Annotated in this window: 448 protein-coding genes, 8 pseudogenes, 1 riboswitch and 1 other annotated feature (2 of these 458 only partly in view); of the genes and pseudogenes, 187 read left to right on the plus strand and 269 right to left on the minus strand. The window is 52.9% G+C overall.

The genetic code is table 11. The features are described 5' to 3' along the window. Positions 1-238: the 3' portion of a VOC family protein gene (locus AC07P6_RS16470; protein ID WP_478313742.1), read on the plus strand. The gene continues 152 nt to the left of window position 1, outside the view; the window shows 238 of its 390 coding nt (coding positions 153-390); the start codon falls outside the window, past its left edge; its stop codon occupies positions 236-238. A gap of 139 nt (positions 239-377) precedes the next feature. On the opposite strand, the gene AC07P6_RS16475 is transcribed toward AC07P6_RS16470, so the two are convergent. Continuing rightward, the gene (locus AC07P6_RS16475) at positions 378-827 is read right to left on the minus strand and encodes a VOC family protein (RefSeq protein WP_478313743.1); all 450 of its coding nucleotides are present in this window, start codon (positions 825-827) and stop codon (positions 378-380) included. A 198-nt stretch (positions 828-1,025) separates the two neighbouring features. On the opposite strand from AC07P6_RS16475, the gene AC07P6_RS16480 reads away from it, so the two are divergent. After that, positions 1,026-2,216 (plus strand): MFS transporter, encoded by a 1,191-nt coding sequence (locus AC07P6_RS16480; RefSeq protein ID WP_478313745.1) that lies wholly within the window; start codon positions 1,026-1,028, stop codon positions 2,214-2,216. A 194-nt stretch (positions 2,217-2,410) separates the two neighbouring features. Then, positions 2,411-2,701 (plus strand): hypothetical protein, encoded by a 291-nt coding sequence (locus AC07P6_RS16485; protein ID WP_110274731.1) that lies wholly within the window; start codon positions 2,411-2,413, stop codon positions 2,699-2,701. A gap of 167 nt (positions 2,702-2,868) precedes the next feature. Here the strand turns inward: AC07P6_RS16485 and AC07P6_RS16490 are convergent, their stop codons facing one another. From AC07P6_RS16490 to AC07P6_RS16515, 6 genes are all read right to left on the minus strand, one after another. Beyond that, positions 2,869-5,982, minus strand: coding sequence for an efflux RND transporter permease subunit (locus AC07P6_RS16490; RefSeq protein WP_181482325.1), 3,114 nt, complete (start codon positions 5,980-5,982; stop codon positions 2,869-2,871). Then, on the minus strand, positions 5,979-7,451 hold the full coding sequence (locus tag AC07P6_RS16495) for an efflux RND transporter periplasmic adaptor subunit (protein ID WP_478313747.1): 1,473 nt from the start codon (positions 7,449-7,451) through the stop codon (positions 5,979-5,981). The genes AC07P6_RS16490 and AC07P6_RS16495 overlap by 4 nt, the downstream gene beginning before the upstream one ends. Further along, on the minus strand, positions 7,451-8,698 hold the full coding sequence (locus AC07P6_RS16500; protein ID WP_478313748.1) for a TolC family protein: 1,248 nt from the start codon (positions 8,696-8,698) through the stop codon (positions 7,451-7,453). Before AC07P6_RS16500 ends, AC07P6_RS16495 begins: the two co-directional genes overlap by 1 nt. Positions 8,699-8,711: 13 nt before the next feature. Next, positions 8,712-9,083: a copper-binding protein gene (locus tag AC07P6_RS16505; RefSeq protein WP_478313750.1), complete on the minus strand. Its 372-nt coding sequence runs from the start codon at positions 9,081-9,083 to the stop codon at positions 8,712-8,714. A 69-nt stretch (positions 9,084-9,152) separates the two neighbouring features. Continuing rightward, complete coding sequence (locus AC07P6_RS16510) at positions 9,153-9,572, minus strand: hypothetical protein (protein WP_478313751.1); 420 nt, start codon at positions 9,570-9,572, stop codon at positions 9,153-9,155. 239 nt (positions 9,573-9,811) lie between these two features. Further along, a complete protein-coding gene (locus AC07P6_RS16515) occupies positions 9,812-10,606 on the minus strand; it encodes an MBL fold metallo-hydrolase (protein WP_478313752.1) in 795 nt (264 codons plus the stop codon). Between the two features lie 186 nt (positions 10,607-10,792). Here AC07P6_RS16515 and tam point away from each other — a divergent pair, with 186 nt between their 5' ends. Further along, positions 10,793-11,551 carry a trans-aconitate 2-methyltransferase gene (gene tam, locus AC07P6_RS16520; RefSeq protein ID WP_478313754.1) on the plus strand — a complete coding sequence of 253 codons (759 nt, stop codon included), beginning with the start codon at positions 10,793-10,795 and terminating at the stop codon, positions 11,549-11,551. 218 nt (positions 11,552-11,769) lie between these two features. Here the strand turns inward: tam and AC07P6_RS16525 are convergent, their stop codons facing one another. Then, the gene (locus AC07P6_RS16525; protein ID WP_478313756.1) at positions 11,770-12,210 is read right to left on the minus strand and encodes an N-acetyltransferase family protein; all 441 of its coding nucleotides are present in this window, start codon (positions 12,208-12,210) and stop codon (positions 11,770-11,772) included. Positions 12,211-12,418: 208 nt separating this feature from the next. Here AC07P6_RS16525 and AC07P6_RS16530 point away from each other — a divergent pair, with 208 nt between their 5' ends. After that, positions 12,419-13,471, plus strand: coding sequence for an alpha/beta hydrolase family protein (locus tag AC07P6_RS16530; RefSeq protein ID WP_478313758.1), 1,053 nt, complete (start codon positions 12,419-12,421; stop codon positions 13,469-13,471). Here AC07P6_RS16530 and AC07P6_RS16535 read toward each other — a convergent pair. From AC07P6_RS16535 to glsB, 6 genes are all read right to left on the minus strand, one after another. Continuing rightward, positions 13,413-14,453: a helix-turn-helix domain-containing protein gene (locus AC07P6_RS16535; protein ID WP_434658977.1), complete on the minus strand. Its 1,041-nt coding sequence runs from the start codon at positions 14,451-14,453 to the stop codon at positions 13,413-13,415. The two genes, AC07P6_RS16530 and AC07P6_RS16535, sit on opposite strands and share 59 nt — an antisense overlap. Positions 14,454-14,766: 313 nt before the next feature. Further along, complete coding sequence (locus AC07P6_RS16540; protein WP_478313760.1) at positions 14,767-16,218, minus strand: tagaturonate reductase; 1,452 nt, start codon at positions 16,216-16,218, stop codon at positions 14,767-14,769. 114 nt (positions 16,219-16,332) lie between these two features. Beyond that, positions 16,333-16,860 carry a GNAT family N-acetyltransferase gene (locus AC07P6_RS16545; protein ID WP_304258876.1) on the minus strand — a complete coding sequence of 176 codons (528 nt, stop codon included), beginning with the start codon at positions 16,858-16,860 and terminating at the stop codon, positions 16,333-16,335. 78 nt (positions 16,861-16,938) lie between these two features. Continuing rightward, a complete protein-coding gene (locus tag AC07P6_RS16550; RefSeq protein ID WP_478313762.1) occupies positions 16,939-18,363 on the minus strand; it encodes a GGDEF domain-containing protein in 1,425 nt (474 codons plus the stop codon). Positions 18,364-18,470: 107 nt separating this feature from the next. Continuing rightward, positions 18,471-18,845: a DUF4186 domain-containing protein gene (locus AC07P6_RS16555; protein WP_182238475.1), complete on the minus strand. Its 375-nt coding sequence runs from the start codon at positions 18,843-18,845 to the stop codon at positions 18,471-18,473. Then, entirely contained in the window at positions 18,845-19,771 is a 927-nt protein-coding gene (gene glsB, locus AC07P6_RS16560) for a glutaminase B (RefSeq protein WP_182238473.1), read from the minus strand. Before glsB ends, AC07P6_RS16555 begins: the two co-directional genes overlap by 1 nt. 194 nt (positions 19,772-19,965) lie before the next feature. Between glsB and AC07P6_RS16565 the strand changes: the two genes are divergently transcribed. Next, positions 19,966-20,505, plus strand: coding sequence for an RNA 2'-phosphotransferase (locus tag AC07P6_RS16565; protein ID WP_478313765.1), 540 nt, complete (start codon positions 19,966-19,968; stop codon positions 20,503-20,505). Between the two features lie 33 nt (positions 20,506-20,538). Here AC07P6_RS16565 and AC07P6_RS16570 read toward each other — a convergent pair whose 3' ends face one another. Continuing rightward, a complete protein-coding gene (locus AC07P6_RS16570; protein WP_304258867.1) occupies positions 20,539-21,081 on the minus strand; it encodes an AAA family ATPase in 543 nt (180 codons plus the stop codon). Between the two features lie 269 nt (positions 21,082-21,350). On the opposite strand from AC07P6_RS16570, the gene ansP reads away from it, so the two are divergent. Then, on the plus strand, positions 21,351-22,811 hold the full coding sequence (ansP, locus tag AC07P6_RS16575) for an L-asparagine permease (RefSeq protein WP_304258865.1): 1,461 nt from the start codon (positions 21,351-21,353) through the stop codon (positions 22,809-22,811). 46 nt (positions 22,812-22,857) lie between these two features. Here ansP and AC07P6_RS16580 read toward each other — a convergent pair whose 3' ends face one another. After that, the gene (locus AC07P6_RS16580) at positions 22,858-23,079 is read right to left on the minus strand and encodes a YgdI/YgdR family lipoprotein (RefSeq protein ID WP_112216843.1); all 222 of its coding nucleotides are present in this window, start codon (positions 23,077-23,079) and stop codon (positions 22,858-22,860) included. A gap of 140 nt (positions 23,080-23,219) precedes the next feature. Next, entirely contained in the window at positions 23,220-24,281 is a 1,062-nt protein-coding gene (gene yncE, locus AC07P6_RS16585; protein WP_478313767.1) for a 7-bladed beta-propeller protein YncE, read from the minus strand. 261 nt (positions 24,282-24,542) lie between these two features. On the opposite strand from yncE, the gene pqqU reads away from it, so the two are divergent. Beyond that, entirely contained in the window at positions 24,543-26,654 is a 2,112-nt protein-coding gene (gene pqqU / locus AC07P6_RS16590) for a TonB-dependent receptor PqqU (protein WP_478313768.1), read from the plus strand. 90 nt (positions 26,655-26,744) lie between these two features. Here the strand turns inward: pqqU and AC07P6_RS16595 are convergent, their stop codons facing one another. Continuing rightward, positions 26,745-27,044 (minus strand): DUF406 domain-containing protein, encoded by a 300-nt coding sequence (locus tag AC07P6_RS16595; protein ID WP_110274828.1) that lies wholly within the window; start codon positions 27,042-27,044, stop codon positions 26,745-26,747. A gap of 298 nt (positions 27,045-27,342) precedes the next feature. On the opposite strand from AC07P6_RS16595, the gene rihA reads away from it, so the two are divergent. Further along, complete coding sequence (gene rihA, locus AC07P6_RS16600; RefSeq protein WP_182238460.1) at positions 27,343-28,278, plus strand: pyrimidine-specific ribonucleoside hydrolase RihA; 936 nt, start codon at positions 27,343-27,345, stop codon at positions 28,276-28,278. Positions 28,279-28,325: 47 nt separating this feature from the next. Here the strand turns inward: rihA and AC07P6_RS16605 are convergent, their stop codons facing one another. Both AC07P6_RS16605 and AC07P6_RS16610 read right to left on the minus strand, forming a co-directional pair. Continuing rightward, a complete protein-coding gene (locus AC07P6_RS16605) occupies positions 28,326-29,363 on the minus strand; it encodes an NADP-dependent oxidoreductase (RefSeq protein WP_478313770.1) in 1,038 nt (345 codons plus the stop codon). 213 nt (positions 29,364-29,576) lie between these two features. Further along, positions 29,577-30,152: a helix-turn-helix domain-containing protein gene (locus AC07P6_RS16610; protein ID WP_478313772.1), complete on the minus strand. Its 576-nt coding sequence runs from the start codon at positions 30,150-30,152 to the stop codon at positions 29,577-29,579. A gap of 159 nt (positions 30,153-30,311) precedes the next feature. On the opposite strand from AC07P6_RS16610, the gene AC07P6_RS16615 reads away from it, so the two are divergent. Together AC07P6_RS16615 and AC07P6_RS16620 are read left to right on the plus strand one after the other, a co-directional pair. Beyond that, positions 30,312-30,830 carry a GNAT family N-acetyltransferase gene (locus AC07P6_RS16615; RefSeq protein ID WP_181482344.1) on the plus strand — a complete coding sequence of 173 codons (519 nt, stop codon included), beginning with the start codon at positions 30,312-30,314 and terminating at the stop codon, positions 30,828-30,830. Then, on the plus strand, positions 30,827-31,276 hold the full coding sequence (locus AC07P6_RS16620) for a DMT family transporter (RefSeq protein ID WP_478313774.1): 450 nt from the start codon (positions 30,827-30,829) through the stop codon (positions 31,274-31,276). The genes AC07P6_RS16615 and AC07P6_RS16620 overlap by 4 nt, the downstream gene beginning before the upstream one ends. Positions 31,277-31,375: 99 nt before the next feature. Here AC07P6_RS16620 and AC07P6_RS16625 read toward each other — a convergent pair whose 3' ends face one another. Then, complete coding sequence (locus AC07P6_RS16625) at positions 31,376-31,609, minus strand: DUF2526 family protein (protein ID WP_182238450.1); 234 nt, start codon at positions 31,607-31,609, stop codon at positions 31,376-31,378. Between the two features lie 17 nt (positions 31,610-31,626). Continuing rightward, positions 31,627-33,225 carry an ABC transporter substrate-binding protein gene (locus AC07P6_RS16630; RefSeq protein ID WP_478313776.1) on the minus strand — a complete coding sequence of 533 codons (1,599 nt, stop codon included), beginning with the start codon at positions 33,223-33,225 and terminating at the stop codon, positions 31,627-31,629. 397 nt (positions 33,226-33,622) lie between these two features. Between AC07P6_RS16630 and AC07P6_RS16635 the strand changes: the two genes are divergently transcribed. Next, on the plus strand, positions 33,623-35,056 hold the full coding sequence (locus tag AC07P6_RS16635; RefSeq protein ID WP_182238446.1) for an aldehyde dehydrogenase: 1,434 nt from the start codon (positions 33,623-33,625) through the stop codon (positions 35,054-35,056). 3 nt (positions 35,057-35,059) lie between these two features. Here the strand turns inward: AC07P6_RS16635 and AC07P6_RS16640 are convergent, their stop codons facing one another. Further along, entirely contained in the window at positions 35,060-35,860 is an 801-nt protein-coding gene (locus AC07P6_RS16640) for an alpha/beta fold hydrolase (protein WP_478313777.1), read from the minus strand. 71 nt (positions 35,861-35,931) lie between these two features. Continuing rightward, entirely contained in the window at positions 35,932-36,105 is a 174-nt protein-coding gene (locus tag AC07P6_RS16645; RefSeq protein WP_110274759.1) for a GhoT/OrtT family toxin, read from the minus strand. Between the two features lie 197 nt (positions 36,106-36,302). Here AC07P6_RS16645 and yncL point away from each other — a divergent pair, with 197 nt between their 5' ends. Then, the gene (gene yncL / locus AC07P6_RS16650; protein ID WP_110274760.1) at positions 36,303-36,398 is read left to right on the plus strand and encodes a stress response membrane protein YncL; all 96 of its coding nucleotides are present in this window, start codon (positions 36,303-36,305) and stop codon (positions 36,396-36,398) included. Positions 36,399-36,447: 49 nt separating this feature from the next. On the opposite strand, the gene AC07P6_RS16655 is transcribed toward yncL, so the two are convergent. Then, the gene (locus AC07P6_RS16655) at positions 36,448-36,732 is read right to left on the minus strand and encodes a hypothetical protein (RefSeq protein ID WP_181482350.1); all 285 of its coding nucleotides are present in this window, start codon (positions 36,730-36,732) and stop codon (positions 36,448-36,450) included. A 582-nt stretch (positions 36,733-37,314) separates the two neighbouring features. Here AC07P6_RS16655 and AC07P6_RS16660 point away from each other — a divergent pair. Further along, on the plus strand, positions 37,315-37,437 hold the full coding sequence (locus AC07P6_RS16660) for a small membrane protein (RefSeq protein ID WP_142513663.1): 123 nt from the start codon (positions 37,315-37,317) through the stop codon (positions 37,435-37,437). A 427-nt stretch (positions 37,438-37,864) separates the two neighbouring features. Here AC07P6_RS16660 and patD read toward each other — a convergent pair whose 3' ends face one another. The 6 genes from patD to AC07P6_RS16690 form a co-directional block, all read right to left on the minus strand. Next, entirely contained in the window at positions 37,865-39,292 is a 1,428-nt protein-coding gene (gene patD / locus AC07P6_RS16665; RefSeq protein WP_182238440.1) for an aminobutyraldehyde dehydrogenase, read from the minus strand. Positions 39,293-39,314: 22 nt separating this feature from the next. Continuing rightward, positions 39,315-40,121, minus strand: a complete 807-nt coding sequence (locus AC07P6_RS16670) for an ABC transporter permease (protein WP_434658988.1) — start codon at positions 40,119-40,121, stop codon at positions 39,315-39,317. Then, positions 40,111-41,040, minus strand: a complete 930-nt coding sequence (locus AC07P6_RS16675) for an ABC transporter permease (protein WP_478313779.1) — start codon at positions 41,038-41,040, stop codon at positions 40,111-40,113. The genes AC07P6_RS16670 and AC07P6_RS16675 overlap by 11 nt, the downstream gene beginning before the upstream one ends. A 1-nt stretch (position 41,041) precedes the next feature. Next, the gene (locus AC07P6_RS16680; RefSeq protein WP_478313781.1) at positions 41,042-42,052 is read right to left on the minus strand and encodes an ABC transporter ATP-binding protein; all 1,011 of its coding nucleotides are present in this window, start codon (positions 42,050-42,052) and stop codon (positions 41,042-41,044) included. A gap of 19 nt (positions 42,053-42,071) precedes the next feature. Further along, positions 42,072-43,217: a putative ABC transporter substrate-binding protein YdcS gene (gene ydcS, locus AC07P6_RS16685; RefSeq protein WP_478313783.1), complete on the minus strand. Its 1,146-nt coding sequence runs from the start codon at positions 43,215-43,217 to the stop codon at positions 42,072-42,074. Between the two features lie 614 nt (positions 43,218-43,831). Then, positions 43,832-45,244 (minus strand): aminotransferase-like domain-containing protein, encoded by a 1,413-nt coding sequence (locus tag AC07P6_RS16690; protein WP_478313785.1) that lies wholly within the window; start codon positions 45,242-45,244, stop codon positions 43,832-43,834. A gap of 398 nt (positions 45,245-45,642) precedes the next feature. On the opposite strand from AC07P6_RS16690, the gene AC07P6_RS16695 reads away from it, so the two are divergent. From AC07P6_RS16695 to AC07P6_RS16705, 3 genes are read left to right on the plus strand one after another with little or no spacing between them, the layout of a single operon-like run. Further along, a complete protein-coding gene (locus AC07P6_RS16695) occupies positions 45,643-47,040 on the plus strand; it encodes a cytochrome ubiquinol oxidase subunit I (RefSeq protein WP_182238431.1) in 1,398 nt (465 codons plus the stop codon). Next, complete coding sequence (gene cydB / locus AC07P6_RS16700; protein ID WP_478313786.1) at positions 47,040-48,050, plus strand: cytochrome d ubiquinol oxidase subunit II; 1,011 nt, start codon at positions 47,040-47,042, stop codon at positions 48,048-48,050. The genes AC07P6_RS16695 and cydB overlap by 1 nt, the downstream gene beginning before the upstream one ends. Beyond that, the gene (locus AC07P6_RS16705; protein WP_182238427.1) at positions 48,050-48,175 is read left to right on the plus strand and encodes a DUF2474 domain-containing protein; all 126 of its coding nucleotides are present in this window, start codon (positions 48,050-48,052) and stop codon (positions 48,173-48,175) included. The genes cydB and AC07P6_RS16705 overlap by 1 nt, the downstream gene beginning before the upstream one ends. Positions 48,176-48,340: 165 nt before the next feature. Here AC07P6_RS16705 and AC07P6_RS16710 read toward each other — a convergent pair whose 3' ends face one another. Continuing rightward, positions 48,341-50,305: a peptidase U32 family protein gene (locus AC07P6_RS16710; RefSeq protein WP_478317028.1), complete on the minus strand. Its 1,965-nt coding sequence runs from the start codon at positions 50,303-50,305 to the stop codon at positions 48,341-48,343. 248 nt (positions 50,306-50,553) lie between these two features. Continuing rightward, positions 50,554-51,090, minus strand: coding sequence for a helix-turn-helix domain-containing protein (locus AC07P6_RS16715; RefSeq protein WP_181482361.1), 537 nt, complete (start codon positions 51,088-51,090; stop codon positions 50,554-50,556). 184 nt (positions 51,091-51,274) lie between these two features. On the opposite strand from AC07P6_RS16715, the gene AC07P6_RS16720 reads away from it, so the two are divergent. Beyond that, entirely contained in the window at positions 51,275-52,441 is a 1,167-nt protein-coding gene (locus AC07P6_RS16720; RefSeq protein WP_478313787.1) for a benzoate/H(+) symporter BenE family transporter, read from the plus strand. Here the strand turns inward: AC07P6_RS16720 and AC07P6_RS16725 are convergent. After that, complete coding sequence (locus AC07P6_RS16725; RefSeq protein WP_478313788.1) at positions 52,421-53,287, minus strand: helix-turn-helix domain-containing protein; 867 nt, start codon at positions 53,285-53,287, stop codon at positions 52,421-52,423. The two genes, AC07P6_RS16720 and AC07P6_RS16725, sit on opposite strands and share 21 nt — an antisense overlap. 182 nt (positions 53,288-53,469) lie before the next feature. Between AC07P6_RS16725 and AC07P6_RS16730 the strand changes: the two genes are divergently transcribed. Beyond that, entirely contained in the window at positions 53,470-54,366 is an 897-nt protein-coding gene (locus AC07P6_RS16730; protein WP_478313789.1) for a DMT family transporter, read from the plus strand. Positions 54,367-54,523: 157 nt separating this feature from the next. Here the strand turns inward: AC07P6_RS16730 and AC07P6_RS16735 are convergent, their stop codons facing one another. Both AC07P6_RS16735 and AC07P6_RS16740 read right to left on the minus strand, forming a co-directional pair. Next, positions 54,524-55,192: a DUF3313 domain-containing protein gene (locus AC07P6_RS16735; protein ID WP_182238418.1), complete on the minus strand. Its 669-nt coding sequence runs from the start codon at positions 55,190-55,192 to the stop codon at positions 54,524-54,526. A 135-nt stretch (positions 55,193-55,327) separates the two neighbouring features. Next, positions 55,328-56,920 (minus strand): ABC transporter substrate-binding protein, encoded by a 1,593-nt coding sequence (locus AC07P6_RS16740; RefSeq protein ID WP_478313790.1) that lies wholly within the window; start codon positions 56,918-56,920, stop codon positions 55,328-55,330. Positions 56,921-57,033: 113 nt separating this feature from the next. Here AC07P6_RS16740 and pepT point away from each other — a divergent pair, with 113 nt between their 5' ends. Then, the gene (gene pepT / locus AC07P6_RS16745; protein ID WP_478313792.1) at positions 57,034-58,263 is read left to right on the plus strand and encodes a peptidase T; all 1,230 of its coding nucleotides are present in this window, start codon (positions 57,034-57,036) and stop codon (positions 58,261-58,263) included. On the opposite strand, the gene tehB is transcribed toward pepT, so the two are convergent. Beyond that, the gene (gene tehB / locus AC07P6_RS16750; protein WP_478313793.1) at positions 58,260-58,856 is read right to left on the minus strand and encodes a tellurite resistance methyltransferase TehB; all 597 of its coding nucleotides are present in this window, start codon (positions 58,854-58,856) and stop codon (positions 58,260-58,262) included. The two genes, pepT and tehB, sit on opposite strands and share 4 nt — an antisense overlap. Positions 58,857-58,858: 2 nt before the next feature. After that, a complete protein-coding gene (tehA, locus tag AC07P6_RS16755; RefSeq protein ID WP_478313794.1) occupies positions 58,859-59,857 on the minus strand; it encodes a dicarboxylate transporter/tellurite-resistance protein TehA in 999 nt (332 codons plus the stop codon). Positions 59,858-59,967: 110 nt separating this feature from the next. Here tehA and ydcK point away from each other — a divergent pair, with 110 nt between their 5' ends. After that, positions 59,968-60,948, plus strand: coding sequence for a YdcK family protein (gene ydcK, locus AC07P6_RS16760; protein WP_434658999.1), 981 nt, complete (start codon positions 59,968-59,970; stop codon positions 60,946-60,948). 238 nt (positions 60,949-61,186) lie between these two features. On the opposite strand, the gene rimL is transcribed toward ydcK, so the two are convergent. The 5 genes from rimL to ycaC form a co-directional block, all read right to left on the minus strand. After that, positions 61,187-61,753 carry a 50S ribosomal protein L7/L12-serine acetyltransferase gene (gene rimL / locus AC07P6_RS16765; protein WP_304258807.1) on the minus strand — a complete coding sequence of 189 codons (567 nt, stop codon included), beginning with the start codon at positions 61,751-61,753 and terminating at the stop codon, positions 61,187-61,189. A 63-nt stretch (positions 61,754-61,816) separates the two neighbouring features. Further along, positions 61,817-63,472: a glucan biosynthesis protein D gene (locus AC07P6_RS16770; protein WP_181482374.1), complete on the minus strand. Its 1,656-nt coding sequence runs from the start codon at positions 63,470-63,472 to the stop codon at positions 61,817-61,819. A 190-nt stretch (positions 63,473-63,662) separates the two neighbouring features. Beyond that, positions 63,663-64,436, minus strand: coding sequence for an ABC transporter substrate-binding protein (locus AC07P6_RS16775; RefSeq protein WP_478313797.1), 774 nt, complete (start codon positions 64,434-64,436; stop codon positions 63,663-63,665). An 11-nt stretch (positions 64,437-64,447) separates the two neighbouring features. Next, positions 64,448-65,617, minus strand: a complete 1,170-nt coding sequence (locus AC07P6_RS16780) for a methionine aminotransferase (RefSeq protein ID WP_478313798.1) — start codon at positions 65,615-65,617, stop codon at positions 64,448-64,450. Between the two features lie 143 nt (positions 65,618-65,760). Further along, positions 65,761-66,384 (minus strand): isochorismate family cysteine hydrolase YcaC, encoded by a 624-nt coding sequence (ycaC, locus tag AC07P6_RS16785; protein ID WP_112217412.1) that lies wholly within the window; start codon positions 66,382-66,384, stop codon positions 65,761-65,763. Between the two features lie 225 nt (positions 66,385-66,609). Between ycaC and AC07P6_RS16790 the strand changes: the two genes are divergently transcribed. After that, on the plus strand, positions 66,610-67,824 hold the full coding sequence (locus AC07P6_RS16790) for a T6SS phospholipase effector Tle1-like catalytic domain-containing protein (RefSeq protein WP_434659002.1): 1,215 nt from the start codon (positions 66,610-66,612) through the stop codon (positions 67,822-67,824). A 78-nt stretch (positions 67,825-67,902) separates the two neighbouring features. After that, complete coding sequence (locus tag AC07P6_RS16795; protein WP_182238394.1) at positions 67,903-68,766, plus strand: LysR substrate-binding domain-containing protein; 864 nt, start codon at positions 67,903-67,905, stop codon at positions 68,764-68,766. Here the strand turns inward: AC07P6_RS16795 and AC07P6_RS16800 are convergent. Together AC07P6_RS16800 and hglS are read right to left on the minus strand one after the other, a co-directional pair. After that, positions 68,738-70,246, minus strand: a complete 1,509-nt coding sequence (locus AC07P6_RS16800; protein ID WP_478313800.1) for a carboxylesterase/lipase family protein — start codon at positions 70,244-70,246, stop codon at positions 68,738-68,740. The two genes, AC07P6_RS16795 and AC07P6_RS16800, sit on opposite strands and share 29 nt — an antisense overlap. 42 nt (positions 70,247-70,288) lie before the next feature. Then, positions 70,289-71,632, minus strand: coding sequence for a 2-oxoadipate dioxygenase/decarboxylase HglS (hglS, locus tag AC07P6_RS16805; protein WP_478313801.1), 1,344 nt, complete (start codon positions 71,630-71,632; stop codon positions 70,289-70,291). A gap of 237 nt (positions 71,633-71,869) precedes the next feature. Between hglS and pcaH the strand changes: the two genes are divergently transcribed. The 5 genes from pcaH to AC07P6_RS16830 all read left to right on the plus strand — a co-directional run bounded on the left by pcaH (position 71,870) and on the right by AC07P6_RS16830 (position 77,540). Continuing rightward, positions 71,870-72,610 (plus strand): protocatechuate 3,4-dioxygenase subunit beta, encoded by a 741-nt coding sequence (pcaH, locus tag AC07P6_RS16810; RefSeq protein WP_112215764.1) that lies wholly within the window; start codon positions 71,870-71,872, stop codon positions 72,608-72,610. Continuing rightward, positions 72,607-73,227, plus strand: coding sequence for a protocatechuate 3,4-dioxygenase subunit alpha (gene pcaG / locus AC07P6_RS16815; RefSeq protein ID WP_182238388.1), 621 nt, complete (start codon positions 72,607-72,609; stop codon positions 73,225-73,227). The genes pcaH and pcaG overlap by 4 nt, the downstream gene beginning before the upstream one ends. Positions 73,228-73,398: 171 nt before the next feature. Continuing rightward, entirely contained in the window at positions 73,399-74,322 is a 924-nt protein-coding gene (locus AC07P6_RS16820) for a LysR substrate-binding domain-containing protein (RefSeq protein ID WP_304258790.1), read from the plus strand. 303 nt (positions 74,323-74,625) lie between these two features. Further along, entirely contained in the window at positions 74,626-76,998 is a 2,373-nt protein-coding gene (locus tag AC07P6_RS16825; protein WP_478313804.1) for a glucose/quinate/shikimate family membrane-bound PQQ-dependent dehydrogenase, read from the plus strand. Between the two features lie 263 nt (positions 76,999-77,261). Then, on the plus strand, positions 77,262-77,540 hold the full coding sequence (locus tag AC07P6_RS16830; RefSeq protein ID WP_304258785.1) for a hypothetical protein: 279 nt from the start codon (positions 77,262-77,264) through the stop codon (positions 77,538-77,540). Between the two features lie 53 nt (positions 77,541-77,593). Here AC07P6_RS16830 and AC07P6_RS16835 read toward each other — a convergent pair whose 3' ends face one another. The 4 genes from AC07P6_RS16835 to cybB all read right to left on the minus strand — a co-directional run bounded on the left by AC07P6_RS16835 (position 77,594) and on the right by cybB (position 80,209). Beyond that, entirely contained in the window at positions 77,594-78,712 is a 1,119-nt protein-coding gene (locus AC07P6_RS16835) for an S-(hydroxymethyl)glutathione dehydrogenase/class III alcohol dehydrogenase (protein WP_112215758.1), read from the minus strand. Positions 78,713-78,735: 23 nt separating this feature from the next. Continuing rightward, a complete protein-coding gene (locus AC07P6_RS16840) occupies positions 78,736-79,011 on the minus strand; it encodes a metal/formaldehyde-sensitive transcriptional repressor (protein ID WP_004101746.1) in 276 nt (91 codons plus the stop codon). 104 nt (positions 79,012-79,115) lie between these two features. Beyond that, on the minus strand, positions 79,116-79,589 hold the full coding sequence (locus AC07P6_RS16845; protein ID WP_434659008.1) for a GNAT family N-acetyltransferase: 474 nt from the start codon (positions 79,587-79,589) through the stop codon (positions 79,116-79,118). A 92-nt stretch (positions 79,590-79,681) separates the two neighbouring features. Continuing rightward, positions 79,682-80,209, minus strand: a complete 528-nt coding sequence (cybB, locus tag AC07P6_RS16850) for a cytochrome b561 (RefSeq protein ID WP_181482383.1) — start codon at positions 80,207-80,209, stop codon at positions 79,682-79,684. A 297-nt stretch (positions 80,210-80,506) separates the two neighbouring features. Between cybB and AC07P6_RS16855 the strand changes: the two genes are divergently transcribed. Then, complete coding sequence (locus tag AC07P6_RS16855; protein ID WP_478313806.1) at positions 80,507-80,983, plus strand: cold-shock protein; 477 nt, start codon at positions 80,507-80,509, stop codon at positions 80,981-80,983. 75 nt (positions 80,984-81,058) lie between these two features. Here the strand turns inward: AC07P6_RS16855 and AC07P6_RS16860 are convergent, their stop codons facing one another. Then, a complete protein-coding gene (locus AC07P6_RS16860) occupies positions 81,059-82,090 on the minus strand; it encodes a methionine synthase (RefSeq protein ID WP_478313808.1) in 1,032 nt (343 codons plus the stop codon). Positions 82,091-82,113: 23 nt separating this feature from the next. After that, entirely contained in the window at positions 82,114-83,091 is a 978-nt protein-coding gene (locus AC07P6_RS16865) for a DUF1852 domain-containing protein (RefSeq protein ID WP_478313809.1), read from the minus strand. A 449-nt stretch (positions 83,092-83,540) separates the two neighbouring features. On the opposite strand from AC07P6_RS16865, the gene gap (AC07P6_RS16870) reads away from it, so the two are divergent. Then, a complete protein-coding gene (gene gap, locus AC07P6_RS16870; RefSeq protein ID WP_182238375.1) occupies positions 83,541-84,539 on the plus strand; it encodes a type I glyceraldehyde-3-phosphate dehydrogenase in 999 nt (332 codons plus the stop codon). A 40-nt stretch (positions 84,540-84,579) separates the two neighbouring features. Here gap (AC07P6_RS16870) and AC07P6_RS16875 read toward each other — a convergent pair whose 3' ends face one another. Continuing rightward, positions 84,580-85,461, minus strand: coding sequence for a LysR family transcriptional regulator (locus AC07P6_RS16875; protein ID WP_434659012.1), 882 nt, complete (start codon positions 85,459-85,461; stop codon positions 84,580-84,582). A gap of 126 nt (positions 85,462-85,587) precedes the next feature. On the opposite strand from AC07P6_RS16875, the gene AC07P6_RS16880 reads away from it, so the two are divergent. After that, the gene (locus AC07P6_RS16880; protein ID WP_434659013.1) at positions 85,588-86,646 is read left to right on the plus strand and encodes an alkene reductase; all 1,059 of its coding nucleotides are present in this window, start codon (positions 85,588-85,590) and stop codon (positions 86,644-86,646) included. Between the two features lie 45 nt (positions 86,647-86,691). Here the strand turns inward: AC07P6_RS16880 and aldA are convergent, their stop codons facing one another. Continuing rightward, entirely contained in the window at positions 86,692-88,131 is a 1,440-nt protein-coding gene (gene aldA / locus AC07P6_RS16885) for an aldehyde dehydrogenase (RefSeq protein WP_478313811.1), read from the minus strand. Positions 88,132-88,499: 368 nt separating this feature from the next. Beyond that, the gene (locus AC07P6_RS16890) at positions 88,500-89,294 is read right to left on the minus strand and encodes a YdcF family protein (protein ID WP_434659015.1); all 795 of its coding nucleotides are present in this window, start codon (positions 89,292-89,294) and stop codon (positions 88,500-88,502) included. Positions 89,295-89,706: 412 nt separating this feature from the next. On the opposite strand from AC07P6_RS16890, the gene AC07P6_RS16895 reads away from it, so the two are divergent. The 6 genes from AC07P6_RS16895 to AC07P6_RS16920 all read left to right on the plus strand — a co-directional run bounded on the left by AC07P6_RS16895 (position 89,707) and on the right by AC07P6_RS16920 (position 96,513). Continuing rightward, positions 89,707-90,981: a Glu/Leu/Phe/Val family dehydrogenase gene (locus AC07P6_RS16895; RefSeq protein WP_110274809.1), complete on the plus strand. Its 1,275-nt coding sequence runs from the start codon at positions 89,707-89,709 to the stop codon at positions 90,979-90,981. 290 nt (positions 90,982-91,271) lie between these two features. Next, positions 91,272-91,703, plus strand: coding sequence for a MarR family winged helix-turn-helix transcriptional regulator (locus tag AC07P6_RS16900; RefSeq protein WP_182238369.1), 432 nt, complete (start codon positions 91,272-91,274; stop codon positions 91,701-91,703). Beyond that, positions 91,703-93,355, plus strand: coding sequence for an MFS transporter (locus tag AC07P6_RS16905; RefSeq protein WP_478313813.1), 1,653 nt, complete (start codon positions 91,703-91,705; stop codon positions 93,353-93,355). The genes AC07P6_RS16900 and AC07P6_RS16905 overlap by 1 nt, the downstream gene beginning before the upstream one ends. A gap of 21 nt (positions 93,356-93,376) precedes the next feature. Then, on the plus strand, positions 93,377-94,462 hold the full coding sequence (locus tag AC07P6_RS16910) for an HlyD family secretion protein (RefSeq protein ID WP_304258768.1): 1,086 nt from the start codon (positions 93,377-93,379) through the stop codon (positions 94,460-94,462). Further along, positions 94,459-95,838 carry an efflux transporter outer membrane subunit gene (locus AC07P6_RS16915; RefSeq protein ID WP_478313815.1) on the plus strand — a complete coding sequence of 460 codons (1,380 nt, stop codon included), beginning with the start codon at positions 94,459-94,461 and terminating at the stop codon, positions 95,836-95,838. The genes AC07P6_RS16910 and AC07P6_RS16915 overlap by 4 nt, the downstream gene beginning before the upstream one ends. Positions 95,839-95,853: 15 nt before the next feature. Continuing rightward, the gene (locus AC07P6_RS16920) at positions 95,854-96,513 is read left to right on the plus strand and encodes an O-methyltransferase (protein WP_434659018.1); all 660 of its coding nucleotides are present in this window, start codon (positions 95,854-95,856) and stop codon (positions 96,511-96,513) included. A 52-nt stretch (positions 96,514-96,565) separates the two neighbouring features. Here the strand turns inward: AC07P6_RS16920 and AC07P6_RS16925 are convergent, their stop codons facing one another. The 3 genes from AC07P6_RS16925 to hrpA all read right to left on the minus strand — a co-directional run bounded on the left by AC07P6_RS16925 (position 96,566) and on the right by hrpA (position 102,107). After that, positions 96,566-97,405, minus strand: coding sequence for a hypothetical protein (locus tag AC07P6_RS16925; RefSeq protein WP_478313817.1), 840 nt, complete (start codon positions 97,403-97,405; stop codon positions 96,566-96,568). 25 nt (positions 97,406-97,430) lie between these two features. Further along, positions 97,431-98,125, minus strand: a protein-coding gene (locus tag AC07P6_RS16930; protein WP_087786203.1) for an IS1-like element IS1N family transposase whose coding sequence is annotated in 2 segments (ribosomal slippage) — positions 97,431-97,879 and positions 97,879-98,125 — 696 coding nt in all. Because the reading frame shifts where the segments join, the coding sequence is not laid out codon by codon here. Positions 98,126-98,261: 136 nt separating this feature from the next. Further along, the gene (gene hrpA, locus AC07P6_RS16935) at positions 98,262-102,107 is read right to left on the minus strand and encodes an ATP-dependent RNA helicase HrpA (protein WP_478317029.1); all 3,846 of its coding nucleotides are present in this window, start codon (positions 102,105-102,107) and stop codon (positions 98,262-98,264) included. 259 nt (positions 102,108-102,366) lie between these two features. Between hrpA and azoR the strand changes: the two genes are divergently transcribed. After that, entirely contained in the window at positions 102,367-102,972 is a 606-nt protein-coding gene (gene azoR, locus AC07P6_RS16940) for an FMN-dependent NADH-azoreductase (RefSeq protein ID WP_110274817.1), read from the plus strand. Positions 102,973-103,009: 37 nt separating this feature from the next. On the opposite strand, the gene AC07P6_RS16945 is transcribed toward azoR, so the two are convergent. The 10 genes from AC07P6_RS16945 to paaX all read right to left on the minus strand — a co-directional run bounded on the left by AC07P6_RS16945 (position 103,010) and on the right by paaX (position 112,498). Beyond that, complete coding sequence (locus tag AC07P6_RS16945; protein ID WP_182238355.1) at positions 103,010-103,417, minus strand: GFA family protein; 408 nt, start codon at positions 103,415-103,417, stop codon at positions 103,010-103,012. A 217-nt stretch (positions 103,418-103,634) separates the two neighbouring features. After that, complete coding sequence (locus AC07P6_RS16950) at positions 103,635-104,318, minus strand: hypothetical protein (RefSeq protein WP_478313819.1); 684 nt, start codon at positions 104,316-104,318, stop codon at positions 103,635-103,637. A gap of 293 nt (positions 104,319-104,611) precedes the next feature. Then, positions 104,612-105,592 (minus strand): IS110 family RNA-guided transposase, encoded by a 981-nt coding sequence (locus AC07P6_RS16955; protein WP_478316951.1) that lies wholly within the window; start codon positions 105,590-105,592, stop codon positions 104,612-104,614. Between the two features lie 272 nt (positions 105,593-105,864). After that, positions 105,865-106,248, minus strand: coding sequence for a hypothetical protein (locus tag AC07P6_RS16960; RefSeq protein WP_478313821.1), 384 nt, complete (start codon positions 106,246-106,248; stop codon positions 105,865-105,867). Further along, positions 106,224-107,549, minus strand: a complete 1,326-nt coding sequence (locus AC07P6_RS16965) for a phosphatase PAP2/dual specificity phosphatase family protein (protein WP_478313823.1) — start codon at positions 107,547-107,549, stop codon at positions 106,224-106,226. The genes AC07P6_RS16960 and AC07P6_RS16965 overlap by 25 nt, the downstream gene beginning before the upstream one ends. Next, positions 107,539-109,299 (minus strand): bifunctional alpha/beta hydrolase/class I SAM-dependent methyltransferase, encoded by a 1,761-nt coding sequence (locus tag AC07P6_RS16970; protein ID WP_478313824.1) that lies wholly within the window; start codon positions 109,297-109,299, stop codon positions 107,539-107,541. Before AC07P6_RS16970 ends, AC07P6_RS16965 begins: the two co-directional genes overlap by 11 nt. 30 nt (positions 109,300-109,329) lie before the next feature. After that, positions 109,330-110,247 carry a phosphatidate cytidylyltransferase gene (locus tag AC07P6_RS16975; RefSeq protein WP_478313826.1) on the minus strand — a complete coding sequence of 306 codons (918 nt, stop codon included), beginning with the start codon at positions 110,245-110,247 and terminating at the stop codon, positions 109,330-109,332. Further along, positions 110,244-110,846, minus strand: a complete 603-nt coding sequence (locus AC07P6_RS16980; RefSeq protein WP_478313828.1) for a CDP-alcohol phosphatidyltransferase family protein — start codon at positions 110,844-110,846, stop codon at positions 110,244-110,246. Before AC07P6_RS16980 ends, AC07P6_RS16975 begins: the two co-directional genes overlap by 4 nt. Positions 110,847-110,963: 117 nt before the next feature. Beyond that, entirely contained in the window at positions 110,964-111,560 is a 597-nt protein-coding gene (gene paaY / locus AC07P6_RS16985; RefSeq protein ID WP_434659033.1) for a phenylacetic acid degradation protein PaaY, read from the minus strand. A gap of 11 nt (positions 111,561-111,571) precedes the next feature. Continuing rightward, entirely contained in the window at positions 111,572-112,498 is a 927-nt protein-coding gene (paaX, locus tag AC07P6_RS16990; protein ID WP_478313830.1) for a phenylacetic acid degradation operon negative regulatory protein PaaX, read from the minus strand. Between the two features lie 278 nt (positions 112,499-112,776). Here paaX and AC07P6_RS16995 point away from each other — a divergent pair, with 278 nt between their 5' ends. Next, positions 112,777-113,757 (plus strand): IS110 family RNA-guided transposase, encoded by a 981-nt coding sequence (locus AC07P6_RS16995; RefSeq protein ID WP_478316951.1) that lies wholly within the window; start codon positions 112,777-112,779, stop codon positions 113,755-113,757. A gap of 182 nt (positions 113,758-113,939) precedes the next feature. Here AC07P6_RS16995 and paaK read toward each other — a convergent pair whose 3' ends face one another. From paaK to paaA, 11 genes are read right to left on the minus strand one after another with little or no spacing between them, the layout of a single operon-like run. Then, entirely contained in the window at positions 113,940-115,256 is a 1,317-nt protein-coding gene (gene paaK / locus AC07P6_RS17000) for a phenylacetate--CoA ligase PaaK (protein WP_478313832.1), read from the minus strand. Between the two features lie 28 nt (positions 115,257-115,284). Further along, positions 115,285-116,490, minus strand: coding sequence for a 3-oxoadipyl-CoA thiolase (gene pcaF / locus AC07P6_RS17005; protein WP_478313833.1), 1,206 nt, complete (start codon positions 116,488-116,490; stop codon positions 115,285-115,287). Beyond that, positions 116,490-116,912 (minus strand): hydroxyphenylacetyl-CoA thioesterase PaaI, encoded by a 423-nt coding sequence (paaI, locus tag AC07P6_RS17010; RefSeq protein ID WP_062773526.1) that lies wholly within the window; start codon positions 116,910-116,912, stop codon positions 116,490-116,492. The genes pcaF and paaI overlap by 1 nt, the downstream gene beginning before the upstream one ends. Beyond that, on the minus strand, positions 116,905-118,323 hold the full coding sequence (locus tag AC07P6_RS17015) for a 3-hydroxyacyl-CoA dehydrogenase (RefSeq protein ID WP_478313835.1): 1,419 nt from the start codon (positions 118,321-118,323) through the stop codon (positions 116,905-116,907). The genes paaI and AC07P6_RS17015 overlap by 8 nt, the downstream gene beginning before the upstream one ends. A 3-nt stretch (positions 118,324-118,326) precedes the next feature. Beyond that, on the minus strand, positions 118,327-119,115 hold the full coding sequence (gene paaG / locus AC07P6_RS17020; RefSeq protein ID WP_478313837.1) for a 2-(1,2-epoxy-1,2-dihydrophenyl)acetyl-CoA isomerase PaaG: 789 nt from the start codon (positions 119,113-119,115) through the stop codon (positions 118,327-118,329). Between the two features lie 2 nt (positions 119,116-119,117). Then, entirely contained in the window at positions 119,118-119,885 is a 768-nt protein-coding gene (paaF, locus tag AC07P6_RS17025) for a 2,3-dehydroadipyl-CoA hydratase PaaF (protein WP_478313839.1), read from the minus strand. After that, positions 119,882-120,952, minus strand: a complete 1,071-nt coding sequence (gene paaE / locus AC07P6_RS17030; RefSeq protein WP_478313841.1) for a 1,2-phenylacetyl-CoA epoxidase subunit PaaE — start codon at positions 120,950-120,952, stop codon at positions 119,882-119,884. Before paaE ends, paaF begins: the two co-directional genes overlap by 4 nt. A 7-nt stretch (positions 120,953-120,959) precedes the next feature. After that, positions 120,960-121,460, minus strand: a complete 501-nt coding sequence (gene paaD, locus AC07P6_RS17035; protein ID WP_478313843.1) for a 1,2-phenylacetyl-CoA epoxidase subunit PaaD — start codon at positions 121,458-121,460, stop codon at positions 120,960-120,962. Positions 121,461-121,472: 12 nt separating this feature from the next. Next, positions 121,473-122,228, minus strand: coding sequence for a 1,2-phenylacetyl-CoA epoxidase subunit PaaC (gene paaC / locus AC07P6_RS17040; RefSeq protein ID WP_478313845.1), 756 nt, complete (start codon positions 122,226-122,228; stop codon positions 121,473-121,475). 7 nt (positions 122,229-122,235) lie between these two features. Then, entirely contained in the window at positions 122,236-122,523 is a 288-nt protein-coding gene (paaB, locus tag AC07P6_RS17045) for a 1,2-phenylacetyl-CoA epoxidase subunit PaaB (protein ID WP_478313847.1), read from the minus strand. Positions 122,524-122,534: 11 nt separating this feature from the next. Then, positions 122,535-123,464 (minus strand): 1,2-phenylacetyl-CoA epoxidase subunit PaaA, encoded by a 930-nt coding sequence (gene paaA / locus AC07P6_RS17050; RefSeq protein ID WP_478313849.1) that lies wholly within the window; start codon positions 123,462-123,464, stop codon positions 122,535-122,537. A gap of 285 nt (positions 123,465-123,749) precedes the next feature. Here paaA and paaZ point away from each other — a divergent pair, with 285 nt between their 5' ends. From paaZ to AC07P6_RS17070, 4 genes are all read left to right on the plus strand, one after another. Continuing rightward, complete coding sequence (gene paaZ / locus AC07P6_RS17055) at positions 123,750-125,795, plus strand: phenylacetic acid degradation bifunctional protein PaaZ (protein ID WP_478313850.1); 2,046 nt, start codon at positions 123,750-123,752, stop codon at positions 125,793-125,795. Between the two features lie 262 nt (positions 125,796-126,057). Further along, on the plus strand, positions 126,058-128,325 hold the full coding sequence (tynA, locus tag AC07P6_RS17060; protein WP_434659045.1) for a primary-amine oxidase: 2,268 nt from the start codon (positions 126,058-126,060) through the stop codon (positions 128,323-128,325). Positions 128,326-128,632: 307 nt separating this feature from the next. Beyond that, positions 128,633-129,871 (plus strand): IS110 family RNA-guided transposase, encoded by a 1,239-nt coding sequence (locus AC07P6_RS17065; RefSeq protein WP_049089368.1) that lies wholly within the window; start codon positions 128,633-128,635, stop codon positions 129,869-129,871. Positions 129,872-130,210: 339 nt separating this feature from the next. After that, positions 130,211-131,200, plus strand: a complete 990-nt coding sequence (locus AC07P6_RS17070; protein ID WP_352412305.1) for a DUF4365 domain-containing protein — start codon at positions 130,211-130,213, stop codon at positions 131,198-131,200. Between the two features lie 289 nt (positions 131,201-131,489). Here AC07P6_RS17070 and AC07P6_RS17075 read toward each other — a convergent pair whose 3' ends face one another. Beyond that, entirely contained in the window at positions 131,490-132,092 is a 603-nt protein-coding gene (locus tag AC07P6_RS17075) for a helix-turn-helix domain-containing protein (RefSeq protein ID WP_434659047.1), read from the minus strand. Between the two features lie 43 nt (positions 132,093-132,135). Between AC07P6_RS17075 and AC07P6_RS17080 the strand changes: the two genes are divergently transcribed. Both AC07P6_RS17080 and AC07P6_RS17085 read left to right on the plus strand, forming a co-directional pair. After that, the gene (locus AC07P6_RS17080) at positions 132,136-132,831 is read left to right on the plus strand and encodes a B3/B4 domain-containing protein (RefSeq protein WP_478313852.1); all 696 of its coding nucleotides are present in this window, start codon (positions 132,136-132,138) and stop codon (positions 132,829-132,831) included. A gap of 20 nt (positions 132,832-132,851) precedes the next feature. Continuing rightward, positions 132,852-133,745, plus strand: a complete 894-nt coding sequence (locus tag AC07P6_RS17085) for a dihydrodipicolinate synthase family protein (RefSeq protein WP_478313854.1) — start codon at positions 132,852-132,854, stop codon at positions 133,743-133,745. A 55-nt stretch (positions 133,746-133,800) separates the two neighbouring features. On the opposite strand, the gene AC07P6_RS17090 is transcribed toward AC07P6_RS17085, so the two are convergent. Next, the gene (locus AC07P6_RS17090; protein ID WP_478313856.1) at positions 133,801-134,988 is read right to left on the minus strand and encodes an MFS transporter; all 1,188 of its coding nucleotides are present in this window, start codon (positions 134,986-134,988) and stop codon (positions 133,801-133,803) included. Positions 134,989-135,091: 103 nt separating this feature from the next. Between AC07P6_RS17090 and AC07P6_RS17095 the strand changes: the two genes are divergently transcribed. The 3 genes from AC07P6_RS17095 to AC07P6_RS17105 all read left to right on the plus strand — a co-directional run bounded on the left by AC07P6_RS17095 (position 135,092) and on the right by AC07P6_RS17105 (position 137,310). After that, positions 135,092-136,009, plus strand: coding sequence for a LysR family transcriptional regulator (locus AC07P6_RS17095; protein WP_478313858.1), 918 nt, complete (start codon positions 135,092-135,094; stop codon positions 136,007-136,009). 132 nt (positions 136,010-136,141) lie between these two features. Beyond that, positions 136,142-136,624 carry a glutathione peroxidase gene (locus tag AC07P6_RS17100; protein ID WP_478313860.1) on the plus strand — a complete coding sequence of 161 codons (483 nt, stop codon included), beginning with the start codon at positions 136,142-136,144 and terminating at the stop codon, positions 136,622-136,624. 242 nt (positions 136,625-136,866) lie between these two features. Further along, complete coding sequence (locus AC07P6_RS17105) at positions 136,867-137,310, plus strand: cell envelope integrity TolA C-terminal domain-containing protein (protein ID WP_478317031.1); 444 nt, start codon at positions 136,867-136,869, stop codon at positions 137,308-137,310. A 137-nt stretch (positions 137,311-137,447) separates the two neighbouring features. Here AC07P6_RS17105 and AC07P6_RS17110 read toward each other — a convergent pair whose 3' ends face one another. Then, entirely contained in the window at positions 137,448-137,948 is a 501-nt protein-coding gene (locus tag AC07P6_RS17110) for a P-loop nucleotide/nucleoside kinase family protein (RefSeq protein ID WP_478313862.1), read from the minus strand. Between the two features lie 229 nt (positions 137,949-138,177). On the opposite strand from AC07P6_RS17110, the gene AC07P6_RS17115 reads away from it, so the two are divergent. Both AC07P6_RS17115 and gap (AC07P6_RS17120) read left to right on the plus strand, forming a co-directional pair. Further along, entirely contained in the window at positions 138,178-139,158 is a 981-nt protein-coding gene (locus AC07P6_RS17115; protein WP_478313864.1) for a GlxA family transcriptional regulator, read from the plus strand. A 78-nt stretch (positions 139,159-139,236) separates the two neighbouring features. Then, entirely contained in the window at positions 139,237-140,247 is a 1,011-nt protein-coding gene (gene gap, locus AC07P6_RS17120) for a type I glyceraldehyde-3-phosphate dehydrogenase (RefSeq protein WP_478313866.1), read from the plus strand. Positions 140,248-140,474: 227 nt separating this feature from the next. Here gap (AC07P6_RS17120) and AC07P6_RS17125 read toward each other — a convergent pair whose 3' ends face one another. The 7 genes from AC07P6_RS17125 to AC07P6_RS17155 all read right to left on the minus strand — a co-directional run bounded on the left by AC07P6_RS17125 (position 140,475) and on the right by AC07P6_RS17155 (position 147,500). After that, the gene (locus AC07P6_RS17125) at positions 140,475-141,458 is read right to left on the minus strand and encodes a hypothetical protein (protein WP_478313868.1); all 984 of its coding nucleotides are present in this window, start codon (positions 141,456-141,458) and stop codon (positions 140,475-140,477) included. Between the two features lie 568 nt (positions 141,459-142,026). Further along, positions 142,027-142,842 carry a phytanoyl-CoA dioxygenase family protein gene (locus tag AC07P6_RS17130; protein ID WP_478313869.1) on the minus strand — a complete coding sequence of 272 codons (816 nt, stop codon included), beginning with the start codon at positions 142,840-142,842 and terminating at the stop codon, positions 142,027-142,029. A 23-nt stretch (positions 142,843-142,865) separates the two neighbouring features. Then, complete coding sequence (gene argE, locus AC07P6_RS17135; RefSeq protein WP_478313870.1) at positions 142,866-144,035, minus strand: acetylornithine deacetylase; 1,170 nt, start codon at positions 144,033-144,035, stop codon at positions 142,866-142,868. Further along, positions 144,028-144,702 (minus strand): DUF1028 domain-containing protein, encoded by a 675-nt coding sequence (locus AC07P6_RS17140; RefSeq protein ID WP_478313872.1) that lies wholly within the window; start codon positions 144,700-144,702, stop codon positions 144,028-144,030. The genes argE and AC07P6_RS17140 overlap by 8 nt, the downstream gene beginning before the upstream one ends. Next, positions 144,699-145,133: a RidA family protein gene (locus AC07P6_RS17145; RefSeq protein WP_139538064.1), complete on the minus strand. Its 435-nt coding sequence runs from the start codon at positions 145,131-145,133 to the stop codon at positions 144,699-144,701. The genes AC07P6_RS17140 and AC07P6_RS17145 overlap by 4 nt, the downstream gene beginning before the upstream one ends. A gap of 23 nt (positions 145,134-145,156) precedes the next feature. Continuing rightward, entirely contained in the window at positions 145,157-146,416 is a 1,260-nt protein-coding gene (locus tag AC07P6_RS17150; protein ID WP_478313873.1) for a flavin-containing monooxygenase, read from the minus strand. A gap of 169 nt (positions 146,417-146,585) precedes the next feature. Beyond that, on the minus strand, positions 146,586-147,500 hold the full coding sequence (locus AC07P6_RS17155) for a LysR substrate-binding domain-containing protein (protein ID WP_139538062.1): 915 nt from the start codon (positions 147,498-147,500) through the stop codon (positions 146,586-146,588). 486 nt (positions 147,501-147,986) lie between these two features. Between AC07P6_RS17155 and AC07P6_RS17160 the strand changes: the two genes are divergently transcribed. The 4 genes from AC07P6_RS17160 to AC07P6_RS17175 are packed head-to-tail and all read left to right on the plus strand — an operon-like array spanning position 147,987 to position 151,997. Further along, positions 147,987-149,507: an amino acid ABC transporter permease/ATP-binding protein gene (locus tag AC07P6_RS17160; RefSeq protein WP_478313875.1), complete on the plus strand. Its 1,521-nt coding sequence runs from the start codon at positions 147,987-147,989 to the stop codon at positions 149,505-149,507. A gap of 27 nt (positions 149,508-149,534) precedes the next feature. Continuing rightward, positions 149,535-150,407, plus strand: coding sequence for a phytanoyl-CoA dioxygenase family protein (locus AC07P6_RS17165; RefSeq protein ID WP_182238275.1), 873 nt, complete (start codon positions 149,535-149,537; stop codon positions 150,405-150,407). Between the two features lie 23 nt (positions 150,408-150,430). Beyond that, entirely contained in the window at positions 150,431-151,261 is an 831-nt protein-coding gene (locus AC07P6_RS17170; protein WP_478313876.1) for an ABC transporter substrate-binding protein, read from the plus strand. A 4-nt stretch (positions 151,262-151,265) separates the two neighbouring features. Further along, positions 151,266-151,997, plus strand: a complete 732-nt coding sequence (locus tag AC07P6_RS17175; RefSeq protein ID WP_478313878.1) for a class II aldolase and adducin N-terminal domain-containing protein — start codon at positions 151,266-151,268, stop codon at positions 151,995-151,997. Positions 151,998-152,034: 37 nt separating this feature from the next. On the opposite strand, the gene AC07P6_RS17180 is transcribed toward AC07P6_RS17175, so the two are convergent. The 3 genes from AC07P6_RS17180 to AC07P6_RS17190 all read right to left on the minus strand — a co-directional run bounded on the left by AC07P6_RS17180 (position 152,035) and on the right by AC07P6_RS17190 (position 155,852). Next, positions 152,035-152,913 (minus strand): LysR family transcriptional regulator, encoded by an 879-nt coding sequence (locus AC07P6_RS17180; protein ID WP_182238269.1) that lies wholly within the window; start codon positions 152,911-152,913, stop codon positions 152,035-152,037. Between the two features lie 29 nt (positions 152,914-152,942). After that, entirely contained in the window at positions 152,943-154,133 is a 1,191-nt protein-coding gene (locus tag AC07P6_RS17185) for an MFS transporter (protein ID WP_182238267.1), read from the minus strand. A gap of 219 nt (positions 154,134-154,352) precedes the next feature. Continuing rightward, complete coding sequence (locus AC07P6_RS17190; protein ID WP_478313880.1) at positions 154,353-155,852, minus strand: aldehyde dehydrogenase family protein; 1,500 nt, start codon at positions 155,850-155,852, stop codon at positions 154,353-154,355. 235 nt (positions 155,853-156,087) lie between these two features. Between AC07P6_RS17190 and feaR the strand changes: the two genes are divergently transcribed. Next, on the plus strand, positions 156,088-156,996 hold the full coding sequence (feaR, locus tag AC07P6_RS17195; RefSeq protein ID WP_142467379.1) for a transcriptional regulator FeaR: 909 nt from the start codon (positions 156,088-156,090) through the stop codon (positions 156,994-156,996). Here the strand turns inward: feaR and AC07P6_RS17200 are convergent, their stop codons facing one another. From AC07P6_RS17200 to AC07P6_RS17210, 3 genes are read right to left on the minus strand one after another with little or no spacing between them, the layout of a single operon-like run. Continuing rightward, a complete protein-coding gene (locus AC07P6_RS17200) occupies positions 156,997-157,320 on the minus strand; it encodes a YdbL family probable chaperone protein (protein ID WP_110273411.1) in 324 nt (107 codons plus the stop codon). A 7-nt stretch (positions 157,321-157,327) separates the two neighbouring features. After that, a complete protein-coding gene (locus AC07P6_RS17205) occupies positions 157,328-157,513 on the minus strand; it encodes a YnbE family lipoprotein (RefSeq protein WP_110273412.1) in 186 nt (61 codons plus the stop codon). Further along, the gene (locus tag AC07P6_RS17210) at positions 157,513-160,152 is read right to left on the minus strand and encodes a YdbH family protein (RefSeq protein WP_478313882.1); all 2,640 of its coding nucleotides are present in this window, start codon (positions 160,150-160,152) and stop codon (positions 157,513-157,515) included. Before AC07P6_RS17210 ends, AC07P6_RS17205 begins: the two co-directional genes overlap by 1 nt. A gap of 195 nt (positions 160,153-160,347) precedes the next feature. On the opposite strand from AC07P6_RS17210, the gene AC07P6_RS17215 reads away from it, so the two are divergent. The 3 genes from AC07P6_RS17215 to hslJ all read left to right on the plus strand — a co-directional run bounded on the left by AC07P6_RS17215 (position 160,348) and on the right by hslJ (position 162,550). Continuing rightward, positions 160,348-160,848 (plus strand): DedA family protein, encoded by a 501-nt coding sequence (locus AC07P6_RS17215; RefSeq protein WP_182238260.1) that lies wholly within the window; start codon positions 160,348-160,350, stop codon positions 160,846-160,848. Between the two features lie 146 nt (positions 160,849-160,994). Next, positions 160,995-161,984 (plus strand): 2-hydroxyacid dehydrogenase, encoded by a 990-nt coding sequence (locus tag AC07P6_RS17220; RefSeq protein ID WP_110273415.1) that lies wholly within the window; start codon positions 160,995-160,997, stop codon positions 161,982-161,984. Positions 161,985-162,109: 125 nt separating this feature from the next. After that, positions 162,110-162,550, plus strand: coding sequence for a heat shock protein HslJ (gene hslJ / locus AC07P6_RS17225; protein ID WP_182238258.1), 441 nt, complete (start codon positions 162,110-162,112; stop codon positions 162,548-162,550). On the opposite strand, the gene AC07P6_RS17230 is transcribed toward hslJ, so the two are convergent. Then, complete coding sequence (locus AC07P6_RS17230) at positions 162,547-162,819, minus strand: putative hemolysin (RefSeq protein WP_478313884.1); 273 nt, start codon at positions 162,817-162,819, stop codon at positions 162,547-162,549. The two genes, hslJ and AC07P6_RS17230, sit on opposite strands and share 4 nt — an antisense overlap. A 375-nt stretch (positions 162,820-163,194) precedes the next feature. Between AC07P6_RS17230 and AC07P6_RS17235 the strand changes: the two genes are divergently transcribed. Both AC07P6_RS17235 and AC07P6_RS17240 read left to right on the plus strand, forming a co-directional pair. Continuing rightward, entirely contained in the window at positions 163,195-164,070 is an 876-nt protein-coding gene (locus tag AC07P6_RS17235) for a restriction endonuclease (RefSeq protein ID WP_478313886.1), read from the plus strand. Between the two features lie 192 nt (positions 164,071-164,262). Continuing rightward, positions 164,263-164,466 (plus strand): annotated as a pseudogene (locus AC07P6_RS17240) (DinI-like family protein). Positions 164,467-164,918: 452 nt separating this feature from the next. On the opposite strand, the gene gpJ reads toward AC07P6_RS17240, so the two are convergent. The 15 genes from gpJ to AC07P6_RS17315 form a co-directional block, all read right to left on the minus strand. Continuing rightward, the gene (gpJ, locus tag AC07P6_RS17245; protein ID WP_478313888.1) at positions 164,919-172,232 is read right to left on the minus strand and encodes a TipJ family phage tail tip protein; all 7,314 of its coding nucleotides are present in this window, start codon (positions 172,230-172,232) and stop codon (positions 164,919-164,921) included. A 61-nt stretch (positions 172,233-172,293) separates the two neighbouring features. Then, positions 172,294-172,908: a tail assembly protein gene (locus AC07P6_RS17250; RefSeq protein WP_478313890.1), complete on the minus strand. Its 615-nt coding sequence runs from the start codon at positions 172,906-172,908 to the stop codon at positions 172,294-172,296. Between the two features lie 233 nt (positions 172,909-173,141). After that, the gene (locus AC07P6_RS17255; protein WP_478313892.1) at positions 173,142-173,852 is read right to left on the minus strand and encodes a C40 family peptidase; all 711 of its coding nucleotides are present in this window, start codon (positions 173,850-173,852) and stop codon (positions 173,142-173,144) included. Between the two features lies 1 nt (position 173,853). Further along, positions 173,854-174,606 (minus strand): phage minor tail protein L, encoded by a 753-nt coding sequence (locus AC07P6_RS17260; protein WP_478313894.1) that lies wholly within the window; start codon positions 174,604-174,606, stop codon positions 173,854-173,856. After that, positions 174,603-174,950, minus strand: a complete 348-nt coding sequence (locus tag AC07P6_RS17265; protein WP_139538042.1) for a phage tail protein — start codon at positions 174,948-174,950, stop codon at positions 174,603-174,605. The genes AC07P6_RS17260 and AC07P6_RS17265 overlap by 4 nt, the downstream gene beginning before the upstream one ends. A gap of 22 nt (positions 174,951-174,972) precedes the next feature. Continuing rightward, positions 174,973-176,082, minus strand: coding sequence for a phage tail tape measure protein (locus AC07P6_RS17270; RefSeq protein ID WP_478313896.1), 1,110 nt, complete (start codon positions 176,080-176,082; stop codon positions 174,973-174,975). A gap of 85 nt (positions 176,083-176,167) precedes the next feature. Further along, positions 176,168-176,479, minus strand: a complete 312-nt coding sequence (locus tag AC07P6_RS17275; RefSeq protein WP_328592369.1) for a DUF1799 domain-containing protein — start codon at positions 176,477-176,479, stop codon at positions 176,168-176,170. Continuing rightward, positions 176,476-176,787 (minus strand): phage tail assembly chaperone, encoded by a 312-nt coding sequence (locus AC07P6_RS17280; RefSeq protein WP_434659072.1) that lies wholly within the window; start codon positions 176,785-176,787, stop codon positions 176,476-176,478. Before AC07P6_RS17280 ends, AC07P6_RS17275 begins: the two co-directional genes overlap by 4 nt. A gap of 72 nt (positions 176,788-176,859) precedes the next feature. Then, a complete protein-coding gene (locus AC07P6_RS17285) occupies positions 176,860-177,522 on the minus strand; it encodes a phage tail protein (RefSeq protein WP_110273427.1) in 663 nt (220 codons plus the stop codon). Positions 177,523-177,653: 131 nt separating this feature from the next. Then, a complete protein-coding gene (locus AC07P6_RS17290) occupies positions 177,654-178,073 on the minus strand; it encodes a hypothetical protein (RefSeq protein WP_478313898.1) in 420 nt (139 codons plus the stop codon). Between the two features lie 85 nt (positions 178,074-178,158). After that, on the minus strand, positions 178,159-178,701 hold the full coding sequence (locus AC07P6_RS17295) for a glycoside hydrolase family 108 protein (RefSeq protein ID WP_478313900.1): 543 nt from the start codon (positions 178,699-178,701) through the stop codon (positions 178,159-178,161). Between the two features lie 129 nt (positions 178,702-178,830). Then, positions 178,831-179,106, minus strand: coding sequence for a phage holin family protein (locus AC07P6_RS17300; RefSeq protein WP_434659074.1), 276 nt, complete (start codon positions 179,104-179,106; stop codon positions 178,831-178,833). Next, on the minus strand, positions 179,096-179,488 hold the full coding sequence (locus AC07P6_RS17305; RefSeq protein ID WP_478313902.1) for a phage holin family protein: 393 nt from the start codon (positions 179,486-179,488) through the stop codon (positions 179,096-179,098). Before AC07P6_RS17305 ends, AC07P6_RS17300 begins: the two co-directional genes overlap by 11 nt. Before the next feature lie 77 nt (positions 179,489-179,565). After that, positions 179,566-179,928, minus strand: a complete 363-nt coding sequence (locus tag AC07P6_RS17310) for a transcriptional antitermination N peptide (protein WP_478313904.1) — start codon at positions 179,926-179,928, stop codon at positions 179,566-179,568. A 431-nt stretch (positions 179,929-180,359) separates the two neighbouring features. After that, positions 180,360-181,061 carry a S24 family peptidase gene (locus AC07P6_RS17315; RefSeq protein ID WP_434659075.1) on the minus strand — a complete coding sequence of 234 codons (702 nt, stop codon included), beginning with the start codon at positions 181,059-181,061 and terminating at the stop codon, positions 180,360-180,362. Positions 181,062-181,515: 454 nt separating this feature from the next. On the opposite strand from AC07P6_RS17315, the gene nifJ reads away from it, so the two are divergent. The 6 genes from nifJ to ttcA all read left to right on the plus strand — a co-directional run bounded on the left by nifJ (position 181,516) and on the right by ttcA (position 189,333). After that, on the plus strand, positions 181,516-185,043 hold the full coding sequence (gene nifJ, locus AC07P6_RS17320) for a pyruvate:ferredoxin (flavodoxin) oxidoreductase (protein ID WP_478313906.1): 3,528 nt from the start codon (positions 181,516-181,518) through the stop codon (positions 185,041-185,043). Positions 185,044-185,398: 355 nt separating this feature from the next. Continuing rightward, the gene (ompC, locus tag AC07P6_RS17325; RefSeq protein ID WP_434659077.1) at positions 185,399-186,505 is read left to right on the plus strand and encodes a porin OmpC; all 1,107 of its coding nucleotides are present in this window, start codon (positions 185,399-185,401) and stop codon (positions 186,503-186,505) included. Positions 186,506-186,660: 155 nt separating this feature from the next. After that, positions 186,661-186,873 carry a KTSC domain-containing protein gene (locus AC07P6_RS17330; protein WP_182238234.1) on the plus strand — a complete coding sequence of 71 codons (213 nt, stop codon included), beginning with the start codon at positions 186,661-186,663 and terminating at the stop codon, positions 186,871-186,873. 82 nt (positions 186,874-186,955) lie between these two features. Next, positions 186,956-187,390 (plus strand): universal stress protein UspF, encoded by a 435-nt coding sequence (uspF, locus tag AC07P6_RS17335; protein WP_110273437.1) that lies wholly within the window; start codon positions 186,956-186,958, stop codon positions 187,388-187,390. Between the two features lie 394 nt (positions 187,391-187,784). Continuing rightward, positions 187,785-188,075, plus strand: coding sequence for a Bor family protein (locus tag AC07P6_RS17340; protein WP_304258601.1), 291 nt, complete (start codon positions 187,785-187,787; stop codon positions 188,073-188,075). Between the two features lie 322 nt (positions 188,076-188,397). Next, positions 188,398-189,333 (plus strand): tRNA 2-thiocytidine(32) synthetase TtcA, encoded by a 936-nt coding sequence (ttcA, locus tag AC07P6_RS17345; RefSeq protein ID WP_112215673.1) that lies wholly within the window; start codon positions 188,398-188,400, stop codon positions 189,331-189,333. Positions 189,334-189,376: 43 nt separating this feature from the next. Here ttcA and dbpA read toward each other — a convergent pair whose 3' ends face one another. The 9 genes from dbpA to AC07P6_RS17390 all read right to left on the minus strand — a co-directional run bounded on the left by dbpA (position 189,377) and on the right by AC07P6_RS17390 (position 198,842). Further along, a complete protein-coding gene (gene dbpA / locus AC07P6_RS17350; protein ID WP_434659080.1) occupies positions 189,377-190,750 on the minus strand; it encodes an ATP-dependent RNA helicase DbpA in 1,374 nt (457 codons plus the stop codon). 19 nt (positions 190,751-190,769) lie between these two features. Then, on the minus strand, positions 190,770-190,955 hold the full coding sequence (gene ynaL / locus AC07P6_RS17355) for a proline-rich small protein YnaL (protein ID WP_275944523.1): 186 nt from the start codon (positions 190,953-190,955) through the stop codon (positions 190,770-190,772). Between the two features lie 277 nt (positions 190,956-191,232). Next, complete coding sequence (gene zntB / locus AC07P6_RS17360) at positions 191,233-192,216, minus strand: zinc transporter ZntB (protein ID WP_478313908.1); 984 nt, start codon at positions 192,214-192,216, stop codon at positions 191,233-191,235. 491 nt (positions 192,217-192,707) lie between these two features. Next, positions 192,708-193,310, minus strand: coding sequence for a helix-turn-helix transcriptional regulator (locus AC07P6_RS17365; RefSeq protein ID WP_478313909.1), 603 nt, complete (start codon positions 193,308-193,310; stop codon positions 192,708-192,710). Positions 193,311-193,492: 182 nt separating this feature from the next. Next, a complete protein-coding gene (locus tag AC07P6_RS17370; RefSeq protein ID WP_478313911.1) occupies positions 193,493-194,011 on the minus strand; it encodes a fimbrial protein in 519 nt (172 codons plus the stop codon). An 8-nt stretch (positions 194,012-194,019) separates the two neighbouring features. Continuing rightward, positions 194,020-194,952 carry a fimbrial protein gene (locus tag AC07P6_RS17375; RefSeq protein WP_478313913.1) on the minus strand — a complete coding sequence of 311 codons (933 nt, stop codon included), beginning with the start codon at positions 194,950-194,952 and terminating at the stop codon, positions 194,020-194,022. A 32-nt stretch (positions 194,953-194,984) separates the two neighbouring features. Beyond that, positions 194,985-197,516 (minus strand): fimbria/pilus outer membrane usher protein, encoded by a 2,532-nt coding sequence (locus AC07P6_RS17380; RefSeq protein WP_478313915.1) that lies wholly within the window; start codon positions 197,514-197,516, stop codon positions 194,985-194,987. 64 nt (positions 197,517-197,580) lie between these two features. Continuing rightward, positions 197,581-198,258: a fimbrial biogenesis chaperone gene (locus AC07P6_RS17385; protein ID WP_434659084.1), complete on the minus strand. Its 678-nt coding sequence runs from the start codon at positions 198,256-198,258 to the stop codon at positions 197,581-197,583. Positions 198,259-198,311: 53 nt separating this feature from the next. Beyond that, positions 198,312-198,842: a fimbrial protein gene (locus tag AC07P6_RS17390; protein WP_182238218.1), complete on the minus strand. Its 531-nt coding sequence runs from the start codon at positions 198,840-198,842 to the stop codon at positions 198,312-198,314. A gap of 419 nt (positions 198,843-199,261) precedes the next feature. Here AC07P6_RS17390 and AC07P6_RS17395 point away from each other — a divergent pair, with 419 nt between their 5' ends. Then, complete coding sequence (locus tag AC07P6_RS17395) at positions 199,262-199,891, plus strand: helix-turn-helix domain-containing protein (RefSeq protein ID WP_475700364.1); 630 nt, start codon at positions 199,262-199,264, stop codon at positions 199,889-199,891. Between the two features lie 83 nt (positions 199,892-199,974). After that, positions 199,975-200,607 carry a winged helix-turn-helix transcriptional regulator gene (locus AC07P6_RS17400; RefSeq protein ID WP_478313917.1) on the plus strand — a complete coding sequence of 211 codons (633 nt, stop codon included), beginning with the start codon at positions 199,975-199,977 and terminating at the stop codon, positions 200,605-200,607. A 55-nt stretch (positions 200,608-200,662) separates the two neighbouring features. On the opposite strand, the gene fhuE is transcribed toward AC07P6_RS17400, so the two are convergent. After that, the gene (fhuE, locus tag AC07P6_RS17405) at positions 200,663-202,828 is read right to left on the minus strand and encodes a ferric-rhodotorulic acid/ferric-coprogen receptor FhuE (RefSeq protein ID WP_478313919.1); all 2,166 of its coding nucleotides are present in this window, start codon (positions 202,826-202,828) and stop codon (positions 200,663-200,665) included. A 405-nt stretch (positions 202,829-203,233) separates the two neighbouring features. On the opposite strand from fhuE, the gene AC07P6_RS17410 reads away from it, so the two are divergent. From AC07P6_RS17410 to AC07P6_RS17420, 3 genes are all read left to right on the plus strand, one after another. Next, positions 203,234-204,322 (plus strand): YncE family protein, encoded by a 1,089-nt coding sequence (locus tag AC07P6_RS17410; RefSeq protein ID WP_478313921.1) that lies wholly within the window; start codon positions 203,234-203,236, stop codon positions 204,320-204,322. A gap of 79 nt (positions 204,323-204,401) precedes the next feature. Further along, positions 204,402-205,145, plus strand: coding sequence for a DeoR/GlpR family DNA-binding transcription regulator (locus AC07P6_RS17415; RefSeq protein WP_181482467.1), 744 nt, complete (start codon positions 204,402-204,404; stop codon positions 205,143-205,145). Beyond that, the gene (locus AC07P6_RS17420; RefSeq protein ID WP_434659089.1) at positions 205,138-206,229 is read left to right on the plus strand and encodes an oxidoreductase; all 1,092 of its coding nucleotides are present in this window, start codon (positions 205,138-205,140) and stop codon (positions 206,227-206,229) included. The genes AC07P6_RS17415 and AC07P6_RS17420 overlap by 8 nt, the downstream gene beginning before the upstream one ends. Before the next feature lie 173 nt (positions 206,230-206,402). On the opposite strand, the gene umuC is transcribed toward AC07P6_RS17420, so the two are convergent. Beyond that, positions 206,403-207,668, minus strand: a complete 1,266-nt coding sequence (gene umuC / locus AC07P6_RS17425) for a translesion error-prone DNA polymerase V subunit UmuC (RefSeq protein WP_434659090.1) — start codon at positions 207,666-207,668, stop codon at positions 206,403-206,405. Further along, positions 207,668-208,090 carry a translesion error-prone DNA polymerase V autoproteolytic subunit gene (gene umuD, locus AC07P6_RS17430; protein ID WP_181482470.1) on the minus strand — a complete coding sequence of 141 codons (423 nt, stop codon included), beginning with the start codon at positions 208,088-208,090 and terminating at the stop codon, positions 207,668-207,670. The genes umuC and umuD overlap by 1 nt, the downstream gene beginning before the upstream one ends. A 287-nt stretch (positions 208,091-208,377) precedes the next feature. Here umuD and AC07P6_RS17435 point away from each other — a divergent pair, with 287 nt between their 5' ends. The 4 genes from AC07P6_RS17435 (at position 208,378) to AC07P6_RS17450 (ending at position 209,948) form a co-directional block, all read left to right on the plus strand. Then, on the plus strand, positions 208,378-208,572 hold the full coding sequence (locus tag AC07P6_RS17435; protein ID WP_110273449.1) for a hypothetical protein: 195 nt from the start codon (positions 208,378-208,380) through the stop codon (positions 208,570-208,572). 168 nt (positions 208,573-208,740) lie between these two features. Then, entirely contained in the window at positions 208,741-208,932 is a 192-nt protein-coding gene (locus tag AC07P6_RS17440) for a hypothetical protein (protein WP_110273450.1), read from the plus strand. Positions 208,933-209,101: 169 nt separating this feature from the next. Continuing rightward, positions 209,102-209,416, plus strand: coding sequence for a PTS sugar transporter subunit IIB (locus tag AC07P6_RS17445; protein WP_110273451.1), 315 nt, complete (start codon positions 209,102-209,104; stop codon positions 209,414-209,416). A 148-nt stretch (positions 209,417-209,564) separates the two neighbouring features. Beyond that, positions 209,565-209,948 (plus strand): hypothetical protein, encoded by a 384-nt coding sequence (locus AC07P6_RS17450; RefSeq protein WP_478313924.1) that lies wholly within the window; start codon positions 209,565-209,567, stop codon positions 209,946-209,948. Between the two features lie 50 nt (positions 209,949-209,998). Here the strand turns inward: AC07P6_RS17450 and AC07P6_RS17455 are convergent, their stop codons facing one another. The 4 genes from AC07P6_RS17455 to cspE all read right to left on the minus strand — a co-directional run bounded on the left by AC07P6_RS17455 (position 209,999) and on the right by cspE (position 212,463). Next, complete coding sequence (locus tag AC07P6_RS17455) at positions 209,999-210,580, minus strand: outer membrane beta-barrel protein (RefSeq protein WP_181482472.1); 582 nt, start codon at positions 210,578-210,580, stop codon at positions 209,999-210,001. 125 nt (positions 210,581-210,705) lie between these two features. Further along, on the minus strand, positions 210,706-211,335 hold the full coding sequence (locus AC07P6_RS17460) for a winged helix-turn-helix transcriptional regulator (protein ID WP_181482473.1): 630 nt from the start codon (positions 211,333-211,335) through the stop codon (positions 210,706-210,708). A 287-nt stretch (positions 211,336-211,622) separates the two neighbouring features. Further along, positions 211,623-211,811 carry a cold shock small protein YmcF gene (ymcF, locus tag AC07P6_RS17465; RefSeq protein ID WP_478313926.1) on the minus strand — a complete coding sequence of 63 codons (189 nt, stop codon included), beginning with the start codon at positions 211,809-211,811 and terminating at the stop codon, positions 211,623-211,625. A 436-nt stretch (positions 211,812-212,247) separates the two neighbouring features. Further along, positions 212,248-212,463, minus strand: a complete 216-nt coding sequence (gene cspE / locus AC07P6_RS17470) for a transcription antiterminator/RNA stability regulator CspE (RefSeq protein WP_110273456.1) — start codon at positions 212,461-212,463, stop codon at positions 212,248-212,250. A gap of 314 nt (positions 212,464-212,777) precedes the next feature. Here cspE and AC07P6_RS17475 point away from each other — a divergent pair, with 314 nt between their 5' ends. Further along, positions 212,778-213,344: a DJ-1/PfpI family protein gene (locus AC07P6_RS17475; RefSeq protein WP_478317033.1), complete on the plus strand. Its 567-nt coding sequence runs from the start codon at positions 212,778-212,780 to the stop codon at positions 213,342-213,344. Between the two features lie 296 nt (positions 213,345-213,640). Here AC07P6_RS17475 and AC07P6_RS17480 read toward each other — a convergent pair whose 3' ends face one another. Further along, positions 213,641-215,257, minus strand: a complete 1,617-nt coding sequence (locus tag AC07P6_RS17480) for a peptide ABC transporter substrate-binding protein (RefSeq protein ID WP_478313928.1) — start codon at positions 215,255-215,257, stop codon at positions 213,641-213,643. A 188-nt stretch (positions 215,258-215,445) separates the two neighbouring features. Between AC07P6_RS17480 and mpaA the strand changes: the two genes are divergently transcribed. Beyond that, positions 215,446-216,159 (plus strand): murein tripeptide amidase MpaA, encoded by a 714-nt coding sequence (mpaA, locus tag AC07P6_RS17485; RefSeq protein ID WP_304258564.1) that lies wholly within the window; start codon positions 215,446-215,448, stop codon positions 216,157-216,159. Here mpaA and ycjG read toward each other — a convergent pair. Next, positions 216,150-217,115 (minus strand): L-Ala-D/L-Glu epimerase, encoded by a 966-nt coding sequence (ycjG, locus tag AC07P6_RS17490; protein WP_304258561.1) that lies wholly within the window; start codon positions 217,113-217,115, stop codon positions 216,150-216,152. The two genes, mpaA and ycjG, sit on opposite strands and share 10 nt — an antisense overlap. Before the next feature lie 101 nt (positions 217,116-217,216). Here ycjG and tpx point away from each other — a divergent pair, with 101 nt between their 5' ends. Next, on the plus strand, positions 217,217-217,723 hold the full coding sequence (gene tpx / locus AC07P6_RS17495; RefSeq protein WP_139538013.1) for a thiol peroxidase: 507 nt from the start codon (positions 217,217-217,219) through the stop codon (positions 217,721-217,723). A 44-nt stretch (positions 217,724-217,767) separates the two neighbouring features. Here tpx and AC07P6_RS17500 read toward each other — a convergent pair whose 3' ends face one another. The 6 genes from AC07P6_RS17500 to AC07P6_RS17525 form a co-directional block, all read right to left on the minus strand. Beyond that, the gene (locus tag AC07P6_RS17500) at positions 217,768-218,823 is read right to left on the minus strand and encodes an AbrB family transcriptional regulator (RefSeq protein ID WP_478313930.1); all 1,056 of its coding nucleotides are present in this window, start codon (positions 218,821-218,823) and stop codon (positions 217,768-217,770) included. A gap of 114 nt (positions 218,824-218,937) precedes the next feature. Then, positions 218,938-220,479 carry a transcriptional regulator TyrR gene (gene tyrR, locus AC07P6_RS17505; protein ID WP_182238189.1) on the minus strand — a complete coding sequence of 514 codons (1,542 nt, stop codon included), beginning with the start codon at positions 220,477-220,479 and terminating at the stop codon, positions 218,938-218,940. 232 nt (positions 220,480-220,711) lie between these two features. Then, entirely contained in the window at positions 220,712-223,219 is a 2,508-nt protein-coding gene (locus tag AC07P6_RS17510) for a PEP/pyruvate-binding domain-containing protein (RefSeq protein WP_478313932.1), read from the minus strand. Next, positions 223,219-224,115, minus strand: coding sequence for a phosphatase PAP2 family protein (locus AC07P6_RS17515; RefSeq protein ID WP_478313934.1), 897 nt, complete (start codon positions 224,113-224,115; stop codon positions 223,219-223,221). Before AC07P6_RS17515 ends, AC07P6_RS17510 begins: the two co-directional genes overlap by 1 nt. After that, a complete protein-coding gene (locus AC07P6_RS17520) occupies positions 224,112-225,194 on the minus strand; it encodes a lysophospholipid acyltransferase family protein (RefSeq protein WP_478313936.1) in 1,083 nt (360 codons plus the stop codon). The genes AC07P6_RS17515 and AC07P6_RS17520 overlap by 4 nt, the downstream gene beginning before the upstream one ends. A gap of 103 nt (positions 225,195-225,297) precedes the next feature. Next, the gene (locus AC07P6_RS17525) at positions 225,298-226,614 is read right to left on the minus strand and encodes a 6-phospho-beta-glucosidase (protein WP_478313938.1); all 1,317 of its coding nucleotides are present in this window, start codon (positions 226,612-226,614) and stop codon (positions 225,298-225,300) included. Positions 226,615-226,773: 159 nt separating this feature from the next. On the opposite strand from AC07P6_RS17525, the gene AC07P6_RS17530 reads away from it, so the two are divergent. Further along, a complete protein-coding gene (locus AC07P6_RS17530) occupies positions 226,774-227,649 on the plus strand; it encodes a LysR substrate-binding domain-containing protein (protein WP_478317035.1) in 876 nt (291 codons plus the stop codon). A 147-nt stretch (positions 227,650-227,796) separates the two neighbouring features. On the opposite strand, the gene AC07P6_RS17535 is transcribed toward AC07P6_RS17530, so the two are convergent. From AC07P6_RS17535 to pspE, 3 genes are all read right to left on the minus strand, one after another. Continuing rightward, positions 227,797-228,858 (minus strand): TIGR01620 family protein, encoded by a 1,062-nt coding sequence (locus AC07P6_RS17535; RefSeq protein ID WP_478313939.1) that lies wholly within the window; start codon positions 228,856-228,858, stop codon positions 227,797-227,799. Beyond that, positions 228,855-230,252, minus strand: coding sequence for a YcjX family GTP-binding protein (locus tag AC07P6_RS17540; protein WP_182238177.1), 1,398 nt, complete (start codon positions 230,250-230,252; stop codon positions 228,855-228,857). Before AC07P6_RS17540 ends, AC07P6_RS17535 begins: the two co-directional genes overlap by 4 nt. A gap of 100 nt (positions 230,253-230,352) precedes the next feature. After that, positions 230,353-230,670 (minus strand): thiosulfate sulfurtransferase PspE, encoded by a 318-nt coding sequence (gene pspE, locus AC07P6_RS17545; RefSeq protein WP_181482487.1) that lies wholly within the window; start codon positions 230,668-230,670, stop codon positions 230,353-230,355. Between the two features lie 181 nt (positions 230,671-230,851). Between pspE and AC07P6_RS17550 the strand changes: the two genes are divergently transcribed. Beyond that, positions 230,852-231,859, plus strand: a complete 1,008-nt coding sequence (locus AC07P6_RS17550) for a LacI family DNA-binding transcriptional regulator (protein WP_478313941.1) — start codon at positions 230,852-230,854, stop codon at positions 231,857-231,859. A gap of 28 nt (positions 231,860-231,887) precedes the next feature. Here AC07P6_RS17550 and AC07P6_RS17555 read toward each other — a convergent pair whose 3' ends face one another. The 15 genes from AC07P6_RS17555 to pspA form a co-directional block, all read right to left on the minus strand. Next, positions 231,888-232,799 carry an OmpG family monomeric porin gene (locus tag AC07P6_RS17555; protein ID WP_478313943.1) on the minus strand — a complete coding sequence of 304 codons (912 nt, stop codon included), beginning with the start codon at positions 232,797-232,799 and terminating at the stop codon, positions 231,888-231,890. A 61-nt stretch (positions 232,800-232,860) separates the two neighbouring features. Then, complete coding sequence (locus AC07P6_RS17560) at positions 232,861-233,943, minus strand: ABC transporter ATP-binding protein (protein ID WP_478313945.1); 1,083 nt, start codon at positions 233,941-233,943, stop codon at positions 232,861-232,863. Between the two features lie 10 nt (positions 233,944-233,953). After that, positions 233,954-234,616, minus strand: coding sequence for a beta-phosphoglucomutase (gene pgmB, locus AC07P6_RS17565; RefSeq protein ID WP_478313946.1), 663 nt, complete (start codon positions 234,614-234,616; stop codon positions 233,954-233,956). Continuing rightward, positions 234,617-236,887, minus strand: coding sequence for a glycoside hydrolase family 65 protein (locus tag AC07P6_RS17570; protein ID WP_478313948.1), 2,271 nt, complete (start codon positions 236,885-236,887; stop codon positions 234,617-234,619). It abuts the gene before it with no gap. Next, positions 236,884-237,939 carry a Gfo/Idh/MocA family protein gene (locus AC07P6_RS17575; RefSeq protein ID WP_478313950.1) on the minus strand — a complete coding sequence of 352 codons (1,056 nt, stop codon included), beginning with the start codon at positions 237,937-237,939 and terminating at the stop codon, positions 236,884-236,886. The genes AC07P6_RS17570 and AC07P6_RS17575 overlap by 4 nt, the downstream gene beginning before the upstream one ends. A gap of 10 nt (positions 237,940-237,949) precedes the next feature. Continuing rightward, positions 237,950-238,738 (minus strand): sugar phosphate isomerase/epimerase family protein, encoded by a 789-nt coding sequence (locus AC07P6_RS17580; RefSeq protein ID WP_478313952.1) that lies wholly within the window; start codon positions 238,736-238,738, stop codon positions 237,950-237,952. A 19-nt stretch (positions 238,739-238,757) separates the two neighbouring features. Further along, positions 238,758-239,810: a zinc-dependent alcohol dehydrogenase gene (locus AC07P6_RS17585; protein WP_478313954.1), complete on the minus strand. Its 1,053-nt coding sequence runs from the start codon at positions 239,808-239,810 to the stop codon at positions 238,758-238,760. Positions 239,811-239,839: 29 nt separating this feature from the next. Then, complete coding sequence (locus AC07P6_RS17590) at positions 239,840-240,682, minus strand: carbohydrate ABC transporter permease (protein ID WP_434659110.1); 843 nt, start codon at positions 240,680-240,682, stop codon at positions 239,840-239,842. Next, on the minus strand, positions 240,669-241,550 hold the full coding sequence (locus tag AC07P6_RS17595) for a carbohydrate ABC transporter permease (RefSeq protein WP_478313956.1): 882 nt from the start codon (positions 241,548-241,550) through the stop codon (positions 240,669-240,671). Before AC07P6_RS17595 ends, AC07P6_RS17590 begins: the two co-directional genes overlap by 14 nt. Positions 241,551-241,570: 20 nt before the next feature. Further along, a complete protein-coding gene (locus AC07P6_RS17600; RefSeq protein ID WP_478313958.1) occupies positions 241,571-242,863 on the minus strand; it encodes an ABC transporter substrate-binding protein in 1,293 nt (430 codons plus the stop codon). A 13-nt stretch (positions 242,864-242,876) separates the two neighbouring features. Then, positions 242,877-244,586 carry a sugar phosphorylase gene (locus tag AC07P6_RS17605; RefSeq protein WP_478313959.1) on the minus strand — a complete coding sequence of 570 codons (1,710 nt, stop codon included), beginning with the start codon at positions 244,584-244,586 and terminating at the stop codon, positions 242,877-242,879. A 164-nt stretch (positions 244,587-244,750) separates the two neighbouring features. Then, positions 244,751-244,981, minus strand: a complete 231-nt coding sequence (gene pspD / locus AC07P6_RS17610) for a phage shock protein PspD (protein WP_478317036.1) — start codon at positions 244,979-244,981, stop codon at positions 244,751-244,753. Positions 244,982-244,999: 18 nt separating this feature from the next. Further along, complete coding sequence (gene pspC, locus AC07P6_RS17615; RefSeq protein ID WP_478313961.1) at positions 245,000-245,359, minus strand: envelope stress response membrane protein PspC; 360 nt, start codon at positions 245,357-245,359, stop codon at positions 245,000-245,002. Next, a complete protein-coding gene (gene pspB, locus AC07P6_RS17620) occupies positions 245,359-245,583 on the minus strand; it encodes an envelope stress response membrane protein PspB (protein WP_110273477.1) in 225 nt (74 codons plus the stop codon). The genes pspC and pspB overlap by 1 nt, the downstream gene beginning before the upstream one ends. A gap of 51 nt (positions 245,584-245,634) precedes the next feature. Then, positions 245,635-246,303 (minus strand): phage shock protein PspA, encoded by a 669-nt coding sequence (gene pspA, locus AC07P6_RS17625; protein WP_112216498.1) that lies wholly within the window; start codon positions 246,301-246,303, stop codon positions 245,635-245,637. Positions 246,304-246,456: 153 nt separating this feature from the next. Between pspA and pspF the strand changes: the two genes are divergently transcribed. The 14 genes from pspF to osmB all read left to right on the plus strand — a co-directional run bounded on the left by pspF (position 246,457) and on the right by osmB (position 260,070). Further along, positions 246,457-247,446: a phage shock protein operon transcriptional activator gene (gene pspF / locus AC07P6_RS17630; protein WP_478313962.1), complete on the plus strand. Its 990-nt coding sequence runs from the start codon at positions 246,457-246,459 to the stop codon at positions 247,444-247,446. Positions 247,447-247,585: 139 nt separating this feature from the next. After that, positions 247,586-247,870, plus strand: coding sequence for a hypothetical protein (locus AC07P6_RS17635; protein WP_434659114.1), 285 nt, complete (start codon positions 247,586-247,588; stop codon positions 247,868-247,870). Between the two features lie 318 nt (positions 247,871-248,188). After that, positions 248,189-249,832, plus strand: coding sequence for an ABC transporter substrate-binding protein SapA (gene sapA, locus AC07P6_RS17640; RefSeq protein ID WP_434659115.1), 1,644 nt, complete (start codon positions 248,189-248,191; stop codon positions 249,830-249,832). Then, positions 249,829-250,794 carry a putrescine export ABC transporter permease SapB gene (sapB, locus tag AC07P6_RS17645; RefSeq protein ID WP_112216495.1) on the plus strand — a complete coding sequence of 322 codons (966 nt, stop codon included), beginning with the start codon at positions 249,829-249,831 and terminating at the stop codon, positions 250,792-250,794. Before sapA ends, sapB begins: the two co-directional genes overlap by 4 nt. Beyond that, on the plus strand, positions 250,781-251,671 hold the full coding sequence (gene sapC, locus AC07P6_RS17650; protein WP_181482493.1) for a putrescine export ABC transporter permease SapC: 891 nt from the start codon (positions 250,781-250,783) through the stop codon (positions 251,669-251,671). Before sapB ends, sapC begins: the two co-directional genes overlap by 14 nt. Then, the gene (gene sapD, locus AC07P6_RS17655; protein WP_181482494.1) at positions 251,671-252,663 is read left to right on the plus strand and encodes a putrescine export ABC transporter ATP-binding protein SapD; all 993 of its coding nucleotides are present in this window, start codon (positions 251,671-251,673) and stop codon (positions 252,661-252,663) included. The genes sapC and sapD overlap by 1 nt, the downstream gene beginning before the upstream one ends. A gap of 1 nt (position 252,664) precedes the next feature. Beyond that, positions 252,665-253,474 carry a putrescine export ABC transporter ATP-binding protein SapF gene (gene sapF / locus AC07P6_RS17660; protein ID WP_110273484.1) on the plus strand — a complete coding sequence of 270 codons (810 nt, stop codon included), beginning with the start codon at positions 252,665-252,667 and terminating at the stop codon, positions 253,472-253,474. Between the two features lie 18 nt (positions 253,475-253,492). After that, the gene (locus AC07P6_RS17665; protein ID WP_112216492.1) at positions 253,493-254,035 is read left to right on the plus strand and encodes a HutD/Ves family protein; all 543 of its coding nucleotides are present in this window, start codon (positions 253,493-253,495) and stop codon (positions 254,033-254,035) included. Between the two features lie 211 nt (positions 254,036-254,246). Further along, the gene (gene fabI / locus AC07P6_RS17670) at positions 254,247-255,035 is read left to right on the plus strand and encodes an enoyl-ACP reductase FabI (RefSeq protein ID WP_112216491.1); all 789 of its coding nucleotides are present in this window, start codon (positions 254,247-254,249) and stop codon (positions 255,033-255,035) included. A 182-nt stretch (positions 255,036-255,217) separates the two neighbouring features. Beyond that, complete coding sequence (locus AC07P6_RS17675) at positions 255,218-256,375, plus strand: carboxymuconolactone decarboxylase family protein (protein ID WP_304258529.1); 1,158 nt, start codon at positions 255,218-255,220, stop codon at positions 256,373-256,375. A gap of 81 nt (positions 256,376-256,456) precedes the next feature. Beyond that, positions 256,457-258,391 (plus strand): exoribonuclease II, encoded by a 1,935-nt coding sequence (locus AC07P6_RS17680; RefSeq protein WP_478313964.1) that lies wholly within the window; start codon positions 256,457-256,459, stop codon positions 258,389-258,391. A gap of 175 nt (positions 258,392-258,566) precedes the next feature. After that, entirely contained in the window at positions 258,567-258,749 is a 183-nt protein-coding gene (locus AC07P6_RS17685; protein ID WP_182238156.1) for a YciZ family protein, read from the plus strand. Between the two features lie 74 nt (positions 258,750-258,823). Further along, positions 258,824-259,573 (plus strand): DNA-binding transcriptional regulator YciT, encoded by a 750-nt coding sequence (gene yciT, locus AC07P6_RS17690; protein WP_478313966.1) that lies wholly within the window; start codon positions 258,824-258,826, stop codon positions 259,571-259,573. A 278-nt stretch (positions 259,574-259,851) separates the two neighbouring features. Then, positions 259,852-260,070 carry an osmotically-inducible lipoprotein OsmB gene (osmB, locus tag AC07P6_RS17695; RefSeq protein ID WP_434664125.1) on the plus strand — a complete coding sequence of 73 codons (219 nt, stop codon included), beginning with the start codon at positions 259,852-259,854 and terminating at the stop codon, positions 260,068-260,070. Positions 260,071-260,164: 94 nt separating this feature from the next. Here osmB and yciH read toward each other — a convergent pair whose 3' ends face one another. From yciH to pgpB, 5 genes are all read right to left on the minus strand, one after another. Then, positions 260,165-260,491, minus strand: coding sequence for a stress response translation initiation inhibitor YciH (gene yciH / locus AC07P6_RS17700; RefSeq protein ID WP_478313968.1), 327 nt, complete (start codon positions 260,489-260,491; stop codon positions 260,165-260,167). Further along, positions 260,491-261,228 carry an orotidine-5'-phosphate decarboxylase gene (gene pyrF / locus AC07P6_RS17705; protein ID WP_478313969.1) on the minus strand — a complete coding sequence of 246 codons (738 nt, stop codon included), beginning with the start codon at positions 261,226-261,228 and terminating at the stop codon, positions 260,491-260,493. Before pyrF ends, yciH begins: the two co-directional genes overlap by 1 nt. A 192-nt stretch (positions 261,229-261,420) precedes the next feature. After that, positions 261,421-262,590 (minus strand): lipopolysaccharide assembly protein LapB, encoded by a 1,170-nt coding sequence (gene lapB / locus AC07P6_RS17710; RefSeq protein WP_478313971.1) that lies wholly within the window; start codon positions 262,588-262,590, stop codon positions 261,421-261,423. Between the two features lie 6 nt (positions 262,591-262,596). After that, positions 262,597-262,905 carry a LapA family protein gene (locus AC07P6_RS17715; RefSeq protein WP_110273496.1) on the minus strand — a complete coding sequence of 103 codons (309 nt, stop codon included), beginning with the start codon at positions 262,903-262,905 and terminating at the stop codon, positions 262,597-262,599. A gap of 135 nt (positions 262,906-263,040) precedes the next feature. Next, a complete protein-coding gene (gene pgpB / locus AC07P6_RS17720) occupies positions 263,041-263,808 on the minus strand; it encodes a phosphatidylglycerophosphatase B (RefSeq protein WP_181482502.1) in 768 nt (255 codons plus the stop codon). 161 nt (positions 263,809-263,969) lie between these two features. Here pgpB and ribA point away from each other — a divergent pair, with 161 nt between their 5' ends. Then, complete coding sequence (ribA, locus tag AC07P6_RS17725) at positions 263,970-264,560, plus strand: GTP cyclohydrolase II (RefSeq protein ID WP_478313974.1); 591 nt, start codon at positions 263,970-263,972, stop codon at positions 264,558-264,560. Positions 264,561-264,620: 60 nt separating this feature from the next. Here the strand turns inward: ribA and acnA are convergent, their stop codons facing one another. The 4 genes from acnA to topA form a co-directional block, all read right to left on the minus strand. Beyond that, positions 264,621-267,293, minus strand: a complete 2,673-nt coding sequence (acnA, locus tag AC07P6_RS17730; RefSeq protein WP_478313976.1) for an aconitate hydratase AcnA — start codon at positions 267,291-267,293, stop codon at positions 264,621-264,623. Between the two features lie 394 nt (positions 267,294-267,687). Next, the gene (locus tag AC07P6_RS17735; RefSeq protein WP_110273500.1) at positions 267,688-267,855 is read right to left on the minus strand and encodes a YmiA family putative membrane protein; all 168 of its coding nucleotides are present in this window, start codon (positions 267,853-267,855) and stop codon (positions 267,688-267,690) included. A gap of 245 nt (positions 267,856-268,100) precedes the next feature. Next, complete coding sequence (gene cysB / locus AC07P6_RS17740; RefSeq protein ID WP_110273501.1) at positions 268,101-269,075, minus strand: HTH-type transcriptional regulator CysB; 975 nt, start codon at positions 269,073-269,075, stop codon at positions 268,101-268,103. 330 nt (positions 269,076-269,405) lie between these two features. After that, complete coding sequence (topA, locus tag AC07P6_RS17745; protein WP_478313978.1) at positions 269,406-272,003, minus strand: type I DNA topoisomerase; 2,598 nt, start codon at positions 272,001-272,003, stop codon at positions 269,406-269,408. Between the two features lie 411 nt (positions 272,004-272,414). Here topA and AC07P6_RS17750 point away from each other — a divergent pair, with 411 nt between their 5' ends. Beyond that, positions 272,415-272,666 (plus strand): YciN family protein, encoded by a 252-nt coding sequence (locus AC07P6_RS17750; RefSeq protein ID WP_004101388.1) that lies wholly within the window; start codon positions 272,415-272,417, stop codon positions 272,664-272,666. Between the two features lie 56 nt (positions 272,667-272,722). Here the strand turns inward: AC07P6_RS17750 and sohB are convergent, their stop codons facing one another. After that, positions 272,723-273,769, minus strand: a complete 1,047-nt coding sequence (sohB, locus tag AC07P6_RS17755) for a protease SohB (RefSeq protein ID WP_478313980.1) — start codon at positions 273,767-273,769, stop codon at positions 272,723-272,725. Positions 273,770-274,023: 254 nt separating this feature from the next. Between sohB and AC07P6_RS17760 the strand changes: the two genes are divergently transcribed. Continuing rightward, a complete protein-coding gene (locus tag AC07P6_RS17760; protein ID WP_110273503.1) occupies positions 274,024-274,785 on the plus strand; it encodes a YciK family oxidoreductase in 762 nt (253 codons plus the stop codon). Beyond that, complete coding sequence (cobO, locus tag AC07P6_RS17765; protein WP_478313982.1) at positions 274,782-275,372, plus strand: cob(I)yrinic acid a,c-diamide adenosyltransferase; 591 nt, start codon at positions 274,782-274,784, stop codon at positions 275,370-275,372. Before AC07P6_RS17760 ends, cobO begins: the two co-directional genes overlap by 4 nt. Here the strand turns inward: cobO and AC07P6_RS17770 are convergent. After that, on the minus strand, positions 275,344-276,318 hold the full coding sequence (locus AC07P6_RS17770) for a helix-turn-helix transcriptional regulator (protein ID WP_478313984.1): 975 nt from the start codon (positions 276,316-276,318) through the stop codon (positions 275,344-275,346). The genes cobO and AC07P6_RS17770 overlap by 29 nt on opposite strands. A gap of 23 nt (positions 276,319-276,341) precedes the next feature. Further along, a pseudogene (locus AC07P6_RS17775) lies at positions 276,342-278,099 on the minus strand (glycoside hydrolase family 3 C-terminal domain-containing protein); the annotation flags it as partial. A 57-nt stretch (positions 278,100-278,156) separates the two neighbouring features. On the opposite strand from AC07P6_RS17775, the gene AC07P6_RS17780 reads away from it, so the two are divergent. Continuing rightward, a protein-coding gene (locus AC07P6_RS17780) for an IS1-like element IS1N family transposase (protein WP_087786203.1) occupies positions 278,157-278,851 on the plus strand; the annotation gives its coding sequence in 2 pieces (ribosomal slippage) (positions 278,157-278,403 and positions 278,403-278,851; 696 coding nt in all). Positions 278,852-278,866: 15 nt separating this feature from the next. Here AC07P6_RS17780 and AC07P6_RS17785 read toward each other — a convergent pair. From AC07P6_RS17785 to AC07P6_RS17855, 15 genes and pseudogenes are all read right to left on the minus strand, one after another. Beyond that, positions 278,867-279,043, minus strand: a pseudogene (locus AC07P6_RS17785) (MFS transporter); the annotation flags it as partial. 179 nt (positions 279,044-279,222) lie between these two features. Next, the gene (rluB, locus tag AC07P6_RS17790) at positions 279,223-280,110 is read right to left on the minus strand and encodes a 23S rRNA pseudouridine(2605) synthase RluB (protein ID WP_110273507.1); all 888 of its coding nucleotides are present in this window, start codon (positions 280,108-280,110) and stop codon (positions 279,223-279,225) included. Between the two features lie 206 nt (positions 280,111-280,316). Beyond that, on the minus strand, positions 280,317-282,164 hold the full coding sequence (locus AC07P6_RS17795; RefSeq protein ID WP_478313986.1) for a hypothetical protein: 1,848 nt from the start codon (positions 282,162-282,164) through the stop codon (positions 280,317-280,319). A gap of 4 nt (positions 282,165-282,168) precedes the next feature. Continuing rightward, positions 282,169-282,357: a hypothetical protein gene (locus AC07P6_RS17800; protein WP_478313988.1), complete on the minus strand. Its 189-nt coding sequence runs from the start codon at positions 282,355-282,357 to the stop codon at positions 282,169-282,171. Between the two features lie 102 nt (positions 282,358-282,459). Then, positions 282,460-283,488: a major capsid protein gene (locus AC07P6_RS17805; protein WP_478313990.1), complete on the minus strand. Its 1,029-nt coding sequence runs from the start codon at positions 283,486-283,488 to the stop codon at positions 282,460-282,462. Positions 283,489-283,519: 31 nt separating this feature from the next. Next, positions 283,520-283,879: a hypothetical protein gene (locus AC07P6_RS17810; RefSeq protein WP_478313991.1), complete on the minus strand. Its 360-nt coding sequence runs from the start codon at positions 283,877-283,879 to the stop codon at positions 283,520-283,522. Next, entirely contained in the window at positions 283,880-284,113 is a 234-nt protein-coding gene (locus AC07P6_RS17815) for a hypothetical protein (protein ID WP_478313992.1), read from the minus strand. An 867-nt stretch (positions 284,114-284,980) separates the two neighbouring features. Next, complete coding sequence (locus AC07P6_RS17820) at positions 284,981-285,406, minus strand: hypothetical protein (protein ID WP_478313993.1); 426 nt, start codon at positions 285,404-285,406, stop codon at positions 284,981-284,983. A gap of 284 nt (positions 285,407-285,690) precedes the next feature. Then, the gene (locus tag AC07P6_RS17825) at positions 285,691-286,068 is read right to left on the minus strand and encodes a hypothetical protein (RefSeq protein WP_478313995.1); all 378 of its coding nucleotides are present in this window, start codon (positions 286,066-286,068) and stop codon (positions 285,691-285,693) included. Positions 286,069-286,187: 119 nt separating this feature from the next. Further along, positions 286,188-286,826, minus strand: coding sequence for a phage baseplate protein (locus tag AC07P6_RS17830; protein WP_478313997.1), 639 nt, complete (start codon positions 286,824-286,826; stop codon positions 286,188-286,190). Next, positions 286,826-286,963, minus strand: coding sequence for a hypothetical protein (locus AC07P6_RS17835; protein WP_177929062.1), 138 nt, complete (start codon positions 286,961-286,963; stop codon positions 286,826-286,828). The genes AC07P6_RS17830 and AC07P6_RS17835 overlap by 1 nt, the downstream gene beginning before the upstream one ends. Beyond that, entirely contained in the window at positions 286,947-287,327 is a 381-nt protein-coding gene (locus tag AC07P6_RS17840; RefSeq protein ID WP_478313999.1) for a hypothetical protein, read from the minus strand. The genes AC07P6_RS17835 and AC07P6_RS17840 overlap by 17 nt, the downstream gene beginning before the upstream one ends. Positions 287,328-287,335: 8 nt before the next feature. Beyond that, the gene (locus tag AC07P6_RS17845; RefSeq protein WP_478314001.1) at positions 287,336-288,802 is read right to left on the minus strand and encodes a DEAD/DEAH box helicase family protein; all 1,467 of its coding nucleotides are present in this window, start codon (positions 288,800-288,802) and stop codon (positions 287,336-287,338) included. Continuing rightward, positions 288,765-288,929, minus strand: a complete 165-nt coding sequence (locus AC07P6_RS17850) for a hypothetical protein (protein ID WP_177943297.1) — start codon at positions 288,927-288,929, stop codon at positions 288,765-288,767. Before AC07P6_RS17850 ends, AC07P6_RS17845 begins: the two co-directional genes overlap by 38 nt. 11 nt (positions 288,930-288,940) lie before the next feature. Continuing rightward, positions 288,941-289,129, minus strand: coding sequence for a hypothetical protein (locus AC07P6_RS17855; protein WP_100683944.1), 189 nt, complete (start codon positions 289,127-289,129; stop codon positions 288,941-288,943). 1,597 nt (positions 289,130-290,726) lie between these two features. Here AC07P6_RS17855 and AC07P6_RS17860 point away from each other — a divergent pair. Further along, positions 290,727-290,966, plus strand: a complete 240-nt coding sequence (locus tag AC07P6_RS17860) for a hypothetical protein (protein ID WP_478314003.1) — start codon at positions 290,727-290,729, stop codon at positions 290,964-290,966. 29 nt (positions 290,967-290,995) lie between these two features. Here AC07P6_RS17860 and AC07P6_RS17865 read toward each other — a convergent pair whose 3' ends face one another. Beyond that, positions 290,996-291,472, minus strand: coding sequence for a hypothetical protein (locus tag AC07P6_RS17865; RefSeq protein ID WP_478314005.1), 477 nt, complete (start codon positions 291,470-291,472; stop codon positions 290,996-290,998). Positions 291,473-291,507: 35 nt separating this feature from the next. Next, complete coding sequence (locus tag AC07P6_RS17870; RefSeq protein WP_478314007.1) at positions 291,508-293,163, minus strand: tyrosine-type recombinase/integrase; 1,656 nt, start codon at positions 293,161-293,163, stop codon at positions 291,508-291,510. Positions 293,164-293,772: 609 nt separating this feature from the next. Between AC07P6_RS17870 and AC07P6_RS17875 the strand changes: the two genes are divergently transcribed. Continuing rightward, positions 293,773-294,036, plus strand: coding sequence for a hypothetical protein (locus tag AC07P6_RS17875; protein WP_478314009.1), 264 nt, complete (start codon positions 293,773-293,775; stop codon positions 294,034-294,036). 482 nt (positions 294,037-294,518) lie between these two features. Here the strand turns inward: AC07P6_RS17875 and AC07P6_RS17880 are convergent, their stop codons facing one another. From AC07P6_RS17880 to rnm, 3 genes are read right to left on the minus strand one after another with little or no spacing between them, the layout of a single operon-like run. Next, positions 294,519-296,414, minus strand: a complete 1,896-nt coding sequence (locus tag AC07P6_RS17880) for a DUF2207 domain-containing protein (protein WP_478314010.1) — start codon at positions 296,412-296,414, stop codon at positions 294,519-294,521. Between the two features lie 30 nt (positions 296,415-296,444). Next, positions 296,445-297,065, minus strand: coding sequence for an L-threonylcarbamoyladenylate synthase (locus tag AC07P6_RS17885; RefSeq protein ID WP_110273510.1), 621 nt, complete (start codon positions 297,063-297,065; stop codon positions 296,445-296,447). Positions 297,066-297,074: 9 nt separating this feature from the next. Further along, entirely contained in the window at positions 297,075-297,944 is an 870-nt protein-coding gene (rnm, locus tag AC07P6_RS17890; RefSeq protein ID WP_182238133.1) for an RNase RNM, read from the minus strand. 227 nt (positions 297,945-298,171) lie between these two features. Then, positions 298,172-298,267 (plus strand) — a sequence feature (Trp leader region). A 35-nt stretch (positions 298,268-298,302) separates the two neighbouring features. Here rnm and AC07P6_RS17895 point away from each other — a divergent pair. Genes AC07P6_RS17895 through trpA form a run of 5 tightly spaced genes read left to right on the plus strand, consistent with a single transcriptional unit; the run spans position 298,303 to position 304,834 of the window. Next, positions 298,303-299,865: an anthranilate synthase component 1 gene (locus AC07P6_RS17895; protein WP_182238131.1), complete on the plus strand. Its 1,563-nt coding sequence runs from the start codon at positions 298,303-298,305 to the stop codon at positions 299,863-299,865. Continuing rightward, positions 299,865-301,460: a bifunctional anthranilate synthase glutamate amidotransferase component TrpG/anthranilate phosphoribosyltransferase TrpD gene (trpD, locus tag AC07P6_RS17900; RefSeq protein WP_181482516.1), complete on the plus strand. Its 1,596-nt coding sequence runs from the start codon at positions 299,865-299,867 to the stop codon at positions 301,458-301,460. Before AC07P6_RS17895 ends, trpD begins: the two co-directional genes overlap by 1 nt. 3 nt (positions 301,461-301,463) lie before the next feature. Further along, complete coding sequence (gene trpCF / locus AC07P6_RS17905; RefSeq protein WP_478314012.1) at positions 301,464-302,822, plus strand: bifunctional indole-3-glycerol-phosphate synthase TrpC/phosphoribosylanthranilate isomerase TrpF; 1,359 nt, start codon at positions 301,464-301,466, stop codon at positions 302,820-302,822. A 9-nt stretch (positions 302,823-302,831) separates the two neighbouring features. Continuing rightward, positions 302,832-304,025 (plus strand): tryptophan synthase subunit beta, encoded by a 1,194-nt coding sequence (gene trpB / locus AC07P6_RS17910; RefSeq protein WP_304258486.1) that lies wholly within the window; start codon positions 302,832-302,834, stop codon positions 304,023-304,025. Next, the gene (gene trpA / locus AC07P6_RS17915) at positions 304,025-304,834 is read left to right on the plus strand and encodes a tryptophan synthase subunit alpha (protein WP_112216786.1); all 810 of its coding nucleotides are present in this window, start codon (positions 304,025-304,027) and stop codon (positions 304,832-304,834) included. Before trpB ends, trpA begins: the two co-directional genes overlap by 1 nt. A 32-nt stretch (positions 304,835-304,866) precedes the next feature. Here trpA and AC07P6_RS17920 read toward each other — a convergent pair whose 3' ends face one another. After that, a complete protein-coding gene (locus AC07P6_RS17920) occupies positions 304,867-305,322 on the minus strand; it encodes a MarR family winged helix-turn-helix transcriptional regulator (RefSeq protein WP_478314014.1) in 456 nt (151 codons plus the stop codon). 74 nt (positions 305,323-305,396) lie between these two features. Between AC07P6_RS17920 and AC07P6_RS17925 the strand changes: the two genes are divergently transcribed. Both AC07P6_RS17925 and AC07P6_RS17930 read left to right on the plus strand, forming a co-directional pair. Beyond that, positions 305,397-306,344, plus strand: coding sequence for a quinone oxidoreductase family protein (locus AC07P6_RS17925; RefSeq protein ID WP_182238124.1), 948 nt, complete (start codon positions 305,397-305,399; stop codon positions 306,342-306,344). A gap of 295 nt (positions 306,345-306,639) precedes the next feature. Beyond that, positions 306,640-306,885, plus strand: a complete 246-nt coding sequence (locus AC07P6_RS17930) for a YmjA family protein (RefSeq protein WP_112216783.1) — start codon at positions 306,640-306,642, stop codon at positions 306,883-306,885. Between the two features lie 138 nt (positions 306,886-307,023). On the opposite strand, the gene ompW is transcribed toward AC07P6_RS17930, so the two are convergent. Next, entirely contained in the window at positions 307,024-307,662 is a 639-nt protein-coding gene (ompW, locus tag AC07P6_RS17935) for an outer membrane protein OmpW (RefSeq protein ID WP_304258479.1), read from the minus strand. A gap of 313 nt (positions 307,663-307,975) precedes the next feature. On the opposite strand from ompW, the gene AC07P6_RS17940 reads away from it, so the two are divergent. The 5 genes from AC07P6_RS17940 (at position 307,976) to yciA (ending at position 313,729) form a co-directional block, all read left to right on the plus strand. Further along, the gene (locus AC07P6_RS17940) at positions 307,976-308,719 is read left to right on the plus strand and encodes a YciC family protein (RefSeq protein ID WP_434659129.1); all 744 of its coding nucleotides are present in this window, start codon (positions 307,976-307,978) and stop codon (positions 308,717-308,719) included. Between the two features lie 51 nt (positions 308,720-308,770). Further along, positions 308,771-309,310, plus strand: a complete 540-nt coding sequence (locus AC07P6_RS17945) for a septation protein A (protein ID WP_110273526.1) — start codon at positions 308,771-308,773, stop codon at positions 309,308-309,310. A gap of 101 nt (positions 309,311-309,411) precedes the next feature. Beyond that, positions 309,412-309,473: riboswitch (Fluoride riboswitch) on the plus strand. 79 nt (positions 309,474-309,552) lie between these two features. Then, a complete protein-coding gene (locus AC07P6_RS17950; protein WP_478314016.1) occupies positions 309,553-310,854 on the plus strand; it encodes a voltage-gated chloride channel family protein in 1,302 nt (433 codons plus the stop codon). A 195-nt stretch (positions 310,855-311,049) separates the two neighbouring features. Continuing rightward, positions 311,050-313,230, plus strand: a complete 2,181-nt coding sequence (locus tag AC07P6_RS17955) for a TonB-dependent siderophore receptor (protein ID WP_478314018.1) — start codon at positions 311,050-311,052, stop codon at positions 313,228-313,230. A gap of 100 nt (positions 313,231-313,330) precedes the next feature. Further along, positions 313,331-313,729 (plus strand): acyl-CoA thioester hydrolase YciA, encoded by a 399-nt coding sequence (gene yciA, locus AC07P6_RS17960; RefSeq protein ID WP_478314020.1) that lies wholly within the window; start codon positions 313,331-313,333, stop codon positions 313,727-313,729. A gap of 35 nt (positions 313,730-313,764) precedes the next feature. Here the strand turns inward: yciA and AC07P6_RS17965 are convergent, their stop codons facing one another. Next, positions 313,765-314,301 (minus strand): YniB family protein, encoded by a 537-nt coding sequence (locus AC07P6_RS17965; RefSeq protein ID WP_434659132.1) that lies wholly within the window; start codon positions 314,299-314,301, stop codon positions 313,765-313,767. Between the two features lie 274 nt (positions 314,302-314,575). Here AC07P6_RS17965 and hxpB point away from each other — a divergent pair, with 274 nt between their 5' ends. The 4 genes from hxpB to AC07P6_RS17985 all read left to right on the plus strand — a co-directional run bounded on the left by hxpB (position 314,576) and on the right by AC07P6_RS17985 (position 318,363). Beyond that, positions 314,576-315,244: a hexitol phosphatase HxpB gene (hxpB, locus tag AC07P6_RS17970; protein ID WP_182238112.1), complete on the plus strand. Its 669-nt coding sequence runs from the start codon at positions 314,576-314,578 to the stop codon at positions 315,242-315,244. Between the two features lie 149 nt (positions 315,245-315,393). After that, complete coding sequence (kduD, locus tag AC07P6_RS17975) at positions 315,394-316,155, plus strand: 2-dehydro-3-deoxy-D-gluconate 5-dehydrogenase KduD (RefSeq protein ID WP_181482574.1); 762 nt, start codon at positions 315,394-315,396, stop codon at positions 316,153-316,155. 92 nt (positions 316,156-316,247) lie between these two features. After that, positions 316,248-316,838 (plus strand): metal-dependent hydrolase, encoded by a 591-nt coding sequence (locus tag AC07P6_RS17980; protein WP_112216774.1) that lies wholly within the window; start codon positions 316,248-316,250, stop codon positions 316,836-316,838. Between the two features lie 133 nt (positions 316,839-316,971). Then, positions 316,972-318,363: an L-cystine transporter gene (locus tag AC07P6_RS17985; protein WP_142514219.1), complete on the plus strand. Its 1,392-nt coding sequence runs from the start codon at positions 316,972-316,974 to the stop codon at positions 318,361-318,363. Positions 318,364-318,441: 78 nt separating this feature from the next. Here the strand turns inward: AC07P6_RS17985 and cedA are convergent, their stop codons facing one another. Beyond that, positions 318,442-318,681 carry a cell division activator CedA gene (gene cedA, locus AC07P6_RS17990; protein ID WP_249421912.1) on the minus strand — a complete coding sequence of 80 codons (240 nt, stop codon included), beginning with the start codon at positions 318,679-318,681 and terminating at the stop codon, positions 318,442-318,444. A gap of 196 nt (positions 318,682-318,877) precedes the next feature. Here cedA and katE point away from each other — a divergent pair, with 196 nt between their 5' ends. Beyond that, complete coding sequence (gene katE / locus AC07P6_RS17995; protein WP_478314022.1) at positions 318,878-321,136, plus strand: catalase HPII; 2,259 nt, start codon at positions 318,878-318,880, stop codon at positions 321,134-321,136. Between the two features lie 39 nt (positions 321,137-321,175). On the opposite strand, the gene chbG is transcribed toward katE, so the two are convergent. The 8 genes and pseudogenes from chbG to osmE form a co-directional block, all read right to left on the minus strand. Next, positions 321,176-321,934: a chitin disaccharide deacetylase gene (gene chbG, locus AC07P6_RS18000; RefSeq protein WP_182238108.1), complete on the minus strand. Its 759-nt coding sequence runs from the start codon at positions 321,932-321,934 to the stop codon at positions 321,176-321,178. A 12-nt stretch (positions 321,935-321,946) separates the two neighbouring features. Continuing rightward, entirely contained in the window at positions 321,947-323,293 is a 1,347-nt protein-coding gene (locus tag AC07P6_RS18005; protein WP_112216771.1) for a 6-phospho-beta-glucosidase, read from the minus strand. 102 nt (positions 323,294-323,395) lie between these two features. Next, positions 323,396-324,220, minus strand: a complete 825-nt coding sequence (chbR, locus tag AC07P6_RS18010; protein ID WP_112216770.1) for a transcriptional regulator ChbR — start codon at positions 324,218-324,220, stop codon at positions 323,396-323,398. 27 nt (positions 324,221-324,247) lie between these two features. Beyond that, complete coding sequence (chbA, locus tag AC07P6_RS18015; protein ID WP_110273657.1) at positions 324,248-324,595, minus strand: PTS N,N'-diacetylchitobiose transporter subunit IIA; 348 nt, start codon at positions 324,593-324,595, stop codon at positions 324,248-324,250. A 53-nt stretch (positions 324,596-324,648) separates the two neighbouring features. After that, on the minus strand, positions 324,649-326,007 hold the full coding sequence (chbC, locus tag AC07P6_RS18020) for a PTS N,N'-diacetylchitobiose transporter subunit IIC (RefSeq protein WP_304258461.1): 1,359 nt from the start codon (positions 326,005-326,007) through the stop codon (positions 324,649-324,651). A 12-nt stretch (positions 326,008-326,019) separates the two neighbouring features. Beyond that, positions 326,020-326,097: pseudogene (locus tag AC07P6_RS18025) on the minus strand (hypothetical protein); the annotation flags it as partial. Positions 326,098-326,174: 77 nt separating this feature from the next. Continuing rightward, the gene (gene chbB, locus AC07P6_RS18030; protein WP_004101340.1) at positions 326,175-326,495 is read right to left on the minus strand and encodes a PTS N,N'-diacetylchitobiose transporter subunit IIB; all 321 of its coding nucleotides are present in this window, start codon (positions 326,493-326,495) and stop codon (positions 326,175-326,177) included. 284 nt (positions 326,496-326,779) lie between these two features. Further along, on the minus strand, positions 326,780-327,118 hold the full coding sequence (gene osmE, locus AC07P6_RS18035) for an osmotically-inducible lipoprotein OsmE (protein WP_110273541.1): 339 nt from the start codon (positions 327,116-327,118) through the stop codon (positions 326,780-326,782). Between the two features lie 230 nt (positions 327,119-327,348). On the opposite strand from osmE, the gene nadE reads away from it, so the two are divergent. Then, the gene (nadE, locus tag AC07P6_RS18040; RefSeq protein WP_478314024.1) at positions 327,349-328,176 is read left to right on the plus strand and encodes an ammonia-dependent NAD(+) synthetase; all 828 of its coding nucleotides are present in this window, start codon (positions 327,349-327,351) and stop codon (positions 328,174-328,176) included. A gap of 104 nt (positions 328,177-328,280) precedes the next feature. After that, positions 328,281-329,141: an excinuclease Cho gene (cho, locus tag AC07P6_RS18045; protein WP_478314025.1), complete on the plus strand. Its 861-nt coding sequence runs from the start codon at positions 328,281-328,283 to the stop codon at positions 329,139-329,141. A gap of 44 nt (positions 329,142-329,185) precedes the next feature. Here cho and AC07P6_RS18050 read toward each other — a convergent pair whose 3' ends face one another. The 9 genes from AC07P6_RS18050 to AC07P6_RS18090 all read right to left on the minus strand — a co-directional run bounded on the left by AC07P6_RS18050 (position 329,186) and on the right by AC07P6_RS18090 (position 340,399). Beyond that, positions 329,186-331,225: a DUF2207 domain-containing protein gene (locus tag AC07P6_RS18050; protein ID WP_478314026.1), complete on the minus strand. Its 2,040-nt coding sequence runs from the start codon at positions 331,223-331,225 to the stop codon at positions 329,186-329,188. Between the two features lie 4 nt (positions 331,226-331,229). Further along, positions 331,230-331,772 carry a LemA family protein gene (locus AC07P6_RS18055; protein WP_304258454.1) on the minus strand — a complete coding sequence of 181 codons (543 nt, stop codon included), beginning with the start codon at positions 331,770-331,772 and terminating at the stop codon, positions 331,230-331,232. A gap of 223 nt (positions 331,773-331,995) precedes the next feature. After that, entirely contained in the window at positions 331,996-332,475 is a 480-nt protein-coding gene (spy, locus tag AC07P6_RS18060) for an ATP-independent periplasmic protein-refolding chaperone Spy (RefSeq protein WP_478314028.1), read from the minus strand. 349 nt (positions 332,476-332,824) lie between these two features. Beyond that, positions 332,825-333,787 carry a succinylglutamate desuccinylase gene (gene astE, locus AC07P6_RS18065; protein ID WP_478314030.1) on the minus strand — a complete coding sequence of 321 codons (963 nt, stop codon included), beginning with the start codon at positions 333,785-333,787 and terminating at the stop codon, positions 332,825-332,827. Between the two features lie 9 nt (positions 333,788-333,796). Beyond that, positions 333,797-335,122, minus strand: a complete 1,326-nt coding sequence (gene astB / locus AC07P6_RS18070) for an N-succinylarginine dihydrolase (protein WP_478314031.1) — start codon at positions 335,120-335,122, stop codon at positions 333,797-333,799. Next, positions 335,119-336,597, minus strand: a complete 1,479-nt coding sequence (gene astD / locus AC07P6_RS18075) for a succinylglutamate-semialdehyde dehydrogenase (RefSeq protein ID WP_434659140.1) — start codon at positions 336,595-336,597, stop codon at positions 335,119-335,121. Before astD ends, astB begins: the two co-directional genes overlap by 4 nt. Then, entirely contained in the window at positions 336,594-337,628 is a 1,035-nt protein-coding gene (gene astA, locus AC07P6_RS18080) for an arginine N-succinyltransferase (protein WP_434659141.1), read from the minus strand. The genes astD and astA overlap by 4 nt, the downstream gene beginning before the upstream one ends. Then, a complete protein-coding gene (gene astC, locus AC07P6_RS18085) occupies positions 337,625-338,845 on the minus strand; it encodes a succinylornithine/acetylornithine transaminase (protein WP_434659142.1) in 1,221 nt (406 codons plus the stop codon). The genes astA and astC overlap by 4 nt, the downstream gene beginning before the upstream one ends. A gap of 423 nt (positions 338,846-339,268) precedes the next feature. Then, a complete protein-coding gene (locus AC07P6_RS18090) occupies positions 339,269-340,399 on the minus strand; it encodes an RNA-guided endonuclease InsQ/TnpB family protein (protein ID WP_478314033.1) in 1,131 nt (376 codons plus the stop codon). Positions 340,400-340,593: 194 nt separating this feature from the next. On the opposite strand from AC07P6_RS18090, the gene xthA reads away from it, so the two are divergent. The 9 genes from xthA (at position 340,594) to AC07P6_RS18135 (ending at position 348,454) form a co-directional block, all read left to right on the plus strand. Then, a complete protein-coding gene (gene xthA, locus AC07P6_RS18095; RefSeq protein WP_478314035.1) occupies positions 340,594-341,400 on the plus strand; it encodes an exodeoxyribonuclease III in 807 nt (268 codons plus the stop codon). Between the two features lie 198 nt (positions 341,401-341,598). Beyond that, complete coding sequence (locus AC07P6_RS18100; protein WP_434664128.1) at positions 341,599-342,249, plus strand: TVP38/TMEM64 family protein; 651 nt, start codon at positions 341,599-341,601, stop codon at positions 342,247-342,249. After that, positions 342,236-342,934 (plus strand): TVP38/TMEM64 family protein, encoded by a 699-nt coding sequence (locus AC07P6_RS18105; protein ID WP_181482591.1) that lies wholly within the window; start codon positions 342,236-342,238, stop codon positions 342,932-342,934. Before AC07P6_RS18100 ends, AC07P6_RS18105 begins: the two co-directional genes overlap by 14 nt. Further along, the gene (locus AC07P6_RS18110; RefSeq protein ID WP_478314037.1) at positions 342,931-343,482 is read left to right on the plus strand and encodes a carboxymuconolactone decarboxylase family protein; all 552 of its coding nucleotides are present in this window, start codon (positions 342,931-342,933) and stop codon (positions 343,480-343,482) included. The genes AC07P6_RS18105 and AC07P6_RS18110 overlap by 4 nt, the downstream gene beginning before the upstream one ends. Before the next feature lie 9 nt (positions 343,483-343,491). Then, positions 343,492-344,652, plus strand: a complete 1,161-nt coding sequence (locus tag AC07P6_RS18115) for an ABC transporter substrate-binding protein (protein ID WP_478314039.1) — start codon at positions 343,492-343,494, stop codon at positions 344,650-344,652. After that, entirely contained in the window at positions 344,625-346,160 is a 1,536-nt protein-coding gene (locus tag AC07P6_RS18120) for an ABC transporter permease subunit (RefSeq protein ID WP_434659145.1), read from the plus strand. The genes AC07P6_RS18115 and AC07P6_RS18120 overlap by 28 nt, the downstream gene beginning before the upstream one ends. Further along, positions 346,160-346,792, plus strand: a complete 633-nt coding sequence (locus AC07P6_RS18125) for an ATP-binding cassette domain-containing protein (protein ID WP_478314040.1) — start codon at positions 346,160-346,162, stop codon at positions 346,790-346,792. Before AC07P6_RS18120 ends, AC07P6_RS18125 begins: the two co-directional genes overlap by 1 nt. 78 nt (positions 346,793-346,870) lie before the next feature. Further along, a complete protein-coding gene (locus AC07P6_RS18130) occupies positions 346,871-348,169 on the plus strand; it encodes a sulfurtransferase (protein ID WP_434659147.1) in 1,299 nt (432 codons plus the stop codon). Between the two features lie 57 nt (positions 348,170-348,226). Continuing rightward, positions 348,227-348,454, plus strand: a complete 228-nt coding sequence (locus AC07P6_RS18135; RefSeq protein ID WP_434659148.1) for a hypothetical protein — start codon at positions 348,227-348,229, stop codon at positions 348,452-348,454. Between the two features lie 227 nt (positions 348,455-348,681). On the opposite strand, the gene AC07P6_RS18140 is transcribed toward AC07P6_RS18135, so the two are convergent. Next, a complete protein-coding gene (locus tag AC07P6_RS18140) occupies positions 348,682-349,299 on the minus strand; it encodes a CDP-alcohol phosphatidyltransferase family protein (protein ID WP_478314042.1) in 618 nt (205 codons plus the stop codon). Positions 349,300-349,385: 86 nt separating this feature from the next. Here AC07P6_RS18140 and AC07P6_RS18145 point away from each other — a divergent pair, with 86 nt between their 5' ends. After that, positions 349,386-349,796 (plus strand): pyrimidine (deoxy)nucleoside triphosphate diphosphatase, encoded by a 411-nt coding sequence (locus AC07P6_RS18145; protein WP_478314044.1) that lies wholly within the window; start codon positions 349,386-349,388, stop codon positions 349,794-349,796. 182 nt (positions 349,797-349,978) lie between these two features. Continuing rightward, on the plus strand, positions 349,979-351,322 hold the full coding sequence (gene gdhA, locus AC07P6_RS18150; protein WP_110273561.1) for an NADP-specific glutamate dehydrogenase: 1,344 nt from the start codon (positions 349,979-349,981) through the stop codon (positions 351,320-351,322). Between the two features lie 59 nt (positions 351,323-351,381). Here gdhA and AC07P6_RS18155 read toward each other — a convergent pair whose 3' ends face one another. Continuing rightward, positions 351,382-352,008, minus strand: a complete 627-nt coding sequence (locus AC07P6_RS18155; protein ID WP_478314046.1) for a tetratricopeptide repeat protein — start codon at positions 352,006-352,008, stop codon at positions 351,382-351,384. A 248-nt stretch (positions 352,009-352,256) separates the two neighbouring features. On the opposite strand from AC07P6_RS18155, the gene AC07P6_RS18160 reads away from it, so the two are divergent. Beyond that, a protein-coding gene (locus AC07P6_RS18160; RefSeq protein WP_087786203.1) for an IS1-like element IS1N family transposase occupies positions 352,257-352,951 on the plus strand; the annotation gives its coding sequence in 2 pieces (ribosomal slippage) (positions 352,257-352,503 and positions 352,503-352,951; 696 coding nt in all). Here AC07P6_RS18160 and AC07P6_RS18165 read toward each other — a convergent pair. The 6 genes from AC07P6_RS18165 to selD form a co-directional block, all read right to left on the minus strand. Beyond that, positions 352,948-354,627, minus strand: a complete 1,680-nt coding sequence (locus tag AC07P6_RS18165) for a J domain-containing protein (protein ID WP_478314047.1) — start codon at positions 354,625-354,627, stop codon at positions 352,948-352,950. The two genes, AC07P6_RS18160 and AC07P6_RS18165, sit on opposite strands and share 4 nt — an antisense overlap. Before the next feature lie 53 nt (positions 354,628-354,680). Further along, a complete protein-coding gene (locus tag AC07P6_RS18170; RefSeq protein ID WP_478314049.1) occupies positions 354,681-356,825 on the minus strand; it encodes a hypothetical protein in 2,145 nt (714 codons plus the stop codon). 27 nt (positions 356,826-356,852) lie between these two features. Then, positions 356,853-358,880 carry a J domain-containing protein gene (locus AC07P6_RS18175; protein WP_478314050.1) on the minus strand — a complete coding sequence of 676 codons (2,028 nt, stop codon included), beginning with the start codon at positions 358,878-358,880 and terminating at the stop codon, positions 356,853-356,855. Then, positions 358,877-360,577 carry an Hsp70 family protein gene (locus AC07P6_RS18180; protein WP_478314052.1) on the minus strand — a complete coding sequence of 567 codons (1,701 nt, stop codon included), beginning with the start codon at positions 360,575-360,577 and terminating at the stop codon, positions 358,877-358,879. Before AC07P6_RS18180 ends, AC07P6_RS18175 begins: the two co-directional genes overlap by 4 nt. A gap of 299 nt (positions 360,578-360,876) precedes the next feature. Further along, positions 360,877-362,826: a DNA topoisomerase III gene (locus AC07P6_RS18185; protein ID WP_478314054.1), complete on the minus strand. Its 1,950-nt coding sequence runs from the start codon at positions 362,824-362,826 to the stop codon at positions 360,877-360,879. A gap of 4 nt (positions 362,827-362,830) precedes the next feature. Beyond that, complete coding sequence (selD, locus tag AC07P6_RS18190) at positions 362,831-363,874, minus strand: selenide, water dikinase SelD (protein ID WP_434659154.1); 1,044 nt, start codon at positions 363,872-363,874, stop codon at positions 362,831-362,833. Between the two features lie 226 nt (positions 363,875-364,100). Between selD and phoC the strand changes: the two genes are divergently transcribed. Then, positions 364,101-364,847, plus strand: coding sequence for an acid phosphatase PhoC (phoC, locus tag AC07P6_RS18195; protein ID WP_478314056.1), 747 nt, complete (start codon positions 364,101-364,103; stop codon positions 364,845-364,847). Between the two features lie 104 nt (positions 364,848-364,951). On the opposite strand, the gene AC07P6_RS18200 is transcribed toward phoC, so the two are convergent. After that, a complete protein-coding gene (locus AC07P6_RS18200) occupies positions 364,952-365,503 on the minus strand; it encodes an NAD(P)H nitroreductase (RefSeq protein ID WP_478314058.1) in 552 nt (183 codons plus the stop codon). Between the two features lie 166 nt (positions 365,504-365,669). On the opposite strand from AC07P6_RS18200, the gene sppA reads away from it, so the two are divergent. The 3 genes from sppA (at position 365,670) to pncA (ending at position 369,324) form a co-directional block, all read left to right on the plus strand. Beyond that, on the plus strand, positions 365,670-367,523 hold the full coding sequence (gene sppA / locus AC07P6_RS18205; protein WP_478314060.1) for a signal peptide peptidase SppA: 1,854 nt from the start codon (positions 365,670-365,672) through the stop codon (positions 367,521-367,523). Positions 367,524-367,655: 132 nt separating this feature from the next. After that, entirely contained in the window at positions 367,656-368,672 is a 1,017-nt protein-coding gene (gene ansA, locus AC07P6_RS18210) for an asparaginase (RefSeq protein WP_478314062.1), read from the plus strand. 10 nt (positions 368,673-368,682) lie between these two features. Beyond that, entirely contained in the window at positions 368,683-369,324 is a 642-nt protein-coding gene (gene pncA / locus AC07P6_RS18215; protein WP_182238038.1) for a bifunctional nicotinamidase/pyrazinamidase, read from the plus strand. A 144-nt stretch (positions 369,325-369,468) separates the two neighbouring features. Here the strand turns inward: pncA and AC07P6_RS18220 are convergent, their stop codons facing one another. From AC07P6_RS18220 to AC07P6_RS18255, 8 genes are all read right to left on the minus strand, one after another. Then, on the minus strand, positions 369,469-370,827 hold the full coding sequence (locus AC07P6_RS18220; protein WP_478314064.1) for an MFS transporter: 1,359 nt from the start codon (positions 370,825-370,827) through the stop codon (positions 369,469-369,471). A 137-nt stretch (positions 370,828-370,964) separates the two neighbouring features. Continuing rightward, on the minus strand, positions 370,965-371,723 hold the full coding sequence (locus AC07P6_RS18225; protein WP_112217047.1) for a DeoR/GlpR family DNA-binding transcription regulator: 759 nt from the start codon (positions 371,721-371,723) through the stop codon (positions 370,965-370,967). A gap of 136 nt (positions 371,724-371,859) precedes the next feature. Then, entirely contained in the window at positions 371,860-372,843 is a 984-nt protein-coding gene (gene ydjG / locus AC07P6_RS18230; RefSeq protein WP_110273575.1) for an NADH-dependent methylglyoxal reductase, read from the minus strand. A gap of 9 nt (positions 372,844-372,852) precedes the next feature. After that, positions 372,853-373,800, minus strand: a complete 948-nt coding sequence (locus AC07P6_RS18235) for a carbohydrate kinase family protein (protein ID WP_478314066.1) — start codon at positions 373,798-373,800, stop codon at positions 372,853-372,855. 4 nt (positions 373,801-373,804) lie between these two features. Continuing rightward, complete coding sequence (locus AC07P6_RS18240) at positions 373,805-374,641, minus strand: ketose-bisphosphate aldolase (RefSeq protein WP_096757304.1); 837 nt, start codon at positions 374,639-374,641, stop codon at positions 373,805-373,807. A gap of 24 nt (positions 374,642-374,665) precedes the next feature. After that, positions 374,666-375,709, minus strand: coding sequence for an NAD(P)-dependent alcohol dehydrogenase (locus AC07P6_RS18245; protein WP_434659162.1), 1,044 nt, complete (start codon positions 375,707-375,709; stop codon positions 374,666-374,668). Positions 375,710-375,726: 17 nt separating this feature from the next. Beyond that, the gene (locus AC07P6_RS18250) at positions 375,727-377,106 is read right to left on the minus strand and encodes an MFS transporter (RefSeq protein ID WP_142515113.1); all 1,380 of its coding nucleotides are present in this window, start codon (positions 377,104-377,106) and stop codon (positions 375,727-375,729) included. A 27-nt stretch (positions 377,107-377,133) separates the two neighbouring features. Further along, complete coding sequence (locus AC07P6_RS18255; protein WP_478314067.1) at positions 377,134-378,210, minus strand: zinc-binding dehydrogenase; 1,077 nt, start codon at positions 378,208-378,210, stop codon at positions 377,134-377,136. Positions 378,211-378,537: 327 nt separating this feature from the next. Here AC07P6_RS18255 and chiD point away from each other — a divergent pair, with 327 nt between their 5' ends. Then, positions 378,538-379,791: a chitinase ChiD gene (gene chiD / locus AC07P6_RS18260; protein ID WP_478314069.1), complete on the plus strand. Its 1,254-nt coding sequence runs from the start codon at positions 378,538-378,540 to the stop codon at positions 379,789-379,791. A 102-nt stretch (positions 379,792-379,893) separates the two neighbouring features. Beyond that, a complete protein-coding gene (yajD, locus tag AC07P6_RS18265; protein ID WP_112217055.1) occupies positions 379,894-380,238 on the plus strand; it encodes an HNH nuclease YajD in 345 nt (114 codons plus the stop codon). A 54-nt stretch (positions 380,239-380,292) separates the two neighbouring features. On the opposite strand, the gene AC07P6_RS18270 is transcribed toward yajD, so the two are convergent. Continuing rightward, the gene (locus tag AC07P6_RS18270; protein ID WP_110273659.1) at positions 380,293-380,568 is read right to left on the minus strand and encodes a YeaC family protein; all 276 of its coding nucleotides are present in this window, start codon (positions 380,566-380,568) and stop codon (positions 380,293-380,295) included. A 43-nt stretch (positions 380,569-380,611) separates the two neighbouring features. Continuing rightward, positions 380,612-381,025, minus strand: a complete 414-nt coding sequence (gene msrB, locus AC07P6_RS18275) for a peptide-methionine (R)-S-oxide reductase MsrB (RefSeq protein WP_181482621.1) — start codon at positions 381,023-381,025, stop codon at positions 380,612-380,614. A 339-nt stretch (positions 381,026-381,364) separates the two neighbouring features. Here msrB and gapA point away from each other — a divergent pair, with 339 nt between their 5' ends. Both gapA and AC07P6_RS18285 read left to right on the plus strand, forming a co-directional pair. Beyond that, positions 381,365-382,360: a glyceraldehyde-3-phosphate dehydrogenase gene (gene gapA / locus AC07P6_RS18280; protein WP_110273585.1), complete on the plus strand. Its 996-nt coding sequence runs from the start codon at positions 381,365-381,367 to the stop codon at positions 382,358-382,360. Between the two features lie 74 nt (positions 382,361-382,434). Further along, positions 382,435-383,319, plus strand: a complete 885-nt coding sequence (locus AC07P6_RS18285; protein WP_182238026.1) for a D-hexose-6-phosphate mutarotase — start codon at positions 382,435-382,437, stop codon at positions 383,317-383,319. A gap of 94 nt (positions 383,320-383,413) precedes the next feature. On the opposite strand, the gene AC07P6_RS18290 is transcribed toward AC07P6_RS18285, so the two are convergent. Both AC07P6_RS18290 and AC07P6_RS18295 read right to left on the minus strand, forming a co-directional pair. After that, complete coding sequence (locus AC07P6_RS18290; RefSeq protein WP_478314071.1) at positions 383,414-384,268, minus strand: aldo/keto reductase; 855 nt, start codon at positions 384,266-384,268, stop codon at positions 383,414-383,416. Positions 384,269-384,361: 93 nt separating this feature from the next. Further along, entirely contained in the window at positions 384,362-385,108 is a 747-nt protein-coding gene (locus tag AC07P6_RS18295; RefSeq protein ID WP_182238022.1) for a MipA/OmpV family protein, read from the minus strand. Between the two features lie 426 nt (positions 385,109-385,534). Between AC07P6_RS18295 and yeaG the strand changes: the two genes are divergently transcribed. Then, the gene (gene yeaG, locus AC07P6_RS18300; protein WP_181482625.1) at positions 385,535-387,469 is read left to right on the plus strand and encodes a protein kinase YeaG; all 1,935 of its coding nucleotides are present in this window, start codon (positions 385,535-385,537) and stop codon (positions 387,467-387,469) included. A gap of 131 nt (positions 387,470-387,600) precedes the next feature. Beyond that, complete coding sequence (locus AC07P6_RS18305; RefSeq protein ID WP_112217061.1) at positions 387,601-388,884, plus strand: YeaH/YhbH family protein; 1,284 nt, start codon at positions 387,601-387,603, stop codon at positions 388,882-388,884. Positions 388,885-389,025: 141 nt separating this feature from the next. Here AC07P6_RS18305 and AC07P6_RS18310 read toward each other — a convergent pair whose 3' ends face one another. Further along, positions 389,026-389,343: a S24/S26 family peptidase gene (locus AC07P6_RS18310; protein ID WP_478314073.1), complete on the minus strand. Its 318-nt coding sequence runs from the start codon at positions 389,341-389,343 to the stop codon at positions 389,026-389,028. Between the two features lie 356 nt (positions 389,344-389,699). Between AC07P6_RS18310 and AC07P6_RS18315 the strand changes: the two genes are divergently transcribed. Next, positions 389,700-390,650: a hypothetical protein gene (locus AC07P6_RS18315; protein ID WP_478314075.1), complete on the plus strand. Its 951-nt coding sequence runs from the start codon at positions 389,700-389,702 to the stop codon at positions 390,648-390,650. Between the two features lie 172 nt (positions 390,651-390,822). Here AC07P6_RS18315 and AC07P6_RS18320 read toward each other — a convergent pair whose 3' ends face one another. The 27 genes and pseudogenes from AC07P6_RS18320 to AC07P6_RS18450 all read right to left on the minus strand — a co-directional run bounded on the left by AC07P6_RS18320 (position 390,823) and on the right by AC07P6_RS18450 (position 410,076). Then, the gene (locus AC07P6_RS18320) at positions 390,823-391,650 is read right to left on the minus strand and encodes a hypothetical protein (protein ID WP_478314077.1); all 828 of its coding nucleotides are present in this window, start codon (positions 391,648-391,650) and stop codon (positions 390,823-390,825) included. Then, positions 391,650-393,671 carry a hypothetical protein gene (locus AC07P6_RS18325; RefSeq protein WP_478314078.1) on the minus strand — a complete coding sequence of 674 codons (2,022 nt, stop codon included), beginning with the start codon at positions 393,669-393,671 and terminating at the stop codon, positions 391,650-391,652. The genes AC07P6_RS18320 and AC07P6_RS18325 overlap by 1 nt, the downstream gene beginning before the upstream one ends. A gap of 75 nt (positions 393,672-393,746) precedes the next feature. Further along, positions 393,747-396,803, minus strand: a complete 3,057-nt coding sequence (locus AC07P6_RS18330) for a host specificity factor TipJ family phage tail protein (RefSeq protein WP_478314080.1) — start codon at positions 396,801-396,803, stop codon at positions 393,747-393,749. After that, positions 396,800-397,180 (minus strand): nitrite transporter, encoded by a 381-nt coding sequence (locus AC07P6_RS18335; RefSeq protein ID WP_478314081.1) that lies wholly within the window; start codon positions 397,178-397,180, stop codon positions 396,800-396,802. The genes AC07P6_RS18330 and AC07P6_RS18335 overlap by 4 nt, the downstream gene beginning before the upstream one ends. Before the next feature lie 71 nt (positions 397,181-397,251). Then, the gene (locus AC07P6_RS18340) at positions 397,252-397,734 is read right to left on the minus strand and encodes a DUF1833 family protein (RefSeq protein WP_478314083.1); all 483 of its coding nucleotides are present in this window, start codon (positions 397,732-397,734) and stop codon (positions 397,252-397,254) included. Next, positions 397,721-398,200, minus strand: coding sequence for a hypothetical protein (locus AC07P6_RS18345; protein ID WP_117125348.1), 480 nt, complete (start codon positions 398,198-398,200; stop codon positions 397,721-397,723). Before AC07P6_RS18345 ends, AC07P6_RS18340 begins: the two co-directional genes overlap by 14 nt. Then, positions 398,200-400,647 (minus strand): phage tail tape measure protein, encoded by a 2,448-nt coding sequence (locus tag AC07P6_RS18350; protein ID WP_478314084.1) that lies wholly within the window; start codon positions 400,645-400,647, stop codon positions 398,200-398,202. The genes AC07P6_RS18345 and AC07P6_RS18350 overlap by 1 nt, the downstream gene beginning before the upstream one ends. Positions 400,648-400,690: 43 nt before the next feature. Continuing rightward, positions 400,691-401,158 (minus strand): hypothetical protein, encoded by a 468-nt coding sequence (locus AC07P6_RS18355; protein ID WP_478314086.1) that lies wholly within the window; start codon positions 401,156-401,158, stop codon positions 400,691-400,693. A gap of 64 nt (positions 401,159-401,222) precedes the next feature. Next, positions 401,223-401,486: a phage tail assembly protein T gene (locus AC07P6_RS18360; protein WP_478314088.1), complete on the minus strand. Its 264-nt coding sequence runs from the start codon at positions 401,484-401,486 to the stop codon at positions 401,223-401,225. A 2-nt stretch (positions 401,487-401,488) separates the two neighbouring features. Continuing rightward, entirely contained in the window at positions 401,489-401,872 is a 384-nt protein-coding gene (locus AC07P6_RS18365; protein WP_117125344.1) for a phage tail assembly chaperone family protein, TAC, read from the minus strand. 43 nt (positions 401,873-401,915) lie between these two features. Next, positions 401,916-402,407, minus strand: coding sequence for a phage tail tube protein (locus tag AC07P6_RS18370; protein WP_117125343.1), 492 nt, complete (start codon positions 402,405-402,407; stop codon positions 401,916-401,918). A gap of 58 nt (positions 402,408-402,465) precedes the next feature. Beyond that, a complete protein-coding gene (gene gp17 / locus AC07P6_RS18375; protein WP_478314090.1) occupies positions 402,466-402,831 on the minus strand; it encodes a tail completion protein gp17 in 366 nt (121 codons plus the stop codon). Beyond that, positions 402,828-403,367: an HK97-gp10 family putative phage morphogenesis protein gene (locus AC07P6_RS18380; RefSeq protein WP_478314092.1), complete on the minus strand. Its 540-nt coding sequence runs from the start codon at positions 403,365-403,367 to the stop codon at positions 402,828-402,830. Before AC07P6_RS18380 ends, gp17 begins: the two co-directional genes overlap by 4 nt. Then, positions 403,360-403,692: a phage head closure protein gene (locus AC07P6_RS18385; protein WP_478314093.1), complete on the minus strand. Its 333-nt coding sequence runs from the start codon at positions 403,690-403,692 to the stop codon at positions 403,360-403,362. The genes AC07P6_RS18380 and AC07P6_RS18385 overlap by 8 nt, the downstream gene beginning before the upstream one ends. 1 nt (position 403,693) lies before the next feature. After that, positions 403,694-403,891, minus strand: coding sequence for a hypothetical protein (locus AC07P6_RS18390; protein WP_060184375.1), 198 nt, complete (start codon positions 403,889-403,891; stop codon positions 403,694-403,696). 69 nt (positions 403,892-403,960) lie between these two features. Further along, positions 403,961-404,281, minus strand: coding sequence for a head-tail connector protein (locus AC07P6_RS18395; RefSeq protein WP_049088855.1), 321 nt, complete (start codon positions 404,279-404,281; stop codon positions 403,961-403,963). Continuing rightward, positions 404,278-404,484, minus strand: coding sequence for a hypothetical protein (locus tag AC07P6_RS18400; protein WP_225658752.1), 207 nt, complete (start codon positions 404,482-404,484; stop codon positions 404,278-404,280). The genes AC07P6_RS18395 and AC07P6_RS18400 overlap by 4 nt, the downstream gene beginning before the upstream one ends. A gap of 35 nt (positions 404,485-404,519) precedes the next feature. Next, positions 404,520-404,717, minus strand: a pseudogene (locus AC07P6_RS18405) (phage major capsid protein); the annotation flags it as partial. Next, positions 404,716-405,078 (minus strand): annotated as a pseudogene (locus AC07P6_RS18410) (DUF1133 family protein); the annotation flags it as partial. The pseudogenes AC07P6_RS18405 and AC07P6_RS18410, both read right to left, overlap by 2 nt. Positions 405,079-405,091: 13 nt before the next feature. Then, entirely contained in the window at positions 405,092-406,072 is a 981-nt protein-coding gene (locus AC07P6_RS18415; protein WP_265825070.1) for a DUF968 domain-containing protein, read from the minus strand. Then, positions 406,069-406,764 carry a phage antirepressor KilAC domain-containing protein gene (locus AC07P6_RS18420; RefSeq protein ID WP_032750807.1) on the minus strand — a complete coding sequence of 232 codons (696 nt, stop codon included), beginning with the start codon at positions 406,762-406,764 and terminating at the stop codon, positions 406,069-406,071. The genes AC07P6_RS18415 and AC07P6_RS18420 overlap by 4 nt, the downstream gene beginning before the upstream one ends. 14 nt (positions 406,765-406,778) lie before the next feature. Then, positions 406,779-407,168: a RusA family crossover junction endodeoxyribonuclease gene (locus AC07P6_RS18425; protein ID WP_032750809.1), complete on the minus strand. Its 390-nt coding sequence runs from the start codon at positions 407,166-407,168 to the stop codon at positions 406,779-406,781. 9 nt (positions 407,169-407,177) lie between these two features. Further along, positions 407,178-407,987 carry a DNA adenine methylase gene (locus AC07P6_RS18430; RefSeq protein WP_478314095.1) on the minus strand — a complete coding sequence of 270 codons (810 nt, stop codon included), beginning with the start codon at positions 407,985-407,987 and terminating at the stop codon, positions 407,178-407,180. Continuing rightward, a complete protein-coding gene (locus AC07P6_RS18435; RefSeq protein ID WP_478314097.1) occupies positions 407,984-408,973 on the minus strand; it encodes a hypothetical protein in 990 nt (329 codons plus the stop codon). Before AC07P6_RS18435 ends, AC07P6_RS18430 begins: the two co-directional genes overlap by 4 nt. Continuing rightward, a complete protein-coding gene (locus AC07P6_RS18440) occupies positions 408,930-409,142 on the minus strand; it encodes a DUF4222 domain-containing protein (RefSeq protein WP_071845048.1) in 213 nt (70 codons plus the stop codon). The genes AC07P6_RS18435 and AC07P6_RS18440 overlap by 44 nt, the downstream gene beginning before the upstream one ends. Positions 409,143-409,379: 237 nt before the next feature. Beyond that, complete coding sequence (locus AC07P6_RS18445; protein WP_154927084.1) at positions 409,380-409,832, minus strand: YmfL family putative regulatory protein; 453 nt, start codon at positions 409,830-409,832, stop codon at positions 409,380-409,382. 31 nt (positions 409,833-409,863) lie between these two features. Then, a complete protein-coding gene (locus AC07P6_RS18450) occupies positions 409,864-410,076 on the minus strand; it encodes a Cro/CI family transcriptional regulator (RefSeq protein WP_154927083.1) in 213 nt (70 codons plus the stop codon). Positions 410,077-410,170: 94 nt separating this feature from the next. On the opposite strand from AC07P6_RS18450, the gene AC07P6_RS18455 reads away from it, so the two are divergent. From AC07P6_RS18455 to AC07P6_RS18520, 14 genes and pseudogenes are all read left to right on the plus strand, one after another. Next, positions 410,171-410,815, plus strand: coding sequence for a LexA family protein (locus AC07P6_RS18455; protein ID WP_154927082.1), 645 nt, complete (start codon positions 410,171-410,173; stop codon positions 410,813-410,815). 495 nt (positions 410,816-411,310) lie between these two features. Further along, complete coding sequence (rdgC, locus tag AC07P6_RS18460) at positions 411,311-412,228, plus strand: recombination-associated protein RdgC (RefSeq protein ID WP_219675457.1); 918 nt, start codon at positions 411,311-411,313, stop codon at positions 412,226-412,228. A gap of 87 nt (positions 412,229-412,315) precedes the next feature. After that, positions 412,316-412,615, plus strand: coding sequence for a hypothetical protein (locus AC07P6_RS18465; protein ID WP_478314099.1), 300 nt, complete (start codon positions 412,316-412,318; stop codon positions 412,613-412,615). After that, the gene (locus tag AC07P6_RS18470; protein WP_478314100.1) at positions 412,615-413,400 is read left to right on the plus strand and encodes a ParB/RepB/Spo0J family partition protein; all 786 of its coding nucleotides are present in this window, start codon (positions 412,615-412,617) and stop codon (positions 413,398-413,400) included. Before AC07P6_RS18465 ends, AC07P6_RS18470 begins: the two co-directional genes overlap by 1 nt. Continuing rightward, the gene (locus AC07P6_RS18475) at positions 413,397-413,948 is read left to right on the plus strand and encodes a hypothetical protein (protein ID WP_478314101.1); all 552 of its coding nucleotides are present in this window, start codon (positions 413,397-413,399) and stop codon (positions 413,946-413,948) included. The genes AC07P6_RS18470 and AC07P6_RS18475 overlap by 4 nt, the downstream gene beginning before the upstream one ends. Further along, on the plus strand, positions 413,945-414,229 hold the full coding sequence (locus tag AC07P6_RS18480) for a hypothetical protein (protein ID WP_227513528.1): 285 nt from the start codon (positions 413,945-413,947) through the stop codon (positions 414,227-414,229). Before AC07P6_RS18475 ends, AC07P6_RS18480 begins: the two co-directional genes overlap by 4 nt. Then, entirely contained in the window at positions 414,226-414,798 is a 573-nt protein-coding gene (locus tag AC07P6_RS18485) for an ead/Ea22-like family protein (protein ID WP_478314103.1), read from the plus strand. The genes AC07P6_RS18480 and AC07P6_RS18485 overlap by 4 nt, the downstream gene beginning before the upstream one ends. Further along, positions 414,799-414,981 carry a hypothetical protein gene (locus AC07P6_RS18490; protein WP_478314105.1) on the plus strand — a complete coding sequence of 61 codons (183 nt, stop codon included), beginning with the start codon at positions 414,799-414,801 and terminating at the stop codon, positions 414,979-414,981. Positions 414,982-415,223: 242 nt separating this feature from the next. After that, a pseudogene (locus AC07P6_RS18495) lies at positions 415,224-415,637 on the plus strand (DUF550 domain-containing protein); the annotation flags it as partial. Between the two features lie 35 nt (positions 415,638-415,672). Then, entirely contained in the window at positions 415,673-416,413 is a 741-nt protein-coding gene (locus tag AC07P6_RS18500; RefSeq protein ID WP_478314106.1) for a hypothetical protein, read from the plus strand. Further along, positions 416,406-416,645, plus strand: a complete 240-nt coding sequence (locus AC07P6_RS18505) for a hypothetical protein (RefSeq protein WP_478314108.1) — start codon at positions 416,406-416,408, stop codon at positions 416,643-416,645. Before AC07P6_RS18500 ends, AC07P6_RS18505 begins: the two co-directional genes overlap by 8 nt. A gap of 51 nt (positions 416,646-416,696) precedes the next feature. Further along, positions 416,697-417,266 (plus strand): 3'-5' exonuclease, encoded by a 570-nt coding sequence (locus AC07P6_RS18510; RefSeq protein ID WP_478314109.1) that lies wholly within the window; start codon positions 416,697-416,699, stop codon positions 417,264-417,266. A gap of 37 nt (positions 417,267-417,303) precedes the next feature. After that, complete coding sequence (locus AC07P6_RS18515) at positions 417,304-417,567, plus strand: excisionase (protein WP_004131611.1); 264 nt, start codon at positions 417,304-417,306, stop codon at positions 417,565-417,567. Then, entirely contained in the window at positions 417,542-418,681 is a 1,140-nt protein-coding gene (locus tag AC07P6_RS18520; RefSeq protein ID WP_478314110.1) for a phage integrase Arm DNA-binding domain-containing protein, read from the plus strand. Before AC07P6_RS18515 ends, AC07P6_RS18520 begins: the two co-directional genes overlap by 26 nt. A 218-nt stretch (positions 418,682-418,899) precedes the next feature. Here the strand turns inward: AC07P6_RS18520 and AC07P6_RS18525 are convergent, their stop codons facing one another. Next, complete coding sequence (locus AC07P6_RS18525; protein ID WP_304260925.1) at positions 418,900-420,069, minus strand: glycosyltransferase family 9 protein; 1,170 nt, start codon at positions 420,067-420,069, stop codon at positions 418,900-418,902. Between the two features lie 344 nt (positions 420,070-420,413). Between AC07P6_RS18525 and dgcJ the strand changes: the two are divergent. The 5 genes and pseudogenes from dgcJ to AC07P6_RS18550 all read left to right on the plus strand — a co-directional run bounded on the left by dgcJ (position 420,414) and on the right by AC07P6_RS18550 (position 426,596). Then, positions 420,414-421,909, plus strand: a pseudogene (gene dgcJ, locus AC07P6_RS18530) (diguanylate cyclase DgcJ). Positions 421,910-421,942: 33 nt separating this feature from the next. Then, positions 421,943-422,443, plus strand: coding sequence for a YbaK/prolyl-tRNA synthetase associated domain-containing protein (locus AC07P6_RS18535; RefSeq protein ID WP_478314111.1), 501 nt, complete (start codon positions 421,943-421,945; stop codon positions 422,441-422,443). A gap of 202 nt (positions 422,444-422,645) precedes the next feature. Beyond that, entirely contained in the window at positions 422,646-423,989 is a 1,344-nt protein-coding gene (locus tag AC07P6_RS18540) for a glycoside-pentoside-hexuronide (GPH):cation symporter (protein ID WP_112216622.1), read from the plus strand. Between the two features lie 7 nt (positions 423,990-423,996). Beyond that, positions 423,997-426,033, plus strand: a complete 2,037-nt coding sequence (locus AC07P6_RS18545; RefSeq protein ID WP_478314113.1) for a glycoside hydrolase family 31 protein — start codon at positions 423,997-423,999, stop codon at positions 426,031-426,033. A gap of 116 nt (positions 426,034-426,149) precedes the next feature. Further along, entirely contained in the window at positions 426,150-426,596 is a 447-nt protein-coding gene (locus tag AC07P6_RS18550) for a DUF441 domain-containing protein (RefSeq protein ID WP_110273595.1), read from the plus strand. Here the strand turns inward: AC07P6_RS18550 and AC07P6_RS18555 are convergent. Next, positions 426,580-427,371, minus strand: a complete 792-nt coding sequence (locus AC07P6_RS18555) for an AraC family transcriptional regulator (RefSeq protein WP_182238012.1) — start codon at positions 427,369-427,371, stop codon at positions 426,580-426,582. The two genes, AC07P6_RS18550 and AC07P6_RS18555, sit on opposite strands and share 17 nt — an antisense overlap. 101 nt (positions 427,372-427,472) lie before the next feature. Here AC07P6_RS18555 and AC07P6_RS18560 point away from each other — a divergent pair, with 101 nt between their 5' ends. After that, the gene (locus AC07P6_RS18560; protein WP_478314115.1) at positions 427,473-428,657 is read left to right on the plus strand and encodes a CynX/NimT family MFS transporter; all 1,185 of its coding nucleotides are present in this window, start codon (positions 427,473-427,475) and stop codon (positions 428,655-428,657) included. A gap of 40 nt (positions 428,658-428,697) precedes the next feature. Here the strand turns inward: AC07P6_RS18560 and AC07P6_RS18565 are convergent, their stop codons facing one another. Continuing rightward, entirely contained in the window at positions 428,698-429,393 is a 696-nt protein-coding gene (locus AC07P6_RS18565) for a CTP synthase C-terminal region-related (seleno)protein (protein WP_478314117.1), read from the minus strand. Positions 429,394-429,555: 162 nt separating this feature from the next. Between AC07P6_RS18565 and AC07P6_RS18570 the strand changes: the two genes are divergently transcribed. Together AC07P6_RS18570 and AC07P6_RS18575 are read left to right on the plus strand one after the other, a co-directional pair. Then, positions 429,556-430,065 (plus strand): 2-thiouracil desulfurase family protein, encoded by a 510-nt coding sequence (locus AC07P6_RS18570; RefSeq protein ID WP_478314119.1) that lies wholly within the window; start codon positions 429,556-429,558, stop codon positions 430,063-430,065. After that, complete coding sequence (locus tag AC07P6_RS18575) at positions 430,052-430,399, plus strand: DUF488 domain-containing protein (RefSeq protein WP_478314120.1); 348 nt, start codon at positions 430,052-430,054, stop codon at positions 430,397-430,399. The genes AC07P6_RS18570 and AC07P6_RS18575 overlap by 14 nt, the downstream gene beginning before the upstream one ends. Before the next feature lie 3 nt (positions 430,400-430,402). Here the strand turns inward: AC07P6_RS18575 and AC07P6_RS18580 are convergent, their stop codons facing one another. Continuing rightward, positions 430,403-430,642 carry a putative hemolysin gene (locus AC07P6_RS18580; RefSeq protein WP_478314122.1) on the minus strand — a complete coding sequence of 80 codons (240 nt, stop codon included), beginning with the start codon at positions 430,640-430,642 and terminating at the stop codon, positions 430,403-430,405. A 300-nt stretch (positions 430,643-430,942) separates the two neighbouring features. Here AC07P6_RS18580 and AC07P6_RS18585 point away from each other — a divergent pair, with 300 nt between their 5' ends. Genes AC07P6_RS18585 through AC07P6_RS18595 form a run of 3 tightly spaced genes read left to right on the plus strand, consistent with a single transcriptional unit; the run spans position 430,943 to position 432,192 of the window. Beyond that, on the plus strand, positions 430,943-431,956 hold the full coding sequence (locus tag AC07P6_RS18585) for a GGDEF domain-containing protein (RefSeq protein WP_110273601.1): 1,014 nt from the start codon (positions 430,943-430,945) through the stop codon (positions 431,954-431,956). Positions 431,957-432,016: 60 nt separating this feature from the next. Then, complete coding sequence (locus AC07P6_RS18590; RefSeq protein WP_004101234.1) at positions 432,017-432,118, plus strand: YoaK family small membrane protein; 102 nt, start codon at positions 432,017-432,019, stop codon at positions 432,116-432,118. 20 nt (positions 432,119-432,138) lie between these two features. After that, positions 432,139-432,192 carry a hypothetical protein gene (locus tag AC07P6_RS18595; protein WP_407657800.1) on the plus strand — a complete coding sequence of 18 codons (54 nt, stop codon included), beginning with the start codon at positions 432,139-432,141 and terminating at the stop codon, positions 432,190-432,192. A 55-nt stretch (positions 432,193-432,247) separates the two neighbouring features. Here the strand turns inward: AC07P6_RS18595 and AC07P6_RS18600 are convergent, their stop codons facing one another. The 4 genes from AC07P6_RS18600 to AC07P6_RS18615 all read right to left on the minus strand — a co-directional run bounded on the left by AC07P6_RS18600 (position 432,248) and on the right by AC07P6_RS18615 (position 435,632). Next, entirely contained in the window at positions 432,248-432,511 is a 264-nt protein-coding gene (locus tag AC07P6_RS18600) for a DUF2534 family protein (protein ID WP_110273602.1), read from the minus strand. Positions 432,512-432,638: 127 nt separating this feature from the next. Continuing rightward, complete coding sequence (leuE, locus tag AC07P6_RS18605; RefSeq protein WP_110273603.1) at positions 432,639-433,277, minus strand: leucine efflux protein LeuE; 639 nt, start codon at positions 433,275-433,277, stop codon at positions 432,639-432,641. Positions 433,278-433,368: 91 nt separating this feature from the next. Beyond that, positions 433,369-434,283 (minus strand): kdo(2)-lipid IV(A) palmitoleoyltransferase, encoded by a 915-nt coding sequence (lpxP, locus tag AC07P6_RS18610; protein WP_181482636.1) that lies wholly within the window; start codon positions 434,281-434,283, stop codon positions 433,369-433,371. Between the two features lie 554 nt (positions 434,284-434,837). Next, complete coding sequence (locus tag AC07P6_RS18615; RefSeq protein ID WP_478314123.1) at positions 434,838-435,632, minus strand: SAM-dependent methyltransferase; 795 nt, start codon at positions 435,630-435,632, stop codon at positions 434,838-434,840. Positions 435,633-435,878: 246 nt separating this feature from the next. Between AC07P6_RS18615 and fecI the strand changes: the two genes are divergently transcribed. The 7 genes from fecI (at position 435,879) to fecE (ending at position 443,450) form a co-directional block, all read left to right on the plus strand. Further along, positions 435,879-436,400, plus strand: coding sequence for a ferric citrate uptake sigma factor FecI (gene fecI, locus AC07P6_RS18620; protein ID WP_478314124.1), 522 nt, complete (start codon positions 435,879-435,881; stop codon positions 436,398-436,400). Next, positions 436,397-437,344: a ferric citrate uptake sigma factor regulator FecR gene (gene fecR / locus AC07P6_RS18625; protein WP_478314126.1), complete on the plus strand. Its 948-nt coding sequence runs from the start codon at positions 436,397-436,399 to the stop codon at positions 437,342-437,344. The genes fecI and fecR overlap by 4 nt, the downstream gene beginning before the upstream one ends. A gap of 98 nt (positions 437,345-437,442) precedes the next feature. Beyond that, the gene (fecA, locus tag AC07P6_RS18630) at positions 437,443-439,773 is read left to right on the plus strand and encodes a TonB-dependent Fe(3+) dicitrate receptor FecA (protein WP_478314127.1); all 2,331 of its coding nucleotides are present in this window, start codon (positions 437,443-437,445) and stop codon (positions 439,771-439,773) included. A 58-nt stretch (positions 439,774-439,831) separates the two neighbouring features. Continuing rightward, positions 439,832-440,734, plus strand: coding sequence for a Fe(3+) dicitrate ABC transporter substrate-binding protein FecB (locus AC07P6_RS18635; RefSeq protein ID WP_434659181.1), 903 nt, complete (start codon positions 439,832-439,834; stop codon positions 440,732-440,734). Further along, the gene (gene fecC / locus AC07P6_RS18640) at positions 440,731-441,729 is read left to right on the plus strand and encodes an iron-dicitrate ABC transporter permease FecC (protein ID WP_478314129.1); all 999 of its coding nucleotides are present in this window, start codon (positions 440,731-440,733) and stop codon (positions 441,727-441,729) included. The genes AC07P6_RS18635 and fecC overlap by 4 nt, the downstream gene beginning before the upstream one ends. Further along, entirely contained in the window at positions 441,726-442,682 is a 957-nt protein-coding gene (gene fecD / locus AC07P6_RS18645; protein WP_478314131.1) for a Fe(3+) dicitrate ABC transporter permease subunit FecD, read from the plus strand. The genes fecC and fecD overlap by 4 nt, the downstream gene beginning before the upstream one ends. Then, positions 442,683-443,450: a Fe(3+) dicitrate ABC transporter ATP-binding protein FecE gene (gene fecE, locus AC07P6_RS18650; protein WP_478314133.1), complete on the plus strand. Its 768-nt coding sequence runs from the start codon at positions 442,683-442,685 to the stop codon at positions 443,448-443,450. 39 nt (positions 443,451-443,489) lie between these two features. Here the strand turns inward: fecE and fraE are convergent, their stop codons facing one another. After that, positions 443,490-444,533, minus strand: coding sequence for a fructose-asparagine asparaginase (gene fraE, locus AC07P6_RS18655; RefSeq protein WP_478314135.1), 1,044 nt, complete (start codon positions 444,531-444,533; stop codon positions 443,490-443,492). Positions 444,534-444,840: 307 nt separating this feature from the next. On the opposite strand from fraE, the gene AC07P6_RS18660 reads away from it, so the two are divergent. Next, positions 444,841-446,028 (plus strand): HD-GYP domain-containing protein, encoded by a 1,188-nt coding sequence (locus tag AC07P6_RS18660; protein WP_182237983.1) that lies wholly within the window; start codon positions 444,841-444,843, stop codon positions 446,026-446,028. An 80-nt stretch (positions 446,029-446,108) separates the two neighbouring features. Continuing rightward, complete coding sequence (locus tag AC07P6_RS18665) at positions 446,109-447,893, plus strand: diguanylate cyclase (RefSeq protein WP_434659185.1); 1,785 nt, start codon at positions 446,109-446,111, stop codon at positions 447,891-447,893. Between the two features lie 74 nt (positions 447,894-447,967). Here AC07P6_RS18665 and AC07P6_RS18670 read toward each other — a convergent pair whose 3' ends face one another. Further along, positions 447,968-448,852, minus strand: a complete 885-nt coding sequence (locus AC07P6_RS18670) for a LysR substrate-binding domain-containing protein (protein WP_478314138.1) — start codon at positions 448,850-448,852, stop codon at positions 447,968-447,970. Between the two features lie 100 nt (positions 448,853-448,952). Here AC07P6_RS18670 and AC07P6_RS18675 point away from each other — a divergent pair, with 100 nt between their 5' ends. Beyond that, complete coding sequence (locus AC07P6_RS18675; protein ID WP_434659187.1) at positions 448,953-449,255, plus strand: carboxymuconolactone decarboxylase family protein; 303 nt, start codon at positions 448,953-448,955, stop codon at positions 449,253-449,255. A 4-nt stretch (positions 449,256-449,259) separates the two neighbouring features. Further along, positions 449,260-449,649, plus strand: coding sequence for a tautomerase family protein (locus AC07P6_RS18680; RefSeq protein WP_110273617.1), 390 nt, complete (start codon positions 449,260-449,262; stop codon positions 449,647-449,649). A gap of 71 nt (positions 449,650-449,720) precedes the next feature. On the opposite strand, the gene AC07P6_RS18685 is transcribed toward AC07P6_RS18680, so the two are convergent. Continuing rightward, positions 449,721-450,548 (minus strand): aminoglycoside phosphotransferase family protein, encoded by an 828-nt coding sequence (locus AC07P6_RS18685; RefSeq protein WP_478314141.1) that lies wholly within the window; start codon positions 450,546-450,548, stop codon positions 449,721-449,723. A gap of 120 nt (positions 450,549-450,668) precedes the next feature. Continuing rightward, entirely contained in the window at positions 450,669-451,724 is a 1,056-nt protein-coding gene (locus AC07P6_RS18690; RefSeq protein ID WP_478314143.1) for an SDR family oxidoreductase, read from the minus strand. Between the two features lie 97 nt (positions 451,725-451,821). Here AC07P6_RS18690 and AC07P6_RS18695 point away from each other — a divergent pair, with 97 nt between their 5' ends. After that, positions 451,822-452,706 (plus strand): LysR family transcriptional regulator, encoded by an 885-nt coding sequence (locus tag AC07P6_RS18695; protein ID WP_182237975.1) that lies wholly within the window; start codon positions 451,822-451,824, stop codon positions 452,704-452,706. Between the two features lie 47 nt (positions 452,707-452,753). Here the strand turns inward: AC07P6_RS18695 and AC07P6_RS18700 are convergent, their stop codons facing one another. After that, positions 452,754-453,107 carry a DUF1294 domain-containing protein gene (locus AC07P6_RS18700; RefSeq protein ID WP_478314145.1) on the minus strand — a complete coding sequence of 118 codons (354 nt, stop codon included), beginning with the start codon at positions 453,105-453,107 and terminating at the stop codon, positions 452,754-452,756. Positions 453,108-453,533: 426 nt separating this feature from the next. Here AC07P6_RS18700 and AC07P6_RS18705 point away from each other — a divergent pair, with 426 nt between their 5' ends. Beyond that, positions 453,534-453,941 carry a hypothetical protein gene (locus AC07P6_RS18705; protein ID WP_182237971.1) on the plus strand — a complete coding sequence of 136 codons (408 nt, stop codon included), beginning with the start codon at positions 453,534-453,536 and terminating at the stop codon, positions 453,939-453,941. A gap of 100 nt (positions 453,942-454,041) precedes the next feature. Here AC07P6_RS18705 and icd read toward each other — a convergent pair whose 3' ends face one another. Next, a complete protein-coding gene (gene icd, locus AC07P6_RS18710) occupies positions 454,042-455,292 on the minus strand; it encodes an NADP-dependent isocitrate dehydrogenase (protein ID WP_110273623.1) in 1,251 nt (416 codons plus the stop codon). A 236-nt stretch (positions 455,293-455,528) separates the two neighbouring features. Between icd and rluE the strand changes: the two genes are divergently transcribed. Genes rluE through purB form a run of 6 tightly spaced genes read left to right on the plus strand, consistent with a single transcriptional unit; the run spans position 455,529 to position 460,843 of the window. Beyond that, positions 455,529-456,179: a 23S rRNA pseudouridine(2457) synthase RluE gene (rluE, locus tag AC07P6_RS18715; RefSeq protein ID WP_182237969.1), complete on the plus strand. Its 651-nt coding sequence runs from the start codon at positions 455,529-455,531 to the stop codon at positions 456,177-456,179. Positions 456,180-456,222: 43 nt separating this feature from the next. Next, complete coding sequence (locus tag AC07P6_RS18720) at positions 456,223-457,134, plus strand: hypothetical protein (protein WP_478314148.1); 912 nt, start codon at positions 456,223-456,225, stop codon at positions 457,132-457,134. A gap of 12 nt (positions 457,135-457,146) precedes the next feature. After that, on the plus strand, positions 457,147-457,605 hold the full coding sequence (locus tag AC07P6_RS18725) for an NUDIX hydrolase (RefSeq protein ID WP_110273626.1): 459 nt from the start codon (positions 457,147-457,149) through the stop codon (positions 457,603-457,605). A 56-nt stretch (positions 457,606-457,661) separates the two neighbouring features. Then, entirely contained in the window at positions 457,662-458,768 is a 1,107-nt protein-coding gene (mnmA, locus tag AC07P6_RS18730; protein ID WP_478314150.1) for a tRNA 2-thiouridine(34) synthase MnmA, read from the plus strand. A gap of 59 nt (positions 458,769-458,827) precedes the next feature. Next, on the plus strand, positions 458,828-459,469 hold the full coding sequence (gene hflD / locus AC07P6_RS18735; protein ID WP_110273628.1) for a high frequency lysogenization protein HflD: 642 nt from the start codon (positions 458,828-458,830) through the stop codon (positions 459,467-459,469). A gap of 3 nt (positions 459,470-459,472) precedes the next feature. After that, entirely contained in the window at positions 459,473-460,843 is a 1,371-nt protein-coding gene (gene purB, locus AC07P6_RS18740; RefSeq protein WP_182237965.1) for an adenylosuccinate lyase, read from the plus strand. Between the two features lie 47 nt (positions 460,844-460,890). Here the strand turns inward: purB and AC07P6_RS18745 are convergent, their stop codons facing one another. Beyond that, a protein-coding gene (locus AC07P6_RS18745) for an MFS transporter (protein WP_478314153.1) crosses the window boundary here: on the minus strand, positions 460,891-461,373 show its end. It continues 732 nt past the right edge of the window; the window shows 483 of its 1,215 coding nt (coding positions 733-1,215); its start codon lies beyond the right edge, outside the window; it ends in the stop codon at positions 460,891-460,893.

Below are 461,373 nucleotides of genomic sequence, written 5' to 3' on the forward strand. Positions count from 1 at the left end.
CTGGCACCTTGAATTCACTCTCTGCCACCACCATCCGGTAACGCCCTCGCCCAGCGAGGAAGATTTGCTGGTGCTGTATTACCCGCAAATTGCACAGTGGCAGGCGCAATGCGAGAAAATGCTGGCCGCCGGTTTTGCGCAGGCCAGCGCGTTTAATCCGTACTGGAATGTGAACGGTAAAACCTTTGTCGACCACGACGGCTATCGGGTCGTGCTGCAAAACAGAAGCTGGTCGTAGTGACTTATCCTTCCCCTGAAGAGCTGAGAGGCGGTTCCTTCTCCCCTTCGGTTAGAGATTAGGGTGAGGAGGATATTCGCACAGATGCCCTCACCCCGGCCCTCTCCCACAGGGAGAGGGAGAAAACCATCCCGACATTTTATCTGGAGATGTCCTCGCGCAGCCACGGGGTGACGGTAACCCCGGTCAGCAGTCCTTCCGGGCTAAGCAGCCGCGTCACGGTCTGGCCCCAGGGTTCCATGCGGTTATCGACCAGCAGACGGTAGCCTCTGGCTTTCAACACGTCGGTCGCGGAGTCGATATCGCACACTTCAAACTCGATCCACGCCTGGGGAATGGGGAGATCGTCAGGCCAACGGTCGGCGCCAAAACAGGAGCGAGCGGCCTGTGCCAGCGGCCAGAGGGCAAAATGTTTTACCCCACCCAACGCGTCATGATCGGTGAGCAAGTAATCTTCATTATTGGGCATCGGTTTTAACGGCAGGCCCAGCGCATCGGTATAAAATGCGCTACTGTCTGAGGTTGATTGCGTTATCGGCCCAAAGCCCGCAACAAACAACACATCCATACCCGCTAAATCGTCTTCCATACTCTTTCTCCTGGTCATTGTCCGTGATGATTTAACAAATTTTATACTCTGTTGCGTGCCGCTTGCCCAGATTCCTCTTCACACATTAGAATTTTTAGTAGGTTTGGCTGAATCATTGAGAAAGCGCATGGTCTGCTCGTCGCGCCCGGCAGCACTGCGCTATGCTTAGCTTCCCTTTTGTTTTAAATACTTAGCGTTATGACCACTTCCGTCAGCACCACTCAGCTTAATCTGCGCATTATTTCGATCGTTGTCTTTACCTGTATTTGTTATCTCTCGATTGGCCTGCCGCTCGCCGTGTTGCCCGGCTATATCCATTACCAACTGGGATACAGCACCTTTATCGCCGGGGTGGTCATCAGCCTTCAGTACATCGCCACGCTGGTCAGCCGCCCCCATGCAGGCCGCTATACCGATATCTGGGGGCCAAAAAAAGTTGTCAGTCTGGGGATTATTTGCTGCATGTTGAGCGGGCTGTTTACCCTGCTCGCCGTCCTTTTGCAGGCCGTGCCGCCGCTGGCGGTGACCGCTTTACTGGTCGGCCGTATTTTCCTCGGCGTCGGGGAAAGTTTTACCGCCACCGGCGCAACCTTGTGGGGGATTAAAACCGTTGGCGCGATCCACACTTCGCGAGTTATTTCATGGAACGGCGTGGCGACCTATGTGGCGATGGCGGTCGGTGCCCCGCTGGGGGTGCTGCTCAATAGCTATTTTGGCATTAGCGGATTTGCCATTGTCGTGGTGCTGGTGGCCATCGTGGGGCTACTGTTTGCCCGTACCCGTCAGGACGTCAGCGTGACGGCGGGTATCCGGGCACCGTTTCATGTGGTGGTGCGAAAAATCTGGCCTTACGGGATGGGGCTGGCGCTGAGCACCGTGGGTTTCGGGGTTATCGCCACCTTTATTACGCTCTACTTTTCCGCCCATAGCTGGCAAGGCGCGGCGTTTACACTTTCCCTTTTCAGCGTCGGCTTTATCTGCATCCGCCTGGTGTTGGGCAACATGATTACCCGCTACGGCGGCGTGCCGGTATCATTAGCCTGTTTTGTGGTGGAGTGTCTGGGCCTGCTGATCATCTGGTATGCCCCCTCTGCGTGGATTGCCGGAATCGGCGCATTCCTCACGGGTTCAGGTTTTTCGCTGGTCTTCCCGGCGCTTGGGGTTGAAGCGGTAAAGCAGGTCGAAGAGCAAAACCAGGGAACGGCCCTGGGTACCTATTCGGCATTTCTCGATCTGGCGCTGGGGTTAACCGGCCCGGTTGCCGGATGGGTGGCGGGTTATTACGATCTGGACACTATTTATTTGCTCGCCGCGGTGGTGGTCGCGCTGGCATTTATATTGATTTTGCGAATTTATCTACGACAACGCGCTGATTTGCAGCGGGCCTGAGGAATACTCTTCGGACGGCGTTTCTCGCGTTGCCTGGTAAAAAACTAATCAATATTTGACTGCTATTCGGCTTCCGTGCCACCATCGCCTCAGCGTCCGGCTGGCGGCGCAATGGTGGCACGGGTGGATATCAGAGACCGCATGATTAAGGTCCATGCCCGTCCTCAACCTGATTCTGGCGGGAAATAAAAGACATGCACCAAAGTTTTAATCAGCGCGTTCATTTCTATTACTGCATTCTGGTTGCGCTGAAAATACACGCAAATTCAAAGAAATCGGGCGGCGTTCGCGGGAAGAATAACTTCCTGCTGAAATGGCTACGCAAAGCCCAGGACAACAATATATTCCACTCGGATATTGCCAGCGAGATCGAATGGCTTCGCGGCAAAATCATTCAGGCTGGCTATGACACCGACCTCGAACCGATGCTGGATTTTGTCTACGCCACCGCCAAACGTGCGGAAGACCTTAAAAACGCTGACTGAGATTACTGATAATGTGCGCCTCTCGGGCCCGGGCCTGCGGAAAATGAGTCACCTGATGATATGGCGGGTTTTGTAGGCCGTGCAAGGCGCCAGCCGCCGCCCGGCAGAAATGCGAGCACAATATCTAATGCTTCCCCGGACCGCCAGGCCCGGGGGAATTGATAACGTTAGCGCTTTTTGCGGTGCGTGAGCAGATACACCGCGGGGATCACCAGCATCGACAGCAGCGGCGCGGTGATCATTCCACCAATCATCGGTGCGGCAATACGCTGCATCACCTCTGAGCCGGTCCCGCCCCCCCACATAATCGGCAGCAACCCGGCCATAATCGTCGCGACGGTCATCACTTTCGGACGCACGCGCAGCACCGCGCCTTCATGAATCGCTTCGTTGAGGGTCCGATCATCAAGTTGCTCACGCCGTTTGGCGATCGCCTGATTTAAATAGAGCACCATAATCACCCCAAACTCCGCCGCGACGCCCGCTAGCGCAATAAAGCCAACGGCGGCCGCCACCGACAGGTTATAGCCCAGCAGCCACAGCAACCAGACGCCGCCAATCAGCGAAAACGGCAAGGTACCCATTATCAACAGCGCGTCTTTAACCTTGCTGAAGGTAACGTAAAGCAGCACGAAGATGATCATCAGGGTAAACGGCAGCACGATTTTCAGCTTTTCAGTGGCCCGCTCCAGATATTCATACTGCCCGGACCAGGTCAGCGAGATCCCTTCCGGCAATTTAACCTGTTTGCTGACCTCACTCTGCATTTCGTCAACAGCAGATTTCAGATCGCGGCCGCGAATATCGACGTAGATCCAGTCCGACAGGCGGGCGTTTTCGCTTTTTAGCATCGGCGGGCCGTCGGTGATGGCGATATCCGCCAGCTCGGACAGCGCCACCTGCGCCCCGCCGCTGGTGACCACCGGCAGATCGCGCAGCTTTTGCAGCGAGTCGCGCATTTCACGCGGATAGCGCACGCTTATCGGGTAACGTTCACGCCCTTCGATGGTCTCGCCAATGTTATCGCCGCCCACTACGCTGGCGACCACAGATTGCAGCTCCTTCACCGACACGCCATAGCGGGCCGCTTTTACCCGGTCGATCTTGATATCAATATAGCGTCCACCGTCGAGACGCTCAGCCAGCGCCGACGTCACTCCCGGTACGTTGCGCACGATGCGCTCGATCTCCTCGGCGGTTTTTTCAATTTCCGCCAGATTGTTGCCGTTCACTTTGATGCCGACCGGGCTTTTAATGCCGGTTGCCAGCATATCAAGGCGGTTACGGATCGGTGGCACCCAGACGTTGGCAATCCCCGGCACTTTCACCGTGTTATCCAGCTCGCTAATCAGCTTATCCATGGTCATACCGGGCCGCCATTCGCTTTTTGGCTTGAACTGAATGGTGGTTTCCAGCATCGTCAGCGGCGCCGGGTCGGTGGCGCTATCGGCACGACCGGCTTTGCCAAACACGCTTTGCACTTCGGGAATGGTTTTAATCAGGCGATCGGTTTGTTGTAGCAGGCGTCCGGCTTCGCGACTGGAGATCCCCGGCAGCGTGGACGGCATATACAGCAGATCGCCTTCATCAATCTGCGGCAGGAATTCGCTGCCAAGCTGCGCCAGCGGCCATAGCGTGGCAACCAACAGCACACCGGCGGCGGCCAGCGTCGCTTTTGGCCACTGCAACACTTTATCCAGCAGCGGTTCATAGGCGCGAATCAGCCAGCGGTTGAGCGGATTAGCTGTCTCATCGGGGATTTTGCCGCGAATAAAATAACCCATCAGCACCGGAACCAGGGTGATCCCCAGTCCGGCGGCTACCGCCATCGAGTACGTTTTAGTGAAGGCCAGCGGCGAGAACATCTTGCCTTCCTGCGCCTCGAGGGTGAATACCGGAATAAACGACAGGGTGATGATCAGCAGGCTGCAAAACAGCGCAGGCCCCACTTCCGACGCCGCCTGCTGGGCAATTTTCCAGTAATCATCTGAAGATGGCTGGCGCTCGGGGTGATCGTGCCGCCACTGCTCCAGCACCTTGTGCATATTTTCAATCATCACGATTGCCGCATCCACCATCGCCCCGATGGCAATCGCAATCCCGCCGAGCGACATCATATTGGCGCTGACGCCCTGATAGTGCATGACGATAAACGCGCCGAGGATCCCTAGCGGTAGCGTGATCATCGCCACCAGGGCGCTGCGAAAGTGAAACAAAAATAGCGAGCAGACTACCGCCACAACGATAAACTCTTCGATAAGCTTATGGGTCAGAGTCTCAACCGAGTTTTTAATCAGCTGCGAGCGGTCGTACACCGGGACAATCTCCACGCCAGCGGGCAGGCTTTTTTTGACTTCCGCCAGTTTGGCCTTCACCGCGTTAATGGTGGTCAGCGCATTTTTGCCCGAACGCATAATGATAATCCCGCCCGCCACTTCCCCTTCACCGTTGAGTTCGGCGACACCGCGACGAATCGCCGGGCCGCGGCGCACGCTGGCAACGTCGGAAAGCAGCACCGGCACGCCGTTGCGCGAGGCAATCACCACCTGATTAAAGTCGTCAATGGATTTCAGGTAGCCGGTAGTGCGCACCATATATTCGGCTTCGCCCAGCTCCAGCACCGAGCCGCCTCCCTCCTGGTTGGCGCTCTGAATGGCGCTAATCACCTGCTCGTGCGTCACGTTCAGCGCCCGCAGCCGGTCAGGGTTGAGGATCACCTGGTACTCTTTCACCATCCCGCCGACGCTGGCGACTTCTGAAACATCCGGCACGGTTTTCAGCTCATATTTGAGGATCCAGTCCTGAATCGCCCGCAGATCGCCGAGGCTGTGCTTACCGCTTTTATCGGTGAGCACGTATTCAAACACCCAGCCGACGCCGGTGGCGTCCGGCCCTAACGAGGCTTTCGCTTCCGGCGGCAGGCTGCTCTGGATTTGGCTCAGATACTCCAGCACGCGGGAGCGCGCCCAGTACGGGTCGGTGCCGTCATCAAACAGCACGTAAACGTAGGAATCGCCGAACATCGAAAAGCCGCGTACGGTTTTCGCACCCGGTACCGATAGCATGGTGGTGGTCAGCGGATAAGTGACCTGGTCTTCAACAATTTGCGGCGCTTTGCCGGGATAGCTGACGCGGATGATCACCTGAGTATCGGAGAGATCCGGTAACGCATCCAGTGGTGCCTGCTGTACCGACCAGACGCCCCAGGCAGCCATAATGAGCGTCGCCAGCAGCACCAGCAGACGGTTGCGCAATGACCAGCGGATAACGGCGGCAATCATGGCTGCTCCTTAGCGCCGGTCATCGGCATAATTGAGGTGACTTGCGCCCCGTCGTCGGTCAGGGAAAAGCTGAACATCACCGACTCGCCGGGGCGGATTTGCTGACGCTGCTGCGGCGTAATGGCAAAATCCATGGTCATCGCTGGCCACTTCAGTTCCGGGACCGGCTGATGCTCAATAGTGACCGATTCATCGTTCAGCACTTTGATAACACCATGCGTCGAGTACGTTTTAGCCTCCGTGCCCTCCTGCCCGGCGATTTGCGGCAGCGCGCTGCGCAGGCTGGCTTCGGAGTCAATCAGGAACTGGCCGGAGGTGACCACCTGCTGGCCCTCTTCGAGGCCGGATTTGATCTCGACCAGCCCGTTCTGCGCGCGTCCGGCGGTGACCTCAACCGGACGGAAATGCCCTTCGCCATCAGCGATCAGCACGCGGTTGCTGGTGCCGGTGGCGATCAGCGCCTCTTCCGGGATGGTCAGAACGGCGCGACTCTGATTCGCCTCAGCCAACTGGACGTTTAAGTACATTCCCGGCTTCAGTTGATGCTGCGGATTCTCCAGCACCACGCGCGCTTTCAGGGTGCGGGTGGTGGCTTCGAGGTCGGGCAGCAATTCACTGACTTTGCCCTGGACGGTCAGCCCGGGCCAGCTGCTGGTAGTCGCCGTCACCTGACTACCGAGACGCAGCAGGCTGGCCTGGTTTTCCGGGTAATCAATCACTATCCATACCGGGTCGAGGCTCGCCAGTTCGAACAGCGCCTGAGTGGCCGTCACCTGCGCACCGGTTCGCACATCGAGTTTATTGACGTAACCTGCGTTTGGCGCGCGAACGGTCATGCGGGTTTGCGGTTTGCCGCTGCGCTCGACGCTGCGAATAATCGCTTCCGGCATAAACTGCAACTGCAAGCGCCCGCGCGCGGCGGCGGTGAGCCCGCTATCGCCAAGCTGCCTCACCGCCAGATACTCCTGCTGCGCTGCCGCCCACTGCGGGATCCACAGCTCGGCCAGTGCTTGATTCTTTTTCACAAATTGCTGCGAGGCGTTGACGTAAAGCTTCTCAATCAGGCCATTAGCCAGTGCTGGAACCGTTTCAACGCTGCGTTCGTCAATAGCAACGGTACCAAACGCGTTGAGTTTGAGCGCCAGCGCCTGACGGGAAACCTTTGCCGTACGTACGCCGAGATTTTGCTGCTGGCGAGCGCTAATCTGCACGCCGCCCGCATTATCGCCCTCACCTTCATCGGCATAGCGCGGAACCAGGTCCATATCCATAAATGGCGATTTGCCCGGCTTATCAAAACGCGCGCCGGGGGTCATCGGATCGTACCAGTACAGCACTGTGCGGCCTGCTACCGCATCCTCTCCACCGTTGGTCATTGTCGGGGCTTTTCGTGCGCCCAGCCAGTATCCGCCCGCAGCGGCAAGGGCGACGGCCAGCGCCACCAGGGTAATAACAGATTTAAGCTTCATTATTTAACATCCTGCGGAATCAGGTAGCGAATGGCAGCCCACGCGTCAGCGAGCGCTTTCTCGGCATTGTTGCTGGCGATTTCGCCGCTCAGCAGATCGCGACGCACGGATAACAGCTCGCTAAGCGCAGAGCTGCCCGCCCGATATTGGGCATTTACGAGGCTGACTTTTTTGCGCAGCAGCGGCAGCACCTCGCTTTGCTGGCGGTCGTATATTGCTTTCGCCGCGTTATATTGCGAGATCAGCTGATACTGCTGCGCCTGGTGTTCGCGCAGGAGTAGCGTTAGCTGGTCGTTGGCCTCAAAGGCGCGCGAAACATCGGCGGCGTGGTCTTTGTCCTGACGTTTGCCCTGAAAAATAGGCATATCGACGGTGAATATCACTCCGACCATGTCGTCGTAATCATCCCCGCGCCTGGCGTAATAGACTTCAACGCCGACGTCGGGGATCGCCGCCACCTCCGATTGCCCTGATTTCGCTTTTGCCAGATCGGCTTCTCGCGCGGCCTGGATCAGCTCCGGATGGAGTTTAACCCCCTCGATTAAGGTGGTTTCATCCGCCGGAAGTCGTTCGATGCGCGGCAGCGGGCCGGAGATATCGCGCACATCCTTGCCGGTGAGCTGCAGCAAGCGCGCCTGAGCGACCTGCACATCGCGACGCGCGTTATCCTGCTCATTTTTCATCGCATTCAATGCCAGTTGAACGTCCAGCACGCTGCTGGGACTGGCGCTATCGCTACTGACGCCCGCTTTTTGGACGCCAATTTGCCGGGAAGTTTCGCTGATCAATGTCTGTACTGAGCGTAGCGATTTCTGCGCCACCGCCAGCGCCAGCCATGCCTGAGCGGTTTCCCGTTGGAGCCGGGCGCGAATCACATCAGCGTTGGCAGCCGTTCGCCGCGCTTCGGCGGTTATCGAGTCGGCTTTGCGCTCGCGTTTGGTACTGCTGACGTAGTCCTGCATCACACCGACCCGCTGCATGGTCATACCCTCACGGGTCAGGCGGCTGGCGTTGTTCCCCCCCAACGGGACGTTCTCAATGCCAAATTTCAGCTTTGGGTCGGGGAGCTGCATGGCGGAGTCCGCCATGTTTTCTAATGCGTTAACCTGATGATCGTTAGCGGAAAGCTCGGCGGAGTAGCTCTGCGCAGCCGACAGGGCCTCCGCCAGCGTCGTCGCCCAGCCGTTGGTAGAAATCAACGACAGCAGAAGCGGCAGCCCAAAGGCCGCCTTATTTAAGATGTGCATAGTGACTCCGGAGTTATTGCGCGGTAATGGAAACGAGCGCGTAGCCGGAGTCAGTCTGACGGAAGGTAAAATTAACCCGCTGCCCCACTGCTAACTTTTCACCCTGATACTCGCCGAGCGCAAAGCTCATGGTCATCGCGGGCCAGTTCAGTTGCGCAACGGGCGAATGGGCAATGGATACCGAATTATCGCGCCAGGCTTTAATCAGCCCATTTGCCGAATAAGTCGTAACGGAATCATCCTGCTTATTCATATTCGACATGTCCGTCATCGTGGACATATTGTGGTGATGCATGGCGCTGTCTTCGGCGCTGGCGGGAAATGAGACGGCGGTAAAGGTCAGAACGCTGGTAATAAGCAGAAAAATAGAAGTAGAACGCATCATAATATCTCCGAAAAAAACATAAAGTCGCCCGCAGACCGGGCAGATCTGATGGATGTTTTTAACGGAGATTTATTCTCTGAAGCGGCAGAAGCGTATTTCAGCCGGAGGGCCAGTGACCGGCGGCGTATGCCAGTCCATACGTTCAGCGCAACTTTCCTGCTGCGGGGAAACCACTAACAGTGCGGTCTCTGAGGGAAGAGCATTTAGCTGCAGCGCAGTTGAAGAATTAGGCTGAGCCGTGTCCGGGTCACAGTGTTTCTCGCAAATAACCTTCTGACCAGCGCTTTCCATACTGGGCATACCCATCATGCCATCAACAATATGGTGAACCTGCACTTCCGGCGCGACCGATGGTTGGCCGCCGCCATGATGCGCCGCGACCGCGAGCTGAAGATTGAGCAGTAACCAACAGGCAATAACAAGCCCAGCGCGGATACGTAGCCTGCGCCGGGTTGCTTGTTTAAATAATGCCTGAAGTAACGGGATCATATTGATATTCACAATGAGATGACCGCCGAATTAAATCACACTCACCGGCAGAATTAAATAATATTTCAGAAGGAAAAACAGGTATTAAACAGAATGAAGTTTCTCTATATACCTTTACACATAATAGTGAAATAACGATTTGACCTTCCCCCAAGGGGAAGGTGTATGGGCCTGGAAATAATGTACTTAATAAATGACGAAAATGTTATTTATATGTGACTCAATTATAAATTAAGCCGCTACTCCAGCACTAGCGTATCGCCCGTTGCCGGGGCCGCGTCCGCTGAAAGCCACCATCGCCCCCATGAGCCGGTGCAGTGGCACGCCATAATTTTTTCTACCTTTTGCTGCTGCAAAAACAGTTTCAGCTGGCGTATGAGCCAGGGGGAAGCGCTGCGCAGATGAAGACCGCCGATGACAGCGTGTATTTTCTGTTCGCCCATTATCTTCTGGCAGTGCCTGATGGTATTGATCAATCCGCGATGTCCGCAGCCGCAGATAATGACCAGCCCTCGGGTCGAGCGGTAGATCAGCACGCCTTCATCGGCAATATAATCCTGTGTCTGACCATCAAGTACGCCGTAAGCTTTTGGCCTGGCGACGGCAATTTCACCGGACCACGTTAACCACTCACTAATCCGCAACGGCTCGCGGCTATACTCCATCCGGTGGCGGGAATAGTCGATTTCCCGCGATAGTTTCTTAATTTTCCAGCGTTGCCCGACCAGCGATAGCGCCGAGTAACGCCGCTTCGCAATTTGCGGATGGCAGATAATACGACTGTTATCCGGTAGCCACGGCACGCCGCCGCAGTGATCGTAGTGCCCATGCGACAGCACCGTCGCAGTTAAATCTTTTAAAGAAACGCCCATACGCTGGGCATTGTGTAAAAAACTGCCGTCAGGCCCGGTATCAAACAGGACGCGGCTGGTTTCATCTTGCAAAAGCAGGCTCAAACCCGGTTTCGCCCGCAGCATTTTGTCCTTTCCCTCACCGAGTCGATTTTCAAGCAACACCTTAATTATTAGAGCCATTGTCCTTCCGATAGCCACTATTTCACGGCGCGTAGTCTACCTGGCAACCACTGAAAGTACCGTGATGCATCGCTCAGCACGGTGCATAAAAAAGTGACGGTGTCACTGAAAAGCGTCAACGATTTTGTTGCCAGAGCGTCATTGCCGTCTATGCTGATGGCAAGTTTCTCACAACCGGAGCGCACTATGGCAGACTGGAACCCTTCACTGTATTTGAAATTTGGCGCGGAACGTACGCGCCCCGCCGCTGAACTTCTCGCTCGTATCGCCCATCACCCCGCAGCGCTGGCCATCGATTTAGGCTGTGGACCGGGCAACAGTACCGCCCTGTTGCGCGACGCCTGGCCGGAGGCAACGATTATTGGCGTCGATAATTCACCAGCGATGCTGGAAGAAGCCGCCCGGACGCTGGCCGATTGCCGGTTTGTCGCCGCAGATATCGGTGAGTTTCGCCCCGAGCGCCCAGCGGACGTGATCTACGCCAATGCTTCTCTGCAGTGGCTAACCGATCATCAGCGGCTGTTTCCTCATCTGGTGGGGAATCTTGCGGCGAATGGCGTGCTGGCGGTGCAGATGCCTGATAACTGGCAGGAGCCGTCGCATACCCTGATGCGCCAGGTAGCAAACGAGCTGGGGCATCCGGCTAGCGGACGTCATCCGCTGCCGAGCGTGCAGGAGTATTACGATATTCTGACCGCTAGCGGCTGCGAGGTGGATATCTGGCGCACAACCTATTACCACCCTCTGGATTCACATCAGGCCATTATTGACTGGTTGCAGTCCACAGGGCTTAGACCGTTTCTGCAACCGCTGGATGAACAGCAGCGCGAGGCGTTTCTTGAGCGCTATCTGGAACTGCTCAGAGAGCATTATCCGTTACAGTGTAACGGAAAGGTTTTATTGTTATTTCCTCGCCTGTTTATAGTGGCGCGACGCTCGTCTTGAACGATAAGAATGGGAATACGGCGCCGGAACGAGCGCCGTATCATCTGATTTACCAGGAAAGGTGATGTACCAGGGAGAGGTCCCATGCGGTGGCCAACAGCGAAAGAAACATGATTAAATTGACGACTGTCTCTATGCGTTTTTCCATTTTTGCTTCTCCTGAGCCGTTTTCACCTGTTTTACAGATAAAATCTTAACAACTTCTTAATCTCAGACTTTTAGAGCGTTATGCGGTAGCGAACATAGTCATCAGCTGGCGTGAATTCATCATAAAGACGCCGGGCCGGATTGTCAGTGCGAGTATGCCAGTAAAGACGCGACCATCCTTTCTCTATGCCTTCCGCTTGCAGCGATTGCATTAGCGTCCTGGCGATACCGCGCCCGCGCACCTGCGGGTCAACATACAGATCTTCCAGATAACAGATTGGGGTTTTTACCCATGTTCCTTCGTGGAGCACGCAAATCGCAAACCCAACCACTTTCCCGTCCACCATGGCAACGCGGCCCAACAGCGGCGAAGCGGTATCAAGCAGGCGTTGCCAGGTGTATTCAGTGACGTCCTGCGGCTGCGGGCTGCCGTAAAATTTGGTGTAACCTTCCCACAGCTGTAACCACTGCGCTTTGTCCTGCGGACCTGCTTCGCGAATCTCAATGACCATCGCATTTCCCCTTAAACGGATAAGCCATTATTTTCCGGACAGATAATTTCTTCAAGCGCCTGGGACACAATTCATCCTTTTCGCTCAACGAGGAATACGCTCAGAATGATGAAATCACGCTTTTGACGACCTCGATCGTGTTCCAGGACGCCGAAACAAGACGCTTCAGGTATCAAGGTGACACATTCATCGCAATCGGGGTTACATCATGTTCAGAACGTGGATTTTTTTATTATCGACCTTATTCTTTTGTCTCCAGGCGCATGCCAGCACCGGCTTTCGTCAGATAACGCTCCCCGGTTCAGGGCCTGACACCGTGAAAGTGACGCTGTGGTATCCCACTGTGATGCCTGGAAAAATGGAGCGTGTGGCAGACAATCCTGCTTTTGTTGGCATTTCCGTTATTCGCAACGCGCAGCCAGTACCTGGCGCACATCCTCTGTTAGTGCTGTCGCACGGCTATAACGGAAATTGGCGAAATCTGTCCTGGCTCGCTACCGCTATGGCCGCCCAAGGATATATCGTTGCGGCACCGGATCATCCAGGGACCACCACCTTTAACCAAAACCCCATTGAGGCAAAAAAGTTGTGGCGGCGTCCACAGGACATCACGCGGGTGATTAACTTCGTGATGAGCTCGCCCAATTTGGTTGGTGAAACAGATAAGAGACGCATTGCCGCCGCTGGCCACTCGCTGGGGGGCTGGACGGTCATGGAACTGGCCGGTGCTCGCTTCGACACAGCTCGTTTTAAGCAAGACTGCCAACAGCATCCGTTGCGCGGTGATTGCAAAATCGCGCAAAAACTCGGCATAAATGAACCACAGTCTCCGGAGAAACTTGCTGCGAACTTGCAAGATAAGCGAATTAAAGCGATCGTTTCTCTCGATCTCGGAATGGTGCCTGGATTTACCCCACAGAGCCTGCACACTATCAACATTCCGGTCCTGCTCCTGGCAGCCCAGAGTGATGCACTGGCCGCACTCCCTGCCAAACAGGAGTCAGGGTATCTTGCTAGCGAAATCCCCGATCGATGGGCAAAGTTTGAGTTGGTTAATGGCGCGACACATTTCAGTTTTATGCAATTGTGTAAGCCAGGAGCCGTGGCGCTTATTGAAGAGGATTCTCCCGGCGACGGTATCGTCTGCCAGGACGGTGAAGGGGCAAATCGGGCCTCCATCCATCAAATAGTGGCCCAAAAGGTCATGGTATTTCTGAACTCGTCGCTTGATTATCGCGCGCCTGTTGACGAAAAGCAGTAGGCGACATACCGCAAATACGCTGAAACTCGCGGTTAAAATTGGATTTGGTGGTAAATCCCGAATCCAGCATGATTTCAGTCACGGGCTGCGGGCTGCTGAGTAGCAACGCCTGCGCCCGTTCAATCCTGAAACAGTTAATCCACTGCGATACGTTGCACTGACATAATGCGTTGACCGCAGCTGAAAGCTGACGTGCAGGAATTCCCGTTTTTCTGGCCAACAAATTTAATGTGAGGTCGGGATTAAGATAGATTTGCGTTGCGCGAACCTTTTCCTCAAGTATCACATAAATCTCATTCTGCTCGCCCGCGGGTTGTGTGGGCGGTTCGGGAGTGACTTCTTTGTTGAGAGGTGCATTGGATACGGCGGTGGTTCTTCCCGCACTGATAATGGCAAAACCAATTAACGGCAGTAGCATGGCCTGAAACAACGCCACGATAGCGGGAGCTTGTCTGCCGCCGGTCATACTGAAGTCAAAAGCGATAGTGAGATCGGTCAATGCGGATATACACAGAAAGCAACCGGCAAAAAAAGCCATCCGCGTTGTCTGCAAGGATTCACTGAGTCGGCTGAAGATAAAGATATCGTCCCCTCGCCATGCGACCCACATCAGGCCGCATCCGTAGCTGAAAAACAACAGGAACAGCACCATATCGGTCGCTGTGGGCCAAATTCCCTCGATAAGTAAGGTGATGATGACCGGGCCGACCAGCCATGATAAATAGCGTGGTCGTTTCATTTCTGTCAACGACATAAAACTGTGCCAGGCGATAGGTGGTAACAAGACTGCCATCATAGCCTGAAGATTTCTCAGCGCGACTGAATCATACTCCCAGCGCAACATGCTGACAGAAAGAAGCAATATGCATGCGCTAAGAAATTGTACCGTACCGCGGTGATGAGGTTTGCCTGAGAAAAGAGCCATGGCAAGTAGGATAAACAGTGCGAGCAAGGTCACCACGGGAAACGGTACAGAAACCATACGAGTCATTCCAGAACAGAAAGTAATGCGGATTTTTACATATATTGAAGAGCGTTGTCTCTCCTGATGTCAGGATTCATCTCCCTGTTTTCCTTCAGTGCTCTGCCAAGCTTTACGAGCAGGGTCTTTCAGACCGGTGATATTAAATAAAGCATTCAGTATGTTGTAACTAATTTAAGCGCAAAACTAACCCGGCGGTAGCCGGGTTGAGATCGATAACAAATCAGCTTCAGGCATTGTGCCTGGATAATCGCCGGGTGGCGGCCGCCGCCTTACCCGGCCTGCAAAATCCAGCGTGCGGTCTTTAAGAACATCAGCACAGCGGTTTAACCGCCGCACGCATGCCATCGCGCAGAATAGCATCCAGATCCTGCGTAACCTGCTCTACCAGGCCAGAAACTTTAGTCAGATCCTGCTCCCAGTGGGATTCAACGGACAGCACCGCTTTCACCAGTTCACCGGTGCTGATTTGCGCATCACGATGCTGGGCCCACAGCGCCTGATAGCTTTCCATCCATTCAGCGTCATCCTGCACCGGATAGCTCTCGCCGTTACGCTCACCGCGGTAAAACGCGATCAGCGCCGCCAGTGCAAAAGTCAGACGTGCCGGGAGCTTGCCGCCCTTCGTCTGCCCCGCCAACAGCTGTGGCAAAATACGGGTGCGATATTTAGTCATCCCGTTAAGGGCGATAGACAGGAGCTGGTGCTTGATGTACGGGTTACGGAAGCGCCCGGTTACCGCGCTGGCGAAAGATTCCAGCTCATCACGCGGCAGGTCGAGAACCGGAATGATCTCTTCATAAATCGCCTTCTCGACGAAAGAACAGATTTCAGTGTCATTCATCGCCTCACCAACGGTATCCAGGCCAGCCTGGAAAGCGACCGGCACCAGCGCAGTGTGCGCACCGTTAAGAATGGCGACTTTGCGCTCTTTATACGGCTTAATATCGTCAACGATCAGTACGTTAAGCGCCAACTTGTCGAGGCGTAGCTCCGCGGCCAGGGATTTTGGTCCCTGAATCACAAACAGGTAGAAGTGCTCTGCGGTGTCAAGGAAACCATCTTTATAGCCCAGTTGCTCTTCAATCTGCGCCGCTTCATCACGCGGATAGCCGGTAACAATGCGGTCCACCAGCGTGGAACAGAAGGCGTTAGCCTCATCCAGCCAGGTCAGGAACGCTTGCGGCAACGCCCACTCCTGCGCGTAGCGCAGCACCAGTTCACGCAGCGCTTCGCCGTTATAATCAATCAGTTCGCAAGGGATGATGACCCAGCCCTTATCCGCCGCACCGGAGAAATAGCTGTAGCGCTCAAACAGCAGGCGGGTCAACTTCGCCGGATAGCTGACCGCAGGCGCATCATCGAAACGGTCGCCTGCGTGGTAGCTGATGCCCGCTTCAGTGGTATTGGAAAACACAAACCGCATATCAGGGTTATGCGCCAGGCGCAGCAACTCATCGTAATCCGCATAGGCGCTGATTTCCCGGTTTACAGAACGAATCAGCCTTGCATCGCTGACCGCTTCGCCCTTCTCATTCAGGCCACGAATGATCGTGGTATAGAGACCATCCTGAGTACTGAGCGACGGTGGGAATGAACTCTCAATCGGACGCACGATCACCACCCCAGAATTCAGGTTGGTATGCTCGTTCAGCAGATCGATCTGCCAGTCGATAAACGCGCGCAGAAAGTTGCCTTCGCCAAACTGGATGATACGTTCAGGGTACTGCGCGCCCGGGAAATCGCGACGGTTTAATGTTTTCACAAGGGTTCCCTCATAGAGTAGTCATACAACCTGAGTAATTGGTCCAATAAGTTATCAGGTTTTTACATGAGTGAAACCCTGTTTTGATCAAAGCTGTATGCAATATCAAATTTATTATAGAAATTTATAGAACAGAGACGTCGCGGTCAGCTCTCCGTCCGGCATCAGCGCATAGCGCGGAATTTCCCCAGCTTTTTCCCAACCGCATTGAAGATAAAAGTTTTCTGCGCCACTGCCCGTCGCCGTATCCAGCACCAGAACGCTCTTACCCTGCTCACGCGCAATCTCTTCCAGCCGGTTCATCAGTGCGTTAGCCAGCCCCTGTCGACGTGCATTTTGGTGAACCAGAAGTTTGGCGACGTCGGCACGGTGCGGTTGGTTTTCCGGTTGGTCGGTGATTAGCTGTACTGTACCGACCAACCGCTGCTGCGCATCTACCGCCGCGAGGATGGTACGCTCCCCGGCGGCAACGCTCTGCGCCATTCTCTGCCAGAATGCCGTCGCGGTTTGCGGATTAAAGGGCTGCATAAAGCTCACCGACGCCCCGCCGTTGACGCAACTGACGAGGATGTCGGTTAATTGAGAAAGGTGTTCGTGAATATCGTCACGCGACAGCGTGCGCAGAGAAAAGGATGTGGTCATAAGTAACTCCTTGAAATCGACCACACCACTATGTTTTTAACGTATATTTAACACAACAATATTTATCATCGCGTTTTCTTATAGCGTGCTTTCAGCCAGCTTTTCCGTACAGATCCGGTTACGCCCAGCTTTTTTCGCCCGAATCATATAATCATCAGCATCCATTAATAGCTGATTAAATAGATCGTTCACCCGCGCAGCGCCGAGCTGTCGGCTCTCCATTCCCATACTGATAGTCAGTTTGATCTGGCTTTGACCCCAGGTAAAGGTTTGCGATTCGATGCCCTGGCGAATTTTCTCCGCCAGTAGTTGTCCTTCCTGCTCTGAGGCCGTTAACGCCGCGACCACGAACTCTTCGCCACCAATACGCGCCACCATGCCCTGTTCACCCGCCAGCAGCCGCACCTGCTGTGCAAACTGGGCCAGCACGCAATCACCGCACTCATGCCCCCACCGATCGTTGACCTGTTTAAAGCCGTCGATATCCAGCACCATGACCGTTAATAGATTTTCGGATGATAATGGCCGACGCTTCAGCGCTTCGCTTAAACCGGAACGGGAATAAACGCGCGTCTGGAAATCAAAATCAGCACGCAGCGCCAGCTGTTTCATCAAGTTATTAATCGCTTCGACGCTGGAGGCAACAATAATCGGGCTAATCAGCATTGCCGCTATGCCAAGCCGGGTCGAGAAGAGCTGCCACGGCTGCATCCGCGTATCGTGCGAGAGATGGATAAGCGAGTTAGCCACCAGCAAAATTTCGCTAATTCCGGTAATAAAGGTCAACAGGCAGGTTAGCGGTAAGGGGTACCGAATGGCACACCAAATCAGCGCCGGTAGCGGAAAAGTAATGCTCCCCGCCCCGCCAACGGCGACGCCGAGAATAATCGACAACACCAGGGCAATAGCCGGCAGCAGCTGACGCAAGCGAAAACGGCCAAATGCCGAGGGCAGCGTCAGTGTCAAAACAAACGGCAGAATCAGCACGGCTGTTGAAAACTGTTCGCTAAACCAGTCCGCCAGTTGGGGAATAAAGGTGGCGCGTTCAACATCCACCGACCCCAGCGCACCCACGGCGGCACACAACAACGCCGCCAGCAAACAATAGCAAAACAGACTCAGCGCGTTAATCGGGCCAGGCATTGAATCCGTTCGCCGTTTGTCCCACAGAATCAACTGAGCAAGGGTGACAATAAAAACAATATTGGAGAAATTAATCAGGAAGGAAGCAAAGCCCATTCCCCAGCGCGAAGTTAAACCGTCATAAACCAGCATGGCGGCAAAACAGACGGCGTAAAAATAACTGCGATTTAGCCAAATATAACGTGCGAAAATACCCGCCATTACCGCATTCAGCGGCCAAAAGAAGGACAGTTCCTGAACCAGACGCAGCATCGCGCCAAAGAAATGCAGCAGTAGCGTTAACGTGAACAAGACCAGCGCATCGCGCACGGGTTGTTCCTCACGAAACAGCGTGAATGACCGAATCGACAGTGGAGACATTCATGATTATCCGTCTAATTGTTTCAGGCAATTATTATGTTAATAATTAGTTAGCACGGCATCATATCATGAGAATAATTATCAGGCATACACCGACGCCTGATGAATTAAAGCGAGCGTTGGTCGGGAGAATTCATCTGGATGACCAGCCAGTGGTGAATGACCTGCACCACGTAGCGCTGCTCTTGCTCGCTAAGTCTCCGTCCTTGCGGGATGGCATGCCACTTTTCCAGACACCCGCGACAGCAGGTAGCGGTGGCGTGTTGCGCAATAAACACCGGATGCCCACGCATTGGGGTTTGTTTACCATCGTTAGGTATTTCAGCAGGAGCCAACCGCTTGCCGATAAAATCGGCGGCGTGCTGGTCAATAACGTCCGCCCCTTTATCATAGCAATACTGCCGCTCCTTAACGCCAAGGCGAAATCGGGAGCGAAAAGTGGAACGCTGAAGGCGAGAAAATAGAGTGTCGATTGGCACCATCAGAACACCGACCTCCCCAGTTTTTGGGTGAGTTTTTCCAGTAAAGCGATACCGGCCAGCGAGTTCCCGGCTTCGTCAAGCTCCGGGCTCCACACCGCAATCGCCATCTCCTGCGGGACGATAGCCACAATCCCCCCGCCAACGCCGGATTTCGCCGGTAAACCAACGCGCCAGGCGAATTCACCGGCGTTCTGGTACATGCCGCTGGTCATCATCAGCGCATTAACCTGGCGTGATTGAATCGGTGCAATAACCGGCGACGTAAGGTGCGGAGCAATGCCGCTATCGGCAAGAAACAAGAACGTGCGCGCCAGTTCGACACAGCTCATCTCCAGCGAGCAGTAATGGAAGTAATTTTGCAGCACCGTCGCAACATCGTTATGAAAGTTGCCGAACGATTTCATCAGCCACGCGATGGCGGCGTTACGCGCCGAGTGGTCAAATTCGGAACGGGCCACCACCGGATCATAGGCAATATCGCTCACGCCGCTCAGGCGACGGACGATTTCCAGCATTCTCTGACGCGGCGCGCTAAGACGGCTTTGCAGCATATCGCAGACCACCAGCGCCCCGGCATTAATAAACGGATTGCGCGGTTTACCCTGTTCGATTTCCAGCTGCAACAGCGAGTTAAATGGCTGCCCGGAAGGGTCTTTGCCCACTCGCTGCCAGATCTCCTCTTCCTGATAGTGGTTCATTGCTACTATCAGGCTCAGCACTTTCGAGATAGATTGGATAGAGAAACGCTCGTGAGCATCACCAGCGCTGTAGTGTTGACCATCCACCGTACAGATAGCAACGCCGAGCTTATCGCCGCTGACGCTGGCCAGCGCCGGAATATAATCCGCCACCTTGCCGCGCCCAATCAGCGGCCTGACTTCAGCCAAAATGGCATCGAGCATTGCGTTATTGATTATTGTCGCCACACGCGGCTCCTTGCCAACATCAAAATTCGGGCTGCAATTATAGGCGCACAGGGAGTGAAGAAACAGCCTCTTTCTGCCTCTTCCGACCGTACGTTATGGCTCATCGCGGATAAAAAAACCATTGATCAAAGTTACAAGTAATATAAAAACACGCTAATCATTCCCCCTCAACAAGGAAGCAAGGGTTAAATTTAATGAGCAAATCACATACAGAAGTGAGTAAATTTTTAAGTTATGTCTTACGCCATCAGCCCGAAGCCATCGGACTGATACTGGATAACGAAGGCTGGGCGGATATCGACACATTGATTGCCTGCGCGGCCAGAGAACGCGTGCAGCTCGACAGGCAACTCATTCAATCAGTTGTTGAAAACAACGATAAAAAGCGTTTTGCCATTTCAGCCGATGGCCAACGCATCCGCGCGGTTCAGGGGCACTCTTCCCGACAGGTTGATATCACGTTTATTGCAACAACGCCGCCTGAGTTTTTATTTCATGGGACCGCAACGCGATTTGTTGATGCGATCCGTGAGCAGGGGTTGATTCCCGGTGCCAGACAATATGTGCATCTGTCCGACAACGAAACAACCGCGGCTGAGGTGGGAAAACGTTACGGTAAGCCCGTGGTGCTGAAAATTAATGCCTTATCGATGTATAAGCAGAACATTGAGTTTTATCAGGCGGAGAATGGCGTTCGGTTAACGGCGGCGGTGCCCGCGAAGTTTATTGAGTGATAAGACAATCCCGGAGGCGGCGCGCCTCCTGGTTCACGTTCGGCATTGCTGTTGAAGCTCGCGGACCAACGCCTCGGTCTGCTGCTGGTTGCGCAAACGCACAAAGCGAATATGTTGATATTGTGGGTCCTGCATATCCGCCAGATAGCGCTGGCGATTATTACGCCAGGTTTTTAGCGTCCAGAGAATAATGGATTCCCGACTAAAGAAGGAGCGGCGGAAGGTTTCGCAATTGCCGGTGCCGGGCCACAGCTCCTGTCGGCGGCTTGCACGGGAGGCCGCCCGCCATACCGCCTGGCGGAAGGTGCGCCAGAAGCTGTAATCCACCCATACCACCAAATCAACCTCACGCCATTTCACCGAACGGCTGCGGTTGTAGTTGCCGTCCAACACCCAGCCTGGCGCGTCGAGAGCAGCGGCAAGTTTGGCGTAAAACTCATCATCCGGCGTCCCTTGCCACTCCGGCCGCCAGTAAAGCACATCCATTTCGATATAAGGTAGTGACAGTTCCTGAGCCAGCCGACGCGCGAGGGTAGATTTGCCGACGCCGCTGGTCCCTACTACGTTGATTTTCATCGTTGTCTCTCGGGCAAAATGCGGGCTGAGAATAATAGCGCAATAACGTCGCAAGCGATGAGCAAAATTCTCTGACCATTCTCCTGCCGGCAGAAAATAACCGATCTCCTTGATATTTAAGCAAGTGCTGCCCGCTAATGTTTTGCGTGCGTCCATTTTGTGATGCGTGTAGGATTCTCCGCCATGTTGGCTTATCTCATTCACCAGAATGATGGGGGGGCCAGCATCACGAACCACTCATGGACATTGACAGGAAAATAGCAATATCAATGAATACGAAACACACTACTGTGGCGGAGCAGCATGCGGCAAAACGCCACTGGCTGAACTCGCAAGAGTCCGGTTATCACAAGGCAATGGGCAACCGTCAGGTGCAGATGATCGCCATCGGCGGTGCCATCGGTACCGGTTTATTCCTCGGCGCGGGCGCGCGCTTACAGATGGCAGGTCCCGCGCTGGCGCTGGTTTATCTGGTCTGCGGCCTGTTCTCGTTCTTTATTTTACGCGCGCTGGGCGAACTGGTGCTTCACCGCCCTTCCAGCGGCAGCTTCGTCTCCTACGCCCGTGAGTTCCTTGGCGAAAAAGCCGCTTACGTTGCGGGCTGGATGTACTTTATCAACTGGGCGATGACCGGCATTGTCGATATCACCGCCGTTGCGCTGTATATGCACTACTGGGGCGCATTTGGTGATGTTCCGCAGTGGGTTTTCGCCCTTGGCGCGCTGGCGATTGTCGGCACCATGAACATGATCGGGGTGAAATGGTTCGCCGAGATGGAGTTCTGGTTCGCGTTGATAAAAGTGCTGGCGATCGTGGCGTTTCTGGTGGTTGGGACTATTTTCCTCGGCAGCGGCAAGCCGCTGGACGGCAACGCCACCGGCTTCCATCTGATTACCGATAACGGCGGCCTGTTCCCACACGGTCTGCTACCCGCGCTGGTGCTGGTGCAGGGCGTGGTTTTCGCCTTCGCCTCTATCGAGCTAGTAGGCACCGCTGCTGGCGAGTGTAAAGACCCGCAAACCATGGTGCCACGTGCGATTAACAGCGTTATCTGGCGTATCGGCCTGTTCTACGTGGGTTCGGTGCTGTTGCTGGTTTTGCTGCTGCCGTGGAATGCTTATCAGGCCGGGCAAAGTCCGTTCGTCACCTTTTTCTCGAAGCTGGGCGTGCCGTATATCGGCAGCGTGATGAATATCGTGGTGTTAACCGCTGCGCTCTCCAGCCTGAACTCCGGTCTCTACTGCACCGGGCGCATTCTGCGTTCCATGTCGATGGGCGGTTCCGCGCCGCAGTTTATGTCGAAAATGAGCCGCCATCATGTGCCTTACGCCGGGATTCTGGCGACGCTGGCGGTCTACGTGGTCGGGGTATTCCTCAACTATCTGGTGCCTTCGCAGGTATTCGAGATTGTCCTTAACGTCGCTTCGCTGGGGATAATCGCTTCGTGGGGCTTTATCGTGGTGTGTCAGATGCGCCTGCGTAAAGCGATTAAGGAAGGCAAAGCGGCGGACGTCAGCTTCAAAATGCCGGGCGCGCCCTTCACTTCCTGGCTGACTCTGCTGTTCCTGCTGAGCGTGCTGGTATTAATGGCTTTCGACTATCCGAACGGTACTTATACTATCGGCTCGATTCCGCTGATTGCCGTGTTGCTGGTTGCGGGATGGTTTGGCGTGCGTAAACGCGTGCAGGCCATTCATAGCACCGCGCCGGGGATCGAAAAACAGCAGTAAATCACTTTTGCGGTTTGCCCGCAGGGGCAAACCGCGATGACAACCCTTAGTTGTCTTCCACCAGTTGAGCGACATCACTGCTGTTGATCTGGCGTTGGTTGCCGGACTCATCGGTATAGCTGGTCATGCCGGTATCTTTATCCAGCTTCGGCTTACCCTGAGTCACAATCGTCTGCCCGCTTTTTGTTGTCATCACGTAGTTTGAGCTACAGCCCGCCAGAAGAGCCAGCATCGCGCCAGCGCACACAACCATTAATGATTTTTTCATCTTTTCTCCAGGATTAATGCCACCGTCCCGCTTTCGCAGGGAAGAGGTAAGTGTATAACCATTAAATTTATCAGGCTAACAAGGGTTTGTAACAGAGGGTGATATAGGCGAGCAGGAGGGGTTGCCCCCTCCTGAGAAGATTACAGCGCGATGCGGATAACGTCATCCGGCTGGGTCGCTTCTTTCTGACGAGTCGATTCCTGCTTCACGCTGACGTACAGCGTTTTACCATCAGCGGAGAGCGTCAGGCTGTTCGGGTGAGTCGGGGTTTTGAAGGTCTTGACCACTTTATAGCTCTTACCATCAATCACGCTCACTTCACCAGCTTTACGATGCGTCACGTAGGCTTCATTGCGGGTCGGGTTAAACAGCACGGCCAGAGACTCCGGCGCGGCGATTTTCTCCAGCACTTTGCCATCGCGAATATCAACCACCAGCACTTCCGGCTGTTTGCCGTCGGTAATAAAGGCGCGGTGACCAGCAGTATCGAGGCTCAGGTTCAGGTAGAAGTGCTCTTTGCCGTCATCCTGCAGCTTTTTGCGTGACAGGATCTTGTTGCTGGTGCTGTCGATAGTCACCAGCTCGCCATCAGCGTTGGTGGTGTAGATACGATTGGCCTGGACATCCACTGCCAGGCCCGTTGCCATTGAGCCAGTATTAGCAATGGTATCTTTCAGCGTCAGCTTGTCACCATCAACCACCCAGATCACGCTCTCTTTACCGAGACCCGTGATGTAGACAGTATTGGTTTTCTCGTTGACCGCCAGTTCACGCGGGGCCAGCGGGCGTACGGTTTCGCTACGTTCGCGGGAGTCAAGTACCAGACGCCCTTTCACCTTGCCGGTTTTGGCATCAATCGCCGTCACTGTGCTGTCGGTGGTGTTGCCAAACCACAGGGTTTGGGTGGCGTTGTTGATGGTCGCGCCGAACGGTTTCAGGTCGTTATGAATAACCTGAGTCACCTCAAGGGTCGTCGGGTCAAGACGATAAACGATACCGCCTTTATCCAGCGAACGGCTCTGGGACGTGGCAACCCACAGCGCATTTTCTTGCTGGCTATAAGCCATTTCGTATGCGCCCTTGCCGACGGCCTTGCGCAGCATTTCTTCCGCCGCGTGAGCGCTGAAGCTCCCCGCCAGCAGCAATGATGTTAATAACAGTGAACGGCGCAGACGCGGCGCGGACAGATGACGTAATGACATAACGACTCCCTTTGATAAAACAAATATGTGCCTGCTCGACAGTGCTTCCGGGCGCAAAATCATTGTTTTACGCCATTTACGGAATGCGAATAGTAATCATTATTTATCTCAATGTGGAGCATTAATTACGTATAGTGGCCTTGAGATCACGCAATTCCTGCTATTTGTTAACTCAAATATCGTTAAGTCTTTTCAAATAATTTACAATAGAGTTAACATATATACATATGTTCCATTTGGTTCGTTTTGCGAGTAACTCTGATGAAAATCCTTTCCGTGCGCGCCGCCGCGCTCCCCGCCCTGCTTCTGCCGCTGGTTGCCAGCGCGCCAACCGCCAGCGCCGCTGAACAAACCATGGTCGTCACCGCTGCGCCATCTACGGTTTCTGAACTCGATACCCCAGCCGCCGTGAGCGTGGTTAACGGCGATGAAATGCGCCAGGCCGCGCCGCGCGTTAACCTCTCCGAGTCGCTGGGCGCGGTTCCCGGCCTCCAGGTACAAAACCGACAAAACTACGCCCAGGATCTGCAGCTTTCTATTCGCGGCTTCGGCTCCCGCTCGACCTACGGCGTGCGCGGGCTGCGCATATACGTCGACGGTATTCCGGCCACCATGCCCGATGGTCAGGGGCAAACCTCGAATATTGACATTGGCAGCCTCGACTCGCTTGAGGTGCTGCGCGGCCCCTTTTCCGCGCTGTACGGCAACTCTTCCGGCGGAGTAATTAATGCCACTAGCCAGACCGGCAGCCAGCCGCCAACCATCGAAGCCAGCAGCTACTACGGTAGCTTCGGTACCTGGCACTACGGCATGAAAGCAACCGGCGCTGTTGGTGACGGTACGCACGCGGGCGACGTCGACTATGTGGTTTCCACCAACCGCTTCACCACCCACGGCTCCCGCGACCATAGCGGCGCGCGCAAGAATCTCGCTAACGCCAAACTGGGCGTGCGTATCGACGACGTCAGCAAGCTGACCCTGTTGTTCAACAGCGTCGATATCAAAGCTAACGATGCGGGCGGCCTGAGTTATGACGAATGGCAGAGTAACCCACGCCAGTCTCCCCGCGGCGATCAGTACAATACGCGCAAAACCATTAAGCAGACCCAGGCCGGTTTGCGCTATGAGCGCCAGCTGAGCGAGCAGGACGATCTGAGCGTAATGATGTACGCCGGTGAGCGCGAAACCACGCAATATCAGTCGATTCCGCGCGCGCCGCAGCTTAACCCGACCCATGCGGGCGGCGTTATCGACCTGACCCGACACTATCAGGGGATTGATACCCGCTGGACCCACCGCGGCGAGCTGCTGGTACCGGTCACCTTTACCACCGGTCTCGATTACGAAACCATGAGCGAGCGCCGCAAAGGCTTCGCAAACTTTGTCATGAGCAACGGCGCGCCGCAGTACGGCGAAAAGGGCGACCTGCGCCGCAATGAACGTAATCTGATGTGGAATATCGACCCGTATCTGCAAACTCAGTGGCAGCTTACCGAGAAACTTTCGCTGGACGCCGGGGTGCGCTACAGCTCGGTGTGGTTCGATTCTAATGACTACTACATTACCCCAGGCAACGGCGATGATAGCGGCGATGCCAGCTATCACAAGTGGCTGCCAGCGGGCTCGCTAAAATATGCAGTAACCGACGCGTGGAATCTGTACGTTTCCGCCGGTCGCGGCTTCGAAACGCCAACGATTAACGAGCTTTCGTATCGTTCCGGCAACCAGGGCGGCCTGAACTTTGGTCTCCAGCCGTCAACCAACGAAACCGTCGAAATTGGCAGCAAGGCGCGTATCGGCAATGGCTTGTTAACCGCTGCGCTATTCCAGACTGATACCGATAATGAGATTGTTGTCGACGCCAGCAGCGGCGGGCGTACCAGCTATAAAAATGCCGGTAAGACCCGTCGTCAGGGGATGGAGCTGGGGCTGGATCAGCAGTTCGGCGACAGCTGGCGTTTGAAAGCAGCGTGGACCTGGCTGGATGCGACCTATCGCACCAACGTCTGCGACGACTCGAGCTGTAAAGGCAATCGTATTCCGGGGATCGCCCGCAATATGGGCTATGCGTCCTTCGGCTATCAGCCCGAAAAAGGCTGGTACGCGGGCAGCGATATTCGCTATATGAGCGATATTATGGCTAATGATGAAAACACCGCCAAAGCGCCGTCCTGGACGGTGGTCGGCCTGACGACCGGCTATAAATGGAGCTACGGCAAGGTGGATATGGATTTGTTTGGCCGCGTCGATAACCTGTTCGACCGCAGCTACGCGGGATCGGTTATCGTTAACGAATCCAACGGTCGCTACTACGAACCGGCACCGGGTCGCAATTATGGTGTCGGGCTGAATCTGGCATGGCGGTTTGAATAACGGTCGCTTCTCTCATCAGGTTGCGTACTTTTCGTAGGCCCGGTAAGGCGCTAGCCGCCACCGGGCAATTTCCAAAACCTGCGCTTTGCCTTAAATAATGTTTCTTAAGGACAATTCAAAAATAATCTTTTCCGCCTGGCAGGAGAAAGCGATAGAAACGTCGAGCTTCACCTCATCACCTGCGGCCACAATGGTATAGTCAACCTGCGGCGGCTCGCTGGCGGGCGCTGCGGCTACAGCACGTTCACGAACGGCTGCCAGTGTAGATTCCGCCTCCTCGCGTGATGGGAAAGTTTTCGCAACCTGCCAGACGCAATCCTCATTATCAATAATCGACCCAACATCGATGGCGCAACCTTTAGTACTGCATTTATCTACAACATCTTTCATCGTGGTAACCTCTTGAGTTTTGATCAGGATAAGAATCCGTCAGCAGAAAAGCAAACCATTAAAATTCGTATGGATTAGTCTTTCATCAGTATATGTCACTGGAAGAGTCAACTTCTTGCGCCATCGCATGGCGGTATCGTGATTGCACATCGATAAAACACCACAGCTCATGCATCGTATCAACCCGCACTCAACTGCGATCAATCGTGCACGCCATCACACTATCCTGCGTTGTGCCTCGTCTATCCCGTTTTACAGCGTTACCCTTGTCACAAAACAACGCCAATAAGGAGCCACCATGGCACTGCCAGTAATTATCGATTGCGATCCGGGTCATGATGACGCGATTGCTCTCGTTCTTGCCCTCGCCTCGCCGGAGCTTGATGTTAAAGCCGTCACCTCGTCCGCTGGAAACCAAACGCCGGACAAAACTCTGCGCAACGTGCTGCGGATGCTCACCCTGCTGAAACGCCAGGATATCCCGGTGGCCGGCGGCGCGCTCAAGCCGCTGATGCGCGAGCTGATTATCGCCGACAACGTACACGGCGAAAGCGGGCTGGATGGTCCGGCGCTGCCGGAACCCGATTTTGCCGCGCAAAGCTGTACTGCCGTTGAACTGATGGCAAAAACACTGCGTGAAAGCGCCGAACCGGTGACAATCGTGGCAACCGGGCCGCAAACCAACGTCGCGCTGTTACTCAACAGCCATCCTGAACTGCATAGCAAAATCGCCCGCATTGTTATTATGGGCGGCGCGATGGTGTTGGGTAACTGGCAACCGGCGGTCGAATTTAATATCTACGTCGACCCGGAAGCGGCGGAGATCGTTTTTCAGTCCGGTATCCCGGTGGTGATGGCCGGTCTGGACGTCACCCATAAAGCGCAAATTCACGCCGAAGATATCGAACGCTTCCGCCGTATTGGCAACCCGATTTCGACGATTGTCGCCGAACTGCTCGATTTCTTCCTTGAGTACCATAAGGATGAAAAATGGGGCTTCGTCGGCGCGCCGCTGCACGATCCTTGCACCATTGCCTGGCTGCTGAAACCGGAGATGTTCACCACCATTGAACGCTGGGTCGGCGTGGAAACCCAGGGGAAATATACTCAAGGGATGACGGTGGTTGATTTCTACAACCTGACCGGGAAAGAGCCGAACGCCACGGTGATGCTCGACGTCGACCGTCAGGCGTTTGTTGACCTGCTGGCCGAGCGGCTGGCGTTTTACGCGTAACTCACGTCATAAACCCCGGCAGGCGCTACTGCCTGCCGGGAAATACGTCACTCATCTGGAGAGACGCGAACCACCACTTTACCGAAGTTCTCGCCCTTCAGCAGACCGATTAGCGCCTGCGGCGCGTTCTCCAGGCCTTCTACCACATGTTCGCGGTATTTGATTTTTCCTTCCTGCACCCAGCGCCCCATCTCCTGCTGGAACTCCGCAATGCGGTGGCCGTAATCCTGGCCGATAATAAAGCCCTGCATCCGAATGCGCTTTTTCAGGATTGTTGCCATCAGCAGCGGCAGACGATCCGGGCCGTCCGGCAGAGCGGTGGCGTTGTAGCCGCTGACCAGACCGCAAACCGGCACGCGGGCCGAGGTGTTTAACAGCGGCAGGACTTCGTCGAACACTTTGCCGCCGACGTTCTCATAATAGATATCGATTCCCTGCGGGCAGGCTTCGAGCAGCTTGACGGCAAAATCAGGCGCCCGGTGGTCGATACACACGTCGAACCCTAAGGTTTCGACCGCATAGCGGCATTTCTCGCTACCGCCAGCTATCCCCACCGTACGGCAACCTTTTAGCTTCGCGATTTGCCCGACCGTTGCGCCAACGGGCCCGGTTGCGGCGGCGACCACCAGCGTTTCGCCCGCTTTCGGCTGACCAATATCCAGCAGCCCCATATAAGCGGTAAAGCCCGGCATCCCCAGAATCCCCAGCGCCCAGGAGGGATGCTCAGGATTGTCGCCTAACTTCACCAGCCCGCTACCGTCTGACAGTTCATAATCCTGCCAGCCGCCGTAGCCGAGCACCCAGTCTCCGGGCTGGAAATCGGCATGATTCGATGTCACGACGCGACTCACGGTACCGCCCACCATCACCGCGCCAATTGCCACCGGCGGCGAATAGGATGGGGCATCGCTCATACGCCCGCGCATATAAGGGTCTAATGATAAATAAACGGTACGCAGCAGTAGCTGCCCCGGCCCAGGAGACGCGACGTCGCCCTCTTCCAGGCGGAAGTTTTCCCCGGTCGGCTCGCCATGTGGACGAGACGCCAGTAGCCAGCGGCGATGACGTTGTGAATTAAAAGCCATAACAAACTCCTCTTTTGACAAGTCTGTACTGAGGCTAGCTGCTTTCCCGGCAATACGCATTGACATTAAGAGCCTATCCCAGTAGGCGTTATTGGCGCAGACAGTTTGAACACGGACAGCGCGGAGAAACCGGAACGTACACGTAGTACGTGAGGATTTCGAGCACTGCCCAGGTTCAAAATGGCAAGTAAAATAGCCCTAATGGGATAGGCTCTAAGAGGCAGATTGATTGAGTCGGATGACCAGATAAACGCAGGGTTGCGCAGATTCATTAATAAAGCGGCAATCGTTAGGCGGCCCAAGCTCAAGGCAGTCTCCCGCCTGCATCTCGTGACGCGTGTTGCCTTCGACAAACACCAGTTCGCCCTGCTGCAACCAGATGAGCTGGCGAGCCAGCGCATAAGAGGCCGCTGGCATCGGCACATCGCTGCCTGCCGGGAGTTCTATCTGCACCAGATCGATGGGCAGGTCACTGCGCGGGGATACGTGGCGGCGCAGATAGTGGCTCTGCGGGTCGCGCCACACTGGCTGGTTCGCCAAACGCAACAGCTTACCTTCCTGCATCTCCGCACGGGCAATCAGCGTTGACATACTGATGCCAAATGCGCCGGAGAGTCGCCCAAGCATTGACGCCGTCGGGCTGCTTTCACCGCGTTCGATCTTGTGGATCATCGCCCGTGACGCCCCCGCCCGCTCTGCCAGTTCACTCAGCGACCAGCCACGGGATTCCCGTTCGATACGGATGCGCGCGCTGATGCGCTGATTAAGGTTGTCTTCTAAAGTATTCATAACGTGACACTATAGTGTATGCGTCTGGCAGCAACAAGCGGTCGCAGCGAGCGGTATGACGCGACATAATAAAATATAATGACCAAAGCAGATGACAATCTTGCGTACATTATTGTAATAATATCGTACTACTATAGTGTACAACCGTTGAGGTTTGCCATGACCATCCGCCATGCCAGTAAAGACGATTGCGCCGCGATCGCTGAAATCTATAACCACGCGGTAGTGCATACCGCCGCTATCTGGAACGACAAAACCGTCGATACGGACAACCGTATTGCCTGGTTTGAAGCCCGCCAGTTTGCCGGCTACCCGGTGCTGGTCAGCGAAGAAAATAGCGTCATCACTGGCTATTCCTCATTTGGTGACTGGCGCGCCTTCGACGGCTTTCGCCATACCGTCGAACATTCCGTCTATGTTCACCCGGATCACCAGGGTAAAGGGTTGGGTCGCCGCCTGCTGGTTGCGTTAATCGCCGAAGCCAGGCGGTTGAATAAACACGTGATGGTTGCCGGTATCGAAGCGCAAAATGAGGCTTCTTTGCATCTGCATGAAACACTGGGGTTTGTCACCACCGGACACATGCCGCAGGTGGGCACGAAATTTGGTCGTTGGCTGGATCTGACGTTTATGCAATTACAGCTCGACGATCGTCGCGATCCGGACGGCAGCGCATGAACCAGACGCTGACCCTGGCCTGTTTAATTGCCGCAGGGGTTGGGCTGGTGCTGCAAAACACGCTGATGGTGCGCATTACCCAGTCCTCGTCCACTATTCTTATCGCGATGCTGCTTAACTCGCTGGTGGGTATTGTGATTTTCGTGACAATACTGATGCTACGCCACGGCGCAGCGGGGTTTCAGGAACTGGCGGTTAGCGTGAAATGGTGGACATTAATTCCCGGTCTACTGGGATCGTTCTTTGTTTTTGCCAGCATTAGCGGCTACCAGAACGTCGGAGCGGCGACCACGATTGCGGTGCTGATTGCCAGTCAACTGGTTGGCGGGCTGGTGATTGATCTGATCCGTGCGCACGACGTGCCGGTTCGCGCCCTGATTAGCCCGCTGTGCGGCGCGGTGATGCTGGTGATAGGCGCCTGGCTGGTGGCCAGACGCCAGTTTTAAGCGCTGATGGATAGCACCGTGCTCGCATTTTCGCCGGGTGGCGGCTAGCGCCTTACCCGGCCTACAAAACGGTGGCCAGACACCAGTTTTAACAGCGATTTAATGAATTTCGCCGCCGCGGGTCAACTGCTCGCGGCGCGCTTCCTGCTCTTCATGCTGCTGGCGACCATGATGAGCGATGGCATTACGCAAGCGCTGCTGCTGGGCATAGCGCTCTTCGCGTCCCAGCTCAGCGTCATCGCTCAGCGCGATCAGCAATTCATTCATATGGGTAATGACGCCTTCCGCAATCGTGGCATCCACGCGGGCGATCACTTCATCCAGATGTCGCATTCTTTTCTCCTTGCGGCCTAATTCAGTTTTACTTTGGAAAAATCGCTGCCCATCAGGCTCACGCTATAGCCACTGACGTTGCTGCGCGTCGCGTAGAAGGTTTTCCCGGTCGCCAGAGTTAGCCACGGGGCCTGCTGATAAAAAATCTCCTGCGCCTGACCATACAGCTTCGCGCGCTCCTGCGGGTCGCTCACCAGGATAGCCTTTTTCACCAGCGCATCGTAGGATTTATCGCACCAGCGGGCGACGTTAGAGCCGGTTTTAATGTTGTCGCAGCTGAGCAAGGTGCCGGCGAAGTTGTCCGGATCGCCGTTATCAGACATCCAGCCAAACAGCGCGCTGTCATGCTCGCCTTTGCGCATTCCGGCAAGATATTCACCCCATTCATAGGTGACAATTTTGGCTTTGATCCCAACCTTGCTCCAGTCGTTCTGGATCATCTCCGCAATACGCCGCGAATTAGGGTTATACGGACGCTGTACCGGCATCGACCACAGGGTCACTTCCGCGCCCTTTTCCAGTCCGGCCTGCTTGAGCAGCTCTTTCGCCTTCTCAGGGTCATAGCCATAATCCGGTAGATCTTTCTTGTAGCCGAGCATATTGGCCGGAATTGGTGATTTCGCGACGCTACCGGAGTCCAGGAAGACCGCTTTGACGATCGCTTGTTTATCGGTCGCGTAGTTTAAAGCCTGACGCACCAGCACGTTATCAAACGGTTTTTTCTCGGTATTGAACGCCAGATAGCCGACGTTAAGCGCTTCCACCGAATGCAGGGCCAGGTCTTTATTACCTTTAATCACCGGGAACTGTACCGGCGACGGCGCAGGAATAATCTGGCATTCGTTGGTTTGCAGCTTCGCCAGACGCGTCTCGACGTTCGGGGTGATCGAGAAGATCAGATGTTTGGTCGGCACTTCACCATCCCAGTAATGCGGGTTAGCGATATAGCGAATCAGCGAGTCCACTTTATATTGTTGCAGCGCGTAAGGTCCCGTGCCGATAGGCCAGGTATCGACGTACTCCGGCGTGCCTTTTTTCAGCATTGCATCGCCGTATTCGGCAGAAAGAATCGACGCAAAATCCATCCCCCAATCGGCGAGGAACGCCGCATTCGGCTCGTTCAGGACGAACTGAACATGATAGTCATCGATCTTTTTGACCTCTTTGATCAGCTTATCCAGCCCGACGTCGTGGAAATATTCATAATTTCCTTGTGAAACATTATGGTACGGGTGTTTATCGTCTTTTTGACGCAGCACCGAGAACAACACATCATCGGCGTTAAAATCGCGGGTCGGTTTGAAGTATTTGTTGCTGTTGAAATGTACGCCCTTGCGCAAGGTGAAGGTCCAGGTTTTGCCGTCCGGGGAGACGGTCCATTCGGTCGCCAGCGAAGGGATTGGCGTATTTTTTACCGGGTCAAAGTTGATCAGGCGGTTATAAAGCACCTGCGAACTGGCGACAAAAGACGGCCCTGAGCTGGCAATCTGCGGGTTGAAAGATTCCGGCGAGGCTTCGGAACAGTAGACCAGCGTATCGCTCCCCGCCGCCAATGCAGTACCGGCTGGCAATAGCGCGCTTAGCGCCAGCGCAAGCAGTGTTTTCCCTGTAGACATAATTATAAGCCTTATGAATTTGTTATATACCCGTCATACTTCAAGTCGCATGTGCGTTGGCTGCGTTCACTCACCCCAGTCACTTACTTTAGTAAGCTCCTGGAGATTCGTTCTCTTGCCGCCTTCCTGCAACTCGAATTATTTAGGGTAAACGTTCTCTAATAACAGCATAAGAGAATTCAACCGGCAAATAATCAATCGGTATCAGGTTATGCTGAAAACGTCGTTTTCGCCGATTAATTCAACACAAGTTTATTTTTTCACCATTGGCATCATCAATAAATTGTGAAGTCTCCGAAAGGTTGGGAAAAAAGGGGGCGATTACCGCCCCGCTCGCCCCAGGACGCGGTGCAAACCGATACACTCGGCAAAATCGCCATACCAGGAGACGCTAACAATGACAATAACCTGCAATCTGTACACCAACGGCCAATGGCACGATGCCGAAGGTCATGCCACGTTTAGCCGCCATAGCCCGGTGACGGAAGAGATCGTTTCTGTCGCCAGTGCTGCAACGTTGACCGACGCTCGTCGCTGCGTGGAGGCCGCTGCCGCCGCTTTTCCACAATGGCGTGAAACGGCCCCCGTAGAGAGGCGTCGTCTTCTTCTGGAAGCCGCCGAGGAAATGCTGCGCCGTGAGGCTAAATTTATTGCCGCTATGGCGGCGGAAACCGGTGCTACCGCCCACTGGGCCGGGTTTAACGTCCATCTCGCCGCCGACATTCTACGCGAAGCCGCCGCGTTGACGACGCAGATCGAGGGGCAGGTTATCCCATCTAACGTACCGGGAAATCTGGCAATGGGGATCCGCCAGGGCGCGGGGGTTGTGCTCGGCATGGCACCGTGGAACGCGCCGTTAATCCTCGCAACCCGCGCTATCGCCACGCCGTTGGCCTGCGGCAATACGGTTATCCTCAAAGGCGCAGAACTGTCGCCTGCCACGCAAGGGCTGATTATTGATGCGCTGGCAGCAGCAGGTTTTCCCGCTGGGGTCGTCAACTATCTGACCTGTGCGCCCGCCGACGCACCTGAACTGGTGGAGTCGCTGATAGCGCATCCCGCCGTGCGCCGCGTTAACTTCACCGGTTCCACGCCGGTGGGGAGAATCATCGCCCGCACCTGCGGCGAACATCTGAAACCGGCGGTGCTTGAGCTTGGCGGCAAAGCCCCGCTGCTGGTGCTGGATGACGCCGACCTCGAACAAGCGGCAGCAGGCGCGATTTTTGGCGCGTTCGCCAATGCCGGACAAATTTGCATGTCGACCGAGCGAATCATCATTGATAATGCCGTCGCAGATGAGTTTGTTTTGCTGCTGGCCAAACGAGCGGCAGCCCTCCCCGCCAGCCTTCTCGGGCCGGTAGTGGATATGAAAACCGTCACCCGCTGCAATACGCTGATAGACGATGCGCTGGCGAAAGGCGCGCGTCTGCTAACCGGCGGCAAAGCCAGTTCGACGCAAATGCGCCCCACACTGCTTGATGGGGTCACCCGGGAAATGCGCATCTGGCGTGAAGAGTCTTTCGGCCCGGTGAAAGCGATTATCCGGGTTGAAGATGAAACGCAAGCGCTGGCCGTTGCCAACGAAAGCGAATATGGCCTCTCGTCGGCGGTTTACAGCCGGGACAGCGCCCGGGCATGGAACCTGGCGCAAAACCTGCAAACCGGCATTTGCCACATCAACGGCCCTACCGTGCATGATGAAGCGCAAATGCCGTTCGGCGGCTGCAAATCTTCCGGGTATGGCCGCTTTGGCGGACGCGCGGGGATAGCCGAATTTACCGAACTGCGCTGGATAACGCTGCAAACCCGCCCGCGCGAACTGCCATTTTAAGCGTCACGACTTATTGGAGACCGCATCGTTAAGCTGACGTTCTGCCTCAGCGCTAAAGTAAAAATCGGCCAGCGTTTGGGCCAGCGCTGATGGATTTTCCCATGCCATTGAGTGCCCTGCCTGGGGCACAATAAACAGCGGGATTCCGACGGCTTTAACGTCAATGGCTTCCTGCGCGGGGAGAGAAAGTTCGCCGTAGACCAGGGCCTTACGGCAGGCTAAAGCGCTAAAGCGGGTAAACCAGGAAGGCGTAACACCTTTCACCAGGCTGCTTGCCCCGTGCCAGACGGCCCGGGGAGCGCTGTTTTGCAGGCAACCTGCCCAGGGTGATGTTTCAGCCGATAGCATGTCGCCGTAGCCCTGAGCAATAAAGCGCTCCTCAGGTTGTTCAGCAATGCGTCTGCTGTACATCCCTCCGCCGGGATACAGATTCGGCTCGGCCACCAGCAGCGCCAATACTCGCTCAGCAAGCAGTTCTGCCGCTTCAATCGCAATGCTGCCCCCCATGCTATGTCCATATAAATAGCAGCGTGTAAGCGCTAAGTGTTCCAGTAGTTCGACCACCACCTTTGCCTGATCGCCGGTGCGATAGCCAAAAGAGGCCGGTTTATCGCTATAGCCATAACCGGGTAAATCAACAAGGAGCATCCGCCGACCTGCCAGCGCGGGATCGGCGGCAACGCGAGGATAATCATACGTAGAGGCGCAGCCCAGGCCGTGAATAAAAACAATAGGTTCGCCGCGACCGGGCAGATCGAGCCAGCGCACGGTGGCGCCAGCCTGAGAGGAAAAGAAACTGTTCATCGATGACCATCCGTTAGTTATCACTGTTTTTTTAAACAGCCATCATATAACGCAGGGTATCGATTTTTAAATCAGAACAACGAGACCAGCAGCGCCATCGGGAAGCTGAACGGCCAGGTCGCGCCGATCAACAACGCGGCAAGCAGACGTATCCAACGGCTCTCTTTGGTTAAGAACCAGCTTATCACGGCACAGATACATCCCATAACGGCATAAAAAACCAGCATTTTCTGGTATACGGTCATTTTTTCTTCTTCCTTCCCTGATCAGCATTTTCACTAAAGACAATGCTCTTTCGCACCCCAGCGTGCATCAGAGATGATGAAATCTTAAAACAAAGGCAAGCATAATTTTCAGAAAGTCGATCGATTCGGCTTTGTCCGATAGCGCAATCTTTGACCTCGTACTATACCTGTAGAGGCTTACTCAAAAAGGTGGCGTTATGGATGTTTCCAGCAAAACCGTCATTCTGATTAATGTCGGCGCAGCACTTGCGCTCATCAGCCTGTTGTCCGTTCGTTTTGGTTGGTTTTACTGATTTTACTCAGCGATGAAACCTAAAAAAGCAGCCTTCAAGGGCTGCTTTTTTACGATTTGAAAGCGCCCGCATCAGCAGCAGACCCGCTTTTTTGCAAGGCAAGCACCTTCAGACTTTCAGGATTGTATGCCGGTAACAGATCGACTTTTTCACTATCCCACTCGGCAGCGATGCAGATAGCTTCCGGTACCCCCTGCTTTTCACATCCAATAATATGTTTAGCCGGGAAATTGCCGTAAAGAGTTGCCGTGGCGCAGACCACAAATAGAAAACATGCTATTTTTTTCAAAACAATATCAACTTCGAAGTAACAAATTGCGCGGAATGTTCGCATGAGCGGCTATGGAAAGTCAAACCCAGCCCCCCTGGCCTTCCTGAAGTCGCCGCCCATATGAAATTAACAAACAAGTTACATCTATGCGTATTCAAAATACCAGAGATAAATAACAAGCACCGCTCACGTTATTTCTATAACCCCCAAACACAACGATCGCACCCGATAATTAATAACACCAATATTAATGTGGTTTAATCTATAGAGTTATTGATAAATATAAATACACATTAAACACAACATTGAAATTGCTACCTGAGAACGCAATACGGTTATCATGTCTCTCAGCCAGATGAGCGCTTCACATCCATCAGTATTCAAGATTAAAGCATTGATGAGACAATCTCACTATTAGCACGAAATGCGATTACTCCTGATTGCTCGCGAATTGAACCAAGATGAAAATTTCAAAAAATCAATTAATAAACATACAGTTACCATCATCCACGTGAGTATTTTGCATGATTTTGTCATTTAAATGATAGGAAATATCATTTGCGTTATCTGGCATAAAACCATACATTCATAAACACAAGTTATGCAATGCTTGTTTTTCACTCATTCAATTTTTTGAGGTGGTACATGTCGGGAATCGCCGTTCTTATTGTGGCGTTAATTTTACTGGTCGCTGCGATTTATAATCTCGTGTCTTACTTTCGCGATCGTAGGCAGTCGAGTTTACCGAGCAAAAAAACAAAACGTTAGCATGATAATTATTTTAGAAAAATAAATTATGCCTTCGTGTTATTGATTATTGATGATACTCCGTCATTTATTCTTCTGGGTAAGACCGCTTTAACCTGGCAGCAACATTTGCCAAAATCACACCTGCACGCTGCTCTCAATCATTCGCAATAACCCATACAAAAAGCCCCTGCAAGCAATGCAGGGGCTTGATAGTCGTTGCCATTCCCGACGGGTGTTATATCGCACTACCCGCCCGGGGTACATCCTGCACCCAGGGTGGTTAACAGACCCCATCCGGCGCTTATCTCCGGCACTCATGATGGCTTAGCTCTTGAAGGGGTTTGAGAATATTCTCATAAAAAAACCGCTCTGTTTTAACATTTGCTGCTATCGCAACTATTAGCAAGCTAATTTAGAAACCGCGTAACTATATCGCATGTTCGTTCTATCCGTGTTTAATCATCACGTGTCTGACTACTGTGTAATCTTCCAGGCCATACATCGACATATCTTTGCCATAGCCGGAGAGTTTCTGTCCGCCGTGCGGCATCTCGCTGACCAGCATAAAATGAGTATTAACCCAGGTGCAGCCATACTGTAAACGCGCGCTGAGGCGATGCGCCCTGCCAACATCTTTAGTCCACACCGACGACGCCAGGCCATACTGCGAATCGTTAGCCCAGTTAAGCACCTGTTCTTCATCCTCAAACGACGTGACGCTCACCACCGGGCCAAAGACCTCGCGCTGCACGATCGCATCCTCCTGCTTAGCGCCCACCAATAGCGTGGGCTGATAGTAGTAGCCATGACCCGGTGCTTTGCTGCCGCCGGTCACCACCTGAATATGCGGCAGCGCGCGAGCAGCATCGACGGCGGCGCTTACTCTTTCAAGATGCGCCTGTGAGCTCAGCGGCCCCAGTTCGGTTGTTTCATCATCCGGGGGCCCCATCTTCAGGCTGGCGACCGCAGCGCCCAGTCTTTCCACCAGTTGATCGTAAATCCCTGCCTGCGCGTAGAGACGACAGGCGGCGGTACAATCCTGCCCGGCGTTGTAGAAACCAAAGGTCCGCACGCCCTCCACCACCGCATCAATATCCGCATCATCAAACACGATAACCGGCGCTTTGCCGCCCAGTTCCATATGGGTACGTTTAATCGACGAGGCAGTATGGCCGATGATATGCGCCCCGGTGGCAATTGAACCGGTTAATGACACCATTCGGACTTTAGCGTGGGCCGTCAGCGGATCGCCGACGGTTGCCCCGCGACCAAAAAGCACGTTAAGTACCCCGGCGGGAAAAATATCTTTTACCAGTTCGCCCAACTTCAGCGCAGTTAACGGGGTAATTTCTGAAGGTTTGATCACCACGCAGTTGCCTGCCGCCAGCGCGGGCGCCAGCTTCCATGCCGCCATCATCAACGGATAGTTCCACGGTGCAATAGAGGCAACCACGCCCACCGGGTCCCGGCGGATCATGGAGGTATGTCCTTCAAGATATTCACCCGCCGCCATCCCCGGCAGGCAGCGGGCCGCCCCGGCAAAGAAGCGGAACACGTCGGCGACCGCCGGGAGTTCATCGTTCACCACGCAGTGTAACGGCTTACCGCAGTTTAACGACTCCAGCTCAGCCAGCGCCTGCGCATGTTCCGTGATGGTATCTGCCAGCTTGAGCAGATACTCAGCACGGGTTTTCGGTGTGGTCTGGCTCCAGTTGACAAACGCCTCATCGGCGGCTTCAACCGCGGCATCAACCTGCGCCGCCGTGGCTTCGGCAATCGACAAAATCTCTTCACCGGTGGCAGGATTAAACACCGGCACCATTTCGCCTTCCCCAGCCACTAACTTACCGTTAATTAAAAGGTTATGTTGCATAGTCGTATCCTGTATCGGTGTTTTATTTTCCGTTTTCAGCACTCATATCGCCGTCACGGGTGAGCCACCAGGCCCCCAAAATCGGTATCGTCGTCACCAGCATCACCAACAGCGCCACCACATTGGTCACAGGAACATCGCGCGGGCGACCAAGCTGATTGAGTAGCCAGAGCGGCAACGTGCGTTCATGTCCCGCAGTAAAGGTGGTGACGATAATTTCATCAAACGACAGGGCGAACGCCAGCATCCCGCCCGCCAGTAGCGCCGATCCCAGATTGGGCAACACGACGTAACGAAAGGTTTGCCAGCCCGTCGCGCCTAAATCCATTGATGCTTCCACCAGGCTCCACGAGGTCCGGCGAAAGCGGGCAATCACGTTGTTAAACACCACCACCACGCAGAAAGTCGCATGACCCACGACGATGGTCAGCAAACCCGGCTCAAGGTTGACCGCCTTAAACGCGGTGAGCAGCGCAAGCCCGGTAATAATACCGGGCAGCGCAATCGGCAACAGTAGCAGCAACGACACCGCGTTTTTGCCAAAGAAAGTGCTGCGCCATAATGCTCCTGCAGCCAGCGTGCCAAGTACCAACGCGATAGCCGTGGACAGCGCAGCTATTTTTAGTGACAACGTCACGGATTCAATAATATCGGCACGCCCTGCCGCTTCGCTAAACCAGCGCAGGGTCAGGCCCTGCGGCGGAAAGCTAAAGGCGGCATCTTCGGTATTAAACGCATAGAGGGCGATGATCAGTAGCGGGAAATGCAGGAATATCACCCCTCCCCAGGTTGCTACTTTCAGGAACAGCGGTGCGCGTTCAGAGTGCATCAAACGCTCCCAGACGTTTCACGAACGCCAGATAAAGGGCAATCAACACGATAGGCACCAGGGTAAAGGCAGCCGCCATCGGCATATTGCCAATCGCCCCCTGCTGGGAATAGACCATATTGCCGATAAAGAACCCCGGAGGCCCCACCAGCTGCGGCACAATAAAATCGCCCAGCGTCAGCGAGAAGGTAAATATCGACCCCGCCGCAATGCCGGGGATCGCCAGCGGCAGCACCACGTAGCGGAAAGTCTGACGCGGACGCGCGCCAAGATCGGCGGAAGCCTGAAGCAGCGACGGCGGCAGTCGCTCCAGCGCAGCCTGCACCGGCAGGATCATAAACGGCAGCCAGATATAGACGAACACCAGAAAACGGCCCAGCCCCGAGGTTGAAAGCGTATTGCCTCCCACGGCCGGAATGGTCAGTACCAGGCTCAGCACGCTTTCCAGCCCAAGGTGGCGAAGAAACCACTGCGCTACGCCATCTTTCGCCAACAGCAGCGTCCACGCATAGGCCTTGACGATATAGCTCGCCCACATCGGCAGCATCACGGCGATGTAAAAAAAGGCTTTCATTTTGCCGCGGGTATAGCGCGCCATGTACCACGCCATTGGCAGCGCCAGAATCGCGCTGGCAACAGTTACCGATAGCGCCATCACCAGCGTGCGCAGGATGATGTCGTAATTCGCCGGGTTAAACAGCGCCCGCAGATTGGCCAGCGTCAGGTCGCTGGTCACCGACATAGTAAAGTCATCAAAGGTGTAAAAGCTTTGCCATAACAGCGTCAGCAGCGAACCCAAATAGACAATGCCAAACCACATCAGCGGGCCAAGTAGCAAAAGAAACAGGCCCAAAGAGGGTTTACGCCAGAATAATGCCGACAAGCGACCGGTTGAAGCAGGCGGAATCACCATGGTCATGTCAGCCGCCGCTTTCCAGAGGCACCATCGCTGCTCGCGACCACGAAGCCATTACCGTTTGCCCCACCGGCGGCGCGTTTAACGCGGCGTGACCATCAATATTTGCCTGGCTCACCAGCAGCTTTTCGCCATCGGTCAGCTTCAGTTCGACGCGCGTCGCCGCCCCCTGATACTGCACCGCCTGCACTACGCCCTGCGTCTGAATTTCCCCCGCCGCGTTCAGGCGAATGTGTTCCGGGCGTAGCGACCATGCCCCGGCCATCGCACACAGTTTTTGCGCACGTTCGCTGCTAAAGACGTTGGCGGTCCCGACAAACCCGGCAACAAACGCTGTTTTGGGCCGCAAATAGAGGTCCTGCGGCGCATCAACCTGTTCAATTCGCCCGTTATTAAACACCGCAACGCGATCGGACATCGACAGCGCCTCGCCCTGATCGTGGGTGACAAAAATAAAGGTGATGCCCAGCGCCTGTTGCAGTTTTTTCAGCTCAACCTGCATCTGTTCGCGCAGTTTTAAATCCAGCGCGCCGAGCGGTTCATCCAGCAGCAGGACGCGCGGCTGATTGACCAGCGCCCTGGCAATCGCCACCCGCTGGCGCTGACCGCCAGAAAGCTGAGAAGGTCTGCGTGCCTGGACAAAACCGAGCGCAACCTTTTCCAACGCCTCCTGCGCGCGAACATGCCGCTCCTTTTTGCCGATCCCTTTGACCATCAGCCCGTAGGCAACGTTGTCGAGCACCGACATATGGGGAAACAGCGCATAATCCTGAAAAACGGTATTCACATCGCGCTGCCACGGCGGTAGTTCGCTGGCCGGTTTGCCAAAAATACGGATCGCCCCGCCGGAAAGCTGTTCAAACCCGGCGATTAACCGCAGGCAGGTGGTTTTGCCGGAGCCGGACGGCCCCAGCATCGAGAAAAACTCACCGTCGCGAATGGCGATACTGACGCCATCCACCGCCCGCACGTCGCCATACAGGCGCGAGACATTATCAAACTCAACCGCGTACATGTTCTTCGCCTCCGGCGACTTAACGACCGCCCATAATCGCGATGTAATCCTGGGTCCAGCGGCTGTAAGGAACGAATTTTCCGCCTTCAGCGACCGGTGTTTTCCAGAACGCAATTTTGGCAAACTCATTGTAGCCATTGGTCTCGCAGCCTTTTTCCCCGAGCAACGGACTGGCTTTACAGCCCTGCGGGACGACCGGCAGCGAACCAAACCACGCAGCGACGTCGCCCTGAACTTTCGGCGTCAGCGACCAGTTCATCCACTTATAGGCACAAACCGGATGTTTGGCGTCGCTATGCAGCATGGTGGTATCCGCCCAGCCGGTGACTCCCTCTTTCGGGAAGACGGTGGCGATCGGCTGGCCTTCCGCCTTCAGACCGTTGGCCTGATAGGGCCAGGCGCTGGAAGCGACGACGCCTTCGTTTTTAAAATCGCTCATTTGTACGGTAGTGTCGTGCCAGTATCGGTGAATCAGCCCATGCTGATCGCGAAGAACCTTCAGCACCGCCTGATACTGCGCTTCGGTAAGCTGATAGGGGTCATCAATCCCTAATTGCGGCTGGGTCGCTTTGACGAACAACGCGGCATCGGCAATATAAATCGGCCCGTCATAGGCCTGCACGCGCCCCTGATTGGTTTTGCCGTCCGGCAGGTTTTGTTTCACAAATACCACGTCCCAGCTATCCGGCGGCGTCGGGAAGGTTTTGTTGTTGTACATCAGCAGATTGGGCCCCCACTGATACGGGGTACCGTATACCTTCCCGCCGACGTTAAACCACGCGCCTTTTTCAACGCGCGGGTCGAGGGTTTTCCAGTTGGCAATCAGCGCGGTGTTAATCGGTTGCACGCGCTTGCCCATAATCAAGCGCAGGGACGCATCGCCGGAAGCGGTCACCAGATCGTAGCCGCCTTTAGCCATCAGGCTGACCATTTCATCGGAGGTGGCGGCGGTTTTCACATTCACCTGGCAGCCGGACTCTTTTTCAAACTGGGTTACCCAGTCGTAGCTTTTATCCGTCTGGCCGCGTTCGATATATCCCGGCCAGGCGATAATATCGAGACGCCCTTCTCCTTTATCCAGAGACGTCGGCGGCTCGGCGGCCTGCGCCGTCAGGAAGGCCATACCCAGCACACAAAGGCTGCCACGGGCAATTTTTTTGCTCATCGGGTCTTACTCCTGTCACAAGAAAATTAGCGGCAGCCGTGCCGTAAAAATATCTCCCTTGGAGCCTATCCCAGTAGGCGTTATTGTCGCAGGCAGTTTGAACGCGGACAGCGCGGAGAAACCGGAGCGTACACGTAGTACGTGAGGATTTCGAGCACTGCCCAGGTTCAAAATGGCAAGTAAAATAGCCCTAATGGGATAGGCTCTTAATAACAGTAGACGGCGCGCTTAGGCCCCTGGGGAAATTTATTCAGGTTGTGACAAAGGGCGCATTACGCAACAATTAATTAACATGATATAACTTTGTGGATTATAGACAAGGAGTTAGCGGGGTAATACGACTATGCGAATTTCCTATTGTTAGTCGCGGTAAAATAATAACCAGCATAATGCCCGGCTTATTTTACGGGCCGGGATAGTCGACTGGAAATAAACAAAAGTGACTTCAGTTGCTCCAGACGACTAACCAAGTGCGAACCTCTGGAATTGCCCGGCGGCGCTTCGCTTGCATGGGCCTACCGAAATATGGGTTTTGTAGGCCGTGTAAGGCGCTAGCCGCCACTCGGCAGAAATGCGAGAACCATGGCTAAAACAGGTTTGTTATCCGCCTCAAGCTACTTCAGCATCTCGCGGATCAGTTCACCCAGCCGCTTCACACCCTGCTCCTCTCTTTCACCCCAGCCCCATGCGGTATTAAAACGGAAAAACGAGGTCCAGCTGGCGGTGGTGGAAAACATTTTTCCCGGGGCGATGCTGATGTTATACGCCAGCGCGCGGGCGCTCAACTCTCCCGCATCTGTCCCGGCGGGCAGTTCGAGCCAGAGAAAATAGCCGCTATCGCTGTGGTGGATTTTGACTTCGGCGGGAAGATGGCGAAGCAGCGCCTGCCAGGCCAGCTGTTTGCGCTCGGCAAGCTGTCGGCGCAACCGCCGTAAATGCGCGTCATAGCGCTTGGTCGAGAGATAATCCACCAGCGCCAGCTGCATCGGCGAACTGGTGGAGAGCGTGCTCATGAGCTGCAATTGCTGAATACGCCGGGCGTGTTTGCCCGCCGCCACCCAGCCGATGCGAAACCCGGGTACCAGGCACTTAGAAAATGAGCTGCAATGCAGCGTCATGTCATCACGATCCCAGTACTTCGCCGGCAGCGGCTTCTCGCGGCCAAAATAGAGTTCGCTGTAAACATCATCTTCAATCAACACCACGTTATAGCGCGCCAACAAAGCGACCAACTGCGCTTTTTTCTCCGCGCTGAGCGTGAAGCCAAGCGGGTTCTGACCGTTGGTCATCAGCCAACAGGCCTTGACAGGATAGTTTTGTAACGCCTGCTCCAGCGCGGCAAGATCAATCCCCTCTTTCACATCGGTCGCCACCGACAGCGCCTTCAGGCGCAGCCGCTCCAGTGCCTGAAGCGCGCCGTAGAAACAGGGGTTTTCCACCACCACCCAATCACCCGGTTCCGTCACCGCCTGCAGGCTGAGATTCAACGCCTCCAGCGCCCCGGCGGTAATCACAATTTCGTCCGGAGAGATATTCATTCCCTGCAGCGCATAGCGGCGAGCAATGGCGTGACGCAGTTCATCGTTACCCGGCGGCAGGTTTTCAATCACGCTCATGGCGGTGGCGGTTTTGCTCACCTGCGCCAGCGAGCGGTTAAGCTGCGGCAAAGGGAACAGCCGCGGGTCGGGAAAGGCCGAGGCAAAAGGCAGCATCGACGCTCGTCTGCTGGCCTGTAGCACATCAAAAATATAGGTGTTGATATCCACCGCTTCATCGCGCGTTACCTGTGCGGGCGGCTCCGGCTGACGCTGTTTGATCGGCTGAGGCGCAACATAATAGCCGGACTGCGGGCGGGCGATAATCCGTCCCTGACTTTCCAGCAGTTGATAGGCATGGCTGACGGTCATAAAGCTCATCCCGCTACTCACCACCTGTTCGCGCAGCGACGGCAACCTGTCGCCAGGTAGCCATACGCCAAGCGCAATCTGTTCGGTAAGCTGCTGCGCCAGCTGCTGGTACTTTTTCATCGTCGGGTCCGGTTTATCATTCTTGTAACCAATGATATATCAGATGATAAATAATGGCAGTTTATAAAAACTGTTATGGTGTGTAGTGAAACAACACATTCCCAGAGGCGGCTGTAAATCTGTAGCCCGGACAGATGCGCAGCATCGCCTCCGGGAAATTCACCAATTCTCAGCGCGTTTTTCCCGGGGGCGGCGCTTGACGCGCCTTGCCCGGGCTACCAATCCGCAGACAGCGGTAAATCTGTAGCCCGGCGAACCGGGAGATATCCATCCTGCGTTTTGCCAAAATTTCATAACAGAACCTAACTGTTATAGGGAAAAACAGCGTTTCTGTTCCTGCAACCTGACCTGGGTGAAGCCTAGAATTGCGCTGAATCAATTTTGTTGCGGAGTTCTGCATGTTCGGTCTTGATGCATTCCACCTGGCGCGGATCCAGTTTGCCTTCACCGTGTCATTTCATATTATCTTTCCCGCCATCACCATAGGCCTGGCCAGCTACCTGGCGGTGCTGGAGGGGTTATGGTTAAAAACCAAAAATCCAACCTGGCGCTCGCTGTACCATTTCTGGTCGAAAATCTTCGCCGTTAACTTCGGGATGGGCGTGGTTTCCGGGCTGGTGATGGCCTACCAGTTCGGCACCAACTGGAGCGGATTTTCAGAGTTCGCCGGGAGCATAACCGGCCCGCTGCTGACTTACGAAGTGCTGACCGCCTTCTTTCTTGAAGCCGGGTTCCTCGGCGTGATGCTGTTCGGCTGGAACCGTGTCGGCCCTGGTCTGCACTTCTTCGCCACCTGTATGGTGGCGCTGGGGACGATTATCTCCACCTTCTGGATCCTCGCCTCCAATAGCTGGATGCAAACGCCGCAGGGGTTTGAAATCGTCAACGGCCAGGTCGTGCCGGTGGACTGGTTCGCGGTTATCTTTAATCCGTCATTCCCTTACCGCCTGCTACATATGTCGGTGGCGGCTTTTCTCAGCAGCGCGCTGTTCGTCGGCGCGTCGGCAGCGTGGCATCTGCTACGCGGCAATAACACGCCCGCGGTGCGTGCTATGTTCTCTATGGCGCTGTGGATGACGCTGATTGTCGCCCCCATTCAGGCGATGATCGGCGATATGCACGGGCTGAACACGCTCAAACATCAACCCGCCAAAATTGCCGCGATTGAGGGCCATTGGGAGAATATTCCCGGAGAGCCGACCCCGCTACTGCTGTTCGGCTGGCCGGATATGCAGCAGGAACGCACTCGCTACGGTCTGGAAATTCCGGCTCTCGGTAGCCTGATCCTCACCCACAGTCTGGACAAACAGGTCCCCGCGCTGAAGGAGTTCGCCGCGGAAGACAGACCTAACTCCACCATTGTTTTCTGGTCATTCCGCCTGATGGCCGGGCTTGGCATGCTGATGATTCTGCTCGGCGCGCTGGCCCTGTGGCTGCGCTATCGCGGTCGTCTGTATCACTCAAAACCCTTTCTGCGCTTTGCGTTGTGGATGGGACCATCGGGGCTCATCGCCATTCTGGCGGGTTGGGTCACCACCGAAGTGGGTCGTCAGCCGTGGGTAGTTTACGGCGTACAGCGCACCGCCGATGCCGTTTCCGCTCACGGCGATCTGCATATGTCCATCAGCTTGCTGACCTTTATCGTGGTTTACAGCTCGGTATTTGGCGTCGGCTATAGCTATATGCTGCGCCTGATTCGTAAAGGCCCGCAGGAAGCGCAACCGGCTACCTCAGGAACGCCAGCACGCCCGCTTTCCGCCGCGACAGACGGTGTACAGCAGAAGGAGTCCCACTAATGGGTATCGATTTATCGGTTATCTGGTTTGTCATTATCGTCTTTGCCACCCTGATGTACATCGTGATGGATGGCTTCGACCTGGGGATTGGCATTTTATTCAGCACCACACGGGATGCTGCAGACCGCGATGTGATGGTAAATAGCGTCGCACCGGTCTGGGATGGCAATGAAACCTGGCTAGTGCTCGGCGGCGCGGGGCTGTTTGGCGCTTTCCCGCTGGCTTACGCGGTAATTATTGACGCGCTGGCGATCCCACTCACCCTGATGCTGATCGGCCTTATCTTTCGCGGCGTCGCCTTTGAATTTCGCTTTAACGCGACGCCATCACACCGTCCGTTCTGGGATAGAGCCTTTATGGGCGGTTCGATTCTGGCGACTTTCACCCAGGGCATGGTGGTTGGCGCGGTGATCAACGGCTTCGCGGTCAGCGGCCGCAGCTTCAGCGGCGGGATGTTTGACTGGTTCACACCGTTTACTCTGTTCTGCGGTTTGGGTCTGTGCATCGCCTATGCGCTGCTGGGTGCCAGCTGGCTGGTGATGAAAAGCGAGAATTCGCTGCAACGAAAAATGCGCGTTGCCGCACGCGGCCTACTACTGGCGCTATTGGTCATTATTGCGGCAATCAGCATCTGGACTCCGCTGGCGCAACCGGCTATAGCCCAACGCTGGTTCAGCTTGCCTAACCTTTTCTTCCTGCTGCCTGTACCGCTGCTGGTCGCCGCGATAAGCGCCTGGCTATGGCGAACACTGCGTAATAGCGCCAGCCATCTGCTGCCTTTTGTCCTGACGCTAGGACTGATTTTCCTCGGCTTTAGCGGTCTGGGAATTAGCATCTGGCCGTATATTATTCCGCCGGGCATCACCCTCTGGCAGGCCGCCGCGCCGCCGCAGAGCCAGGGCTTTATGCTGGTCGGGGCGCTGCTGATTCTGCCGGTGATCCTTGGCTATACCTTCTGGAGCTACTACGTTTTTCGCGGCAAAGTTCAACATGGCGAGGGGTACCACTGATGCAACGATTATGGCTTAAAAGAACATTGTGGATGATTGCCCTGTGGGGCGGCAGCGTGCTGGCACTGGCGGCGGTGAGCATGGGATTTCGATTGCTGATGACGGCGGCGGGATTAAGGGTTTGATACCGCCGCCCGACAGCAAGTCTGCCGGGCGGCGGCTAGCGCCTTGCGCGGCCTACAAAACCTACAATATCATCATGTTACGAATTCCCCGTAGGCCCGGTAAGGCGTTAGCCGACACCGGGCAATTCCAGAGAGGTGCACTTTGTCTGCAATCTGAGCCCGCTATCAGGCACCCTTGCGCTTGGGCAGAGTTTTTAGCAAATCGTCCGGGCTGACGGAAGCGACAATACTGCCCGGCAGCGGCATTTTCAGGATATGGTTTTTCATCTTGCCAATGACGTGCATTTCACACGGGCGGCAATCGAACTTCAGCGTCAGCACTTCATCGCCATGAATCAGCTGCATTGGCGTCGCTTTCCAGCTCTTAATCGAACCTTTGGCCTGTTTCGGGCACAGGTTGAAGGCAAAGCGCAGACAGTGCTTGGTGATCATCACCGGCACGTCGCCCTTCTCTTCATGCGCTTCATAGGCGGCATCAATCAGCTGTACGCCATAGCGCTGATAAAACTCGCGGGCCTTATGGTTGTAGACGTTCGCCAGAAACGACAGATGCGTTTCCGGATAGGCCGGCGGCGGCACGCAAACCGGCTTACGGCTTCCTCGCACCACGGCCTTCAGTCGTGCATCATCCAGCATTTCTACCGTTTCACGACGCAGTTGATTAAGCAGACTGTTCGGCACAAACAGCGCCCCCGGCAAATTAACCTGCACAGCGCGCGAGTAGTAAATCGTCTGGCCTAGCTTTGCCACGCCGTCGCGCAGGTTCGCCAGCGCTTTCTCGGCCTGAGTTGCTTCAGAAAACTCGCCGTCAAGAGTGTGGGTAACGCTCACGCCCTCTTCGCTGGTCATGGTTAAGACCAGCTGTTCCTGCCAGCCGCTCAGTTCGATATCCACCGCGATTCGACGTTCGCTGGAGGTTTTCAGCAACGCCTGCTGCCAGTTATGATCGAGGTTGCGGTTCAACGGCTGGTGCGGGCGCACTTTGTACATGTCGGCGGGCATTTCATTCGGCCATACGCGATAGCGGTTTTCGCCGGTTTTTTCTACCGTATTGGCGCGAAAACCGACGATTTCACGTTTGATCATCACGTTCAGACCATCGCCGTTAGTCAGCGCCTCAGTCACGTCGACGTCGAGAAAATCTTTCCCCACTTTCAGCACTTCGCCCACCGGTAGGCCGATAAACTTCGGCGAGTCAAACGCGCCGATATCGTCTTTACGCGCGTTAACAAAATAGTCGGTACTGCCGCGATGGAAGGTTTTATCGGTTGAAGGAATAAAGAAGTGTTCGGTGCGACCGGCGGAAGCGCGCGCCAGATCGCCGCGATCTTCAATAATCGCATCCAGCATCTGGCGATAATGCGCGGTGATATTCTTCACGTAGCTCATATCTTTGTAGCGACCTTCAATCTTGAAGGAGCGCACGCCCGCATCGATCAGCGCCGCCAGGTTGGCGGTCTGGTCGTTATCTTTCATCGACAGCAGATGCTTTTCGTAGGCCACGACGCGGCCCTGATCGTCTTTCAGGGTATACGGCAAGCGACAAGCCTGCGAGCAGTCGCCGCGGTTGGCGCTGCGCCCGGTTTGCGCATGGGAAATATTGCACTGGCCGGAATAAGCCACGCACAGTGCGCCGTGAATAAAGAATTCAATGGTCGCGTCGGTGTTATCGTAAATGGTCTTGATCTGCTGAAGATTCAGCTCGCGAGCGAGAACAATCTGGCTAAAACCGACGTCGGAGAGAAACTTTGCTTTCTCGACGCTGCGAATGTCGCACTGGGTACTGGCGTGCAGTTCAATCGGCGGAATATCAAGTTCCATCACCCCCATGTCCTGAACTATCAGCGCATCGACGCCGGTCTCGTACAGGTCGGTAATCAGGCGCTGCGCCGGTTCCAGCTCATCATCATGAAGAATGGTGTTCAACGTCACGAATATTTTCGCGCCGTAGCGATGAGCGAAAGGCACCAAGCTGGCGATATCGCTCAGGCTATTGCTGGCGTTGTGGCGCGCGCCAAAGCCCGGTCCGCCGATATAGACCGCGTCGGCACCGTGTATAATCGCTTCACGAGCGATCGCGGTATCGCGGGCAGGACTGAGAAGTTCAAGATGATGGTTTTGCAGGCGCATACGCTCGTCGTTATCCATTATAGGGGGTCGAAATGGCGGCTATTGTAGTCAGAACTACGCGCAGACTAAAACATTTTCCGCCGCCGTCGCAGGGGGAATTTTCGGTTTTCAGCAAAGCATTGAAGGAAAAGGTATTTCCCAGAAAAAGCGCCGGAGGATACAGTTATCACGTATTCCGGATTTTCCTCGTCACGTTGTGATTTGCTGTCTCAGTCATTTGCCTGGCTGCGAGTTCGCTCGCGGCTTTTTTATTTTTCTTTCGGGTAGTGGATCAGCGAATGGAAATGGGCAGTCTGCACGCTACTATTGCGATAAGCATGGGCTAAGTCACCGGCGAAACGCCGCCCCTCACCGGGCTGCAACGACAACCACTCGCCTTGCAAACAGAGATCCAGCACGCCGCTAATCACCACCACATGCTCGATAACCCCTTGCTCATGGGGCGTAGACTCACTCAGCGCGCCGGGGGCCAGGGTAATGGAGAAATGGTCAAATCGTAGCACCGGGTCCCAGGGAAATATTGGCGTCACCACCATCGCCTGCTGCTGCGGGTCAAATGCGGCCGGTGCGGCGGTATCATCAGCCACGATAAACGCGGAGAACGGCACGTTCAGGCCGGTGGCAATCTTCCACAACGTGGCGACCGTCGGGCTGGACTCATTACGTTCAATCTGGCCCAGCATCGCTTTGGATACGCCGGTTTCTTCCGCTAGTCGCGACAGACTCCAACCGCGCTGTTGGCGCAACGCTTTTAGGGTCGCAGACAGATGTTGCGCAATATTCATTCCACCTCCCAATAATATCTGAGGGAATTATACGCATATTCACCTGATTCTACAGGGCGTATAGTCATTCAGCTGTTACAAGTACCGGTTTACCTTCCCAGATCCGTGCCAATAGAAAGCCAGTTGTACGTTATAGCGCACAGTGTTAAGTTACATCGACCGCTATAACGCACAAGAGATACTCATGCGCACATTTACCATACCCTTTCCGACGCTGCTTGCCGGATTTGTCGCCGTATTAGTCGGCTATGCCAGCTCCGCCGCCATCATCTGGCAGGCCGCTGCCGCCGCGGGAGCCGATGCCACGCAAATCGCCGGCTGGATGACCGCATTAGGCCTGGGAATGGGCGTCAGTACCCTGGCGTTAACCATGTGGCAAAAGGTTCCTGTTCTTACGGCCTGGTCAACTCCCGGTGCAGCGCTACTGGTCAGCGGCCTGCAAGGAGTCACGCTGGCGCAGGCGGTTGGCGTCTTTATTTTTGCCAACGCCTTAATCGTACTTTGCGGCGTCACTGGCCTCTTTGCCCGGTTGATGAAGATCATTCCTCATTCGCTGGCGGCGGCGATGCTGGCCGGGATTTTGCTGCGCTTTGGCATGCAGGCTTTCGCCAGTCTGCAAGGGAATTTGCTGTTATGCGGCGGTATGCTGGCCGCCTGGCTATTGTGCAAAGTCTGGTTTCCCCGCTTTGCCGTGGTAGCCGCACTGTTAGTGGGAGGTGCGGTAGCCGGGCTAAACGGAGATGTGACAACGTCACAGATAAATTTGAGTTTTGTTGCCCCTTCTTATATTGCTCCGGTGTTTACTCCTGCGCTGCTGCTTAGCGTCGGTTTGCCTTTTTTCCTCGTCACCATGGCTTCGCAAAACGCCCCCGGCTTCGCCACGCTTCAGGCTTCGGGTTATCGGGTCCCCGCTTCACCACTGATCGTGGCAACCGGCGGCCTGGCGCTGCTGCTGTCACCGTTTGGCGTGTATTCCATCTGCATCGCGGCGATTACCGCCGCCATTTGCCAGAGCCCGGAAGCCCATCCGGAACCGCAAAAACGCTGGCTTGCAGCGGCGGCGGCAGGCATTTTTTATCTGCTGGCGGGGATATTTGGTGGCTCGATTACGTCGCTGATGGCAGCGCTGCCGATGGCGTGGATCCAGATGCTTGCCGGGCTGGCGCTGCTCGGTACCATTGGTGGCAGTCTGTTTCAGGCACTAAACCATGAAAATGAACGCGATGCGGCGGTGGTGACTTTCCTGATAACCGCCAGCGGCGTGACGCTGGCGGGCATTGGATCTGCTTTTTGGGGACTGATGCTCGGCGGCGTCAGCTATGTTCTGCTATCAACGCTGCGCCGCCCGTAGCTGTGATGGCGTCAGGCCAGTGGCGCTTTTAACCCGGTTGCTAAAATGACTGGCGGAGCTGAAACCGCAGGCCATCGCAATATCAGTTAATGGCAGAACGCTTCGGCAGATGAGTTCCTGCGCTTTGAACATACGGCGCTGCATGACGTACTGATGTGGTGCCATTTTCATCGACTGGCGGAACATCCGCGCAAAATGGTACTCACTCAGCGCTGCTTCCCGGGCCAGATCCGCCAGCGTCAGCGGCTGGTCCAGATTTTCCTCAACCCACGCCACAGTATTGCGCAAGATATGCGGTGCTAGCCCGCCGGTCACGGTAGGCAAACGCCACTGAACGTTAGAGTAATTCTGGATAAGATGCGTCAGTAGCAACGTGCTGGCGGAGCTTAGCGTGAGTTGGTTCGCCTGTTGCTGCCAGTCGTTATCCAGCAGAAACTGGCGATAGACGGCGGTAATTTTGTCATCACTGGAGAAGGTTTTTTCCTGCAAGGTGAATGAGGCTGGGCTGCGGTCCCAAATCTGCTCGCCAACCCGGCGCAAATGCTCGTCCGTGCAGTACAGATGAACAAACGAAAGGTCGCCGCGAATATCCCAGGTGCTCTCATCACCTTTCGGCATCAGACAGAAACGGTCCGGCCCGCCGCCGTTTTTCCAGCCATGAGCGGTTTTCTGGTAGCTTTCATAACCATCGGCAACATACAAGCTCAGGGTATGGTGATCGCTTTGTACCGTTATAGTATCGAGATTGTTATACCAGGCCGCCAGTTGAATACCGGAGTTAAGCTTCACCGTCTCCCGCAGCACGGCATTTTTTTGACGCAATGTTTCGAAAGTCCCGTAAGCCATAGCCTTCACAATTCGGATTCTGCAGGCATCCAGTCTATGAAGAGTCGCAGGCAGATACCAGCCTTCACCCGCCGATAACCAAAAATAAGCGCAAGAATTTGCAAGTCAGCAACAGGCTGATGACAGCACGGCGTAGCCTAAGGCGTCAGAATGACGGATACAACACTCACGGGAGAGACATTTTGAACGCATTACTCTACGGATTAGTCGTCGTTATCTGGGGCACGACGTGGATTGCTATCTTTTTGCAGCAAGGACCGGTCGCCGCGCCGGTGTCCATTTTCTGGCGCTTTGCGTTGGCCAGCGTCACGATGCTGACCGTTCTTCTGGTCACCCGCCGTCTGCGCCCGCTGGCCGCACGCGACCATCTCTTCTGCCTGCTACAGGGCTGCTGCGTATTCTGCTTTAACTTCTGGTGTTTCTATACCGCCGCCGCGTATATCAATACCGGCCTTGAGTCGGTGATATTCTCCATGGCGGTGCTGTTTAACGCCATTAACAGCTTTCTCTTTTTCCGCCAGCAGCCGCCGGGTCGCTTCTGGCTGGCCGCCGCGCTGGGCCTGGCAGGTATCGTTACGCTGTTCTGGGATGATTTATGGGCCAACGGCCTGAATGCGTCGCTCTTATTCGGCATCGCGCTTAGCGCGCTAGGAACCTACGGCTTTTCGCTGGGGAATATGCTCAGCATTCGCCACCAGCGCCGCGGTCTGGAGACGTTAACGACCAACAGCTGGGCCATGCTTTACGGCACGCTGGTGATGGGTGCCATTGCTCTGGTACGCGGTGATAATTTTACGCCGCAGTGGACGTTCAGCTATATGGGCGCGCTGCTGTATCTGTCGCTATTTGGTTCCGTTATCGCCTTCGGCGCCTATTTCACTCTGGTGGGCCGAATTGGCGCGAGCAAAGCCGCTTACAGTACTTTGCTGTTTCCGCTGGTCGCGCTGACAATCTCGACGTTTTATGAGGGATATGTCTGGCATAGCAATGCCGTGGCTGGACTGGCGCTGATTCTGGTCGGGAATCTGGTGATGTTTGCTCGTCCTGAGCAGTGGTTCCTGCGCCGCAGGCTGGCATAGGTAAATTGGGACGACCGGTGCTGCATTCTTGTCAGGTGGCGGCTGGCGCCTTACCTGGCCTACAAAAACCGAGTTCAGCCGCCAGTCGATGACTGACTACCAGTAATTAAAAAGGCGCTATCAACTCATAGCGCCTTTCTTAATTGATAAAACTGACTTAGCGGTTGTTCGGGTCGAATTTAACCGCGTCAATCGCCATATCATCAATAACCTGCTTCAGGGTATCGACGGTTAACGGCGTATTTTCATTGGAGAGATCTTTACCCTCGCCTTTGCGCACAACTTTGATGACCGGCTTTTTAGTCGCCGCATCGATCAGCTCACCTTCAAAGTACAGGTTGGTATCCATGGTACGGTGGCCTGTTGCCGCCTGAGTACCGGCGATAATCATCGCCACCGGGATGACTTCATAGAACTGCAGGCCTTCTTTGCTGGAATCCACGCCGGTGATGGCACCACGGAAGATCAGGCTGCGTTTACCTGCGGTGGTTGCCAGCGGCTTACGCTCGGAAATAGCCTGTTTCATCTCTTTGTTGGTGTAATTTAAGATATCGGCCAATGCCTTTTCGCCAACCTGCGTCGTCGGTTTTGGTACCGGATAATAAGTGATCGGGTTATAAACAACGTTGTCGTAATTGCTCGGATTATAATCCGGAGAAATCCAGCGCAGCTCCGGTTTACCGGAAGCGGAGGTGGTTTCTTTTAAGTTTGAGTAATCTTTTAAAAAACCGGAATATTGTTCGGGTTTAGCGAGTTTTGATGAGCAGCCGGCTAACGCTAACAGGCCAGCAAGCGCGGCGACCTTAAAAAATAACTGAGTACGCATAGGTTAATCCCTGTAAATGTAATCTATCGGCACGTGTTATAGCAAAATACAGGGGTAAGTTTTGTGGCAAAAAAGGTGGTACGTCAAGTACCTGGATAAAATAAACCCGCTGTTGCCAGCGGGTTCTCATTGTATTTATTTTATATCCACCTGATAAAAAATATGCTTGCCAAAAGGATCTATTTCATAGCCGGAAACGTTTTTACGCACCGGTTCAAAAATAGTCGAATGAGCAATCATCACCGCTGGCATCTGGTCGTGCATCATTTGCTGCGCCTGGAGATAGAGTGCTTCGCGTTTTTGGCGATCGGTTATCGATTTAGCTTCAGTAATCAGCTTGTCAAAAGGCTGATAGCACCATTTCGCAGAGTTAGAACCGCCGTTTGCCGACTGACAGGTAAATAGCGGGCCGAAGAAGTTATCCGGATCGCCGGTAGCCGTCGTCCAGCCCATCAGCGCCGCCTGATGCTCACCATCCTTCACGCGCTTTAAATATTCACCCCACTCATAGGTGGTGATTTTGGTCTGCACGCCGATTTTCGCCCAGTCGGCCTGAATCATCTCGGCCATACGTTTGGCGTTCGGGTTATAGGGACGCTGGACCGGCATCGCCCACAGGTCGATAGTGATCGGACCTGCAACTCCCGATTCATCCAGCAGAGCTTTAGCCTTCTGTGGATCGTATTCATAATCCTTCAGATTGCTATCCGCACTCCACACGCCGGGCGGCAGCAGGTTTTTTGCCGCCGTACCGGTACCGTGGAATACCGCTTCAATAATCGCCGGTTTATTGATCGCCATGGCTAAGGCCTGACGAACTTTGACGTTATCAAGGGGCGCTTTCTGGGTATTAAATGCCAGGAAGCCGGTGTTGAGACCCGCTTTGCTCATCAGATTGATATCTTTGTTCTCTTTCATCCTCGGCAAATCAGCCGGGTTGGGGAACGGCATCACCTGACACTCATTCTTCTCAAGCTTGGCATAGCGTACTGAGGCATCCGGAGTAATGCTGAAGATCAGCCTGTCGATATTGGCCTTCCCCTGCCAGTATTCCGGGAAAGCAGTAAAAAGAATGCGCGAATCTTTTTGATACTGGGCGAGTTTAAACGGACCGGTACCAATCGGGTCCATATCCACCCGCTCCGGCGTCCCGGCTTTTAACATCGCATCGGCATATTCCGCCGATAAAATAGAGGCGAAATACCAGGCAAGATCGGCAACAAACGGCGCTTCCGCGTGGGCGAGCGTAAAACGAACCGTATATTCATCCGGCTTATCGATATTGGTAATTAATTGACCAAACTCGAGACTTTCAAAATTGGAATAATTACCACTGGAGACATTGTGATAAGGATGGTTAGGATCTTTTTGCCGCATAAAAGAGAAAATCACATCGTCGGCATTAAAATCACGGGTCGGTTTAAAATATTTATTACTCTGAAACTTAACGCCTTTACGTAAATGGAAAGTATAAACTTTGCCATCTTCGCTGACCTCCCAACTTTCTGCCAGGCTCGGCAGCAGTTCGGTGGTCCCGGCCTTAAAATCGACCAACCGGTTGTAGACAGGCACCGCGCTGGCATCCACGCTGGTACCAGAGGTGTAGAGCTGAGGGTTGAAGTTTTCCGGCGATCCTTCGGAACAGTAGACCAGCGTTTTTGCGCTAATAGCCGAGCTGGCCGTCAGCGCGGCTAATGCCAGAGCAAGCGTCGTGAATCTGCGTTGCATATGCTTTCCTTTTTAATTTGTCAGCTAATGAATAGCTTGTTGTTTTGCCGTTCATACATAACACTAAAGCCTCATTGCAAACACCTGAAAAAACAAATAAAGAAGGAATCACTATGTCATCTCCGCTAGCCAGTCAATTAACCCAGCGCTTCTTCCGCTATCTGGCGATAACCAGCCAGAGCGACCCGCGCGCGACCACCCTGCCCACTACGCCGGGACAACACGCGATGGCGCAGGAGCTTGCCGATGAGTTACGACAGCTGGGCCTGGATGAAATCGTGATTGACGAACACGCTACCGTCACGGCGGTTAAAAAAGGCAATGTTCCCGGCGCGCCGCGGATTGGCTTTATTACCCATATCGATACCGTCGACGTCGGCCTGTCGCCGGATATTCATCCACAAATTCTGCGCTTTACGGGTGAAGATCTCTGTTTAAATACTGATAAAGATATCTGGCTACGAGTGGCGGAACATCCGGAAATCTCCGCTTATCCGGGTGAAGAGATCATTTTCAGCGACGGCACCAGCGTACTCGGAGCCGATAATAAATCCGCCGTGACAGTGGTGATGACGGTGCTGGAAAACCTGACGGCGGAGCATCGCCACGGCGATATCGTTGTCGCGTTTGTCCCGGATGAAGAAGTTGGCCTGCGCGGGGCCAAAGCGCTGGATCTTTCCCGCTTTGTCGTCGACTTCGCCTGGACTATCGACTGCTGCGAGCTGGGCGAAATCGTCTATGAGAACTTTAACGCCGCAGCAGCGGAAATCCGCTTTACCGGCGTCACCGCCCACCCGATGTCGTCAAAGGGTGTGCTGGTCAATCCCTTGCTAATGGCAACCGATTACATGAGCCATTTTGACCGCCAGCAAACCCCGGAGCATACCGCCGGACGCGAAGGCTACGTCTGGTTTAACGGTATCCAGGGCGATCAAAACAGCACATTGCTACAGGCCAGCATTCGCGATTTTGACCTTGAAAGTTTTAACCGTCGCAAGCAGCAGATTGGCGAAGTGGCGCAGAAAATCGCCGCGCAGTATCCAACCGGCAGCGTCGAATTCCACGTCAGCGATACCTATAGCAACATCAGCAATGCGATTGGCGAAGATCGCCGGGCCATCGATCTGATGTTTGAGGCGATGGAAAGCTTAGGGATCACGCCGAAACCGACGCCGATGCGCGGAGGCACCGACGGCGCGGCGCTATCGGCAAAGGGAGTATTAACACCAAACTTCTTTACCGGCGCGCACAACTTCCACTCGAAGTTTGAGTTTCTGCCGCTACGCGCCTTTGAGGCCTCTTATCAGACCGCGTTACAGCTCTGTCTGCTGGCCGCGCGTTAAATCGGTTTGCGCGCCAGCATAGTGGCGAAACGCAGCTTAATGCGATTACCGTTGGCGTCGGTGCGATGCAGTTCGCCGACGTCTTCGTTGTACTTGAGGAACTCCCAACCCGCGTAATAATTACGCAGCTCTTTCGGTTTAAAGGCAAACGGGAAGCCAACGGTGCACGGATAGTCTTCAGTATCCATCGCCGCGACGATCAGGTTGTATCCACCTGCTTTAGTGCAGCGCTGCATGTTATCAATAAGCCCCGGGATCGTCTTTGCCTCAAGGAACATCATCACCACGGTGGAGAGAATAAAATCATACTCGCCGTCAAAGCTCAGCGAGTTAAGGTCCTTAATCGCCGCCTGCAGGTTCTCCAGCCCTTCCGCCTGACGAATACTTTCAAGATTGTTGATGCTGGCCGGGTTTTTATCCCATGCGGTAACGTCAAAGCCATTAGCCGCCAGATAAAGGCTATTGCGCCCGTTACCGCAGCCCAGATCCAGCGTCTTGCCCGGCGCGATCAGCGTAGCGGCATGCACCACTTCCGAGTGGGTGCGGGTCATGCCGTATTTATCGGTAAAGTAGTTTTCATCACGAAGAGTCATGGTTAATCCTTATTTTTTAATAACGTGTCGCGATCGACGCGAATCAGCAGTTTGCCGCGCATCAGCAGCAGGAAGGTACGAATCAGCAGTAGCCCGATAATGACGTTGGTAAAGATAAACAGCGGCATCGCCAGGGCATGAAAAAATCCGTTGGGATGGGTATGACCGAGATGCAGCCCGGTGGTCGCCAACGCGGAGATACCGAACGAGAAGCTCCAGAACGACGCGTTAAACGGCTGGCGCAAATACCACGGCATCAGGCGCAACATAAACAGCAACTGGAGCAGGCCGTAGCCAAACAGCAGCTTAGCAAAGGTATCCGCTTCCCCACCGTTGACGCTCAGCCAGGCGCTGCACGCCACCAGCGCCGGGGCCAGTTGAATGCCCAGCGAGGTTCGCATGGCGGTCGGTAGTTCGCCGTCGCTGCGCAGGCGCTGCAAAATCACCGGCTCCAGGCTGAGCCACGAGAAGATCCCAGCACCAAGAAATACCAGCCCGGCGTCGTTAAAACCCAGCGCGCCGCAGGCCATGGCGCTAATAAAGTTGTTTGCCACCGTCGGCAAGTAGAGACCCGGCGTCGTTGCCTCTCCGGGGTGTTGCCCCCGCCATAGCCCGGCGCTTTGCCAGGCAGAATAGGCGAGCTGTAGCACCACGCCAAGACTAAACAGGACCAGCGATAGCGATCGCAGCCATGGCACAAAGCCGATGGAGACCAGCATGGTGGTCGCCGGAAAAAGGCTGACAAAGCTGCTGGCGATCGGGTGACGTATCTCTTGCAGTACGCTATGCGGAAAACGTAGCGCCCGCGAAATAAACGCGACCGCCAGCAGCGCCCAAATGACCATCGCCAGAATCACCAGCCCGTCACCAATAACCCGGCTCACCGGCCAGATGGTACTGGCATAGCGCCAGGCGAAGCCCATACCGATAATGCCCAGCACCATGCCAAAGTAACCCGCCGGTAAATTCAATACCTGACTCTTATTCTGGTTTTTATTCATTTTGTTTAATATTTCAATTTATCTTAAGTTGCATTTTAAAAGAACCTTCAAAAACGCGCTACGGAGTTTTTTGCTATCTTTATGTTAACCATACGTAATGAGAAAGTCCGATGCGCAAATATTGCCTCAGTGAGAAGGTTCGCCAGTTTCACTATGAAGAGGACGGGAACAAACATAGCGCAAATCTGCGGCAAATTGTCGCCTTGCGTGATTTCGCTGACGTGAAAGTCGGGGACGAAGGCGGCTGGCTGGACGATGAAGAGGCGCTGAGCCACAGTGGAGAATGCTGGATTTATGATGCCAATAGCGCCGTTTTTGATGGTTCGAAGATTGAGGGCAACGCGCGGTTGACCGGCGAGTGCGTGATCGGTCACGGCGTCATCATTAGCGATAATGCCCGCCTGGATAGCGTACACATCAGCTATCACGCGCGAATAAGTGACAACGTCACGATAGAATCATCCCGGATTCGGGGGGGTTGCCATCTGGCGGACGACGCGCGGATCCTCCCCCACTGCCTGATTATCGCCGCTCAGGGGCTCACCGCCGACAATGATAAGATCCTGCGTATTTATCAGCGGGCGACGGTCAGCACATCGCGGATTGTCCATCAGGCGCAAATTTACGGTGATGCCTTTGTTGAACACGCGTTCGTCGAACATCGAGCGGAGATTTTTGACAATGCCCGACTGGAAGGTAACGACGAGAACGATGTTTGGGTTTGTGATAACGCCAGGGTCTACGGCAACGCGCGGATTATCGCCGGGCGCGAAGAGGACGCCATTCCAACCCTGCGTTACAGCTCGCAGGTCGCGGAAAATGCAATCGTAGAGGGAAACTGTCTGCTTAAGCACCGGGTGATGGTCGGCGGCCATGCGCACCTGCGCGGTGGGCCAATCCTGCTTGATGATGAGGTGTTAATAGAGGGAAACGCGGCTATCTGTGGTGATGTGATAATTGAACATCAGGTGGCAATTCGCGACGGCGCACGAGTTGAGGCAAGCGCTGGCGATGCCATTCACATTCGAGGCGCAAAGGTTATTAGCGGCGACGAGCATATTACCCGTACGCCAATCGTCGGTTTTCTGTAAGCCTTACTCCCCGGGGGCGGCGCTCAACGCGCCATGCCCGGGCTACGGATCCGAGCGGTCTGTGGGTGTTGTAGCCCGGACAGATGCGTAGCATCGCCTCCGGGAAGAACCAGCATATTACCCGCACGCCCATAGTCGGTTTTTTGTAAGCCTTGCCCCCGGGCTACGAGTCCGGGCGGTCTGTGGGGGTTGTAGCCCGGACAGATGCGTAGCATCGCCTCCGGGAAGAACCTCAGCTTTATTGCCCATCACAATCAATAATTCGCCCGTAGATATTCTGGTCATCATACGAACCGTTGAGGAACTCGGCCTGCTTCAGACACCCTTCAAGCGTAAAACCATTGCGTAACGCTACCTGATTGCTCTTATGGTTCGCCACCCGGCATTTGATCACGAACCGGCGAACCGTACCGCTGCGAGCGTAATAATCCATAAAAGCCTGTAGCGCCTGAGAAAGCAGCCCCTGTCCATTATGACTTTCGTCAATCCAGTAGCCGATATACGCGGTCTTGTTAATCGGTTCAATCTGGTTAAACGACAGCACGCCGATAATCTCTTCATGCAAAAAGAGCAAAAACATTTTAGCGTAGCCGCGCTGATGCAGCATTACGTTGCCCTGCACGTGGCGACGGGTTTCATCTTCGTGGCTGACCTCAGCGGGCCAGCTCAGCGATTGCTGAAGCCAGTGCTGGTTTTTAATCACCAGTTGGTGCAACTCAGTGACGTGACGTTCATCAACAGCACGCAGGGAAAGCGCGTCGGTCACGGGGATTTGTTCTTGCATGGGGGTGTTTTCAGCAGACATAGCGCACTCTTACAGAAAGGCAAACGCCCGCAGAATCTCCTCTGCGGGCGGGACAAGGAGCGATTACTTCATCACCCTATCATCAACGTAGTTGCGCTTATCCGGCGCTGGCGGGAAATACTGATACAGCCAGGTTTCGCTGATCGCCTCCCCCTGACAGCGCAGGAACATACGCATCTCCACCGGGTCGGTAGAATCCGAGGTCGGATACCAGTCAAACTGGATGCGATAGCCATCAAACGGTTCGACGTAGAGGATCTCTATCTGCTTCGCCTCGCCGCTCGACAGGGTAATCACCGGCTCAATGCCCTTCGGCGCAGCAGCTTTCAGATCGCCACCGACAAAATCGATGGCAAAGCGACGGGTCCATTTATCCGGGTAGTGCTCGCCCGGCGCCCAACCTTCCGGGAAGCCGCCCATCCCGGTGCGCGTCGCCATCACCCGCGCCAGCGGGGAACGTACCGGCGGCTGCGCGCTCCAGTAGAGACGATAGCGGAAGTCCAGCTCATCCCCGGCTTTCACCGGTTTCGCCGGTTGCCAGAAGCAGACGATATTATCCAGCGTTTCGCCGGTGGTTGGGATCTCCATCAGGCTGACGGCCCCTTTGCCCCACTGGTTACGTGGTTCAACCCACAGGCTTGGGCGCTTGTTATACCAGCCCATAATGTCCTGATAGTGGGAGAAATCGCGATCCAGCTGTAGCAGGCCAAAACCGCGCGGGTTCTTATCCTGGTAGGCGTTAAATTGCAGCTTTTGCGGGTTGTTCAGCGGACGACAAATCCACTCGCCGTTGCCCAGCCACATCGACAGGCGATCGGAGTCATGGATTTGCGGATGGATAGTGTCGCACATCCGGCGTTCGTTATTGCCGCAGCTGAACATGCTGGTCATCGGTGCGATGCCCAATTGTTTGATGTCCTTACGCGCATAGATGTGGTTTTCCACATCCATAATCACCTGCGTTTCCTGGCAGTTGACGACAAACTTATAGGCCCCGGTGACGCTCGGGCTGTCGAGCAGGGCGTATACGGTAAATACCGTCGCTCCCGGTTTGGCGGTTTCAAACCAGAAAGAGGTGAAGTCCGGGAACTCTTCCGGCGTATCGGTAAAGGTGTCGATAGCCAGTCCACGGGCAGAAAGACCATACTGATAAGTACTGTCCACCGCGCGGAAGTAGCTTGCACCGAGGAAAGCGACGATATCGCGACGCGCCAGCTCCGGGGCTTTAAAGACGCGGAACCCGGCAAAACCGAGATCGCTCTGGCCTTCCAGCTGTTTGGTGTCGACGCCGGCATCATTGTATTTAAACAGCTCCGGGCGGAAGTGAATTTCCCGCGCCTGCTGGCTTTGCGAATCCAGCGAGAACATGCGCACGCGGCGGCGGAAACCCATGCCGACGTGGAAGAACTGAATATCCAGCTTGCGCTCTTCGATATTGCTCCACAGGGAGTGTGCCGCATCATACTGAATGCTGTTGTAGGCCTGTGGGGTCAAGTTCGCCAGCGTTGGCGGCAGATCGCGAGGCGCTCCGCCCCATGGCTGACGGGCAAGGTCATGCGCCATCGATTGCAGCACGGTGTAGTCAAAACGGCGCGTCAGCCCATCGGCAATTCCCGAATCTTCGGCGAACGCGGCTTTACTGAACAGAGAGGCGACTCCTGACGTTCCGCATACGGCGGCAACAGCCATGGAAGATTTGAGAAAACGTCTGCGGTTCATGCCTGAGAAAGCATCCTTATTCATATGTGAATTGAGACGCGACGTAACAAACTCATGCGTCGTGAATGTCGCTCACTCTAGACAAAAACGATTGATAATCCAATTGTTGGCGGCAGAAAAAACGTGAAAAAAATATGTCCACCGGACCAGACCGAATTCCCCCGCAGGTCAGACCTCGGGGGAATGGCGATTATTTGACGCTGACGTCAATACCCGGGAAGTATTTACCCGCCAGACGCGTGATGGTGCCGTCAGCGCGAACTTTATCGATAGCCGCGTTCAGCTGTTTTTGCGTCGCCTCATCCCCTTTACGCAGGCCGTAGCCAATCCCGCTGCCGAGAATAGTGTCGTCAGCCACCGGTTTGCCGATAAAACCAAATCCTTTGCCCTGCGGTTTGCTGAGGAACCCTGCCTGTCCGGCAGCGGACATCACCAGCGAGGCATCAATGCGCCCGTTAAGCAGATCGGCCCATGCCATATTCTGGTCTTTATAAGCGACGACGGTAACGCCGTGCTTTTCCCAGTGCTCTTTGGCGAAGGTTTCCTGAATCGATCCCTGCAGGACGCCAATGGTTTTCCCCTTCAGCCCTTCCGGCGTCGCCTGCATCCCGCTATCCGCCTTGCCTACCAACTGCGAAGGGATACGGTACATAGGCTGCGTAAAATCAATACTCTTGCGCCGCTGCTCGGTAATGTTCATGGCCGAGTTAATCGCATCGAACTTCTTCGCCACCAGCCCCGGGATTAGGGCATCAAACGACGTTTCAACCCAACTGCATTTCAGCTGCGCCGCCTGGCAAATTGCATTACCCAGTTCGATATCAAATCCCACCAGTTCCCCGGCCGCGTTGCGGCTTTCGAACGGTGGATATTCTGCTTCGACGCCGTAGCGCAGCTCGCTGGCCGCCAGCGAGGAAAAAGTGCAAATCATCCCCAGCGCGAGGGTAAAGGCTTTTATCTTCATCAGGTGGCTCCTTAGCATGGCTTAACGTGACACAGTGCCCGAGCACCGGCCCGCAGTGTTGCTTCATCTTTGGCAAAAGAGAGGCGAATCAATTTGTTATCAGTGCCATCGGTATAAAACGCCGACAGCGGGATCGTGGCAACGCCATAATCGGTAATCAGCCGTTTGACCATCTCGCTGTCGCTTTCCTCGCTGAAATGACCGTAGTCCGCCAGCAGGAAGAAAGAGCCCGCACTCGGCAGCAGCCGAAACGGCGAGTCCGCCAACAACTGCACGAGCAGATCGCGCTTTTGCTGATAAAACGAGGCCAGCGAGAGCCAGGATTGCGGGTCGCGCATATGGTCAGCGAAGGCATACTGCATCGGGGTATCGGCGGAAAACATCAGAAACTGATGCACTTTGCAAATTTCGTCCATCAGCGCAGCCGGGGCGACACAGTAACCCACCCGCCAGCCGGTGACATGATAGGTTTTGCCAAATGAGGAGATAATCACGCTGCGCTCCGCCAGATCCGGGTGAGTCGCCATTCCGTGATGCTGTGCGCCATCAAAAACCACGTGTTCATAAACTTCATCTGACAGGATCACAATGTCGGTATGGCGAGTTAGCGCCGCTAGCTGGGCTAAATCATCCGCTGAAAACACCTGCCCGCTTGGGTTGTGCGGAGTATTAATAATGATCATCCGCGTACGTGGGGTAATCGCCGCGCGAACCTCATCCCAGTTAACGGCAAAATCCGGTACCGTCAGCTTAATCGCCACCGGCGTCGCACCTTGCAGGCGCACGATTGGCGCATAGCTATCAAAAGAGGGCTCGAAATAGATGACCTCATCGCCAGGATGCACCAGTCCGCTAATGGCGGAGTAGATCCCCTGACTGGCGCTGGCGGTAATCAACACCTCGTCGTCCACATCGTAATGCGTGCCGTACAGCGCGGCGATTTTTTCGGCGATGCGCTCTTTCAGCACGCGCAAACCGGTCATCGGCGCGTACTGGTTATGCCCCTGCGCCATTGCCCGGGTCACGCCTTCGACAAGGTGTTCGTCGCAGGAGAAATTCGGTGCGCCCTGAGAGAGGTTTACGGCATTATGCTGCGCGGATAGCTGACCAATCACGGTAAAAATAGTGGTGCCGACATCCGGCAGTTTAGAGCGGGTGCTCACCGAAGAACTGAGGGCCATGGTTAATCCTTTTTCACTTTATTTGCATAAGCATTCAATCCAAAGGTTCGGGATGCGACAATCGAATTGTTGTCATAGTAGCTATGCACAGCGATCATGGCTTAAGGTGAAAAACGGCCAGCAGAGCTGCCGACCGTGAGAGATTATTTCTGATTTAAGAGGTTAAAGCTGGTCATCAGATTGCGATAGTCCGGGATATGGTTGGAGAACAAGGTCCCCAGACCTTCAACATCATTGCGCCAATCGCGATGTAGCTCACAGGCTGCGCCAAACCAAGACATCAACTGCACACCCGCCTGCGACATGCGATCCCATGCGGCATCGCGGGTAATCGGATTAAACGTGCCGGACGCGTCGGTTATCACAAAGACATCAAAGCCCTCTTCAATCGCCGACAGTGCCGGAAATGCCACGCAAACCTCGGTCACGACGCCGGCGATAATCAGCTGCTTTTTACCCGTGGCTTTGACAGCCTTAACAAAATCTTCGTTATCCCAGGCATTAATGTTGCCAGGACGAGCAATGTAGGGCGCGTCCGGGAACTGCTCTTTCAGCTCCGGCACCAACGGACCGTTGGGACCATTTTCGAAGCTGGTGGTTAAGATGGTCGGCAGACCGAAGTACTTCGCCAGGTCGCCAAGGGCAAGGACGTTGTTCTTGAACTTATCAGGATCGATATCACGCACAAGTGATAACAGTCCCGTTTGGTGATCCACCAGCAGCACAGCGGCATCATTTTTATCCAGACGAACATACGGTTTGGCCATGGTCTCTTCCTCATTTCGACATCAGATTTTCCGCCTGCAGGCAGTCTTAGCGGATTGTTTGGTTAGCAGAACTGATAATAGTGTAATAACTCGCTGAGGATTAGCCGCTGAATGTGAGACGCATTGTCCCATTTGTGGAACAAGCCGTGGCATACTGCTAAAAAGCAACACCAACCGCAGGGATACTCCTGGCACTTTTTTGTCTTTGATTTCAGGAAGAAAATAATGAGCAAAAATGTCGTTATCTGTTGTGATGGAACCGGTAATGAAGTGAAGGCGGAGCTGTCAAATGTGCTGAAGCTTTACCGGGTGATGAGCAAAAACGCAGCGCAATGCGTCTATTATCAACCTGGAATTGGCACTATTGGTCAGCACAACGCCTGGCAACAGTTGCGACAAAAAGTCCGTGGATGGTTTGAACTCGCCACCGGTTTCGGCCTGGATAAAGACATCCTTTGCGCCTACCGCTTTCTTTGTGAAAATTATGCTCAGGGAGATAAAGTGTGGCTTTTCGGCTTTAGCCGTGGGGCGTACACCGTTCGCGTACTGGCGGCCATGGTGAACATGATTGGCCTTCTCAATAAAGACCAATTGAATCTCGCCGAATACGCCCTCGCCGCCTACAAGCGCGCAAGTTTAAGCAATGAACCACCTCATCAGAGCAAGCAGCCCTCTTCAGCGCTGGCCGATGCATGGCACTTCTCACGGGTCGCCGGAACGCGGATGATTCAGATTGAGTTTATCGGCGTGTGGGATACCGTCTCCTCAATACTGATCCCAAAAAAATTCGGCCTGCTGCTGGATGTGGAAAAGCTGCTCTATACCCAGAAAAACCCCATTGTGAAGTGCCTTCGCCAGGCCATCGCCATCGATGAACGGCGTCGGATGTTTCGACTGCATCACTGGCTCGAACCCCAATCTTTTAGAGCCAAACCTTTTAAGCCTGAAAGCGATATTACGCAGGATGTTAAACAGGTCTGGTTTGCGGGCGTTCATGCGGATATCGGCGGCGGATATCCGGAAACGGAGAGCGGCCTGTCAAAATTTCCGCTGGCCTGGATGATAGAAGAAGCCCGGTCGTACGGCCTGCTGGTGAATCAGGCCAATATTAATCAAATGGTTTCCGGCAAGCCGCGCCAGGGCAGTAAATATCGCTACGCCGCGCCGGATGAAATGGCTGAAATTCATCGTTCATTGACGCTGTCCTGGATCCCTCTCGAATGGTTGCCAAAAAAGGTGAAAGCCAGGGAGTGGCGTGAGCGTCGGGACTGGCTGGGTTGGTATCTTCCGCGAGGGGAACCAAGGTTGATTCCTGAGGGCGCGCTGATTCACCAATCCGTTAAGCGGCGCATGGCAGCAAGCGACTATCGGCCCGTTAATCTCCCTCAGCGCTACGAGTGGGTTGGCGTGGCGGGTAGTGAACCGCTGGCCCCCCTCTGAACCGCCCGCTGACAGGGTGACTTGCGCGGTATAGCCATGACATACTGGTTATGATCAAAACGCATAGCTGGAGACGACATGTCGCGAAGCGCCCTGCCATTTAATACCGTGGAAACCTTTCTGGTCACCGCCAGGCATCTCAACTTAACCCACGCCGCCCGCGAGCTGTGCCTGACGCAGGGTGCAGTTAGCCGACAGATTGCGGCACTGGAAAGCTGGTTTGGTTTCCCGCTGTTTGTTCGCCACGCTCGCGGGCTGCGGCTTTCCCCGCAAGGCAGCGCGCTCTACCCGGAGCTACAATCCGCTTTCGCCCGCCTGGTGACGGTCGCAGAGCAGGCCCGTCAGCAGCAAACCGTGGTGCGCCTGAAAGCACCTACCTGCGCCATTCGCTGGCTGGTACCGCGTCTGGTCGCCATTGAGCAACGCCATCCGGAACTGCAGGTCGCCCTGACCACTACCACCGAACATAGCGTTAATTTCAAAACCGAGCCTTATGACGCAGCGATCATCTTCGGCAGCCACCACAGTGCGGGCGAACTGTTGTTTGAAGAGGCGCTAACGCCGGTGATGAACCGCACGGCGGCAGGCGATAACCCGCTGAGTGGGATGACCTTTTTACATCCGACGCGGGACAAAACCGACTGGTCGCTGTGGCTGGCGCAGTTCTCCCCCGAGAAACCGCTGCCGATGAGTAAAAACCAACATTTCGATACAATGGATCTGGCGATAACCGCCGCCATGCAGGGGCTGGGGATAGCTATCGCCGACGAAACGCTGGTGGCGGAGGATTTACGCGCCGGTCGCCTGACGCGCCCTTTTGCCCTTAGCGTGAAAACCGGTGCCAGCTATCGGCTGGTGGTGCGATCCTCGCAAAGCAAAGCCGACGGACTGGCGCGCTTTCGTGAAGAGCTGATTAATCCAGGGTCACATGATGTTTCATGACCCGGCGAAACAGCGCCAGGCGAGCGCGCATAAAGCGGTTTTCTACTTTAAAACCCGCCTGCTTGTGCAACCCGATTCGCAACAACCGATCGCGCCCACGCAGGCTGGCGGGCCAGCGTACCGTCCCTGAAAGCTCCTGGCAGCCGCCGCCCGCTCGCCGGGCGAATTCAACCCAGTAATCCGCAACCTGCGCCGCAAAATCCCGATCGCGTTCATTTGCATAATTACGCACCGGCTCAGCCAGTTCGAGATTATCAAAAACGTATGCCACTTCGTTGCCGTGCCACGCGCCGTGCGGATAGGTTTCATGCTCGGCCTCGGCAACATAATCAAACCAGTAGCGCCAGCACGGCTGCCCTATACGCTGCTGCGCCTGCATGACCACGTAGCCCAGCGTGGTAAACGCCATGTCGCGACACACTTCGCGTCCCAGCGCTTCATCCCCCTTGACGCCAGGATAGAGTAGTTTAATTAACCCGAGACCAAAGCGGCGTTCGCGACGCAGTTTCTGGATTTGCCCGGCGATGTCGACGCCAAACACCGCCATGACGCTGGCCTCGTCGCTATTTGAACCAATCATCACCGGTAGCGGATGCTGGCGTCCGCTAAAGAACGTTTCCAGCATCGGCTGCGGCAGGACAGCATCGCCAACGATAGGTGCCGGGCCGATAGTTAACGGCGCGGTCAGCGACCAGAACGCCTCAGCCGGGATCGCCCGAAGTTGTTCGGCGCTAGCCTGCGGCAAAGCGAAATGTTCAGCGATCAACTGCCCCTTCGCCAGCGCCTTCTCGCGCGGCAAATCCGGCAAGGTATAGCCGCTTTGAATGATCGCTTTATGAAACAGCCCTTTGGCTTTCGGCGAGGTCAGCAACGACAGCACGCTGCGCGCTCCGGCAGATTCGCCGAACAGCGTTACGTTGGCAGCATCGCCGCCGAAGGCATGGATGTTTTCCTGAACCCATTGCAGCGCGGCAATCTGGTCGAGCAGAGCAAAGTTATAGATTCTTTCGCCATCTTCGCCTTCCAGCGCTGGATGAGCAAAAAAGCCCAGATGTCCCAAGCGGTAGTTGACCGTCACCACCACCACCTCGCGGGAAGCCAGCGCTTTACCGTCGTAGGGTGGCAAGCTGCCGGCACCGATGGTGTAACCACCGCCATGCAGCCAGACCATCACCGGTAAAGCGCGCGCCCGAACGGCGGGTGACCAGACGTTAAGGTAGAGACAATCCTCTGAGAAGCTGCCGGGATCGCCGCCGCCAAGTTCACGGCAATACTCGATATCCTGCCAGCTGGAAGCGGAGAAAGTATCAGCCTGGCGCACGCCCTGCCAACGGGCAGCAGACTGCGGCGCGCGCCAGCGAAGATTGCCGACGGGCGGTGCGGCATAGGGAATGCCGCGCCAGATGTGTATTCCTTCTTCGGAGGTGCCCGATAAGGTGCCCTGCCGGGTTTTCACCAGCGGGGTAGACGGATTCTGCATGACCTGCTTCCTTTAACGACTCATGCCAGCAGAGTACTGATTTCACAGCAGACCGCAACGTCGTTTGCTGCGCTCTTCCGCCTGTCGATACAGTTCAAACTCATCATAGACCGAGCCGCCCAGCGCCGTTTCAAAGGCCTCGCGGCTGGCGTTGCCGTGGCTATGAGACTGAATCTCATTGCCCAGGTTCGACTGAAAAATCCCCGCGGCGCTCACCGGTAAGAAGTCTTCATAAATGATCGGCTGCGCAATCACCCAGCCACGTTCGATTAATGGCTGCGGATCATCGCCCGGTCGAAACGCCTGGCGATGCGCTTCGCCTGAAGGGGTCAGACGGTAGCGGAACCAGGCCAGCCCCTGCTGGCGCAGCAGAAATTCGCTGTCCGGGAACGCGCTAAAGACTTCCTGCAAATGGCGCTGGTGATTAAGATTATCTTTGCCCACCCCTGCCTCGCTAAGCAGCCGGTCATAGAGGGCGCGGCCCTTCGGCGTCAGCGCAATGCCGCGCTGCTCAATTTCGCCAAAGCGGGCGGTGTGCGTACCTTTATGCTCCCCGGCAAACATCACCGGCTCCTCAAGAGCCTTAAAACTGGTCTGACGCAGTAAAATCGGGACTTCACGCCTCGGCGGTCCTTCAATCAGCGCTTTCGGCGTGATACCGCACTCCGGCATTAGCGCCTGTACCCGGTCGATATCCAGCGTGCGTGGGGTCAGATGATTGATATGACAGCCGGGGAAACAGACCACATCGGCAATCAGCCGGTGCTCTTCATGCAGCGCGTGATAGGTTTCATCATCAACGGTGGCATGGCGATGCCAGCGAAAGGTTTCCAGCGCCTGATTGACAAACTCACGTGCTTCAGCAGAGGTAAATTCACCCTTATCTTCATAAAGCGCCACCAGTTCACGACAGCGAGGAGTGAAAATATCGCGGCGGGCGAGAATTTTCGCCGCCCGATTGCGCAGCTCAACGTTAGCAATTAGCTCCAGACGCAGCAGCGAAGTAAAAACCCGAAACGGATTGCGCGCCAGCGCCGCGTCGTCAATGGGCCGAAACGCGGTCGAGTGAACCGGGACCCCGGCCTGCGACAGATCGTAATAGCTAACGGGATACATTCCCATGATGGCAAACATGCGACGTAAGGTCGCCAGTTCCTCCGCCGTTCCGACGCGGATCGCGCCGTGGCGTTCAACGTTCAGCCGCGCTAGTTCATCGGCATTGGCCAGTTGTTCATGCAGCTTCGGGTTATTTTCCAGTACTGCCAGATTAACGTCGGCCACCAGCTCCAGTAACGTCCCGTACTGGGGAACTTCCTGCTGGTACATCGCCGACATCGCCTGCGAAAAGCGTTCCCGAATCTCATCAGCCGTGATGGTGTTCGCCATGATGTCTTACCTCCAGTGAATACTCCCTGGAGTGTAGGAAAGCTGCTCGCAGGCGGCGGGAAGAATTTACAAACTGTGATGCGGATAGCTGAGCGACTTCTTTTAGCTGACCACTTCATAACCACTGGTTATGAAAAACACCCTTTAATTTCACTTTAAATTAACAAAACATTTACACACACTGCTTATGGCGATATTACAACAACATGCCCCTCTACCGATAAAACGGAGTACCCTATGAACGATAAATGGTCACCGCGCGAGGTTCTGCATCGCGACTACAACAGCCATCCTCCCGCTTACGCGCCGGGCTATAAAACCAGCGTTCTGCGTTCACCGCGCAATGCGCTGATCTCCCTTCAAAACTCACTCTCAGAAATTACCGGACCGGTGTTCAGCAGTGATGATCTGGGCGCACTGGATAATGATCTTATCCTTAATTATGCCAAAGAGGGTTTGCCCATCGGCGAGCGCATCATTGTGCACGGCTACGTTCGCGATGGGTTTGGCCGTCCGATGAAAAACACGCTGGTTGAAGTCTGGCAAGCTAACGCAGGCGGCCGCTATCGGCATAAGAAAGATCAATATCTTGCTCCCATCGACCCTAACTTTGGCGGCTGTGGCCGGGTACTGACCGACGAAAACGGCTATTACTGTTTCCGCACCATTAAGCCAGGCCCCTATCCGTGGCGCAACCAGGCGAGCGACTGGCGACCGGCGCATATCCACTTCTCTCTTTCCGGCGAAGCCTGGGCGCAGCGCTTAATCACTCAAATGTATTTCGAAGGCGATCCGCTGATTAAACAGTGCCCTATCGTCAAAACCATCAATAATGATGACGCTATTCGGACGTTAATCGCCGAGCTGGATACCCACGCCGCCGTGCCGCTGGACTCTCTGGCCTACCGTTTTGACCTTGTGCTGCGCGGTCATCGCGCGACGTTGTTCGAAAACCGCACTCAGGGGGCCGCCCGATGAAAGATTTTTTACCTGAAACCGCTTCGCAGACCGCCGGTCCTTACGTACACATCGGCCTTGCGCCGGACGCCGCCGGTTTTCACATCTTTGAAAAGAACTTTGGTCCGACGTTGACCACGCCGGCCACCGAAGGCGAACGCATTACTATCGAAGGCCGGGTGATTGACGGCTCCGGGACGCCGGTACGCGATGTGCTGCTGGAGATCTGGCAGGCCAATGCCGCCGGGCGTTATAACCATCCTGACGACAGGCAGCAGAACAAAAAGCAGGATGCGGAATTTCGCGGCTGGGGGCGTAGCTGCTCGGACTTTACCAGCGGTATCTGGCGCTTTGAAACGATTAAACCCGGCTCCGTTATCGGTCGCGATGGCCGCGTAATGGCACCGCATGTGAATTTATGGATAGTGGCACGCGGGATTAACATTGGCCTCAACACGCGGATGTACTTCTGTGATGAACAGGATGCGAACCAGGCCGACCCGGTACTGAATCTGATTGAGTGGGAAGTGCGCCGCCAGACTCTTATCGCGCAACGCGAAGTTCGCGGCAATGAAATCGTGTACCGCTTCGATATTCATTTGCAGGGCGAGAACGAAACCGTCTTCTTCGATATCTAGCATTTCTCTTCTTTTCATGCCCCCGCTCACCGGGGGCCTCTCTTTTTAACAATCTCAACAAAATCAACTTGTAAAATAATAAGATAAAATGTTAATAATATTTTGCTATGAAGTTAACAAATTTAATCAACATTACTTGTCACTGGCGCACCTCTGTTTTTAACATTGATTATGCAAAAAAATGGTCTTTTCAGTCAGCGCATTCGCTTGCGCCATCTACATACCTTCGTGGCCGTCGCTCAACAAGGAACTCTTGGGCGTGCGGCTGAAACCTTAAATCTTAGTCAACCGGCTTTATCAAAGACGCTTAATGAGCTTGAACAGCTAACCGGCACGCGGCTGTTTGAGCGTGGGCGACTGGGTGCACAGCTCACGCTGGTCGGTGAACAGTTTCTGACTCATGCCGTTAAGGTGCTTGATGCGCTCAATACCGCGGGCCAGTCGCTGAATCGCAAAGAAGGTCTTAACAGCGACATCGTGCGTATTGGGGCCCTTCCTACTGCCGCTCTGGGCGTTTTACCCTCGGTAATTGGTCAGTATCACCAACAACAAAAAGATATCACGTTGCAAGTGGCGACCATGAACAACACCATGCTGCTGGCGGGGCTGAAATCGGGTGAAATCGATATCGGTATCGGGAGAATGTCCGACCCGGAGTTAATGAGCGGTTTGAACTACGAACTGCTGTTTCTCGAATCCCTGAAGCTGGTGGTTCGCCCGGGGCATCCGCTGCTTCAGGAGACGGTCACGCTGAGCCGGGTGATGGAGTGGCCGGTGGTCGTGTCACCAAAAGGAACCCTGCCGCGTCAGAACGCTGAAACCTTGCTGCAAAGTCAGGGCTGCAAAATTCCCTCAGGCTGCATTGAAACGCTGTCGGCCTCGTTATCGCGCCAGCTCACCGTCGATTACGACTACGTCTGGTTTGTCCCCTCTGGCGCGGTAAAAGACGACCTTCGCCGCGGACTGCTGGCGGCGCTACCCATCCCGACCCAGGGAGCAGGTGAACCCATCGGCATTCTGACTCGCGTGGATGCCACCCTTACCGCAGGCACGCAGATCTTGCTCAGTGCGATTCGCAAATCCATGCCGGTCTGACTGGTGCTTTAATCATTTCCCCGGTGACGGTCCTGTTAACCGGGGAAATAGTTGTTTTTTCCTACGCGAATGCGCAACTCCATTCACCAAAATAATCAATTAGTGCGAAATCATTCATTAACAATTGCGTAGATTTATTTAACAGATCTATCATATCCATGATTTCACCAAATGGTTCACTTGAAATCAATAACAGCAAAAAACAGGCTTTTATGAAGGCCACAATCACTTCATTCAAAAGACTTCACTTGAAAAATTGATTCATCTGGTTCACGCCTGTACAGGGGTGGTTAAGGAGAAAAAATGGCAACTGGCAACGTGCCACGAGGGTTCCCCCGGATCCTGCAGTGGCTTCTCGCCGGACTGATGCTGATCATCGGTCTGGCTATCGGTATTCTCGGCGCAAAACTGGCCTCCGTCGGCGGCACCTTCTATTTCGCAATTATGGGCCTGGTGATGATTATCGCCTCGCTGCTCATCTTCCGTAACCGTCGCGGCGGCATCGTGCTGTACGCAATTGCTTTTATCGCCTCTATCATCTGGGCAATTAGCGATGCTGGCTGGACGTACTGGCCGCTGTTCTCGCGCCTGTTCGCCCTCGGCGTGCTGGCCTTTCTTTCTGCGCTGGTCTGGCCGTTCCTTTCCCGCCAACCAGCGAAAAAAGGCCCGGCGTTTAGCCTTGCGGCGATCTTCGCCGTGGTGCTGCTGGTCAGTTTCGGCTGGATGTTCAAATCCCAGCCGCTGGTCAGCGCCAGTGAAGAGGTGCCGGTCAAACCGGTCGCCGCTGGCGAACAACAGAAAAACTGGGAACACTGGGGTAACACCACCCACGGCGACCGTTTCGCTGCGCTCGACCAGATTAACAAACAGAACGTCGACCAGTTGCAGGTCGCCTGGATCGCCCATACTGGCGATATTCCGCAGAGTAACGGCTCCGGTGCGGAAGACCAGAACACCCCGCTACAGATTGGCGACACACTTTACGTTTGTACGCCTTACAGCAAAGTGCTGGCACTGGATGTTGATAGCGGCAAAGAGAAATGGCGCTATGATTCAAAGGCTACCGCGCCGAACTGGCAGCGCTGCCGTGGCTTAGGCTATTACGAAGATAGCCAGGCTCAGGTAACAGCCACTGCGGATACACAGCCGGCAGCCTGTTCTCGTCGCCTATTCCTGCCGACCACCGATGCGCGCCTGATCGCCATTAATGCCGATAACGGCAAACTGTGCGAGACCTTCGGCGACCACGGTATTGTTGACCTCAGCGTTGGCATGGGCGAAATCAAAGCGGGTTACTACCAACAAACCTCCACGCCGCTTGTCGCTGGCAATGTGGTTGTGGTTGGCGGTCGCGTGGCGGATAACTTCTCCACCGGCGAGCCTCCGGGCGTTGTGCGCGCTTACGATGTTCACACCGGTAAGCTGGCGTGGGCATGGGATCCGGGTAACCCGAATCTGACCGGCGAGCCGCCGGAAGGCCAAACCTACACCCGCGGTACGCCGAACGTCTGGTCGGCCATGTCTTATGACGCGAAGCTGAATCTGATCTATCTGCCAACCGGTAACGCTACGCCAGACTTCTTCGGCGGCGAGCGCACTGCGCTTGACGATAAATACAGTTCCTCTATCGTGGCCGTTGACGCAACGACCGGTCAGGTGCGCTGGCACTACCAGACGACTCACCATGACCTGTGGGACTTCGACCTGCCTTCTCAGCCGCTGCTGTACGATCTACCTGACGGCAAAGGCAGCACCACCCCGGTGCTGGTGCAAACCAGTAAGCAGGGCATGATCTTTATGCTCAATCGCGAAACCGGTGAGCCGGTGGCCAAAGTGGAAGAGCGTCCGGTTCCGGTAGGTGATATCAAAGGCGAGCGCTATTCCCCTACTCAGCCTTACTCCGTTGGTATGCCGATGATCGGCAACGAGACGCTGAAAGAGTCCGATATGTGGGGCGCAACCCCTGTCGACCTGCTGCTGTGCCGCATCCAGTTTAAAGAGATGCGTCACCAGGGCATCTTTACGCCGCCGGGCGAAGACCGTTCTCTGCAATATCCAGGCTCGCTTGGCGGGATGAACTGGGGCAGCGTGTCGGTTGATCCGAATAACAGTCTGATGTTCGTCAACGATATGCGCCTTGGCCTCGCTAACTATATGGTGCCGCGCGAGAAAGTGGCGAAAAACGCCAGCGGTATAGAAATGGGTATCGTGCCGATGGAAGGTACCCCGTTTGGTGCAATGCGCGAGCGTTTCCTGTCACCGCTGGGTATTCCGTGCCAGAAACCGCCGTTCGGTACCATGTCGGCGGTGGATCTGAAAACCGGCAAGCTGGTGTGGCAGGTTCCGGTCGGCACCGTTGAAGATACCGGCCCGCTGGGGATCCGCATGCATATGCCCATCCCTATCGGTATGCCGACGCTGGGCGCTTCGCTGTCTACCCAGTCCGGCCTGCTGTTCTTCGCCGGTACTCAGGATTTCTACCTGCGCGCGTTTGATACCGCCAACGGTAAAGAGATCTGGAAATCCCGTCTGCCGGTGGGCAGTCAGTCCGGCCCGATGACCTACGTTTCGCCGAAAACCGGCAAGCAGTACATCATCATCAACGCTGGCGGCGCTCGCCAGTCGCCGGACCGCGGCGATTACATCATCGCCTACGCGCTCCCGGAGCAGAAGTAAGTTCAAGGGCCCCGATTGGGGCCTTATTGCTGGCAAACTGCGTTCTTCTGGAATTGCCCGGCGGCGCTACGCTTGCACGGGCCTACAGGAAACCACGGTTTTCGTAGGTCGGGTAAGGCGCCAGCCGCCACCCGACAAACAGTCAGCAAAATAGCAAAACTATTTCTCGCCATCCTACGGGCCTCTTACGGGGCCCTTTCTTTATTCAGCTATGTTATTATTGCGAATGGTTATCAATAATAACAACTGAACAAGGATAATGGATGAAACGTTCAACCTGCCGCCTGCTTGCGGGCACCATTATGTCGATAATGGCTGCATCGGCTCAGGCGTTGAAGGCTCCAGAGGTGGACCTGCGCAATCCGACGATATGGGAAGAAAAAACCGTGAATCCGCTCGCCGATAAACAACAGCCCTGCGAAGTGTTCAGCGGGCCAAACTGCTCGGTGTGGGAAGATGAGAAATCGGATATCCAACGTGAACGGGAGCGACGAGAACAGCGGCGGTGGCAAAACGGTTATGAAAACCTGCGGAGGGAGTAATTCTGCTTTAGCGATAACCCGGGCATGCCCGGGTTATTATTTTTACCGAAAGATCAATTCTCGCCGAAATGAATCACGGTGCGAATGGATTTACCTTCATGCATCAGATCGAATGCTTCGTTGATCTGATCCAGCGGCATACGGTGGGTGATAAACGGGTCGAGGCGAATTTTGCCCGCCATCGCCTCTTCCACCATTCCCGGCAGCTGAGTACGCCCTTTCACGCCGCCAAACGCCGAGCCGCGCCAGACGCGACCGGTCACCAACTGGAACGGACGGGTTTTGATCTCCTGGCCTGCGCCAGCAACGCCAATAATCACGCTCTCACCCCAGCCTTTATGGCAGCACTCCAGCGCCGCGCGCATCACATTGACGTTACCGATACACTCAAAGCTAAAGTCCACTCCGCCATCGGTCAGTTCAACAATCACATCCTGAACCGGTTTGTCGTAGTCGTTCGGGTTGATAAAGTCGGTTGCGCCCATCTCTTTAGCGAGGGTGAATTTTTCCGGGTTAGTATCAACCGCCAGAATACGTCCGGCTTTCGCCTGTACCGCGCCCTGAATGACCGCCAGGCCAATACCGCCGAGACCGAAGACCGCCACGGTATCGCCCTCTTTCACTTTCGCCGTATTGTGAACCGCACCGATACCGGTGGTCACACCGCAGCCCAGTAGACAAACTTTGTCCAGAGGCGCCTGCGGGTTAACTTTCGCCAGAGAAATTTCGGCCACCACGGTGTATTCACTGAAGGTGCTGGTGCCCATATAGTGATAAATAGGCTCGCCGTTATAAGAGAAACGGGTGGTGCCATCTGGCATCAGCCCCTTACCCTGAGTGGCGCGTACCGCCTGACAGAGGTTGGTTTTGCCCGATTTACAGAACTTACACTCGCGACACTCGGCGGTGTACAGAGGGATCACGTGATCGCCTGGTTGCAGACTGGTCACGCCTTCACCCACTTCGACCACAATACCGCCGCCTTCGTGGCCCAGTACTGCCGGGAAAACGCCTTCCGGATCGTCGCCAGAAAGAGTAAAAGCATCGGTATGACATACGCCGGTATGGGTAATTTTGACCAGCACTTCGCCTTTTTTCGGCGGTGCGACGTCAATCTCAACGATTTTTAGCGGCTGGCCTGGGCCAAACGCGACTGCTGCACGTGATTTCATATTCTCTCTTCCTCGTCGTGATTTTATTTTAAGTAGGATCGTAGCAGATGGCCAACTTCCGCCATTCTGGCGGCGCGTTGGTCTGGCGTCGTTTCGCCGCTCACCAGTTCATCTTGCAGGTGAATTTCAACCATTTCGCCCATCAGGCCGTTAGCGGCACCGCGAATAGAGGCGATCTGTTGCAGGATAGTCATGCAGGGTTCGCCGGATTCCAGCGCCCGTTCGAGCGCTTCAACCTGGCCGCGTATGCGTCGTACCCGGCTGAGGGCACGTTTTTTATCTTCAGGTGAGTGTGGCATGATTACGCCCTCAAAATCATATAGGGGGGTATACTATATTTTTTCGCTTAAAGAGGCAAATCAACTCGCCGCTTTAACCGTAGCATAGCGGCGAAAATTTACTCTTAGTCGAGATCGAGGATCATAGATTCACAGCGTAAATCAGCATTAGCCATTTTCGAATACCAGAGTTTTTCACCCAACGAAATAAAGCCCAGGCGTAGATAGAAACCGGCTGCATTTGGCGTCGCGTCGAGCGCAATTGTCCTGAACTTACGTTGTTTGGCTTCCCCGATAATTGCCGCCATGATCATGCTGGCACAGCCCTTACCCTCCCATGTCGGCAAGGTAAAAATGGCTTCAACGCTCCCCTCTTCGATATCGAGATAACCACTGGCGACCGGCTTTCCTTGCCCATCATCGACAACAAAGAAGGGATTATCGCGAACCGCATGACGATAACCTTCAGGCATGCCATCGGGAGTCCATGCGCGTATGATTTCCGGCAGATAGCTTTCCCGGCAGCCGTGGCGAATCGCCTGATTACGGATATCCCAAAGTGCTGGAGCTTCGTCTGCGATGGCAACTCTAACTCTCATCCCTTTCTCCTCAATTTTTATTGTTGATAACATTTTTATCACAATTATCAAAGGAAGAAACAAAAAACCCGCCGAAGCGGGTCTGAAGATGTTTAGCGTTTGCGCGGCATCATCCGCAGCAGCGTGTTGTCTTTCCAGAAATAATGGTGCATCAGCGCCGCCAGCGCGTGCAGGCCGACAATAAAGTAGCCAGTGTTTGCCAGCAGCTCGTGCCAACCCTTCAGCGTATCCACCAGCTCAAAGTTGCTTTCTGCCGCATGGGGCATGGTCAAACCAAAAGCAAACCACGGATTGCCACGATAATACATCATCACCATGCCAATCACCGGCAGCGCGATAAACAGCAGATAGATAACCAAATGCCCGAGGTGCGCAAAGCCCGTCATCATTGGCGACGGTTTGGGCACAATTGGCGGTGCGGGAGATTTCAGACGCACGAGCAGACGCGCCACCATCAATACAAAGACAGAGATCCCGCAAGAGACATGAATCATATTAATGACCGGCCGCGCGCTCCGAGGGAAAAAGCCTCGTAGCTCCATTGCCGCATAAGCGCCAATCACTAACAAAAAGACCAGCCAGTGGATGCCTATCTGCAGGCCGGAATATTTATCGCGCATGGAAAACCCTTAAGGAAACAGTGATGCCGTCAACATAACTACCTTTCCTTAAAAATTCATTAACTTTTACGAAGCATTAACAAACTATTGCTGAACATGATGTAATCAGATTAAAAGCAAACAGTTAGCGCCGTTTTATTTGGGGGTGACGTCATCCGGGTTCACCAGCCCCTCTTCTGGCCTGACAGAAATTTATCGTCCAGACTGAAAGCAAAAACGTGGTCTGCATCGGCATTGTGCTTTACACTGCGCGCTGCAAAAAATGAGTAGATAAACGATTAACCAGGCGGTAAGGCGATGAACGGAACGATCACAACGTGGTTTAAAGATAAAGGCTTTGGATTTATCAAAGATGAAAACGGTGAGAACCGTTATTTTCATGTGATTAAGGTCGCCAATCCCGATCTGATTAAGAAAGATGCAGCCGTCACTTTCGAACCCACTACCAATAACAAGGGCTTATCCGCTTATGCGGTAAAAGTGATACCGGAAAGCAAATACATCTATATCGCGGGTGAGCGTATTAAGCTCACGTCGATCAAGTCCTATCTTGTTTACAGCGAAGAAGTGCCAGCCGACACCCGCATTGATAAAGAAAACGCTGTACTGTCTGTAGGTGCGCTGATGGGGAGTATCAGGCCAAAATCAGCCGCTAAACCGGGTGAAATACGCTCGCTGAAAAAGCTGGCGGTGACCACTTTTCAGGGAACGACGTTAATCTTTTCTGAAGATGAAATAGACGTGGATGCCACGGTAAAAATGCTCAAGGTCTGAAATGATCCTGTGCCGAAATCTTGCTTGCATAAGCAGGATTTCGGCATCGTTTAGTCGTCAGGATATTTAGCGAATTTATTTAACCGAGAGTTCCCTGCGGATAATTTCTGCCCCTGCACTTAACGCATTTAGTTTGCCTGCGGCTACCTGACGAGATAAAGGCGTCATGCCGCAGTTAGTCGAAGGGTAAAGCTTGTCAGCGTCGACAAACTGAAGGGCTTTGCGTAATGTCTCAGCAACCTCCTCCGGCGTCTCAATAGAATTCGTTGCCACGTCGATGGCCCCGACCATCACTTTTTTACCGCGAATCAGCTCAAGCAGGTCCATCGGAACATGCGAGTTATGACATTCCAGTGAGATGATATCGATACTGGATGTTTGCAGCTTAGGAAATGCTTCTTCATATTGACGCCACTCTGTGCCCAGCGTCTTTTTCCAGTCGGTGTTCGCTTTGATGCCATATCCATAGCAGATATGTACCGCCGTTTCGCATTTCAGTCCTTCCACTGCTCTTTCTAAAGCCGCGATCCCCCAGTCATTCACTTCATCAAAAAACACATTAAAAGCCGGCTCATCAAACTGAATAATATCGACGCCAGCAGCTTCTAGCTCTTTGGCTTCCTGATTCAATATTTTCGCAAATTCCCAGGCCAGTTTTTCGCGGCTTTTATAGTGGTCGTCATAAAGTGTATCAATCATGGTCATAGGCCCAGGTAGCGCCCATTTAATAGGTTGTTTGGTGAGCTGACGTAAAAACCGCGCGTCCTCAACAAAAACGGGTTTTTGGCGTTCAACAGCACCTGTGACGGTTGGGACGCTTGCTTCATAGCGATTACGAATTTTCACCACTTCACGTTTTGCAAAATCAACACCGCTGAGGTGCTCAATAAACGTTGTCACAAAGTGCTGACGCGTTTGCTCGCCATCGCTGACAATATCGATACCTGCACGTAATTGATCGTACAGAGCCAAACTCAGCGCGTCCTTTTTCCCCTCAATTAACTCTTCATTTTGTAGTTTCCAGGGGGACCATAGTTTCTCAGGCTCAGCGAGCCACGAAGGTTTGGGTAAACTGCCCGCAGTCGAAGTGGGTAATAATCTTTTCATAATAGTTGGCCTTATATCGTTAATTAAATAGCGTACTGAGCAGACCACTGATCGAGAATGTTCTTGTACGGTTTAATGAAGTTCTCTTCAGTAAATTTCCCCTGCTCAATAGCCAACTGGCTACGCTCTTCCCGGTCATAAACAATTTTTGTCAGTGAGTGATCCTGGTGATTCAGGTCAGGTTGATAGCACTGCCCTGCCGCAGAGTTGGCGTTGTAAATCTCAGGCCGATAAATTTTCTGGAAAGTTTCCATCGTGCTGATGGTACTAATCAGCTCAAGATTAGTGTAATCGCTCAGTAAATCACCTGAGAAATAAAAAGCCAAAGGTGCGACACTATTTGCAGGCATAAAATACCGAACCTGCAAGCCCATTTTTTTGAAATAGCCCTCAGTCAACGACGTTCCATTCTGTTGGTATTCAATGCCCAGCACAGGATGCTCATTACCTGTTCGATGGTAGGTGTTTTTATTGGATACGCTGAGGCATATCACCGGCGGTTTGCTAAAGTTATGTTTGTACTTACTTGAGTTTACAAAACATTTAAAGATATTGCCGTGTAAATCACCAAAATCATCGGGAAGACTAAACGCTGATTGCTGTTTATTGTGTTCTAACAGCAATACGCTAAAATCATAATCTCTGACATAAGAAGAGAAGTTATTCCCTACAATACCTTCAATACGTTCGTTGGTTTTTTTATCAATAATATTCGTTTTTAATATTTCTATTACTGGAAAAGTGTCGCCATTAGCTTCGATACTCATCTCGACAGAAATGATTTCAAGCTCGAGCGAATAACGCTCGCCTTTCGGATTATCCCAGTGCGCCAGAGTGTTTAAACGATTGTCAATCATCAATAAAGTGTTACGCAAATTCTGCTGGCGATTTTGCCCTCTGGCTAAATTAGCAAAGTTAGTTGTAATACGCGTATTTTCAGAAGGGTTATAATTTTCATCGAAAATACTGCTCTTAATCGTAAAAGTAAAATTTTTATTCATCGCAATTTTGCATCCTGAGTCCTGACATGAAAACTGAATTTATACCCGTCATACTTCAAGTTGCATGGGCGTTGGCTCAGTCAGCGGTCTTCATGTTGCCAATAAGTTAATATGGTGTATTTTATGCCAGAGCCACTGGATGAGTGAAAGCGAGTTAATTTCATTACAACATGAGCAATCTTCATGATCTTCTGTCGCTGATTTGGCGCCAGGCCAATCCTGTTTACAATCTGCCTACCCCAGCTAATATGCCCTTAACGAATAAAACTGAAACAAAAAATTATTAAGCGTCAGCATGTTAGCGCCAACCTCCAGAATTCATTAAATTTTTCATATGGTTTTTTCGAACGACTGGCCATTTTGCACAAATGTCCGGTTGCCCAATCCCGATGGCTGGACTAAGCCTGGAGAAGTTTTAACGTATCAATTCAACTTACCAGGAGATTTCCATGAGCAAACTTGGGATTAATGGATTTGGCCGTATTGGACGTTTGGTGCTACGCCGGTTGTTGGAAGTGGAAAGTTCTTTAGAAGTGGTGGCCATTAACGACCTCACCTCGCCAAAAGTGCTGGCCTACCTGTTAAAGCATGACTCTAACTACGGCCCTTTCCCATGGAGCGTTGATTTTACTGAAGATGCGCTTATCGTCGATGGCAAAAAAATCACCGTGTACGCTGAAAAAGAGGCTCAACATATTCCGTGGAAAGCGGTGGGTGCCGAGCTGATCGTCGAGTGTACCGGTTTTTATACCTCCACTGAGAAAGCGCAGGCCCACCTGAGCGCAGGTGCGAAAAAGGTGCTGATTTCCGCACCGGCAGGCGATATGAAAACCATCGTTTACAACGTTAACGATGACACTCTGGCCGCAGACGATACTATTATCTCCGTTGCCTCCTGCACCACTAACTGTCTGGCGCCGATGGCAAAAGTCCTTAACGATGCGTTCGGTATTAAGCTAGGCACCATGACCACCATTCACGCCTACACCGGCACCCAGTCGCTGGTCGACGGTCCGCGTGGCAAAGATTTACGCGCTTCCCGCGCGGCGGCGGAAAATATCATTCCGCATACCACTGGGGCTGCGAAAGCGATCGGTCTGGTTATCCCGGAACTCAGCGGGAAATTAAAAGGCCATGCCCAGCGCGTACCGACCAAAACAGGATCGGTAACGGAACTGGTCTCCGTGCTGGCGAAAAAAGTCACCGCCGAGGAGGTCAATCAGGCGATGAAAAACGCGGCGGCGAACAATGAATCGTTCGGTTATACCGAAGAGGAAATTGTCTCGTCAGATGTGATAGGTAGCCATTTCGGTTCAATTTACGACGCCACGCAGCTTGAGATAGCCGAAGCCGGTGATGTTCAGTTGGTTAAAACGGTGGCCTGGTACGATAACGAATATGGCTTTGTCACCCAGCTGATTCGCGTACTGGATAAATTCGCAAAATAATCCCGCATAAGGCAGATGGTACTTGGCTATCTGCCTGTTTTCACTCCGCCGACGCGAGTCTTTCGCGTAAAAACTCAATGAATATCTGTGTCCTGGCAGGTAGTAAGCGCGTTTCAGTCATGGCATAAACGGACTGCGGAGAACCGTGCCATTGCGGCAAAATCGCGGTTAATTTCCCCGCAGCCACTTCGTCGGCCACTACCTCCACTGGCATCAAAATGATCCCCATGTTGAGCGTCGCTAACCGACGAATCATCCCCACACTATTGAGCGTAAACCGCCCGCTTACCGCCACCGTCTCACTTTGCTGCTGGTGATGCAGCGTCCAGGCGTTATTTTTGAGCATTCCCAGACAGGCGTGATGCGCAAGGTCGGCAGGTGTGGCGGGGAGCCCAGCGCGAGCGAGATATCCTGGAGAAGCATACAGATAAGCTTTCATCGACATCAGCTTACGGGCGATGAGCAGAGAATCTTTCGGCTCGCCTATGCGGATCGCGACATCAGACGGCTCGCTAATTAAGTCAACTTTTCGCGGGGTGACATCAAACTCAAACGTAATGCCAGGATAAAGCCCGGCAAACTCGGCAATAATCGGCGCCAGCCACGTCACGGCAAAATCGACCGGAAACGAAGCTCTTAAGACCCCTTCAGGCTGAGTCATGATCTCACCTAATTGCTCATGCGCCAGCCGCGCTTCGTCCACGATGCGGCGGCAACGTTCAAAATAGATCTGCCCGGCATCGGTCAGCTCTATTTTACGAGTTGTCCGATGCAGCAACCTCAGACCTGTCGACTTTTCAAGCTCGCTGATTCGGCGCGACAGAGTTGACGCTGGCGTCCCGGTGATCTCCGCCGCGCGACGAAAACCTCGGGCTTTAACCACCTCAACAAACAATGACATATCGCTTAGATAATCGTTCATTCAACTGTGCCATTTATGGAACAATGAAATCCATAGTACCCACTTTATCCTTTTCATGAAACAGATGATGATTGACCTCATCACGTTCAGCGCGCCAACTACCATGCGCCCAAGAGGATTTCACCGATGAGTACAGTATTCAATCCCGTTTCAATAGGCCGCTATACGCTGGCAAACCGCCTGGTCATGGCACCAATGACTCGCTCGCGCGCGCAATATGATGGTACGCCCGGCGAATTGGCGGCAACCTACTATGCACAAAGGGCCAGCGTTGGGATGATTATTGCCGAAGGAACTCAGCCATCAGACGATGGCCAGGGATATCTCACAACTCCGGGTATCTACACGGATGCCCACGTGACTGGCTGGAAAAAAGTCACTGCCGCCGTACACGCCAAAGGCGGCAGGATATTTATCCAACTGATGCATGCGGGCCGCATGTCCCATCCGGACAATACGCCACACCACCGAGAAGGCGTGGCACCCTCGGCCATCGCACCGGGCGCGCCGATGTTTACCGCCAGCGGAATGCAGGAAATCCCCACCCCCAGAGCGCTTAGCCGCGATGAAATTCAGCAGACCATCGCCGATTTTCGCGTCGCCGCGAGAAGAGCCATTGAAGCCGGTGCGGATGGTGTAGAAATACACGGTGCCAATGCCTACCTTATCCATCAGTTTCTGGCACCTAGCGCCAATACGCGCACCGATGAATACGGAGGTTCCATACAAAATCGCGCGCGCTTCGCCATTGAAGTGACTCAAGCGATTGCCGATGAAATAGGTGGAGATCGCACAGGTATCCGACTCTCCCCCGGGATGAATATGTGGGGAATCGACGAAGGAGAAGACCGCGCGGATCTCTATCGTTACCTGGTTGGCAAACTCAATAAATCAGGTCTTGCATGGCTGCATGTTATGCATATGGGTGATGAAAGTCTGCTCAGCGACCTGCGACAAATCTGGAGTAGTAAACTGATCCTTAATCGTCCTGGACGCCCACGCGAGGAAGTTGGCTGCGATGTAAATTCCGGCCTGGCGGACCTGGAGTCTTACGGTGCGATGGTGCTGGCAAACCCGGATTTTGTCGAGCGTCTACAAGCTAATGCACCCATGAATGAAGCACAGCGGGAGGGCTTCTTTGGTGGAACGGAAAGATTCTATACCGACTATCCGACCATGAAGTAGTTCGACGGGCCCCGCTGAATCATCAGCGGGGCTTCGGACAATGGTTTATGACTGCAAATAGACCACCTGAGTTTGCAGATACTCATTCAGGCCATGACGCCCATCTGCGCCGCCAATTCCCGATTTACGCCATCCGGCATGGAAGCCCTGCATCGCTTCAAAGTTTTCGCGGTTGATATAGGTTTCGCCGAACTTCAGCCCTTTTATTGCCTTCATAGCGACATTCAGGTCACGAGTATAGATAGATGAGGTCAGGCCATAATCGCTATCGTTGGCCATTGCCAGCGCCTCTTCAAGCGTGTCAAACGCCACCACCGGCAGTACCGGGCCAAATGTCTCTTCATGAACGATATCCATCTCCTGACGCACGTCCAGCAGTAGCGTCGGCGGATAAAAATAGCCCTTTCCTGCGACCGCTTTACCGCCAAGGGCAACGCGGGCACCCTGCGCGACCGCCTTCGCCACCTTCTGCTCAACGCGCTCCAGCGCGGCGGCGTTGATCAACGGCCCCATGGCGATATCGTCACGTGATGCCGGGTCGCCAAACTGCACCGCTTTCATCGCTTCGCCAAGTCGGTTAACGAAGCGGTCGTAAATCCCTTTTTGCACATACACGCGCTCGACGCAGTTACACACCTGCCCGGTATTGATGACACGCGAATCCACCACTGCCTTGACCGCCAGCTCGATATCCGCATCATCCATCACGATGGCTGGCGCTTTTCCGCCCAGCTCAAGGCAAACTTTGGTGATATTTTTCGCCGCAGCGGCCATGATTTTCTCACCCGCCACCACGCTGCCGGTCATGCTGACCATCGCCACTTTCGGGTTACCCGCCAGCTCCTGGCCCACGGTTTCACCACGGCCCAGCACCAGGTTAAATACCCCCTTAGGCAGTCCGATCTCATGGACAATTTGCGCAAAGGCGATGGCGTTATTTGGCGTAAATTCACTCGGTTTAATGACGATGGTATTGCCGGTAATCAACGCAGGAGCCAGCTTGCGAGCAATCAGGAAGAACGGGAAGTTCCACGGCAGGATACCGGTCGTTACGCCCAGCGCGCGTTTAAAGACCAGTATGTTTTCGCCCGGACGGTCGCTCTGCACGATTTCACCTTCATAACGACGTGCCCATTCGGCCATATAGTCGAGGTAATCAGCGGTAAATGAGACTTCGACCGCCGCCAGTTGCTGAATTTTCCCACCTTCGGCGACAATCAGCGCGGCGATTTCATCCGCCCGCTCGCGAATGCCGGCAGCAATTTTGCGCAACCATCCCGCCCGCTCAATGGCTGGCAACGCTTCCCAACCGGGCTGTGCGCGTTCAGCCGCCTGAATCGCCCGCTGTGCATCCTCCGCGCTCCCGTCAGGAATGCGCGAAAGCAGCGCTTCCGTCGCCGGGTTGATAACATCAATCCAGGCATCACCGCGGCCAGATTCAAACTGACCGTCAATGTACATAGGGTGTTGAACGGGTGCTGTCATGGTTTGCTCCTGTGGAGTTATTGTTTTTAACAAGTGAATTTAATGTTAAAAACTATCTCCTGAACGGCAATTCGATAGTCCTGACGCGCGTTTTTGTGAGTCATTTCATAAAAATAGAGGAGTTCGACGCAGAGATAATCACAATTCGATAACACATCATGCCCGTTTGCGATAATCCTGACGCAAACGGGCAAATTTGCGCTTGGTTATAAGACGTTTTTAATGCGGGCTGGCAGCGATGGGGTTAAGCGCATCAAGAAAATTGGCGAGAACGCAGGCGCGCATCCATGACTGGCCGCCAGGACGGCGGCCAGAGAGCGGGCGAAAGAAATATTCCCCTTCACTGACATTTTGCTGAAATAAAAAATCTAACCCAGAGTTCGCGCGTTCAGCGCATCGGACAGCAGACGATCATCACGCAGCGTCTCCCACGCCTGCACAATATGCGGCGGAATATCCACATGGGCGATAAACCCCTTACCCAGCGGGCCGTATCCCTGCGGATTATCTGCCAGCCGCGGCAGTTCGCCGAGGATTAACGCCAGATAGCGTCCAACCGGCCACAGACCCTCTTGCTCACCACTGAAGGTTAACCCGTTATCACTGTTGCACAGCACAGGCGAGCAGCCCGGCGTGCTGTACCATTGCGGCGCAGCGGTCTCCTCCCCCTGCCAGACGCGGGCAAACGTCGCCATCGTTCTGCGCTGCATCGTCGGGTCTTGAATCACCACGCCCGTGCGATGTGCAATCCCTCTCTCTTCGAGCATTTGTCGGGTAAAGCGCGCGTTCTCTCCGCAGTTGGTGGAGCGGTCTTCCACCACAATCCTTTCACGAGGAATCTGCCAGAACTGATGGGCGATATCAGCAAGAATATGCGACTCGGCGCGCCCCGATACCAACAGCGTCCGGTAGCGAGAGTCGCTCAACACCGCATCATATAAAAATGAGGTGGAATGGCCGATGCCGCCGCTGATCAGTAACGGCACAGCGTGACGTGCCGCCAGCTGGCAGGCGAAATCAATGGTCGGGATCACCGCATTACCCGCCAGTACCACCACATCTATTTGCGGATCCTGTGATAAATCATCTTGCGCCAGCCAGGCCCCCAGCCGGTTTGCCGCCGCCAGTGTATTAGTCGGTAATGATGGAAAATGTTCTGCCATATCCTCTCCTTTTCACGCCATTTCACCCTTAAGTTCCCGGCCACCATCATAAACCGCCAATTGTGCTTTGGGTAATAAAGCGCAAACATCTCGTCAACGCTTTCATAGCAACAAAGTCAACACATCCACATAGCGTTTTGTTCACTTTTTGAAGAGAGTCAAGATTCTAATAAATAGGGATAAATAGCCACAACTACGGCTTTAATGCACAAAGATGCATATTCATCCGCAACAGGCGTTATTTCTCGTTTTTTTATTCATAAAAAACTCAAGCCCACCCGTAACGACAGCATATTCTGAATTTTTGCCAAATACCGTCCCATTAAATTGGTGATAACATTCTCGTTACAGAGTTTCTCGCTGTATCTTTCCACGGTTAACAAAATAATTATCACTGCAAAACAGGACTCTTATGGAAAAGTTATCTTACGCTTCTGAAAGTAGTACATCCCCATGGACCACCTACCTGCGCCAAATTGACCGCGTCGCGCCCTACCTGGGCGATCTCGCCTACTGGATCGAAACCCTGCGCCACCCAAAACGCGCGCTGATTGTTGATATTCCGGTACAAATGGATGACGGTACCATCCGCCATTTCGAAGGCTATCGCGTCCAGCACAACCTCTCGCGCGGGCCAGGTAAAGGCGGGGTGCGCTACCATCCGGATGTAGACCTGAATGAAGTCATGGCGCTCTCTGCCTGGATGACCATCAAGTGTGCTGCAGTCAATATTCCTTACGGCGGCGCGAAAGGCGGGATCCGCGTCGACCCGTTCTCATTATCCGAAGGTGAGCTGGAGCGTCTGACCCGCCGCTATACCAGCGAAATCGGCATTATTATTGGGCCGCAAAAAGATATTCCGGCACCAGACGTCGGCACCAACGGTAAAGTGATGGCCTGGATGATGGATACCTACTCCATGAACCACGGCACCACCATCACCGGCGTGGTTACGGGTAAGCCTATCCACCTCGGCGGCTCTCTGGGCCGTGAAAAAGCCACCGGCCGCGGTGTATTTGTGACCGGACGCGAAGTAGCTCGTCGCAGCGGGATCGAAATTGAAGGCGCGAAAGTCGCGTTGCAAGGTTTTGGTAACGTCGGTAGCGAAGCAGCCCGCCTGTTCGCGGGCGTCGGCGCGCGCATCGTGGTGATTCAGGACCACACCGCCACTCTGTTTAATGAAGGCGGCATTGATATGGCCGCGCTGACCGCATGGCAGGCCGAGAACAAACAGATTGCCGGTTTCCCCGGCGCGCGCGAAATCGCCAAAGAGGAGTTCTGGACGACGCAGATGGATATTCTGATCCCGGCGGCGCTGGAAGGCCAGATTACGCGTGAACGCGCCGAAACCATCAGCTGCAAACTGGTACTGGAAGGCGCTAACGGCCCGACCTACCCGGAAGCCGATGATGTGCTGGCCGAACGCGGCATCGTGGTGGTACCGGACGTTATTTGTAACGCCGGCGGCGTCACCGTGAGCTACTTTGAATGGGTGCAGGATATGGCCAGCTTCTTCTGGAGTGAAGAGGAGATCAACGCCAAAATGGACCGCATCATGACCGATGCGATCGTTCATGTCTGCGAAAAAGCCGCTGAAAAAGAGTGCTCTTTGCGTACAGCCGCCTATATCGTAGCCTGTGAACGTATCCTGATGGCGCGTAAAGATCGCGGTATTTATCCAGGATAATCTGACCTTCTCAGCCCGGTTTATGCCGGGCTTAGGTTCGCTGCTCGTATTTTCGCCGGATGGCGGCTAACGCCTTATCCGGCCTACAAAACCCACGGTACCAACATGTTATGCATCCTCCTGTAGGCCCCGCCGGGCAATGCAACACCTTCTTAGCCCAACCGGTTGTGTTTTCTTATCCCCCTACAATAAACGCACATACCGTTAACTGATTTTTATCAATCAGCTTGAATTCTCGTTTTGGCCAGGCCTAAAATCATTAGAGCTCTAACGATATTGCAGACTGGCCTATGGATAACCGACAGCTTAACTTCTCCCATCTTTTATATCTGACCGCCCACCACTGGCGGCTTGCGGTCAACCGTCGCCTCAAAAACCTTGGCATGAGCCAGGCCAGTTGGGTCGCCGTTGCCGCCATTGCCCGTAACGAACAGCCGCTATCACAAAGCGAGCTGGCCCAGGAGCTGGGCGTCGAAAGCGCCACCCTCGTGCCGCTGCTTAACCGACTGGTCGATCTCGGCCTGGTTGAGCGGGTCAAAACCGAACGCGATAAGCGTAAACGGCTGCTGATCGCCACCGCCAAAGGCCTTGAGATTTATCAACAGGTGAAAACGGTGGCCGACGGTTTGCGTGAGGAGATCCTCACTGCCATTACCCCAGAAGAACAGCAGCAGACCCAGCGGGTGCTGGAAAAACTGCTGCGCGAGGTGGAGAAAAAATAATGCCTCGCCGTAAAAGTAACCCCTACGTTCCCCACGACTGGGCCCCGCATGAAAAACCGGCCATTCTCGGCTCACCTTCAACGCCTATTCACAGCACGCCAAAACGTATTGCCTACGGAATCGTCGGGCTGCTGGTGTGCCTGACCGGGGCGCTGGGCAACGCGGTGGTCACTGCCAACCTGCAGCTATTGCAGGGGACCTTTGCCGCCTGGTCGACAGAGATCGCCTGGCTACCGGCGGTCTACGTGATGACTAACGTCTCCATCAACCTGCTACTGGTGAAATTCCGCCAGCAGTTTGGCCTGCGCGCCTTTACCGAAGGTTTTCTGGTGCTCTACGTGCTGGTGACCTTCTTCCACCTGTTCGTTAACGACCTCAGTTCAGCCCTGATGGTGCGCGCGGCGCATGGCATGGTGGCGGCAGCACTCAGCTCGTTAGGGATTTATTATCAGGTGCAGGCCTGGCCTGCCCGCCATCGGCTAAAGGCGCTGACTATCGGCATCACTAGCTCCTCGCTGGCGATCCCCCTTGCCCGCCTTTTCTCTACCGAACTGCTACAAATTGATGAGTGGCGCGGGCTGTACTTCTTCGAACTGGGGCTGGCGCTGGTGTCGCTGGCCTGCGTGATGGCGCTGAAGCTGCCGCCGAGCGATCGCAAAAAAGTGTTCGAGAAGAAAGATTTCATCACCTTCTGCCTGCTGGCACCGGGGATGGCGCTGGTGTGCGCAGTGCTGTCGCTGGGGCGTCTGGACTGGTGGTTTGAAGCGCCGTGGATTGGCTGGTCGCTGGCGGGCGCAGTGGTGTTGATTGTTTCCGCTATCGCCTTTGAACATAACCGCAGCAACCCGCTGCTCAATACTAAATGGCTATCCAGTGGCAGTATTCTGCGACTCGGGCTGATTATGCTACTGATCCGTATCGTGCTGGCGGAGCAGAACACCGGAGTGATTGGCTGGCTGCAGTACGTCGGCCTGCAAAATGAGCAGATGACCAATCTGGCCTGGTCTATTTTTGCCGGGATCGCCTGCGGGATTGTCGCCAGCTGCCTGACGCTAAATCCGCAGCGCCTCTACTGGCCCACCGCCACGGCGCTGGCGTTGATAATGATTGCATCACTGCTCGACAGCCAGTCGACGATCCTCACGCGACCAGAACAGCTGATGTTCAGCCAGTTCCTGCTCGGTTTCGGCAGCGCCTTCTTCCTCGCCCCGGCGATGCTGGCGGGCATTGGCGGCGTGATCGCCGATCAGCGCAACCTGGTGAGTTTTTCGGTACTGTTCGGTATGAGCCAAAACATCGGTGGCCTGCTGGGCTCCGCCATTCTCGGGACCTTCCAGACCTGGCGAGAGAAGTTTCACTCCAGCCAGCTTGCCGACCAGCTCACCACGCTTAATCCGCTGATCACCGAACGCTTACAGCAATACAGCCAGATGTACCAAAGCCAGATTGGCGACAGCACGCTGCTGAACGTTCAGGCTACCACGCTGCTGCAAAACGCCGCCACGCTACAGGCCAATATTCTCGCCTACAATGACACGTATCTGCTGACGGCGGCGATTTCCGCCGCCACGCTGGTCTGGGTTTTCTGGCGCTTAATAAGATTGCGTATTACCGCCCGTATCGCGCTGAAACGCGCCACGGGCAGCAAATAAAATTTTCACTCTGGAGTCGTTATGAGTCAGCAGGATGCGGCCAAACAACAGGCCAACACCCGTAATAATATTCGCGTGGTATCCATTTTTACCGCCGCCGCCATTGGTATCGTCGGCGTACTGGTTATTCTTTACGCCTGGCAGCTACCGCCATTTACCCGTCAAAGCCAGTTTACCGATAACGCCTATGTGCGCGGGCAGACCACCTTTATCAGCCCGCAGGTTAACGGCTATATCACTCAGGTGAAGGTGCAGGATTTCAATCAGGTAAAAGCCGGAGACGTGCTGTTTCAGATTGACGATCGCATTTATCACCAGCGCGTTCACCAGGCGGAGGCTCAGGTGGCGATGAAAGAGGCGGCGCTGAAGAATAACCAGCAACAGCGTAAAAGCGCGGAAGCGGTGATCGCGCGTAACGAAGCGGCGCTGCAAAACGCCCGCGCGCAGAATCTTAAAACGCAGGCGGATCTGAAACGCGTTCAGGAGCTGACCGCCGACGGTTCCCTTTCCATTCGCGAGCGCGATTCTGCCCGCGCCAGCGCGGCGCAGGGCAATGCGGATATTGAACAAGCGAAGGCAACGCTTGAGATGTCACGTCAGGATCTGCAATCGACCATCGTTAACCGTGACTCGCTGGTGGCCGATGTCGCCAGTGCCAAAGCGGCGCTGGAGCTGGCGCAAATCGATCTGCAAAACACCCGTATAGTCGCTCCGACTGACGGCCAGCTAGGGCAGATTTCCGTCCGGCTAGGCGCTTACGTCACCGCCGGGACGCATTTGACCTCGCTGGTGCCGCCACAGCACTGGCTGATCGCCAATTTAAAAGAGACCCAGCTGGCGCAGGTGCGCGTGGGACAGCGGGTGACTTTCACCGTCGATGCGCTGAACGGCGAAAAATTCACCGGTACCGTACAAAGTATTTCCCCGGCGACCGGCGTTGAATTCAGCGCCATTTCGCCGGATAACGCCACCGGTAACTTTGTCAAAATCGCCCAACGCATTCCGGTGCGTATCGCCGTGGATGAGGGACAGAAAAACCACCAGCGGCTGCGTCCGGGGATGTCGGTGCAGGTCACCATTGATACGCGCGGGGAGGAGAAACAATGATCCGCCCGCTCACCCTCACCGTCATTCTCGCGTTGGTTGGCTGTCAGTCTGCCGACATCCAGCAAGCCGCCCCCACGTTACAAATCCCCGCCGCCTGGCGCGCGGATTTCGGTCCAGGCAGCCCGGTGGAAGGCGTGTGGTGGCGCAACCTTCACGACAGCACGCTCAATCTGTATGTCGATCAGGCTCTGCGTTACAACAGCGACGTGCTGATTGCCCGCGAGCGGGTGAATGAGTATCAGGCGCGGGTTTATGCCGCCGACAGCAGCTTGTTTCCCTCTCTTGACGCCGGACTAACCGGCACCCGCGCGCGTTCGCAGTCGGCAGCGACCGGCCTGCCTGTCCATAGCACGGTGTATAAAGGCGCGCTAACCGCGAGTTACGATGTTGATATCTGGGGTGCAAACCGTAGCGCCGCCAGCGCGGCGGAGGCTAGCCTTGAGGCGCAAAAGGCCGCTGCCGCGGCGGCGAACCTGACCGTCGCGACGTCGGTGGCGGTTGGCTACGTTACTCTGCTCTCGCTGGATGAACAGCTGCGGGTGACGCAGCAAACGCAAAAATCGCGAGAGGATGCGTTTAATCTGGCGAAACGTCAGTTTGAGACGGGCTACACCTCCCGTCTGGAGCTAATGCAGGCGGATTCGGAACTGCGCTCTACGCGGGCGCAGATCCCCCCCTTGCAGCACCAAATCGCCCAGCAGGAAAATGCGCTTAGCCTGCTGATCGGGTCTAACCCGGGAGCCATTAAGCGTAATGAATTCGCCCAGTTGACGCCGCTGACGCTGCCGGCACAGCTACCGTCAACGCTGCTTAACCGCCGCCCGGATATCGTTCAGGCTCAACGTCAACTGCTCGCCGCCGACGCCACGCTGGCGTCCTCGCAGGCGCAGCTGCTACCGTCAATTAACCTTACCGCCACCGGTAGCATGCAGGACCGTACCCTGCCCGATCTGCTCGATAATCCGCTACGCTTATGGAGTCTGGGTGGCAGTATTTTGGCACCGCTCCTCAACCGTCAGGCGCTAAATGCTCAGGTGGATGTGTCGATGGCCCAGCGCAATCAGGCGCTGTACGGCTATGAGAAAACGGTGCGCAGTGCGTTTAAGGAGGTGAACGACAGCCTCGATGCGATTGGCCGCTACGGCGAGCAGTTGGCGGAGTTACAAGAGCAGGAGAAAGTCGCCCAGGAGACTCTGCGTATTGCCCAGAACCGCTATCGCAACGGTTACTCATCTTACTTAGACGTGCTGGACGCCCAGCGCACGCTGTTCTCCACCCAACTCAGCGTGGTGCAGGTGGAAAACAACCTGCTGCTGGCACAAATTGATTTGTACCGGTCGCTGGGAGGCGGCTGGTCTGATTCACCAGAGAAGTAATACGGGAAGTCTGACATGCAGCAACAGTGGACGGCAGTAGATAATTATCTCGTTGAAGCATTAATCCCCAGCGATCCGATACTGGAGCGGGTTCTCGATAACAACGAGCGCGCCGGGCTTCCGGCTATCGATGTCGCCGCCAACCAGGGGCAGTTTCTGGCCCTGCTGGTACGAATGACCCGCGCAAAACGAGTGCTGGAAATCGGCACTCTCGGCGGCTACAGCACCATCTGGATGGCCCGAGAATTACCCACTGATGGCGAATTACTCACTCTGGAGGCCGACGCCCATCATGCCGCCGTGGCGCGGGAAAACCTCCGGCTGGCGGGCGTTGATAACAAGGTTAAGGTACTGGAAGGCCCGGCGCTGGCGACCCTCGAAAAGCTGGGCGATTGCCCGCCGTTTGACCTGATTTTTATTGATGCGGATAAGCCAAATAACCCAAACTATCTGCGCTGGGCTCTGCATTATTCCCGTCCGGGGACGTTGATTGTTGGTGATAACGTCGTGCGCGACGGTGAAGTGACTAACCCGCACAGCACGGACGATCGCGTTCAGGGCGTCAGAGCGTTTATTGAGATGATGGGCAGCGATCCTCGCCTGACGGTCACGGCGCTGCAAACGGTAGGCAGCAAAGGCTGGGATGGCTTTACGCTGGCGTGGGTGAACCATTAATTAATCTGAGAATCCGGATTGCGGCGCTAAGCCACAATTCGGATCATGCCTGCTATTGTTGATACTCATACTGGTATTTCTGCTGTAGCCGTTGCCCCCTTTCCACATATTCCTCATCCGCTGAACGTATTTTCGTAATAATATCAGTCAGCGTACAGTTCCCGATGTTGTCCCACGCCGAACACATATTTTCCATAATCAGTTTGGCGTTGCCATATGCAGCCTCGTCAGATAACCAGCGTCCTTTACGGTCCCAGCGAGACTGACGGTCGTAAGCAGTGGAAACAACGCGGCTTAAGCGACCCTTTTCGTTATAACTAAAATCGGTGAAAACCTTCTGCGGAGAATCAACATCATATTCCCGGACCAGGCGATGCTGGTCGTTATAGCGGTAGCGCCTGGTTCTCGTGTCGCTCAGTTTCTCCCTCCCTGTCTTATCTTCCTCTGACCAGACGATCCGCCCCAATTCATCGGTATGGAAATAGCGGCTCGTCGTTGAGGTATTCACTTCTTTATCCCTCTTAATGACAGTCGTGATTTCCTGTACCCACCCTTTACCGCCATCCTCGCTGTTGCGGCTAAGTTTGATTTTAGTGCTTGATGTCATACCACCACCAAAATCGCTCTCCCGCGTAGCTATACGGCTTTCCAGCATACCGCAGCGGGAAAAAATCATCTTGTTGTAATACTGATTATCCTCACCGGAAATCTGCACGCTACGTAGCTCTCCCGTAAACGGTACCATTCTTGTTAAAATAAAAAAATTCGCTTCGTTGATAGTCAGTTGCGCCTTATCGCAAGCGTGGCCGTTTTGCCATTTCCATAGCGTAAATGCCACGCCGCAGGCCACTACGACGAAAACAGACATAATAACTTTTGTTTTTTTCCGCATAAGCGACTCACGGTGATGCTTCCAATTAGTAGAACATGTGTTTTTCAATAAACGTCCCGATGACTTTTTCGTGGATCTCTACTGAACGCGAGAAGCAGATTGTTTTACGAGCCAAGCGCTTAATGCGGGTGCGCAGCGTCAGGTTATTGCGCTCAATCCGTTGGGTGAATATTTTTCCGGTCAGATGCTTATCCTTCGGCACCTCCCGGCCATAGCTGCCCCAGTCGTCGCTGGTGATCATGCCGATGTTGAATGGCGTAAGCAGTGCCAGTAGTTCCCGGCAGGTTTCATCGGTACGGGGACCAAAAGTGTAGGCCAGTACACCCCCTGTTTTGGTGTTATACGCGTACCAGAGCCAGTGTTGCCGGGCTTTACTGCCAACGAAACTCCATTGCTCATCAAGTTCGCAGATAAGCGCCACATCAGCATGAGCAACGGGCGAAGACGTTATTCGCTTTGGCGTGAGTTTTTTAAAGTCCGGATGACGGTGTTAATGCCAATTTTCAGTGTTCTGGCGGTATCGCGAACCCCGGCGCCATTGAAGGCCATTTCAGTGATCAGCTCTTTAATGCCCGGCTTACGGGCCTCATAAGTGTAAGTGAGCTGAAAAACGCGGTGGCAGTCACGGCAGCGAAATCTGTCATGGCCTTTAGGGTTCTGACCATGGCGGTAGACCTGTGCAGACTGACAACGAGGACAATGAATGTTAACGCTGGCCATGAAAGAACCTCAAAAGCCCGCATTATACATCAGATTCAACTAATTAGAGGCATCACCCGCTATCTTTTCAGAATCCATAAAGAAACCCGGCCGCTTACGCTAACCGGGTTTCTCAAGGCTGAGTTAAACTACGTTGTCAGGCGCTGATCTGATCCATCGCCTGCAATACCCGCTTATCCGAAATCGGGTACGGCGTGCCGAGCTGCTGGGCGAATAGGCTGACGCGCAGCTCCTCGATCATCCAGCGGACTTCCTGCACGTCATCATCCTGGCGACGGTTAGGCGGTAGCTTATTCAGCCACTGCTGCCACGTCTGCTGGACGCTCTCCACTTTCAACATCTGCACGCGGTCGCGATGCGGGTCGATAGCCATTTTCTCCAGACGTTTTTCAATCGCCTGCAGATAACGCAGCGTGTCACCCAGACGGCGGAAACCGTTGCCGGTAACGAAACCGCGATAAACCAGCCCGCTCATCTGCGATTTGATATCCGACAGCCCCAGCGCCATGGTCATATCCACGCGGCCTTTCAGACGCTTGTTGACGTTAAATACCGCAGTCAGAATCTGCTCGACCTGTTTGGCGATTTCCACTACCGTCTCGTTCAGCTCGGCGCGCACTTTTTCATGCAGCGCGGCAAAGCCCTCTTCCGTCCACACCGGCCCCCCCGCTTCATCGATCAGCTTATCGACGCCGCAGGAAATACAGTCATCAATCAGATCCAGCACCTTACCGTACGGGTTGAAATAGAGCCCCAGCTTGGCTTTGTTCGGCAGCTTCTCGTGCAGATACTTAATTGGCGACGGAATGTTCAGCAGCAGTAAACGACGCAGACCGCGCCACATTGCCTGCTGCTGCTCCAGCGGATTATCAAACAGCTTGATCGCCACGCTGTCGCGTTCATCCACCAGCGCGGGCCACGCTTTCACTTTATAATTGCCGCGCTTCTGCTCGTAGCTCTCCGCGAGGGTGCCAAAACTCCAGATATGCAGCCCGCTCTGCTCGATACCATCATCGGCGACCGCCGACAGCGTTTCCTGCACTTTACCCTTCAGGGCATCCTTCAGCTCCTGGAGCGAACGCCCTTCCTGCAGCTTCTTGTTCTTATCATCCACTACCCGGAAGGTGATTTTCAGGTGATCGGGTACCTGATCCCACTGCCAGGACTCGCGGTCGATAGTCACCCCGGTCATCCGGCGCAGCTCGCGCTCAAGAGAATCGAGCAGTGGCAACTCCAGCGGCGTCGCGCGGCCCAAAAATGCTTCCGCGTAATTGGGCGCAGGGACGAAGTTGCGGCGAACCGGCTTCGGCAGTGATTTAATCAGCGCGATAACCAGCTCGCGACGTAAACCGGGGATCTGCCATTCAAACCCGGCGTCTTCGACCTGATTTAATAAAGGCAGCGGTATATGTACCGTCACGCCGTCGGCGTCGGCACCCGGTTCAAACTGATAGGTGAGACGCAGCTTCAGGTTGCCCTGATGCCAGAAGTTCGGATAGTCCAGCTTGCTGACCTGCTCCGCCCCCTCTTTAATCAGCATGCTCTTCTCAAAGTTGAGCAGATCCGGCGTCTCGCGACTCGCCAGTTTCCACCACTTATCGAAGTGGCGCGCGGAGACAACGTCATGGCTGATACGCTGGTCGTAGAACTCAAACATCGTTTCGTCATCGACGAGAATGTCGCGGCGGCGCGATTTATGCTCCAGCTCTTCGATTTCGTTGCGCAGCTTCAGGTTGTCGCGGAAAAAGGCGTGACGCGTCTGCCAGTCGCCCTCCACCAGCGCGTGGCGGATAAACAGTTCGCGGCACAGAGCAGGGTCAATCTGGCTGTAATTCACCTTACGCGCGGCAACAATCGGCAGGCCGTAAACGGTGACCTTTTCGGTCGCCATCACCGCGCCCTGCGCGCGCTCCCAGTGCGGTTCGCTGTACGAGCGTTTAATCAGATGCTGCGCCACCGGTTCAACCCACTCCGGGTCGATACGCGCGGCGATACGCCCCCACAGGCGGCTGGTTTCCACCAGTTCGGCAACCATCGCCCACTTCGGCGGTTTCTTAAACAGTCCGGAACCAGGGAAGATGGAGAAACGCGCATTACGCGCGCCAGTAAACTCCTGCTTATCGGCGTCTTTCATGCCGATGTGCGACAGCAAACCGGTCAGCAGCGTAACGTGAATTTCCCGATATTCAGCGGGTTCGCTGTTAACCGGTATACCCAGCTCTTTGACCACCTGACGCAGTTGGGTGTAAACATCCTGCCACTCGCGCACGCGCAGATAGTTAAGGAAATCGACCCGGCACTGTCGGCGGAACTGGTTCGATGACAGCGCTTTCTGCTGTTCGCCGAGGTAGTTCCACAGGTTTACAAACGCCAGGAAGTCAGACTCTTTGTCGTGGAAACGGCGGTGTTTCTCATCGGATGCCTGCTGTTTATCCATCGGCCGCTCGCGCGGGTCCTGAATGGATAGCGCCGAGGTGATGATCATCGCCTCGCGCACGCAGCCGTGTTTTTGCGCTTCCAGCACCATCCGCGCCAGACGCGGATCGACCGGTAACTGGCTGAGCTGGCGGCCCATTGGCGTCAGCTTATACGCAGTCTGCTGCTCGTCGGTGGTAATCGCCCCGAGCTCTTCCAGCAGGCGTACGCCGTCCTGAATATTGCGCTTATCCGGCGCTTCAACAAACGGAAACGCGGCGATATCGCCCAGCCCCAGCGCGGTCATTTGCAGGATAACGGACGCCAGGTTGGTACGCAGAATTTCCGGGTCGGTAAACTCCGGGCGCGACAGGAAGTCATCTTCCGAATAGAGACGTATACAGATCCCTTCCGACACGCGACCGCAGCGGCCTTTACGCTGGTTAGCGGAGGCCTGCGAAACCGGTTCGATCGGCAAACGCTGCACTTTGGTGCGGAAACTGTAGCGGCTGATACGCGCGGTACCCGGGTCGATAACGTACTTGATACCCGGTACGGTCAGCGAGGTTTCCGCGACGTTGGTCGCCAGCACGATCCGCCGCCCGCTGTGGGCCTGGAACACACGGTTCTGTTCGCTATTGGAAAGCCGCGCATACAGCGGCAACACTTCGGTGTGGCGCAGATTTAGCTTATTGAGCGCATCGGCGGTATCGCGAATTTCACGCTCGCCGCTCATAAAGATCAGAATATCACCGGCACTTTCGCGCCCCAGCTCATCAACGGCGTCGAAAATCGCCTGTAACTGATCGCGCTCGGTGTCGTCCGCATCTTCGACAATCGGACGATAGCGCACTTCCACCGGATAAGTTCGGCCGGATACTTCGATAATCGGCGCGTTATTAAAGTGGCGCGAAAAGCGTTCCGGGTCGATGGTCGCCGAAGTGATAATCACCTTCAGATCCGGACGACGCGGCAGCAGCTCACGCAGGTAGCCGAGCAGAAAGTCGATATTCAGGCTGCGCTCATGCGCTTCATCGATGATGATGGTGTCGTACTGCATCAGCAGTCGCTCCTGCTGGATCTCTGCCAGCAGAATACCGTCGGTCATCAGCTTGACCATCGTGTTGTCGCTAACGTGGTCGCTGAAGCGGACTTTATAGCCGATACAGCCGCCCGGTTCCGTTTGCAGCTCTTCGGCAATACGGTTGGCAACGGTTCGCGCCGCCAGACGACGCGGCTGAGTATGACCGATTAAACCTTTGACGCCGCGCCCCAGCTCCATACAGATTTTCGGCAACTGAGTGGTTTTACCGGAACCGGTCTCCCCCGCCACAATCACCACCTGGTGGTCGCGCACGGCTTCGAGAATCTCTTGTTTTTTCTGGCTGACCGGCAGGTTTTCCGGATAGGTGATATCTGGTCGGGCGGCTTCGCGCAGCAGGACTCTCCCTGCCGCCTGTTCAATTTCTTGCGCCATCTCCTGAAGAATGGCCTGTTGAGCTTCAGGATTTTTAACCTTCTTCACGCCGTGCAGGCGACGGGCGAAGCGCGGTTTATCGCGCAACATCAGGCCATCAAGCCGTTGCAGGAGCTGTGAGAAGGTGATTTTTTGTTGTTCTGTCATAGCGTTATCGGGCAGCGCACTGCCGGGAAAAATCTCTTTTGAAGTATCGCGTTAGAGTACCACATCCGCACATTTTGTGCCTTGTTCAAAAAAACTGAACACAGAGTTCGATTTATTGCGCTTTCTCTGTGGCATGATTGTGAATACAGTGTCAACAAGCACCAGGGCATCGGCCCGTCAATCACATTAAAAGGAAACACCCATGAGCAAGGTATTAGTTCTGAAATCCAGTATTCTGGCAGGGTACTCGCAATCTGGTCAGCTGTCCGACTATTTTGTTGAACAATGGCGTGAAAAGCACGCTGAAGACGTTATCACCGTGCGCGACCTGGCAGCAAATCCGATTCCGGTACTGGATGGCGAACTGGTTGGTGCTCTGCGTCCGAGCGATGCGCCGCTGACTCCGCGTCAGCAGGAAGCCCTCGCGCTTTCTGATGAGCTGATCGCTGAACTGCAGGCAAACGATGTGATTGTTATCGCCGCGCCGATGTACAACTTCAACATCCCAACCCAGTTGAAGAACTACTTCGACCTGGTGGCGCGCGCTGGCGTGACCTTCCGTTACACCGAGAAAGGTCCGGAAGGTCTGGTCACTGGTAAACGCGCCGTTGTTGTGACCAGCCGCGGTGGCATCCATAAAGATACCCCGACTGACCTGGTAACGCCGTACCTGTCTACCTTCCTGGGCTTTATCGGCATCACCGACGTGAACTTCGTGTTCGCTGAAGGTATCGCTTACGGTCCGGAAGTGGCTTCCAAAGCACAGTCTGACGCAAAAGCCGCCATCGACAGCGTTGTTGCTGCATAAGGCTGAACACCTCCCGCTTCACAGCGGGAGGTGTATTTTACTTTTTCTCGTAGCGCAAATACCCCGCCACGCCGCCGCCCCCATCCTTTGGATGATTGATCCCATTGCTCACCTCTACGCAAGGAAAATCAAAAGGCGATACCCCTTCAATGCACGCCACATTCACACCATACTGCTGCGGATTCGAACGCCGCTGATGAAAAGTATAGATCCCGCACACCGAGCAAAAAAAGTGCACGGCTTCGCCAGTATTAAAGCGATACTCCGTGAGCTTATCTCGTCCACGTAATATATCGATTCCTGCAAGCGGAGCAGAGACCGCCACCGCTCCCCGCATCCGACAGTACGAGCAGTTGCAGCGCCGAATGGTATTGAATCCATCGCTGAGTTCAACGGTAAATGCCACCGCGCCGCAGTGGCACTGAGCGGACAGTTTTTCAGCCATAGCGTCTTCTCTCTTCAGGCATTGGTCATACAGCCTGTATTAGGGGTGAATGTAAAGAACAGCCTGCAAACATACTTAACCATTCACGCCATTAATGCCAGTATCAACATCATCTACATTGCGGTTTGCCGTTTCCCCGGAGGCGGCGCTGCGCACCTGTCCGTAGGATCCACAAACAAAAGGGCCATCTGGCGATCGCCGCAGATAATCCATACCGCTAATATCTCATCGCGGGCAGGTTGTTTATCACAATAAAATAACCTATTAGCTGGAATGGCGCGGTCACCACATCCCCGACCAAGGCAAAAGGATACAGAAGACCGAGCGCAGAAAATTTCGAGCCTTCTTTCTCTAAGTTAATCGTCGCCGGTAAGAAGGTCACTTTATCTTTACCGCCAGATTTGCTCTGTAATACGCCGGAGACATAATTCATTCGATAAATCAGTTCAGGACGTTCATCACCCTGGTAAAGACGAAAACCAGAGGCAATCAGCACCTGTTTCTCTTTCTCAGTCAATTGACGATCTCTTACGATATAGCTAATTTCAATCGGCCCGTTGCTGGAAAATTTATGCTTCGAATTCACGTGGAACGTAGTCAAACCCGCATAAAATGATAAATAATTGATATCTATAATATTTCCAACATCTCCTTTTGCCAGAAAATCAGCGAGTGCCTCTCCATCGGAGGTTATCTGATAGGTGTATTTGTCGCCAACCAGACTTAACGTATTCCTCTTTTCCATCCCGTTACTGCTTGCCCGCATCGCGTAAAGCGAGTCTTTATCAATGGTATTGGCGCTTTTACTTCGCTCAATCTTCTCTGACAACCCCATCGTCATACAGCCGGATAAAAGCGGTGTCAGTAATAACAGCGCGCCGATAGTTTTCCATTTCATCATTGATCTTCCTGATTGTTATTTCATATCAAAACATTAAAGCCAGTATCCACATCATCTACGTTGCGGCGACAGCCATCAGCGTTCGGCGAAGCTGTTTGAGTGCGCCCATTTTACCCTTCCCCGGAGGCGGTGCTACGCACCTGTCCGGGCTACCCGATGTCTCAAGCCCGTAGATACTGTGAGCATCGGCAACCATTTTTAGTTGCGGGGCTCTCTCCGGTTTCTGGATGACAGACACACCACCGACAGCACCCTCTGGGTGCTGTTTTTCTATTCCCGCAGTCTTTTCGTCCCTACGCTACCGCTATTCCATGTTGTGACGCATCGAACGGCTCCCCTGACTTCAGCACTCCGTACGCCACCTGCGCCAGCTTGCGCATCATCGCCCCTATGATAACTTTCGCGCGTTTGCCATTCCCTTCCAGTCTCTTTCTGAACGCTTTTCCCCACGCCGTGTGATACAGCGCTGATATTGCTGGCATATATAATGCTCTGCGCAACTGAACCGGACCCGCTTTACTCATCCGGCTCGCCCGCATCACGCTACTGCCTGACTCATGCTGCACCGGCGTCAGCCCTGCATACGCGGCGAACTGCCGCGCTGTGGCAAACCTCAGCTTCAGTCCCGTATACGCCAGCAGGACCGCCGCCGTTTTCTCGCCGATACCCGGGATGCTGTTCAGCAGCTTCCGCCGTTGCTTCATATCCGGGTCGTTGTCCGTCAGGTCTTTTATCTGTTTTTCGATACGTTTCAGTTCAGCACTCAGGCACTCCAGGAGCACATCGATGCTCGCTAACTGGACCTCCGGGGCTGTTTCCTGACGGTTTTTCTCCTGCGTCTGCATCTCTGTCAGCGCCTGATGCCGTAACACCAGCGCTTTCAGGGCTCGCTCTGTCGGGTGCGGTGCCTCCCATGCTGACGGACGTTTCTCCCGGCAGAAGTGCGCCAGCATACGGGCATCGACTTTGTCGGTTTTACTGCGCAACCCTTCACTACGGGCGAAGGCGGCACTCAGGGCGGGGTTGATAATGGAGACGGTATAACCGGCATCACTCAGATACGCGGCAGCCTCTTCCATGTAGGTACTGGTGGACTCCATGCAGACATGGGCATGGTTCACATCATGGCTGCGAAGCCAGCGGACAAGCGCTTCATGTCCGGAGGGCGTATTTTCGAATTTTTTACCGCGATGTCGACCATCAGGGCGCAGGATATCAACATCGAGCTTAGCTTTGGCAACATCAATGCCGATGAAGTGCAGTTCATTTTCCATAGTGAAACCAACCTTGCGAATACGGGTTACCGGTGAAAGCCGGTCCATGATACTGTCCGGTTTATCACATGAGAAAGAACGGCGGTCCGGTGCAAAGGATCTACGGAACAGGCGCGAAAGCCTAAGCCCGGACACGGCATCCGGACCGCCATCAGAGAGAACTGGCCGGTTCTTTCTGATGGAGTCATCATACAAGCCCGGACAGGCGCATCGCGCCGCCTCCGGGATTCATTCCCAACCAGATTTTTATATCAAACCACTAATGCCACTAACTACATCACCCACGTTGCGGCGACAGCCATCAGCGTTCGGCGAAGCTGTTTGAGTGCGCCCTGCTGGCGCTCGATAAACGTCAGTTCACGCAACCTTGCGCGCCGCCAGATAAAAGCCAGCGCCTCTCCGACATGCTCGTTATTCTCCTGCGTGATGAGCGTGAAATAACGTGCATCCAGCCAAACTCGCCAGCAGCCAAAAAAGACGATCTCGCATAGCAACACGATGACGGCGCGCATCACGCCCGGTGGCGCGATAAACATCGCCCATAGCAATGGCGGAGTAGCAAACAGCAGCAGATAACGCCAGCTGGCCAGCGTGTGCTGAAGCAAACGATGCTGAAGATCCGTCTCAGTTGTTACATTGTCACTTTCTGCTGCCATTGCCGTAGCCTCTCCAGATGTTCATTGGTCAGCACCACCTGCGGACGACTTCGGCGCAGAGAGGAAACCGCCAGCTCTACCGTTGCCACATGGCCGTAGCACAACAGCCATGCTGCCACCACCATCGCGCTGCGCGACAATCCCAACGCGCAGTGAACCAGCACCGAACCCTGCTCCTCGCGCAGTGTTTCCAGCATCGCCACCGCCAGCCGCAGCTCGGCTTCCTCCGGCGGCACCAGATCCAGCATCGGTACGCAGTAATAGGTGCGCGATAACGTGGCGCGGCTGCGCGGAAATTCGCAGGTCAGATCCAGCACCGCATGTTGTTCAGGCGGGCGGCGCGGATAGCTGCCAAGGTAAACGCCCGCAGCGATGGCGCTCACCGGCGGCAGGCGTCGAGTGAACCAACGCATCGACAACCACATGCCAATACGCCACGGGAGCGTCAGCCAATATACGGAGGGCGGCAGCCGCCCCAGCTCATCTTTGCCCATGGTCGCCGCGCCAAACCCGCCATAGCCGCGTCCGGCAATCAGCAGCGCCACTACCGGCCAGAACAGCACCAGTAGTGGCCAAAAAGACCACGGCCCCAGCAGCGCCCCCGCAACCATGCAAAAGGTTGCCCCCAGCACGTAATACCGCGCCAGCCTGAAGTGGGCTATATCCGGCTGCTGCCAGCGCCAGCGGCTTTGATAAGGCACCATCCAGTCGATTAACATCCCCACCGCAAGCCCGGTCACAATATCAATGAAATGATGCTGCCAGGTGGTCAGTACCGAAACCGCAATCAGTAAAAACCAACCACTGCATAGCCTGCGCCAGACGCCGGAAAGGTGGCGGCTGAAATGACGCCACAGCAGCCAGCAGAGAATAATATGCAGCGATGGCGACTGGTTATACGGTAAGTCAAACTGCTCAAGCTGGCTGAACAACCAGCCCGCCGCGCCGGAAACCGGCGGACGCGTAAAGCTAAACTGCAAGGGGAAAAGTGCAAATCCGACGCAGGCGAGAACCGAAGCTAACACCAGGCGGTGCACCAGCCGTCGCTGCTCAAAACGCGTCGCACAGACAAACAGCGACAGCCCGTAAAACAGATCCAGACTCCAGTAAGGAATAATGCTCCACGGAATAAAGGGGATCGCCGACTCCCAACCAAACACGATGCTACCCACGTCATGATGCTGAGCATCGCGAAAGGCGGTAAATAGATTCAGCTTGCCGTAGGTGAAGAAGAAAAACGGAGCCAAAAAGAGTAACCAGCCAACCGCCTGCAGCATGACCTTACGACGTTCAGTCATCACGGCGCACCGCCATGGAAACGGTGAAAATCCCCCACTCGTCAATCAGCTGCGTACATTTCTCAAAGCCCGCTTCGCGCACCAGTGCATCCATTTCGCCCTGGGTACGCACCCGCATCACCCACGCTTTGCCATCTTTATGGCTGGTCAGCGACCAGGCGATGGTTTTTAACTGCGGGTGCCACGGCTGGCCGGTATAAATCAGCACCCCACAAGGTGGGATAGCCTGCGCAAGGCCTTTTAGCGACTCACGCACCGGCGCATTTTCCGGGAACAGCTCGTACAGCTCGGAGACAATGCCCAGCGTCGGTTTCGGCTCCAGCGCCGCCAGCTCCGCGCGGTTAAAGGCATCGCCCTGCTCAAAGCGCGCGCGGGCTGACATACCGCGTTCCGCGATCATCTGCTGGCCCTTCTCAACGTTCAGCTCGCTGTAATCACGCAGCAAAATGTCGCTTACCGTCGTTTCTGCCTCCAGCGCATCGAGCACGTAGCGCCCATGTCCGGCGGCGATATCCACCACTCGCACCGGCATGCCTTGTGCTGAGAGTTGCGCCACTGCTTGCTGAATCAACTGCTGGAGATGGACCTTACGCTGACGAATACCGCGCCAGCCAACGCTACTCAGGTAATTTTTATCGATGTGTCGCCCCAGCCAACTGCTGCCCTGCGGCTGGTTACGGTAGACATAATCGAGGGTGCTGCCAGAGTCAAAACCGGTTGTAAAACCCAGACGTACACCGGCGGATTGAGTTCCCAGCATCCTCATCGCATAACGCAGACCACGGTAAGCAAAATCGTCGAAAGAGTAAGGCTCCGGGCCGCCGTTCAATTGCCGCCAGTTATCCGCCCCCGGACTCCAGCGATCTTCCTGAGAGTAATCGAAAGGCTGCGGCGGCTGCGCGTACAGCACGTCAAGAAACGCGCGTATTTTGTCGAATGCCAGCGCGCGGTCGCGCTCACCCAAGGTATCGTGATAAAAACCGGGCAGCACATGCATTTCTTTCAGCGGGTGACGCAAACGCTGGTAAAAATCACGTTGCGGCTTACGGTGAACCACATAATCCGCACCGGAAACCAGCATCAGCGTCGGTAAGGTGATTGCCGCCGCGTCGCTCACCAGCCGCTCCGCCGTGCGGTAGAGATCGAGCAAAATATTGACCGCAATCGCCCGCGCAATCAGCGGGTCCTGATTAAAACTCGCCACGCGCTGCGGGTCGTGCGTCAGGTATTTTCCTTTTACATAGGAATTAACAAAAAACAGGCCGCGCAGTTTGTGCATCAATCCCAGACCCGCGCGCGCGAACGGGACGTAGAGCTTGACCTTAAACGCGGGCGAAGCCAGCACCAGGCCGCGAATATTCGGCGCATAATCATGGGCCCAGGCGGCGGCCAGCACCGCGCCAACGCTTTGTGCAATCACCGTAACGTCCAGCATGTCCGCCTGAGAATTCGCCGCCGCAAAGCAAACAAACTCATCGACATCGCGCACCGAACGCGCCAGTGAGGGACTAAACCCGCGCGCTCCTGGGGAGCTCCCGTGACCGTGTGCATCCCAGGCGTAAAAATCGGCCTCAGGCATGGCTAACTCATCAACGATATGTTGCAAACGCCCGGAGTGCTCGTGCCCCCGATGGAACAGCACAATAACCTTACGCAGCGCCCCTGTAGCAAGCGCTGGCCAGTAGCGATAAAACAGCGACGTGTTGTCGCTGGTGACAAAATGGTGTTCTTGCGCAATGCGAGTCTCAACCATGAGATTTTTATCCTTGTGTACGCCGTAGCGTTAGTAGCAGAAATAGCGAATAAAGTGGAAAAACACCGGTGCGGTAAAAATCAGTGAATCCAGTCGGTCAAGAATGCCACCGTGGCCAGGGAGCAGCGTGCCGCTATCTTTCACGCCAATATCGCGCTTCACGGCGGACATCACCACATCACCGCAAAAACCGGTGACGCCGATGATACCCCCCGCCAACAGCGACATCCCCCAGCCGAGCGGCGTCATTAACGGTCCCAGCAGAACCGCAACCAGCATCGTAGAGCCGATCCCGCCCAGCAGCCCGGCCAGCGTCTTATTCGGGCTCACTTTTGGCGTCACCCTGATGCGCCCCAACGATTTGCCCCACAGATACTGCGCGACATCGTTAAATTCGGTGAGCCCAACAAGGTACAGCACCAGCAGCGCGCCGGTTTGCAGGCCGTCGGCGGGAAGTATTAGCAAAAAAGCAACATGGCTCACGGCAAAAACGGTGGTCATCAATCCCCAGTGCAGCTGAGCCGCACTGTGTAAGAAGCCCTGAGTCTCGCCCACCAGCACCATCCGGGCAGGCAAAAAGAGAAAGGCATAAACCGGAATAAAAATAATGAACAGCCCATACCAGTCGATGCCGATTAACCCGTAGTTAATGGGGATAGCGATAAACATCCACAGTACGGGCATCCGGTCGGCATCGCGCGCAGGCACCAGCGTCAGAAACTCCTTTAACGCCAGCACGCTCACCAGCGCAAAGAAGGTTAACGCCAGCCAGCGGGGACTGATGAGCGCCAGAGAGAAGAGAACGACAATCACCCACCAGGTGCGGATGCGTAGGGTCAGCTCACGCCAGTCTTTATTCGGTTTGCACCAGACCAACAGACCATTAATCAGCGTCGCCAGCAGCAGCACGGCGAAGACCGCGACCAGCGATTTTTCCAGCAGCATCATGGGTGATTCCCCGGAAGCACGCTGCGACAGCGGTTGATGATGGTCCAGATCAATAGCAGCGTGACAATCCCCCACGCGACATTGCACCACGCGATCAACTCCGGCCAGCCGCTCAGCGCCAGTCCCCAGGCGCCGAACACCAACGCGCGATCGCTCTTACCCATGGGGCCCGCATAGCTTCGCACGCCGTTAATCGCCTGCGCCAGAACCCCGGCGAATTCGCTGAAAACGGTGAAAAATAACATCGACAGCACCAGCAGCGGGCTGCTGCCAGGCAATAATATAAAGGGAAGATAGAGCGCGATATCAGATAAGACATCGCCGAATTCATTCAACAGCGCGCCGAGCCGGGTCTTCTGATGACATTCCCGGGCCAGCATGCCGTCCAGCGCATTTAGCGCCATACGGATAAACAGCACGATCGGCAGGAGCCAGAACAGTTCGGGATTGGGGAACAGCAGCAACAGACCGCCGGTGAGCAATGAGAGGGCCATCGCGGCCAGGGTAACCTGATTAGCGGTGATCTGTTTCTTCGCCAGGCAGAACATGAGCGGACGCAACAGCGCCTGAAATGCCGGTTTCACGCAGTAGAGGGTCATTATCAGTCCTTGATAAGGCAAAGGACCATACTGCATCAGAGCGCTATCCGACCGCCACTGCGCTTACTATAACAACGCCAGTTTCAGAATTAATTCAGACTCTGGCGCGGATTCATGTTACTGCTGCGACTTCGGCTTCAGGTTTTCATCAAACTCCAGCCGCTTACGGTCGGGTTCTGCTTCGCTCAGCGGTTGCACCTCAAAAAGCGTGTTCTGGCAACGTTCTACCAGCACCTGATACTCACGGGTGCCCTGCTTTTTCCACGTCAGTTCCTGCTCGGTTAAGGTACGAATCGCCTTAGCCGGGCTGCCGACGATCAGATGATTAGCGGGCATCTCAGCCCGGGCTTTCACAAACGCCGACGCGCCGACAATACTGTTTTCACCAATGGTCGCACCGTCGATAATCACCGCGCTCATGCCAACCAGCGCATTACGCCCAATCACACAACCGTGCAGGATCGCGCCGTGGCCGATATGCCCGTCCTCTTCCACTACCGTATCCTGCCCCGGAAAACCGTGCATCACGCAGTTATCCTGAATGTTCGCCCCATCTTTCACCACGATACGACCAAAATCACCTCGCAGGCTGGCGTTGGGGCCAACGTAAACCCCTTTACCGAGGATCACATCGCCAATCAGCACGGCGGTTGGGTGAACGTAGCTTTCGTTAGGTACGACGGGGATCATTCCGTCCATCTGGTAAATCGGCATGGCGTCTCCTGTTACGCCTCGGCTAATCCGCCAAAGCGTTGATAATAGAGCGGCCCCGGCGCAGGCAGTTCGCCTACCGAGCTTTCGCTTTTTTCACTGACAAAGGCCTGTGCCCCGGGTGCGACACGTTGATAGATATTGATACACAGCTGACGCGCGGTCTGACCCAGCCAATGTGCTGGCAAAAGTTCCTCTGGCAACAGCGGATCTTTCAGCACCACGCGGCGATAGAAATGGATCAGCAGTAAACGAATCTGAAAGCAGCGTTCCGGCGTCAGTTCGTCCGCCTCGGCGTCGCGCAGCAGCGGCAACAACGGGCGAAACAGGGTGATAAACGCCTCATACATGGCATTTTGTTCGGTCAGATGCCAGCACTCCTCGACCCGTTCACGCAGCGCAGCGCGGGAGAGCGCCAGCGGCGAATGGGCTTCAAAGCAGATAACGTTTTCCGCCACTCCCGCTTCGTGAAGCAATGACTGCACGTCGGCGAGCTTTTGCGACGGCGAAGCCAGCAGGCTGGGCGCGAGCACACCAAAACCCTGCCAGATTAATTGTTTTTTAACTTCAGTCAGGGTGCTTTTTTCTAACCCTTCCGAGAGTAGCAGCAGCCAGGTGCCGTCCCATTCCGGGGCGCTAGCGCGATAGATTTTGCTTTCGGCGCGGCGCGTAAGGCGCAGACCTTTGTCGCTCAGCCGATAGAAGCTACGGCGGCCGATACGTACCACGTCCAGCCACTCCTCTTTATTGAGGCGAAACAGCGCGGTGCGCACAAAGCGCTCACCAAAGCCGAGTCCTTCAAGTAATGCTGCCACGCTGCCGAGCCAGACTTCACCGCCGCGCTGGGATAAGCAGTCGCCGTACAATGACGCGATAAGCGAGGTACCGCTAATAGGCATCGCCGTCACCGCCTGCTGAATAAAGCTATCGAGTTTGTCCATATGATTCATTCTGTTGTTATTTTTGTCCTTTTTGAATCATAGCACAGGAAATCCCGGAGGCGGCGCGATGCGCCTGTCCGGGCTTGTATGATGACTCCATCAGAAAGAACCGGCCAGTTCTCTCTGATGGCGGTCCGGATGCCGTGTCCGGGCTTAGGCTTTCGCGCCTGTTCCGTAGATCCTTTGCACCGGACTGCCGTTCTTTCTCATGTGATAAACCGGACAGTATCATGGACCGGCTTTCACCGGTAACCCGTATTCGCAAGGTTGGTTTCACTATGGAAAATGAACTGCACTTCATCGGCATTGATGTTGCCAAAGCTAAGCTCGATGTTGATATCCTGCGCCCTGATGGTCGACATCGCGGTAAAAAATTCGAAAATACGCCCTCCGGACATGAAGCGCTTGTCCGCTGGCTTCGCAGCCATGATGTGAACCATGCCCATGTCTGCATGGAGTCCACCAGTACCTACATGGAAGAGGCTGCCGCGTATCTGAGTGATGCCGGTTATACCGTCTCCATTATCAACCCCGCCCTGAGTGCCGCCTTCGCCCGTAGTGAAGGGTTGCGCAGTAAAACCGACAAAGTCGATGCCCGTATGCTGGCGCACTTCTGCCGGGAGAAACGTCCGTCAGCATGGGAGGCACCGCACCCGACAGAGCGAGCCCTGAAAGCGCTGGTGTTACGGCATCAGGCGCTGACAGAGATGCAGACGCAGGAGAAAAACCGTCAGGAAACAGCCCCGGAGGTCCAGTTAGCGAGCATCGATGTGCTCCTGGAGTGCCTGAGTGCTGAACTGAAACGTATCGAAAAACAGATAAAAGACCTGACGGACAACGACCCGGATATGAAGCAACGGCGGAAGCTGCTGAACAGCATCCCGGGTATCGGCGAGAAAACGGCGGCGGTCCTGCTGGCGTATACGGGACTGAAGCTGAGGTTTGCCACAGCGCGGCAGTTCGCCGCGTATGCAGGGCTGACGCCGGTGCAGCATGAGTCAGGCAGTAGCGTGATGCGGGCGAGCCGGATGAGTAAAGCGGGTCCGGTTCAGTTGCGCAGAGCATTATATATGCCAGCAATATCAGCGCTGTATCACACGGCGTGGGGAAAAGCGTTCAGAAAGAGACTGGAAGGGAATGGCAAACGCGCGAAAGTTATCATAGGGGCGATGATGCGCAAGCTGGCGCAGGTGGCGTACGGAGTGCTGAAGTCAGGGGAGCCGTTCGATGCGTCACAACATGGAATAGCGGTAGCGTAGGGACGAAAAGACTGCGGGAATAGAAAAACAGCACCCAGAGGGTGCTGTCGGTGGTGTGTCTGTCATCCAGAAACCGGAGAGAGCCCCGCAACTAAAAATGGTTGCCGATGCTCACAGTATCTACGGGCTTGAGACATCGGGTAGCCCGGACAGGTGCAACGCGCCGCCTCCGGGGGAAGGTGCTAACCGTTAGCGGCAGCTTTACGCAAATCAAACACCCGGCACGCCTTACCTTCGGAGCGCGGAATGCTGCCGCAGTTGACGATGCTCACGTCGGTGGAAATACCGACCATCGACTTAATACGGTGGCGCAGATGGTGGCAAATCTGGCAGCGCTGCTCATGACTCAGCGCCAGACCGCTCTCTTTTAGCTCCACGCGCACCGAAAGTGAATCAAGATGCCCACGGCGATCCACTTCCAGCTGGTAATGCGGGGCCAGATGTTCAATCTTGAGGATCTCTTCTTCCAGCTGCGACGGGAAGACGTTGACGCCGCGAATAATCAGCATGTCATCACTGCGCCCGCTGATGCGATCCATCCGGCGCATAGTGCGGGCGGTGCCCGGCAGCAGGCGCGTCAGATCACGGGTGCGATAGCGGATCACCGGCAGCGCTTCTTTGGTTAGCGTGGTGAACAGCAGCTCCCCATGTTCGCCGTCGGACAGCGGCGTGCCGTCGTCCGGGTTGACCACTTCTGGGAAGAAATGGTCTTCCCAGATAGTCGGGCCGTCGCCGGTTTCAATGCACTCCATCGCCACGCCCGGCCCCATCACTTCGGACAGGCCGTAAATATCCAGCGCGGTAATCCCCAGACGACGCTCAATTTCGGCGCGCATTCCCGCCGTCCACGGCTCGGCGCCAAAGACGCCGGTACGCAGCGAGCAGCCGCGCGCGTCGCCGCCCATCTGGCGTTCGAGTTCTTCAATCAGGTTCAGGCAGTAAGACGGCGTCACCATGATCATGTCAGGCTTGAAATCACAAATCAGCTGCGCCTGTTTCTCGGTTTGTCCACCGGACATCGGGATCACCGTGGCCCCTAAACGTTCCGCGCCGTAATGCGCGCCCAGGCCGCCGGTAAACAGGCCGTAGCCGTAGGCGACGTGGATTTTGTCCTTCGCCGTGCCGCCCGCCGCACGCAGGGAGCGCGCCACGATATTGGCCCAGGTGTCGATATCATTTTGCGTATAGCCGACGACGGTCGGTTTGCCGGTGGTGCCGGACGATGCATGGATACGCACCACCTGCTCCATCGGCACCGCGAAGGTGTCGAACGGATAGTTATCACGCAGGTCCTGCTTGGTGGTGCAGGGAAACTTGCTTAGGTCACTCAGCTCACGAAAATCATCCGGGTGAACGCCCGCCGCGTCGAACTTGCGGCGATACATCGGCACATTCTCATAGGCGTGTTTTAACGTCCACTTCAGACGTTCGGTTTGCAGAGCCTGTAATTCGTCACGCGATGCAGTTTCAATCGGATCTAATGTTGTTGTAGTTGTCATTTTGTAGGGTATCCGCAGGTCAATTAGCTCACACTCGCTCGAGGATCAGGGCAATGCCCTGGCCCACGCCAATACACATCGTACACAGCGCATAGCGTCCATTGCGTCGTTCCAGTTCCAGCGTTGCTGCCAGCGCTAAGCGCACGCCGCTCATTCCCAACGGGTGGCCTAAGGCGATGGCGCCACCGTTGGGATTCACGTGTTCAGCATCATCTGCCAGACCCAGCTGGCGCATCACGCCCAGCGCCTGAGCGGCAAACGCTTCGTTCAGTTCAATCACATCCATATCGTTAATATTCAGCCCGGCGCGTTCCAGCACTTTACGTACCGCCGGTACCGGCCCCAGCCCCATAAAATTCGGCTCGACGCCCGCTGTCGCCATCGCCACGATGCGTGCTCGCGGCGTCAGCCCCTGCGCACTAGCCTGTTCTGCGCTGGCAATAATCATCGCCGCCGCACCGTCGTTCACACCGGAGGCGTTGCCAGCGGTGATCACACCGCCTTTGCGGAACGGGGTTTTCAGTTGAGAAAGCTGTTCGAGGGTAGTTTCCGCACGCGGATGTTCATCATCACGCACCGCGCTAACCGCGCCCTTTTTGCCGATAATCTGCACCGGCACAATTTCCTGCGCCAGAATGCCGCCCCGCTGCGCTTTGGCGGTACGCTGCTGGCTACGGTAAGCAAAGGCGTCCTGGTCTTCGCGGCTGATATTTAACAATTCAGCTACATTCTCCGCCGTTTCCGGCATGCTGTCAGTACCAAATTGTTGCTGCATGAGCGGGTTCACAAAACGCCAGCCGATGGTGGTGTCGAACATCTCCGCCTGACGCTGGAATGGCGATGTCGCCTTGCCCATCACAAACGGCGCACGGGACATAGACTCCACGCCACCGGCAATCAGCAGATCCGCATCACCGGATTTAATCGCCCGAGCGGCAAAGCCAATTGCGTCCAGACCGGAACCGCACAGGCGGTTGATGGTGGTGCCCGGCACAGAATGCGGATAGCCCGCCAGCAGCGTCGCCATATGCGCGACGTTGCGGTTATCTTCCCCGGCCTGATTGGCGCAGCCGAAAATCACATCGTCGATAGCGCTGGCGTCAAGCGCGGGGTTACGACTGAGTAATTCGCGCAGCGGGATGGCCGCCAGATCGTCGGCGCGCACACCGGCCAGCGCACCGCCGTAGCGACCAATCGGGGTACGAATGCCGTCACAAATAAACGCGTCACGCATTAGACTTCTCCTGTAATAGTGCCGCCGATGCGGTGCGATTTGCCGCGAAACAGGGCCACGATTTTTTGCTGCTGGTTGATAATTTCAATGTCATAGACGCCGGTCAGCTTGCCCTGCTGTTTCACCCGCGCGGTGGCGGTGAGCAGCTCGCCAACAAAGGCCGGACGCAGGAAATCAATGCTGGCGGCAGACGCCACCGCCGCCAGCCCCTGACTGTTGCAGGCGTAGGCGAATGCGGTATCAGCGAGCGAAAACAGCTGTCCGCCGTGGCAGGTTTGATGGCCGTTCAACATATTCGGTGACACCGCCATGGTCATCTGCGCGTAACCCTCATCCATTTCGATAATCTTGATACCCAGCGTTTTGGCACAAGTATCGTTCTCGTACATGGCGCGAGCGTTGCGCCAGGCTTCATTACTCATGACGCATCTCCAGTAGCGCTTTTTCGCGCAGCAGCGCACTCGGGCGATAGCGTTCTTCGCCGTAGTGCTGTTGTAAGTTTTCCAGCAGATGCAGCACGCGCGCCCAGCCCAGCGACTCGCCCCAGGCAATCGGGCCGTGCGGGTAGTTAACGCCCAACCGCATGGCGGTATCGATATCTTCGGCGCTGGCGACGCCTTTTTTCACGGCGTCCAGCGCTTCATTCGCCAGCATCGCTACCGTGCGCCACACCAGCAGGCCCGGATAATCGGCAATGCGCAGCACTTTTTTGCCCTGCTGCTGGAAGAAATAGACCGCTTTGTCAGTGGCGGATTGTGAATTGGTAGCGGCACTCGCCAGCACCACCGTGTCGCTCGCCGCGTAGTCGTACACCACCACCGGGCGGTTGTGTTGGACGCTTAAGGCCAGCGCGGTTTCGCCAGTGGTTTCCAGCAGCAGCACCTCATCCAATTCAGTGACAACGTCACGCTTAATATTCTTTGCGGCACATTGCGCTGATACCGCAGCCAGCGCCAGTTCCGGTTGTGCTTCAACAGGCCAGCGGTAAACGCCGTGACCGCTTTTCTTCCCCAGACGTCCGGCAATAGCCAGCTCTTGTTGCAGCAACGACGGCAGAAAACGACGGTCCTGCCAGAAGGCGTTAAACACCGAACAGGTCACGGCAAAATTGACGTCCTGGCCGATAAGGTCGGTCAACGCCAGCGGCCCCATCGGGAACCCGCCGCCGTCGCGCAATGCGGCGTCAATCACTTCAGGTGCTGCCACCTGCTCTTCCAGCGCCCGCCAGGCTTCGGCGTAGTACGGACGCGCCACGCGGTTGACGATAAAGCCCGGCGTCGAACGGCAGCGCACCGGCTGTTTGCCCCACGAGCTCACGCACTGGCACAGCTGCTCAACCACTTCGGTTGAGGTGGCAAGGCCGCTGACCACTTCGACCAGCTTCATCACCGGTGCCGGGTTAAAGAAATGCAGCCCGGCTACGCGCTCAGGATGTTTAATGCCTGCGGCAATGGCGGTGATGGAAATCGACGAGGTATTGCTGGTCAACAGCGTCGACGGGGAGCAAATCTCCGCCAGCTGGCTGAACAGTGCCTGTTTGATCTCCAGACGCTCGGACGCGGCTTCAATCACCAATTGCGCATCGGCAAGCTGATTCAGTTCTCTGGCGGGCGAAATGCGCGCCAGCAGCGCCTGCGCCTGCTCAGCGCTGATTTTTCCGCGGCTGACGCGAGAATCCAGACGCTGGGCGATACCGTCGATAGCGCGGGTAATCGCGGCAGTGGAAATGTCATACAGCAGCACCGAATGCCCGGCGCTGGCAGCCACTTCAACAATGCCTGCGCCCATGGTGCCGCCGCCAATCACGGCGACGGTGTGGAGTGTTTGCGTCATGGCTTATTTCCCGCTGAACTGTGGAGGACGTTTACCAAGGAAGGCGCTGACGCCCTCGCGGTAGTCGTCGCTGCGCCCGGCGAGGCGCTGGTAATCGCGCTCGACGTCAAGCTGTTCATCCAGGGTATTGGTTTCCGCCAACTGCAACGCTTTTTTGATAAGCCCTAAACCGTAGGTGGGCTGGGAAGCCAGATGGCGTGCCAGCGTCAGGCTGGTGTCTTTCAGCTCCGCGTCATCAACCAGTTGCCAGATCATGCCCCACTGCGCGGCTTGTTCAGCGCTCAGGCTGTCCCCGAGCAACATCAAGCCCATTGCGCGGGCACGGGTGGTGACGCGTGGTAATACCCAACTTCCGCCGCAGTCCGGCACCAGACCGAGCTTGCTGAAAGCCATCACAAATTTGGCGGAGCGCGCCGCCAGCACGATATCGCAGCCCAGCGCCAGCGTGGCACCAGCCCCCGCCGCCACGCCGTTGACCGCGCAAATCACCGGCTTAGGCAGCGCGGCTAAGCGACGTACCAGCGGGTTATAAAAGCGCTCCACCGACATGCCTAAATCCGGCGCGGGGCCGCTCGGGTCAACGTTGCGATCGTTGAGATCTTGTCCGGCGCAAAAACCGCGCCCGGCACCGGTTATCAGCAGGCAGCGAATGGTATCGTCACGTTCGGCCTGCTTCAGGCACTCGGACAACTGCTGGTGCATGGCGTCGTTAAAGCTGTTGAGCCTGTCCGGGCGGTTCAGGGTAATCGTCATCACGCCCTGGTCGATATCGCTAAGAATGAATGCGTCCACGGTTAACGTCCTTTGAAAGCTGGGGTGCGTTTTTCTAAAAAGGCAGCGATGCCTTCGCGACGGTCTTCGGTGGCGCTGAGCAGCGTAAACAGCTGGCGCTCCTGGGCGAGCCCGGCCTGCAAGCTCACTTCCTGCGCCAGACGCAGCGACTGTTTGGCGGCACGCAGCGCCAGCGGCGAGTGACGGGCAATGGTCGCCGCCAGTTTCAGCGCGTATTCGTCAGAAAGGTTGGCCGGATGGATATCGCTGACCAGCCCGGCCTGCTGCGCGCGTAGGGCACCAATGGTTTCACCGCTCAGCACCATGCGGCTGGCCAGCGCTTTGCCGACGCTACGAATCAGGCGCTGGGTGCCGCCCGCCCCCGGCATGGTGCCGAGGGTGATTTCCGGCAGACCAAAGCGCGCGTTATCTCCGGCAATCACCAGGTCACACAGCAGCGCCAGCTCGCAGCCCGCACCCAGCGCATAGCCGTTGACCACCGCAATCAGCGGCTTGTTAAAAGCATCAATACGCGCCCATAAGTGCGGGCGAATATCGTCAAAGGTGGCGGGCAGGTCTTTATCCGCCATTTCATTAAGATCCGCGCCCGCCGCGAAGTAGCGCGGGTTACCACTTATCACGCAGACGCTAACGCTTGAGTCTGCCGAAGCACTTTCCAGCGTCTCGGCAATCTGCGTCAGCAACGCGTTATTCAGCGCATTACGCGCCTGCGGACGGTTCAGAGTTAGCTGTAAAACGCGGTCGTGACGGGTTATCAGCAGTTCGCTCATGCCATCCCCCGCGCATCAAAGTCGACTATCACATCGCCGCTGGTCGGCAGCGCCTGACAGCTCAGCACATAACCCGCCGCCAGTTCATCGGCTTCGAGGCTGTAGTTCGCCGCCATCGCTACTTCGCCGCGCACCACTTTGCATTTGCAGGTAGCGCAGACGCCGCCTTTGCAGGCAAACGGCAGGTCGGCACCCTGGCGCAGCGCGGCGTCGAGAATGCTGTCGTCTTCCGCGCTCAGGGCAATGGTTCTTTCGCGACCGTCCTGGCGAATCGTCACCGTGCGTCCTTCAGCCTGTACGCCGGTGGCGCGCTTGACGCTGGTGCCCGGCGTATTGAAACGCTCAAGGTGAATGGCTTTTTCCGGCATCCCCAGCGCACGCAGCGTGGTTTCTGCGTCATCCATCATCGCCGACGGACCGCAGATAAAGGCGTCGTCAAAGCGGCTGAAATCGAGCAGATGTTCAGACAGCGCGCGCAGTTTGTCGCCGTCAATGCGCCCCTGTAGCAGGTCGCTGTCCATCGACTCCTGGCTGAACAGATGAATCACCTGTAAACGCTGGGGATAGCGGTCTTTCAGGTCAGCGAGCGCCTGGCGGAACATCATGCTGTGGCTGCTGCGGTTGCCGTAAATCAGAGTGAAGCGGCTGTCGGGTTCAATCGTCAGCGTGGCTTCGATTATCGCCATCATCGGCGTGATGCCGGAACCGGCAGCAATCGCCAGATATTCGGCCTGACGTTCAGCCTGTGGCTGGTAGCCGAAGTGGCCCTGCGGCACCATCACCTCAAATGCCATACCCTGCTGGATATCACTCTGGGCGAAGCGGGAAAAACGACCGCCGTCGATGGCTTTCACCGCCACGCTGATTTCAGACGGCGAGCGGCTGCGGCAGATGGAGTAGCAGCGACGCAACTCTTCGCCGCCAAGACGGGTTTTCAGCGTCAGATGCTGGCCCGGACGAAACGCGTATTGATTACGCAGCTCGTCGGGAATGGCAAAGGTGATGGTCACCGAATCGCGGGTTTCCGGCTCGACGTTTGCCACGGTAAGCGAATGAAATGTTGTCATCGCGACCTCAAATACATTTAAAGTAATCAAAGGGTTCACGGCAGCTTTCGCAGCGATACAGCGCTTTGCAGGCCGTGGAACCGAATTCACTGATAAGCGAAGTGTGGGTGCTGCCGCAGCGCGGACAGAGCACATCCTTCGGCATCTCGTCGGCGTGACAGGCGTGGGCCTGCGGCGGGCTGATGCCGTACTGACGCAGGCGTTCGCGGGCGTCCAGGCTCATCCAGTCGGTGGTCCACGGTGGATCAAGCTGTAATACAATGTGCACCGGCGTGTAGCCGTGCTCGGTCATCACCGCGCGAATTTCACCTAACAGATGTTCAGTTGCCGGGCAGCCGGAATAGGTTGGCGTGAAGCCAATCACCCAGCCGTCGCCGCGACGATCTACACTGCGGACCATGCCGAGGTCGGTAATGGTCAACACCGGGACTTCCGGGTCGGGGATAGCGCTTAGCAATCCCCAAACGGTATGCACCTCAGCGGGCGCGATGGCGGCAAGACGTTGCATAGCGACCTCCGTTTACCACTGCTGACCGGGGTAAGCACGCTGCAGGTACTGCATCTCGGCCAGCAGTGGCCCCAGATGTTCACTATGCAGCCCCTGTTTGCCGCCGCTGCGAAACGCCGCTTCTTGCGGGATCTGCAAACCGGAATCGAGCAGCGCGGTGTGCACCGTCGCCTGCCATTCGGCCTGTAGCTCACACGGATCGACGGCGATCCCTTGCTCAATTAAGGCGATCTCCAGCTCATCGGCCAGGAACAGCTCGCCGGTGAAGCGCCACAGGCTATCAACCGCCTGCTGCATCAGGTTTGCCGAGTGTTCGGTGCCGTTGCCCAGACGTTCCAGCCAGCCGCGGCTAAAGCGCTGGTGATAACGCACTTCTTTCAGCCCTTTGGCGGCGATGGCGACAAGCTGCGCGTCGCGGCTGTTCACCAGGCGGCTGAACAGCGCCACGTGCCAGACGTCGATAAAGAACTGGCGGGCGATGGTGTCGGCAAAGTTGCCGTTCGGCTGTTCGACCAGCAGCAGATTGCGGAACTGGCGTTCATCGCGACCAAAGGCCAGCGTGTCTTCGTCGCCGCTGCCGTTAAGCTCGGCGGCATAGCTGAGAAAATGGCGCGCCTGACCGAGCAGATCGAGGGCGATGTTGGTCAGCGCCAGATCGATCTCCAGCTCCGGCGCATGACCGCACCATTGGCCTAAACGCTGGGCCAGCACCAGGCCGTTATCGCCGAGGCGCAGGGCATAGGTTGCAACGGGATTTGAGTTATTCATCGCTGCCTCACATATGTTCCATGCCGTCCGGCACGGTGTAGAACGTAGGATGGCGGTAGACTTTGCTCTCAGAGGGGTCGAAAAACGCGCCGCGTTCTTCCGGCTGCGAAGCGACGATTTCGCTCGCCCTCACCACCCAAATCGAACAACCTTCGCTGCGGCGGGTGTAGGCATCGCGCGCGTTTTCCAGCGCCATCTGGTCATCGGCGGCGTGCAGGCTGCCGACGTGGCGGTGAGACAAACCTTGTTTACTGCGGACGAACACTTCGTATAACGGCCAGTATGTTTTGCTCATTTTTATTCTCCTTAGGCGGCGCTGCGGGCCTGCTGTTTTTCGGCATGCGCCAGCGCGGCTTCGCGCACCCATGCCCCCTCTTCCCAGGCCTTGCGTTTTGCGCCCAGACGCTCGTGGTTACAGATGCCACGCCCGTTGATGACTTCGTTAAGTTCCTGCCAGTCAATCTCGCCGTAGCGGTAGTGACCGGTGGCTTCGTCAAGGGTCAGGTCAGCATCCGGCACCTGCATGCCGAGGATTTCCACCTGCGGGACGGTGTTGTCGACAAAGCGCTGACGCAGTTCGTCGTTGGAATGCAGTTTGATTTTCCACGCCATGCTGCGGGCGCTGTTCGGCGAGTTGTCGTCGCTTGGGCCGAACATCATCAGTGCGGGCCACCAGAAGCGGTTAATGGCGTCCTGCAACATCTGACGCTGTTCTTCGCTCCCTGCCGCCAGCGCCATGCAGGCTTCAAAACCCTGACGCTGGTGGAAGCTCTCTTCTTTGCAGATTTTGACCATCGCCCGGGCATACGGGCCGTAGGAAGTGCGGCACAGCGCCACCTGATTGACGATCGCCGCACCATCAACCAGCCAGCCAATCACGCCGATATCCGCCCAGGTCAGGGTTGGGTAGTTAAAAATGGAGGAGTACTTCATCTGCCCGTCGAGCATCTTCTGATACAGATCTTCACGGGCGCAGCCGAGAGTTTCGGCGGCGCTGTAGAGGTACAGGCCGTGCCCGGCTTCGTCCTGCACTTTCGCCAGCAGAATCGCTTTGCGGCGAAGCGTCGGAGCGCGGGTTATCCAGTTACCTTCCGGCAGCATGCCGACGATTTCTGAATGCGCATGCTGACCAATCTGGCGGATCAGCGTTTTGCGGTAGGCGTCCGGCATCCAGTCCTGCGGTTCGATGGCTGTATCCTGCGCGATGCGCTGGTCAAAGCGTTTTTCTTCTGTCACGTCATCACCTTATGATTCCGATAAATTCAACAAATCAATTTTTGCGAATCACTTTGTTTTATAAAAGTTACATCTTAGTTAAATAAAACCACAAATTTTGTTTGCGCATTTTGTGATGAGTACCGCAAAGGCTTTTAACAATCCCTTTATAAACAGTGTGATGTCTCTATTGGAGAAGGTGTTTGCGATCGCATTGTTAACAAATTATTAAAATCAGGCTTGCATTTTATGATTCAGAAAAGAACTATTTATAGCGAGATTACGTAACATATCTGGAGAATAACCATGCAGCAGTTAGCCAGCTATTTATCCGGCGCCTGGCAGACCGGCCGGGGCCGCACCCGCACCATTCATCACGCCATCAGCGGCGAAGCGTTATGGGAAGTGACAAGCGAGGGTCTGGATATGGCGCAGGCGCGCCGTTTCGCGATTGAACGCGGCGGTAAAGCGTTACAGGCGATGACCTTTATTGAACGCAGCGCGATGTTAAAAGCGGTGGCGAAACATCTGCTGGAGCTGAAGGCCGATTTCTATGCCGTCTCCGCCGAGACCGGCGCAACGCGGGCGGATAGCTGGGTGGATATTGAAGGTGGTATCGGCACCCTCTTCACCTACGCAGGCCTCGGCAGCCGCGAGCTGCCGGACGATACCCTGTGGCCGGAAGATGAACTGATCCCGCTGTCTAAACAGGGCGGCTTTGCCGCGCGTCACGTGCTGACCTCAAAATCCGGCGTGGCGGTGCATATCAACGCCTTTAACTTCCCCTGCTGGGGCATGTTAGAAAAGCTCGCCCCAACCTGGCTTGCCGGGATGCCCGCGATCATCAAACCGGCCACCGCCACCGCGCAGCTGACTCAGGCGATGGTCAAGGCGATTGTCGACAGCGGGCTGGTGCCGGACGGCGCGATTAGCCTGATTTGCGGCGGCGCGGGCGATCTGCTCGACCAGCTTGACCATCAGGACGTGGTGACCTTTACCGGCTCGGCAAAAACCGGGCAGCAACTGCGCGTACATCCCAATCTGGTGGCGAAGTCTGTTCCCTTCACCATGGAAGCGGACTCGCTGAACTGCTGCGTGCTGGGCGAAGATGTCACGCCGGAACAGCCGGAATTCGCACTGTTTATCCGTGAAGTGGTGCGCGAGATGACCACCAAAGCCGGGCAAAAATGTACCGCTATTCGCCGCATTATCGTGCCGCAGGCGCAGGTCAACGCGGTGCGCGAAGCGCTAATTGCCCGGCTGCAAAAAGTGGTGGTTGGCGACCCGGCGCAGGAAGGCGTGAAGATGGGCGCGCTGGTTAATAGCGAGCAGCGTCAGGACGTGCAGGATAACGTCAATCGTCTGGTGGAAGCCGGATGTGAAGTTTTGCTGGGCGGTAAAGCCGATCTTAACGCCGCCGGGGCGTTCTTCCCGCCGACGCTGCTGTTCTGCCCGCAGCCGGATGAAGTGGCGGCGGTTCACGCCATTGAAGCCTTTGGCCCGGTGGCGACGCTGATGCCGTATCAGAATAGCGAGCACGCGATGGCGCTGGCACGTGCCGGTGAAGGTAGCCTGGCGGGAACCTTAGTGACGGCAAAGGGTGATTTGGCCCGTCAGTTTATTCTCGGTGCTGCACGGGCGCACGGACGTATTCAGGTGCTGAACGAGGAATCATCCGTGGAATCCACCGGTCACGGTTCCCCGCTGCCGCAGCTGGTACACGGCGGCCCGGGACGCGCGGGCGGCGGCGAAGAACTCGGCGGTCTGCGAGCGGTAAAACACTACATGCAGCGCACCGCGATTCAGGGCAGCCCGACCATGCTTGCCGCCATCGGCCAGCAGTGGGTGCGCGGCGCGCAGGTGGCGGAAGACCGCATCCACCCGTTCCGCAAATATTTTGAAGAGATCCAGCCGGGCGACAGCTTGCTCACCCCGCGCCGCACGCTGACCGAAGCGGATATCGTCAACTTTGCCTGCCTGAGCGGCGATCACTTCTACGCCCATATGGACAAGATTGCCGCCGCCGAGTCGATTTTTGGCGAGCGCGTGGTACACGGTTACTTCCTGATATCCGCCGCCGCCGGACTGTTTGTTGATGCGGGCGTCGGCCCGGTGATCGCCAACTACGGCATGGAAAACCTGCGCTTTATCGAGCCGGTAAAACCGGGCGACACCATTCAGGTACGCCTGACCTGCAAACGCAAAACGGTGAAACGCCAGCGCAGCGCCGACGAGAAAGCCACTGGCGTGGTGGAATGGGCGGTGGAGATTTTCAACCAGCATCAGCAGGCGGTGGCGCTGTACTCCATTTTGACGCTGGTCGCGCGTCAGAAAGGGGATTTTCCTGCGTAATTTCCGTGCGATTGCCCGGTGGCGGCTAACGCCTTACCGGGCCTAAATTTGAGTTTGTAGGCCGGATAAGGCGCTAGCCGCCATCCGGAAAAACCCGACACAATCACCTGAATGCCTCTGCGGAGGCATTTTTTATAACTGGCATAACTGACCAATAACCTGGCAAGCGTGAGCAAACGCCTCGTGACGTTTGGCTGTTAGGTTAAGAGACTGGAACCGAAAAGCCTGGCACGGCACAACATAACGATAAGATGAGGTCACAATGTCTAACGCTTTGATTCAAAAGACACGCAAAACCGCACTGGCGCTGGCTATCGCCCTGTGTTGCGTCGGGACTGGCCCGGCGTTTGCCCACGGTGGCGAGGCGCATATGGTCCCGATGGACAAAACGCTGCAAGACTTTGGCGCGGACGTTCAGTGGGATGATTACGCACAGGTGTTTACCCTGATTAAAGACGGTGCCTATGTGAAGGTGAAGCCGGGCGCGAAAACCGCGATCCTCAACGGCAAGTCGCTGAACTTACAGGTGCCGGTGGTGATGAAAAACGGCAAAGCGTGGATTTCTGAAACCTTTATCAACGACGTTTTCCAGTCCGGACTCGATCAGACCTTCCAGGTCGAAAAAGTCCCTCACCCGCTAAACTCGCTGTCATCAGCAGAGATTGGCGAAGCGGTCACTATTGTTAAAGCCGCGCCAGAGTTCCAGGCCAACACGCGCTTCACCGAAATTTCCCTGCACGAACCGGATAAAAAAGCCGTGTGGGATTTTGCCCTCAATGGCACGCCGGTTAACGCCCCGCGCACCGCCGACGTGGTGATGCTCGACGGTAAACATGTGATTGAAGCCGTGGTCGATCTGCAAAACAAAAAGATCCTCTCCTGGACGCCGATTAAAGACGCGCACGGCATGGTGCTGCTTGATGATTTCGCCAGCGTGCAGAACATCATTAACGCCAGCACCGAGTTTGCTGACGTGCTGAAAAAACACGGCATCAAAGACACCAGCAAAGTGGTCACCACCCCGCTCACCGTCGGTTACTTCGACGGTAAAGACGGCCTGAAGCAGGACGCGCGCCTGCTTAAAGTGGTCAGCTATCTCGATACCGGCGACGGCAACTACTGGGCGCACCCGATTGAAAACCTGGTCGCCGTCGTTGACCTTGAGCAGAAAAAAATCATCAAGATTGAAGAAGGCCCGGTGATCCCGGTTCCGATGCAGTCGCGTCCGTACGATGGCCGCGACCGGGTCGCAAAATCGGTGAAACCGCTGGAGATCATCGAACCTGAAGGCAAAAACTACACCATCACCGGCGATATGGTTCACTGGCAGAACTGGGACTTCCACCTGCGCCTGAACTCCCGCGTCGGGCCGATTCTCTCCACCGTGACCTATAACGATAACGGCAAAAAACGTCAGGTGATGTACGAAGGATCGCTCGGCGGAATGATCGTGCCTTACGGCGACCCGGACGTGGGCTGGTACTTCAAAGCGTATCTGGATTCCGGCGATTACGGTATGGGCACCCTGACCTCGCCAATCGTGCGCGGCAAAGATGCGCCGTCTAACGCCGTGCTGCTGGATGAAACCATCGCCGATTACACCGGCGCGCCGTCGACCATTCCGCGCGCCGTCGCCATCTTCGAACGCTACGCCGGGCCGGAGTACAAACACCAGGAGATGGGCAAACCGAACGTCAGCACCGAGCGCCGCGAACTGGTGGTGCGCTGGATAAGTACCGTCGGCAACTACGACTATATCTTTGACTGGGTGTTCCACGAAAACGGCACCATCGGCATCGACGCCGGGGCCACCGGCATTGAAGCGGTGAAAGGCGTGCTGGCGAAAACCATGCACGATCCGAGCGCCAAAGACGATACCCGCTACGGGACGCTGATCGACCATAATATTGTCGGCACCACCCACCAGCATATTTACAACTTCCGCTTAGATCTCGACGTCGACGGCGAAAATAACAGCCTGGTGGCGATGGACCCGGAAGTGAAGCCAAACACCGGCGGCGGCCCGCGCACCAGTACCATGCAGGTGAATCAGTACAGCATCGACAGCGAGCAGAAAGCGGCGCAGAAGTTTGACCCAGGCACCATTCGTCTGCTGAGCAATACCACCAAAGAAAACCGCATGGGCAATCCGGTTTCGTACCAGATTATCCCTTACGCGGGCGGCACGCATCCGGTGGCGACTGGCGCGAAATTCGCCCCTGACGAGTGGATTTATCACCGTCTGAGCTTTATGGATAAGCAGCTGTGGGTCACCCGCTATCATCAGGATGAGCGTTACCCGGAAGGCAAATACCCGAACCGCTCGATTCACGACACCGGTCTGGGGCAATATGCGAAGGACGATGAGTCGCTCGATAATAACGATGACGTGGTGTGGATCACTACCGGCACTACCCACGTGGCGCGCGCCGAAGAGTGGCCGATTATGCCGACGGAATGGGCGCATGCGTTGTTGAAACCGTGGAACTTCTTTGATGAGACGCCAACGCTGGGTGAGAAGAAGAAGTAAGGTGATTTGAAGGCTGAACGGCGATAAATCCGGGAGGTGGGTTTATCGCCGTTTTTTATGATGGGGTTATGCCAGATATAGTCATTCACACCCTGAGAGTTACACTTTTAAGTGATTCAGGGTATGCGCTTACTGGTTACGAATATTGTGCCAGAATCATGTGGTTTGATGATTGCCGCTTTGCTTTCGAGCCAGTAAGTGCTCCACGTTCGCTAACGAATACTCAGGGCATGCAGAAAAACTGCTGACTATATTTCTTTCGAAGAGCGTGGAATGCATACCAATCCTCGATTTAAAGGAGCTGGTGATGACTGCGATTAATCAGTTTGCTGCTCATGTTGGTCTGGACTGGGCGGATAAAAAACACGATGTCTGCGTTCAGTTTAAAAACGGCGAGCGCATATTCCAGGTGGTTGAACACACTCCGGAAGCACTTGATATCTGGCTCAACGAGTTGCACCAAAAGGTGAAAGGCAGGATCGCTATCGCCCTTGAGCTGAAGAAAGGCCCGGTGGTGTATGCTCTCCAGAAGTACCCATTTGTCACTGTTTTTCCTGTGCACGCGTTGTCACTGGCCCGCTATCGGCAGACCTTCTGGCCAAGCGGTGCTAAGGATGATCCACAGGATGCTGAGTTAGCATTAGAGCTAATGCTACGCTATCCCCAAAAGATAAAAGCCATAGAACCCGACAATGGCAATATCCGATTACTTCAACAGTTAGTTGAGCAGCGTCGACTGCTGGTTGAGGACAAACGCCGCTTTGTGAATCGACTCATCAATACGCTAAAACAGTATTATCCTCAGCCCCTGGAGTGGTTCTCACATCGGGGTAGCTTACTGTTGTGTGAGCTGATTATCCGGTGGCCCAGTCTGCAACAACTGAAACGAGCCAGGCGCGACACGATTCGCAACTTTCTGAATGCCAAAGGTGGCCGCGCAATGGCCCTTACCGAGCAACGTGTTGCGAATATTGATAACGCGATCCCATTGACGACAGACCTGAGTGTTATAGAGGCTAATGCTTTGATGGCAACAGCACTGGCGACACAAATTAAAGTCGTGAGTGAAATCATCAAAACCTATGACGAACGAATCGAAACGCTGTTTGACACATTGCCAGATGCTGGGCTGTTCAAATCACTTCCGGGCATGGGGCCGTGTATGGGCCCACGTATGCTTGCTGCACTTGGTGATAACCGTGATCGGTTTAACAGCGCTGAAGAAATTCAAAACTATGCAGGTATTGCACCGGTGACCGAACGAAGTGGCCAGAAATCATGGGTTCACTGGCGATGGCAATGTGCCAAGTTCGTCAGGCAGACCTTTGTTGAATGGGCTGCCAAGACGGTTAATTCATCATACTGGGCCAAACTTTATTACCAGAGACAGCGAGAAAAAGGGAAATCGCATCAATCAGCAATCCGGGCTCTGGCGTTTAAATGGATAAGGATCATTTACCGCTGCTGGAAGACCAGAACCCGCTACGACGAAGCTAAATATTTGCTGACACTGGAAGCGCGAAAGTCGCCCTTACTGAAGCCATAAAAAGCTTGTCGAATGTCTCAGGGCGTGAAGCGGACAAACGCCGTCCGGTGTAGCTTTACAGTGTCCCCAAAATCATTGGTAAAAAAAACAGCAGATGACAATGAATTTATTTTCGAATAACTGGCGAAAAGATAGTACGGATTTTGCCGGGATTGTTTTCTCGGCTTGAGTAAAAAACCGGTTGAAAAATAGGTACTTCGGTATTAATTTAGGTTGAGAAGAAATCACGAAGAAGGCAGAAAGAGCAACGGACCGCAAAACCTGTTACTTAAATTACTGGCGTAATTCTGTACCAGATTCTACTGCCACTATGGCCAGCATTAAGCAATTGAGGAAAATATGAATTTCCCCAAATATAACCAAACTAATTCTCAAGAAAGATTAGGTGTAAATGCTGTCGCAGAAGCTATAGCAAAAATTGGCCAGATTTGGCGTGAAACTCCAATGGCTGACGTTGGAATTGATGGCCAGATTGAGTATGTTAGTCCCGAGGGGTTTGCCACAGGAAGGATGATAGCTGTTCAAATAAAGTCAGGGCCATCCTTTTTTAAGGAAAGCAAAGGAGATTGGGTTTTCCACCCAGAAGAGAAGCACCGATTTTACTGGGAAAGATTTCCGTTGCCTGTACTCATAATTATTCACAACCCAGATACTAATTTAAGTTATTGGCAAGATGCTCGCCAAGTGTTAAGAGTTGCCAAGCCAACAGATGCAAAGGGTATTACCATACCCAAATTAAATGTCTTACAATCTACCAGTGCGAAAACACTCTTTGAAGGGTTTGCGGTCATAGATCAAGACTTCATGTCGGTCGAAGAGGTTCTTGACTATTTGATTAAGGCTAAAAGTAACAATGCTTCATTTCCTGTATCATATTTCAATCTATTCTGCTCCGGCCTAACTAATATCTGTCGCTCTTTATATTTTGGTATGGATGTAGCAATGACCGTGGCAGACGTTGAATTACAAAATCAAAATTCACCTTTTGGTGTCGGAGTGGGCGACTCAGAACATAATTTTCTGTTTGAGTATATAAAGTTCATCGTACACCAGCGTATAGCTGATGTTGATTTCTCTGACTGTATGATTGACTGGTATGATCGTGCGATGCAGCCATCTTTTATGGCACCACTGACCTCTAGAGGTAAAGAATTATTACGGCTCATCCATGAATTAGAATGTAGGTTAAAGGCGGAAGACAAAATAGAAGATACTGGGCTTTTACACGCCGCACAAGAGGGTTTTGTGCAGTTGCTATTTACCACAAGCGAAATACAGAGGATTGAACTTACCAATAAAATTCAGCGAGAGTACTTAAAAAGTGCCTAACAAGCATGTTGTCGGACTGGTTTTCTGCTGCGATCTAAACTAGCCGAAAATGTGAGCGTTATGTCCACAATTCGCTCACAGCGGACCTTTTGTTGGGCAGTAATTTATCCAACGATACGTTCAGTGATAACCTCCCGTTGATATCCGTGTATGTCATGCATAGTGTCACAACTCAATGGTGGACCGGACGGGGGCATCGTAAGATGCGCCGGTGCGCTGAGGCCGGTAGTTCCAACCCCGTCTGGTTCTACCACCAATGAGATTGGAACCCTGACATACCGGGCATCCCTCAGGACGCTTTCTCATGTACTGTCATGATGAACACCAATGGGCCCTCCTCCCGATTTTCATAGAAATGAGGAACGTCCGTTCTGGCTGTTGCCGAACACCCGGTCTTCACCAGATACAGTTGGTCCTGCACGCCCAGCGTGAGCGTGCCCGTCTGAACATAAAACAGTTCCAGCGTCCCTTCCGTATGGCCGGGTGACGCAAATTTTTCCCCCGGCTGCATTTCCCACATCCAGAGCTCTGTCATTTCGGGCCCACCCGAACCTGCGAGCAACCTTGCTCTTCCGCCTTTTTCACCTGCCCACAATTCTGGGATCTCATCTTCAGCAATGAGATGCACGGTCGGTTTAGAGCTGACATCAACAAAATCCGCCACCGAAACGCCCATCGCGGCAGCCAGGCGGCATAACAGGGCAATGCTGGGATTCGCCCGGCATCCCTCAATCTCAACCAGCGCTCCCTTGCTGACGCCCGCCCGACGGGAGAGTTCATCGAGGGAAATTTTCTTTTGCTTACGATACAGCTTGATCCGTTGAGAGACGGCTTCATTCACGGTGCTGACGATAGAATTTGCGTCGGTCATTAAATTGACTTTTTTGGTCATCGGTCATTATCATGGAATAAATTAGTCATTACAGGATTATCTCGTGTTAACAGTCTCTCCGTCAATTGCCCTTGAAATTTATCGTATTGCTCCCGGCTTTCGGGCACTCAGCATCTCCGTAAAAGCTGCGCCAGTACTTAACCCGGATACGGGAGAAACAGCGCTGCGAGAAGCATGTGAAGCGGTTCTGAGCGGTGAACCAGTATGGGCGGAATCTCATCTGGCAGCATGGGCCGAAGTTTTTCAAACGTTTGGCGCAAAACCCAAACGCACCCCTTGCTCAGCTGATGCGTTACGTAAACGCGTATTGCGTGACGGAACGATGCCAGCGCTCGATCCCATTGTTGATCTCTATAATGCCGTGAGTCTCCGCTACGCCGTTCCGGTTGGTGGAGAGAATATCGCTGCCTATCAGGGTTCGCCGCACCTGGCGGTGGCAAAAGGAACAGAGCCTTTTGATACCGTCAAAGAGGGTGAGAACGCCGTTGAATATCCTTCGCCAGGCGAAGTTATCTGGTGCGATGATACCGGCGTGACCTGCCGCCGCTGGAACTGGCGACAGGGGATCAGAACCCGTTTAGGGGTGGAAGCTCAGCAAATGTGGTTCATTCTGGAAAGTCTGCCGCAGATGCCACTGGAGAAGCTTTACGAAGCCGGGAAGATGCTAACCGACGGCCTCGAAAAAATGATGCCCGGTCTGCGGTTTGAGGTGGCTCTCATCGAAGAGCAATGCCAGTAATATCATTCAGGAGAAACAACATGTTCACCGGTTTATCTGCTTTCCCGTTAACCCCGATCGCTGGCAGTGGCGTCGACGAACAAGGATTCAGTAAAATTGTGGCCCGACTGGTGGCGGCCCGTGTTGATTCGATGGGCATTCTGGGCTCAACCGGAAGCTATGCATATCTGACCCGGGAGCAGCGCAAGCGCATCGCGGCGCTGGCCAAACAGCTTGCCGGGGATATCCCAATGATGGTGTGTGTGGGGGCGGTCAGTACCGATGCCATCCTGCATCTGGCAGATGATGCGCAGGCAGCTGGCGCGAATGCCCTGTTGCTTCCGGCGGTCAGCTACCAGTCTCTGCGTGATGAAGAAGTCTTTACACTTTTTGAGACGGTGACCCGGCACGTGTCTGTCCCGGTGTGTATCTACGATAATCCGGGCACCACGCATTTTACCTTTACCGATGAACTGCACGGTCGTCTCTCATCACTGGAGGGTGTTCGCTCGGTTAAGATCCCCGGCGTCCCGGATAGCCCGGCGGCAGCGGCTGAGCGGGTGAATGCGTTACGTCACCAGTTGCGCCCTGGCGTAACCATCGGTATTAGTGGCGATGCCTATGCCGGGCTGGGATTAAACGCCGGTTGTGAAGTCTGGTATTCCGTATGCGGCGGTCTGTTCCCGGAGATGGCGAAACAAATCACTGAAGCAGCCGCAGCGAAGGATCATGAACGTGTTACTGCCCTGTCAACTCGCCTTGAGCCGTTGTGGGCGCTGTTCCGTAAACATGGCGGGAGTATTCGCGTGATTGCCGCTGCCGCGGGTGTGCTTGGACTTACCGATACGGATTGCCTGCCTCGCCCTTTGCAGCCGTTATCGGCAAGCGATATTGTGGATATTGCCCGCGTGATAAGCACGCTGGAGCTGAAGTAACTCCCCCAAAGGACCGACAGTCTGGGCTGATATCTGCAAGACTTCAGCCCGGATGTTACCCACGGATTGATTTAGCCAGTTTCTTTTGCAGCATGATGACCATGACGGGAAATCCACATGCGGCGAATGCACTGACAACCAACAGCCGGTTTAGATTTTGCGTGGTTAATCCCTGGTCAGGGAGTAATAAGGACGACAGAAAGAAGGCAAAAGTGGTTATCAGGAACATCATGGCTGTCTGCAGCGAAGAAAAATTAGCGCGTTGTTCATCTTCAGGATATTGAACCGCGACCGACGACGCGCAGACAAGTCGGCTATAAGAGGCGCCAAGGAATAAGGTGATAAATAGAAAGACATTATGGTAACCCATCGCCGGGATCAGCAAACTGGCGACAAACAACAGTGTGGAAAGGGTTGCCAGCATCAACGCAGGTAAACGTGACGTCAGAATACCGGTTATTTTTGTAGACACATAACCGGCAACCCCGCCGCTTAAGAATAATAAAGGTAATAGCTTTTGCTGTGCGCCCATATATTGCGTCATTAATGGCGTCAATATAGGAATGATCAGCATTGGGCTAAATTGCACAAGCGCAGAACAAGAGGCAAAGAGTAAGGTTTGAGTATCAATAGACAGCCTGGCCTTTACGCCTAATGAGGCCGTATCCCTGGGGAGGATAAAAACGATCAACGGTAAAGCGATCAGGCAAAGTAAACTGATTAACCACAGCGCAATATGCCAACCATAGTGCGTGCACAAAAATAATATTGTGGGCATGCCGACGATACTGACCATCGAAAATGAGGCAATCACCGTCGCCAGTATTTTTCCGCGTAAGTTTGCCGGGGCATGATTAATTAAAATACTCGTCCCTACCCCCATTGTTGTACCCCCAACTAAGCCTGCGCAAAATCGTAGTGCCAGAAGAATGCCAAAATGCGTGGTGAGTGTGGACAAAAAGGTGAGCGCTCCCAGCAACAGCATATTTTTGATTAAGAAGGTTTTTTTATTAAACAGATGGATGCAATAAAACGCAGTAATCCCAGAAATGACCGCACCCAGCGTGTACATCCCCGAGACATAGCCAGCATAGGATACCGGCACCGAAAACCCGTCGGCCATAAAAGCAAAAACAGGCGTTAACGCCATATATTCCAGCGCATTAGTGAACTGGATAAACGCCATGACGAAGGCTATCCGCATAAGGGCTTTGTGATTAAACGTCTGTGTAGTCAGTGACATAGCGAGCAACCTATGGATGAAAGAGACCCGAGTTTAATCGCTATCAACTGTGTTTATAATATGGTAGAAATGGCAAACATTATTATCATATATGGGATAGTTAATGCGTCCGGCCCTTGATTTTACGACCCTAAAAGTGTTCGTTGCGGTGGTGGAAAGAGAAAGTTTTGTTGGGGCATCGAAGGCCCTGGAAATGCCGACATCCAATGTGAGTCGTTGCATTTCTCAGTTAGAAGAAAAACTGAATATCCAGCTTATTGAGCGCAGCACCCGGCATATGAAGCTCACCCAGGCGGGGCACCTGCTCTATACCCGAGCGAAGCCATTACTGGAGGCGCTTGAGCAAACCGAGACCGAATTAACGTCACGACAGATGCAACTCAAGGGTCCATTACGGATCTGTATTCCCAATGAGATAGGCCCTGCACTGCTGGGTTCCGTTATTGCCGATTTCGCCTGTCAGTACCCGGATCTGGAAATTAGCTGTGTCACCAATTTGTCAGGTTTCGAATCTCTGCGCGATGATCTGGATTTGGCTGTCATTATTAGCCGTGGTCAGATGGAGGACAGTGATTATATCGCTCGTCATCTGGTGACGATTCCCTGCACCATTGTTGCAGCCCCCTCCATCATTAAGCGCTATGGCACCCCTTCTTCTATCCAGCAATTTGCACAATTACCTTGCATTACAACGGTCAGTGCATTGAAAGGCGCCCCCTGGCAGTTCGTCAATAAAAAGGGAGGATTCGAGACCATTAAGGTTAAAGGGCATTATCGGGTCAACAGCGGAGAGATGGCTGGGCGCGCTGCGGTCGCCGGGGTCGGTTTTGCCATTCTTTCGAAACAGGCCTGCCAGCCCTACATTAACGATGGACGGTTAATTGAGGTGGAGTTTGAACAATCGGCAGCCCCATTGCAGTTGTTCGCCCTCTATTCAAACAGGCGTTACTTACCGACGAAAACAAGAGCGCTTATTGATTTCATCCAGCAGAAATTGAGCGATATCTCCTTCGGGGTTTAATGGTCACCGGGATAACAGGGTCAAGGGACGTCTGTTTATTGCCCTTTCCCGCAGATGTTGCAAATAGATATCACACAAGCTCTAATTGTGTGAATAACCCAGCAAAAGCACTTCTACCGTGAGGATTTCAAGATGACTCCCTTTCATCAACTGACGGCCACCAGCCTGCGTGGCGAAATGATCCCCATGGCAGACTACGCGGGCAAGCTGGTTCTGGTGGTAAATACCGCCAGCCAGTGTGGTTTCACCCCACAATACGCAGGCCTTGAAGCTCTCTACAAAAAGTACGCCGCTCAGGGTCTGGTGGTGCTTGGTTTTCCCTGCAATCAGTTTGGTAAGCAGGAGCCCGGTGGTGCCGATGAAATCGCGCAGACCTGCCACATTAACTACGGCGTGAGCTTCCCGATGTTCGAGAAAGTGGAAGTCAACGGCGCGGCAACGCACTCGCTGTTTCGTTATCTGAAAGAGGAATTGCCCGGCGTGCTGGGCGGACGGATCAAGTGGAACTTCACCAAGTTTTTGATCGGACGCGATGGTAAGCCGCTCAAGCGTTTTGCGCCCATCACTACCCCGGAGAAGATGGAAGCTACAATCGTTGCTGCACTTGAAACCTAAGTTTCCCCTCATCCACGCCCTTCACTTTAGCGATTTTTCCATAAATTGATTATATCCGTGTTATGCCTCAGCGGGCATTTGAGAGGCATTCAGGCTCACCTCCTGTTGGCTAACATTTATAATGTTAGGGTCAATTAATGGTTAGCTCAAAAGAAATAGTGGCGCATTATGTCATTGTTGCGGTCGTGGCTTATGATCCCGCATGATTGAAAAGATGGCAGGAATGAAGGAAGAATATGCCAATATTGCTGAGGCTTAAATGGATTGAGGGGCAAGGAATGGGATCGTATAAAACAGTAAAGAGAATCGTTATGCTGACCATTGTGGCCAGCCTGGCTGCGGGATGCGCGCCGTTACATCCTCCCGGCTGCCATAAGACCACGGCAATCGGTAATTGCAGTTCAGGACGCTGGGATGATCAGGATGAATGGGGTGCACAAGCGCGGGCAATCAGGGCGGCAATAAACGCCAAACTTGCTGAGCCGCAAAACTGGAAAGGGAAAAAATGCAGGTTGCATATTGAATTTGCTCAGGATGGCACGGCTTCAAACATATCAACCAGCAATGGCAATAAAGCCTATTGCCAAGCGATAAAATCAGCAGCCCAAAAAGCGAAATTCCCAGCCTTCAACAATCCCGAAGTCTATAGAGATTTTCAAAAATCCGGCTTCGACATGCGCGGTTAGCCACACAAAAACTATCTAAATATCTGCTCCTCGCTCATAGCAGATCTGATGGTCACCCAGTCTATCTGCTGCGTGCCATGAGCGGATATTGCTAACTCCCCAGCATAATAATTGTTGGGGAGCCTCTTAAGACCAAGTCACCGCGAAAGAACTTTGATGATCCGAGATACACACTCATCGCTGGATAAACTGTATGAGTCTAAAATGAGGTGTTCTCTGTTCCATGGTTCATAATTCAAATCAGTAACATCTTTCCAATCCGGCAGGGTTAACCCCTCGACTTCAGACACCCTTGTTTCTACTCGTTTACGATGCTCAACCTTATCAGAGCATACAATTTCAATTTCTAAAAAGCCGGTTCTTACAGATAGAGCGATATCCCGATAGGCATCACGGGTTAATGCCAGTGGATTCACTGAGTCAGCGATGACTGTTGCTCCTAATTGCAGGTTTTCCCTGGCGAGTGAGTAAGCAACAAAATAACCAGTAGGCCCCATTTCACGGTCATCTTCTTCGGCTTTAAGTATGGCTTGCTCAATCGTGTCTATTCGCAAGTACAGAGCATTTAATTGCTTTGCCAAAGCCTGAGCGATAGTACTTTTCCCGCTTCCAGGTAGGCCACTGAAGATGATTAGCATAACTTGCCCTTGAGTGATGAAATCCAAAAGTATTAAAACACACCGGGCTATGAATTGTGGGAATTCATGCCGCAGCAATATGATGATACCTCGCTCAAAGCAGCACTTGCTGTTGCCGCTGACAAGTTTGAACCACCAGCAAGAGACAACGCTATCACTACGGCAGGAATAGGTTTCCCCCCACACAAACCCTGTTGACTTATTCTGTAAAAAGATTACTTTTCAGGACATGAAGAAAATACTTATTATTGTCCCCGATGGCGGCATGCTGTTTGAATCCGCCGGTATTGCCGACATTCTGATGCAGGCCAACCGTCTGCATCCGGAAGGCGCTACGGACATCTGTTATCAGGTCCAGCTAGCGACAACCCAGCCGCATCAGGTGATCCATGGTCAGTCCGGTTTAAATCTACTGGCCGATCATCGCCTGCATGAGATAGACCCTCGCGAGCCTCTCGATACCATCATTATCACCGGCAGAGGTCAAAACCCGCAGGAAGGGATCGCGGTGGTTGACTGGCTGCGCCTTGCCGCTCCCCATGCTCGTCGCATTGCCTCCATTTGCGGCGGTGCGATGCTGCTGGCGCAAACCGGACTGCTGGACGGCAGACGCGCCACCACCCACTGGAAGCTACTGGAAACCATGCAGGCGGAATATCCTCAGGTGCGCGTGGAAGGCGGTCCGCTCTATATTCAGGACGAACACATCTGGACCTCAGGCGGGGTCAGCTCCGGCTTTGACCTGACGCTCGCGTTGGTTGAAGAGGACTACGGCTTCAGCCTGGCGCGCGACATCGCTCAGGACTTCGTCATGTATCTGCGCCGTCCCGGCGGCCAGCTGCAATTTAGCCGCTACAACTTTCAGCAAACCAGCACTCTGGGCCCAATTAACGATCTGCTGGCCTGGTTGCTTGAGAACCTCACCGCCGACCTTAGCGTGGATAAACTGGCGGAAAAAGTCGCCATGAGTCCACGAAATTTCACCCGCGTATTTACCCGTGAAACCGGCGCTTCTCCGGCGCGCTACGTTGCCGAGGCCCGTCTCGCCGCTGCCCGGCAGCGTCTGGAGCAAACTCACGAGACGCTGGAGCGTATCGCCGAACAAACGGGATTTGGCAGCAGCATCAACCTACGGCGGCTGTTTGAAAAACAACTTCACCTCACACCGGGTGAATATCGCCAGCGCTTTCACTGTCGTAAAATGGCGTAAAGTGATCCTTTTTTGTCATTTACGCCAACCCATGACCGGCCTACATTAGCTCCAGAGACAACAGATAAGGAGTTGATCATGGTAAAGGTCGGTATTAACGGTTTTGGCCGTATCGGACGTAACGTACTGCGTGCTGCACTGGGTAACCCGGATATTCAGATTGTGGCAATCAACGATCTGACAGACAGTAAAACGCTGGCGCATCTGCTGAAATACGACTCGCTGCTCGGAAAACTCGACGCCGACGTTACCGCCGGTGAGGGGCAACTGGTGGTTGACGGTAAACCCATTACCGTGTTCAGCGAACGCGACCCGGCCAATATCCCGTGGCGTGAGCGTGAAGTCGATATCGTTATTGAAGCTACCGGCTTCTTCACTGACCGTGATAAGGCGGCGGTGCATATTCACAGCGGTGGCGCAAAGCGCGTGATTATCTCCGCTCCCGGTAAAAACGACGATTTAACCATCGTGATGGGCGTTAACGATGGGCTCTACTCCCCGGATAAACACTTTGTTGTCAGCAACGGGAGCTGTACGACTAACGGCCTGGCACCTGCCGCACAGGTTCTGCACCAGCATTTTGGTATTAAGCATGGTCTGATGAACACCACCCACGCCTACACCAACAGCCAGGCGCTGCACGACCAGCCGGAAAAAGACCTGCGTGGTGCCCGCGCCGCTGCGCTGTCGATTGTGCCTTACTCCAGCGGTGCCGCAAAGGCGCTGGGTAAAGTCATCCCTGAGCTGGATGGCCGCTTAACCGGTTATTCGCTGCGCGTCCCCGTTCCGGTAGTGTCCATTGTCGACCTGACCGTGACGCTTGAGCGGGATGTGACGGCAGAAGAGGTCAATAATGCGTTTCGTGAAGCCGCCGCAGCGGGACCGCTGAAAGGGATCCTCGGCTATAGCGATGAACCGCTCGTCTCAAGCGACTACCAGGGTGACCCGCGCTCTTCCATTATCGACGGTCTGTCAACGCTGGTGATTGGCGGCAATATGGTCAAAATTCTGGCGTGGTACGACAACGAATGGGGATTCTCTAATCGTCTCGTCGACCTGGCGCTGTTGATGGCAAGGCGTGAACGCTAACCCCCTGCTCTCGCACTCAATCTAAAAAGCATAAATGCCCTCTAGGGGCATTTATGCTTTTACGGCAATGTGCGGAATGCAAATATTTTCTGATCAGGTATTCCTGTCGTGCTGGAAAATATTTAGTGCACAAATAACGCGATCAAAATAATGATAGGAATAGGCACACCCAGAAAGAAAAGCAATATTGAACGCATAGGTTCCTCCTTCATAATGAATATTGAAAGCTATAAATCACGCTGACGGCCGCCATAGGTTGCGCAGAGGCTGGCGACAAACGCACCGATTAACAGAGAAATAAATGACCACAGGGTGACATAGCTAGTGGTTTTTCTGGCAGTATCTGCGGCCTGCTGCGCTTTATTTTTTGCCTCTTTCAAATTGGCCTGCGCTTTATCATAAACAGACTGAACACGTTGCTCGGCCTCTTTCTGACTGATGCCGGTATTTTGAGAAACTAACTGCGCCACATAAGTCAGGTCATCCGGGGGAAGCGCGCCAGAATAAATACTGTTAGCAAAAATACCCGTAACCTCTGCTAATTGCGCTGGTGACTCGGCTCTTGGCGGCGCGGGCTGATTCATTGCCATGACGTCATTACCTGATGAATTTGCAGGAAGTCCGCTGTTTTCTGTCGGGGTGGGACCGGTCGCCCTAAAAAGTGAGCGGGTAAAATATTCCATCGATGACTTCGACAGCACAGAGGATTTGTTTCCCGCATTATTCATGGCGGTTGCCGTCGCGCCCCCGGCAACGGAGCCCACCACTTTTGCGCTACCGCCGATGAGAGAACTGATGGTTGTGGTCAAAAGGACTGCGGATACAAGCAATGCAACGGCCCACGTCAAAAAACCATGCGCAGTATCGCGAAAATAAACTTCATTGGTATGAGTATCAACCCATTTCGTACGAAGGCGTCCGGCCAGGTATCCCCCCATTCCTGATGCCACGATTTGTGTAAATGTCAGCCATGCGATAGCGGCAATGCCTACGGTACCGGCCGCAAGGCCGTGATTTTCCCAAGGGGAAATGGAGGTAAGGCCTAATCCAGCGCCAAGCATAAGCAACATCAGCGCCAGCGAAGCCGCTGCAGCTGCGCCTGCAAATATTGCCCCCCATGATACCGCGCTTGCGCTGTTTACAGCGGCGGCAGGCAAGTGCCTAGCGGGTTCCTGATTGCCTAAATGGGTAGATTCGTAGATATTCGTCATTTACGTTGTCCTTTAAAATAACTCTTTAGTCCCGAAGCCGTATTGCACAAACGTCCACAGCAGAAGTTTACCTGCCAGATCTATGGCAACATCGAATTGGGTAATAAACGAAGCAGCTATCACTACCGCTTGAATTGCGGGCGAATCGATATAAAGCCAACCATCTAAATTAATACGAATTAACGATGCATGAATTTAATCAACAATTTGATATTAGTAGAAGATATTATTTTAACCATTTTTTATCGCCCAAAATATCACATTGCAAGTGTAACTAACTGTAAATAATGAGAATATATTTGAAGGTGAATTTGCCGCGATAATGTCCATTATAGGCAAACACTCTTAACCTCTCTGGAATTATCTTATTTTTGTGGCAATCATCCTCTGAATACTTGCATTTATTAAAAATGGCGTATATTTCTATTTGTATTATTGATTATTTAATACGCCAGATTTAAACGTAATAAATTGCCTTACTGCAGCCAGGTTTACCTATCAACCTGGCCACAAGAGCCGCGCGGGGAATGTTCGCTTCTCGCCCATTGCCCAGCCGGCCTTATCATCGTTACCGTGGCCATACCTGCGGAAATTCATCGGCGACCAGCGGCTCGCCGTCGCGCAGCTTAAGTCCGGGAAACGGCGGCGATGTCACCCCACCACGATCGGCGAAAGTCGCATCGTCCCCCACCCACCGAGCGGAAAAAACCCGGCGCGAACGAGTGGTTGAATTCCCCTTAGCCCCATGTAGCGTGCGAAAATGAAACGCCACCGCATCGCCCGGCTCCAGCGCCCAGCTCACAATGTCATAATCCTCCTCATGGGCATCAATATCCGGCAGCTCTTTAAAGCGTGTGTGTGCGTAGAGCTTTGAACCGTTAAACCGCGTTGGGCTGAATTCGTCATCCCACAGATGTGAACCGCGAATGCAGCGCAGCGAAATCTCCTCCGCCACCGGATCCAGTGGGATCCATAAGCTCACGTTCTGCCGCCCTTCCACGCAGTAATAGGGCTGATCGTGATGCCATGGCGTAACGGTACTGCCGCCAGGCTGTTTCACTAGCGTGTGTTCGTGGAAAAACTTCGCCGTCTGCGAGCCCATTAGCGCCGCGGCGATTTCCGCCGCCGGAGACTGAAACACAAAATCCCTAAATTCCGGGATCCGCGCCCAGTTGCAGTAGTCCTGAAAAAACGGCGCAGAACCATCCTTTGGGATCACCGTTCGCGCATGGCCATACTCGCTGGGGTTTGCCATCAGCGCGGCGACGCCGCCCGACAGGCTCTCGATCCACGGCGTAAATACGCCCTTGAGTAGCACCACGCCATCCGCCTGCCAGCGGTCGATGGTCTGTTGATCAATACGCGGGGAGTGCTGGTTTTGCATAGTCGCCATCCTGTGTTGATAGATCAGGTGAGAGAATCGGGGGTATCGGCGCGCATCCATGCGCAAAGGTTTTTCAACATCGCCATACAGCGTTCCGTCTGGGAGATACTGATATACTCGTCCGCCTTATGGCCCTGCTCCATGCTGCCCGGCCCGCAAATGAGCGTCGCAATGCCCGCCTCATCAAACAGGCCGCCTTCGGTACCATAGGCAACCGTTGTGAGACTGTCTTTACCGCACCACTGCGCCAGCCAGCGGGCAAAGTCCGACTGCGGGTCGCTCAACAGTCCCGGATAGTGGCTTAGCGGCAGGAAACGGATATCGCAACTCTGCGCCACCTTGCGCATCGCCGGGAGAAGCTGCTCGCGGGCATAATCGCCCAGGGCGTCTGTCACCGAATGTGGTTGCGTGCCGGGCAAATAGCGGATTTCAAAATCAAACCAACAGGATTGCGGGACGATATTCAGCGCCGCGCCGCCGTGGAGGGTTCCCACCTGCAGCGTGCCCGATGGTGGGGAAAACCGGCTGTCCTGTTGCTGCGCGAAGCTTTCACCCAGCGTATCCAGGCGGTTAATCAGCTTCGCCGCATAGCTGATCGCATTAACCCCTTGCGGAGCATAAGCTGAGTGACAGGCGTGCCCCTCCACGCAGCAGCGCATGGCAAGTTTGCCTTTGTGCCCATAGACCGGGCGCATTTCTGTCGGCTCGCCGATAATGCACAGCGCCGGTTTTTCAGCCGACGCACCGAGAAAATCCACTAGGCTGCGCACGCCCAGACAGCCGACCTCTTCATCATAAGAAAACGCCAGATGCAGCGGCATTCGCAGCGGCGCTGCAAGAAACGCCTCCAGCGATGCCAGAACGCAGGCGATAAAACCTTTCATATCCGCGCTGCCGCGACCGTAATAGCGCTCGTCGCGTTCGGTCAGCGCAAACGGCGGCACCGTCCACGCCTGGCCATCCACCGGCACCACGTCGGTATGGCCGGAGAGCATCACGCCGCCGGGACCCGATGGGCCGATTCGGGCATACAAGTTCGCTTTGCGTCCTTCGTCATCATAAAACAGCTGTGATGTTATGCCACGCGCGTGCAAAAAGTCGGCGACCCAGGTAATCAGTGCCAGATTCGACTCGCGGCTGGTGGTATCAAACGCCAGCAGCTCTCCGAGGATCTCCTGCAGGCGATTACTCATCGCCCGGCACCCCGTAGGTCGGCGCTTCACGCGGGTCCAGCGCGCGGGTAATGTACGCTTCCATTTGCGGCTCATAGGCCAGCCACAAAGCTTCCAGCGCCGCCACCGGGCTCTCTTCCGCCCAGTCCACGCGTAAATCAACGACTGGCCAGGCGTAATCTTCCACCACTTTCAGCGCCGCCGAGTGCTCCGGCCCCGCTTCGCCGCCCGCATCAATTCCCGCCTGCAGAGCCGTAATCAAACGGCTGGCCAGTTCACCGGTAGCACCTTCGAACGCCGCCGTCATAGCGATAATGACCTGCGGGTTGGCGAGCATATTTCCCGCCGCCACGCAATTCTCGCCCTGCGCCACCTGCCAGATACCCAGCGTATGCTCGCCGCTGAAAACGGCGCTTTCGCCGCTGGCGTCGATCACCACCACCTGGCGATAATCACTAAACCGGTCTTCGCCCAGCGCCTGCTTCAGGGCCTGCTCCGGGGGGAGCCCCGCTTCCAGACCGGCAAGGATCTGCGGCCCAAGTGCGGGCAGCGTAATATTCTGGCTGGATACCGCGCCAACGCCAGGTAGCAGCCACGGGCAGCGAGCGCCGACAGCAATGCTCGACGAGCTAATCGCGATCCCTAGCTGACCTGACTCCGGGCACAAGGCGGAAATAGAAATGGTCATAACGCCCCCTGTTCATTCCAGTCATCAGGTATCACCGCCGTGACATCAATTTCCATCAGCCACTGCGGCTGCGCGAGAGCCGACACCACCACGCCGGTCGAAATCGGAAACACGCCTTTCAGCCATTTACCCACTTCCTGATACACCGGCTCGCGATAGCGCGGGTCAATAAGGTAGGTCGTCGTTTTGACGATATGCGTCAGATCGCTTCCGGCCTCTTCCAGCAGTTGCTTAACGTTTTTCATCGCCTGCTCCGCCTGAGCGCGCGGGTCGCCAAGACCTATCAGGTTGCCGTCAAAATCGGTTCCGACCTGGCCGCGAACGTAAACGGTATTGCCTGCGCGTACCGCCTGGCACAGATCGTTGTTGAGCGTCTGATTCGGGTAGGTCTCTTTGGTGTTAAACATCCGAATGCGGGTATGTGTTGGCATATTTTGCGTCCTCAAATCAGGCGTTAGCAGGAGGGTTGGTAGTGTTGATACTGGCGCTGAATGGCAATCTGATCGGCGATATATTTCGCATCGTGCCAGACGCCCCAGATAAAGGTTGAGCCACGACGAGAAAGCCAGGGTAAGCCAAGGAAATAGACGCCGGGTTCGCTGGAGACACCGCGATGATGCTGCGGGCGCTGCTGTTCATTAAAGGCGTTCACCTTCAGCCAGCGGTAATCGGTGGTATATCCGGTGGCCCAAATAATGCTGCGCACGCCCGCTTTTTGCAGATCGAGTTCAGCGAGCGGTTGGGTCAGGCAATCAGGGTCGGGCAGGAAGAAGCGTGCCTCCGGCTCTTCTGGCAGCGTCAATCCGTTGCGGGCAATATAGTCATCGGCGGCATCGAGCAGCGCCAGATAAGAGGCGTCACCGAGGCGAATATTGTCCTCCAGATCGTCGCGGAAGAAGGCTTTCCCTTCGGTAAAGGATTGGGTTTGGCCAACCAGGGTAATGCCCTGGTGCGCCAGCTGGCGGAAATCGACGGTATTTCCGCCCCGAGCGCCGCTGACCGCAATCGTCACGTGCTCTTTTCCAGGCTGGTTGGCTGGCGCATCCCACAGCCCTAATACTCCCAGCCACCAGCAAAAATCACGCTGACGGTAGCGGCGCGGCGGGCGATCGTGTGCGCCGACAGACAACCACACCGCGCGCCCTGCCCGGCGTAACTCATCAGCGATTTGCACGCCGGAAGAGCCTGCGCCAACCACCAGTACGCCGCCTTCCGGGAGCTGCTGCGGATTGTAATATTGTGCAGAATGAATTTGATGAACTGCGCTATCCTGCGGCGCGATAGGCGGGATCGTCGGGAGCTGGAATGGCCCGGTGGCGGCGACGATGCGCTGAGCCTCGATGATTCCCTGCGATGTCTCGACGCGAAAGCCCGGACGCCCGTCTAAACGTTCAGCGCTGAACACCTCAACGCCGGTGCGTATCGGGGCATTAAACATTTTGGCATAAGCGGCGAAATAGTCGGCGATCTGCTCTTTGGCGACAAAACTATCGGCATCGCAGCCAGGAAACGTCATGCCGGGAAACCGATCGTGCCAGGCGGGTCCGTTGGCGACCAGCGAATCCCAGCGGCCGCTGCGCCAGGCCTCAGCGATGCGTTTTTTTTCCAGTACCAGATGGGGGACGCCGTGATGGGTCAGATGCTCGCTCATCGCGACGCCTGCCTGTCCCGCGCCAACCACCAGGGTATCGATTTCTGTAATCTGATCTGTCATTTCTGTGTCCTTCAAGCACGGTTGTCCGGCTATTTGCCGGAATTGACAGAACTCAGGTTAAGTAAGTGTGATGAAATGGTAAAATATTATAAAACGTTCCTCTGAATAGAAATTTACGAGGCTATATAAACAATAAAAAATAATGTTTCCTGTTAGCCAAATAAAATAATCAGACCTGATGCGGTGTTAACTCAATGCTGCGACAATAATCCATAAAGAGCTGCGTCGGACGCGTGGGTTCATTATTTGTCAGATGCGCCATAATTAATGTGGATGCCGGCATTTCATCGGCAATATCCAGCTGCACCAGTTTTTCACCATCATAGGTCATGTCACAAAGCGGGCGGGTAACCAGTACCGAAAAGCCTAATCCCTGCCCGACCATGCAGCGCACCATTTCAATAGATGGCGAACTGTAGGCAACTTCCGGGTGATAACCTTTTTCCTTAAATATCGAGACAAAATAGTTTTTGCTGGGAACCGCATCGAGCAAAATCATCGGTTCCCGGCTTAACTCCTGAAGCGTGACGCATTTTTTCTGCGCCAGCGGATGAGACGCAGGCAACAAAGCATAAGGTTTATGCGGCGCATTCAGCAGCTCTTTATGAATGGAGTGCCCTAATTCCAGATCGTAGACCAGCGCCAGATCGAATCGCCCACGGTGCAGGCCATGCATCAGTTCGTGCTGTTCGCCATCGTAGAGCTGGAGGGTGATTTCGGGATACATTTTTTTAAACCCGGCAACCAGCTTTGGCATATACAACGGCGCAACGGATTCAAAGCAACCCACAGAAATAGTCCCGGAAACCAGCTCTTTATCCGCCCGCGAATTCTGCTCAAACTCATACGACAGCCGCAGTAGCTCTTTGGCTTTATCGTAGAAACGCCGTCCGCCAGAGGTCAGGGAAACGCCCTGCGCATGATGGCGGATAAACAACTGCTGGTCGAAAGTGCTTTCAAGGTTTTTAATCGCAATCGAGATTGATGGCTGAGCAATGTGCAGCTGGCGGGAGGCCTCGGCAATACTCTCCGTTTCCACCACCGTCACGAAATACTTTAGCTGTTTAAGGGTAAATCGGTTCATAGCGTCACCATTGATAAAATATTGTCTTACTGCAATCAGGCTTAGTTTTCCGATATGCAACTTGCAAGCCTCGTGCCATACCGATTTTGATTAAAATATTGATTGGCCAGTCGCTAACTCTATTTCTTCGCTTCTTATTCCTTGAGTGATATTTACCCGATTGCACCATAAAGTCTCGCCCTGCACCTTATTGGCTCACCACGCGCCCCACTATTGCGCAAATTTTCATTTCATGGGAAATTCGGGTTAAAAATAACAGTGATTGTTTTTAAGTTGTTTCAATACTGTTTCGCATTAATTGCGTTGAATTACTTAAGGTTAATATTGCTGTATAGTTTTTTTAAACTTAAAGACCAAAAATTTACTAATTGCCTCCAGTGGAATACTGCCAGCATAGTGTCATTGCAATATGAACGCTGGCGACTCCCCATTTTAGAACATTGGAGTCGCCTTAATTTCCGTTAATGATGGCGAGTGAAATAGCCCATGACGTTTAACTGGAACTATATGTTAAGCCTGCTCAGCGATGTCGATTTTTGGCAGGCCACCTGGACCGTCATCAAATTAAGTTTGCTGACCTGGGCTTTCAGTATTGTGCTGGGATTTATTCTGGCGCTGGCAAAACAGTCGATGCGCAAGCTGTTTAATGTGCCTGCCCGCCTCTATATCTGGCTGTTTCGCAGTATGCCGCTACTGGTGCTGCTGATTTTTGTCTACAACATGCCCCAGGCGCTGCCGTCATTTGCGCCGGTGCTGAACGACCCGTTCTGGGCCGGGCTGCTGGCGATGGTACTTAGCGAGGCCGCCTACATCGCTGAAATCCATCGCGGCGGGCTGCTGTCGATCCCTAAAGGACAAAGCGAAGCCGCTCGCGCGCTCGGGCTGCGCTATGCCGGAACCCAGTGGCGGGTGGTGATCCCACAGGCGCTGCGCGTCGCCCTGCCTGCATTGGCCAATGAGTATATTGCCATCGTCAAGCTCAGCTCGCTGGTATCGGTCATCTCTCTGACCGAAATCTTAATGGTCGGCCAGCGCCTCTATTCGCAGAATTTCCTGGTGATGGAGACCATGGCGGCGGTGGCGTTTTATTACATCCTGATCGTCACGGTCTTTGATTTCCTGCTCAAACGCCTGGAGACCTGGCTCGATGTCACTCAGCGCAAAACCACGCGCCCGGTGGATGAGGAAATGCAACGACTGGCGACGGTCCGGCGTCCGGCGATGGCCCGCAGCGTCAGCGCAGCGCAGGAACCCGCGCTACAGGCCTCAAAGCTGCATAAAGCCTATAACAATGTCGAAGTGCTGGGCGCGGTCAGCCTGCAAATTCAGCCCGGTGAGGTGGTTTCCGTTATCGGCCCGTCTGGTTCCGGTAAAACGACGCTGATTCGCCTGCTAAACGGTCTTGAGCAGATCGATAACGGCGAGATCAAAATCAACGGACAACCTTTTATTCACCTGGATCGGCAGGGACAACAGAAGCCGCGTTTTATGGAGAACAGCGAACATCGCCAGAATATCGGCATGGTATTCCAGAGCTTCAACCTGTTCCCCCACCTGACCGTTCTCGGCAACCTGCTGCTGGCGCCGCGCTATCACCATCTGGCCAGCGAAGGCGAGCTGAAACAGCACGCCTGCGAACTGCTGCATAAAGTCGGCATGCTGGAACACGCGTGGAAGTATCCGCATCAGCTTTCCGGCGGCCAGCAGCAGCGGGTGGCGATTGCCCGCGCGCTGATGATGCGCCCGCAAATTATGCTGTTTGATGAACCCACTTCGGCGCTGGATCCGGAAAAAGTTAACGAGGTGCTACAGGTTATCGAATCGCTGGCTCATGAAGGCATCACCATGGTGATCGTCACCCATGAGATGAACTTTGCCTTCAAGGTTTCCGACCGAATTGTGTTTATGGAAAAAGGTCGCGTGGTCTGCGACGACACGCCTGCGGCAATGCGCGACGGCCAACACCCGCGCGTGGATGCCTTCCTGAAAGATGTCTCTTTGGCTTAACGCCTCCGTTCCTCAAAGGAGAAGATTATGATTGCGCAGTGGCAAATCGAACAGTTTCATCAGCAGGGTTTTCTGGTCGTCGAAGAGGTGCTTAACGCAGAGGAAGTCGCCCTGTTGCAAGCCGATTTCGACGCCTGGGTCGAAGAGAGTCGGCAGCATAGCGAAGTCTGGGGGGAAACTCTCGACGGTCGACCGCGTTTCGATCTGGAAAGCGATCACGCGGCCCACCATCCTTCGCTGCGCCGGGTAAGTTCGCCCACGGAGATTTCCGCCGCCTACTGCCACGCCGCGCTAGATTCAAAGATGGCGGCGATTGCCGGTCAGCTTATCGGCGGCAGCGGAACGCGTTTTCATCACAGCAAAATAAACTCCAAACTGCCGCACACCGCAACGCAGGTAAAATGGCATCAGGATTTTCTGTTTACCCCGCACAGTAACGACGACATCATCACCGCCCTGCTAATGGTCAGTGAAGTGACGCCGGAAAATGGCCCGCTCAACGTGGTGCCGGGCAGCCATCAGGGACCGCTGTGGTCCCACTGGCAAAACGCGCGCTTTACCGGCTCGGTGGACCCGCAGGTTGAAGCGGCCCACTGCCAACAGCCGCAAGCCTGTTTTGGGCCATCGGGATCGGTATGTTTTATGCACACTCGCCTGCTCCACGCCTCCAGCCCGAATGAAACAGACCTGCCGCGTACGCTGTTTATCAGCGTGTATGCAGCGGAGGACGCCCTGCCGTATGGCGAAAATCCGCTACCCAGCATTCATGCCGGTCAGATGGTTGCCGGCGAAGAGAGCGGCCTGGTGCGCAGTACCGTTAATCATTTACGCCTGCCGCAAAAACCGCGCGGCGCATCCTTTTTCGTCCAGCAGGCCGGTACCGATCGCGCCAGCATGTAATTTGCCCACTCCCTGGAGGTTGTATGAAACGTATTAATGCTTTGCGCCCTGCTGCCCTGCTCCTTTGCGCCACCGGAGCCCTGACGTCCTTTAGCTCGCTGGCCTTCCAGCAGCCGGGGAAAATCACCGCGGGTTCGGATATGACCTTTTTCCCGTATGAATATATGGAAAACAACAAACCCGCCGGATTCGACATCGAGTTCCTTGCCGGACTAGCGAAAACCATGGGCCGCGAGGCGGTGAATATTGATACCCGTTTTCCGAATTTAATTCCGGGCTTACAGGGCGGGCGTTTTGATATCACCAACTCGTCGATGTACATCACCGCCGAACGTCTGAAGGTTATCGATATGGTGCCCTATCTGAAGAGCGGCGAAGCAATCCTCGCGCTGAAAGGCAGTGATTATCAGCCGAAAACGCCAGAAGAGTTTTGCGGCCACAAAATTGGTTCCATGGGAGCCACCTCATGGTTGGCGCAATTGCAAAAGCTCTCCACCGATTACTGCGTGAAAAAGGGCCTGAAGCCGATTGCGCTCAGTGAATACACCACCGACCCGCAAACCACTCAGGCGCTGCTGTCGCGGGCAGTAGAGGCGCAAATCACCGATGCGGCGGTGGCGCGCGGCGTCATTGATAAACTTGGCGATCGGGTGGTTATCTCATCGGAAACCCTGATTTATCCGGTGCTGAACGGTTTTGGGGTGAAAAAAGGCAACAGTGAGGTGAAAACCGCACTGGAAGAAGGCCTGAAGAAATACAGCGCCACGCCGGAATACGCTGCGTTGCTGAAGAAATACAACTTCCAGGCACCGACGCAAGAGGATCTGCAAACCCTGATGCCAAAAGCGGAGTAATTATATGGCCCGGTCTTATGAAGAACAGACGCGTATCGACCTGGCGGCTACCTTTCGCATCATCGCCCATCTCGGGATGCACGAGGCGGTGGCCAACCACTTTAGCGCGGCCATCTCGGCGGACGGCAAAAAGTTCCTGCTGAACCCGAAGTGGAAACACTTTTCGCGGATCCGTGCCAGCGATCTACTGCTGCTGGATGCTGATGATGAAACTTGCGCCCATCGGGTGGATGTAGACGCCACGGCGTGGGCGATTCACGGGCAAATCCACCAGCGTCTACCGGAGGTGCGGGTGGTGCTGCACCTGCATCCGGTTTACACCACTAGCGTGGCTTGCCTGGAGACGCCGCATATCCCGCCGGTGGATCAGAATACAGCGCGCTATTTTAACCGCGTTGCCGTCGATACGCTTTATGGCGGCATGGCAGACACCACGGCGGAAGGCGCCCGACTGGCGTCGCTGCTGGCCGATAAGCGCCGACTGCTGATGGGCAACCACGGCGTGCTGGTAACCGCCCCGTCTATTGGCGAGGCATTCGATGATATCTGGACGCTGGAGCGCGCCTGCCAGATTCTGGTGACCGCCTGGTCAACGGGGCAGCCGCTGAAGCAACTCTCTGATGAGGTGGCGGAGAAAACCGCTCATGATTGGGAGGATATCGCCGACTTTTCACGTCAGCATTTCGAAGAGATGAAGCAGATAATGATCGACGCCGATCCGTCGTTGCTGGATTAGCTGGTTTCCCCGGACAACCGCGTCCGGGGATATCCCTCTACGAAGCAAAATCGGCGGTGATAGTCTCGCGGATACGGTTTAAGCGCGGGTTTTCCCGCTTTTTATGCCACACCAGGTAAAGATAGCTGGTCGGTGAGATCTCGACTGGCGTCGGTGAGACTAACCTGCCCTGCGCCAAAGCATCGGCGCAATGATAATCCGGCAGCACGCTCCAGCCCTGCCCGTCGATCACCATCTGGCGGATAACCCGCATGTCCGGGATCGTCAATGCCGCCTGCAACGGCGGTGCGCTATGGAACATCGTCTGCCACAACGTTCGAATCAGCGGTAGATCTTCGTCAAACGCGATCAGCGGCAGTTGGCTGAGGGTAGTCATGTCAGGCGCCACACCAATGGCGTCGGTCAACGCAGGACTATGCACCAGCAGCATTCTTTCCGTATGCAGCAAGCAGTAGTGGTAATTTTTTTCATCCGGCACGCTGGCGGTAATGGCAAAGTCGACGCTGTCATCCCCCAGCATGGCATAAATTCTCGCCCGGTCGCCCACGTGAAAGCGCACCCGATATCCGGCATTCATTAATTTTGCGAGGGTTGGGGTAAAACGGTAATAAACAAAATCCGAGGAGCCGACAAAATAGACCGTCCCACCCGCATCTACCTGTGGACGATAGCTGGCAATTTTCGCCTCCACACCGTCAATAAACGGTGCAACGGCCCGAGCCAGCTCTTCCGCCGCGTCCGTGGCCTTGACCCCACGAGCCTGGCGGACGAATAGCGGTTTACCCACCAGCGACTCCAGCGCCTGAATATGCTGCGAGGCTGCGGGCTGGGTGATCCCAAGTTGCTCCGCAGCACGGGAAAATGAGCCAGTTCTGTATGCTTCAAGAAAGGTTCGCAGGTGGGTCAGATGGCTCATTCAGGGTTACTCTTCGTTTAATTTGCTTATTAGGCTACCGCACCCTCCGCGCCAGCGGCAAGACGACGCGTAATTTGCCACCACAATAATCCCAAACCCAGTAATGAGAGCAGCGCACCAGCAAGCCCTACCCACACGATACCCGCGTGAACGATTGTTATCCCTCCCAGCACCGAACCCAGAGCGATTCCCGAGTTAAAACCGGCGATATTGAGCCCGGCGGCTACGCCGTGAGCGTGCGGCGCATGAGTCTGGGCAATGCTAATAAGGCGAGCTTGTAGCGCAGGTACGGCGGCAAAAGTCAGCATCCCTAACAGGGCAACCAGAATTCCCATGAGCCAGAGCGAACCACTGAATAGCCACATTCCCGCCGTGACGATAATGATCCCCAACACAATCAGTACCGAGGCGCGATTAACGCCAAGTGCATCAGTCATTTTGCCACCGAGGATATTACCCAACGCCGCCATCACACCGTAGATCAGCATGAATATACTGACCGTTGCCGTCGTCACGCCGGTTTTCGTCGTCAGAAGTGGCGCAATATAGGTATAGGCGGTAAACGAGCCGCCGTAGGCCAGTACTGTTACTAGCGCCCCGGCCAGCAAGGTGGGATTAAGCATCGTGGCAAGATGACTGAGCGCAGAATTGCCTTGCGCATTTTTTGGCGTAGCCAGCGCATCTTTCATACCAAACAGCAGCCCAAAGAAGCCAATCGCACCAAAGAGGCCAATCGCTGCCATTACATAACGCCAGGGCACCACACCGGCCAGAACGGTGCTGGCCGGCACGCCAATAGCCATGGCAAGCGTGAATCCGCCGAACACTACCGCCACGGCGCTACCGGCCTTTTTCGGGCCCGCCAGACGTGCGGCGGTGCTTGACGCGACGGCGAGAAACAGTCCATGGCCCAGTCCGGCGATAAACCGCGCCGCCAACAGCAGCGTCAGATTGGCGGCAAAGGCCGCGGCGAAACTTCCCAGCGTGAAAACCACGGCGGTCACCAGCATCACATTTTTACGACTCCAGGACGCGGTAAGCGCGGTGAGAACCGGTGCGGCCACGGTGGCACCCAGCGCATAGGCCGTCACCGCACCACCGCTCTGTTCAATGCTCACGCCTAATCCGTTTGCCATCACGTCAGTCAGTCCGATGGGTACAAATTCAGCTAAACCCAGCGCAAACGCGCTGAGGGTGAAGATATAAATAACGAGCGGCATAATCGCCTCCGAAAAATGAAGAGGCGATAAAAATACGGAGAATTAAGACATAACTGAAATTATCGATTTTATATCAGACATTAATATTTTTATGTCATGGTGATGGCGTCGAAGAGCGAGATACGGCGACTATCCTGATGATCGCACCTGTCCGAACTACCACACCCACGCAGGGCCGTAGCCCCGGTAGGGCGTTAGCCACCACCGGGAAAAATACCGCTAATACCGCACGCAAACCGATTTCGTTTCGCACCAGTCATTCAGCCAGTCAGGGCCAAAATCGCGTCCGGTACCGGACTGCTTCATGCCGCCAAACGGCAGGTTGGCGTCAATCAACGTATGGCTGTTAACCCACACTGTGCCCGCCTGTAGACGGTCGGTATAGTTCAGCGCCTGAGTCAAATCACGCGTCCACACGCTGGCGGTCAGGCCGAAATCGCTGTCGTTGGCCAGCCGTAGCGCTTCTTCACCGTCGGCAACGCGCACCAGGTTGACCACCGGGCCAAACACCTCTTCACGAGTGAGGCGCAGGTTAGCATCCGGGTTAATCACCAGCGTCGGCGGTATGTAGAAACCCTGCGCGTCAGGGCCAACGCTGCCGCTGATCAGTTCCGCGTTCTGCTGGCGGGCTTCGTCGAGATACGCCGCCACTTTGGCGCAGTGCGCCTTCGACACCACCGGGTTTATCTGGCTGCTCTCCAGCATGCCAGGTCCCACCTTCATCGATTTCACCGCTTGTTCGAAACCATTCACCAGCGTATCGAACAGCGGCGCTTCGATGTAAATCCGTGAGCTAGCGGCGCAAACTTGCCCTTGGTTGAGGAAGCTACCGGTCATCAACCCTTCGATCACCCACTGGGGATCGGCATCTTTGAGTACGATAGCCGGGTTTTTACCGCCTAATTCCAGGGTTACGCGGGTCAGGCGGTCGGCGGCCACGCGGGCAATCTGTTTACCGGTGGCAGTCGAGCCGGTAAAGCTCACCTTCGCCACTTGCGGGTGCGAGGTTAACGCTGCGCCGCATTCGGCACCGCTACCGGTGACCACGTTGAACACGCCATCCGGCACGCCCGCTTCCGTTGCCAGTTCCGCCACGCGCAGCAGGGTCAGCGGCGTAGTTTCCGACGGTTTAATGACAATAGAGCAGCCAGCCGCCAGCGCGGGCATCACTTTCCACATGCCAATCATCAACGGGAAGTTCCACGGCACGATCCCGGCCACGACGCCAACCGGCTCTTTTTTGGTCCACGCCTGATAGCGCGCCCCCTGCGGAAACGGAATCGACACGTCAAGCGTTCGGCCGCTGATCTTAGTGGTCAGCCCGGCGGTATAGCGCATCCAGTTCAGGGTGCAGCCCACTTCAAAGGCGCGAGAAATGTTGATTGATTTACCCTGTTCAAGGGTCTCCAGTTGCGCCAGTTCTTCGCCATGCTGTTCAACCAGATCGGCAAAGCGCAGCAATATGCGTTCGCGGTCCGCGGGCGTGCGCCCGGCCCAGCTGCGGGAGACAAACGCACGCCACGCAGACATCACCGCGCGGTCGACGTCTGCGGCATTGGCATCCGCCGTGCTGGCGATAGCCTGCCCGGTGGCCGGGTTCCAGACGGTTAAGCGCTTTTCACTCTCTGCCGTCTGCTGCGCACCATCGAGGTACAAACCATGCTGTCTGTCTAAAAACTGCTGCACGCTGGCAAGTAGCGCGACCTGTGATGTGGACATACCCCTTCCTTATTGTTCGCGGATAGTGGTTTCAGTCTAAGTCGGGGTCGCCATTCGCGCTTTTTTCTCTGTGACATTCGCTTGTGCCGCTGTGACAGGCTCCGCAATTAAGCCGATTACGCGGACAGAAAATGTGCCGCAGGTAATAGTTCTTTCATATACTCCGCCTCCGGCCCTTGCCTCCAGAACCATAAATGCAACAATACAAAAACATTATTATTACAATGGATGCGCGATGAGCACGGCAAATCGTGGGCAGGATTACCAGCATTGGTTAGCAAAAATCAATCAAGTCTGCGGGCAATTCGCCGCCCGGCCGCTGGATGATAATTTTCACGGTGAAATAGACGCCAGCTATGCGGGCAGCCTGAAAGTCAGTACCGTTACCGCTCGCGGCATCAACCTTTATCGTACCCGGCAAGAAATTAAGCGCGACAATGACGCCTGGTTTTATACTGTTTTCCAGCTTTCCGGCCAGGCGACCGTCGAGCAGGATGGCCGTCAGGCGCTACTCGAAACCGGCGATATCACGCTGATTGATGCTTCCCGTCCGTGCTCGATTGTCTGGCAGCAGACCTCGCGTCAGGCCTCCTTGTTATTACCAAGAACGCTGCTCGAACAGCAACTGCGCGGCAGCGAAATCTGCATTGCCACCCGGCTGGCGAAAAGCCTGCCGATGGTTCAGCTAAGCCAGCGTCTGCTGCGAGAAAGTATGAACAGCCCAGAGCTGTCGGCAAGCGAAAGCGAAGCGGCGCTGGAGGCGATTGTCTGCCTGCTGCGTCCGATGCTGCATCATCAGGAGGCTCAGCCATCGCGGCGCGATAAGCAGTTTCGCAAAATCATGGATTTAATCGATGAGTCAATTCAGGCGGAACACCTGCGCCCGGAGTGGCTGGCCAGCGAAACCGGGATGTCGGTACGCAGTCTGTATCGGCTGTTTGCTGAAAAGGGGCTGGTGGTCGCGCAGTACATTAAGAATCGTCGGCTCGATCTGTGCGCCCGCGCGTTGCAGAGCGCACATGATGACGAAAAGCTGGCGGGGATTGGCTACAGCTGGGGTTTCAGCGATCATAGCCACTTTTCCACCGCCTTTAAGCAACGCTTCGGCATCTCGCCGGGGGAGTATCGCAAGCGCTGCCGTTAGCTATTTTTTCAGCCATTTGCCGTTAAGGCCCTGCACATATTCCCCCGGTTGCGCCCTGGCGACCAGCTTCTGCCCGGCCATTTTCGCTACCTGATCCACTGGCAGATTGTTGTCATCCGCCAGTTGCTGATAGCTCTCACTGCGCGCAGCATTAATCTGTTTAACCAACGCCAGGGTTTCTTTATCCTGTCGCAGCGGTTCAAGATAGCCATTGAGGGTTTCGCCTACCCGCCCCTGCTGGCGAGCTTCGTTCAAGGTTAAAGCCAGTGCCTGAGTGCTGAATAACACGAGCGCCAGCGTCGCAGTTAACAGTCGTTTTCTCATCATCGCCTCAGAACAGATCGCTACGCGATTTGAGCAGATTCTCAACATCTTTATCCACCTTGATATGAATTTCATGCTCAATTTTGACATTCATATTGATGGTGATCGGCTCCTTTGATGCCGCAATCTCAATGCGCGGCGTACAGCCCGCCAGCAGCATGGTCGCCAGAAAGGCGGTGAGTAGTTTGATCATTATTGTTGTTCCTTACAGGTGTTACTGTCCTGACAGCGCTGCGCGGGCAGCCTGGCATTTTGTTCAAGCCACGCTTGCAAATTGTCGCCAAAACGCAAGCTGCGCCACAGGTCAAAAATATTCTCTTCATGGGAATAGTTTAAGTGCACCGTGTTGCTTTTGCCCTCTACCCGGCTGGTGCCGCTAATCGTCGCCTTCAGCGTCAGTACGCCAAGGTTATCGAGGTTGATGCGCGTCCACGAGGTGGCGACTTCCATATAGCGCAGCCAGTTTATCGCCGCCCCGGCGGAGACGTTGTCGGCCACCAGCGCGTCCGCTGTGTCTTTATCCAGGCGCATTGTCATCGGCCCCGGATTATTGAACCAGCCGTCCTTGATTATCCATTTATCGTTATTCAGCCACAGCGGCAGCGCACCGTTAAACGGTCCGGAAACCGCAAACTGCTTCACTTTGATAGCACTAACCAGTTCGCTGCTGGAGATATTTTGCAGACGAAGCAGCGCCGGATCATGCTGCGGCATCCGCAACTGCTGCATGGTCAGCTTGCCGCCGAGTATATCGACGCTGACGTTGCTGAGCTGCAACGGGGCGTCTTCGCTCCACGGGTAAGAGCCCTGGAGATCCGCCGTCAGATTACGCGAAGTGAACTGGTTGACGATTTCCCCAATACGCAGCGATACCGGATGACGGGTACCGAGCTGCCAGGTACCTTCACTAAAGCGGAACGGCAGAACGAAATCGACGCCGTTAATCTGGTTATCCGGCATCCAGGCGCTACCGCCTTTCAGGACGCCGTGCCCGCCCGCTTCAAAACCCTGATCGGCGGCGGCAGAGAACGCCACCTGAGCGTACAACTCGCCTTCGCGTAGATTCATTTTCCACTCGGGCGGCACCAGCGGCTGGAACACGGTTAAAGACTGTTTTGGCCACCACGCCTGTCCACGCAGTCGTTCGCCGTCCCAGCGCCCGGTAACGCGCACCGGACCAATGCTTTGCGCATGCAATGAACCGTTGAACTGAAACCAGGTCGGGTCGCGCCCATCGACGTTAAATTTGAGCGTCGAGGGCGGGAGTTCGCTGCCGCCGCTAAAGGTGGTTTTTCCGGCGTCCAGCGACAGCGCTCCGGTCAGTTTCGGGTGCTGTTCATCGCGCAGCCAGTGGATCGGCTCTTCCAGCGTCAAACGCGGCGTGCTGACCAGCATGGAGCCGTATTGCAGCTTATCGAAGCCCGTAGACAAGCTGTTGAGCACGATGGCGCTGTCGGTCCACTCCCCTGCGCCTTTGACATCCCAGCGCGCCTGCATCGGCGTAAAATGGCCCTCGCCCCAATAGCGCCACTGCCAGCGACCGCGGTCGGGCATGAAGTTGTCGGCCTGACCGTCAAGATGCAGCGTAAAGTCGCCCATCTCCTGCTCGTGGGCGCGCAGAATGGCCTGCAAGCGACCATCCACGCCCTGTTGGGTCACTTTAACGCCCGCCAGCGGCCAGCGGATCTCATCAATATTGAGCGAATCAATCACTCGCCCGCGCGAACGCAGCAGCGCGCCGGGATGAAAATCGAGCACCGGCGCGGTGAGCGGACCACTCAGCTGTGCGGGCAGTTTGGCATAAAAAATCAGATCGCCGAGCTTGGCTTCACCGGTCAGCTGGAGCGGCATGTCGCTGTTATCCATGCTCAACTTACCGGGGCCGATATTCAGCACCGCGTTGCCCTTACCGGCCTGACCCTGGGTCAGCACGTTCAGCCGCCCGCTCACCTGCATCTGCTCACTACCCTGCTGCCAGTTACCTACCGACAGCGCGACGCGACCGCTCAGCGCATTACCGGCGTATTCGGTGTGCCAGCGGCCATCGCTGATGGCGATACGATCGGGCGTAATTTCCCACGGCAGGTCAAGCATTGGCTCCACTTCACCGCGTGGCGTAACCAACAGCTGTCCGCGATTCTCTTGCCACTCGAGTTCGGCATCCACCAGCCCGGGCGCTTGCGCAAACTCGAAGGTGCTGAACAGGTGACCATCGACCGGGAAGCCGTCCGGCACCAGCGGCATATGAAACTCGCCCACCAACTTCACCGGGGCCTGATCTTCCACTAAACGCGCGGAAAAGTTGCTGACCGTCAGCGCCTGGCCGCGCAGCCGCGCCTGAACAGAAATCTCTTTTCCGGCATAGCCAATATCCTGCTGCTCTGGCGTGAGCGACATCACCAGCCGCCCTTGCCATTTTTCCCACGGCGACAGACGCAGGTTTTCAATGGTCAGCCAGCTATAAGGAAGCATCGATTGCCATTCGGCGAGGGTTTTCGGCGCACCGGGAGCGGCTTCGCTCTCCGGCAGCTTGTTCAGACAGGCGCTGTTAACATCCAGCTCAGTGATATGTAAACGCCAGCGACTGGGACGGGACAGCTCGGCATTAGTGACGCGAGCGATTTCGCAGTCGCCCACCAGATAGCGCAGATCGGGGATACGCAGCGAGGTGCGCGTCAGGCGTGGACTGTCATTCAGGGCGATCCGGGTTCCGGCAGGCAGCCAGATCCCCGCCAGCGTGGGGACCCAATGGGTGAGCGTCAACAACAAAGCCAGCGGTAGCAACACGAGTGCTAATAATAGCGCGATGGCGGCTTTATATTTACCCTTCATGGGCAGCTAATATCCTGATTCAAAATAAGTAAAAGCCGAGAGGCCGTTATTGTGGCACGTTCGACCTGCGAGTTAAAGTTTCCGTCCCGTTTAAGCGTAGTCGCCGTCGCGTGATTCTCCAGCAAGCTATTGAGCCGATGTTTAGTTTTCCCCTGCGACACTGATTAACATCTGCAATCACAAACGGGCGATCCTGTGGAGTTGATTATCTCGCTGGTGGAGCACGCTCAGCGCCATTATTCATTGGTATTGCTGATGGTTTTCCTGCTGACGTTCACGAAATCCTGCGCCGTTATCTCGCTGCTGATACCGGGCACCTCCGGGCTACTGCTGTTTGGTACCCTGGCCTCCGCCAGCGTCGGGCATTTCTTGCTAATGTGGCTTAGCGCCAGCCTCGGCGCAATCGGCGGATTCTGGCTCTCGTGGCTGGCAGGACGCCGCTACCGACACCATCTGCATCGCATTCGCTGGCTTAATGCCGAACGTCTGGCCCGTGGCCAGCTGTTTCTGCGTCGTCACGGCGCATGGGCGGTCTTTTTTGGCCGTTTTCTCTCTCCGCTGCGCGCCACCGTCCCGCTGGTGACCGGCGCCAGCGGCACTTCTCACTGGCATTTTCAGCTCGCTAACGTCAGTTCCGGTTTGCTCTGGCCGCTAATGCTGCTGATCCCCGGGGCATTTAGCCTTAATATCTGGTAAAAAACATTATCTTTCAAAGAGATTCCTGAACCTGCCGATATGCTCTAGAATTATCACTATAACCTGATGATTAAACTAATTTTGAGAATTTGTAAGATTATTTTAATTATGCTACCGTGACGGTATTATCACTGGAGAAAAGTCTTATGAAAATCGCTGTGTATAGTACGAAGCAGTACGACAAGAAGTATCTGCAGCATGTTAATGATGCATACGGCTTTGAACTTGAATTTTTTGACTTCCTGCTAACCGAAAAGACCGCGAAAACTGCCAACGGCTGCGAAGCGGTATGTATTTTCGTTAACGATGACGGTAGCCGCCCGGTGCTTGAAGAACTTAAAGCCCACGGTGTGAAGTACATCGCCCTGCGCTGCGCCGGGTTCAACAACGTTGACCTCGATGCCGCCAAAGAGTTGGGGCTGCGCGTGGTGCGCGTTCCGGCCTACTCGCCAGAAGCGGTCGCGGAGCATGCTATCGGCATGATGATGTCGCTGAACCGCCGCATTCACCGCGCCTATCAGCGTACCCGCGACGCTAACTTCTCTCTGGAAGGGCTGACCGGTTTCACCATGCACGGTAAAACCGCAGGGGTTATCGGCACCGGTAAAATCGGCGTCGCCGCGCTGCGCATTCTTAAAGGCTTCGGTATGCGCCTGCTGGCATTTGATCCCTACCCAAGCGCCGCCGCGCTGGATATGGGGGTGGAGTATGTCGATCTTGAGACGCTGTACAGAGAGTCCGATGTTATCTCCCTGCACTGCCCGCTGACGGATGAAAACTATCATCTGCTGAACCACGCCGCTTTTGATCAGATGAAAGATGGCGTGATGATCATCAATACCAGTCGCGGTGCGCTGATCGACTCTCAGGCAGCGATTGACGCCCTGAAGCACCAGAAAATTGGCGCACTGGGGATGGACGTTTATGAGAACGAACGCGATCTGTTCTTTGAAGATAAGTCTAACGACGTTATTCAGGACGATGTTTTCCGCCGTCTCTCCGCATGCCACAACGTGCTGTTTACCGGCCATCAGGCGTTTCTGACCGCGGAAGCGTTGATCAGTATTTCGCAAACTACCCTCGACAACCTGCGTCAGGTGGATGCTGGCGAAACCTGCCCGAACGCGCTGGTCTGATTTTCCTTTCCCTTTTGTGCTCCCCTCTCACGGGGGGCACATTCAGATAATCCCCACAGAAATCACCTGCGATACAGTTACAATCCCCTTCATTTATTGATGTGATAAATATTTCTGGAGATTAAATGAACAAATTTGCTGCACTGCTGGCGGCGGGAATGCTGCTATCGGGCTGCGTCTATAACAGTAAGGTGTCGACCGGAGCGGAGCAGCTTCAGCACCATCGTTTCGTGCTAACCAGCGTCAACGGGCAGCCGCTGAAAGCAGGAGATAAGCCGCTAGAGCTGAGCTTCGGCGAAAAGATGCCGATAACTGGCAAGATGTTCGTTTCAGGTAATATGTGCAACCGTTTCAGCGGCACGGGCAAAGTCTCTGACGGCGCGCTGAAGGTTGAAGAGCTGGCAATGACCCGAATGTTATGCGCGGATCCGCAGTTGAATTCGCTGGATGCTACGCTCGGTAAAATGCTGCGCGAAGGCGCACAGGTCGACCTGACGGAAAATCAGCTCACGCTGGCCACCGCCGATCAAACGCTGGTATACAAACTCGCCGACCTGGTGAATTAATAGTTACCGCAGCTTCCGCCTGCCAGCGCCTGCTCGCTGCAGCGCTTGCCGTTTGGCAATGCGCACATGCCGATAGCGGAGCCATCAAGCTGGCGGGCCACCGATAACGAGCCGCCGACCATCGCGCAGTTTGCCTCACCGCTGCTGCTCATCGCAGCACGCATCCCTGGTGATACGCGCGCCGCTGTTGCCTGCTGAACAGGTTCATCGTTACTGCTACACGCCGACAGTAACAACGCGGCACATCCGACTAAAAAAGCTGCTCGCATTCTCTCTCCCCTCAGATACATCTGAAAATGAACAAACCCAAGAATAATAGGCAGCACAGCGAGCGGCGTCGAGAGGCAAAGTACGTATTTATGCGCCGTATTAACATTTTCTAGCAATTTTTTTGCGCAAAGGTTGATCTTATCGAGAAAGCCTGCAAGCAATCGGCCCCACTAATAAATAGGGGGTATCGTGAAAATATACGTTGAGATATTTCTTAAGTAGCCGACGCGTTGCAGAATGAGCGCATGAATACGCGCACGTAAAAATTCAGGATCGCCATGTTACGCAATTTGTTTAAATCTGAAGCAGATAAAACCAGAGACGAACTTACGACATTCAGGAGCTCACTTTTACCTTTTATCAAACAGTATCAATTGGAAGATCGTTGGCTGGAAGCATGTGAGGTCGCGTTTCGGGGCGATGATGCCATAACCTGGATCGAAAAAAATAGCCAACTCACGCGTTCAAGCCTCTTTTTTCAACGTGCCAAAGAAGAGATGGTTGCTGGTGCGTTTGCGGCTTATTTGCTGACGCATGCGCTGCCTCCCCTTTATTCATCGCATCTGAATACGCTGAAGCGTAAAGAACGTACGTTGACCGTTACCGACGATTATGGTGTTGAGCACTATGAAAAGTGGTTTAGCGAGCTGGAATACTTCTTCGAACACGTCATTAAATACGACCTGAACCACTGGATTGAACAACACCAGCAGCAGCTTAATCAGCTATGGCCGGACAACAACCCGGCGGAGTCAGTATGGGGGTCTGGTCGCGTGAGCTATCGCGCGTTCACTTTACCCGGGCAGTTCGAACGTATAGTCAGGCGCGAGATCATGCGCGTGGTGGACGAAATGCCCGAACCGCATACGCCAGGCTATAGCCCCCATTTAAGCGGAATCGACTATGAGCATTTTGTCGCCAGCTGTTTTGAAAAAGCAGGTGCCGCCTGCCAGGTGACGCGCGGCAGCGGCGACCACGGTCTGGATATTCTGGTCGATTACCGGGGATGTCGGCTGGCGGTCCAGTGTAAACACTATCAGGGAAAAGTTGGCAATAAAGCGATTCAGGAAGTCTTCGCCGCTAAACAATTCTACGATTGCCTGCTGGCCATGGTGGTCAGCAACAGCGAGTTTACTCCCCATGCCAGACAAGCGGCGCAAAAGCTGGATGTGTATCTTTACCATCATGATGAAATAGCCGCGTTTATTCAGATTCTCGATGAGTGGATTGATGCGCCTGAAGTTAGCTAATATGGTCGTTATTTCATACATAAAGATTGTGCGTGGTACAGGGATAATAGACCCTGTACCTTGCTTAAATATTAACTCATATATCATCTCCTTTTAACTCAGCAGCCGAAAAAAGCATAACAACTAAAATATATTCACGAGCTGTAGAATAATACTTTCTCCATTAACGATTTTAACAACCACCATTATTAATTGATTTATGACAAGCGGGAATTAGGAGGTTTAGTTGGTGCTCAGGAGATTATCAACTCCGAGCTGACGAGACGTGTCCATCGCATTTCTCCTGATGCTGATGGCTGGGTGAAAACCAATGATACTGCTGACCTCCATTAGTACGGAGGCCAGCGAACATGAAAAGAACAAATCAGCCGTGCCATTCAAGAAGTGTTTGAATAGGCTGAGTTTTGGCTGACTGAAGCATGAGAGAGAGGGCCATATAGCCCTTAACTATTTAATTCTCAGTTTGTTAAGCCGTTCCCCAACCTCCAGAACCACGACTCATCGTCACTGTACCAGCAACCAATGCTGCAGTACCGGAACCCGATACAACCACTTCACAGGTGACTGTGCGGTCATAGATATCAGTACGCACCCCATGGAAAGGTATTACACCAATAAGCGATGCTCCCAGGTCTCTTCCAATAGATGTAACGGTAAAGACTCTACTCCCCTGAATCCATACTTCTATGCGGGTGCTGGAAGTACTCATCCCTGCAGTCCAACGAACAAGCCCGCTTACAGAATACGTTTTCGCTGATTTAGCTTCACCAGAATCCGTATGAATGGCCTTAGACTTCCACTCCGAACCCGATTTAACCGGCAACGCCCCCATGCTAGCGATATCACCCTCAAAACTTTTGGCGCGAACTGTGCCGCTGAAAGTGCCACTCGTTGCTTCGATAAGGGCAGTTTGCCGGAACCCCGGAGGCTGTTGACTCCACCACAGCCAGGCTCATTCGGTCATATGCCGCATCAAATGTCGGATTGGGAATATAATCGTCGCCCGCCGCGCCGACAGCTCTGATGGCTGACGTTAATCCCGTTATATTGCTGTTCGCCGCCGTCAGACCGCTTTCGGTGTTCGCCACCCGACCGCTCAGAGATGTCAGAGCACTCTGATCCGCCTTTTTGTTCACATTTGTGTTGGTCGTCGACAGGTCGTTTTGCAGCTTAGTCAGAGCCGTACTCTGAGAGGTGATCGTCCCCTCCGCACTGGTCACGCGTGTTGTCAGGGCACTGATTGCTGAAGCATTTGTCGAACTTGCGATTTCATCAGTAACGTCATAAACAGCAATACTGTCGATAGCCACTACGGTCGCAGAAGGATATGCATAAAATGCAATGCGTGCATCTGTTGCGCTCTCAGGCAAAACGGAAAGATTTACCGTCAACGTTTCAAACGCACCTGTTTTTGTTACGTAAGCCTGCGTCTGCGTATAAGTGTTCGCCGTTTTCGAATTGAAAATTCGGCACAATATACCGCCTGAACCCGAGATCAACTTTGCCCGCACTTTGAAACGGAATCGACGCGAAGAGCTGACCGGAAACCATTTGGCATTATTTGCCATCAGTCCCGGATTGTTTGCATCCCCGGTATGTGTGATGACCACACCAGTTGAGCCATCCCCGCTTGTAGCTCCCCATACAATGCGGCTAGGGTTCTGCTGATTCCATGCATTTAACTGGTTTCTGAAATCATAGTTTTCGACAAGGTTCTCACCGATGTCACGAGTACTATCGAGCGAGGCTTCAAGCTGGGTAATACTACTACTCTGGCTGTCCAGCTTCCCTTCCGCGTTCGTCACTCTGCTGGTCAGAGAGTTCAGCGCCGCAGTATCCGCTTTTTTGCTGACGTTACTATTTGTGGTTGCCAGATCGTTTTGCAGTTTCGTGACTGCATTACTCTGGCTGGTGAGAGTCCCTTCAGCGCTCGTCACCCGGCTCGTTAACGCCGTGAGCGCGGAGGCATTGGCATTAGCCGTATTCTGTGCGGCGTTCGCGTCTGTGATATCCGTGATGACTACGTCATCAATATACAGCTCGTAACCAGGCGTTCCACTTCCCGTAGCGCCACGACATGAGATCCAGACAAGACCACGCGTCATCTTCGCTGGAATAGAACATGTCCCGGAGAATTTAACCCACTTGCCGCGACCGCCTAATGAAACTTCATTGATTGTTACTGCCCCATTCCATGAATTAGAGCCTGCTGAGTTCTGCGCATTTATCCCAACAATCGTTGACCAACCACTTGATGGAGCCTGGTTTGCTGGCATCATTGCCCATAGTTCGATGCGGAAGATCCCACTTTCACGAACACTAGAACGAGTACCCAGCAGCTTATCACTATTCCCACTATCGCCTGAGGGGCGGCGCGCGCATAAAGATTTTGAACCGCTAAAAGCGTAAGCGGTGGACACAGCCGCAAGACTACTATTGCCAACCTGAGCGCCTGCGGCATAACTCTCGAGCGAACCATCAAACCACGGATTACCAACCTGCGCCTGCAGTGTGCCGATACTGTTGTTTAACGATGTAAGGCTGTTGCTCTGGCTGGTGATTGTTTTCTCATGTTGAGTGACCGTGGTATTCAGGCTGCTAATAGCTCCCGCGTTTGCCGTAATGTTCACTTTATCCGTAACATCAACAAAATAGAAGTCGTCAAAATACTGCACACCCGATTTCAGCGATGAGTAGATCGCGACATCGACCACACCATCGATTGTTGCCTTCCATGTGCCGGTCAGTTCAGTCCATGACGAGCCAGTGGACAGGTTCGCCGTATTGAACGGGCGATCGTAAAACAGAGATGTCTGACCAATACGCAGTTTGTTATTGCCCTGGTCCAGCATAACCGAACCACCCAGAGCACGAGCAAACACGCCGATTTTGTAGGTGTTGCCTTTGACTACAGGAACCTTCTGAGAGATGCCCGCCAGACCCACGCCACACATCGCAATTTTGTTGCCATAGTTGGGTGACTGCGCATTGATAACAGACCCGGCGCTGCCCCACCCGGTGAAAGCGTCCTGGCCGCGCTCAAATGAGCCGTTGGAAATCAGGTTGCCGGGAATTTTGCTATCCGCTGCCAGGCTGGCCGCGGTATCACTCAGGGAGTTGTTCAGTTGTGTCAGGCTACCGCTCTGACTAGTCAGGGTCTTACCCTGTTCCGTTACGGTGTTCTGCAACGACTGCAACGTGGTCGCATCCGCCTTCTTGTTGACATTGGTGTTCGTTGTCGACAGATCGCTGGTCAGCTTCGTAATAGCGCTGTTTGTCGCCGTGATGTCCTTCCCATGCTGTGTGACCGTATTTTGCAGGGACTGAACGGCACTCTGATCCGCCTTTTTGCTCACATTCGTGTTAGTCGTTGTCAGGTCATTCTGCAGTTTGGTGATCGCGCCGCTCTGGCTGGTTAGCTTGCCTTCAGCCGTATCAACACGGCTGGTCAGGTCAGTCACTGCTGAAGCATTCGCCTTCTTCGACACGCCGGTCGATGAGAAAACATCGATTTTACGGATATAGAGACGCGCACTGGTAGCCGGTGCCCACCCGCCAACGGCAAATCGCAGATAAACAAACTGCCCCGTGAAGTTCGACGGGATGGTCAGCTCAACGCTTTTCGTCTGCCAGCTGGTCGTCACCCCACTCAGCCACGGTGATACTGAAGACAACCAGCCAATCGGATTACCTAAATCCGTTATCACGCCGACGGTATCAGACGATATGCTGTTAACCGTTTCCGATGTCCTGTACTCAAAAGACACGGTCAGAATGGTATCGGCCTCGACGGGGATACGTGTGACGTTGGCAACACGAATGGAGCCGGTGGTCGTTCTCAGGGCTTTTTCACCTGAATCGTAAGTGAATGCCGAACCGGTCCCGGAGTTCTCCCAGAACGACAGATCCACATCCATTCCGCCGTTGCTAATCAGGCTCCCTTCAGCCAGGGAGTTTTTCAGCATCGTCAGCTGGCCAGACTGAGTGGTCAGGCTTCCTTCCGTCGCGGTGACCCGGTTGGTTAAAGCCGTGACCGCGCTCGCATCGGCCTTTTTATTCACATTCGTGTTGGTCGTTGTCAGGTCGTTTTGCAGCTTTGTGATCGCCTGGCTCTGGCTGGTCAGCGTTTTATCCTGCTGGCTGACGCTGGACTGCAGGCCGGTAATGGCACTGCTGTTTGCCGCCACGCCCGATTCGGCTTTCCCCACGCGGTTCGTCAGCGAGGTCAGCGAACTGCCCTGGGAAGTGATCGTGGTGCCCTGTTGTTCCACTTTTTGCGTCAGTGACTGAAGGGCGCTGGCGTCAGCTTTTTTCCCGAGCGTGGTTTCCAGCCCGCTGATTTTGCTGGCCTGTGCGCCCTGCGCAGTCGACAGGGAACTCAGCTCCTCTGCCACGGTTGATTTATTGTCGTTGAACTGCGTCTGGAGGGACTCCCGCGCCACGACTTCAGCCCGGTCGGCGGTGATCCGTGCGTTCATTTCCTGATACAGCAGGCCGGAGCGTAAATCGCTCAGGCTGTTACTATCTGTCGTTCCCCTAATCTGCGCCGCCAGGGTGGAGCGTTTCAGCACCTCCGCTTCATCGGCCTGGGTCCGGGCCATCTCCTCATTGCGTAACGCCGCCGTACTCGCCGCCGGTGCCGGTCGTCCGACCGATATCCAGTGGATCAGGAAATAGTTGTCCGCATTCTGCCCCGGGGCCAGATCGAGACGAAAACGGCGGACCGTGCCAGACGCATTCCAGTTCACATCGGAGATGGCCACCACGCTGATATCATCGCCGTCAAACTCCTGCTCCGCGATGTTCACCGAGCGGGCATCACTCCAGCCGGTTTCCTCTGCACCAATCCAGTAAAGCCGACCTTTCCAGACCGGGTTACCCACGCGTTTAATACGCAACATGATGGTGCGATAAGAGGAGGACGGGATTTTTTGTCCGTTGGGTGAGCGGCAGGATGAGCTACTGTTCGACGCTTTCAGCCAGCCGTCATCCGTGATTTGCATCGGTACCTGACCGGCATCGTCCTCGGTCCACCCTTCGTTGTCTTTATCGAAGTACCAGATGTTGAACGAATCAAACTGTTGGCCACTACCGGCGGAAATTTCAGAAATCTGACGGGCCAGTGACTCGTCGCCATCCTGAATAATGGTCTGCAGGGTATCAATGGCGGCGACGCGCTCAATTTTTTCATTCAGCAGCTGGTCTGCTGCCTGCGCGGCTTTCGCGTTGACGTCTGCTATACGGTCGGCGGTCTCCTGTTTTACCGCTTTGTCCCAGCCCGTATTCGCCTGGGCAATGGACTGTTTCAGGCTGTTTTCAACCGTCTGCAGCTGGGATTTTAACGCGGCATCCCCCTCGGTCAGGGTTTTGTTGACGTCAGTTATCTGCTGGTCAATGGACGTATTAATATCAGTCACAGCATCAGTAATACTCTTGTTCACTGCCGAGATATTGTCACTGAGCGTCTGATTGACGAGATCGATATTCTCCGTTATCGACTTGTTGACCGAGTCTATCTGCCCGTCAACCTGTTTACCGATCTCCGCAACGGTCTCATCAAGACTCTGGTTAATATCAGTAACCTGCTGTGCAACTCCATCACGAATAGCATCAGCGGCTTTCGTCAGCTCTTCGTGAGCCTCTCCGATATCCCGCTGAACTTCCTGCCAGGCAGGTGTATCCTTAATAGCATCCGTCAACTGGTCGTAATATTCGCTAATATTATCGCTGGCCTGCCCCTGAACCCAACTTGTCCAGGGGCTTTCGTTACCCAAGCGATCGACAATACGCACCCGGTACCAGAACGTTGCGGCAATCTGCAGACCCATCTGCTGATACGTTTTGCCCGGATACGCCACGTCAGACAGCGCCATCGCCCCGCTGCCGTTTGGATTAGGGCTATACTGCAACTCCGTTTTCTGGGTATCACCGGCACCGTCCGGAAACCCCCAATTCAGTTCAACACCATGCATCAGCGATGTGGTTGTCAGGGCGATCGGCGCAGAAGGCATACCGATCTTTCCGGTCAGCATTTTCTCTTCAGAATACGACCAGCCGCTGGAAACTTCAGCCGCATTAATAGCGCGCACTCGCACGGTATAGCGCCCGGCGTAAATACCTACAACATCAAACGATGACGCGGAACTGCGAGGAATATTAACCCAGTTGCCTTCATTGCGGCGCCACTGCGCTTCGTAGGAAATGGCGTTTTTTACCGCAGACCAATGAACCTGCAGCGTTTCAACACTCATCCCCTGATTAACCACCGAATAGGACTCAACGACGATATTAGCTGGCGCACTTTGATTTCCCGGGGGAATAACGCTGATCGGTCGACTGTCGATAACCGCGCCGGTATCAATCCTCGCATATTTATCAGGATCGTGAGCGGCTGCGGAAATAGTGAATGTACTATCGTTATTATCTTTAACACTCACAACCCGATATTGCTGAACCTTCAGAGAGTCAGATTCTACAGCCCAAACGCATTCTGTTTCCGGTACTTCAGTATATTCGGTAGTAACGGTGACAATATACCCATCGACATCCTGAATAGTCCGGCTTTGCGTCACGCCTGACGGCAGGTTCATCAACAGCCTATCGCCAGTTTTTGCTTCCGTTTTACGATCGAGCGTAATGACGCAGCCATCCACTTTACTAGTGCGGCCCCCGTTGAATTTACCCGCCAACATTTCGTCCGCCACCGCAATGACATAACCGGGTTGCGGAATATTGCCGTCGAGTCCGACGGAGAACGTCACTACGCGATCTTTATTGTTGGTCAGGATCCCCCAGCGCCCTTTACGGTTAGCTTCCGACTGACGGGTACAGCCAATCGCCGTCAGTTCAAGCTGATTGAAGCCATAGCGAGCCACCAGCGGCTGCTCAAAAACCGGCTCCATCGCATCAGCATATTCGTTCTCAGGATCGGACCAGGAAACCAGCGCGTTGGTATAGCGCGTTTTGCTACTGCTGCTGGCATATTGAAAACGACCATTAATCACGTTAGCTCTGGTGTAGGTGTAGTCAATATCGCGAGGCATATCCGCCAACGCTATCACCTGATCGCCACTCCAGCAGGTCATGCCGCGGAAAATAGCTGCAAAATCACGTAACACCGTGTAGGCATCATTGCGATCCTGAATATAGACGTTACAAAGATAGCGTGGCTCGGTGCCATCACCGCCCTTACCGTCAGGCACAGGTTCGTCGCAATAACGGGCAACCTGATACAACGTCCATTTATCGATATTTTCTGAGGTAAGACGATTTCCCAGACCAAAACGATCGGTAACGATCAGATCGTAAAAAATCCATGCGGGGTTATCTGTCCATGCCCATTTAAACGCGCCCGTCCAGATGCCCGAATATTGTCGGGTTTCCGGGTCGTAATTGTCAGGAACGCGAATAACGCGCCCGCGAGGACTACAGGCAATTTTGGGGATAGAACCATTGAACTGACGGGAATCAAATTCAACGTAAAGCAGGGCCGTATTGGGATAACGTAATTTTGCGTCGAGAATCTCAGCATAGCTTTGCAACGTCATGACATCGCCAATTTTTGAGGTACTGACGTCTTCTGTGACCTTACGCAGGCGCAAAACCCAGCCCGTATTAGCCCGAGGTAAATCAATTCGATGGCATCGTTCATAACCGGAAGAGGTTTTGCCGGTAACCGCGCTTTCCAGTACCGTTTGCCAGGTGCCTCCGTCAGTTTGCAAATCGACAGCGTAGCTCACGGAGTTACCCATCAGATCGCCGTTATCTTCTTGTTTAAATAAAGATGGCCATTTTAAGCGCAGACGCACGGCAGAAAGCTGAGTATTACTAAAAGAATGGGTCCAGGCCGTTTTACTGGATATTTCCGTACCTACGTTAATTTCATTTTCTGAACCAGGGATCCCCTGAATATAATTCTGTGCCTGAGTACCAGAGCGAAATTCCCATACCACACCGCTAAAATTTTGTGAACCGTCGGAATTTTCCAGCGGCGTTCCATCAAGGTAAATATCCTTTGCGGTAAGTGCGCCAGCAAACTCGCCCTCGCCCAACGCCATAAGAATTTTGGCTTTTGCTACGGATTGTAAATCATCTGGCTGTTCCGTTGGGGTACGCGGACTCGAACTCCCGCCCTTGCGCCCTTTAATGAGGTGCTGTGTCATAGATATTATGTCCATAAAAAAACCACCTAAAGGTGGCCAGGAAAGAGAGAGGTTTTATATTTTACTGCTGGTCTTCTACATAAATCCCAGCGGTAATAATTGCACCGCCGATAAGCCGCTTGCCGTATAACAGCGGCACCGGATATCCCTGCGCAGTGGTATTTGTCACACCACCGAAGGCGTAAGAGGCTTTATTTTCAGGGGATTGTTGGCTGGCTAATCCGGGAACCTGAGGTGAGAGCATCTGAAGAACGCCGCCAAGTGCCATTGAAGCCCCCAGCATTGCGACGCTACCCCAACCGGAGCCAGCAGCAATGGCAGCAAATATGCCTCCAGCGCCCATTGTCGCGATTGAAGCGATCGCAATCAAAGCCACACCTAATATCGTTTGTAATACACCAGCTTTTTTACTACCAATAACCACGGGAACAATCCGTACTACGTTATCATTTATTGGGAAAGGTACATCATCTTCTCTAATATTCTCCTTTCCTTTAAATACTGCATATGTTAAGCCCATTGCCTTACTGTTGTTCATGAATTTCTCAAATCCATTTATAGTACAACATAAGGCGCGTATCGCTTCGGAGGTTGTCGCTACCATCCGACAATGCGATTTCCCGAACTTTTTACCCAAAATGCCGCTCAGTTCGATCCTGACCATACGTTCTTGCATAGATACTCCCTCTGTCTGTAGTTTTAGCTTTGCGTTATTAAAAATAAAAACATAAATCTCATCCCACCATGAATATAATAAACATTATATATGCAATTTCATATATGCTAGCATTGAGCATGAAAATCATCTCTAACCCACCAATTCTAAGATCAGATATTAATTAAATAAACAGGCATGCTATGATTTAAAATAAAAGAGGCATTCACAACTCATTATCGCTACTCAAGCATTCAACCCGATCTGTTATAACGCAAAACCTTCACCGTTCTTTCCTGCCAGTATCCACCGTAAGGTACCCGCTGACTCAAGTGACCATACAGATGATGTAGTAGCATATTATCCTCCAGCAGAATACCTGCGTGATTCCACTTATTCGCCTGCACCTGCATGATAATCATATCACCGGGTTGCAGCGGGCCAGAAAACTCGCGAAATCCGCATTCATACCAGCAATCATGGTAAAAGTTATCAGGGTAATCATCTTCCCACCACGGATAATCCACCCGGTAGTCCGTCAACTCAACACCATGCTGCTGGCGAAAATAACTCATTACCAGCCCCCAGCAATCATAGTGACCAAGAACAAACGGGCGCTCCAGTAGCGGCAGTTCCCCCCGAGGATAAATCGTGCGGAAATCGCCTTCCGGCCAGCTAAAGATATGCCAAGGTAACAACATCGCGTCACACTGAGCCTTATCCAATTCGCTTGGCTGGGTCGTAGCATCAGGGTGGCTGTGCACAATCCCCGTGACGGTACCCCAATCCTCTGTCTGAGCATAATCCTCCGGCGCAAGGACAAAATGCTCTTGTGGATCGTCAGCAATATTACGGCAAGGAAAATAGCGTTCTACTCTTCCTCTTTGCGCAATCGCACCGCAGCACTCACGAGGATACTCCTGCCGGGCATGCTCCTTAATAGCCCTGATAACCTTCTGGCGCATATTAACTCCGAATTAAAGACGTGCCGGGGAAACCTCCAAAAGGTAGCTCGTTGTCTTCACCAAAGCGTAATTTACAGGCTGATAAAGTACCGTTGCAGACATCCAGCGCCGGGTCGGTAACAGATATATTATTTTTATCAAAATATCGCTGACCGGTATAATCACAGCCATCACCACTGCGGTATTTGTTTCTGATACACCAGGTACAGATAGAATGTAGCTGGCGAGTTGGGATCATGATCCCTTGCAAATCCATTGGGCTGGCAAGAGTGAACTCAATCGCTTCATTCGTTTCTTCACTTTTGGCATCAATAAAAAAGACCTTTCTTTTTTCCTGCGTGGGATCGGCAGCCGCATTCCCCTCAGGAAAATTACGTGCATCAAGATATTTTGCCAAAGTATCGTGTACCGTAACCTTCGCCTGAACCAGATCATCGTAATAAAGACACAGAGCAGTAATTGAGGCATCAATATTTGCGACCTTAAGCGATGGCTGCGCGTCCCGACCGCTGGTGGTAGACTCAATACCTTCAATAATACAAGGCCATGGCATATATTCATTTCCTTGCCACCAAATGGGTTTGGCAGGTAAACGAGACTCATCGCCGCCCGCAGCCAGAATTTCGGACTCACTATGAGCGATACTGTGTCCGTGAAAATATAAGACGTCATCCATTCCAAAGACGCTACCATCAATCTCCAGCAAGCGTATTTCATTCCCTGGTTCAAGTTTTTGATAATCAGCTGTAATCATGGTGCATATGCCTGGTTAAATGTGGCGGTTACCGTCATGACCTGACTTGATAACGGTGAAAGCTTTAATGAGTCGGGGCTGACGCGATAAAGTCCAGATTCACCCGTTGGTGAATCCCAGATAAACGACTTCGTTACATGGCGGCGCATAAACTCGAGTACCGCTAATATCTCTTCCTTTTCGCCAGTTAATGTCACCGGCCAGGTTTGTTTTTCAGAATGAATACCATCGCCCACGATCTGCTGGTAGCCATCACCAAAACTAGCCTCACGGACGTTAAAATTAAAATCTCCTTGCAAACCCGCTTGTATTTGCGTTCGCCAGGTAAAAGTTTCTATTGCCATATCATCTCCGGGAATCAAAAAATTAACGCGCGTGATTTGCATTCCAAATAAGGCCACCCGGCCTCAATTCATTCGCCACGCCAGCACGAACTGAACGGTCGATAGTCTGCTGCCAGGCGCGATTCACCGCGCCATTATTGTCAGTCGATTGCGGTTCTGAACTCTGATTCTGAATAAGTACTGAGGTCTGAATAGTAAGTGGCCCAGCACCAGAAGAACCCAGTCCCTGCATCGATGCCGTTCCCACATAACCGCCGCCCGCATACCCCTGCGCACCGCGCATCATGGCGTATAGGTTGCCAATCCCTATCGCCGAGGTCGCCTCTTTGGTAAAAACAAATTCGCCGCCATGAACAATCCCTCTTGGCTCATATTTACCACCGTCTCCGGTATATCCGCCCCCGGAACGACCCGTTAAAACATTACCAATGGATGCTACCCAGCCGATGCCGGAATTCGACATCGCGTTAAAGGAAGCCTGCATGGCTTTTACCAACAATAATTGGCTAAGCATCTTCAGAGTCCCTTTCAGAAAGGTCATCAGGAAATCACTAAAATTCGCCTTTCCTGTGGTTATATATTCCACCAGCGAGTTTCCCATTGAGCTAAAAGCGTCTTTAGCTAAATCCTTAAGCTTGCCATGAACGTTTTCTCCATCCTTAAGGAATTTATCCCATGCCTCTTTGGCTCCTGACATTAAACCGCCGAGCCAATCACTCTTACCCACATCTTTCTTACTATTTCCGGAATTATCTTCTCTCTCTGTGCCCGGTAGGAAAGGTATTAACGCATTACCCGCCGCGACTTTTGGAATACTGCCCATCCCTGTTAATGAATCCCAGTAACTCTTAGGTCCTGACGTGATATTGTAGGTCTCATCCTCAGATTTCTTTACCATATCCTGAAGTATTGGCCCCATTCTGGCTGGAGGAAGGGGTAACGTCTGCATTAACCTTTTCAGGCCATCCGTATGCTTTTTCTGGATATCTGTTGCAGCACGAAAAGTCTTATTAAACTCTTCACTTTTACGGCTGGCAACAGTGACTTTCTGTTGATATTGATCCAGAAGTCGGTTGCTTTTTTCCAGCTCACTGTTATTCATGCGCAGTGTTATTGTTGTATCACCCGCCATTGACTTTCTCCTGAAAGAATAAACCAGGCGATAGCCTGATTTAATTTGATTAATAAATAGAACATCCTTCCGATGAAAATCCTAACTAGTTCTGTAGTTTATTCAGGATATTCAACGCCACCCGTTCCATTATCTGAAGATCGTTTATTGCGGTTACCTCGTCAGCTACATCATAAACCCTCATGAGCCATGCTAGGACATTATAATCCAGACCGATGACCCCTCCCGGGCTGGTGCGCCACTGCGTGCTGGCCGCGCGAAAAACCACAAATGCAGGCCAGATATCAGGCCAGACGTTGATAACAACATCGTCATAGTCTTCGGCTGTCAGACCGAATGCGCTAAGCTCATCCGCTGATGGTTCAGGCGTATAGAATGCAGAGGCAACCGCAATCAGTTTTTTTCGCGATTCCCCGTCAGCTCCTGATAATAGGTGGTCATTATTGCTTTAACCGCCCCCGGATAGTTATCTATCAGTGTTGCCATATTTTCTCGCGTACAGGGTTCAGATAATGCCCAGTCGTCGACGATCTCCAGTAAAAAATCACTGGCGGTTTTCTCGTCAATATTTTCAAGTTCTGCCAGCTCTTTTATTGGCCGATGCTTAAATGTAAAATTCAGTACTCCGTCGTCTTCACCAGCACGGGGAATAATGACATCCGCTTTAAAAACAGGTTTAGGTTGTAATTTGAAGATAGCGCTCATAAGTACCCTTAAAAAAGGCTCCCGCAGGAGCCTAATCGAATTTATTTTGTGTTCTGCAGATAAGGAAAATGATTAATCTTCCGATTTGTAGAAGGTAATATCCCGCGAGTGAATGGAAAACGCGACTTGTACGGTTTCAACACTATTCACAGCCGTCACCGGTTGCGGATCAAACGACGGAACACCGGACCAATAGCGGTACTCTTTCGCATTCGGAACAAACATGCGTAGCGGTAAAATTTGGCCATAACGATCCGCCATGCTCAACACGTTGTAGATTGCTAATGAAGCATCATGGGCTAACGTGAAGGTTTGATTTTTAGCCGCCTTAAAAGTACCAATATTACGCTGGCGATCGTCTGCCAGAAACTGTACCTGTGCATACTGCTGTTCACCACCTGATTGCGCAACTTCCGTAATCTGTGGAATCTCAGTCCACTCAGTGATTTTCTGTAATTTCCCGCTACCGGCATGAGCAGGGAAAAAATTCCTGTCGCTAGAGTTAACAACCGAAATGGTTACGCTATTCGTTGTTTGCGCAGTGATTCTGGCAACTAAACCATCGATAAGTCCCCATCCCGAAGAAATAAGCACGACATCATCAACCTTAAGGTTATGATTTTCAGCAACGGTAAAAATAGCCCCTTCGGCATTAGAAACCGTACTGACTGAAACTGGATTACTCAGGCCGGAGCCAACAAAAACGGTCGAGCCATTAGGCAGAGCAAAAGCCATAATAATATCTCCATTATTGATATTTAAATTTAGAATGCACTTTATAAAAATCAGTTTGTTTAATTATGACTTATTGTTATGCATCATAATTATTACGTTTTAAAACTAAAACTATTTTCCCTGTTAATTTATTATGAGTTTTCGGAGCTGCCATTGTGCAATACGCTATCAGGGATGCGTTTTGTTACTGGTTCATTTTCAAAAATCTTCATGCCATACTGCCCAATCCACGTCGCATTTTGGTTAATATTACTAAAAATAAACTCCATAACTTCAAGCATTAACTCTTGAATTAAAGTTGCTGAGTTATCACGGCACCAACTTTCGATCGAAGTCAGAAGAGGATCGGAGCCATTAGCAATGAACTGCTCGCCAATACTATAATGCTTCGTTTTGTTTTCATCAGTAATACAATGCAGCTTACTGATTTGTAGAATCTCCGCGGATGGCCCAACAGTTTGAACAGTGAGCGTTACAATTTTATTCCCTGTTTCCTCAGCAACAGTGGATGAGTAAAACATTGAAAGAGTTAAATCATTAGATGTATACATTTATTTTCTCCAGGTGACAGTTACGGTACTAATTATAGTAGTAAAATATTTGAGTTAATCGCATTCAGAGGTTCGTCATTAAATATTACATAGCTATTCTCGCCTTCAACCAGCCATATACAAATGATTCATTGGAATCATACTTTTCAACCAGCTCCAGATAATACTGTCCCTGGCTACAATTCAGTGCTCGAAGTAATACGTTCTCTCCCTCTTTCCCTCTGCGGATAAGATAAAGACTCAACGCATTTAAGGTTCTGGGGCCAATAACTCCATCCGATATGAGATCCGGATAGAGCATTCCACGATGATTAAAAGCATTTAGCCACCGTTGAAGCCACTTGCTTGGTAATGACGGTCCCATGTTGACACCAGCATCACACAACTTTTCAGCGATAGTGGCAGATATGTCAGCAACCTGATCAAACCGGGGCGCAATCCAGTAGTCAGCATTGAGAATATCCAGCGCTCGCTGACGCGTCAGGTTTCGCATATCGCCATCATAGCCATGGGCCCGGGCGGTCACCTGAGTAATTCCCCAGTTTGTCGCCCCACCTTTATCATCCGGATGATTTACATAACCGCCCTCCTTATCCAAAATGGTTTTAAAAATGTCATCTTTGTTCATACATGCCTCATTTATACCCGTCATACTTCAAGTTGCATGTGCGTTGGCTTTCCTCGCTCACCCCAGTCACTTACCGGAGTAAGCTCCTGGGGATTCCCTGCGTCGCCGCCTTCCTGCAACTCGAATTATTTAGGGTATGTCGATTAAATGTGCAATATTCCCTTTCGCACGAAATACGGCCATAAAAACGAAAAAATTGACTACAACAACCAACCAGTGGGTCGACTCATATAAGCCGAACAAATAGCGAAACGGTATGCTGGCATAGGTAATCACGAGTAAATATGCTGTACACGATACCCATGGCCGATATCTCCTGAGCTGTGCACGGCGATAAAACATCAAATTCAGGGTAATAAAAGCGCAGAGAACTGAATTAACTAGCGCAGGAAGGTCATTTTCCATTCGTACGCTCATTATTATGCCGGGTTAATATTTTGTACAAATCGGTTAGTTCTTGATTATTCAGAAACGTGAGGATCTTAATAATAAGTGCAGATATCAGCACCGCGCCCAGCGCGTCTAATGGACTTTCACTATACCCTGTCCAGGATGCCAGTTTCGTCCCGATTAACCCGGCCCCCAGGACACCAACAATAAAGGATGTCATGAAATAAGCGGCCAATCGAAAGCGGGTAATATTTACCGCAGTTGCCACATAAAATACCGCACCAGCAAAAGCCCCAAAAACAACGCCATAATCAATACCTGTTACCAACCCAAACATACCAGCTCCCATTAATCCACCAGCAACAACTAGCGATGTACCGGAAACAGGATCAGACATTTATCCTCCCTTCTTTCACTGTGAGTGATGATGATGAATACCGAAGTGCAGAATAATTTTTCATACTTACACTACGATTACCTCGCCGTTATTTTCTTTCTTTTTTGTAAACCAAGTGCATAGATCGCCCGATGGCAAAGATAATCAGCGGATTCTATATATTTATGCCCGAACTCTTGTTGATAAATAATTGCCGCTCGCTCAATTTGGCATTTGTATTCTTCACGTTGCCAGATGACATCCTGAGCAATAAATTTTATAGGCACAGCGTTATCAATAGAGTCCGGCGTATGATGTACTCCTTTGGCCTGAATCTGAGCGCGACCAGGCGTCGGTCGATGCAGAACGTCTGCAGTGAGGGTTTCAGGATTTTGCAAGTGCGAGCGACGTTCACGGCGTCGGCCTGCTGCAGAACCCTTAAACGCGGTTCGACGGGACATAACGGCCTCCTTAATGATCTTTGGTGGTACGGTCATAGCGGAGACATTGGCTTAAACGAGCCTTATTGAAAACCCCATCCCAAAGTTCATTATTTGAGGAAACTGGCTTTTCAGCCACGTAGATTCATTACTGAATCGTTGTACTCATCATCAGGATGATTGAGGTAAATCGTGTTGATGAAATAAAGATACCTTAAGGTTACCTAAAAATAAATACCCATGGGTATTTTTTTGTATTAAAATTTGTAATTGCATGAAAATAAATGATTTTTATGCGTAACTCATTTGACGGGAGAGTTGTAAAGGAGATGGAAGAGTACAAGTGTTGCCCATGCGATGGCCTAAGCAACCCTGATAGCGGAGCCCGTGGAACATTCTCAACAGGGCTTTGACACGACGCATCTGCACGCCTGACGTGCAGATGGCTGCATTTACACGAAGCGTTTAACGCTGTGGCTATAGATAACGCGGCCGATAATTTTCAGATATTGTTCATGGCTTTCGCCAATCGTCCAGTCGGCATATTTGCTGTTATCTGAATGCACAAGCAGGCCATCGGCAGTGAACTGGAGACGTTTTACCAGCACCGCGCCTTTAAATGAGAAGACATAGATGCCGTCACCTTCGAAGTAATCTTTCGATACATCAATAAAGATGTAATCGCCAGTTTCAATCGTGCCTGACATGCTATCGCCGGATACCGTGATCACTTTGATATGCTCTGCGGGCCGGTTACCAAAAAGCCTGAGCGCGCCGACGGAGTCATAGGTGATACTGCTGACGGTTTCATCAACTTCACTTGAGACAATACAACCGGGTCCGGCACTGGCTTGTGCATCCAGAACTTCAATAACGTATTGTATCTGTGGTGAATTTTCCACTCGTTCGCTCACGCTATCAATACTCCCGGTAATACCGTCCATCCATCCACGCGGCAGATTGAATGAAGATTCAATAAGTTCGACCATCTCGTCAGCTATCCTTTTCTTTTGCTTCTTACCTTCGGGGTAGAGCATCCGTGAGACATAAGAAGGCTCCCGACCAATGGTTCGGGCCACATCAACGGCTTTTCCGCCACATAAATTATCGCGGATATAGAGCAGGCGTTGCCGCCGGGTTTCGTATTTGTCCATAGGAGCGATTTTAACGTCATTTACCATCAGATGGGCAAAATATAGCAAACACTCATAAAATTACCTACAGGTAATTATCATCAATGTCCACGCTTCATCATCTTCCTGGTGCCGAACGGAAATCGGCAACATTGCTACTTATGGAAAAATGGCGCACTCAATTTTGGTGTAGGGTGTCGTCCATACGCGAGTCTCTATGCTCAAGCTGAACTAATTTATCTAACTTATGGATTTTGTAGCGCCTGGAGATCAAAAAAGCCTGGTTCTTTGGCGTCTATACTAAAACAAGCAGTCGCAAACGGGGTAACACAGCGCTCGTCAAAAATGAATTGATAAGAATCCTGTAAGGTTGCGCTGATGTCGGGTTGCAAGAAAAACATAAGCAAATGCTCAGGGCGTGTCCTTGAGCATAAATTTTATATTTATCAAACATTAAGCAATGTGAGTATTGAATATGATCACTATCGACGGTAATGGTGCAGCCGCCTCAGTCGCGTTTCGCACCAGTGAAGTTATCGCCATCTACCCGATTACGCCCAGCTCCACGATGGCGGAACAGGCGGACGCCTGGGCTGGTAACGGGCTGAAAAACGTCTGGGGCGACGTTCCCCGCGTCGTCGAAATGCAGTCGGAAGCCGGGGCAATTGGTGCCGTACATGGGGCGCTGCAAACCGGCGCCCTCTCGACCTCTTTTACTTCATCGCAGGGTTTACTGCTGATGATCCCGACGCTGTACAAACTGGCAGGCCAACTGATGCCGTTTGTTCTGCACGTCGCTGCCCGTACTGTGGCAACCCACGCGCTCTCTATCTTCGGCGATCACTCTGATGTGATGGCAGTGCGCCAGACCGGCTGCGCGATGCTCTGCGCCAGCAGCGTCCAGGAAGCGCAAGATTTTGCCCTGATTTCGCATATCGCCACACTGCAAAGCCGGGTACCATTTATTCATTTCTTCGATGGTTTTCGCACCTCGCACGAAATCAATAAAATCGCCCCGCTTGCCGACGATACCCTTCGTAGCCTGCTGCCGCAGGATAAAATTGACGAACATCGCCAGCGCGCGCTGAATCCGGAACATCCAGTGATCCGCGGTACCTCCGCCAACCCGGATACTTACTTCCAATCCCGCGAAGCAACTAACCCGTGGTACGACGCGGTCTACGATCATGTCGAAACCGCCATGAACGATTTCGCCGCCGCCACCGGACGCCAGTACAAGCCGTTTGAGTTCTACGGCCATCCGCAGGCAGAACGCGTCATTGTGATCATGGGCTCAGCCATTGGTACCTGTGAAGAAGTGGTTGAAGAACTGCTGAACCGTGGCGAAAAAGTCGGCGTGCTGAAAGTGCGTCTTTACCGCCCCTTCTCCGCCGCTCATCTGTTGGAAGCCCTGCCGGAAAGCGCCCGCGCCGTCGCAGTTCTGGACCGCACTAAAGAACCTGGGGCTCAGGCAGAACCGCTGTATCTCGACGTGATGACCGCCCTGGCGGAAGCCTTCAATCGCGGCGAGCGCGAAACTCTGCCGCGCACCATCGGCGGTCGTTATGGGCTGTCCTCCAAAGAGTTCGGCCCGGAGTGCGTACTGGCGATCTTCAACGAACTGAGCGCCGCCAAACCGAAACCGCGCTTTACCGTCGGCATCTATGACGACGTTACCAACCTTTCCCTGCCGCTGGTGGAAAATACCCTGCCGTCGGAAGCCAAGCTGGAAGCGTTGTTCTACGGACTCGGCAGCGACGGCAGCGTCTCGGCCACCAAAAATAATATCAAGATTATCGGCAACTCAACGCCGTGGTTCTCGCAGGGCTATTTCGTCTATGACTCAAAAAAAGCCGGCGGCCTGACGGTTTCACACCTGCGCGTTAGCGAGAAGCCGATTCGTTCTTCTTATCTGATTTCACAGGCGGACTTCGTCGGCTGTCATCAGCTCCAGTTTATCGACAAGTATCAGATGGTCGAACGTCTGAAGCCTGGCGGCATTTTCCTGCTCAACACACCTTACAGCGCTGATGAAGCCTGGTCTCGTCTGCCGCAGGAAGTGCAGGCGACGTTGAATCAGAAAAAAGCGCGGTTCTATATCGTCAATGCGGCAAAAATCGCCCGCGAATGCAGCCTCGGCGCGCGTATTAACACCGTTATGCAGATGGCGTTTTTCCATCTGACACAAATTCTGCCGGGCGATAGCGCGCTGGCGGAATTGCAGGGCGCTATCGCCAAAAGCTACAGCAGCAAAGGTCAGGAACTGGTCGAACGCAACTGGCAGGCGCTGGCGATGGCCCGCGAGTCGCTGGCGGAAGTGCCGTTACAGCCGGTCGATGGCAACAGCCCGAATCGCCCGCCTGTGGTGTCCGATGCCGCGCCAGACTTTGTCAAAACGGTGACCGCCGCGATGCTGGCCGGACTCGGCGATGCGCTGCCGGTTTCCGCTCTACCACCGGATGGCACCTGGCCGATGGGCACTACACGTTGGGAAAAACGCAACATCGCCGAAGAGATCCCGATCTGGAAAGAGGAGCTTTGTACTCAGTGTAACCACTGTGTCGCCGCCTGCCCGCACTCGGCTATTCGCGCTAAAGTTATCTCCCCGGAAGCGATGGAAAACGCTCCGGCCAGCCTGCACTCTCTGGATGTGAAGTCCCGCGATATGCGCGGGCAGAAATATGTATTGCAGGTGGCGCCGGAAGATTGCACCGGTTGTAATCTGTGCGTCGAAGTGTGCCCGGCGAAAGACCGGCAAAATCCGGAAATCAAGGCCATCAATATGATGTCGCGCCTTGAGCATGTTGAAGAAGAGAAAGTGAACTATGACTACTTCCTCAATCTGCCGGAAATTGACCGCAGCAAGCTGGAACGTATTGATATCCGAACGTCGCAGCTGATTAGCCCGCTGTTCGAATACTCCGGGGCCTGTTCCGGCTGCGGCGAAACGCCGTATATCAAACTGCTGACTCAGCTGTACGGCGATAGAATGTTAATCGCCAACGCTACGGGCTGTTCATCTATTTATGGCGGCAACCTGCCTTCCACACCCTACACCACCGATGCCAACGGTCGCGGCCCGGCGTGGGCCAACTCGTTGTTCGAGGATAACGCCGAATTTGGCTTAGGCTTCCGCCTTACCGTCGATCAGCATCGTCAGCGCGTTATGCGTCTGCTGTCAGAGTTTTCCGGTAAGCTTCCGGCAGAGCTGAACGACGCGCTGCATGCAGAAGCTACGCCTGAGGTGCGCCGTGAACAGGTTGCCGAACTGCGTAAGGTTCTGGCAAATGAAGAGGGTGCGAAGGAACTGTTAACAGACGCCGATGCGCTGGTAGAGAAATCCATCTGGCTGATCGGCGGCGACGGCTGGGCCTATGATATCGGCTTTGGCGGTCTTGACCACGTGCTGAGCCTGACCGAAAACGTCAATATTCTGGTGCTCGATACCCAATGCTACTCCAATACCGGCGGCCAGGCCTCGAAGGCTACCCCACTGGGCGCGGTCACTAAGTTTGGTGAGCACGGTAAGCGCAAATCGCGTAAAGATCTCGGCGTGAGCATGATGATGTACGGCCATGTGTACGTCGCGCAGATTTCACTGGGTGCTCAGCTTAACCAGACGGTGAAAGCGATTCAGGAAGCAGAGGCTTATCCGGGACCGTCGCTGATTATCGCCTACAGTCCTTGCGAGGAGCACGGTTACGATCTGGCCCTGAGTCACGACCAGATGCGCCAGTTGACCGCAACCGGATTCTGGCCGCTGTACCGCTTTGATCCGCGTCGTGCTGATGAGGGTAAACTTCCGCTGGCGCTTGACTCCCGTCCACCGTCAGATGCGTTAGCAGAAACGTTGCTTAACGAGCAGCGCTTCCGTCGCCTGAATGCACAGCAGCCGGAAGTGGCGGAGCAGTTGTGGAAGGATGCAACAAAAGATCTGCAAAAACGCTACGACTTCCTCGCGCAGCTGGCCGGTAAGGCGGAAAAGCCAGCGACGGAAAGTTAAACCGCGGACGTTTTTTCAGCATATAAAAAAAGCCCGAATATCAATTCGGGCTTGTCATTTAACCGACCAATAAAAACCATTCTCAGGAACGGACGGCAGCAAAAAAATTTTTGGATGACAATAAAGGCATATAACGGGCGGATAATACGACATTAATATTGACGTGTATAATTTTTATTTTATATACTTTCAGTGAAAGTATTCACTATAATTATCATCATTTCATTCGTATTATTTGTTTTAGATTTTACTTATATCGTAACAATTGATACTTACCATATATTAATTCGCTCCTTTAGCATGAGTTCACTTCCCTTGAGGAAGCTAAAACAAAAACAGCTAAAGGATTGTCTAAATGAAAAGAAAAGTACTGGCCCTCGTTATCCCGGCATTATTAGCTGCTGGCGCTGCTCATTCCGCTGAGATTTATAATAAAGACGGAAATAAACTAGACCTCTATGGCAAGGTAGACGGTCTGCATTATTTCTCTGATGACTCTTCTAAAAATGGCGATCAGTCTTACGTTCGTCTTGGCTTCAAAGGCGAAACCCAGATTAACGATCAACTGACCGGTTACGGCCAGTGGGAATACAACGTCCAGGCGAACAACACCGAAGGGGCTGACAACCAGTCCTGGACCCGTCTGGCGTTTGCTGGTCTGAAATTCGCTAACTACGGTTCATTCGATTACGGCCGTAACTATGGCGTGCTGTACGACGTAGAAGGTTGGACCGATATGCTGCCAGAGTTCGGTGGCGACTCCTACTCTCAGGCTGACAACTTCATGGCTGGCCGCGCCAACGGCGTAGCAACCTACCGTAACAATGACTTCTTCGGTCTGGTTAACGGTCTGAACTTCGCCCTGCAGTATCAGGGTAAAAATGAAAACGCCGGTAGCGGCGAAGGCACCAACAACGGCGACCGCAGCGTGCGCAACGCGAATGGCGACGGCTTTGGTCTGTCTACTTCTTATGATTTCGGTATGGGTATTAGCGCCGCTGCCGCTTACACCTCTTCTGATCGTACCAACGATCAGATGACCCAGACCACTGCCGGAGGCGACAAAGCTGAAGCATGGACGACTGGCCTGAAATATGATGCCAACAACATCTATCTGGCAACCATGTATTCAGAAACTCGCAACATGACTCCGTACGGCAACGGTAACGGCGTCGCGAACAAAACGCAGAACTTTGAAGTGACCGCTCAGTATCAGTTCGACTTCGGTCTGCGCCCGGCAGTTTCTTTCCTGATGTCTAAAGGTAAAGACCTGAGCAATACCGATGGCGACAAAGACCTGGTGAAATATGCTGATATCGGCGCAACCTATTACTTCAACCGTAATATGTCTACCTACGTTGATTACAAAATCAACCTGCTGGACGAAGACGACAGCTTCTATTCTAACAGAGGCATCTCTACTGATGACGTTGTAGCATTGGGCCTGGTTTACCAGTTCTAATGTTAAGGCCCGCCGGTAACGGCGGGCTCTCTCCTTCTCTTACCCCTCCAACAGCCTCAGTCAAATCAAAACAATATATCTAATGCCTTAAAATAGTCGTCCGATGAATGATATATTGCTATCAAGAACTGCCGTAGCCGTAGAGGACGCCCGTTATGAATCATCAGCCCGTAAAATCTTCCCGAATCACCTCCGTCGCCTACGACGAGTCCTCTGGCATTCTTGAAATACGCTTTCGCGATAACCAAACGCTGCAGTATATCGGTGTCCCGCCGCGTATTTACCGTAATTTCCTGCAAGTTGTTTCTAAAGGTCGTTTTTACGATGGCGTCATCAAAGGTAAATTTACCGAACGCCGCTGCACCTGATAGTAAAAGTGTGATTGTGGTCAATGTACAATAATCGCCTGGATGGCCTACACTTTTAGTGGTTACTTAAACAGGAGGTTTTATGAACAGAATGATTCTTGTGCCCATCGATATTTCCGATACAGAATTAACTGACCGCGTTATCAAGCATGTTGAAGCAGAAGCCAGAATCGATGATGCCGAGGTGCATTTCCTGACCGTCATTCCCTCCCTGCCCTATTACGCTTCGCTGGGAATGGCCTACACCGCTGAGCTACCTGCGATGGATGACCTGAAAGCGGAATCTGAATCGCGGCTGAAGGAAATTGTGAGTAAGTTTAATATCCCGGAAGACCGCATCCATTTCCACATTACGGAAGGTTCGCCGAAGGATAAAATCCTCGCGATGGCGAAATCGCTACCCGCAGACCTGGTGATTATCTCTTCGCACCGTCCCGATATTACCACCTATCTGCTGGGCTCTAACGCCGCCGCCGTCGTGCGCCATGCCGAGTGTTCGGTGCTGGTCGTGCGTTAACCCTCTTAGCCCGCCATCGTGCGGGCTTTTTGTCTTTATTTCGCACCCTAAGCCGTGAATTATCGTTATACCCGTCATACTTCAAGTTGCTTATGTGTTGGCTGCGTATTACTCGGCCCATCCATGGGCCTCGCCCTTACGGGCCGTCGCAAGCGACGTTCAAATCTGCTCCCGGCAGATTTGTCGCTCACCCCGGTCACATAGTTATCTATGCTCCCGGGGACTCACTCCCTTGCCGCCTTTAAGCAACTCGAATTATTTAGGGTATATATCGGCTGATATTATGACTATTTTTAACGTGCTATTAAATTTAGTAAGTTGTTACTTTCTCTTTTTGCTGTATAAAATCCCTCTCCCCACTGAGGGTTTGTTATACAACAATTATAGGGATGATATGAAAAAGTTAATGATGGTAGTTTTAGCCGCAGCCGCTATTTCTGGCTGCGCCCAGCAGAGCTTTACGGTAAATCCTGGCGTTACCGTTCAGCCTCAGCAAGTCACCACCCACCACTTCTTTGTTAGCGGAATTGGCCAGGCCAAACAAATCGACGCAGCTAAAGTGTGCGGCGGCGCGGACAAAGTCGTCCGTACCGAAGTTCAACAGACTTTTGTTAATGGCCTACTGGGTTTCGTGACTCTGGGTATTTATACCCCGCGTGAAGCGCGCGTCTATTGCGCTAAATAATCGCCTGCGGCAGGGATCGCCTGATGCCTGCCGGTTTTACCTACGCCACAAAGCCCTGCTATATTTACTCCCGGCGGATTAAATTGCCTTAAATGTGCTGACATATTCCTCGCTAATCCGTACCATACACGCCACACTTTTTACTCATCATCATTCAGGTGTAGACGCGCTGGCGATGTTCATTTCGCCCTCAAGCCGCCCTGGCTTGCCGCCTTTCTACAACCTAAATACAAATGAGTAGATGTTAGACCGAATTCATCGTTATCCTCAGCCAACCGCTGTCAGGGTACGTATGCCACACTATGAATTGAGCCACTATTAAATGCTGCAAAATCAAGAAATTAGCAAGAAAGAAAAATACAACATCGACAAGCTGCAAAAGCGCCTGCGTCGCAACGTCGGTGAGGCTATCGCCGATTTCAATATGATTGAGGAAGGCGACCGTATTATGGTCTGCCTTTCCGGTGGCAAAGACAGCTACACCATGCTGGAAATCCTGCGTAATCTGCAAAGAAGCGCGCCGATTTCCTTCTCGCTGGTCGCGGTAAACCTCGATCAAAAACAGCCGGGCTTCCCAGCGCATATCCTGCCGGAATATCTTGAGCAGTTGGGTGTTGAATACAAAATTGTTGAAGAGAACACCTACGGCATCGTTAAAGAAAAAATCCCGGAAGGCAAAACCACCTGCTCGCTGTGCTCTCGTCTGCGCCGCGGAATCCTCTATCGTACTGCCACGGAGCTGGGCGCGACCAAAATCGCCCTGGGCCACCACCGCGACGACATCTTACAAACGCTGTTCCTCAATATGTTCTACGGTGGGAAGATGAAAGGCATGCCGCCGAAGCTGATGAGCGATGATGGCAAGCATATCGTTATCCGCCCGCTGGCCTACTGCCGCGAAAAAGATATCGAGCGCTTCTCTCAGGCGAAAGAGTTCCCGATCATTCCGTGTAACCTGTGCGGTTCACAGCCTAACCTTCAGCGTCAGGTGATTGGTGATATGCTACGCGACTGGGATAAACGCTATCCGGGACGCATCGAAACGATGTTCAGCGCGATGCAAAACGTGGTGCCATCTCACCTCAGCGATACCAACCTTTTCGACTTTAAAGGGATTAACCACGGTTCGGCGGTAGTTGACGGCGGCGATCTGGCATTCGATCGCGAAGAGATCCCGATGCAGCCTGCGGGCTGGCAACCGGAAGAAGACGAAGCACAGCTCGATGAGCTGCGTCTGAACGTGGTGGAAGTTAAATAATGACGAGCGTCTCAGGCCACTGCCTGAGACGCGTTTTCAACGCTTATTTCAGCAGACGAACCCGGCAGGCTTTACCTTTGATTTTACCGTTTTGCAGTTGCTTAAACGCCTTATGCGCCACGCCCTGACGAACGGCAACGTAAACATGCGCCGGATGGACGTTGATTTTACCGATGTCCGCACCATCAAGACCGATATCACCCGTTAACGCTCCCAGCACATCGCCCGCGCGCATCTTGGCCTTTTTACCGCCATCAATACACAACGTCGCCATTTCCGCCTGTAGCGGCACAATGTTGCTATTTACCGGACCGTTCATCCAGTTCAGCTTTATTTGCAGCATTTCTGCGAGAATATTCGCGCGCTGCGCCTCTTCCGGCGCGCAGAGGCTGATTGCCAGACCACTTTCACCGGCACGGGCAGTACGACCAATACGATGCACGTGAACTTCCGGATCCCAGGCCAGTTCGTAGTTCACCACCAGCTCCAGCGACTTGATATCTAATCCGCGAGCGGCAACATCTGTCGCCACCAGTACACGCGAGCTGCCGTTGGCAAAACGCACCAGCGTCTGGTCACGATCGCGCTGTTCAAGATCGCCATGCAGCGACAATGCACTTTGTCCGGCAGCATTCAGGGAATCGCAAACGGCCTGACAATCTTTTTTAGTATTACAGAACACCACGCATGAGGCAGGCTGATGCTGACTCAGTAGCTTTTGCAGCAGCGCGATTTTACCGTGTTGCGAAGTTTCAAAGAACTGTTGTTCGATAGCCGGAATGGCATCAACGGCATCAATTTCAATGGTCTGCGGATTGTTCTGTACGCGACCGCTAATCGCCGCGATAGCTTGCGGCCAGGTGGCAGAAAACAGCAACGTCTGGCGCGAAGCCGGAGCAAAGCGGATCACTTCGTCAATGGCGTCGCTAAACCCCATATCCAGCATGCGGTCTGCCTCATCCATCACCAGCGTTTGCAGGGCATCCAGCGACACGGTGCCTTTTTGCAGGTGATCGAGTAAACGCCCCGGTGTGGCAACGATAATATGCGGCGAATGCTGTAGCGAATCACGCTGCGCGCCAAAAGGCTGCCCGCCGCACAAGGTTAAAATTTTAATGTTTGGCAGGAAGCGCGCCAGACGGCGCAGTTCACCTGCGACCTGATCCGCCAGTTCACGCGTCGGGCACAACACCAACGACTGCGTCAGGAACAGCGACGCATCAACGTGCTGGAGTAATCCGAGGCCAAATGCCGCCGTTTTACCGCTGCCGGTTTTCGCCTGCACGCGCACATCTTTACCGGCCAAAATCGCGGGCAAAGCCGCCGCCTGAACCGGAGTCATCGAGAGATATCCCAGTTCATTCAGGTTATCTAGCTGGGCGGCGGGCAAAACATTCAGAGTAGAAAAAGCGGTCACAATTATTTCTCGCATTACATTAAAGGGCGGACAATCTGCTGGCGCGTATCCTCGCAGATCTCCGCTCGCGATGCGACAATTTAATCGGTTCATCGTCAGGCGGAGGATCAGGTAACGGATGCGGTCGCGGTCTGGGATCGGGCACCGGAACCGGGTCGTTAGGTTCAGGTGAGATAGGTATTGAGTTCAGTGGCTGATAACGCATATTGACTCCCGGTTATGGGCGGGTACACCAATTAAGCGTAGAAGCTGACAAACAGAGCGCAAAAAAAAGCCGACTCATTAAAGTCGGCGTCGTACGAATCAATTGTGCTATGCAGTAATTCAAAAAAGGAAGTAAGACAATATGGAGCGCAACGCCCATCGCTTGACGTTGCATTCACCTGCGAGAGAGATATTGCCCTGAATGGGTAGGTGGTTTATTGATTTCGCTCAAACATTGCCGGGTTTTCACCATCATCATTATGAAAAAAGGCGATTCTTTACAGCCATTTACTACGATGCAACCACCATGTAACACCGCCAATGAGAACAACTAACATTATGCAAAAAATAGAAAAACCCATATGCCAGCTGTTGCCTGGAATACCACCGAGGTTGACGCCAAACAGCCCGGTTAAAAAGGTGCTGGGTAGAAAGACCATCGCCATCAGCGACATCGTGTAGGTTCTGCGCGATAGCGACTCCTGCATAATCTGCGCTATCTCATCGCTCATAATCGCCGTGCGAGCAATGCAGCTATCAATCTCATCAAGCCCGCGTCCCAGGCGCTCGGCAATATCCTGCATCCGCCGCCGCTGGTCATCGGTTAGCCACGGCAGACGTTCGCTGGCAAGCCTTGCATAGACATCCCGCTGCGGCGCCATATAGCGGCGCATGACGATAAGCTGTTTACGCAACAGCGCCAGAAAACCGCGCGGCGGCACCTGCTGATCCAGGAGGTCATCTTCCAGATCGATAATGCGGTCGTGAAGCTGCTCGATAAACTCGCTCGCATGATCGGTCAGAGCATCGCAAACGTCTACCAGCCAGCTGCCGCCGTCTGTCGGACCATTACCCTCTCGTAAATCGCCAAGCACATCGTCCAGCGCCAGGACTTTACGCTGCCGGGTCGAGACGATTAAACGCTCATCCATATAAAGGCGCATTGCCACCAGCTGGTCTGGCCGCTCATCGGTACTGCCGTTGATACAACGCAGCGTGATCAGCGCCCCATCACCAATCCGCGTAACCCGGGGACGAGTGCTCTCCCCGGATAGCGCATCACGTACGTTATTGGGCAGCAGCGGCGTTGAGGCCAGCCATTCCGCACTATCAATATGGGTATAATTGAGATGCAGCCAGCAAGGATGCTCTTTATCGATGGTGTCGCTGTCGGCCAGCGGTTTAACGCCGCCCTGCCCGTCGAATACCCATGCAAAAACGGCATCCGGCACGTTCAGTTCCGATCCCTTAATGGCGTCCACTGGACCTCCGTAAACTCATGCACATTTCCGTAGTCTAGCCTTACACTACGGTTACGCAAGAGTTAATCAAGGCATGCTGCTGAATTCGCTGGTAAAACGGAGGGGAGGAAAAAAGAACCCGCCGTCGGCGGGTTGTGGATGTGCTTTGCGATGCTGTGCCTAACCCGCGTTATAAGCCACCGCCAAAAAACAGGCTGGCGGGATGGCAGGCTAGCGGGAGCCGTTCATTTTTTCTCTTCTGCGTACTGACGAGCGTTATCGTGCAAATGGGTACACATGCTTTAATCCTCCATAGTCGTAAGCACAACAAAGATAGATGAGAATGTGTATTTTGCAAGTTTATACCCGTCATACTTCAAGTTGCTTGTGCGTTGGCTTTCCTCGCTCACCCCAGTCACTTACTTCAGTAAGCTCCTGGGGATTAATGAGAGGCTCCTGCCTCTCACCGGAGGCCAGTCTTTGACTGGTCAAATTCGTTCCCGACGAATTTGTCACTGCGTCGCCGCCTTCCTGCAACTCGAATTATTTTGGTTATATTCAACGCGCATGTCTAAACAATCTTTCATTTGCAAATATTTCAACAGCAGCAAAAGGTCCAAATCATTGTGTAAATTGAATTTAGACATAATTATTCTTTTATGGGAGAAGACCGTCTTAGTGCAAAGCGCGAGTTTTCGCGCGATATCACTTACCGGCAGACCTTCATGTAATGCTGCGGCAACTTTTTTCTGCTGTGGGGAAAGTTTCCGATGACGACATTCACAACACCGCACATCAGGTTTATCCATCGATGGCGCTTGCATCGGCAGGTGAATCTGTTTTATTTTTGCCATAATTCGATTTATCTGTACATCCTGCTGGATAAAGACCATATCCTGCAGACATAATGGCAAAGCCCCTCCCGGACGCATGAACCGCTTATCAACCAAACCGATAAGTAAACCCACCCGGCGATTCAATAATTCCGGGTGGCAAACAAACTCCTCTCCCCGGCACAAATTCAGCGCAATAATATCAGCATCAACGATGACCTCTTTACCAATATCGTTTATTACGTGCATATTAAATAACACATCGGGAAAGAGACTTTCCATTAACTTACTAAACCCTACCCTAAAAAAGTAGTTATCATTTTTAATGAAAATATTCAATATCGTCACTTCGATCTCTAATTTATAGGTGATAGCATATCGAGCATCAACCAGACGATTGTTGTCACTGAAATAACAGCGACTGCCGTTTTACAAAAAAGCATACAGAAAAGCATGACAATCCTTTATTGCCAGGTAAACGTCGCAGTAACCACCGCACTAATTGTTCCAGGTGTAACGTTCCCTTGCGAACTAAATGCTCGGGCACGTAGATGGTAGCGATACTCATTATTGATAATAATGCCGCTGACTGTTTTATCTTTCCCTAACGGCTGGCCGTCCGCTGTTTGCAGCTGAATCGCTATATTGCCTGCGCTGCCAGCATTCTGGTAGAGATCATCCGTCCCGGCGCTATCGGCATTGCCGGATAACTGCATCGTGGCTTTTACCGTTCCCGCCGGGCAGCGTTCAATATTAAAATCAAAGAATACCCAGTCTGTGGCTGAACCCGGCGTATACAGAGATGAGGACTGAACACCCTGCGCGCCCGTCAACGGGACGGTTCTTGCGATACTATCGCTGCTGATCTGGCAAGGTGCTGCAACAATCTTACCTTTGATATTCAACGCAACCGGATCGCCCCCGAAAGCTGTAGCGGAAATAAAGATCAGACCCGGGAGCAAATATTTTAACTTAGTTATCATTTCCCCTCCTACTGATAAGTCATATCCAGCGTTGCCGTGGCATTTGCCTCGCCTGCTTTCACCAGCGATTTAGTCTGGTAATAGCGCGCCATAATCGGGAAGCTTTCCAGCCCGCCAGGTGACTGTTTTAACATCAGTCGATTGTTTAACTGTATCGGGACATTGTTATAAAGCAGTTGCACTCCGACGCCATCTGCGACGTTATCTCCCCCCTGCCCGGTTAATGCCAATACGCTGGCATTAGCACTGGCATCAGGGTTTTGTACGCCTTTAAGCTCAACGTTAATATTGACACCCGGATTGCAGTTAAGCCCTAAATTCTGCGTGTCCGTATGTGAAGGTGTAAACCCAGCTGCAGAGCCAAATTCTGCGGCACTGACGGAACCCAGATCAAAATTCAATACCTGGCTCGAAATAGAGCAACTGAGCACATTTACTTGTGAGTTTGCATCCAATGATATTTTCGTAAAGTAACTTCCCGGAGTGCCAAACCAGGCCTGGGCAATTAATCCCGGCGTTAACAAACCAGGCGTTATATTTCCTGTTTTCACCAGCGACACCGTATAATAACCAAGATGAAAAACATAATTCGGCGTCACCGGAGGTAAACTAAAATCGCCGGGCATACCGTTAATTTTTATCCCTACGCCATCCAGATTTGTTTTATAGACCCCACTAATTGACGACTCGATACCAGACAAATACACCATAGAATAATTCCCTGGGCAAGATTCCCCGGTATCAGAAGTAATTCTAGCTTGCGCATAGCCCGGCGATACCGTTGAAGCAATAGTCGCCCCCGGAGGGGTATCGCGCTGGACATTAACCGTGCCAAAGCTGACGGTATTTATCTGTTCAAGTAATACCTCACAAGTTACCGCTGAGCAGGTAAAAGCCGTGAAGCCTAATATAAAAATAATAAAACGTATTAATTTATCCATAGAAATACTCATCTACTTCAGGCCAATAAAACTTAATGACAGGTAAACTCTGCCATGCTGATTCCGCTGACGCTACTCTCTCCAGCCAATGAATAATTCACCCGGCAGCGCTGCGAATTATCTTGTCCCCAGACAACAATTAACTCACCTTGCGGCGGCAATCCCGTCAGATAAACCTGCCCTCCTTCATCAAGGATGGCGCTACGCCCCTCATTTCCTTTGAGGCTGACCAGCGCGCCAAATGGCACGGGCTGCTGGTTAATTTGTTTGAGCGTCAACAATGCCCGCATTCCCACGTTGGCAACATAGTCTGCTCGCACCACCGCGCCACGCGTCGGAATGACGGTTTTATTAGTAATATCCAGATCAACGTTATCCGGTAACGTAGCAGTATTCAGACCAATATCATTCTTACGGTAAGGTGAAACGTTATTTGTCACGGTATATCCGCGAAAATCCGTTTTCGCACCATTCTGATTATTAACCCCCACGCCAGTTGCGCCCGGGGCTTTCACCAGGACATTCGTTTCGCCCAACGGTTGCGATAGCGTGACACCATCAGCATGAGCCAGGATGCCTCCCGCCAGACCATAATTCAGCCGTTCACTGTTTTGGTCGTAACTGAACCCCGTCGTCACTTCGCTGTAGGTCCCCCGATAGTCAGCGTTTGCGCTGCCGTTGTAACCGACATCATCAGTACCATAGCCCTGCTGAACGCTCCAGTTCAGCGCGTTTCCTTCCAGAGCCATGCCATTTATTCCAACGGTGTGCGTTGTTCCGCTATTCTTACTGGTATTGAGGGCATAATTTGCCCAAGCGCTGCTGGCAAAGCGCTGCAACGGTATGCTGATGTTGAGTGAAATAATCTGCTCTGAACTCTGCGAGTCCTGGGTTCGCCCACCAGAGGTTCCGCCATTTTTGCTCCACGTCCAGTTAATTCCATAGCTAATCCCTTGCCAGGAGTTGTTATATCCAGCGCTAACCGAAGAGGCAGAACGGTTGGTGCGCCAGTAATCTTCGCGCACCGCGCTCATCATAAACGAACCGGCACGTTCGCCCAGCGCCTGGTTCAACGTCACTTCCATTCTATTGCGCCGCTGTTCACGCAGCGCATTGCTATTGCCCCAGGAATCCAGAACCTCCTGCATGCCGTAATAACCGCCGGTGGAGTAGCGATAACCCGCAATCGCGAAGTTGGTCCCGGTTGCCACGATATTTTTGCTATAGCGCATTCGCCACGACTGACCGGATTGCTTTTCTTGCCCCTGAGGATGCGACCAGGCCTGCGTCACATCGCTGGATATCGCCCCGACCTCTCCGAGATTCTTCCCTAGTCCGCCGGCAATAGACTGATATTTCGATGACTCCTGTAAGCCGCCATAGATCGTTAATCCGCCAGCCAGCCCCAAAATTCCCGTCATCTGGCCAAAAGGTGTTTTATCGACCTGGCTATCATAGGAACGGTACTGCCCGGCGGTTAGAGCATATTTGATTCGTCCTTCGCGCTGTAATAACGGCAGCGAAGCATAGGGAACGGTAAAATTCTGCTCGCTGCCATCAGCTTCTTTAATGGTGACATTCAGATCGCCAGAGCCGCCGGTGGAATACATATCACTAATTTCAAACGCGCCCGGTGCAACATAGTTTTGATAAATAACGTAGCTATTTTGACGAATAATCACCTGCGCGTGAGTCCTCGCAATCCCGCGGACCACCGGCGCATAGCCGCTCATCGACTCCGGCAGCATGTCATCATCGGAAGCTAACTGGCCACCACGAAACGGCATGCTATCGAAAATATCGGCGGGTGCCGTACTATCACCCAGCGTTAGCTGCGCTTTTAACGCAATAATATTACGCTGCGCATAACTATAAACCGTGTCCCACTTATTCGTTCCCTGGCTGTCTCGATTCCAGGTCGTATAGTTACGCAGGCGCCATGGGCCAACATTAATACCGGGACGCAAATTGGCATATTGATTGTTGCTGTTTTTATCCTGATTGCGCGCCCAATTGTTAGCTCCGCTGAACATATAGTTCAGCATGACGGCATTAATTCCTTCATCCCAGAGTTCCGGAGAAACATAACCTCGGGCTACCGGTGATAGCGCCGCTTGTGGAACACTTAACCGTAGTTTTTGCGTATTAAATAGAAACTCAGAGCTGGCCTGCGGTATTGCAGAGAGATTTGCACACTCTCCTTTTCCTGACAAAGCGGGGAATTGTGCCGTTTTCACACCATAGCTCCGCAGCTGTTCAACCGTCAGGCAGGGTTCAAGCACCACCTCCCCGCCTCCGTCTTTGACGGTATAAAACACAATATCCCGAGTATCAACCTGACTATCATTAATAATCACATCAACATGATAGGTACCCGGTGCCTGAGCACCGCTTTCAAACGCCGAAAGATCGGCCCCTTTCATCGCGGGATTATCAATTTCAAGAAGTGCCGAGTTAAAGAAATCACGGCCCTGCGCACTATTCCACATTGATGACGATACCAGCGAGATCCAAACCGCCAGGAATGAAGGATAATATATAGATATTTGCTTCAGTGCTTTCATTAGCATTAACTCCCTTGCGATAGCTTTTATCATTTTTATTTCCGCTATCGTCTGATCATTTTATTTATAACCTGGCGACATGCGTCACTCCAATTCCGCCATAGTCATTAATAATTTTGAATTCAACCTGTGTCGAGGTTCCGCCGGAGGGCAATCTGTACGAACTGGTTGAACCAGGTGCGACAAATGTCACATCATCAATTTTTGACGCCCCCACTTTTATTTCATTAAAATTCATATAGTAAGGCGTTGAATTGGTCACCAGAATGCGATCACCCGTTCTTTGCCATTTCAATTTATCCGCCTGTTCTTCCGGGCCTGATTTATTTAGAGCGGAGGGACGATAAATGAGTTTTATTCTTGTTTTGACAGCCACCTGTAAAGTGTTATCCCGAGGTGCGACAGACGGAATAGACTTAATATTCAGCCAGAACATAGATTCTTTATCCTGCGCTAAATTTCCGGTCAGTACGATGCGCATAACGTTTTGCTGTTTTTTATCCAGCCGATACAACGGTGGCGTAATAATAAAAGGCGCTTTACCTCCACTGGTGGATGGCGGCTCTATCCAGGATTGGATCAGATAGGGTAAATCGTCAGGGTTCGTAATACTTAATGATGCCTCTTTTTTATCACCCGCGTAAATGACGCGCGTCCCGCCGATAATCACCCCTGCGTAAGATATTGAGGTGATAGTTGCCATTAACAGCGTGCTCATCATGACGCCAGTAAAAAACTTCATTGAATACTCCGGACAGTAAGGGCCGAATATCGGCCCCGTTTGACGCTAAAGAATTAGTTATAGTTAACGGTAAAGTTAGCTACTGCGTTAGCCGTACCGGCGGTAACAACCGCCTGAGTTGCCTGGTAGGACGCATAGAAATCGAGGTTGTTATCAGCCGTTGTGACCAGCGGATAGCTATAGCTATTGACCTGGTTCAGGCCCTGCAGGCTTTTATCCGCTGTCATCAATTTGACGGCGACCCCCGTTGCCGCGGCAGCCCCCTGAGTCACAGCCAACAAATCACTATTGCTTAAGTCATTCGCGCCATCGAATTTCACTTTCGCCGAGCTAACGGAAGCTGGGCAGTTGATTAATTTAATCGTGAACTTCGTTGAATCAGACTCATCTCCTGTACTCTGGAAAGAAGTCCGGGCTACGCGACCAAGGTCAACGGTCATCGTGTTGCCACTGCCGATATCAACAGTACAGGCCTGGTCAATAATTTCACCGGTGAAGTTGATTGTACCGTCAGCAGCATAAACGTTTACTGCGGACAAAGCGGCGCTAACGGCGAATGCGGCGATCATTATTTTATTATTCATTGTGATACTCCTTACTTGGTTAAGTATATTCCTGTGAATAAAACATTAGATGTATGTCTCATCAGTTCATATTTCACAGAAATTCCATTGCTTCATCATATTGGTATGTAAATAGTCATTATGTCGGAGGTAACGCATGAGAATATGCTTACCATAAAAAACATTAAACAGGAGATATCAACCCGTAATGAATCAATATTAAAAAACCCAACATCATTACTACTGCTTTAAATATTGATATAAATACACACATCAACTCAAGTGATTTTTCGGTGTAATTTTACACCGACAGGGATATTCACTCCCTGCTACATATTGGCACATAATTTCGGTCTCAAATGAATCGGCATATTCATGCACAACGTTCTCCCAGCAGAGAGTTAAACGTATCTGACGGTATAAAAACAGTGAAAACAAGTATGTACAATGCTTTAACCTTTAAACCTAATCAGCATATTGAAAACCTGATCAACCAACTCAAACCTGAATCCAACATATTTGAAACATATGCAAGACAAAAAATTAACTATGAGAATGATAGCTCCCGCAAATGTTACTTGTTGCTTTCGGGAAGTATTGCCCTTTTTCGCACCCGAGATGGCTTTATGATGAACTCGGAATCAGCTCCTTATGTTTTTGGTTTAAGCAATCAGCTTGCGGCTGCTGACTATCTTTATATGCAAACGATGGAGCCTTCCCGCATTGCCTGCCTGTCTTTATTTACAGCAAACGCAATTATTGCCGAAAGAGATTTATGGGAGAGTTTGTCACATCTGTTAATTTACACAGCGGGAAGGGTTTACGATCACTGCACGCGCATTTCGGCACCAACTTCGTACGCGATTATACGTTCTCAGCTGTATGAATTGATGCAGGAATCCGAGGAAATTCGCCACACTATTACGGCGGCAAATTATATCCAGTCGCGTACGTTCCTTTCTCGCAGCAGCATTATGAAGATCCTCGCTGAACTAAAAAAGGGGAGCTACATTACGACCGAGCGAGGCATTCTTTTACAGATAAAACAGGGCATCCCGATGAAGTACTAACGTTTTCTCTCAACGGGCATTATGTTGTCCAACGACAATGTTCTGCTAGATTTAATGTCATATCAGATTAACCAGAAAAATCTATGACAGCGCACGATCGTCACACCGATATCAAAATTCCCTCCCCGCATCTAACGCGTCTTCTTGCCGCGGTGACTTGCGATGAGGATTTCCGCACGATGGCTAAAGGCAGCAAACTTTTTTTTCGCCGCAGCGCAGAGCCACTGTGCCATTTTGTACGCAAAGGGAGTCTTCTGCTCGCTCGTAATGAAGATGCATTCTCGCTCGGTATTCTCTCCGCCCCACTGGCATTGGGTTTTACCGTACCGTTATCCGAACATCTTCATATACGTACGATGACGGAATCTGAAATCGCCACCCTTCCTTATGAGCAAGTAATGGCGTTGGTTGAAGAAAAACAAGTTTGGGATCTTTTAGCTAAACACGTTATGTTCGTGACTAACAAGCTTTTCATTTATAACGAAATGCTGACGGCACCTACCAGCTTTGATATTTTACGCTATCAGTTACTGATGCTCATTCAGGAAGCTGACGAAATTCGTGCCAGTACCGCTGCTTATCAGTACATTCTTGACCGCACCCGATTATCACGCAGCAGTATTATGAAAATGCTGGCTGAGCTTAAAAAGGGCAACTATATCCAGTTGGAAAATGGCAAACTGATCGCCATTCACCATTTACCCACCCGCTTTTAAACGCCCAACCAGGTTACCCACCTTTGCAGATAGTCAGTATCGGCTGGGCAAATTTTCAAAACGTGTAGTTCATACTCACCGAAACGTTACGGGGTTCGCCATAAACCGCCGAATCATCCAGATACGAGTAATATTCACGATCGAACAGGTTATTGACGTTCGCCTGCACGGTCAGTTGCTTCGTTAACTGGTATTGCGCAAACAGGTTAACCAGCGGATAACTCCCCTGATACAGACGCTGCGTTTCACCATCCGGGCCGGTCACATCCTTATAAACCCGGTTTTGCCAGGTTGCACCGCCGCCTACGGTCAGCTCAGGCAGCACTGGAACACGGTAGCGGGTAAACAGTTTGAGCTGTGTTTGAGGAGCGAAACTGTTGTAGCGGCCGCTGCTATCAGTAGCGACGTAGCGAGTGGCGCTGAAGGTCATTTGCATGTTGTCCGTCACCGCGCCATTAACTTCAAACTCCGCCCCCTTACTCACCGCGCCTTTTGTCGCGCGATAAGCCTGTTCGCTGGAGCCATTGACAAAGACCCCGCTGATGGCTTCCGACGCGTTCTCCTGCTCGATGCGGAAAATGGCGAAGTTGGTGGTTAATCGGCTATCCATCCAGTCGGCTTTTAGCCCGGTTTCGTAGTTCTTGCCGGTGATTGGCGACAGCCATGCCCCATCAGCGGATCGTTTAGTTTGTGGCGAGAATATTGACGTATAGCTGGCGTAGGCCGACAAACTTTCCGTGATGTCGTAGACCACGCCGCCGTATGGCGTCATGTTGTATTTGCGCATATCGCCACTGCTGCCGTTAGCGCTGTACTGCGTATAGCGAGCGCCAAGAATGAGCGACAGCGGATCGGCCAGAGAGAAACGCGCGGCGGTATAGGCTGATTTCTGCCGCACAATATCATCGGCATTAAGATACCAGTCACCCCATTCCGGCTGAGCGACGCTGCCGTTCCAGTTGTTATTAAAGATGCCCATCTGGTCGCTATCCATCGGCCCATCCTGGCTATAGCTCGCGTTGTGCTGTCGGCTGTAGCTGGCCCCGGCCATAAGCTGATGCTGGCGGCCAAATAAATTAAACGGCCCGCTGGCGTAGGTATCAAAAGAGTCAAGGGTCCGTTTGCCGCGGTCTTTACTGCCCCAGCCGGTGGTACCTTCACCGGTGGTCGCATCGGGGTTACCCATCACGTACAGCAAGGTGTCGTTAAACGTCTGCTCGCCATGAGTACCGTTGAAACGCAATGACCAGCCGTTATCCCAGTCGTGGGTCAGATTGGCAAACACCTTGCGCGATTCGACAGCGTAGCGCGTCCAGTCGGCTGCCGTATTGGTGCTGCGATCATAATGGGTGCGCGAGCCGTCGCTATACAGGCTCGGTAGCCCGCCCCACGTTGGATTACCGGTATTGGTTTTTTGGTAATCCCAGCCCAGCGACAACGTTGTCCTGTCCGTTAAATCTGCATCCACGACGCCGTAAAGAAACTTTTTGGTCTTATGATAGCGATCCAGCCAGCTATCCTGATCCTGATAACCAGCAATCACCCGTCCGCGTACGCTGCCGTCGGCGTTGAGTGGTGTCGAGAAATCGCCGACATAGCGCTGCTTGTTCCAGCTCCCGTAACTGGCGCTGACGTTGCCGGTTACAGTTTTGCTGTCGGCTTTTTTGCGCACCATATTCACCGTCGCGCCGGGATCGCCTGCTCCGGTCATCAGCCCGGTTGCGCCACGTACAATTTCAATACGATCGTAAATAGCGGTATCTTCCGCCGCATCGCCGTAATTCCACGCATCGCCCAACGAGGTGGGGATATCGTCGTAGGAGAAACTGGTGATTTCAAAGCCGCGAGAGTAGTAATACGAACGTTCGCTGTCGATTTCCTGCGATGACACGCCGGTCGCGTTGGTCAGTACATCATCGATAGTTTGCAGGTTTTGATCCTTCATACGCTGCTGGGTAACGATGCTGACAGACTGCGGCACATCACGCGGTGCCAGCAGCATTTTGGTGTCCGCACGCGTGGTTTTCGCGGCGTAATCCTGCGGGTCATCCGCGGTATTTTCAGTACTGCCGTACACCACCATATTCTGCTGAGTATTTTCTGCTGCCTGAGCAGGGTGAATAAACGCGTGTACGGCCAACGCCAGCAGCGAAACGGTAAACGGTTTTACTATTTTGTTTATGGATGCGTGCCCTGAACTTCCCTTGCCATTGAGAAACATAACTTTTTTCCATCAGGAATTATTCTTGTGAATGCAGCTGTTGCGCCGGCAGCGCTGATGAAATAGCCCTCTATTCCATGAGGTTTAGCGCCGCAAATAACGTGAAACAGCAACAATTGAGAATGGAAATGATAATTATTTGTTTTATTAAACTCATAGTGTTTTGTAAGTTAACTGTAAGGAAATGTATACTTACATAAAATCAATGTATTAGCCTCTCCTCACCCCGCATTCCCACTCACTACCGCTGAAAAATACCCATCCAGGGTCTTAGAAATCAGCGATCTCCCCCCTCCCACTCCGTTAGCCAATTTGCTCAACCCAAACAAATGATTATGATTCTCATTCTTGTTTTAGCGACGTTGCTCTGCCTTAGAGCACGTAAACCCAATGATGGAGTTCAGAATGAAATCGTTGTTCAGCCCGCGTAAAACCACGCTTTCCGCTGCGCTGGTTACGGCATTGACCCTGACCACGTTGCAGGCCATGGCAGAGACATCGCCACCAGCCGCTTCCGCCGTCCACCAGAAAACCACATCACCTCTGGTCCAGCGTCAACTGGGGGATGGTTTATATGAGTTGGCTCTGATACCCGGGCAAAATGCCCTGTTTGTTGCCAGCGCTCAGGGGTTCAAAGACGTTAACGGCGGCATGCTCTACCGACTTGACCCGACAACGCTGACCACCACGGTCGAAACCCATACCGATCTCAAAAACTTTGGTATGGCGGTCGATGATAACGGTCAGGTTTTCTACACCACTAACTCGCTGGACGGCGGCGTGTCAAAAGTGGATGCCCATAGCGGGAAAGTCCTGCAACGCCTGATGTTCGAGGGCAAGGACAAGGATGGAGATCCCGTTGGCGCGCGGGAAGTTCTGTTTCACGACAATCAACTCTACATCGGTCGCGTGACCGATCCCGGCTACATTTCCGTGGTTGATGCAAAAACCATGACTTTGAAAACCCAGATTGAAAAAGCCGGCAAATGGGTGACCGGGATCATCTACTCTCCGCTAACCAAACGCATCTATGCGGCTAACGGCGGCGGCGAAATTCTGGTGATTAATCCGGCCACCAATAAAATTGAAAAACGCTGGACGCCGGGCGACGGCAAAGAGTACCTGTTCCTCAACATGGCGGAAGATCCGGCGACTGGCCGCCTGTTCGTGACTGACGATTCAAAAGCGAAAACGACGCTGGTGTTTGATGAGCGTACGGGCAAAGTAATTAAACGTCTTGAGGGTGATGCGCTGGGGATCAAATTCAACGCCAAACGCAATGAAATTTATATCAGCCAGCGCGAGTCGAAAAAGGTATTACAGCTCGGCGCCACCAACTATGCGCTGAAAAATACATGGTCTTTCGATAGCCATCCGAACAGCCTGCTGATTTCTCCTGACGGCAACACGCTTTACGTCACCATCAAGCAGGATTTCAACGAGGATAACACAACCAAAGGCCCTGACAGCGTGGCGCGCATTGCGCTGAACTAACCTCCGCATCATCCCGATTTCTTTTGCCGCAAAATGCTGTATTATGCGAGTTATTGCAGTATTTTGCGGAATTTAAAAGATGCATAAAACGGCCAGGCAAAAATACCTGCTTGATATTCTTAGCGAAAAGGGTGAAGTCACTATCAGCGAGCTGGTAGATAAGCTGCAGGTTTCTGCGGATACCCTGCGCCGCGACCTTACCGATCTCGAAAAACAGGGCCTCGCACAGAAGAATCACGGCGGCGCTATCGCCCTGAATCTCTCGTTGATGAACCGCCAAAGCAGAAACGCTCTGCTCGCGGATACCAAACAGCGCCTGGGCAAAATGGTGGCTGAGAAGATCCCCAGCGGATCGACTCTGTTTCTTGACGCAGGCAGCACGGTACTGGCCGTCGCGAGCCAGGTAACCGGCCCCATGACGGTCATTACCCATTCTCTGGACATTGCCCAGCACTTCAGCGATCGCCCGGATATTCAGCTTATTCTGCTGGGTGGAAAATGGGATATGCAACAGCGCCTGTTTGCCGGTCACGCCACCCTGTCGCTGCTCGAACGCTATCGTGCGGATATCGCCATTCTTGGCGCCTGCGCGCTTCATGCCGAACTTGGCCTGAGCGCCAGCCAGGAAGCCGATGCCCAGGTGAAGCGCGCCATGCTGGCCGCCAGCGCTGAACACTGGCTGGTCGCCGACCATATGAAACTGAACCACTGCGAACCCTGGCTGGTCGCTGAACTCACCGATATCCATCAGCTCTTTCTCGACCGTCCGTGGAAAGAGTTGAAGGATAACGGCTCAATACACCTCAACATCGCTGATGCGTAATGACGCGGAGACGCTTATGAATAACGCTAAGAACATCAATATCGCCCTGATTGGCTATGGTTTTGTCGGCAAAACCTTCCATGCGCCGCTGATCCAATCCGTTGACGGCCTGAATCTGGCGATTGTCGCTTCCCGCGATGAAGAAAAAGTGAAGCGCGATTTGCCGAATGTGACCGTAATTGCCTCACCTGAAGAGGCTATTCAGCATCCGGATATCGATCTGGTGGTCATTGCCTCCCCAAACGCGACCCACGCCCCGCTCGCCCGGCTGGCCTTAAACTCTGGTAAGCACGTGGTGGTCGACAAACCGTTTACGCTCGATATGCAGGAAGCCCGCGAGCTGATTGCGCTTGCGCAAGAGAAACAGCGAGTGCTGTCGGTGTTCCATAACCGCCGCTGGGACAGTGATTATCTCGGCGTTAAGCAGGTTATCGAGCAGGGACTTATCGGTAAGGTTAAACATTTTGAATCGCATTTCGACCGCTTCCGCCCGGAAGTCCGCGTTCGCTGGCGCGAGCAGAATGTGCCGGGCAGCGGCCTGTGGTTTGATTTAGGCCCGCATATGATTGACCAGGCGCTGCAGCTGTTTGGCCTGCCGCAATCCGTACAGGGAAATATCGCGACCCTGCGCGATGGTGCGCAAATTAACGATTGGGCGCATGTGGTGCTGAATTATCCGCAGCATAAAGTGATTCTGCACTGCAGCATGCTGGTGGCCGGCGGCGTATCGCGCTTTACCATTCATGGCGATAAAGGCAGCGTGGTCAAACAAAAAGCGGACCAGCAGGAGAGTCAATTACTGGCAGGTGTGGTTCCTGGCAGCGAAGATTGGGGCCACGACGACGATAGTCTGGTGGTTTACGATGCCGATCTCCAAACCCAGGAAATCAGTACACCGCAGGGCGACCAGCGTCAGTACTATATTCACGTCCGTGATGCGCTGACCGGGAAAATCAACAACCCGGTATCACCATTAGAAGCGCTCGCCGTGATGGCAGTACTGGAAGCCGCGGTGCAATCTGCCGAGAGCGGGATGACGCAAACTTTAGCGCTGACCGCCGATGAGCTGGCTGGCCTAAAATAAGCAAGGTTCTGTAACCAGGGAAATCGCCGGGCAAGCAATAAAAACCACAGCCAGTACGGACCGGTAGCCAGGACAGGTGCGCAGCAGCGCCTCCGGGAAACCGCCACGCCGTGTCGACATTATGCCCCGTCGTTACAGGCGCTTCAGCGCCGTCTTCGGGGAATCTATCCGGTCTACAGTTTCACCCGCATCAGATCGCTAAAACGGGTGGTGTAGGCCGGAGATAGCATGTTTCGCTTCATCTCCCAAGCACGCTCTATTCCCTGAGCGGCAAACCAGAGACGCCCTTTTCCTCGTTGGTTAACGTGATCGAGTACCGTCATGAGCTGCTCGCTATTGGCTCGCGGCCGATAGTCATCAAACAAGCTCAACTGAGCCACCCCCTGGCTAAAGAAGTCGCCCAGCATTACGCCACACTTTTGAAACCGATACCCCTCCCGCCAGATGGCATCCAGACACTTTATCGCCGCAGCGACGATATCCCGGCTATCCTGCGTTGGGATCTGGATTTTGGTCCCGGCATCTTTACCATAATAGACTTCATTACCTGCAAACGGGCTGGTTTTAATAAAGGCGGAAACATAGCGGCAATATTGATGATCTGCACGGAGCTTCTCGGCGGCGCGAACCGCATGGCTGCATATTGCTTCACGCATCGGTTCATATTCGCTCACCTTTTGGCTAAACGAACGCGAGCAGATGATTTGCTGCCTCGTCGGCATAAACTCTTCCGGTTCAAGACAAGGCTCGCCGCACAACTCTCGCACTGTGCGCTCCAGCACGACGCTAAAATGTTTTCTGATAAGCGACGCGGGCGTTTCAGCAAGCTGAAGCGCCGTTTTAATGCCCATATCATTGAGCTTTTTCGCTATTCGTCGACCAACGCCCCAGATCTCGCTGACCTCAACCTGAGCCAGCAGTTTTCGCTGCCTGGCCAACAAAGAGAGATCAACAACGCCTCCGGTTTGCGGCCATCTTTTCGCTGCATAATTAGCCAGCTTAGCCAGTGTTTTAGTCGGCCCAATTCCCACACCTACCGTCAAGCCAGTGCACTGGAGTAATGTCGTTCGCACGTGGCGACCAAATGCCTCGAGTTCCCCTGGACGATTAAGCCCGGTGAGATTCACAAATGCTTCATCAATGGAATATTGGTGAACTGATGGGGCCAGCTCTTCAAGAAGGGTCATTACACGGTGCGACATATCGCCATACAGTGCGTAGTTACTGCTAAATACCGCGATCTGGTAACGCTCAAACTGAGATTTCACTTTGAAATACGGCGCGCCCATGGGGATCTCAAGCCGTTTAGCTTCGCTATTTCGGGCAATCACGCAGCCATCATTATTGCTTAATACCACCACCGGACGCCCGCGCAAATCGGGGCGAAAGGCCATTTCACAGCTGGCGTAAAATGAATTCACATCTACCAGGGCAAACATTAGCGAAACCGATTAATGCTGAACGTGACGACGCCAAAAATCTCCAGCTCTTCACCACCATCGTGTAGTTCAATCGGAGGAAAATCAGGGTTCATCGGCATCAATTGCATCACGGGATGCGTGCAGAGGCGTTTGACCGTGTATTCACCGGCCAACGAGGCAATGATGATATCGCCATGCGTTGCTTTCAGGCTGCGATCCACCACCAGTAGCGAACCCTCATAAATACCGGCATCAACCATCGACATGCCTGTCGCCATCACAAAATAGGTCGCCGCAGGATGGCTGATACAAAGCTCGTTGAGATCAATCCCCTTCTCAATATAATCCTGCGCCGGGCTGGGAAACCCACACGGGACAAGATCGCTAAACAACGGAATTGATATGACCTGACGCAATTCAACCGGCTTGTAGAACATCATGATAAACTCACCTGCACATACTGTATTTATATACAGTATCAATACTTCAATGGCGTTAATCAAGCCACATGCAGGGCATTAACGTGAACACATTGAAGTTGTGGAGAATTTAGCATCCGTACGCTAATCATATCGTCGATATTGTGTAGGGGCCCCTATACGTATTCCCGATGGTTTGTATTGCTCTCTGGAAATTTCGGTCAATTGGGAGGAGGATAGAATCCGCCAATCGGCTCTTTGCTCACAAATTGTGGCGATCCATCCGACATACTGAACGGGAGATTCTTATGTATTACACGTTAGGAGACACCACTCTCCACTTTTATCGCTATCAGTGCCGCTTCTACGTCGCTCATTGGGACGGTGGCCATGTGATGACAGAGAAGTTCAAGCCGTTCATTGCCTCGATCACGGAGAAGACGGGCATTGATGCAAAGAACGTTGAGGCAGTCGCACGAGACTACTTCACTAACGTTGATTAAGATTGCACTGGCTACCATCGCTATCGGGTCTCCTGAAGCGATGGTGATCGTGTTACGTAAGGCCGAAAAACTTATCTCGCAGAAATAAAACGCCAGTGTCGCATGATTGTAAAACTTAGGCCGTAAGATGAAGCCCGGACGCCACCAGCGCTAAAACGAGGTGAAGAGATGGGAATAGTCAAGGCCAGTGATTTGGAACAGGCAAAGCAGCTTCTGCAATCCAGTGAAACCATTAAAATCGAACTGGATTTTGAACTCGACTCTGATGAGTTTTTTAATTTTGCCATTGAGCACTGCACCAATGGAGCAAAGCTCACGCGCGTTGACGATCGCTTCGTGATTTCACGCAAAAAAAAGTAACCCAATAGCCATATCCGATCATTCACAACATCACAGAAGATTTTGTTTCTGGCTTCTGTGATGGTGAAGATGCCGTCTAATAAATTAGTATTAGAATATTGACGTATCGCGCATTTTCATCAGCCATGGAGGAATAATGTAGCTTCGGTATCTCACCGAGGATTAAATTGTGAAAAAGTTATTAATATGTTGCCTGTTCGGCGAAACGGCAGGAATTATTGCCAGAAAAATGCAAAAAATAGCCGATACTCAGGGTTTAGATCTTTTAATCAGTGCCGTTGGTGTTGAGAATTTCTTTAGCGTAGCACCTGCCTATGACGGCGTTTTGATCGCTCCACATATTCAATATAAGATCCCAGAATTCATGAACTCATTGAATTCGGAACAAGAAATTGCAGTGATCGAAAGTTTGCCTTACGCATCATTTGATGGTGAGAAAATCCTCACGTTCGCAATGAGTACGATTCCTCAATCACTAACATAATGTGGTTTAGTATGCGCTATGCAGAACCCGTGAAATCACGGGTTCCTTCACCCGCACGCTTATAATTTTAAATTAAACAAATAATCTCTCGCAGAGTTCCAGGTAAGAAAGATAATAAGCACGACCATTATTTATACCAGGAAACACCATGCGTAAGCTCTCCCTTGTTATGCTGGCTACAATGCTAACAGCCTGTAGTTCACAGCCTCCCAAAACCTTAACTAAAATAGATGCGTTACACATCCCCGTCGTGCAAAACAATCCACTAGCCAGCGACCCGGTTGCGACAACGATGCTGCATCAGAAAAATAAGCAAATCATTGATAATGTATCATTCAGTTTAAAAACAGATTATCTGTTAGATGTGAAAACTAACGATATTTTTGATGTCCATAGCCAGACGTATCGGGTTTATGCTTCGCTGACAAAATTGGATCAAATGCGCTTAATGAATAACTACTATCTGAAAGAGCAGAATATCGCTGGGTTACAGAAGATGAACGACTCTCTGCAATCACTCACTGAGGGATAAAAAAGAGCCCCCTTATTATCAATAAGGGGGCTCTTTCCAGGCCGTTGAATTTACTGACCAAATCGATAGCTGACGCCAGCCATCACGGAGCTCACATCGCTGCTCATGCCAATCTGGTTTTCGTTGCCCACATTGTTAACCCACTGATACTCGAGACGCCCCGACCAATTGTTGTTAAAGGCATACTCAGTACCAATCGCCACCACCGGACGCACGCCGGTATCAAAACGGTTATGGCCATTCACGTCAGACTCCGCGCGATAGCCCATCAGCCCAGCGCGGCCATAGAGGTCCCAATCGCTGGTCAGGCCGTAGCTGGCTTTCAATGAGAGCTGCAATCCCTGACTTTTCATCTGCGAGCCGGATGCACCATGGCGACCGTTGATCCCCATATTACCTAAATAATCATACCCACCTTCTACCGCCAGCCACGGGTTAATCTGATAACCGGTAAACACACCGCCGCCGACGTTATCACGGTCTACATCGACAGAGTGATCGGAGCTTGAGTCACCATAATGCGACCAGCCAAATTTAGAACCCGCATACCAGGTTCCCTCCTGTGCAGCAGCAAAAGCAGTGGTCGCGGTAAAAGCATTAGCAATAATTAACGTAATAAGCGTCTTTTTCATAAAAATCCTGGTGTCGACCCGTTGTCGAATAAATGAGATACTTAAGAATTAAGTGGGTCTACAATAGAATATTAATGCGGCAATGATAACCGCTTTATTATTTAATTTTGGACAAATCAACCAACCTAAAAACGCTCAGGTAAATTATTCAATTCAATCAAATAACCACCGCGTTTAAAAACGATATAGTTACCACTTTTTAACGCAGAAAGCACATTTAATACACTACTTCGGGATAAATGTGTGCGTTCCTGAATATAATCCAGAATAGATACACGCATTCGAGTTTCCTCCGGGAGCAGGCTCATTTCTATTAAATGATTGCGAATGACGGCATAGGTTCGTTGCTGCACCACTAGGGCATCACGATAAAAAAGATAGGCCGTATGATACGACAACAATGAGGCGACATCTTCCCATACGCCGTGCTGACGAAAGGCCTCCATCGCTTTTTGCGCATCGACACGCAGGATTGTCGATTCAGTTTCCGCCCGCAGTTGATGGCCGCGCACCGGCTGGATCATTTCAGCGATGCCAAACAGATGTGGGTTGTAAACGGTGACAATTAGCAGGCCGTCTGATGCCCTGAGTATCGAAAGCTCGCCTTCCTGAAAAAGGTACAACTGAGGTTGATTTTTGTGCGTCCAGGTAATGCGTTTTCGCGGCACTACTTTCATTTTTTCGGCAATCGGCTCCAGCAGTGCCGTCAAGCGTTGGATACTCTCTTCCGGGCGAACAGGTGGTAAAATGTGCATAGAAATACCTGATAAGTTTCAGTCAGCACAATTATAGAACGTCATAATGTTTTCGTAAAAATTGCGCAACTCAGTATTTACTCATATCAGGACACAATAAAAAACCACGATTGTATTTAAATTTAAACAAACCTAAAAGCCAGACGAAGGCAATTCGACCATAAAAAACACAAATAAATACAGAAAGTTACACTTTGGCGAGGAGCTGATTGGTGTCTTAAAAGGAATCGAGACGGAAAAAGATATGACACTATAGACGTCAAAAGGCCCCTTTCGGGGCCGATTCGTTATTTCCTTAACTCCAGCGATGCTGAGTTTTTAGAAATATGTATGGCGATGTTATCGAATGTAATCATTGAAGATTTACAAAAGATACATTTCGCGCCAAACGGATTTGTTGCAGACACATCGTAAGCCGATGTTCTGTACTGTGACCCATGACAGCATGGGCACCTGAAATGAATGTGGTCAGTCATGATGTTAGCCTCTATTTGCTACAACATTCACTACCGCAGGGACATTTAGCCATATTCAACTGAAAACGCTTTCCTGGTTTTCAATGACAACGCAAAAAGCATTGTTCTGAATGGTCGATAATAACAAAGACATCATTGTCATTAATTCTTAAAGATAAACCCGAAACTCTTCGGATTAAAATCTATACTGCACCAGCGATCTTTTGGATGTTGTTTGTTTTTTAATGTGCCTTCGGCACGTAACGTTAAGTAAAATTTAATACAAAAATATTAAGTGTATTCGGGATGTCGTATCTCTCATACACTTTCGATCATTTTAGAATGGGTACACTGGAACCGTCTGCTTCAATATACCCTTTACTACTCTCTTGTAAACCTGTCTACTCGGGCTTAGACCGTCATCGTTGTCGCAGGTTCAAAAGATTTTAGAAAATTATTAATCGCGCAAAATGACATTTGCAGCAGCAGGACCTTTGGCGCCATTCTCGATAGAGAAATCAACTTTCTGCCCTTCAAATAAGGTTTTGAAACCATCACCCTGAAGTGCAGAAAAATGTACAAAGACATCCTTACTGCCATCCAGTGGAGAAATAAAACCAAAACCTTTGCTTTCGTTAAACCATTTTACTAAACCAGTCATCTTCTCAGACATAAATATTACCTCAATAATCAGCGCCTTACGGCGAAAAAGTTCGCATCACAGAATTTAATTAATAACGATAAGGAGGCTCGAAAAAAGGATTATCTATGGATAACGCTTGAGATGAGAACTGCTTTACTAAACCGCTTTATTTTTAGGTCTGTGTACCAAACCAACCCCCTATTGATCGCACAGATAACAATTGATAGCAAGCTTTATTTTTATAGAGACTCTGTTCAGCTGGCAATATTGCGCCAACTACGGTTCGCATTCCCTCTTCTACCAGGCTATATCTTAGACACCTAATTCACACGGGAGTGGTTATGATGAGTAAGAAAATTCTAATGCTGGTCGGCGATTATGCTGAGGACTACGAAACGATGGTGCCATTTCAGGCATTGCAGATGATTGGTCATCAGGTTGATGCAGTCTGCCCTGACAAAATCACAGGCGACTACATTATGACTGCAATCCATGATTTTGACGGTGCCCAGACTTATAGCGAGAAGCCTGGTCATCGTTTTATTCTCAACGCCGATTTCAGCGCAGCGAAGGAACAGGATTATGACGCTCTGCTGATCCCCGGCGGACGCGCGCCTGAATACCTACGATTGAATGATGAAGTACTCAAACTAGTACAGGCGTTTGATGCTGCACGTAAACCGATTGCCGCAGTTTGCCACGGTCCCCAACTGCTGGCCGCCGCGGGGATACTAAAAGGACGCACCTGCAGCGCCTACCCGGCCTGTGCACCGGAAGTACGGCTCAGCGGTGGTCATTATGCCGACATCGGCATCGATCAGGCGCACGTCGATGGCAATTTGGTCACCGCCCCTGCCTGGCCAGCGCACCCGCAATGGCTGGCGAAATTTGCCGAACTGTTGCAGAAGTAACGCTGCAGTCCTCCTGTTGAATAAAACAAACGTGACCAGGTGACGACAAGAGATAATCAGAAAAGACAGGCTGGCGCTGAAAACAGCGCCAGTTGCGGGTTTTGCGATGGTGCACTTATCAGTGCTTCAGATTGCTGACAAAGTGCACCTCTCTGGAATTGCCCGGTGGCGGCTAGCGCCTTACCGGGCCTACGAAAAATGCACAATTTATTGATATTGTGGGTCTTGTAGGCCGGGCAAGGCGTCAGCCGCCGCCCGGCAGAAACGCGAGCACAATCTTTAAACCGGGTTTGTCATCAGTGCTTCTCAATATACATCGTGCGGCTGTATGCCACATCTTCCGGGTTGGTTATCGGATATCCTTTCAACCACGGTTTAATCAGACGCCCGTTGGTGTATTGATAAATTGGCGCGATAGGCGCTTTCGCCATAATGATTTTTTCCGCAGCGTTGTAATCATCGTTGCGCGCTTTTTCCGAGTTTTCCAGCGCTGCCTGAGTCAGAATTTTGTCATAGGCCGGATCGTTAAAGCGGGAAATATTGCCGCTGTGGGTTGAGGTCAGTAGCGACAGGAAAGTCGACGGTTCATTGTAATCCCCTACCCACGAGGCGCGGATCACATCGAAATTCCCGGTATTTCGACTGTCGATATAGGTCTTCCACTCCTGATTTTGCAGCTTCACATCAACGCCAAGGTTTTTCTTCCACATCGACGCCACCGCGATAGCGATTTTCTGATGATTTTCCGAGGTGTTATACAGCAGAGTCAGCTTCAGTGGGCGGTTTGGGCCGTAGCCCGCAGCTTGCAACAATGCTTTAGCTTGGGCGTTCAGCTCCTCCTGGCTCATGCTCTCAATTTGCACCGGCTGCGGAGTGAAGCCTGCGGTGACATCCGGGGTAAAGCGCCAGGCCGGTTTCTCGCCGGTTCCCAGGATTTTCTCTGCCATCAGACGACGGTCAATCGTCATGCTCAGCGCCAGACGCACGCGCTCATCGGCAGTTGGCCCCTTCTGCGTGTTAAACGCATAGTAATAAGTCCCCAGCTGCGGCGGGGTATAGACTTGCCCCGGGATGTCCTTCAGCAGCTTCTGATACAGGTTTTTCGGGAATGACTCAGTGATATCGATATCGCCCGCCAGATAGCGCTTGGTCGCCGCCGACTCCTGGTTGATCGGCACAAACGTAACCTGCTGAATAACCGTTTTGGCGTTATCCCAATAGTGCGTATTGGGGACCACCACCAGCTTTTCATTCACCACGCGATCTTTTAAAACATACGCGCCATTACCAACCAGATTGCCAGGGCGCGTCCAGTTATCACCGCTTTCCACATTGGCTTTCTGCACAGGATAAAAGGCGAAACTGGCCGCCAGATTGCTGAACCACGGCAGCGGTTTATCCAACTGCACGCGCAGGGTCCGCGCATCCACCGCGGTGACGCCGAGGCTATCAGGCGCAGCTTTACCATCAATAATATTTTGCGCGTTGCTGATGCCCGCCAGAGCGGCAAACCAGGCGAATGGCGAAGTCGTTTTTGGGTCCACCAGCCGCCGCCAGCTATAGACAAAATCCTCTGCCGTCACCGGCGTGCCGTCGGACCAGCGGGCGTTGTCACGCAGGGTGAAGGTCCAGACGCGGTTATCATTGCTCTGCCAGCGAGTCGCCACGCCAGGAATCAGGTTGCCTTTCGCGTCCTGATTGACTAAACCTTCAAAGAGATCGCGGATCACCTGAATTTCTGGCAGGCCCACGGCTTTAGCGGGATCTAATGTGGCGGGTTCATCTTTAATGTGCCGCACCAGCATCTGTTTTTCAGCTAATACGGTGCCCGGAGGGACATCCGCCGCCCAGGCAAGAGAAGAGACGCTGGCTAACCACAGCGCGCCGCATGTCAATGTGACAGGATACTTCATAAGATCCCCTTTAAAATAAAAAAACCAGAGCTGGCAGTGCGATAATTATTTGTTTCATCACCTGAAATTGCAAACAGCTTGTGATAGAAAATTGACATATATGCTGATTTCTCGATCGCAGGAAACTGTTTGATTCCGTGACGGTTTTACACAACACTGCTCAAAATAACCTGATAACAGGATGCCCTATGCCCGTTTCTCGTCCTCGCCCTCAACGCGGCGCTTTTCCGCCGGGAACCCAGCGCTACGGCCAGTCTCATCTCGGCGCACCGCTGCTGTGGTTCCCTGCACCGCTGGCCGATAGCCGCAGCGGTTTAATTCTTGCCGGCACCCACGGCGATGAAAACTCATCAATCGTCACCCTCTCCTGCGCGTTACGCACGCTCAAACCGGAGCTGCGCCGTCATCATGTGGTGCTGGCGGTGAATCCCGACGGCTGTCAGCTAGGGTTACGCGCCAACGCACGTGGAATCGACCTGAACCGAAATTTTCCGGCGGCGAACTGGAAGGAAGGCGAAACGGTTTACCGCTGGAACAGCGCGGCAGAGCAGCGTGATGTGGTTCTGCTCACTGGCGAAAAGCCCGGTTCAGAGCCAGAAACCCAGGCGCTGTGCGAGCTGATCCACCAGATCCATCCCGCCTGGGTCGTTTCATTTCACGATCCGCTGGCCTGCATTGAAGATCCTGGCCACAGCGAGCTGGGACGTTGGCTCGCCGATGCCTTTACTTTGCCGCTGGTGGGCAGCGTCGGCTATGAAACGCCCGGCTCCTTTGGCAGCTGGTGCGCCGATATCGGCCTGCCGTGCATTACCGCCGAATTTCCGCCAATATCCGCCGACGAGGCCACGGACAAATACCTGTCGGCAATGATTAGCCTGCTGCACTGGCATCCTCAAAGATGAAGTACGCCGGTGCTGAAATGCAGCGCCGGTTCAACATCCACCGCCAGCCAGGTTGGGCCATCAAGATCGGCAAAACGGGCCAGCGGCACCAGCGGCAACGCGGCGCTAATGGCTCGCGAGGTACACAGCATACAGCCCAGCATCCGCGCAAATCCCTGTCGCTCCGCCTCCTCCGCCAACAGCAACGCTTCGGTCAGGCCGCCGGTCTTATCGAGTTTAATATTGACCATTTCGTAGCGACCACGTAACGCCGCGAGGCTGTCGCGGGTATGGCAGCTTTCATCAGCACAAACAGGCAACGGATGGATAAAATTCTCCAGCGCCGCATCGTCCCCCGCCGGAAGCGGCTGCTCCAGCATCGCCACGCCGATATCCGCCAGAAGCTGACAACGCTCAGCCAGACCATCGCTACGCCATGCCTCGTTAGCATCAACAATTAACGTCGCCTGCGGCACCGCTTCGCGAATCGCTATCAGCCGTTCGCTAATCAGATGATCATCAAGCTTCACTTTCAGCAACGTGGCCCCTTTCTCCCACAGCGCCGCCGCGCTGGCTGCCATCTGCTCAGGCGTACCAATGACCACCGTTTGCGCGGTGACCACCCGGTTAGGCAGCATGACGCCTGACTGCTGAGCAATGCTCTTACCCGCACTGCGCGCTTGCCAATCCCAGAGCGCGCAATCGACGGCATTACGCGCGGCTCCCGGGGGGAGCAGGTTTTGGATCTGCTCACGCGAGATGCCGCGTTCAATCTGTTCGCCAATCGTCATAATCTGCGCCATCACCGAGGCGATACTCTCGCCGTAGCGGGGGTAAGGCGTGCATTCCCCCACGCCTTTCACGCCATTTTCTTCGATCTCCACCACCACCACTTTGGCCTCGCTGCGGCTGCCGCGGGCGATCACAAAAGGAGTATGTAACGGCCAGGCTTCTTCATAGACTCGCAGATTTCGCATTCCCTGAACCTCGCAGGTAAATATTAAAAGGATTTGCCGTGCTGATGACTGATGTCATACACTAGCCAGAACGTTAACTATATGTAAACAGGAAGATAACCATGTCACAAACCGTGCATTTCCAGGGCAACCCCGTTTCTGTTCAAGGCACCATTCCGCAGGCAGGCGCTAAAGCGCAGCCGTTTACGCTGGTCGCCAAAGATCTCTCTGACGTCGCGCTGAGCCAGTTCGCAGGCAAACGTAAAGTGCTGAACATTTTCCCAAGCATCGATACCGGCGTTTGCGCGGCATCGGTACGTAAGTTTAACCAACTGGCGTCTGAACTGGACAACACCGTAGTGCTGTGCATCTCCGCCGACCTGCCGTTCGCCCAGTCTCGCTTCTGCGGCGCTGAAGGCCTGAACAACGTTGTCACGCTGTCCACCCTGCGCGGCGCGCAGTTCCTGGCCGACTACGGTGTCGCTATCTCCGCAGGCCCGCTGGCCGGTCTGGCGGCGCGCGCTGTGGTCGTCATTGATGAAAACGACCAGGTTGTTTACAGCCAACTGGTGAATGAAATCACCGAAGAGCCGGACTACGACGCCGCTCTGGCCGCGCTGAAAGCGTAATAACACAGCTAAGCACCCTGAGCCCTCGTTGATCGGGGGCTTTTTTATTCCCGCGCCGCATAGCGGGAGATAAAACGTGCAATCGCCGGACCGGTCAGCAAGATGGTGAACAGACGCAGCGTCTGCATCGCCATAATAAAAGACATATCCGCCCGCGTACCCGCAGCAATAATCGCCACCGTATCCAGCCCGCCGGGACTGGTTGCCAGATAAGCCGTCATAAAATCCAGCGGCAGAACCTGCGTTAAGCCAAAAGCCATCAGCGCACACAACAGAATCAAGCCAACAATCGATGCCAGGATCTGCGGTAAGGTTTTCAGCGCCAGCAAGAAAATCTGTTTATTAAACTTTAGACCAACGCTCCAGCCAATGGCGGCATAGGCCAGCGCCAACAGCCATTCCGGGAGTTCGAGTACCAGCCAGCCCTCTCCCTGCACCAGCGCGCCGAGCAACATCGGAAAGAGCATCGCCCCCGACGGAAAGCGCAACCGTAGACCCAGCCACCCTGCCGCCGCGGTCAATAACAGCGTGAGCGGAAGCTGCCAGCTTATCGGAGGAAACCAGATAACCTGCTGGGTCATCTCCTGAGCATCGCCGCCGAGAGCGACGCGAACGACCAGCGCCGCGGCCCCGGCGACGAATAGCACCCGCAGGTACTGCATCAACGCCACCAGCCGAACATCGGCACCGTAATCCTGAGCCATAACCACCATCGCCGACGCGCCGCCCGGCGAGCTTCCCCACGCGCCGGTGGCGCCTGGTAACGCGCTATAACGCACCAACAGCCATCCCGCCAGCGCGCTAATGGCGAGCGTGGAAAAAAGAATCAGCAGCACCAGCGCCCAGTTTGCCAACAGAACGCCGAAGATCGAGGGCGTGAGGCTATGGGCAATCATGCAGCCAATAATCGCCTGGGCAGCAATAAAAAACGGGCGGGGTACGAGAATTTCTGCGCCGCGAAGGCTAAGAGTAATCCCGGCAATCATCGGCCCCAGCAGCAGCGCTGCGGGGAGATGAAACCAGAACAAAACAAAGGAGAGCGCACCGGAGAGCGCCAGCAATTTCATCCACTGAAAGAAGTGACTACGCGAAATCCACATGCGTATTCCTGAGAGAAAAAGAGTAAAAGCGGAGTATATACAAGATCATGCTACGGGAAGAACCCTCCTTTTTTGGAAACGCTAATCGGCTGCGCAAGCAGCCGGTGGTGAGGATTAGTCGTCGTTTTTCTTCTGGCTCAGGCCATACTCGCGCAGTTTATTGGCGATCGCGGTGTGCGAGACGCCAAGGCGTTTAGCCAGTTTACGCGTGCTGGGGAAGTTGCGATAAAGCTGGGTGAGCACAGAGCGCTCAAAGCGGCGAGTGATGTCATCCAGCGAACCTTCCATCGCTTCTTCGCCCACAGGCAAGGAGGCCACATCGTGATCCGGTAACAGAATATCCTGCGGACGCAGTTCAAAACCGTCCAGCTGCGTCAGCGCGCGATAAACCGCGTTCTTGAGCTGGCGCACGTTGCCCGGCCAGCTATAGCGCGTCAATACGCTATTTAAATCAGCAGAGAGTTTAGGACGAGGGATCCCCTGCTCATCGGCAAAGCGCGCGACGAACAGTTCGGTCAACGGCATGATATCCTGCGGGCAGTCGCGTAGCGGCGGCAGATACAGGGTCAGAACGTTGAGACGATAATAAAGATCTTCACGGAACAGCCCTTTCTGCACCAGCTCCACCAGGTTTTTCTGGGTGGCGCAGATCACGCGTACGTCGACATGAACCTCATGATCTTCGCCAACCCGGCGGAAGGTACCATCGTTGAGGAAACGCAACAGTTTGGTCTGCATTCTCGGCGACATCTCACCGATCTCATCCAGCAGCACCGAGCCACCGTTCGCCTGCTCGAAGAAACCTTTTTTACCCTGAATCGCGTCGCCAAACAGTTCGCTTTCCACCGCATCTTCCGGAATAGAGCCGCAGTTCAGCGCCAGATAGGGTTTTCCCGCGCGCGGGCTGGCCAGATGACAGGCTTGAGCCAGCAGATCTTTGCCGGTACCGGTATCGCCAACGATCAGCAGCGGCGCGCTAAGCATTGCCAGCTTGCGGGCCTGCTCCACGACATGGCGCATTTTTGGACCAACGGCGAGGATCTGACTAAAGGCACTGGTATCCTGAATGGTCATGGTTTGCAGCTGTCGGCCCATGCGGACCGTTGAACGCAGCATTGCCACCGCACCGGTCAGCACTCGCTCGCCGTGCTCACCTTCCAGATAGACCGGGGTGATTTCCAGCAGGAAATTCTGTCCGTTAACCACCACATGCTCAGCATGCGATTCCTGCGGGCTATTTTCCAGCCAGCGCTGCACGTTGAAATCAGTGATCAGTTGCGCGACCGGATGGCTGCGCAGTTTGTCCTGGCTCTGGGCAAACAGCTGACAGCTGGCCGGGTTAGCCAGTTCAACTTTCCCCCTGGTATCCAGAGACAGCACCGGTTCCGGCATCGCCACCAGCAGTGCGCTAAGTGCGAGATGTTCACGTTCTGATGGCATCCACGGCACGGTACGCACATCTGTCACTCCAGCAATACGGCGAATTTCCGCCATCAGGCTGCTGAAGTTGGCAAACTCCAGTTCGGCGAAATTGAGATAAATTCGGCCAATAGGGTCGATATCGATACCGCGCAGATCGATACCACGCAGCACCAATAAATCGAGTAATTCACGGGTCAGACCAAGACGGTCTTCACAAAAGACTTCAAGACGCATAGGAGTTTTCACCCTAAAAAGGCCAATGACGGATGAATAATAGGACAGTTATTTGCTGGCGTGAAGATAGCTGTCAACAATTATTGACAGTATGGCGGAAAAATGGCCTTTCTGCCGTAAAGTTATACGTTCAGAGCGGACACATGACCAGAATCGTTCAGACGAGTCATCAGCCCTCAAACCGGCAAGGTACCTTATGCTGGTTTGAGGGCAGCATCATCGAACCGCTCCGTTAACGCAAAATATCGACCACTCCCGTTCTTCCGTTCACCCTGACCCGCATCCCATTCTCCAGCAGCGTCATGACCCCGCGCACGCTCATCACTGCCGGAAGCTGCAACTCCCGCGCGGTGACCGCCCCATGTGACAACGGTCCGCCGCTTTCGGTGATCACTCCGCTCGCGCGGTAAAACAGCGAGGTCCATGCAGGATTGGTCGTACGAGCCACCAGAATCGCGCCTTTTGGAAAAGCAGCAAACTCCTCCGGCCCATGAACCAGAAAGACCTCACCTTCCACCTCGCCAGGGCTACCAGCCATCCCCTGTAATCCCTCACCCTGCTGCAATTCGGGGATCGCATCATCTTCGCCAAGATTCCATGACGGACTGCGCTGTTTCGCCGCCTGCCAGGCAGACTTATTGGCGTGCACCTGCGCGGCCAGATCTTCGAAAGCATTCTGCGCCACCGCAGCGTCAAGATCGGCGAATGACGCGAAATAGAGATCATCCGCTTGTTGCAGAATACCCGCCGCCGTCAGCCGCTCTCCCATCTCGCGCACGCCGCTGCGGAACGGCAGCGTCAGACGCGTGGTCTGATAATGCTCAAGGTCGTCCAGCCAGGTATAAACGCGCGCCAGGCGAGTCACCTCTTCAACAAAGTAGCGCAGATCTTCCGGCACCTGAGCCAGCCAGACGTGCTGCGCCGCTGAAGCCGCCAGCTTGCCGTTAAGCGCCTGCGCCGCCAAATCATCGTCCGGCAGCTCCACCAGCATTTTCAGCTGATCCAATACAATATGCGGCGCTTCAAGCCAGGTCGGATAATAAGCGTCGAAATCCAGCTCGCGATGGCCGTGGCGTTGCAGGAACTGGTTGAACTCAGTATCAAACGCAGGATACGCGCTAAGACGTGAAACAAGCGCCAGCGACGGGGTGTCCGCGAACTCCCGCAGTAGCTCAGGCTCGTTACGAACCTGCCGCGATAGCGCCCACAGTTCGGCGTTAACTTGCCCGGTTTTCGTCTCGGCGACCGACAGCAACAGATCGAACATCGATTTGGCCTCTGCCGCAGGCATCGACATTTGCAGGATCTGGTAGAGCACGGCATATAAGGTGCGCTGGGTCAGGGAAATAGCAATATTTGGCAGGAAATAACGTTTACCCGCATCGCGTACCCGCAGCAGATAATCCCAGCACTGCGCCAGCGTGTAGCTAGCCAACGGCTCGCGCATCAGCGCGCCGATTTCCAGCAGATAGGTATCCAGATCGCGCATCCAGCGGATCGGCAACTCCTGCACCCAGGCATAGCGCTTTGCCAGAGTCGGCAGAGCCGCTCGCAGTTGCTCCAGCGAACTGATGCCGCCGGGCATTCTGCCAGCATACAGTTCCACCGCATTCTGGTTGCCATAGACATAGCACTCTTTTACCGCGAACCATTTCCCCCCAAAACCAGGCAGGCCCATCAGGGAAAAAGAGAAGTTGAGCGATTCATGGAAACCTTCCTCTACCAGATCCCAGGTCAACGGCGTTACCGCGTTAGGGAAGCGTTCAGCGGATTCATCGCGCGTCCAGCGTTCCGGCACGAACGTGACCGGACGGGATTGCAGCAGATAGAACGAAGCGCCGGAAAATGCCCATTCAATATCCTGGGGAAAACCAAAAAACGCCTGAGCCTGCCGGGCGACGCTCGCCACCGTCAGACATTGTTCATCGCTAAGCGAACTCTGCGATTGGCGGGATGCGGGCAGGACCACATCGTGTACGCCCTGGCTGTCTTTCAGCAAAATCGTCGTTTTTTGTCCGATACTACATTCCGTGACTTCTCCCTGCGGCATGGCAACGCGGTATTCATCCACCTCCCGCTCGCCGCCGACAACGCTCTCACCTAATCCAAAGCAAGCGTTAATCAACACTTGCTCCAGCTCGCCGCGTACGGGGTCGATGGAAAAGGCCACACCAGCCGCATCGCTTTCCGTCATCTCCACCATCTGCTGGATCACCACCGCCATCGCGGCATCGAGGTGAACGAGTTGCAGATGCGCGCGATAGCGCATGGCGTGTTCATGCCATAACGAAACGTAGCATTCGCGCACCGCGTTGAGGATCGCATCAGCGCCACGCATATTGAGCAAGGTATCGTGCTGTCCGGCGAAAGCCGCGCCGGGCAGATCTTCAAACGTCGCTGAAGAACGCACGGCAACGTTCCAGTCCTTCGCACCAAGCGCGTCCAGCCGTTGCGTTACCGCCGCGCGTAGCGCTTCCGGCAAAGCTTGTCGACGAATAAGCGCCTGAATTTCGCGGCTGCATATGCCGAAATCGTCATATTGTTGCAGTAGCGTCTGGATTTGCTCTCTTAGCGGCGCCAGAAACAGTTGATAAGCAGAAGCCGACACAATCAGACCGGGCGGCACCGGCAGGCCCCCTGCGGTCAGACGCGCGAGGTTGGCGCCCTTCCCCCCGCTCAGCGCCAGTTCACTGGCGTGCGGATCGTGAAAGGTAAAAATCATCGAGTCTTCCGTTAGCATTATGCCTTCCTTATCATGTTGTTACGGCTGGAGAAGCCGCAGCGGCGCAGCCATACCAGCACCAGAAACGCCAGCAGAGCACCAAAAATCAGATCGATGCCGTAGTGATAGCGCAGATAGAGCGTTGCCAGAATCAACCCCACCACCAGCGGCGACAGCAACAGCGCGCAAAAATAGCGATGCTGTAAAAGCAGATAACCAAACACATAGAGGCTAATCCCGCAGTGCAGGCTGGGAAAAACGTCCATACCCGTTCCGCCACTCGCCACCAGCGAAACCAGCAGCGCGGTCAGCGCGCCGCCTTGCGGCGGGTAGGAGAAAACGTCCGGAAAAGCAAGATACGGCCCGGCGGCGGGCACCAGCAGATAGCCGATAAATCCAAAGAGATACATCAGCATCAGGCCATAGAAGAAACCACGGCTGGCAAGTTCATGGCGACGGAAAGCGCAAAACAGCACCGGCAGCAGAATAATGAAATAGAACGAGAGGTAGCACAGGCTCATTACCTCACTTAACCAGACCCTCTCCCAGCCGAGCAGCCGTTCAGTCAATCCGCTACCGAATAGCCAACGATCGCCCGCCAGCAGCCATACGTCCATTGAGCGCGGCATCGCCAGCTGAATCGCCTTAAACAGAGGGAAAACCAGCCAGCTGGCGGCAAACTGCAGTACGCCAATCCAGCTGCGCCAGCGCGACGACGAACGCATTGATTGCAGCAACAGCAGCCAAACCACCACGCAGGCGATTACCGGCGCAATAAATTGGGGGTCATGCAGTTGCCAGGCGGAAAAAATCCCCAACCCGCAAATCAAGGCGATCAGGGCTAAGTAGACCCCATAACCCGGACGGTTCCGGGAAGCCAAACCGACAAAATGGGTATTCTTTATCAGGCTCAAACGTTTTCCTCCCCCCAAACCGAACGTTGCCGCCACCCCAGGTAAGCCGCTGTATAAAGCAGCCACAGCCAGGGAAAGAGAATACCCAGCACAATCAAACAGGGCAGCCACAGCAGCGAGGCGGCAAAACCGCTCGCCAGACGAAAAAAGGCCACCGTATTGCGCCCGTCGGCCTGTCTGCCAACCCACCAGGCGCAGAGCAGAACCGGAAAAAGTACCAGCACAAACGGCAGTTGCAGCGCGCAGGCCCAAATGTTTCTTTGCCGATGCCGCTTATCAGATGTTTTTTCAGCATGCGTTCCGCTTGCCGTTCGTTTAAAAGCCAACGCCCAGGATTCGCTATGCCGCCGCTGGTGGGCATAGCTTTCGGCGTCCGCCATGGTCGCCTCGCTGTCGCAGTTGACCGAAACCTGATTCAACGCATTACTCACACATTCAGAGATTTCAGTTTCCCAGGCCTCCTGGGACTTATCTTCCCGCGCGGGAAATACCAGCGCTTCGCCAACCAGCAGCTCGACCCGCGAACCAAAGCGATCCGGAGCCTGGTAGAAACTCCCTACCGGGATCACCCGAAAGCGCTGGCCTTCCTGCAACAGTCGGCGAATGATTTTCACGGTTCCCGGCTGATAAGGTTGTGGTGCATAGCTCCATTCGCTGGTGCCTTCCGGAAAGATAACCAGACTGCCGCCCTGCTTTATATGGGCAGTAGCGTGCAGCACCGGGTTTCCCGCCTGCGTCCGGCTAAAACCGTAGCGAACACGATCCTTGTCGCGCACAACCGGAATGCCGGTAAATAGCAGGCGCAAAAAACGCGATCGCAGCAGTTGAACGGAGGCAAGAAACTGGCCATGCGGCAACAGTGGGCTGACCACCCACCCGTCGGTCGCCCCATTACGGTGGCTGACAAGCAGAATTGTGGGTATAGCGTCGTCCAGCGGTAAAACACGGTGGCCACGCTCGTCAATAAAGTCGATCGAAGCGTAGTAGAAATGGCTCAATAGCCTGGCGATAAAGCGATACCAGCGCGGCAACGCTCTGCCCGGAGTGAATCGCAGCCAGGGAGGATTACGTTTTTCCATAACGTGCGGTTGTCATCATGTCCTTGTTTAACATTTCCGCACAATAGACGCTTCGTTAAGGGATTACAATGAGCAGTTTGGGGGCATCATCGCCCCCTCAGAATTACTGTGGGTGAAAAGCGGGCATCAGCTTCCGGTTATGTTCGATAACCTCGTCCAGCGCCTGTTCAAGCTTCTCACCGCTGACGATCAGCGGGTTCAGCACCAGCGCACGCCAGGCGGTATGCCGGTTACCCGTTATCGCCGCTTCGATGGTCAGCCGCTCGAAAGACTTCATCAGTTGCAGCAGGCGTAGCGTATCTTCCGGGAAGGACGCCACATTCAGCGGCTGCGGGCCGGAAGCGGTAATTAACGAGCTCACTTCAACCGCACAGTCGTCCGGCAGGCCGTTAATCGCGCCGTTGTTACGCGTGTTAACGTGCATAATAATGCGCTTGTCATTATAAATACCGTTCATCAATTCACAGGCCGCTTCAGAATAGTATTGCCCGCCGCGCCCTTCCAGTGCCTTCGGTTTTACCGCCAGATTCGGGTCGCTGTACTGGGCGAACAGCTCTTTTTCCAGTAGTTTAACAACTTCTCCGCGCGTCCCTTCCCCGTCAGCCTCCGCCAGCTCCTGGCGCAACATGTCGTCCTTAATATAGTAATAACGCAGATAGGCGCAGGGGATCATCCCCAGTCCTTGTAGCAGATGCTGCGGCCAGCGGAACGGCGGAATATTGCGCGGTACCAGCGGATCGTTACCTGCGCTAATCTGCGCAATGGCTTCCGGCAGCCACTCTTTGCCTTTATGCAGAATCTGCCGCACGAAGATGAAGTGGTTCAGGCCCGCAACCTGCATGATGAAATCATTTTCGTTGGCGCAATTAAGCAGCTGTGCGACGCCCTTTTGCATAATCACCGGCACGTTGCACAGGCCCACGGCTTTAATTTTGCTATGACGCAGCACCGCCTCCGTCACCATGCCCGATGGGTTGGTGAAGTTCAGCAGCCAGGCGTCCGGGCACAGGCGTTCCATATCTGCCGCAATCTCCAGAGCAATCGGGATTGTCCGGCAGGCATTGGCAAAACCGCCCAGCCCGTTGGTCTCCTGGCCAATCAGGCCATATTTTAACGAGATGCGCTCGTCGCTGATGCGCGCATCCAGGCACCCGGCACGGAACTGCGAGCAGACAAAATCCGCGCCCTGCAAGGCGCTTTCGCGGTCAAGCGTCGCCACCACTTCAATAGACAAACCCGCTTTGGCAATCATTCGCCGCGCCAGCCCGGCGATAATTTCCACCTTTTCTTTGCCGTCTTCAATGTCGACCAGCCACAGCATCTTAACCGGCATCTCAGCGTGCCGTTTAAGTAAACCTTCGATCAGTTCCGGGGTATAGCTGGAACCGCCGCCAATCACCACAATTTTGAGTCCTGACATGGTATATCTCCATTTGATATAGGGTATAACTATTTAAAACCGTCATAACTGGCGGAACAAACGAAATAAAATGGCTCATGCATGAATATGATTAATGCATAACGGAGAGTGACCATGCTGGAGCAACAAAGTATTCTTGCGCTACTACAAACCTTTGAAGTGACCGCGCGCCACCTTAGCTTTACCCTCGCAGCACACGAAATGAACCTCACCCAGGGAGCGGTGAGCCACCGAATTCGCAAACTGGAGATGCACATCGGCTTTCGCCTGTTTATCCGGCTGACGCGTAAGCTGGCGCTAACCGAAGAAGGCAAGCGCCTGCTGACCACGCTAAGCCACTCGCTGCGCGCCATTAATGATGAAATCGAAGATATTCGCGAACAGGATCTGCGCGGGACGCTGCATGTTGGCATCGCACCGACGCTGGCGCATTTGTGGTTGATGCCGCGCCTGCCGCGCTTTCAGGCGCAGTGGCCGGGGTTGAACTTACAGTTTCGCGTGCGGGCCGGAGTAATGGACTTTAACGAAGAGCGTGTGGATCTGGCTATTTACTACGGCGCGACCCAGTATCCCGATCTCTATCAAGAGCGGTTGATGGGTGAGAACCTGCTCCCGGTGTGCTCGCCGGAATATCAGGGTCAACATCAGCCGCTGAGCGCAGGAGCATCGTCGGGAGTGCTCTGGATCCACGCGTCAGAATCGACGGATGTCCAGGATCAGTTCAGCGAGTGGCGATTATGGTGTCAGCAAACGGGGGCGAATTTACCTTTTGAGGGGCGTTATTACGCCGTGAATAACCACTCCATCGCGATTCAGATGGCGGAGAACGGTTTAGGGGTGATGATGGGCCGTCAGACGCTGATTCAACCTCTGCTCGACAGCGGTAAGCTGGTGGCATTGAGCGAGGAAAAGGTGCCCTCGCCGTTTGGATATGACCTGATTTGCCCGCAAGAGAACCGCTCGCGCCCGCGTTTTCTCGCCTTTAGTGAGTGGTTACAAGATGAGTGTGGTCAGGATAAATTCCCGGTGACGTAGTGCTGGACGGTAGCCCGGACAGGTGCGCCAGCACCGCCTCCGGGAAACAACGCGCGCAGCGTCTGATTCTCTCCCCGGTGGCGGCTAGCGCCTTACCGGGGCTACGGATTCACAGCTATCTGCTAGCCGGGAAGCCCGCAAAAAACGCTATTTCTCCGGACTGTTTTTACTCTTCTGTAAGGTATCTTTCAGTTGACCAATCAGCTCGCGGCGAAAATCGCCCAGCCGCGGCTTATCATCGGCGATCCATGGCAGCGGGCGACAGAGTTCCATCGCTTTAATCCCCAGCCGTGCGGTCAGCAGTCCGGCACCAATGCCCTGGGCCGCGCGCGCCGACAGCCTGGCCGCCAGATCCTGCGACATCCAGTCCATCCCCACTTCCCGCACCACCTCGCTAGCTCCGGCAAAAGCGATATTCAACAGCACCAGACGGAACAGGCGCAGACGGCTGTAGTAGCCCAGCTCAATGCCGTACAGCGTGGCGATGCGGTTGATCAGGCGTAAGTTACGCCAGGCGATAAACGCCATATCCACCAGCGCCAGCGGGCTGACGGCAATCATCAACGTCGATTCCGCCGCCGAGCGGCTGATTTCGCGCCGCGCCTGGGCATCAAGCACTGGTTGCACGATCTGCGCATACAGGCTGACCACTTCGCGATCGTTCTGCGTCTCGTGGATCGCCGCATACCAGCGCTGTAGCGCCGGATGCGATTGATCCAGCCCCGCCTGCTGCGCGAGTTTTTCACAAAACGCACGCCCTTTGCCAACCGCATGGCTGTGCATCAAATCCCGCGCCTCATCGCGTTCGTGCGCTCGTTGACGCAGCCGCCGCAGACGCCGCCATTCGGTCGCGACTGAACCGACGCCAGCGCCAATAATCAGCGCCCCGGCAGCGCAACCGCCAAGCGCGATCCAGTCCTGCGTCTGCCAGGCGGTCATTGTCCACTGCACGCCCTGCGCGACCACGCTCACGCCGAAAATAGTCAACCCGGCGCTGACCATTTTCCGCCACAGGCTACGTTTGGGCCGCAGAACTGATTCAACAACCGCCTCCGCCGCCCCCTCTTCTTCTTCCACGACATCAAGGCGCGCCGGAGCAAACTTCCCGGCATCCACGTCATCAAAAGCGCGGGCGGATTTGAGAATTTGCGCCTTTTCCGCCTCCAGCGGGCCGTCGAAATCGATACGCGGTTTTAACGGTTCGGTCATCGCAACTTATCTCCAATTAAAAATTCCAGCGCCGCATCGAGGCGAATATGCGGCAGCGGCTTATCAACATCCATCACCTGCGGACGGAAGTTTTCAAACTGAAAGCCCTGCTTCTCCCAGAATGCCTGGCCCGGCAGACGTGCGGGCACCTCGCCGGGATAGACGGTCAACGGTTGACCATCGCTCAATCGGTTACCCCGCAGCGCAGGGATCTTCTCGCCATTCACCTCGATAAGCCCGCTCTGAGTCGCCTGAATTGACGCCAGCCCCAGGCAATCCATGCTGATCCCTTCAAACGCCGCATTTTGCCACGCGTCCTGAATCAGCTGTTGCAGCAGCGACACCATATTACTGTGCTGATCGATGGTCACGTGATCGGCTTTGGTGGCCGCAAACAGTAGTTTATCGATAACTGGCGAGAACAAGCGGCGGAACAGCGTGCGCTGGCCATAGTGAAAACTTTGCATCAGCTGCGTCAGCGCCAGGCGCATATCGTTGAACGCCTGTGGCCCGCTATTGAGCGGTTGCAGGCAGTCCACCAGCACAATTTGCCGATCGAAGCGCAGAAAATGGTCTTTATAGAAACCTTTGACGACTTTCTCGCAGTAGTATTTAAAACGCTCGCGCAACATCCCGGCATTGGTGTGTTTGTCCGCCTGGGCCAACCTGGCCTCCCCAGTCGCGTCAACATCCGGCCAGGGGAAAAATTGCAGCGCAGGCGCGCCGGCCATTTCGCCTGGCAGCACAAAGCGCCCGGGCTGAATAAAGTGCATCCCTTCGCGTTTACAGGTGTGCAGATAATCGGTCCACGCGCTGGCAATCTCCGCCAGGCGGGTTTCATCGGCCGGAGCCAGCGGGTCCAGCCCTTCACAAAGCTGCCGCCAACGCGTCGACCATTCCGCTCTCTGCCCTTGCAATAGCCCGGTCATCTGTCGTGACCAGGTAAGATAGTCCTGGGCCAGCATCGGCAGGTCCAGCAGCCACTCGCCGGGATAATCGACGATTTCCAGATACAGCGTTGAGGTCTCTTTAAAGTGGCGTAACAACGAATCGTTGGAACGATAGCGCAGCGCCAGGCGAATTTCGCTGACGCCGCGGGTGGGCGTTGGCCAGACCGGCGGCTGACCATACAGTTGGGCCAACCCTTCGTCATAGGTGAAGCGCGGAATGCCAAAGTCCCGTTGCGGTACGCGCTTGACGCCGAGCAGACGCTCCTCTCTGACCGCGCTCAGTAGCGGTAGACGCGCCCCGGTGTGAATATTCAGCAGTTGGTTGACCAGCGCGGTGATAAAGGCGGTCTTACCGCTGCGGCTGAGGCCGGTAACGGCCAGACGGAGATGCCGATCAACCCCACGATTAACCAGCGCATTGAATTCAGTTTTGAGTCGCTTCATCGCCATCCTGTTATGCCTGAAGAACGAGAGAGAATAATATGGGGACTATACGGCTAATTATCAATGGCTTGCATTAGCCCCGCGACCGCGGGGCTGAAGATTACTTACTGGCGCTTTTTGGCATATCTATCTGATTAAGGCCACCCGCATTAACTACCTGAGTGTAGCCCATCTCAGTCAGCATCTGCTGGGCCTGACCCGACTGTCGCCCGACGTTGCAATAAACTTTAATGGTATCGTTTTTATCCGGAACTTCGCTCGCAATCCGCGTTTTTATATCAGCCAGCGGGATGTTAATCGCCCCTTCAACGTGTTCTTTTTGATACTGCTGCGGAACGCGAACATCTATCCAATGCTCCGCCGCAGACACCGGTAAGGCGACGGCCAGAGCTAAACCCAGAAGCAATTTTCGTAGCATTTTATCATCCTGATATGTTGAGTTTTTAGGCACTCATAACATACGCCATCCGCGACGTTTAGAAAACCGTTGTGCCGCCCGGCTAAACGCTTATTGTTGGCGATCGGCGCTCTTGTATTGTCATTAGCAAACTAACTTCATAAGATATGTGGCATTAACTTACGCACGGAGTCCAAAGAATATGTCTCCTACCATTTACGATATCGCGCGCGTGGCTGGCGTATCAAAATCGACGGTATCGCGGGTGCTTAATAAGCAAACCAATATTTCTCCAGAAGCGCGAGAAAAAGTATTGCATGCGATTGAAGAGCTCCAGTATCAACCGAATAAACTTGCTCGTGCTCTAACCTCTTCAGGCTTTGATGCCATTATGGTTATTTCGACACGCTCGACTAAAACTACTGCTGGCAATCCTTTTTTCTCTGAAGTGCTACATGCGATTACGGCAAAAGCAGAAGATGAAGGTTTTGACGTTATATTGCAAACATCACACAGCGCGGAAGAGGATCTGCAAAAATGTGAAAGTAAGATAAAACAAAAAATGATTAAAGGCATTATTATGTTGAGCTCACCCGCCGATGAATCATTTTTTTCCCGCCTGGATAAATACGACATTCCGGTTGTCGTGATTGGTAAGGTTGAAGGCCAATACCGAAATGTTTATTCAGTTGATACCGATAACTATCGTGACAGTATTGAATTGACCAATGCGCTAATCAATAGCGGTCATCAGCATATTGCCTGTCTGCATGCGCCGCTGGATTATCATGTTTCTATTGATCGAGTTAATGGATATAAACATAGTCTGAACACCCATCACCTTAAACTCCATAGTGAGTGGATTGTAGATGGCGGCTACACCCATGACTCAGCGCTTTCCGCCGCCCGGGAATTACTCAGACATCGTCTTCCCGATGCGGTTTTCGCGACGGATAGCTTAAAACTGATGAGTTTATATCGTGCGGCGGCTGAAAAGAATATTACCATCCCCGATCAGCTTGCCGTTGTGGGCTACAGTAATGAAATGCTGTCGTTTATTCTTACGCCCGCCCCGGGAGGGATTGACGTACCAACGCAGGAGCTAGGCGAACAAAGCTGTGGCCTGTTATTTAAGCTGATCGCCGGTAAAAGCATGCCGCAGAGTATTACAGTGGCGACGCATATGCTATTACCTGAGGCCGCCAGATAAAAAAGGGGCAAACCTGCCCCTTGATAACTCAGAAGGCGTAGTTGATACCTACGCCTGCATAATGGAATTTATCGTTCTCGCCCTCATCATGGTTTTCCCACTCGAAAGCATATTCCAGTGACATCGATAAACCATTCTGAAAATCATAGGCATAGAGCATCCCAACGCGGTTGAAGTTATGCCCCTCACGCTCAGGATCGTCCTGCCAGTCCCAGTTGGTCCAGCGATCCAAACCGATACGGGTGTACGGCGTCAACGTTGTATCGCCGAGCGAGATAGGCAAATAAGCGCGGATCTCCTGGGTAGAAAACTCGCCGTTATTGCGCGATGTATCCATATTAAATCCGCGTTCCAGATAATAGTTGGCGACCACGGAGAAAGTATCATCAATTTTATAGGTAAAGCCGGTTTCCGTTTCTACACGACTATCAGCATAGCCGGTCTTATCCAAATCATTGGCAAATTGATACATGGAAAACCAACCGCCAAAGCGCCAGTCATCACTCAACTTGATATCCCAGTCTGGTTGAATCTTCCAGCGCTGCATATTTGCTGTGCCTGCGTCATCGCCATGTTCATCCTGGAAGTGATAGCCATAATTACGAAAGCCACCGGTTAAACCGAGCGTAAAATCATCATCACCGAAAATTTGATAACGAATCTCCAGCTCCGGGCGGTCGAAATAAGTACCACGGGTACCGTTGCTATAATCAACCGGGCCTTCCTGATAATACGCAACGGCAATTTTCCACGGGCCTCGTGAGGCATTAAACCAAATGGAGGGTTCAGACAGCCCATCCATATCTTCCGCCTGCCCTTCAACGTTTTCACTTTCATACATTGCGCCAACATTAAAATGCCAGTCGTTATTTTCAGCAGCCTGCGCACAGGCCATTCCTGCGCACATAATGAGCGCAGCACGGCTTAGTAAGGTATTCATTTTAGATCCTTTAAAAAAATAAAAGACACATGCACGCCGGGATAATTCCCGGCATTTATATTTATTGAATTACAGCTTCACTATCGGTATCAAAGAAATGACATTTATCCATATCAAAATGGATATTGATATTTTCTCCTGCGTGATAATCATTCATTGCTCCGGCACGGACAACCAGCTCGTGCCCCCCTACGGTGGTATATAACATAAATTCAGCACCGGTTAATTCTGCTACGCTGATATGCGCCGCGACGCTGTTTTTTTCACGTTGTTCAGGGTGTACATCCTCCGGACGAATACCCATCACCACCGCTTTATGCATATATTTTTGCGCATTCAGTACGGCTAATTTGTCCTGCGGGATCGTTAGCTTCAACGTTTCGGTAACAAATTGATTTCCATCAATAGCGCCACGGATAAAGTTCATTGCCGGCGAGCCGATAAATCCAGCGACAAACATATTTGCCGGGTGGTTATAGACGGTCTTCGGCGCGCCAACCTGCTGCACGATGCCATCTTTCATAATGACAATGCGCGTCGCCATAGTCATGGCTTCGGTTTGGTCGTGAGTCACATAAATCATGGTGGTATTCAGCTTCTGGTGCAGCTTGCTAATCTCCGCCCGCATCTGAACACGCAGTTTTGCATCGAGGTTAGAGAGCGGTTCATCCATCAGGAATACGCCCGCTTCGCGAACGATCGCTCGCCCAAGCGCCACGCGCTGGCGTTGGCCGCCGGATAACGCGCCAGGTTTGCGCTTCAGGTATTCACGCAGGCCGAGGATCTGCGCCGCCCAGCTGACGCGCTCCTCAATAACCGCAGCGCTGATTTTCTGCATTTTCAGGCCAAATGCCATGTTGTCATAGACGGTCATGTGCGGATATAACGCGTAGTTCTGAAAGACCATCGCAATGTTACGCGCCTTCGCCGGAACATCGTTCATCCGTTTACCATCAATCAGCAGATCGCCCGCGCTGATCTCTTCCAGCCCCGCAATCATGCGTAGCGTGGTGGATTTCCCGCAGCCCGACGGACCAACAAAAACAATGAACTCTTTGTCTTCAATTTCCAGGTTAAAGTCTTTAACCACATGCACCTGGTTATCGTATATTTTTTGTATATGTTGCAACGAAAGCTGTGCCATATTGATTCCCTTACTTTTCGTTTTGCCAGAAAGCCGATAAGCACGGCCACGTCAGAAATTCAGTTGCCGGAAGATGCAAATCCGCCCCGGCTAAAGCCTCGCCCACCCCTACTGACAGCATGCCGCTGGCGTTGATAGCATCGATACCCGCCTGCGCATCTTCGATCCCAATACAGGCTTCAGGCCTGACCCCCAGCCCTTTACAGGCGGCCAGAAATATCTCCGGGTCCGGCTTCGAACGGGTGATTTGCGACGAATCGGCGCAAAAATCGAAATAATCCGTCAAATTCAGCGCACATAAAATGGCCGGAGCGTTGAGCGAAACCGAGGCAAGACCGACCAACACCTGCTGTTCGCGCAGCGTACAAAGCAGTTCCCGAATGCCCGGCAGCACCGACTGGGCTGTTAGTTCACGCAGTGAGTGCACGTACAGCGCATTTTTTCGCGCTGCCAGTTGCGCGCAGTCGTCAGAGCTAAACGCTCCCTCTTTACCGCCAAAACGCAGAATACGTTGCAGCGATTCCCCCCGGCTGATGCCCTTCAGGCTGTCGTTGAACGCTTCATCAATAACAATGCCAATCTCGTCGGCTATCTGCTTCCAGGCGAGGAAATGCAAATGTGCGGTGTCGGTGATCACCCCGTCTAAATCAAAAATAATGGCCTGTAGTTTCATTCATTCGCCCTCCCTGGTAGCGGTCCCAATTGGGGATAAAATAAAGTCGCTCAACTTCAATACCTTCTCACCGTCAACGACAACCCGGTGACCATTGAGCCACAGCGTGACCGGCGCGGAGCTATCCACGCAAATCGTGCTGCTATCTATGGAGATAAACATGTCGCCCCCCTGCCAGCGCAACGGAAATGAGAGCCGCTGCCACGCCCCAGGCAGCGACGGGTTCAGATGCAACTCCCCGTGGCGCACGCTGACGCCCGCAAATCCCTGGATCGCGCCAAGCCAGATAGCCCCGGTGGCCGCTGCGTGAATACCATCATCACAGCTGTGCGGATCGTCGCCGAGATCGATAAGCGTCCCGTCGAGCCAAAACTGGTAACCCTGTTCCGGGTCGCCGCAGCGGGCGGCCACAATACCGTGAATCGCCTTGCTTAAAGAGGAGTCATGAATGGTGCGCGGTTCATAAAAATGCAGGTTTGCCTGACAAATTTCCGGCGTAAACGCCTCCGGCAGCATATAGGTCAGCATCACCACATCCGCCTGTTTGAGAATTTGCATCTCATTAACTTCAGCGCGCGAGTAATCGAGCAAAATGGTCTGCTTACCGGCCTTCGCCTTATAGGACGATAAATCGATAACCGGCTTGCTGAGGAATGAATCATCCTGCGGCAACACACCATCCGCCTGAACTTCCGGCCGCCACAGGTGCTGCAAAAAATGTTCAGCGCGTTGCATAAACGCTTCGTCAGCGATCCCCAGTTCGCGGGCAAAATACAGAGCCTGCGCGACGTTGTTCCAGGCCATATAGTTAGTAAACGCGTTGTTGTTCACATGCTCGGTATATTCATCAGGACCGATGACATCATGAATTTCCAGACGCCCGTTGATCTCAACCGCGCGGCTAATCCAGAACTTCGCAGTATCCAACAGCAGCGCCATGCCCTCACGAGACATAAACGCCCGGTCTCCGGTCGCCTGCCAGTAAACGACCACGGCCCAGGCAATATCTGCAACCAGGTGGTGTTCCGCCAGCGCGGAAGCCACTTTTTGCCGTAATCCGGTTCGGATGTTGATGGCGGCAAATTCCGGGGTCTCTTCCCTGCCGCTACGCGCGCTTTCCCAGGGAAACAGCGCACCCTGCCAGCCGTTCTTCCGGGCTTTTTCCCGCGCGCCCGGCAGGTTATGCCAGCGGTAGCGCAGTAGGTTTCTGGCAATATCTGGCTCGGTGAACAGATGAAATGGCAGCAAAAAGACTTCGGTATCCCAGAAAATGTGGCCTTTATAGCCCTCCCCGGTGATGCCCTTCGCGCCAATGCTGCTACGTTCATCATGCGCTGGAGTCATGATGCGCAAGTGATAAAGCGCATAATCCAGCGCCTGCTGATCGGCGCTATTGTGGCTCACAACCTGAACGCGACGACGCTGCCACCATGCCTGCCAGTTCGCCGCCGACTCCGCAAATAGCGCGTCGTAACCGCGTTCAGCGCAAACTTCCAGCCGACGCAGGCCCTGGCGACTCCAGCTCTCCACAGAAAGAGACTGCTCGCTGCGCCACTCGATCCAGGTGAGCTTCTCCAGCGTCAGGCTTTGCCCCGCGCTGACCTGCGCGCTGTTGTGTTGCAGTAAACGACGCTCTTTCGCCGTAAAGCAGCGCTGCACATCGCCTTTCACACAACAATAAGACGAAATCGCAACGTCATGGCGGCCATCCTGAGTGGTATAGATCCCCTGAAGAAGATGCTGGCCGAACACTCTGACCTGAATTTCATCCAGATGCTGGCGACCGTGATTGGTCGTGGTAGCGTCAATTCCGGTCGATAGCGAAATCGTCGCCTCACCGTCCAGCGGGGTAATCACCACCGTCATAGCCAACAGCGGCAGTTGCTCCGCCGAGGAAAAACGTCGGCTCTCAATCGCAAAACGCGCGCCGCCGGGCGATCGCCAGAGAATTGTTCGCCGCAGTTCCCCGGTCGCAAAATCGACGTGGCGCTGCCAGCTTTCAATGGTGCCGCTCAGCAGAGAAAAGATCTCGCCGTTCAGGACAATATCCACGCCGATCACGTCCGGTAGATTGACCAGTTCGTTGATCTCATTTTTTCCTGCCCGATGATAAAGTCCGGCCAGAAACATGCCGCGCGTCTGTTGCGTGTAATCTTCTTCGTGGCACGCGCGAATGCCCATATAGCCATTGCCTGACGCCATCAGAGAGGCACATTTATTCAGGTTATGCGGGCAAAAAACCGGATCGGTTAACATTACAGGCTTAGTCATAGTTCCACACACATCCCTGTTTCTGCGGATTGATAAAGCGCCGCCACCAGCTGTTGAATCACCAGTCCCTGCTCGGCGTCAGCGATCGTGACCGGTTCTCCCTGAACATGTTTCACAAAGGCTTCCATACTGCGAAAATGACGCTTGTCATCCGCTTGTTCACGCTGGCACAGCACGTTGAGCTCACCATCACGATCGTTATAAACCTGTGCAGGGAACAAGGTTGCCCCCGCTTTATCGCCGCAAAAGTTCACGTTCATAATCGACTGTTCGGGGATATTCAGCGCAAAGGAGGTTTCGAGACGCAAAATGCCGCCATTGTGAAATTCAATGGTGCCAAATAGTGAATCTTCCACGGTATAAGTCGCGGGATCCCACTCGCCGAACTGACCGCTATTTTTGCGGGTGCCAATCTTCTGGAAGCTGTGAGCGAAGACATGTTTTACCTGGGGAAAGCCCAGCACGTACATCGCCGCATCCAGCATGTGAACACCAAGGTCGATCAGCGGCCCGCCGCCCTGCAGCTCTTTATTGGTAAACACGCCCCAACCGGGCACGCCGCAGCGCCGCAGCGCACGAGCATTAGTGACGTAAATCTCCCCCAGTATGCCCGCCACGACCTGTTCGCGAAGCAGTTGTGTATCAAGCGCAAAGCGATGGTGAAAATCATAAGCCAGCACCTTGCCCACTCGCCGGGCGGTATTGCACATCTCAAGGGCCTGCTCCGGCGTCATTGCTGGTGGCTTCTCACACATCACATGACAACCGGCCTCCAGCGCGAGCAGAGTATGTTCATAATGAAAACGGTTAGGCGAACAGACGCTGACAATATCCGGCTTCACGTCGCGTAACATTGCTTCAAGGTCATCCCATGCTTGCGCATTACCGTATTTATCTGCCAACGCCTGGGCCTGAGACAGGTGGCTGTCACAGACAGCCACCAGTTCCAGATCGTCGCGGGTGCAGTAGTACGAAGCATGAACTTTATCCGCCACCTGCCCGGCACCAATAATGGCGACGCGTAGCGGAGAGCTTGTCATTGCACTTTTCACGGAAATCCTCTTAGCAGGCGCGCAGCCAGGCCAGCGACTGACGGTAGGCTTCCGGCAGGTTATCTGCCCTTACCCGTCCCTCATACACCACGTAACCCAAGTAGTTATCCTGACGCAACTGGTCGAACAGCGCGGCGAAATCCAGGGTGCCGGTACCCGGCTGATAGCGGTGGTTATCGGCGATATGTACATGCCCGAGCAGATCGCGGTTGTCGTGCAGCGACTGCGCCATATCGTCTTCTTCGATATTCATGTGATAGAAATCGCCGATGATCTGCACGTGCTTCAGGTCGTTTTCCTCGATATAACGACGAGCGTCGGCGAGGGTGTTGATCATGTGATCCTGATAGCGGTTGAGCGGCTCCAGGTACACGACGGTACCGGTGCGTTCCGCCACTTCATCAAGAAAGCGCAGCGAGTCGCTCACCGCTTTGCGGTCACCGGCAAGGCTACGCGGCGAAACCATCGGCGGTAAGCGGAAAGTGAACATGCCCCAGGCCGCCGGGACAATAATGCCCTTGCCGCCCACTTCCGCCAGCGCTTCCAGAATGCGTTCGATTTGCTGCAAGCCGTTCAGGCGACGCTCTTCAATAAAATCGCCGATCCAGCCGTCGTAGCCGCCGCAGGCAGTTGTCACCGGCAGGCCGGTTTCTTTAATCGCCGCTTTCACTTCGTCAAGATTGTTTACTAACAGCTTGCCGTCGATTTCAAAGCCGTCGAAGCCCATTTCTTTGATATAGCGGAATTTTTCCAGAATATTTTCCGGGAAGAATGCCTGATTCTGAGTACCAATTTTCATCTTATTCATTCCTTTGAAATTAAAACGTCACGCCCATTTTGATGCTCTTTTCCGGATGCTGGTCGACATACTCCATGTAGCTTTCCGGACTGTGGGTAAAGGTGACAATCGGATCGATAATCTCTTCACAGTCGAGGTATCCGTTCATCAGCAGTTCCCAGCAGGTGTTTTCAATACGCTTGCGGCTCCAGCGCGGATAGTCCGGATTCGGCTCGCTGCATGCGCGGGCAAAAACAATTTTCGCGTTGTTGAAGTGCGCTTCACGCCCGAGGTTAAACCCGGCGGCGAAGGGTTTGGCGAAGGCCACGTAGGAGATGGTGCCGCCGTAGGCCAGGCCGCGAAGCGCTGATTGCAGCGCGTCCGGGTAGCCGCTGGTTTCGATGATCACATCAGCGCCCTGCTTACCGGTCAGCTTCTTAATTTCCATCCCCACATCGGTACCGATAGGATTCAGGCAGAAATCCGCGCCGTGGCGACGGGCGATATCGCAACGATGGGCGATCGGGTCAACGCCGATCACCACCGATGCGCCCGCTTTTTTCGCCAGCTGCACCGCAATCTGACCAATGGCGCCCAGCCCGACGATGACCACAAAATCCCCAACGCGTACGTTCGCATCGCGCACGCCGCTCATGGCAAACTGCGCCGGGTCGTAGCAGACCGCGTTTTTCCAGGAGCTGCCTTCCGGCATTTTGCGCAGTTTGTAGTTGTTCACTGCGTTGAAAATCACCGTTTCAGACAACGGTCCGTGGCCACATACGCTGTCGCCGATAGCGTAGTCAGTCACGTCGCTGCCGCATTCGATGATGTCGCCTACCACCATGTTGCCTAACTGGAACTTACCAAATTCGATACCGCGCGGCGCGCCTTCCGCACGTGGCATAAACATCTGCCACTCGGCGTTGAAATCTTCATCAATAAACGGGCTGACGCCGCGGAAATCCACAACTTCAGTACCATGTTTCGGCGCACCGAACCGGACGCGGATTTTCACTTCGCTCGCTGACACGGCTCTGTCTTCATATTCCACTAATGCCGCAACGCGCGGTTCAGTTGCCACTAACTTTTTCATTCATAACTCCTTAATTAAAATCGGCCGCTTTAGCCCTTCACGCCGCCAGCGGTCAAACCACTTTTAATAAAACGTTCAGAAAGTGCGTACATAATGACCACCGGTAGCGCGGTTACCAGCGATGCGGCCATCATGCGTCCCCAGATATAGTCAGGCGTGCTGAACAGCGCATTCAGGCCAACCGGGAGTGTGAAATTGCTGGCGCTGGAAAGGAAAATCGAGGCGAACAGATAGTCGTTCCAGGCCACCATAAAGCAGTAGACGAAGACCGATACCAGCCCCGACATCGCCAACGGCACGGTAATGCGGAAAATGATTTGCAGTCGGTTAAGGCCATCCATCATTGCCGCCTCTTCAATCTCATCCGGGATGGTGTCGAAATAGCTCTTCAGCATAAACACCGCCGTCGGCAGCGTCTGCGTCACCATGGTGATGATGAGCGCCATTTCGGTGTCGTAAATTCCCAGCGCAGTGATGATCTTGAACAGCGGCACCACCAGCAAAATGCCCGAGAACATATAGACCGTGTAAAAACTGGCGTTGATGGTCATCCGCCCCTTGAAGCGCAGGCGTGAGAGCGCATATGCCCCGAGAATGCCCAGAAACACGGCCACCACGGATGAAACGACTGACACCACCATGCTGTTACGAAAGTAATCAACAAACGGAAAAATCAGCGGGTTAAAAATGTCGACGTAATGCTCCAGCGTCCAGTGCTGCGGTAATAACGTTGGATGCAGGGAGATCGCCTCTTTGGCGCTCTTAAACGAGGTCATCAGCATCACAAAAAACGGAAACAGCGTGATGACCAAAAAGACAATTAACCCGCAGTAAAAGCCGATACGGCCGAGCGTGCGCTTATTTGTTGCCATTGAGGTTCACCCGTTTTCTGGTCAGCAGGATAACAGCGAAAATGATGACGAAGAGGACCACGGAAATGGCCGCCGCTTTGCCTAAGTCGTTAAATGCAAACGCTGTTTTGTAGAGATACACCCCGAGAATATCGACTTTAGTCGTCAGCAGATAAACGTCGGCGAACATATAGAACATCCAGATGGTGCGCAGCGTGACCACGGTGGCCAGCACCGGCATGATCGCGGGCAGCGTGACAATACGAAACCGCTGCCAGGCATTCGCGCCGTCCATCTCCGCCGCCTCATACAGCGATTTATCGATGGTCTGTAAAATCGCCAGAAATGAGATAAAGGCATAAGGGAAGTAGCGCCAGATGGCGAACAGCACCACCAGAGCAAAACTGCTGCCCGGATTATCGAACCACAGCGGTGCCTGATCGTAGAGATGAAGCAGATCCACGCCGAGGTAGTTCACAATGCCGTAGCCGTTGTTGAACATGTACTTCCAGGCAAACACCAGCGAAATGGAAGGCGTCACGTAGGAGAGAATCACCAGCGAGCGCGCCGTTTTGCGCAGGCGAAATTCGCGGTTAAAGAACATCGCCACGCCCAACCCCAGCACCGTACTACCGGCCACGACCAGCGCGGTATACCAGACCGTCATCCACAGCGAGTGCCAGAATCCAGGATCGGAGAGAATGCGAATATAGTTGCTCAGCCCGACAAACGTGGAATCGATGCTCGGATTAAGCGGCAAACGCAAAAAGCTGATTTCGATATTCGAGATCATCGGCCAGGCCACCAGGCCTCCCAGCAGCAACAAGCTGGGAGCCAACAGCAGCATGGCGAATGGCATATCGGAACGACCAGAAAATAACCTATTCATCACACCATTCCACTTCCGCATTAACGCTGTTCAACAAGTTCATCGAGTTTTTTCTGGCTGCCATTGATCGTCGCAGAGAGGTCGGCTTTACCTACCGTGACGTCATGAACCATCTTGCTAACCACGCCTGAACCCGTCACATCGCCCATACGGGTAAAATTCTTGTCCCCTACCGCGCCAAACACCTGAATATTGGGCAGCTCAGCAATGAGTTGGGCTGGCAATTCCCCCAGCGCCTTAATGACATCGTTTTCTTTCCAGGCTGGCGTATTCACGACTGCCTTGTTAACCGGCAGCGCCGCCCCCGGTGACATCAGCACCCAGTCGGCAATGTTGTCGGCCTGTTCCATAAAGGTGACAAATTTTTCAGCCGCTTCCGTCTCTTCTGTTTTCTGCCCATTGGTGATGGTGAGCGAAGTCAGCATGCCGTAAACCGCCGAATTTTTTTCCGTCGGGACCACAAAGCCAACGTTCTTCGGATCGCCCTCTTTAATGACCGCAGGCAGAATATAAGTGGAGTAGATAGCCATCGGCGCGGTGCCGTTCATAAAGGCGTCTTTCACTTCCATAATGTCGTTAGAACCCGGCATCGTGTTCTCGGCCAGCGAGCGGTAATATCCCAGCGCCTGAGTCATTTCCGGCGTATCAAGGGTGATCTTGCCCTCGGCATTAAAAACGTTGGCCTGGTTCGATAACGCAAATTGCGAGAAGGACTGCTCGGTCAGGACGCTCTCAGCGGTGGGTAATGCGATGCCATATTTTTTATTGCTCGGATCGTTAAGTTTTTGCGCCACCGTCAGCAGTTGCTGCCAGTTTTTCGGCTCTTCAAGCCCGGCCTTAGCCAGCACATCTTTGCGATACCAGATACCGCCAATCCAGGCGCTGACCGGTACGCCCGTCCATGCACTACCATCTTCAGTGCGAACAATACGCAGCACGCCGTCGTAGAACGCATCTTCCCCCACTTTCTGGATAACGTCTTTCACCGCATTGCGGTCAATAAGCTGCTCTTTATCCATTACCTTGGCGTAGTCGTGGCTGGTCTCGATCACCTCAGGTAATGAACCGCTTCGCGCCAGCGTGATGACCTTGGTGTTGTAGGCATCCTCTTCCACCGGAACCTGCTTCACCGTGATGCCAGGGTTTTCTTTTTCGAAACGTTCAATCAGTTTTGTAATAACCGCCTGACGTTCCTGTTCCACAGAGGAATGCATAAATTCGATGGAGACGTTGGATTTATCTTCATCTTTACACCCGGAAATCAGGGCGCAGGAAACCAGTGCTGATATCAGCACAATCTTTGAATTAAGCATTAGATATTCCTTTTTATTTTTTAATCCACATAACCTGCCACGGAGACAACATGACATGCTTATCCGTTATATTTTCACCACCTATCAGATCGAGTCCATTTATCTGATCTATATTTACACCCTGTTTGCTATCGCTGACGTTAAACAATGCCACGATGGATTCACCGGTATCTGCCTCACGAATAATTTGCATGACGCAAGGCGAAAGATAATTGATGGCAAAGTGGCTATCAGGATGAAAGGCTTTATTATTTCGACGAAGCATAACAAGGTGCGATAGCTTATGATAAATAGCATGGCGCAATGTCTCGTCGTTTTTTATTTCAGTTTCAATTTCTTCGATAAAATATTTCTTGCGATTGATAGCACGATTATATCCCAGTTGTTCTACACCGTCATAATCATTACGCGAACCCAATATGCTTTGAATATAAATCGCAGGTACACCGGGAAAGCTTAATAAGATCGCGTGCGCAAGAGTAAAGCGGGCAATGCGCTCATCGTCGCTGCTGTTACGGCCACTAAGCGCATCTATATAGGTGACGTTGATTTCATAGGGGCTGCGCGTGCCGTCCGGGTTATTTTTCCAGTTAACCAACGCCCCCTCTTGCTGCAACGACTCAACCAGTTGCACGATTTCCTCTTCCGGCAGCAGGCCGCGAAGCGGGTTCAACCCAATGCCATCATGTGAGGCGAGAAAGTTAAACCAGGTCGTTTTATTCGATGGCAAGATTAATGACTGCGCCCAGTCGCACAGTACTCGCACATCCTGCCGCTGCACGGCGTGCAATACTAACGGAGGCAGCGAAAACTGATAGACCATATGAGCTTCGTCATGGCCATTGCCCAAATAAGAGATGTTGTCTTTGTGCGGAACATTGGTTTCGGTGATGATAATCGTACCCGGAGCCACTTCATCGGAGATAGCCCTTAATAACTTGATTAACTGGTGCGTTTTATCCAGGTGGATACAGGTGGTACCCGGCTCTTTCCACATAAACCCAACCGCGTCCAGTCGGATATAATCGGCCCCCTGTTCAAGATAGGCCAGCAGCACATCAACCATGGCCAGCAGCACTTCAGGACTGCGGTAGTTCAGATCGACCTGGTCTTCGCTGAAGGTCGTCCAGAGATGACGAACCGAATTATCCTGCATAATAAAAGGCGTCAACAGCGGCAGCGCTCGCGGACGGGTTACCGCACTGAGATCGGTCTCAGGAGCAACGTCAATAAAGAAATCTTCAAACCCAGGAGCTTGCTGTAAATAGTTTTTAAACCATTCACTTTTGGCCGACATATGATTACAAACAAAATCAAACATTAATCGGCTACGTTGGCTCAGTACATTTATATCGCACCATTCACCCGTTTCACTGGCAACCTGGTGATAATCAATCACTGAGAATCCATCATCTGATGACCAGGGATAAAAAGGCAAAAGATGGACATGAGAAAAAATAGATTCTAACCATTTTGCATAAAACTGATTGAAAGTCGGGAGCGGTTTTTTCTCCTGACTGCGGAATTGATCGGCGTACGTAATAAGTACGACATCTCCTTCATCCCAACCCTGCTTGCGCTGTTTTTTTATTAATAATCGTGATTTATTAATACGCTCACTTAGAGCCTGTGAATGATGCTCTAAAAATGTTTCCCCATAAACTTCTGTCAGGATTTTTTGGATTTCTGTGTTCACTTTAATTTTCCATGGTAGCGGTCCCACGAAAAAGGAGACTACTCCAGGAAAAATAAGCTGTCAATCAGATGGGAGGGTTCACGGGGGGACAAAAAAGGATTTTAGCAGCCCCAAAAATCGTATTTGTGAGCTGCCGCAAATAAACAAGTCGTTTGTAGCCTGAGTGTTACATGAATTATACGATTCTGTGGTTAACCATGATGATTAGTATAGCGTTTGGAAAACCTGGCTGCGGCGCGGCTCAATATCGGCTCCAGAAGCACCGCCAGCAGCATTTTTAGCGGCCGACGGGCGACGGATTTAACCGCCCAGCCAGCAACGCCGGCCGGGCCATAACGCAGCGCGGTCAGCAGAACCAGCTTGCCCGCGAATTTCAGACCTGGTTTCACTTTTTGCCCTGCCTGCTGCCATTTCATGTTCATCATTAACCTCACGTTCAGTTACAGCTGGCGAAAACGACTGCGCAGCGAAAAGGTATCGGAGGTGACGTAACGTTCCATTTCACGTAAACGACGCTCCCCCGCCGCCAGTTCCTTATCTGCGGCAGCCAACAGTTCTCCACTGCTCTGCATTTTTTCACCATTCAGTTCGCTTTCCGGCATCGGATCCAACGCGAATGAGAGAATAATGTAGGCCACGACCACAAACAGGAACAGGCCAAAAATCATTGCCAGCACGGTAATCAGGCGCACCAGCTTCACCGGGACGTCCAGATACTCCGCAATACCGGCGCAAACCCCTTTCACCATGCCGCGCTGCGGAATGCGCCACAGTTTTTTACTCAAATCCAGTCCGCCCATTATTGGTCTCTCCAGTTCGGATGCTCAGCATCAAGAATGGCTTCCAGCGCCTGAATACGCTCGCGCATCCGCTTCGCGTCATCGGTCAGTTGCAACAGACGCTGCTGTTCGTTCTGCGATAAGCTGCCGCTGGCGGTGCGATTGTTGTAGTGCAGCCAGAGCCAGACCGGCAAAACAAACAGCACAAACAACGTCAAAGGGATGGCGAGAAAAAGCATGCTCATGTCGACTCCTTGCAGGTGGCAGCGGCACATCTCGGTGCCGCCCAAAAAAGATTACTGGTTATTTTGATTCATTTTGGCTTTCAGCGCCGCCAGCTGCTCGCTGATTTCATCGTCCGCTTTCAGGTCGGCGAACTGCTGATCCAGCGATTTGTCTTTGCCAAAACGATGGCTTTCCGCTTCGGCTTCCATATGATCGATGCGGCGTTCAAACGATTCAAAACGCGCCATTGCCTCATCAATCTTGCCGCTATCCAGCTGACGACGAACGTCGCGGGAAGAGTTGGCAGCCTGATGACGCAGCATCAACGCCTGCTGACGTGCGCGGGTTTCGCTCAATTTGTTTTCCAGCTCGCCGATCTCTTTTTTCATCCGCGTCAGGGTTTCATCAACCAGTTGCGCTTCATGTTCAAGGCTACCAATAAGATCGGTCAGCTTCTGTTTTTCGATAAGCGCAGCGCGAGCCAGGTCGTCTTTCTCTTTACGTAACGCCAGTTCAGCTTTGTCCTGCCATTCACCCTGCTGGGCGACGGCCTGCTCAATACGACGACTCAGCTGTTTCTTTTCAGCCAGCGCGCGCGCCGAGGTCGAACGGACCTCAACCAGCGTGTCCTCCATCTCCTGAATCATCAGTCGAACCAGCTTCTGCGGGTCTTCCGCTTTCTCCAGCAGGGAGTTGATGTTGGCATTCACGATGTCGGCAAAACGAGAAAAAATACCCATAATTTCAATCCTCATAGTTCTTGGTGTCAGGCATCGGCCTGTGCAATTATTAATACAAATGGCGTGCCAACTTTTTATCTCATTGATTTTAAAAGATGAGGTTGTTATCTGCGCAGTGGATTGCTAAAGTGATTTGGTGAATCACACTACTAAATGGCGAAATTCATCATGGCGGAATACAAGGACAACCTGCTCGGCGAAGCCAACAGCTTTCTTGAGGTGCTGGAGCAGGTCTCACGGCTGGCACCGCTGGATAAACCAGTGCTGGTGATTGGCGAGCGCGGTACCGGTAAAGAGCTTATCGCCAGCCGCCTGCACTTCCTCTCTTCCCGCTGGCAGGGGCCGTTTATCTCGCTGAATTGCGCCGCGCTCAATGAAAATCTGCTCGACTCCGAGCTGTTCGGCCACGAGGCCGGGGCGTTTACCGGCGCCAGCAAGCGCCATCCGGGGCGTTTTGAACGTGCTGATGGCGGTACCCTGTTTCTTGATGAACTGGCAACCGCGCCGATGCTGGTGCAGGAAAAACTGCTGCGGGTGATTGAATATGGCGAGCTGGAGCGCGTTGGCGGCAGCCAGCCGCTGCAGGTTAACGTTCGCCTGGTGTGCGCAACCAATGCCGACCTGCCGCTAATGGTAGAAGAAGGGCTGTTTCGCGCCGACCTTCTCGACAGGCTGGCCTTCGATGTGGTGCAACTGCCGCCGCTGCGCGAGCGGCACAGCGATATCATGCTGCTCGCCAGGCAGTTTGCTATCCAGATGTGCCGCGAGCTCGGGCTTCCGCTATTTCCCGGCTTTAGCGAGCGGGCGACGGAAACGCTGCAAAACTACCGCTGGCCCGGAAATATTCGCGAATTGAAAAACGTGGTTGAGCGCTCGGTCTACCGCCATGGCAACAGCGACAGCGAGCTGGATAACATCATCATTAATCCCTTTCACCAACGGCAAACCTCACCGGTCGTCGCAGAAAAAAATAACGCCGGGCCTGCGCTGCCGCTCGATTTGCGTAGCTTCCAGCACCAGCAAGAAAAGAGCCTGCTGGAGATGAGCCTGGAGCAGGCAAAATACAATCAGAAACAGGCAGCGGAATTGCTCGGTCTCACCTACCACCAGCTACGGGCGTTGCTTAAGAAGCACCAGCTCTGAACCGAACGCAGGATTAGAAAAATAAGTGACGCCGTCACTAAATTACCGATGAATTAATGGTTAATTATTTGTAACTAGCAAGATACTTCAATGTGAATTATCATCTGCGCCATGACCATTCAACGGACTGAAAATACAGATGATTCCGGTTAATTCCTCGACGCTTAGCCGCTATGCCGCGCACGTCAGCTTAATCCATACAATGAAAGGCCATAAGGCCCCTGCGCTGTCGGTCATGATGATCTTTTCAGACCTGTGCATCCGTTCAACCGAGGATTCCTATCGCCAGCAAGGCTGGGAAATTACGCAGAAAAAAAGTGGTCTGGTACTGCGAACCTATGTTGCCACCCATCACGATGGTGATGAGTTTGAAATTACCCCCAAAGATTATATCGCGCGATATAACCAACTCCTTCCGCTGTAGCCCTCCCTGCCCAGCAGCGGTGGAAACACGGCTAACTGGAGAAACCGCTAATAAAAAGATACCATGTGGCAAAAATCAGGGTGCCCGCGCCCCGTGGGACATATGAATCTCTTTTCATAATACCTTCGCTCGCCTGACGCCAAACGCAGGGTGATTTAAGAGGTATACTCGAAGTTAATAAGCGGTTTAAATTTGAATTAGTTGGCCAAATAACCAACGCAACCATCGCTTACATTATCTCCATAAGCAATTAAGGTGGTGGTAAATGTTATTTAATATTAATAAGATAGAGCCTTGCTCTATAATCAAAAAGATACTATGCGCCTGAAATTGTCATCTCTCCTGGCAGCCGTCTCTATGCTGTGCGGACAGGCCTTTGCCGCGCCAGCGCTGCCTGCTCACGCCGATATCCGTGATAGCGGCTTTGTTTATTGCGTCAGCGGTCAGGTCAATACTTTTAATCCGCAAAAGGTCAGCAGCGGACTGATTGTCGACACGCTGGCCGCCCAACTCTACGACCGCCTGCTTGATGTCGACCCTTATACTTACCGTCTGGTGCCTGAGTTGGCGGAAAGCTGGGAGGTACTGGATAACGGCGCGACCTACCGTTTCCATCTGCGCAACAACGTGCCATTCCAGACCACCGCCTGGTTCAAACCCACCCGCAACTTCAATGCCGACGACGTTATTTTCACCTTCGGACGCATTTTTAACCGCGACCATCCATGGCATAACGTCAACGGTAGCAGCTTCCCTTATTTCGACAGCCTGCAGTTCGCCGACAGCGTTGAAAGCGTGCGTAAGCTGGATAACCAGACCGTCGAATTTCGCCTGAAACGCCCGGACGCCTCGTTCCTTTGGCACCTGGCAACCCACTACGCCTCGGTCATGTCGGCGGAATATGCCGCGAAGCTGGCGCAGGGCGATCGTCAGGAGCTGATTGACCGCCAGCCGGTCGGCACCGGTCCGTTCCAGTTGGAAGAGTATCGTAGTGGCCAGTACATCCGGCTACAGCGCCATTCAGCCTACTGGCGCGGCATGCCGTTGATGCCGCAGGTTGTCGTCGATCTCGGTTCCGGCGGGACAGGTCGCCTGTCGAAATTGCTCACCGGCGAGTGCGACGTGCTGGCCTGGCCCGCCGCCAGCCAGCTCTCAATTTTGCGTGACGATCCGCGACTGCGTTTGACCCTGCGTCCAGGGATGAATATCGCCTGGCTGGCGTTTAACACTGCGAAACCACCGCTCGATAACCCGGAAGTGCGTCATGCGCTGGCGCTGGCGATTAATAACCAGCGTCTGATGCAATCGATCTACTACGGCACGGCAGAAACCGCAGCGTCGATGCTGCCACGCGCCTCCTGGGCCTACGATAATGACGCCAAGATTACCGAATACAATCCAGCGAAAGCGCGCGCCCAACTGAAAGCGCTGGGGCTGGAAAAGCTAACCCTCAAACTGTGGGTGCCAACCAGTTCGCAAGCCTGGAACCCCAGCCCGCTGAAAACCGCCGAGCTTATTCAGGCGGATATGGCGCAGATCGGCGTAAAGGTGATTATCGTGCCGGTTGAAGGTCGCTTCCAGGAGGCAAGATTGATGGATATGAACCACGATCTGACGCTCTCTGGCTGGGCAACGGACAGCAACGATCCGGACAGTTTTTTCCGCCCGCTGCTGAGCTGTGCGGCGATTACCTCGCAAACCAACTACGCTCACTGGTGTAACCGCGAGTTCGATGAAGTGCTGCAAAAAGCGCTGACCTCGCAGCAGCTGGCATCGCGTATTGAAGCCTATAAAGAGGCGCAGCATATTCTCGCCAACGAACTGCCAGTACTGCCGTTGGCTTCTTCGCTGCGTTTACAGGCTTACCGTTACGATATGAGAGGCCTGGTACTGAGCCCGTTTGGCAATGCTTCCTTTGCGGGCGTCTCGCGCGAGAAAGAAGACGAGGTGAAAAAACCATGATTATTTTTACCCTGCGCCGCTTCCTGCTGCTGCTGATTACGCTCTTTCTGCTGACCTTCGTCGGCTTTAGTCTGAGCTATTTCACGCCGCACGCCCCGCTACAGGGCGCTTCGCTGTGGAACGCCTGGTTGTTCTGGTTTGAAGGAGTACTGCACTGGGATTTCGGCGTCTCCAGCATCAACGGTCAACTGATCTCCGAGCAGCTCAAAGAGGTTTTCCCGGCCACCATGGAGCTGTGCATCCTCGCCTTCGGCTTCGCGCTGTTAGTCGGCATTCCCGTCGGTATGCTGGCAGGGATTATGCGTAATAAATGGCCGGACACCCTGATTAGCGCCCTGGCGCTGATGGGCTTTTCTATTCCGGTCTTCTGGCTGGCGCTGCTGCTGACCCTGTTCTTCTCTCTGACGTTAGGCTGGTTCCCGGTATCAGGGCGCTTCGACCTGCTGTATGAAGTCAAAACAGTCACCGGTTTTGCGCTGATTGACGCCTGGCTTTCTGATTCGCCGTGGCGTCATGAAATGATCGTCAGCGCCGCGCGTCATATGGTGCTGCCAGTGCTCACCCTGGCGGTGGCGCCGACTACCGAAGTGATCCGCCTGATGCGTATCAGCACCAGCGAAGTCTACGACACGAACTATGTCAAAGCCGCAGCGACTCGCGGCGTTTCACGGCGCACCATTTTGCACCGTCACGTGCTGCACAACGCCCTGCCGCCAGTGATCCCGCGTCTGGGATTACAGTTTTCCACCATGCTGACGCTGGCGATGATTACCGAAATGGTCTTTAGCTGGCCGGGTCTTGGCCGCTGGCTGATCAACGCCATTCGTCAACAGGATTACGCGGCGATTTCGGCGGGGGTGATGGTCATTGGCGCGCTAGTGATCATTGTGAACGTGATATCCGATATTTTGGGTGCTATGGCTAACCCACTGAAACATAAGGAATGGTATGCCCTACGATAGCGTTTATCTGGAGAAGCGCCCGCCCGGCGCGCTGCGCACCGTATGGCGAAAATTTTATGGCGATACGACCGCGATGGTGGGTCTGTACGGCTGCGCGGCGTTAGTGCTGTTATGCGTTTTCGGCAGTTGGTTCGCCCCGTACGGTATTGACCAGCAATTTCTTGGCTATCAGCTATTGCCGCCGTCGTGGTCGCGCTACGGCGAAGTCTCATTCTTCCTCGGCACGGACGATCTTGGCCGTGACGTCCTCAGCCGGCTGCTAAGCGGGGCGGCACCAACGGTAGGCGGCGCGTTTGTGGTGACCCTTGGCGCAACCCTGCTGGGTCTGGTGCTGGGCGTGATTGCTGGCTCTACCCATGGCCTGCGCTCAGCCATCATGAACCATATCCTCGACACTCTGCTGTCGATCCCATCCCTGCTGTTGGCAATTATCGTCGTCGCCTTTGCCGGGCCGCACCTCAGCCACGCCATGTTCGCCGTCTGGCTGGCGCTGCTGCCGCGTATGGTACGTTCGGTTTACAGCATGGTGCATGACGAGCTGGAAAAAGAGTACGTCATCGCCGCCCGCCTCGACGGCGCGTCGACGCTGAACATTTTATGGTTTGCGGTGCTACCGAATATTACCTCCGGCCTGGTCACTGAGATTACCCGCGCGCTGTCGATGGCCATTCTGGATATCGCTGCGCTGGGCTTCCTCGACCTCGGCGCTCAGCTCCCCTCTCCGGAATGGGGAGCAATGCTCGGCGACGCGCTGGAGTTGATTTACGTCGCGCCGTGGACGGTGATGCTGCCGGGGGCGGCAATCATGCTAAGCGTCCTGCTGGTTAACCTGCTGGGCGACGGGATCCGCCGCGCAATCATCGCCGGGGTGGAATAATGCCGTTACTTGATATCCGTAATTTAACCATCGAGTTCAAGACCAACGAAGGCTGGGTCAAAGCCGTCGATCGCGTCAGCCTGACCCTGGCAGAGGGCGAAATTCGCGGGCTGGTCGGAGAATCTGGGTCGGGAAAAAGCTTAATCGCCAAAGCGATTTGTGGCGTCACCAAAGATAACTGGCGGGTGACCGCTGACCGTATGCGCTTCGATGATATCGACCTGCTGCGCCTCTCGAACCGTGAACGCCGCAAGCTGGTGGGCCACAACGTATCGATGATTTTTCAGGAGCCGCAATCCTGTCTTGATCCTTCCGAACGTATCGGCCAGCAGTTAAAGCAAAATATCCCCGGCTGGACCTTTAAAGGTCGCTGGTGGCAACGCCTGGGCTGGCGTAAACGTCGCGTCATCGAGCTGTTACACCGCGTGGGGATTAAAGATCATAAAGACGCCATGCGCAGCTTTCCCTACGAACTCACTGACGGCGAGTGCCAGAAGGTGATGATTGCTATCGCGCTGGCAAACCAGCCGCGGTTGCTGATCGCCGATGAGCCAACCAACGCCATGGAACCGACGACCCAGGCGCAAATCATCCGCCTGCTGACGCGGCTCAATCAGAACAACAACACCACCATTTTGCTGATCAGCCACGATATGCAGATGCTGAGTAAATGGGCGGACAAAATTAACGTCATGTACTGCGGGCAGACGGTAGAGAGCGCTCCCAGCGAAGAGCTGGTGACCATCCCCCATCACCCGTATACCCAGGCGCTGATTCGCGCAATCCCGGATTTCGGTAGCGCCTTGCCGCATAAGAGCAGGCTCAACACCATGCCCGGGGCGATCCCATTGCTTGAACAGTTACCGATCGGCTGCCGCCTCGGCCCGCGTTGCCCCTATGCCCAGCGTGAATGCATCGAAACGCCCCGGCTGGTGGGCGTGCGTAACCATCTCTACGCCTGTCATTTCCCGCTGAACATGGAGAAAGAGTGAAATGGTCGAAACATTGCTTGAAGTGCGCAATCTGAGTAAGACCTTTCGCTACCGTACCGGCTGGTTTCATCGACAAACCGTGGACGCGGTCAAGCCGCTGAGCTTTACCCTGCGTGAACGCCAGACCCTGGCCATTATTGGCGAGAACGGCTCAGGGAAATCAACGCTGGCGAAAATGCTTGCCGGAATGGTCGAGCCCAGCACCGGCGAACTGCTGATTGATGACCATCAGCTGGAATTCGGCGATTACTCTTATCGTAGCCAACAGATTCGCATGATCTTTCAGGACCCGTCGACTTCACTCAACCCACGGCAGCGAATTTCTCAAATTCTCGATTTTCCGCTGCGTCTGAATACTGACCTCGAGCCAGAAGCACGACAAAAGCAGATTATCGAAACGCTCCGTATGGTCGGGTTGCTGCCGGACCATGTGAGTTACTATCCGCATATGCTGGCGCCAGGGCAAAAACAGCGCCTCGGTCTGGCCCGCGCGCTAATTCTGCGCCCGAAGGTGATTATTTGCGATGAGGCGCTGGCGTCGCTGGATATGTCGATGCGTTCACAGTTAATCAATCTGATGCTGGAGTTACAGGAAAAACAGGGTATCTCCTATATCTACGTCACCCAGCATCTGGGGATGATGAAACATATCAGCGATCAGGTTTTAGTGATGCATCAGGGGGAAGTGGTCGAACGTGGCAGCACCGCAGATGTACTGGCCTCGCCGCTGCATGACCTGACCAAACGTCTTATCGCCGGGCATTTTGGCGAGGCGCTCACGGCCGACGCCTGGCGTAAAGACGGCAAATAATCCGAGGCGTACAATACGATGATTATTCCGGTTCAGTTTTCCTCTTTACCCGTGACGCCGTGGAAAAACGGCGGCGGCGAAACTCGAGAAATTGTCAGCCTCCCCTCGCCTGATGCGCCTTTTATCTGGCGCGCCAGTATTGCCACCCTGAGTAACGATGGGCCGTTTTCCCTCTTTCCTGAGGTTGACCGGGTGATTACCCTTCTTGAAGGGCAGCCGCTGTGGCTGCACGGCGACAACATCGCGCAGCGCCTTGAATTATGGCAACCGTGGGCTTTTGCCGGAGAATGGCCCCTCGTCAGCGAGGGCATTTCCGGACGCGGCCTGGATTTCAATATCATGACTCAGCGCTCGCGCGCCGCCGCTCAGGTCACGGTTGTCGCAGAGCAACAGCAGCCCGGCGCGGAAGGTATCGCCTGGGTGCTGCAAGGTCGCTGGCAACTGGCTGGCAAGACCTGTACAGCCGGTTCAGGGATCTGGTGGCACGGCGAGTCGCCGGGAGAGCTGCTCCCGCAATCTGCGGATGCCCGGCTTTTACTGGCCGAGATTGAACGCCGCTAACAACGGATGTCTGTCATATCAGAGGGTATACTCTCTTGTATGCACGGTAACCCTTACGTGATAAGGCGTAAGGGACGACAGAAAAATATCGTGACACAAGGGGTCGTCAGTGGGATATAATTCCCGGCTAAATTTGAGTTATTTTGAAATAACAACGCTAACCAAATGATTGTTAAAGTAAAAATACGCAATAACGATAAGGATTAAAGCTATGGGTTTTCTTTCCGGTAAGCGCATTCTGTTGACTGGCCTTGCCAGCAAACTGTCCATCGCCTACGGTATTGCGCAAGCAATGCACCGTGAAGGGGCTGAACTGGCGTTCACCTATCAGAACGAAAAACTGAAAGGTCGTGTGGAAGAATTTGCTGCGGCACTGGGTTCCAACATCGTACTGCCGTGCGACGTGGCTGAAGATGAGAGCATTGAATCTCTGTTCACCGAGCTGGAAAAAGTATGGCCGAAGTTCGACGGTTTCGTACACTCTATCGGCTTCGCTCCAGCGGATCAGTTGGACGGCGATTATGTTAACGCGGTCACTCGTGAAGGCTTCAAAATCGCCCACGATATCAGCGCCTACAGCTTTGTGGCGATGGCTAAAGCCTGCCGCGGTATGCTGAACCCGGGCTCCGCCCTGCTGACGCTGTCCTACCTGGGCGCAGAGCGCGCGATCCCGAACTACAACGTAATGGGTCTGGCGAAAGCGTCCCTCGAAGCTAACGTTCGTTACATGGCGAACGCTATGGGTCCGGAAGGCGTTCGCGTTAACGCTATCTCTGCCGGTCCGATTCGTACTCTGGCTGCTTCCGGCATTAAAGATTTCCGTAAGATGCTGGCGCACTGCGAAGCGGTCACTCCGATCCGCCGCACCGTCACCACTGAAGACGTGGGTAACAGCGCAGCATTCCTGTGCTCCGACCTGTCTGCAGGCATCTCCGGTGAAGTCGTTCACGTTGACGGTGGTTTCAGCATCGCCGCAATGAACGAGCTGGAACTGAAATAAGTTCTTTGCCCTCCTCGCGTCCGTGAGGAGGGTGCTTTCCCCCGCACTTTTCTTTTGTTATTCCAATCCGCTATTTGTTAGCACGTATCAATATTTTCTCCCGCTCCGGGGTTAAGCCAGGATAGTTCAGCATAGCGCAACCGCGAAACGGTGGTTTGCCACATACCGAACAAGGATCCCCCATGGAGCAACGCCGCGTTAACGGCAAAAACCACTGGTATCATGAGACCCAGTCAACAATCTGCCCGGTGGATGTATTGCCGCTCGTCCCTGAAGCCGCCCATGTCGAAGATCGCTTTCTACTCGACCTGACTCTGCCCGAAGATCTTTTCCAGGCGCATGCGCGTTGGATAGCGCCTGCCCGTCAGTTAGCCGATGCCTTCTTCCCGACGACAGTGGTTGTGAGCCGCTTGCAAACATTTAATGCCTACGACCGGCTAAGTACTGCGCTGACCGTGGCACAGGTTTACGGCGTACAGCGCCTGTGTAACCACTATGCTGCCCGCCTGGCACCGCTTCCCGGCCCGGACTCTTCGCGAGAGAGCAACCGTCGTCTGGCACAGATCACGCAATATGCTCGCCAGCTTGCCAGTTCGCCTTCGGTTATTAACGCGCTATCCCGCAGTCAGTTGGATGAGGTGGGCTTGACCAGCCGCGATATTATTCTGATCAATCAGATTGTTGGCTTTGTCGGCTTTCAGGCCCGCGCTATCGCCGCATTCCAGGCCGCATTAGGTTATCCGGTTCGCTGGATACCCGGCATGCCGCAGCAGGAAGATGCGCCAGAAGCGCTTTTTGCCGCGAGTGATGTCGACTGGCAGCCGGGCCTGGACGATTCAGATTTACACTACGCTAATGATGAGCGTCAATCGCTGTTAGCTGACTGGCAGAAGCATCCCGGTTTGTTCGAACTGGCACCGCTGCTGGCGACACAGGAGCCACCTCTTAGTGTGCTGGAACAAGTTCTGACACATCTCAGCGACGCGCAACAGTTTGTCAGTCAGGTGGCGCTGATAACCGCACGCATTAACGGTAGCACCAGCTGCTTTAACGCTTGGGTCGCACGATGTCCGGATTTGCCAGACCTTATTGAGGCTTTGCGTGGCCATGAGGCAGACGCTCAGGCATGGGGGCAGCAACATCCCCAGGAACGCGTCATTTTACAGGCCGTCCAGCTTTTGACCCGAGCCCCAGACCGCTTCAGCGCCGCCCAGCTAACTCCCCTTATTGAATACGGACTCTCTCGCACTTCGGCTATCGACCTTCTTGCCTGGTGCGGGCTGTGCGGTTGGATGAATCGACTGAAAATCGCCCTCGGGAATGTGTGTCAGCAGACGTAAAATGCTGAAACAGCGCTTGCTGAGGCAGGCATATTCGCGTAAAAATGTCAGCCGCTCTTTTAGCCACGAAAATAAGAAATTATGTTTCAGGACAACCCGCTGCTAGCGCAGCTTAAACAGCAACTGCATTCCCAGACTCCGCGCGTTGAAGGGGTCGTTAAGGGGACGGAAAAAGGCTTTGGCTTCCTGGAAGTCGACTCGCAGAAAAGCTATTTCATTCCGCCGCCGCAAATGAAAAAAGTGATGCACGGCGACCGTATTATTGCCGTGGTCAATACTGAAAAAGAACGCGAAAGCGCTGAGCCGGAAGAGCTGGTTGAGCCTTTTCTGACGCGTTTTGTCGGCAAAGTTCATAAGAAAGATGACCGTCTTTCCATCGTTCCTGATCATCCGCTGCTGAAAGATGCCATTCCCTGCCGGGTCGTTCGCGGCGTTGAGCATGATTTTAAAGAGGGTGACTGGGCCGTTGCTGAAATGCGCCGTCATCCACTGAAAGGCGATCGCGGCTTCTATGCCGAGCTGACCCAGTTCATCACCTATGGCGATGACCATTTTGTACCATGGTGGGTTACCCTCGCGCGCCACAATCTGGAAAAAGAAGCGCCGGATGGCGTAGCAACTGAAATGCTGGATGAAGGTCTGGAACGCCGCGATTTAACCGCGCTGGCTTTCATGACTATCGACAGCGCCAGCACCGAAGATATGGACGATGCCCTGTACGCAGAGCTTGCCGCGGACGGTAAACTGCACCTGACCGTCGCTATCGCCGATCCGACCGCCTGGATTGCTGAAGGCAGCAAGCTGGACAACGCGGCGAAAATTCGTGCCTTTACCAACTATCTGCCGGGGTTCAATATCCCAATGCTGCCGCGCGAGCTGTCTGACGACCTGTGTTCCCTGCGCGCCAACGAAGTTCGTCCGGTTCTGGCCTGCCGTATGATTCTGGCTGATGACGGTACCATTGAAGATGATATCGAATTCTTCACTGCCACCATCATGTCCAAAGCGAAACTGGCTTACGATGATGTTTCCGACTGGCTGGAAAATAACGGCAGCTGGCAGCCAGAGAGCGATGCCATCGCTCAGCAAATCAAACTGCTGCAGGATGTCTGCCTACGCCGTAGCGAATGGCGTAAAACCCACGCGCTGGTGTTTAAAGACCGCCCGGACTACCGCTTTGTGCTGGGTGAGAAAGGTGAAGTGCTGGATATCGTTGCCGAACCACGTCGTATCGCCAACCGCATTGTTGAAGAGTCGATGATTGCCGCCAATATCTGCGCTGCCCGCGTGTTGCGCGATAAACTCGGTTTCGGCGTCTATAACGTCCATACCGGTTTTGATCCGGCAAACACCGAGCAACTGGCTGCGCTGCTGAAGACGCACGATGTGCACGTTGACCCGGTGGAAGTACTGACGCTCGAAGGCTTCTGCAAGCTGCGTCGCGAGCTGGACGCGCAGCCGTCTGGCTTCCTCGACAGCCGCATTCGTCGCTTCCAGTCGTTCGCGGAAATTAGCACCGAGCCGGGACCTCATTTCGGTCTGGGCCTCGAAGCTTACGCGACCTGGACCTCTCCGATCCGTAAGTACGGCGACATGATCAACCATCGTCTGCTGAAAGCGGTTATCAAAGGGGAAACCATTGCGCGTCCACAGGATGACGTTGCGGTACAGATGGCGGACCGCCGTCGTCTTAACCGCATGGCGGAGCGCGATGTCGGAGACTGGCTATACGCCCGTTATCTGAGCCCAAAAGCCGGAACCGATACGCGTTTTGCAGCTGAAATCATTGATGTCAGCCGCGGTGGAATGCGCGTGCGTCTGGTCGATAACGGTGCTGTCGCCTTTATCCCGGCTCCGTTCCTGCACGCCGTTCGCGATGAACTGGTTTGCAGCCAGGAAAATGGTACCGTGCAGATTAAAGGTGAAGTCGTCTACAAAGTGACCGACGTAATCGACGTCACGATTGCCGAAGTTCGCATGGAAACCCGCAGCGTGATTGCGCGTCCTGCCGCCTGATAGACTGCCCTGTGCGGCTCCCGTTCGGAGCCGCATTCTGGCCCTTCCCGTTGTTTTCCTGCGCGTTTTCCGCTAATAACAGTAGATGAGTTAGGTTGTGAGTTTTTTTCGCTTCTCTTTTTCATCCGTTTTTAGCATCATTGATTTTATTCACATTTGTAACCAGGATTACGCCATGTCAGATCTGAATGCCCGCCTGCTCGCCCAACGTATTGATACCGTGCTGGATATCCTGGTTGCCGGAGATTATCACTCCGCCATTCATAATCTGGAAATTCTAAAAGCTGAACTGCAGGCGCTTTCTAGTGACGAACAGGAAGCCAAGCCCGGCCAAACTAAAGCGCCGTGGGAAATCTAAAAACCTTTATCGCCGCGGTCGGCCGTTCAGCGCCGATTGTCAGCCTCAAATAGCCCTTTAACTGTGATGTTGCTATGAACGCCCGACAACAAAGTATTTTGCAAATGGTCATTGATAAAGGCCGTATGAGCGTGTCCGATCTCGCGAAGATGACCGGTGTCTCTGAAGTCACTATTCGCCAGGATTTGAATTTACTGGAAAAGCAGAGCTATCTGCGACGTACCCATGGTTTCGCTGTTCCTCTGGATAGCGAAGATGTGGAAACCCGCATGATGACCAACTTTTCTATTAAACGAGAGCTGGCTACGCGAGCCGCTACGCTTGTCTCTTCCGGCGAGACGGTGTTTATCGAAAACGGCAGCTGCAACGCCCTGCTTGCGCGTACGCTTGCCGAGCGTGGCGATATCACCATCATCACCGTCAGTAGCTATATCGCTCACCTGCTTAAAGAGACGCCCGGAGAAGTCATTCTACTGGGGGGGATTTACCAAAAACGCAGCGAAAGTATGGTTGGCCCACTGACGCGGCAGTTCATTCAACAAGTTCACTTCAGCAAGGCCTTTATTGGTATCGATGGCTGGCAAGCTGAAACCGGGTTTACCGGTCGGGATATGATGCGCGCCGATGTCGTCAACGCGGTGCTGGAAAAAGGCTGTGAAGCGATTGTGCTAAGCGACAGCTCGAAGTTCAGCGTTGTTCACCCCTATCCGCTAGGCCCTGTAGAACGATTTAATCGCATTATTACCGACGACAACCTAAACGATGCCGTTCGCGATCGGCTGGCTGCGTGCGGGTTAATCGTCGATATCGTTAATCACTCCTGATTCCCCATTTCACTGCAACACCTCACTCTGCCGGGTAAATACCCGGCTCATGCTTCGTCTGAGACTTTTCTGACACCTGAATTAAGACTTTTTACCTCCCTGAAAATTTTATAGAAAGTAAAATTAATGTTAGCGATATAACAGGAAGTGACTATCACCTGCGTGATTAGAGTAACACCTGCGCAACTCAGCTTCATGGAATACCCCTTAAGCAGGAGTAACAAGCTATGCTTATAGGAAGTTGTATCCGTGAATAGATTATTCAGGAGAAAATTATGATGACTTCAATGAACAAAAAAATGGCCGCTGCGGTCCTGGCAATAACAGTTGCAATGTCTCTGAGCGCTTGTTCTAACTGGTCTAAACGCGATCGTAACACCGCTATCGGTGCGGGTGCCGGCGCAATCGGTGGTGCAGTGTTAACTGACGGTAGCACCCTGGGTACGTTGGGCGGCGCCGCAGTCGGCGGTATTATTGGCCACCAGGTTGGTAAATAATATATATTGGATTAAAGAGAATAAAAATATAGTAACTGACTAGTACAGCAGCAAAATTTAAGGCCGCGATATTTATCGCGGCCTTATTTATTGATTAACCGCCAGCAAGCTTAACCCTCATTCCTTTGGCTTCCAGAAGCGATTTGAGTAAATCACGCTTATCGCCCTGAATCTCAATCACGCCATCCTTCACTGAACCGCCGCAGCCACATTTCTTTTTCAGTTCAGCAGCCAACTTAGCCAGCGCCTCGTCGTTTTCATCGATACCTGTAATCAAGCATACGCCTTTGCCTTTGCGACCGCTGGTCTGGCGCTGAATGCGCACAATGCCATCACCTTTCGCACGCTCTTGTACCTGTTTGGGTTCATCGATACGCCCGCTGTCCGTCGAATACACCAGACGACTGTTGGAATCGCTCATCACGCCCCCTTATTCAATGATGCATTAATACTACTTAGCGTGGCGGCCGGATCGACAGACTGAGTCACCGGGCGACCAATGACCATATAATCAACACCAGCGGCCAGCGCCTGTTCCGGCGTCATGATCCTCCGCTGATCGCCTGCATCGCTGCCTTGCGGACGAATGCCTGGCGTCACCAGCTTAAATGCCTGACCTAGTTCCCGTTTGAAGCGCACCGCTTCCTGTGCTGAACAAACAACGCCATCCAGGCCACAGTTCTGGGTCAGCGCCGCCAGCTTCGCGGCATAATCGGCCGGGGAAAGCGTAATGCCCAGATCCTGTAGGTCGCTGGCTTCCATACTGGTTAATACGGTCACCGCGATCAGCAGCGGCGCATCATTACCAAATGGTAGCAAGGCTTCACGTGCGGCGGTCATCATTCGCGCGCCGCCGGAGGCATGAACGTTGACCATCCAGACGCCGAGTTCTGCCGCAGCAGCGACCGCCCGCGCCGTGGTATTTGGAATATCGTGAAACTTCAGATCGAGAAAAACCTCAAAACCACGCTGGTGCAGACAGTGGACAAACTCCGGCCCCAACAGCGTAAACATCTCTTTGCCAACCTTCAGGCGGCAGTCGCGTGGGTCGATGCGGTCGACAAATGCCAGCGCTTTATCACGGTTATCATAATCAAGAGCAACAACAATTGGAGAGGATGTGACAACGCGGGAAGAAGATGTAGCAGTAGACGTCATGACCGGACCTTAATTGTTGATGGGCGCCAGTGTGGCGCAAAAAAGGTAAACGGGCAGCATTCTACCTGCGATAAGGCGAAAATGACAGGTTGTATTTCCCGCCCTGCCAGGCGGGTTTACTTCCGATGCCAAAGGAAATGGAGAATAAAAACACCTTAGTATGTTGTAACTAAAATGCGGATTTTTTTTAATCTACTGCCCATCAAGGCCGCGAATTGGCTTAATTGTTGCCCATGAGCGACAGGATGGACAGTGCCAGTACAGGGTATGGGCGGTAAAACCACATTTCTGGCAGCGGTATCGCGGCTTACTGCGAACCTGTTCACCGACCATCTGGCGTAAAACGCCCAGGCTCTCTTTCGCTCGCCCCTCTTCAGCCTCGTTGATATGGTAGTCAATCAGCTTATGGAACACGCGCATCGTTGGATGACGCTCCAGCTGACGCGTGACGTAGTTTTGCGCCGACTCCATACCTTCCCGCTGTTCAAGGATTTGCGCCAGCATTAAGTCAGCGGTCGCCCCGGTATTTTCTTCTGCGCAGCGGCGCAAAAACGCTTCCCACTCATCGGTTTTGCCCAGCTGCTGGTAACAGGTTTGCAGCATGTCTAACGTTTCGCCGACCAGTTCTTTGTCCTGCTCGATGACGCGCTCCAGGCTCTCTACCGCTTTGGCATAATCGCCCTTTTCCATCCATACCCGGCCCATCATAATGGAAACTCGAGCGCTATTACGATCGGCAGCGGCACCTTTTTTCAGCAACGTCATGGCCTTATCCAGATCGTTACCCGCCATTTGCTGTAAGGCAAGCTCACACCAAAAATTGGCAATTTCGCCGCGATGTTTATCTTTGCCCAGCTTAACCAGACGTTCTGCCATTTCGATAGCGGACTGCCAGTCGCTGGTTGCCTGATAAATTTGCAGCAGCTGTTGCAAGGCGCCGAGACGAAAATCGGTTTCATCCACCAGCTGTTTAAACATGCTTTCCGCACGGTCATACAGACCAGCGGCCATGTAGTCGCGACCGAGTTGCTGTACGGCCAGCAGTCGCTGGTCATACGTCAACGAAGCGCTTTCCATCAGGCTTTGGTGAATGCGAATGGCCCGGTCAACCTCGCCGCGGGAGCGGAACAGGTTACCAAGCGTCAGGTGGGCTTCAACGGTACCGGTATCCTCTTTCAGCATATCGAGGAATAGATCAACGGCTTTATCCTGCTGATTGCTCAGCAGGAAGTTGCCCCCCGCCACATAATCACGTGACAGACGGCTCGCATCGTCCTGTTTGGACTGTTGTGCACTTCTGCGCCCCATATACCAACCGTAGGCAGCGGCAACGGGCAAAAGCAGAAACAACAACTCCAACATAAATGATTATTCCTTCACCGCGGGAACACCGGCTTGCGCAGGTGTAGCGCTGGTTGGCGCGATCTGGTGTTCCAGACGCTTGATTCTACGTTCAGCACGCGCCAGCGAGACGCGAACGCGCAGCCAGAAAAGGCCGCAAATCAGCCAACCAATAGCAAAACCAGCAGCAAACAGGACGGCCAGCAGTGTCGAAATCCGGAATTCACCCTGCGCGAGCAAATAATTGAATGTGACTACCTGGTCATTTTGCGCACCCAGCGTCACTGAAATGACAAAGATCGCTAACACCAGTAAGAAAATGAGTAAATATTTCACATTACTTCCCGTTATGTGGGTTGCGCGAAAAAATCCCGCGTTCAGCCCTATAAAGTATCATTTTCGCCGCAGCGGTGAAATGGAAATGCACAACGCCAGTACAGGATATGCGGCCTGATGACGGTAAAGTCAACATTACTCCGGGGCTGCAGCCCTTTTTTTAATGTCCTGAGCCTCTTCTCCTGGCGGCGATAGCGGACCACAAAACCGTTGCGTAAGCCAGGTCGCCAGGGTAACCAGCAGCCAGGAAATCACGGTTGCCACGATCAAGTCCAGCGGCCAGTGCATACCAAGCGCCAGGCGGCTGCCCATCACCGCAGTGGCCCATGTTAGCAGTAGCGCCAGAGTGACCCAACGACGCCGCGGCCACAGCAAACCAACGCCGAGTAATGCCCAACTGGCGGCAAACATCGTGTGACCGGATGGGAAAGCGAATCCAGTCTCTTTCTGCCAGTGCTTACGCAGAAATTTAGGAATTTGCTGCTCTTGCGCTAGCTGCTCATGCACCAGTTTAGCGCGATCTTTACGTTTCAATGCGTAGAATTGATTCACTGGCACTTGTTGCGTCTTTTCCAGCCAAATGACGAAGGGCCGAGGCTCCTGCACGCGATCTTTAATCCAGGATTTCATGCCCTGCCCGATCAAAATTGCAGCCGCCAGAATCAGAAACAGCACGATTGCCGCCCGTAGACGAAAACGCAGGCACCACAGGAACCAGCCGCACAGGATAACGTGGGTAATAACGCCCCAGGGTTGAGTCACCGTTTCGGTCACCCAATACAACAGCTTCATCACCCCTTCCGGCAACCCTGGATGCCATTTCCAGCCGGAAATCCAGACTACAACAGGCATAACCAATAACAGCGCCGCGCCAACGGCGGTTCGTCTGGCAATCAACAGCATCTCGTCTCCTTATCATTGACCTGGATATCATAACGGAAAGTGGTTCGTTTGTGCGCTTTGCACGCAAGCAGCCGTGCGCAATTAGGAGAACGTCACGCCGTTGTGGCAAAATAGCGGCAAACAGAAGCACAGTCAGGTGCTGATAGAATCTGGAGAATCACATGCAGCTTAAACGTGTGGCAGAAGCCAAACTGCCAACCCCATGGGGCGATTTTCTCATGGTGGGTTTTGAAGAACTGGCAACCGGGCAGGATCATGTTGCCCTGGTTTTTGGCGATATCTCGGGGCAGGTCCCCGTTCTGGCTCGCGTACATTCAGAGTGCTTAACGGGCGATGCCCTTTTTAGTCTGCGTTGTGATTGCGGGTTTCAGCTAGAAGCGGCATTGTCGCATATTGCCGAAGAGGGCCGCGGCATCCTGCTATATCACCGTCAGGAAGGGCGCAATATTGGCCTGCTGAACAAAATCCGCGCCTATGCTTTACAAGATCAGGGTTATGACACGGTCGAAGCTAACCATCAGCTCGGTTTTGCCGCCGATGAGCGCGACTTCACGCTGTGCGCCGATATGTTTAAGTTGCTCAACGTCGATCAAGTGCGCCTGTTAACCAACAATCCGAAGAAAGTCGAAATTCTGACCGAAGCAGGAATCAACATTGTTGAACGCGTACCGCTGATCGTGGGTCGTAACCCGAAAAATGCGCACTATCTGGATACGAAAGCCGCCAAAATGGGGCACTTGCTCAATAAATAATCCGGGCAGAAAAATTCAGGGCCAGCATACGCTGGCCCTCTTTGTTTAAAGCATCGTGGTTTATAGCATATTGCGAATGACATAATGCAAAATGCCATCGTTCTGGTAGTACGTCAGCTCAGTGGCGGTATCGATACGACAGCGGCAGTCTATAACGTCCAGTTTGCCATCTGCTCGGGTTAGGGTCACCGGAACCGTCATCCCCGGCTGCAGTGATCGCAGGTTGCTGATATCGATCCTCTCCTCACCAGTGAGTCCCAGCGTTTTACGCGTAACACCCTGCGGGAATTCTAACGGCAATATCCCCATCCCAATCAGGTTCGAGCGGTGGATACGCTCAAAAGATTCGGCAATAACCACCCTGACGCCAAGTAGACGCGGTCCTTTCGCTGCCCAGTCGCGGCTGGAGCCTGAGCCATACTCTTTCCCGGCAATCACCGCCAGCGGCGTGCCTTCATCTTTGTACAACATTGCCGCATCATAAATCGCGATAGGTTCACTATCGGGAAGATGGCGCGTCATCCCTCCTTCCACTCCGGGCACCATTTCGTTGCGAATACGGATATTGGCAAACGTACCGCGCATCATCACCTCGTGATTTCCGCGTCGCGAACCGTAGGAGTTAAAATCGGTGCGTTCAACGCCATGATTTTGCAGGTAACGACCCGCCGGGCTATCGGCTTTGATGCTACCCGCCGGTGAAATGTGGTCAGTCGTCACTGAGTCACCCAGCATCGCCAGAATGCGCGCGCCATGAATGTCTTCTACCGGTTTGGGTTCAACGCCCATGTCGTCAAAGAACGGCGACAGGCGAATATAGGTTGAGTCATCCTGCCAGTCGTAGGTATCAGAGCGATCGACTTTTATCGACCGCCATTCGGGCGTCCCTTCAAACACCTCGGCGTACTCCTTATGGAACATCTCCGTCGAAACCTGCTCAACCGCATGCGCGACTTCTGCTCCACTTGGCCAGATATCTTTCAGATACACGGGCTGACCGTCTTTGCCGATGCCCAACGGATCGCGGGTCAGGTCGAGGTTCATATTGCCCGCCAGCGCGTAAGCTACAACCAAAGGTGGCGAGGCCAGCCAGTTAGTTTTCACCAGCGGATGAATTCGGCCTTCAAAGTTACGGTTACCGGAAAGCACGGCCCCGACGGTCAAATCGCCCTGTTTGATTGCGCGCTCAATCGGATCCGGCAACGGCCCGGAGTTACCGATACAGGTAGTACAACCATACCCCACCAGGTTAAAGCCCAGCTCATCAAGATATGGCGTCAACTTTGCGTGGGCCAGATAGTCGGAGACCACTTTCGAACCCGGCGCCAGCGAGGCCTTCACCCACGGCTGCGGCTTTAGTCCCCGCTCGACAGCATTTTTTGCCAGCAGGCCGGCGGCCATCAACACGCTGGGGTTAGAAGTGTTGGTACATGAGGTAATCGCGGCAATCGCCACCGCACCATCCGGCAGCGAATATTGCTGTCCGTTCAACGTATAGTCGATGGGCCGTTTGTCTTTCTGCGCATGGTTAACTTCCAGCTCGGCGCTGGCGGCAAAAGCTTTAGGGACATCACCCAGAGCAACGCGATCCTGCGGGCGCTTCGGCCCTGCCAGGCTAGCTTCTACGGTCCCCATATCCAGCGCTAGAGAGCTGGTGAAGACCGGTTCGTCCCCTGGCTGTCGCCACATCCCCTGCGCTTTCGCATAGGCTTCCACCAGCGCCACCTGCTCTTCGCTGCGCCCGGTCAGGCGCATATAGCTCAACGTGACGGCATCAATAGGGAAGAAACCGCATGTCGCGCCGTACTCCGGCGACATATTAGCGATGGTGGCACGGTCTGCCAGAGGTAGTGAATCAAGTCCATCTCCGTAGAACTCGACAAATTTACCCACTACGCCGTGTTTGCGCAGCATTTGCGTCACGGTTAGCACCAGGTCGGTGGCGGTGATACCTTCACGCAGCTTGCCGCTCAGCTTGAAACCGACAACATCCGGGATCAGCATGGAAACAGGCTGCCCCAGCATCGCGGCTTCCGCTTCGATGCCGCCAACGCCCCACCCCAGTACGCCGAGGCCATTGATCATCGTAGTGTGCGAGTCGGTCCCGACCAGGGTATCCGGGTACGCCACCCATTCGCCGTTTTGCTCTTCACTCCATACCGCCTTGCCAAGGTACTCAAGGTTAACCTGGTGGCAAATCCCGGTGCCCGGCGGCACCACGCTGAAGCGGCTGAACGCCTGCTGTCCCCAGCGCAAAAATACGTAGCGTTCGTGGTTACGCTCCATCTCAAGACGGACGTTCTCTTCAAATGCATCATCATCGCCAAAGCGGTCTACCGTCACCGAGTGGTCAATAACCAGATCGACGGGAGAGAGCGGATTCACTTTGGCGGTATCGCCTCCCAGGCGTTTTACCGCTTCACGCATCGCTGCCAGATCCACCACTGCGGGAACACCGGTAAAATCCTGCATCAGCACACGTGCTGGTCGGTAGGCGATCTCTCGATCAGCATGAGCATTTTTCAGCCATCCGGCCAGGGCGTGAATATCTTCGGCGGTTACCGAATCACCGTCCTGCCAGCGCAGAAGGTTCTCCAGTAGTACTTTGAGCGATTTAGGTAAACGTGACAGATCGCCCAATTCTTTGGCGGCCAGCGGTAAGCTGTAGTAATGCCAGGTCTTATCATTAACCTGTAAGGTTTCCTTGCTGGCGGCTCGTAGGGTTGACGACATAGCTCCTCCTTAACATAGGGATAGCAAGCCCTGATCCTCCTCAGGGACATTATTAAAGATAACACATCTTTGACGTAACATTTTGATAACAACCCGAATTGCTAAAATCGATGAAACGCATCAAGACAGAAATTTTGAATAATGGGTGCTAAAAATATTGAGAAGGTTTGAATGAGGTGCGTTTTATTACTGCGGAGTTGTATTAGTACACGAGTACAAAAGAAGAACTAATCGCCACTATTTTGACGATTAGTTCAGCAAAGTAAATTTATAGAGAGAGACCAAAAAGGCAAAAAATATATACTCCTTATGACTGTTATTTTATCGAATGGAAATAGTTCTCAAATCCAGTTTGTCATAAAAAAGACACAATCAATTTGACTGGAAATGTGCTCTAGTTAAGTAACCACACGTTGCAGACAACCAGAGCAATGACGCTCCAGAACATCGCAAGCCCAAGGATAACGGCGCTCCAGGCCTTACTTCTCAAAACCGGATCTATCTCAGTCTTGTCACGTTCCTGTGACATCGCATACTTCATATAATCGATATCACTAATCATTTTTTCACCACCAATCGTTAATAACAACTAAGTACAGATAAATCTTAATTATGGATTCAGTATTAATCCAGTGAATTTGCCTCTCAGAAGATAAATTTCATCAATACTTTGATCGCGACGGGTATATTTGCAAATGTGGTAGGATGAGTTAGCAAAAATTGTGATTCAGACGAGGTTTAGATATTCAATTATAGGCCATCATAGGATTTGGCATCCCCTTGAGGATGCCATTATTATTTATACGCTTATTTTTCCGGTAACTTAATATCTTTGAACATCGCTTCAATATCTTCATTTGAACGCAATGCCACAGCGGTATCGACGACATCACGCGTCAGATGTGGGGCGAAACGTTGAATAAAATCATACATATAGCTTCTCAGGAAGGTACTGCGACGAAAGCCGATTTTAGTCGTGCTGTGGCTGAAAATATCGTTGGCATCAAGTTTGACCAGATCCGGATCGGAGACAGGATCGACTGCCATGCTGGCAATAACCCCTACCCCAAGGCCCAGGCGCACGTAAGTTTTTATTACATCAGCATCGGTTGCGGTAAAGACAATGCGTGGCGTCAACCCGGCACGGTTAAAAGCAGTGTCCAGCTCGGAACGACCGGTAAACCCGAAGGTGTAGGTCACCAGCGGATACTGCGCCAGTTCCTCGATAGATACCGAACCTCGGGAAGCCAGCGGGTGCTCCGGCGTCACAACCACGGAGCGGTTCCAGTGATAGCACGGCAGCATGACTAAATCATCATAGAGATGCAGCGCTTCGGTCGCGATCGCAAAGTCAGCATTACCTTTCGAGACGGCCTCAGCGATCTGCGTTGGCGAGCCCTGATGCATGTGCAATGAGACGCGCGGATAGCGCTCGATAAACCCTTTAATCACTCCCGGGAGCGCGTAGCGAGCCTGAGTATGAGTGGTCGCAACGTACAGCGAACCTTTATCAGGCCAGGTGTGTTCACCGGCGACCGACTTTATCGCATCCACTTTTGACAATACTTCACGAGCAATGCGGATGATCTCCTGCCCGGCGGGAGTCACCTGAGTTAAATGTTTGCCGCTGCGGGCGAAAATCTGAATTCCCAGCTCATCTTCCAGCATGCGGACCTGCTTGCTGATGCCTGGCTGTGAGGTATACAGCCCTTCGGCAGTAGAGGAGACGTTCAGATTATGGTTAACAACCTCAACGATGTAGCGGAGCTGCTGTAGTTTCATGGCTGATATCCGATAACGCGTAAAATGAACCCGCTTAATACATTTTACGTTCAGGCGACTTCCTGGCAGGCAAGCAATACCCTACCATCCCTGCGACTCGCCATGCTGGCGCCACAACGCATCCTGAAAACGATGATGTATAAGACGATTTGATAATAAAAAAGAGATTAGCTATAACCACTATATCATTTATATCTACAGTGTATAGATACTAACGAAAAATAATAAGCCGGTTATAAGGCGGGGGAAATACAGGATTAAATGTTGTAGATCAGTGACCTGTGATGTTAAAAAGGGCCGCGATGCGGCCCTTTTTAGCGGTCATAGCGCTTACTTCTTCGCTTCAGTCCATTTGCCATCAATATAGAAGGCTGACCAGCCTGTCGCTTTACCGTCTTTCTCTGAAGCAACGTACTGTTGCTTAGTCTTACGGCTAAAACGCACCATTGTTTTGTTGCCTTCCGGATCCTGCTGCGGCGCATCGGCCAGGTAACGCAGTTTCTCAGCCAGACGATCGCGGAAGCGATACAACTCCTCCACTAACGGCGCGCGAGTTTCACGCGATTTAGGGAAGGTGTTCGCAGCCAGGAAAACACCTGCTGCGCCATCACGCAACACAAAGTAAGCGTCTGATTTCTCGCACGGGAGTTCTGGCAGCGGAACCGGATCTTCTTTCGGTGGTGCCACTTCCCCGTTACGCAGGATCTTACGCGTATTTTTACACTCATCGTTGGTACAAGCCATGTACTTACCAAAACGCCCCATCTTCAGGTGCATTTCGGAACCACATTTTTCACACTCAACGATCGGACCATCATAGCCCTTGATACGGAACTCGCCCTCTTCGATCTCGTAGCCATCGCAGGTCGGGTTATTACCGCAGACGTGCAGTTTACGCTTCGGATCGATGAGGTAGCTGTCCATCGCCGTGCCGCATTTCTGGCAGCGACGTTTGGCGCGCAACGCGTTGGTTTCGGCGTCATCACCTTCCAGCACGTTCAGCACTTCGTTTTCCGGCACCAGGTTGATGGTGGTCTTACAGCGCTCTTTCGGCGACAGCGCATAGCCTGAGCAACCCAGGAAGACGCCGGTCGTCGCGGTACGGATGCCCATCTGACGGCTACAGGTCGGACAGTCGATGCTGGTCAGCACCATCTGGTTCGGCTGCATACCGCCATCTTCAGGGGCTTTTTCTGCTTTTTCCAGCTGGTTGGTGAAGTCGCCGAAGAAGCTATCGAGCACCTTCTTCCACTCGGCTTCGTGGTTAGCCACCTGGTCAAGACTGTTTTCCATCTGCGCGGTAAAGTCGTAGTTCATCAGCTCGCGGAAGTTGGCTTCCAGACGATCGGTAACGATCTCACCCATTTTCTCTGCGTAGAAACGACGGTTTTCACTGCGCACATAACCGCGATCCTGAATGGTCGAAATGATCGACGCATAGGTGGACGGACGGCCGATACCGCGTTTTTCCAGCTCTTTAACCAAAGAAGCTTCGCTAAAGCGCGCAGGCGGTTTGGTAAAGTGCTGTGCCGGGAGCAGTTCAACCAGGCTTAAGCTATCGCCCTGTTTAACCACCGGCAGAACCCTGTCTTCATCGCCTTTACGCAGCGCTGGCATCACTTTCGTCCAGCCATCAAAGCGCAGCGTACGACCGCGCGCCTTGAGCTTAAAATCACCCGCTTTTACGGTCAGCGTGGTGGAATCGTATTGCGCAGGCGTCATCTGACAGGCGACAAACTGGCGCCAGATCAGTTGATACAGTTTCTGCGCATCCGCTTCCATATCTTTCAGCGATTCCGCCACCACGTTCACGTCGGAAGGACGAATCGCTTCGTGCGCTTCCTGCGAATTCTCTTTGCTGGTGTACTGATTGGCGTTTTCCGGCAGGTATTTCTTGCCGAAATTATCGCCTATATAATCACGAACCATATTTACTGCATCCTGACTCAGGTTGGTGGAGTCAGTACGCATGTAGGTGATGTAGCCCGCTTCATACAAACGCTGCGCCATCATCATGGTTTTCTTCACCCCGAAGCCCAGACGCGTGCTGGCCGCCTGCTGCAGAGTGGAGGTAATAAATGGTGCGCCAGGTTTGCTGCTGGTTGGCTTGTCTTCGCGTTCAAGGACGCTATAACCCGCTTTTTCCAGCAGGCTGACCGCCGCCATAGTTTCGTCACGATTCACCGGACGGAATGGCTTGTCGGCTTTATGCGTTACCTGCAACGCCAGCGCGTCGCCACCAGGCGTGGTGGTGTTGGCGTCAATTTCCCAGAATTCTTCCGGAACAAACGCTTTAATTTCGCGTTCGCGCTCAACAACCAGACGTACGGCAACGGACTGAACGCGGCCTGCGGACAGACCACGAGCAATTTTTTTCCACAACAGTGGAGACACCATGTAACCCACAACGCGGTCCATAAAACGACGCGCCTGCTGGGCGTTAACACGGTCAATATTCAGTTCGCCCGGCTTTTCAAAAGCCTGACGGATAGCATTTTTGGTGATCTCATTGAACACCACGCGACTATAGCGCTGCTCATCACCACCGATAACTTCCCGCAGGTGCCATGCAATGGCCTCCCCTTCGCGGTCAAGGTCGGTTGCGAGATAGATGTGGTCGGCTTTTTCTGCCAACTGCTTGAGTTCCGCGACGACCTTTTCTTTACCCGGAAGTATTTCATAGTGCGCATCCCAGTCATGCCACGGGTCCACGCCCATACGATTGACCAGAGCACCACGTTCATCCTTCTTAGGCTTTTTAGCCCCTTTGGTGGCGGTAGAGTCGGCGCTCTTTTTGGAAGCTGAGCCACTGGTCGGCAAATCGCGGATATGACCGACGCTGGATTTCACCACGTAGTCATTACCCAGATACTTATTGATCGTTTTGGCTTTTGCCGGGGACTCAACGATAACGAGAGCTTTACCCATATTCACCTTTACCTAATTTGATTCATCCAGGAATACATCGCACATTGATTCACCATCCACTGGCGACACGTCACAACCTAATGTTGCGTCGTTGTCGATGGATATCAACCCTTTGCATTGGTTTCACATCCATAAAACCAGATTGCTGAGTTTGCTGGCTTTATCTTGCCAGGCGACATAGCACGAATAATTTTTGGCCGAATGTCAAGCAAATCTGCTGCCAGATCGCTGAAAGCGTCACACTGTACCTGATAAAATTCGTTACGCAACTTTATTAGCATGCAAAAGCAAATCCCGCCACTAAACTGATGTTTATTAGGCCTCTGCGGTTCCCCCAACAAGATTAATGGAAAATTTGCCCCTCGCCGCCGCGCGGCGTAGACTACCGGCGAAGAACCACAGGAGGCATTTATGCAAGGTACAACCCAACCCATCGATCGCCAGACGCTGCTTGAAAAAGCCAATAAACTCATTCGCGAACATGAGGATACGTTAGCCGGGATCGAGGCTACCGACGTCGTTCAGCGTAACGGCGTGCTGGTGTTCAGCGGCGAGTTTTATCTTGATGAGCAGGGTCTGCCAACGGCAAAAAGTACGGCGGTATTTAATATGTTCAAATACCTCGCACATGAGTTGTCTGATAAATATCACCTGGCAGATTAACCATTACCTGCCGGGCTAATACGACAACGCGAGGCTTGAGCCTCGCGTTGTTTTGTTTACATCAGCGGTTTTTGTCCGCGTTGCCACCATCGTAGCAGCAGTTTGTCGGCACTTTCAGCCGCGCTGCCGGTAAAGCGGTCGAGCATCTTCTTACGTTGTTGATAACGCACGCTGATGACCTCGTGCTTATCCATCAGTCCCAGCAGCAGTTCATCACTGGTTTCCACTGCGTCCACCAGGCCTTTTTCCAGCGCCTGAGTACCGTACCAATGTTCGCCGGTCGCCACCTGCTCAATATCCAACGAGGGGCGCATCTGGTGAACAAAATCTTTGAACAGCCGATGCGTATCGTTCAGGTCTTCGCGGAATTTCTGTCGCCCTTCTTCGGTATTTTCGCCCAGCATCGTCAGGGTACGTTTGTACTGTCCGGCCGTATGCAGCTCAATGTCGATATCTTTGTTTTTCAGGAAGCGGTTGATATTGGGGATCTGCGCCACGACGCCAATAGAACCAAGAATGGCAAACGGCGCAGAGACGATTTTATTTGCCACGCAGGCCATCATGTAGCCACCGCTGGCCGCTACTTTATCTACCGCTACCGTTAACGGGATCTGTTTATCACGAAGGCGCTGCAGCTGCGAAGCGGCAAGACCATAGCCATGCACCACGCCGCCGGGGCTTTCCAGGCGAATAACGACCTGATCCCGCGCTTTCACCGCTGCCAGCACCGCGGTAATTTCTTCACGCAGGCTGCTAACTTCGTGAGCATCCATACTGCCTTTAAAATCCAGCACCCAAACGCGCGGCTTGCCTTCTGGCTCTGCCGTGCCCAACTTCGCGCGCGCCTTTGCCGCTTTTGCTTCCTGCTTAAGCTTTTTCTTTTGCCCTTTGTGCCACAGTTTTTGCTGTGGGCCGTCGAGCAATGAAACCGCCAGCTCTTCCTTCATCTCCTTATATTGCTCGCTAAGATTGGTCACCCGGAGCTCACCGCGCTGCCTTTTGCGCTGAGTCAGGTTAACAATAATGGCGACGACAACCGCAATAGCGACAACAATGGTCGCGATTTTGGCCAAAAACAGGCCATATTGAGCAAGTAATTCCACGTTTTCACCTTGTGTAAAGCACTGACGTTGACGCACAGTGTACATCAGCCATCTGCGAGAAGTCTTTGTGCTTTGCGTCGCATGCGAGGCGCATTCCTGTTTTTTTCAGCGACGATGAAATCGTTGCAAGATATTAATTCCGCGAAGACTTTCCGTTTCGCTGATTGCAATAGCAGGCGCTTTCAGGCATAAAGCGCAAAAGTAAGATACCGAATAGCCAGCGCGATTGTCAGCAGATCGCCCGAGGAGTCGCCGTGCATTATCAACCGCAACGTCACCTGTTACAGGACCGCATCATCCTGGTTACCGGCGCCAGCGACGGCATTGGCCGTGAAGCCGCCCTGACCTATGCCCGCTACAGCGCCAGCGTGATCCTGGTTGGCCGTAATGAAGAGAAGCTGCGTCGCGTCGCACAAGAGATTCAGCAAGCAGGAGGTATTCCTGCCCCATGGTTCACGCTTGACCTGTTGACCTGCACGCCGCAGGAGTGCCAGCAGTTGGCGCAGAAGATTGCTATTCACTACCCGCGCCTCGACGGGGTGCTGCACAACGCGGGTCTGCTGGGCGATATCTGCCCAATGGATGAACAAAAGCCGGACGTATGGCAGCAGGTTATGCAGGTGAACGTAAATGGCACCTTTATGCTCACTCAGGCATTGCTTCCTTTATTACTCAAATCTGAGTCCGGTTCTCTGGTCTTCACCTCCTCCAGCGTGGGTCGTCAGGGGCGAGCGAACTGGGGTGCTTATGCGGCGTCCAAATTTGCCACCGAAGGCATGATGCAGGTGCTGGCAGAGGAGTATCAAAGCCGCCATCTGCGGGTTAACTGCATCAATCCTGGCGGCACGCGCACCAAAATGCGCGCCAACGCTTTCCCAACCGAAGATCCGCAAAAATTGAAAACGCCTGCCGATATCATGCCAGTTTATCTGTGGCTGATGGGCGACGACAGCCGTCGCAAGACGGGAATGACTTTTGACGCCCAACCGGGCCGCAAACCAGGAATCGCACAATGAGTGATGAACGCTACCGTGAACGCCAGCAGCGGGTAAAAGATAAGGTCGATGCCCGCGTGGCGTCAGCCCAGGAAGAACGCGGCATTGTGATTGTGTTTACCGGCAACGGTAAAGGCAAAACTACCGCCGCTTTTGGCACCGTTACCCGCGCCGTCGGGCATGGCAAAAAGGCCTGTGTTGTGCAGTTTATTAAAGGCACCTGGCCGAACGGCGAGCGCAATCTGCTTGAACCGCACGGCGTTGAATTTCAGGTGATGGCCACCGGCTTCACCTGGAATACTCAGGATCGCGAAAGCGACACAGCCGCCTGCCTCGCCGTCTGGGAACATGGGCGCAGAATGCTGGCCGATGAAAGCCTGGATCTCGTTTTACTGGACGAGCTAACCTACATGGTGGCCTATGACTACCTGCCGCTGGAAGACGTACTGACTGCTCTGCGCAACCGCCCTGCGCATCAAACGGTCATTATTACCGGTCGCGGTTGCCATCGTGAAATTACCGAACTGGCCGATACCGTCAGCGAATTGCGCCCTGTTAAGCACGCGTTTGATGCCGGAATTAAGGCGCAGATGGGGATCGATTACTAAGCGTCAGCCGTTCAAGCAACGCATAATTAAGCGGCAGGCACAGGCAATCTTCCCCCATAGCCAGTTCGCTTTCGAGAATGTTTTGCCGCGAGACAAAGCGTTTACGATATTCGGTCGGCGTCACCCCACAGTATTTGTTAAATGCGGCAATCAGGTATTTATGCTCCTGAAAGCCGCAGCTGTGGCTGATATCGGTGATTGGCGTTCGGGTGTCGCGCAGTAAGGTGCGGGCTTTATTCAGCCGTACCAGCGTCAGATACTCTTTGAAATTATGCCGACTGACCTTTTTAAACAGCCGCGAAAACCATGAGTAGCTCATCCCGCTATGGCTGGCGACTTCGCTCAGAGTCAGCGGTTGGTCAAAATGCTGATTAATAAAATCAATGCCTTTCTTGATCATCGCCTCTTCACGCAGCGTACTTTCCGCATGTTGCGTCGGCTTCCCGGCGGTCACTATCGCATCTAATAACAGATAAATCGCCGCGATGCGTTGAAACGGCGGGTGGCTATCAATCAACCGCTCCAGTAATGCCGCCAGGCGTCGATGTACGTCGTTGTCAGTTGACGAATAAACCTGCCCGGAAGTGCACCAACTCAGCAGTGGAGAAGGATGTAACTCATCAAACAGGCCGGGAGAAAACTGTACGGTCACCAGTTGGCTTCCCGTCTCCTCCGCGCTAAGCGAGTGCACTTCTTCAGCGTTGATATACAGCATATCCCCCTGCGCCAGCTCCACGCTTTGCTGTCCCACGGAGACCGTAAAGCGCCCCGCCAGCACGGTAATCAGCTCCGGAGCCGGATGCCAGTGAGGTTCGCAGTAACGCACCTCGGCGGCAAACACGTTCAGCTTCTCTGCGTCAAAAGCAATCAGCTCATAGCCGCTGTTTACCGTTTGCCGCCCGGTTTGCATCACTGCGCGAGAATGAGTGACTGAAAAAGGGAACATGCGCAATCTCCTGTCGTTAGCCGTTAATTACGTCCCGCCAGCACGGCATTGAGCTCATCACGATCGATATCCAATGCTAAGAATTCAGTCAACGCGATCAGCAACCCGCAGAACAGATCCGGAGCCAGTCGAATCAGCTTTTCACGTACCTGATCCACCGGCAATGGACTCTTATCAGCGATCAGATTCACCACGCGGGCAAAAGCCTCCGGCTGTTGGATCAACTGCTGGAGCGAATTATCATCGCGTAGCGGCACATAGCGCGGCGGGCAGTCCACTGTCATTTCGGCACAGAGCGGCAGGTCGCGGGATGAGCTACCAACGCGGAGCTTCCAGAGACCCGGCGTCACCACCCAGTCTCCAAGGCCTGGGTGGTAACAGGCCAGCTCGGCAACAGGCAGTTGCAGGCTCACGCGACGAGTTTCCCCTGCGGCCAGTTCCACTTTACTGAACGCCTTCAATGCCTGCACTTCACGAATCAGTTCCCCGTCAGGCGCACTCACATATAGCTGAACAACCTCTTTACCGGCGAATGCTCCGCAGTTGGTCAGATCAAACGAAACGCTGAGGGTCTCATTTTCCCCTAATCGGGAGGCTGAGAGCGCGATATTATCGTAAACAAATCGGGTATAGCTTAAGCCAAAGCCAAACGGAAACAGCGGAGTCAGGCGGCGTTTATCGTAGTAACGATAGCCGACAAAAAGCCCTTCTCCGTAGTGATGGCGTAGATTCTCTCCCGGATAGTGCAGCCATGCGGGGGTCTCTTCCAGCGAATTGGGAACCGTCACGGTTAATTTACCGCACGGGTTACGCTGGCCGAAGAGAATTTCCGCCACCGCGCGGCCCATGCCCTGCCCGGCGAAGAAAGTTTCCAGCAGCGCTTTACACTCGCCAAGCCATGGCATGACGACCGCATCGCTGTTGGCCAGCACCACCACCACATTCGGCTGGACCGCCGCCACTTCCCGGATCAGCCGCTCATGAACCGGCAGAATATTCAGGCCCTGACGATCGCCATTCTCGCCATCTTCACCGACGGCGGTGCTGACAAAGATCACCGCCACATCCGCCTCCTGCGCAACGGCGCGGGCCTGTGCCAAAGCCTGTTCATCACAGCGCAGATCGTCCGGGGCACCCACCGCCCAGGAGACGCTAAAATCATCTCCGGCGAGGTCAAAAATTTCATCCAGCGGACGATCCAGCAGATACGGCACGGTGGTTGCGCATCCGGATCCCTGAATCACCGGCTCCTGCGCCGGCTTACCCAGCACCGCGATGCGTGGCGTCTTCCCTGAGCGCAGCGGCAGCAGATCATCTTCATTTTTCAGCAAGACGATAGATTCGGCTGCCAGTTGTTGCGCCAGCGCATGGTGCGCCGGAAAATCAGCGCGCGTTTGCGGACGACGATGACGCTGGACTTTATCCAGCAGCGCCAACATTCGCTGACAAGCGCGATCCACGACTGACATCGGCACCTCGCCTGATTCAATCGCCGCCAGCAACGTTTGTTTATCGCGTCGGGTTTCCGGCATCGCCAGGTCGTTGCCCGCCATCAGCGAGGCCGGACGGTCCTTGATCCCGTACCAGTCGGACATCACCAGGCCGTCATATCCCCACTCATCGCGTAGCACCTGGGTGAGCAAAAACGGGTCCTGGGACGTCTGCACCCCGTTAAGGCGATTGTAAGAGGACATCACCGTCCACGGTTGGGATTTCTTAATCGCGCGATGAAAACCGGCAAGATAGATTTCGCGCAGCGCCCGCTCTTCAATAATCGAGTCGGTGATGCCTCTAATTAGTTGAATCTGATGTATAATGCGGGCTTTTGAGGTTCTTTCATGGCCAGCGTTAACATTCATTGTCCTCGTTGTCAGTCTGCACAGGTCTACCGCCATGGTCAGAACCCTAAAGGCCATGACAGATTTCGCTGCCGTGACTGCCACCGCGTTTTTCAGCTCACTTACACTTATGAGGCCCGTAAGCCGGGCATTAAAGAGCTGATCACTGAAATGGCCTTCAATGGCGCCGGGGTTCGCGATACCGCCAGAACACTGAAAATTGGCATTAACACCGTCATCCGGACTTTAAAAAACTCACGCCAAAGCGAATAACGTCTTCGCCCGTTGCTCATGCTGATGTGGCGCTTATCTGCGAACTTGATGAGCAATGGAGTTTCGTTGGCAGTAAAGCCCGGCAACACTGGCTCTGGTACGCGTATAACACCAAAACAGGGGGTGTACTGGCCTACACTTTTGGTCCCCGTACCGATGAAACCTGCCGGGAACTACTGGCACTGCTTACGCCATTCAACATCGGCATGATCACCAGCGACGACTGGGGCAGCTATGGCCGGGAGGTGCCGAAGGATAAGCATCTGACCGGAAAAATATTCACCCAACGGATTGAGCGCAATAACCTGACGCTGCGCACCCGCATTAAGCGCTTGGCTCGTAAAACAATCTGCTTCTCGCGTTCAGTAGAGATCCACGAAAAAGTCATCGGGACGTTTATTGAAAAACACATGTTCTACTAATTGGAAGCATCACCCAAAAATCAAACTCGCCTGCACTGCGCTAATGCCGTAAATGTTAGTATAGAAATATAATAAGAAAAGTGAAACAAAGCCGAATGATAAATTAGAGGCAAAGTCACCAAAGCCGTAGCCTATTTTTTCTTTCACGCCGATAACCACATAGCTTGCCGATAGTTTTCCTGCTGTATCCATTTTTGGCTACCCGTTTATGTAATCAGTGGCGTCAGTATATGGCGTTGGCTGGCACAGCGCTTTGCGTTATTTGTCCGGGAATTTCCCGTTTTTTGTCTTTATGCAGAAGTGTGAAAGATATCACAGGCAGGAGAAAATAAAGCGAAAATTCCGGCGGTTACCCGCCGGAACGAAAGTCATTAACCGTTACCGTTATTACGGCTGCTGGAGCGACGGCTATTATTGTTATTGCCGACCTGGCTATGGCGCTTGACCGCACGACGAATTTGGTTCGCTTTCATGCGACGACGATCTTTCTCGACCGCCACTTTTGAGGTGGTTTCCGGCGTCAACTCCACCAGCTCACGCAGGTAGTTGGTTTGCGCCAGGTCCAGCTCGGTATAGCCGCCGCGAGGCAGGCCCTTCGGCAGCGGAATATCACCATAACGAACGCGGATCAGACGGCTAACCTGTACGCCAACGGCTTCCCACAAGCGGCGAACTTCACGGTTACGCCCTTCGGTCAGCGTCACGTTGTACCACTGGTTAATCCCTTCACCGCCGGTGAATTTGATGGTTTTAAACGCCGCCGGACCGTCTTCCAGCTGTACGCCACGAGATAGTTGACGAAGCTTATCTTCATCAACCTGACCAAACACGCGCACGGCGTATTCGCGTTCAACTTCACGGCTCGGATGCATCAGGCGGTTTGCCAGTTCACCGTCGGTGGTGAACAGCAGCAGACCGCAGGTATTTACATCCAGACGACCCACGGCAATCCAGCGCGCGCCGCGCAGTTTTGGCAGACGATCGAATACCGTCGGACGACCTTCCGGGTCGTTACGGGTACACAGCTCGCCTTCTGGCTTGTAGTACGCCAGCACGCGACAGATTTGTTCCGCAGACTCTTTCACCGAAATCAGGTGACCATCGATACGAATTTTTAAACCAGGGACAATTTCAACGCGATCGCCGAGAGTAGCGATTTTGCCATCGACGCTGACGCGGCCAGCTTCGATTTTAGATTCAATTTCACGGCGGGAGCCGTGGCCAGCGCGGGCCAGCACTTTTTGTAATTTCTCGCTCATTGAGCATCCTTAAGGTGTCGCCTTCCCAGGCGTCGGGATATTATATATAAACCTATACAAATCAATGTGTTAGCACATTTCATTGAAAACTATTATACGCGATGTTCACCAGTTTGTAACCTAGTTTGTAACCCACTTTGTTGGCTATGAACTGTTAAGTGGTTAAGAGAATTTTAGAAATAGAAAAAGGGGCGTAAGCCCCTCTTTTAGTTACCGCTAGCACTCGTAGCGCCTTGTAGATCAATTGCTAGTTGATTAGCTTGAGCCTGAAGCTTACTCGTCACTTCCAGGTCGATAAACTGCCCCATTCTGCTGTAATCCGGTTTAACATCAATAACATTCATCACCTGTGCAGGAAGAACGGTGATATTAGGCGCAGAATAGGATGCAGGCTGGTAGCTTTGAGGGATGGCATTGTTACCCGTAATGAGGGGGACGTTAGGAGAATACCCACCGTCTCTCACCCCTCTTCCTACATTTCTAGGGTCAAATCCGAATACATCATTTACCCATGAAGCAGCACTATCAGCAGAGCCGGACACCATGTCATTTACACTATCAATCACACTGGCATCGCCAGATTTAAATACTGAGGGAAATTCTTTCTGTAACCATCCCATAAATTTGGAATAGCCATCTGTAATTTGGGTAGCAAACATGGTGATATTCTTAATCAGGTTGCCTGTTTCACTCCCTAACTCTTTAAAAGCAGGTCCTAATTTCTGAATAGAGTTAACAAAATCATCGCTGTTACCGAATGCCTGAGTAAATCCAACCATCATTTGACGAAGGTTCGAATCCATAGCAGCCCCACCTAAACTCATAGTGCGTGCTAATTCCTTCGCAGCATCTTGTTGCTCTTTAGTTAATAAGCCCCCTGCTTTCTTTAACTCCTCAAAATTATTAGAAAGTTCTGCGCTGTTATTAGCCCAGAGTTTAGTATAATACATCGCATCATCATAAAGGTTTTCAATTTTATTACTCATCTGCTCAGGAGTGAGGCCTTTTTTCTGATACCCGTTAACAATACGATTCATAAAATCAGCGGGAGATGTGGAATATTGTTTGATTTCTTCTTTACTCATTCCCAGGTCAGTCATTATGGTATCAATTGCAGAGTTGCCGCCCTTCCATTTTCCAGACTTTTTATCAAATGTGCTGTCTTGTCCAGATTGGTTAAGCTTTTCAGTCAAATCTTTCATACCATCTACCAATTTTTGACGTCCTGTCACACCATCAGACCCGCTATCAATCCCGTTAACCTGTGCATACCTCTGCATGGCGAGGATGGTATTTGGGTCTACGTTAACACTCTTAGCGGATGCTGATAGCTCATTAACGTCCCTCGCCTGTTCGGTCACAGCCGTTCTGATACGTTCCCCCAGGTATCCGGCAGCTAATACACCACCACCTGCCATCCCAGCACTAGCCAGAGCGCCTGTGCCAGCCCCTAGGAAGCCCCCAGACATAAACCCTTTCCCTACACCTGCTAACTTCCCTCCAGTGCTTATAGAGGCTGTCTGAGTGGCTTGTGTTACACTACGCCTTGCGGCCGCAGCACGCCTAACTAGAGCTACCTCTTCCTTTATCAGCTGATTCATACGAGCCTGACTAATTACACCCTGCTCATATTGTTGTGTAATGTTATGGACAGCCTTAACAGCCCTATATTGCTCATCTACAGTGCGGCCTGTAATACCGTTGAGGGCTAATGCTGCACTACGTCTTTTAATATCTGCTGTATCAGCCATTTTAATAGCTTGTGCCTGTGCTCTTGCAGCGCCATTTGCATTCCCTTTTCCTGATACTCCAGGAGTTTTAACAGGAGAGGTAGTAGCACCATTAATAATCTTTTGTTGAGCCTGTGCAGCCGCTACAGCTTGTTTAACTTGTTTTTTTAAATGCTTCTGGTCAAGACCAATCTTTAATACAGGCTTTTGATTCTCAATAAAATCCTTAATGCCTTTCACTGAGTCTTTAGCTTTTTTAAGAGTGTCTTTGGAAACACTAAACTCGACAACGTTGACTATTTTAGAGACCTTAATTTCCATCATAAGCTTATTCCTCTTTATTCTCTGAAAGCATAATAGCTAACGTCTCTTCTACACCGTAGCCATAACGAAAGCGTAATGTGTTGAAAGTGTTAATATTAAGGCCAAATGTTCTGCATAGTTCACTAATATTGATTAATTTCTCGGCATCACTTCCCTTTAGATTAATGCCAGCGCTTTTCATTATAAATTTCATACTCTCTATCCTCTTAAAACAAGAAAAGCCCATAGGAGCGGGGCCGATTTGCTTTCGGTTGTCTCCCTCACCCCTATAGGCTTATATTTATATAGCTTTCTCTTACGACTGAGTGATCAGGGTAGAGAAGCCGAATCCGTGGTTAACTGGAAGTGTGCTATGTTCAGTCACGATATCCAGAGCATCCCCACGTTCACGCAGCATCTGCCAGGTGTAATATTCACTTGCACTCTGATTCATCAGGTCGAAACGTGTAGAAGCAGGGCCATACACATTCTGATAAACGTTAGCACCTGCACTAAATACAGGAATTGCAATTGCTGAATTATCAGGAATAAACTGTGAAAGCAGTGGGTCACTTACTTTAACGATATCAATATTAGTCCCTGGAATAGAGAAGAAGGATACGTTAGGCAGTAGCTCACGACGCTGGAATACAACGTTAGCCGGGTCTTGTGGCAATACATACTGGAATGCAGTAGCAAACTGTGCAGAATAACGCAGAGCATTATAGAATGCAGGAGTGGCGAATACTACAACACGTTCAATCTTACTCATCAGGCCATCAGCTTTCTCGTTAGTTGCATCAATGATTTCATCGAACATTTCAAACGGGTTAACAGTGGTAGAAGTGAGGTCAATCACTTTAGTCATTCGAGTTGCATCGAAAGTGGTGCTCCAGTCAATCAGCTGGTCATCAGTGTACGGGGTAGTTACAGTGCCAGCAAACAGGGCCTGTGCAAATGCTTTTTCACGTGTGCGGTAATATGCAATAGCGTGGCGGGCTACATAATCACTCGATACATCCAGCAAGGTTTGTTCAAGTTCAGTGCCAAATTTACGTTTGCCCTGGATGTCACTTACTTTCACCATGTCTTCACGATGGAAGAAAGGAATTTCGATAATGCGGTCAGTCCCAAAACCACGTTTAGTAACATCATGCTCAGAGCTATAACGGCTCTTAGGAGTGTTCAGCAGGGATTCGTTAGTAGTAACGATATCTGAGATTACAATTTTAGAAGTATCAGAAGGAACACCATCAAATACATTCAGTGCATTAAGCATGTAGTTATTCTGAGGGGCTACTGAGAAAATAGGACTCAGGTCAACAATTTCATTTCCGAAAATCATTCTTTATTTTCCTTTTATTATTATTCTTATATTAAGAAGTCTGGAATTCCTGGAAACGGAATCCTTGTTTAACGAGTGCTACAACAGCAGCATCAACATCACCTGCATTCAGGTTGCCTTGCTTAACATGAACCCATGACCCCATTGCAGGAGAGCGTAGAACGTTCACACAACGAGCAGAACCAGCAGGGACATAATCAGCTACAACAATGTAGGCATCATCACCAGAGGTATACAGAGAGCCATCAGCACCCAATACATCGCCAGCATGCACATCAGCAGCCAGAGTATCAAATTGCATATCCATAACACATGCAAAAGGGTCTGTAGCATAACTCACAACATCGGTGAACCCTTTATTGTGGTCGAACAATTGAGATAGATTAATCATTTAGACATTATCCTTATTTAATTTAGATTTTAATAGTGCTGCGTATCGTTCATTAAAAGTGAGTGTATCAGTGTTATCGCTTTTCTCTACTTCTACGCCAGCTTTATTAAGTCGCTTTTCAGCTTCTTCAATCACTTCTTCCACAGGGATATTTAGCATTACAGCAGTTTTAATACATGCAGATTTAAATTCTTCCTGTGACATTTTTGTGATACTGTTCATTTCTTTTTTCATGTTAATTCTCATTTATATATAATAGGTCTTTAAAAGTAACTATGTAATTGTTTAAAAGTAACTTTGAAAGTGCTATTTTAAGTGAAATAAATTTATTTCAAGTGGGGATAAAAAGAGGGCACCCACTGGTAATAGGTGCCCTTCTTTGAGTAGAAAATAAATGCGGCAACATTATTAACTTATCCAACCGCTTCCTAATTCAGTTGATAAGAGGAGTTTTCTATTCTCCTGTTTTTTCATCGGAGCTACCCAATGATGCTTTTTGATAATGACAAAGTAATGCTTCCCAACATGCCAGATGGCTACTTGTTGTTAAACTATCTACCTGTAATAGATAATAAAATAAAAGCTACTGACTATTGTCAATAACAAAAATGTGCAATCTATCTAGATATACACTAAAAAATACTACCATCCACTTAAATTAGGGGACTTTTCTCTCTATTTTCGATTTAAGGATAAATAAATAAGAATAAATGCGGTTTGGTAGTATTTATTAGTATATTCTAATAAATGATGGGGAAAATAGTTCAGAGAAGAAGGCTAAAAGCGTTTATACTGTGATTGCAATATAAAGCAGCCTAATTCCCATCAGAAACAAAACCCTTGGAAAGTAAACGTTTCTGATTTGGAGTCAATGACCAATTAACAAAACGAAAAAGTGCAATATCAGAAGAATGAAGAATCTATAAGGAGGTAGTGTCTTCTCTGAAATATCTTACCCTTAAGATAACATTAACATTAAAATATGTATTTGTCAATAGAAAAGTGAAATAAAATACGCTCAAGTGACAATTGAAATTGTATTTCACCTTGTAACGAGTTTTATTTCAAGTAGCCCCCAAAGATAAAAGAGGCTTACGCCCCTTATTCGAGATTGTCTACAAACTGTGTGATTTCTGTCTGAATGTTAACGAGGACATCAAGAATATAAATCATCTCATCCTGGTATTCAGGTGTCTTACAGAACTGACTTTGGTTAAACCAGTTGAGTGTTACATTAATTCCTCTGATCTTCTGATTAATATACTGTGTTTTATCTACAGCATATTTAAGAGTCCCCTGAGAAGGGTTATTATAGAAGTCGTTATAAGCTTCTAACAGGAATAGAGAGTGATTTACATCTAAATCCTCTACAGTGGCTAACAACACTTCCCAGGGAGTGAGTTTATCCTTAACAGGTGCTTGATCTTCCTGAATTGCTGTGAGTTCCTCGTGTTCAATTTGTAATGGGGAAACCTGTTCCAGCGCTTCACGTCCACGGCCTGCACGATTCATACTATTGATTGACATATTTGTATACCTCTGTTTTAAAGTTTGTTATAGCCCCCTGTAAGGGGCCCTATATTTGAATTGTTGTTTATGATGTTTGAATCAGATAAGAAGGGTACCTACCTTCTGAATTCTTTTCTTTAGTGAAGCAGAATACTACAGTATCCTGCTGTTTCTGGTTAATCTTCCCAGAAGTGAAATACATGTAATAATCCCCGTCCGGGTGGTCGGTGCGCCCATGTAGCATGTCCTGTGAATTACAGTAGTCAGCATAGGCCTGCACCATTTCATATATTGTATTATATTCAGTCAATTTTCTGTCCCTGTGTAATTTTTAGGATAGTGTCTGCGAGGTCTGTATAAGTGCTGGAAGTATCGTCCCTGTTATTCAGTCTTTTCCATGCAATATGCTCATCTTCACTCTTAAAACCTAACGCTTGCCACCTTTCTAATTCATCGTTAAATTTAGTGGTCATTCGTTTACGAGGATTAAAATAAACATTATTGTTATCACAAATACTATCAATGATTTCCTGTTCCTCTTGTGTGAGTGCTGGGGAGTCTTTATATTCTGGGGTTGCATCCCACTTAGGGACGCTCTTCTCTCTAGATTTTCTTTTACTTCTGCCTACTGCTCTAAGCTGTAATTTGTTAACGTTTAAAATGTTTCTATTTTTACTCAACGTTCCTCCAGTTTTTATATTTTATTTTTAGTGTATGAGTTAGATTGGAAATTAAAATTCCCCAAAGGGCAAAACTTATTAATGATTGCATGTATTCCATAATGGTAGCTCCGATGTGTTTAGGAATTATATTGAGAGGACAGGTTACTAACAGTGCTGTCTTTTTTAACTGTATTAGTGTTTGCCTTAGTTTTAATTGTCTTACCTTTATTCGTAGTGCTTTTTGTCTTAGTGGCTATTACATCCACCTCCTTACTACTAACTAATCTAATCTTTTCAAATGACAAATCAAACTTCATTGCATCAATAGCATCATCGTAATTATAACTGACACCTGTTAGGACAACGTTCTCTAATACAGCGTCTCTTGTAACCAGTGAGATAGTTTGCCGCGCTTCGAATGTGGTGTTTAACCAATCAATAGCCTGTTTAACCCTGGTGCCGTTGGCCCCAGCACTTGAGATAATATCTCCCCGTAATTCGATAGGAGACTCAGTAATCCAGCCTGATATATTGATTGAATCGTTTTTAATTTGAATATGGTCGCTCACTTCACTACCACTCTCTATTGCATAACTGGAAACGTCTGCCTTGCGCTTTACACCAATTTGAGGGACACTATCAAACGATAGAGCACTATATTCCTGAATGTAACTAGCAGAGGAGTCGTTGCTCATGCTCGCTATTACACAAAACCCATTCTCTGATTTAGTTTTACTGGTTGATTTAGTGGAGGTTGTATCATTAACGGACGCCATTATTCAGCCTCCATACGTGAAATCAATTCTTGTAGATATTCTTTAACAATCTGGTCTTGATATTCCCAAACTTCAACCCCTGCATACTCTGCAAGTTTGAAGAGTAGTTCTGTTTCATTTTTATTTAACTCTGCCATCATTACTCCAATATTTGTTTACTGTTTGTAGTTCGATATCACTAATCTCTGAACATTGTTCAGGAGTGTATCCCTGTGATTTATAAATACTAACAAGCTTCTTAGTATGTTCTCTCCAGTGTTTATCTATTTTATCCGTCTGCCCCTCTTCAAATGAATTAGAAATTGATACTACTCGGAATGTGTCATTCCCAAACATTTCAAAGGTTACTTGATCACCAAACTTTAGAGAGGAGAGGTTCTTTTTAATATCTTCTTCTGTGATATCAAGTTTTACTGCGAGGGATTTTATAGAATAGAGACTGCTTTTATTTTCTTTAAGGTAGTTGTAGATCTCTAAATCTCTTGCTTTAGTTCGTGACATTTATTCTCCTATTTCCAATTTCTTTTTACTGTGGCAATACCTAAATCTAATAGTTTCACTACATCTTTTTGTTTCATTCCCTGTGCTTTATACATTTGAATCATTTCCCTTGTCTCATTCCCTTTTGTTGTATTGTATGGTTTAACTACTTCCCTTGCTTTTCTTTCTTTCACTGGAAGGTCAAAGCCTAAACTTTCTACCTTTGCACCAGGAAAGTAATAAGATTGCAGATAGTTAGCAGTAGCTAAATCAGGAACAATGTATAATTGAGGTCTATTAGATTCAAAGTCTCTTATAGAACACCGTGAAACAAACTGATAGCATTGCTCATAATTCATTGCGGCTTTACGTCTGCTTGCTAATTCATTTGCATCCCATCCGTTTAGTTCTGCATACAATTTCCATTTACCTGTTACAGAAGGATGGAAGTTTGAGCATCCAATGAAAGCAGCTTTTGTTGTGTGTTGGTAGTTGTTCAATCCGTAACTTGCCATGCTAACCCTGTTAGACTCCCCAAAGATTTCATCTCCATAAGATTCAAAGTTGCATACTGATTTATCTTTATTAGTTGCAAAGATATATCCATCACCTAACAATGTTCTCACTTCTTTATTAAAATTGTTAAGGGTATATGCTAATGATTCCTGTGTAGCGTTCTTATCTGTGAGGGCTTTTATCTCAATAGGCACAAGCTTATGCTGTCTACGCTCTGTATGAGGCTGTAGGTATTCAGGAGCAGGTATACAGATGAAGTGTGCAACCTCTTTAGCCCACCATAAAAACTCACTACGGCTCACACCAGCGCCCATAATCACAAAGCTTTTGCACCAGTTAACGCTAATGAGTATCGGAGAGATTCCATAACAGAAGAAGTGTTTCTCTTCATCAAACATCAACCCGGCACCGTGTAACATAGCCCATAATAGTTGTTTTAAATCTCCGCTGTTAGCGTTCTTCTCTCTATAATACTTTTCAAACTCCTCTCTGTTCTCCCCCTTTATATAGAAGAGTGATTCTTTTTCTTCTATCCAGTTTAGAAAGGGGTAGTTTTCATCAGCATTCTTTTTAAAGTCTACTTTAATCCATCCACCGAATGAGGCGGCGGGTATTTCATCTACACAAACGTCAAAATGTAACAGCTTATCTTGCATCTCATTATCAAACGCTGCTTTATAACAATACTGTTTATAGCATTCATGAGTGCAAATGATAACTTTGTATTTAAAGGTGTCTTCGAGAGCATCAGAGAGTGTTTTGACTGCTGGCTCACCCATAACACGGAATACTTTTCTTTTAAGTATCTCGTTGAGATTGTTCTGGAATTGTTCTGCTAGGTTATGAGTAGGAACGACAATGAGGGAAAGTTTATCAGGATTACCTAAGATGTATTCTTTCAGTCTGTGACTCTTACCGCTACCGCAAATCGCATCTACATATTTAATTACTGGAAACTGTTTTAGTCTTTTTTGCTTCATTATTTTCCTCATCGACAAGGACATGTTTAATCACTAACTCTTTAATAAGAGCAGGGATCGTAGTGTGTTGTTCAGTTGCTTTAGCTTGGAGTTTCTTATACATATCTGAATCAAAATTAATATTCATTTTTAACCCCTTTACTTGATCTTCTTAATACTTTGAATCTGATCAAACAGTGCTACTGCTTTACGATAGCGCTCTGCTCTGTCCAAGTGTCCCATGCTCTTAGCTGTATGTTGACTACGTTTTGCATTAAGACGTTTAAGTTCACCTGACAGGAGGGCATCTAAGATTGCCTGAACATCGTAGTATTTGAAATTAGACATATTACTATCCTCTTTTTGGTTATTAAAAGTAATAACACCATGCAACCAGAAGGCCCATAGTGCAGTGTTTATTTGCTTATTAATGAGATGATAAGTATTTAAATATCACCTTATATAATCAATAATAACATGTTACCTACCTTTTGTCAATACCTGAATGCAAAAAAGTGTACTATTTTTAGTACCTTACGAAAAGTCAATAGGGTTTACAAATGTTACATAGTTGATTTATATAGATAAAGGGTAAAAATCCGGCTTCAGTATGCATTGATATATTATCAGACACATTCTATAAAGGTATCATTTTATATTTACATAAGCGCTATTGTAATTAAATTTTGATACCTTTTTAGTTTTGCATACTAATAGTTATAGTAAATATCTATCTTAATGAAGAGCTTGCACGAGTTAATGAGTGTGAGCTGTGAATTGTAGATAGACTTACTCAAACAGCTAGCATGAAATAAAAGGGCTTTTTCTTTTATTGAGTGGTAGTAGTAGGAGTTAGTGTTTCCCCTCGTTAGTGAACGGGGGGATATCTCTCGAAGAGTCTATGTGAAAGGTGCTTTTTCCTTTTGCATAGTAGATAGTGAGGTTAGTATAGTGATTCTTGAATGTGTTATGACACATTTCAAATGAGTGTCGGCTATCTGCGATACCCCTCTACGCTTCGCTGACTCATAACAACTATCTATATAAAGGAAAGAATCTTCATAGTGTCGTATGTGCATTACATTTACATACTCTCCGTAAGGGCTGACCACTGTCAGTCCAACCCTCACTCCCACTAAAAAAAAGAAAAGTCTTTTGTTAATAACAGAAACATCTCTACAATTGATTACATGCAAAAAGAGAGAATGTAATGAGCGATACCCGAAGGGAGTGCATAGCACTATCGCTATATATCACCTACAATAAAATTTATCTGAATAAAACATGATTATGTGCAATATGTTTCTGTGCAAGAATGTCTCTCAAGTTAAGCCGGATTTAAATACAATTTAATTAACGTTTAATATGCATTAATTCACTCTTTAATACCCCTTTTAATCAATGAAAAGAAAGGCTGTTTTAAGCTGTTTTAGAGGAATTCTGTGCAATAGTGTATTATGTGCAAAGAGAGACAAAGCCAGGCGTAGCAGGGCTTACAGGCTATGTAATGTGCAAGACAGTTTTAGTTATTGTTGAACGAGTTTCTACGTTTACTTTCGAATGAAACTTTTCGTGCAAAAACAATCAATTTTCAACTATAAATGATATTGAGAATCATTATCATTAAAGGCATGTTAAACCTGTCGCCTACGATGGCGTGACCTACCCCACCAAACAATAACTTATTGAATTTTATAGTGTTTAAATAACACTTTGTCTTTATTCAAAGTTTTATGCAGCGCGTATGCATAAACTCCGCATAACATAACACTATGCAAACTAGAGTTTATAAATGTTATCACATTGAAATTTATAGGATATTTTGAAATTATGAATTAAATGAGAATGGGTCGCATTTGCGGTGTGTTCAGTAGTGATCATGTTCTTGCATTTCTGCTAATTGTACGGTGATGTACGGTGACTTGATTCACTAAGGAGAGAATTCATGAAAAGAGACGGTAAAGGCATTCTGTTAAAATTGTTGATACCTGCATTCATTGTGCTAGCCCTGCTCTATTGTATCAGTGCAAGAGCCGGACAAATCACCCTAACCAACCCACAGGAGGAACAGACGGAGAACGGAAAAACGCTATGCATCTATGAGAACAGCAATTACACATTCACCTATCTAACTAAAGGAAATTGCCCCTATGCCAAAACATTTGACACAGAGGCTAGTAATTGATTTATAAAGAATGTAAAAGCCCGCAAACTCTATAATGATGGAGACCACGGAATTAAATGATACTCATGCTCATTACAAAAAACACTTAAACGCTCCCAATCAACCTTAGCATTTGCAGGAAAGAGTTTTTTATCATTCGAGATATAATTGTGCCCCTTTTCCATCGTAAAATACTCCCCCTGTAGTTCCTTGCCTATACGTGCACCATAGCTATTGATATCGCTTAGATAAACCCAGCCATCATGCCCAAGTCTTGTATAAAGTAAGCCATATGGGAGACCGGTGTCGGGGTCTTCGATACGAAACTCATCATATATCATAGGTTTTCCGTCTGTTGTTAACTCAACAACACGTTTGATACTTGGTGCAATATGTCCCGGTAATTCAGCCAAAACAGCATTCATTACTTCCAGGTCACTTTTTAGTGGTGAGTTTGCGTCAGACCATACATCTAAAGTATGTTCAGTATTTTCGTAGTCATAATAAATTCTGATATTTCCAGCCATTGGTTACACCTGCGTTAATTTTCAAATGGGTGATATCACCAGTTCACACTATCTACAACTTGTAATAGATCATGCAATGGTGGTCTGTGTGTGTATCTTGCAGTTATGCCTAGCGATTGCGTTCTACTATGTCCGACAACGAATTGAACGAGTGCAGCGTTACCCGTTTTCGCTATAGCCTCCGATATGAAGGTATGGCGGCATGCATGAATCACCCTCTCCTGCCCAAATTCGTTGTATTTCGGAACATTGCAATCATCCATTAAACTACGCCATTGAATAGCGGTATATTCGTAGGTTGGCAAGTCGTTAAACACAAGATCACCATCTTTAAGGGGCTTAATTCGAGCTAACAACAGCGCCTCAATACTTTTACTGATCGGGATTTGTCGTTGTGCGTGTTCCGTTTTACCGTCCGCAATGAAGATGTAGTAACGCCCCGTCTCCTCATCTTTGCGTATGTGCTCCTTGCGTATAGCCGCCATTTCACCCCGGCGAGCACCTGTGTAGATCAAAGTCAGGAAGTAGTCTTTACGCCAATCGGTAAACGTAGATAACCGTTCTATGAGCCGTTGCATCTCAGGCCGCGAGTAATGTCCGCCCTTGTTCTCCGTCACCTCATATTTAATCCCCTCAGTGGGAGCCTTTTCTAAGATATCCTTTTCATCTTTAAGGAAAACTTTGAAAAACGAGGAATAAATCTTGAGGTGCTTTTTAACATTGGCACTACTGATCAAATCGTCTTCAGGAACATCAAAATCTATGCACTCCTCTAACGTCATCTCTGAGTAGGGTTTCACGTTTCGGCGTGGCAGGTTCTCAATCACTGCCAGTGTTTGGCGTATGTGCTGTTTGGTGATACTCCCCACAGGAATATCCCCTAAAACATGCATCAGCACCTCATAGAAACGATTATTCTCACGAGCTATGGTGATAGCCCAGGTTTTCCCCTTCTCAGCCACAAACAGCTTCCAGGCCTCAGAAAGTAACGGTGTAGTGTCATCGTTAGGAGCATCAACAGTTACAACAGCCTGTTTAATTGCTGGCTGCTTCAGCTTTTCAGTTTCAGCCAATTGTGATTGCATGGATTCAACAAGAGCACGATAACGGACAATATCACCAGCATAGAACGCCTCATAAGCCTGGTGTAGCATGGTCTGGTGCATATCAATCTGACCCGCCACCTCATAAGCTTGTTCTACGTCATTTTGACCGAAAGAAACTTTCTTCTGGTGCAGAGTGGCAAGTAACATCCGAGCGGTAGAGTCATCCCCGCTATAGACACGGTTTAGAAGGGTCTCAGATTGCCCCTTAGCCTCCTCAACACTCTTTGATGCTGAAATAGGACTATCAGGGAAAATTGACTTGTTCAATCGTCCGAGTTCCGGCATCCGCTTAACCTCATCAACGCCTAGCCTCAACCAATCCAACAAATAGGTATCAAAATCGCGCTGAGTGGCTTCTCTGAAACCGTCAATATGCATTTTGAATTGCTCGACGGATAGCGAACCATTTTGAACAAGGGGGATGTATGGGCTTAGGCGACTCATCGTCACCTGCACAGCTTTCAAAGAATCAGTGCCTAAACTACGACGAAAGAAGGTTCCATCAGGGAGACGAAAATTGATGTAGAAAGTGTTGCCGCGTTTGGTAGTGAATTTCGGGGCTTTGTTGTCCACTCTGTTACCCATTGCGTTGACCCTTTTGTTATTCATTTCATAGAGTTAACGCTAACGACTTGATTTGATATAAAATGTTGCCGCTGAGCAGCGAGGCGGTGTCGCCTTCCCAGGCGTCTGGTATACTTCGAAAAACATGACGCTATCAAAATTATGATTTAACGCCATGTTCTGTATATATATTTTGCATCCAGGCATATCATGTTCTGCGTCGTTTTAACGGCCACAATTGAGACATGCCCTCTCGCGTGGGCGAACATGGTACACGAACTTTAAGATGAATGCTTCTTTGCGTTTCATGTGGCCGCGCTTTTCCACCAGGATACAAACAATCCTTATCAATTATGATTCATGCTGACGGATTTTCCTGTGGCCGGAAAGGCCGGTCATCAGGCTTTCGAGACATAGAGGCGTTGAAGTTCATCATTGCGGGTCAGCGCCTGCTCGGTTGCGGCCCTGTTTCATCAATAACACTAATGATTGTATTGCCATTTATAATTTTTAGGATTATTCTCAATTCACATTTCGTTTTACCCCCTTTGGGATTCATTATTCAATTAAAAACAAAAAGTCTGGAATGAGCTCATATACCCGGTCTAATTTTAAAAATGAGTTTTGAAAATGAAAAACATTGAACACCTCAAACTTCGTGATGTGTGTTACGCCAAAATAAGAACATGCAATAACGATGAAATGATAATCAAAATTTCCGACATAAACATGGTGGTTGCACAAGATGATATTTGCATTCTTTCATTAAGAAATATGCCATCACCGGTAAAACTAAGAAACAAACTCTCTGAAATTGAGTCGTTGCTCAACATGACTCAGCATACCGTCATTCCTTGCGTTGACTCAGCCCACACTGGTTCAGACGATACATAATCACAATAAAGTCACAATCTATACCCTAAATAATTCGAGTTGCAGGACAAAGCACTCGTGCCTTGAACAGCGCTTGCGCTGGCCCCGAAGACCGAGTAACGCGGCAAGGAAGTGACAAATTCGTCGGGAACGAATTTGACCAGCCGAAGGCTGGCCTCCGGTGAGAGGCAGGAGCCTCTCATTAATCGCCAGGAGCTTACTGAAGTAAGTGACTGGGGTGAACTGACGCAGCCAACACACATGCAACTTGAAGTATGACGGGTATATACATTTAATCATGAAGGGGCTTAAGGCCCCTGTCATTTCATAAAAAATCACGGTTCAAGTTAATTTTAAACCCACTGCTACTGCATCATAAAAACACACATAATATTTAATCGCGCACCTATTATAATTAATAGTTTTCATTATTAACCTGTCGATAAAAATACACACATTCCATTCAAGAAAGAAAAGACAGCTTCAGCGTACCAGGGAAAATATTACCATCCACCTCCGCCGCCGCCTCCTGCACCGCCACCGGAAAATCCTCCGCCGCTGCCGAAACCAGAAACGCTGGAGGCCCCACTGCTCAAATGCGCCTGTAAGGACAACAACATCCCGGATCTGGCTATCTCCGGCGTCTTAATCGCCGCCGCCAGGGATGGAGCCAGGCGATTGGCCCACTCCTTACCCAGCCCTGCGGCCACTGCCCAGCTAAGCAATGAAATATCCAGATAACGGGACTCGCCTTTGCGCCGTCGTCCGCTGTACGTCGCGGCCTCCAGGCGTTCCAGATAATGGATTACCCCCCTGGCCCGGGCAAAGCGCTGCTGGCCTGATTGCGTAAGCTGTGGAAGCAAGCAAAATCCCAGCGCGGTGATATAACCGGTCAGGCACCAGGCGCTGAAGTATCCGGCGGGCATATACCATTGAAAGAGCGAAAAACCCATTTTTGCCCATAGAAGCAGAAAAATCAGGCCACCACCGATAAGCGGAAAGAACAACGTTGCCAGTAAACTCTTGCGAATCGGTTTGCCGAGATCGCTCTCAACCACCAGGTTAACGCCGCTAAAGAGAAGCGGAAGAACGAAGAAAAGGCCCGCAAAACAATCCGCAGTTAAGGTTCTGGCCGTCCAGCCCGGACTCTGTGCATTAGCAAGTGCCTGAGTCGCAAATATCGCCACAATCCCACACAACAGGAAGCTCAAAGGCCGATATCCCGCGCCCTTATGCTGCTGACGATAATGTTTCTCCATCCGAATAAAAGCTTTACGCAGCGTTCTATTGTAGCGCCCTTTGAGCACCACCTTATCGCCCTTGCGGAACAACAGATCCATCAATAGCTGCTCTTCCTGGGTCGGTATATCGCTTTTTCTGCTCGCCCCCGAGTGAACCCTCACCAGGCATTGATGCGTTTTGTCACCCGACACGCTCTCCAGCGCCACCCGCCCCTTCACAATCAGGTTAGTCACATCAGCGCAAAAGCCTTTATCGTCGTAGGTCTGCTTTGCCGCCATGCGCAGATAACCCGGCGAAAACTCCGTGGACATTGACGTCAGCTCCGGCACGTCAACCGGAGTAAAGCGCGGCCTGCGTAGCCATAAAAATAAGAAATAACCCGCCAACAACCCGCAGGGGATCCAGACGATCAACGACGATAGCGTGGGGATAAAAAGATGCGGGAGAAGATGAGTCGCCTGCGGCTCTGCGGCATCAGGCAACAGCGCCCGAGGCCAGCGATAGAGTACGGTAAAATCCTGCTGGTAGAAGGGTTCGCGGGACTCAATGTGCCCGCCCGGCAGAAGGTGACCATTTTTTAACCTTTCACCATAATCGCCGGTAAAAAAGTCGATCTGCTTAAACGGATCCCCTTGAGCATCCGCCAGCTGCAGAGCGAAGCGAACCTGGTATATTTCGAACGACCAGCTATCGCCGGTGACGTTCCAGATAAGCACGTCATCATCGCCATCGCGGATAAACGCGTTGCTGACCTGATAGTGCACCTGGTAGCGATAGTCGCCTTCCGGCAGAAGAGTCTGTTCATCCCCCACGACGATTCTCATGGTCCCCCTGCGCCAGCGAAGCTGCCAGGGTTCAGGTTTGCCGTCACGGGTCACGCCGATAACATGATACGTCAGCAGGGCCGCGTTACCGTCCGGTCGCACCCACATGCGCGGAAGATCGCGAAAAAAACCGTGCTTAATCTGCCTGTTGCGCGCCTGGAAGTGAATGTTTTCTTGCACATCCAGCACGCCGTCCGGGCGCATAGTGGCCTGGACGTCAAACAGAGAAATAGCTTCTGTCGAGGGGGATAAAATATCTGAACGCGCATGGCTGAACGGAGCACTGAACAGCCATAGCAAAAGAAAAAACCGACACATCAATGTCCATTTCATCACTATTCCTTCCGTGGAACAATTGGGAGATTACAAGAACGGCTTCACATCCCCTACGCCTTCACGCACCACCACCGGCGCATCTTCGGTCAGATCGATAACCGTGGTCGGCTGCTGGCCCAGATAGCCGCCGTGAATAATCAGATCCACCTGTTTCTCAAGGCGATCTTTGATCTCTTCCGGGTCAGATTCAGTAAACTCGCTTCCCGGCAGCATCAGTGAGGTTGAGAGCATCGGCTCGCCGAGAGTTTCCAGCAGCATCTGCGCAATCGGGTTCGACGGCACGCGCATACCGATAGTTTTACGCTTTTCCTGCAGCAAACGACGCGGCACCTCTTTGGTCCCTTTGAGGATGAAGGTGTAGTTACCCGGCGTGTTGTTTTTAATCAGCCGGAACGCCACGTTATCAACAAATGAATAGGTCGACAGCTCGGATAGATCGCGGCACATCAGGGTAAAGTTATGACCGTTTGGCAAATCACGGATACGACAAATCCGCTCCATCGCACCTTTATCTTCGATTTTGCAGCCTAATGCGTAACCAGAGTCAGTCGGATATACGATAACCCCGCCTTTACGCACAATTTCCACCGCCTGGTTTATCAACCGCGCCTGCGGGTTTTCCGGATGGACATAAAAAAACTGGCTCATACTTCCCTCTCAATTTTGTTCTACGGCCACTTCCCAACTGCGCCAGATCCCTTCTACGCCAGCGGGTAGCCAAAGTTTACGGCCCAGCTCGATCCACGGACAGGGCTGATGGAAATCAGACCCCTGGGAGGCGAGAAGGCCAAACTGCACGGCGTAAGCAGCAAGCTGTGCGCGTTCATGCGGTGCCTGCTGGCATTGAGCGACTTCCATCGCATCGCCGCCCTGCTCACTAAAATGGGCTAACAATCTTTTCAGCCACTTGGCAGAGAGGTCGTAGCGCCCAGGATGGGCAATAACCGCTTTGCCGCCAGAATGATGAATGACATCAATCGCTTGTTTTATTGTACACCACTGTGGCGGAACGTAACCGGTTTTCCCACGCGCGAGATATTTCTTAAAGACGTCAGCAATGTTGTTCGCATAACCCCCTTCGACCAAAAAACGGGCGAAATGGCCGCGCGTCACCGCCCCGCCGTCGGCCAGTTTCAGCGCCCCTTCCCAGGCACCAGGGATCCGTGCTTTATCCAGCCGTTCTGCAATCAGCTGAGCCCGCAGCTGGCGGCGTGCTTTCTGTTCATCAAGTAGCGCGGTCATCGCCGGATGGGCAATATCAATATTCAGCCCGACAATATGAATCTCGTGGTTTTCCCACAGCGTGGAAATCTCCACGCCATTTATCAACGTTAGCGGTAAACCTGCACGTTCAATTTCCGCTTTGGCGGCGGGTATTGCCGCCACGGTATCATGATCGGTAATCGCCAGGGTGCCGACGCGCATCTGGTGGGCGCGATGAACAAGTTCTTGTGGAGTCAGTCGCCCGTCGGAGGCGATGGTATGGCTGTGCAGGTCGTAAATCACTGCGTAGTTGGTGTTGCTCAAGATGACTCCTGCTGGACATAAACCTGTACCCGTCATACTTTAAGTGACAGGAAAGTTGGCTGCGTTTCGGTGATTCAAATTATTGATAATCTCACCAGGCGCATCATCATACCGACTCACCGATAAAATCTGCAAACAGGGGTTGACTTTACACCTCCGGACTAGTTAACTAGTACGAAAGTTCACATGAAGGGGTATCAACGATGAAAACGCAATTTATCACTCTGCACGGCTGGTGGCGTAGCTCCTGTTATCGGGCGGCGTGATCGCGTTTTGCACTCAGCATACAGATACCCGGCCCGCCAATGAGCGGGCTTTTTATTGGACAAATTATTATACCGAACAGGCGAGAACAATAATGCAAACATCAAAACCGGCACTCGAGCTTCTCACCAGCGACGCCATCTATCGGGAAAACCCGACGGCGTTATTCCACCAGCTATGCGGTGCGCGTCCGGCCACCCTGCTGCTGGAATCCGCGGATATCGACAGTAAGGATGATTTAAAGAGCCTGCTGCTGGTGGATAGCGCGCTGCGCATTACCGCGCTAGGTGACACTGTCACTATTCAGGCACTCTCCGCTAACGGCACGGCGCTGCTGGATTTGCTGGATAATACTCTGCCTTCGGGTATTGATAATCAGCGCCAGCCAAATGGGCGGGTGTTAACATTCCCTCCTGTCAGCGCGCTGCTTGATGAAGACGCCCGCTTATGTTCATTATCGGTATTTGACACTTTCCGCCTGTTGCAAGAGCTGGTTACCGTGCCGCAGGACGAGCGCGAAGCCATGTTCTTCGGCGGACTGTTTGCTTATGACCTGGTCGCCGGTTTCGAAAACCTGCCGCCGCTGGAAAGCGATACCGCCTGCCCGGATTACTGTTTCTATCTGGCGGAAACGCTGCTGGTTATCGACCATCAGACTAAAAACACCCGCATCCAGGCGAGCCTGTTCACCCCGCTGGAAAATGAAAAACAGCGTCTACTACAGCGCATCGCCCAGCTTCGTCAGCAATTGAATGAGCCGCCCGCGCCGCTGCCGGTGACGACAGTTGCCGAAATGCGCTGCGACTGCGATCAGAGTGATGAAGAGTACGGTGCCGTAGTGCGTAAAATGCAGCGCGCCATCCGCGCGGGTGAAATTTTCCAGGTGGTGCCATCGCGCCGTTTCTCGCTGCCCTGCCCGTCGCCGCTCGCCGCTTACGATGTGCTGAAGAAGAGCAACCCCAGCCCGTATATGTTCTTTATGCAGGATAACGATTTCACCCTGTTCGGCGCATCGCCGGAAAGCTCGCTGAAATATGACGCCGTCAGCCGCCAGATTGAGATCTACCCGATTGCCGGAACCCGTCCGCGCGGTCGCCGTACCGACGGTTCGCTGGACCGCGATCTCGACAGCCGCATTGAGCTGGAGATGCGCACCGATCACAAAGAGCTTTCCGAACACCTGATGCTGGTTGACCTGGCGCGTAACGACCTCGCCCGCATCTGCACGCCGGGCAGCCGCTACGTGGCCGACTTAACCAAAGTCGACCGCTACTCCTTTGTGATGCACCTCGTCTCCCGCGTGGTTGGCGAGCTGCGCAACGATCTCGACGTGCTCCACGCCTATCGCGCCTGTATGAATATGGGCACGTTGAGCGGTGCGCCTAAAGTGCGCGCAATGCAGCTTATCGCCGCCGCTGAAGGCAAGCGCCGCGGCAGCTACGGCGGCGCAGTGGGTTACTTTACCGCCCACGGCGACCTCGATACCTGCATCGTGATTCGTTCTGCTTACGTGCAGGATGGCATCGCCACGGTACAGGCCGGTGCCGGTATCGTGCTTGACTCCGTTCCCCAATCTGAAGCGGATGAAACCCGTAATAAAGCTCGCGCGGTGCTGCGCGCTATCGCCCAGGCCCATCACGCGAAGGAGATTTTCTAATGGCCGACATTCTGCTGCTCGATAATATCGATTCATTTACCTATAACCTGGCAGACCAATTGCGTTCGAACGGCCATAACGTGGTGATTTACCGCAACTCAGTCCCGGCGCAGGCGCTGATTGAGCGCATCGGCACCATGAAAAACCCGGTATTGATGCTTTCTCCCGGACCGGGGACGCCGAGCGAAGCAGGCTGCATGCCTGAACTGCTGACCCGACTGCGTGGTAAGCTGCCGATTATCGGCATCTGCCTCGGTCATCAGGCCATTGTCGAAGCTTACGGCGGTTACGTCGGGCAGGCTGGTGAAATCCTCCACGGTAAAGCATCAAGCATTGAACATGATGGTCAGGCGATGTTTGCCGGGTTGACTAACCCACTGCCGGTTGCGCGCTACCACTCGCTGGTCGGCAGCAATATCCCGGCCGGGTTGACGATCAACGCCAACTTTAACGGCATGGTGATGGCGGTGCGCCACGATGCAGATCGCGTCTGCGGTTTCCAGTTCCATCCTGAGTCGATTCTGACCACTCAGGGCGCACGCCTGCTGGAACAAACGCTGGCCTGGGCGTTGCAGAAGCTGGAGCAGACCAACACTATCCAGCCAATTCTGGAAAAACTGTATCAGGCCGAGACCCTGAGCCAGCAGGAGAGCCATCAGCTGTTCTCCGCAGTAGTGCGCGGCGAAGTCAAGCCCGAGCAACTGGCCGCTGCGCTGGTCAGTATGAAAGTGCGCGGTGAGCATCCGCAGGAAATTGCCGGGGCCGCTACCGCGCTGCTGGAAAACGCCGCGCCGTTCCCGCGCCCTGATTACCTGTTTGCCGATATCGTTGGTACTGGCGGCGACGGCAGCAACAGCATCAATATTTCGACCGCCAGCGCCTTTGTTGCCGCCGCCTGCGGCCTGAAAGTAGCGAAACATGGCAATCGCAGCGTTTCAAGTAAATCAGGCTCATCTGACCTGCTGGCAGCCTTCGGTATTAATCTCGATATGAATGCCGATAAATCTCGCCAGGCACTGGATGAAATGGGCGTCTGTTTCCTGTTCGCACCGAAGTATCACACAGGATTCCGTCACGCGATGCCGGTCCGTCAGCAGCTCAAGACCCGCACCTTGTTTAACGTGCTGGGGCCGCTGATCAACCCGGCGCATCCGCCGCTGGCGCTGATTGGCGTTTATAGCCCGGAACTGGTGCTGCCGATTGCGGAAACCCTGCGCGTACTGGGGTATCAGCGTGCTGCCGTGGTCCACAGCGGCGGCATGGATGAAGTGTCGCTCCACGCGCCGACGGTGGTCGCTGAACTGAACAACGGCGAAATCAAGAGCTATCAGTTGACCGCCGCCGACTTTGGCCTGACGCCTTACCATCAGGAACAGTTGGCTGGCGGCACGCCGGAAGAAAACCGTGACATTCTGACACGCTTACTACAAGGTAAAGGTGAAGCCGCTCACGAAGCCGCCGTCGCCGCCAACGTCGCCATGTTAATGCGTTTACATGGGCACGAAGATTTGAAGGCCAACGCACAGCACGTCATCGAGGTCCTGCGCAGCGGAGCGGCCTATGACAAAGTGACCGCATTAGCGGCAAGAGGGTAAATAATGCAGACCGTTTTAGCAAAAATCGTGGCCGACAAAGCGATTTGGGTAGAAGCCCGCAAACAACAACAACCGTTAGCCAGCTTTCAAAATGACGTCGTGCCGACGCAGCGCAATTTTTACGATGCCCTTGCCGGTACCCGCACCGCGTTTATTCTCGAGTGCAAAAAGGCCTCGCCGTCTAAAGGTTTGATTCGCGAAGATTTTGACCCGGCGACCATCGCCGGGGTCTACAAGCACTACGCATCGGCTATTTCGGTGCTGTGCGATGAGAAATATTTCCAGGGCAGCTTCGATTTTCTGCCAATTGTCAGCAAAATCGCGCCGCAGCCGATTCTGTGTAAGGATTTCACCATCGATCCTTACCAGATTTACCTGGCGCGCTACTATCAGGCCGATGCCTGCCTGCTGATGCTCTCGGTGCTTGATGATGAACAATATCACCAGCTCGCCGCCGTCGCGCACAGCCTGAATATGGGCGTACTGACCGAAGTGAGCAACGAAGAAGAGCTGGAACGCGCCATCGCGCTGAAGGCCAAAGTGGTCGGCATCAACAACCGCGACCTGCGCGATATGTCGATTGACCTCAACCGCACCCGCACGCTGGCACCACGACTCGGCCATGACGTCACGGTGATCAGCGAATCCGGTATCCATACTTATGCCGAAGTGCGTGAACTGAGCCACTTCGCCAATGGCTTCCTGATTGGTTCAGCGCTGATGGAACACGACGATCTGAACACCGCAGTGAAACGCGTGCTGCTCGGCGAAAATAAGGTCTGCGGCCTCACCCGTCCGCAGGATGCCCAGGTCGCGTATGAATCCGGCGCCGTATACGGCGGACTGATTTTCGTCCCCACCTCGCCGCGAGCGGTAAATGAAGCCCAGGCGAAAGCGGTTATTGATAGCGCTCCCCTGAGCTACGTCGGCGTATTTCGCAATGCGCCGGTGGCAGAGGTTGCCGCCCGCGTTGAAAGCCTAAACTTAGCCGCCGTCCAGTTGCACGGTGGTGAAGACCAGAGCTATATCGATGCCCTGCGCGCCGAGTTACCGGCCAAAGTGCAAATATGGAAAGCCCTCAGCGTTGGCGAAACGCTGCCGCAACGCAATCTGAACCATGTCGATAAATACGTTTTTGATAACGGCCAGGGCGGCACCGGCCAGCGTTTCGACTGGTCTTTGCTGCAAGGTCAGGACCTGCGTAACGTGCTGTTAGCAGGCGGCCTCGGCGCCGATAACTGTGTAGAAGCCGCCAAAAGCGGTTGTGCCGGACTCGATTTTAATTCAGGCGTGGAGTCACAGCCGGGTATTAAAGATGCCAGCAAACTGGCCTCGGTGTTTCAAACGCTGCGCGCATATTAAGGAGCAACAATGAGTACTTTACTGAACCCCTATTTTGGCGAATTCGGCGGGATGTACGTTCCGCAGATCCTGATGCCCGCCCTGCGCCAGCTTGAAGAAGCGTTCGTTAGCGCGCAGAAAGACCCGGCATTTCAGGCCGAATTTACTGACCTGCTGAAAAACTACGCCGGTCGTCCGACCGCGCTGACCAAATGCCGCAACCTCACTGAAGGTACCCGTACCACGCTGTATCTGAAGCGTGAAGACCTGCTGCACGGCGGCGCGCATAAAACCAACCAGGTGCTCGGTCAGGCGCTGTTGGCAAAACGGATGGGCAAAACGGAAATTATTGCCGAAACCGGTGCGGGTCAGCACGGCGTAGCCTCTGCCCTCGCCAGCGCCCTGCTCGGCCTCAAATGCCGCATTTATATGGGCGCAAAAGATATCGAGCGCCAGTCGCCGAACGTCTTCCGTATGCGCCTGATGGGTGCAGAAGTGATCCCGGTACATAGCGGCTCATCAACGCTAAAAGATGCCTGTAACGAGGCGCTGCGTGACTGGTCCGGCAGCTATGAAAAAGCCCACTATATGCTCGGGACCGCCGCCGGCCCGCACCCGTTCCCAACCATCGTGCGTGAATTCCAGCGCATGATTGGCGAAGAGACCAAAGTACAAATTCTTGAGAAAGAAGGTCGCCTGCCGGATGCGGTTATCGCCTGCGTCGGTGGCGGTTCTAACGCTATCGGCATGTTCGCCGACTTTATCGACGAAACCACTGTTGGCCTGATTGGCGTGGAACCGGCGGGCCACGGGATCGAATCCGGCGAACACGGCGCACCGCTGAAGCACGGACGCGTTGGTATCTACTTCGGTATGAAATCGCCGATGATGCAGACCGAAGACGGGCAAATTGAGGAGTCCTACTCCATTTCCGCTGGACTGGACTTCCCGTCAGTTGGCCCGCAGCACGCCTATTTGAACAGCATTGGTCGCGCCGACTACGTATCAATTACCGATGACGAGGCGCTGGATGCCTTTAAAGAACTTTCCCGTCATGAAGGGATTATTCCGGCGCTGGAGTCGTCCCACGCCCTAGCGCACGCGCTGAAAATGATGCGTGAGAACCCGGAAAAAGAGCAGCTGCTGGTGGTTAACCTCTCCGGTCGCGGCGATAAAGACATCTTCACCGTACACGATATTCTGAAAGCGCGAGGGGAAATCTGATGGAACGTTACGAGACGCTGTTTGCACAACTGAAAGCTCGCCAGGAAGGCGCATTTGTTCCCTTCGTGACGCTCGGCGACCCTAACCCGGAACAATCGCTGAAAATTATTGATACGCTGATTGAAGCGGGTGCCGATGCGCTGGAGCTGGGTATCCCATTCTCCGACCCGCTGGCGGACGGCCCAACCATTCAGGGCGCGGCCCTGCGCGCATTTGCCGCAGGCGTCACGCCAGCGCAATGTTTTGAAATGCTGGCGGCAATTCGTCAAAAGCACCCGACCATCCCGATCGGCCTGCTGATGTACGCAAACCTGGTGTTTAGCCCTGGCATTGATGAATTTTATGCCGCATGCGAACGCGCGGGTGTTGATTCAGTGCTGGTAGCCGATGTACCGGTCGAAGAGTCGGCACCGTTCCGCCAGGCCGCATTGCGCCATAATATCGCGCCAATTTTCATCTGCCCGCCAAATGCCGATGACGACCTGCTGCGCCAGATTGCTTCCTACGGTCGCGGCTATACCTATCTGCTGTCTCGTGCGGGCGTGACCGGCGCGGAAAACCGCGCCGCGCTGCCGCTGCATCATTTGATTGAAAAGCTGGCCGAATATAACGCTGCGCCACCGCTGCAGGGCTTTGGTATCTCTGCGCCGGAGCAGGTCACCGCCGCGATTGATGCCGGCGCTGCCGGGGCGATTTCCGGTTCTGCGATCGTCAAAATCATTGAGCGTAACGTTAACGACCCGCAGGCTATGCTGTCTGAACTGAAGACCTTTGTGCAGAGCCTCAAAGCCGCCACCAAAGCGGCCTAAGCACGCCTGCCGCCCGGCACTGCGCCGGGCGGTTATTTCTGCTGTAAGCTGTCCGCGTACTTGCGCGTCAAACGAAACAGCGCCATCACATCCTCTTGCGCCCATCCCACCAGCACTTGATTCATCAGCCGCGTTCTTGCAACCGAGATACGTTCGATCATTGCTTGACCCGCTTCGCTAAGCGTGACTTCGCTAATCCGCCGGTCTTTGGCGTTTGGCTGCTTTCGCGCCAGCCCCTGCGCTTCCAGTTTCTTCACCTGCCTGCTGACTGTGGTGTAATCGCGCCCGAGGCTATCCGCCAGCTCCACGACCCCCACCGGCCCACTGCGCCCTACCGCCACCAGCAGCGGAAAGAGGATCTGATCAAGCTGAACTCCAGCAACCTGCAGTATCTGCTCATCGCGCACCGGCTGGTTCATCACGCTGATGATGTCGAGCAGCGCACCGTGAAACTCGCTGATGTCATAATTATTATGTGCATATTGCATATATTATTTAACCGGGTATAGTGCCGTTAACTGATATGTGCATTTTACACATAATCACCCCAGGAGAAAATACTATGAAAGCAGCCGTCGTTTTTGACCTGCAACAAGGCCCGATTTGGGCCGATTTTAGCGACCCGCAGCCCACTGAACATGAGGCGTTGGTCAAAGTGCGCGCCTGCGCTATCAGCCATGTCGTGAAAAGCCGGGCCTCCGGCAAACATTACAGTTTTGATGGCCGCCTGCCTTTCGGCGTCGGGATTGATGGCACCGGAGCATTGCCTGACGGTCAGCGAGTTTATTTCGCCTTCCCCACCGCGCCATGGGGCAGCATGGCACAGTGGGCACCGGTCGCGCTAAACCACTGCCTGCCGCTGCCGGATGATCTGGACGACGTTACCGCCGCCGCAATGGCTAATCCGGGCATGTCCGCATGGGCGGCGCTGGTCAAGCGCGCGGGTCTCAAGGCCGGAGAAACGGTGCTTATCAACGGTGCGACCGGTAGCGCCGGACAGCTGGCGGTACAAATCGCCCGCTTTCTGGGGGCCAAAAAGGTGATTGCCACCGGGCGCAACGCGTTAAAGCTCGCCTCCCTCGGGGCCGATAAAATAGTCAACTTAAGCGAAGATGATGCCACCGTACGGTCGCAGTTTGCGGAGCTGGCAGCGCAGCAGATTGATGTCGTCGTCGATTACCTGTGGGGTCACAGTGCTGAACTGTTGCTCCCTGCGCTGGCAAAGCATAGTCCAGGGAAGGCGCCGGTACGCTTTGTTCAGGTCGGTTCACTTGCCGCCGCCGATATCACGCTCAGCGGCGCGGTATTACGCTCTGCACCGTTGCAACTGATGGGCAGTGGGATTGGTAGCCTGTCCATGCCACAACTGCTGGCGGCGACCGGGGAAATGCTGCAGGCCTCGGTCGCCGGGAGATTTACCATTGCCACCACTGCACGGCGGCTTCAAGACGTTGCCACGGTCTGGCCACAGGATGACAGCCAGAAACGCACAGTTTTTATCGTCGATTAAAAAAAAGCGCTTCCGCACAAAAGTTGGGGTTGATATCTTAAATGAGAAATATTATCTTTCTCATTACCGAATAGTTGAGTAAAAAACTCAGGTATTCGGTACGACATTGCTCACATTGCTTCCAGTATTTTTGCCCGCACTTGTGCGGGCTTTTTTTTATGATAGCTGACACACCTTGCGCACCAGTTGTCTTAACCAGCAATGGGAGAGACAATCCCTTCGTAAATCAATAAAATCTATTTTAACCCATTCTGCGACTGACATTGCAGCTGACACTAACTCTACGGAGCAACTAATGAACGATGAAGTACCACTGAAATATTATGACATTGCCGATGAGTATTCGACCGAATCCGCAGAGCCAGTGAGCGAGTCAGAACGTGAGCCATTGGCTCGCTATTTTCAATTGTTGATCACTCGCTTGATGAACAACGAAGAAATCAGTGAGGAAGCACAGGGAGAAATGGCCATTCAAGCAGGGATCAATGAGCAGCGTATTGATGATATCGCGAACTTCCTCAATAAATGGGGCAATGAGTAGATCTTGTTAAAACGATGTACGCAGGCCAATGTATCCTTTCATAGTAAGTCACTATCAAGCCAAACCGTTCGCGGCATAATTATTACAGAATAGAATACCAAGAGCTGGTCATACAGCGACCAGCTCTGCCGAAAAACTTTAGAACCGGTAGCCTGCGGAGAACATAAACACCCACGGATCCAGGCGCACGCTGTCATGCTGGCGAGCCTCGCCCAGTTTATAGCTCGCGGTGGTGTCGATATCCATGTACCACACCGACATGTTAATCAGCCAGTCACGGTTAATCAGGTAATCCATACCGACCTGACCCGCAGCACCCCAGGAATCTTTCAGGCTCAGATCGGAAATCCCCTGATTTTTACCATTGTCGTTCACACCTTCGTCAAAGAAGGTGGTGTAGTTGATACCCACACCAACATATGGACGCAGCTTGCTGCTCGAATCGCCAAAGTACCACTGCGCCATTAAGGTCGGCGGTAAATGGTGAACGGTGGCAATATTACCGGTTGCTGCGGTGCCTACCTTATGACGGAACGGCGTCGCGGCCAGCAGCTCAACCCCGATATTATCGGTTGCCATATAGGTGAAGGTCAGGCCGAGCTGCGTGTTATTGCTGACGCTAAATCCCCCCAGGCTTCCCAATGTACCGCCCGCCCCTTCCGTTGGCCTTACCGTTGCCGAACCTGCGCGAATAAAAAATTCACCAGCTTCATGCGCCCAGACGCTGCTGCTGGAGAGAGTGCCGAGAATAACAAATGCCGCTGCTAACTTTTTCATATCCACTTCCTCATTATGGTTATTCAGCGCAAGAATATACCTACAATGAAGTATGTTTGATCCAACATAGCTCACACAAATTCGGGAAATTTAACATTTATTGATCCAGATTAATTTTCACTTTTTTCATATAACTAGCGATAAACATACTGTATCAATTTTCTGTTTTTACTGGAGCCAAGGCGATGGACCGCTGATTGTGCCTTCTATTTACAAAGATATACTTAGCGCGCAGGAGCAGAGACTGCTACCCAGGCACGATTTGCGGTACAATCGCCGGCTAGTTAACACCTGCAAGACTCAAGGAGAATGCATGTCTATCACGGCGAAGTCCGTCTACCGTGACACCGGAAACTTTTTCCGTAATCAGTTCGTCACTATTTTGCTGATTGCATTGTTGTGCGCGCTTATTACGGTAGTACTTGGCCATGCCTTTTCACCCAGTGAGGAGCAATTATCGATTCTGAGCGAAGGCGATAGCCTGACGGGTAGCGTCGGGTTGTTCGAGCTGGTGCAAAGTATGACGCCGGAACAGCAGCAGGTCCTGCTACGAGCTTCGGCAGCCTCTACATTCTCTGGACTGGTGGGCAATGCGATCCTTGCGGGCGGCGTTCTGCTGATGATTCAGATGATCTCCTCAGGTCAACGCGTTAGTGCCTTACGTGCGATTGGTGCTTCTGCGCCAGTGCTGCCAAAGCTGCTGCTGCTGATCCTGCTCACGACTTTTGTCGTGCAAATGGGGATGATGCTGGTGGTGGTGCCTGGCGTGCTGCTGGCGATCGTCCTTTCATTCGCGCCAATTATGCTGGTTCAGGACAAAATGGGTGTTTTCAGCGCCCTGCGCAGCAGTATGCGTCTGGCATGGGCCAATATTCGCCTGGTTGCACCCGCGATAATCGGCTGGCTGCTGGCGAAAACCCTACTTCTGCTGTTTGCATCCAGCTTTGCCGTACTGACGCCAAACGTTGGCGCAATCGTGATAAATACCATCAGCAACCTGATATCCGCATTGTTGCTGATCTATTTATTCCGCTTGTATATGCTTATTCGCAACTAACTTAATCTGGGTCGGGCGCTCCCGGCCCATTCTGAACGACGGAATCGATGTATGAAGCAGTTTCTGGATTTTTTACCGCTGGTAGTCTTCTTCGCATTCTACAAGCTCTACGATATCTACGCCGCAACGACCGCGCTGATTATCGCTACCGCCATCGTGCTGATTTACAGCTGGGTGCGCTATCGCAAAGTCGAGAAAATGGCGCTGATTACCTTTGTCCTGGTCGCATTTTTCGGTGGCCTGACCATTTTCTTCCATAACGATGAGTTTATAAAATGGAAGGTCACGGTCATCTACGTTCTGTTCGCTGGCGCTCTACTGTTTAGCCAGTGGGTAATGAAAAAGCCGCTAATCCAGCGCATGCTGGGTAAAGAGCTGACGTTACCGCAGCAGGTCTGGTCGCGTCTGAATCTGGCCTGGGCGGTATTCTTCATTCTTTGCGGTTTGGCGAATATCTACATCGCCTTCTGGTTGCCGCAGAATATCTGGGTCAACTTTAAAGTCTTCGGTTTAACCGCTATGACGCTGGTGTTCACCCTGCTAAGCGGCGTTTACATCTATCGCCATATGCCGCAGGACGACAATCACTAAGTTCGCTTCGGCACGCACAATTCCCTGCGTGCCGCCTTCTCCTCTCTTTTTATATACAACGCATAAAAAACTTCAGCTGAAACGGTTCATGCCGTAAGATATTTCGTATAGAGGATGGCATTCCCTCTTGAACCGCCATGTGGCTAATGATGCCTGCTTTTTATTCCCGGACCGGGAATGGGCAGGCATATCTGTATTGCAGGCACCGCGTCCGGGAAGGTTAACCTTCTAAGGAAATAACGATGCGTGCACCCCGATTTTCACAACTCACCCTGTTTTTCTTCCTCGGGAAATGGCTGTTTCTCGCCTTTATCATCGCCGTCCTGGCGGGTACGGCATCGGCTTTCTTTCTTTTCTCCCTTGAATGGGCTACTGCAACGCGTGAAACGCATCGCTGGCTTATCTGGCTGCTGCCGATCGCGGGCTTTGCCGTCGGCTGGATTTATCTGCACTACGGCACCCGCGTGGAGGCCGGTAACAATCTCATTCTGGAAGAAGTCCACGATCCTAAATGTGTGATCCCCCTGCGTATGGCACCGCTGGTCTTTTTCGGCACCGTGATATCGCACCTGTGCGGGGCGTCAGTGGGCCGTGAAGGGACTGCGGTACAGATGGGAGCCTCGATTGCCGATCAATTTACGCCTATTTTTCGCCTCGACGACGACACGCGACGGACGGTGCTCATGGCCGGGATCAGCGCCGGTTTCTCCTCAGTTTTCGGCACTCCGCTCGCCGGAGCGCTATTTGGGTTGGAAGTGCTGGCCATTGGAAGGATGAACTACACCGCCATCCTCCCGTGTCTGGTCGCCGCAATCGTCGCCGATCGGGTCGGGATCATGTGGGGGGTGCAACACACCCACTATATCGTTTCCAGCATTCCACCCCTCACCCTTTGGACCCTGGCGGCAATGGTTATCGCGGGTTGCTGCTTTGGCCTGGCGGCACGCGTTTTCGCTGACAGCACGCATTTCATTGGCGGGTTAATGAAAAAATATGTTCGCTATGCGCCAATGCGCCCGTTTACCGGCGGTTTGCTCATTGTTGCTGCCGTCTGGCTGTTTCATGGCGATCGCTATATTGGCCTCGGCATACCGGTGATTGTGGATGCCTTTCAGCATCCACTAGCTCCGTGGGATTTTCTCGGCAAACTGGTTTTCACCGTGACCTCTTTAGGGAGCGGTTTTAAAGGCGGAGAAGTGACGTCGCTATTTTATATCGGCGCGACGCTTGGCAATGCGCTGGCTCCGCTGCTACATATGCCGGTGAGCTTTCTGGCCGGGATTGGCTTTGTCGCCGTCTTCGCTGGGGCAGCTAACACCCCTATAGCATCGACGCTGATGGCAATCGAATTGTTTGGTTCTGAAATCGACATTTACGCTGCGCTAGCCTGCGCTGTCGCCTGGCTGGTTTCAGGATATACCAGCATTTATCGCGCGCAGCGGGTCGCCTGTCTGAAACAGGGCTATGTGCCGACGGGCATTAGTCTGGCAGAACTCCCCGCGTGGTATCAGCAACAGAAAACCGATAAAACAATGGGCAAATAATCTCTTCAGGCCAGGAACATCCCAGCAAGTCGGTACGGTAAACCTTACCGACTCCTTCACGATATCTACCAGATGCTGGAAAGTTGCGGCAATTGTGAGGATTTCATGGAGATTCGCCTCTCGCAATTGTAATGATAATAATTATCATTGATATTCTCGATCTCAATTTTTCATGACTTGATATGGATATTTAAAATGAGATCGCAGAAAAATCACATCGCCACTCCCCTGGCCCTGGCCATCGCTGGTTTGCTTAGCCCAGGGGCTTTCGCCGAAGAGGCTGAATTGGATACCGAAACGATGGTGGTTCGGGGAACCGCGGAAGAAGCGCTAAAGCAGCAGCCGGGCGTCTCGATTATCACCGCAGAAGATATTGCTAAAGATCCGCCGGTTAACGATCTGTCTGAAATCATTCGTAAAATGCCCGGCGTTAACCTGACCGGCAACAGCGCTAGCGGCAGCCGCGGCAACAACCGACAGATTGATATTCGCGGCATGGGGCCGGAAAACACGCTGATTCTTATCGATGGTGTGCCCGTCAGTTCGAGAAACTCGGTGCGCTATAGCTGGCGCGGCGAGCGCGATACCCGCGGCGACAGCAACTGGGTTCCGCCGGAAATGGTCGAGCGCATCGAAGTTCTGCGCGGCCCCGCGGCTGCTCGCTATGGATCAGGGGCAGCAGGCGGCGTGGTCAATATCATCACCAGGCGCCCGACCAACGACTGGCATGGCTCACTCTCGCTCTATACCAATCAGCCGGAAAATAATAAAGAAGGTTCCACCAACCGGGCTAACTTTAACCTTAACGGACCGCTGGCCGGGGATGCCCTGACGATGCGTCTGTACGGTAATATCAACAAAACCGAGCCGGATGCCTGGGACATCAATAGCGCGCAAAATGGCTCTTATGCCGCAGGCCGCGAAGGCGTGCGCAATAAAGATATTAACGCCCTGCTGTCATGGAAAGTAACACCGCAGCAGATTGTCGATTTCAGCTATGCCTACAGCCGCCAGGGCAACATCTACGCCGGTGATACGCAGTACAGCAACAGCAACATGAGCCCAAATGGTCTGATCGATACGCTATACGGCCAGGAAACAAACCGCATGTATCGCCAGACCTGGGGCCTGACCTATAACGGTATCTGGGATTGGGGCCAGTCTAAAGCGGGCGTCTATTACGAAAAAACCAACAACACCCGCCTGCAGGAGGGCTCCACCGGCCGCGTAGAGGGGATGATCAATAGCGATGAATACGCCACCAGCCGCCTGGAATCCTGGCGTTCAACCGGCGAACTCAATATTCCATTCAACTGGTTGGCTGAGCAGACGCTTACGCTGGGTATGGAGTGGAATCGCGATGAGTTGAACGATCCGGCGTCGATGCAGGCCACCAGCGTGACCGAAGAAGTCCCCGGCACTTCCGGCAACCCGTCTGAGCGCAGCACGAAAAATAGCGCCACCCTCACCGGTCTCTATCTCGAAGACAATATTGAAGCGACGCCGGGCACCAACATTATCCCCGGACTGCGTTTTGACTATCACAACGATTTCGGCAGCAACTGGAGCCCGAGCCTGAACCTGTCGCAGGATCTGGGCGATATGTTTAAGGTCAAAGCGGGTATTGCCCGGGAATTTAAAGCGCCGAACCTGTACCAGTCCAGCGATGGCTATTTGCTGCGCACGAACGGTAACGGCTGCCCGAATACCATTGGTAACGGTAGCTGCTATTTATTAGGTAACCCGGACCTCGACCCGGAAATCAGCGTCAACAAAGAGATCGGTCTTGAATTTAACTTAAATGGCTACAACGCCGGTATTACCTGGTTCCGTAATGATTACAAAAACAAAATCGTCTCCGGCACCGACGTGTTGGGTACTACCGCCAGCGGAGGAAACATTCTCCAGTGGCAGAACGGCGGTAAGGCGGTCGTCGAAGGTCTTGAAGGGACCCTGCTGGTGCCGGTGATTGCCGATACGCTGAACTGGCGCACCAACGCCACCTATATGATCAAATCGGAAAACAAAGATACCGGCAACCCCCTGTCCGTCATTCCGAAATATACCATCAACACCATGCTCGACTGGCAGGTTAACAGCAAGCTCTCAGCCAACGTGAACTGGACCATGTACGGTCGGCAGAAACCGCGCGAATACGCTGAAATTCGTAACGAGATTGGCGTACTGGCCACCAACGAAGTCGGTTCCTATTCTGTCGTCGGAATTGGCGGTAACTATCAACTGATGAAAGATTTACGCCTGAATGCCGGGATCAGCAACCTGTTCGATAAGCAGCTTTATCGCGAAAACTCGGGCGCGTCGACCTACAACGAACCGGGTCGTGCGTACTACGCTGGCGTCACGCTCTCCTTCTAAACCTCTACGCCCGCATTAGCGGGCGTCTCCCCCTATTCTCTCCACGCCCTTTTCATAGTAGCATCGCGCCTGATCATCTTTGACGAGTACAGAGTAGAGAATGACAACAACAGATCTCGCGCCGAAGGGCGAATTGGTTTTACGCACCCTGGCGATGCCAGCGGACACCAACGCCAACGGCGATATTTTTGGCGGCTGGCTAATGTCGCAAATGGATATCGGCGGCGCCATTATGGCGAAAGAAATTGCCCATGGTCGCGTGGTGACCGTGCGCGTCGACGGCATGACCTTTTTACGTCCGGTCGCGGTCGGTGATGTGGTGTGTTGCTACGCCGACTGCGTGAAACGCGGCAATACATCGGTGACCATCAATATTGAAGTATGGGTAAAGAAAGTGTCGTCTGAGCCAATCGGGCAACGCTACAAGGCAACCGAAGCGCTGTTTATCTACGTTGCGGTGGATAACCAGGGCAAGCCGCGCGCGCTGCCTGCCCAATAATGCAGATAGCCCGGCAACCTTGCCGGGCTATCTGATTACAGGAAACCGAGTAAAGAAAAGAAGAAGTAGCCGATCACGATGGTAATCACCGGCAGCACGTACAGCGGGAAATACTGCACCAGAATAGTATGACGCGGCACCACGACGCGTTCGGCGATCTGCTCGCGCGTCAGCCCTTCCGCCCCCTTGGCCTGTTCAAGAATCAGCTGATCCTCAACCCCCTCACGCAGAAACTTCGCCTGACGGCTCATCCGCGCGCCGGATGCCTGCAGCGCCATCCCGACAAAGATCAGGATATAGATAATCCAGAAGCCGATATTCATGCCGTGCTTAAAGTCCGGGAGCGGCGAGTTGTACCAAAAGAAATTCAGGAACGGCGTATTGAAGCGCATCATTTCGATCATCACATGCGCAAAATCCATCATCACCGCATCAATCCCCGGCTTTTTCTCGCTGTGCTCGTACATAAACTTCAGCACCGAAATCAGCGTCGAGATAACTGCCGGAATAAACACCACCCACCCCAAAATACGTTTAAGTACTGCAATGCGTCCAGCTTGTTGATACGTCATGGGTTCCCCTTGTTAAGACGCTCTAGCCACTCTAAGAACCTATCTCAGGCTATTTCACTTGCCACTTTGGACCAGGGCAGTGCTCAAAATCCTCACGTACTTCATGTACGCTCCGGTTTCTGCGCGCTGTCCGTGTCCAAATTGGCTGCGCCAATAACGCCTGGTGGTATACGCTCTAAGTCTACCTTCGTCGGCGAATTTCGCCCAATAATGCGCGGTATGATATACCATGAGTGCCAATTCGTTATCTACTTACGCTACAGGAGAGGGACTTATGTCAGCCAGGCGACAGATTCATGCCGCAATTTTTGATATGGATGGATTACTGATTGATTCCGAACCGCTATGGGATAAGGCAGAGCTGGAGGTGATTGCAAGCCTCGGAGTGGATATTAGCCGCCGCAGTGAAATGCCCGATATTCTGGGGCTACGCATCGATTTAGTCGTCGATCTGTGGTTTGCCCAGCAGCCGTGGAAAGGCCCGGATCGCGCCGAAGTGACCGCGCGAATTATCAACCGCGCTATCCAACTGGTTGAAGAAGCGCGCCCGCTCCTGCCCGGCGCGCGGGAAGCGGTGGCGATGTGTAAAGCGCAGGGGCTGAAAATCGGCCTGGCCTCAGCATCGCCGCTGCGGATGCTGGAAAAAGTCCTCACCATGTTTGAACTGCGCGACCAGTTTGATGCACTCGCTTCCGCCGAAATGCTGCCGTTCAGCAAACCGCATCCACAGGTTTATCTGAACTGTGCGGAAAAACTTGGCGTCAGCCCGCTGAACTGCGTGGCGCTGGAAGATTCTGTCAACGGCATGATTGCCAGCAAAGCGGCGCGGATGCGCTCTATTGTCGTGCCTGAAGAAGAGAATAGCCGCGATCCTCGCTTTGTGCTGGCCGATGTGAAGCTAACGAGCCTGAAATCCCTCACCCTGACCGACCTGCTCGGTTAAGCCATCCGGTGATAATGGGATGGTATCCCTATCCCATTATCACAAAATTAAAACACCGTTTCATTTTTAATTGTTTTTTCTTCCTCCTCCCTCTATGCTTGTCCTCAATGGCGTTATTTAACGCATGAAATCAGCATACAGAGGTGCATATGGTACTGAACGCCTTTGACCTTACGGGTAAGGTCGCTATCGTAACGGGTTGTGATACCGGGCTCGGCCAGGGCATGACGCTGGGCCTTGCGCAGGCCGGGTGCGATATCGTCGGGGTCAATCGTAGAATTCCCCATGAAACGGCGGAAAAGGTTCAGGCGTTGGGCCGACGCTTCACAGCTATCCAGGCCGATTTGAGTCACCAGGATGAGATTGGCTCGATTGTCACTCAGGCCGTTGCTGCGATGGGCAGAGTCGATATTCTGGTCAACAACGCTGGCACAATCCGCCGCACCGATGCGCTCGATTTTTCAGAAAAAGATTGGGATGACGTCCTGAATCTGAATCTGAAATCGGTCTTTTTTCTTTCGCAAGCGGTCGCCCGGCAGTTTATTCAGCAAGGCGATGGCGGAAAAATCATTAACATCGCCTCAATGCTCTCCTTTCAGGGCGGCATTAGAGTGCCTTCATATACCGCCTCAAAAAGCGGCGTTCTCGGCATTACTCGCCTGATGGCTAATGAATGGGCGGGACATCGCATCAACGTTAACGCCATCGCGCCGGGATATATGGCGACCAACAACACTCAGCAATTACGTGATGATGCCGAGCGCAGTAAAGAGATCCTCGACCGCATTCCTGCCGGGCGCTGGGGCGTTCCGGATGACCTGCAAGGGCCGGTGGTATTCCTCGCCTCTAAGGCAGCAGATTACGTCAGTGGCTATACTCTGGCGGTTGACGGAGGCTGGCTGGCACGTTGATGGTTTTGTGACAAAGAGTTACACCGTCACCTCTTCCGCACACTGTATAAAAACCCTATACTGTATGAATTGACAGTTTAGGGTTTCTTATCATGACGGCGGAAGGTCACCTTCTCTTTTCTATCGCCTGTGCGGTATTTGCGAAAAACGCGGAATTAACCCCCGTTCTGGCCCAGGGGGACTGGTGGCATATTGTCCCTTCCGCAATTTTGACCTGCCTGCTGCCCGACATCGATCACCCTAAGTCATTTCTCGGGCAGCGTTTACGCTGGATTTCAAAACCGATAGCCCGCGCCTTTGGTCATCGCGGCTTCACCCATAGCCTGCTGGTAGTCTTCGGCGCTCTTGCGCTGTTCTCGTTAAAAGTGCCCGATGGCTGGATAATCCCGGCGGACGCTGTCCAGGGGCTGGTGCTGGGCTATCTCAGCCATATCCTTGCCGACATGCTGACTCCTGCGGGGGTGCCGCTGCTTTGGCCATGCCGCTGGCGCTTTCGCTTACCTATCCTCGCACCCCGTAAAGGCAACCAGCTAGAGCGCGCGCTGTGTATGGCACTCTTCATCTATGCGGTGTGGATGCCGCAGACTTTTGCCGATAATAGCGCCGTGCGCTGGTCATCAAGCATGATTAACACGCTGCAAACCACCTTTAATCGATTTATTAGTCACCAGGCAGGACAATAAACAAGCGAATTACCCATTTAGTTATAATCAATTCCATTTGAATATAAGTAACGAATAACGCCTTCTGCTACCCTTGCCGTCATAAGAGTTGGTTATTGACCAACCCGGTAAAAAAGATATCAGGAGAACGGGGATGAATTTTCCATTAATAGCGAACGTTATCGTGTTCGCGGTTTTGCTGTTGGCGCTGGCTCAAACCCGCCACAAACAGTGGAGCCTCGCTAAAAAAGTACTGGTCGGTCTGGTTATCGGCGTTATTTTCGGCCTGGCGCTGCAATTTATCTATGGTTCCGACAGCCAGGTGCTGAAGGATTCTATCCAGTGGTTCAATATCGTCGGTAACGGCTATGTTCAGCTACTGCAAATGATCGTTATGCCGCTGGTCTTCGCCTCTATCCTGAGCGCGGTCGCCCGTCTGCATAACGCTTCACAGCTGGGTAAAATCAGCTTTTTGAGCATTGGCACTCTGCTTTTCACCACGCTGATTGCTGCACTGGTCGGTGTTCTGGTCACCAATCTGTTTGGCCTGACCGCTGAAGGGCTGGTGCAAGGCAGCGCGGAAACCGCTCGTCTTAACGCCATTCAGAGCAACTATGCCGGTAAAGTGGCGGACCTGAGCGTCCCGCAGCTGATCCTCTCTTTCGTACCGAAGAACCCGTTTGCCGATCTGACCGGCGCGAACCCAACGTCGATTATCAGCGTGGTTATCTTTGCGGCCTTCCTGGGCGTCGCGGCGCTGAAGTTGCTGAAAGATGACGTCGCCAAAGGCCAGCGCGTGCTCACCGCCATCGACACGCTGCAAAGCTGGGTTATGAAGTTAGTGCGTCTGGTTATGCAGTTAACGCCGTATGGCGTGCTGGCGCTGATGACCAAAGTGGTTGCTGGCTCTAACTTGCAGGACATCATCAAGCTCGGCAGCTTCGTTATCGCCTCCTATCTCGGCCTGGGCATTATGTTCGTGGTGCATGGCCTGCTGCTGGCAGTGAACGGCGTGAGCCCGCTGAAGTACTTCCGCAAAGTGTGGCCGGTGCTGACCTTCGCCTTCACCAGTCGTTCCAGCGCAGCGTCTATTCCGCTGAACGTCGAAGCGCAAACCCGCCGACTGGGGGTACCAGAATCTATCGCCAGCTTCTCAGCATCATTCGGCGCGACCATTGGTCAGAACGGTTGTGCGGGTCTTTACCCGGCAATGTTGGCAGTCATGGTCGCTCCGACCGTCGGTATCAACCCGTTCGATCCGCTATGGATTGCCACCCTGGTGGGCATTGTCACCGTCAGTTCCGCAGGCGTTGCGGGCGTTGGCGGCGGCGCAACCTTTGCTGCGCTGATCGTTCTGCCGGCAATGGGTCTGCCGGTGACGCTGGTGGCGCTGTTAATTTCAGTTGAACCACTGATTGATATGGGTCGTACCGCGCTGAACGTCAGCGGTTCAATGACCGCCGGTACCCTGACCAGCCAGTGGCTGCGTCAAACCGACAAAACCATTCTTGATAGCGAAGAGGATGCCGAACTGGCCCACCGCTAATCTGAGAGGGCCATAAAGCCTTCAGAGATAAAAAAACCGCTGATGACCTCAGCGGTTTTTTTGTTTTAGCGCGCGCCCTCAGGCATCTATCTCGCCTTCCTGCCTCATCTGCTCCGCCCAGCGCTGCGCCGCTTCCGGCACGTTAAACGGCGGTGAACGGCGAAAATGTTCGTCCACCAGTACAAAGGCGACGTACTTATTGCGCAGCACCCAGACATCGCGATAACCGTCCATTTTGACGGCGTGTTCCGGCGGCGCTGGCTCCACTCGAGGCACGTAGCTAATGACCTGACGATTTTGTTGGCGATGTGGTTTCATCACAAATAGATTCACTAAACAAAGCGGGAAACATAAACCCCTATCATAGCTGAAAGCGCCCCCTTTCGTCGCCCCCTGCTTATTATCCTTAAAAGGTAAAAGTCCTGGAATAAAATCTGCAGGAACAGATGTTCTATAGTTAGAAGGGTTTTGGTTCAGCAACGACCATTTTCAGTAATGAAAACAGGAGCGAGCAATGTCAGAGAAACACCATAAACCACAAACCCACCAGTCACCGGTTCACGATGACCGGGAAGCGAAACCTGGTCTCGATTCTTTAGCACCCAGTGACCAGAACTGGCGACCCACACCGCACCCCACCGCTCCGGGTGAAGAGCCGACCGCGCCTGGCAGTATAAAAGCCCCGGATACGCATAGCGATAAGCTTGACGCGCTGGATAATCATCGTAAAGACGGCGAGGATTTTGCGCTCACCACCAACCAGGGCGTACGTATCGCTGACGATCAAAACTCGCTGCGTGCGGGCAAACGTGGCCCCACGCTGCTGGAAGATTTCATCCTGCGCGAGAAAATTACCCATTTTGACCATGAACGCATCCCCGAGAGGATCGTCCACGCCCGAGGCTCCGCAGCGCACGGCTACTTTCAGCCCTATAGCAACCTGAGCGACATCACCAAAGCCGATTTTCTCTCCGACCCGGAGAAGAAAACCCCGGTGTTCGTGCGCTTTTCTACTGTCCAGGGCGGTGCAGGGTCCGCCGATACGGTGCGCGACATCCGCGGTTTCGCCACCAAGTTCTATACCGACGAGGGCATTTTTGATCTGGTCGGCAATAACACCCCCATCTTCTTTATCCAGGACGCGCTCAAATTCCCTGATTTCGTCCATGCGGTAAAACCGGAACCTCATTGGGCCGTCCCGCAAGGGCAAAGTGCACATGACACCTTTTGGGACTACGTATCACTACAGCCAGAAACGCTGCACAACGTAATGTGGGCGATGTCCGATCGCGGTTTACCCCGTAGCTATCGCACGATGGAAGGGTTCGGTATCCATACCTTCCGCCTGATAAATGCCGAAGGCAAAGCAACCTTTGTACGTTTTCACTGGAAACCAGTAGCGGGCAAGGCCTCTCTGGTGTGGGATGAGTCGCAGAAGCTGACAGGTCGCGATCCTGATTTCCATCGTCGTGATTTATGGGAAGCCATTGAAGCGGGAGATTTCCCCGAGTATGAACTGGGGCTACAGCTCATCCCCGAGGAGGATGAGTTTGCCTATGACTTCGATCTGCTGGACCCCACCAAGCTTATCCCGGAAGCGCTGGTCCCTGTTCAACGGGTCGGGAAAATGGTCCTCAATCGCAACCCGGATAATTTCTTTGCCGAAAATGAACAGGCTGCGTTTCATCCCGGGCACATCGTGCCGGGGATAGATTTCAGCAACGATCCGCTGCTGCAGGGCCGTTTATTTTCCTATACCGATACGCAGATTAGCCGTCTTGGCGGACCTAATTTCCATGAGATTCCTATTAATAAGCCCACCTGCCCGTATCATAATTTCCAGCGCGACGGTATGCATCGCATGGATATTGATACCAACCCGGCAAACTATGAACCTAACTCAATCAACGATAACTGGCCCCGCGAGACGCCGCCTGCCGCTAAGCGCGGAGGATTCGAATCCTACGCCGAGCGGGTAGACGGCGAAAAAATTCGCCAGCGCAGCCCGTCGTTCGGCGAATACTACTCTCAGCCTCTTCTGTTCTGGCGCAGCCAGACGCCACTTGAGCAGCAGCATATTATCGACGCTTTTAGTTTTGAGCTGAGCAAAGTCGTCAGAGAGTGGATCCGCGAGAGGGTTGTCGATCAACTGGCGCATATCGACCTGCAGCTGGCTCAGGCTGTGGGTAAAAATCTCGGTATCGAACTCACTGACGACCAGCGCAGCATCACGCCGCCGCCGGATGTTAATGGCCTGAAAAAGGACCCTACCCTGAGCTTGTACGCTATTCCCAGTGGAGACGTGAAGGGTCGCGTGGTGGCGGTGTTACTTAACGATCGTCCGGTCGCCAAGGAGCTGTTGGTGCTGCTGAAAGCGCTCAAGGCAAAGGGAGTGCATGCCAAACTACTCTATTCCCGTATGGGTGAGGTGAAGGCCGACGATGGTACCACTCTGCCGGTTGCCGGGACTTTTGCCGGGTCGCCTTCATTAACCGTAGATGCGGTCATCGTTCCCGGCGGCGATCTGCAAAGCCTGAGCAACAACGGTGATTTCCACTATTACCTGCTGGAAGGCTATAAACATCTGAAGCCGATTCTGCTGGCAGGTGATGCCAGACCGTGTAAAACGTCGCTTCAGGTCGCCAGTCAGGGCGAAGAAGGGATTGTTGAAACGGACGCGATAGATGGCAAATCCATGGATGAACTGATTACCCTGATGGCGGCACATCGGGTGTGGTCAAGAAGCGCTAAAATCGCCGCAATTCCTGCATAAAAAACAAGGCCCAGCATAAATGCCGGGCCTCTTTACCTGTCATACGTCGCGATAGGTTCCGAGCCGATAGCCGCGTTCGGCTATCGCGTACTTCAGCGAATCAGATGTCAGCACGTCCAGCTCGGTCAGACGCGGGTAACAATAAGCGCTGCCCATAATGGTGTTATCGACAAAAGCCGGGTGGCACATCACTTCCAGCGACTTTTCGTCACGCTGGATGGATGCTTCCAGAGTTTGCAGAAACAACCCTTCACAAACGGCTTCACCATAAAATTCACTGGCAAATCCCTCGCTGCTGCGCGCTGCATCCTGCTCCAGTCCGGAAAGGGTCGCTAGCTGGCGATCGATACGCATCGCCACGCCCTTCTCACGTGCAAACGCCGCCACGATGGGGTAGATCTGCGCAATCATATGCACGTGGTGATGGCTATCAATATGCGTCGGCTCATAGCCAAACAGCTCGACAAACCGGCGATACTGGCACTCCAGCTCGTGGGCGATTTCATCCAGCGGCAGGCTATCCTCTTCCGCCATCTGCCAAATCCACTTACCCAGACGCCCTTCGCGGGTTAAGCCCGGCATCGCTGACAACGGTTCGCCCAGCGTCAGGACAAAGTGCATTCCGACCGCCAGTTCCGGCACACAGCGGCTGAGCTGGGCGGCGTGGCTAATCGCCGCGCCGTTGACCAGTGCCGTCGTGGAGGTTACCAGACCATTTTTGCAAGCTTCGACAATACCGTAGTTTTGCCCCTTGCTGAGGCCAAAATCATCGGCATTCACGATCAACACGCGTTCCATGAGCCGCTCCCTTTACTGTTTCAGTTTTTCGATAGTCGCCGCAAAGTTTGGCAGCCATTGCTCGTGCGCGAGGATCATCTCCCGTGCCAGCTTTTCGGCATCACGATCGGAGTGGATCAGCGGGCTCAGGTTAAGTGCCAGCAGGACATCATCCAGCTTGCCGCTGATTGCCGCTTCGCTGGCCGCCACTTCAAAACCCTTAATGGTGTAAATCAGCCCCAGCACTTTCTCATCGAAATGCGTGATGCGCGGTGTCGGTTTCGCGCCATCACGGCCCAACGTGCAGGTCATTTCCACCGCCCAGTCGGCCGGGATGTTATCAATGTGGCCATGATGCGGCACGTTCACGTAGTGCTCGGCCTGCTTATCATTGTAGATGGCGTTGATCACTTCACAGGCTGCGTCTGAGTAGTATGCCCCGCCGCGCTGCTCCAGCTCTTTCGGTTTGATGTTCAGATCCGGATTTTTATACAGCTCGAACAGCTGTTTCTCAACTTTCTGCACCACCTGTGCGCGCGCACCGCCTTTATAGTACTCACCCATTTCAATCGCCAGCATCTCTTTTGGCTTGAAGTAGTAGAGTAGATAGGAGCACGGAATCAGGCGCAGTGAGCGAATCAGCCCTTCGCTAAACGGCAAATCAAAGATATTTTTCACTGAGTTTGCGGTCAGGCGACCGGAAGCCACGCCGTCCAGCAGTTCGTCAAAGCGCGAAACGCCGTTAACCAGCACGTCGCGGACAAACACCAGATGATTCAGACCAAACAGATCGATGTTCAGCTCATCGCTCGGGCTCAGCTTCAGCACGTCGGTGATAAACATCTTCATGCCGATTGGAATATTGCACACGCCGATAAAGCGCTTAAAGCCGGTGTGGCGATAGACCGCTTCGGTCACCATACCTGCCGGGTTGGTAAAGTTAATCACCCAGGCGTTAGGGCAGACTTCCTGCACATCCTTTACGATGTCAAAAATGACCGGAATAGTGCGCAGGCCTTTAAACAGACCGCCCGCCCCGTTGGTTTCCTGGCCTAAATAACCATGGCTCAGCGGAATGCGTTCGTCTTTCTCACGCGCCTTCAGTTGGCCAACGCGCAGTTGGGTGGTCACGAAATCCGCCCCTTCCAGCGCCGCGCGGCGATCGAGGGTTTTATAGACTTTCATCGGCACGCCGGCTTTTTCCACCATGCGCTGGCACAGGGCGTGGATAATATCGAGCTTTTCCTGCCCTTCTGCGACGTCCACCAGCCACAGTTCGGTAATTGGCAGTTCATGATAACGTTTCAGGAACCCTTCCAGTAATTCCGGGGTATAGCTGCTGCCGCCACCGATAGTCACGACTTTCAATTTCTGGCTCATTATTTTCTCCCTTGTGGACTACGCATATACGTACCCCACTCTCCGTTTAAATACGGACAGTTAACTTGAATATTTAGACCGCGCGGAATATTCCGCGCCCGCTTAATTAATACTGGTGAGGTGTTTCCGATAGCTGCTGGGGGTAAATGAAGTCAGCTTTTTGAATGTTTTAATAAACAAACTTGGGCTACTGTACCCCGACTCATAGGCAATATCGGTCACCGAGTAGTTGGTTATCTCTAACTGTTTCTTGGCGAAGTTGATACGAATATCATTAATTATCTGCATCGGCGTTTTTGCATAATAACGTTGGGTCGCTCGGGTTAAGTACTCCTGAGTTTTTCCGGAGAGCTCAACCATATTTTCCAGTGCGCACTCGCCAAACTTAAGATTATCGTGCATCCCCTCGACGGCATTTTTCAACCATTGCGGAATCACATCTTCCACGGGTTCCTCGCGGTAATGCCGTAAACGATTAAGGGTGTAAAACGAGACCAGTTCGATAAATTCGTCAAATTCAGTTTCGCGAAAATTCAGCGATGCAATAACCGACTCAATGTAACTGAGAAAAGTACTTTTGACGCCGTAGACCTGAGAAGCAACCACACCAAACGGTATCAGCGGCAGATAGTGTTTCTCAAAGAAACTTTTGCTAATGCCGACGTTAAGAATGCGTGTCGCGCCAAATTCATAAAAACTCTGGTGATGCGACCCCATCGGGATGAAGACAAAATCCCCGCGCTCCAGCAGCACCCGCTTACCATTAATGACCTGATAATAGCGGCCGGTTAAAACGATGGTGTACTCGTAATAATCATGCTGGTGAAGCCCGCTCACGCTTTCCGTTTTGTTATAAATGACCACATGAAAGTTTTTGCCGTTGAACAGTTGTTGCTCCCGGGCGGTACTGATTTCAGTGGTCATCATCTTTGGTTGCCTCATCGTGTCGATGACCTATTGTACCTTCTCGTGCAGCTCAATCAATTCGGCAACCAACTCACGAGCCAGCATTGAGGTCATTAGATGATCCTGCGCATGAACCAGCACCAGGCTCACCTTCACTTTACCTTCACCCTCATCGCTCTCGATCAGCTGCGTCTGTACAAGATGCGCTTCGCTCAGCGCCACCCTTGACTGCTCCATCATGGTTTTCGCTGCATCGAAGTCACCCTTTTTCGCCTGCTTCAGTGCGGCATAGGCCAGACTGCGTGCTTGCCCGGAGTTGATAATCAGCCCCATAACCACCTCTTCGAGGTCGTTTATCGGCGTGTCTTCTGCTGCGATATTATCCAGATCAAACATACTCATTCCCTCGTTGCTCAGGCGGTACGGGAAACCTCCCGCACCGCTCGATATTAGAATTTCAGTGCGTTAGCGATATCTTCTTCGCTCTCTTCCTGCTCAATGACGCCCTGCGCTTTGTTGGAAATTATCACAAACGGCAGGTAGACCAGCGTGGCTATACCCAGGTTGAAAAGTGCGAGTAACAGTGCAGCAACGCTGCCGTTAGTGTTAAAGAAGGCACCTAAACCGGTCGGCATGGTCCACGGCGCGATGTTGGTAATCGGCGGGATGATACCCAGGGTGTAAGCGGTCATGGTGATAGCCGCCAGCAGAGGCTGAATCAGAATGAACGGGATAAACATCACCGGGTTCATAATAATCGGCAGACCGAACAGGATTGGCTCGTTAATCTGGAAGATGCCTGACGGCAGCGCCAGCTTCGCAACCTGACGATGATCCTCACGACGTGAAGCGATGAAGATAGCGATGATTAAGCCCAGGGTCGCACCGGTACCGCCAAGGAAGATGTAGGAATCAAGCATCGGCTTGGCCCACATATGGAAACTCTTACCTGCTGCCAGCGCGGCTTCGACAGAACCGTACTGCTGGTAGGTGGCGATGTTTTCCAGCGCCCACGGCGTCATGATTCCGCTATCCAGCGCCGACAGCGCCAGCGAACCGTGTACACCGAAGAACCACAGCAGCGAGGTGAAAATCACATACGCCCAGCCAACGACGGCACCCATTGAGGCCAGCGGCGTGGAGATGGTATCCATGATGATCTGGTGGAAGTTAGTGCCCCAGTGGGTCAGCGCCCAGGAGATAATCCCCATGATCGACAGGATAATAAAGGCAGGAATGACCGCCGAGAATGAGCGGGAAACCGAAGCCGGTACGCTGGACGGCAGCGTAATCACCCAATTACGATGAACGATGAAGGTGAACATCTCGGCAACGATCAGGCCGATCACGATACCCGAAATAATATTAGCGCCGCCTAACCAGTTAGCACCAACGGCGTAGGCTTCACCCACGCTATAAGGCGTAACGGTCATAAATGCCGCGACGGCCAGTAAGCCTGCCGCCATCGGGTCCACTTTACGCTCTTCAGCTAACGCGGAACCGATAAAGAAAGGCGCCATCAACGACATAATACCCAGCGTACCGTTATAAACGTTACCGCCGATAGCTTTAAAACCGTTGAGGGTTTCAATTGTAGAAGCATCCAGACGAATGCCCATTGAATAAAAGAAAGAGCCGTCGCCAAAGCTCAGAAATACGTTGTTAATTAGAACAAACATTGCCCCAGCTAGCGTCAATGGCATTAACTTAATAAAGCCGTTCTTAATTGCATTGACGTGAGGTTGTCTTCCTATTCTGACCGCAAAAGGAAGGAGTACCTTTTCAAGCGAATCAATCACTTTACTCATAATAAATACCCTTTAAGGCCGTAATATAATTATTACGGCGATGATGGATGAAATTACTCTTTGACGGGAAAATAAACTCTCGATACTCCGGACAGCAAAGTGGCTAAAACTACCCCTACGAAGTTGTTAGCATTGCTATCCGAAATATGTCGAGTTTTAAAATAAAATTATTGTGCAGCAGCTTTCTTAATGGCCGCAACGGCCGCTTTCAGTACACCTAAACCATCGATCTTACCGTATAATACAGAGTCAATCACTTCTACTGGCTTGTTTGGCAGCAGACGCTGAATATCTGGCAGCATATAGGAAATTTGTGGGCCTAATAATACGACATCGGCATCAGGGCCTTTTTCACCGGCCAGCGTTTCCGGAAATGCTTCAATAATAACCGGCACTTCATACTTCTCAGCCTGTGCCCGCATTTTAGACACCAGCAGAGATGTAGACATCCCAGCAGAACAGAACAGGTAGATATGTTTCTTTTCCATGAACGCTTCCTCAATGTGTGTGACCTGCGCTCTCTGCATCCTGATGCCTGAGAGCCGGGTAAGACATGTTTTCTTTCAATTAGTATTGTTTATGCATTGAGTATACGGCATCACCTGGCAGCAGGATAATTCCTCCTTGAGCAAAATTGTCTCTCATTGACCTTGCGTTTTGACTACCCTCACATTTCCCTCAAATAATTCGCGCAATTAAATAAGCATGACAAATCATAAAAAAGCCCGACCACTGGTCGGGCTTACGTAGAAATCAGCAATACGGCGGTATCTTACTTGCTGTTGCGCGGATCCGTGTCGTACTCTGCGCAGGTCTGATAGCCAGAATTGATAACGTGTCCCGTATCGTCTAAGGCAACAAAATAGGTTTCAATTTTACCATCGCGTTGACCCAGGATGTATGTCTGGCAGGTACCACGCGCATGAATCATGGTGACTTCAGATGAAGGTTTACCGGCAATTTGCGTTACCTGAGCACGAGTCATACCTTTTTTAACGTCTTTAACCACCGGCTGCGTGAACTGATCTTTGGTACGGTCATAGGCCGTACACCCTGCCAGCATGGTCAATACTGCTGCTGCGCCCAGAAATCCTGCAAAATTCTTGTTCATATACCATCCTCTTTTTTTTGGCGTGTTAATAAGCCTGGAATAAATATCGTTATTTTTCAAGCCGAAGGTGGAAATGAGCAAAAATTAAGAGCTTTCCAATAATAAAAGCTATGTCCTTGAGGTTGCATGCTTTTGCGTCACTCAAAACTGTGATCCTTGTCGTTTTACCGTCAAAGAGGTAGCTTAAACCCTTGCTGATTGCCAAACAGATTCACTTCCCGGAGGGCGCGATGACGCTACAACAAGAAATTATTCAGGCGCTGGGCGCAAAACCCCAGATCGATGTCGAAGGCGAGATACGCCGCAGCGTAGACTTTCTCAAGTCTTACCTGCAAACGTATCCTTTTATAAAATCACTGGTTCTTGGCATCAGCGGCGGACAGGACTCAACGCTGACCGGCAAACTGTGCCAGTTGGCCATCAACGAGCTGCGTGCCGAAACGGGCGATAGCAGCTTGCAATTTATTGCCGTCCGTTTGCCCTACGGCGTGCAGGCGGATGAGCAGGATTGCCAGGATGCCATCGCCTTTATTCAGCCGGATCGCGTATTAACGGTCAATATTAAAGGCGCTGTGCTGGCCAGCGAACAGGCACTGCGTGAAACGGGCATCGAACTTAGCGACTTTGTTCGCGGCAATGAAAAAGCCCGTGAACGTATGAAGGCGCAGTACAGTATTGCGGGGATGACCAACGGCGTGGTGGTCGGGACCGACCATGCTGCGGAAGCGATTACTGGATTCTTCACCAAATACGGTGATGGTGGTACCGACATTAACCCCATTTTCCGTCTCAACAAACGTCAGGGCAAACAGCTGCTGGCGCAGTTAGGCTGCCCGGAACATCTGTATAAAAAGCTGCCGACAGCCGATCTTGAAGACGATCGCCCCTCCCTGCCGGACGAAGTGGCGCTGGGCGTGACCTACGACAACATTGACGACTATCTGGAAGGCAAAACATTGGACGAGAAAATCGCCAAAACCATCGAAGGCTGGTATCTCAAAACCGAACATAAACGTCGGCCGCCGATTACCGTATTCGACGACTTCTGGAAAAAGTAACGCCCCTCTCCTTTCACCCCGGCTCAGGTCGGGGTTGTTTTTTACCCTTCTCTGCTTTTCTTGCAACTGCTATACTGGATAAATAAACAGCACCAGGAGTGATAGTGGCAAGAAGGCAATCCGCACCGCGTCTCGAATTTGAAGCGGCAGCAATTTATGAATATCCCGAGCACCTGCGTCCATGGCTTGAAGCGCTGCCAAAGCAGCCAGGGGTGTACCTGTTTCACGGTGAAAGCGAGACTCTGCCGCTTTATATCGGGAAAAGCGTCAATATCCGCAGTCGGGTGCTGTCTCACCTGCGCACGCCGAACGAAGCTGCAATGCTGCGCCAGGCGCGGAGTATTACCTGGCAACGCACGGCGGGTGAACTCGGCGCTTTATTATTAGAAGCACAGCTCATCAAAGAACAGCAGCCTTTATTCAACAAACGCCTGCGGCAAAACCGCCAGCTGTGTTCGTTACGTCTGACGGACTCCCGCCCGCAGGTGGTCTACGCGAGCGAACTGGATTTCTCACAGCAAAACGATCTCTATGGTCTGTTTGCAAACCGCCGCGCAGCGCTCCAGGCACTGCAAAAAATCGCCGATGAACATCGCCTCTGTTACGGACTTATGGGGCTGGAACCGCTCAACCGTGGCCGCGCCTGCTTTCGTTCCGCGCTGGGCCGCTGCGCGGGTGCCTGCTGTGGTAAAGAAAGTACAGACGCGCACCATCAACGACTGCGTGAAAATATGCAAAAAATGCAGTTGGTATGCTGGCCGTGGCCCGGCGCGGTCGCACTGGAAGAAAGCTGTGGTGACATGACGCAATATCACATCATTCACAACTGGCTGTGGCTGGGTGCCGTCGATTCTCTACCGCAAGCGTCAGCGTTAACGCGCCTGTCGGCCAAATTTGATCATGACGGTTATAAAATATTGTGCAAACCGCTGCTCAGCGGCAGCTATAAGCTTCATCCGCTATGAGCGGAGTTTAAACCCCGGTTTATGCCGGGGCTATTTCCCCGCATTTACCAGCCGCCACCGCCTCCACCGCCCGAACCACCGCCGGACGAGCCGCCGCCGGAAGATCCCGAACCGCTGTAGCTCGAGCCTGATGAGCCAGATCCTGAACTGCTGCTGGGCGTTGGCATCGAAGACGTTCGGCAGGACTCGCTGAAGTGACTTACGCTCCCCCAGTCGGCGCTGGCAAACGCCGCCGACATTGCGCCGGTACTGCTCAGATAGTGCGCAAAGGTATCGGCCCAGGTTTTCCCCACCCCGAGCGCCAGCGCAACCGGCAGCAGCTCTTCAAAGTGGGTAATCATCTGTGCGGGCGGATAGATAATCTGATAACGATGCTTTTCAGCGGTACCGAGATACAGTTGCAACCCTTTGGCGATCGCCAGCTCATCCAGCCCCTGTTGCGTATAACGAGGCGTTTTCCAGCCGACAAAAATGCATAGCACGATCGCGGCCAGCAGCGCGCCGATATAACCGGCAGGAAGCTGGGTTACAGGCAATATCCCGAAGAGAAAAAGCCCTCCCCCCAGCGTCGCGAAAGGACCAAAGATGACAGCAAAAAATAGCAGCCCCGCCCCCCAGGCGCGCCACATTTCCCGCGGATGGCATAAAAAGCGCAGCAGAAACGTCAACATCGTTGCGCCGATCAGCATAAAGAGCGCCGCCGGGATGGTGAGCAGCGCAACTTCAACGTTAACCCAGATACCGCAAATCACCGGTATCAGCAGTGCAATATAGATGCAGCGTCGCAGCGGTTGCGCCCACTTGCGAAACAGTTTAGGGCGTAGCGCTTCACAGCGTTTATCCTGCCGAACGCGGCCATTCTGCATCGACTTCTGATGGGCCACGCTGAGGTCGATATTCTTTCTTTTACCTTTAAATAGCGTGCTTAATAGCTGCAGGTCATCGCTGTTTAAGCGGCTGTTCCCCTCAACGGGCAAACGAGTCAGCACCTGTTTTCCGCCCGAGTCTGAAAGCCAGGGACTATGGGATTGATTTTCGTCCCCCTTCACCGCCATCCCGCGCTTCGCTACCAGCCCCAAAAGGTCGCTACTAAAAGCAATATCATCATATTTACGCCGGATGAGAAAACGCAGATAGCCCGGCGACATCCCGGCAGGCAGCGAAAAGAGCGGTACGACCGGCGGCTTCCTCAGTCCTGCTTTGGTCACGTGTTTCCGCCACCAAAGGCCGTAGTACAACGCCATCATCAGCAACGGCAGCCATATCACACTGGTCTTCAGCGTCGGAATAAGGAGATGCACCAGCGGCAACGCGGCTTCCGGTGCCGGAGCGGCAGCAAGAATCGCCCGCGGCCAGGTATAGACAACGGTCAGCCCTTCCCCTTTTGCCAGCGGTCGCAGAGTACGCACACTACCGTCGGGCAGAACTTCCGCATTGTGCTCCTTGGCCCCTGCGAATCCGGTATACACGTCAATAGAACGCAGCCTGGCGTCTTTGGAATCTACATTGAGATTATTGGCTGCTCCCGGCAGCTCCAGACGAAAGCTGGCCCTGGTTATCGGCCAGGCCCAGTCGTTTCCCGTCACGTTCCAGTAAAGCTCATCCCACTCGGGAAAGCGGCTGAAATGGTTACTGATCTGATAGCGAATCTCATAATTGTAGATCCCCGGCCTGAGGGTTTGTTGTGCGCTCCCAATACGCAACGTCAGCGTTTTGGCCTCTTTATCAAGGCTATAGAGCTCATATTTACCATCGCGCGAAACCGATTTAATCTCATAATCGACGCTGAAAATCTTGCCGTCCTGACGATTCCAGGTCAGGGGCAGCGTACGAAAAATTCCCCGACGGATCTCTTTTCCCAGCGCAAGCACCTTAATATTTTCTTGCATCTCCATGCTGCCATTGGGGTTAAAACGCGCCCGGGAGTCGAAAGAGAGAATATGTTCATACGCCGGGATCGCGCCTGGCGGGAGCTGGGAGGCATCCTTGAGAATAATCACGTTATCTGAAGCGAATATGGCAGGGCTGGCCAAAGACAGCAGCAGCCCGAGAACGTGCAGCAGGCGGGTGGACAAATTGAACATGCAATCACTCCATCCGAGGCGATTTGGCCTCTTCGGGAGAGTCCAGTTCAAAAAACAATTCTGTTTTAAAATTAAACAGCCGCGCCAGCAGCAGACTGGGGAAAGACTCCACCAGAATATTGAAATCGCGTACCGTACCGTTGAAGTAGCGGCGAGCCATTTGCAACTGCTCTTCTATTTCGCTGAGGGATTGTTGCAGGGAGAGAAAGTTTTCGCTGGCTCTGAGCTCAGGATAAGCTTCGCCGAGCGCAAATATGCGCCCAATCGTGCCAGCGTAGCTGCGCTCGTTATCCGCTATCTGACGAGTATTGCCCACCAGTTCGCCACGCTGGCGGGATATCTCTTCCAGCAGTTCCTTTTCATGCTGCGCATAGCGTTTCACCAGGCTTAGCAGATTAGGCGCCAGGTCGTGACGACGTTTGAGCTGTACGGCAATACCGCTCCAGGCCTCATCTTTGAAACGCCGCAGGGAGATAAAGCGGTTATAGGTCATGACGACCCAGACGAGTACCACAACGATAATGGCCAGACCGATATACATTTCCATATGTTAAATCCATAAAATAGCAAGCAGCATTAATATTTGCATGTACCCGCAATGATACCAAGGGTATCTATCCTGACACACTCGACCCTGTGGGGTAAATCGGGTTTAACTAACCGGGCATTTTTCGGTTAACCGGCTATATATAAAGAAAAAACCGCCGGCCCTGCCCAAAGCCTGTTGGCATTATTGGGCAAGACCGGCGGTCTTAAGTCAGCGCGCTGAGTTATTCAGCTGGTGCAGGCATTTTACCTTCAGGCGCTTTACGTTCTGTCAGATGCTTCTCAAAATTGGCATTAAACTGTTTTTTCTGTTCCGGCGTCAGAATGTTGTAAATCTTGTTCTGGGTTTCCAGACGGGCCAGCGCCATCTCTTTGTGCTGGGCTTCCATCTTATCCATCTGCGCTTCCGCCTTCGCTTTATCGAAGGTGTCGCTGGCGACCAGTTCATGCATCGCGCGGCGTTCATCCAGAGACGGGCGTTTCATATTTTCACGCTGGCCTTTCATGATGTCGCGAATTTGCGTTTTCTGCGCATCGGTCAGGTTCAGACCTTTGAACATCATTTCGTGCGGGCCGCCTTTGCCTTTATGATGCATCATCGGCTTGCTGTCGGTTGGAGTGGCGGTAGCGTCTGCCGCGTGAGCCAGGTTAGCCGCGCCCAGAGCCAGAGTAGAGGCAACAAACAGTGCAGTAATCTTCTTCATAGTTCAATCCTTACTTTGCGTTATTCTTACGGCGCGTTGCCGTGTTGACGAGATAAACTTTACGACGTTTATCGTCAATTAGTCAGAGCAAGCGTAAAACAATGAAAGTGTAAAAAACATTTTCTCGCCAATTGTGGAGAAAATATGAAAAATAAGGAGAGAATTGCAAGGATAAATAATTAACAGGCTGTTTTATCGAGAAATTATGGAGATTATAAATCAGCAAAGATTAAAAACAAAGCATTTAACCAGGAATAATCTGCAATCAATCTTCAGCGCACAAAAAAATAAGATTAAGGCAGAAAGCCAATTACGCAATACCCCGCCGCCCGACCGGACGACGGAATATCTAGAACCGCTCCAGCATCAGCCCGGCCCGCTGGCCAAAAGCAACGCCAGGGTTGGGAAACAGCACATATTCCTGCGCTTTTTCCACCACGTAGCGGATATCGCCATCTTCGGCCAGCAGCGTACCGGCGGTGAACGACGTGAAGTTGAGCGTTTGCGCCGACATATGCAGTCGAAACAGTTCGCTGCTGCGGGTGATTTGCTGTATCACCCGGTAGCGTAGCGGTGTTTGCCCCTCCTCCAGTGTCATATCCCCCGCCAGTAGACGTGCCAACGCATGTTGGGTCGCAGCAAACAGATTCAGATCATTGTCGCCAAACGGTAACGCCTTGCCTAACTCCAGCGTGCAGGAAAGCGCAGCAAAACGTTCACAGCTAAAATGGGTAAAGGTGCCGCCCGGTTGCTGATGAAACACCAGCGCTTCCAGGCCCGCCGCGCCCAGCCAGCGCAGAAAATCGTCATCCCACGGTTTATCCCGCGCCGGAAGCACGCCAAACCGAGGGTGGAGCGAACCGCGAATGGCGGTGTGTAAATCCAAATGCCATCGCTCCCCCGGGCTCGAGGCATAAAACCGTGTCACTGCACGTTCTAACTGCCTGGCGCGAGCGGTTTCATCACTGGGACTAAACGCTCGCCAGCGCTCACCAAACATACGGTTGATATCACTGTGCACATAGCGCTTGTTCGCTCGCAAAGCCGGTGGATTACCGAGGATCACCAGCAGCCGCCAGCGTAGCGGTAGCTCTCCGCGAAATAGCTGACGCAGCAGTAAATCAGTGATTTCAACCGGTGCGGTTTCATTACCGTGAAGCCCGGCTGACAGCACCAGCGAACGATCGCAGGACTCATGGGGGATAAGCTGCAAAATACCGCAGTCAAGCCAGTGCCAGCGAAAGTGCGCAGTTTGGCCATGAAAATGGTGGGGCAAACGCCCCGCCAGGGTTAATGCCAGAAAGTCATCCACAACGCCTCCTTATTGCTGGAACGGATAGACCGAGACGAGGCGCAGGATTTGCGTTAAGCGATCCAGCGCCTCACGCCCTTCGCGCAGCAACTGCGGGTCGGCAAGATCCGCCTGAGTCAGACGATCGCGGTAGTAGCGGTCCACCCAGTCATTAAGCGTCACGAACAGCCCGTCGTTCATCATGACCGCCGGATTGACTGCCTTCAGCTCGCTTTCGTTCAGTACCACCCGCAAGCGCAGGCAGGCGGGGCCACCGCCGTTGGCCATGCTTTCGCGCAGATTGTAGACCTGTAGCTCGTCAATGGGGTTATCCTCAGCCACCAGCTGGTTAAGATAGCGCCAGACACCCGGATGCTCCTGCGCTTCCAGCGGCAGAATCAGCCGCATCCCGCCTTCGGGTTTACTGAGCAACTGACTGTTGAACAGATAGGTTGCCACCGCATCTTCGACCGAGACCTGGCTTGCCGGTACGACGAGAGGCGTAAATCCAGGAACCTGCTGCGCCAGCTGTTGCAGCAGCTGCGGCTGATCAACAAACGCCTGCTCGTGGCAGAACAACACCTGCTGGTTGCTCACCGCGATGACGTCATTATGAAAAACGCCTTTATCGATCACCGCCGGATTTTGCCGGGCGAAAATCACCTGCCGGGGATTAACCTGGTTCAGGCGGGCAACGGCCTGGCTGGCCTCCAGCGTCTGCCGCGCCGGGTAGCGCTGCGGGTGGCTTTCGCCCCCTTGCTGGCGACCATAAATAAACAGCTGTACGCCCGGCGCACCATATTCGCCGCCGAGGCGATTATGGTTTGCCGCCCCCTCGTCGCCGAACAGCGAGACCTGAGGCAGCGCGCCGTGTACCGCAAAGTGCTGTTCATCAGGGAAAATAGCCCGCAGCAGCGCTTCGGTGGTCGGCGCTTCGCTGGCGCGGTGGAATTTATCATTCAGATTGGCGACGGTCAGATGCACCCGCCCGTCCAGGGAATCAGCGGACGGCGAGACCGTGGCGGCGTTCGCCACCCACATCGATGAGGCGGAGCTGACCGAGGACAATAGATCGGGGGCCTGGCACGCCGCTTTTTCCAGCACCTGTTCATCGTTGCCGGTAAAGCCAATCTGGCGGAGCAGTGGCAAATTTGGTCGCTCCTGCGGCGGGATCAGCGCCTGCGGATAGCCCGCGTCAGCAAGGGCTTTCATCTTCTTTAGCCCCTGCTTCGCTGCCAGGTGCGGGTTCGATACCCGATAGCGATGTTTGGTCGAGGCTTCGTTTCCAAACGATAATCCCGCATAGTGGTGGGTCAGACCCGGCAGCCCATCAAAGTTCACTTCCCAGGCTTTCATTGGGTTGGCTCCTGCTGGAAATCCAGCCCAGGGCTTAGCGTTGCCGGTAGCGACAAATCCGGTGACTCCAGGCTCGCCATCGGCCAGGCGCAATAGTCTGCGGCATACCAGGCACCAGGGCGATGGTTGCCGGAAGCGCCGGTGCCGCCAAACGGCGCGGTGCTGGCAGCTCCGGTCAGCGGTTTGTTCCAGTTAACAATCCCGGCCCGCGCCTCCAGCAGCAGACGGTCAAACTTCTCGCGTTCAGCGGAGATTAGCCCGCACGAGAGCCCAAATCGGGTCGCGTTGGCAAGGGTAATCGCCTCGTCAAAGTCGTCATAACGCCAGACACAAAGCAGCGGGCCGAACACCTCTTCATCAGCCACCTGCGCCACCTCGCTCATCTCGACGATGCCGGGCGTCAGCAGGGACGTTCCGGCCTGCAGCAAGCGCGGCTCCAGCAGCGTCTTGCCACCGTTTGCCACATGCGCCAGCCACGCCTGATGGACCTTTTGCGCCGCCTGCGCTGAAATTAACCCACCGAGGAACGGCTGTGGGTCAGCATCCCACGCATCGGGGATGAGTTTTTGTGACACTGTCACAAGCCGTTGCAGAAACGCATCGCCCGCCTCACCGCGTTTAACCAGCAGACGACGCGCGCAGGTGCAGCGCTGTCCGGCGGTAATAAACGCCGACTGGATCGTCAGATGGACAGCGGCGTCGATATCCTGCGGCTCATCGACAATTAGCGGATTATTGCCGCCCATTTCGAGGGCGAGAATTTTTTCCGGCTGGCCCGCCAACTGTTTATGCAGTTGGAAACCAGTATGCGAGCTGCCAGTAAACAGCAGGCCGTCGATATCCGCCTGCCCGCTCAGGGCCTCGCCGGTTTCACGGCCGCCCTGCAGCAGGTTAAGCACGCCCGGCGGCAGGCCCGCCTCGGCCCACAGTTTTACCACCGCCTCACCGCTCTGCGGGGTCAGCTCACTGGGTTTAAAAACCACGGTATTGCCCGCCAGCAGCGCCGGAACAATATGCCCGTTAGGCAGATGTCCGGGAAAATTATAGGGGCCAAACACTGCCAGTACGCCATGCGGACGGTGGCGCAGCGTCGCGGCTCCGTCGGCCATCGCGGTCTGTGCCTCTCCCGTACGGCTATGATAAGCACTCACTGAAATAGCCACTTTATTGATCATCGCAGTGATTTCCGTTGCCGCTTCCCAGCGCGGCTTGCCGGTCTCCTGAGCAATGATCGCCGTTAATTCCGTCTTGTTCGCCTCCAGCAGCGCGGCAAACTTTTCCGCTATCGTCCGACGCGTAGCGAAGGGCTGACGCGCCCAGGCCGGAAACGCCTGACGGGCAGCGCTCACCGCCAGCGTAACCTGCTCGGTATCCGCATCATTACCCTCCCACAGCAGCGCCTGGCTCACCGGATTGTTTTTAGTTCGGGCCGGGCCGCGACCGCTTTGCCAATCGCCATTAATCCATAAACTCATGATTTTTTCTCCTCGGGGCACAGGCGAACCAGTCTGACCGGGTCGCCGACGTGGCATTTCAGGGCATCGAGTTCGCGCGCGCTTAACATTAAGCGATCGGTTTCCGGGTCGGCGTGAACTAACATGGCGCGAAACTGCTGATATTGCTCATTGGCGACCAGACACACTGGCCACTCTCCAGGCGCTGGCTCTCCTTCTGCGACGGTGACCAGCCGACTTTTGCGGATAGCCCTGACGCGGTTAATTTCACACTCCAGCGTCGGACCGCCGTCGAAGATGTCGACGTAATTAAGATAGCGGAAGCCCTCTTTCTCCAGCACCGCACGGGCCGGGGCCGTTTGCGGATGGACCTCGCCGATCACCGCGCGCGCCTCATCGGATAGAAAGTCGATGTACAGCGGATGCTTCGGCATCAGCGCGGCAATAAATGCCTTTTGTCCGGTGCCGCACAGGTAATCAGCGCGGGAAAATTCCATCGCAAAGAAACGTTTGCCGAGGCTTTCCCAGAACGGCGAATAGCCATGCTCATCGATAACCCCACGCATCTCCGCCACCACTTTTTCGTTGAAGCGCTCGCGGAACGCGGCCATAAACAAAAAGCGCGATTTCGACAGCAGGTAGCCGTTGCCCTCTTTGCGCCATTTCGGGTCGAGAAACAGCGTACACAGTTCGCTGCTGCCGGTATGGTCGTTACTGAGAAACAGCGTCGGCAAGGCGTTATAGACGTTAAGCTCTTTCGAAGCATGGACCTGGGTCCCGACGCGGTAGTTGTACCAGGGATCGTTCAGCCCAACGGCAACCTCGATAGCGCAAATCCCCGCTACCGCGCCGCTGGTGCAATCCTCAAGTACGAACACATAGCCCTGTTCACTTTTCGGCAGCTCACCGCGCCAGGTCATCTGCGAGCGCTCAATCCGCGCAGCAAGCGTTGCCTCGTCAGCCGGAAGCGACGTCAGGCCGCCGCCGGTCTCGCCCGCCAGGGTCATCAACCCCGGCAGATCCCCTTTTTCAACAGGACGGATCACCATCATGATGAGACCCCCGCAAGAAAGTGTTTGCAGGCCAGCTCAAAGCGATCCAGCCCGCAGTTAACCTCTTCTTCACTGACAATTAGTGCGGGCGCAAAGCGCACCACGTTCGCACCAGCAATCAGGATCATCAGCCCATCTTCCGCCGCCTGGTTGCTGATAGCCTTTGCCTTCCCGGCATATTCCTCTTTCAGCACGCAGCCAATCAGCAGCCCCAGACCACGGATCTCTTTAAACAGGCCGTAACGCGCGTTAATGGCGTTGAGTCGTTCACTGAACCACTGATGGCGCTGCTTAACGCCGTTGAGCACGGCTGGGGTATTGACGATGGATAACACCTCTCCAGCCACCGCGCAGGCCAGCGGGTTGCCGCCGTAGGTGGTGCCGTGGGTACCGACGGTCATTACGCTCGCGCAATGCTCCGTAGCCAGCAGCGCGCCAATCGGGAAACCGCCGCCCAGCGCTTTGGCGGTCGAAAGCACGTCCGGCGTGACGCCATAGTGCATATAGGCGTACAGCTCACCGGTGCGCCCGACGCCAGTCTGCACTTCATCGAAAATCAGCAGTGCGTTATGCGCATCGCATAGCTCGCGCAGACCGCGCAGGAAATGGGGATCGGCAGGCACTACGCCGCCTTCACCCTGCATTGGCTCAACAATCACCGCGCAGGTATCGTCATTAATCAGCGCTTTTGCCGAATCAAGATCGTTGTAAATAGCGTGCTGAATTTGCGGCGGCAACGGCGCGAAGTCCTGAGAATAGGCGGGCTGGCCGCCAGCGGAAACGGTGAACAACGTGCGGCCATGGAAGGCATTTTTGAACGCGACGATGCCGCTTTTCTGGCTACCGAAATGGTCATGGGCGTATTTACGCGCCAGCTTGAGCGCCGCTTCGTTGGCTTCAGCCCCCGAGTTACAGAAAAAGACCCGGTCGGCAAAGGTGGCATCAATCAGCTGTTTAGCCAGGCGCAATACCGGTTCATTGGTATAGCCGTTGCCGGTATGCCAGAATTTCCCCGCCTGGTCGGTCAGTGCCTTCACTAGTTGCGGATTCGCGTGACCGAGGGCATTAACCGCAATACCGCCGGCAAAATCGATATACTCCTTCCCCTGCTGATCCCACAGGCGTGAACCTTCGCCGCGTACCGGAATAAAAGCCGCTGGCGCGTAAACAGGCATCATCCATTCATCAAAGTGGCTACGCGTAATTGACTGAGACATATCGACCTCTTCCGGTAAATAAAAAGTTTAAATAATGTTAATAAATATGGTTATCACGGTGTAAATGTAGATTGCACGGTTCGTGCCAGCCAGAGGAAAAAATGCATAAATCGAGGTCAATAACGAAATATCAACAAGTTACAAAAGTCACTTATTCACACAAAATGCATAAAAAGTGAATAAAAATGTCACGCGAGCCTTTTGCAGTGGAAAAAAAAGAAAGATTATGCAGAGGTAAGATATAATTCTGTAATTGTGATCCTCTACGAAATTTATCGGTAATATTCGCCCTTTTTTGGCGCATCGCGTTCCAGAATGGTGCACAGTTTGTGCAAACGGGCTATGGGCTACCGACCACAGCAATTGGCAGATTGACTGCTCCCCGCCCTAAAGGGCGAGAATTCCCACTTCACGGAACCGAACCTAAGCCGCTTTATGCGATTCAGGATTTACAGGCTCTCCGTGGGCTAACACTGCCAGCCCGGCAGCTTTGATATTACGGGCCGCGTTAACGTCACGATCATGGTCTGCGCCGCATTCTGGGCAGTGCCATTTACGAACATCAAGAGGCATCTTTTGCAGGGTGAAACCGCAACAGCTACAGCGTTTTGAGGACGGGAAAAACGGGTCGATTGCGACCACTGAACACCCGGCCCATTCGCCCTTATATGCCAGCTGGCGCGTGAACCCACCCCAGCCTGCGTCTGCTATCGCTTTAGATAGCGACGGGTTGCGGAGCATGTTCTTCACCTTGAGGGATTCGACGCAAACGACTTGGTTATCGTTAATCAGTTTGCGGGTGGCCTTGTGCAAGACATCCATTCGGCAATCGGCAATTTTCGCGTGGAGTCGGGCCACCTTTAAGCGGGCTTTGGCGCGATTTTTCGAGCCTTTGGCCTTTTTACTTAAACGGCGCTGGAGTAGCGCCAGGCGTGCCGCGTATTTAGCGGTATGGCGGGGATTGCCGGACTTGAATCCGGTATCGGTGACGAATAAATCTTTTAAACCAACATCAATGCCGACCATGGAAGCGATGATCGGCAGTGATACAGGCTCAAACTCGCAGAGGCACGAAACAAAGTACCGCCCGGCGGTATCTTTGCTGATCGTGACCGTGGAAGGGACAAATGGCAAAGGGCGACTCCAGCGCACGTCTAAAGGCGCTTTGCTCTTTGCCATGTACAACTTGCCATCACGGTATTTAAACGCAGCATCGGTGAGCGTAACGGCCTGTTTATGGCGTTTGCTTTTGAATGTCGGGTATCTGGCACGTCCGGCGAAAAAGTTTGAGAATCCGGCTTGTTGGTGGCGCAAGGCTTGCTGTAGCGGCACGCTGGAAACGTCGTTGAGCCAGGCAAATTCTGGCTCCTTTTTCAGTGCTGTTAAGCGGGTGCTGGCTTGCGTATAGCCGATTTTCTCCTGGCGCTCATAGTACGCGTCAGTGCGCCAGCGAAGGATGCTGTTATAGATAAAACGCACGCACCCGAACGTTTGAGCCAAAAGCTCAACCTGATCGGGTGTTGGATAGAATCGATATTTATAGGCGCGTTTCATAGGGCTAATAAAATACGCTGAAAAATATAAGCGATGTTGACGAAGGTCAACAAAAATTACGCAGTTACCGCGCTTATATCCCCCCCGATTGGGCGAGGTCTTACGCGCAAATTGATAAAACGTCTAAGCGCAGCCAGACCGGCGAATTTCTGCTACCATCCCTGCACTATTCACCTTGCACAGTGGCAGCAACTATGAAATTTGTCTCCTTTAATATCAACGGCCTGCGTGCCCGCCCGCATCAGCTGGCCGCCATCATCGACAAACACCAGCCCGACGTCATCGGCCTGCAGGAAACCAAAGTTCACGACGATATGTTTCCGCTTGAAGACGTGGCGAAGCTTGGCTACAACGTTTTTTATCATGGGCAGAAAGGTCATTACGGCGTCGCGCTTCTGACCAAAGAAACGCCGATCTCCGTGCGTCGCGGTTTCCCAAACGACGGTGAAGAGGCCCAGCGCCGCATTATCATGGCGGAAGTCCCTTCCCCATTTGGCAACGTCACGGTCATTAACGGCTACTTCCCGCAGGGTGAAAGCCGCGATCATGAAACCAAATTCCCGGCAAAAGCGGCGTTTTATCAAAATCTACAAAACTACCTGGATACCGAGCTGAACAAAGAAAATCCGGTGCTGATCATGGGCGATATGAATATCAGCCCTACCGATTTGGATATCGGTATCGGCGAAGAGAACCGCAAGCGCTGGCTGCGTACCGGTAAATGCTCGTTCCTGCCGGAAGAGCGTGAATGGATGGAGCGCCTGTTGGGCTGGGGTCTGGTCGATACATACCGCCATGCCAACCCGCAGGACAACGAGCATTTCTCGTGGTTCGATTACCGCTCGAAGGGCTTTGATGACAACCGCGGCCTGCGTATCGATCTGCTGCTGGCGAGTAATCCGCTGGCGCAGCGTTGTATCGAAACCGGCATTGACTATGAGATTCGTGGCATGGAAAAACCGTCCGACCACGCGCCGGTTTGGGCAACCTTCAAACCGTAAATCTCTCCCTGCATCAGGCTCTCTGCCCCGGAGAGCCTGAGCCATATCAAAAAAGCCGCGGTAATAGATTGTGAACGGCGGCAAACTATTATACTGTCGCGCGCACTTTTACTGCCCGCGCAAGACAGGAGAACCCAATGCAAAAGAAGCCGTCATAAAGCAGAATATAAGCTGCTTTTTGTTGTGGTCGTATTGAGCATTGTCGCCTGTATTATTCAGCAGTCGGGTTTCACCGAGCTGGTGACTCATTTTCATCATCTGCGCGAGGTTATCCTTCAGAGCGGAACCTTCGGCTATACGCTCTATATTCTGCTGTTTATTATCGCAACCTTGTGTTTGATGCCAGGAAGTATTTTGGTTATTGCCGGAGGGATTATTTTTGGCCCGCTGCTGGGCACCGTACTATCGCTGCTTGCCGCGACCGTCGCCTCTTCGCTTTCGTTTCTGTTTGCCCGCTGGCTGGGCCGCGATCTACTGTTAAAATATGTCGGACGGACGGCGATATTTCAGGCAATCGAAAAAGGTATCGCTCGTAGTGGAACCGATTTTTTAATTCTGACGCGGCTGATCCCGTTATTCCCTTATAATATTCAAAATTACGCCTATGGCCTGACGGCTATTCCGTTCTGGTCATTTACCTTTATTTCCGCCATCACTACCTTACCCGGCATATTTATATATACGCTGATGGCCAGCGAGCTTCTCCGCGACGGTATTACGCTCCTCTTTGTGCTTAAACTGACTCTCGCAGGTCTGGCCTTATTTGCCCTGATACAGGCGGCGAAAAGATACGCCCGCTACCGGCGAATCGATACCGAACAACGACAGGCTGACGATGAAAAATTATAACGCGTACTATCGGGCGGCGATCGGCATCGTGCTGATCGTCGCCCTGCTGGCCTGGTGGCTGGTACCTGGCGTAAATACGTTTATGCAGCACAGCCTCGCGGCTTTTGCCACACTCGATCAGCAGGCGATTGAGCGCTTTATCGACTCCTGGGGTCCACAGGCGGCGCTCGTTTCCTTCGCACTGATGGTTCTGCAAGCTATCATCGCCCCGCTTCCCGCGTTCCTGATCACCTTCGCCAACGCGTCGCTGTTCGGCGCCTTTTGGGGCGGCGTGCTCTCGTGGGTGAGCTCCATGACCGGCGCGGCGCTATGCTTTTTTATCGCCCGGGTATTGGGTCGCGAGGTGGTGGAGAAACTCACCGGTAAAAGCGTGTTGCAGAGTATGGATGGCTTTTTTACCCGCTACGGCAAACACACCATCTTAATTTGCCGCCTGCTGCCGTTCGTCCCTTTCGACCCGGTGAGCTACGCCGCCGGACTCACATCGATACGCTTTCGCCACTTTATGCTGGCCACCGGTGTCGGCCAGCTACCCGCGACAATTGTCTACTCCTGGGCCGGTAGCCTGCTCACCGGCGGCACCTTCTGGCTGGTGACCGGTTTATCGATTCTATTTGCGCTGGCAATTGTGGTGGTCGTCGCAAAAGCCCTCTATCTTGAACAGCAAAAGAGGAGTTCACGATGAGCTTACCGCCCCTGAAGTCAATTCCCCTGATCTTACGCCCGCAGGCCTGGCTGCACCGCCGCCACTACGGCGAAGTACTCAGCCCTATCCGCTGGTGGGGGCGCATTCCGCTGGTGTTTTACCTGGTGTCGATGTTCGTCGGCTATCTGGAGCGCAAACGCTCGCCCCTCGACCCGGTACTGCGATCGCTGGTCAGCGCCCGCATTGCGCAACTCTGCTTGTGCGAGTTTTGTATTGATATTACCAATATGAAGCTGGCGGAACGTACCGGTAGCAGTGACAAGCTACTGGCAGTCGCCGACTGGCGAAACAGCGCATTGTTCAGCGAGCGTGAGCGGCTGGCACTGGAGTATGCCGAAGCCGCCAGCATGACGCCTCCGGTCGTCAACGATACGCTGCGCAGTAAAATGGCCGCGCAATTTGATGCCCAGGCGCTAACCGAACTCACGGCGCTTATCGGTTTACAGAACCTGTCGGCGCGCTTTAATTCGGCGATGGCGATCCCCGCACAGGGGCTATGCCAGATCCCAACCGATTCAAAACCATAAGGAGTGGTTATGCGCAGTTTGTTGATCCTGGCTTTACTATTGCTCTCTCCATTGACTGCCAGCGCCAACTGGCAATCCACACAACAAGAAGCCCGCGGTCAGACGGTATGGTTTAACGCCTGGGGTGGAGATCCGGCGGTCAACCGCTATCTCGATTGGGTCAGCGGCGAAGTAAAGCGTGATTACGCCATCGACCTGCGCATCGTGCATATCGCCGACGCCGCAGACGCGGTTAAACGCATCCAGACCGAAGCCCGGGCCGGGCGCAGTCAAGGTGGTTCCATCGATCTGCTGTGGGTCAACGGCGAAAACTTCCGCACTCTGAAAAGCGCAAATCTACTGCAAACTCAATGGGCGGAAACGCTGCCCAACTGGCGCTTTGTCGATACGCAAAAACCGGTACGTGAAGATTTCTCCATTCCCACCGACGGCGCGGAATCACCGTGGGGCGGCGCGCAGCTCACCTTTATCGCCCGCCGCTTACAAACGCCTGATGCCCCCAAGAATGCGCAAGAACTGCTGACGTTCGCCGCCGCGCATCCCGGTAGCGTCACCTATCCGCGCCCGCCAGATTTCACCGGCACCGCTTTTCTCGAACAACTGCTGCTGACGCTGACCCAACAACCTAATGCCCTGAGCCAGCCGCCGCAGGAGGCCACCTTCGCCGCCGTGACCGCGCCGCTGTGGCAGTATCTCGACCATCTTCACCCTCTGCTGTGGCGTCAGGGCCGCGACTTCCCGGCTTCGCCCGCCCGTATGGATACGATGCTGACGAGCGGTACGCTTAAGCTTTCATTGACCTTCAACCCGCTTCACGCGCAGCAAAAAGCAACCAGCGGCGAACTACCAGAGGACAGCTACGGTTTTGGCTTCACGAAGGGCATGCTCGGTAACGTCCACTTTGTGGCGATCCCAGCCAACGCACGCGCCACGGCGGGCGCAAAAGTGGTCGCCAATTTCCTGCTCTCGCCCGAAGCGCAACTGCGCAAAGCTGACCCGGCAATATGGGGCGACCCCAGCGTGCTGGATCCGGCGAGTTTAACGGATACTCAGCGCCAGGCCTTTAACGCCGTTGTGCCGCAGAATATGCCGCCGATGCTGGGCGAACCGCACGCTGCCTGGGTTGATGCGCTGGAGCAGGAATGGCTGCGCCGCTACGGTACGCACTAACGCTGCTAACCTGGGGAGCGGTGGCGCTGATCTATTTACCACTGCTCCCGGCGGCTTCACTGATGGCGCTGCCAGCACTGCGCCTCTCCTGCTGGCAGGCGCTGTTTGCCGATCCACAGTTCACTCAGGCGTTAACGGCGACTCTGGTTTCGACGCTGCTGTCGGTTGGCGGCGCGCTGCTTATCACCGCCACTGTTGTTGCCGCACTCTGGCCATCGACTGGCTGGCAACGGCTGGTGAGAAGGCTTCCGCTGCTGCTGGCGGTACCCCACATCGCTTTCGCCACCGCTGCCCTGCTGCTGTTTGCCGAGGGCGGCTGGCTCTATCGCCTCTGCCCCTTTTTATCCCCCACGGTCGACCGCTACGGCATCGGTCTGGGCCTGACGATGGCGGTTAAAGAGAGCGGTTTTCTGTTGTGGGTGGTTTATGGCCTGTTGGGTGAGAAGCGTCTGGCCGGGCAGGCCACGGTATTAAAAAGCCTCGGTTATGGTCGCTGGCAGTGTCTGAAATGGCTGGTTTTACCGATGCTGCTTCCGTCGCTGTCGATAGTGCTGCTGGCGACCACCGCCTGGAGCCTTTCGGTGGTGGACGTCGCGCTGGTGATCGGCCCCGGCAACCCGCCGACGCTGGCGGTGCTGGCATGGCAATGGCTAAACCAGGGCGATGATGCGCAGCAGGCCAAAGGCGCTATCACCAGCCTGGTCTTGCTGTTGATCCTCGCCGTTATGGCGACCGGGGCATATGGCGCGTGGCGTCTCTGGCGTCGGCGAATACCGCGCGTTGAGGGAATGCGTCAACCCCAGCCACGAGCGCTGGCGGGGAAAACGTTCGCCATTTTCCTGCCACTGTGCGGCGTGGTCTGCGCCCTGTTTCTCGCGGCCGTCGCGCAAAATACTCAGCCGGTCAGCGAGAGCATCAGCAATAGTTTATGGTTGGGGCTATGCTCAGCGCTTATCGGAGCGGTGATTTGCCTGCTATGGCTGGAGCTTGGCCCCTCCCGCGTCAGTGGATGGATTTGGCTACCGCTGGTTTTGCCCGCGTTACCGCTGGCGGACGGGCAATATCAGCTGGCGCTGTATGCATGGCTGGACGGCGAGTGGCTCACCGTTTTGTGGGGACATCTGCTGTGGGTGGTGCCGTGGATGCTGTTTATCCTGCGCCCGGCGTGGCGTAGTCTCGACCCGCGCACGGTGCTGGTTGCGCGAACCCTCGGCTGGCAACGGGGGCGCATTTTCTGGCTGGTCACTCTGCCCTCGCTAACGCGCCCTTTGTTGACCGCGCTGGCGGTTGGCTTTTCAGTGAGCATCGCGCAATATCTGCCAACTCTGTGGCTGGGGGCCGGACGTATTCCAACGCTCACCAGCGAAGCCGTGGCCCTGAGCAGCGGCGGCGATACGGCAACCCTCGCCGCCCAGGCGTTATGGCAGCTTCTTTTACCGGCGATTTTCTTTGCCCTCACCGCCCTGCTGGCCTGGCTGACGGGCCGCTATCGACAAGGATTACGCTAATGTTGACCGTCAAAAACTTAACCCTGGAGCTCGATAAACAGTCGCTGCTGCGCAATGTGGATTTTTCAGTGGTTCCCGGTGAAGTCCTGACGCTGATGGGGCCATCCGGTAGCGGAAAGTCGACCCTGTTTGCCTGGATGGTGGGTGTGCTGGAAGAGAATTTCCGCGCCTGCGGCGAACTGTGGCTGGATAACCAGCGCTGCGATAATTTGCCAATCGAGCGGCGATGCATCGGTATTTTGTTTCAGGACGCGCTGCTGTTCGACCACTTCAGTGTGGGGCAAAATCTGCTGCTAGCGCTTCCTGCAGACATTAAAGGGATGCAGCGAAAAACGCAGGTGGAACAGGCGCTGGAGCGCGCCGGGCTGGCGGGTTTCTATTCCCGCGATCCGGCGACACTTTCCGGCGGCCAGCGCGCGCGGGTCAGCCTGCTGCGGTCCCTGCTGGCCCGACCGCGAGCGCTGCTGCTGGATGAACCGTTTAATCGCCTCGACGTTGACCTACGCGCCGACTTTCGCCAGTGGGTATTCGACGAACTGACACGTCTGGCGATCCCTGCGGTACTGGTCACCCATGACAGCCAGGATACTCCCATTGGGGGGCGCTGTTTGCATATGAGCCTCTGGCATTGAAAGCCTGCGCTATCGCAAAGAATTATTCACTGATAACGCGGAGAATTGCCGCTCAATTTTCTACTGTCGGGCATTTCGATGAAACGTGTTTCTCAATTGACCGCACTCGCCCTACTGATGGGGCTTGCTGCTACTTCCACCCTCGCCGCTGAAACCATGCCAACGCTCGCGCTTTCCACCCTGCAACAGCAGAATGGCGTCACCATTGATACCCGTCTCAGCGCTTTCTATAACGGTTGGCCGCAAAACGCCAACGGCACGCAAGGCCATGAGCCGCAGGCGCTGAATCTTTCCGCCAACTGGCTTAGCGCCATGAGCGACGAGCAAATCAGCGACTGGGCTAAGCAACATAATTTACAGGCGGCAACGCCGATTGCGCTGTACGGCAATGCGGACGACAACGCCAAAGTCGCAGCACGGCTTCAGTCCGCCGGATTTACCCATCTCAGCACGCTCGGCGATGCCCTGAGCCAGGCAGATCGTCTGCAAAAGCTGCCGCATTTTGAGCAACTGATTTATCCGCAGTGGCTGCACGACCTTCAGCAGGGTAAAAAGGTGACCGCCGCCCCTGCCGGACAATGGAAGGTGTTTGAAGCCGCCTGGGGCGCGCCGAAGTTTTATTTGCTCAACCATATTCCGGGTGCCGGTTATATCGACACCAACGAGGTTGAAAGCGAGCCGCTGTGGAATAAAGTCTCCGACGAGCAGCTTAAAGCGATGCTGGCAAAACACGGTATTCGCCATGACACCACGGTGATTCTGTACGGTCGAGACGTGTATGCCGCAGCCCGCGTGGCGCAGATCATGCTGTATGCTGGGGTAAAAGATGTGCGCCTGCTCGATGGCGGCTGGAAAACCTGGTCCGATGCCGGGCTGCCGGTCGAGCGCGGAACGCCGCCGAAACAGAAATCCGAGCCGGATTTCGGCACGACGATTCCGGGTCAGCCACAGCTGATGCTCAATACCGAACAGGCTCGCGCCCTTCTGCATCGTCAGGACGCTTCGCTGGTAAGCATTCGTTCCTGGCCGGAGTTTATTGGCACCACCAGCGGCTACAGCTACATCAAGCCGATGGGTGAGATTGCCGGCGCCCGCTGGGGCCACGCCGGAAGCGACTCTACCCATATGGAGGATTTCCATAACCCTGACGGTACCATGCGCAGCGCCGATGATATCGCCGCCATGTGGAAATCATGGAATATTCTGCCAAGCCAGCAGGTCTCTTTCTACTGCGGCACCGGCTGGCGCGCCTCAGAAACGTTTATGTACGCCCGGGCAATGGGCTGGCAAAACGTCTCGGTGTACGACGGCGGCTGGTACGAGTGGAGCAGTAATCCGAAAAACCCGGTTGAAACTGGCGATCGCAAACCGGAGTGATATCGTGGTTTTGATGCCGGGCGAGGGATTTGCCCGGCACGCTAATGATAAAGGACGATGAAATTGACCATTAATACCGATTATATCGAGAATCTTATTCTGACATTCATGGTGGTTTTACCCATTGTGGCCACCGTAGCTGTTGCATGGCAAACCTGGTATAAACATAAGTCCGATCCCGACACTTTCGGCAAACACTGGCGCGTATGGCGCAATGCAATCCTGACGATAGTTATTAGCGCTGTAGTAGGTTTTGGCCTGGTGCTGGCCAGTCTTACAAACTAATTCACTCCTGATTCGCCGTACCACCAGCGCTCTCATTTTCTTTTAGAGTCAGACACCCGCGTAAAGGTCGTCAGAACCCATAGCCCGGCTAAGCGCAGCGCGAGCCGGGTGGAAACAGCGCCAGCGAATCAGACTCAACACATTTCCCGGAGGCGATGCTACGCATCTGTCCGGGCTACCGGACCGCAGACGACGGTGAACCCGCCGCCCGGCATCAAACATGCTCACTAAACTCTCACCTGTTTAAGTGTTACATAACCACTCCACACCCGCGTAAAGGTCGTCAGCCAGCACAGCGCGCCAAAAATCCACGCCAACCAGGCAAACCATTCAGGGAACAGGCAGCCCAGCACAAACAGCGCAATGGTCTCCGTCCCCTCGGTCAAACCGCCAATGTAATAAAACGATTTATGGGCATAGCCAGGATTATCTATCTGATGCTTCGCCGCCAGCGCGGCAAAGGCCAGAAAGCTGCTGCCGGTACCGATAAAAGCAAACAGCAGCCAGCCGCCCGCCAACGCATTGTGCGTCGGATCGGCGAGGATAAAGCCAAACGGCACCAGCGCGTAAAACAGGAAATCGAGCGAAATATCCAGAAAGCCGCCCGCGTCGGTCAGCCCGCGCCTGCGGGCCAGCGCGCCGTCTAAACCGTCCAGCAGGCGGTTGAATACTATCGCCGCCAGCGCCGCCTGATACCAGCCCAGCGCCAGGAACGGCAGCGCCAGCACGCCAATCGCAAAACCAAACAACGTCAAGCCATCGGGAGAAATTGCAGGGCGATCCAGCAGCGCGGCGATGGCGTTGAGCACAGGTTTAAGTCGAGGATGTAAATGGCGGTCAAGCACGGAGTCTCTCCAGCGGGTTTAGGGTTGTTTGAACGGCAGGAAGGCGGTGATAATAGGCCATTATCCCGCACAGAGCGATGATTCACATGCTAAAAACCATTGATGTTGTTGCCGCCATTATCGAACGCAACGGGCAAATTTTGCTGGCACAGCGGCCTGCGCACGCCGACCAGCCGGGGATGTGGGAATTTGCCGGTGGTAAAGTCGAGTCAGGCGAAACACAAGCTCAGGCGCTGACCCGTGAGCTTCAGGAAGAACTCAGGATTGTCGCCCAACCGCAATGCTATATCGCCAGCCATCAGCGCGAAGTCTCCGCCCGCCTGATTCACCTTCACGCCTGGTGGGTCCCGCAATTTAGCGGCGAGCCAACAGCCCACTACCACAGCCAGCTACGCTGGTGCTCGCCGCAGGAAGCCTTAACCTTCAATCTTGCGCCAGCCGACATCCCCCTGCTGGAAGCCTTTATCGCCCAACGTGCATCTCTCCTTTCCCGCTAATTTTGTCAGGCTATTGTCATCGTTTTTGATTATGACCAAAGCCTAATTATAAATTTTGCTTTCTGGACAATTTTTCCTTGCTTAACTAACGATTCCCGGTGGTATAGTCGGAAAATCGGCCTTTTCAAGAGCCGAATCATAATAAATAAATGCAATCACAATCATAAGGGGAACTTATATCAATGGATCAGACGTGCACTCTGGAAGGTTTTCTCGCCCGCGTTCAACAGCGCGATCCAAATCAAACTGAATTTGCTCAGGCAGTCCGCGAGGTGATGACCACCCTGTGGCCTTTCCTTGAGGAAAATCCGCGCTATCGTCAGCTGAATTTGCTTGAACGTCTGGTTGAACCAGAGCGTGCTATCCAGTTCCGCGTTGTTTGGGTTGATGACCGTAATCAGGTTCAGGTTAACCGCGCATGGCGCGTGCAGTTCAACTCCGCTATCGGCCCGTACAAGGGCGGTATGCGTTTCCACCCATCGGTAAACCTGTCGATTCTGAAATTCCTCGGTTTTGAACAAACCTTCAAAAACGCCCTGACCACCCTGCCTATGGGCGGCGGTAAAGGCGGTAGCGACTTCGATCCTAAAGGCAAGAGCGATGGCGAAGTGATGCGTTTCTGCCAGGCGCTGATGACCGAACTGTATCGTCATCTTGGCCCGGATACCGACGTTCCGGCAGGTGATATCGGCGTAGGCGGTCGTGAAGTGGGCTTTATGGCCGGGATGATGCGCAAGCTCTCCAACAACAGCGCCTGTGTGTTCACTGGTAAAGGCCTCTCCTTCGGCGGCAGCCTGATTCGTCCGGAAGCAACCGGTTACGGCCTGATCTACTTTACCGAAGCAATGCTGAAACGCCACGGTTTGGGCTTTGAAGGCGCTCGCGTCGCAGTTTCCGGCTCGGGCAACGTCGCGCAATATGCCATTGAGAAAGCGATGGAGCTTGGCGCGCGCGTTATTACGGCTTCCGACTCTAACGGCACCGTGGTTGACGAAGCTGGCTTCACCAAAGAAAAACTGGCCCGCCTGATCGATATTAAAGAACGCAGCCATGGCCGCGTAGCCGATTACGCCCGCGAGTTCGGCCTGACCTATCTTGAAGGCAAGCAGCCGTGGGGCGTACAGGCAGATATCGCGCTGCCGTGCGCAACGCAGAACGAGCTGGACGTCGATGCTGCCCGTCAGCTGATTGCTAACGGCGTGAAGGCCGTCGCGGAAGGCGCCAACATGCCAACCACTATCGCGGCAACCGACCTATTCCTCGAAGCGGGCGTCCTGTTCGCGCCGGGTAAAGCGGCTAACGCCGGTGGCGTGGCAACCTCTGGCCTGGAAATGGCGCAGAACGCCGCGCGCATGGGCTGGAAAGCGGAGAAAGTTGACGCTCGCCTGCATCACATCATGCTGGACATCCACCACGCCTGTGTGGAATACGGCGGCGAGGCGAAGCAGACCAACTACGTTCGCGGCGCGAATATCGCCGGTTTCGTGAAGGTCGCTGACGCCATGCTGGCTCAGGGTGTGATTTAAGACATCGATAACGCCTCACCGAAACAGGTGGGGCGTTTCTTTTTTGTTACTTAACTTCTTTATGGCAATGGATAATAGCTACTTTCCAGCTCGCACTGGATTATTAATTGTTTTGCCCGCGCTTGCGCCTCTGCAATTTCCTCAGGTGACATCGCTCGCTTTATTCTCAACTTCATCCCTGCCGGGCCATAAATAAGCGCCCATGCCCATGCATCGGCATTGCTTTTCTCGGTCCCGCATCCACGGTGATACAGCGTAGAAAGCGCATCCTGAGCTTGTTTGTGCCCCCTGAGCGCTGCACGTGCGCACCAGGTAAAACCTTGTTTCTCATCCTTCTCCACGCCCTCGCCGCCTTCCAGATAGATCTTATGCAGCATAAATGCCGCATCGGTATCCTCGCCTTGTTCAAAGGCCTGCGTAAACCAGTAAACAGCCTGGCGATAATCAGAAAGGTGATTTTTATACAACTGCGCAAGGTTAAACTGGCTATCCTTATCGCCCTGTTCTGCCGCGAGCGTGTACCATTTGCATGCCTGATGGGAATCCTGATTCACACCATCTCCATCCTCAAACATAATGGCCACTCTATTTTGTGCTGCTGCGATCCCCTGTAATGCTGCGGCATGAAAATAATTAAAAGCCGTCTGGCTGTTTTTTCCTACACCAGTACCTTCCAGATAAAGCATCCCTAAACTATATTGCGCATGGCTGTAATTCTGTTCTGCCGCCAGATTTAACCAGTAAAAAGCCTGATGATAATCGCTATCGGAAATATAGCCAAAACGATGGATTTGACCAAGATAGAATTGAGATCGGCAGCAGTGGCTTTGCTCCGCGACCTTGTAAAACCATTCATAGGCCTGGACATAATCCTGTTGGTGATGCCTCTAATTAGTTGAATCTGATGTATAATGCGGGCTTTTGAGGTTCTTTCATGGCCAGCGTTAACATTCATTGTCCTCGTTGTCAGTCTGCACAGGTCTACCGCCATGGTCAGAACCCTAAAGGCCATGACAGATTTCGCTGCCGTGACTGCCACCGCGTTTTTCAGCTCACTTACACTTATGAGGCCCGTAAGCCGGGCATTAAAGAGCTGATCACTGAAATGGCCTTCAATGGCGCCGGGGTTCGCGATACCGCCAGAACACTGAAAATTGGCATTAACACCGTCATCCGGACTTTAAAAAACTCACGCCAAAGCGAATAACGTCTTCGCCCGTTGCTCATGCTGATGTGGCGCTTATCTGCGAACTTGATGAGCAATGGAGTTTCGTTGGCAGTAAAGCCCGGCAACACTGGCTCTGGTACGCGTATAACACCAAAACAGGGGGTGTACTGGCCTACACTTTTGGTCCCCGTACCGATGAAACCTGCCGGGAACTACTGGCACTGCTTACGCCATTCAACATCGGCATGATCACCAGCGACGACTGGGGCAGCTATGGCCGGGAGGTGCCGAAGGATAAGCATCTGACCGGAAAAATATTCACCCAACGGATTGAGCGCAATAACCTGACGCTGCGCACCCGCATTAAGCGCTTGGCTCGTAAAACAATCTGCTTCTCGCGTTCAGTAGAGATCCACGAAAAAGTCATCGGGACGTTTATTGAAAAACACATGTTCTACTAATTGGAAGCATCACCATCCTGTTCTACCCCCTGGCCATAATAATATTTATGCCCAAGCTCATATTGTGCGTCAGTGAAGCCTGCATGGGCTGATTTAAAACACCATGCAAAAGATTTAATATCATCAACGGCTACGCCCAAGCCATCCCGGTATAAGATGCTGAGATTATGTTGCGCAGCGCTTTCACCCTGGTCAGCGGCCTTGATATACCACACCCTGGCCTGGTGATAATCCTGCGCGACACCCCAGCCATGAAAGTACATGACCCCCAGATCACTTTGCGCGAAATCATAACCACTCTCTGCGCTTTTAACGCACCAGGCAAAAGCCTTAGCCAGATCCGCTTCAACGCCCGTTCCGTTACGTAACATCTTTGCCACTTCACGCTGTGACCAGTTATGTCCCTGTTCGGCGGCTTTCAGATACCACTCAAACGCCAACGTCTGATTCTGCTCGATACCGGAACCTGACTTATACATAAACCCCACAGTATATTGCGACTTATCATCGCCCTGCAGCGCGGCCTGCATAAACCATTTAAATGCTTCTTGCGCATTTGTCTCAACGCCAACGCCATCGCGATACAGGGTCCCAAGGTTGTGCTGGGCAGAAATATGCCCTGACTCCGCCGCGCGGGTAAACCAGTACGCCGCCTGGGTATCGTCTTTTTCGACATCCGCGCCAATAAAATATTTTTGTGCGAGCTGGTTATATGAAAAAACATGGCCTTGTTCTGCGGCGCTTAAATAGCTGCTAACCACCATTGATGATGCGTAGCAATTATTCAGTACGTTCAACGCATTAATTAGCTTGCGATAACTTTGTTTATGTACAGCGGCCAGTGCATGAAAACGGTCGGACAAAGACCACGCGCGGAGTTGTTTGTCCGGTTTATATGACCATTCAACCAATTCTGTGAGCTGACATAAAAACGGTGCAGACAGCGGAAGCTGATCAATCTGCATCAGCAGCGCAAAATCGAACCACTTCTTACTTTTCTCGTTATCCCGTAAGGAATAATAGCTATCTTTAATTTTATCGCCGCATTCAACTTCATCAATAGCCGACATCTCGGCAAAGAAATAAGGCGCAATCTCTTTTTCAATATTACGATACAGAATACAGCCTTCGTTTATCGCCGTCTGGATACTGGCCTGAGCGCCCCCCGCAACCAGATGCCAGCGAAAGGTTTTTGCCGCGGCTAATACCAGTAACGGGCGCGATATCTGGTGCAGGTTGACCAGCAGCGCCTCCTCAAAACGTATGCGCGATTTGAGGTCCAGAAGTTCGAGTTCATTCAAAGCGCTTTCTAGCTGCTTCTGCGCATTTTCCGGGAGCTTTTCATTCGCCAGAAACAGGCGCTCCAGAACATTTTGCCAGTTCAAAGACGCGCTCACCGCGCCCGGAGATCGGCGCTGGATTCGTATTCGTGGCTGAGGCATATCAACAATATCTTGACGAATATTGATATTATCCCGTTCGGTGTGTTCTTCTTCATCTGGAAAGACATCGTCCACCTCTTCCCAGCTCAGCGCCGCTTCATAGGCGTTACGTAGCCGCTGATACGCCTGCGGATCGTCCTCCGGACGATTGACCTTCACTAATTGCGCAAAGCGCCGCTTAATTTCACGCAGCTCGACTCCCGGCTCCAGGCCTAATATTTCCCAGCACGTCATACCTGCAAACCTCCCTTCCATGGCTCAGTACCTATACCTCGATATTACCGTATTTACCTTAACTGATATCTTCTAATATATTGATGAGCAATATCTTCCGCTTCAGCTAATTCTCTGGCGGATAATTTACGACGAATCTTGCCTTTATCTATTTCAGGATGTGGAGTCGACGAAATAATTATCCAGACCCAAGCCAAAATATAGTTAGTATCGGTTCCAAAACCGTTAGCATACATAAATGCAACCACCTCCTGAGCTCCTGCGTGATTGAGCTTAGCGGCTTTTTCATACCAAAATAAGCTGGAGCTGTAATCTTTTCCTATTATACCCTCCCCGCGCATGTAGATCTTCCCCAGCATGACTGCCGCATCAACGTTCTCCTGCTGCCCGGCAGCCGTAAACCAGAATATGGATTTCTGTATATCTCGGGGAACTCCAGTTCCTTCAAAATACATAAAGCCTAATTTAAACTGAGCATCGCCATATTCCTGCTCGGCCGATTGCATTAACCAATATTGCGCCTTTGCATAATCTGGCTGCATTATTTCATCATCACTGTATAGCTGCCCAAGATTATATTGGGCAATAGCATCTCCTTGCTCTGCGGATTTGGAGTACCATTCAATAATCATCTGATAATTTTGCTCAATGCCACGTCCGTGATAATACATCATTGCGACTTCATTCTGTGCAGGTGCATATCCTTGCCGTGCGGCTTTAAGAAAATAATCATAGGCCAATTGATAGTTAATCGGGCCAGACAGGCCATCACGATACAATATACCTAGATTATATTGGGCAACATCACAATGTTGCTCAGCGGCCAAAGTGAACCATCTCAACGCCTGCTGGTAATTTCGGCTGCCTGTTGTTTCGTTATAATACAACCAACCCAGATGGTTTTGGGCATGAGCAAATCCCTGCTGTGCCGCTTTCTGGAACCAATAAAATGCCTTTACATAATCTTGCATATCCGAGGTTTCGCAGATATAAATTCGACCAAGATCGTATTGTGCATAGACATTTTCTTGCACTGCACTCTTCATAAGCCAATAGATAACCTGTTGAAAATCCTGATTTGTCCCCTTACCTTCGCGGTAGCAAACGCCTAATGAATGCTGTGCATCGGCATGCCCCTGCTTTGCTGCACAGGAGAACCAGAAGAAAGCGCGATTATCATCCTGTTCGACATCTTCTCCCTGCTCATAGAGCAGTCCGAGGTTATAGCGTGATATCGCATGCTTTTGCTCCGCCGCTTTGGCATAACTCACTGATGTTTTCGATGTATGGTAAACGCCGTCGGCTGCGCTGATAGCAGCGCACAGTTTTTCATACCCCAGCGGGTGGATTATCTCTAACGCGTGAAAACGTTCAGAAAGCGACCAGCAACGAATGCTTTTATCTGGCTTAACTGACCATTCAAGCTTCTCAACTATAAAACCCAGAAATGCACTGGAGAGATCGTATCTGACGATTTGCATTAATACCGCTGCATCAAACCACGGTCTGTTTTCCGCATCATCAGCATAGTTCTGATAAATACGTTTAAGCCGATCGCCGCTTTCAATTTCATCAATAGCCGACATATCAGCAAAAAACAGCGGTGCAATTTCCGCTTCATTCAGTAACCAAAGCGTACGCTTGTCATTAATCGCGCAGCAGGCAGCCTGATGATTGCCCCCGGATGTCAAATACCATTTAAATTTTTCTGCCGCCGCCAGCGTCAGCAAAGGACGAAATACCCGACTCAAATTTAAAGCCAGATGTTCCTCAAACTGTAAACGTGCTTTCAGGTCGGAAGAAGAAAGCCTGGCGACAGCCTCAGTTAACTGGGCTTCAGCCTGCTGAGGCTTGCTCTCGTTGACTAAGAATAGATCGTCAAGCACGCTTTGCCAGCTTAGCGTCGCGCTTACCACGATGGGATTTTGATGATGGATGCGGGCTGATATATTTACTGTCGGAAATCTAATACGCGTGGGCGTGGCGCGCTTCGACACCGGCTCTTCATCGTCCCACACATCGCCATCTCTAATTGGATTCTCTTCACTAGATAGCGCCTGCTCGTAGGCATCGCGTAACCTCTGATAGACAACCGGATCGTCCTCCGGACGATTGACCTTCACTAACTGCGCAAAGCGGCGCTTAATTTCACGAGGCTCTGCTCCTGGCTCCAGGCCTAATATTTCCCAGCACGTCATCTCAGAACTCCTTTTCTTCTTTCATCTTTATTTAAGCTGAAATATCCGCCGATACCTTGCAGCCATCGCTTGCGCTTCCGTCATCTCCTCAGCGGATAATTTTTGCCGCACGGTTTCTTTATCGATATAGGGATTATCGCCTCCGGCAATAATGATCCACGCCCAGGCCTCAAGATAGCTCTGCTCTTTACCCGTCCCGAGGGCATACATCGCTGCAAATTTTCCCTGAGCCTGGACGGAACCTAATCTGGCCGCTTTTTCATACCAGTAGAAGGCATTATTTTGGTCTTTTTTTACACCATCTTTGCCGGCGGCATAAATCTCTGCGAGGATAAATGCCGCTTGCGCCACGCCCCGCTGACCCGATTCCGAAAACCAGTGAACCGCCTGCTCAATATCAGCGGCAATATGTTCACCGCGGTAATAAAGACACCCCAGCTCAAACATCGCCTCGCCAGATCCATGCTCCGCCGCTTTGCTGTACCAGGTCAATGCTTTTTGACGATCGGGGGGCGCTAATTCCCCTTCATTATAGATTTTACCTAACCAATATTGCGCGTCGCCGTTATTCTGCTCTGCGGCTTTGGTATACCAGACCAGCGCCTGCTGCACATCGCGTTCTACCGCTTGCCCATTGTAATACAGATGCGCCAGCTCAAGCTGCGCCGCGGTATTCCCCTGTAGCGCAGCCTGACGAAAAAGTCCAAATGCCCGCAGGCAATCCGTGTCGATACCGTCGCCGACAAGACAGATAACGCCTAGCGCATATTGCGCATAATCATCATTCTGTTCCGCCGCTCGGGAAAACCATAAAATTCCCTGCTGACGATTTCGGGTGACCCCAAAACCGCCTGTGTATAAACGACCCAGCGCATACTGCGCGCTCGCATGGCCTTGCTCCGCTGCCTTGCTGTACCATTGAAACGCTGCGTTGTTATTACGTTTTCGTTCATAAAGCTGGGCAAGATGATACTGAGCGGGCGCCAGTCCCTGCTCTGCGGCGCGTAGATACCAGTGCATAGCCTGCGACTCATCTTGCGGAACGCCAAAACCACCGTAATACATTTTTCCGATGGAAAAACAGGCTTCGATATCGCCCTGCTCAGCAGCTTTAAGACGCGCAGACAAGACTTTCGAGACGTGATAACCATCCGATTCCAGCTGAAGCGCGCGCACGACTTTTTGATACGCGGATTGGTGAATAGATGCCAGAGCACGGAATCGCTCATTCAGATTCCAGACCAGTACCGACTTTTCCTCATCTAAACTTTGGGCTCTCTGTATTTTCTCCGTCTGCGTCGTCCACCTGATTTTTTCACTTATCATGCCCAGATAATCAGCAGAGAGCACAAGCCCGGCTATTTTCAGCAGTACGGCGATATCAAACCATTGCAGGCTTTGCGCATCGTGCTCCAGTGCGGCAAAAATAGCGTAGAGCTTTTCGCCGCACTCTACTTCCTCAATGCAGCTCATGCCGTTAAAGAAAAGCGGCGCAATATCCCGCTCAATGCGCCGATAGATCAGGCAATGGTCATTAATGGTGTTTCGCGCACCAGTATCATCCTTATCCGTCACCAGATGCCATTTAAACTTTTCCGCCGCCGTCAGCATCAACAAAGGACGATGGTCCCGCGCCAGCTTTGCCATCAGAGTGGTTTCAAACTGTAGCCGGGATTGCAGGTCAAATGCGACGAGATCCACCAGCGCCCGCTCCAGCTGCAAGTCGACAGCTTCCGGGAGGTGTTTATTTTCCACCAACAGAGCCTCCAGCACGTCAGCCCAGCCATTCTCCCGGGTAACCGGAGGTGGTGGGCTAACGGGCGTGACGCGCGGCAAAACAACCGGTCTGACGCCCGCGGTAGTGCAAGGTTCAACGTGTGGCTGCGAGCTGTGATCATCCGTACAAGCCAGCGCCTGCTCGTAGGCATCGCGTAATCTCTGATAGACAGCCGGATCGTCCTCAGGGCGGTTAACCTTTACCAACTGCGCAAAGCGGCGCTTAATTTCGCGCGCCCCGGTTCCCGGCTCCAGGCCTAATATTTGCCAGCAGTTCATAGCAGGCGGTCCGTATCTATACCGTCGAGAATTTGATTAACCTGTTCGCGGAAGGCGATGATCTGATCGTTTTCCTGCTTTTCCAACAGATAGCTGAACTTCCGCGAGCACTCGCTGACCCATTCACGTGCATCGCCAAGGCTCAACTGATAGAGATGATCGAGACGGGCCATCAGCGCCTGGTTCGCCTGTTCATCGCGTGGGTGAATTTTCAGCGTGCTGAGTTTGGCCTGCGACTGTTGGATCTGATCTTCCGTCAAAGTGCCCGGATGCTGTTGAATAAGCAGACTGCTGCGGTTGCCGGTTAACGGTACATGAATATCAACATCGAGCAGCCCGTTAATATCGTAGGTAAAACGAACTTGTATTTCCACCTGCCCCGCCGGTTTTGGCGGCACGGCAATAGACATTTCGGCCAGAAAGATATTGTCCTCCACCATCCGGCTCTCGCCCTGGTAGATTTTAAAATCCACATTAGTCTGGTCGTCATTAACGGTATAAAAATTCCGCACCCGACTACAGGGGATGCTACGGTTGCGCTCAATAATTGGCGCAAAGTAGCCCGACTCTCGCGTGTGACCCAGCGACCTTGAGGTATCGACGCCCAGGGTGTAAGGGCAAACATCAGTGACCACCACATCCTCAAGTTCACTATTGCGCATCTTGAGCGCGGCCTGAATCGCCACCCCCTGCGCTATCACCTCATCCGGATTCAGATGCATTGCCGGCAGACGGCCAAAGAGCTGCGCCACCAGCTTGCGGATAAGCGGCATACGCGTCGTTCCGCCTACCAGAACAATCTGGTCCAGCTGCGAGATATCCAGCCGGGCATCACGAATCGCCATTTCCAGAGGTTCCCGAATGCGGGCGAAAAAAGATTCCAGCAGCAATTCAAAATCCGCCTCGGTAATTTGCCACTGATAACGCTCACTCTCGATTTCCACGCTGAAAACCGCCGTTTCACGCAGGCTCAGTGCCCGCTTAACCCGTTCGGCTTCTACTCGTAGCTGCCGTTGTAGAGTCGGCTCCCGCCATTCGATCTCTTCCGGGAATTCCTGCTGATGGCGAAAGGCCTCGACCAGAATATCCACGATATCCTCACCGCCGAGGAAGTTATCCCCGGCGCTGGCGCGCACTTCCATAATATTGTCGAATAATTCCAGAATAGAGACGTCGAACGTACCGCCGCCCAGGTCGAAGACTAAAAACTGATGTTCATCTTCCTGATTGTGTAAGCCATAGGCCAGCGCGGCAGCAGTCGGCTCGTTAATTAAGCGCTCAACGGTCAACCCGGCCATGCTGGCGGCGATTTTGGTCGCTTTACGCTGCACGTCACTAAAGTAGGCAGGAACACTAATCACCGCCTCCGTCACCGGTTCGCCCAAAAAATTCTCGGCATCTTCTTTTAGCTGACGCAATACCAGTGAGGAAAGCTCCTCCGGGCGAAACGCCTGTTTCCCCAGCATAATGGTCTGCGAGGTGCCCATAATCCGCTTGAAGTTCGCCGCGCAGTTTGTCGGGCGCACCAGTTGCAGGTCGCGGGCCGCCTCGCCCACCAGCACCATGCCGTCATCATCGACGCTCACCACACTGGGGGTGAGCAATTTACCCAACGCATTGGGAATTAATACCGCTTTTCCCTCCTGCCAGACCGCAACCAAACTGTTTGTTGTACCTAAATCTATTCCAATAATCATTTATCATCCCTGTTTATATAGACCAGAAAAAGTTTGTCAGCGCTAAATACTAATCCATCATAAAGTTTTTGAGAATAAACTAAAGCATTTGGCAATGACTAACCTTTAATTCTACACATAAGAACCCAGGCAATAGAAAACCGACCATTTAATATATTAACGAGAAGAATATATCATTAAGAATAGTAATTTGAAGTTGAGGGAAGTGAATATTTAAAAATGGGGCATTTTACAAATTGGATGCTATTTTGGTCTCTGTTTTCCGCCCCGGCGATTTACACCTTCCCGGGGCAGAAAACTCACGCAGTTGCCTCTCCGCCCGCCTCATCTGCTGGCCGTGATTTTTTCGCCGTACGTTTACGCGGAGCGCTCTTCTTCTTGCCGTCGCCCGGCGCGACAATGCCGCGGAAGCGGCGAACCGGGGTACTACGCGCCTGGTCGATAAGCTGGAACAGCGTGCCTACCAGCGGTTGCATAAAGTCCTGATAGCGGCACTGCTTTTCGCTGATTTGCGTCAGGATCGACTCCCAGTGGGCAGTCATATCCGGACGGGTTGCCATTTCGGGCAGCGAATGGAACAGCGCCTTCCCGGCATCGGTTGAGTGAATATAGCGCCCCTTCTTGGTCAAGAAACCGCGCTTAAACAGCAGCTCGATAATCCCGGCGCGGGTTGCTTCCGTACCCAGACCGTCAGTCGCGCGCAGGATCTTCTTCAGATCCTTATCCTGCACGAAGCGGGCAATCCCGGTCATCGCCGACAAAATCGTCGCATCGGTGAAATGACGCGGCGGCTGGGTCTGACGCTCCACGACTTCGCCCTTTTCGCACAGCAGCTCGTCGTTTTTCGCGACTATCGGCAGCGGCGTCCCGTCGTTTTCCTCATCGCGCTCTTTATTGCCCAGCAGCGTTCGCCAACCAGCTTCCGCCAGGAAACGGGCTTTGGCGATAAATTTGCCGTTGGCGATATCGAGATCGATCTGGCATTTGCGAAACACCGCATCCGGGCAAAACTGCATCAGGTACTGACGAGCAACCAGGCCGTAGACCTTTTCCTCGTTGTCGCTGAGCTTAACCTGCGAACTGCGCGCGGTGGGAATAATGGCATGGTGCGCATCGACCTTTTTATCATCCCAGCAGCGATTGCGGATCTCCGGGTCCACTACCGGCTGCGGCAGCAGGTCTGCCGCGTGCACGCTAATGGCGTTAAGCACCGCATGACGACCGGCAAAATGCTCCTCCGGCAGATAGCGGCTATCCGAACGCGGATAGGTAATGAGTTTGTGGGTTTCATACAGCTTCTGGCAGATATCCAGCACGTTCTGCGCGCTAAAACCAAAGCGCTTCGCGGCTTCAATCTGTAGCGCGGAAAGCGAGAAAGGTAGCGGCGCAGGCTCGGAATCCCGCTTGTCGTTATAAGCGGTAACCGTCGCCGGTTGGCCTTCAATACGCTTAACAACGTGTTCGGCAAGCGGACGATGAAGCAAGCGCCCCTCTTCGTCCTGATATGACTCACAGGCTTCGCTTGGCACCCAGTTAGCGACAAAGCGTTCATCCTTCGGCGTGACGATATGCGCCTTCACGTCGAAGAAATCTTTAGCGACGAAGTTTTCAATCTCTTCATCGCGGCGCACCACCAGGCCAAGCACCGGGGTCTGCACGCGCCCGACGGATAACACGCCCTGATAACCCGCGTTACGCCCGAGAATAGTATAGGCACGAGTCATGTTGATCCCGTACAACCAGTCGGCGCGGGCGCGGGCCAGCGCCGAGACGCACAGCGGAATAAATTCACTGTTGGCACGCAGGCGGTTTATCGCCCGCTCCACCGCCTGCGGGTTAAGGTCGTTAATCAGGCAGCGCTGTACCTGCTGGCGCTTTTCCGGCGCCAGTTGCAGATAATCCAGTACCTCATCTACCAACAGTTGACCTTCCCTGTCCGGGTCACCCGCGTGAATCACTTCCTGGGCATCGCCGAGCAAGCGCTTAATCACGTTAAGCTGTTTGGTCACAGATGGTTTGGGTTGAAGCTGCCACTTCTCAGGCACAATGGGCAGGTCGAGCAGGTTCCAGCGCGCATAGCGCCCGTCATAGACGTCAGGCTGCGCCTGCTCCAGCAGGTGGCCGATACACCAGGTGACCACCTGTCCGTTACCGCACTCAATATAGCCGTCGCCTTTACGATGTGGTTTTGGCAGCACCTCAGCGATGGCGCGACCGAGACTTGGTTTTTCCGCAATAAACAGCCGCATGAAATCAACGGATCTCGATCATTGGGCGACCGCCGCGGGCGGTGACCAGCTCGCCGATGGCGGCAAGCGTAATACCATACTCAGCCGCCGCGGCCTGAACCTCAGCTTCCGCATCCGGCGTTACCGCCAGCAACAGACCGCCGGAGGTTTGCGGGTCGCACAGCAAATCGCGCCACTCTGGCGGCATTTCGCCCATCAGATGACCGTAGCTGGCAAAGTTACGCCCGGTACCGCCCGGGACCGCGCCCGCTGCAATATACGCTTCCACACCGGGTAGTTTCGGGATATCGGCGTAAGTTAGCTGCGCCTGTACGCCCGCGCCACGGCACACTTCGCTCAGGTGGCCAAGCAGCCCAAAGCCGGTGACGTCGGTCATCGCTTTTACGCCTTCAATATTGGCAAACGCTGAACCAACGAGGTTCATCTGACACATGGTTTCCGTCGCCAGCCCCTGATGCTCAGGCTTCAATAGCGATTTTTTCTCGGCGGTAGTCAGCACGCCGATACCCAGCGGTTTAGTGAGATACAGTTTGCAGCCTGCCTGAGCGGTGCTGTTTTTCTTCACCCGCTCGGTCGGCACCACGCCGGTCACCGCGAGGCCGAAAATAGGTTCCGGAGCATCAATCGAGTGGCCGCCCGCAAGGGCAATACCCGCCTGCTGGCAAGCAAAGCGCCCGCCATCGACGACCTGACGGGCGATTTCCGGTGCCAGGGTATTAATCGGCCAGCCGAGAATGGCAATCGCCATGATCGGTTTACCGCCCATCGCGAAAATATCGCTGATGGCGTTGGTCGCGGCAATGCGTCCGAAGTCGAACGGGCTATCGACGATCGGCATAAAAAAGTCGGTGGTGCTGACAATTGACGTGCCGTTGCCGAGGTCATAGACGGCGGCATCATCGCTGGTCTCATTGCCCACCAGCAGGTTCGGGTCGATAAACTTCGCCCGGTCACTCTGCAGAATCGTTTCCAACACTTTAGGGGAAATTTTACACCCGCAACCGGCTCCGTGGCTGTATTGCGTTAAACGAATAGCTTGCTCGCTCATGGACATCTCCTGTCATTGCAATCCCGCTATGGTAGCGCCCAAATGCCAAGGTGATAAGTACGACAGTCCTAAATCGCGCATAGTTGCTCATTAAGCAGACAAAAAACCGATTTTGCGATACAGAACCCTTTTTTTAACGCCATTTTAACCTTTACTAAAAGATGACAGAAATGTGACAAAAATAGTTCTGTTTCATCTGGACATATAACAACGTAAGGAAATTTTAATGAAAAAGCGCGTTCTCGCCCTTTGCCTGGCCAGTTTCTTCTCCATTAACGCTTTCGCCCTGGCTCCAGCCGGTAACGACGTCACCACTAAACCCGATCTCTACTATCTGACCAATGCCCAGGCCATTGATAGCCTGGCGCTGCTGCCACCGCCACCGGAAGTAGGAAGCATCGCATTTTTAAACGATCAGGCGATGTATGAAAAAGGCCGTCTACTGCGCGGCACCGAGCGCGGTAAATTAGCCGTGGAAGACGCAAACCTAAGCGGCGGCGGCGTGGCCAATGCCTTCTCCGGCGCCTTCGGCTCGCCCATCACCGCGAAAGATGCGCCGGAGCTGCATAAGTTACTGACCAATATGATTGAAGATGCTGGTGACCTGGCGACGCGCGGCGCAAAAGAGAAGTATATGCGCATTCGGCCATTTGCGTTTTATGGTGTCGCCACCTGCAACACCACCGAGCAGGATGCGCTGTCGAAAAATGGTTCCTATCCTTCCGGGCATACGTCTATCGGTTGGGCAACGGCGCTGGTGCTGGCTGAGGTCAATCCACAGCGGCAAAACGAAATTCTTAAACGCGGATTTGAGCTGGGTGAGAGCCGGGTCATTTGCGGTTATCACTGGCAGAGCGACGTAGACGCGGCGCGGATTGTCGGCTCAGCAGTGGTCGCCACGCTGCATACTAATCCGGCCTTCCAGCAACAGTTGCAGAAAGCGAAAGACGAATTCGCTCAACAGCAGAAGTAACTTCGTCGCCGTTGGAGCCCCGGAGGCGGCGCTTGACGCGCCTTGTCCGGGTTACGGACTCAAAGCACAGGCCGGGTCAGGCGCTAGCCGCCACCCGGTCTGACTCAGAAGCGCGTCACAAACGGTGCGGTGTCCGGCAGCGCTATGTTGGTTGAAGCTTTGAGCTGCGGCGTGCCCAGATAGAGAAAACCGACTATTTTATCCTGCTCACGGCAGGAAAATCCTTCGCGCACCACCGGGCTCTCGGTTAATGCACCGCTGCGCCAAATGCCGTTAAAGCCCTGTGCGACGGCCGTCATCTGCATGGCCATCACCGCGCAGCCCGCCGACATCTCCTGCTCCCATTTCGGCACCTTTGGATGATCTTCGCAGCGTGCCACTACGGTAATAATCAGCGGTGCACGAAACGGCGCGCTGCGGGCTTTTTCAATCGCCTTCTCATCTGCCCCTGCCGCCACCGCACCTTTTTCCAGTAGCTGGCTAAAGCGCTCACGCCCTTCATCGGCAATAATAAAGAAGCGCCACGGCTGTAGCGTCCCATGGTCCGGCGCACGCAAGCCTGCACGGAGAATATTTTCCAACTGCTCACCCGCCGGAGCCGGGTCGGTCAGACGTGAAGCGCTGCGGCGATTAACCAGTAGTTCGAGAGCATCCATCTGTATAACTCCTGTGATGTGATTTTTCATAAAATTAACATGCGCAAGGATTTTGTTACAGCCCAACGGGTGATTCCTGCTGACAACCGTCGGCACTCTCTTTAGGATAGCCAGACGCGGCGGCCCCTGATGTCCGCCCATTTTTGATAATGCTTAGGGAGAATACATGCGAACTCTTTGGCGACTGCTCGCCGGAATTTTTAAATGGACATGGCGAGTACTCAACTTCATTCGCCAGCTCGCACTGAACGTGGTTTTCCTGGTGCTGGTGCTGGCCTGCGTTGGCATCTGGGCCCAGTTCAGCACCACCACAACGGAGCACACCACTCGCGGCGCGCTGTTGATGGATATCACCGGCGTGGTGGTCGATAAACCTTCGGCCAGCAGCAAACTAGGGGTTATTGGTCGTCAGCTGTTTGGCGCCAGCTCCGATCGTCTGCAGGAAAACTCACTGTTCGATATTGTGCAAACCATTCGTCAGGCGAAAGATGACCGGAACATCACCGGTATCGTGCTGGATCTGAAGAATTTTGCTGGCGGCGATCAGCCATCGATGCAGTATATCGGCAAAGCGCTGCGCGAATTCCGCGACAGCGGTAAGCCAGTGTATGCTGTTGGCAGCAGCTACAGCCAGGGTCAGTACTATCTGGCTAGCTTCGCCAATAAAATCTGGCTCTCACCGCAGGGCGAAGTGGATCTGCACGGCTTTGCCACCAACGGTCTGTACTACAAATCGCTGCTCGACAAACTCAAAGTCTCTACCCACGTGTTCCGCGTCGGCACCTATAAATCAGCGGTAGAACCGTTTATTCGCGACGATATGTCTCCGGCAGCCCGCGATGCGGACAGCCGCTGGATTGGCGAATTATGGCAGAACTACCTCGCCACCATCGCCGCCAACCGCCAGATTACCGCTCAGCAGCTGTTCCCAGGTGCTCAGGGCGTGATTGACGGACTGCGTAAAGTCGATGGCGACACGGCAAAATATGCACTGGATAACAAGCTGGTTGATGAGCTGGGCACCTCCACTGATGTGGAAAAAGTGCTGACCAAGCAGTTTGGCTGGAGCAAAGCGGATAACAACTACAGCGCTATCAGCTACTACGATTACACGGTGAAAACGCCTGCCGATCAGGGCTCCGCGATCGCCGTTATCTTTGCTAACGGCGCGATAATGGATGGCGAAGAAACGCCGGGTAACGTTGGTGGCGATACGACCGCCGCGCAGATCCGCGACGCGCGTCTGGATCCGAAAGTTAAAGCTATCGTGCTGCGGGTCAACAGCCCTGGCGGCAGCGTCAGCGCCTCAGAGGTGATTCGCGAAGAGCTGGCTGCGGCAAAAGCGGCAGGTAAACCCGTCGTTGTGTCGATGGGCGGTATGGCGGCTTCCGGCGGTTACTGGATCTCAACCCCGGCGGATTACATTGTGGCGAACCCAAGCACCCTCACCGGCTCCATCGGTATCTTTGGGGTGATTAATACCGTCGAGAATACGCTGGGGTCGATTGGCGTACACACCGACGGTGTGGCAACCTCACCGCTGGCCGACGTCTCCACCACCAAAGCGCTGCCGCCAGAAGTGCAGCAGCTGATGCAGTTGACCATCGAAAATGGCTATAAGCGCTTCATCACCCTGGTGGCGACCGCGCGTAAGAGCACGCCTGAGAAAATTGACCAAATCGCTCAGGGCCACGTCTGGACGGGTGAAGATGCGAAGGCTAACGGTCTGGTCGATGGCCTCGGCGACTTTGACGACGCAGTGGCGAAAGCTGCAGAGCTGGCGAAGCTGAAACAGTGGCATATCAATTACTATCAGGAAGATCCCACTTTCTTCTCAATGATGGTAGATAGCCTGACCGGTTCAGTCCGCGCGGCGCTGCCGGCAGCGGTACAAGCGTATCTGCCTGCGCCCGTGGCTGCTGCGGCTAACGCGGTGAAAGCGGAAAGCGACAAGATGGCGGCATTCAACGATCCGCAAAACCGTTACGCGTTCTGTTTAACCTGCGCCAATATACGTTAATCCTCTGCCGCCCCAATCACGGGGCGGCATTTTTACACTTCATCCGTTACACACAAAAGCAGCCAACGCCCCTGCAACTTGCGGCGTGTCGGGTATATACTTCGCCGGTCCATATATAACCTAAGCGATGCTATGCAGAAGAAATCTATTTACGTTGCCTATACCGGCGGTACCATTGGTATGCAGCGTTCTGAACACGGCTACATTCCCGTTTCCGGCCATTTACAGCGTCAGCTGGCTTTAATGCCCGAGTTCCACCGCCCGGAGATGCCGGACTTCACCATTCACGAATACGCCCCGCTGATGGACTCTTCCGATATGACGCCGGAGGACTGGCAGCATATCGCTGACGACATTCGTGACCATTATGACCAGTACGATGGCTTCGTTATCCTGCACGGCACGGATACCATGGCGTTTACCGCCTCGGCGCTGTCATTCATGCTGGAGAACCTGGGTAAACCAGTCATTGTGACAGGGTCACAAATTCCTTTGGCCGAGCTGCGCTCTGACGGACAGATTAATCTGCTCAACGCCCTGTACGTCGCCGCCAACTACCCGATTAATGAAGTGTCGTTGTTCTTCAATAACCGCCTCTATCGCGGTAACCGCACCACCAAAGCTCATGCCGATGGATTTAATGCCTTCGCGTCGCCGAACCTCGCGCCACTGCTGGAAGCGGGGATCCATATTCGCCGCCTCGGTACGCCTCCGGCCCCGCACGGCGCGGGCGAGCTAATCGTACACCCAATTACCCCGCAGCCGATTGGCGTGGTAACGATTTATCCCGGTATTTCCGCCGATGTGGTACGCAACTTCCTGCTCCAGCCGGTAAAGGCGCTCATTCTGCGCTCTTATGGCGTCGGTAACGCTCCGCAAAACGGCGAGTTTATCCAGGTGCTGACCGAGGCCAGCCAGCGCGGCATCGTGGTGATTAATTTGACTCAGTGTATGTCCGGCAAAGTGAATATGGGCGGTTATGCCACCGGTAATGCCCTTGCGCAAGCAGGCGTGATTAGCGGTTTCGATATGACCGTTGAAGCCACGCTGACCAAGCTACACTATTTACTGAGCCAGAATCTGGACGTTGAGGCTATCCGTAGCGCAATGCAGGAAAACCTACGTGGCGAACTGACCCCCGATGAGTAAGGAGATGCACATGACCCAGCGCGCGCTGTTACTGGTCGATTTACAGAACGATTTTTGCGCCGGCGGTGCGCTTGCAGTCCCGCAGGGCGATAGTACGGTGGACATCGCCAATCGGCTTATTGAATGGAGTCTGGCGAGAGGTGAAACGGTGGTCGCCAGTCAGGACTGGCACCCGGCGAATCACGGCAGCTTTGCCAGCCAGCATCAGGTTGAACCCTATACCCAGGGCGAACTTGATGGCCTGGCGCAAACCTTCTGGCCGGATCACTGCATCCAGAATAGCGAAGGCGCGGCGCTGCATCCGCTGCTTAAACAGCAGGATATTGCCGCCGTGTTCCATAAAGGCGAAAACCCGGTCATTGATAGCTACAGCGCCTTTTTTGATAACGGTCATCGGCAGAAAACCCAGCTCGATGCGTGGTTACGCGAGCGCGGGATTGATGAGCTAACCGTACTTGGCCTGGCGACCGACTACTGCGTGAAGTTTACCGTGCTTGATGCACTGAATCTGGGCTATTCCGTCAACGTGATTACCGACGGCTGCCGCGGGGTAAATATTCAGCCACAGGACAGCGCACACGCGTTTATGGAAATGGCGGCGGCGGGCGCGACGCTGTATACGCTGGCAGACTGGGAAGAAACTCAGGCGTAACTCTGCCGGCGTCAGACCTCAATATTGACACCGTGCGATCTTTCTCCCGGGGGCGGCGCAAAGCGCCTTGCCCGGGCTACCGGCCTGCATGGTTTGGTGTCCCGGACAGATGCGCAGCATCGCCTCCGGGACACCGGCAAAGCATCACCCGATGCTCGAAATCTCCTCCAGCGACACTTTGCGCGTTTCGATACCAAAGCAAAACAGAATCAGCGCGCAGAGCACCAGCATCACGCCGAGAACAATGAAAACGGTGATTGAACCATAGCGGGTCAGCAACACGGCCACACCATAGGGCGTAAACACCGCGACAATTCTCCCTACGGCGTTAACAAAGCCCGAACCACGTAGCCGAAGATGCGTCGGCCACAGTTCAGGCACGTAAACCGCCGAAGCAAAACAAACGTACATGTAGAGGAAAAAGATCATCACCAGGCCATAGCTCAAAATGGCCCACTCCTCGGTTTGTATTGAATAGAAATAACCGAGCAGCGCAATAATAATCAGCAGCGATGAGCCAAATAATCGCCGCGGAAAACGGTCAATAACCAATGCCGCAATAAAAATCCCCACCGGCGCGCCAATCATAATAATCGCTGTCATTAAAATAGATTTCGTCACATCGATCCCCGAATTAACGAAAATCGTTGGGATCCACACCGTAATGGTATAAAGCGAAATATTCATCGCGATCAGCACGGTAATCGCCACCAGCGTGCGTTGCAGCATCTGCCCTTTAAACAATAGCCAGAAGGAACCGCTTTCCGGGTACTCGTCCACCTTCAGTTCGCTATTCTGGAAATCTGGCAAGATAATATTCTTCTCTTTCTCGATTTGCGCTTCCACTTCCAGGAGGTGTTTTTCCGCGGCGCTTCGCTGCCCCTTTCCTGCCAGCCAGCGAGGAGATTCAATAAAATACTTACCGGACAGATGCCAGGCCAGCAGCATTGCCACTCCGCCGAGCAAAAACATCATCCGCCAGCTTAAAAAAGCAATAACCACGACGCCAATTGCCGCTGATAGCATTGGCGACCAGTTGCCAACAAATGACAACCGTGCGGACCATTTGCCGCGAACGGCGGGCGGAATAAATTCAGTAAATGAGGCGTAACCGACCATGATCAACGCCCCCATTCCCGTGCCCATCAGGCAGCGGAAAAAGATTAGCCAGTACATGTTAGGGACAAAAGAGGCCGCGCTTGCGGAGATCCCGACAATCAGCAGGTTAATGCGAAATGCTTTGCGCCGCCCAAGATAATCGCCAATAAAACCGCCGGTCAGCGAGCCGATAAAATAGCCGAACATCAGCGCCGAGGTAAATGCGGCATTAAGATAATTATTTGACCAGCCGTTGCTGACTAATTTTGCCAGCACCACGTTCCCGGAATAGCTAAGAAAACCGGTGACTAATAAACTGAAACTAATAATGCCGAAAATACGAAAATGAAATCGAGATAAGGGTAAGCGATCTAATCTTGCGCCGATAGGGTCACAATGTTCCATCTGGATGCCTCAAATTCAGCTAAAATATAAAGTATGGCGATCGCGGCAGAGTAAAACTTGCCGCGCCATCCATCATCATTAGTTTTTTGGCATTAACCCGATGCGATTTTAAATAATATCAGCACCCTCATCTGACATTAATAGACGAGTTGAATATTATTTTCTTTGCAAAATGCAATCCACTCCGCACCCGGTGCCTTATTGGTTATAAGATAATTAATATGACTAAAATCGACTAACTGGACAAAGGCTTTACGATCGAACTTAGAGTGATCGACCAACAGGGCCACTTCTGTCGCCTGACGGATCATCGTCTTCTTGATTTCCGCCTCCGCTTCATTAGAGTCAAGCGCCCCGCTCTGCATGTCCAGGCCTTTGCAACTCATCACCATAATATCAACATGATAGCGACTGATAATCTCTTTGGTGATCCGCCCCTGTAACGATAGCGTGTTCTTATTCAGCTCACCACCGGTAGAAACTACTTTAATTTCCGACTGCGCAAGCTCATGAAACGCTTCCGCCGAGTTGGTTAATAACGTGAGGTCGTTTCTTTCCTTGAGCAGTTTTAATAATTCCATGGCAGTACTGCTGGAGTCAGCAGCCATAGTGGTTTTATTTTTAATAAACGGTAATGCATTGTGCGCAATAATCTGTTTCTCTTCAAAGAAAGACTTTGCGCGCTTATAAAAATGAATATTGTCGGACAACGCAGTAGTATTTAATACCGCCCCGCCATACGTTCGGGTCAAAAAACCTTCATCTTCGAGCTTTTCCAGATCGCGGCGAATGGTTTCCTCAGTCACCTGAAAAATTGAGCTTAAATTAGAGACCACCACTTTCTTATCATTAGCCACCATTTGCTTAATGGCCTGAATTCTATCTTTTGCCGCCACGATGACACCTCTGTTTCCTGCAAAGTAATAATAAGACCTTAGTATCTCACAGGCTATGTTTATTTTCAAAAGAACATGTCTGAATCACAGATTTAAATACTCTTTTACACAGAAACAGAGGTTAGTAACATCACTCTTATTTCGTATCCAACGCCTCTGCCATTCGCCTCATCAATAATGAATCATCATCGGTTAACGAGATCGTCAGGGCTTCGACGTTCTCACGTACCTGCTCTGGTGCCGTCGCCCCGCTTAACAGGGTGATTAAATCACTCTGCTTTAAAATCCACGCCAGCGCCAGCGCCGGGATCGAGCAACGATATTTATCGCACAGTGGCTGCCACTGCTCGAGCATATCAATCACCCGCAGCATATTTTCCCGCTGGAACCAGACTTTGTTGGCCCGCGCACCGCCAGGGACATAATCCCGCGTGATGGTTCCGGTCAACAGCCCCTGCTCAAGCGGTGAGTAGACCTGCACGATGATGCCATTCTGCTGGCATAGCGGCAGCAGTTCAGCTTCCAGCGCCCGATCAAGGATGCTGTACTTGGCCTGGATGATATCCAGCTCGCCGTGCTTGAGATACTCCTTGATATGCCCGGCATCCACATTCGCCGCGCCAATAGAGCGGATTTTCCCCTCTTTCTTGAGCGCGTTAAGCGTATCCATGGTTTCCGCAATGGGCGTAAAGCAAGGCTCTACCGACTGCCAGTGGGTCATATAAATATCAATGCTGTCGATACCGAGCCGTTGCAGGCTGGCGTCCACCTCTTCGCGAATCGACTCAGGCGTAAGGTTTTTATACAGCTGGCGGTCGCCCACTTTGTTAAACAGACTGCCTTCCCGCTCCCAGACAATGCCGCACTTGGTTTCAACAACGATCTCGCTGCGCGGCAGCTTTTTCAGCGCCTGACCAACAATCACTTCGCTATTACCGAAGTTGTAGCCCGGCGCGGTATCAATCAGATTAATGCCGCAACGGTGCGCTTCAAGAATGGTGTCGATACACACCTGCAAATCAAGATCGCCATTCCATGCCGGACCGCCGCCGATGGCCCAGGTGCCCAGCCCCATGCGGGAGAGCGTAATATCCGTACTGCCTAAAGGAATCATTTTCATCTGCCGCTATTACCCTTCGTATTCGTCGAGAAGTTGTTCAACCAGCTTTCTATTTTTCACGCCCGTCGTGGCACCCACGCTGAGTACCGATATCGCCGCCGTCGCGTTGGCAAACAGCGCGCAGTCGCGAAGCGGTTTGCCTTCAAGCAGCGCGGAGATAAACCCCGAGGCGAAGTTATCTCCCGCGCCGATGGTGTCGATGGCGGTAATTCCCGACACCGCCGGGACCTCCATTTTCATATCAGCACGCTTGATAAAGCAGCCTCTCTTGCCGGTCTTAATGACTACCGTTTTCACACCGCAGCTCAGGAAACTGTCGGCTATTTCATCCAGTGTCTCTTTCCCGGTGAGCAGTTTTGCCTCGTCAAAATTGGGAAACAGATAATCCACATAGCTCAGCGCTTCACGGATGTCGTCCAGCGTTTCATTCAGCCGCGGTTTAATCATATCGGCGCAGATAATGAGCTTATGCGCTTTCGCCTGAGTGAAAATAGCCGTTAACGCTTTGCCGTTCAGCAAGGGACTATTAAAGATGCTTGCCAGCGACAGCAGCTTTGCCTGCGAGAAACGGTCAAAATCAACATCGTTAATATTCAGTTTCCACAGGCTGCCGTTGCGGTTGGTGACAAAGGTGCGTTCACCATCGGCTGTGACTAAACCCACGTTAATGGAAGTATCAATATCCGCATCCTGTTTCAGGCTCTGAATATCAATATTCTCCCGACGGCAGTGCTCGATAATAAAATGTCCCGCAGCATCGTCACCTACCCGGCTTATTAACGCAGTACGATGTCCAAGACGGGAAATAATGGTCGCTTCATTAATCGCGTCTCCCCCGGTGGTCATGGCAATACGTTCTAACGGATAAGAATCTACATCAAAGATATTTTTACTCACTGGCTGCAAGGGAATATCAACAATAGCCGCCCCTATACAAATAACCTCGATCTTATCCATATTGTCATTCCGCTTTACCGTCTGAACCAAACAATTTGATTTTCTCCAGCGCGCGCTCTTTTACGGCTTTACGTACTTCACGCTCGACGTGCAGGAACGGCTGGTCCTGGTTCTCCTGCACCGCCACCATCGCGGCCTGGCACAGTTCGGTGTGAATATTGATTTTCGAAATGCCTAATGAAATGGCTTTCTTAATATCCGCATCGCTAATGCCGGAGGCACCATGCAGCACCAGCGGAACGGATACCGCCTGGCGCACGCGTTTAACCACGTCAAAGTTCAGTTTCGGTTCGGAGGTGTAGACGCCGTGCTGGTTACCAATCGCTACCGCCAGCGAGTCACAGCCGGTACGCTCAACAAACTCAGCCGCCTGGCTTGGGTCAGTGTAGTGATAACCGGCCAGCGCCTCTTCGTAGACCGTTTCATTCCCCACATGGCCCAGCTCTGCTTCGACCGGAATACCCAGCGGGTGGAAGAAATCGACCGCCTCTTTGGTCAGGCGAATATTTTCTTCGAAATCAAAAGCGGAAGCATCACGCATCAGCGAATTCATGCCGTGGGTCCAGGCGTTATGGATAATCTCCATACTGCGTCCGTGATCCCAGTGGGTAATGACCGGTACCGAGGCTTTTTTCGCCATAGAAACCATCATATGCGAAAAATCTTCAAACGAGGTATTGCCGACAAACCCGGTACCGAACGAGATAATTACCGGCGATTTCGACTCTTCCGCCGCATCAATCACCCCCATTAACATTTCCGCATTCCACACGTTAAAGTGGGCAATAGCATAATGTTTATTCTGGGCATCGTTTTCCCAATATTTAATATCTGCTAGCATGGTTATTTCTCCCTTTTCAATTAATTAATGATTAACTTTAATAACGCCTTTAATAATGTCGCGTTTGTTATTAACGGATTCATCAAACGCGCGCTGAACATCTTCATAATCGTAAATATGCGTCACCATCGACTTCACATCGAAACGACCGGAGGAGATGGCCTCAATGGTGACCGGATAGCGGTTGGCATAGCGAAAGACGGTCTGAATCGAGACTTCACGGTTAATTTTGAGGAAATTAATCGCCGAATCACCGGGTACCGTGCCGACAATCATGATTTTGCCGCCGCGCATCACCAGATAAGGTGCCTGCTTAACGGTGATGGCTGAACCGGCGGTTTCAAAAACAATATCGGCCCCCATTTCGCCTGAGAATTGCTGGCAGCGGACAACCGTGTCCTCTTTTGCCCCGTTGATGACGGTCGTCGCCCCAAGCTTCTCGGCCATGGCCAAGCGTTTTTCCAGCACATCCACCACCGCAATGTCGGTTGCCCCCATGCACTTACAGGCTTGCAGAGTCATTAAACCGATACAGCCGGCCCCCAGAATGACGATTTTCTTCCCCGGTTTAACATCCGCCAGCATCGCGGCATGCATCCCTACCGCCGCAGGCTCTACCAGCGCCCCTTCCATGGTGTCCATATTATCGGGCAGCTTGTAGGTGAAGCTCTCCGGGTGACACAGATAGTGGGTTAGCGCGCCGCGATAATTTGGCTGAGTAGCCATAAAATCGACATCCGGGCAGATGTTGTATTTACCTTCCAGACAATAACGACAGTGGCCGCACGGCACGCCGGGCTCAATATTGACCCGGTCGCCGGGCTTGAATTTGGATACCCGACTCCCTACCGCCACCACCGTACCCGCGCATTCGTGCCCGAGGCCAATTTCCTGGTTGGGGTCTTTTGGCGGAATAAAAGGACCCGATTCGAAACCATGAACATCTGAGCCGCAAATACCGACGTATTCAATTTTAATCAGCACTTCATGCTCTTTCGGTACCGGCATATCGGCGGTGATAATCTTCATCGTGCCGGGCGTTTTTAATATTGCTTTTGAATTTTGCATTTTCTTTCCCATCAATATTATTTGCTGGTGGCTGCATCAATACCGAGACTTTCGACAGAGACGCCTTTGGTTTCAATTCCGATAGTAGCGATGGCAATGGCGACAATAATGGAGACCGCCCCGAGCAGTACAAACACCCCCGTCACGCCGTAACTATTAAGCAGTACTGCGACCGCGTAAGGCGCAGCGATACCGCTGATACGCCCCACCGCATTTGCCAGTCCGGAGCCACGCAGTTTCGCTTCGGTTGGCCATATTTCCGGTACATACACCGCCGAGGCATAGCAAACGTACATATACACAAAAGTAATAAGGAAGAAGCCTATTAACGTAATCAGTAGCATGCTGGTTTGTAGCGAGTAGATATATCCCAACACGGCGATTAATACTAATAAGCCCACCCCCATGGTCTTTCTGGGAATTTTATCCATCACCAGCATGGCGATAAATATTCCAAACGGCGCACCGAACATACTCATGGTATTTAAGACAATGGAATCTTTCAGGTTAATGCCCTGGGTCATAAATATCGTCGGCAGCCAGTTAATTAAGGTGTACTGCACGACGTTCATGGCAATCAGAACAAAGGAACCTAAAATAACGCGCTTGAGTAATACGCCGGTTAATAAAGCCGAATACGGAACAGAGCGCGGTGCCTTGCCGTCATCTTCTATCACCACGGGCGGCAGTGGCTTACCGGTCTGCTGAACTACGCCCTCTTCTATTGCCCGCATCACTTTTTCGGCTTCCGCGTAACGTCCACGAGACTCCAGCCAGCGAGGCGACTCGGGGAACCAGCGCCAGGCAATGGCGGTGGCAATCAGCGACAACACCGCCGGGATCAGCAGTTGCACGCGCCAGTTCCATTCAGCACTGATTAACGGCGTCAGTCCCATCGCAATCAGCGAGCACAGCGGATAAGACCAGTTACCGATAAACGAGACCCTACTGGACCAAGTACCGCGATTTCTGCCAGGCATATATTCGGTGAATCCGGCAAACAGAGTCACCAGCAGCGCACCTAATCCCACCCCCATCACAAAGCGGCAGGCAATCAGGAAGGTCATATTTGGCGAAAACGCCCCCACGACCATGGCGATAATATGAATCGCTTCATACAGGATAAAGGCATTTTTGCGCCCGGTTTTATCCCCGATAATTCCCCCGGCAAGCGCACCGAGAAACATTCCCGCCGTGGTAATGGCGGAAAACGTAGCGGTGGTGGAATTATCGGTCCAGCCAAGTTCTTTTAACTGCGCGAGAATTAATCCGCCGACGGCATTACTCCAGCACACCAGTAATCCAAAGGCGACCATGGCAAACATCGATGAGTGCCAGCGACAGTCAGGCAGCCTGTCCAGCCTGGCGCCGCAGTGCGGTTTTGCTATCTGTTCCATCCGGGAACCTTCCTTTAATAAATGGGGTTATTCATCAAAGTCGTAAGTCATGATCACTTTAATCGCGGTTTTATCGACCATGGCGTCAAAGCCTTCGCGCCATTGCGACAGGCCGATACGGTGAGTGATCATTGGTTTAACTTTGATCGCGCCGCTGGCCAGCAGGCGGATGGCGTTGCGCCAGGACGTGGAGTCATAGGCCATATGACCAATGATGCTTTTGTTCCACGCGGTGATGTCGTTGATGGAGAAATCGAGAGGTTTAAAGCCCATGCCGACGCGAACGACTTCACCATTCGGGCGCAGCATTTCGATCGATTGTTTAAGGGCGATATTGGCACCGGAGCATTCGATGACCAGCCCCAGATTGTCTTTACCGCAGATTTCCTGGCAGCGCGCGACCACATCTTCGGTGGAACCGTTAACAACAGCTGTCGCGCCCAGCTCTTTGGCGATCGGGAAGCGTACAGCAACATCCTCTTCCAGCCCGACCATCACGATATTGACGGCCCCCATAATGCGCGCCATTTGGACCGAAAAGAGGCCCAATGGACCGGTACCAAAGACCACCACATCCTGGCCTGGAAGGAATTTAGATTGCTGGGCGATAGATTTGTAGGCGTTGCAGATGGGGTCCAGCACTGCCGCTTCTTCATAATCAACGCCCTGCGGAATTTCCCACAGCGCGTGACGGTGAATTTTGAGGATTTCCCCCGGCACCAGACAGTATTTCGAAAATCCACCGCCCCAGGTATTGTTGTCCAGACCCAAATTCACTTTTTCTGTGCAACACAGAAAATCACCTTGTTCACAGGCTGGACAAACGCCGCAGACGTGTCCGCTGTTGTCAGAAACCACCCGCTGGCCAACTTTCCAATCCTTGACCTTTTCCCCCACCCGCACAATGTTGCCCGCAAATTCATGGCCACGAACGGAGTTGAACTGGTCGGAACCACTGTCGACATTGTAATGCTTCATGTCCGCGCCGCAGATGGCCGCCGCTTTGATTTCAATCACTACGTCATCCGGACCGCATACCAGTTCCGGAACCTCAATCATCTTATAGCCGCCAAAGGCCTTACCAAATCTTGCCAGTGCTTTCATTGCGTCTTCCTTTGTGTTTAGTTTGCATCAGTGGCACCAATACTTAACCACAACATCTTCAAGGTCAACATTAAATCTTTAAAACACAGACAATGATCTGCATTTCACAACTTAGATCACAAATACCGCAAAATGGGCCTTACATGGAGGTGGGGGATTGGAAGAAAGAAAAATCGACAGGCGTGCCGCTGCGCTTACACGTACAGCCGTGAACATCTTCGCAGTTTTGTACTGTGGATGATGCTAGCCTGCTAAGGTTGTTTTTTCGCCACGCCATTTCCGTGGCGTGTTTGTTTTAATGTCTTTTTTAGTCAAAGAGGATCAGATATGAAACTTTTGCCTTTGTTGGCAGCATTACCCCTGCTCTGCGCGAGCGTTGTTTCCGCTAACTCACTGATGTCCGTCGGCTACTTTAACGGTGGTGGTGACGTCACTGCCGGTCCTGGCGGCGATATCGATAAACTGGACGTGCGCCAGATTACTCATCTCAACTACTCGTTTGGTCTGGTCTATAACGACGAAAAAGACGAAACCAACGACGCTTTAAAAGACACCAGCAAGCTGCATCAAATCTGGCTATCACCGAAAGTGCAGGCTGATTTACAGAAAATTCCCACATTGCGTAAGCAGAATCCGAATCTGAAAGTTCTGCTTTCCGTCGGCGGCTGGGGGGCACGCGGCTTCTCTGGCGCAGCGGCAACGAAGGAGACCCGTGCGGTATTTATTCAGTCAGCACAGGACATTGTTGAAAAATATGGTCTTGATGGTATCGACCTCGACTGGGAGTACCCGGTCAACGGCGCATGGGGGCTGGTCGCCAGCCAACCGGCCGATCGGGATAACTTTACTGCCCTGCTGAAAGAGCTACGGGCGGCTTTTGGGCATAACAAGCTGGTCACCATTGCCGTGGGCGCAAACGCGGAGAGTCCGAAAAGCTGGGTGGATGTGAAAGCGATTGCCCCGTCGCTTGATTACATCAACCTGATGACTTACGACATGGCGTACGGCACCCAGTACTTCAACTCCAACCTGTATGACTCGACGCAGTGGCCGACGGTGGCGGCGGCGGATAAATACAGCGCCGATTTTGTAGTCAATAACTATCTTGCCGCTGGTCTAAAACCGAGCCAGATGAACCTGGGAATTGGTTTCTATGGCCGGGTGCCTAAACGCGCCGTCGAGCCGGGCATCGACTGGAGCAAACCTGATGCACAGAAAAATCCGGCGACGCAGCCCTACTTCGAAGCACTGCAAGTTGAGCTGTTCAAGTCGTTAGGCTTTGATCTGACCAAAGATACCTATGTGAAATACAACGACATTGTGGCGAAGCTAATCAACGATCCGCAGAAGCGTTTTACTCAGCACTGGGATTATGAAGCGAAGGTGCCGTGGTTGTCGGTGCAGTCGGCTGACGGTAAAGCGCTGTTCGCCCTCTCCTACGAGAATCCACGCTCGGTGGCTATCAAAGCGGAGTACATCAAGAGCAAGGGCCTGGGAGGCGCGATGTTCTGGGAATACGGCGCGGACGATCAAAACCAGTTAGCGAAACAGCTCGCAGAGACGTTAGGGATCAAGCACTGATCGACTCTGTGCCATGCCAGGCACAATAGGTTATGATTATCACCATCCGCTGCGCCAGACATTGGCGCAGTTTTTCATTTTCTACAGGAGGCATGGGGTCTTATGGCTTTTATCCCCAAAAACTACGCCCGTCTTGAAGTCGGTTATCGCGAAAAGGCGCTAAAAATTTTTCCCTGGGTCTGCGGGCGCTGTTCGCGCGAATTTGTTTATTCGAACCTGCGTGAGTTAACGGTGCACCATATCGACCACGATCACTCCAATAACCCGGAAGATGGTAGCAACTGGGAGATGCTGTGCCTGTATTGCCACGACCATGAACATTCCAAATACACTGAAGCCGATCAGTATGGCTCCACGGTGGTGGCGGGCGAAGATGCGCAGAAAGACATCGGCGAAGCAAAATACAACCCATTTGCCGATCTGAAAGCAATGATGAATAAGAAGTAACGCCAGGCGCTCATTACGCTTCAGCGCCCGGCGTTCAACAGCCGGGCCAGGCTATCAGGATTTAAACGTCGCAATCGGTTCAGGCGTAATGCCAAACTCAACTTTTAGCTGCTGCTTGCTCTTCATCACCATTTGTCCGTTGGTGTCGATAGTCATATGCTGCGCTTCAACGTTGTGTCGGGCCTGCCAGAGCATAACCAGTTGCAGACTGTTCTCCTTCTGCTCCGCCGTTAACGCCACGCCATCCGGCCATTTCCCCAACTCCACCGCCGTCGCCAGACGCTGATAAACTTCCGGCGTCATGCTATCGATAATTTGTTCAATTTCCATCTTCCGCCAGCCCCGCTTTGGAATAATTTGCTGAATCGGTTTTTCAACCTTTAATTTGCTCACCATTTTCATCATTGGTGAAGCTTAAAGACGCCGAATTAACACAAAAACGCTCGCCGGTGGGTTGCGGACCGTCCGGGAACACATGTCCAAGATGAGCATCGCATTTTCCGCAGCGAATTTCAGTGCGCTGCATACCGTGGGAGTAGTCCGTTAGATAACGGATCGCTTCCTCGCTGACTGGCTCATAAAAACTCGGCCAACCACAGCCCGAATCATACTTGGTTTGCGAGTGAAACAGCGCTGCATCGCACACCAGGCAGTGATAGACACCATCGCGTTTGTTGTGGAGTAGCCGCCCGGTGAACGGCGGTTCAGTACCGTGATTCTGCGTCACGTAAAACTGCATCTCGCTCAAATCTTTTTTGAGCTCGTCCGAGGAGGGTTTATTCGACATTGGCTTGCTTCTCGCTGTGTAAAGGACAACTTTTCGCGTCAATTCTAACAAAATATTAACAATGAAGCGTGAACTTTTGTTCTAAACTTAGGCGATGCCAAAAGGCAGCTACGCAATTGTGATTAAGATCACGTTTTTATCTTTAATGCCCTTTAAAATTCCGGGCGCAGCCCCCATATGGAATTGGGCTCAAAGGGAAAGTGGGGTAAATCAATCGCGCAAAGGTATGCTGAGGATTGATTTGTCGCAATGATTGACACGATTCCGCTTGACGCTGCGTAAGGTTTTTGTAATTTTACAGGCAACCTTTTATTCACTAACAAATAGCTGGTGGAATATATGACTATCAAAGTAGGTATCAACGGTTTTGGCCGTATCGGTCGCATTGTTTTCCGTGCTGCTCAGGAACGTTCTGACATCGAGATCGTTGCAATCAACGACCTGTTAGACGCTGACTACATGGCATACATGCTGAAGTATGACTCCACTCACGGCCGTTTCAACGGTACCGTTGAAGTGAAAGACGGTCATCTGATCGTTAACGGTAAAAAAATCCGTGTTACCGCTGAGCGTGATCCGGCTAACCTGAAGTGGAACGAAGTAGGCGTTGACGTAGTTGCTGAAGCAACTGGTCTGTTCCTGACTGACGAGACTGCTCGTAAACACATCACTGCTGGCGCGAAAAAAGTCGTTCTGACTGGCCCGTCCAAAGACAACACTCCGATGTTTGTTAAAGGCGCTAACTTTGACAAATACGAAGGCCAGGACATCGTTTCTAACGCATCCTGCACCACCAACTGCCTGGCTCCGCTGGCTAAAGTTATCAACGACAACTTCGGTATCATCGAAGGTCTGATGACTACCGTTCACGCGACCACCGCAACTCAGAAAACCGTTGATGGCCCGTCTCACAAAGACTGGCGCGGCGGTCGTGGCGCAGCTCAGAACATCATCCCGTCCTCTACCGGTGCTGCTAAAGCTGTAGGTAAAGTACTGCCAGAACTGAATGGCAAACTGACCGGTATGGCGTTCCGCGTTCCGACTCCTAACGTATCTGTTGTTGACCTGACCGTTCGTCTGGAAAAAGCTGCTTCTTACGAAGAAATTAAGAAAGCAATCAAAGCTGCTTCCGAAGGCGCAATGAAAGGCGTTCTGGGTTACACCGAAGACGACGTTGTATCTACCGATTTCAACGGCGAAGTTTGCACTTCAGTATTCGATGCTAAAGCAGGTATCGCTCTGAACGACAACTTTGTGAAACTGGTTTCCTGGTACGACAACGAAACGGGTTACTCCAACAAGGTTCTGGACCTGATTGCTCACATCTCCAAATAAGTTGAGATGAGAAAGTAATCTGTAAGAGCGACTTCGGTCGCTCTTTTTTTTGTCTGAAGATAAAGGATTGCGTAATGATTAATAAAATTTTTGCCCTCCCGGTTATCGAACAGCTTACCCCTGTCCTCTCCCGCCGTCAGCTTGATGACCTTGAGCTAATCGTCGTTGACCATCCGCAGGTTAAAGCCTCCTTTGCCCTCCAGGGCGCTCATCTGCTCTCCTGGAAACCTGCCGGAGAAGAAGAAGTTCTGTGGCTCAGCGGTAACACACCGTTCAAAAATGGCGTTGCCCTGCGCGGCGGCGTACCGATTTGCTGGCCGTGGTTTGGCCCAGCGGCACAGCAAGGCCTGCCTTCACACGGCTTCGCGCGCAATCTGCCGTGGACGCTGAAAGCGCATAAAGAAGACGACAACGGCGCGGTGCTGACCTTTGAACTGCAAAGCAGCGATGCGACTCGCCAGTACTGGCCGCACGAGTTCACGCTATTAGCCCGTTTCAAACTGGGTAAAACCTGTGAGATTGAGCTGGAAGCACACGGCGAATTTGAAACCACTTCCGCCCTGCACACCTACTTCAATGTTGGTGATATCGCCGCGGTGAAAGTGAGCGGCCTTGGCGATCGTTACGTTGATAAAGTCAATAATGCCGAAGAGGGTGTATTAAGCGACGGCGTACAGACGTTCCCTGACCGTACCGACCGCGTTTATCTGAATGCGGATGCCTGCAGCGTAATTCATGACGACGCGTTGAACCGCAACATCGACGTTATCCATCACCATAACAGCAACGTGGTAGGCTGGAACCCAGGACCAGCGCTTTCTGTCAGCATGGGCGATATGCCTGACGATGGTTATAAAACCTTCGTTTGTGTAGAAAGCTGCTGCGCGATCGAGCCACAGAAGGCCAGCGAAGAGAAACCTTCGCGCCTGGCGCAAACCATTCGCGTGGTGAAACGCTAGGATCCAGATTGGATAGTCTTGTATTTGTGCCGGGCGGCGGCCAACGCCTTGCCCGGCCTACTGTACTTAAGCCCCGCTAAGTCGGGGTTTTTCTTTAAACCATATCCAGCGGCGTTTTTCTTCCCGGTGCCGGATAGGCTTTATCCAAAAGCGCCAGCTCCTCGGCACTGAGCACAATTTCCAGCGCCGCAGCGTTTTGCTCTACGTGCTCGATGCTTGCCGCTTTTGGGATAGCCAGCACACCCTGATGGCTAATCACCCACGCCAGCAGCACTTGTGCGGCGGTGACGCCTCGGGCTTCAGCGATATTTTTCACAACGGTATGATTTAAAAGTCCATTACGCAGGCGTCCAGCCTGAGCAAGCGGGCAGTAGGCCATCACCGGCAGCCGCTGCTGCTGGCACCACGGCAGCAGGTCATGCTCGATACCGCGGGAAGCCAGGTGGTAGAGCACCTGATTGGTCGCGCACTGATCGCCACCGTCCGCCTGCCAGAGCTGCTGCATATCATCGTAATCGAGATTCGACACACCCCAACGGCGAATTTTCCCCTGCGCCACCAGCGCTTCCATGCCTTCAACCGTTTCCTGCAATGAATAATCACCGCGCCAGTGCAGCAAATAAAGATCAAGATAGTCGGTATTCAGGCGGCGCAGGCTGGCTTCACAGGCGCTGGCTATTTTGCGCCCTCCAGCATTCCAGGGATAGACTTTGGAAACCAGCACTACACGCTCACGCTGCCCGCGAATCGCTTCGCTCACCACCTCTTCCGCACCGCCATCAGCGTACATTTCCGCCGTGTCGATAACCGTCAGCCCCAGTTCGATGCCCGCACGTAGTGCAGCGACCTCCTGAGCATGCAGCGCCTGATTTTCGCCCATATACCAGGTACCCTGACCAATGACCGGGACTGCATCATGCTCACCAAAACGTATTGTCCTTTCTGCCATAAATTCCTCCTGTCGTTTGATTGCACCACCGTAATGCAAAACAGGGCTTTACGCCCTGTTTTGATGCACGAATTGCTTTGTAAAGAAGCACAATCAGAAGGAGTAAGTGATCCCGGTAGAAATCACACCGCTCCAGGATTTGTCCACCATCGGGCTATCGGTGATTTCGTCAGACAGGCGGGTATAGCGTGCAACGCCGTATACGCTCCAGTCGCCGAGGAAACGATAGTTTGCCGACAGCTCCAGGTACGGGTTCCAGCTGCTATCCGGATCGTAGCTACGCATACCGCTGCGATCTGATTCATGCTTCGAAACGCCATAGTAGTACTCGTTCTGATTGTCGCTATTCCACTCCACACCAATACCCGGCGTAAGCGTCAGGTTACCGTTGGTATAGCGATACAGCCAGGCCAGATCCCACACAATGCCGTTACTGTTATCCAACGTATCGCCTGCCAGGGCGGTACGCAGGAAACCGTACTGTGTATGGTGTTCGTAAGAAAGCCCGGCCATCACTGTGGATTTACGTTTATCCAGGCGACGCATTTGCTGGCTGTCGCTATCACCCGGCTTAAAGTACATCGGCGACCAGTAGGCGGTAATCGAGAGCTTATCGTTGGTATCATTCCACAGGTAGTAACCACCACCTAAACCACGAAACCAGAAGTTATCGCTCTCATAATTAATAACGGGCACCGGGTAAACATCAGCATCGTACTGCTTGTAAGGATGTTCGACGACACCCACACCCGCACCCAAAGTGAACTTCCCTTCAGCGTGTACGACGGATGCTGAAGTCACAATCAACACACCAAGTGCCAGAAGTTTGATTTTAGTCACGATCCTTATTCCTGTTGTCAAATAATCAGCGCAGGCAGTTTAACGTTGTAAACGTCATGCCTCAAATTCTTTACCTGTCATTACACTAAACTAACTAATTTCTCATCCTCAGATGACTGCAGGCTGACAACAAAATGACAGCGTGATGACGCCCGTTGACAAGACGTGAGTAAAGCCGTCGCTTTTCTTGATGAGTTATTGATATGTCATTGAAATTGATTTTCTGTGCCATGCAAGTTTTCCAAATGCATCTACGCTTTAATTTAGAAGAAGTAATTGCGGGGCACGTTATCCAGAGACTTCGCCAACCTGGCATAAGGGTTGCTGGAGAATCAGTGAACGTTGTGCGGCTTACCTCTTCCGGGAGCTCCCACTATTCATATGAACGGCTCTCAACCTGTGCTAAATACGAAAGGACGGCATGCCATGAATATATTCGATCACTATCGCCAGCGTTATGAAGCTGCCAAGGACGAAGAGTTCACACTGCAGGAGTTTCTTACCATCTGTCGGCAAGATCGCAGTGCTTATGCTAACGCAGCAGAAAGATTGCTGATGGCCATCGGTGAGCCGGTCATGGTCGATACGGCCCTGGAACCCAGGCTATCCCGTCTCTTTTCAAACCGGGTTGTCGCACGCTATCCGGCGTTTGAAGAGTTTTACGGTATGGAAGATGCCATCGAGCAGATTGTTTCTTACTTAAAACACGCCGCTCAGGGGCTGGAAGAGAAGAAACAAATTCTGTATCTGCTGGGACCCGTGGGCGGCGGTAAATCATCGCTTGCCGAACGCCTGAAGTCCTTAATGCAGCGCGTCCCGATTTACGTTCTGAGCGCCAACGGGGAGCGCAGCCCGGTTAACGATCACCCGCTGTGCCTTTTTAATCCGCAGGAAGATGCGCAGATTCTTGAGAAAGAGTACGGCGTGCCTACCCGCTATCTGGGGACTATCATGTCGCCATGGGCGGCCAAACGTCTGCATGATTTCGGCGGCGATATCACTAAATTCCGCGTGGTCAAAGTCTGGCCATCCATACTGGAACAGGTTGCCATCGCCAAAACCGAGCCGGGTGACGAGAACAACCAGGATATCTCCGCGCTGGTGGGGAAAGTGGATATCCGTAAGCTGGAACACTACGCGCAGAATGACCCGGATGCCTACGGCTATTCCGGCGCCCTGTGCCGTGCCAACCAGGGGTTGATGGAGTTTGTGGAGATGTTCAAAGCGCCAATTAAGGTGCTGCATCCGCTGCTGACCGCCACTCAGGAAGGGAACTATAACGGGACCGAAGGGATCTCAGCCCTGCCGTTCAACGGGATTATCCTTGCCCACTCCAACGAATCGGAATGGGTTACCTTCCGTAATAACAAAAACAATGAGGCCTTCCTCGACCGTGTGTATATCGTCAAGGTACCTTATTGCTTGCGCATCTCGGAAGAGATCCGTATCTACGAAAAACTGCTTAACAACAGTGAACTGACCCATGCGCCTTGCGCCCCAGGCACTCTGGAAACGCTATCGCGCTTCTCAATTCTGTCGCGCCTGAAAGAGCCGGAAAACTCGAGCATTTACTCAAAAATGCGCGTTTATGATGGCGAGAGCCTGAAAGATACCGATCCGAAAGCGAAATCCTACCAGGAGTATCGCGATTATGCCGGTGTCGACGAAGGGATGAACGGCCTGTCCACCCGCTTCGCCTTTAAGATCCTTTCGCGGGTATTCAACTTCGACCACGCGGAGGTCGCTGCTAACCCGGTACATCTGTTCTACGTCCTGGAACAGCAAATCGAGCGCGAACAGTTCCCGCAGGAGCAATCCGAGCGTTACCTGGAGTTCCTCAAAGGCTATCTGATCCCGAAATACGCTGAGTTTATCGGTAAAGAGATCCAGACTGCCTACCTTGAATCCTATTCTGAGTATGGGCAGAACATTTTTGACCGTTATGTCACCTACGCCGACTTCTGGATTCAGGATCAGGAGTATCGCGACCCGGATACCGGTCAGTTGTTTGACCGCGAGTCGCTGAATGCGGAACTGGAAAAAATCGAGAAGCCGGCCGGGATCAGTAATCCGAAAGACTTCCGTAACGAGATCGTCAATTTTGTGCTGCGCGCCAGAGCACATAACAGCGGGCGTAATCCAAACTGGACCAGCTACGAAAAACTGCGCACGGTTATTGAGAAGAAAATGTTCTCCAATACCGAAGAGCTGTTGCCGGTTATTTCCTTCAACGCGAAAACGTCAACCGATGAGCAGAAGAAACACGATGATTTTGTCGACCGCATGATGGAGAAAGGTTATACCCGCAAGCAGGTTCGTCTGCTGTGCGAATGGTATCTGCGGGTCCGTAAATCATCCTGATAGACCAGCCCGGCAGGCGATAACTGCCGGGCTAATAAAACTGCGTATACCCAGTGACATTCTGCTGCGGGGCACTCGCTCCGCCGGAATGACCAAGGGCATCAGTTGGCAAATGCAGTACAGGAGGGCATATGACCTGGTTCATAGACCGACGCCTGAACGGGAAAAACAAAAGCGCAGTCAACAGGCAGCGCTTTCTGCGCCGTTATAAAGCGCAGATAAAACAGTCGATCTCCGAGGCCATCAATAAGCGCTCGGTGACTGATATTCAGAGCGGAGAGTCCGTCTCCATCCCAACGGACGATATTAACGAGCCGATGTTTCATCAGGGTCGCGGCGGGCTGCGCAATCGCGTGCACCCGGGTAACGATCACTTTGTACAAAACGACCGCATCGAACGTCCACAGGGCGGCGGTGGCGGAGGTGGCAGCGGCCAGGGACAAGCCAGCGCCGACGGCGAAGGACAAGATGAATTCGTCTTTCAGATTTCGAAAGATGAATATCTGGATCTGTTATTTGAAGATCTGGCCCTGCCAAACCTGAAAAAAAATCAGCAACGGCAGCTGACGGAGTTTAAGAGCCACCGTGCAGGTTATACCGCCAACGGGGTACCGGCTAATATCAGCGTCGTTCGCTCGCTGCAAAACTCGCTGGCGCGGCGTACTGCAATGACAGCGGGTAAGCGTCGGCAACTGCACGCGCTGGAAGAAGATCTGGATATCATCAGCAAAAGCGAACCGGCACAGCTGCTGGAAGAGGAACGCCTGCGTAAAGAGATTGCCGAACTGCGGGCGAAAATCGACCGCGTACCGTTTATCGACACTTTTGACCTACGCTACAAGAACTATGAAAAGCGACCAGAGCCTTCAAGCCAGGCGGTGATGTTCTGCCTGATGGACGTCTCCGGATCGATGGATCAGGCAACCAAGGATATGGCCAAGCGTTTTTACATCCTGCTGTATCTGTTTCTCAGCCGGACCTATAAAAACGTGGATGTCGTTTATATACGCCACCATACGCAAGCTAAAGAGGTCGATGAACACGAATTCTTTTATTCGCAGGAAACCGGCGGCACGATCGTCTCCAGTGCCCTGAAATTGATGGATGAAGTGGTCAAGGAGCGTTACGACCCGGGGCAGTGGAATATCTACGCTGCACAAGCATCGGATGGTGATAACTGGGCTGATGACTCGCCGTTATGTCACGAATTGCTGGCGAAGAAAATTCTACCGGTAGTGCGTTACTACAGCTATATCGAGATAACCCGACGCGCGCATCAGACGCTGTGGCGCGAATATGAGCACCTGCAGTCAACGTTCGAGAACTTTGCCATGCAACATATCCGCGACCCGGAGGATATCTATCCGGTGTTCCGCGAACTGTTCCACAAGCAGACTTCTAAAAGTGACACTTAGTTAAATAAAATCAGCCAGTTAGATAAACTTTCTGGCTGATTTTTCCATCTTTTGAGTATATTTTATTTTCTTAGTTAATCAATGATATGCATTTCATTTTGGGGAAGCATTCTTCCTTTTAAAGCATAAAATTTGCTCATATCAAATAGGACTTTCATCCTGCCTCATATCGTTGATCGCATGCGTCGCTACGCCGAGCACCTCAACGTCATCAAGCGCTTCCCCTTCTATACTGTCCCCTTCAACCGTGATAAATGAACGTCCCATCAATTTTGCAAACTGCAAATCGCCAGCGACACGTATCAGAACAACACTGCCCTGAACCACTTTGAGAGACAAATCAAGAACAACATACCCACGGTCAGTTGCAATAACTCGTGAGTTTGCTGTGATGTTGCACAGAGAATTCACTGTCAAAGCAGTTTCAATGTAGTCCGTAGCCGGTGACGGGAACCCCATTATCTGCCCTCCACTAAACACTGTTTATATATACAGTAATTTCATCTGATGAATTGATCAATGCAGGTTTCATCTATCGATCTTTAGCACAGAGGTAAGGTGTTGCTTTTTGTACGGATGCCGACTGGAAGACATGTAAATACTGTTCAGGACTCCTCTCCTACCACATCATCCATCTGTTGAGGGGTGAAGCTGTTCTCCAGCTTTTGGGGAAACGTTAGACAACTTATGGCAATAATCCGGCATAGGCTATCATTGAATGTTTTCCTATCTTCCCTTTTAACGAGAACCCCTTGACTTATTTATTGCATTTAGTATAACTGGATAAATTAACAAGCTTTTGGGTAAGGTAACTCATGGCGGAAATAAAAGAAGTACTATCTTCTATAAAGGAAATCCTAATCACCCCAGTTCAAGACTCAATCGAGTTCAGGGCCAAGAATGCTTTTTTTGGTAGTTTTGTAATTTCATGGATTGTTTGGAATTGGAAGGATATATTCTATTTCATCTTGTCTAAGGATGATGTTCTTTACAAAATATCATTAATTAAATCATCTCTACCTGTAAAGTTTGAGAGTTGCACCTTATTTCCTTACTCTTATATTGTCATCCCGATCATCTTTGCTACAATACTTACTTTGTCATATCCTTTGTTTATGTACGGTATGTTAAAAGCACATAGATGGATATTCGATAAAATTGATTTATTTAACAATCAAAGTAACACAAGTAAAGTCATAAGAAGAAAAAACTTAACAGAAGCAGAGGAGGAAAATGAAGGCATTAAAGCTGTTATGCAAGCAAGAACAGCTTTACGAATTGCATTAATGCGTCAAAAAGAGGCAGAGAAGAACTCTAATGTTGATTCTTTATGGCAGAAAGAGTCTGAATTGAGAGCATCAATACATACATTTGAATCTCAAAAAAAAGAGATTGAATTAATTATTGACAGCCTAACTGCTGAGTCGGTAAAAATGGAAAATAAAATAACAAAATTAAGCCAAGAAAATATGGATATTTTAAAATTAAATGAGAAATACGAAACGGCATCAAGAGAACTAGTTGAAATAAGTATCGAACATGACAGAATTAAGCAGGAAAAAATGTACCTCGAAGAGACTGTTCGTGACTTAAAATCAGATGTATCCTCAATGACACATGGTGTACAAAAACTAAGCAGAGTGCGAGAGCAACTTAATAAAATAGAAGAATTAATTAATGGAGGAAATGGTAGTCTTGGTGAAGAGGATTTGCAGTTTTTATTGAGATATTGTCGCGCTGCGATTTTATCATCCAGGTCAGAGTAGCTTACCAATTTACTATTATATAGCCTTTCATTATATGGCTTAATATGAAGTAGCCTGAAATGATGTTTTTCATTGATTGCGCTATGGCGCTGATATGGATTCATGCAGAATGGGACTGGAAAAAGAAAAAAGACGATTAGTGGTGATTGTTTGAATAACCACCACTTTTAGGTTACGCCGTGAGGTCGCTCTTAATGCCAGACAGGTACTGATACACGGTATTTTTCTGGTCGACAGTGATTGCTCCAGGTATCAGAATTAACGTCGACAAGTCTCCCCGAAACTGCAGCGCAAACGGGCTGTCAGCTCCGCCAACCGTCATTCTTCGTGACTCATCTGTACTGAACGGTTTTGCACCGTATGCCGTTGTCTGCAATACAACACCGTCATACTCCCACGAATGTGAATCAGACAGTGCAGTGACAACTGAGATATGCCACGCGTAATCCCTGACGTCTGCTACAGATGTGTTTATCGGAAAGTTCTCAGGAGAGGAAGAGATACTTTTACTGCCGTGGTTGTAGAAAATATTATTACCGGTGTAGCTATCCCCCCCGAAACGGAATCTTGCAACGTTAGGTTCTGCAGCGTTGTTTCCGCAGATATTACCACCGGTTGCCGTGAACCCCTCCGTGTTCGCAGCAGGAATGCGGTGAACCATAAACAGCGTAAAAATACCATCTGCAGGAAATGTCAGCTCGTTACCGGTTTTCTTCATGATCCCTGGGTTAGATGCCGCCACATCAAAACGCAGTGTTTTGCGCGTACCGGAGGTGATAACTCTTGGCGGATGCGTCGTAGTGGGGGTAACCAGCCCCCACTCATACAAACCTGTTTTATCGCGCACAAGAGACACCGCCTCCCCGGAAGCCGTAACGCCGGAATCAGCACTTATCCAGGCCGTGGGATTCATTGCCAGTATCGCGACTTCTTCTGGATTGATATCAATTACGGGCAGGTTAGGGTTTGTTGACGCTATTGTTGTTTTTAATACGAGCATTAGTTTATCTCCATTAGAAAAGCAGGAAGCCATTGATATTCAGTTTCGCCAGTGTAGAGATTCGTTATCCCTGCACTTGTTCTGAATATTCCGCGCGCGCCCTCAATAGGACCAGACTGAGTTGTTGTTCCGGTTCGCGCCAGGGCGTATCCGATTTGAACGTCCCTGACAGCGTCAGGATTGGTAACAGTAATTCTGATAATCGCGGGGTTAACTGCGCTGTTTATCGACACATCCGTAATTGTCAACTCGTCCCTGTTACCCGCTAGCTTACGAACTCGGAAACCGCCTCCAGCTCCCAGACCCGCCTGGTTGACAACGGCATCTGACGTGTCCTTGGTAATTTCAACTGACGTTAAAAAACGAACGTCTATCGTGTTACTGCCAGACCAATAGGCAAGGTAAGGTTTGATCGGGATAAATCCGGTCCCAAAACATTCAAAAACAACCGCCCGAGCCAGTTGTACGCCACGGCTATTCTGGCCTTTCGAGTTAATATGAATCACATCCCCTATGTGCGGGTACTGATAGCTTCCGCCTGTAAAACGAATGTTCCCAACAGCATCAGCGTTAAGTTGTCCCTGACGAACGCGACTATCCCATGACCCGTGAGGTTGCCAACTGCATTGCTCTACAAAAATATTGACGTCGGGGTGGTCACCACCAAAAATCCTTTTCACCTCGGCATTGTAGTTACGGTCCAGATTCATCAAGAACCGGGTGTATTGTTCAGGATACATTCGCGGCGTTCCGTCCGTGTCTGTCTCACCCAGCTTTGCGTCCAGTCCCAGCACCTGGACGCGGTATCCCAGCGACTCACAGACTCGTTTTGCGTCAATAAGTCCCTGAATCAGCCCGCTCCACGCTGTAGAGCCTTTCGTCAGGTCCCGGTACGCCTTACCGCCATCGGCTGAAACATAGCGCAGTATGTTGATTCGTTTACCCGTCATGCTCTCTACGGCATTAATAATGTGCGCTGCCGACGAGGAGCAAGCGGTCTCTTTCCAGCCACCGTTAATCGTTTCTTTAAGAGGCGATATTGAATTAATTTGCTCCGCTCCACGGTTTGGATTTTCCTTTCCTGCACCACGATCAGACGTGAACATAAACATATTTTCTGGGTACAGATTAGTTGTCGCGATTAATGTGTCGTCTGTTACGGTGCTCCAGCCCTGGGCAAGCGACTGTCCCCACGTCGGTAGAACATACATCACCGGGCGGGCATCGTTATCTACAGACAGGCGAGTGGTTCCATAATTCAAAAACATGGTGTTAACTGATGCTGACGCATAATTAATTTGCTCAGCAGCAGTGGATATTTCTCCAACTCGGGTTAACCCCTGAGGGGTCGCAAAATAATACCCCCCGTCTTCGGTCCACGCCTCAACAATCTGGTTTTCAGGATCGACGACTATGCGCTGACAAACAGATCCATCTGGCAAAACATAATCAGGTATTTCCGCATAGGGGCTTAAATATATATCTGATGCTGGCGCAACCAATTTCTCTTCACCATTTTCATCAAGATATAAAAGTCGGCCATCGCTATTCATGAATGGTGCCACGCTTCCATTATTAAACTGCACCCCGGCAGCGTATTCCAAAGTGGATTCTGGCATATCAAATAGTTGGGATCTGATGATTTTGTACTGCTCATCAACGTAATCCTTAGATATCATAATTCTGCCGGTTGGCTCTAACACTCCAGAATTATTGCCAATTTCAATAGCAAGGGCTTTATTATCCGGGCTGCGATAATATGTGGTAGAGCCATCCGGGATATTAGCGATATCCGCCTGAGCCGCTTCAAGCGTCATGTACTGCTTATTCAGCGGAATGATGTTTTGCCGTACTTCATCGTTCTTCGCCATCATCTGACGCCATGTATCCAGCGGTTTCCCGCCGCGGTCATCGACCGTTTCCTCTGGTCCGTTCACTAACCGATCGGCCCGCTTAACGTTGTCTAAAAAGATTTCAGGCGTCGTCGCGCCCAGCGGCGGATTCAGTTCATCTGCTGCCATGTTTTTGCTCCAAAAAATAACCCTCGCGGAAACGAGGGCTTGTGCGAAGGAAATTTGAAAGGGGTACTTGTGGTTTTAAGCGACGTTGCCGGGATATGTAGCGTCATCGTAAGCGTAGAAATCATCACGGTACTGACGGGCAGTCACCTGGCATGTACCATCAGATAGAGGTGCTATCTCTTCTATAATCGCGTCGTATGTCCTGCGTGAGGATGTGCAGAAAATCAGACGCGGCGGTTCGATATACGGATCATTTAATATGATCCCGTCAAACTCTGATTCATATGGAACAGACAGCTGATAGTCTCCAACAGCTGAGGCCACCAGCAACCCAGAGGCCGAGCCATCCTGATAACGCAAAATCGCCCGCGGGCTTTCAAATGACCAGTCGAGCGGCTCCGTAACCGTGAACGTTGTGGCCCCGTCTGCTGTGTTCATTGCTTCAACAAGACAACTAATCGTTTTATTTCCAGGGATATCATCCGTCAGCAAAATACGATCCCCGTAGTTATAACAAAGCGCGTCAAGCTCGGTCGTCGTTGAATAGTTACGCCGCTGCTTTTGATATTTCATCAGCCTGCGCATGCCTATCTGATAGGCGTGATCTCTGTTAAGAACGCCGTCAAGTTCGTAGTTTTCAACTTTAAAAGGTGTAGGGTTGCCAGGCATACGGCATTGCACCGTCTCTTCTGCCCAGGTCGTCCCGTTGATATACGTCACATCAACACCGTCGTAATCGTCATCTGAAGGCGGGGTGAAGGCTGTTTGCAGCTCTTCGGTCATTTCATGCGGGCTGATAACCCCGGTCCACGGCTTAACCCCTTCCCGCCCTACAGATGCCAGTCCATCACTCAGCAGGAAATAGGACCTCCCGGCATTAGCAATCTTCTGAAGCATTTCGAGGGCAGAGATACTGTCACCAGCAGCGAAATCGAAATACTCACCATTGGGTGTCCATACCGTGGTTTCCAGAAGATCAATGGCCTCAGTATCCATATCAAGCCCAAGCGAACCACCAACATGATACAACGCACCAGAAATACTTCTTGCCGCACCTTTGTCATAAATTCGCGTTGCGACAACGTTCACTCGCCGATCAGACTGAGCGGCCAGCTTCCCGCCTGTTTCCACCGTCACCGCCAGAAGCGTAACGCCAGGATAAGATGAAGGCCGTGAAAGTAACCGCCCCCTCAATGCCTGCCAGTACATAGAATCACGAGCGTTGTTGCTACCCTGCTCGTTCCGGCGGCGACAACGAACTTCGACAAGGCCGGGAGTGCTGAGATCAAACCGTTCAGTAAATCCCAGGCCATTGACGTTTTGCAGAGCATAAACGCCTTCGCGGCTGGTCCATCCAGCACCAGAACCATAAACGCGGTACTGAATTTCCCATTCGCAATGGCGGATACGCTTTTTACCTTTGTTGTCAAAACCACAAATCCCGGAAGGAAACGAGAAGTTCACCTCAAAGGCGTCCACAACTTCATTTTCAGGACAAACAAGAAACGGCCCCATCCAGGTATTATTGTCGTTAATACCCGTAGCCTGATAATCAATCATCGTGCGCGGGGCAAACCCCAACCAGGAAGGATCAACAACACCTTCGACCACACGCTGAACCGTTGCTGTAGTACCGTCAGCATCAGCAATCCGATATTCGTTACCACGATGAGCCAGAGAAAGCCGCTGTGTCCCCTCCGGAATTCCCGAGAATGCCGCACCAGTTGCGCGACCATAAGCGAGCGTAACATTAGCCGTGATCGCAGGACTTCCACCACTTGAGGCCGTACCAGCAGTAAATTCCGGTGTGTCACCAAAAACAGAAACGGGGAGTGCTGATGATGTGATATTTCCGCCCCTCCACGGGCTGGATATTTCAACTATCCGCACAACACCGCCATCATCCTGAGCAACCAGCCCCGACCCCGTCAGCCCTTCATTAATTGCCGCCAGAAGTCCTGACATATTCAGATAATCAGCTACAAGGGAGACGGTGAAGGAAGTTGCATTCCAGGTTAAATCAAATGTCTGTCCCGATGTGGAAAAATCATAGGTTGTCGGTGCAGCATTTCCACGTACAGCAGCAGCACCTCCCCCGACACCAGGAGCCGCATCCTGTTTTGGGGTATACGTTGCGATCACCAGGTCATATTCTGCACCGTTAATCTCCAGCGTGACTGGCATTCCGGCGGCTGGATTAATTTCCGCCAGCGTATCGCTGGTAAGAACGCTATAACCCGATGAGGTTGAAACCAGATAATTGGTTGGCGCAACGATAGTTACAATAGTTCCCGTCACCCACGATTCTGGCAACGCATTCCCTTCATCGTCATCATCGTTATCGTCGTCTAATCCGTTAAATGTCACCGATGCACCGGAAACAGTCATACTGTCAGCGGTGATGTCCGTTGAGTCAGGAGAGGTTTGAGCCATATCAAGGCCCGTCCCGCTTGACGTACCGCCCACTTCAGTCGAGTTGTACCAGTTTTCACTACGACGATCCGCCGACACATCAGCGCCTGGCGGGTAAACATCATGGGAGAACGACTCCCCAAGCGCTGTGGCTGGAGTCTCGCCGACACGAATATCACCATTAGTGAACGCGACATTGCCAACACTCACGCAAAGGAGCATTTCAACACGCATGATCGTTGGGTCATTCGGGTCAAAACGGGTGACCGGTTGCACGACATAATCAGGGTATACCCGATAGCGCCCGAATAATTCCCGGATGGGGTCGCCCAATTTTGCGGTATTGGCTTTTGCCGGATTTAAATCAAGACCTGTTCCACTCGATGAAGAGTATCCGCCTTTGTCCATATTGGACATTGTGATCAAAACATAAACAGCGGAGGCAGCAGCAATCGCCAGCGCCGCCCATGCTGCAACGGCAGCAGCAGTTGCGAAGGGGACAGGATAAATTCGAACATCACTTTCAGGTTTGATAAAGCAAAGTGGCCACTCGTGCGGAGGAACGTTAATGCCCCCTACCTCAACCGCAATCGGGTGTTTTTCCAGTTCCCGATACTCTTTTACATTCGTTACCATCCATTCATGAAAGGACATCGCGCCATGTTCGTGGATTTCCAGAGGCTCACCGGGCAGGCGTGACGGGTAAAATCTGATGGTCATTGCCAGAACTCCACTTTAACGAACCGCCGTTTGAAACGAGACAGAGGAAGAAATGTCACGTTTGTTTGCGGGTTGCACTCTGCAACAAGCAACTGATCGCCAATCCGCACGACGACAGCAACATGTGTGACGGTGGACCCGGAATAGCAAACAGCCCCAGCCCCTTCGCTGGGCTCACAACGGGTCAGCGATATCATCAATTTTTTGGCCTCACGGTTGAGACCACCATCATCTTTCGTCACTCCGGCAAAATCCGGCCAGGCGGGTAGACCGAGGTCCCGACGAACTTCATTGATAAGGCCGAAGCAGTCGAGATTTGGATAATCACGACCACCTTTCAGCCAGACAACGGATTCATATTTTTCCTGTTTGAACATCACGCCTCCGCAAATCACAGGCATAAAAAAACCTCGTCAATGCGAGGTAGATTTGTTGGTTCGCTTACCTATTAGTTCGTGTAGCGAAGTCCAGGGAAGAATGGCAACGTGTAACGATTACGGGGCCAGGCCGTATCAAGTACATTCATATACCCTGCCGTAAGCTGTGCCTGAAGAGCCGTCCAGTACCCGGGTTTCAGCTTCAGCGTATAGGGAGGGGAAGCGGGTGCAGACAGATCATCAGAAGTGTAATTCCGATAGGTCAATGACGATTCACTCAGGTCGTCCAACGCATCCGTAATGATTGTTGAGACCTCACCATCAATGTTACCGACAACAAATTTTAAATCTTGTGTCCCATCACTGCTCCTGGTTGGTAGAGCGATTTCAATTCCTCCCGCTATAAACGTTACTGTTTGCCCTCCTTCTGTGGTGGCGGTGATATCTTCATATCCATTGCAAATATAATGAATCGTATCTCCGACAGTTATTTGTAGTGTTTCAATAATGGCTTCAGAACCGCTGCTGGCATAAAGTTGGTTAATCACCGTCATGTTTTGGCCACTCCTTGTTCAGCGCAATATCAAGCAGCGAGCTACCCGTAATCCATTCTGGATAATACCCCCACCCAGCAGGAGGCATAGGACGCTCCCATAATTCAATGGGCGCAACATAGCGCCAGAACAAACCACCTTCTGGCGTCGGCCCCCTATAGATATCTGTAAACCTGCAGACGTAGTTCTTATGTCCGACAGGCGTCAACAAAGGCATATTAAACCAGGCGCTACCATCAGAAAGAACATCCCGGTACCACGCCTCAAAAGCTTGCGCCTGGGCATCATTAAAGAGCCATGCAATATCTGTTTCTGTAGGTACGGATGTATAAGCACGCCTTTGACGTCGCCTGCCAGTAATAATTGGCGTGCTTTTTAGTGGCGAAACTGGCTTAAGACCAAAACTATCTTTAAGAGGTCCTGGCAAATAGTCCGAGGGGTAATTAATCGGTGTTGTAATAGCCATCAGCCAATTTTCCTCCCCGAGTTTGTTTTCCCCATTAATACCCTGTGCAAATCACCCTGCCCGCTGGCTATGGAGTTAACAGCTTTACGATATCCACGTTCAGCCCCCTCATCAGCTGCCTTACGTACCAGCGACAATGTGGCATCTGAAGGATTGCCATTGATAGGAATGGTGATATTTGGGGCATAGACAGCACCGCCACCAGTTGACTGCGTGGCTACTCTGTCGAGAGTGGCATCCAGCTTTGCGCTGGTTTTAGCGGTGGTGACACGCTCACCCTTCTGAAGGAGCCAAGTACCTGTTTCAGGTACGGAATCGATGCCGTCATGGGCTTGACCCTGAAGGGCAGAACCTATAGCCGTCATGAATACACCAGCAGCAGCTGCTGCTGCAATAGCTTGAGCAGGGGCGACCGCAGGACCTACATAGGGAACGCCAATCCAGGCAGTGAAGGCACTTAAAGCTGCCATTGCAACCTGAGCTGCTGCATATTGCAAAAGTGCGGTACCTATCGACTGTATAAAGGTCCCGGCAAAATCCTTTACATTTAGCTTACCTGTTTCTGCCCAATCGATGATCATATCAGTTAAACTGCTGAATGCCTGCGCACCAACCTGCTGCATGTTGGTGTATAAATCCATAGACGCTTCTATTTGCGTTGCCAGCCCAGATACAAAACCAGCAGTACCATCATTCTGTAATTCATCCTGTTGCTTATAATATTCAGTCTGAAGTTCAAGCCTTTTATTCAGGGCATCCTGTAATGCTTCTGTTTCCGCATCATAAAGGCTTTTGGTGATATCACCTGACTGATACTGACTTAACAGGTCTTCCTGTTTAGACTGGAAATCTTGCTGAATGCCGTTACGCTCCTGCATTCGGTTACGCTCACGGTCTCCAGAGTAACGACCTATAAACTCATTATCATGACCTTGCTTAACTAAATTATTTTGTCTCTCTAAACTTGACACATACTCTGCCACCTTTGCATTTTCCTGATTAAGGCGCAGTTCTTCTTTTTTAGAGTCAAGAGATTTTGCGGCAGTACGAAGTTGTTCTTTTTGGTCATCTGATAATTTTTTCAGATTCCCGCTGGTAATATCAAAGTTTAATTTTTCAAGCTCGGTAACTTCGGCTGTTTTCTTTCCAGTAGTTTCAATAAGTGCAGATTGTTTCTGTAGGTCTAACAATCTGCTTTTAAAAGCATTATCTGCTTTATTTGTTGGCGTTTTAACCGGTTTTCCGTTTGTACCGCCGGGGGGCAGTGCAAAAGGATTATCCGCCCCAACAGTAGCAGACTGAAGAGGTAGCACCGCCTTACTCGCTTTGGAGAGTTTATCTCTTGTTTCTATAAGAGATAGCAACTCATCATTAAGGGCTTTTGCACTGTCATCTACGCCAGTAATCCAGCCGAACATCGACTCACTTTTGGAATAAAAACCACCTTTTCCTTCAAGACTTTTTTGCAGATAAGTAATTCGCTCATTAACCTGGTCTATATTCGAGAGGTCAATATTTCCGCCTAGCGCTGCAAAACGATTGCCTGTACTGGAAGCCAGTTGCCCAGCTCCCGCTGCTGCTTTTACAAGCCATCCAGCAAGTTGAGCAACTTCTGATACAAGATCAGAAATACCTTGAAGAACTAAAGGATCAGTCAATACATCATGAAGCTTATCGAGTGAACTCTGTAAGGGAGTTAGATCAACTTTAGCCAACCCTGCTGCAATCTCAATTTTTAGGCCAGCGACCTGAGCTTCCATATCCTCAAAAAGCTGATTAACCTTCACTAAATCCTCAATAGAGGAAGGATCAGGAGCTACACCATAATCTTTAGCAAGGTCAATAAACTGTTTAAGTTTTTGGTTATTGTTATCAAACAAAGGAAGCAATTTTGAAAGGTCGTTACCCAAACTTTCAAGAATCGTTGTTTTCTCAGCGTTAGTGCTAATTTTCCCTAGAGATTCACCTATAGCGAGCAATTGTTTATCTGGGCTAACTTTTGATAGTTTCTCTGCGGATAATCCAAGAGCATTGAGAGCATCGACGGCCTCACCAGATTTATTGAGCACCGCATCGCCGATCTTATCACCAATATCCTTGAAGATATCAGCAATTTGATCACCGGATACACCGGCTTTTTCAGCGGCAAATTGCCAAGCAAGAAGCTCTTGGGTGGATAATTGTAATGATTTAGCCCAGCGGTCAGTTTCTGATATTTGCTTTGAAGTGGATTTCAGTAATTGAAATCCGGATGCACCTACAGCCAAACCAGCGGCAATGGCGGCAGCACCTATTCCAGTTAATGCCGCACTAGACTTCGCCACATCATCTTGTACTTGCTTACTCCACTTGGCTGATGCACGTTCCGCCTTATCCATCCCTGAAACAAATCCACCAACTTTTGCAATCAGGTCGATAGTAAGAGTTCCTAGTGACTTGCCAGCCATAAATACTCCAATAGAGAAAAGCCCACTTTAAGCGGGCTTTGTTTTAAGAATTATCCTTTAACCTCCTTTTAAGGGAGGAAACAAAATCTTTCCTTAATGACTCAGGGAGATCTCGTTCCAATCTATCGATTAAAGGCATGTTCATCAAAAGGATATCATTAATGCTACTTGAACCATGTTTTCTCAACAACATCAGCGCGAGATTGTCAACAGCCAATATATTTAGGCATGGCTCACCATCCTTTAAAGAAATAAAATCACCCGCTGAACATAATTCTATTTTAGTGAAATCCACCTCTGGCAAAGACTTCTTTCTTCCTGAAAAGGAAATAAAAACACCAGCAAGAAAAAGAACAATAGCAATTAGTAAATAGTTTTGCTGTTGTGCCATGAGTCCAATGTTATTAACTCTCGTACCATCGCCAACATCAACACTCACATCCATAAAGAACAATGCATATACTGCGAGAACTACACCAACCAGCGATAACAACTGCCCCGAACTCTTCATATCATTCCCTCGTGATAATAGTTATCAAAAGGGTATCAGCATTTCTAAAATCCAAAAACCACTATCATTCCCAGGTTTTCATGGCTTCTTCAAGCGATACAGAAGCTTCATTGATATGCGGAGCGAAGTCGCTCACCTTGTACGGCGGAGTATTCTTAGCCTTATTGATGTTGGCGAGAACAGATGCAACCAACGCTGCCCCCCACTCTGTGCGCATCATAATGTTAAGCGGACCATACTTATTGCGGTACTTTACCCACACCTGAAACTCACGAAGGCTCATTCGCTCCTGAGCCTCCGCAATAGTCCGTCCGCCGATGCCGTTCATGACTAACTCACACCAGAACTCGTCTTCTCCTGTGAGTTCGTAGTCTTTCCCAGCTCGTTGACTCCCTGAATTACGGCCAGCAAGGCAATAACAATCGGGCCATCAAGTGCACCACGGTCTTCAGATGCAGTTCCCAGAATGTCCGCCTCGGTAAAGATTTGCTTGCCTTCCTCATCACAGATATGGGCGGCAATACGCCCAGCCACCGGATCAGATTTGCCGTTATACGCCAGCAGTTCAGCTTTTGTGGTGTGGTAGCCCATAGGACGTACAAATACAGTTGCAGTATGTTCTTGCCCGTCACGACCTTTCCATTTGATTTCTTTCTCAACAGGGCGACCAGTGAATGCCCCGGTTTCTTTTAACGTATCGAGAGTAAGTTGCATTTCAACTCCTGAATAATGAAGCCCGGATTTCCGGGCATAATGGTTACGCGGCGGCTTTCGGAACCCATACTGAAGAGCCCGAGCGTTGAATGGTGGCAGAGGTCGTCACAACCGCATTGCCCTGAAAATCGAATGGAAAATCGGAAACATAGCCCTGGAAAATAAACCAGGTGCGACCTGATGGCAGAATCAGACCATCAACCGCATCTTCATCCCCTTCAGGTGCAACAGTAGGAACACTGGTACCATCAGACCAGCCAACGGCAAAAGTTAATGGCGTCTGGTCATTAGCTTCTGCAAGGCCATGTAGCATGATGTGGCTGGCGTTCGTCGGGTCAGCATTGAGCCCGACAGTTGCTGCCGCTGGCGTTTTCAGACCTTTTTTGTAGGTTCTGGAATCCCGCTCACTCAGGCAGGTATCTTCAATCTGATCGGCGGGGTTGCCGCCGGGGTTGAAGCTGGTGATACATTCAACCTCGCTGACCACGCCAGATTTCAGCACAAAGAACTGTGTGCCTTGCGTTAATACAGACATTTTTTAGTCTCCATAAATAGAAAAACCCGCTCGAAGCGGGTCAGTTTGGGGTTGTTGGCTATCTGGTCGTTATCCAGTCAACATCGAAGGAATAGCGGTATTTCATCGTGGAATCATTACGGCTTTGCTCTCCCCACCGGGTGATATAGGCTTTCCCTTCGATGGCATCACGCAATGCGCGAGCCACGGCAATTACATCTGCATCGGTATCGCCATAAATATCAACCTGAAGAGAATAACGGTCGGCGTCAGGCCGCTGGTTAAGGTAATTCTCCGGGGAGCCATCAATGTTTTGCCACACAGCATAGGGATAGACGATGATGTCGTCCTGCATACCGAATGGGTAGAACCTGACAGGTTTAGTCCCCAGCAAATCCTTTACAGCCTGACTTGCAGCGCATACAGAGAATATTGGAGCAATCATACGGACGTTCCTTTTTTGGCTGCGCTACTGACGGCCCGATCAATAGCCTTTTCCAGTTCCAAAGCGAAAATATTAATTACGTCAGTATCAACACCATTCATTGCCGGGCGTAGTATTGGTCTCGCGGCCATATGCTCGGTCCCGAACTCAAGAAATCGCCAGTACCAGGTATCACCGCCGGGATTACCTTTATCTCCGGCTGTATTATAACTTTTATCCGCCCTGCCTTTTCGGACGTTGGCCTTTGTATTGGCATATTGCCTCGCTCCACCCATGACCCCGACACGAAAAGTCGGATCGCCCGTTCTGCGAAAGGCTTTGCTGCTGAAGCTCACGACAATATTTTTATAGATGGCTTCTTTAGTAAGAAAGTCATCGACACGAGCGGCATTATTGCGCGCCCTGTCCCGGATGACGTTTGCTGCTTTACGCAGCGCTGCACGTCCGGTTTTATTGCGGGTCACCTGTGAGACGGCATCCATCTTGCCCAGCACCGACTCAAGCCCGGTAAGGTTAACCTCTACACCATCAGCCATCGTTCATCCCTTCTGAGCAGGGCAGCGTCAGATATTCCTTGCCGCTGCGCGGGTCTGGTAAAACACCTTCAATGTTGTAAATGCCATCGCGATACAGAATCCTGTGCTTTCTTGTGATGCCCGCCCGGTAACGAATCGTTATTCGTGTAGTGATTTCACCCTGTGATGCCTGGGCCGCGATAAACTCCCGCGCAGATAAGGGGGAGATTTCGGCCCAGATGGTTGCGACATCGCGCCAGGTATTGATTACGGCGCCCGTTGTCGGGCTCTGCTCTTTTACCGGCTCCTGCAGGGTAACCCTGTGACGCAATTTCCCGGCCTGCATATCACCCCCTGGGTTTCCCGCTGAGATAGGTTTGCGGCTCTGCCTGCACATCCTCTTCACCGGCCAGAGACTGAATGATCACATCACACAGAGCCATGTTTGATTCAGCCAGGCGGTTTATCGCTTCCGTCTGCTCTCTCTGTGCTGCTGTTTGTTCGCTCAGCGCTGCTATCAGCGCGTTTACCTGTTGCTCGTTCATAGGCTATTTTCGTCCACTTTTTTAACCATTCACGCCGACGGCGGCATCCTTCACAGGCCATTTGTCACCTCAAGTCCCAGGTATTTTGCGGTGCTGCTCCAAAATTGCTTTAACGCCGAACGGGATAGTATTAACGCTGTCGCTGCTCACAGGTTCCCTGTTTTCATACCAGTGCGAAACCAGCAGCATCAGGGCCAGTTTGATATCATCTTCTATCACCACGCCATCAGGATCGTCGTCTGGAACAGCGTTATCATAAAGACGGCAATTAGTGATTTTTTCCGCATGCTTCAGAGAGGCGTTGAGGTAGAGCGTTAACATCACATCTTCTGTGTCATCATCGCTGTCGATACGGCACTGGTAACGAAGCTCTTTTACAGAGGGCTTCATTTGCCCTCACCCCGCTTATTGCTGGTTTTAGGCTTAACTGGTGTTTCAATTTCAGGCTGTTCAGTGCCGTCGAGAATCCCCATCTGGGCAGCAACCTCAAGAGCACGTTCAGGAAGTGAGCCCGCCTCATATTTACCGGCTGGAATGTTTCTTACCTGAATGCCATCAGGTGACCATTTCAGGTCTTTTTTCAGCAGCATCATGACCTCCATAAGAATGGGGCCGAAGCCCCATCAGATTATGCGCCAGCACCGATCTGTAGCAGTTTAATGGCCTGAGAATCGGCCAGCATTCCGCCAGTACGTTTGGTGGTGTAGAAACCAACGAATGGTTTGTTGGTGTACGGGTCGCGGAGGATACGGGTACCAATGCGATCAACGATGGTATAACCGCGTTTAAAGTTACCGAACGCAATGGCTTTCGCATCAGCAGCGATAGAGTGAACGGTAATCCTCATTCATGAGGACCCCGGCAATAACACCATCAATTTTTAATCCCTCTTCGTCTGAGCAGAAAGCAAGGCCGCTTTTATTTTTACTGCTGAGAATATCTTTAAAGAATGCCTCAAGCTCTGGTTTGGTTAGGCCAGACTTCTTCATCCGGCGTAGTGCCTCATTGATAGCCGTTTTCGTTATCTTCCCGGATACCAGTAACTGATTAAACATATTGCCGCCGCTACCACCGCCGATATACGACCAGCGGCCCCACATACGCAGCTTTCCCTGTATCCAGATGCTTTCCAGTGTGCGGAGGCGAACCATTTCGCCGGATTTGCCAACTTCAGAAGGATTAATCATCTTGCGTCTCCACTTACGCCAGTACGCCGATTGCCAGCGAACGATCTAAGAATCGAAATATCAGCTCCAGCTGTGAGCCATATTTCTGTTCAAATGCCACGGTGTCAGCGTGCAACTCATCGTGGTGCGCTCTGCAAAGCGGCAACACAAACAGGTCGTGCGCTTTCGTTCCCATTCCACCTTGTCCGTGGCCTATCAGGTGATGGGGATCATCTGCTGGCTTATTACAGCAGGCACACTGCTGGGTTTTAACCCAACTGGTGTAATTCTCGTTTATCCAGCGTCGGCGCTTTGGCCGAAGCATGAATGATTCCGGCGTTTCAGTATCCACTTTCAGCGCCAGTATCTTTTTTTGGACTAATTCGGTTGCCGCAAACACTGGCTGTAAATCACTTTCTTTCATCACTGACTGGTGCCTGACTTCAGGCAATCGCATCGCTTTTCTTGCCAGCGTTTCCGGTATGACGTGCGACAGATCGTTAATTACCAGCCACCAGCACAACTCCGGAATTGTTAGTACATGGTCCTCATTAAATCCCAGTCTGGAGCGTATGACTGATATCAGCCAGGATACCAGGTTTTTACGCGCAATGCCTGCCAGTTCCTGTGTGAATTGGTCCCTGACAAGATTGTCACAACCCCAGCAAAGGCGAATGCTTCCAGGTTCATGGCGGAAGAGTGTGAAATTCTCACTATGCCAGGTTGCATGCGGATACTGACATTCGAAAGTACGCTCCAGCTCGGCCTCAAGGCCAACTAAACCGCCAGCACGGATCAGCACATCCATATTTTCAAAGATAGGCAATACCGTTGGGTCACCTTCCAGCGGCTGTATTGCTGGAGGGATAGCTCCAGTCTGATATTCAGCGTAACGCTCTGGCTCAGGCTCAATCAGTACACGTCCTCGCCTGAACAATGGCATAAGCTCAGCACCTGGGCGAAGAAGAACAACGCCCATTTTAGGGGCAATCTCAGGAGTAAGTAGTGCTCTCACGCTGCGTGTCCTCCTGCTTTGTGCTCTGTCCACAGGCCACCAATCCACCTGACCCCTTTGGCGGTAAAGCGAGCCTGACTGAACGCGTGGTTTGATGTAAGTGATGTGCCTGTCTTAACCTCAAAACGTCCCGCATCGATATGCTGAGCCATCGGCGTCAGCGTTCCTCCAAGCCGGTACATGATGTCATTCTCAATCAGGAATAAGCGGAACTCTGTTTCCTTAGCCTGAAGAAGCTTTGCCACCTGACGGAATGACATTGAACCGTTAGCAGTACAGTAACGATCAACAAAATCAACCTTCGGTGCGGCTAATGCCAGTTCTTGCGACAGATGCTCTTTCTGTTCCTGCAAATCAGCAGCCAGACGCAAAGCATCCGAGAAAGACTGCGGGATGACCGGATGTTGTGCAGCTTCAAGCTCATTCCAGCGGTCAACAAGGCGTGCTGTGAATTCTGGCGATAATTGCGCGACAACAATAATACTGTCTCGCTTGCCCTTCTCTCCCCTGAAGAGATATACCGACATCGTCCGCCCTGCAGTGGGCTTTTCCTCAATTTGAGGAGAAGCTATAACGCCCTTATCCACCAGCGCTTCAATTGTTCTTTTTACGTTGTCGTGGCGCTTATCTACCAGAACAGATATTTCGATGCTCGACATCGTAACTGTCTTGCTTGCGATTAACTGATTCATACGTTCTCCACTTGTCAGGCAGCTGCAACTGCCGGGGAAATAAATCGCTTAATGGTGATTTCTACTTTCCCTTTTTTCACGATGTTCCCCCACTCCACCAGCATACGTTTCACCTGGCTATCGTCCTCCCAGACACCGGTTTGAGTCAGCGCGTCGAACAGCGCTTTGTTGTAGTTGTCAATATCACGACGGCGCTGATCCGGCGGATACAGAACAATATGAACTTCCGCCAGCTCACTTGATGGCCTTGGGACTGCCCGTAACTGTTCGATAATTGCCGCCCTGGCTGCTTTCTGGAACTTGCGACCAGTCTCGCTAACCAGATGCCGTCCCTTCAGTGGCCCTTTGCTGGGAGCGCGCCAGTAACTGTTTACGCTTGGTGGAAATGGCAGTGTCAGTTTCATAAAGCCCCCTTACAGGATCGCCACGACATCCCGAGCGACTTCCCGCGTGGTGCCATTGCAGGAGATCGAACGACGCGCTTTGATAAATTCCAGATTAAAACCATGCTCGCGGTACAGGTCTACTACCCTGGGGGCTGATGAGTTTGAAATGACTACTCTCGCGCCACGTTGGTGCGCTTCTACGCAGTGCTTAGCCAGCAATACCTGGTCATCCCAGTTAAAACCACCGGCGGCATACGCGGTAAACCCTGCAGTGCCAGGCATCGGTTCGTAAGGGGGATCGCAATACACAACGTCACCTTTCCCTGCAAGGCCGATAGTCCGGCGATAACCGGATGTCATGAATACGCAGTTGTGAGACATATCAGCGAAAGCCTTCATCTCCTGAAACGGGAAATAGGGAGCTTTGTATTTTCCCCAGCCAACGTTGAACTGATGGGCCAGGTTGTAACGCATCAGCCCATTGAAGCAATGCCGGTTGAGATACAAGAATGCAGCTGCACGCTCGGCTGCATCCAGTGTCTGCGCGTTGAATTCCTTCCTGATCAGTTCATAACCTTCAGGATTGCCCATTTTCTCGAACATCCAGCGGGCTTTGTTTTCAACCACGTCAGGCACGACAACCAGCATTTGATACAGATGGATAAGGTCGGGGTTAACATCTGCCAGCAGGAAATCCGCATGTTTATCGCTGTTCAGGAATACAGATCCGCCACCCACGAATGGTTCAATCAGTCGTAAACCTTCCGGGATATACCTGAACAGATCGTTAAGTTGGGTGTATTTACCACCAGCCCACTTCAGAAATGGCTTGCTCATCCTCTGAACCCCGCTGGTATGCCAGAATAATCAACATCATCATGCGTCGGCTTAAATGCCCGATCTTCTCTTGCAGAACCAGCACTCAGTGATGCCGATAGTTTCAGCGACAGTTCATCCCATTTCTCACGCAGCTTTGATGGGCTAAGGATGTTCTTGCACCAGAATGTGTCCTGGTTAGCACGCTTAAACAGCGAGCAGATTTGTTTATGTGTGCGTCCATCGATGGAAACCATCAAGCGAACTTCGTTGGCCCAAGCAGTCCAATTCGGTTCTTTTGGACGAACAACCTCTCCGTCAGATTCTGCCGCCCGCTCGTACATCCCGATGATTTTTCCCCATATGAATTCTGCACAGGTTAAATCGTCCTGAGTTCCCCACTGGCGTTTTGCTGTGCTATACACAACCGCGTCAGGATGTCGGACAGCAAAATCATCCAAATGACTTTCAGTGTCTGGTTGCGAAGCTACCGGACAAGAAGGGGTTTTATTATCTGTAGTACTCTCTGTTGTATTCTCTGTAGGATCATCGTGCCAATTTGACCTGATGACAGCGGTTCGTTTTGACCTGGTGGAGCGTTTCATATTGACCTCTTCCATCGTGTCATTTTGACCTGATGGAAGAGCGCATTTTGACCCCTTCGATTTAGTCACTTTGACTTCATCTAAAAGCTCACTCTCGTAATTGATCGTGTAGTAGTTGGTCATGTCGCGCTGCGACTTGTTGAGCTGCTCGATTTTGAGTACGCCCAGGCTCTTCAGGCGGGTGAATGTGCGCTTCAGCGTTGACTCAGACCAGAACGGGAATTGCTCCAGCCATTGCTCAGTGGTGTTGTAGATCCAACGCACACCGTCTCGCTCAAGCCCGGAGGTTGTCTCCTTCAGCCAGTAGTTAACCTGCTGCAGCGCTATGGCTTCATTCAGCCCAATGCTGTATGCAAGGTCAGGATTGATGACTATCGGCCTTGATGGCATTAACAGGCTCATAAGACCCCTCTATTTCCTTGAATTTTCGTCTGAACTGCTCAAGGGGGCTGAAGCACTCATGCTCGTACCCTTCACGCAGGTATATAACGCGCTGTGTCTGGGGCTCCCAGCGTATGACCCTGACCGGGATTCCGTAGTGATCTCTGAACCATCGGTTAAGTTCTCGCATACGCTCCCCGCCTGACCGTTAAAGTCCCCTACCACCCACTGAGCAAACTGGTAGCATACAGGCTCGAACCCGCCTGGTACTCTTACCCCATACACGAACTGAACCGGACCTGCTCCACCAGGAACCGGACGCGCTATAAGTTGCGACCTGCGGTACTGTGTTGGTAAACTGTTCATGCGTTAGTAATCTCCACTGATAACGACACGCCACGACGCCAGAGGCTGCAACCTGCTGGCGTCACTTCTTTTTGCGTGCAAACAACGTGATAATTGCCGCGATTTCTTCTTCACGTGCTGCCAGATGGCGGCGGTGATGTACCATGATTTCTTCTGCTTCATGTCTTTCGATAACCCCATCATCAAGAGCCTGCTCGATAATCTGATCAACCTGCCCCCTGGCTGCTGAGGTACGCATTGCACGACTAAACAGGTCTACACGATCCAGTTCTTCAAGGTGCGGCACATCCACCAGCAGAGCACCACGGCGACGGGCGAAGTAATCAGCTAGTAACGAGGTGTTTGAAATGTCCTCCATCGCTTCAAGTTCACTTACTTCGAAGAAACGGCAGCCATTTTTCTCGTAAAGGTTGTTGTTGAACTGTGTAACTGTCATTCCCAGGGCACCAGCCATTGCTTCACGACCTCCTGGATATGTTTTACACATCGCTTTCACAACTTCTTTTAGGTTCATACCTACCCCTTTGATATTTGGTTTGTAGTTACTACTTGCCTGTTGAGGCGGTAGACTTTTTGTAAAGTTCAGGACGAAAAACCAGCTTTCCGTCAGTTCTATATGCCGCTTCAGCAGCGCGACCTTTAGGGATTAATCCCCCTGGTCTTTTTCGCCATAAGTAGAAGGCCTCGGTGGATACAGAAAAAAAATCTGCGGCTTTACTCGGGGTCCCAAAGTACTCTTCAAGCTCTGTTGTCGTCATACACCCTCCTAAATTTATTTAGATATTACGACCTAAACTATTTTTGGTCAATTAAAGCTAAGATAATTTAGTTTTTGATGACAGGTGGACAACAGTGAACACATTTGGAGCGCGGCTTAAGACATTAAGAAGAGAAAGAAAGCTGACACAAAAGCAGCTCGGCAAGGTTGTCGGCGTAAGTGATGTAACCATTGGTTATTGGGAAAAAGATCAGAACATGCCTGGCGGTGTGTCATTAACAAAATTGGCGCGGTTTTTTGGTGTGTCTGAGGATTTCCTACTAACTGGAAAGGAAGAGAATTCGAACGTTTCTCCTTCCATAGCTGGAGCGTTGCAAGTCCCCATTATTAGTTGGGTACAAGCAGGAACATGGACATCTGAGAGTGACGCGAGAAACCTGGAAGGGGCTATTGATTACATCTTGACTAATGGACTCCATTCCTTCGGAACATTTGCCCTTAAAGTAAAAGGGAAATCAATGGAGCCAGAATTCAAAGAAGGAGACACAATCATTGTCGATCCTGATTTATGTCCCGGCCCTGGTGATTATGTCGTGGCTAAAAACGGCAGTGAGTATGCAACTTTCAAAAAGTACAGAGCAAGGGGTGTCAACGAAGATGGGGAGGATGTTTTTGAACTAGTCCCGCTAAACCCTGATTTTGCTACTTTAGATTCTTCCGTAGAAAAAATTTCCATCATAGGTGTTGTCGTTGAGCATCGCCGACAAATGCGTCGCTAACTCCCTTCCCTCAATCATAGAAAAGTGAATTACTAAAATTATTTAGTTTTTCACCTTGACCATAAAACTAAATTATTTTAGATTTATTCCATCAACAACATGAAAGCGCACTCCCTCTCCTTCCACTGGTGGGGATCGGTTTGTAAGTCGTCGGAGTGCGCTTCCAGTTGTGATGTGTACAAGCGTACTGCAGCGCCGGTCGACGCAAAGACCCGAAAATCGACTGAGCAACAGCAACTGGTTGCCAATACAAAAACTGAGCGGCGGGAAGTAAGCAGATTAGCGATCTGGTGTCACAACCCTTGTTAACTGTGCTGTGTGTAGTCTTGGCGGTGCCAGTTCATTTCCCTTTCTGGTACCGCCCTTTTTACACAAGACACGAGAGCACCACCGAGTGACGGGCTCATAACCCAATCCGCTCGGGCTGATGCAGAAGCTGGTGCTCTCCTGTGTTGTGTGGAGATAACTAACCAATCCTTTGCAGAGGACATCGAAATGAAATTATCAAAGTTACGTAACGCCATTGTCTATCGGGCTACTTTGCCCAGTATTGAAGCGGTTGAAGGGCACCTGCAGGAATTGCCCTACTCTGAACTTACAGAAACGGAATTCGCGCGGGCTTCCTTCGTCCCTAATCCGATTACCGGCGAGCTGGTTACGCCAATTACTGGCGGTTATGCAATCGTGGTTCGCCGCGATGAGAAAATAATCCCCCAGCACGTCGTGATGAAAGAAGCCAATGAGCGTATCCAGCGCATCGAAAATGCGTGTGGTCAGAAATTGAAGCGCGCTGACCGTAACAACATTATCCAGGATGCTAAGGTTCAGCTCTGCAAACAGGCATTCATCAAGTCGTCTCTGATCCTGGTCCTGTATAACACTGCAGAAAATCTGCTGATCATTAATTCCGCCAATAAAAATATTGCCAATTTAGTCGGGGCGATGCTGGTAAAAGTGATCGGTTCAGTAAAAACAGTCACGATCAACATCAGTGATATTAAAAATGGCCTGACAACACGCCTTAAAAACCATCTGGACGGAGAAGAATCTGCCTTTGCCGGGTTTGAGGTCGGTGATTATGTCCAGCTATCCCGCCTGGCAGAACAGAAAGAAGTTATTCGCTACTCTGCGGAACATACTTCCGTTACCAGTGAAATTCTGGAGAGCCTGAACACAGGTTTTATCGTTGACAACATGGAATTAAGAGGCTGCGGAGTCTCTTTCCTGCTTACAGATAAGTTCCACTTCCGGCGGATCGATACCCAGGATAATGATTTCTCTGATGATGACGACAAAGCCTACCGCTGGCGTCACCAGGCAGGTACGGACATGTTCCAGTTCTGTAAAGTAATTAACCAGCTTTGTGATCTTCTCGCCTACAAAGAGCACGAAGAACAAAAACCAGCAGCCTGATTAGAACAGCAGCAATTACCCCATTCTCAAGGGTTGGGTTGCTGCACCCTAAAGCGCGTTGCAGCGCGTCAGTTGGAGAAAAACATAATGGCAAAAACAGCACAGCAGTTAATTAAAGATGCCTTTGAGGCGGCTAAAACAATGCCTCCTGCTACTGCAGAACTGCTTAAAGGTTTGGCAACCATGCTCGATATTTCGAACGTTACTCTTCGCCAGGCGCGTAAAGAACGTGACGCCATGAAAGAAGAAGTTATTTCCTGGGCTAAAGAATGCGATCGCATTGTTGAACGCCACACTAAAACACGCAGCAATATGCACGTCTTAGAAGCTATGCGGGATATGAAGAATATCTCGGCGGCCCCCACCAGCGGTGTGGAGGCTGTCTGATGGCTAAAGATTCAAAAGTTGTATATGGCGCCAGTGGCAAGACAAACGTTTTAACGTTCGAGCCTGAAAACCTTCATCTGGTTACCGACAAAACTCACCCGCTTTACGATGAGCGGGTCCACCTTCCGATCGACGAAGGGATGGTACTGAACATTAAAGAGCTGGGAGTACTGGAGCCGATTATCGTCTGGAAAGACCCTGAAACAGGGCTCACCTGCGTGGTTGTAGGCCGCCAGCGCGTTAAACATACCATTGAGGCAAATAAACTCCTTCTGAAAGAAGGCAAAGACCCACTGTTTGTTCCTGGAGTTGTTAAGCGCGGATCAGCAAATCAGATGGCTAAATACATGGTGAGCGAAAACGAAATTCGCCGACCTGATACACCGCTTGGCCGGGCTAAAAAAATGTCAGACGCGCTCGACCGCGGGCTCGATGAGGACGACATTGCGGTGTTGTTTGGCTGCAGCGTTCAGACCGTTCGAGCAACGCTCTCCCTTCTCGATGCCACCCAGGCCGTCAGGGAAGCGGTGGAAGCTGGCACAGTTACCGTTACCCAGGCGCGTCAGCTGGCATCGCTTAAACCCGAAGAGCAGCGTGAGAAGGTCTCTGAAATCGAAGCGGCAACTGCTGGCACAACCGGCCATGAAAAAGCCCGTCGTCAGCGTCAAGTTCTCGGCGAAGCAACGCCGCGTATTAAATCACGCAAAGAAATTACAAAAGCCCTCGAAGGTGCCAGCGGTGAATACGCGGCGGCTCTGCGCTGGGTGCTAGGGGAGGCTGTATGAACGCAAAAGAGATTGATGGTGTATTTCAATGTGATTGCGGATTTTCCTGGTCGCGCGGGCAAAGCGGTAGCCATAACTGCGCTGATGGTTTGCGGGAAAAGGTACGGCAGCTGGCTGCGGAGAATGTGGAGCTGAAGGCTGGCGTAACTTACTTCGCATATTCCCCTGAATACGGCTTCGATTACTTCAAAGACAAGCAGAGCGCTATTGATACAGCGCAAGCTGAGATTGACGCTTACCATGAGGACGCAGACGACGGCTGGAGCGAAGATGTTCAGTGCGTGTCATGGGGTATCGTGATTCAACAGGCTCAAGGCTTCGATGCTCAAGGGCTGCATACCTCCGATAGCCAGCACACCTATCAAACATGCAATTACCAGTTGGTTGACTCGGTGGCAACCCCGGCCACCGATCGCATCGTAGCAGAAGCCGAGGCGCGCGGAGTTGAGAAGGCCATCGCCCACCTGAAGAAGTTCAGCAATATCGGCGTTCAGATTATGAATCTGCAATGGCTGGCTGATTCGCTGCGAGAGGGGGCCGACAAATGAGCAACGCTATCGATGCACATTTAACCGATGAAGTGATCAACGCCGCATTCGAAAACACTAACTTCGGACGCGACGACTTTCGCACCATCCTGGCGGAAACCGTTATGAAGCGTGCCGCCGGTTATCACTCTGGCTGGACGGCGACGACCATTTGTACTCGCCTCAAGCTGTTAGGGAAGCAGGAGAGGCCAACAAAACTCGGCCTGACTTTTGCCTTTCACCACTACTACCGCCAGAGCGTCCGCGATGCGCTGATGCCAAAACAGGAGCGTGCAGCATGACTGATATCACCGAACTGGCGCAGAGCCTTAAAGCGGCAGCGATCGATGCCAAAGAGCTCGCCATTATCGCCCGGTATTCGAAAGGTCGTGCGGCGGCGGAGAAATTTTACGCCCTGGCTAACCCAAACAATGTCATCGCGCTGGTAGAGGCGCTGGAGAAGTCAGAGAAGACATCCGAAGCTCGCCGGGAAGCCATAGACAGAACGCACAACATGTTTGTTCGTGAGCGTGACAGGGCAAACGCGGCAGAAGAGGCGCTGGAGAAGGGGCAGGAGATGATTGCATTTCAGCAAGGAGAAATTAAAGCGCTTTTGTCATCGCTGGAGTCCCGCACCGTCACCATTGAGCCATTCCGCTCGTTTGTCACTGATGCTGACTTGGCAGCGCTCCACCGCTTCGTCGAATGCTGTGATGACCCTGAATCTGGCGGTCACGATTTGGAAAAAGAACAGGTAAGGCGGCTTGAGAGTATCGGCGCGTTACAGCGCTCTGGGCGTATTAGCTACATCACAGGCTTTGGTGATTTCCTTATTTCGATTACGGCTGCCATCAAGTGGGAGAGCGCGTAGATGTGGGTGCTTATCATCTGGATGTTCGGGAGCTACAGCCCATCTGACGCGAAGCCGACAATCACCGCACAGGAATTTACGACAGAATCTGCTTGTCGTTCTGCCTTTGCCAAAATCAAAGAACTTAACGATGGTGAACTGGCGCTGCGTGGCGTCTGCATACCAAAGGGGGAGAGCCAATGACAAGCAAATTAACCAGAGAAGAGCGTGTGCAGTCTCTCTACGGCCTGAAGATAGGGCAAGTCCTTAACCCGAGCGATATCGAGAGTATCAAAATGCTGGCCCGCATGGCGCTGGCCGCAATGGACTGCGAGCCTAACCGTAATCCTGTGCTGGCGTATGCCGATAGTTATCGTGATATGGCGAAGCAAGGCGTCGAGTCAGTCCCAATATGGAGCGTTATTACCGATCTGGAGCGAAACATAGCGCCGCTCTATCGCCACGCCCAGCCAGCGCCAGAACACGACCAGGTACGCCGCGAGCACGCCGAGTGGTCGCAGGCCACGTTCGGTAATGTCGGCCCTATTGGCCCGCTGAAACACCTCAGCAAAGAAGCGCTGGAAGCCGCTGCAGAGCCTGGTGACCTCAGCGAGTGGGCAGATATGCAATTCCTGCTGTGGGATGCACAACGCCGTGCCGGTATTACTGACGAGCAGATTACCCTGGCGATGATTGAAAAACTGGCGGTGAACAAACTGCGCGAATGGCCGGAGCCGAAAGACGGTGAGCCGCGGTTGCACATCAAAGAGCAGCCAGCGCAGGTAGTGCCGGAGAAAGCAACCGTTGGCGAAATGCCATTCCTTGGCACCAGTGAAGGGGCATATGTGAGGGGCTGGAATGACTGCCGTGCCGCCATGCTCAGCGGAGATAAGCCATGAAAACTATCGAACCAATCCCGACATTGGCGCTGGATGACCTTCTGCATATGGCAGCTTCCGCGATAGAAGATCTGTTGGAGCACACCGACCCGAACACCAGTTATTATTCTGGCGCGTGGGCTGATGTGCCTGGTAAGTTACGGGCCGCCATGCTCCAGGCTGGCAATTGTCGGGAAAACGGGAATTCGTCAACCAACAATTTTCGGGAAATTGCGGAAACGTCAACCGGCACCGCAATAACGCCAGCAGCACCAGACAAAAAACTGACCGACGATGTGCAGCGGGACGCTAAACGTTGGCGCGCATTGCTGGGAAGTGCCCGCATCCGAATTCTTGGTTCGGCTGGATTCGATGCAACAGCGCACCCTGGCGAAAATCCTGATTATCGACATTTTGGCATGGAAATCTGGACGCATTATCCCAACTGGTTGCACGAGAAGAACGAGTACGGAATTGACACACTGACGCAATATGCTGACGCCATGCTCGCAGCCGCCCCGCAACCCCAAAACGCACAACAAAATATTCCTGAAATTATTCCAAATGAGCTAATCGCTGCGGTTAACCGCCTGCTCGATAGCAACGGAAGCCGTGGCTGTTATAGCGCAATCCGTTGCTACGACGCTCGCGAGGAAGTAGAGCGCTTGCTCGCAGCCGCCACGCAGGATGCTCAGGATGATGCTAACGAATTGATTCCGTTAGTTTCGCGGAATAAGCAGGAGGTGAAGAGTGAGTAAAGATGAATTGCTTCAGAGGCTACAGGCTCTCACTACAGATTTTCATACTCTGGCCTGTGATATGGATATTGGCGACGAGCGCACCGAGGTGTTCGAAATGTATGAGGTTCTGCGACGCATTCAACGCCGGGGCGCAGCTAGTGAAATGCTGGCTGCAACTAACCCTCTGCTTTGCCCTGGCATTCATGATGATGGGGAGTGGATGGATTTTATTGATGAAGATGATGACTGATTTCTGAATAACCCAATCAGTCCACCAGCACTTAACAAGAGAATATTTAACGTGAACCATTTAATGATCGACCTCGAAACTATGGGTAATAAGCCCAATGCCCCTATCGTCTCCATCGGTGCGGTATTTTTTGAGCCCTCAACTGGCGAACTCGGAGAGGAATTTTACCGAGTAGTCAGCCTTAAAAGCGCGGTAGATGGCGGTGCCGTTCCTGACCCTGAAACGATTATTTGGTGGATGCAGCAAAGCGAAGAGGCCCGAAAGGCCATTTGCGATAAAGACGCGGCAATGAATCTTGTTACTGCATTGAGCAATCTGAATTGCTTCATACGTGATAACGCCGATCCAGCAAAAGTTCAGGTCTGGGGTAATGGGGCTACGTTTGACAACGTGATCCTTCGGACCAGCTATGAGCGTGAGTTTGTACCCTGTGTATGGAAATACTGGAATGATCGCGACGTTCGAACCATTGTCGAATTAGGGCGAACCATTGGCATCAACCCGCGCCGAGATATTCCGTTTGAAGGCGATATGCATAATGCGCTGGCTGACGCCAAACACCAGGCTAAATACGTCTCTGCAATCTGGCAGCGACTCATTCCCAGCCCCGTTGCTGGATAGATACAACGGACGCAGCCGGATTAGTGGAGATATACGTATGGGGCAGCTAGTTACTATCTATGACTGGGCATCAGGGCCAAATGGTTTTAAATACCCAGTGAGCAAAGCAACACTGAACAAAATAGCTAAAACCAAACAAACCTACCCGGCTGCAATCAAACAAGGTCGCCGCTGGGTGATTGATGAAGATGCTCGTTTTATTGGCATGGTGGGTGATGTTGATATTTCTACATCTCTGTCAGATAAAGCCCGCCAGTTAGTGGAGAAGGCCTTCTATGGCAGCTCGACCCAGAAAACATAACATTAATATTCCAAACTTGTACTGCAAGTTAGATAAGAGAACATCCCGTATCTACTGGCAATACAGGCATCCCACATCAGGTGTTTTTGTAGGGTTTGGAACCGATGAAGATGCAGCGAAAGCTGCTGCAACTGAGATGAATCGTCTCATTTCGGAACAGGAAGCAAAGCAATCATACGCTCTTGTCGATATGGCCATTAAAGCTAACGCCAAGAAAGCTCCGGGAATGAGAGTTAGCGATTGGATTAAAAAGTATAAGGAAATTCAACAGGAGAGGATGGAAAACAACGAGATCAAACTATCCACATTAAAAAATAGGCGTCTTTGCTCGAATGTTTTATCTAAAAGAACACCGAATCTGCGAATAGCAGATGTGGATACCAAAATCATCGCCACTATTATTGACGAGTATAAAAACGCAGGTAAGCAAAGAATGGGGCAACAGGTAAGGTCGGTTCTTGTTGATGTGTTTAAAGAGGCCCAGCATGCAGGCGAAGTGCCCCCTGGTTATAACCCTGCCCTTGCTGCGAAGAATCCAGTAGTGAAGGTAAGGAGAAAACGATTGACCTTAGCAGAATGGAAAACAATTTTTAAACACGCCGAGGATATGCAGCCAGCTGCGCAGAACGCCATGCTTCTGGCTTTAATTACTGGCCAGCGATTGGGTGACATCGTTGATTTCAAGTTTTCCGATGTGTGGGATGGGTTCCTGCATATCACACAAAATAAGACGGGGTCCAAAATTGCCTTACCACTTTCCCTTAGATGTGATGCCATCGGTATGACGCTTGAAGAAGTGATCGCAAGGTGCCGGGATCGATGCGTTAGCAAGTACCTTGTTCATCACTCAGTTCTGCATGCGACGGCGAAGCCAGGAAGCAAAATCCCTGTGAACTCCATATCGCGGTATTTCACCATTGCAAGGGATCAGTCAGGGATTAAGTGGCATGAGGGTCACACCCCGCCTTCGTTTCATGAACAACGTTCACTGGCATCTCGCCTCTACAAAGAACAAGGCTTAAACGTTAAAACCTTGCTGGGTCATAAAACTGACGCGATGAGCGAAGAGTATGCAGATGATAGAGGGCTGGAGTGGAAAAAGCTTCAGGTGTAGCTACGTGAAAAATGGTGAGGTATTACCCTGCTGGTCTTCTATTTTTCACGTAGCGTTTTGGGGAAAGATATTGGGGATATTTTGGGGAAACAAAAAACACCTTATATTTCAATGAGATATACTTTAGCATTCTGCTCCACAAGCAGACGTCAAAAACCGACAGTTAGTCAATCCAAAACAGCCAGCGACGCGTTGTTGCTGGCTGTTTCCGCTCTCACTTAGCCAACTCGTTCACACTCCGGCGTCAGTGGCAGCAGGTCAGAATCAATCTCAGCCATAATCAGGCTGGCGAGGTTCTGCTTCTGATGCACCTTACCGCACTGGACAATGATCTGCCGCGCGTTGTCATAGCCCGGAGCCCAAAGCCGATTGTTCATGCGCACATCTTTATAGATGGCGATCAGCGGTTTTTTCCATGCCGCCGCCATATGCACAACGGAAGTATCCGGTGAGATAACCAAATCAGCTTGTGCAATCAGCGCCATAGTATGGTGCAGCGTTTTAAACGGATTCACCCTCACCTTTTCGGGCAAAGGAATACGGATCTCATTGCGATGATCGAGCAAGACAATGTTTATATCAGGATACTCTGAGCGTAATTTTTCAATGATTGACGCGAGTTGTTCCTGCGACAAACTGCGGTCCTGATGCCCGGCAAAAATATTAATCACCACCTTACGCCCATCCAAACCGGCCAGATACTCGCGAACTTGCTGATAGGTATCCTGCGGAATATGCAGGTCATAGGACTCCAGATGCTTTTTATCCAGCTTCAGGTGATCGGCAATAAGTGCAAATGTCTTGCTGACGTGCCAGTTTTCGCAGTCAAAATCAAAGGACTTGGTGTAGTGGTTAATCGACGCCCACTTATTAAACCCCAGCACTGACTTAGCTTTTATTTGCCGTAGCAGCAGCATTCTGTGTACAGGGATATCAAACAGCGAGGGGTCAATAATAATATCGTACTTATTATTCGCAAGCTCATCAATTACAGGTTGAGGAACATTGTGTTTGAATTTACGCAGGTAATCCGCGGAATCGACATTTTCAGCTTCATAGATGCGACGGATGTGCGGATTGTGCCGCATAACCTGACTGTTTGACTTTGTCAGCAGGAAATCAACGGTCATCCCCGACTCATGGAGGCATTTAACCAGCGCCGAATCCACAACCACATCGCCTATCGCCCCTTCATTACGCATCATCAGAACCGTTTTAGCCGATGACAAGTCGACATCATGGCGTTTGCGATTATCCCAAAATGCTTTGGCGATATGAACCCGCAAGACATTGCGTACTTTCTTAACAAAGTAATTACGGCGCCTGTTCAGCTCTCTTATTTTTTTGAACTTCCTGGGGGATACCTGCACCGCTGTGTTTTCCATCATCATAACCTCGTAACCACTATCAACAGTACTTCTCCTGATCTTGCTAAGGACTAATAAAAATAAGAAAAGTTCGCTTGATAAATAAAATTCTTATGTTTATGGCGCAGGACGAATAGTAATACTTTTTGTCATTCCAGCATAACTGATTGAAGATAAAATGAGTAAATTGTGGAATTAGCCTGGATATCATCGGGCAACCCAATTTTCATAGCTGCCTTATACTTAAGAAGCTACTTATCCCCCATCCCCGGTCAATATTTGCTCACCGGAGGTAAGCCGTTTGAATGACATACCCAGTCTGAGCATGGTAAAATCAGCGCAATTACTTTGGCGGAACTATCATCATGAAATTAAAGAATAAATTACTCCGCCATTTTATTTCTGCGGGCGTGGTTGTTCTGACCTCTTCATTTCTGGTGTATGAATTAGTCGCCAGCCATCGGGACATGTCAGAATATATGCGATATATCGTCGAAAAAGGCGAAGCCGCATTTTTGTACGATAAATATCAAAATCAGCTTATTATCTCCCAGCTTTCACGCAAACTGGATACGTCCCCCTCTGCGGAAATGGCAAAACAAGCTTGCGACGGCGTACAAACCAACGGAGAAGTCAGTGGGCTAAATATTGCCGGACGCTCGTTTCCTCTGCTTCACGGTACGCTCAGCACCACTCAATCTTCATGTCAGCCGTGGGTTAAGACCTCCCTGCACTACAGGCATTTGACGCAGCGATTATCCAGAACAAGGCCATCTCAGCGCAGAGAACGGGCATTGCCAAATCAGACCAACGCTTTCGTTATTACATTGATTTAAAAAATAAATATGCATATTTTTATTCGCCGCTTGAGATAAACAGCAGCCCGGTAGATAACTGGAATTTTCTCCATGACAGTAAGCTAGGCATAACCCAAACCAGTTTTAACAATTTACTGCGTGGACGCACGCTGATTTCCAGCATCTACGCTGACGCTTTGACCGGGCAGAATATTTTATCTTTTTTAACGCCGGTCTATCATCAGGAGCAACTTAAAGGGGTCGTCATGGTTGATGTTACCCGTAAAGATCTCGGGAAACTCCTCTATACCGCCGACCGTCCCTTAGTCTGGCGCTATCTGGACGTCACCTTAACGGACTCGGATTCAACAACCGAAATCATCGTTCACCGCAGCCAAACGCATATTTTCGGCTATGCCCACTACAACAATCAGGTTGCAGAAAATATGCAGATCGCGCTGTCGCTGGACGTGATGTATTTCCTGCTTAGCTCCTGGAAGCTGTTCCTGTTTTACCTGATATCTACTGGTGTACTGCTGCACCTTGTACGGATGCACTTCCGTTTGTATACCGATGTTTTCAAAGAAAACATCAGCGATTCATTAACCGGTCTTTTCAACCGTAAAATCCTCTCCCCGATCCTTGAGTCCCGCCTGCAAAAGCTAACGGAACAGGGCGTGAATATCGTGTTCATGGCGCTCGACTGTGACCGACTGAAATATATTAATGATACCTGGGGGCATAACGAAGGCGACCGGGCTATTGTTATGCTCGCGCAGGCCATATCGTCGTCCATACGCAAAAGCGATTACGGTATTCGCCTGGGCGGAGACGAGTTCTTCCTGATTCTGATCGATTACGCCAATGAAGATGCTCAGGATATTCCCGAGCGCATCCGCCAACACCTGACGGCGGTTGATATCAATAAACGCGTTAATTTCTCGTGGGGAGCCAGCAGCATGGCGCCGGGAGATAATCTGGTGGACGTGATGAACATCGCCGATGCCCGGCTGTACGAAAATAAAAAACAGAAAAAACATCCACTTCCGGCACGAGAAGGTTAAGCTGGATACTTTAACCCGCAAGGACAGACTGACATGAATGCGCCTGTAATAAAGAGCACCCACCAGCAGTTGCTCGAGTTGCTTAACCGATCCGATGCTCGTTTCCGGGTTGTTGAGCATGAAGCCGTCGGGAAATGTGAAGCGGTATCAGAGATCCGCGGTACGGCCCTGGGTCAGGGTGCAAAAGCGCTGGTATGTAAAGTCAAAGGTCATGGGGTGAATCAACACGTACTGGCGATTCTTGCCGCCGATCAACAGGCCGATTTAGCCCGCCTGGCCGAACATATCGGCGGCAGCAAAGCCTCACTGGCCAGCCCCGCAGAGGTCGATACTCTCACCGCCTGCGTGTTTGGCGCGATTCCACCTTTCAGTTTCCACCCATCGCTGCGTCTGGTCGCCGACCCGCTGCTATTTGAGCGTTTCCCGGAAATCGCCTTCAACGCCGGGCAGCTCGACAAATCGATTATCCTCAACACCGCTGACTATTTACGTATTGCCCAACCCGAGCTGGTGGTCTTTCGCCGCGAGGTCTGACCCCTCCCTCGCCTCTATCGCAACGTTATCTGAGTTATTTCCGATAACGTTGCATTTTATTTTGCATTCTTTGTTACCGGTATCACGAAAAGCATTTTACGTAATTCTGATACCAAATCCCGCAATTGTTAACCCTCCAGCTTCAACCACACTATAGCTCGTAATTACTGAAACCGTATCTTAACGACACCAGGTGACATCAATGACGACTAAAGTTACCCGTAAAGAAAAAATCAGTTATGGCCTTGGGGATATGGCCAGCCATATCGGCCTGGATAACGTGATTATTTTTCTGACGTTTTACTATACCGATGTAGTGGGCCTCCCGGCAGCCTTTGTCGGCACGATGTTTCTGCTCGCCCGTACCGCCGATGCCATCATCGACCCGGCAATGGGCTATATGGCTGACCGCACTCGCTCGCGCTGGGGGAAATTCCGCCCGTGGATGCTGTGGTTAGCCCTGCCATTTGGCCTGAGCTGCCTCCTGACTTACGCCGTACCGCAATCTCTGGATATGACCGGCAAAATGATTTTCGCCAGCGTCAGCTACACCTTCATGATGCTGATGTATACCGCCATCAATATTCCCTACTGCTCGATGGGGGCGGTGATCACCCCCGATAATGACGAACGTATCTCCCTGCAATCCTGGCGCTTCTTCCTTGCCACGCTCGGCGGCGCAATGTCGACGTTTTTCATGATGCCGCTGGCGGAGTACCTCGGCGGCGCGGATAAACTGGCGGGCTATCGTTGGGCGATGGCGATTATGGCCAGCGCAGCGGTGATTATGTTCTGGATCTGCTTTGCCAACACCCGTGAACGTATTAAAGCGCCCGCTACCCATAACAACTATCTGTCTGAACTGCGCGATCTCCTGCGCAACGATCAGTGGCGGGTCGTCGCGGTGCTGGTGATGACCAACATTGGCTTTGGCGTAATCCGTCTCGGGGCGATGATGTACTTCGTTACCTACTACCTCGGCAGCGCCAGCTACTTTATGTGGATGCTAGGCGCGCATATTCTTGGCAAGGCCGCAGGTAGCTTGCTGGCCAAACGACTGACCCGTAATTTCAACAAAGTTCAAATGTTCGGCTACTGCGCTGTGCTGGCGGGGGTGCTGAGCATCGCTCTATTCTTCGCGCCGAAATCCGTTTTCGTGCTGGTCCCGCTGACGTTCATTATCTCCACGCTTTATCAGGCCACCACCACGCTGATGTGGGTAATGATGGCCGATGTCGCCGACTACGGCGAATGGCGACAGGGTAAACGTATGGATGGCGTCATATTCTCCACCTTCCTCGCGGTCCTCAAGCTGGGAATGGCCCTCAGCGGCGCTATCGTCGGCTGGACTCTGGGCTTTAGCGGCTACGTCGCCAACGCGCCAGAACAAACATCACTTGCAATGAACTGCATCGTCGCCCTGTTTACCGTTGTTCCCGGCCTACTCTCGCTGGCGGCCTTCGCCACGCTGCGCTGGTACAAGCTTGATGACCAGACCATGCAGGAAATCAATTTGGCTAAAACGCAATCTCTTGTGAAAGGATGATCTCACCATGAGCGAATTAATACAGCATGCTAACGCCATCGAATGGCGCTTCGAACGGCAGATTTTACGCCTTGAGCCCTGGGGCGAAAACAGCCTGCGGGTACGAGCCACCTGCGCGCCGGAGTTTAATTCGGAGCTTCAGGCGCTACTGACGCCAGAATCATGCCACGCCGAAATCTCCCGTGATGCGGAAACGCTGACCCTGCGTAACGGCAATATCAGCGCGGTGTTGAACCTCAAGGGTCAGCTGGCATTTTACAACCAGCACGGCGAGCTGCTACTCGAAGAGATGTGGCGGCAACGTTCCACCGTCGGTATCGGCGCCAGCGAAAAGAGCCAGGACAAATACGTCAGCGCCCTGAAACTGGACGGCCGCGAATTTAAACCACTTCCTGGGGGCAAATATCAGCTAACGGTTCGTTTTGAAGCCCGCTATGAAGAGAGACTGTACGGCATGGGCCAGTACCAGCAGCCGTGGCTGGATCTGAAGGGTTGTTCTCTTGAGCTGGCGCAACGTAACTCACAGGCCAGCGTGCCGTTTGTGCAATCCAGCCTCGGCTACGGCCTGCTGTGGAACAATCCAGCGATTGGCGAAGCCAGCTTTGCCAAAAACCACAGCCAGTGGACTGCCCGCGTCACCCAGGAGATGGACTACTGGATAACCGCCGGTGACAGCGTAATGGAGATAACCCGCCAGTACGCTAAAGCCACCGGTACGCCCCCCGCCGCACCAGAATTCATTAGCAGCCTGTGGCAGTGTAAATTGCGCTATCGTACCCAGCAGGAGGTGCTGGAGGTGGCTCGCGAATACCGCCGCCGCAACCTGCCGCTCTCGGTGATGGTTATCGATTTCTTCCACTGGCCGAATCAGGGTACCTGGTGTTTCGACCCTACCGACTGGCCGGATCCGAAGGCGATGGTAGAAGAGCTCGAATCAATGGGCATCAAGCTGATGGTTTCAGTCTGGCCGACCGTTGAAGCCCGCAGCCCGCTGTTCCCACAGATGAAGGCTAAAGGGTGGCTGGTGACCAGCGATCGCGGCGTACAGGTCAACCTGGATTTTATGGGCAATACCACCTTCTTTGACGCCACCCATCCTCAGGCACGGCAGTTTGTCTGGGATACGGTAAAGAAAAACTATTTTGACTACGGGATCAAGCTGTTCTGGCTGGATGAAGCCGAGCCGGAGTATCGCGCCTATGACTTCGATAACTATCGCTATCACGCCGGACCGGTGCTGGAAGTGGGTAACCGCTACCCGCGCGATTTCGCCCAGGGCTTCTACGATGGCCTGCGCGCGCAAGGTGAAGAAGAGATTGTCAATCTGGTGCGCTGCAGCTGGGCAGGCAGCCAGCGCTACGGCGTGCTGGCGTGGTCCGGCGACGTTCACTCCTCCTTCCATTCGTTTCGCAATCAGTTGGCTGCCGGGCTCAACATGGGGCTGGCGGGCATTCCATGGTGGACGACCGATATCGGTGGTTTCCAGGGCGGCAATATCCACGATCCGGCATTTCACGAACTATTGGTCCGCTGGTTCCATTGGGCCGTATTCTGCCCGGTTCTGCGCATGCACGGCTATCGCGAGCCGCGGATCCAACCGCCGGAAAGCTATCGCCACGATATTCCTCAATGCGACAGCGGTTCGCCAAATGAGCTGTGGAGCTACGGCGAGGATAATTTCGCCATCATGCAACGCTGGCTGGGCGTCCGCGAGGCGCTACGTCCCTATATTGATGAACTGTACGCCAATGCACATCGCCACGGCGACCCGCTCATGCGCCCGCTCTTCTGGCACTATCCCGACGATGCGCAAAGCTGGCAGGTCGAAGACCAATACCTGTTTGGCCAGGATTTGCTGGTCGCTCCGGTCATGCACGCAGGCCAGCGTCAGCGCGAGGTCTGGCTGCCGGGTGAACATCAATGGGTCGATTTACAGGGGGAGCGCTATCAGGGAGGGCAGCGTATTTCAGTTCCCGCCGGGCTGGAGACTATTCCGTTGTTTATTCGTGAAGGCAGCCCGCTGGTTTCGCTGCTGGTAAAATAAATCAGGCAGATGCCTGAAATAGCGAGCATGCGCTAAAAAAAGCCTGTCTACTCACGCAATTATGCGTAGAGTAAACGGGCTTCTCTTTTTTTATATTTTGGCAAGGACCTCTGCACATGCTCGACACCACCCTGTTAATTCTGCTGGGCCTGGCGGCGCTCGGCTTTATTAGCCATAACACGACCGTTGCAATTTCAATACTGGTTTTAATTATCGTCCGCGTCACCCCGCTTAATACTTTCTTCCCGTGGATTGAAAAGCAGGGGCTGACCATCGGGATTATCATCCTGACTATCGGCGTGATGGCACCTATCGCCAGCGGCACTCTTCCGCCCTCAACGTTGCTTCATTCGTTCGTTAACTGGAAATCACTGCTGGCGATTGCCGTCGGCGTCGGCGTCTCATGGCTCGGCGGGCGCGGCGTGGCGTTGATGGGCTCGCAGCCACAGCTGGTGGCCGGGCTGCTGGTCGGCACCGTACTCGGCGTTGCTCTCTTCCGCGGGGTACCGGTAGGTCCGCTTATCGCCGCCGGGATCATTTCGCTGTTTATAGGGAAGTCGTAGTCAGGCTGGCGAGATAACGTCCCGGCGTTTGGCCCAGCCCTTTTTTAAACATGGTGATAAACGCGGTGGTGGAGTCATAACCCAGACTCTGCGCTGTCTGCTGCACGCTTTGCCCGCGGATCAGCATTTGCAGAGCGAGGATCAGCTGCAGCTGATGCCGCCAGCGGCGAAAGCTCAGGCCCGTTTCGCGCACTACCAGCCGCGCCAGATTACGCTCGCTCATGGCGAACTCCGCCGCCCACTGCGCCAGCGTTTGCCAACGAGCGGGATCATCGGCCATGACCTCCGCCATTTGGCGAATTTTCGGATGTCCGGATACCGGCAGTTGCAAATGCTCCTGCGGCTGCTGGGGTAGCTCGTCAAACAGTACCTGCACCAGGCGGTGCATCGCCGCTGATTCCAATTCTGCCCTGCCGCGCTGGGCCATGGTCAAAATAAGCTCGCGCACCAGCGATGAAATCTTTAACGTACAGCAGAAATTCGGCATCGGGGCCGCACCGGGTTCAATAAACAAAAAGCAGATCTGCGCTCCCGGCGTCGCCCGGTTGCTATGGGGTATCTGCCCAGGGACCCACACCGCATACTGCGGCGGCACCATCAACATGGCATTTTCCACTTCGCAGGTTAGTGCCCCGTGCAGCGCCAGGATCAACTGACCTTTGCGGTGCTGATGACGCGGAATATGCTGCTCGTCCGCGACAACCTGAATACGAAATGCCAGCGCCGCTTCATGGCCGCTGTCCGGGTCATAGCCGTCCAGGCCGAGTCCGATCATAAGATTGTCCGATATTAGCGATATTCTGTCATTTTAGCTTGATTTAAACGGGTCGCAAACAGGCTATTGTTAACGCCTCGTTTTTCTTGTCTGAGATAGCCATGAATTCTGTTTCATCTTCTACCGGCCGCCGTAATCTTTTATTGATTGCCGGTATCTTGCTGATTGCGACCACCTTACGCGTTGCATTTACCGGCGCCGCACCGCTGCTGGACGCAATTCGCAGCGAATATGGCCTCACCACCGCGCAAACCGGCCTGTTGACGACCCTGCCGCTGCTGGCCTTCGGCCTGGTCTCACCGCTGGCTGCGGGCGTCGCACGCCGATTCGGTATTGAACGCAGCCTGCTGCTGGCGATGATCCTGATTTGCCTGGGTATCGGTCTGCGCTCGCTACCTTCCGTGGCATTATTGTTTATTGGCACCACGATTATCGGCTGCGGTATTGCGCTGGGGAACGTCCTGCTGCCCGGATTAATCAAACGCGATTTCTCGCAGCATGTTGCCAAAATGACCGGTGCCTACTCCCTGACGATGGGTGGTGCCGCTGCGCTGGGGTCGGCGATGGTGGTCCCGTTGGCGCTTGCCGGACTCGGCTGGCGCGGGGCGCTGCTGATGCTGATGGTTTTCCCGCTGCTGGCGTTGTTTGTCTGGCTACCGCAGTCGCGTCAGCAGGCCCCTGCGCCGCTAACGAATTCGCGCGCGGTCCACAACCGCGGGATCTGGCGCTCGGCGCTGGCCTGGCAGGTCACGCTATTTCTCGGTATTAACTCGCTGGTCTATTACGTCATCATCGGCTGGCTGCCCGCTATTTTGCAAAGCATTGGCTACAGCGAGGCGCAGGCAGGATCTCTGCACGGACTGCTTCAGTTAGCAACCGCAGCACCAGGGCTGGCGATTCCACTAATTCTCCATCGGCTGAAAGATCAGCGCGGTATTGCGGTTCTGGTCGCCCTGATGTGCGCCGTTAGCGCGCTCGGATTGTGGTTTTTGCCCGCTCAGGCGGTGATATGGACGCTGATATTCGGCTTTGGATCCGGCGCAACCATGATTCTGGGGCTGACCTTTATTGGCCTGCGCGCTAATTCGGCACATCAGGCCGCCGCGCTATCGGGAATGGCGCAGGCCGTTGGCTATCTGCTGGCCGCATGCGGGCCGCCGGTGATGGGGAAAATTCATGATGCCAACGGCGACTGGCATATTCCGCTGATCGCCGTGGCGCTGATTTCAATCGCAATGGCGGTATTTGGTGCGCTGGCCGGTCGCGATCGGGAGATCAACAGCTAGCAACACCAGCGCCCGGCAATTTTCGCTGCCGGGCGTTTACTTATTGGCTTGCCGCGTGCAAAAACGCGTGCACCAGCGGCGATGGGCGCCCTTCCAGAGAATTGCGCTCGTGCTGGAATAGCGTGGCGACAAAGAACGGATGCGTTATCAGCTCCACCGCCCGAATCTCGCCATCATCATCCCAGCCGGTCACCCGCAGATCGCCCTGCTCCAGCTCGCGAGCAAAGTCTTCTGCAATCCCATAGTTGCAGTGGTAACCCTCTTCAATGTTGTCACGCCCATAGGCGCGAGCGATCAGGGTATTGGCACGCAGTTCAATGCCATCTGTCTTTTCCACCAGCGAGCAGCTCAGCGGTGCAATCACCATCCTGCCTTCAGTATCGGTTTCGGCATGCGCAGCATCCTGCCAGCCCATCACATTACGCGCGTATTCAACGATCGCGTGCTGGAAACCGCCGCAGGTACCGAGGAACGGAATGCTGTTTTCACGCGCGTGGCGAATGGCGATAAACGCGCCTTCGGCGTTTTTATAAGGACTGGCGGGAACGACCCAGATAGCATCGTAGTCGGCCAGATCGTCGGCGGAGCTTATCTCGCTGGTTGCCAGCCAGTCGTAGCGCAACGCAAGCTCCATTACGGCAGCGGCATCATCAATCGCCAGCGGAATCGCTTTATGGGCAATTACATCAGGGTTGTAGTCACCAACCAGGGCAATACGCAAGGGGGAGGAGTTCATAGCAGGATCCTTATGTCAGAGCGATTATCAGGCAACACAAGGAGCCTCAGGTTAGCGATCCCGGCGGCGGAACACAATCCTTATTTTTTACACGCCAGGTCCCGCGCAATTTTGCCTGACAGGCGGTATGGTATAAAGCAAAGGAATGGCTACGGATACGAGATGAAGAGCAAAATTCTGGTCAGCGCCTGTCTGATGGGCTTTCAGGTTCGCTATAACGGCAGCAACAAGGCGCAGCTGGCCGACGCGCTATCGCGCTGGCAGCAAGAGGGACGGCTGGTCATCCACTGCCCGGAGCTGGCAGCCGGTTTGCCGGTCCCCCGACTCCCGGCAGAAATCCTCAATGCTCAGGGCGCTGATGTAATGCAAAACCGTGCGCAAATCGTTGAAAGTGATGGCCAGGATGTTACTGCACACTATCAACTGGCCGCCTGGCTGGCGCTGAAAGCAGCGCAAGAAGAAGGCTGTGCCGCCGCATTGTTGACCGATGGTAGCCCAACCTGCGGTAGCCAGTTTATCTATGATGGTACCTTCAACGGGCAGCGCAAACCCGGCTCTGGCGTTGCTGCCGCGCTGCTTCGCGAACACGGCATTACGGTATTTTCCGACGGGCAGATCCCGCAACTGCTCAACTGGATGGAACGAAGGGAGAGTGACGATGATTCAATGTAAACGCGTTTATGACCCACAAGAAGAGAGCGATGGCTATCGCGTGCTGGTTGATCGCCTGTGGCCGCGTGGCATTAAAAAAGAGGCGCTGAACTACGATGAGTGGTGTAAAACGCTCACCCCGTCGGCTGATTTACGCAAGGCTTACCATAGCGAGACAATCGATTTTGCTCACTTCAGTCAGCTCTATCGTCAGGAACTGGATGCCCACCGCGATGAAGGCGCGCGCCTCGCCGCCCTGGCCCGTCAGCAGCAGCTAACGCTACTCTATGGGGCGAAAAACACCCGACAAAATCATGCTCAGGTGCTTGCCGCCTGGCTGGAAGCGCTGGAATAAGCGCTATGACTTAGCCGGATGATCGCGACGCCAGAGATCCCATTCGTCAATCGTTTCGCCACCCGGCAGCTTACAGTCTGTGCGCACGCCCTGCGGGCTTTGTACAGGCACCTGAGTGCCTCCCAGCTGTCCGCAGTAAACCGACGCCGGGTTAGCCATGCCCACCGGATGCGTGGGCTGAGTCTGTTGAGGCTGAGCGCATCCGGCGAGCGCCAGAGGCAGCATGATTGTCATCCACTTCATTTCTACTCCTTAATTGATCAAATCGGTCTTTCGCCCTGAATCTCCACGGTTTCTCCATTTTAACTACACTTTTACCTCGTAGAGTAGCCCCTGTTCTCGAACTGACCAGAGAACAGATCATTCCATAATCAATGAGTTTTTCCCCGTCGCCCCCGACGGGGCTTTTTTTCCTGGTGCCGATACAGGTATTCTCCCAACAGATGTGTTAAATTTTATGTATCTCTGTTTACTCTGCGCTGATGGTCGTTTTTAGCATAATTTGCTGGTAGTCACGATTAGCGTTCGGGAGCCGTATCATTCATGTCCGACTTTATTCTTGCCCGCGTCTCACAAACTCTCGCCAATGAACACTCTCTGGAAGCATTGGTGCGGCAGTTACTTGAGATGCTGGAGCTTGTCACTCGAATGGAATCCACCTACCTGACGCGTATCGACTTTGAAGCGCAGCGACAGCTGATTATGTATGCGCACAACAGCAGCGAAATGCAGATCCCTGAAGGTTTTTCCGTCCCATGGAACGACTCGCTGTGCAAGCGTGCGCTGGACGATCGCTGCCTGTTCAGCAACGACGTGGCCGAGCGCTGGCGTTCGTGCATTGCGGCGCAGGATTTGGGCATAGCCACCTTCTTCAGCATTCCGGTGCGCCTGACCGATGGCTCGCTGTTCGGTACGCTGTGTGCAACCAGCCGCGAAAGACAGCCCTATAACCTTGAGGGTGAGCAGGTCATGAATCTGTTTGCCAAACTCATCTCCCATTACGTTGAGAAAGAGACGCTGGTGCAACAGTTGCGTACGGCTAACGTCGCGCTTGAAATGCACTCTTATACCGATGAATTGACCGGTTTGCCCAACCGTCGTTCGCTGTTTAAGCACCTTTCCGCTCAATTCCCGCGCGCATGTGAGCAGCAGCGCAATGTGCTGATGATTTTTATCGACCTTGATGATTTTAAAGCGATAAACGATCGATTCGGTCACCCGTGTGGCGACAGTTTTCTCATTCAGATTGGCGAGCGTCTCAATGCCCGTGTACGTAGCGGCGATATTGTCGGTCGCCTTGGTGGAGATGAATTTTTAATTGTCGGCCCGGGCCTTGAATTAGCAGAACAGCTAGAGTATATCGCCGCGTTACGCCATGAGTTAACGGGGACCTATTTTCTTGCCGGGAACCGTATTCACTACCCCGGCGCCAGTTTTGGCGTTATCGACGTCAACCCTCAGACGATGGACGTCGAACAGGCGCTGCGTGCCGCTGACGATGCGATGTATCAGGATAAGAAGTCACGCCGCCAGGGGACTTTCTTTCATATAGACTAATACAACGCGTGAATATCCCGTATGATGTCAGGCATATTTCGCACCTATAGGGACAAAACAATGAGACTGGGCATTCTATTTCCGGTGGCTATATTTATCGTTGCCGTTGTTTTTCTGGGCTGGTTTTTTGTCGGCGGTTATGCGGCACCGGGCGGGGCATAATGAAAAAAAGCACCATTATTATGCTTATCATTGCCATTGTGGCTGTAGCGGGTACGCAGTTCGGCTGGTGGTAAGGCGGGTGGCAGAACGCTGAATAAGGCGAACTTCGGTTCGCCTTATTGCATTACGCTAGTCCTGACGATCGGAACCTAAAAACAGGAAACCCAGCGGAATAGAGAATAGCAGCGTGAACACAATGCTATAAACCGTGACCATCGCCCCTTGCAGGAAGAACATTGACGTCGTCCACTCTGAGTACGGCATATTATACTCGCTCACCACGCCCCCAAAGGTCGCACGGCCAACCACGAAAAGCGCGATGGCAAACACCGCCCCTATCGACAGGAAAAACTTCTTGCTGTTTTTATTGCTGGTGAGTTTCTGCAGAATCATCCGGGTTCCCTTTTTTCTGAGCGATAATCGGCTGTATATGTAACACCAATGCAATAAAAATTGAAGGGATTTTGTTACGAAACAGTGATAGTCGCTATCGGGCCGGTCGCGCGTACCGGCCCAACGATTACGACTGAAGGGTCGCCAGACGGGCAGCGAAACCGACAAAGACTAAGCCAATAAGGCTGTTGCCTATTTTCGCCAGTTTCTTTTTCGTTTTGACATAGCGCGTCACAAAAGAGCCGGAGACGATCAGGAAGCTCATGTAGCAGAAGCTAATGATTTCCAGAGTCAGCGCCAGAATAAAGAACGCGAGGCCTGGGGTTTTGGCATTAACGTCGATAAACTGCACGAAAAAAGAGACATAAAACAGAATGGCTTTCGGATTCGTCAGGCTGAGAGTCAGCGAACGCTTAAGAATCGCGCTCCCTGGTTCGGAATCAGACGCAGAATGACCATCGCGCTGGGTTAACACCGCGTAGAGCATCTTACCGCCCATCCACAGTAGATAAATCGCCCCCAGGTAACGGACAATATTGAACAGTACCGGCGTGGTTTTGATAAGCGTCGCGACGCCCGCAAAAGCGAGAAACATCAGTACCGCATCGCCAATAAACACGCCAGCTGCCGCCAGATAGCCCTTTTTAACGCCGTGAGCAACGCCAGTTTTGAGGACAAAAAAGGTATTCGGGCCGGGCACCAGGATAATAAAGATAGCCCCAACCAGATAGGTCAGGTAATTCAAAACACCAAACTCAGCGAACACAACGCACTCCTTCGCTTACAACAAAAAAATATGATCCCGCGCACGTTAACGCAACGGAGACCATTTTGAAAGCGCTGTGAGTGCGGATGTCTTAATACAGCGAAGTTTCGCCCTGCGGACGGGTTTTAAAGCGGCGGTGAACCCACAAATATTGCTCCGGCGCACGCAGGATCTCTTTCTCAATGACTTTATTGATATAGCTGGCCGCATCCTGCTTATCTTCGCCTGGATAATCGCTCATCACATCACTGATATAGAGGCGGTAACCTTTGCGGTCTGGCTTGCGTACCATGCTGATAGTCAGCATTTTCGCACCAGACAAGCGAGATAGCACGTAGGTACCGTTGGTCGTTGCCGCGTGTTCCACAGAGAAGAACGGAGCAAACACGCTTCCCTTGGGGCCGTAATCCTGATCCGGGGCGAACCAAACGGCCTCGCCAGATTTCAATGCATGGACCAGACCAGACAAATTGCGGCGGTCAATCATCGCTTTGTTGGAACGTAAACGACCGCGAGTCTGCACCCACTCCATCAGCGGGCTGTTATGTGGGCGATAAGTTGCCATCATCGGGCGACACAGCCCCATAGTGCGACCACCTAATTCAAGTGACATAAAGTGCACGCCGACAGCCATCACTCCTTTTCCCGCACTCATCGCGTTGTTGAGGTTATCCAGGCCTTCAACGTCAAACCATTTTCTCACTCGCTCATCGCTCCAGAACCATGCCATACCGGTCTCGATAAGACCCATCCCTAGCGACATGAAGTTTTGTTCAATAAGCTTGTCTCGCTCCGCTGGCGACATATCCGGAAAACAGAGTTCGAGGTTACGTCGGGCGATACGTTCACGGCGTTTTAGAAAACGTCGCGATGCCCGGCCAGCGCTGGTACCGATGGTATGTAAAACGGGATAGGGTAATTGAACGATGAGCCAGAGTATGGCAAGGCCAAACCAGGTCCCCCAATTACGGGGATGGAGGAGACTTTTATTAAAAGCGCAAGACATGGTTTTTCCTGTAAACATTCAAACATGAGGTAACGCTTAAGGAAAAAACGAGTCCCTTCATCGAGTCATTAGGCGATACGTATAGCATTACTGACAATAATAATACTGGTAAATTCACTCCGGCAAGTAAAAAACCACGCCAGCATAAAAAAACACAATACAAGCACACCTGTAACAAAATGTAAAATAAAAATGAACAAATCATTACGAATATCTATAAAAAGAATGTTTTCCAGGCTAATCATTCATCAGAGCACCATTGAACTTCGATGCCATGCATGCAGAAAATCATGGGCTGCCTCAGAAGCCATGCGGTGTAGAAGGGAACCACTGGAGGTTAAGTTCGTCCCCTTCCCTGGACCTTATAAGCAATAAATACCACGCTAATCATTACTGGCCAAAATACAAAACCCCACGGCCGTCAATCAGAATTACCCGCCAAAAAAGAGATGCAAGGTGAAATATTTTTGATATTCACTCTGAAATAAGAATCACCTTATTTTACACCGCTGACAGTAAATAATGTTTATCGACAGTTATTCATATTCCTTGCGTTATTTTTCACTCTCCACCTGGACCTTTACACCTTTAACTGAACAGCAGGCGATAAAGTTCAGACGGTGCTTTTGACTTTGGAAAAAGCGCATCATCGATAAAAATCTCGGACGATTCTCGCGCTTCAGTAAACCATTACAGGCAATCTTCAGCGCCTGTTTGAATCCTTCATCTTTGATAAGCCCTTTGGGCGACATTAGCGACATCCGCCCGTGGTGATAACGAACGTAATCGAAACCTGTCCGCTCAAAAAGCGCCTGCCAGCCTTCGGCGCTCAACGGGCTCACGTTGGATTTCACTACGCCCTGCAACTGCATCCGAGCCCCCTCTTCCAGCGCCTCTTGCGTGTACATAATATCGTGGGTCAGCAAACGACCGCCGGGTTTGAGCACGCGAAAATATTCCGCCACCAGCCTCTCCTTAGCTTTATCACCATACATCGTCAGCATCGCCTCATTAATCACTACATCAAAGGCACCATCAGGAAAAGGCAGTCGATTAGCATTAGCCTCCATCACTAATACCCGATTATCCACGCCTTCACGGACGATGTTTTGCCGCGCTATCGCCAGCGCGTCTTTATCCATATCAATTGCGTAGACGCTACAGCGAAAACGCTGCGCCAGCTCTATCGAAGTGGTGCCCATATTACAGGCAACCTCCAGCACTTTGCTGTCAGGAGTCAATCCCGCTTGCTGAAACAACCACTCCGTCGCCTCCACGCCGCCGGGGCGCAGACGAGTTTTCCCCAAACTTGCCAAAAAGGTATGCCCTGCTTTGTCGCTTGCGTTCATCAGAATCTCCTTATCTATAACATGCATTATAAATACATCATTATGATTACCGAGGGAATAATGATAATGAATTTTATTTGCATTAATGGCAGGGGTAATTGGCGGTAAAAAAATCTATTCAATATTTAACAGTTACTTATAGCAACTATTCACTTCATGATTGATAAGCGGATTGCGCTTCAATTGAAATGATAACCATTCTCATATTAACATACGGCACACTGATGAATTTTTCTGAACCCGCTCATGTCCCAGCCTTCCGCTACCGCTGCACCGTTGACGCTTGCCTCGCTGTATAGCGACCATCACGGCTGGCTGAAAAACTGGCTTACCCATAAGCTGCAATCTTCCTTTGACGCCGATGACGTCGCGCAGGATACCTTCGTGCGAATTATGGGCGGCGAGCCGCTGGCAACGATTCGCGATCCAAAGTCTTTCCTTTGCACTATTGCCAAACGAGTGATGATCGACCTGTTCCGCCGCCATGCGCTGGAGCGCGCATGGCTGGACATGCTCTCGCAGCTACCGGAAGAGCTGGTCCCCTCGCCCGAGCTGCGGCAAAGCCAGCTTGAACTGTTACAGCAAATTGACGCCATGCTGGATGGGCTCAATGTAAAAACCCGGGAGGCATTTTTACTCTCGCAGCTCGAAGGCCTGACCTACGCCGAAATCGCCAACCGTCTGTCGGTATCCGTCAGCTCTGTCAAAAAATATATGGCGAGAGCTACCGAGCACTGCCTGCTTTTTCGCCTGGAGAACGGCCTGTGAACCCGGCGTTGAGCGACTCCCGTCGTCAGGCGTTGCGTTCGGCTTCGCACTGGTACGCCGTTCTGAGCGAAGGTCACGTCAGCCCAACGCAGGAAGCCCGCTGGCAACAGTGGTATGAGCAGAACAATGATCACCAGTGGGCCTGGCAACAGGTGGAAAACTTGCGTCAGCAGATGGGGCAATTGCCCGGCGGACTGGCCAGCCGGGCGCTGCACGATAGCCGTCTGGCTCGCCGCCAGGTGCTGAAAGGGCTGCTGCTTTTGCTGGTTGCCGGTGGCGGCTGGCAGCTATGGGATTCCGAACTGGCTGATGGGCTACGCGCCGACTACCGCACGGCAAAGGGCCTGCCGCGCCAGCAGCGGCTTGCCGATGGCACGCTGCTCACACTGAACACCGAAAGCGCTGCTGATGTCCGTTTTGACGCTCATCAGCGCCTCGTCCATCTGCGCTATGGCGAAATCGCCATTAAGACCGCGCACGACAACCAACAGCGACCGTTCCGGGTACGGACTCGTGATGGCTTGCTAACCGCGCTCGGGACCGAATTCACTGTGCGCCAGTTCGCGGGCGGAACACAACTTGCCGTGCAGCAGCACACCGTCGAAGCGGTTTTGCCTTCGGGCAGCAAGCAAAGAGTCAACGCCGGAGAAAGCCTGTGGTTCACCCGCGATCGCTTCGCCGCCCTGGTCGCACTTAACGGCGGTGAAGATAGCTGGACGCAAGGAATATTAACCTTCCGTGATACCCCACTGAGCGAGGTGGTCGCCAGCGTTGCCCGCTATCGCTCCGGCGTACTGCGTTGCGATCCCGCCGTAGCTGATTTACGCCTCAGCGGAACCTTCCCGTTAGGGGATCCTGACGACATCCTTAAGGTCATCGCACAAACCCTGCCGATAAAATTGCAGTTTGTCACCCGCTATTGGGTCACCGTGATTCCGGCTTGAGAAAAAAAATCAAAAAAATTCTCATTCTCCATTGTCCCTTTTCCCCTGCTCGTTCGACTTATTAGGTGAATACAACCAAAAACGATCATGGAGAACTCATGACGCCTTTACGCGTTCTACGCAAACCGCTGCCTCTGGTGATGGCAATTCGTATCAGTCTGCTGCCGTTAGTGGGGCTGACTGCCGTGCCGGTATTTGCCGCCACGCAGTTTGATATTGCAGCCGGGGATTTAGACAACGTACTTAACCAATATGCCGCCCGCAGCGGCATCACGCTCTCCGCCGATGCCAGCCTGACGCGCGGTAAGCTCAGCCCCGGCCTGCACGGCAGTTTTGAAACCGAGCAGGGATTACACACGCTGCTGGACGGCAGCGGATTACAGCTAAAAGCGCTGGGTAATAACGTCTGGACGCTGGAACCCGCGCCCGTCAGTAGCGAATCTACCTTAACCGTAGTGGGCGACTGGCTCGGCGACGCCCGGGGAAACGATGTCTTTGAGCACGCAGGTGCCCGTGATGTTATCCGCCGGGAAGATTTCGCCAAAACCGGCGCGACCACCATGCGCGAAGTTCTGAACCGAATTCCCGGCGTGAATGCACCGGAAAATACCGGTACCGGCAGTCACGATCTGGCGATGAACTTTGGTATTCGCGGCCTCAATCCGCGTCTTGCCAGCCGTTCCACGGTATTGATGGACGGCATCCCAGTGCCTTTTGCGCCTTACGGCCAGCCGCAGCTTTCGCTGGCACCGGTCTCGCTCGGCAATATGGATGCGGTGGATGTGGTACGCGGTGCCGGTGCGGTGCGCTATGGGCCGCAAAGCGTCGGCGGCGTGGTGAACTTCGTGACCCGCGCCATTCCTGAGGATTTCGGTATAGAGGGCGGCATTGAGGGGCAACTCAGCCCTACCTCTTCGCAAAACAATCCGAAAGAAACGCATAACTTAATGATCGGCGGCACGGCGGATAACGGTTTCGGCTCCGCCCTGCTCTACTCCGGCACCCGCGGCAGCGACTGGCGCGAACACAGCGCGACACGCATCGACGATGTGATGCTGAAAAGCAAATATGCGCCCAACGAAGTGCATACCTTTAACAGCCTGCTGCAATACTACGACGGTGAAGCCGATATGCCCGGCGGCCTCTCCCGCGCCGACTATAACGCCGATCGCTGGCAATCCACCCGCCCTTACGACCGCTTCTGGGGACGCCGCCAGCTCGCCAGTCTTGGCTACCAATATCAACCGGACGCGCAGCATAAATTTAATATTCAGGGGTTCTATACCCACACCCTGCGCAGCGGTTATCTGGAACAGGGCAAGCGTATTACCCTCTCGCCACGTGAATATTGGGTTCGCGGCATTGAACCACGCTACAGCCAGAGCTTTATGATGGGCCCATCGGCGCATGAAGTCGGCGTCGGCTACCGCTATGTGAATGAATCGACCCACGAGATGCGTTATTACACCGCGACCACCAGCGGCGAGCTGCCCAGCACCGCCAGCCCGTACGATCGCGATACCCGCTCCGGCACCGAAGCCCACGCCTGGTATATCGACGACCGTATTGATATCGGCAACTGGACGATTACGCCGGGCATGCGCTTTGAGCACATCGAGTCGTATCAGGACAACAATATAAAAGGCACCCGCGAGCAGGTCAGCTATAACGCGCCGCTCCCGGCGCTAAACGTTCTTTATCACCTCACCGACAGCTGGAATATCTATGCCAACACAGAAGGCTCATTCGGCACCGTACAGTACAGCCAAATTGGCAAGGCTGTGCAAAGCGGCAATGTGGAACCGGAAAAAGCACGCACCTGGGAAGTCGGCACCCGCTACGACGACGGCGCGCTGAGCGCCGAGATGGGACTATTCCTGATTAACTTTAATAATCAGTACGACTCCAACCAGACTAACGACACGGTTACCGCACGCGGTAAAACCCGTCATAGCGGCCTGGAAGCGCAAACCCGTTACGACCTTGGCGAACTTTCCCCCACCCTGGATAACCTCTCGGTCTACGCCAGCTATGCCTATGTCAACGCCGAAATCCGCGAAAAAGGTGATACCTACGGCAACCAGGTTCCCTTCTCGCCAAAACACAAAGGCACCTTTGGCGTCGATTACAAGCCCGGCAGCTGGACGTTTAACCTCAGTAGCGACTTCCAGTCCAGCCAGTTTGCGGATAACGCCAACACCGTGGAGGAGAGCGCCGACGGCAGCACCGGGCGTATTCCTGGCTATATGCTGTGGGGCGCGCGAGTGGCCTATGATTTTGGCCCGCAAATGGCCAACCTCAACCTCGCGCTGGGGGTGAAAAACATCTTCGATCATGAGTATTACACCCGCTCTTACGACGATAACAACAAAGGCCTTTACGCCGGTCAGCCGCGCACGCTGTATCTGCAAGGATCGATGAAATTCTGATGATGGTTTGTTGCCGGATAGCGGCGCAAGCGCCCTGTCCGGCAAGCTGGAGTTGACTATGTTTAGCATTGTTCGCATGTTTATTTTTGGCCTGCTATTCCTGACAGGCCCCGCATTCGCCGTCACCGTGCAGGATGAGCACGGCACTTTAACTCTTGATAAGACACCGCAGCGGATCGTGGTGCTCGAACTCTCCTTTGTTGACGCGCTGGCGGCGATTGACGTCAGCCCGGTGGGCGTGGCCGATGATAACGACCCATCGCGAATTCTGCCGGACGTACGTGCGCGCCTGAAACCCTGGCAGTCGGTAGGTACCCGCGCCCAGCCCTCACTGGAAGCCATCAGCGCCCTGCATCCTGACCTGATTATTGCCGATAGCAGCCGCCATAGCGGCATTTACGCCTCCCTGCAACAGATTGCCCCGGTACTGTTGTTGAAATCACGCAATGAAACCTGGGAGGAAAATCTGCAGTCGGCGGGAATTATTGGCAAAGCGGTTGGCAAAGAGGCAGAGATGCGGCAGCGCCTGGCGCAGCATCGGCAAACTATGGCAGCGTTTGCCCGCCAGCTACCAGCCGGTGCCAGCGTGCTATTTGGCACCTCGCGCGAGCAGCAGTTCAATCTTCATTCGACGCAATCGTATACCGGCAGCGTGCTGGCGGCGCTTGGCCTGAAGGTTCCGCAGCCGATCAACGGCGCGCCGATGGCGGCGATCAATCTCGAACAGCTGCTGGCGATTAATCCGCAATGGTTGCTGGTGGCCCATTATCGGGCCGAAAGCATCGTTAAAAAATGGCAGCAGGACGCGCTCTGGCAAATATTACAGGCCCAACAAAAGCAGCAGATTGCCGCCGTCGATAGCAACAGCTGGGCAAGAATGCGCGGGATCTTTGCCGCCGAGCGTATCGCTGGCGATATGGTGAAAATCGTCCACCACCAGGCGGTTGATAGCGCACCATGAGGCCGTTCCGTCGATCGTTTTTTATCTGGGGATTGCCGCTGCTGACGCTCATCGGTCTGTTCTGGCTGAGCCTGTTTTGCTATTCGGCAATCCCGATTTCGCCGCTAAATGCCCTGCACGCCTTGCTCGCGCCGAAAACGCCTCCCCTTGCGCAGGCGTTAGTGCTTAATCTGCGCCTGCCCCGCAGCCTGGTGGCGATGATGCTCGGGGCCAGCCTCGCTGTTTCAGGCACGCTGCTGCAAACCCTGACCCATAACCCGCTGGCCTCTCCCTCTTTGCTGGGCATCAATAGCGGCGCGGCGCTGGCAATGGCGCTGACCAGCGCCTTCAGCCCGGCACCGCTGACCGGGCTTTCGTTGGCGTTGATTGCCGCCTGCGGCGGTGGAATCAGTTGGATGCTGGTGATGACCGCTGGCGGCGGCTGGCGTCAGGAGCTGGATCGCAATCGGCTGATCCTCGCCGGGATTGCCCTCTCGGCGCTATGCATGGCGCTGACCCGCATAACTCTGCTGCTGGCGGAAGATCACGCATACGGTATTCTCACCTGGCTGGCTGGCGGCGTTTCCCACGTGCGCTGGGCAGAGTTCTGGCAGCTTCTGCCTTTTACGGTATTGATTATTCCCGGTGTCTTTCTGTTGGCCAATGCGCTTAATTTGCTGAACGTCAGCGATAGCGCCGCCCATTCACTGGGAGTGAACTTGCCCCGTCTGCGCCTGCTGATTAACGCCGCCGCTTTGTTACTCACCGGGGCCTGCGTCAGCGTCGCCGGGCCGGTCGCCTTTATCGGTCTGCTGATCCCGCATCTGGCACGGCTTTGGGCCGGTTACGATCATCGTACGCTTCTGCCTATGAGCGCCACGCTGGGCGCTTTATTTATGCTATTAGCGGATATTCTCGCCAGAGCGCTGGCCTGGCCGGGAGAGCTCCCGGCGGGCGCGGTGCTGGCTCTGGTCGGTGCACCCTGTTTCGTCTGGCTGGTCAGGAGGCGCGGATGAGACTCCGCCGCGTCAGCTTTTTACTGCTCGTTCTGGCGCTGTTAACCGTGCTTTCGTTGCGTATGGGCGCAGTCCCGCTGCCGTGGCGGGCGCTGCTTGATGGCTGGCATCCGGGTAGCGAACATCACTACGTCCTGATGCAATATCGCCTGCCGCGCGTGGTGCTGGCGCTGATAATCGGCGCCGCGCTGGCGGTTTCCGGCGTGCTGGTTCAGGGAATTGTACGCAATCCGCTGGCCTCGCCGGATATTCTGGGCATTAACCATGCGGCAAGCCTGGCGTCGGTAAGCGCATTGTGGTTTATGCCGTCCCTGTCCCCGCTGTGGTTGCCGCTACTGGCCTTTATTGGCGGGATGTCGGCGATGGTCATCCTGATTGCCCTTGCCGGTTTTTCCCGCCCAATGCGCCTGGCGCTGACCGGCGTGGCGCTGTCGGCCTGCTGGGCCAGCGTGACCGATTATCTTTTACTGTCGCGCCCTCAGGAAATCAATAACGCGCTGCTGTGGCTAACCGGTAGTCTGTGGGCCAGAGATAGCTCATTTGTCATCATCGCCCTGCCCCTGCTCGCGATTTTGCTGCCCCTGAGCTTTACTCTCAGCCGCGATCTCGACCTGCTGGCCTTAGGCAGCGACCGCGCCGGAACGCTCGGCGTCAACACGCGCTGGCTTAACGGCTACGGCCTCACTCTGGCAGTCGCCCTCGCCTCGGTCAGCGTCGCGGTCTGCGGCCCTATCGCTTTTATCAGTCTCGTCGTGCCGCATCTTGTTCGCCGCCTGTTCGGTGGACGTCATCGTTATTTACTGCCGGTTTCGGCGCTGATGGGCGGGCTGGTTCTGCTGCTCGCCGATCTGCTGGCGCGAACGCTCAACCCGCCGATGGAGCTTCCGGCAGGCGTGCTGACAGCGATTATTGGCGCGCCCTGGTTTATCTGGCTACTTGTGAGAATGCGTTAAATGGAACTGCGAACGGAAAATCTGACCGCTGGCTATGACGGCAAGCGCATTATTAACAATCTCAACCTGACGTTACCGGGCGGGAAAATCACCGCACTTCTGGGGCCGAACGGCTGCGGTAAATCCACTCTGTTGAAGTGCTTTTCTCGCCTTCTGACGCCGGACGCTGGGGAGATTTGGCTTGGTAATCAGACCTTAAATGGTATCTCGACTCGTCAACTGGCACGGCGGCTGGCACTCCTTCCGCAGCAGCATCACGTACCTGAAGGCGTGACCGTGCGCGAGCTGGTCAGCTATGGTCGCAGCCCGTGGTTGCCAATATGGGGGCGGCTTTCGGTACAGGATAGAGAGAGCATTGAGCGCGCGCTTGAACGAACAGGCATCGCTGCGCTGGCAGAGCAGCCACTAAGCGCCCTTTCCGGCGGCCAGCGGCAGCGGGCATTTCTGGCGCTACTGCTGGCTCAGGATACGCCGCTGGTGCTGCTTGATGAGCCAACAACCTGGCTGGATATCAATCACCAGGTGGAGTTAATGAAGCTGATGCGCGAGCTACAGCTAATGGGAAAAACCGTGGTCACTGTGCTGCACGATCTTAATCAGGCCAGCCGCTACTGCGATCATTTGGTGGTACTTGCTGGGGGCCAGGTGCAGGCTCAGGGCCCAGCGGAAACGGTGCTGACGCCAGAAATGCTGCGCGAGGTCTTCAGTCTGGAGGCAGAGATTCATCCGGAGCCGGTATCGCAGCGCCCGATGTGCGTGGTGAAATAATACGAGGTATGGCGCAGAACGCGCCATACCTGAGGATAATCAGTAAGTGTGGAAATATTGCTGAATCACCTGCGGATTTTTAGTTTGCGTCAGCGCCGTCATCAGCAGAATGCGCGCTTTAGCCGGATTGAGCGAATCGGATACCAGCCCCGGCTGGCCGTCATCAATCGGTACCACGCCGCTACCGGTACGCGAGGCGCGAACCACCACGATACCGGCTTTTTCCGCTTTTTCGATCCCTGCCGCACTACGTACGGAAACCGAACCCGCTCCGGTACCCGCATAGATAATGCCGTCGGCATGGTGCGCAATCGCCGCGTCATACATATATTCCGGATCGTCCTGATAGCCATAAATAATGACCACTTTTGGCAGTGCGTTAAGGTTACGCACGTCAAAAACAGAACGCACGGTGTGAATTTTATCCACCCGGGTTTCAAACTGCGGCTTGCCGCTGACGATAACACCCAGGTAGCCCTCTTCGGGTGCCTTAAAGGTATCCAGCGTCGTCGCATTCGTTTTGGTCACGAAACGTGCAGCACCGATACGGTCATTAAGAACCACCATCACGCCACGACCTTTCGCTTGCGGATCAGCCGCCACGGTTACCGCCTCCAGCAGATTCATCGGACCATCGGCGCTGATGGCCGTTGCCGGACGCATTGCCGCGGTGAAGACCACCGGCTTAATGCTTTTTACCGTCAGGTTGAGGAAATAAGGCGTTTCATCCAGCGTATCGGTTCCATGAGTAATCACGACGCCGTCTACGTCATCGCGGGCCAGCAGCTCATTAACGCGTTTTGACAACTTGAGAATAATATCGCTGGTCATATTTTCGCTGCCAATATTGGCTACCTGCTCACCGTCAACGCGCGCGACCTTGCTCATCTCAGGCACGGCATTAATCAGCGTCTGTACGCCAATCGCGCCGGCTTTATACCCGGTCGTTTGGGTGTTGCTGGCCGCCGAGCCGGCAATGGTTCCTCCGGTCGCCAGGATCACAATGTGCGGCAGGCGCGTCTCACTTAATGCAAAAGTACTCACTGTCAGTAACGCAATGGCCAGTAATGCTCTAAAATTCATAATTACTCATCCCAAAATAGATATTAATCAAACACGCACAGCGTTAATGCAAACGGCTTGCCAGGATTTATTTTTGTTTTAAACATAAAAATGATTAACTATCAGACAAAAAAGGATTTTTTATTCACCCTTGGCGCTACTTTGGTGCAGAGACGCGCTAAAAATGGGCGCTATAAAATTCTGAATCAGAATCAACTTATTCAACGAATTCTGTAATACAGGCATAAAGCGCGTGATGGTTACATAATCGGCAATGTGATGAGCGAAATGAACCAAAACAATTCGGGTAACGCGATGGAGAAAAACGATGCGTATCGCCTTAAAATCAGCATTGATGCTTGCCACCCGCGTCATACAAATCATTAACCCTGAATTACATCTTCATATGCAAAGAACGGCGCTGATTGCGCTAGAGCTTGCGCTCGCGGCCGGCTTGTCTCGTCAGCAGCAGCAGACCATTTTTTGCGCCGCTCTGCTGCACGATATCGGCGTGCTGGGCGACAAAAGGGTTATCGCTTCACTCAACGCGATAGATAATCTCGACGACCCGCATCAGCATCGGGGAGCCGAAATGCTAGATGGGTTAGCCACTCTGGCCCCCATTCTGCCGATTATCCGCGACCACCATTTTAGCCCGAGCCACAGAGGCAGCCTCGAACAGCATATTGTTTATTTTGCCGACGTCTTTGAGCGCCTGTTATCCAGCGATAAAACCGCCACCACCTATCAAACCGACATTGTCATTGATAAATTTCGTGCGCTATATCAGGAGATCGACCCGCAGCTGTGCCAGACCTTATGCCAGCTCGCCCAAAAGGAGCATTTTTGGCTGCATCTTAACCCCGGGCATATTCAGCGGATGCTGGAGATTATCGGCCCAATTAACGCTATTTACATCGATATCGATGGCCTGAAAGACATCTGTTTATTGATCGCCAAAATTGTAGACACCTACAGCAGCTTTACCGCCAGCCACAGTCTGATGGTCGGGAAAATATCCCGAATGCTGGCAACCTACATAAATCTGCCGGAATTAGAGTGCCAAAAAATCGAAATCGCCGGCTATTTACATGATATTGGCAAAATCTATATCCCGTTGGCGATTCTGGAAAAACAGGGTGAACTGGATGACGAAGAGCTACTTCAGGTTCGTGAGCATAGCTACATGACCGGTAAACTGCTTAGCGCCTTTAGCGAACTTGGCGAGATCATTAACTGGGCTGCCAATCATCATGAAAAACTGGATGGCAGCGGTTATCCTCTCCATCTTAATGAGGATTATCTGCAGCTCCCGGACCGAATTATCGCCATCGCCGATATTTTTACCGCCCTCACCGAAGACCGCCCCTATCGCCACGGAATGAGCCTTCAGCAAGCATTACAGCTGATAGAGGCTGATGTTATAAATGGTGCGTTGGATAAAGACGTGTATCGCGTTTTGCACCAGCATGCCAAAGCGCTCCACGCTATTATTACTAACACACTGCACTCTTGAGAGTCGGGCCTGTACGGGTAAACCAAGGGTGCAGTTATAAAAAAATATAATTAATTCATCTGCACGCAAGGATATATCCGGTGAGAATCGCCACCATGACCAACTGGGCCTACGGGATCACCGTCGCCCTGACCCTCGCTTCAGGCATCGCAATGCTGATGGCCTCCAGCGCGGACAATGCCGAACGTCGCGCCGTTGAACAGCGTCAACAGTTCGATCAACTTAGTGAAGAAGTTGAGAACGGAGCCTGGGAGCTTTCAGACCTCGCCCGGCTGTATATCATCAGAAAAAATCCGGATGTTTTACGGGAGTATCGGCAACAGGCTCAGGCAATAACTGCGATTGAACATCGGCTGGAAAAGCTCAGGGACAATGGCGCGACGCTTGAAGAACTGGCGCTATTGCGTGATGGTTTGCAGAAAGCCGATGAATTGCAGGATGAACAGCAAACGGCCCTGGCGCATGCCGATCGAGGGGAAGAGAAAGAGGCGGTAAACTTACTGTACGGCGTTCCCTACGAGCAAGAACTTGAGCAGGTGCAGACGCAGCTTGACCATTTTCGCCTGATGCTTGAAGGCCGGGTGAATAAAACCATTTCCGAGGCCACGGAGAAATCGCGCATCTGGCGAACCCTTTCCGAGGTGATGGTGGGGCTGACGGCGCTGATGTTCCTGTTTGTACTGGGTTTTCTTCTCAAACGCCGGGTGTTATATCCTGTCGTGCGCTTGAGCGATGTCGTGCAGCGACTGGCTTCCCAGGACTACGCCGTCGAAACGCCGCAGTTTACCCAGATAGATGAAATTGGCGATATGGCCCAGGCGATTCGTATCTTCCGCGAAAACGGTCTTGCGCGGCAGCGACTTGAGCAAGAGCGCGATGCCGACTGGGCAATTCGGGAACTGCTGGCGCGGATGACCCAGCGGCTACAAGGCTGCGAGTCGTTCGAGGATGTCATTAAGGTTGCTGAGCTGTTCGCGCCGAATATCGCCCCTGAGATCCCCGGCCGACTCTATATCCTCGATACCGATCCCTGGCAGATGCGCTGCGTCGCGCAGTGGCTGTCGCCGCCGGATGAACCTCTTGTTTTCCATCCCGACAACTGCTGGGCCGTTCGGCGCGGGCTGAGCCACCCACCGGTAAATGGCGAACCAGACATTGCCTGCTACCACCTGCCGCAAGCGCAGGCTAACCAATCGCTGTGCGTGCCGCTCATTGCCCAAGGCGAAGCCATTGGCCTGCTTTCATTCCGCAACGTAACCCCTTCCACAGCCCCTTCTCGCGCCTATCTCGAACTGATGGCGGAAGCGCTGGGGCTGGCGTTGGCTAACCAGCGTTTACGTAACGCGCTACTGGAAAAAGCGCTGTTCGATTCGCTCACTGGACTGCGTAACCGCCATCATCTTGACGATGCTCTGCACACGCAGATGAATCTGGCCGTGCGCAACGGTACGCCGCTAAGTTGTCTGATGATCGATATCGATCACTTTAAGGCAATCAATGATAATTACGGCCACGAGGCGGGCGATCTGGTGATTAAAAGCGTCGCCGCGATCATCCAGCGTGCAGTGCGTGATATCGGGATGGCCTTCCGCTACGGCGGCGAAGAGTTCCTCGTGCTGCTGGCCGGAACCAACGAAGAGGCCGCTATGGCCTGTGCTACCGATATTTATAACAGCGTACATCTGCTGACCTTACGCTATGGACTGGCTGAGATGGGTCAGGTTGATGTCTCCATCGGCATCGCCAGCTACCCGCAGCATACCCAAAGCGATAGCCTGTTGCGCGCGGCGGATGCGGCGCTCTACCGGGCAAAAGAGCTGGGGCGTTCAAGGATTGTGAGCTTTGGGATGTTGAAAACGGAGTGAGTGGCGTTCTTAGCCCCCCTCTCCTCTCGCTAATGCTGCACAGCCGGGGCGGCAGAGACGCTGTCGAATAGCGCTTACATCGCATTTAATAGCGTCTCTTCCATCAGTTGCCCCAGCAGCGCCCTTGCTCCATGAATGGCATCGTTTCCCGGCCCCTGCTCCAGGGTAATCCCCAGATTCCCCGGCGATGGCAGCATACTTCCCGCCACACGCAAGTTGCCGGGCATTCCGATACGGGTACGCACGGTAATGCCAAGCCCCGCCTGCAAGGCTGCCCAAATACCGCTCAGGCTGTGGCTGACAAACACCACTTGCCAGGCGATGTTGGCACGGTCGAGACAATCAATGGCACGGGAACGCATCAGGCACGGGCTTTCCAGCATCACCAGCGGCAACGGCTTGCCCTGCGCCAGCAGCGTGCCGATGTCCAGTTGCGGGTGCGTTATCCACTCCAGCGGACACTGAGCAATCAACTTGCCGTCACGTTGTGCGCTCTCCGGCTGCCAGAGCAACGCCATATCAAGCACGTTGTTATTGAGCGCCTCGAGCAGCGCCCGGTTGCGATCAACGCGGGCAATCATTCGCACCCCCGGATGGTGGCGCTTGAACTCGCCAAGTATTCTGGGCATAAGCGATTCGCCAAAATCTTCCTGCATACCAATACGTATTTCACCCTGTAACAGTTCGCCATTCAGGGCCCGCAGCGCTTCATCATTTAGCACCAGCAGACGACGGGCATACCCCATGATTATCTCGCCATGATGGGTCAGCTCCAGGTGGCGACCTTTCTTTACCACCAGTTCGGTGCCGCACTGTTGCTCCAGTTTTTTCAGCTGTGCACTGACCGCCGAGGTTGAACGGCAGAGGCGATTTGCTGCCTGCGCAAAGCTGCCGCACTCAATGCCAGTTACAAAACTGCGCAGTGCGTCGAGGTCGAGCGTAAGAGGAAGCTTATTCATTATCGTCCTGAAATACGGGATAGATAGTCGCGGATAATTCAATTTTCAGGATCGAAATATCGCGCCAGAATGACTTCACTGTCAATACGGAGAGAGAACGATGACGAAATCCCTTGATCGTGAAACCCTGGCCCGCGTCGCACCAAAGCTGGCTGAATTGAGCCGGGATGTACTTTTTAATGATATCTGGAAACGAGAACCGCTTTCCCCACGCGAGCGCAGCTTAGTGACGCTGGGAGCCCTGACCGCACTTGGCCGCGTTCATCAGTTACCCTGGCATATCCGCTTCGCCCAGCAAAATGGCGTGACCCGTGAAGAAATCGTTGAGGTTTTCACCCATCTGGCATTCTACGCGGGCTGGCCTGCAGCGGTTTCCGCCTTTGAATGCCTGGAAGAGGATTAACGAGATGCCTTTCACTCGTATCACTCTGAATCAGGGTTATAGCGACGCGCAAATAACGCAGATTTCCGACATTCTGCAACAAAGCCTTGAGAGAGAATTTGCCGTTCCGCCTCATGATCGCTTTCAGGTTTTCGAAAGGCTACCTGCGAACCTGCATGTGTTCGACCGCCAATATAAAAGCGGTGGCCGCAGCGACAATTTCATTCAGTTCCATATCACGGCAGGTAAACCTCGCGCATTCGAGCAGAAGAAAAACCTCTGCCGCACGCTATGTGAGCAGCTGCATACGGCGCTGGGTATTAATCCGGATGATGTCATGGTGATCATTCAGTTCAATACCGCCGATGAGTGGAGTTTCAGCAATGGACTGATGCTCTCTGAAGAGGGGTTATGATTGTAACGTGCCAGGGATATCAGTCGCTGGCAGTTTTTGCGCGCCGAATGCAGGTCAGGTTGAGCTTCTGCTCACTGCTCAAGTGCAATAATTGCCAACTCAGCGACTTTTAATGTTGTCGATACATCGCCGTTACTTTCGAGGGACCATGCTGCTGATAGCCCGCACCATGAAATGATCCATTTGAGAAGGCGCTCTCTGTCCAGGCCCGCCGTCTCGGTAACGATACTTGGTCGTTGTTTAAATATCTCCGGAACAGTCGCTACACGCGGCACTGGATTATCAAGATCCGGATTAGTGAAAATATTGGCAAAGTCGAACCCTCGTTCACCTATGAGCCCTTTTGGATCGATGGCCAACCAGCCAGACGTCTCAAAATCAAGCACATTACCGTGGTGTAAGTCACCATGTAACACAACGATATCGCGTGGAGACGAAAGCAATTCTTCTGAGGTCTCCGCACAAATTGTCAGGGTGCCACCATATTTCAGAGCTGCTGGTTTTAGTGCAGAAAACCACTCATGCAGAGTTGTTAACCGGGGCAAGGGTCTCGTGGAGGGGCGATGAAGCCTGTTAGCCGTGGCGCACAAAATGCGACAGGCTTCATTATCCTGACCTTTTCTCGACATCGTTGCCAGTGACGCAGAGCCTGTCGCCCGGGCGAGTAGAATTGCTTCGTTTTCATGCGCAATAACCTTTGCTGCACCGTTACCTTCCCACCATGTCATGAGTGCGTTCCCGGTTTGCTCATCCGCATCATCAGTCACTTTCAGCATGGCCTTAATACCATGTGCTGCTGTTTTAACCGGGAGTAGCTTTGAGGTATGCGTGATAAATGGGTTGCCGTCCGCGATGAGATCCCAACGACTCAACCAGAAACTTAACTTGTCTGTATCCATCACGCTTCCTTTAAAATTCTTATTGTCATTTTCTAGCCCCTCACTGCGCCGTCCGGGCACATTCAGGCCCTCATCTCAGCGAGGGCCTGCATTAGCTGCAATCTGCTGCGGAATACCTTGTCAGGGGATAATACACGCGGATCTCAATTGCGCGAACAGGCTGAAAAACATGTCGTCGGTTGCCTGCATGCGAGTAAAGCCTGCCCGACGCAATTTGCTACCGTCACCAAACATGTCGTAATTCCAGCTAAACACAAAATCGGCAAACTTCCCGTCGTTTAGCTGCAAGATGTCCGCTTCCACCAGCCTGCTCCCGGCAAGTTCGTGCCATTGTGCGCGATAGTCCTTAAATAACTGGTGAAATGACAGTCTGACCGGCGGGGCGCATTCCAGCTCAAACCAGCGCGCGATATGCGGCCACAACTCGCTCCAACGCCAGACGTCACCGTTATTCACGTTAAATGCCTGATTCTCTGCCATCGGCGAGGTTGCTGCCCACAGCGTCGCCTCCGCCAACAATCCGGCATCAGTATGATCAACGATGCTGTGCCAGGTTTGTTCCGATCCGGGAAAGCGCAAAGGTAAATTCTGCGCCTTACACAAAGACGCATACAGTGCGATGCTCAAAGCGAGGTTCATAACATTACCGGGCACTGCGCTACCCACCACGCCCGGCCTGATGGCATTCCAGTGCCACGTTTTTCCATGCTGAAAATCGCTAAGCCATGCGTGTTGAGCTGCGTTAAATTCCGCGCCGGGTACGCCAGGATCGCTTTCGCGTGCAGGGGTTTTGAATGGCCCAAGATGCGCGCCGTAGACTTTGTAGCCCTGCATCAGGCTTACGGTCTGTAGCGGGGCCGTTTTCTCAATGTTACTCACCAGGTTACGCAGCATGGTGACATTCGGTTCAACCATTTCTGTCCAGTTCGCGGCGTTCATCCAGGCGCTGTAAAAAATATGGGTGATGCCGCAGAGGGATTGTAGTCTCTGGGCGCTATGCTGTGCATCCAATAAGTCGACGTTGATTATCGGAATGCCATCAGGGTGGGATGACGCCTGGCGGCTCAAGCCGATAACCTCCCACTTATTGTGCAGCAGCGTTTTGACAAGTTGCCTACCCACAATCCCGTTGGCGCCGGCAACCAGCGCGACCTTTTGTTGCTGCATCTTATTCATGGTGTTTCTCCAGAGAAGGTGACAGATACAGTGTGATATATTATTTTTTTCACACATATCCCATGAAACTGATGACACTTATAAGAAAAATCATTAAATGAACAATAAGCTCAATGCGATTGCCACCTTCTTGCGCGTGGCTGAAGCAGGCTCCTTTTCTGCGGCCGCCCGACAGAGCGGTATCAAACAATCGGCGGTCAGCCAGCAGATTGCCGCGCTTGAGGAGGAGCTCGGCGTGGTATTACTGCATCGAACAACGCGAGTAATGGCGCTGACTGAACAGGGAGAAATCTATCGACGTGATATGCAGCTTTTGTTGGAGGCCATGCGGGAAGCCGAGAGGCGACTGAACCCTGACCATCTATGGCAAGGCAAGGTACATATGCAGTTGCCGAGCGGTCTGGGCCAGATCTTTTTGCCACATCTGCTGGCGCTTCAGACCACGAATCCAGAGCTGCATCTTACGCTTTCACTTGATGACCGCGTTGCTGACCTTGTGACTGAAGGGGTTGATGTCGCGCTGCGCCTCAGCAGTGAGCCCCCGCAGACACACGCAGCGCGCGTGCTGGCGCGCATTGAAACGGCGCTTTTTGCTGCCCCCGGCTTTAAACCCGTGGATGCTGTGAGCAAGTTGACTGGACTTCCTTATGTACGGTTCAGCGGCATCGCACAGGAAGCACCGCTACGCTTAATTTCTGCTGATGAGACTATCGATGTGAAGGTCAATACCGTTTTTCGTGCCAATACCAGTGAAGCGCTGTTACAGGCACTGGAGTCAGGCATCGGTATCGGCGGCATGCAGCGACCGCTCGCGGCCAGGGCTTTGCGGTCGGGTACGTTGGTTCCTGTATTACCCGCCTGGCGGTTACCTGACCGTTTCCTCTATGCCGTCTATCCCGATGCCCGCTTTATCCCCCAGAGAGTCAGAAGCATTATTAGTGCGATCGAACAATTACTGCCTGAGATAACCGGGAATATCTGAAACATTTATCATGCGGCTACCGCTGTGAAAGAAAACTCTGTGAATATTCAGGGAGCGGAAAAAGGAGAAAACAGATCAAGCTGGTAAACCGCCACCATCGCTGAGATATTCAATATCACGCTGATGATAAAGTAGGTTTTAAATGGCTGCTTTTGCGTTTTATGGCGAAAGAGTTGTTGACCCACTATCGCGCCAGGCCACCCTCCCACAACCCCAAATACCAGCAAGGTGAGTTCCGGCACTCTGCGCCAGGCCTTGCGTGCCGCCATTTTATCCACGCCGTAAACAACCAGCGTCAGGATGTTGACGAGCAGAAGCCATATGGCACAGGAATGCGGGGTAAATAGGCTTCCAACCGCCGCGATGGACAGGAGCAAATAACAAAAACGATTGAGATTCATATCAGTAGCCACGGCAGTTATCAGAAAGTCCTGGAATCGAATTATACTCAATATAGATCGCTAAAAGAAACTTCTGCTATGAATCAGAAATAGAGAGCTATTGAGAAAATTTCATGGTCCTCAAGGGCTTGGTGACAGTATAGCTTTGTCTGTTATGAGCAAAGAAAGTACACTATTCATGAAAAGATACTTCTGGGAACCAGACTCAGAAATTCGGCCTCCCCTTTAAGAACATATTTTTGGCAACTGACCAACTAAACCTGCCACACTATGCTGTAACTCAATTAGGATTGTCGCAAATCGCTATCCCCTTCAGGATTTTTGTCATTACCGATGAACAGTCTCAATTATTGCCTGTTTAATCATTTTTTGCTTTGCTCACTCTTGATAGGATTGGCTTGATTTTTTACTTATGGGAATAGGGATATGAAAAAAATAGTTTTGGCACTCGCCGTTATTGGTCTTACCGGATGCGCAAGACCATATGGCCCGGCAGAAAAAATACTAAACCAGGAAGTCGTAAAGCCGAATAGCGCTCATCCGCAAACAAAAGTGACAATAACAAGAAATAAACAATTTATTGCCAGCGCTAGCGGCGGTACATGTAAGTTTTTAATCTCTATTGATGGTAAAGATGTCGCGCTCTTGCGCCAAAACCAGTTCGTGAGCGCATATCTTAATAATGGGCCGCATAAATTAAAAGTGAGTAATGAGTGCACTACGCTGAGTATGGGAATGCGTAAAACACTGGATATTGTTGCCGATGGAACGCCTCAGGAGTATGTAACAGAGCAGGGAGCATGGGGACAATATCGAATGTGGCAAACTAAATAGCAAGAAACTGACGTGAAGGCCGCAGGTTGCTCAGCCTTTTTATTACTGATACAAAACGGGAGCCCGTCGGCTCCCGTTCTTGTTTAACCCAAGGTCTGGATTACATATTCGCGATGATCGCGTCGCCAAACTCTGAACATTTCAGCAGCTTAGCGCCTTCCATCAGACGTTCAAAGTCATAGGTCACGGTCTTGGCAGCGATTGCGCCTTCAGTGCCTTTAACGATTAAGTCTGCAGCTTCGAACCACTGCATGTGGCGCAGCATCATCTCAGCGGACAGAATAATAGAACCTGGGTTCACTTTATCCTGGCCTGCATATTTCGGTGCAGTACCGTGGGTCGCTTCGAACAGTGCACACTCGTCGCCAATGTTCGCGCCCGGAGCGATACCGATACCGCCAACCTGCGCCGCCAGGGCGTCAGAGATGTAGTCACCGTTCAGGTTCATACACGCGATAACGTCGTATTCCGCCGGACGCAGCAGGATCTGCTGCAGGAAGGCGTCGGCGATCACGTCTTTAACTACGATCTCTTTCCCGGTGTTCGGGTTTTTGATCTTCAGCCACGGGCCGCCGTCAATCAGTTCACCGCCGAACTCTTCGCGTGCCAGCTGGTAGCCCCAGTCTTTAAACGCGCCTTCGGTGAATTTCATGATGTTGCCCTTGTGCACCAGGGTCAGCGAGTCGCGATCGTTAGTGATAGCGTATTCGAGAGCGGCGCGAACCAGGCGTTTGGTGCCTTCTTCAGAGCATGGCTTGATACCAATACCGCAATGTTCCGGGAAGCGAATTTTCTTCACGCCCATTTCATCACGCAGGAATTTGATCACTTTATCGGCTTCTGCTGAGTCAGCTTTCCACTCGATACCTGCATAGATGTCTTCTGAGTTTTCGCGGAAGATAACCATGTCGGTCAGTTCAGGATGTTTAACCGGGCTCGGCGTACCCTGGTAGTAACGTACCGGGCGCAGGCAAACGTAGAGGTCCAGTTCCTGACGCAAAGCAACGTTCAGAGAACGAATACCGCCGCCAACTGGCGTGGTCAGAGGGCCTTTGATAGCAACACGATAATCACGAATCAGATCAAGAGTTTCGGCAGGCAGCCAGACATCCTGGCCATAAACCTGGGTCGATTTTTCGCCAGTGTAAACTTCCATCCAGGAAATTTTACGCTCGCCCTTATAGGCTTTCTCAACGGCAGCATCAACCACTTTCAGCATTGCTGGGGTTACGTCAACACCGATACCATCGCCTTCGATGAACGGGATAATCGGGTTATGAGGGACGTTCAGTTTGCCGTTTTGCAGGGTGATTTTTTGACCTTCCGCCGGAACTACTACTTTGCTTTCCATTAACCTCTCCTTCGAGCGCTTCTGGTTCTGCTCTTCCCTCTTCACGCTAGCCGGGCGTTGGCTTTAATCGCCCACTCCCGTCATCGGAATATCCCGCTAACCGGAGATTTCGCGTCCGTGTCGCCTTCCTGTAATGCGAATCGGTTTGAGCAACCTTTTTGTTAATAAGTTGTAATGAGCATGTCAATACTACCTGAATGTTTGCGTCCATGAAAGGCATTCGTAATTAGGCTATAATGCGGCAATTGATAGAGTCTGAAAATACCATGCAAAAAACTTCATTTAGAAAACATCGCGTTGAGCGATTCAGCAAGCAACAAGTCACCAGACAACGTAAAGAACACCAACCAAAAACTGTGATCTTGTTCAATAAACCATATGATGTGTTGCCACAATTTACCGATGAATCCGGGCGCAGCACGCTAAAAGATTTTATTCCGGTTGCTGGAGTCTATGCTGCTGGTCGGCTGGACCGGGATAGCGAAGGCCTGCTGGTACTGACCAACGACGGCGCGCTACAGGCGGCGCTGACTCAGCCAGGCAAACGCACCGGCAAGATATATTATGTTCAGATTGAAGGTGAGCCGACGCAGGAGGCACTGGTCGCCCTGCGAGACGGCGTCACATTAAATGATGGCCCGACCCTGCCCGCCGGCGTTGAGCTGGTTGCGGAACCCGCGTGGCTATGGCCACGAAATCCACCAATCCGCGAGCGCAAGTCGATCCCCACCAGTTGGCTAAAAATCACGCTTTATGAGGGGCGCAACCGGCAGGTTCGCAGAATGACCGCACACGTCGGCTATCCCACGCTGCGCTTGATTCGTTATGCGATGGGCGGCTATACGCTGGATGGACTGACCAACGGCGAATGGCGAAAGGTCGAATAATTCAATCCAAAAGCAGCATAAGGTCATTTCAGGGAAGAAAAATATGCGTTTAGCCCTTCTTGGTACATTGAGTCTCTGCTGCATCTCATCACTTTGTTTTGCAGAGGATAATTGCGACGCCCTTGCCGGTATCGCCGCCGGAGAGGCCAATTACCTCTATGATTCAGCCCAGGTAAAAACCGGGGGGCGACTGCATTTCTACTCGGCTCCCGCAGCCAAATGTTCGCTCCCGGAGTTTCTGATTGCTGGCGACAACGTCGAGATACTCCGCAGTATTGCGCTGGGTGACTCTGCGGATCAGCAGTATCGATACGTACGTTTTCGCGATGCCAAAGGACAATTCGCCATCGGCTGGGTAAATGCTGCCGGATTGGCACCGGAGAATAATCCCCTACCCGTCAGCAGCCAGTGTCAGAAATGGGCAAAAAAAGCGATGCGACAGCGCGAAAGTCTCGCTCCGGCTCAGGATAACCACTATCAAATACAAGGCTCCGGCCGGGCGTGGTTCTACTCCGTGCCGAACGAACAGTGTCGCAGCAGCAGCGTTTTCCTCCTGCCCGGGGATACTGTTTCCGTCCAGGAACAATCCAACGATGATTTTATCGAGGCCGTTTATTACACCGCCGATCGCCATATCGTGCGCGGCTGGTTGAAAAAATCCCGGCTCACGCCCCTAAACCGTGGCGATAGCTACCGTGAGGATATCAATCCTTTATCAACCGACAAAGCATCGCGCCTGGTAACGCTTAATTTACGTCACGACTATAGCTGTATATTTTATGAAAGCTGGAATGCGGAAAAAGAGATTCAAATGATGGTGCGTGAAGATCACCAGTCCCCGCAGTGTCGCGGCGCAGGCGACCCGGAAACATCGCCTGTTATCGCTTACATTAGCCTTAATAAACTCAGCGGCGAAATTCGCTGGCCGGATGTCGCAGAAGGGTTCGAACCATAATAAGGATGCAATATGTTTAAACCGCACGTCACCGTCGCCTGCGTAGTTCACGCGAAAGGCAAATTTTTGGTTGTTGAAGAAACGATCAATGGCAAAGCGTTATGGAACCAGCCTGCGGGGCATCTGGAGGCCGATGAAACGCTGGTGCAGGCCGCAGAACGCGAACTGTGGGAAGAGACCGGCATCCGCGCGACACCACAGCATTTTATCCGCATGCATCAGTGGATAGCCCCGGATCGCACGCCTTTTTTGCGTTTTTTGTTCGCCATTGAGCTTAACGATACGTGCGCCACTGAACCTCATGACAGCGATATTGACCGCTGCCTGTGGCTTAGTGCTGAGGAAATCCTTAACGCGGCAAACCTGCGTTCTCAATTAGTTGCCGAGAGCATCCGCAGCTATCAGCAAGATCCACGTTACCCTCTGTCGTTAATTGGCGAATTTAACTGGCCGTTCACAGGGGGTGCCTGAACGGTTGACGCGTGCTAGAATACGCCGCCTCGAAGTTCAATGTAGTGAGTATTCCAATGTCAGAAAGCCAGAAAAAAGTGATCGTCGGCATGTCCGGCGGGGTTGATTCCTCAGTTTCCGCTTACCTGCTTCTCCAGCAAGGTTATAAGGTGGAAGGCCTGTTCATGAAGAACTGGGAAGAAGACGACGGCGAGGAATATTGCACCGCAGCAGCAGATCTGGCGGACGCGCAAGCCGTCTGCGATAAGCTCGGCATTGAGCTTCACACCGTTAACTTTGCCGCAGAATATTGGGACAACGTGTTCGAACTGTTCCTTGAAGAATATAAAGCCGGACGCACGCCGAACCCGGATATTCTGTGTAACAAAGAAATTAAATTTAAAGCCTTCCTCGAATTTGCCGCTGAAGACCTCGGTGCTGACTACATCGCCACCGGTCACTACGTGCGCCGCGCCGATGTCAACGGTAAGAGTCAGCTGCTGCGCGGCCTCGACGGCAATAAAGACCAGAGCTACTTCCTTTATACTCTGGGTCACGAGCAGATTGCGCAAAGCCTGTTCCCGGTGGGTGAGCTGGAAAAACCACAGGTGCGCAAAATCGCTGAAGAGCTGGATTTAATCACAGCGAAGAAAAAAGACTCCACCGGCATCTGCTTTATCGGCGAACGTAAATTCCGCGAGTTCCTTGGCCGCTATCTGCCTGCTCAGCCGGGCAAAATCATCACCGTTGACGGTGATGAAGTCGGCGAGCATCAGGGTTTGATGTACCACACGCTTGGGCAACGTAAAGGCCTGGGTATTGGCGGCATCAAAGACGGTGGCGAAGACCCGTGGTACGTGGTCGATAAAGATGTCGAGAATAATATTCTTATCGTGGCCCAGGGCCACGAGCATCCGCGTCTGATGTCCGTTGGCCTGATTGCCCAACAGCTGCACTGGGTCGACCGCGAGCCGGTAACGGGCACCCTGCGCTGCACGGTAAAAACCCGCTATCGCCAGACCGATATCTCCTGCACCGTGAAGGCGCTGGATGACGAACGTATCGAAGTTATCTTTGACGAACCGGTCGCGGCCGTTACGCCTGGCCAGTCAGCGGTCTTCTACAGCGGCGAAATCTGCCTCGGTGGCGGTATTATTGAACAGCGCTTGCCGCTGCAGGCCTGACAGACGTTTTTGCCGCTGGATGTACCAATCGGGCGTCCGGCGGTTTACAAGGAGAATGTGTGGCGAAGAATTATTATGACATTACGCTGGCGCTGGCCGGAGTTTGCCAGGCCGCGCGTCTGGTTCAGGAACTGGCGCACCAGGGGCATTGCGATGGCGATGCCCTGCATGTGTCGCTGAACAGCATCATCGACCTCGACCCGGATTCGACTCTGGCGGTGTTCGGTGGCAGTGAAGCCAATCTTCGCCTCGGGCTGGAAACCCTCATCGGCGTGCTGAACACCAGCAGCCGTCAGGGGCTGAATGCCGAACTCACCCGCTATACTTTAAGCCTGATGGTGCTGGAGCGTAAGCTTGCTGCCAGCAAAGGGGCGATGAATACCCTCGGTGACCGCATTGGCGGCCTGCGCCGTCAGCTGGAACATTTCGATCTGCAATCTGAAACCCTGCTCAGCGCGATGGCGGGCATCTACGTTGATGTGATTAGCCCGCTGGGCCCGCGGATTCAGGTAACCGGCTCCCCTGCCGTGCTGCAAAGCCCACAGGTACAGGCCAAAGTTCGCTCCACCCTGCTGGCGGGCATTCGCGCTGCCGTGCTCTGGCATCAGGTAGGCGGCGGACGGCTGCAGCTTATGTTTTCTCGTAATCGTCTGGTTAACCAGGCAAAACAAATTCTTGCTCATTTAACCCCGGAGTTATGATCTATGGAATTATCCTCACTGACCGCCGTTTCCCCAGTCGACGGACGCTACGGCGATAAAGTCAGCGCGCTGCGCGGTATCTTCAGCGAATTCGGTTTGCTGAAATTCCGTGTTCAGGTAGAAGTTCGTTGGCTGCAAAAACTGGCCACGCACGCAGCGATCAAGGAAGTTCCTGCTTTTGCTGCCGACGCAATCGGTTACCTTGATAAAATTGTCGCCGATTTCAGCGTAGAAGATGCAGAGCGCATCAAAACTATCGAGCGCACCACCAACCACGACGTTAAAGCGGTTGAGTATTTCCTCAAGGAAAAGGTTGCTGATGTGGCCGAGCTGCACGCAGTCTCCGAGTTTATCCACTTCGCCTGCACCTCTGAGGACATCAACAATCTGTCCCACGCGCTGATGCTGAAAACCGCGCGCGACGAAGTGATCCTGCCCTACTGGCGTAAGCTTATCGACGCGGTTAAAGACCTCGCGGTACAGTATCGCGATATCCCGCTGCTCTCCCGTACCCACGGTCAGCCGGCCACGCCGTCCACCATGGGTAAAGAGATGGCAAACGTCGCTTACCGTATGGAACGCCAGTATCGTCAGCTAAACCAGGTTGAAATCCTCGGTAAAATCAACGGCGCGGTCGGTAACTACAACGCCCACATTGTCGCCTACCCCGAAGTGGACTGGCACCAGTTCAGCGAAGAGTTTGTGACCTCGTTGGGCATCCAGTGGAACCCGTATACCACCCAGATTGAGCCACATGACTACATCGCCGAACTGTTCGACTGCATGGCACGCTTCAACACCATCCTGATCGATTTCGATCGCGACGTGTGGGGCTATATCGCGCTCAACCATTTCAAGCAGAAAACCATTGCTGGCGAAATCGGCTCTTCAACCATGCCGCATAAAGTGAACCCGATTGACTTCGAGAACTCTGAAGGCAACCTCGGTCTGGCTAATGCGATGATGCAGCACCTGGCGAGCAAGCTACCGGTTTCCCGCTGGCAGCGCGACCTGACCGACTCCACCGTGTTGCGTAACCTCGGCGTGGGTATCGGCTACGCGCTGATCGCCTATCAGTCCACCTTAAAAGGCGTGAGCAAGCTGGAGCTGAATCAGGACCGTCTTCTGGACGAGCTGGATCACAACTGGGAAGTTCTGGCCGAACCGATTCAGACCGTGATGCGTCGCTACGGCATCGAGAAGCCGTACGAGAAGCTGAAAGAACTGACCCGCGGCAAGCGCGTTGACGCTGAAGGCATGCAGCAGTTCATCGACAGCCTGGCGCTGCCGGAAGATGAGAAAGTTCGCCTGAAAGCGATGACTCCGGCCAACTATATCGGCCGCGCGACCACCATGGTTGACGAACTGAAATAAGCCCTCCGCCCCTCTTTCCTGCAGGAAAGAGGGGGATTTTCGCCCCGTCATTTGCCTGCCATCTGGCCCCGGGTTGCAAACCAGAATACCAGCGCCAACAGGCTGACCAACGCCCCCAGCAGGCAAACACCCTGCCATCCTCCGTTTGCATACACCGCAGTTGTACTTATAGCCCCCAGACCACTGCCAACGGCATAAAACAGCATATAGAGTCCGACCAACCTGCTGTGCGCCTCGGGACGAGTGCGGAAAATCATACTCTGGTTAGTGACATGCAGCGCCTGGCCCCCGAGATCCAACAGCACAATGCCCATTAACAACGCCGCCGGTGACCACACCATCAGCGATAACGGCCACCAGGCGAGGAGCAGAATCACCAAAGCCGCAGCACTGGTACGCTGGCCATATCCCCTGTCGGCCCATTTCCCGGCACGGCCCGCCGCCAGCGCCCCAATAACCCCCACCAGGCCTAACGCGCCAATCTCGGTGTGGGAAAAGCTAAAAGGCGGTGCGCTTAGCGGTAGCACCAA

The sequence above is a fragment of the Klebsiella sp. GFKo11 genome (assembly GCF_056490265.1).

Bases quoted from the DNA above. Each gene is read 5' to 3' on its own strand.
- AC07P6_RS16475 (WP_478313743.1), bottom strand. From the start codon at position 827: ATGGAAGACGATTTAGCGGGTATGGATGTGTTGTTTGTTGCGGGCTTT.
- AC07P6_RS16480 (WP_478313745.1), top strand. From the start codon at position 1,026: ATGACCACTTCCGTCAGCACCACTCAGCTTAATCTGCGCATTATTTCG.
- AC07P6_RS16485 (WP_110274731.1), top strand. From the start codon at position 2,411: ATGCACCAAAGTTTTAATCAGCGCGTTCATTTCTATTACTGCATTCTG.
- AC07P6_RS16490 (WP_181482325.1), bottom strand. From the start codon at position 5,982: ATGATTGCCGCCGTTATCCGCTGGTCATTGCGCAACCGTCTGCTGGTG.
- AC07P6_RS16495 (WP_478313747.1), bottom strand. From the start codon at position 7,451: ATGAAGCTTAAATCTGTTATTACCCTGGTGGCGCTGGCCGTCGCCCTT.
- AC07P6_RS16500 (WP_478313748.1), bottom strand. From the start codon at position 8,698: ATGCACATCTTAAATAAGGCGGCCTTTGGGCTGCCGCTTCTGCTGTCG.
- AC07P6_RS16505 (WP_478313750.1), bottom strand. From the start codon at position 9,083: ATGATGCGTTCTACTTCTATTTTTCTGCTTATTACCAGCGTTCTGACC.
- AC07P6_RS16510 (WP_478313751.1), bottom strand. From the start codon at position 9,572: ATGATCCCGTTACTTCAGGCATTATTTAAACAAGCAACCCGGCGCAGG.
- AC07P6_RS16515 (WP_478313752.1), bottom strand. From the start codon at position 10,606: ATGGCTCTAATAATTAAGGTGTTGCTTGAAAATCGACTCGGTGAGGGA.
- tam (WP_478313754.1), top strand. From the start codon at position 10,793: ATGGCAGACTGGAACCCTTCACTGTATTTGAAATTTGGCGCGGAACGT.
- AC07P6_RS16525 (WP_478313756.1), bottom strand. From the start codon at position 12,210: ATGGTCATTGAGATTCGCGAAGCAGGTCCGCAGGACAAAGCGCAGTGG.
- AC07P6_RS16530 (WP_478313758.1), top strand. From the start codon at position 12,419: ATGTTCAGAACGTGGATTTTTTTATTATCGACCTTATTCTTTTGTCTC.
- AC07P6_RS16535 (WP_434658977.1), bottom strand. From the start codon at position 14,453: ATGGTTTCTGTACCGTTTCCCGTGGTGACCTTGCTCGCACTGTTTATC.
- AC07P6_RS16545 (WP_304258876.1), bottom strand. From the start codon at position 16,860: ATGACCACATCCTTTTCTCTGCGCACGCTGTCGCGTGACGATATTCAC.
- AC07P6_RS16550 (WP_478313762.1), bottom strand. From the start codon at position 18,363: ATGTCTCCACTGTCGATTCGGTCATTCACGCTGTTTCGTGAGGAACAA.
- AC07P6_RS16555 (WP_182238475.1), bottom strand. From the start codon at position 18,845: ATGGTGCCAATCGACACTCTATTTTCTCGCCTTCAGCGTTCCACTTTT.
- AC07P6_RS16565 (WP_478313765.1), top strand. From the start codon at position 19,966: ATGAGCAAATCACATACAGAAGTGAGTAAATTTTTAAGTTATGTCTTA.
- AC07P6_RS16570 (WP_304258867.1), bottom strand. From the start codon at position 21,081: ATGAAAATCAACGTAGTAGGGACCAGCGGCGTCGGCAAATCTACCCTC.
- ansP (WP_304258865.1), top strand. From the start codon at position 21,351: ATGAATACGAAACACACTACTGTGGCGGAGCAGCATGCGGCAAAACGC.
- AC07P6_RS16580 (WP_112216843.1), bottom strand. From the start codon at position 23,079: ATGAAAAAATCATTAATGGTTGTGTGCGCTGGCGCGATGCTGGCTCTT.
- yncE (WP_478313767.1), bottom strand. From the start codon at position 24,281: ATGTCATTACGTCATCTGTCCGCGCCGCGTCTGCGCCGTTCACTGTTA.
- pqqU (WP_478313768.1), top strand. From the start codon at position 24,543: ATGAAAATCCTTTCCGTGCGCGCCGCCGCGCTCCCCGCCCTGCTTCTG.
- AC07P6_RS16595 (WP_110274828.1), bottom strand. From the start codon at position 27,044: ATGAAAGATGTTGTAGATAAATGCAGTACTAAAGGTTGCGCCATCGAT.
- rihA (WP_182238460.1), top strand. From the start codon at position 27,343: ATGGCACTGCCAGTAATTATCGATTGCGATCCGGGTCATGATGACGCG.
- AC07P6_RS16605 (WP_478313770.1), bottom strand. From the start codon at position 29,363: ATGGCTTTTAATTCACAACGTCATCGCCGCTGGCTACTGGCGTCTCGT.
- AC07P6_RS16610 (WP_478313772.1), bottom strand. From the start codon at position 30,152: ATGAATACTTTAGAAGACAACCTTAATCAGCGCATCAGCGCGCGCATC.
- AC07P6_RS16615 (WP_181482344.1), top strand. From the start codon at position 30,312: ATGACCATCCGCCATGCCAGTAAAGACGATTGCGCCGCGATCGCTGAA.
- AC07P6_RS16620 (WP_478313774.1), top strand. From the start codon at position 30,827: ATGAACCAGACGCTGACCCTGGCCTGTTTAATTGCCGCAGGGGTTGGG.
- AC07P6_RS16625 (WP_182238450.1), bottom strand. From the start codon at position 31,609: ATGCGACATCTGGATGAAGTGATCGCCCGCGTGGATGCCACGATTGCG.
- AC07P6_RS16630 (WP_478313776.1), bottom strand. From the start codon at position 33,225: ATGTCTACAGGGAAAACACTGCTTGCGCTGGCGCTAAGCGCGCTATTG.
- AC07P6_RS16635 (WP_182238446.1), top strand. From the start codon at position 33,623: ATGACAATAACCTGCAATCTGTACACCAACGGCCAATGGCACGATGCC.
- AC07P6_RS16640 (WP_478313777.1), bottom strand. From the start codon at position 35,860: ATGAACAGTTTCTTTTCCTCTCAGGCTGGCGCCACCGTGCGCTGGCTC.
- AC07P6_RS16645 (WP_110274759.1), bottom strand. From the start codon at position 36,105: ATGACCGTATACCAGAAAATGCTGGTTTTTTATGCCGTTATGGGATGT.
- yncL (WP_110274760.1), top strand. From the start codon at position 36,303: ATGGATGTTTCCAGCAAAACCGTCATTCTGATTAATGTCGGCGCAGCA.
- AC07P6_RS16655 (WP_181482350.1), bottom strand. From the start codon at position 36,732: ATGCGAACATTCCGCGCAATTTGTTACTTCGAAGTTGATATTGTTTTG.
- AC07P6_RS16660 (WP_142513663.1), top strand. From the start codon at position 37,315: ATGTCGGGAATCGCCGTTCTTATTGTGGCGTTAATTTTACTGGTCGCT.
- patD (WP_182238440.1), bottom strand. From the start codon at position 39,292: ATGCAACATAACCTTTTAATTAACGGTAAGTTAGTGGCTGGGGAAGGC.
- AC07P6_RS16670 (WP_434658988.1), bottom strand. From the start codon at position 40,121: ATGCACTCTGAACGCGCACCGCTGTTCCTGAAAGTAGCAACCTGGGGA.
- AC07P6_RS16675 (WP_478313779.1), bottom strand. From the start codon at position 41,040: ATGACCATGGTGATTCCGCCTGCTTCAACCGGTCGCTTGTCGGCATTA.
- AC07P6_RS16680 (WP_478313781.1), bottom strand. From the start codon at position 42,052: ATGTACGCGGTTGAGTTTGATAATGTCTCGCGCCTGTATGGCGACGTG.
- ydcS (WP_478313783.1), bottom strand. From the start codon at position 43,217: ATGAGCAAAAAAATTGCCCGTGGCAGCCTTTGTGTGCTGGGTATGGCC.
- AC07P6_RS16690 (WP_478313785.1), bottom strand. From the start codon at position 45,244: ATGAAAAAGTACCAGCAGCTGGCGCAGCAGCTTACCGAACAGATTGCG.
- AC07P6_RS16695 (WP_182238431.1), top strand. From the start codon at position 45,643: ATGTTCGGTCTTGATGCATTCCACCTGGCGCGGATCCAGTTTGCCTTC.
- cydB (WP_478313786.1), top strand. From the start codon at position 47,040: ATGGGTATCGATTTATCGGTTATCTGGTTTGTCATTATCGTCTTTGCC.
- AC07P6_RS16705 (WP_182238427.1), top strand. From the start codon at position 48,050: ATGCAACGATTATGGCTTAAAAGAACATTGTGGATGATTGCCCTGTGG.
- AC07P6_RS16710 (WP_478317028.1), bottom strand. From the start codon at position 50,305: ATGCGCCTGCAAAACCATCATCTTGAACTTCTCAGTCCTGCCCGCGAT.
- AC07P6_RS16715 (WP_181482361.1), bottom strand. From the start codon at position 51,090: ATGAATATTGCGCAACATCTGTCTGCGACCCTAAAAGCGTTGCGCCAA.
- AC07P6_RS16720 (WP_478313787.1), top strand. From the start codon at position 51,275: ATGCGCACATTTACCATACCCTTTCCGACGCTGCTTGCCGGATTTGTC.
- AC07P6_RS16725 (WP_478313788.1), bottom strand. From the start codon at position 53,287: ATGGCTTACGGGACTTTCGAAACATTGCGTCAAAAAAATGCCGTGCTG.
- AC07P6_RS16735 (WP_182238418.1), bottom strand. From the start codon at position 55,192: ATGCGTACTCAGTTATTTTTTAAGGTCGCCGCGCTTGCTGGCCTGTTA.
- AC07P6_RS16740 (WP_478313790.1), bottom strand. From the start codon at position 56,920: ATGCAACGCAGATTCACGACGCTTGCTCTGGCATTAGCCGCGCTGACG.
- pepT (WP_478313792.1), top strand. From the start codon at position 57,034: ATGTCATCTCCGCTAGCCAGTCAATTAACCCAGCGCTTCTTCCGCTAT.
- tehB (WP_478313793.1), bottom strand. From the start codon at position 58,856: ATGACTCTTCGTGATGAAAACTACTTTACCGATAAATACGGCATGACC.
- tehA (WP_478313794.1), bottom strand. From the start codon at position 59,857: ATGAATAAAAACCAGAATAAGAGTCAGGTATTGAATTTACCGGCGGGT.
- ydcK (WP_434658999.1), top strand. From the start codon at position 59,968: ATGCGCAAATATTGCCTCAGTGAGAAGGTTCGCCAGTTTCACTATGAA.
- rimL (WP_304258807.1), bottom strand. From the start codon at position 61,753: ATGTCTGCTGAAAACACCCCCATGCAAGAACAAATCCCCGTGACCGAC.
- AC07P6_RS16770 (WP_181482374.1), bottom strand. From the start codon at position 63,472: ATGAACCGCAGACGTTTTCTCAAATCTTCCATGGCTGTTGCCGCCGTA.
- AC07P6_RS16775 (WP_478313797.1), bottom strand. From the start codon at position 64,436: ATGAAGATAAAAGCCTTTACCCTCGCGCTGGGGATGATTTGCACTTTT.
- AC07P6_RS16780 (WP_478313798.1), bottom strand. From the start codon at position 65,617: ATGGCCCTCAGTTCTTCGGTGAGCACCCGCTCTAAACTGCCGGATGTC.
- ycaC (WP_112217412.1), bottom strand. From the start codon at position 66,384: ATGGCCAAACCGTATGTTCGTCTGGATAAAAATGATGCCGCTGTGCTG.
- AC07P6_RS16790 (WP_434659002.1), top strand. From the start codon at position 66,610: ATGAGCAAAAATGTCGTTATCTGTTGTGATGGAACCGGTAATGAAGTG.
- AC07P6_RS16795 (WP_182238394.1), top strand. From the start codon at position 67,903: ATGTCGCGAAGCGCCCTGCCATTTAATACCGTGGAAACCTTTCTGGTC.
- AC07P6_RS16800 (WP_478313800.1), bottom strand. From the start codon at position 70,246: ATGCAGAATCCGTCTACCCCGCTGGTGAAAACCCGGCAGGGCACCTTA.
- hglS (WP_478313801.1), bottom strand. From the start codon at position 71,632: ATGGCGAACACCATCACGGCTGATGAGATTCGGGAACGCTTTTCGCAG.
- pcaH (WP_112215764.1), top strand. From the start codon at position 71,870: ATGAACGATAAATGGTCACCGCGCGAGGTTCTGCATCGCGACTACAAC.
- pcaG (WP_182238388.1), top strand. From the start codon at position 72,607: ATGAAAGATTTTTTACCTGAAACCGCTTCGCAGACCGCCGGTCCTTAC.
- AC07P6_RS16820 (WP_304258790.1), top strand. From the start codon at position 73,399: ATGCAAAAAAATGGTCTTTTCAGTCAGCGCATTCGCTTGCGCCATCTA.
- AC07P6_RS16825 (WP_478313804.1), top strand. From the start codon at position 74,626: ATGGCAACTGGCAACGTGCCACGAGGGTTCCCCCGGATCCTGCAGTGG.
- AC07P6_RS16830 (WP_304258785.1), top strand. From the start codon at position 77,262: ATGAAACGTTCAACCTGCCGCCTGCTTGCGGGCACCATTATGTCGATA.
- AC07P6_RS16835 (WP_112215758.1), bottom strand. From the start codon at position 78,712: ATGAAATCACGTGCAGCAGTCGCGTTTGGCCCAGGCCAGCCGCTAAAA.
- AC07P6_RS16840 (WP_004101746.1), bottom strand. From the start codon at position 79,011: ATGCCACACTCACCTGAAGATAAAAAACGTGCCCTCAGCCGGGTACGA.
- AC07P6_RS16845 (WP_434659008.1), bottom strand. From the start codon at position 79,589: ATGAGAGTTAGAGTTGCCATCGCAGACGAAGCTCCAGCACTTTGGGAT.
- cybB (WP_181482383.1), bottom strand. From the start codon at position 80,209: ATGCGCGATAAATATTCCGGCCTGCAGATAGGCATCCACTGGCTGGTC.
- AC07P6_RS16855 (WP_478313806.1), top strand. From the start codon at position 80,507: ATGAACGGAACGATCACAACGTGGTTTAAAGATAAAGGCTTTGGATTT.
- AC07P6_RS16860 (WP_478313808.1), bottom strand. From the start codon at position 82,090: ATGAAAAGATTATTACCCACTTCGACTGCGGGCAGTTTACCCAAACCT.
- AC07P6_RS16865 (WP_478313809.1), bottom strand. From the start codon at position 83,091: ATGAATAAAAATTTTACTTTTACGATTAAGAGCAGTATTTTCGATGAA.
- gap (WP_182238375.1), top strand. From the start codon at position 83,541: ATGAGCAAACTTGGGATTAATGGATTTGGCCGTATTGGACGTTTGGTG.
- AC07P6_RS16875 (WP_434659012.1), bottom strand. From the start codon at position 85,461: ATGAACGATTATCTAAGCGATATGTCATTGTTTGTTGAGGTGGTTAAA.
- AC07P6_RS16880 (WP_434659013.1), top strand. From the start codon at position 85,588: ATGAGTACAGTATTCAATCCCGTTTCAATAGGCCGCTATACGCTGGCA.
- aldA (WP_478313811.1), bottom strand. From the start codon at position 88,131: ATGACAGCACCCGTTCAACACCCTATGTACATTGACGGTCAGTTTGAA.
- AC07P6_RS16890 (WP_434659015.1), bottom strand. From the start codon at position 89,294: ATGGCAGAACATTTTCCATCATTACCGACTAATACACTGGCGGCGGCA.
- AC07P6_RS16895 (WP_110274809.1), top strand. From the start codon at position 89,707: ATGGAAAAGTTATCTTACGCTTCTGAAAGTAGTACATCCCCATGGACC.
- AC07P6_RS16900 (WP_182238369.1), top strand. From the start codon at position 91,272: ATGGATAACCGACAGCTTAACTTCTCCCATCTTTTATATCTGACCGCC.
- AC07P6_RS16905 (WP_478313813.1), top strand. From the start codon at position 91,703: ATGCCTCGCCGTAAAAGTAACCCCTACGTTCCCCACGACTGGGCCCCG.
- AC07P6_RS16910 (WP_304258768.1), top strand. From the start codon at position 93,377: ATGAGTCAGCAGGATGCGGCCAAACAACAGGCCAACACCCGTAATAAT.
- AC07P6_RS16915 (WP_478313815.1), top strand. From the start codon at position 94,459: ATGATCCGCCCGCTCACCCTCACCGTCATTCTCGCGTTGGTTGGCTGT.
- AC07P6_RS16920 (WP_434659018.1), top strand. From the start codon at position 95,854: ATGCAGCAACAGTGGACGGCAGTAGATAATTATCTCGTTGAAGCATTA.
- AC07P6_RS16925 (WP_478313817.1), bottom strand. From the start codon at position 97,405: ATGCGGAAAAAAACAAAAGTTATTATGTCTGTTTTCGTCGTAGTGGCC.
- hrpA (WP_478317029.1), bottom strand. From the start codon at position 102,107: ATGTTGCGCGATAAACCGCGCTTCGCCCGTCGCCTGCACGGCGTGAAG.
- azoR (WP_110274817.1), top strand. From the start codon at position 102,367: ATGAGCAAGGTATTAGTTCTGAAATCCAGTATTCTGGCAGGGTACTCG.
- AC07P6_RS16945 (WP_182238355.1), bottom strand. From the start codon at position 103,417: ATGGCTGAAAAACTGTCCGCTCAGTGCCACTGCGGCGCGGTGGCATTT.
- AC07P6_RS16950 (WP_478313819.1), bottom strand. From the start codon at position 104,318: ATGATGAAATGGAAAACTATCGGCGCGCTGTTATTACTGACACCGCTT.
- AC07P6_RS16955 (WP_478316951.1), bottom strand. From the start codon at position 105,592: ATGGAAAATGAACTGCACTTCATCGGCATTGATGTTGCCAAAGCTAAG.
- AC07P6_RS16960 (WP_478313821.1), bottom strand. From the start codon at position 106,248: ATGGCAGCAGAAAGTGACAATGTAACAACTGAGACGGATCTTCAGCAT.
- AC07P6_RS16970 (WP_478313824.1), bottom strand. From the start codon at position 109,299: ATGGTTGAGACTCGCATTGCGCAAGAACACCATTTTGTCACCAGCGAC.
- AC07P6_RS16975 (WP_478313826.1), bottom strand. From the start codon at position 110,247: ATGATGCTGCTGGAAAAATCGCTGGTCGCGGTCTTCGCCGTGCTGCTG.
- AC07P6_RS16980 (WP_478313828.1), bottom strand. From the start codon at position 110,846: ATGACCCTCTACTGCGTGAAACCGGCATTTCAGGCGCTGTTGCGTCCG.
- paaY (WP_434659033.1), bottom strand. From the start codon at position 111,560: ATGCCGATTTACCAGATGGACGGAATGATCCCCGTCGTACCTAACGAA.
- paaX (WP_478313830.1), bottom strand. From the start codon at position 112,498: ATGGACAAACTCGATAGCTTTATTCAGCAGGCGGTGACGGCGATGCCT.
- AC07P6_RS16995 (WP_478316951.1), top strand. From the start codon at position 112,777: ATGGAAAATGAACTGCACTTCATCGGCATTGATGTTGCCAAAGCTAAG.
- paaK (WP_478313832.1), bottom strand. From the start codon at position 115,256: ATGACAACTACAACAACATTAGATCCGATTGAAACTGCATCGCGTGAC.
- pcaF (WP_478313833.1), bottom strand. From the start codon at position 116,490: ATGCGTGACGCGTTTATTTGTGACGGCATTCGTACCCCGATTGGTCGC.
- paaI (WP_062773526.1), bottom strand. From the start codon at position 116,912: ATGAGTAATGAAGCCTGGCGCAACGCTCGCGCCATGTACGAGAACGAT.
- AC07P6_RS17015 (WP_478313835.1), bottom strand. From the start codon at position 118,323: ATGACGCAAACACTCCACACCGTCGCCGTGATTGGCGGCGGCACCATG.
- paaF (WP_478313839.1), bottom strand. From the start codon at position 119,885: ATGAGCGAACTGCTGATAACCCGTCACGACCGCGTTTTACAGCTAACT.
- paaE (WP_478313841.1), bottom strand. From the start codon at position 120,952: ATGACAACATTTCATTCGCTTACCGTGGCAAACGTCGAGCCGGAAACC.
- paaD (WP_478313843.1), bottom strand. From the start codon at position 121,460: ATGCAACGTCTTGCCGCCATCGCGCCCGCTGAGGTGCATACCGTTTGG.
- paaC (WP_478313845.1), bottom strand. From the start codon at position 122,228: ATGAATAACTCAAATCCCGTTGCAACCTATGCCCTGCGCCTCGGCGAT.
- paaB (WP_478313847.1), bottom strand. From the start codon at position 122,523: ATGAGCAAAACATACTGGCCGTTATACGAAGTGTTCGTCCGCAGTAAA.
- paaZ (WP_478313850.1), top strand. From the start codon at position 123,750: ATGCAGCAGTTAGCCAGCTATTTATCCGGCGCCTGGCAGACCGGCCGG.
- tynA (WP_434659045.1), top strand. From the start codon at position 126,058: ATGTCTAACGCTTTGATTCAAAAGACACGCAAAACCGCACTGGCGCTG.
- AC07P6_RS17065 (WP_049089368.1), top strand. From the start codon at position 128,633: ATGACTGCGATTAATCAGTTTGCTGCTCATGTTGGTCTGGACTGGGCG.
- AC07P6_RS17070 (WP_352412305.1), top strand. From the start codon at position 130,211: ATGAATTTCCCCAAATATAACCAAACTAATTCTCAAGAAAGATTAGGT.
- AC07P6_RS17075 (WP_434659047.1), bottom strand. From the start codon at position 132,092: ATGACCAAAAAAGTCAATTTAATGACCGACGCAAATTCTATCGTCAGC.
- AC07P6_RS17085 (WP_478313854.1), top strand. From the start codon at position 132,852: ATGTTCACCGGTTTATCTGCTTTCCCGTTAACCCCGATCGCTGGCAGT.
- AC07P6_RS17090 (WP_478313856.1), bottom strand. From the start codon at position 134,988: ATGTCACTGACTACACAGACGTTTAATCACAAAGCCCTTATGCGGATA.
- AC07P6_RS17095 (WP_478313858.1), top strand. From the start codon at position 135,092: ATGCGTCCGGCCCTTGATTTTACGACCCTAAAAGTGTTCGTTGCGGTG.
- AC07P6_RS17100 (WP_478313860.1), top strand. From the start codon at position 136,142: ATGACTCCCTTTCATCAACTGACGGCCACCAGCCTGCGTGGCGAAATG.
- AC07P6_RS17110 (WP_478313862.1), bottom strand. From the start codon at position 137,948: ATGCTAATCATCTTCAGTGGCCTACCTGGAAGCGGGAAAAGTACTATC.
- AC07P6_RS17115 (WP_478313864.1), top strand. From the start codon at position 138,178: ATGAAGAAAATACTTATTATTGTCCCCGATGGCGGCATGCTGTTTGAA.
- gap (WP_478313866.1), top strand. From the start codon at position 139,237: ATGGTAAAGGTCGGTATTAACGGTTTTGGCCGTATCGGACGTAACGTA.
- AC07P6_RS17125 (WP_478313868.1), bottom strand. From the start codon at position 141,458: ATGACGAATATCTACGAATCTACCCATTTAGGCAATCAGGAACCCGCT.
- AC07P6_RS17130 (WP_478313869.1), bottom strand. From the start codon at position 142,842: ATGCAAAACCAGCACTCCCCGCGTATTGATCAACAGACCATCGACCGC.
- argE (WP_478313870.1), bottom strand. From the start codon at position 144,035: ATGAGTAATCGCCTGCAGGAGATCCTCGGAGAGCTGCTGGCGTTTGAT.
- AC07P6_RS17140 (WP_478313872.1), bottom strand. From the start codon at position 144,702: ATGACCATTTCTATTTCCGCCTTGTGCCCGGAGTCAGGTCAGCTAGGG.
- AC07P6_RS17145 (WP_139538064.1), bottom strand. From the start codon at position 145,133: ATGCCAACACATACCCGCATTCGGATGTTTAACACCAAAGAGACCTAC.
- AC07P6_RS17150 (WP_478313873.1), bottom strand. From the start codon at position 146,416: ATGACAGATCAGATTACAGAAATCGATACCCTGGTGGTTGGCGCGGGA.
- AC07P6_RS17155 (WP_139538062.1), bottom strand. From the start codon at position 147,500: ATGAACCGATTTACCCTTAAACAGCTAAAGTATTTCGTGACGGTGGTG.
- AC07P6_RS17160 (WP_478313875.1), top strand. From the start codon at position 147,987: ATGACGTTTAACTGGAACTATATGTTAAGCCTGCTCAGCGATGTCGAT.
- AC07P6_RS17165 (WP_182238275.1), top strand. From the start codon at position 149,535: ATGATTGCGCAGTGGCAAATCGAACAGTTTCATCAGCAGGGTTTTCTG.
- AC07P6_RS17170 (WP_478313876.1), top strand. From the start codon at position 150,431: ATGAAACGTATTAATGCTTTGCGCCCTGCTGCCCTGCTCCTTTGCGCC.
- AC07P6_RS17175 (WP_478313878.1), top strand. From the start codon at position 151,266: ATGGCCCGGTCTTATGAAGAACAGACGCGTATCGACCTGGCGGCTACC.
- AC07P6_RS17180 (WP_182238269.1), bottom strand. From the start codon at position 152,913: ATGAGCCATCTGACCCACCTGCGAACCTTTCTTGAAGCATACAGAACT.
- AC07P6_RS17185 (WP_182238267.1), bottom strand. From the start codon at position 154,133: ATGCCGCTCGTTATTTATATCTTCACCCTCAGCGCGTTTGCGCTGGGT.
- AC07P6_RS17190 (WP_478313880.1), bottom strand. From the start codon at position 155,852: ATGTCCACATCACAGGTCGCGCTACTTGCCAGCGTGCAGCAGTTTTTA.
- feaR (WP_142467379.1), top strand. From the start codon at position 156,088: ATGAGCACGGCAAATCGTGGGCAGGATTACCAGCATTGGTTAGCAAAA.
- AC07P6_RS17200 (WP_110273411.1), bottom strand. From the start codon at position 157,320: ATGAGAAAACGACTGTTAACTGCGACGCTGGCGCTCGTGTTATTCAGC.
- AC07P6_RS17205 (WP_110273412.1), bottom strand. From the start codon at position 157,513: ATGATCAAACTACTCACCGCCTTTCTGGCGACCATGCTGCTGGCGGGC.
- AC07P6_RS17210 (WP_478313882.1), bottom strand. From the start codon at position 160,152: ATGAAGGGTAAATATAAAGCCGCCATCGCGCTATTATTAGCACTCGTG.
- AC07P6_RS17220 (WP_110273415.1), top strand. From the start codon at position 160,995: ATGAAAATCGCTGTGTATAGTACGAAGCAGTACGACAAGAAGTATCTG.
- hslJ (WP_182238258.1), top strand. From the start codon at position 162,110: ATGAACAAATTTGCTGCACTGCTGGCGGCGGGAATGCTGCTATCGGGC.
- AC07P6_RS17230 (WP_478313884.1), bottom strand. From the start codon at position 162,819: ATGCGAGCAGCTTTTTTAGTCGGATGTGCCGCGTTGTTACTGTCGGCG.
- gpJ (WP_478313888.1), bottom strand. From the start codon at position 172,232: ATGACACAGCACCTCATTAAAGGGCGCAAGGGCGGGAGTTCGAGTCCG.
- AC07P6_RS17250 (WP_478313890.1), bottom strand. From the start codon at position 172,908: ATGCAAGAACGTATGGTCAGGATCGAACTGAGCGGCATTTTGGGTAAA.
- AC07P6_RS17255 (WP_478313892.1), bottom strand. From the start codon at position 173,852: ATGCGCCAGAAGGTTATCAGGGCTATTAAGGAGCATGCCCGGCAGGAG.
- AC07P6_RS17260 (WP_478313894.1), bottom strand. From the start codon at position 174,606: ATGATTACAGCTGATTATCAAAAACTTGAACCAGGGAATGAAATACGC.
- AC07P6_RS17265 (WP_139538042.1), bottom strand. From the start codon at position 174,950: ATGGCAATAGAAACTTTTACCTGGCGAACGCAAATACAAGCGGGTTTG.
- AC07P6_RS17270 (WP_478313896.1), bottom strand. From the start codon at position 176,082: ATGGCGGGTGATACAACAATAACACTGCGCATGAATAACAGTGAGCTG.
- AC07P6_RS17280 (WP_434659072.1), bottom strand. From the start codon at position 176,787: ATGAGCGCTATCTTCAAATTACAACCTAAACCTGTTTTTAAAGCGGAT.
- AC07P6_RS17285 (WP_110273427.1), bottom strand. From the start codon at position 177,522: ATGGCTTTTGCTCTGCCTAATGGCTCGACCGTTTTTGTTGGCTCCGGC.
- AC07P6_RS17290 (WP_478313898.1), bottom strand. From the start codon at position 178,073: ATGTATACATCTAATGATTTAACTCTTTCAATGTTTTACTCATCCACT.
- AC07P6_RS17295 (WP_478313900.1), bottom strand. From the start codon at position 178,701: ATGAACAAAGATGACATTTTTAAAACCATTTTGGATAAGGAGGGCGGT.
- AC07P6_RS17300 (WP_434659074.1), bottom strand. From the start codon at position 179,106: ATGGAAAATGACCTTCCTGCGCTAGTTAATTCAGTTCTCTGCGCTTTT.
- AC07P6_RS17305 (WP_478313902.1), bottom strand. From the start codon at position 179,488: ATGTCTGATCCTGTTTCCGGTACATCGCTAGTTGTTGCTGGTGGATTA.
- AC07P6_RS17310 (WP_478313904.1), bottom strand. From the start codon at position 179,928: ATGTCCCGTCGAACCGCGTTTAAGGGTTCTGCAGCAGGCCGACGCCGT.
- AC07P6_RS17315 (WP_434659075.1), bottom strand. From the start codon at position 181,061: ATGGACAAATACGAAACCCGGCGGCAACGCCTGCTCTATATCCGCGAT.
- nifJ (WP_478313906.1), top strand. From the start codon at position 181,516: ATGATCACTATCGACGGTAATGGTGCAGCCGCCTCAGTCGCGTTTCGC.
- ompC (WP_434659077.1), top strand. From the start codon at position 185,399: ATGAAAAGAAAAGTACTGGCCCTCGTTATCCCGGCATTATTAGCTGCT.
- AC07P6_RS17330 (WP_182238234.1), top strand. From the start codon at position 186,661: ATGAATCATCAGCCCGTAAAATCTTCCCGAATCACCTCCGTCGCCTAC.
- uspF (WP_110273437.1), top strand. From the start codon at position 186,956: ATGAACAGAATGATTCTTGTGCCCATCGATATTTCCGATACAGAATTA.
- AC07P6_RS17340 (WP_304258601.1), top strand. From the start codon at position 187,785: ATGAAAAAGTTAATGATGGTAGTTTTAGCCGCAGCCGCTATTTCTGGC.
- ttcA (WP_112215673.1), top strand. From the start codon at position 188,398: ATGCTGCAAAATCAAGAAATTAGCAAGAAAGAAAAATACAACATCGAC.
- ynaL (WP_275944523.1), bottom strand. From the start codon at position 190,955: ATGCGTTATCAGCCACTGAACTCAATACCTATCTCACCTGAACCTAAC.
- AC07P6_RS17365 (WP_478313909.1), bottom strand. From the start codon at position 193,310: ATGGAAAGTCTCTTTCCCGATGTGTTATTTAATATGCACGTAATAAAC.
- AC07P6_RS17370 (WP_478313911.1), bottom strand. From the start codon at position 194,011: ATGATAACTAAGTTAAAATATTTGCTCCCGGGTCTGATCTTTATTTCC.
- AC07P6_RS17375 (WP_478313913.1), bottom strand. From the start codon at position 194,952: ATGGATAAATTAATACGTTTTATTATTTTTATATTAGGCTTCACGGCT.
- AC07P6_RS17380 (WP_478313915.1), bottom strand. From the start codon at position 197,516: ATGAAAGCACTGAAGCAAATATCTATATATTATCCTTCATTCCTGGCG.
- AC07P6_RS17385 (WP_434659084.1), bottom strand. From the start codon at position 198,258: ATGAAGTTTTTTACTGGCGTCATGATGAGCACGCTGTTAATGGCAACT.
- AC07P6_RS17390 (WP_182238218.1), bottom strand. From the start codon at position 198,842: ATGAATAATAAAATAATGATCGCCGCATTCGCCGTTAGCGCCGCTTTG.
- AC07P6_RS17395 (WP_475700364.1), top strand. From the start codon at position 199,262: ATGTACAATGCTTTAACCTTTAAACCTAATCAGCATATTGAAAACCTG.
- AC07P6_RS17400 (WP_478313917.1), top strand. From the start codon at position 199,975: ATGACAGCGCACGATCGTCACACCGATATCAAAATTCCCTCCCCGCAT.
- fhuE (WP_478313919.1), bottom strand. From the start codon at position 202,828: ATGTTTCTCAATGGCAAGGGAAGTTCAGGGCACGCATCCATAAACAAA.
- AC07P6_RS17410 (WP_478313921.1), top strand. From the start codon at position 203,234: ATGAAATCGTTGTTCAGCCCGCGTAAAACCACGCTTTCCGCTGCGCTG.
- AC07P6_RS17415 (WP_181482467.1), top strand. From the start codon at position 204,402: ATGCATAAAACGGCCAGGCAAAAATACCTGCTTGATATTCTTAGCGAA.
- AC07P6_RS17420 (WP_434659089.1), top strand. From the start codon at position 205,138: ATGCGTAATGACGCGGAGACGCTTATGAATAACGCTAAGAACATCAAT.
- umuC (WP_434659090.1), bottom strand. From the start codon at position 207,668: ATGTTTGCCCTGGTAGATGTGAATTCATTTTACGCCAGCTGTGAAATG.
- umuD (WP_181482470.1), bottom strand. From the start codon at position 208,090: ATGATGTTCTACAAGCCGGTTGAATTGCGTCAGGTCATATCAATTCCG.
- AC07P6_RS17435 (WP_110273449.1), top strand. From the start codon at position 208,378: ATGTATTACACGTTAGGAGACACCACTCTCCACTTTTATCGCTATCAG.
- AC07P6_RS17440 (WP_110273450.1), top strand. From the start codon at position 208,741: ATGGGAATAGTCAAGGCCAGTGATTTGGAACAGGCAAAGCAGCTTCTG.
- AC07P6_RS17450 (WP_478313924.1), top strand. From the start codon at position 209,565: ATGCGTAAGCTCTCCCTTGTTATGCTGGCTACAATGCTAACAGCCTGT.
- AC07P6_RS17455 (WP_181482472.1), bottom strand. From the start codon at position 210,580: ATGAAAAAGACGCTTATTACGTTAATTATTGCTAATGCTTTTACCGCG.
- AC07P6_RS17460 (WP_181482473.1), bottom strand. From the start codon at position 211,335: ATGCACATTTTACCACCTGTTCGCCCGGAAGAGAGTATCCAACGCTTG.
- ymcF (WP_478313926.1), bottom strand. From the start codon at position 211,811: ATGACTGACCACATTCATTTCAGGTGCCCATGCTGTCATGGGTCACAG.
- cspE (WP_110273456.1), bottom strand. From the start codon at position 212,463: ATGTCTGAGAAGATGACTGGTTTAGTAAAATGGTTTAACGAAAGCAAA.
- AC07P6_RS17475 (WP_478317033.1), top strand. From the start codon at position 212,778: ATGAGTAAGAAAATTCTAATGCTGGTCGGCGATTATGCTGAGGACTAC.
- AC07P6_RS17480 (WP_478313928.1), bottom strand. From the start codon at position 215,257: ATGAAGTATCCTGTCACATTGACATGCGGCGCGCTGTGGTTAGCCAGC.
- mpaA (WP_304258564.1), top strand. From the start codon at position 215,446: ATGCCCGTTTCTCGTCCTCGCCCTCAACGCGGCGCTTTTCCGCCGGGA.
- ycjG (WP_304258561.1), bottom strand. From the start codon at position 217,115: ATGCGAAATCTGCGAGTCTATGAAGAAGCCTGGCCGTTACATACTCCT.
- tpx (WP_139538013.1), top strand. From the start codon at position 217,217: ATGTCACAAACCGTGCATTTCCAGGGCAACCCCGTTTCTGTTCAAGGC.
- AC07P6_RS17500 (WP_478313930.1), bottom strand. From the start codon at position 218,823: ATGTGGATTTCGCGTAGTCACTTCTTTCAGTGGATGAAATTGCTGGCG.
- tyrR (WP_182238189.1), bottom strand. From the start codon at position 220,479: ATGCGTCTTGAAGTCTTTTGTGAAGACCGTCTTGGTCTGACCCGTGAA.
- AC07P6_RS17510 (WP_478313932.1), bottom strand. From the start codon at position 223,219: ATGCTAACGGAAGACTCGATGATTTTTACCTTTCACGATCCGCACGCC.
- AC07P6_RS17520 (WP_478313936.1), bottom strand. From the start codon at position 225,194: ATGGAAAAACGTAATCCTCCCTGGCTGCGATTCACTCCGGGCAGAGCG.
- AC07P6_RS17525 (WP_478313938.1), bottom strand. From the start codon at position 226,614: ATGTCAGGACTCAAAATTGTGGTGATTGGCGGCGGTTCCAGCTATACC.
- AC07P6_RS17535 (WP_478313939.1), bottom strand. From the start codon at position 228,858: ATGACCGAACCGTTAAAACCGCGTATCGATTTCGACGGCCCGCTGGAG.
- AC07P6_RS17540 (WP_182238177.1), bottom strand. From the start codon at position 230,252: ATGAAGCGACTCAAAACTGAATTCAATGCGCTGGTTAATCGTGGGGTT.
- pspE (WP_181482487.1), bottom strand. From the start codon at position 230,670: ATGCTACGAAAATTGCTTCTGGGTTTAGCTCTGGCCGTCGCCTTACCG.
- AC07P6_RS17550 (WP_478313941.1), top strand. From the start codon at position 230,852: ATGTCTCCTACCATTTACGATATCGCGCGCGTGGCTGGCGTATCAAAA.
- AC07P6_RS17555 (WP_478313943.1), bottom strand. From the start codon at position 232,799: ATGAATACCTTACTAAGCCGTGCTGCGCTCATTATGTGCGCAGGAATG.
- AC07P6_RS17560 (WP_478313945.1), bottom strand. From the start codon at position 233,943: ATGGCACAGCTTTCGTTGCAACATATACAAAAAATATACGATAACCAG.
- pgmB (WP_478313946.1), bottom strand. From the start codon at position 234,616: ATGAAACTACAGGCCATTATTTTTGATTTAGACGGGGTGATCACCGAC.
- AC07P6_RS17570 (WP_478313948.1), bottom strand. From the start codon at position 236,887: ATGACTAAGCCTGTAATGTTAACCGATCCGGTTTTTTGCCCGCATAAC.
- AC07P6_RS17580 (WP_478313952.1), bottom strand. From the start codon at position 238,738: ATGAAAATTGGTACTCAGAATCAGGCATTCTTCCCGGAAAATATTCTG.
- AC07P6_RS17585 (WP_478313954.1), bottom strand. From the start codon at position 239,810: ATGAAAAAGTTAGTGGCAACTGAACCGCGCGTTGCGGCATTAGTGGAA.
- AC07P6_RS17590 (WP_434659110.1), bottom strand. From the start codon at position 240,682: ATGGCAACAAATAAGCGCACGCTCGGCCGTATCGGCTTTTACTGCGGG.
- AC07P6_RS17595 (WP_478313956.1), bottom strand. From the start codon at position 241,550: ATGAATAGGTTATTTTCTGGTCGTTCCGATATGCCATTCGCCATGCTG.
- AC07P6_RS17600 (WP_478313958.1), bottom strand. From the start codon at position 242,863: ATGCTTAATTCAAAGATTGTGCTGATATCAGCACTGGTTTCCTGCGCC.
- pspD (WP_478317036.1), bottom strand. From the start codon at position 244,981: ATGAACATGAAATGGCAGCAGGCAGGGCAAAAAGTGAAACCAGGTCTG.
- pspC (WP_478313961.1), bottom strand. From the start codon at position 245,359: ATGGGCGGACTGGATTTGAGTAAAAAACTGTGGCGCATTCCGCAGCGC.
- pspB (WP_110273477.1), bottom strand. From the start codon at position 245,583: ATGAGCATGCTTTTTCTCGCCATCCCTTTGACGTTGTTTGTGCTGTTT.
- pspA (WP_112216498.1), bottom strand. From the start codon at position 246,303: ATGGGTATTTTTTCTCGTTTTGCCGACATCGTGAATGCCAACATCAAC.
- pspF (WP_478313962.1), top strand. From the start codon at position 246,457: ATGGCGAAATTCATCATGGCGGAATACAAGGACAACCTGCTCGGCGAA.
- AC07P6_RS17635 (WP_434659114.1), top strand. From the start codon at position 247,586: ATGATTCCGGTTAATTCCTCGACGCTTAGCCGCTATGCCGCGCACGTC.
- sapA (WP_434659115.1), top strand. From the start codon at position 248,189: ATGCGCCTGAAATTGTCATCTCTCCTGGCAGCCGTCTCTATGCTGTGC.
- sapB (WP_112216495.1), top strand. From the start codon at position 249,829: ATGATTATTTTTACCCTGCGCCGCTTCCTGCTGCTGCTGATTACGCTC.
- sapC (WP_181482493.1), top strand. From the start codon at position 250,781: ATGCCCTACGATAGCGTTTATCTGGAGAAGCGCCCGCCCGGCGCGCTG.
- sapD (WP_181482494.1), top strand. From the start codon at position 251,671: ATGCCGTTACTTGATATCCGTAATTTAACCATCGAGTTCAAGACCAAC.
- sapF (WP_110273484.1), top strand. From the start codon at position 252,665: ATGGTCGAAACATTGCTTGAAGTGCGCAATCTGAGTAAGACCTTTCGC.
- AC07P6_RS17665 (WP_112216492.1), top strand. From the start codon at position 253,493: ATGATTATTCCGGTTCAGTTTTCCTCTTTACCCGTGACGCCGTGGAAA.
- fabI (WP_112216491.1), top strand. From the start codon at position 254,247: ATGGGTTTTCTTTCCGGTAAGCGCATTCTGTTGACTGGCCTTGCCAGC.
- AC07P6_RS17675 (WP_304258529.1), top strand. From the start codon at position 255,218: ATGGAGCAACGCCGCGTTAACGGCAAAAACCACTGGTATCATGAGACC.
- AC07P6_RS17680 (WP_478313964.1), top strand. From the start codon at position 256,457: ATGTTTCAGGACAACCCGCTGCTAGCGCAGCTTAAACAGCAACTGCAT.
- AC07P6_RS17685 (WP_182238156.1), top strand. From the start codon at position 258,567: ATGTCAGATCTGAATGCCCGCCTGCTCGCCCAACGTATTGATACCGTG.
- yciT (WP_478313966.1), top strand. From the start codon at position 258,824: ATGAACGCCCGACAACAAAGTATTTTGCAAATGGTCATTGATAAAGGC.
- osmB (WP_434664125.1), top strand. From the start codon at position 259,852: ATGACTTCAATGAACAAAAAAATGGCCGCTGCGGTCCTGGCAATAACA.
- yciH (WP_478313968.1), bottom strand. From the start codon at position 260,491: ATGAGCGATTCCAACAGTCGTCTGGTGTATTCGACGGACAGCGGGCGT.
- pyrF (WP_478313969.1), bottom strand. From the start codon at position 261,228: ATGACGTCTACTGCTACATCTTCTTCCCGCGTTGTCACATCCTCTCCA.
- lapB (WP_478313971.1), bottom strand. From the start codon at position 262,590: ATGTTGGAGTTGTTGTTTCTGCTTTTGCCCGTTGCCGCTGCCTACGGT.
- pgpB (WP_181482502.1), bottom strand. From the start codon at position 263,808: ATGCTGTTGATTGCCAGACGAACCGCCGTTGGCGCGGCGCTGTTATTG.
- ribA (WP_478313974.1), top strand. From the start codon at position 263,970: ATGCAGCTTAAACGTGTGGCAGAAGCCAAACTGCCAACCCCATGGGGC.
- acnA (WP_478313976.1), bottom strand. From the start codon at position 267,293: ATGTCGTCAACCCTACGAGCCGCCAGCAAGGAAACCTTACAGGTTAAT.
- AC07P6_RS17735 (WP_110273500.1), bottom strand. From the start codon at position 267,855: ATGATTAGTGATATCGATTATATGAAGTATGCGATGTCACAGGAACGT.
- cysB (WP_110273501.1), bottom strand. From the start codon at position 269,075: ATGAAACTACAGCAGCTCCGCTACATCGTTGAGGTTGTTAACCATAAT.
- topA (WP_478313978.1), bottom strand. From the start codon at position 272,003: ATGGGTAAAGCTCTCGTTATCGTTGAGTCCCCGGCAAAAGCCAAAACG.
- AC07P6_RS17750 (WP_004101388.1), top strand. From the start codon at position 272,415: ATGCAAGGTACAACCCAACCCATCGATCGCCAGACGCTGCTTGAAAAA.
- cobO (WP_478313982.1), top strand. From the start codon at position 274,782: ATGAGTGATGAACGCTACCGTGAACGCCAGCAGCGGGTAAAAGATAAG.
- AC07P6_RS17770 (WP_478313984.1), bottom strand. From the start codon at position 276,318: ATGTTCCCTTTTTCAGTCACTCATTCTCGCGCAGTGATGCAAACCGGG.
- rluB (WP_110273507.1), bottom strand. From the start codon at position 280,110: ATGAGCGAGAAATTACAAAAAGTGCTGGCCCGCGCTGGCCACGGCTCC.
- AC07P6_RS17795 (WP_478313986.1), bottom strand. From the start codon at position 282,164: ATGATGGAAATTAAGGTCTCTAAAATAGTCAACGTTGTCGAGTTTAGT.
- AC07P6_RS17800 (WP_478313988.1), bottom strand. From the start codon at position 282,357: ATGAAATTTATAATGAAAAGCGCTGGCATTAATCTAAAGGGAAGTGAT.
- AC07P6_RS17805 (WP_478313990.1), bottom strand. From the start codon at position 283,488: ATGATTTTCGGAAATGAAATTGTTGACCTGAGTCCTATTTTCTCAGTA.
- AC07P6_RS17810 (WP_478313991.1), bottom strand. From the start codon at position 283,879: ATGATTAATCTATCTCAATTGTTCGACCACAATAAAGGGTTCACCGAT.
- AC07P6_RS17815 (WP_478313992.1), bottom strand. From the start codon at position 284,113: ATGAAAAAAGAAATGAACAGTATCACAAAAATGTCACAGGAAGAATTT.
- AC07P6_RS17820 (WP_478313993.1), bottom strand. From the start codon at position 285,406: ATGTCAATCAATAGTATGAATCGTGCAGGCCGTGGACGTGAAGCGCTG.
- AC07P6_RS17830 (WP_478313997.1), bottom strand. From the start codon at position 286,826: ATGGCGTCCGTTAATGATACAACCTCCACTAAATCAACCAGTAAAACT.
- AC07P6_RS17835 (WP_177929062.1), bottom strand. From the start codon at position 286,963: ATGGCAGAGTTAAATAAAAATGAAACAGAACTACTCTTCAAACTTGCA.
- AC07P6_RS17840 (WP_478313999.1), bottom strand. From the start codon at position 287,327: ATGTCACGAACTAAAGCAAGAGATTTAGAGATCTACAACTACCTTAAA.
- AC07P6_RS17845 (WP_478314001.1), bottom strand. From the start codon at position 288,802: ATGAAGCAAAAAAGACTAAAACAGTTTCCAGTAATTAAATATGTAGAT.
- AC07P6_RS17850 (WP_177943297.1), bottom strand. From the start codon at position 288,929: ATGAATATTAATTTTGATTCAGATATGTATAAGAAACTCCAAGCTAAA.
- AC07P6_RS17855 (WP_100683944.1), bottom strand. From the start codon at position 289,129: ATGTCTAATTTCAAATACTACGATGTTCAGGCAATCTTAGATGCCCTC.
- AC07P6_RS17860 (WP_478314003.1), top strand. From the start codon at position 290,727: ATGAAAAGAGACGGTAAAGGCATTCTGTTAAAATTGTTGATACCTGCA.
- AC07P6_RS17865 (WP_478314005.1), bottom strand. From the start codon at position 291,472: ATGGCTGGAAATATCAGAATTTATTATGACTACGAAAATACTGAACAT.
- AC07P6_RS17870 (WP_478314007.1), bottom strand. From the start codon at position 293,163: ATGGGTAACAGAGTGGACAACAAAGCCCCGAAATTCACTACCAAACGC.
- AC07P6_RS17875 (WP_478314009.1), top strand. From the start codon at position 293,773: ATGAAAAACATTGAACACCTCAAACTTCGTGATGTGTGTTACGCCAAA.
- AC07P6_RS17880 (WP_478314010.1), bottom strand. From the start codon at position 296,414: ATGAAATGGACATTGATGTGTCGGTTTTTTCTTTTGCTATGGCTGTTC.
- AC07P6_RS17885 (WP_110273510.1), bottom strand. From the start codon at position 297,065: ATGAGCCAGTTTTTTTATGTCCATCCGGAAAACCCGCAGGCGCGGTTG.
- AC07P6_RS17895 (WP_182238131.1), top strand. From the start codon at position 298,303: ATGCAAACATCAAAACCGGCACTCGAGCTTCTCACCAGCGACGCCATC.
- trpD (WP_181482516.1), top strand. From the start codon at position 299,865: ATGGCCGACATTCTGCTGCTCGATAATATCGATTCATTTACCTATAAC.
- trpCF (WP_478314012.1), top strand. From the start codon at position 301,464: ATGCAGACCGTTTTAGCAAAAATCGTGGCCGACAAAGCGATTTGGGTA.
- trpB (WP_304258486.1), top strand. From the start codon at position 302,832: ATGAGTACTTTACTGAACCCCTATTTTGGCGAATTCGGCGGGATGTAC.
- trpA (WP_112216786.1), top strand. From the start codon at position 304,025: ATGGAACGTTACGAGACGCTGTTTGCACAACTGAAAGCTCGCCAGGAA.
- AC07P6_RS17920 (WP_478314014.1), bottom strand. From the start codon at position 305,322: ATGCAATATGCACATAATAATTATGACATCAGCGAGTTTCACGGTGCG.
- AC07P6_RS17925 (WP_182238124.1), top strand. From the start codon at position 305,397: ATGAAAGCAGCCGTCGTTTTTGACCTGCAACAAGGCCCGATTTGGGCC.
- AC07P6_RS17930 (WP_112216783.1), top strand. From the start codon at position 306,640: ATGAACGATGAAGTACCACTGAAATATTATGACATTGCCGATGAGTAT.
- ompW (WP_304258479.1), bottom strand. From the start codon at position 307,662: ATGAAAAAGTTAGCAGCGGCATTTGTTATTCTCGGCACTCTCTCCAGC.
- AC07P6_RS17940 (WP_434659129.1), top strand. From the start codon at position 307,976: ATGTCTATCACGGCGAAGTCCGTCTACCGTGACACCGGAAACTTTTTC.
- AC07P6_RS17945 (WP_110273526.1), top strand. From the start codon at position 308,771: ATGAAGCAGTTTCTGGATTTTTTACCGCTGGTAGTCTTCTTCGCATTC.
- AC07P6_RS17950 (WP_478314016.1), top strand. From the start codon at position 309,553: ATGCGTGCACCCCGATTTTCACAACTCACCCTGTTTTTCTTCCTCGGG.
- AC07P6_RS17955 (WP_478314018.1), top strand. From the start codon at position 311,050: ATGAGATCGCAGAAAAATCACATCGCCACTCCCCTGGCCCTGGCCATC.
- yciA (WP_478314020.1), top strand. From the start codon at position 313,331: ATGACAACAACAGATCTCGCGCCGAAGGGCGAATTGGTTTTACGCACC.
- AC07P6_RS17965 (WP_434659132.1), bottom strand. From the start codon at position 314,301: ATGACGTATCAACAAGCTGGACGCATTGCAGTACTTAAACGTATTTTG.
- hxpB (WP_182238112.1), top strand. From the start codon at position 314,576: ATGTCAGCCAGGCGACAGATTCATGCCGCAATTTTTGATATGGATGGA.
- kduD (WP_181482574.1), top strand. From the start codon at position 315,394: ATGGTACTGAACGCCTTTGACCTTACGGGTAAGGTCGCTATCGTAACG.
- AC07P6_RS17980 (WP_112216774.1), top strand. From the start codon at position 316,248: ATGACGGCGGAAGGTCACCTTCTCTTTTCTATCGCCTGTGCGGTATTT.
- AC07P6_RS17985 (WP_142514219.1), top strand. From the start codon at position 316,972: ATGAATTTTCCATTAATAGCGAACGTTATCGTGTTCGCGGTTTTGCTG.
- cedA (WP_249421912.1), bottom strand. From the start codon at position 318,681: ATGAAACCACATCGCCAACAAAATCGTCAGGTCATTAGCTACGTGCCT.
- katE (WP_478314022.1), top strand. From the start codon at position 318,878: ATGTCAGAGAAACACCATAAACCACAAACCCACCAGTCACCGGTTCAC.
- chbG (WP_182238108.1), bottom strand. From the start codon at position 321,934: ATGGAACGCGTGTTGATCGTGAATGCCGATGATTTTGGCCTCAGCAAG.
- AC07P6_RS18005 (WP_112216771.1), bottom strand. From the start codon at position 323,293: ATGAGCCAGAAATTGAAAGTCGTGACTATCGGTGGCGGCAGCAGCTAT.
- chbR (WP_112216770.1), bottom strand. From the start codon at position 324,220: ATGATGACCACTGAAATCAGTACCGCCCGGGAGCAACAACTGTTCAAC.
- chbA (WP_110273657.1), bottom strand. From the start codon at position 324,595: ATGTTTGATCTGGATAATATCGCAGCAGAAGACACGCCGATAAACGAC.
- chbC (WP_304258461.1), bottom strand. From the start codon at position 326,007: ATGAGTAAAGTGATTGATTCGCTTGAAAAGGTACTCCTTCCTTTTGCG.
- chbB (WP_004101340.1), bottom strand. From the start codon at position 326,495: ATGGAAAAGAAACATATCTACCTGTTCTGTTCTGCTGGGATGTCTACA.
- osmE (WP_110273541.1), bottom strand. From the start codon at position 327,118: ATGAACAAGAATTTTGCAGGATTTCTGGGCGCAGCAGCAGTATTGACC.
- nadE (WP_478314024.1), top strand. From the start codon at position 327,349: ATGACGCTACAACAAGAAATTATTCAGGCGCTGGGCGCAAAACCCCAG.
- AC07P6_RS18050 (WP_478314026.1), bottom strand. From the start codon at position 331,225: ATGTTCAATTTGTCCACCCGCCTGCTGCACGTTCTCGGGCTGCTGCTG.
- AC07P6_RS18055 (WP_304258454.1), bottom strand. From the start codon at position 331,772: ATGGAAATGTATATCGGTCTGGCCATTATCGTTGTGGTACTCGTCTGG.
- spy (WP_478314028.1), bottom strand. From the start codon at position 332,475: ATGAAGAAGATTACTGCACTGTTTGTTGCCTCTACTCTGGCTCTGGGC.
- astB (WP_478314031.1), bottom strand. From the start codon at position 335,122: ATGAAAGCCTGGGAAGTGAACTTTGATGGGCTGCCGGGTCTGACCCAC.
- astD (WP_434659140.1), bottom strand. From the start codon at position 336,597: ATGAGTTTATGGATTAATGGCGATTGGCAAAGCGGTCGCGGCCCGGCC.
- astA (WP_434659141.1), bottom strand. From the start codon at position 337,628: ATGATGGTGATCCGTCCTGTTGAAAAAGGGGATCTGCCGGGGTTGATG.
- astC (WP_434659142.1), bottom strand. From the start codon at position 338,845: ATGTCTCAGTCAATTACGCGTAGCCACTTTGATGAATGGATGATGCCT.
- AC07P6_RS18090 (WP_478314033.1), bottom strand. From the start codon at position 340,399: ATGAAACGCGCCTATAAATATCGATTCTATCCAACACCCGATCAGGTT.
- xthA (WP_478314035.1), top strand. From the start codon at position 340,594: ATGAAATTTGTCTCCTTTAATATCAACGGCCTGCGTGCCCGCCCGCAT.
- AC07P6_RS18105 (WP_181482591.1), top strand. From the start codon at position 342,236: ATGAAAAATTATAACGCGTACTATCGGGCGGCGATCGGCATCGTGCTG.
- AC07P6_RS18110 (WP_478314037.1), top strand. From the start codon at position 342,931: ATGAGCTTACCGCCCCTGAAGTCAATTCCCCTGATCTTACGCCCGCAG.
- AC07P6_RS18115 (WP_478314039.1), top strand. From the start codon at position 343,492: ATGCGCAGTTTGTTGATCCTGGCTTTACTATTGCTCTCTCCATTGACT.
- AC07P6_RS18120 (WP_434659145.1), top strand. From the start codon at position 344,625: ATGGCTGCGCCGCTACGGTACGCACTAACGCTGCTAACCTGGGGAGCG.
- AC07P6_RS18125 (WP_478314040.1), top strand. From the start codon at position 346,160: ATGTTGACCGTCAAAAACTTAACCCTGGAGCTCGATAAACAGTCGCTG.
- AC07P6_RS18130 (WP_434659147.1), top strand. From the start codon at position 346,871: ATGAAACGTGTTTCTCAATTGACCGCACTCGCCCTACTGATGGGGCTT.
- AC07P6_RS18135 (WP_434659148.1), top strand. From the start codon at position 348,227: ATGAAATTGACCATTAATACCGATTATATCGAGAATCTTATTCTGACA.
- AC07P6_RS18145 (WP_478314044.1), top strand. From the start codon at position 349,386: ATGCTAAAAACCATTGATGTTGTTGCCGCCATTATCGAACGCAACGGG.
- gdhA (WP_110273561.1), top strand. From the start codon at position 349,979: ATGGATCAGACGTGCACTCTGGAAGGTTTTCTCGCCCGCGTTCAACAG.
- AC07P6_RS18155 (WP_478314046.1), bottom strand. From the start codon at position 352,008: ATGCTTTATCTGGAAGGTACTGGTGTAGGAAAAAACAGCCAGACGGCT.
- AC07P6_RS18165 (WP_478314047.1), bottom strand. From the start codon at position 354,627: ATGACGTGCTGGGAAATATTAGGCCTGGAGCCGGGAGTCGAGCTGCGT.
- AC07P6_RS18170 (WP_478314049.1), bottom strand. From the start codon at position 356,825: ATGACGTGCTGGGAAATATTAGGCCTGGAGCCAGGAGCAGAGCCTCGT.
- AC07P6_RS18175 (WP_478314050.1), bottom strand. From the start codon at position 358,880: ATGAACTGCTGGCAAATATTAGGCCTGGAGCCGGGAACCGGGGCGCGC.
- AC07P6_RS18180 (WP_478314052.1), bottom strand. From the start codon at position 360,577: ATGATTATTGGAATAGATTTAGGTACAACAAACAGTTTGGTTGCGGTC.
- AC07P6_RS18185 (WP_478314054.1), bottom strand. From the start codon at position 362,826: ATGCGGCTGTTTATTGCGGAAAAACCAAGTCTCGGTCGCGCCATCGCT.
- selD (WP_434659154.1), bottom strand. From the start codon at position 363,874: ATGAGCGAGCAAGCTATTCGTTTAACGCAATACAGCCACGGAGCCGGT.
- phoC (WP_478314056.1), top strand. From the start codon at position 364,101: ATGAAAAAGCGCGTTCTCGCCCTTTGCCTGGCCAGTTTCTTCTCCATT.
- AC07P6_RS18200 (WP_478314058.1), bottom strand. From the start codon at position 365,503: ATGGATGCTCTCGAACTACTGGTTAATCGCCGCAGCGCTTCACGTCTG.
- sppA (WP_478314060.1), top strand. From the start codon at position 365,670: ATGCGAACTCTTTGGCGACTGCTCGCCGGAATTTTTAAATGGACATGG.
- ansA (WP_478314062.1), top strand. From the start codon at position 367,656: ATGCAGAAGAAATCTATTTACGTTGCCTATACCGGCGGTACCATTGGT.
- pncA (WP_182238038.1), top strand. From the start codon at position 368,683: ATGACCCAGCGCGCGCTGTTACTGGTCGATTTACAGAACGATTTTTGC.
- AC07P6_RS18220 (WP_478314064.1), bottom strand. From the start codon at position 370,827: ATGGAACATTGTGACCCTATCGGCGCAAGATTAGATCGCTTACCCTTA.
- ydjG (WP_110273575.1), bottom strand. From the start codon at position 372,843: ATGAAAATGATTCCTTTAGGCAGTACGGATATTACGCTCTCCCGCATG.
- AC07P6_RS18235 (WP_478314066.1), bottom strand. From the start codon at position 373,800: ATGGATAAGATCGAGGTTATTTGTATAGGGGCGGCTATTGTTGATATT.
- AC07P6_RS18240 (WP_096757304.1), bottom strand. From the start codon at position 374,641: ATGCTAGCAGATATTAAATATTGGGAAAACGATGCCCAGAATAAACAT.
- AC07P6_RS18245 (WP_434659162.1), bottom strand. From the start codon at position 375,709: ATGCAAAATTCAAAAGCAATATTAAAAACGCCCGGCACGATGAAGATT.
- AC07P6_RS18250 (WP_142515113.1), bottom strand. From the start codon at position 377,106: ATGGAACAGATAGCAAAACCGCACTGCGGCGCCAGGCTGGACAGGCTG.
- AC07P6_RS18255 (WP_478314067.1), bottom strand. From the start codon at position 378,210: ATGAAAGCACTGGCAAGATTTGGTAAGGCCTTTGGCGGCTATAAGATG.
- chiD (WP_478314069.1), top strand. From the start codon at position 378,538: ATGAAACTTTTGCCTTTGTTGGCAGCATTACCCCTGCTCTGCGCGAGC.
- yajD (WP_112217055.1), top strand. From the start codon at position 379,894: ATGGCTTTTATCCCCAAAAACTACGCCCGTCTTGAAGTCGGTTATCGC.
- AC07P6_RS18270 (WP_110273659.1), bottom strand. From the start codon at position 380,568: ATGGAAATTGAACAAATTATCGATAGCATGACGCCGGAAGTTTATCAG.
- msrB (WP_181482621.1), bottom strand. From the start codon at position 381,025: ATGTCGAATAAACCCTCCTCGGACGAGCTCAAAAAAGATTTGAGCGAG.
- gapA (WP_110273585.1), top strand. From the start codon at position 381,365: ATGACTATCAAAGTAGGTATCAACGGTTTTGGCCGTATCGGTCGCATT.
- AC07P6_RS18285 (WP_182238026.1), top strand. From the start codon at position 382,435: ATGATTAATAAAATTTTTGCCCTCCCGGTTATCGAACAGCTTACCCCT.
- AC07P6_RS18290 (WP_478314071.1), bottom strand. From the start codon at position 384,268: ATGGCAGAAAGGACAATACGTTTTGGTGAGCATGATGCAGTCCCGGTC.
- yeaG (WP_181482625.1), top strand. From the start codon at position 385,535: ATGAATATATTCGATCACTATCGCCAGCGTTATGAAGCTGCCAAGGAC.
- AC07P6_RS18305 (WP_112217061.1), top strand. From the start codon at position 387,601: ATGACCTGGTTCATAGACCGACGCCTGAACGGGAAAAACAAAAGCGCA.
- AC07P6_RS18310 (WP_478314073.1), bottom strand. From the start codon at position 389,343: ATGGGGTTCCCGTCACCGGCTACGGACTACATTGAAACTGCTTTGACA.
- AC07P6_RS18315 (WP_478314075.1), top strand. From the start codon at position 389,700: ATGGCGGAAATAAAAGAAGTACTATCTTCTATAAAGGAAATCCTAATC.
- AC07P6_RS18320 (WP_478314077.1), bottom strand. From the start codon at position 391,650: ATGCTCGTATTAAAAACAACAATAGCGTCAACAAACCCTAACCTGCCC.
- AC07P6_RS18325 (WP_478314078.1), bottom strand. From the start codon at position 393,671: ATGGCAGCAGATGAACTGAATCCGCCGCTGGGCGCGACGACGCCTGAA.
- AC07P6_RS18330 (WP_478314080.1), bottom strand. From the start codon at position 396,803: ATGACCATCAGATTTTACCCGTCACGCCTGCCCGGTGAGCCTCTGGAA.
- AC07P6_RS18335 (WP_478314081.1), bottom strand. From the start codon at position 397,180: ATGTTCAAACAGGAAAAATATGAATCCGTTGTCTGGCTGAAAGGTGGT.
- AC07P6_RS18340 (WP_478314083.1), bottom strand. From the start codon at position 397,734: ATGACGGTGATTAACCAACTTTATGCCAGCAGCGGTTCTGAAGCCATT.
- AC07P6_RS18345 (WP_117125348.1), bottom strand. From the start codon at position 398,200: ATGGCTATTACAACACCGATTAATTACCCCTCGGACTATTTGCCAGGA.
- AC07P6_RS18350 (WP_478314084.1), bottom strand. From the start codon at position 400,647: ATGGCTGGCAAGTCACTAGGAACTCTTACTATCGACCTGATTGCAAAA.
- AC07P6_RS18355 (WP_478314086.1), bottom strand. From the start codon at position 401,158: ATGAAGAGTTCGGGGCAGTTGTTATCGCTGGTTGGTGTAGTTCTCGCA.
- AC07P6_RS18360 (WP_478314088.1), bottom strand. From the start codon at position 401,486: ATGAACGGCATCGGCGGACGGACTATTGCGGAGGCTCAGGAGCGAATG.
- AC07P6_RS18365 (WP_117125344.1), bottom strand. From the start codon at position 401,872: ATGCAACTTACTCTCGATACGTTAAAAGAAACCGGGGCATTCACTGGT.
- AC07P6_RS18370 (WP_117125343.1), bottom strand. From the start codon at position 402,407: ATGTCTGTATTAACGCAAGGCACACAGTTCTTTGTGCTGAAATCTGGC.
- gp17 (WP_478314090.1), bottom strand. From the start codon at position 402,831: ATGATTGCTCCAATATTCTCTGTATGCGCTGCAAGTCAGGCTGTAAAG.
- AC07P6_RS18380 (WP_478314092.1), bottom strand. From the start codon at position 403,367: ATGGCTGATGGTGTAGAGGTTAACCTTACCGGGCTTGAGTCGGTGCTG.
- AC07P6_RS18385 (WP_478314093.1), bottom strand. From the start codon at position 403,692: ATGCAGGCCGGGAAATTGCGTCACAGGGTTACCCTGCAGGAGCCGGTA.
- AC07P6_RS18390 (WP_060184375.1), bottom strand. From the start codon at position 403,891: ATGAACGAGCAACAGGTAAACGCGCTGATAGCAGCGCTGAGCGAACAA.
- AC07P6_RS18395 (WP_049088855.1), bottom strand. From the start codon at position 404,281: ATGAAGCCCTCTGTAAAAGAGCTTCGTTACCAGTGCCGTATCGACAGC.
- AC07P6_RS18400 (WP_225658752.1), bottom strand. From the start codon at position 404,484: ATGATGCTGCTGAAAAAAGACCTGAAATGGTCACCTGATGGCATTCAG.
- AC07P6_RS18420 (WP_032750807.1), bottom strand. From the start codon at position 406,764: ATGAATCAGTTAATCGCAAGCAAGACAGTTACGATGTCGAGCATCGAA.
- AC07P6_RS18425 (WP_032750809.1), bottom strand. From the start codon at position 407,168: ATGAAACTGACACTGCCATTTCCACCAAGCGTAAACAGTTACTGGCGC.
- AC07P6_RS18430 (WP_478314095.1), bottom strand. From the start codon at position 407,987: ATGAGCAAGCCATTTCTGAAGTGGGCTGGTGGTAAATACACCCAACTT.
- AC07P6_RS18435 (WP_478314097.1), bottom strand. From the start codon at position 408,973: ATGAGCCTGTTAATGCCATCAAGGCCGATAGTCATCAATCCTGACCTT.
- AC07P6_RS18440 (WP_071845048.1), bottom strand. From the start codon at position 409,142: ATGCGAGAACTTAACCGATGGTTCAGAGATCACTACGGAATCCCGGTC.
- AC07P6_RS18445 (WP_154927084.1), bottom strand. From the start codon at position 409,832: ATGAACCTAAAAGAAGTTGTGAAAGCGATGTGTAAAACATATCCAGGA.
- AC07P6_RS18450 (WP_154927083.1), bottom strand. From the start codon at position 410,076: ATGACGACAACAGAGCTTGAAGAGTACTTTGGGACCCCGAGTAAAGCC.
- rdgC (WP_219675457.1), top strand. From the start codon at position 411,311: ATGAAATTATCAAAGTTACGTAACGCCATTGTCTATCGGGCTACTTTG.
- AC07P6_RS18465 (WP_478314099.1), top strand. From the start codon at position 412,316: ATGGCAAAAACAGCACAGCAGTTAATTAAAGATGCCTTTGAGGCGGCT.
- AC07P6_RS18470 (WP_478314100.1), top strand. From the start codon at position 412,615: ATGGCTAAAGATTCAAAAGTTGTATATGGCGCCAGTGGCAAGACAAAC.
- AC07P6_RS18475 (WP_478314101.1), top strand. From the start codon at position 413,397: ATGAACGCAAAAGAGATTGATGGTGTATTTCAATGTGATTGCGGATTT.
- AC07P6_RS18480 (WP_227513528.1), top strand. From the start codon at position 413,945: ATGAGCAACGCTATCGATGCACATTTAACCGATGAAGTGATCAACGCC.
- AC07P6_RS18485 (WP_478314103.1), top strand. From the start codon at position 414,226: ATGACTGATATCACCGAACTGGCGCAGAGCCTTAAAGCGGCAGCGATC.
- AC07P6_RS18490 (WP_478314105.1), top strand. From the start codon at position 414,799: ATGTGGGTGCTTATCATCTGGATGTTCGGGAGCTACAGCCCATCTGAC.
- AC07P6_RS18500 (WP_478314106.1), top strand. From the start codon at position 415,673: ATGAAAACTATCGAACCAATCCCGACATTGGCGCTGGATGACCTTCTG.
- AC07P6_RS18515 (WP_004131611.1), top strand. From the start codon at position 417,304: ATGGGGCAGCTAGTTACTATCTATGACTGGGCATCAGGGCCAAATGGT.
- AC07P6_RS18520 (WP_478314110.1), top strand. From the start codon at position 417,542: ATGGCAGCTCGACCCAGAAAACATAACATTAATATTCCAAACTTGTAC.
- AC07P6_RS18525 (WP_304260925.1), bottom strand. From the start codon at position 420,069: ATGATGGAAAACACAGCGGTGCAGGTATCCCCCAGGAAGTTCAAAAAA.
- AC07P6_RS18535 (WP_478314111.1), top strand. From the start codon at position 421,943: ATGAATGCGCCTGTAATAAAGAGCACCCACCAGCAGTTGCTCGAGTTG.
- AC07P6_RS18540 (WP_112216622.1), top strand. From the start codon at position 422,646: ATGACGACTAAAGTTACCCGTAAAGAAAAAATCAGTTATGGCCTTGGG.
- AC07P6_RS18545 (WP_478314113.1), top strand. From the start codon at position 423,997: ATGAGCGAATTAATACAGCATGCTAACGCCATCGAATGGCGCTTCGAA.
- AC07P6_RS18550 (WP_110273595.1), top strand. From the start codon at position 426,150: ATGCTCGACACCACCCTGTTAATTCTGCTGGGCCTGGCGGCGCTCGGC.
- AC07P6_RS18555 (WP_182238012.1), bottom strand. From the start codon at position 427,371: ATGATCGGACTCGGCCTGGACGGCTATGACCCGGACAGCGGCCATGAA.
- AC07P6_RS18560 (WP_478314115.1), top strand. From the start codon at position 427,473: ATGAATTCTGTTTCATCTTCTACCGGCCGCCGTAATCTTTTATTGATT.
- AC07P6_RS18565 (WP_478314117.1), bottom strand. From the start codon at position 429,393: ATGAACTCCTCCCCCTTGCGTATTGCCCTGGTTGGTGACTACAACCCT.
- AC07P6_RS18570 (WP_478314119.1), top strand. From the start codon at position 429,556: ATGAAGAGCAAAATTCTGGTCAGCGCCTGTCTGATGGGCTTTCAGGTT.
- AC07P6_RS18575 (WP_478314120.1), top strand. From the start codon at position 430,052: ATGATTCAATGTAAACGCGTTTATGACCCACAAGAAGAGAGCGATGGC.
- AC07P6_RS18580 (WP_478314122.1), bottom strand. From the start codon at position 430,642: ATGAAGTGGATGACAATCATGCTGCCTCTGGCGCTCGCCGGATGCGCT.
- AC07P6_RS18585 (WP_110273601.1), top strand. From the start codon at position 430,943: ATGTCCGACTTTATTCTTGCCCGCGTCTCACAAACTCTCGCCAATGAA.
- AC07P6_RS18590 (WP_004101234.1), top strand. From the start codon at position 432,017: ATGAGACTGGGCATTCTATTTCCGGTGGCTATATTTATCGTTGCCGTT.
- AC07P6_RS18600 (WP_110273602.1), bottom strand. From the start codon at position 432,511: ATGATTCTGCAGAAACTCACCAGCAATAAAAACAGCAAGAAGTTTTTC.
- lpxP (WP_181482636.1), bottom strand. From the start codon at position 434,283: ATGTCTTGCGCTTTTAATAAAAGTCTCCTCCATCCCCGTAATTGGGGG.
- AC07P6_RS18615 (WP_478314123.1), bottom strand. From the start codon at position 435,632: ATGAACGCAAGCGACAAAGCAGGGCATACCTTTTTGGCAAGTTTGGGG.
- fecI (WP_478314124.1), top strand. From the start codon at position 435,879: ATGTCCCAGCCTTCCGCTACCGCTGCACCGTTGACGCTTGCCTCGCTG.
- fecA (WP_478314127.1), top strand. From the start codon at position 437,443: ATGACGCCTTTACGCGTTCTACGCAAACCGCTGCCTCTGGTGATGGCA.
- AC07P6_RS18635 (WP_434659181.1), top strand. From the start codon at position 439,832: ATGTTTAGCATTGTTCGCATGTTTATTTTTGGCCTGCTATTCCTGACA.
- fecC (WP_478314129.1), top strand. From the start codon at position 440,731: ATGAGGCCGTTCCGTCGATCGTTTTTTATCTGGGGATTGCCGCTGCTG.
- fecD (WP_478314131.1), top strand. From the start codon at position 441,726: ATGAGACTCCGCCGCGTCAGCTTTTTACTGCTCGTTCTGGCGCTGTTA.
- fecE (WP_478314133.1), top strand. From the start codon at position 442,683: ATGGAACTGCGAACGGAAAATCTGACCGCTGGCTATGACGGCAAGCGC.
- fraE (WP_478314135.1), bottom strand. From the start codon at position 444,533: ATGAATTTTAGAGCATTACTGGCCATTGCGTTACTGACAGTGAGTACT.
- AC07P6_RS18660 (WP_182237983.1), top strand. From the start codon at position 444,841: ATGCGTATCGCCTTAAAATCAGCATTGATGCTTGCCACCCGCGTCATA.
- AC07P6_RS18670 (WP_478314138.1), bottom strand. From the start codon at position 448,852: ATGAATAAGCTTCCTCTTACGCTCGACCTCGACGCACTGCGCAGTTTT.
- AC07P6_RS18675 (WP_434659187.1), top strand. From the start codon at position 448,953: ATGACGAAATCCCTTGATCGTGAAACCCTGGCCCGCGTCGCACCAAAG.
- AC07P6_RS18680 (WP_110273617.1), top strand. From the start codon at position 449,260: ATGCCTTTCACTCGTATCACTCTGAATCAGGGTTATAGCGACGCGCAA.
- AC07P6_RS18685 (WP_478314141.1), bottom strand. From the start codon at position 450,548: ATGGATACAGACAAGTTAAGTTTCTGGTTGAGTCGTTGGGATCTCATC.
- AC07P6_RS18690 (WP_478314143.1), bottom strand. From the start codon at position 451,724: ATGAATAAGATGCAGCAACAAAAGGTCGCGCTGGTTGCCGGCGCCAAC.
- AC07P6_RS18695 (WP_182237975.1), top strand. From the start codon at position 451,822: ATGAACAATAAGCTCAATGCGATTGCCACCTTCTTGCGCGTGGCTGAA.
- AC07P6_RS18700 (WP_478314145.1), bottom strand. From the start codon at position 453,107: ATGAATCTCAATCGTTTTTGTTATTTGCTCCTGTCCATCGCGGCGGTT.
- AC07P6_RS18705 (WP_182237971.1), top strand. From the start codon at position 453,534: ATGAAAAAAATAGTTTTGGCACTCGCCGTTATTGGTCTTACCGGATGC.
- icd (WP_110273623.1), bottom strand. From the start codon at position 455,292: ATGGAAAGCAAAGTAGTAGTTCCGGCGGAAGGTCAAAAAATCACCCTG.
- rluE (WP_182237969.1), top strand. From the start codon at position 455,529: ATGCGGCAATTGATAGAGTCTGAAAATACCATGCAAAAAACTTCATTT.
- AC07P6_RS18720 (WP_478314148.1), top strand. From the start codon at position 456,223: ATGCGTTTAGCCCTTCTTGGTACATTGAGTCTCTGCTGCATCTCATCA.
- AC07P6_RS18725 (WP_110273626.1), top strand. From the start codon at position 457,147: ATGTTTAAACCGCACGTCACCGTCGCCTGCGTAGTTCACGCGAAAGGC.
- mnmA (WP_478314150.1), top strand. From the start codon at position 457,662: ATGTCAGAAAGCCAGAAAAAAGTGATCGTCGGCATGTCCGGCGGGGTT.
- purB (WP_182237965.1), top strand. From the start codon at position 459,473: ATGGAATTATCCTCACTGACCGCCGTTTCCCCAGTCGACGGACGCTAC.